At 64.3% G+C, this 336,013-nt stretch carries 315 protein-coding genes, 1 tRNA gene, 5 pseudogenes and 1 riboswitch; of the genes and pseudogenes, 138 read left to right on the forward strand and 183 right to left on the reverse strand.

The genetic code is table 11. The features are described 5' to 3' along the window. Positions 1–112: 112 nt before the first annotated feature. The 3 genes from ACFWO3_RS09880 to ACFWO3_RS09890 are packed head-to-tail and all read right to left on the reverse strand — an operon-like array spanning position 113 to position 5,871. On the reverse strand, positions 113–1,231 hold the full coding sequence (locus ACFWO3_RS09880) for a methyltransferase (protein ID WP_378576693.1): 1,119 nt from the start codon (positions 1,229–1,231) through the stop codon (positions 113–115). A 27-nt stretch (positions 1,232–1,258) separates the two neighbouring features. Further along, positions 1,259–2,359 (reverse strand): Glu/Leu/Phe/Val dehydrogenase, encoded by a 1,101-nt coding sequence (locus ACFWO3_RS09885; protein WP_378576695.1) that lies wholly within the window; start codon positions 2,357–2,359, stop codon positions 1,259–1,261. Between the two features lie 20 nt (positions 2,360–2,379). Then, the gene (locus ACFWO3_RS09890; protein ID WP_378576697.1) at positions 2,380–5,871 is read right to left on the reverse strand and encodes an indolepyruvate ferredoxin oxidoreductase family protein; all 3,492 of its coding nucleotides are present in this window, start codon (positions 5,869–5,871) and stop codon (positions 2,380–2,382) included. A gap of 138 nt (positions 5,872–6,009) precedes the next feature. On the opposite strand from ACFWO3_RS09890, the gene ACFWO3_RS09895 reads away from it, so the two are divergent. Together ACFWO3_RS09895 and ACFWO3_RS09900 are read left to right on the forward strand one after the other, a co-directional pair. Then, positions 6,010–6,522, forward strand: coding sequence for an Lrp/AsnC family transcriptional regulator (locus ACFWO3_RS09895; protein WP_378576699.1), 513 nt, complete (start codon positions 6,010–6,012; stop codon positions 6,520–6,522). Between the two features lie 23 nt (positions 6,523–6,545). After that, entirely contained in the window at positions 6,546–7,004 is a 459-nt protein-coding gene (locus ACFWO3_RS09900; protein ID WP_378576701.1) for a 6,7-dimethyl-8-ribityllumazine synthase, read from the forward strand. Position 7,005: 1 nt separating this feature from the next. Here ACFWO3_RS09900 and ACFWO3_RS09905 read toward each other — a convergent pair whose 3' ends face one another. From ACFWO3_RS09905 to ACFWO3_RS09915, 3 genes are all read right to left on the reverse strand, one after another. Next, the gene (locus ACFWO3_RS09905) at positions 7,006–7,641 is read right to left on the reverse strand and encodes a restriction endonuclease (protein WP_378576703.1); all 636 of its coding nucleotides are present in this window, start codon (positions 7,639–7,641) and stop codon (positions 7,006–7,008) included. 134 nt (positions 7,642–7,775) lie between these two features. Further along, positions 7,776–8,207 carry a pyridoxamine 5'-phosphate oxidase family protein gene (locus ACFWO3_RS09910; RefSeq protein WP_378576705.1) on the reverse strand — a complete coding sequence of 144 codons (432 nt, stop codon included), beginning with the start codon at positions 8,205–8,207 and terminating at the stop codon, positions 7,776–7,778. Positions 8,208–8,233: 26 nt separating this feature from the next. Then, a complete protein-coding gene (locus ACFWO3_RS09915) occupies positions 8,234–8,740 on the reverse strand; it encodes an SRPBCC family protein (RefSeq protein WP_378576708.1) in 507 nt (168 codons plus the stop codon). Between the two features lie 99 nt (positions 8,741–8,839). Here ACFWO3_RS09915 and ACFWO3_RS09920 point away from each other — a divergent pair, with 99 nt between their 5' ends. From ACFWO3_RS09920 to ACFWO3_RS09970, 11 genes are all read left to right on the forward strand, one after another. Next, on the forward strand, positions 8,840–9,190 hold the full coding sequence (locus ACFWO3_RS09920) for a hypothetical protein (protein WP_378576710.1): 351 nt from the start codon (positions 8,840–8,842) through the stop codon (positions 9,188–9,190). A gap of 38 nt (positions 9,191–9,228) precedes the next feature. Then, positions 9,229–10,218, forward strand: coding sequence for an isopenicillin N synthase family dioxygenase (locus ACFWO3_RS09925; RefSeq protein WP_378576712.1), 990 nt, complete (start codon positions 9,229–9,231; stop codon positions 10,216–10,218). Between the two features lie 123 nt (positions 10,219–10,341). Then, entirely contained in the window at positions 10,342–11,055 is a 714-nt protein-coding gene (locus tag ACFWO3_RS09930; protein ID WP_378577331.1) for a GTP pyrophosphokinase family protein, read from the forward strand. A 124-nt stretch (positions 11,056–11,179) separates the two neighbouring features. Beyond that, positions 11,180–11,560: an excalibur calcium-binding domain-containing protein gene (locus tag ACFWO3_RS09935; RefSeq protein ID WP_378576714.1), complete on the forward strand. Its 381-nt coding sequence runs from the start codon at positions 11,180–11,182 to the stop codon at positions 11,558–11,560. A 303-nt stretch (positions 11,561–11,863) separates the two neighbouring features. Further along, entirely contained in the window at positions 11,864–17,353 is a 5,490-nt protein-coding gene (locus tag ACFWO3_RS09940; RefSeq protein ID WP_378576716.1) for a glutamate synthase-related protein, read from the forward strand. Then, positions 17,350–19,128 (forward strand): sulfite reductase subunit alpha, encoded by a 1,779-nt coding sequence (locus tag ACFWO3_RS09945; RefSeq protein ID WP_378576719.1) that lies wholly within the window; start codon positions 17,350–17,352, stop codon positions 19,126–19,128. The genes ACFWO3_RS09940 and ACFWO3_RS09945 overlap by 4 nt, the downstream gene beginning before the upstream one ends. A 48-nt stretch (positions 19,129–19,176) precedes the next feature. Further along, the gene (locus ACFWO3_RS09950) at positions 19,177–19,626 is read left to right on the forward strand and encodes a flavodoxin domain-containing protein (protein WP_378576721.1); all 450 of its coding nucleotides are present in this window, start codon (positions 19,177–19,179) and stop codon (positions 19,624–19,626) included. A 181-nt stretch (positions 19,627–19,807) separates the two neighbouring features. Next, complete coding sequence (locus tag ACFWO3_RS09955) at positions 19,808–20,701, forward strand: ABC transporter permease (RefSeq protein ID WP_378576723.1); 894 nt, start codon at positions 19,808–19,810, stop codon at positions 20,699–20,701. Beyond that, the gene (locus ACFWO3_RS09960; protein ID WP_378576726.1) at positions 20,698–21,750 is read left to right on the forward strand and encodes an ABC transporter substrate-binding protein; all 1,053 of its coding nucleotides are present in this window, start codon (positions 20,698–20,700) and stop codon (positions 21,748–21,750) included. The genes ACFWO3_RS09955 and ACFWO3_RS09960 overlap by 4 nt, the downstream gene beginning before the upstream one ends. Next, positions 21,747–22,544 (forward strand): ABC transporter ATP-binding protein, encoded by a 798-nt coding sequence (locus tag ACFWO3_RS09965; protein ID WP_378576727.1) that lies wholly within the window; start codon positions 21,747–21,749, stop codon positions 22,542–22,544. Before ACFWO3_RS09960 ends, ACFWO3_RS09965 begins: the two co-directional genes overlap by 4 nt. Before the next feature lie 102 nt (positions 22,545–22,646). After that, the gene (locus ACFWO3_RS09970; protein ID WP_378576729.1) at positions 22,647–24,323 is read left to right on the forward strand and encodes an alkaline phosphatase D family protein; all 1,677 of its coding nucleotides are present in this window, start codon (positions 22,647–22,649) and stop codon (positions 24,321–24,323) included. Here the strand turns inward: ACFWO3_RS09970 and ACFWO3_RS09975 are convergent. Both ACFWO3_RS09975 and ACFWO3_RS09980 read right to left on the reverse strand, forming a co-directional pair. After that, complete coding sequence (locus ACFWO3_RS09975) at positions 24,298–25,110, reverse strand: family 1 encapsulin nanocompartment shell protein (protein ID WP_378576731.1); 813 nt, start codon at positions 25,108–25,110, stop codon at positions 24,298–24,300. The two genes, ACFWO3_RS09970 and ACFWO3_RS09975, sit on opposite strands and share 26 nt — an antisense overlap. Beyond that, a complete protein-coding gene (locus ACFWO3_RS09980) occupies positions 25,107–26,135 on the reverse strand; it encodes a Dyp-type peroxidase (RefSeq protein ID WP_378576733.1) in 1,029 nt (342 codons plus the stop codon). Before ACFWO3_RS09980 ends, ACFWO3_RS09975 begins: the two co-directional genes overlap by 4 nt. Positions 26,136–26,310: 175 nt before the next feature. On the opposite strand from ACFWO3_RS09980, the gene ACFWO3_RS09985 reads away from it, so the two are divergent. Both ACFWO3_RS09985 and ACFWO3_RS09990 read left to right on the forward strand, forming a co-directional pair. Beyond that, positions 26,311–27,153 (forward strand): siderophore-interacting protein, encoded by an 843-nt coding sequence (locus ACFWO3_RS09985; RefSeq protein WP_378576735.1) that lies wholly within the window; start codon positions 26,311–26,313, stop codon positions 27,151–27,153. A 245-nt stretch (positions 27,154–27,398) separates the two neighbouring features. Then, the gene (locus tag ACFWO3_RS09990) at positions 27,399–28,046 is read left to right on the forward strand and encodes a hypothetical protein (protein ID WP_378576737.1); all 648 of its coding nucleotides are present in this window, start codon (positions 27,399–27,401) and stop codon (positions 28,044–28,046) included. Positions 28,047–28,098: 52 nt separating this feature from the next. Here the strand turns inward: ACFWO3_RS09990 and ACFWO3_RS09995 are convergent, their stop codons facing one another. Further along, complete coding sequence (locus ACFWO3_RS09995) at positions 28,099–29,322, reverse strand: hypothetical protein (RefSeq protein WP_378576739.1); 1,224 nt, start codon at positions 29,320–29,322, stop codon at positions 28,099–28,101. Positions 29,323–29,334: 12 nt separating this feature from the next. After that, the gene (locus ACFWO3_RS10000) at positions 29,335–30,165 is read right to left on the reverse strand and encodes a hypothetical protein (RefSeq protein ID WP_378576741.1); all 831 of its coding nucleotides are present in this window, start codon (positions 30,163–30,165) and stop codon (positions 29,335–29,337) included. A gap of 1,283 nt (positions 30,166–31,448) precedes the next feature. On the opposite strand from ACFWO3_RS10000, the gene ACFWO3_RS10005 reads away from it, so the two are divergent. The 3 genes from ACFWO3_RS10005 (at position 31,449) to ACFWO3_RS10015 (ending at position 33,475) form a co-directional block, all read left to right on the forward strand. Then, complete coding sequence (locus ACFWO3_RS10005; protein ID WP_378577333.1) at positions 31,449–31,796, forward strand: helix-turn-helix domain-containing protein; 348 nt, start codon at positions 31,449–31,451, stop codon at positions 31,794–31,796. 144 nt (positions 31,797–31,940) lie between these two features. After that, a complete protein-coding gene (locus ACFWO3_RS10010; protein ID WP_378576743.1) occupies positions 31,941–32,693 on the forward strand; it encodes an Ltp family lipoprotein in 753 nt (250 codons plus the stop codon). Between the two features lie 107 nt (positions 32,694–32,800). After that, positions 32,801–33,475, forward strand: coding sequence for an SIMPL domain-containing protein (locus ACFWO3_RS10015; protein WP_378576745.1), 675 nt, complete (start codon positions 32,801–32,803; stop codon positions 33,473–33,475). A gap of 15 nt (positions 33,476–33,490) precedes the next feature. Here ACFWO3_RS10015 and ACFWO3_RS10020 read toward each other — a convergent pair. The 5 genes and pseudogenes from ACFWO3_RS10020 to ACFWO3_RS10040 all read right to left on the reverse strand — a co-directional run bounded on the left by ACFWO3_RS10020 (position 33,491) and on the right by ACFWO3_RS10040 (position 38,060). Then, positions 33,491–34,406, reverse strand: a pseudogene (locus tag ACFWO3_RS10020) (TauD/TfdA dioxygenase family protein). 30 nt (positions 34,407–34,436) lie between these two features. Continuing rightward, a complete protein-coding gene (locus tag ACFWO3_RS10025; protein WP_378576748.1) occupies positions 34,437–35,501 on the reverse strand; it encodes a PhnD/SsuA/transferrin family substrate-binding protein in 1,065 nt (354 codons plus the stop codon). Between the two features lie 25 nt (positions 35,502–35,526). After that, on the reverse strand, positions 35,527–36,270 hold the full coding sequence (locus ACFWO3_RS10030) for an ABC transporter ATP-binding protein (RefSeq protein WP_378576750.1): 744 nt from the start codon (positions 36,268–36,270) through the stop codon (positions 35,527–35,529). Continuing rightward, positions 36,260–37,120, reverse strand: coding sequence for an ABC transporter permease (locus tag ACFWO3_RS10035; protein WP_378576752.1), 861 nt, complete (start codon positions 37,118–37,120; stop codon positions 36,260–36,262). The genes ACFWO3_RS10030 and ACFWO3_RS10035 overlap by 11 nt, the downstream gene beginning before the upstream one ends. A gap of 1 nt (position 37,121) precedes the next feature. Further along, positions 37,122–38,060 (reverse strand): TauD/TfdA dioxygenase family protein, encoded by a 939-nt coding sequence (locus ACFWO3_RS10040; RefSeq protein ID WP_378576754.1) that lies wholly within the window; start codon positions 38,058–38,060, stop codon positions 37,122–37,124. Positions 38,061–38,411: 351 nt separating this feature from the next. On the opposite strand from ACFWO3_RS10040, the gene ACFWO3_RS10045 reads away from it, so the two are divergent. From ACFWO3_RS10045 to ACFWO3_RS10090, 10 genes and pseudogenes are all read left to right on the forward strand, one after another. Continuing rightward, entirely contained in the window at positions 38,412–38,942 is a 531-nt protein-coding gene (locus ACFWO3_RS10045; protein ID WP_378576756.1) for a hypothetical protein, read from the forward strand. 217 nt (positions 38,943–39,159) lie between these two features. Continuing rightward, positions 39,160–41,595: an N-6 DNA methylase gene (locus ACFWO3_RS10050; protein WP_378576758.1), complete on the forward strand. Its 2,436-nt coding sequence runs from the start codon at positions 39,160–39,162 to the stop codon at positions 41,593–41,595. After that, the gene (locus tag ACFWO3_RS10055) at positions 41,592–42,761 is read left to right on the forward strand and encodes a restriction endonuclease subunit S (RefSeq protein ID WP_378576760.1); all 1,170 of its coding nucleotides are present in this window, start codon (positions 41,592–41,594) and stop codon (positions 42,759–42,761) included. The genes ACFWO3_RS10050 and ACFWO3_RS10055 overlap by 4 nt, the downstream gene beginning before the upstream one ends. After that, positions 42,758–45,844, forward strand: coding sequence for a type I restriction endonuclease subunit R (locus tag ACFWO3_RS10060; protein WP_378576762.1), 3,087 nt, complete (start codon positions 42,758–42,760; stop codon positions 45,842–45,844). The genes ACFWO3_RS10055 and ACFWO3_RS10060 overlap by 4 nt, the downstream gene beginning before the upstream one ends. Further along, positions 45,831–46,559 (forward strand): M48 family metallopeptidase, encoded by a 729-nt coding sequence (locus tag ACFWO3_RS10065; RefSeq protein WP_378576764.1) that lies wholly within the window; start codon positions 45,831–45,833, stop codon positions 46,557–46,559. Before ACFWO3_RS10060 ends, ACFWO3_RS10065 begins: the two co-directional genes overlap by 14 nt. A gap of 3 nt (positions 46,560–46,562) precedes the next feature. Continuing rightward, on the forward strand, positions 46,563–48,344 hold the full coding sequence (locus ACFWO3_RS10070; RefSeq protein ID WP_378576766.1) for an ATP-dependent endonuclease: 1,782 nt from the start codon (positions 46,563–46,565) through the stop codon (positions 48,342–48,344). Then, entirely contained in the window at positions 48,341–49,783 is a 1,443-nt protein-coding gene (locus ACFWO3_RS10075) for a UvrD-helicase domain-containing protein (protein WP_378576768.1), read from the forward strand. The genes ACFWO3_RS10070 and ACFWO3_RS10075 overlap by 4 nt, the downstream gene beginning before the upstream one ends. A 162-nt stretch (positions 49,784–49,945) precedes the next feature. Beyond that, the gene (locus ACFWO3_RS10080; RefSeq protein WP_378576770.1) at positions 49,946–50,254 is read left to right on the forward strand and encodes a transposase; all 309 of its coding nucleotides are present in this window, start codon (positions 49,946–49,948) and stop codon (positions 50,252–50,254) included. Next, entirely contained in the window at positions 50,251–50,676 is a 426-nt protein-coding gene (locus ACFWO3_RS10085) for a hypothetical protein (RefSeq protein ID WP_378576772.1), read from the forward strand. The genes ACFWO3_RS10080 and ACFWO3_RS10085 overlap by 4 nt, the downstream gene beginning before the upstream one ends. Positions 50,677–50,694: 18 nt before the next feature. Further along, positions 50,695–52,018: pseudogene (locus ACFWO3_RS10090) on the forward strand (IS3 family transposase). Positions 52,019–52,161: 143 nt separating this feature from the next. Here the strand turns inward: ACFWO3_RS10090 and ACFWO3_RS10095 are convergent. The 6 genes from ACFWO3_RS10095 to ACFWO3_RS10120 all read right to left on the reverse strand — a co-directional run bounded on the left by ACFWO3_RS10095 (position 52,162) and on the right by ACFWO3_RS10120 (position 57,348). Next, positions 52,162–52,710, reverse strand: a complete 549-nt coding sequence (locus tag ACFWO3_RS10095; protein ID WP_378576775.1) for a hypothetical protein — start codon at positions 52,708–52,710, stop codon at positions 52,162–52,164. Next, the gene (locus ACFWO3_RS10100) at positions 52,710–54,035 is read right to left on the reverse strand and encodes a WXG100 family type VII secretion target (protein WP_378576777.1); all 1,326 of its coding nucleotides are present in this window, start codon (positions 54,033–54,035) and stop codon (positions 52,710–52,712) included. Before ACFWO3_RS10100 ends, ACFWO3_RS10095 begins: the two co-directional genes overlap by 1 nt. Further along, positions 54,035–54,334, reverse strand: coding sequence for a DUF6317 family protein (locus ACFWO3_RS10105; RefSeq protein ID WP_378576779.1), 300 nt, complete (start codon positions 54,332–54,334; stop codon positions 54,035–54,037). The genes ACFWO3_RS10100 and ACFWO3_RS10105 overlap by 1 nt, the downstream gene beginning before the upstream one ends. After that, complete coding sequence (locus ACFWO3_RS10110; RefSeq protein WP_378576781.1) at positions 54,327–54,749, reverse strand: SAV_915 family protein; 423 nt, start codon at positions 54,747–54,749, stop codon at positions 54,327–54,329. The genes ACFWO3_RS10105 and ACFWO3_RS10110 overlap by 8 nt, the downstream gene beginning before the upstream one ends. A 116-nt stretch (positions 54,750–54,865) precedes the next feature. Further along, positions 54,866–55,615 (reverse strand): DUF4352 domain-containing protein, encoded by a 750-nt coding sequence (locus tag ACFWO3_RS10115; protein WP_378577335.1) that lies wholly within the window; start codon positions 55,613–55,615, stop codon positions 54,866–54,868. 83 nt (positions 55,616–55,698) lie between these two features. Then, a complete protein-coding gene (locus ACFWO3_RS10120) occupies positions 55,699–57,348 on the reverse strand; it encodes an NERD domain-containing protein (protein WP_378576784.1) in 1,650 nt (549 codons plus the stop codon). 84 nt (positions 57,349–57,432) lie between these two features. Here ACFWO3_RS10120 and ACFWO3_RS10125 point away from each other — a divergent pair, with 84 nt between their 5' ends. Further along, the gene (locus ACFWO3_RS10125) at positions 57,433–57,783 is read left to right on the forward strand and encodes a TraR/DksA family transcriptional regulator (RefSeq protein WP_378576786.1); all 351 of its coding nucleotides are present in this window, start codon (positions 57,433–57,435) and stop codon (positions 57,781–57,783) included. A gap of 4 nt (positions 57,784–57,787) precedes the next feature. Here ACFWO3_RS10125 and ACFWO3_RS10130 read toward each other — a convergent pair whose 3' ends face one another. The 5 genes from ACFWO3_RS10130 to ACFWO3_RS10150 all read right to left on the reverse strand — a co-directional run bounded on the left by ACFWO3_RS10130 (position 57,788) and on the right by ACFWO3_RS10150 (position 61,288). Further along, entirely contained in the window at positions 57,788–58,576 is a 789-nt protein-coding gene (locus ACFWO3_RS10130) for a hypothetical protein (protein WP_378576788.1), read from the reverse strand. Between the two features lie 152 nt (positions 58,577–58,728). After that, complete coding sequence (locus tag ACFWO3_RS10135) at positions 58,729–59,610, reverse strand: hypothetical protein (protein WP_378576790.1); 882 nt, start codon at positions 59,608–59,610, stop codon at positions 58,729–58,731. Positions 59,611–59,652: 42 nt separating this feature from the next. Beyond that, entirely contained in the window at positions 59,653–60,495 is an 843-nt protein-coding gene (locus ACFWO3_RS10140) for a WXG100 family type VII secretion target (protein ID WP_378576792.1), read from the reverse strand. After that, complete coding sequence (locus ACFWO3_RS10145; protein ID WP_378576794.1) at positions 60,495–60,842, reverse strand: type VII secretion target; 348 nt, start codon at positions 60,840–60,842, stop codon at positions 60,495–60,497. The genes ACFWO3_RS10140 and ACFWO3_RS10145 overlap by 1 nt, the downstream gene beginning before the upstream one ends. After that, positions 60,839–61,288: a YbaB/EbfC family nucleoid-associated protein gene (locus ACFWO3_RS10150; protein WP_378576797.1), complete on the reverse strand. Its 450-nt coding sequence runs from the start codon at positions 61,286–61,288 to the stop codon at positions 60,839–60,841. Before ACFWO3_RS10150 ends, ACFWO3_RS10145 begins: the two co-directional genes overlap by 4 nt. Positions 61,289–61,453: 165 nt before the next feature. On the opposite strand from ACFWO3_RS10150, the gene ACFWO3_RS10155 reads away from it, so the two are divergent. The 5 genes from ACFWO3_RS10155 (at position 61,454) to ACFWO3_RS10175 (ending at position 70,094) form a co-directional block, all read left to right on the forward strand. Next, positions 61,454–63,076, forward strand: coding sequence for an alkaline phosphatase D family protein (locus ACFWO3_RS10155; RefSeq protein ID WP_378576799.1), 1,623 nt, complete (start codon positions 61,454–61,456; stop codon positions 63,074–63,076). 93 nt (positions 63,077–63,169) lie between these two features. Then, the gene (locus ACFWO3_RS10160) at positions 63,170–64,234 is read left to right on the forward strand and encodes a hypothetical protein (protein ID WP_378576801.1); all 1,065 of its coding nucleotides are present in this window, start codon (positions 63,170–63,172) and stop codon (positions 64,232–64,234) included. A 624-nt stretch (positions 64,235–64,858) separates the two neighbouring features. Continuing rightward, positions 64,859–67,018: a choline BCCT transporter BetT gene (gene betT, locus ACFWO3_RS10165; protein ID WP_378576804.1), complete on the forward strand. Its 2,160-nt coding sequence runs from the start codon at positions 64,859–64,861 to the stop codon at positions 67,016–67,018. Then, a complete protein-coding gene (locus ACFWO3_RS10170; RefSeq protein ID WP_378576806.1) occupies positions 67,015–68,523 on the forward strand; it encodes an aldehyde dehydrogenase family protein in 1,509 nt (502 codons plus the stop codon). Before betT ends, ACFWO3_RS10170 begins: the two co-directional genes overlap by 4 nt. After that, on the forward strand, positions 68,520–70,094 hold the full coding sequence (locus ACFWO3_RS10175; RefSeq protein ID WP_378576808.1) for a GMC family oxidoreductase: 1,575 nt from the start codon (positions 68,520–68,522) through the stop codon (positions 70,092–70,094). The genes ACFWO3_RS10170 and ACFWO3_RS10175 overlap by 4 nt, the downstream gene beginning before the upstream one ends. Before the next feature lie 38 nt (positions 70,095–70,132). On the opposite strand, the gene ACFWO3_RS10180 is transcribed toward ACFWO3_RS10175, so the two are convergent. The 4 genes from ACFWO3_RS10180 to ACFWO3_RS10195 form a co-directional block, all read right to left on the reverse strand. Further along, positions 70,133–71,041 (reverse strand): LLM class flavin-dependent oxidoreductase, encoded by a 909-nt coding sequence (locus ACFWO3_RS10180; RefSeq protein WP_378576810.1) that lies wholly within the window; start codon positions 71,039–71,041, stop codon positions 70,133–70,135. Beyond that, on the reverse strand, positions 71,041–71,796 hold the full coding sequence (locus tag ACFWO3_RS10185; RefSeq protein WP_378576812.1) for an ABC transporter ATP-binding protein: 756 nt from the start codon (positions 71,794–71,796) through the stop codon (positions 71,041–71,043). The genes ACFWO3_RS10180 and ACFWO3_RS10185 overlap by 1 nt, the downstream gene beginning before the upstream one ends. After that, complete coding sequence (locus ACFWO3_RS10190) at positions 71,797–72,804, reverse strand: FecCD family ABC transporter permease (protein ID WP_378576814.1); 1,008 nt, start codon at positions 72,802–72,804, stop codon at positions 71,797–71,799. A gap of 92 nt (positions 72,805–72,896) precedes the next feature. Then, complete coding sequence (locus ACFWO3_RS10195; protein WP_378576817.1) at positions 72,897–73,916, reverse strand: ABC transporter substrate-binding protein; 1,020 nt, start codon at positions 73,914–73,916, stop codon at positions 72,897–72,899. A gap of 60 nt (positions 73,917–73,976) precedes the next feature. Further along, positions 73,977–74,036, reverse strand: a riboswitch (cobalamin riboswitch). 214 nt (positions 74,037–74,250) lie between these two features. Between ACFWO3_RS10195 and ACFWO3_RS10200 the strand changes: the two genes are divergently transcribed. Further along, positions 74,251–74,466, forward strand: coding sequence for a hypothetical protein (locus ACFWO3_RS10200; RefSeq protein ID WP_378576820.1), 216 nt, complete (start codon positions 74,251–74,253; stop codon positions 74,464–74,466). Here the strand turns inward: ACFWO3_RS10200 and ACFWO3_RS10205 are convergent. Next, entirely contained in the window at positions 74,457–74,687 is a 231-nt protein-coding gene (locus tag ACFWO3_RS10205) for a helix-turn-helix domain-containing protein (RefSeq protein ID WP_378576822.1), read from the reverse strand. The two genes, ACFWO3_RS10200 and ACFWO3_RS10205, sit on opposite strands and share 10 nt — an antisense overlap. Continuing rightward, positions 74,687–75,343 carry a hypothetical protein gene (locus ACFWO3_RS10210; RefSeq protein ID WP_378576825.1) on the reverse strand — a complete coding sequence of 219 codons (657 nt, stop codon included), beginning with the start codon at positions 75,341–75,343 and terminating at the stop codon, positions 74,687–74,689. The genes ACFWO3_RS10205 and ACFWO3_RS10210 overlap by 1 nt, the downstream gene beginning before the upstream one ends. A gap of 445 nt (positions 75,344–75,788) precedes the next feature. Between ACFWO3_RS10210 and ACFWO3_RS10215 the strand changes: the two genes are divergently transcribed. The 3 genes from ACFWO3_RS10215 to ACFWO3_RS10225 all read left to right on the forward strand — a co-directional run bounded on the left by ACFWO3_RS10215 (position 75,789) and on the right by ACFWO3_RS10225 (position 77,958). Next, complete coding sequence (locus ACFWO3_RS10215) at positions 75,789–76,226, forward strand: CoA-binding protein (RefSeq protein WP_378576827.1); 438 nt, start codon at positions 75,789–75,791, stop codon at positions 76,224–76,226. A gap of 96 nt (positions 76,227–76,322) precedes the next feature. Then, positions 76,323–77,324, forward strand: coding sequence for an MBL fold metallo-hydrolase (locus ACFWO3_RS10220; RefSeq protein ID WP_378576829.1), 1,002 nt, complete (start codon positions 76,323–76,325; stop codon positions 77,322–77,324). Positions 77,325–77,436: 112 nt separating this feature from the next. Beyond that, a complete protein-coding gene (locus tag ACFWO3_RS10225) occupies positions 77,437–77,958 on the forward strand; it encodes a pentapeptide repeat-containing protein (protein WP_378576832.1) in 522 nt (173 codons plus the stop codon). Between the two features lie 370 nt (positions 77,959–78,328). On the opposite strand, the gene ACFWO3_RS10230 is transcribed toward ACFWO3_RS10225, so the two are convergent. The 5 genes and pseudogenes from ACFWO3_RS10230 to ACFWO3_RS10250 form a co-directional block, all read right to left on the reverse strand. Beyond that, complete coding sequence (locus tag ACFWO3_RS10230; RefSeq protein WP_378577337.1) at positions 78,329–78,865, reverse strand: DsbA family protein; 537 nt, start codon at positions 78,863–78,865, stop codon at positions 78,329–78,331. 105 nt (positions 78,866–78,970) lie between these two features. Continuing rightward, a pseudogene (nhaA, locus tag ACFWO3_RS10235) lies at positions 78,971–80,169 on the reverse strand (Na+/H+ antiporter NhaA); the annotation flags it as partial. Positions 80,170–80,177: 8 nt separating this feature from the next. Then, positions 80,178–80,876 (reverse strand): alpha/beta fold hydrolase, encoded by a 699-nt coding sequence (locus tag ACFWO3_RS10240; RefSeq protein WP_378576834.1) that lies wholly within the window; start codon positions 80,874–80,876, stop codon positions 80,178–80,180. A 48-nt stretch (positions 80,877–80,924) separates the two neighbouring features. Continuing rightward, complete coding sequence (locus ACFWO3_RS10245) at positions 80,925–81,431, reverse strand: O-acetyl-ADP-ribose deacetylase (RefSeq protein ID WP_378577339.1); 507 nt, start codon at positions 81,429–81,431, stop codon at positions 80,925–80,927. Between the two features lie 2 nt (positions 81,432–81,433). After that, positions 81,434–82,435, reverse strand: coding sequence for an ADP-ribosylglycohydrolase family protein (locus tag ACFWO3_RS10250; protein WP_378576836.1), 1,002 nt, complete (start codon positions 82,433–82,435; stop codon positions 81,434–81,436). 61 nt (positions 82,436–82,496) lie between these two features. Between ACFWO3_RS10250 and ACFWO3_RS10255 the strand changes: the two genes are divergently transcribed. From ACFWO3_RS10255 to ACFWO3_RS10265, 3 genes are all read left to right on the forward strand, one after another. Beyond that, positions 82,497–83,168, forward strand: coding sequence for an NUDIX domain-containing protein (locus tag ACFWO3_RS10255; protein WP_378576839.1), 672 nt, complete (start codon positions 82,497–82,499; stop codon positions 83,166–83,168). A 52-nt stretch (positions 83,169–83,220) separates the two neighbouring features. Continuing rightward, the gene (locus ACFWO3_RS10260) at positions 83,221–84,960 is read left to right on the forward strand and encodes a patatin-like phospholipase family protein (RefSeq protein ID WP_378576841.1); all 1,740 of its coding nucleotides are present in this window, start codon (positions 83,221–83,223) and stop codon (positions 84,958–84,960) included. A gap of 165 nt (positions 84,961–85,125) precedes the next feature. Continuing rightward, entirely contained in the window at positions 85,126–86,016 is an 891-nt protein-coding gene (locus tag ACFWO3_RS10265) for an esterase/lipase family protein (RefSeq protein ID WP_378576843.1), read from the forward strand. Positions 86,017–86,019: 3 nt separating this feature from the next. On the opposite strand, the gene ACFWO3_RS10270 is transcribed toward ACFWO3_RS10265, so the two are convergent. From ACFWO3_RS10270 to ACFWO3_RS10295, 6 genes are all read right to left on the reverse strand, one after another. Continuing rightward, entirely contained in the window at positions 86,020–86,379 is a 360-nt protein-coding gene (locus tag ACFWO3_RS10270; protein WP_378576846.1) for a hypothetical protein, read from the reverse strand. Between the two features lie 65 nt (positions 86,380–86,444). Next, positions 86,445–87,551, reverse strand: coding sequence for a GIY-YIG nuclease family protein (locus ACFWO3_RS10275; protein ID WP_378576848.1), 1,107 nt, complete (start codon positions 87,549–87,551; stop codon positions 86,445–86,447). Between the two features lie 35 nt (positions 87,552–87,586). Further along, entirely contained in the window at positions 87,587–89,314 is a 1,728-nt protein-coding gene (locus tag ACFWO3_RS10280; RefSeq protein ID WP_378576850.1) for a dihydroxyacetone kinase family protein, read from the reverse strand. A gap of 47 nt (positions 89,315–89,361) precedes the next feature. Further along, positions 89,362–90,627 (reverse strand): MFS transporter, encoded by a 1,266-nt coding sequence (locus ACFWO3_RS10285; protein WP_378576852.1) that lies wholly within the window; start codon positions 90,625–90,627, stop codon positions 89,362–89,364. Then, complete coding sequence (locus ACFWO3_RS10290; RefSeq protein ID WP_378576854.1) at positions 90,624–91,073, reverse strand: MarR family winged helix-turn-helix transcriptional regulator; 450 nt, start codon at positions 91,071–91,073, stop codon at positions 90,624–90,626. Before ACFWO3_RS10290 ends, ACFWO3_RS10285 begins: the two co-directional genes overlap by 4 nt. A gap of 186 nt (positions 91,074–91,259) precedes the next feature. Beyond that, positions 91,260–92,465, reverse strand: a complete 1,206-nt coding sequence (locus tag ACFWO3_RS10295) for a hypothetical protein (protein ID WP_378576856.1) — start codon at positions 92,463–92,465, stop codon at positions 91,260–91,262. Between the two features lie 129 nt (positions 92,466–92,594). Between ACFWO3_RS10295 and ACFWO3_RS10300 the strand changes: the two genes are divergently transcribed. Beyond that, positions 92,595–93,374 carry a deoxyribonuclease IV gene (locus ACFWO3_RS10300; RefSeq protein WP_378576858.1) on the forward strand — a complete coding sequence of 260 codons (780 nt, stop codon included), beginning with the start codon at positions 92,595–92,597 and terminating at the stop codon, positions 93,372–93,374. Here the strand turns inward: ACFWO3_RS10300 and ACFWO3_RS10305 are convergent. Both ACFWO3_RS10305 and ACFWO3_RS10310 read right to left on the reverse strand, forming a co-directional pair. Further along, positions 93,355–95,175: an AMP-dependent synthetase/ligase gene (locus ACFWO3_RS10305; protein ID WP_378577341.1), complete on the reverse strand. Its 1,821-nt coding sequence runs from the start codon at positions 95,173–95,175 to the stop codon at positions 93,355–93,357. The genes ACFWO3_RS10300 and ACFWO3_RS10305 overlap by 20 nt on opposite strands. Before the next feature lie 14 nt (positions 95,176–95,189). Continuing rightward, a complete protein-coding gene (locus ACFWO3_RS10310; protein WP_378576860.1) occupies positions 95,190–95,705 on the reverse strand; it encodes a MarR family winged helix-turn-helix transcriptional regulator in 516 nt (171 codons plus the stop codon). 534 nt (positions 95,706–96,239) lie between these two features. On the opposite strand from ACFWO3_RS10310, the gene ACFWO3_RS10315 reads away from it, so the two are divergent. Further along, entirely contained in the window at positions 96,240–96,743 is a 504-nt protein-coding gene (locus tag ACFWO3_RS10315) for a GNAT family N-acetyltransferase (protein WP_378576862.1), read from the forward strand. A 64-nt stretch (positions 96,744–96,807) separates the two neighbouring features. Beyond that, positions 96,808–98,139: a DUF5691 domain-containing protein gene (locus ACFWO3_RS10320; RefSeq protein WP_378576864.1), complete on the forward strand. Its 1,332-nt coding sequence runs from the start codon at positions 96,808–96,810 to the stop codon at positions 98,137–98,139. Here the strand turns inward: ACFWO3_RS10320 and ACFWO3_RS10325 are convergent, their stop codons facing one another. The 5 genes from ACFWO3_RS10325 to ACFWO3_RS10345 form a co-directional block, all read right to left on the reverse strand. Then, positions 98,140–98,367: a hypothetical protein gene (locus tag ACFWO3_RS10325; RefSeq protein WP_378576866.1), complete on the reverse strand. Its 228-nt coding sequence runs from the start codon at positions 98,365–98,367 to the stop codon at positions 98,140–98,142. 153 nt (positions 98,368–98,520) lie between these two features. Continuing rightward, positions 98,521–99,645 (reverse strand): acyl-CoA dehydrogenase family protein, encoded by a 1,125-nt coding sequence (locus ACFWO3_RS10330; RefSeq protein WP_378577343.1) that lies wholly within the window; start codon positions 99,643–99,645, stop codon positions 98,521–98,523. An 8-nt stretch (positions 99,646–99,653) separates the two neighbouring features. Next, a complete protein-coding gene (locus ACFWO3_RS10335; RefSeq protein WP_378576868.1) occupies positions 99,654–100,829 on the reverse strand; it encodes an acyl-CoA dehydrogenase family protein in 1,176 nt (391 codons plus the stop codon). Between the two features lie 93 nt (positions 100,830–100,922). Continuing rightward, the gene (locus ACFWO3_RS10340; protein WP_378577345.1) at positions 100,923–103,430 is read right to left on the reverse strand and encodes an ABC transporter permease; all 2,508 of its coding nucleotides are present in this window, start codon (positions 103,428–103,430) and stop codon (positions 100,923–100,925) included. Between the two features lie 29 nt (positions 103,431–103,459). Continuing rightward, positions 103,460–104,233: an ABC transporter ATP-binding protein gene (locus tag ACFWO3_RS10345; protein WP_378576870.1), complete on the reverse strand. Its 774-nt coding sequence runs from the start codon at positions 104,231–104,233 to the stop codon at positions 103,460–103,462. Positions 104,234–104,416: 183 nt separating this feature from the next. On the opposite strand from ACFWO3_RS10345, the gene ACFWO3_RS10350 reads away from it, so the two are divergent. Continuing rightward, complete coding sequence (locus ACFWO3_RS10350; RefSeq protein ID WP_378576872.1) at positions 104,417–105,220, forward strand: hypothetical protein; 804 nt, start codon at positions 104,417–104,419, stop codon at positions 105,218–105,220. After that, positions 105,217–105,606, forward strand: a complete 390-nt coding sequence (locus ACFWO3_RS10355; protein WP_378576874.1) for a YchJ family protein — start codon at positions 105,217–105,219, stop codon at positions 105,604–105,606. The genes ACFWO3_RS10350 and ACFWO3_RS10355 overlap by 4 nt, the downstream gene beginning before the upstream one ends. Positions 105,607–105,609: 3 nt before the next feature. Here ACFWO3_RS10355 and ACFWO3_RS10360 read toward each other — a convergent pair whose 3' ends face one another. Then, positions 105,610–106,044, reverse strand: coding sequence for a hypothetical protein (locus ACFWO3_RS10360; protein ID WP_378576876.1), 435 nt, complete (start codon positions 106,042–106,044; stop codon positions 105,610–105,612). Between the two features lie 94 nt (positions 106,045–106,138). Beyond that, positions 106,139–106,507, reverse strand: coding sequence for a hypothetical protein (locus ACFWO3_RS10365; protein WP_378576878.1), 369 nt, complete (start codon positions 106,505–106,507; stop codon positions 106,139–106,141). Between the two features lie 363 nt (positions 106,508–106,870). On the opposite strand from ACFWO3_RS10365, the gene ACFWO3_RS10370 reads away from it, so the two are divergent. From ACFWO3_RS10370 to ACFWO3_RS10385, 4 genes are all read left to right on the forward strand, one after another. Next, positions 106,871–107,347: an alpha/beta hydrolase gene (locus ACFWO3_RS10370; RefSeq protein ID WP_378577347.1), complete on the forward strand. Its 477-nt coding sequence runs from the start codon at positions 106,871–106,873 to the stop codon at positions 107,345–107,347. Positions 107,348–107,434: 87 nt separating this feature from the next. Beyond that, complete coding sequence (locus ACFWO3_RS10375; protein WP_378576880.1) at positions 107,435–108,724, forward strand: alpha/beta hydrolase; 1,290 nt, start codon at positions 107,435–107,437, stop codon at positions 108,722–108,724. 45 nt (positions 108,725–108,769) lie between these two features. Further along, positions 108,770–109,372 (forward strand): hypothetical protein, encoded by a 603-nt coding sequence (locus ACFWO3_RS10380; RefSeq protein WP_378576882.1) that lies wholly within the window; start codon positions 108,770–108,772, stop codon positions 109,370–109,372. An 84-nt stretch (positions 109,373–109,456) separates the two neighbouring features. Then, the gene (locus ACFWO3_RS10385) at positions 109,457–111,361 is read left to right on the forward strand and encodes an ABC transporter ATP-binding protein (RefSeq protein ID WP_378576884.1); all 1,905 of its coding nucleotides are present in this window, start codon (positions 109,457–109,459) and stop codon (positions 111,359–111,361) included. Here the strand turns inward: ACFWO3_RS10385 and ACFWO3_RS10390 are convergent. Beyond that, entirely contained in the window at positions 111,340–111,687 is a 348-nt protein-coding gene (locus ACFWO3_RS10390; protein ID WP_378576886.1) for a hypothetical protein, read from the reverse strand. The two genes, ACFWO3_RS10385 and ACFWO3_RS10390, sit on opposite strands and share 22 nt — an antisense overlap. A 289-nt stretch (positions 111,688–111,976) precedes the next feature. On the opposite strand from ACFWO3_RS10390, the gene ACFWO3_RS10395 reads away from it, so the two are divergent. Further along, positions 111,977–112,630 carry a hypothetical protein gene (locus tag ACFWO3_RS10395; RefSeq protein ID WP_378576888.1) on the forward strand — a complete coding sequence of 218 codons (654 nt, stop codon included), beginning with the start codon at positions 111,977–111,979 and terminating at the stop codon, positions 112,628–112,630. 30 nt (positions 112,631–112,660) lie between these two features. Here ACFWO3_RS10395 and ACFWO3_RS10400 read toward each other — a convergent pair whose 3' ends face one another. Further along, on the reverse strand, positions 112,661–114,424 hold the full coding sequence (locus ACFWO3_RS10400; RefSeq protein WP_378576890.1) for a DEAD/DEAH box helicase: 1,764 nt from the start codon (positions 114,422–114,424) through the stop codon (positions 112,661–112,663). Beyond that, positions 114,417–114,566 carry a hypothetical protein gene (locus tag ACFWO3_RS10405; RefSeq protein WP_378576892.1) on the reverse strand — a complete coding sequence of 50 codons (150 nt, stop codon included), beginning with the start codon at positions 114,564–114,566 and terminating at the stop codon, positions 114,417–114,419. Before ACFWO3_RS10405 ends, ACFWO3_RS10400 begins: the two co-directional genes overlap by 8 nt. Before the next feature lie 96 nt (positions 114,567–114,662). On the opposite strand from ACFWO3_RS10405, the gene ACFWO3_RS10410 reads away from it, so the two are divergent. Continuing rightward, positions 114,663–115,085, forward strand: coding sequence for a DUF4190 domain-containing protein (locus ACFWO3_RS10410; protein WP_378576894.1), 423 nt, complete (start codon positions 114,663–114,665; stop codon positions 115,083–115,085). Here ACFWO3_RS10410 and ACFWO3_RS10415 read toward each other — a convergent pair. After that, the gene (locus ACFWO3_RS10415) at positions 115,082–116,146 is read right to left on the reverse strand and encodes an IS630 family transposase (protein ID WP_378576896.1); all 1,065 of its coding nucleotides are present in this window, start codon (positions 116,144–116,146) and stop codon (positions 115,082–115,084) included. The genes ACFWO3_RS10410 and ACFWO3_RS10415 overlap by 4 nt on opposite strands. Positions 116,147–116,271: 125 nt before the next feature. Between ACFWO3_RS10415 and ACFWO3_RS10420 the strand changes: the two genes are divergently transcribed. The 5 genes from ACFWO3_RS10420 (at position 116,272) to ACFWO3_RS10440 (ending at position 123,782) form a co-directional block, all read left to right on the forward strand. Further along, positions 116,272–117,072, forward strand: coding sequence for a carbon-nitrogen hydrolase family protein (locus tag ACFWO3_RS10420; protein ID WP_378576898.1), 801 nt, complete (start codon positions 116,272–116,274; stop codon positions 117,070–117,072). Positions 117,073–117,113: 41 nt separating this feature from the next. After that, on the forward strand, positions 117,114–117,734 hold the full coding sequence (locus tag ACFWO3_RS10425) for a phosphoribosyltransferase (RefSeq protein WP_378576900.1): 621 nt from the start codon (positions 117,114–117,116) through the stop codon (positions 117,732–117,734). A 75-nt stretch (positions 117,735–117,809) separates the two neighbouring features. Continuing rightward, a complete protein-coding gene (locus tag ACFWO3_RS10430; protein WP_378576902.1) occupies positions 117,810–118,325 on the forward strand; it encodes a hypothetical protein in 516 nt (171 codons plus the stop codon). 162 nt (positions 118,326–118,487) lie between these two features. Then, positions 118,488–120,275 carry an AMP-dependent synthetase/ligase gene (locus tag ACFWO3_RS10435; RefSeq protein WP_378576904.1) on the forward strand — a complete coding sequence of 596 codons (1,788 nt, stop codon included), beginning with the start codon at positions 118,488–118,490 and terminating at the stop codon, positions 120,273–120,275. A gap of 57 nt (positions 120,276–120,332) precedes the next feature. After that, positions 120,333–123,782 (forward strand): TM0106 family RecB-like putative nuclease, encoded by a 3,450-nt coding sequence (locus tag ACFWO3_RS10440; RefSeq protein WP_378576906.1) that lies wholly within the window; start codon positions 120,333–120,335, stop codon positions 123,780–123,782. Here ACFWO3_RS10440 and ACFWO3_RS10445 read toward each other — a convergent pair. Together ACFWO3_RS10445 and ACFWO3_RS10450 are read right to left on the reverse strand one after the other, a co-directional pair. After that, a complete protein-coding gene (locus ACFWO3_RS10445; protein ID WP_378576908.1) occupies positions 123,769–124,941 on the reverse strand; it encodes an amino acid deaminase/aldolase in 1,173 nt (390 codons plus the stop codon). The genes ACFWO3_RS10440 and ACFWO3_RS10445 overlap by 14 nt on opposite strands. A gap of 76 nt (positions 124,942–125,017) precedes the next feature. Continuing rightward, the gene (locus ACFWO3_RS10450) at positions 125,018–125,659 is read right to left on the reverse strand and encodes a TetR/AcrR family transcriptional regulator (protein ID WP_378576910.1); all 642 of its coding nucleotides are present in this window, start codon (positions 125,657–125,659) and stop codon (positions 125,018–125,020) included. Between the two features lie 77 nt (positions 125,660–125,736). Here ACFWO3_RS10450 and ACFWO3_RS10455 point away from each other — a divergent pair, with 77 nt between their 5' ends. Further along, complete coding sequence (locus ACFWO3_RS10455) at positions 125,737–127,050, forward strand: D-arabinono-1,4-lactone oxidase (protein WP_378576912.1); 1,314 nt, start codon at positions 125,737–125,739, stop codon at positions 127,048–127,050. A gap of 42 nt (positions 127,051–127,092) precedes the next feature. Here the strand turns inward: ACFWO3_RS10455 and ACFWO3_RS10460 are convergent, their stop codons facing one another. The 3 genes from ACFWO3_RS10460 to ACFWO3_RS10470 form a co-directional block, all read right to left on the reverse strand. Beyond that, the gene (locus tag ACFWO3_RS10460; protein WP_378576914.1) at positions 127,093–128,061 is read right to left on the reverse strand and encodes an adenosine deaminase; all 969 of its coding nucleotides are present in this window, start codon (positions 128,059–128,061) and stop codon (positions 127,093–127,095) included. Then, positions 128,058–129,251, reverse strand: coding sequence for a class I adenylate-forming enzyme family protein (locus ACFWO3_RS10465; RefSeq protein WP_378576916.1), 1,194 nt, complete (start codon positions 129,249–129,251; stop codon positions 128,058–128,060). Before ACFWO3_RS10465 ends, ACFWO3_RS10460 begins: the two co-directional genes overlap by 4 nt. A gap of 80 nt (positions 129,252–129,331) precedes the next feature. Beyond that, positions 129,332–130,138: an enoyl-CoA hydratase/isomerase family protein gene (locus ACFWO3_RS10470; protein ID WP_378576918.1), complete on the reverse strand. Its 807-nt coding sequence runs from the start codon at positions 130,136–130,138 to the stop codon at positions 129,332–129,334. On the opposite strand from ACFWO3_RS10470, the gene ACFWO3_RS10475 reads away from it, so the two are divergent. Next, positions 130,137–131,576, forward strand: coding sequence for an FAD-binding oxidoreductase (locus ACFWO3_RS10475; RefSeq protein ID WP_378576920.1), 1,440 nt, complete (start codon positions 130,137–130,139; stop codon positions 131,574–131,576). The genes ACFWO3_RS10470 and ACFWO3_RS10475 overlap by 2 nt on opposite strands. Here ACFWO3_RS10475 and ACFWO3_RS10480 read toward each other — a convergent pair. Then, positions 131,515–133,023, reverse strand: a complete 1,509-nt coding sequence (locus ACFWO3_RS10480) for a DHA2 family efflux MFS transporter permease subunit (protein WP_378576922.1) — start codon at positions 133,021–133,023, stop codon at positions 131,515–131,517. The two genes, ACFWO3_RS10475 and ACFWO3_RS10480, sit on opposite strands and share 62 nt — an antisense overlap. Beyond that, positions 133,020–133,658, reverse strand: coding sequence for a PadR family transcriptional regulator (locus tag ACFWO3_RS10485; RefSeq protein ID WP_378576925.1), 639 nt, complete (start codon positions 133,656–133,658; stop codon positions 133,020–133,022). The genes ACFWO3_RS10480 and ACFWO3_RS10485 overlap by 4 nt, the downstream gene beginning before the upstream one ends. A gap of 118 nt (positions 133,659–133,776) precedes the next feature. Between ACFWO3_RS10485 and ACFWO3_RS10490 the strand changes: the two genes are divergently transcribed. Next, on the forward strand, positions 133,777–134,490 hold the full coding sequence (locus tag ACFWO3_RS10490) for a GNAT family N-acetyltransferase (protein ID WP_378576927.1): 714 nt from the start codon (positions 133,777–133,779) through the stop codon (positions 134,488–134,490). Positions 134,491–134,533: 43 nt separating this feature from the next. After that, a complete protein-coding gene (locus ACFWO3_RS10495; RefSeq protein WP_378576929.1) occupies positions 134,534–135,583 on the forward strand; it encodes a glutathione S-transferase family protein in 1,050 nt (349 codons plus the stop codon). A 4-nt stretch (positions 135,584–135,587) separates the two neighbouring features. On the opposite strand, the gene ACFWO3_RS10500 is transcribed toward ACFWO3_RS10495, so the two are convergent. From ACFWO3_RS10500 to ACFWO3_RS10510, 3 genes are read right to left on the reverse strand one after another with little or no spacing between them, the layout of a single operon-like run. Then, positions 135,588–135,980, reverse strand: coding sequence for a VOC family protein (locus ACFWO3_RS10500; RefSeq protein WP_378576931.1), 393 nt, complete (start codon positions 135,978–135,980; stop codon positions 135,588–135,590). 5 nt (positions 135,981–135,985) lie between these two features. Next, complete coding sequence (locus tag ACFWO3_RS10505) at positions 135,986–136,138, reverse strand: helix-turn-helix domain-containing protein (protein ID WP_378576933.1); 153 nt, start codon at positions 136,136–136,138, stop codon at positions 135,986–135,988. 8 nt (positions 136,139–136,146) lie between these two features. Beyond that, complete coding sequence (locus tag ACFWO3_RS10510; protein ID WP_378576935.1) at positions 136,147–136,806, reverse strand: AraC family transcriptional regulator; 660 nt, start codon at positions 136,804–136,806, stop codon at positions 136,147–136,149. Positions 136,807–136,920: 114 nt separating this feature from the next. Here ACFWO3_RS10510 and ACFWO3_RS10515 point away from each other — a divergent pair, with 114 nt between their 5' ends. After that, on the forward strand, positions 136,921–137,625 hold the full coding sequence (locus ACFWO3_RS10515; protein WP_378576937.1) for a hypothetical protein: 705 nt from the start codon (positions 136,921–136,923) through the stop codon (positions 137,623–137,625). 39 nt (positions 137,626–137,664) lie between these two features. On the opposite strand, the gene ACFWO3_RS10520 is transcribed toward ACFWO3_RS10515, so the two are convergent. Next, positions 137,665–137,952, reverse strand: coding sequence for a putative quinol monooxygenase (locus ACFWO3_RS10520; RefSeq protein ID WP_378576939.1), 288 nt, complete (start codon positions 137,950–137,952; stop codon positions 137,665–137,667). A gap of 16 nt (positions 137,953–137,968) precedes the next feature. Continuing rightward, positions 137,969–139,354, reverse strand: a complete 1,386-nt coding sequence (locus ACFWO3_RS10525) for a glutamate decarboxylase (RefSeq protein ID WP_378576940.1) — start codon at positions 139,352–139,354, stop codon at positions 137,969–137,971. A gap of 136 nt (positions 139,355–139,490) precedes the next feature. Here ACFWO3_RS10525 and ACFWO3_RS10530 point away from each other — a divergent pair, with 136 nt between their 5' ends. The 4 genes from ACFWO3_RS10530 to ACFWO3_RS10545 all read left to right on the forward strand — a co-directional run bounded on the left by ACFWO3_RS10530 (position 139,491) and on the right by ACFWO3_RS10545 (position 149,138). Beyond that, positions 139,491–140,549, forward strand: a complete 1,059-nt coding sequence (locus ACFWO3_RS10530; RefSeq protein WP_378576942.1) for an ABC transporter ATP-binding protein — start codon at positions 139,491–139,493, stop codon at positions 140,547–140,549. Continuing rightward, positions 140,546–141,316: a hypothetical protein gene (locus ACFWO3_RS10535; RefSeq protein ID WP_378576944.1), complete on the forward strand. Its 771-nt coding sequence runs from the start codon at positions 140,546–140,548 to the stop codon at positions 141,314–141,316. The genes ACFWO3_RS10530 and ACFWO3_RS10535 overlap by 4 nt, the downstream gene beginning before the upstream one ends. Before the next feature lie 55 nt (positions 141,317–141,371). Then, positions 141,372–145,232 carry an ABC transporter ATP-binding protein gene (locus ACFWO3_RS10540; protein ID WP_378576946.1) on the forward strand — a complete coding sequence of 1,287 codons (3,861 nt, stop codon included), beginning with the start codon at positions 141,372–141,374 and terminating at the stop codon, positions 145,230–145,232. A 108-nt stretch (positions 145,233–145,340) separates the two neighbouring features. Further along, positions 145,341–149,138 (forward strand): multifunctional oxoglutarate decarboxylase/oxoglutarate dehydrogenase thiamine pyrophosphate-binding subunit/dihydrolipoyllysine-residue succinyltransferase subunit, encoded by a 3,798-nt coding sequence (locus ACFWO3_RS10545; protein ID WP_378576949.1) that lies wholly within the window; start codon positions 145,341–145,343, stop codon positions 149,136–149,138. A 39-nt stretch (positions 149,139–149,177) separates the two neighbouring features. On the opposite strand, the gene ACFWO3_RS10550 is transcribed toward ACFWO3_RS10545, so the two are convergent. Together ACFWO3_RS10550 and ACFWO3_RS10555 are read right to left on the reverse strand one after the other, a co-directional pair. Beyond that, entirely contained in the window at positions 149,178–149,744 is a 567-nt protein-coding gene (locus ACFWO3_RS10550) for a hypothetical protein (RefSeq protein ID WP_378576951.1), read from the reverse strand. 80 nt (positions 149,745–149,824) lie between these two features. Continuing rightward, positions 149,825–150,469, reverse strand: coding sequence for a TetR/AcrR family transcriptional regulator (locus ACFWO3_RS10555; RefSeq protein WP_378576953.1), 645 nt, complete (start codon positions 150,467–150,469; stop codon positions 149,825–149,827). Between the two features lie 70 nt (positions 150,470–150,539). Between ACFWO3_RS10555 and ACFWO3_RS10560 the strand changes: the two genes are divergently transcribed. The 3 genes from ACFWO3_RS10560 to ACFWO3_RS10570 are packed head-to-tail and all read left to right on the forward strand — an operon-like array spanning position 150,540 to position 153,909. Further along, positions 150,540–152,132: a flavin-containing monooxygenase gene (locus ACFWO3_RS10560; RefSeq protein ID WP_378576956.1), complete on the forward strand. Its 1,593-nt coding sequence runs from the start codon at positions 150,540–150,542 to the stop codon at positions 152,130–152,132. Then, on the forward strand, positions 152,129–152,962 hold the full coding sequence (locus ACFWO3_RS10565) for an SDR family NAD(P)-dependent oxidoreductase (protein WP_378576958.1): 834 nt from the start codon (positions 152,129–152,131) through the stop codon (positions 152,960–152,962). The genes ACFWO3_RS10560 and ACFWO3_RS10565 overlap by 4 nt, the downstream gene beginning before the upstream one ends. Positions 152,963–152,970: 8 nt before the next feature. Further along, on the forward strand, positions 152,971–153,909 hold the full coding sequence (locus ACFWO3_RS10570; RefSeq protein ID WP_378576960.1) for an alpha/beta hydrolase: 939 nt from the start codon (positions 152,971–152,973) through the stop codon (positions 153,907–153,909). Here ACFWO3_RS10570 and ACFWO3_RS10575 read toward each other — a convergent pair. Further along, positions 153,868–154,740 carry a glycine betaine ABC transporter substrate-binding protein gene (locus ACFWO3_RS10575; RefSeq protein ID WP_378576962.1) on the reverse strand — a complete coding sequence of 291 codons (873 nt, stop codon included), beginning with the start codon at positions 154,738–154,740 and terminating at the stop codon, positions 153,868–153,870. The two genes, ACFWO3_RS10570 and ACFWO3_RS10575, sit on opposite strands and share 42 nt — an antisense overlap. Positions 154,741–154,957: 217 nt before the next feature. Between ACFWO3_RS10575 and ACFWO3_RS10580 the strand changes: the two genes are divergently transcribed. The 4 genes from ACFWO3_RS10580 to ACFWO3_RS10595 are packed head-to-tail and all read left to right on the forward strand — an operon-like array spanning position 154,958 to position 158,464. Next, a complete protein-coding gene (locus tag ACFWO3_RS10580; protein ID WP_378576964.1) occupies positions 154,958–155,899 on the forward strand; it encodes a glycine betaine ABC transporter substrate-binding protein in 942 nt (313 codons plus the stop codon). 9 nt (positions 155,900–155,908) lie between these two features. After that, positions 155,909–157,081, forward strand: a complete 1,173-nt coding sequence (locus ACFWO3_RS10585) for an ABC transporter ATP-binding protein (RefSeq protein ID WP_378576967.1) — start codon at positions 155,909–155,911, stop codon at positions 157,079–157,081. A 4-nt stretch (positions 157,082–157,085) separates the two neighbouring features. Continuing rightward, complete coding sequence (locus tag ACFWO3_RS10590; protein WP_378576969.1) at positions 157,086–157,754, forward strand: ABC transporter permease; 669 nt, start codon at positions 157,086–157,088, stop codon at positions 157,752–157,754. After that, on the forward strand, positions 157,751–158,464 hold the full coding sequence (locus ACFWO3_RS10595; RefSeq protein WP_378576972.1) for an ABC transporter permease: 714 nt from the start codon (positions 157,751–157,753) through the stop codon (positions 158,462–158,464). Before ACFWO3_RS10590 ends, ACFWO3_RS10595 begins: the two co-directional genes overlap by 4 nt. 70 nt (positions 158,465–158,534) lie before the next feature. Here ACFWO3_RS10595 and ACFWO3_RS10600 read toward each other — a convergent pair whose 3' ends face one another. The 4 genes from ACFWO3_RS10600 to ACFWO3_RS10615 all read right to left on the reverse strand — a co-directional run bounded on the left by ACFWO3_RS10600 (position 158,535) and on the right by ACFWO3_RS10615 (position 161,970). Then, positions 158,535–159,728: an NADP-dependent malic enzyme gene (locus ACFWO3_RS10600; RefSeq protein WP_378576974.1), complete on the reverse strand. Its 1,194-nt coding sequence runs from the start codon at positions 159,726–159,728 to the stop codon at positions 158,535–158,537. A gap of 378 nt (positions 159,729–160,106) precedes the next feature. Continuing rightward, a complete protein-coding gene (locus ACFWO3_RS10605) occupies positions 160,107–160,424 on the reverse strand; it encodes a hypothetical protein (RefSeq protein WP_378576978.1) in 318 nt (105 codons plus the stop codon). A gap of 66 nt (positions 160,425–160,490) precedes the next feature. After that, on the reverse strand, positions 160,491–161,105 hold the full coding sequence (locus ACFWO3_RS10610; protein WP_378576981.1) for a MarC family protein: 615 nt from the start codon (positions 161,103–161,105) through the stop codon (positions 160,491–160,493). A 10-nt stretch (positions 161,106–161,115) separates the two neighbouring features. Further along, positions 161,116–161,970 (reverse strand): PHP domain-containing protein, encoded by an 855-nt coding sequence (locus ACFWO3_RS10615; RefSeq protein ID WP_378576983.1) that lies wholly within the window; start codon positions 161,968–161,970, stop codon positions 161,116–161,118. 110 nt (positions 161,971–162,080) lie between these two features. Here ACFWO3_RS10615 and corA point away from each other — a divergent pair, with 110 nt between their 5' ends. Then, complete coding sequence (corA, locus tag ACFWO3_RS10620; protein ID WP_378576985.1) at positions 162,081–163,151, forward strand: magnesium/cobalt transporter CorA; 1,071 nt, start codon at positions 162,081–162,083, stop codon at positions 163,149–163,151. Positions 163,152–163,161: 10 nt separating this feature from the next. Here corA and ACFWO3_RS10625 read toward each other — a convergent pair whose 3' ends face one another. The 4 genes from ACFWO3_RS10625 to ACFWO3_RS10640 form a co-directional block, all read right to left on the reverse strand. Beyond that, positions 163,162–163,749: a suppressor of fused domain protein gene (locus ACFWO3_RS10625; protein ID WP_378576987.1), complete on the reverse strand. Its 588-nt coding sequence runs from the start codon at positions 163,747–163,749 to the stop codon at positions 163,162–163,164. 2 nt (positions 163,750–163,751) lie between these two features. Then, entirely contained in the window at positions 163,752–164,876 is a 1,125-nt protein-coding gene (locus ACFWO3_RS10630; protein ID WP_378576989.1) for a winged helix DNA-binding domain-containing protein, read from the reverse strand. A 10-nt stretch (positions 164,877–164,886) separates the two neighbouring features. Continuing rightward, a complete protein-coding gene (locus tag ACFWO3_RS10635) occupies positions 164,887–165,381 on the reverse strand; it encodes a general stress protein (RefSeq protein ID WP_378576992.1) in 495 nt (164 codons plus the stop codon). Between the two features lie 93 nt (positions 165,382–165,474). Next, positions 165,475–166,440, reverse strand: coding sequence for an HpcH/HpaI aldolase/citrate lyase family protein (locus tag ACFWO3_RS10640; protein WP_378576995.1), 966 nt, complete (start codon positions 166,438–166,440; stop codon positions 165,475–165,477). Positions 166,441–166,550: 110 nt separating this feature from the next. On the opposite strand from ACFWO3_RS10640, the gene ACFWO3_RS10645 reads away from it, so the two are divergent. The 5 genes from ACFWO3_RS10645 (at position 166,551) to ACFWO3_RS10665 (ending at position 171,792) form a co-directional block, all read left to right on the forward strand. Beyond that, positions 166,551–167,822 carry a magnesium transporter MgtE N-terminal domain-containing protein gene (locus ACFWO3_RS10645; protein WP_378576997.1) on the forward strand — a complete coding sequence of 424 codons (1,272 nt, stop codon included), beginning with the start codon at positions 166,551–166,553 and terminating at the stop codon, positions 167,820–167,822. Beyond that, a complete protein-coding gene (locus tag ACFWO3_RS10650) occupies positions 167,819–168,316 on the forward strand; it encodes a DUF1003 domain-containing protein (RefSeq protein WP_378577000.1) in 498 nt (165 codons plus the stop codon). The genes ACFWO3_RS10645 and ACFWO3_RS10650 overlap by 4 nt, the downstream gene beginning before the upstream one ends. 85 nt (positions 168,317–168,401) lie before the next feature. Then, positions 168,402–169,595 (forward strand): lytic murein transglycosylase, encoded by a 1,194-nt coding sequence (locus tag ACFWO3_RS10655; RefSeq protein ID WP_378577002.1) that lies wholly within the window; start codon positions 168,402–168,404, stop codon positions 169,593–169,595. Positions 169,596–169,753: 158 nt separating this feature from the next. Then, positions 169,754–170,632 (forward strand): lytic murein transglycosylase, encoded by an 879-nt coding sequence (locus tag ACFWO3_RS10660; RefSeq protein ID WP_378577005.1) that lies wholly within the window; start codon positions 169,754–169,756, stop codon positions 170,630–170,632. A gap of 23 nt (positions 170,633–170,655) precedes the next feature. Next, entirely contained in the window at positions 170,656–171,792 is a 1,137-nt protein-coding gene (locus ACFWO3_RS10665; RefSeq protein ID WP_378577007.1) for an Mrp/NBP35 family ATP-binding protein, read from the forward strand. A gap of 31 nt (positions 171,793–171,823) precedes the next feature. On the opposite strand, the gene tatB is transcribed toward ACFWO3_RS10665, so the two are convergent. The 4 genes from tatB to sigE form a co-directional block, all read right to left on the reverse strand. Further along, the gene (gene tatB, locus ACFWO3_RS10670) at positions 171,824–172,261 is read right to left on the reverse strand and encodes a Sec-independent protein translocase protein TatB (protein WP_378577010.1); all 438 of its coding nucleotides are present in this window, start codon (positions 172,259–172,261) and stop codon (positions 171,824–171,826) included. Positions 172,262–172,338: 77 nt separating this feature from the next. Beyond that, on the reverse strand, positions 172,339–173,871 hold the full coding sequence (locus tag ACFWO3_RS10675) for a trypsin-like peptidase domain-containing protein (protein WP_378577012.1): 1,533 nt from the start codon (positions 173,869–173,871) through the stop codon (positions 172,339–172,341). A 178-nt stretch (positions 173,872–174,049) separates the two neighbouring features. Then, entirely contained in the window at positions 174,050–174,418 is a 369-nt protein-coding gene (locus ACFWO3_RS10680) for a zf-HC2 domain-containing protein (protein WP_378577015.1), read from the reverse strand. Between the two features lie 16 nt (positions 174,419–174,434). After that, the gene (sigE, locus tag ACFWO3_RS10685) at positions 174,435–175,082 is read right to left on the reverse strand and encodes an RNA polymerase sigma factor SigE (RefSeq protein WP_378577017.1); all 648 of its coding nucleotides are present in this window, start codon (positions 175,080–175,082) and stop codon (positions 174,435–174,437) included. 263 nt (positions 175,083–175,345) lie between these two features. On the opposite strand from sigE, the gene ACFWO3_RS10690 reads away from it, so the two are divergent. Further along, a complete protein-coding gene (locus ACFWO3_RS10690) occupies positions 175,346–175,984 on the forward strand; it encodes an O-methyltransferase (protein WP_378577019.1) in 639 nt (212 codons plus the stop codon). 25 nt (positions 175,985–176,009) lie between these two features. Here ACFWO3_RS10690 and glgC read toward each other — a convergent pair whose 3' ends face one another. Then, positions 176,010–177,224, reverse strand: a complete 1,215-nt coding sequence (gene glgC, locus ACFWO3_RS10695) for a glucose-1-phosphate adenylyltransferase (RefSeq protein ID WP_378577022.1) — start codon at positions 177,222–177,224, stop codon at positions 176,010–176,012. Between the two features lie 100 nt (positions 177,225–177,324). On the opposite strand from glgC, the gene glgA reads away from it, so the two are divergent. After that, complete coding sequence (gene glgA, locus ACFWO3_RS10700) at positions 177,325–178,491, forward strand: glycogen synthase (protein WP_378577025.1); 1,167 nt, start codon at positions 177,325–177,327, stop codon at positions 178,489–178,491. Positions 178,492–178,501: 10 nt separating this feature from the next. Here glgA and ACFWO3_RS10705 read toward each other — a convergent pair whose 3' ends face one another. The 10 genes from ACFWO3_RS10705 to ACFWO3_RS10750 form a co-directional block, all read right to left on the reverse strand. After that, a complete protein-coding gene (locus ACFWO3_RS10705; RefSeq protein WP_378577028.1) occupies positions 178,502–179,356 on the reverse strand; it encodes a methyltransferase domain-containing protein in 855 nt (284 codons plus the stop codon). A gap of 92 nt (positions 179,357–179,448) precedes the next feature. Next, a complete protein-coding gene (locus ACFWO3_RS10710) occupies positions 179,449–179,616 on the reverse strand; it encodes a DUF3117 domain-containing protein (protein WP_003936084.1) in 168 nt (55 codons plus the stop codon). A 208-nt stretch (positions 179,617–179,824) separates the two neighbouring features. Beyond that, positions 179,825–180,139, reverse strand: a complete 315-nt coding sequence (locus tag ACFWO3_RS10715; protein ID WP_378577030.1) for a DivIVA domain-containing protein — start codon at positions 180,137–180,139, stop codon at positions 179,825–179,827. Positions 180,140–180,174: 35 nt separating this feature from the next. After that, a complete protein-coding gene (locus ACFWO3_RS10720) occupies positions 180,175–181,101 on the reverse strand; it encodes a glucosyl-3-phosphoglycerate synthase (RefSeq protein ID WP_378577032.1) in 927 nt (308 codons plus the stop codon). Continuing rightward, a complete protein-coding gene (gene folP / locus ACFWO3_RS10725) occupies positions 181,098–181,997 on the reverse strand; it encodes a dihydropteroate synthase (protein ID WP_378577035.1) in 900 nt (299 codons plus the stop codon). The genes ACFWO3_RS10720 and folP overlap by 4 nt, the downstream gene beginning before the upstream one ends. A 35-nt stretch (positions 181,998–182,032) precedes the next feature. Further along, entirely contained in the window at positions 182,033–183,805 is a 1,773-nt protein-coding gene (locus ACFWO3_RS10730) for a long-chain-acyl-CoA synthetase (protein WP_378577037.1), read from the reverse strand. Positions 183,806–183,889: 84 nt separating this feature from the next. Beyond that, the gene (locus ACFWO3_RS10735; RefSeq protein WP_378577040.1) at positions 183,890–184,432 is read right to left on the reverse strand and encodes a TIGR00730 family Rossman fold protein; all 543 of its coding nucleotides are present in this window, start codon (positions 184,430–184,432) and stop codon (positions 183,890–183,892) included. Beyond that, positions 184,429–185,238, reverse strand: a complete 810-nt coding sequence (locus ACFWO3_RS10740; protein ID WP_378577044.1) for a TIGR00730 family Rossman fold protein — start codon at positions 185,236–185,238, stop codon at positions 184,429–184,431. Before ACFWO3_RS10740 ends, ACFWO3_RS10735 begins: the two co-directional genes overlap by 4 nt. A 9-nt stretch (positions 185,239–185,247) precedes the next feature. Next, on the reverse strand, positions 185,248–186,318 hold the full coding sequence (gene dapE, locus ACFWO3_RS10745; RefSeq protein ID WP_378577047.1) for a succinyl-diaminopimelate desuccinylase: 1,071 nt from the start codon (positions 186,316–186,318) through the stop codon (positions 185,248–185,250). 311 nt (positions 186,319–186,629) lie between these two features. Then, positions 186,630–187,586, reverse strand: coding sequence for an SMP-30/gluconolactonase/LRE family protein (locus ACFWO3_RS10750; RefSeq protein ID WP_378577050.1), 957 nt, complete (start codon positions 187,584–187,586; stop codon positions 186,630–186,632). Positions 187,587–187,685: 99 nt separating this feature from the next. Here ACFWO3_RS10750 and dapD point away from each other — a divergent pair, with 99 nt between their 5' ends. The 3 genes from dapD (at position 187,686) to ACFWO3_RS10765 (ending at position 191,040) form a co-directional block, all read left to right on the forward strand. Further along, the gene (gene dapD / locus ACFWO3_RS10755) at positions 187,686–188,639 is read left to right on the forward strand and encodes a 2,3,4,5-tetrahydropyridine-2,6-dicarboxylate N-succinyltransferase (RefSeq protein WP_378577052.1); all 954 of its coding nucleotides are present in this window, start codon (positions 187,686–187,688) and stop codon (positions 188,637–188,639) included. 89 nt (positions 188,640–188,728) lie between these two features. After that, positions 188,729–190,045: an amino acid permease gene (locus tag ACFWO3_RS10760; RefSeq protein ID WP_378577349.1), complete on the forward strand. Its 1,317-nt coding sequence runs from the start codon at positions 188,729–188,731 to the stop codon at positions 190,043–190,045. A 143-nt stretch (positions 190,046–190,188) separates the two neighbouring features. Further along, positions 190,189–191,040, forward strand: coding sequence for an acyl-ACP desaturase (locus tag ACFWO3_RS10765; protein ID WP_378577055.1), 852 nt, complete (start codon positions 190,189–190,191; stop codon positions 191,038–191,040). 41 nt (positions 191,041–191,081) lie between these two features. On the opposite strand, the gene ACFWO3_RS10770 is transcribed toward ACFWO3_RS10765, so the two are convergent. The 5 genes and pseudogenes from ACFWO3_RS10770 to pruA form a co-directional block, all read right to left on the reverse strand. Further along, positions 191,082–192,761 (reverse strand): substrate-binding domain-containing protein, encoded by a 1,680-nt coding sequence (locus ACFWO3_RS10770; protein WP_378577057.1) that lies wholly within the window; start codon positions 192,759–192,761, stop codon positions 191,082–191,084. 151 nt (positions 192,762–192,912) lie between these two features. Further along, a complete protein-coding gene (locus tag ACFWO3_RS10775; RefSeq protein ID WP_378577060.1) occupies positions 192,913–194,313 on the reverse strand; it encodes an acyl-CoA synthetase in 1,401 nt (466 codons plus the stop codon). 12 nt (positions 194,314–194,325) lie between these two features. Next, positions 194,326–194,988 carry a rhomboid family intramembrane serine protease gene (locus ACFWO3_RS10780; protein ID WP_378577063.1) on the reverse strand — a complete coding sequence of 221 codons (663 nt, stop codon included), beginning with the start codon at positions 194,986–194,988 and terminating at the stop codon, positions 194,326–194,328. A 30-nt stretch (positions 194,989–195,018) separates the two neighbouring features. Continuing rightward, positions 195,019–195,963 carry a proline dehydrogenase family protein gene (locus ACFWO3_RS10785; protein ID WP_378577351.1) on the reverse strand — a complete coding sequence of 315 codons (945 nt, stop codon included), beginning with the start codon at positions 195,961–195,963 and terminating at the stop codon, positions 195,019–195,021. Between the two features lie 5 nt (positions 195,964–195,968). After that, a pseudogene (gene pruA, locus ACFWO3_RS10790) lies at positions 195,969–197,595 on the reverse strand (L-glutamate gamma-semialdehyde dehydrogenase). Positions 197,596–197,635: 40 nt separating this feature from the next. Here pruA and ACFWO3_RS10795 point away from each other — a divergent pair. Further along, positions 197,636–198,205, forward strand: a complete 570-nt coding sequence (locus tag ACFWO3_RS10795; protein ID WP_378577065.1) for a hypothetical protein — start codon at positions 197,636–197,638, stop codon at positions 198,203–198,205. Here ACFWO3_RS10795 and ACFWO3_RS10800 read toward each other — a convergent pair whose 3' ends face one another. Further along, positions 198,206–198,595 (reverse strand): PPOX class F420-dependent oxidoreductase, encoded by a 390-nt coding sequence (locus ACFWO3_RS10800; RefSeq protein ID WP_378577067.1) that lies wholly within the window; start codon positions 198,593–198,595, stop codon positions 198,206–198,208. A 105-nt stretch (positions 198,596–198,700) separates the two neighbouring features. Next, positions 198,701–200,020, reverse strand: a complete 1,320-nt coding sequence (locus ACFWO3_RS10805) for a DUF222 domain-containing protein (protein ID WP_378577070.1) — start codon at positions 200,018–200,020, stop codon at positions 198,701–198,703. A gap of 176 nt (positions 200,021–200,196) precedes the next feature. On the opposite strand from ACFWO3_RS10805, the gene ACFWO3_RS10810 reads away from it, so the two are divergent. Next, positions 200,197–200,589: a RidA family protein gene (locus tag ACFWO3_RS10810; RefSeq protein WP_378577073.1), complete on the forward strand. Its 393-nt coding sequence runs from the start codon at positions 200,197–200,199 to the stop codon at positions 200,587–200,589. A gap of 28 nt (positions 200,590–200,617) precedes the next feature. Further along, positions 200,618–201,340 carry a hypothetical protein gene (locus ACFWO3_RS10815; protein WP_378577075.1) on the forward strand — a complete coding sequence of 241 codons (723 nt, stop codon included), beginning with the start codon at positions 200,618–200,620 and terminating at the stop codon, positions 201,338–201,340. Here the strand turns inward: ACFWO3_RS10815 and ACFWO3_RS10820 are convergent. The 6 genes from ACFWO3_RS10820 to ACFWO3_RS10845 form a co-directional block, all read right to left on the reverse strand. Beyond that, positions 201,309–201,977: a DNA alkylation repair protein gene (locus ACFWO3_RS10820; protein WP_378577077.1), complete on the reverse strand. Its 669-nt coding sequence runs from the start codon at positions 201,975–201,977 to the stop codon at positions 201,309–201,311. The two genes, ACFWO3_RS10815 and ACFWO3_RS10820, sit on opposite strands and share 32 nt — an antisense overlap. A 3-nt stretch (positions 201,978–201,980) precedes the next feature. After that, entirely contained in the window at positions 201,981–203,084 is a 1,104-nt protein-coding gene (dapC, locus tag ACFWO3_RS10825; RefSeq protein ID WP_378577080.1) for a succinyldiaminopimelate transaminase, read from the reverse strand. A 5-nt stretch (positions 203,085–203,089) separates the two neighbouring features. Further along, positions 203,090–203,413 (reverse strand): ferredoxin, encoded by a 324-nt coding sequence (fdxA, locus tag ACFWO3_RS10830; RefSeq protein WP_378577083.1) that lies wholly within the window; start codon positions 203,411–203,413, stop codon positions 203,090–203,092. Between the two features lie 128 nt (positions 203,414–203,541). Further along, complete coding sequence (locus ACFWO3_RS10835; RefSeq protein ID WP_378577086.1) at positions 203,542–204,339, reverse strand: hypothetical protein; 798 nt, start codon at positions 204,337–204,339, stop codon at positions 203,542–203,544. Beyond that, positions 204,336–206,954 carry a bifunctional FO biosynthesis protein CofGH gene (locus ACFWO3_RS10840; RefSeq protein ID WP_378577088.1) on the reverse strand — a complete coding sequence of 873 codons (2,619 nt, stop codon included), beginning with the start codon at positions 206,952–206,954 and terminating at the stop codon, positions 204,336–204,338. Before ACFWO3_RS10840 ends, ACFWO3_RS10835 begins: the two co-directional genes overlap by 4 nt. Positions 206,955–207,020: 66 nt before the next feature. Next, entirely contained in the window at positions 207,021–207,206 is a 186-nt protein-coding gene (locus ACFWO3_RS10845; protein WP_378577090.1) for a hypothetical protein, read from the reverse strand. A gap of 83 nt (positions 207,207–207,289) precedes the next feature. On the opposite strand from ACFWO3_RS10845, the gene ACFWO3_RS10850 reads away from it, so the two are divergent. Genes ACFWO3_RS10850 through ACFWO3_RS10860 form a run of 3 tightly spaced genes read left to right on the forward strand, consistent with a single transcriptional unit; the run spans position 207,290 to position 210,017 of the window. Beyond that, entirely contained in the window at positions 207,290–207,790 is a 501-nt protein-coding gene (locus tag ACFWO3_RS10850; RefSeq protein ID WP_378577093.1) for a PH domain-containing protein, read from the forward strand. Continuing rightward, the gene (locus ACFWO3_RS10855) at positions 207,787–209,325 is read left to right on the forward strand and encodes a PH domain-containing protein (RefSeq protein WP_378577095.1); all 1,539 of its coding nucleotides are present in this window, start codon (positions 207,787–207,789) and stop codon (positions 209,323–209,325) included. Before ACFWO3_RS10850 ends, ACFWO3_RS10855 begins: the two co-directional genes overlap by 4 nt. An 11-nt stretch (positions 209,326–209,336) precedes the next feature. Then, entirely contained in the window at positions 209,337–210,017 is a 681-nt protein-coding gene (locus tag ACFWO3_RS10860; RefSeq protein ID WP_378577353.1) for a uracil-DNA glycosylase, read from the forward strand. Here ACFWO3_RS10860 and ACFWO3_RS10865 read toward each other — a convergent pair. From ACFWO3_RS10865 to typA, 7 genes are all read right to left on the reverse strand, one after another. Further along, positions 210,006–210,878 (reverse strand): uroporphyrinogen-III synthase, encoded by an 873-nt coding sequence (locus ACFWO3_RS10865; RefSeq protein WP_378577098.1) that lies wholly within the window; start codon positions 210,876–210,878, stop codon positions 210,006–210,008. The two genes, ACFWO3_RS10860 and ACFWO3_RS10865, sit on opposite strands and share 12 nt — an antisense overlap. 25 nt (positions 210,879–210,903) lie before the next feature. Then, positions 210,904–212,421: a catalase gene (locus ACFWO3_RS10870; protein WP_378577101.1), complete on the reverse strand. Its 1,518-nt coding sequence runs from the start codon at positions 212,419–212,421 to the stop codon at positions 210,904–210,906. A 100-nt stretch (positions 212,422–212,521) separates the two neighbouring features. Continuing rightward, complete coding sequence (locus ACFWO3_RS10875) at positions 212,522–212,950, reverse strand: hypothetical protein (protein WP_378577103.1); 429 nt, start codon at positions 212,948–212,950, stop codon at positions 212,522–212,524. 15 nt (positions 212,951–212,965) lie between these two features. Continuing rightward, positions 212,966–213,154, reverse strand: coding sequence for a hypothetical protein (locus ACFWO3_RS10880; RefSeq protein WP_378577369.1), 189 nt, complete (start codon positions 213,152–213,154; stop codon positions 212,966–212,968). A gap of 76 nt (positions 213,155–213,230) precedes the next feature. Then, on the reverse strand, positions 213,231–214,112 hold the full coding sequence (mshB, locus tag ACFWO3_RS10885) for an N-acetyl-1-D-myo-inositol-2-amino-2-deoxy-alpha-D-glucopyranoside deacetylase (protein WP_378577106.1): 882 nt from the start codon (positions 214,110–214,112) through the stop codon (positions 213,231–213,233). Beyond that, entirely contained in the window at positions 214,109–215,842 is a 1,734-nt protein-coding gene (locus tag ACFWO3_RS10890; protein WP_378577355.1) for an ABC transporter family substrate-binding protein, read from the reverse strand. Before ACFWO3_RS10890 ends, mshB begins: the two co-directional genes overlap by 4 nt. Before the next feature lie 128 nt (positions 215,843–215,970). Continuing rightward, positions 215,971–217,878, reverse strand: a complete 1,908-nt coding sequence (typA, locus tag ACFWO3_RS10895) for a translational GTPase TypA (RefSeq protein ID WP_378577109.1) — start codon at positions 217,876–217,878, stop codon at positions 215,971–215,973. A gap of 285 nt (positions 217,879–218,163) precedes the next feature. On the opposite strand from typA, the gene ACFWO3_RS10900 reads away from it, so the two are divergent. Beyond that, complete coding sequence (locus ACFWO3_RS10900) at positions 218,164–218,367, forward strand: hypothetical protein (protein ID WP_378577371.1); 204 nt, start codon at positions 218,164–218,166, stop codon at positions 218,365–218,367. Here ACFWO3_RS10900 and ACFWO3_RS10905 read toward each other — a convergent pair. After that, the gene (locus ACFWO3_RS10905; RefSeq protein WP_378577112.1) at positions 218,333–218,761 is read right to left on the reverse strand and encodes a (deoxy)nucleoside triphosphate pyrophosphohydrolase; all 429 of its coding nucleotides are present in this window, start codon (positions 218,759–218,761) and stop codon (positions 218,333–218,335) included. The genes ACFWO3_RS10900 and ACFWO3_RS10905 overlap by 35 nt on opposite strands. Before the next feature lie 16 nt (positions 218,762–218,777). Between ACFWO3_RS10905 and ACFWO3_RS10910 the strand changes: the two genes are divergently transcribed. Further along, positions 218,778–219,062: a 4a-hydroxytetrahydrobiopterin dehydratase gene (locus ACFWO3_RS10910; RefSeq protein ID WP_378577114.1), complete on the forward strand. Its 285-nt coding sequence runs from the start codon at positions 218,778–218,780 to the stop codon at positions 219,060–219,062. Here the strand turns inward: ACFWO3_RS10910 and ACFWO3_RS10915 are convergent. Continuing rightward, positions 219,010–220,308 (reverse strand): mannosyltransferase, encoded by a 1,299-nt coding sequence (locus tag ACFWO3_RS10915; RefSeq protein ID WP_378577116.1) that lies wholly within the window; start codon positions 220,306–220,308, stop codon positions 219,010–219,012. The two genes, ACFWO3_RS10910 and ACFWO3_RS10915, sit on opposite strands and share 53 nt — an antisense overlap. Positions 220,309–220,651: 343 nt before the next feature. On the opposite strand from ACFWO3_RS10915, the gene ACFWO3_RS10920 reads away from it, so the two are divergent. The 3 genes from ACFWO3_RS10920 to ACFWO3_RS10930 all read left to right on the forward strand — a co-directional run bounded on the left by ACFWO3_RS10920 (position 220,652) and on the right by ACFWO3_RS10930 (position 222,946). Beyond that, the gene (locus tag ACFWO3_RS10920) at positions 220,652–221,395 is read left to right on the forward strand and encodes a hypothetical protein (protein ID WP_378577357.1); all 744 of its coding nucleotides are present in this window, start codon (positions 220,652–220,654) and stop codon (positions 221,393–221,395) included. Positions 221,396–221,503: 108 nt separating this feature from the next. After that, positions 221,504–221,857: a hypothetical protein gene (locus ACFWO3_RS10925; protein ID WP_378577118.1), complete on the forward strand. Its 354-nt coding sequence runs from the start codon at positions 221,504–221,506 to the stop codon at positions 221,855–221,857. A 165-nt stretch (positions 221,858–222,022) separates the two neighbouring features. Further along, positions 222,023–222,946: a DUF2971 domain-containing protein gene (locus ACFWO3_RS10930; protein ID WP_378577120.1), complete on the forward strand. Its 924-nt coding sequence runs from the start codon at positions 222,023–222,025 to the stop codon at positions 222,944–222,946. Here the strand turns inward: ACFWO3_RS10930 and ACFWO3_RS10935 are convergent. The 10 genes from ACFWO3_RS10935 to ACFWO3_RS10980 form a co-directional block, all read right to left on the reverse strand. Continuing rightward, complete coding sequence (locus ACFWO3_RS10935) at positions 222,943–224,286, reverse strand: tyrosine-type recombinase/integrase (RefSeq protein WP_378577122.1); 1,344 nt, start codon at positions 224,284–224,286, stop codon at positions 222,943–222,945. The two genes, ACFWO3_RS10930 and ACFWO3_RS10935, sit on opposite strands and share 4 nt — an antisense overlap. Further along, on the reverse strand, positions 224,286–224,810 hold the full coding sequence (locus ACFWO3_RS10940; RefSeq protein WP_378577124.1) for a recombinase family protein: 525 nt from the start codon (positions 224,808–224,810) through the stop codon (positions 224,286–224,288). The genes ACFWO3_RS10935 and ACFWO3_RS10940 overlap by 1 nt, the downstream gene beginning before the upstream one ends. Then, positions 224,807–225,037 carry a recombinase family protein gene (locus ACFWO3_RS10945; RefSeq protein ID WP_378577126.1) on the reverse strand — a complete coding sequence of 77 codons (231 nt, stop codon included), beginning with the start codon at positions 225,035–225,037 and terminating at the stop codon, positions 224,807–224,809. Before ACFWO3_RS10945 ends, ACFWO3_RS10940 begins: the two co-directional genes overlap by 4 nt. A gap of 1 nt (position 225,038) precedes the next feature. Beyond that, complete coding sequence (locus tag ACFWO3_RS10950; RefSeq protein WP_378577128.1) at positions 225,039–225,740, reverse strand: recombinase family protein; 702 nt, start codon at positions 225,738–225,740, stop codon at positions 225,039–225,041. 268 nt (positions 225,741–226,008) lie between these two features. After that, on the reverse strand, positions 226,009–226,278 hold the full coding sequence (locus ACFWO3_RS10955; RefSeq protein ID WP_378577130.1) for a hypothetical protein: 270 nt from the start codon (positions 226,276–226,278) through the stop codon (positions 226,009–226,011). Between the two features lie 372 nt (positions 226,279–226,650). Next, on the reverse strand, positions 226,651–227,001 hold the full coding sequence (locus ACFWO3_RS10960; protein WP_378577132.1) for a hypothetical protein: 351 nt from the start codon (positions 226,999–227,001) through the stop codon (positions 226,651–226,653). Then, on the reverse strand, positions 226,955–228,061 hold the full coding sequence (locus ACFWO3_RS10965) for an AAA family ATPase (protein ID WP_378577134.1): 1,107 nt from the start codon (positions 228,059–228,061) through the stop codon (positions 226,955–226,957). The genes ACFWO3_RS10960 and ACFWO3_RS10965 overlap by 47 nt, the downstream gene beginning before the upstream one ends. Next, a complete protein-coding gene (locus ACFWO3_RS10970; RefSeq protein ID WP_378577136.1) occupies positions 228,058–229,377 on the reverse strand; it encodes a hypothetical protein in 1,320 nt (439 codons plus the stop codon). The genes ACFWO3_RS10965 and ACFWO3_RS10970 overlap by 4 nt, the downstream gene beginning before the upstream one ends. A gap of 674 nt (positions 229,378–230,051) precedes the next feature. Beyond that, positions 230,052–230,837 (reverse strand): hypothetical protein, encoded by a 786-nt coding sequence (locus ACFWO3_RS10975; RefSeq protein ID WP_378577138.1) that lies wholly within the window; start codon positions 230,835–230,837, stop codon positions 230,052–230,054. Continuing rightward, complete coding sequence (locus tag ACFWO3_RS10980; RefSeq protein WP_378577140.1) at positions 230,834–231,136, reverse strand: hypothetical protein; 303 nt, start codon at positions 231,134–231,136, stop codon at positions 230,834–230,836. The genes ACFWO3_RS10975 and ACFWO3_RS10980 overlap by 4 nt, the downstream gene beginning before the upstream one ends. Positions 231,137–231,698: 562 nt before the next feature. On the opposite strand from ACFWO3_RS10980, the gene ACFWO3_RS10985 reads away from it, so the two are divergent. The 3 genes from ACFWO3_RS10985 to ACFWO3_RS10995 all read left to right on the forward strand — a co-directional run bounded on the left by ACFWO3_RS10985 (position 231,699) and on the right by ACFWO3_RS10995 (position 234,389). Beyond that, on the forward strand, positions 231,699–232,826 hold the full coding sequence (locus ACFWO3_RS10985; protein ID WP_378577142.1) for a hypothetical protein: 1,128 nt from the start codon (positions 231,699–231,701) through the stop codon (positions 232,824–232,826). A 203-nt stretch (positions 232,827–233,029) separates the two neighbouring features. Further along, entirely contained in the window at positions 233,030–233,446 is a 417-nt protein-coding gene (locus ACFWO3_RS10990) for a hypothetical protein (RefSeq protein ID WP_378577144.1), read from the forward strand. A gap of 448 nt (positions 233,447–233,894) precedes the next feature. Beyond that, complete coding sequence (locus ACFWO3_RS10995) at positions 233,895–234,389, forward strand: nuclear transport factor 2 family protein (protein WP_378577146.1); 495 nt, start codon at positions 233,895–233,897, stop codon at positions 234,387–234,389. A gap of 7 nt (positions 234,390–234,396) precedes the next feature. Here ACFWO3_RS10995 and ACFWO3_RS11000 read toward each other — a convergent pair whose 3' ends face one another. The 4 genes and pseudogenes from ACFWO3_RS11000 to ACFWO3_RS11015 all read right to left on the reverse strand — a co-directional run. Then, positions 234,397–235,158 (reverse strand): DUF1906 domain-containing protein, encoded by a 762-nt coding sequence (locus ACFWO3_RS11000; protein WP_378577148.1) that lies wholly within the window; start codon positions 235,156–235,158, stop codon positions 234,397–234,399. A gap of 126 nt (positions 235,159–235,284) precedes the next feature. Next, positions 235,285–236,490, reverse strand: coding sequence for a serine hydrolase domain-containing protein (locus ACFWO3_RS11005; RefSeq protein WP_378577150.1), 1,206 nt, complete (start codon positions 236,488–236,490; stop codon positions 235,285–235,287). Positions 236,491–236,604: 114 nt separating this feature from the next. Continuing rightward, entirely contained in the window at positions 236,605–237,522 is a 918-nt protein-coding gene (locus tag ACFWO3_RS11010) for a restriction endonuclease (protein ID WP_378577359.1), read from the reverse strand. A gap of 287 nt (positions 237,523–237,809) precedes the next feature. After that, positions 237,810–239,186: pseudogene (locus ACFWO3_RS11015) on the reverse strand (chloride channel protein); the annotation flags it as partial. Between the two features lie 92 nt (positions 239,187–239,278). On the opposite strand from ACFWO3_RS11015, the gene ACFWO3_RS11020 reads away from it, so the two are divergent. Next, the gene (locus ACFWO3_RS11020; protein WP_378577152.1) at positions 239,279–240,430 is read left to right on the forward strand and encodes an NADH:flavin oxidoreductase; all 1,152 of its coding nucleotides are present in this window, start codon (positions 239,279–239,281) and stop codon (positions 240,428–240,430) included. Between the two features lie 70 nt (positions 240,431–240,500). Here ACFWO3_RS11020 and ACFWO3_RS11025 read toward each other — a convergent pair whose 3' ends face one another. Beyond that, positions 240,501–241,256, reverse strand: a complete 756-nt coding sequence (locus ACFWO3_RS11025; RefSeq protein WP_378577154.1) for a CPBP family intramembrane glutamic endopeptidase — start codon at positions 241,254–241,256, stop codon at positions 240,501–240,503. A 152-nt stretch (positions 241,257–241,408) separates the two neighbouring features. Between ACFWO3_RS11025 and ACFWO3_RS11030 the strand changes: the two genes are divergently transcribed. Beyond that, entirely contained in the window at positions 241,409–243,112 is a 1,704-nt protein-coding gene (locus ACFWO3_RS11030; protein ID WP_378577156.1) for a fumarate hydratase, read from the forward strand. A gap of 186 nt (positions 243,113–243,298) precedes the next feature. Here the strand turns inward: ACFWO3_RS11030 and ACFWO3_RS11035 are convergent, their stop codons facing one another. Continuing rightward, a complete protein-coding gene (locus ACFWO3_RS11035) occupies positions 243,299–243,601 on the reverse strand; it encodes a hypothetical protein (RefSeq protein ID WP_378577158.1) in 303 nt (100 codons plus the stop codon). A 214-nt stretch (positions 243,602–243,815) separates the two neighbouring features. Here ACFWO3_RS11035 and ACFWO3_RS11040 point away from each other — a divergent pair, with 214 nt between their 5' ends. Next, a complete protein-coding gene (locus ACFWO3_RS11040; protein ID WP_378577160.1) occupies positions 243,816–244,037 on the forward strand; it encodes a hypothetical protein in 222 nt (73 codons plus the stop codon). A 189-nt stretch (positions 244,038–244,226) separates the two neighbouring features. Here the strand turns inward: ACFWO3_RS11040 and ACFWO3_RS11045 are convergent, their stop codons facing one another. From ACFWO3_RS11045 to htpG, 9 genes are all read right to left on the reverse strand, one after another. After that, complete coding sequence (locus ACFWO3_RS11045) at positions 244,227–245,582, reverse strand: hypothetical protein (protein ID WP_378577162.1); 1,356 nt, start codon at positions 245,580–245,582, stop codon at positions 244,227–244,229. Positions 245,583–245,595: 13 nt separating this feature from the next. Then, complete coding sequence (locus ACFWO3_RS11050) at positions 245,596–246,525, reverse strand: hypothetical protein (RefSeq protein ID WP_378577164.1); 930 nt, start codon at positions 246,523–246,525, stop codon at positions 245,596–245,598. Then, entirely contained in the window at positions 246,522–248,657 is a 2,136-nt protein-coding gene (locus tag ACFWO3_RS11055; RefSeq protein ID WP_378577166.1) for a CapA family protein, read from the reverse strand. Before ACFWO3_RS11055 ends, ACFWO3_RS11050 begins: the two co-directional genes overlap by 4 nt. A 40-nt stretch (positions 248,658–248,697) precedes the next feature. Further along, complete coding sequence (locus ACFWO3_RS11060) at positions 248,698–249,711, reverse strand: poly-gamma-glutamate biosynthesis protein PgsC/CapC (protein ID WP_378577168.1); 1,014 nt, start codon at positions 249,709–249,711, stop codon at positions 248,698–248,700. Next, positions 249,704–251,071, reverse strand: a complete 1,368-nt coding sequence (gene pgsB / locus ACFWO3_RS11065) for a poly-gamma-glutamate synthase PgsB (RefSeq protein ID WP_378577170.1) — start codon at positions 251,069–251,071, stop codon at positions 249,704–249,706. The genes ACFWO3_RS11060 and pgsB overlap by 8 nt, the downstream gene beginning before the upstream one ends. Then, complete coding sequence (locus ACFWO3_RS11070) at positions 251,068–251,919, reverse strand: hypothetical protein (protein WP_378577172.1); 852 nt, start codon at positions 251,917–251,919, stop codon at positions 251,068–251,070. Before ACFWO3_RS11070 ends, pgsB begins: the two co-directional genes overlap by 4 nt. A gap of 101 nt (positions 251,920–252,020) precedes the next feature. Next, positions 252,021–253,049, reverse strand: coding sequence for a hypothetical protein (locus ACFWO3_RS11075; RefSeq protein ID WP_378577174.1), 1,029 nt, complete (start codon positions 253,047–253,049; stop codon positions 252,021–252,023). 332 nt (positions 253,050–253,381) lie between these two features. Further along, positions 253,382–253,966, reverse strand: a complete 585-nt coding sequence (locus tag ACFWO3_RS11080) for a mismatch-specific DNA-glycosylase (RefSeq protein ID WP_378577176.1) — start codon at positions 253,964–253,966, stop codon at positions 253,382–253,384. 10 nt (positions 253,967–253,976) lie between these two features. Beyond that, complete coding sequence (htpG, locus tag ACFWO3_RS11085; protein WP_378577178.1) at positions 253,977–255,929, reverse strand: molecular chaperone HtpG; 1,953 nt, start codon at positions 255,927–255,929, stop codon at positions 253,977–253,979. Between the two features lie 77 nt (positions 255,930–256,006). Here htpG and ACFWO3_RS11090 point away from each other — a divergent pair, with 77 nt between their 5' ends. From ACFWO3_RS11090 to ACFWO3_RS11100, 3 genes are read left to right on the forward strand one after another with little or no spacing between them, the layout of a single operon-like run. After that, positions 256,007–256,480 (forward strand): PPOX class F420-dependent oxidoreductase, encoded by a 474-nt coding sequence (locus ACFWO3_RS11090; RefSeq protein WP_378577180.1) that lies wholly within the window; start codon positions 256,007–256,009, stop codon positions 256,478–256,480. Between the two features lie 49 nt (positions 256,481–256,529). Next, complete coding sequence (locus tag ACFWO3_RS11095) at positions 256,530–257,390, forward strand: PE-PPE domain-containing protein (protein ID WP_378577182.1); 861 nt, start codon at positions 256,530–256,532, stop codon at positions 257,388–257,390. A gap of 30 nt (positions 257,391–257,420) precedes the next feature. After that, positions 257,421–258,014: a histone deacetylase gene (locus tag ACFWO3_RS11100; protein ID WP_378577184.1), complete on the forward strand. Its 594-nt coding sequence runs from the start codon at positions 257,421–257,423 to the stop codon at positions 258,012–258,014. Positions 258,015–258,020: 6 nt separating this feature from the next. Here the strand turns inward: ACFWO3_RS11100 and ACFWO3_RS11105 are convergent, their stop codons facing one another. Next, entirely contained in the window at positions 258,021–258,974 is a 954-nt protein-coding gene (locus tag ACFWO3_RS11105) for an alpha/beta hydrolase (RefSeq protein WP_378577186.1), read from the reverse strand. 296 nt (positions 258,975–259,270) lie between these two features. On the opposite strand from ACFWO3_RS11105, the gene ACFWO3_RS11110 reads away from it, so the two are divergent. Continuing rightward, positions 259,271–260,755: an MDR family MFS transporter gene (locus ACFWO3_RS11110; RefSeq protein ID WP_378577188.1), complete on the forward strand. Its 1,485-nt coding sequence runs from the start codon at positions 259,271–259,273 to the stop codon at positions 260,753–260,755. Here the strand turns inward: ACFWO3_RS11110 and ACFWO3_RS11115 are convergent. Together ACFWO3_RS11115 and ACFWO3_RS11120 are read right to left on the reverse strand one after the other, a co-directional pair. Next, a complete protein-coding gene (locus ACFWO3_RS11115; protein WP_378577190.1) occupies positions 260,749–261,021 on the reverse strand; it encodes a hypothetical protein in 273 nt (90 codons plus the stop codon). The two genes, ACFWO3_RS11110 and ACFWO3_RS11115, sit on opposite strands and share 7 nt — an antisense overlap. Further along, a complete protein-coding gene (locus tag ACFWO3_RS11120; RefSeq protein ID WP_378577192.1) occupies positions 261,022–261,204 on the reverse strand; it encodes a hypothetical protein in 183 nt (60 codons plus the stop codon). Between the two features lie 404 nt (positions 261,205–261,608). Between ACFWO3_RS11120 and ACFWO3_RS11125 the strand changes: the two genes are divergently transcribed. The 3 genes from ACFWO3_RS11125 (at position 261,609) to ACFWO3_RS11135 (ending at position 262,842) form a co-directional block, all read left to right on the forward strand. Continuing rightward, on the forward strand, positions 261,609–261,731 hold the full coding sequence (locus tag ACFWO3_RS11125; protein ID WP_378577194.1) for a hypothetical protein: 123 nt from the start codon (positions 261,609–261,611) through the stop codon (positions 261,729–261,731). A 259-nt stretch (positions 261,732–261,990) separates the two neighbouring features. After that, positions 261,991–262,416: a hypothetical protein gene (locus ACFWO3_RS11130; RefSeq protein WP_378577196.1), complete on the forward strand. Its 426-nt coding sequence runs from the start codon at positions 261,991–261,993 to the stop codon at positions 262,414–262,416. Between the two features lie 108 nt (positions 262,417–262,524). Continuing rightward, on the forward strand, positions 262,525–262,842 hold the full coding sequence (locus ACFWO3_RS11135) for a hypothetical protein (RefSeq protein WP_378577198.1): 318 nt from the start codon (positions 262,525–262,527) through the stop codon (positions 262,840–262,842). Positions 262,843–263,343: 501 nt separating this feature from the next. Here ACFWO3_RS11135 and ACFWO3_RS11140 read toward each other — a convergent pair. From ACFWO3_RS11140 to ACFWO3_RS11150, 3 genes are all read right to left on the reverse strand, one after another. Further along, a complete protein-coding gene (locus ACFWO3_RS11140; protein ID WP_378577200.1) occupies positions 263,344–264,021 on the reverse strand; it encodes a class I SAM-dependent methyltransferase in 678 nt (225 codons plus the stop codon). 142 nt (positions 264,022–264,163) lie between these two features. Next, positions 264,164–264,562 carry a type II toxin-antitoxin system VapC family toxin gene (locus ACFWO3_RS11145; protein ID WP_378577202.1) on the reverse strand — a complete coding sequence of 133 codons (399 nt, stop codon included), beginning with the start codon at positions 264,560–264,562 and terminating at the stop codon, positions 264,164–264,166. Next, on the reverse strand, positions 264,559–264,840 hold the full coding sequence (locus ACFWO3_RS11150; protein ID WP_378577205.1) for a type II toxin-antitoxin system Phd/YefM family antitoxin: 282 nt from the start codon (positions 264,838–264,840) through the stop codon (positions 264,559–264,561). Before ACFWO3_RS11150 ends, ACFWO3_RS11145 begins: the two co-directional genes overlap by 4 nt. A 173-nt stretch (positions 264,841–265,013) precedes the next feature. Between ACFWO3_RS11150 and ACFWO3_RS11155 the strand changes: the two genes are divergently transcribed. After that, the gene (locus ACFWO3_RS11155; RefSeq protein ID WP_378577207.1) at positions 265,014–265,394 is read left to right on the forward strand and encodes a hypothetical protein; all 381 of its coding nucleotides are present in this window, start codon (positions 265,014–265,016) and stop codon (positions 265,392–265,394) included. Positions 265,395–265,718: 324 nt separating this feature from the next. Next, a complete protein-coding gene (locus ACFWO3_RS11160; protein ID WP_378577209.1) occupies positions 265,719–265,940 on the forward strand; it encodes a hypothetical protein in 222 nt (73 codons plus the stop codon). A 331-nt stretch (positions 265,941–266,271) separates the two neighbouring features. On the opposite strand, the gene ACFWO3_RS11165 is transcribed toward ACFWO3_RS11160, so the two are convergent. The 4 genes from ACFWO3_RS11165 to ACFWO3_RS11180 form a co-directional block, all read right to left on the reverse strand. Continuing rightward, a complete protein-coding gene (locus ACFWO3_RS11165; protein WP_378577361.1) occupies positions 266,272–266,526 on the reverse strand; it encodes a HigA family addiction module antitoxin in 255 nt (84 codons plus the stop codon). A 34-nt stretch (positions 266,527–266,560) separates the two neighbouring features. Next, positions 266,561–266,842: a type II toxin-antitoxin system RelE/ParE family toxin gene (locus tag ACFWO3_RS11170; RefSeq protein ID WP_378577211.1), complete on the reverse strand. Its 282-nt coding sequence runs from the start codon at positions 266,840–266,842 to the stop codon at positions 266,561–266,563. A gap of 33 nt (positions 266,843–266,875) precedes the next feature. Next, positions 266,876–267,955 carry a redox-regulated ATPase YchF gene (gene ychF / locus ACFWO3_RS11175; protein WP_378577213.1) on the reverse strand — a complete coding sequence of 360 codons (1,080 nt, stop codon included), beginning with the start codon at positions 267,953–267,955 and terminating at the stop codon, positions 266,876–266,878. 63 nt (positions 267,956–268,018) lie between these two features. Then, entirely contained in the window at positions 268,019–268,402 is a 384-nt protein-coding gene (locus ACFWO3_RS11180) for a CD225/dispanin family protein (protein WP_378577215.1), read from the reverse strand. A 254-nt stretch (positions 268,403–268,656) separates the two neighbouring features. Here ACFWO3_RS11180 and ACFWO3_RS11185 point away from each other — a divergent pair, with 254 nt between their 5' ends. After that, a complete protein-coding gene (locus tag ACFWO3_RS11185) occupies positions 268,657–270,951 on the forward strand; it encodes a carbon starvation CstA family protein (protein WP_378577218.1) in 2,295 nt (764 codons plus the stop codon). After that, complete coding sequence (locus tag ACFWO3_RS11190; RefSeq protein WP_378577220.1) at positions 270,948–271,139, forward strand: YbdD/YjiX family protein; 192 nt, start codon at positions 270,948–270,950, stop codon at positions 271,137–271,139. The genes ACFWO3_RS11185 and ACFWO3_RS11190 overlap by 4 nt, the downstream gene beginning before the upstream one ends. Positions 271,140–271,163: 24 nt before the next feature. On the opposite strand, the gene ACFWO3_RS11195 is transcribed toward ACFWO3_RS11190, so the two are convergent. Beyond that, on the reverse strand, positions 271,164–271,529 hold the full coding sequence (locus ACFWO3_RS11195) for a hypothetical protein (protein ID WP_378577222.1): 366 nt from the start codon (positions 271,527–271,529) through the stop codon (positions 271,164–271,166). Between the two features lie 146 nt (positions 271,530–271,675). Here ACFWO3_RS11195 and ACFWO3_RS11200 point away from each other — a divergent pair, with 146 nt between their 5' ends. Then, a complete protein-coding gene (locus ACFWO3_RS11200; protein ID WP_378577224.1) occupies positions 271,676–272,920 on the forward strand; it encodes an AI-2E family transporter in 1,245 nt (414 codons plus the stop codon). On the opposite strand, the gene ACFWO3_RS11205 is transcribed toward ACFWO3_RS11200, so the two are convergent. Then, the gene (locus ACFWO3_RS11205) at positions 272,867–275,848 is read right to left on the reverse strand and encodes an AAA family ATPase (protein WP_378577226.1); all 2,982 of its coding nucleotides are present in this window, start codon (positions 275,846–275,848) and stop codon (positions 272,867–272,869) included. The genes ACFWO3_RS11200 and ACFWO3_RS11205 overlap by 54 nt on opposite strands. Further along, the gene (locus tag ACFWO3_RS11210) at positions 275,845–277,038 is read right to left on the reverse strand and encodes an exonuclease SbcCD subunit D (protein WP_378577228.1); all 1,194 of its coding nucleotides are present in this window, start codon (positions 277,036–277,038) and stop codon (positions 275,845–275,847) included. Before ACFWO3_RS11210 ends, ACFWO3_RS11205 begins: the two co-directional genes overlap by 4 nt. Positions 277,039–277,137: 99 nt before the next feature. Here ACFWO3_RS11210 and ACFWO3_RS11215 point away from each other — a divergent pair, with 99 nt between their 5' ends. After that, on the forward strand, positions 277,138–278,301 hold the full coding sequence (locus ACFWO3_RS11215) for a DNA recombination protein RmuC (protein ID WP_378577230.1): 1,164 nt from the start codon (positions 277,138–277,140) through the stop codon (positions 278,299–278,301). 23 nt (positions 278,302–278,324) lie between these two features. Further along, positions 278,325–279,197: a DUF6542 domain-containing protein gene (locus ACFWO3_RS11220; protein ID WP_378577233.1), complete on the forward strand. Its 873-nt coding sequence runs from the start codon at positions 278,325–278,327 to the stop codon at positions 279,195–279,197. Here ACFWO3_RS11220 and ACFWO3_RS11225 read toward each other — a convergent pair whose 3' ends face one another. After that, positions 279,198–280,211 (reverse strand): 4-hydroxy-3-methylbut-2-enyl diphosphate reductase, encoded by a 1,014-nt coding sequence (locus ACFWO3_RS11225; RefSeq protein ID WP_378577235.1) that lies wholly within the window; start codon positions 280,209–280,211, stop codon positions 279,198–279,200. Between the two features lie 119 nt (positions 280,212–280,330). Between ACFWO3_RS11225 and ACFWO3_RS11230 the strand changes: the two genes are divergently transcribed. The 3 genes from ACFWO3_RS11230 to ACFWO3_RS11240 are packed head-to-tail and all read left to right on the forward strand — an operon-like array spanning position 280,331 to position 282,409. After that, complete coding sequence (locus ACFWO3_RS11230) at positions 280,331–280,918, forward strand: lipid droplet-associated protein (RefSeq protein ID WP_378577237.1); 588 nt, start codon at positions 280,331–280,333, stop codon at positions 280,916–280,918. Beyond that, positions 280,915–282,171 (forward strand): exodeoxyribonuclease VII large subunit, encoded by a 1,257-nt coding sequence (gene xseA, locus ACFWO3_RS11235; protein ID WP_378577239.1) that lies wholly within the window; start codon positions 280,915–280,917, stop codon positions 282,169–282,171. Before ACFWO3_RS11230 ends, xseA begins: the two co-directional genes overlap by 4 nt. A 4-nt stretch (positions 282,172–282,175) precedes the next feature. Further along, the gene (locus tag ACFWO3_RS11240; RefSeq protein ID WP_378577241.1) at positions 282,176–282,409 is read left to right on the forward strand and encodes an exodeoxyribonuclease VII small subunit; all 234 of its coding nucleotides are present in this window, start codon (positions 282,176–282,178) and stop codon (positions 282,407–282,409) included. On the opposite strand, the gene ACFWO3_RS11245 is transcribed toward ACFWO3_RS11240, so the two are convergent. Continuing rightward, a complete protein-coding gene (locus ACFWO3_RS11245) occupies positions 282,406–282,966 on the reverse strand; it encodes a DUF4245 domain-containing protein (protein WP_378577243.1) in 561 nt (186 codons plus the stop codon). The genes ACFWO3_RS11240 and ACFWO3_RS11245 overlap by 4 nt on opposite strands. A 164-nt stretch (positions 282,967–283,130) precedes the next feature. On the opposite strand from ACFWO3_RS11245, the gene glpX reads away from it, so the two are divergent. Both glpX and ACFWO3_RS11255 read left to right on the forward strand, forming a co-directional pair. Further along, positions 283,131–284,168, forward strand: a complete 1,038-nt coding sequence (gene glpX, locus ACFWO3_RS11250; RefSeq protein WP_378577245.1) for a class II fructose-bisphosphatase — start codon at positions 283,131–283,133, stop codon at positions 284,166–284,168. A 97-nt stretch (positions 284,169–284,265) separates the two neighbouring features. Further along, positions 284,266–285,669 (forward strand): class II fumarate hydratase, encoded by a 1,404-nt coding sequence (locus ACFWO3_RS11255; protein ID WP_378577247.1) that lies wholly within the window; start codon positions 284,266–284,268, stop codon positions 285,667–285,669. Between the two features lie 53 nt (positions 285,670–285,722). Here the strand turns inward: ACFWO3_RS11255 and ACFWO3_RS11260 are convergent, their stop codons facing one another. Next, entirely contained in the window at positions 285,723–286,580 is an 858-nt protein-coding gene (locus ACFWO3_RS11260; RefSeq protein WP_378577249.1) for an acyl-ACP desaturase, read from the reverse strand. 144 nt (positions 286,581–286,724) lie between these two features. Here ACFWO3_RS11260 and ACFWO3_RS11265 point away from each other — a divergent pair, with 144 nt between their 5' ends. Both ACFWO3_RS11265 and ACFWO3_RS11270 read left to right on the forward strand, forming a co-directional pair. After that, positions 286,725–288,341 carry a serine hydrolase gene (locus ACFWO3_RS11265; protein WP_378577363.1) on the forward strand — a complete coding sequence of 539 codons (1,617 nt, stop codon included), beginning with the start codon at positions 286,725–286,727 and terminating at the stop codon, positions 288,339–288,341. Further along, positions 288,338–288,763 carry a limonene-1,2-epoxide hydrolase family protein gene (locus tag ACFWO3_RS11270; RefSeq protein ID WP_378577251.1) on the forward strand — a complete coding sequence of 142 codons (426 nt, stop codon included), beginning with the start codon at positions 288,338–288,340 and terminating at the stop codon, positions 288,761–288,763. Before ACFWO3_RS11265 ends, ACFWO3_RS11270 begins: the two co-directional genes overlap by 4 nt. A 57-nt stretch (positions 288,764–288,820) precedes the next feature. Here ACFWO3_RS11270 and ACFWO3_RS11275 read toward each other — a convergent pair whose 3' ends face one another. From ACFWO3_RS11275 to ACFWO3_RS11290, 4 genes are all read right to left on the reverse strand, one after another. Further along, the gene (locus ACFWO3_RS11275; protein WP_378577253.1) at positions 288,821–289,417 is read right to left on the reverse strand and encodes an esterase; all 597 of its coding nucleotides are present in this window, start codon (positions 289,415–289,417) and stop codon (positions 288,821–288,823) included. 255 nt (positions 289,418–289,672) lie between these two features. After that, positions 289,673–291,034: a PhoH family protein gene (locus tag ACFWO3_RS11280; protein ID WP_378577255.1), complete on the reverse strand. Its 1,362-nt coding sequence runs from the start codon at positions 291,032–291,034 to the stop codon at positions 289,673–289,675. A 295-nt stretch (positions 291,035–291,329) separates the two neighbouring features. Continuing rightward, entirely contained in the window at positions 291,330–292,625 is a 1,296-nt protein-coding gene (gene glyA, locus ACFWO3_RS11285) for a serine hydroxymethyltransferase (RefSeq protein ID WP_378577257.1), read from the reverse strand. A gap of 92 nt (positions 292,626–292,717) precedes the next feature. Continuing rightward, positions 292,718–293,917, reverse strand: a complete 1,200-nt coding sequence (locus ACFWO3_RS11290; RefSeq protein WP_378577259.1) for a DUF885 domain-containing protein — start codon at positions 293,915–293,917, stop codon at positions 292,718–292,720. A gap of 160 nt (positions 293,918–294,077) precedes the next feature. On the opposite strand from ACFWO3_RS11290, the gene coaA reads away from it, so the two are divergent. After that, positions 294,078–295,010, forward strand: coding sequence for a type I pantothenate kinase (coaA, locus tag ACFWO3_RS11295; RefSeq protein ID WP_378577261.1), 933 nt, complete (start codon positions 294,078–294,080; stop codon positions 295,008–295,010). Between the two features lie 110 nt (positions 295,011–295,120). On the opposite strand, the gene ACFWO3_RS11300 is transcribed toward coaA, so the two are convergent. Continuing rightward, the gene (locus tag ACFWO3_RS11300) at positions 295,121–295,888 is read right to left on the reverse strand and encodes an isoprenyl transferase (RefSeq protein ID WP_378577263.1); all 768 of its coding nucleotides are present in this window, start codon (positions 295,886–295,888) and stop codon (positions 295,121–295,123) included. A gap of 97 nt (positions 295,889–295,985) precedes the next feature. Between ACFWO3_RS11300 and ACFWO3_RS11305 the strand changes: the two genes are divergently transcribed. Continuing rightward, the gene (locus ACFWO3_RS11305) at positions 295,986–296,669 is read left to right on the forward strand and encodes a hemolysin III family protein (protein WP_378577265.1); all 684 of its coding nucleotides are present in this window, start codon (positions 295,986–295,988) and stop codon (positions 296,667–296,669) included. Between the two features lie 25 nt (positions 296,670–296,694). Here ACFWO3_RS11305 and ACFWO3_RS11310 read toward each other — a convergent pair whose 3' ends face one another. Then, positions 296,695–297,327 carry a TetR/AcrR family transcriptional regulator gene (locus tag ACFWO3_RS11310; RefSeq protein ID WP_378577268.1) on the reverse strand — a complete coding sequence of 211 codons (633 nt, stop codon included), beginning with the start codon at positions 297,325–297,327 and terminating at the stop codon, positions 296,695–296,697. A 123-nt stretch (positions 297,328–297,450) separates the two neighbouring features. Here ACFWO3_RS11310 and ACFWO3_RS11315 point away from each other — a divergent pair, with 123 nt between their 5' ends. Next, positions 297,451–298,374, forward strand: a complete 924-nt coding sequence (locus ACFWO3_RS11315) for an ABC transporter ATP-binding protein (RefSeq protein ID WP_378577270.1) — start codon at positions 297,451–297,453, stop codon at positions 298,372–298,374. After that, entirely contained in the window at positions 298,371–299,963 is a 1,593-nt protein-coding gene (locus tag ACFWO3_RS11320) for an ABC transporter permease (protein WP_378577272.1), read from the forward strand. The genes ACFWO3_RS11315 and ACFWO3_RS11320 overlap by 4 nt, the downstream gene beginning before the upstream one ends. A 6-nt stretch (positions 299,964–299,969) precedes the next feature. Here the strand turns inward: ACFWO3_RS11320 and ACFWO3_RS11325 are convergent, their stop codons facing one another. Further along, complete coding sequence (locus ACFWO3_RS11325) at positions 299,970–301,970, reverse strand: thioredoxin domain-containing protein (RefSeq protein ID WP_378577274.1); 2,001 nt, start codon at positions 301,968–301,970, stop codon at positions 299,970–299,972. Between the two features lie 58 nt (positions 301,971–302,028). Further along, positions 302,029–302,955 carry a LysR family transcriptional regulator gene (locus tag ACFWO3_RS11330; protein WP_378577276.1) on the reverse strand — a complete coding sequence of 309 codons (927 nt, stop codon included), beginning with the start codon at positions 302,953–302,955 and terminating at the stop codon, positions 302,029–302,031. Between the two features lie 227 nt (positions 302,956–303,182). On the opposite strand from ACFWO3_RS11330, the gene ACFWO3_RS11335 reads away from it, so the two are divergent. Continuing rightward, complete coding sequence (locus ACFWO3_RS11335) at positions 303,183–304,427, forward strand: Glu/Leu/Phe/Val dehydrogenase (protein WP_378577277.1); 1,245 nt, start codon at positions 303,183–303,185, stop codon at positions 304,425–304,427. A 64-nt stretch (positions 304,428–304,491) separates the two neighbouring features. Here the strand turns inward: ACFWO3_RS11335 and ACFWO3_RS11340 are convergent, their stop codons facing one another. Then, positions 304,492–304,755, reverse strand: coding sequence for a hypothetical protein (locus tag ACFWO3_RS11340; RefSeq protein WP_378577279.1), 264 nt, complete (start codon positions 304,753–304,755; stop codon positions 304,492–304,494). After that, complete coding sequence (mca, locus tag ACFWO3_RS11345; RefSeq protein WP_378577281.1) at positions 304,752–305,630, reverse strand: mycothiol conjugate amidase Mca; 879 nt, start codon at positions 305,628–305,630, stop codon at positions 304,752–304,754. Before mca ends, ACFWO3_RS11340 begins: the two co-directional genes overlap by 4 nt. A 141-nt stretch (positions 305,631–305,771) precedes the next feature. On the opposite strand from mca, the gene ACFWO3_RS11350 reads away from it, so the two are divergent. Both ACFWO3_RS11350 and greA read left to right on the forward strand, forming a co-directional pair. After that, a complete protein-coding gene (locus tag ACFWO3_RS11350) occupies positions 305,772–306,197 on the forward strand; it encodes a DUF4307 domain-containing protein (RefSeq protein ID WP_378577283.1) in 426 nt (141 codons plus the stop codon). Positions 306,198–306,424: 227 nt separating this feature from the next. Then, entirely contained in the window at positions 306,425–306,919 is a 495-nt protein-coding gene (greA, locus tag ACFWO3_RS11355) for a transcription elongation factor GreA (protein ID WP_378577285.1), read from the forward strand. Between the two features lie 75 nt (positions 306,920–306,994). Here greA and ACFWO3_RS11360 read toward each other — a convergent pair whose 3' ends face one another. Beyond that, positions 306,995–308,407 carry an NlpC/P60 family protein gene (locus ACFWO3_RS11360; RefSeq protein WP_378577287.1) on the reverse strand — a complete coding sequence of 471 codons (1,413 nt, stop codon included), beginning with the start codon at positions 308,405–308,407 and terminating at the stop codon, positions 306,995–306,997. A gap of 202 nt (positions 308,408–308,609) precedes the next feature. Here ACFWO3_RS11360 and ACFWO3_RS11365 point away from each other — a divergent pair, with 202 nt between their 5' ends. Continuing rightward, on the forward strand, positions 308,610–308,792 hold the full coding sequence (locus ACFWO3_RS11365; protein WP_378577289.1) for a hypothetical protein: 183 nt from the start codon (positions 308,610–308,612) through the stop codon (positions 308,790–308,792). Next, a complete protein-coding gene (locus ACFWO3_RS11370; protein ID WP_378577365.1) occupies positions 308,786–309,547 on the forward strand; it encodes an FAD:protein FMN transferase in 762 nt (253 codons plus the stop codon). The genes ACFWO3_RS11365 and ACFWO3_RS11370 overlap by 7 nt, the downstream gene beginning before the upstream one ends. Here ACFWO3_RS11370 and ilvA read toward each other — a convergent pair. The 5 genes from ilvA to ACFWO3_RS11395 form a co-directional block, all read right to left on the reverse strand. Beyond that, entirely contained in the window at positions 309,544–310,707 is a 1,164-nt protein-coding gene (gene ilvA, locus ACFWO3_RS11375) for a threonine ammonia-lyase (protein ID WP_378577367.1), read from the reverse strand. The genes ACFWO3_RS11370 and ilvA overlap by 4 nt on opposite strands. A 104-nt stretch (positions 310,708–310,811) precedes the next feature. Further along, positions 310,812–311,984: a cystathionine gamma-synthase gene (locus tag ACFWO3_RS11380; RefSeq protein WP_378577291.1), complete on the reverse strand. Its 1,173-nt coding sequence runs from the start codon at positions 311,982–311,984 to the stop codon at positions 310,812–310,814. A 21-nt stretch (positions 311,985–312,005) separates the two neighbouring features. After that, on the reverse strand, positions 312,006–312,566 hold the full coding sequence (locus tag ACFWO3_RS11385; RefSeq protein WP_378577293.1) for a hypothetical protein: 561 nt from the start codon (positions 312,564–312,566) through the stop codon (positions 312,006–312,008). Next, a complete protein-coding gene (locus ACFWO3_RS11390) occupies positions 312,563–313,261 on the reverse strand; it encodes an RDD family protein (protein WP_378577295.1) in 699 nt (232 codons plus the stop codon). Before ACFWO3_RS11390 ends, ACFWO3_RS11385 begins: the two co-directional genes overlap by 4 nt. Before the next feature lie 101 nt (positions 313,262–313,362). Next, entirely contained in the window at positions 313,363–314,748 is a 1,386-nt protein-coding gene (locus ACFWO3_RS11395) for a cystathionine beta-synthase (RefSeq protein ID WP_378577297.1), read from the reverse strand. Between the two features lie 134 nt (positions 314,749–314,882). Here ACFWO3_RS11395 and ACFWO3_RS11400 point away from each other — a divergent pair, with 134 nt between their 5' ends. Both ACFWO3_RS11400 and ACFWO3_RS11405 read left to right on the forward strand, forming a co-directional pair. Beyond that, a complete protein-coding gene (locus ACFWO3_RS11400; protein WP_378577299.1) occupies positions 314,883–315,881 on the forward strand; it encodes an SGNH/GDSL hydrolase family protein in 999 nt (332 codons plus the stop codon). A gap of 69 nt (positions 315,882–315,950) precedes the next feature. Continuing rightward, the gene (locus tag ACFWO3_RS11405; protein WP_378577301.1) at positions 315,951–317,168 is read left to right on the forward strand and encodes an acetyl-CoA C-acetyltransferase; all 1,218 of its coding nucleotides are present in this window, start codon (positions 315,951–315,953) and stop codon (positions 317,166–317,168) included. A gap of 112 nt (positions 317,169–317,280) precedes the next feature. On the opposite strand, the gene ACFWO3_RS11410 is transcribed toward ACFWO3_RS11405, so the two are convergent. Then, positions 317,281–318,132 (reverse strand): Bax inhibitor-1/YccA family protein, encoded by an 852-nt coding sequence (locus tag ACFWO3_RS11410; protein ID WP_378577303.1) that lies wholly within the window; start codon positions 318,130–318,132, stop codon positions 317,281–317,283. A 148-nt stretch (positions 318,133–318,280) separates the two neighbouring features. Beyond that, positions 318,281–319,417 carry a methyltransferase gene (locus tag ACFWO3_RS11415; protein ID WP_378577305.1) on the reverse strand — a complete coding sequence of 379 codons (1,137 nt, stop codon included), beginning with the start codon at positions 319,415–319,417 and terminating at the stop codon, positions 318,281–318,283. Between the two features lie 96 nt (positions 319,418–319,513). Between ACFWO3_RS11415 and ACFWO3_RS11420 the strand changes: the two genes are divergently transcribed. Genes ACFWO3_RS11420 through ACFWO3_RS11430 form a run of 3 tightly spaced genes read left to right on the forward strand, consistent with a single transcriptional unit; the run spans position 319,514 to position 324,916 of the window. Further along, the gene (locus ACFWO3_RS11420) at positions 319,514–322,957 is read left to right on the forward strand and encodes a protein kinase (RefSeq protein WP_378577307.1); all 3,444 of its coding nucleotides are present in this window, start codon (positions 319,514–319,516) and stop codon (positions 322,955–322,957) included. A 40-nt stretch (positions 322,958–322,997) separates the two neighbouring features. Further along, positions 322,998–323,444, forward strand: a complete 447-nt coding sequence (locus tag ACFWO3_RS11425; protein WP_378577309.1) for a Fur family transcriptional regulator — start codon at positions 322,998–323,000, stop codon at positions 323,442–323,444. A gap of 14 nt (positions 323,445–323,458) precedes the next feature. Continuing rightward, a complete protein-coding gene (locus tag ACFWO3_RS11430) occupies positions 323,459–324,916 on the forward strand; it encodes a catalase (protein WP_378577311.1) in 1,458 nt (485 codons plus the stop codon). A 50-nt stretch (positions 324,917–324,966) separates the two neighbouring features. On the opposite strand, the gene ACFWO3_RS11435 is transcribed toward ACFWO3_RS11430, so the two are convergent. From ACFWO3_RS11435 to ACFWO3_RS11455, 5 genes are all read right to left on the reverse strand, one after another. Continuing rightward, positions 324,967–325,599: a transglycosylase SLT domain-containing protein gene (locus tag ACFWO3_RS11435; RefSeq protein ID WP_378577313.1), complete on the reverse strand. Its 633-nt coding sequence runs from the start codon at positions 325,597–325,599 to the stop codon at positions 324,967–324,969. Positions 325,600–326,225: 626 nt separating this feature from the next. Next, positions 326,226–327,470: a Tat pathway signal protein gene (locus ACFWO3_RS11440; RefSeq protein WP_378577315.1), complete on the reverse strand. Its 1,245-nt coding sequence runs from the start codon at positions 327,468–327,470 to the stop codon at positions 326,226–326,228. Next, on the reverse strand, positions 327,467–328,783 hold the full coding sequence (locus tag ACFWO3_RS11445; RefSeq protein WP_378577317.1) for a lipase family protein: 1,317 nt from the start codon (positions 328,781–328,783) through the stop codon (positions 327,467–327,469). The genes ACFWO3_RS11440 and ACFWO3_RS11445 overlap by 4 nt, the downstream gene beginning before the upstream one ends. A 92-nt stretch (positions 328,784–328,875) precedes the next feature. After that, positions 328,876–329,796 (reverse strand): alpha/beta hydrolase, encoded by a 921-nt coding sequence (locus tag ACFWO3_RS11450; protein WP_378577319.1) that lies wholly within the window; start codon positions 329,794–329,796, stop codon positions 328,876–328,878. A gap of 13 nt (positions 329,797–329,809) precedes the next feature. Beyond that, positions 329,810–330,229, reverse strand: coding sequence for a hypothetical protein (locus ACFWO3_RS11455; RefSeq protein WP_378577321.1), 420 nt, complete (start codon positions 330,227–330,229; stop codon positions 329,810–329,812). An 84-nt stretch (positions 330,230–330,313) separates the two neighbouring features. Here ACFWO3_RS11455 and ACFWO3_RS11460 point away from each other — a divergent pair. Further along, positions 330,314–330,387: transfer RNA gene (locus ACFWO3_RS11460), tRNA-Leu, on the forward strand. Between the two features lie 52 nt (positions 330,388–330,439). Here the strand turns inward: ACFWO3_RS11460 and ACFWO3_RS11465 are convergent. Then, positions 330,440–331,882 (reverse strand): PLP-dependent aminotransferase family protein, encoded by a 1,443-nt coding sequence (locus ACFWO3_RS11465; protein WP_378577323.1) that lies wholly within the window; start codon positions 331,880–331,882, stop codon positions 330,440–330,442. Between the two features lie 104 nt (positions 331,883–331,986). Between ACFWO3_RS11465 and ACFWO3_RS11470 the strand changes: the two genes are divergently transcribed. Continuing rightward, positions 331,987–333,246 carry a pyridoxal phosphate-dependent aminotransferase gene (locus tag ACFWO3_RS11470; protein ID WP_378577325.1) on the forward strand — a complete coding sequence of 420 codons (1,260 nt, stop codon included), beginning with the start codon at positions 331,987–331,989 and terminating at the stop codon, positions 333,244–333,246. A 94-nt stretch (positions 333,247–333,340) separates the two neighbouring features. Here ACFWO3_RS11470 and ACFWO3_RS11475 read toward each other — a convergent pair whose 3' ends face one another. After that, entirely contained in the window at positions 333,341–334,852 is a 1,512-nt protein-coding gene (locus tag ACFWO3_RS11475; protein WP_378577327.1) for an FAD-dependent oxidoreductase, read from the reverse strand. 43 nt (positions 334,853–334,895) lie between these two features. Next, on the reverse strand, positions 334,896–335,798 hold the full coding sequence (locus tag ACFWO3_RS11480) for a diiron oxygenase (RefSeq protein WP_378577329.1): 903 nt from the start codon (positions 335,796–335,798) through the stop codon (positions 334,896–334,898). Between the last annotated feature and the right edge of the window lie 215 nt (positions 335,799–336,013).

Below are 336,013 nucleotides of genomic sequence, written 5' to 3' on the forward strand. Positions count from 1 at the left end.
CTACCAAGGACAACTCCGCCCCGCCGCCGCATAGAATCTGTCTCACATCTACGTAGACACCCGTGTCCCACGTCTACCTAGACAGCACAGAGTCCAGGGACTCGTCAACCACTCACAGGGGGCGGAGGCGCCACAGCGAGGTGACCTCACGGCTCCGGGCGGCATGAAGGACATCGGTGGAATCACGGGCCTTACCGTGCGTCGGCCGTACGTCCATCCGATCGACCACGGCGAGCCCTGCTTCCTCGATCCAGGTCAGCAGTTCCTGACGCGGGCGCAGTCCGAGAAGCTCCGCGAGATCGGACAGAATCAGCCACCCTTCCCCATCGGACTCGAGGTGCTCGGGCAGACCTGTCAGAAATCCGCGGAGCATCGAACTGCCCGGGTCGTAGACGGCGCGCTCGATCGGCGATGTCGGCTTGGCCGGCAGCCACGGTGGATTGCACACGGTGAGGGACACCAGCCCCGAGGGGAAGAGATCGGCTTCCTCCACTTCCACGACATCCGAGTACCCGAGACGTTCGATGTTCGACCGGGCGCATTCGAGAGCCTTCGGGTCGAGATCGGTCGCCACTACTCGCCGCATGCCACGCTTGGCGAGAACGGCAGCGAGAACACCGGTTCCGGTCCCGATGTCGAACGCCGTCGCGGTCGACGGCAGCGGTGCCTTCGCCACCAGCCCGACGTACTCGCCACGGATCGGCGAGTACACGCCGTATCCCGGGTGGATTCGCGCGTCCAACTCCGCGATCTCCACACCTTTCCGGCGCCATTCGTGCGCGCCGATCGCGCCGAGCAGGTCTCGTAGGGAGGACACACTGGCAACGTCGGTCGCCCCGTACGCGTCGAGCATTGCCTGTCGTGTGTCGGGAGCTCGGCGCAACGGGATCGACTGATCGGCGTCGAACGGAATCAGAAGCATCCCGAGGAGGCGTGCCCGTCGTGATTGGGTCTGCCGGTGCAGGTGGAATGCCGTGGCCGGGTCGTCCGAGCTTCTGCGTGGCTTTCGGTCGACTCTGGCCGCGATGGCCACCGACAGTTGTCGCGCGTTCTGAAAGTCTCCCCGCCACAGGAGAGCTGTGCCTTCGCACGCGAGCCGGTAGGCGTCGTCGGCTCGCATGGAATCGTCTGCCACACGCACAGACTTCGGGGCGGGCGCACCGCTCGTCGAGCGCCACATCGCGGATCGTTCGGAGCCGTCCTCACTCCATCGGACGAACTCTGTCTCCATTGCCCCACCCTATTCCCCTGTGAGCGGTCAACGAGTGCAGGGACTCGTCCGCCGCGCACGGGAGGAGGAGATGCGGGCCTCCGCCACGGTGTCGGCTGCCGCACCGGCGAGCATCCCTTCGCGCTTTGCGGTGTCCAGCACTTCGACGGTGGTATCGAAGATCTTCTCCACGCGGGCCCGGACCTGGTCCATCGCTGCCGACTCGCGCTCACCGGCGACCTGGATGATTCCGCCTCCGTTGGCGACGTAGTCGGGTACCCAGGTGATGCCGCGGTCGGCGAGTTGACGCTCGACCGCCGGGTGCGCGAGCTGGTTGTTGGCGGCGCCGCAGATCAGCTTCGCGCGGATGTCGACGACAGCGCCGCCGGTGAGAATCGCGCCCATCGCGCACGGCGCATAGATGTCGACGTCCAGGTCGATGATGCTGCCTGTCGTCCGCACCCCTCGAAAGTCGTGGACAACGCGCTCGAGTGCCGAACTGTTCACATCACCGGCGACGACGGAAGCACCGTCGGCGATCAGCAGGTCGATGAGCTGGTATCCAACCTTCCCGACCCCTTCGACACCCACGGTGCGCCCGGCGAGGCTCGGCACGCCCCACACCGCCCGGGCTCCGGCCCGCATGGCCTGGAACACGCCCAGCGCCGTCATCGGGGCACTGTCCCCCGAGCCGCCTGCTGCCACGTTGCGCCCCACGACGTGCTCGGTCACTCGCCCGATCACGTCGAGGTCGTCCGAGTTGGTCCCCACGTCACCCGCGGTGATGTATCGACCGCCGAGTGTCTGCACGAACCTGCCGTAGGCCTCGAGCAGGGCTTGCGTCTTCATCGTGGCCGGATCACCGAGGATGACGGCCTTACCGCCGCCGAGTGGTAATCCGGCAACGGCGGACTTGTAGGTCATTCCCTGCGAGAGGCGCAGCACGTCGGTGAGGGCGACGGACTCGTCTTCGTACGGGTAGAAGCGGGTCCCGCCGAGCGCCGGCCCGAGAGTGGTGTCGTGGATCGCGACGATGGCACGCAATCCTGTCTCCGGGTCCTGAAAATACGTGACCTGTTCGTGCGCCCAGTCGTCGGGCAGGTCCTTGCGTCCGAATACTCCGACGGGACGTTCGATGGCGAGAGTCATTGCAGGGGTGACCTTTCCGATCAGATATGCGAGTCGACGGTGGTGGTGTCGACGCCGAGTTCGTTGAGACGCTCCAAGTACAGACGGACGTTGCGCAGCTTGACGTCCTCGTATCCGCGTACGAGGTCCGGAGCCTCCGCGGTTCGGGTGGCAGGCTCATAGGAGTCGACGGTGAGGGTGTCGATCAGGCCCGTCAGCACGGTTCGGTAGTGGTCGAGCAACCGGCGCTCGAGCTTGCGCATCTTGGTGTGTCCGAACGGGTCGAGCGGAGTTCCGCGGAGGATCTTCGCTTTGGCGAGCGCTTTCATCGCCACGTGCGAGCGTGGCCGCAGGCTGATCTTCTTCGTGCGTCCCATCGCCTTGAGAATCGGTGGGTGCAATTTGTAGGTGAGGTTGCCGGCTCCGGGCACTTCCGCCTTCGTCGCCTCGAGGAAGGCGGGATCGACCAGCATCCGAGCAACTTCGTACTCGTCCTTGTACGCGGTGAGTGTGTGCAGTCCGGCGGCGACGGCCTCACTGAAGTCGGTGCGGTCGGTGACGGCTCGTTCGGCCGCGAACGCTCGCTCCAGGAGCGAGAGGTATTGCTCCGCGATGCGGTCGCCCTGGTATGCGACCAGGTTGGCGGCTCGGCGCTCGGCCAGCTCCCGGGTGACGCCGGTCAGGGCGCTCCCCGCGAACAGGTGTCCGGGCACCACGGTGTCGCTGCGCGACGCCACCGTCGTGGAGGTCGTGGCCTTCACGAATGCGTCCCGGTCCGCGACGGCGACCCTGCCCCAGTGGAACGCTGTCTTGTTGGATTCGACTGCGACACCGTTGATCTCGAGCGCTTCTTCGATGAACCGTGCCGGAACAGGCAGTCCACCTGCCTGATATGCCGCGCCGACGAGGAGGAAGTTGGCTGCTGCAGTGCTTCCGAAAAGCGCGTTCGCTGCCGCCAGGCCGTCGATCTCGGTCAGTTCACGTGCGGAGACGTCGAGTCGTTCGAGCAGGTCCTTCTCCTCCGGGTGACGCACCTGCGGGTCGTAGACCATGTCACCCGTGGGTGTGCGGCTGGTGGACGCGATCGTCACGGTGCGTTCGCGATTGCCGAAGCTGGCGTACTTCGCATCCGCTGCGGTCAGCAGGTCGAACGCGAGAATGCAGTCGGCGGTGGACGGGCTGATGCGGTTGGACAGCGCACTGCCGCCCACCTTCGAATCACTCAGGCGCAGGTGTGAGGTGACCGGGCCGGCCTTCTGGCTGAGTCCGGTCTGGTCGAGGCCCTCCACGTGCAGACCGGCGCGCAGAGCGGCCATACCCAGCACCTGGTTGACGGTGACGATGCCGGTACCGCCCACACCTGCCATGAAGACACTGTGCGAACCCGTCCAGACCCCGGTCGCGGGTTCGGGTACCTGCGGCGGCCTGGGGATCACGTGCTCGATCCTCGGTGCACCTTCCTCCGGTAGTTCGACCGTCACGAACGACGGGCAGTCGCCCTCGAGGCAGGAGTAGTCGGTATTGCAGCTGGTTTGGTCGATCTTCGTCTTCCTACCGAACTCGGTGTCGACAGGTTGCACCGAAAGACAGTTCGACTTCACTCCGCAGTCGCCGCAGCCTTCACAGACCGCCTCGTTGATGACGACCCGTGTGCGCCTCGCGGGCAGCTTGCCACGCTTGCGCTTGCGCCGGGCCTCCGCAGCGCACTGCTGGTCGAAGATGAGTACGGTCACGCCTTCGACGTCGCGGAGCATCCGCTGCGCTTCGTCGACGCGAGTGCGGTCCCACAGCAGGGTTCCGTCGGCGAAACGGGCTCCCTTGTGCCGCTTCGGTTCCTCGGCGCAGACGATGATCTTCTTCACGCCCTCGGCCGCGAGTTTGTGCGTCAGTTCCGGCACCGTGAGTGCCGCCTCGGCGTCCTGCGCTCCGGTCATCGCGACGGCAGCGTTGTAAAGGATCTTGTAGGTGATGTTGACGCCGGCCGCAACGCAGGCCTGGACCGCGAGCTGCCCGGAGTGGAAATACGTTCCGTCGCCGACATTCTGGAAGATGTGCTCGACATCCGTGAACGGAGCCTGCCCGATCCATTGGGTGCCTTCGCCGCCCATCTGGGTGAGCATCGTGACGGCACTGTCTTCGCGTCCCGACATCGTGACGAGAGTGTGGCAACCGATGCCGCCACCCGCGATCGACCCTTCGGGGACTGCCGTCGAGCGGTTGTGCGGACATCCGGAGCAGAAGTACGGGGTTCGCGAGGTCGGAAGCACCGTGAGCTCGAGACGCGGAGGAGGCGGCGGAGCCATCGCGACTCGGTCTTTCAGGACGCGGCGCAGTGGACCGACGAGACGGGAGGCGGTCAGTTCGCCGTCCCCCGGAACCAGTGGGCGGCCCTGCTGATTCTTCTTACCGAGCACCACGGGAGCGGCTTCGCAGCCGTAGAGAATGTCCTTGAGCTGTGATTCGACGAAGGGCATCTTCTCTTCGACGACGAGGACCTGCTCGACTCCGTTCGCCAGTTCACGCACCTTCGTAGCGCCCAGCGGGTAGGGCATCCCGACACGCAGGATGCGGATGCCGGCGTCTTCGAGATCCGTTTCCCCCAGGCCGAGGTCGAGCAGTGCTTGCCGAAGCGAGTCGTATGCGGTTCCCACCGCCACGATTCCGAGCCAAGCCGCGGACGGGTTCACCTCGATGCGGTCGATGCCGTTCGCGACGTTGAAGGCTTCGACCATCGCCCAGCGGGGGCCGTACAGGTCGGCCTCGGCGAGAACGCTGTCAGGCGGGGACGCCATGATTCGCTGGCGGTACGACCACGGCTTACCGTTCCACTCCAGAACCGGCTCCACGATGTCGAGGTCCGCGAAGTTTCGGTCCAGCGTCCACAGCCCGTCGGCGACGTCCGCGACGATCTTGATGCCGGACCAGCACCCGGACAGCCGCGACAATGCGACGCCGTAGAGACCGAAGGCAATCACTTCTTCTGCGTTGCGGGGAAAGAACACCGGCATGCCCATCGCAGCCATCGAACGTTCGCTGGCGCACGGAACGGTCGACGATTTGGCATTCGGGTCGTCGCCGACCCATGCGAGAACACCGCCGCGGGGGTTTACGCCGTACATGGTCGCGTGTCGAATTGCGTCCGACGCTCGGTCGATGCCCGGCCCCTTGCCGTACCAGTGCCCGGTGATGCCGTCGTGAGTGCGTTCGCCGGTCGGCAGGTCCACCTGGCTCCCCCACACGGACGTCGCCGCCAGTTCCTCGTTCATTCCCGGCACGAAGCGAACCTCGTGATCGTCCGAGAGCGTGGAGATCGAAGCGATGGTGCGGTCGAGACCGGCCAACGGGCTGCCCTGATAGCCGGAGACGAAGGCCGCGATGTTTCGTCCGGCGCGGCGGTCGCGTTCGTGTTGCTCGACCAGCTGCCGGGCAATGGCTTGCACACCGGTCAACAAGACCGGCCCGGAATCGGCCCGGTACCGATCTGCGAGATCGAAGGAAGCGGCCTCGGCTCGTACGTCGTCCAGCTGGGTCATGGCGAATCCCCGATCATTCAGGTTGAGCATTTCGTGAATCCAATGCTCGTGTTGGCATACGATCTGGTCAATGCGATTCACCTCAACTGATCGAATCGATCAGACCGTGACCTAGGTCACTAACGAAAGGTGCCCAAAGTGCTCAGCATCGACAAGCTCGACGTCCAACTCCTGGGGCTCCTGGGACGTGATTCGCGGATGAGCATCGCCGAGATCGCCAACTCACTCGGCATTGCCCGCAACACCGTGCAGTCGAGGTTGAAGCGCATGGAGACCAACGGACTGCTCACCGGATTCCGACCGAATCTCGATCTCCAGGCCGTGGGCATCCCGATCCAGGCGTTCGTCGGGCTCGAACTTCAGCAGGGAAAGATCTCGGCCGTGAGCACCAGTCTCGTCGGACTTCCCGAGGTGATCGAGATCCATGCAACGACCGGCCGCGAGGACCTACTGGTGCGGGTGGCAACATCCACTCACGCGAAACTGCAGGTTCTGCTCGAGCAGATCGCAAACCTGCCCGGCGTCACCCATTCGACGACCACGATCGCGCTGACCAGCCCACTTCAATACCGGATTCAACCGCTTCTCGAGGAGCTCACCGAGGCCGCCGGGTGGGGCCGTTCCACAGCCTTGCCTCGTTCGCAGCGATAGGCGCAGTGCGCTAGTTTCGTGTCATGAGTGAGAGTCAGGGACGGATCGCGTTCATCCAGGCCACGTGGCACCGCAACATCGTCGATCGCGCGCGCGAAGGATTCACGGACGAGGTCGTGAACCTTGGCTTCGCGAAGGACGACCTCGACTACTTCGAGGTTCCCGGTGCCTTCGAGATTCCGCTGCATGCGCGACGCCTGGCGCTCACCGGCCGATACGACGCCATCGTCGCGGCAGGTTTGGTCGTGGACGGTGGCATCTATCGACACGACTTCGTCGCCACGGCAGTCATCGACGGTCTGATGCGAGTGCAACTCGACACCGACGTGCCCGTGTTCTCGGTGGTCCTCACACCGCACCACTTCCACGAGCACGACGAGCACGTCGACTACTTCACCACGCACTTCGTGAAGAAGGGTGCGGAAGCGGCGCGAGCGGTCGACGCCACGCTGAAGTCGCTTCGCTCCCTGCCGACGGAGTAGATCAGCGCACCGAAACCTGACGATTGCGCAGGTAGATCACCCAGAACACCGGCGCGAGAGCCACACTGAGGACGGTCACGAGAACGCGCGCGGCAACGGGCCAAGCACTGAAGGGTGCGGCGAGCACCGATACCGTGAAGAACAGCGCACCTATCAGCGGCCAGTGCCGAAGCCAGAACTCTCGCGCAATGTTCCACGCGGACCGTGCGGCAGTCATGGCTGGGGACGGCGGACGCTCGGCGGCCGGAGACGTAGTAGGCAGCGGGGATTCGACACGCGAATTCATCAGTGCCCGAGCGCGATCGTCGACCGGATTCACTTCCCCGGTCTCGTCGAACGTGAAGAGCGCGATGCCGACGTCCTGGGCGTATCGGGTGGCGTCTTCCGTGTACTCCCCGCCGGAAAAATACAGGAGTGCGCGGTCGGGGTCGAGCCCCCTTGCCCCGTACAGGTTTTCGATGTCGGACTCGTCGGCTGCTCCCCCGCGCCACTTCACCTGCGCATAGGCGCGCCTGGAATAGACGTCGATTCCGCCGTCCGGGCCCCCGGGGAGCGCAGTGGCATCGACGAATCCGAAATCGCGCATCTTTGCGGCAGCATTGATTTCGGCCTCTGCGGCTGTCCGTACCCGAGTCACGTGGCCTCCCCCGATGTGAATATGTTTCCCACTCGAAGGTACATCGTGATTCGCACCGTCCCGGTTATCAGCCTGCGATCAAGGTCACACCACGTTCGTCGCGGTGGCCGAACAGATCACGCCGAGACTCGAGTTCAGAACCCGATCTTGCTGTAATCCACGGTCAGCCAATGCTCCGGGCGCATCCGGATGACGACGGCCTTGTCGTTGAACGACTGCTCGAGGAACTGTACGGCCTCGTCTTCGGGAAGGTAGCGCCGTACGAGCGGACGGACACGTTCGACAGTGGGACCCTCTTCGAACACTGCAGACCCCTCGACGCTCACGTATTTGTAAGGCGGGGCCTCGTTCTGGGTGACCAGGCTGTAGCGCCCGCTGGCACGTATCAGCTTCTCTTTGACGGTACCGATCTCGGTCCACACCCACACGTCGCCACCGGGCTCGTAGGAATACCAGATCGGAACCGCGAGAGGTGCGCGCCCGTCTCGATCCACGGCAATCACCCCCACGTGCACATCTGCGAGGAAGGCCTCGCGCTCGGAAGTGCTCATGCTGATGGCCGACATGACGAGCTCCGCTCTGTTGGGCACCTTCAGGCCGAAGGTTTTTCCATTTCTCTCTTCAGATTGCGCAACGTGATCTCGATGTTCTTCCGCTGAAAGTCGGCGAATACTTTTCCGCGCGTCACGATCTTGTCGAAGATGTTCGCGGCGAGGTCCGGCCAGGAACGACGGTCGTCGGTCCAGGTTTCCGTGACTTCGGTGCCTCCTTCGACCTGCTCGAATCGGTACTCCCACGTAGCGATGGGGGCCGTGAGACGCGGCTTCTTCACACCGATCGCGCGGACCTCGAACGCGAATCGTTCACCGGGATCGGCTGCGGTGACGACGCATCGGGTGGTCCACCCGAATCCACCGCGCTTGTTGTGTCCCTCGAACGTCATACCGACATGCGTATCACCCCCGCCGTCGAGCACGGTTGCTCCCGTGTTCTCCGGACTCCAGTTGCCCATTCGCGTCGGATCACTGATGTGGGCATACATCGTGGCGGGGTCCGTGTTCACGACGATGCTGTCCGACACGGTCAGGGTTCTCGGCATCTACGACCTCCTCGATCCTCACGAGCCTACTGGTCTCCCCCGCCTGGTTAGCATCACCTGCGTAAACGGTTCTCGAAGTGCTTGCCTACGGTGTGCGACATGGACACCGTCTACAACATCGTCGTAGCACTACACGTTCTCGGTATGGCAGCGATCGTCGGAGGGTGGCTGGCGGTCGTCAAGGCTCCGGTGATCACTCCGGTCATCCTGTGGGGCGCTCGCGCCCAGTTCGTCACCGGCCTGATCCTTGTCGGTATCGGCGAGGCGGTGGTCGACAAGGAGTACGACCACGCGAAGATCGCGGTGAAGCTGATCGTGTCGTTGGCGGTGGTCACCATCGCGGAGATCACCAACGGCAGGCAGAAGCGCAACGAAGGCAATCCGATGCTCGTACACGTCGTCGGCGGGCTCGCGGTCCTCAACACCTTGGTAGCCGTCCTCTGGACGTGAATCGGGCATTCCCGCGTTCGCGGGGATAACGTGGAGTCATGCTCCCGGTAGTGGACTTCGCCGAACTGGACTCGCCGCCAGGACGCGAACGGCTGCGCGAGATCACACACCATGTGGGCTTCTTCTACCTCGACGGACACGGCATCGATCCCGGTCTGCTGCAGCGCGTGTTCGAGGTGGCGCGGCAGTTCTTCGCTCTGCCCGACGAGTCGAAGCAAGCGTTGGCGATGATCAACAGTCCGCACTTTCGGGGGTACACGCGACTCGGTGCCGAACTCACGAACGACCGCACCGATTGGCGCGAACAGATCGACATCGGGCCCGAACGCGACCCCGTCCCGGGCGCCACCGGGTATCTGCACCTGCAGGGGCACAACGTGTGGCCGGCGGAGTTGCCGGAACTGCGAACCGTCATCGAGGAGTACGACGCCGCACTCGCCGACCTGGGACTGCGACTACTCCGCTACTGGGCGGAATCCCTGTATGCGGACCCGAAGCTGTTCGACGACGCCTTCGCGATGCTTCCGGCCACCCTGATCAAGGTGGTGCGTTATCCCGCCCGACCGACTGTCGACGTCGCCGGGAACCAGGGCGTGGGCGCCCACAAGGATGCCGGTGTGCTGACGATGCTGTTGCTCGAGCCCGGCTCCGCCGGCCTCCAGGTCGAAGCGGAGGACGGAACGTGGATCGACGCGCCACCCCGCGAGGGTGCATTCGTCGTCAACATCGGAGAACTGCTCGAAGTCGCGACGGGCGGTTACCTACGCGCGACGCGGCACCGCGTCCTCACCGCGCCCGGAACACCCGAGCGGTTGTCGATTCCCTACTTCCTCAACCCAGCGCTCGATGCCACGGTGCCGACGATCACACTCCCTCCGGAACTCGCTGCCCGCGCTCGCGGAATCGAGGAGGATCCGTCGAATCCTCTGTTCGGCACCTACGGCGAGAACGCCTGGAAGAGCCGCACCAGAGCACACCCCGACGTCTTCGCACGCTGGTATCCGCAGGAATCGGTGGCACACTCGTAATCGGACGTCCCGGACGGTGACAGTGCCCGTCCGGAGGAAGGCAGAAGAGACTTGAGCACCGACGACGAGGTCCGGAGCGATCTCGGGACCGAGATCGAACGCTGGGACATCGACAGCCCGGAAATGCGGATTCGGTTCGGCCGAGTCCGCAGCGATTTCACCCGCTTCATGATGTCGTACCAGTTCGGAATGGCCGAGTTGATGACGAAGATCAACATCCTCAAGGACGAGTTCACGCATATCCACAAGTACACGCCGATCGAACACGTCTCCTCGCGGCTGAAGTCGCCCGAAAGCATCATGCGCAAGGCGCTGCGCCGTGGCCTCGACTTCACTCTCGAGGACATTCGCGCCAACCTGACCGACATCGCTGGGGTGCGTATCACGTGCGGATTCATCCGCGACACATACAAGGTTGCCGAACTCTTGATCAGCCAATCGGACATCACGGTCCTCGAGGTCAAGGACTACATCGAGAACCCCAAACCGAACGGCTACAAGAGCCTGCATCTGATCGTCGAGGTGCCGGTGTTCATGAGTGACCGCAAGCAGTCCGTGTGTGTGGAAGTTCAGATTCGGACCATCGCAATGGACTTCTGGGCAACTCTCGAGCACAAGATCTACTACAAGTACGACCGTGCCATTCCGGCGCCGCTACTCGAAGAACTGACCGACGCCGCGGAGGCCGCCAACAAGCTCGACCTGAAAATGGAACGTTTGCACGACGAGGTTGCGAAGTTCAAGGCAGAGCCGGTATCGATCGACGAACAGGTGGCGCCTCCCCTGCCGTCGGAACTTCTCGAACTTCTGACCCACCAGCAACGAAATTCCGACTGACTACCACATCTGATCGGTTCTTCTCCGGTCGATCTTCAATCGCGGGCAATCATTGGGTAAATTCATGCTCCCTGCTCGGGCCCGCAACAGGTGCGGGCCCGATTTCACATCCAGCGAGGTAGTAGTGAGAACACGTCGGTACGTCTTCGGCATCATCGGATGCGCGGCTTTGACCGTTGGCGTTGCCCCCGCGGCACAGGCGTCCACCATCTTCGACTTCTTGCCACCCGAGATCGCATCGATGATCCCGAGCGGTTCGGCAGACGCCGTCAATCCACTGTTGCCACCGGCACCTGCGCCGCCGACACCCCCGGCTCCGGCACCTGCCCCGCCGCAGATCACTCCGGCACCACCACAGCAGTCGGCACCTCCGGCACCTCGCGGCGGTGCGATGTACAAGAACTGCACCGAGGCGCGCAATGCGGGCGTCACGCCCATATACCGCGGCGAAGAGGGTTACGCGTCGCACCTCGATCGCGACAACGACGGCATCGCCTGCGAGTGATCGTCTGAACCAACACGTCACAGCACCGATCCGGAGTAATGCGTTTCACTCTGGATCGGTGCTGGTCCGAGCAGTATCGTCTGTATATTCGTCAGGGAACACCGCCGATATCTGCGCCTATTGCAGAATTTACTTAGCTTAGGCTAAGCTCGGCGACCGCATGCCTTGCGTGCACACAGACAACGACGTCTGCCTCACCGGCCAATCGGTTCGAGGCGGTCGTCTATCGCGAACCTCCTTCGATCGGCCGCGCGTGCCTCGAGCACGGCAAACCGCCCGGCATCCAGTACGAGGAGACGTCGCTTGAAGACGAATGTCACGAAGTCCGGACTGTACGACCCCACCGTCGAAAAGAGCAGTTGCGGAGTAGGTTTCATCACCCGCAAGGACGGCATTCCGACCCACGACGTTCTTGTTCACGCCCACAGGGCACTGTGCGAGGTACCCCACCGAGGCGGCATGTCGGCCGAAGGCGTGGGCGACGGCGCCGGAGTCAGCATCGACCTGTCGGTGGACTACTTTCGCTCGCTCACCGGCGACTCGACACTGACTGCAGGCGGGTTCGGCGTCGGCAACTTCTTCCTTCCCGACGACGCGGCCTTCCATACCGAGGCACAGTCCGTCATCGAGAAGTCGTTCGCCGATCACGGTCTCCGGACTGTTCTCGTGCGGGACGTGCCGATCGACGACACGGTGCTGCGCCCAGCTGCCGTGCGGCATCAACTTCGGATTCGGCAGTGGGTGTTCACGGGCGGGGTGTCCACGGACACCGAGGCCTCAGAGTTCGATCGCCGTATCAACGATGCCTTGCTGGCCATCGAGGCGATCGCCTACTCGGAGCCCACCTTGGCCGGGCTGTACCCGCTGTCGCTCAGCGCACGCACGCAGGTACTCAAGGGGCGCCTCAATTCGAACGAGGTGGTGCCCTACTTCCGCGATCTCACCGAGCCCGGTCACCGCGTCCACACCCTTTACTTTCACACCCGCTTCTCCACCAACACGGATCCGCACCCGACGATGGCGCAGCCGTTCCGCCTGATGGCTCACAACGGGGAACTCAACACGGACAAGAAGAATCGCCTGTCCGAGGGAGCCCTCGCGCGCGCCCGCAACCGCGAGATCGTCCGCCCGCCCGGCCAATCGGACAGTTGCCGCCTCGACCAGACGTTGCAGAGTCGCATCGTCGACGACCGGCTCGATCTGGTCACCGCAGTCGTGTCGATGATGCCGCCGGCGTGGGAGAACGACACGTCCCTGCCCCCCGAGGTCCGGGCGATGCTCGAGTACTTCTCCCTGTACGAGGAGAAGAACGACGGCCCTGCGGCGCTCATCTTCGGTGACGGTACCGTCGTCGGAGCCCGCCTCGACCGGCTGGGCCTACGTCCGCTTCGCACGGTCGAGACCGACGAATACCTCTGCGTCACTTCGGAAGCCGGACAGTTCGAGTTCGATCCGGAATCCGTTATTCACCGCGGACGGATCGAAGCGGGAGGAATGCTCTACTTCGATCACCGTGCGGGCAGGTCGTTCACCACCGACGAAGCCCTCGAGATGCTTGCTGGAGAGAAGGACTATCCGGCGCTGCTCGAGAAGGCCCGCCTCACGGTCGACGAGCTTCCCGAGGTCCCGGCCGAGCCCGGTCCGCTGCGCTACAACGGCGACCTCGATCACCACCAGCGTTACGTGGCGTACTCGCACAACCAGGAAAGCTTCAAGTTCATGCTCGACCCGATGCTCGCATCGGGTCAGGAGAAGATCTCGGCGATGGGGTACGGCAACGCGATCAACGCGCTGTCCGACCAGGAAGGCGGTGTGGCCAAGTACTTCTCGCAGAGATTCGCTCAGGTCACCAACCCGTCGCTCGACAGCATCCGCGAGGCCGACGGCATGACGTTGCGGGTGGCTCTCGGTGCTCGTCCGAACAGCGGCGCGCAGGATGCGCCGCAGATCGTGGTGCCCTCGCCGATTCTGACGCATTCGGACATGTTGAAGATCCGTAAACAGGAATCGACACCGATACGTCGCTTCCCCATGCTCTACACGCCGGCAGATTCCCCCGAGGCCAATGCGGCTGCGCTGTCGTCGACTGTGGACTCGGTGTGCGACGAGGTCGAATCCTTCGCCCGTGAGAACGGCGGGATCGCGGTCCTCACCGACCGACACGTCGCCACGGACAAGGCGGCGCTCCCGATGATCGTCGTGGTCTCCGCGATCAACCAGCGACTCATCGAGGAGGGCCTGCGGCTACGGGTCTCGATCATCGTCGAGTCCGGTCAGATCTCGTCTTCGCACCACGTAGCCGCCACACTCGGCTTCGGTGCGGCGGCCGTCTATCCGTTGGCAGTGCGGTTGCGCGCAGAGGAGAAGTTCTCCGCAGACCCCGACGCCGCGTTCGGCAAGTTCGCCAAGGCCGCCGCGAAGTCGTTGATGAAGACGATGGGTCGCGTCGGCCTGTGCACCGCCGAGAGTTACATCGGCGGCGAGTTCTTCGAACCGAACTACCTCGACACCGACGACCCCACTTTGCGCCGCTACTTCGCGAACGTGCAGACCCCGGTGGGTGGCGTCGGGTTCGCCACCATCGCCCAGGCAGTCGCCGACTGGCACGCCCGTGCCCTGACCGTGCAGAGCGAGAAGGACATTCCGCTGCTCGGCCTGTTCAAGGAACGTGCAGAAGGTGCCGGTCACTCGTACGGCACGACGGCAGTGCGGGGATTCGTCGATCTCACCGAGGAACCGATCGCGTTCGACACCACGGGAACGCAGGATCACACGGATGCTCTGCGTCTGCTGCCTTTGCACCGCCTCGAGGACGCGTTCGGTATGGACGACGACGTTTACACCAACGCCGGTTTCCACCGGCTCACCCCGGAGGCGATCGCCGCCTTCCAGATCACGCCGGGCTACCGTGCGTTCGCGCGCACGATGGCGGAAGAACGACATCGGCGTCCCGCTGCTTTGCGCGACGTGCTCGAACTTCCTGCCGATGTCACCTATCTGCACTCCGCAGACGAGTTCCGTAGACAGATGGGGCGTTTCTCGCGCACAGGTAACAACAGCTTCGCGGTACGAGGCCTCGAGAGCGAACGCCTGTCCGGCAACGAGTTCCGGTTGACGCTCACCGGCCCGCACGCGGATTCCACCGGCCGGCTCGACGCTCTCGGGCAATCACTCGCCCTGCGTTTCGGCGGTGAGGTGACGTACCGGGTCGACGGAATGGCGCTCGTCGTGGAGGCGAGCGGTGAGGCAGCCGACTATTTGTCGATGCTCCGGACAGCGCCGCACAGTGTGCCGCTGGATCGGGTGCAGTCGGCACACGACATCACACCGTTCCTGACGTCGGGAGCCATGAGCCACGGCGCGCTCAACTCCAATGCGCACGAGGCGGTCGCGCACGGCACCAACATGGTCGGTGGAATGTCGAACTGTGGTGAGGGCGGTGAGCACATTTCTCGGTACGGCACCGTGCGCGGCTCACGCATCAAGCAGTTCGCGTCCGGCCGTTTCGGTGTGTGGGCGGGGTACCTCGCCGATCCGATGCTCGAAGAACTCGAGATCAAGATCGCGCAGGGCGCCAAACCCGGCGAGGGCGGTCAGCTTCCTGCGCCGAAGGTGACCGTGGAGATCGCGGCAGCTCGCGGCGGGACTCCCGGTGTCGAACTGGTTTCTCCCCCACCGCATCACGACACGTACTCGATCGAGGACCTCGCGCAGCTCATTCACGACTGCAAGGCAGCGCGAGTGCGTGTCATCGTGAAGCTCGTGTCGTCCGAGGGGATCGGCACCATCGCGGTCGGCGTCGCGAAGGCCGGCGCCGACGTCATCAACGTCGCAGGCAACACGGGAGGCACCGGTGCCGCCGCCGTCACCAGCCTCAAGTACGCGGGGCGGTCGGCCGAGATCGGTGTCGCCGAGGTGCACCAGGCGCTGTGCGCGAACGGTTTGCGGCAGAAGGTTCTGTTGCGCTGTTCGGGCGCACACCAGACGGCGAGCGACGTGCTCAAGTCTGCGTTGCTCGGTGCCGACAGCTTCGAATTCGGCACGACCGCACTGATGATGCTCAAGTGCGTGATGGCGAAGAACTGCAACGTCAAGTGCCCGGCCGGACTCACCACCAATCCGGAGATGTTCGACGGCGACCCGCGGGCGATGGCGCAGTACCTCCTCAACATCGCGCACGAGACGCGAGAGCTGCTGGCAGAGTTGGGGATGTCGTCTCTGCGCGAGGCACGTGGCCGCGCGGACCTGCTGCATCTGCTCGACCATCCCTCGAATGTCGGACGGCTCGATCTGCGCCACATGCTCGCCGTCGTCGACGAGGTGGCTGTCGAGAATCCGGTGTATCTGGAGAAGGACTACGAGCTGGACGAAGGCTGGTTGACGCAGCTGCGCGCAGCCCTTCTCGAGCAGGACGAGCCGAGTGTCGAGCTCGGCGACGACGTCGTGCTCGGCAACCGCAACAAGAGCGTGGGCGCCCAGCTCGCGGTCGACATCGAGCGCATCCTCAACTACGAGATCGCCCATTCCCGAACGGCGGTGCTCCGCGACGAGCGCGGACGCGGTTACCTGCGTGAGGGCAGCGTGCGAATCACGACTTCCGGCTCGGCCGGGCTCTCGTTCGGCGCGTTCTGCAACGACGGGATGACGCTCACCCACACCGGTACGTGCAACGACGGTGTCGGCAAAGGTGCGTGCGGTGGCTCGATCGTCGTGCTGTCCCCCGGAGGCGGCTCGGCTGCGCCGGGCGGGAACGTGCTGATCGGCAACTTCGCACTGTTCGGTGCAACGGGTGGCCGAACCTTCGTGGAGGGGCAGGCAGGCGACCGGTTCGCGGTGCGCAATTCCGGTGCGACTGCGGTCGTGGAGGGTGTCGGCGACTTCGCATGCGAGTACATGACCGGCGGCGCCGTGCTCAATCTGGGCGGATTCGGCAAGGGTGTCGGCAACGGTATGAGCGGCGGGTTCTTCTACCAGTACGACCCGGAAGGTCATCTGCCGGGCAAGGCCAGCGCGGATTCGATTCTTCTCGGCTCCGTCACCGGCGACGACGAACACGCACTCGTGCACCGCAACGCCGTTCGTCTGCTGCTCGAATGGCACGCCGAAGCCACCGGTTCGGCAAAGGCGGCCTGGCTGCTGGAGAACTGGGAGAGCGAGCAGGCCAATTTCGTCTACGGGATGCCCCGCGCGTTGCTGCAATACCAGGACAGTGACGAGATTCTTGCGGCCAAGCCGCGCAAGGAACTGGTCGACGAATTGTCCGCAGCCCTTGTCGCGCACCAGATCCACAAATTCAAGGTCGACTACCGCGACGGCAATTCGGTGTGCGGCGGCCGGGCACCTGGATACGGCGAGACCGACACCGAGGCGATGTTCGCACTTCTGAACAACTACACAGTTCTCAATGCCGCGCAGGAGATGGCGCTCGCCAAACTGCCCGACGCGGCGGAGGCGTCCGATCCCGCCGTGTCGAAGGCGGTTCGCAATCTGCTGCTGACGGAGGACTTCTTCCTGATGCAGAAGTTGCAGCGCTATGCACGAGGGGCACTCGCCGGCCATGCCGACGAGGATTTGGCCGTGATGGTCGCGGCGAAGCGTCTCGACGACTACAAGCAGGCGTTGAGCCGACGAAACGTCCGCTCGATGGATGCCCCGGGCACCTACGGGTGGATCATCCACCAGCACGCCAAGAACCTCGACAAGATCGGCCGTATGCCCGGTTACGAGGAGCTGTTCGCAAAGCACGCGCTCCCCGATCTCGTCCCCACCGACGTCGTCGGGAGTGCATCGTGAAACTTCCCTATTTTCCTCAGGACGCCCCGTTCAGCGATGATCAGCGGGCGTGGTTGTCCGGTTTCCTCGCAGCCATGGGCACACGGTTGGCCGCACCCTCGGGTGCCGGCGCGGCTGCCGCTGCTGCACCTGCGATGCAGATTCTGTACGGCAGCCAGACCGGAAATGCCGAGAGCGTCGCCGAGGACGCCGCTGCCGCTGCGAAGGCGCAGGGGTTCACGCCTGCAGTGTGCGCGTTGGACGACGTCGACATGGAGCGGCTTGCCGCGGCCCAGCGCGTACTGGTGGTCACCTCCACCTACGGAGAGGGTGAGATGCCCGACAACGCCGAGTTGTTCTGGCAGGCGTTGTCCGCCGATTCTGCGCGACGGATGGAGAGCCTCGATTTCGCCGTACTGGCGCTCGGTGACACCGGATACGACGGCTTCTGCCAGGCCGGAAAGATGGTCGACACACGCCTCGAGCAGCTCGGCGCCCACCGTGTGGCACCCCGCGTCGACTGCGATGTCGACTACGAGGATGCCGCTACCGGGTGGATTTCGGATATTCTTCCGCTGTTTGCCGCTGTGGAAGGAATCAGAAAGGAGCCCACGGTGCTCGAGCGCGATCAGCTGACCGAAACTGCAGAGCGTGGTGCCAAGACCGCACGCAAACGCTCACCGTGGAACCGGAAGAATCCTTACCGCTCCCAGGTAGCGCTGAATCGTCGACTGTCCGGCGACACCTCGTCGAAGGAGATCCGCCACTACGAGTTCGCGCTGGCGGACAGCGGCCTGGAGTACGAAGCCGGCGACGCCCTCGGTGTGATGCCGATCAACGACTCTGCCCTGGTGAACGCACTGATCGAACGTCTCGGGTTCGATCCGGACGCGGTGGTGACCGGCAAGGAACGGCCCCTCAGCGATCTTCTGACGCATTCCTACGAGATTTCCACCCCGTCCCACGAGCTGATCGACGAGATCGAGAAGCGTGCAGCACACGACGAGCTCAGCCACGTTCTGCACCGTGGTGAGAAGTCGGATCTGGACGCCTGGTTGTGGGGCAAGGACATCCTCGACCTGTTGGAGCTCGTTCCGTCACTGGCGTTCGAGGTGGACGAGTTCGTCGGTCTGCTGCGTCCTCTGCAGCACCGGGCGTACTCCATCTCGTCGAGTCCGCTCGCCAACCCGGGCCACGTGCATCTCACCGTTGCCAGCGTCCGGTACACCTCCACGGGCCGTGACCGCGGCGGTGTGTGTTCGACGTATCTGGCGGACCGGCTCGCCGCGGGCGATCACGGTGGCATCTTCGTCTCCAAGAACAAGTCTTTCCGGGTGCCGGCCAACGACGACGTTCCCATGATCATGGTCGGCCCGGGTACGGGTGTCGCGCCGTTCCGCGCATTCCTTCAGGAGCGCAAGGCGCGGGGCGCGACCGGACGCAACTGGCTGTTCTTCGGCGACCAGCACCGGTCCTCCGATTACATCTACGAGGAAGAACTCGAGGCACTGAGTTCCGACGGCATCCTCACCCGGCTCGATCTCGCATTCTCCCGAGACCAGGAGGAGAAGATCTACGTCCAGTCCCGGATGCTGGAGAACGGCAAGGAGCTGTTTTCCTGGCTCGAGGACGGCGGCCACTTCTACGTGTGCGGTGACGCCACCCGAATGGCCAAGGACGTCGACCGGGCACTGCACGAGGTGATCGAGACCCACGGCGGGATGTCCGTCGAAGATGCGGCAGAATACGTGACCGCTCTCAAGCGGGAAAAGCGCTACCTGCGCGACGTGTACTGATCACTTGCGTCACACAATTCGAAGTTCAGGGGAAGAAGGAGAAAGACGATGGGCGTGGTCGTCCTGTACGGCAGCGAGACCGGAACCTGTGAGATGGTCGCCGACCATGTCGTGGATGCACTGAGCAGCTACGGCGACACGTCCCTCTACGACATGTTGGAGTTCGACCCCGAAGACCTCGACGCCGAGGACTTCCTGGTGGTCGTCTGCTCCACATACGGCGACGGCGAACTGCCGACCGGCGCGGAACCGTTCTACGAGTCCCTCTGCGACGAGGAGCCCGACCTCTCGGGGCTGCGTTTCGCGATGTTCGGTCTCGGCGACAGCGTGTACGACGAGACGTTCAACCGTGGCGGCGAGATCATGGCCGAGAAGCTCACCGAACTCGGCGCCACCCAGGTCGGCGAGCACGCACGTCACGACGCCTCGAGCTCCGTGAAACCGAAGGACATGGCTCAGGAATGGGCGAAGAAGATCGCCGAGGAGTTCCTCACGTAAGGCGCTCCGCGCCCCGTGAGTGGTTGACGAGTCTCTGGACTCGCTAACCACTCACGGGGGTGGTTCGGATCAGACTGATCTCAACCGTGGTTCGACGCTCCGCGCGACAGCAGAATGAAGTGCTGTTGTTCGCATGAGAGTTGGGCCCGGTACCTCCGTGGCCAGGAGGTTTCGCGTCCCCATGGTCACTTCCCCTGCCGTACTGCCAGGGCCCACATCCGAGAAGTCCGGCGCGGCCCCGACCTCGAACGGCACCGAGAGTCGCAGCAACGCGGTAGTGCGCCGCATCGGCGGTCGTGTGCTCGCCCTTCTGGCATTCATTGCCGCCTGGTGGGCCGTCACCGCAACGGGCCTGATCGACGCCCTGTTCCTCCCCTCTCCTGGCGCAGTATGGGCTGCGTTCGTGCAGGCGAACAGCTGGCATCAGATTGCCACCGGAGTGGACCGCCTCGTTCAGGGCGAGCAGGGCTACTTCCTGTGGGAACACCTGGTGGCGAGCTGCCAGCGCATTCTGGCCGGCGTGGGCGCGGCGATCGTGTTCGGTCCGCTTCTCGGCTTCCTCATGGGTTCGTGGCGACCACTCAACACCCTGCTCGAGCCTTACCTGAACTTCCTCCGGGCGCTGCCCCCGCTCGGCTACATCGGTCTGCTGATCGTGTGGTTCGGCATCGGTGACACGTCCAAGATCTGGTTGTTGTTCCTCGCCGCGTTCCCGGCCATCACGATCGCCACCATCAACGGCGTGCAGGCCGTGCCCCGCGATCACATCAACGCCGTGCGCTCACTCGGGGCCAACCGGCGGCAGGTACTCACCGAGGTGGTGCTGCCGTCCACTGCTCCCGAGGTCATCACCGGCATCCGAATCGCCGTGGGTTTCGCCTGGACCACAGTGGTCGCCGCCGAACTCAACAACGGCATCCCCGGCATCGGCGGACTCGCCTACCTGTCCGGTACTCAGCTGAACACTCCCCTGACCATCGCCTGCATCATCGTCATCGGAATCACGGCGCTCGCGCTGGATGCGCTCATCAAATGGATCGGCGTCCTCGCGGTGCCGTGGAAGGGAAAGTCGTGAAACGTTCAGTCCTGCTGGTAACCACCATCGTCTCGGTGGGAACGCTCCTCACGGGATGCGTGGAATCCGGTCGCGAATCGGGCGCGGCAGCGTCCGGAGGGCAGCCTTGCCCGTTCGCGGTCGACGAGTCGGTGACGACCACCGCTCGAATTGCGTTCCAGGACATCCCGAACGGCGATCTGCTCGTCAAGGATTCCGGCATCCTCGAGTCCTGCCTCCCCAACGCGGACATCACGTGGAGCAAGTTCGCCTCGGGCGGAGACGTGGTGCAGGCCTTCGGATCCGGGTCGGCCGATCTGGGGCTGTTGGGGTCGAGTCCGGCGACGAAGGCCTTGTCGGCTCCACTGAACATCGACATGCAGGTGCTGTGGATCCACGATGTCATCGGCGCCGCGGAATCTCTCGTCGTTCGTGACCCTGCCGTCACCTCGGTGGAGCAACTGGCAGGCAAGACGATCGCCACGCCGTTCGCTTCCACCGCGCACTACAGCCTTCTCGCAGCCCTGGACAAGGCAGGTGTCGCGGGCAAGGTGACTCTGGTCAACCTGGCACCGGACGCCACGGCAGCGGCCTGGCAGAGCGGCGAGATCGACGGCGCCTGGATCTGGGAGCCCACCCTTTCGCAGCTCACCGACGGGCACGTGCTGACCACCAGCAGAGAGACGGCGGACGCCGGAGTCCCCACGTTCGATCTCGCCGGTGCCACAAGCTCGTTCATCGCGGAGAACCCGGAGTTCGTGAAGGTGTGGACGCGGGCACAGGACTGGGCCGTCGAGCAACTGCAGACAGATCCCGACGAGGCCGCGGTGGCACTGGCGGTACAGCTCGGCATCTCGCCCGACCAGGTGCGTCCACAACTGGACGGCCTCGAGTATCTGAGGGCCCAGCAGCAAGCGTCACCCGACTATCTCGGCGGCAAGCTCGCGAACAACCTGCAGTCCACTGCCCAATTCCTTCTCGGGCAGGGCGAGATCAAAGCCGTCAGCCCACCCGAGGCGTATCAGGCGGGCGTCTACGTAGACGCGGCGGCGGAAGCGGCCACGAAATGACCGCCACCGAAGTGGTCGCGGACCGCCTCGTCCTCGCCGGTGTCGCAAAGCGGTATGGATCGGGCGATTCTGCGGTCCAGGCACTGCGCGCCACGGACCTGCTCATCGAGCCGGGCGAGTTCGTGTGCCTCGTCGGGCCGTCCGGCTGCGGAAAGACCACGCTGCTGCAGATGCTGGCCGGCTTCGAATCACCCACCGACGGGACGATCAACATCGGTGGGACTCCTGTCACGGGTCCGGGCCCGGAACGCGGCGTGGTGTTCCAGAAGCCCAATCTGCTTCCGTGGAAGTCGTTGCGCGCCAACGTCGAGCTCGGCCCCAAGCTTCGGGGCGTCGGTAAGCGGGAGCGTCGCGAACAGGCCGACGCCATTCTCGACAAGGTGGGGTTGAAGGACTTCGGTGACCGCCACACGTACGAACTGTCGGGAGGCATGCAACAACGAGCCCAGATTGCGCGGGTGCTCGTCAACGAGCCGCGGATCATCCTGATGGACGAACCGTTCGGTGCCCTCGACGCACTCACCCGCGAGAAGCTTCAGGCCGAGCTCCTTGCCATTTGGCACGAGCACCATCGCACCGTCCTGTTCATCACGCACAGCGTCGACGAGGCCGTGTTCCTCGGATCGCGAGTCCTGGTGATGAGTGCACGCCCGGGTCGCGTGGTGAAGGACGTGAGCATCTCACTGCCCGGCGACGGCCGGCCTGGGCCGCGAACTGCGGACGCTCGGACGTCTCCCGAGTTCGCCGCGTACAAGGAACAGATCGCCGCCGAGATCTACCACGCCCACGACTGAGGTCGAGGAGCTGCGACCGAGCAACGCCTGCCACAGCCCGTCCACTGCCTGGTTCGGAGAACAGCACGTGCCGACTCGATGCATCTGCGGTAGACCTGATTCATGTCCTCGAGTTCTCTGATAATCGGACCGCTGCTCCGCTATACCGACGAGACCAGTGCGGTGATCTGGGTCGAGGTAGCAGCCCGTTCCACCGTTGCCGTCCACATCGGCGATCGCGCCTGGCACGCCGCCACCTTCTGTGCCCACGGACATCATTACGCATTGGTGGACGTGGACGGCCTGAAACCCGGTTCGTCGTACGAGTACACCCTGACAGTCGATGACCTAGAGGTGTGGCCGCCTGCCTCCGGTGATGGCGCGGACTACCCGCCGAGCGTCATCCGCACTCCCGACCCCTCGCGGGGGCTCCGGTTCGCGTTCGGTTCGTGCCGCACGAGCGTCTCGCACGACGAGGTGTCGAACAAGACTCACGGCGTCGATGTCCTGCGGGCGTTCGCCCTCCGCATGATGGACGGGGACGATCACCCCGACTTCGTCCTCTTCCTCGGTGACCAGGTCTACGCCGACGAAACTTCGGCGGCGATGCAAAGCTTCATCGCTTCGCGCCGGAACCTGGACGAACCGCCGGGCGTGGAGCTTCAGGGTTTCGAAGAGTACGCCCACCTGTACTCACTGTCGTGGAACGATCCCGCAAACCGTTGGCTTCTTGCGACGCTGCCGAGCGCCATGATCTTCGACGATCACGATGTGCGCGACGATTGGAACACCTCGCACACGTGGCGGCGGCAGATGGAAGCCACCGGTTGGTGGAAGGACCGCATCATCGGTGCGCTCGGGTCGTACTGGATTTATCAGCACCTCGGCAACCTGTCGCCTTCGGACCGTGCCGAGGACGAGATGTGGCAGTACGTGCTCGAGCTTCGCGCGCGCGGCAAGGACGACATCACGGACCGACTCGACGCATTCGCAGACCGAGCCGACGATCAACCGGACAGCTATCGGTGGAGCTTCGCGCGCGACCTCGGTGCTTCCCGGTTGATAGTGATCGATTCGCGGGCGGCCCGCGTACTCCGACCGGACGCTCGTAGGATGCTGGACCAGAACGAAACGGACTGGTTGGACGCCAGGATGCATGGCGACGTCGACCACCTGTTCGTCGGCACGTCCCTTCCCTATCTGTTACCGAACGGACTGCACGCATTCGAAGCGTGGAACGAGGCGGTTGCCGAAGGGGTCTGGGGCCGACGAGCCGGCCGGGTCGGTGAAAAGATTCGGCAGGGCTTCGATCTCGAGCACTGGGCCGCATTCCAGAACTCATTCCGTCTGCTCGCCGACGTGATCATGGAAGTGGCTGATGGAAAGCGCGGAAAGCCGCCGAGTTCGGTGACTTTCCTATCCGGCGATGTGCACCATTCGTACCTCGCGCAGGTCGACCGCGAGGAGGGCGGAAGCACGATTCTGCAAGCCGTGTGCTCGCCCATCCGCAACCCCCTTCCCCGCTGGATCCGGGCGGGGCAGTCGCTGACGTCGAAAAAGCCGGTGGTGGCTATCGGCCGCGCCCTGGCTCGGTCTGCGAAGGTTCCGAAGCCACCGTTCGAGTGGCGTCTCACCGCCGGCCCGTGGTTCGACAACATGCTCGGCATGGTCGAGGTGAACGGACCCCGGCTCGACATTTCGTGGTCGACCGCCCACCAGGACCACACCGGCACCACGGTGGGCGTCGAGCACGTCTCCACCCTCGCGGATCGAGCTACTTGCGCTTCTTCGGCCGAGTGAGCGCGACGGACGCCTCGCCGGTGTAGGCCAGGAACGTCAGCGACTCCTGCAGGTACAGCTCCACCGTGTCCGCGGTGTGCGAGGTGTATCCGATCGAGACATCCTGTCCTAGTTGCAGATCGAAGTCTCCGCCGCGGGTGGTGACGACGAAGGCACCCTCGATGGCAGGCGCCCAGATGATGTCGCCCTCGATGAGCCGCTTGAGGTGCTCCCGGATCGGGTAGCCGTGATCGGAGGTTTCGCTGACCTCCGTATAGGTTTCGGCGTCGAGCAACACCGAGTACGGGCCGTCCACACCGGCAAGGCGAAGCTCGGACAGCGCCTTGCTGATCGCGTTCGGGAGATCGCGCACGTCGGCAGGCAGTTCGATCGGGGCATTGCTGCTGTTGGCGCGGATGCCCTCGATCTGACCGGCCGCGTAGCCCTCGAAGATGGCGCGGTCCTCGACGAGCGCCAACTTGTTGGCAGCGTCCTTCACCGGATCCCAGTCGGAATCCTGCGATCCGCGCTCGACATCCTCGATGTCCTGGCGGTTGAGAGTGAACGGAACTCGCAACTCGACGAGCGGCTTGGTGAGCCGAATACGTGAGGACACACCATCACTGGGCGGATCGACCTTCTGAGTATGGCCGGTGCCGACGCAGGACTGACCGGGGCCGTGGGGCCCGTTCACGTCGACGATGCGTCGTCCGGCGATGTTCCGCTTGAACGTACGCGTGGCCTCCTCCTCGATCTCCGCCCACGCGGCGTCGGTGACGGGCGCGAGTTCGCGAAACAGGTTGTTCATCGGAGGACGCTCCTTTTCAGACTGCCGATTGCCAGGGAGCCGGCCTGGACCGGTGCTTGCGGTACCTCTTCGGGCTCCTCGGCCACCTCGGGCGGCGGAGGGAGTTCGTCGAGGAAGTCGATGGTGGGGGCGAAGAACAGGCCCCCGGTGAGTGCGGTGGAGAAGTCGAGAAGACGATCATGATTTCCCGGCGGGTCGCCGATGAACATGTTCGTCAGCATCTGCTCGGTTGTCGCCGGATCGGAGGCGTAACCGATGAAGTAGGTGCCCATGTCGCCGTCCTTGAAGGTGCCGAACGGCATGTTGGCGCGGACGATGTCCAATTCCTCCCCGTTCTCGTCCTCGATGACGTTGAGGGCGATGTGCGAGTTGGTGGGTTTGACGTCGTCGGACATCTCGATGTCGTCCATCTTGCTGCGCCCGATGACCCGTTCCTGCTCCTCGGTCGAGATACCCTCCCAGGCGTCCATGTCGAATCGGTACTTCTGCGCGATTACGTAACTGCCGCCGGTGAACTCGGGGTCGTCGTCACCCACCAGGGCTGCGTCGTCCCCTTCCTCCCCGGAGGGGCTCTCGGTTCCGTCCATGAAGCCCAACAGGTTTCGACGCCCGAACGAGAGAAAGCCATGAACCTCGTCGACAACCGTGGTGACGTCACGGAGCTGGTTCATGATCTGACGACCGACCTCGAAACACACACTCTGCTCGTCTCCGCGCACGTGGAAGAGCAGGTCGCCGGGCGTGGAGGGCATGTGGTGGGTGTCGCCGTGCAGTTCCTCGAGCGTGTGCAGGTGCGCGGGGCGCGCGCCGGAGAACAAGCGATCCCACGCCTGCGATCCGATCCCGGTGACCACCTGCAGGCGAACACCTGCCGAACGAAAGTCCACGGCCCGCGCGATCCCGGAGATGCTCTCCAGCAGACCGCGGGTTGCTTCCTCGCCACCTTCGTCGATGGTCAGCACCAGGAACAGCGCAGCCTGAGTCAGCTGACCAACCACAGGCTGCGGTTGCACGGGCTCGGGCATCCGGTCGACTCCGTTCCGATCGAACGATCAGTTCATGATTGGCCATCTGGTCGCAACAATCGTATCGGAACACGACGGCCGGGGAGGCCATGGTGCCTCACTTCACCACAGGTCAGAGGAGTTGTTTAGGCTATCCATAACGGATTTCGAGGCACAAGCAGAGGAGAACACCCAGATGTCGAGGGACCGACACATCGAACGTATCGGCGAGGTACTCGGCGGTCGATCGGGCGCCAAGGTGCCTTACCCGGTAGGGATGCGAAACCTCACGGTGCTGCGAAAGGAGATGGTCGGTTCGGCTCTGCTGCGGCTCACATTGGGCGGTTCCGAGCTGGAAGGTTTCGAGAGTCACACCGCAGACGAACATGTGCGCTTCGTCTTTCCGGACGACGACGGGACTCTTCGCCTGCCCGAGAAAGACGGACTTGTGCTGAAATGGCCACGTCCCATGCCGATTTCACGTGAGTACACCGTGCGTCGCTACGACGCAGAGTCCCTCGAACTCGACATCGATTTCGCCCTTCACAAGGGCGGCTTTGCGTCCGACTGGGCCGAGGCGGCCGAGCCCGGCAATCGCATCCACGTTGCCGGCCCTCCCGGCGGTCTCGTCGTTCCCGACGCTTACGACCGCTACCTCCTTGCCGGTGACATCACCGCCCTTCCGGCGATTGCGCGTTGGCTCGAGTGGTTGCCAGGCGAAGCCTCCGGGTGGGCGTTCATCGAGGTCACCGATTCCTCGGAAGAGATCGCCCTGCACCCACCGGCGAACGTCGAGGTGCAGTGGCTGCATCGGGGTGCTGCCGAGCCGGGTACGTCGGACCTCCTCGAGAAGGCCGTCTGCTCCGTCACCGTTCCCGAGGACGAGCGAACGTACGCATGGGTGGCCGGTGAAGCGACGAGCCTGAAGCCGATCCGCAAATGGATACGAAACGAACTCGGTCTCGCGAAGGACGACTGCGACATCGCCGGTTACTGGAAGAAGGGCGTCGCGGACTTCGACGAGGACCACGAGCACTGAGCGACCACAGCCGACGTCACCGTCATCGAGACGGATGACTACAGTCGACTGACGCTGTCGCACTGGGGAGGGTACGTGTGAGTGAGACCAATACCAATGTGGCCAGACCAGCGGGCTGGCCTACTGGAAACTGGCGATCACCCCAATACCGTGCGCGGATGTTCTGTTCGTACGTCTTCTTCGCGCTTGTCTGTGCAGTCTGCGTCATCGGCGTAACACTCTCCTTACGCGAAAACGACACGACCATGGCCAAATACTGTGCCGCCGTCATCGTCTTCGTCGCGCTGTTGATCGCGTTCAATCTCACGTACCGACCGAAATCGAACGGCCGCTTGACGGTCCGTGACCGGGTTGTCCGCGGCGAGACCGCTCCCACCATCTCGTACTCGCGACGGTCTCCGGCCATGCTGCGCGCCGTCACCGGCGTCTTCGGACTGATCTTCGCGACCGCCGCGTACGACAGTCGCCCACAACCGGACCCGGACGCCATCCTTCCGGTGCCGGAATCGGACGGTTACGGAACAACTGCGGTCTACGCGCTGGTGGCGCTCTACTTCTGGAGTTGCAACCTCGCCTTCGTCTTCGGCCGTCTCCAAGTCGGCTATGTCGCCTTCACATCGGAAGGCATCTACCAACGCGGGTGGTCCTTCGAATCGTTCTTACCGTGGCGCGCTGTCCTGGGCGTCCATTCGGCCTACCGGGAGTACCCGATGACGTTGATCATCGCGTACAACGATTCGTGGGAGCGTCGGTATACGGCGACGTGGCCATGGAGAATCGATCGTCTACCGACGGTTTCTCTGATCGAAATCGACCATCGCAAGATGGGCGACGATGCGGTGCGCATCCACGACTATGTCACTGCGAAAGTTGCGGAGCGATCAGGCCGCTGACCCTCCTCCAAGATCTCGGCGGCGGCGTTCGACTACCAGCCCGAATCTTCCACTAGCCGTCGGCCCACGGGTCTTTGCCGCTACCTACGTCGTACCCGTCCTTCGGACGGTCCAACGTGCTTCCGAAGTCACTGACGTTCTTGATATCCATCGCTACTGCCGCTCGTCGCGTTGCGTCGTCAATGCGACTCGTAATCGGAGAAAGCTTCTCATCAAGCTTTTCGTGTGCCTTGCCGACAGGGTCCGCGATGGTCGACAGAAACTCCTTGACGCTGTCCACCATCACCCGAATCTCGTCGACCAAGTCCAGGATCATGTCACCGACGTCCCAGATGATCTTCCCGAGCGTTGCCGCCTGGATGGCAGGAACCTTTCTTACGAGGAACTTGATTTTGCCTGCAATCCCATCGAGGCTCACTTGCGACTCGAGGAGTTCTTCCAGCTTTCGGATCACTGTCTTGATAGCTTCGCGGATCTCCTCGGCGACAACACCAAGACCCAACGCGATAGTGCGGCCGACTGGACCTTCCCATCGCATGGCTTCACTCTGTTTGCGCGCATGGTCCTCGAACGCCAAGGCCGCCTTGCCGTCCCAGTGTTGCCCCACTCGGTTGACACCGTCGTCCAGATTCTTGGCCGATGCTTCGAACGCATTTCCTGCGATCTTGTACGCCTCGCCGATCCGATTCAGTTCGGTCCAATTCCCGGTGATCGGCTTGAGGACGGTGCCGAGCGCATCCCATTCGACTCCAGCCATTCGGGTGGTGCTCTTGATTGCCTCGTTCACGTCACCCAGCCAGCCGGATGCCTCACTGATCAATGCAGCCAGGTCTTCCCTGTTCGCCGAGGGCTCGTCAAGATTTATCTGCTCGACCTTGGGGAATGCGGTCACAACGTCGTACGCGGCGGTGGTTCCCTCCACCTCGACATCGGAGTTGTACGTCGACGAGCGGCCACCGAGCTGTTTGGTGTGTTCGTTCAGCGCAGCGAAGTTCTTTGCCTCCTGGTCGTCATACATCCAGGCAGCTTTGTTCAGTTCCAACGACGTTTGGGTATTCACTCGCGCAATATCCGACATCCGCGCCTTGGTGCGCTCTGCGGCGGAGGTGAAGGGCTCCAGCAAGGTGCTGATGATGGGACCGGAGAAGAACTCACCGGGTGGTCCGTTCTTACCGACGAAATCGGCAATGCTTTGACTGTCTTTGCCGATTTCCGCGAACGCGACACCAAGCCCGGCCACGTACTCCGGCTCTGCCCTGAACTGTTCCCCGCTCATCAATCTCCCCCTCTATTCGGCCCGCTGAAGCGACCCGACAATATTGTTCACGTCGTCATCGGTCAGCGCTCCCGGCGCTCCGTCTCCATGCTTTACGAACAGTGTCGCAACTTCAGCGGTTGCGTATCCGCGTGTCGAAACGACGTCGAACCCGGCTTCGCGCACATCGCACGAAGTTTGCGGTTCGATTTCGGTGACTTTCGCTGTGTATCGGACAGCCGGACTACCGGAGACTTCCAGGTCGAACGGGCCGGAAATCTCCACAGACACTTTCCCGTTGGACTCTTCGGCGAAAATGTCCTCCGCCTTCTCGATCGCTTCTTTGGCTGCTGTGCCGATATCCGTGCCATTACGCCCCGTGATACCAACGTCAGCCAGCGTGGAACCATTGCGCTCGGGGCAGAAGTTGTACTTGTAATCGCTCACGGAGCCGTAAGTAGCGATGTCGTTGCCGTTGCCGTCCGTCCACCCCAGGACGCGGCTCGCGCTGGGACGCCAGTCGCCGCCGCCCGGCACGGTATACGTGAGACCGAACTTGGTGGGTACCGGCTGAGGCTGCCCCTCGGGTGATTCGACCATCGCGGGCGGACGTCTCAACGATGGAAACCCCTCCGGTAACGGGGCCGGCGTCGAGGTTTGCGGATTCAGAGTTGGCGCCGTCCAACCGGACGTGGTCGCTGCCGACTCTCCCTCCGCGCGCGCCTCTCCCCCTAGGCTGCTCCCCTTGTTCGTTACCCAAGTGATGCCGTAGAGAAGCACCACGATCGCGATCAGGCACAGGCCGATCGTCGCGAGTGGAGCGATGAGTCCGTGCTGTTTGAGCTTTCCGAAGATTCCCCTCACCGGCAAAGGGTACCTAGGACCTCGATGCAGTAGTCCTGCACCTGGGTGAGGGCCGAGCGCCGGTAGACCGTTACCATCTTGCTCGAATGCGACGGGCGTTTCAGCCCACGGGGGGACAGATGAGAGAGCCGGACTTGGATCCGACGGTCGACGCAGCGTTTCGGAAACTATCGAACGCAGCGGAGCGGCTCGCCACAGCGAGAATCCGAACCGATCGAATCGAAGTGAATGAACTCGTCAATGAGCCCATCGAGGTCGACGACCAGTTCATGTTCAATCTCGTCGGACTACCCGGCGCGTCGGCTGGGTTGAAGGCATTCGGCCTACGCGTACATGCTGGTGAATGCCGTTGGTGCGATATAGAACGACTCTCGGTTCCGGTTCCGCCCGAAGTCGCCGAGCTGAAAGCATCGCCCAATCTCGTCTGGAAGTGGGGCTCGCACTCGTCCCCGGCTCCGGCTCCGCTAGAGCACACTGCCCCAGGGAGTGTAGGTCCCTCGGACTGGCCGGAGGATCACGACGAATATCCCACACCAAAGTCCTGGCTTGTTTGACACCGCGCCGCCCGACTACGGTCCCGCGCCTGCAGTCGCTTTCCCGCTTCGCCACGTGAGCCATCCGAATCCGTCGGAGTGGCTACTCAAACACAGACGCGAACTTGAAACGGATCTGCCGTCCGTATGCGTGCTTCACGGGCAACGCGGGACGCGTACGGCGAAGTGGCACATTCCATCCCATCCGCACATCCCGTGGGACGACTACTCGTTGAGACGGAAGATACTTCACGAAATCGTTCACCACAGGTCCGAGACTGCACACGGCCAACGACGCGGCCGGAGGATCCGCGCCGAGTCCTGTTGGGCGTTGTGCCCGATCTGTCGGCGGTATCTCTTCCGGCGACGAATGGCGAGTGTCCTGCTTCTCGTGCTCGTGGCGATTGTGATCACGACACGAATATCGCCGCTGTCCGCGTGGGTACCGGAACCATTCCTCACGTTCACCTTGATCGGCGGTGTAGCCCTCTTCATACCGGCAATGAGGTGTTTGAACGCATCCCCCGAGATGACCCGCGCCCAAGTCTCCGAGGACGGCTCCGCCTTACAGGTCCACAACCCTCACCCCGAATATGCACGTGAAGCAATCGCGATGGGCGCCCAGTGGCTACCGGATCTTACCTTGCCGACCAATATGTATGGCCTGCGCCCGATCATGTAGAGGCAAGTAGCGAGGCCTGCAATGCGGGTCGGCGATAGCGGGCCGTGAAAGACTCGATCGGTATGAGCATCGATCACGTCGTTCCCGCACTGAGCGCCGATTCCGCGAACGCGCTGGCCACCGTCGCCGATTCCGCGAACGACGACACCCTGGTGAGCCTTGCGGTCGATGGTGTCGACGTTCCCCTCGACTCGGCGGTACGGGATGCGCTCGTACGATTGTTGAGCCTGCTCGGCGAGGGACAGAGCGTGACACTGGGAACGGTAAGCGAACTCCTGACCACGTCCCAGGCCGCGGAAATCCTCGGCGTCTCCGACACCTACGTCCGCCGTCTCGCCGACGCCGGGACACTCCCCACCGAAATGCGCGGCACCCACCGACGCTTCCGCCTCTCCGACGTCACGGCATATCGATGATCTCGATCTTCTGTCGGTTCAATGACCGATACCCGCAACGGCCCGTCGGTAATAGCTTGAGCTGATACCGGTCGGATGACCGACCGGGATGGTGTGGCAGTGGCCCACCTGGCAAGGATCGAACATTCCGAAGGCAGTTGAGCAATGACCACACCGGCCGGATGGCATCCGGACCCTCAGGGCTCTGGACAATTGCGTTGGTGGGACGGGGAACAATGGACGTCCGCGCTCCAGCCGAATGCTAGCGGGACGCAGGCGAACCCGAACACCGGAGGGCCCAAACGCAAGAAGTGGCCGTGGATCGCCGGCGCGGCAGTGGTCCTGTTCATCGTCATCGGTGCGGTCAATGCTCCCGACAAGAGCGAGGACGTGGAAGCCTCGAGCGACCCATCGACCGTTGCTGCTTCCAGCAGCCTGTCGAGTGCGGTTCCGAGCACGACCACGTCGAGCACGACGGAAAGCACCACCACAGAGCCCAGCGCTACCACCACGATCGAGGCCCTCCCGCCGGCACCGATACAGGTGACACCGGCCGAATCACCGGCTCCGGCTCCCCCGCCCACGGCCGAACGCGAAACCACCACGCAGGCACCGGCCAACTCCGGAATGACGAGTGGGCAGCGAAATGCCGCCCGAGCAGCTGAGAACTATCTCGACATCAGCGCGTTCTCACGGCAAGGACTGATCGAGCAGCTGGAGTACGAGCAGTACTCGACAGCAGATGCGACGTTCGCCGTGGACCACGTTGCGCCGAACTGGAACGAGCAAGCCGCCAAATCGGCTCAGCAATACCTCGAAATATCGGCCTTCTCACGACAGGGACTGATCGATCAGTTGATATACGAGGGCTACACCAACGAACAAGCTATTTACGGCGTCGACCAGGCTGGCATCTGAATCGAGAGCTTCGCCGAGAGGGTAGTCGTCGAACAATCCCCGCATCGGGATGTCGGCGAGCGACAATGGGTATCGCCCGAACTCTTCGACGAAGGAGAACGATGCCCATGGAGGACAACTCGCGCCCACTCGTGATCACCGTCAGTGGTGAGGGCGAGGAGACGTACCCACCGGAGCGCTGCACCATATCGATCACGGTGTCGGTCGAGTCGGAATCGGCGGAGGAGTCGGGCGACACCGCATCTGCGACCGTTCGCGAACTCACGCAACTGGTCACCGAACAGTTCGACAGCGAGAACGGACCGATCAACTGGTGGTCGCTCGACCAGGTCCGGCATTCGCGCCACCGGCCCTACAACCGCGACGGCATCCAACTCCCCTACGTTTATCGCGCAACTGCCGAGCTCGACGTGAAGTTCAATCTGTTCGACGCTATCGAGAAGTTCGTGAAGGACGCCTCGGTCCTCGAGGGTGTGCAGATCGGGCACTTCGACTGGGCGCTGACGAAGAAGAGCTACCGCGATCGGATCACGCATGTCCGCGAACTGGCCGTGCGAGATGCACAGTCGAAGGCGGAGACCTACGCCCGCACAGTTGGCCGCAATCGGATCGATCCGGTGGAGATCGCCGACCCTGGACTTCTTGGAACCCGCACCCGGTCAGAGCTGGCGCCGATGAGTGCACGAGGATTCGTCGGCAGCGCACCCGACGACGGAATAGAGCTCAAACCCGAACACATCACCCTGTCGGCCCAGGTGCACGCCAAGTTCGAGGCCAGGTAGGCGCAATCGCCGTCCTCAGATCGCCTCGAACGGTTCTCCTTCCAGGGCCACGGAGTCGCGTCCGTCCGGGCCCTTGGGCACGTCGCCGACGAGGGTGACCCGATAGAGGCGTCGATCGTGGTCTAGCGTGAGGTCCTGAGGGGCAAGGTGCACGGCGGCACGGTTGTCCCAGAAAGCGATGCTGTCCGGGCTCCCATTTGAAGCGCACCGTGTACTCGGGACGAGCGAGTTCGTCGTAGAAAAGTCCGAGCAGTCGTCGGCTTTCGTGCGGTGTCACGCCGACGAGATGCGTGGTGAAGCCCGGGTTGACGTACAGCGCCCGCTCCCCCGTCTCGGGATGCACGCGGACCACCGGGTGCTCGCTCACCAGTGGCCGCTTCTGCACACGACGCAGATAGTCTTCGCTGGCGTTCGCGCCGTCCGGCGGTGAGAAACGGTGCACGGCGCGCAGTTTGTCGGCGAAGGCTCGCAGCCGCTCGGACAGTCCTTCGTACGCTGCGACCGCGTTGGACCACTGGGTGTCGCCACCGTAAGGCGGGATGGTCTCGGCCCGAAGGATCGACGCGGCCGGCGGGTTCACCGCGGCCGTCACGTCGGAGTGCCAGCCCGGCTTGTCGTAGCCGCGAGTCTTGAACCGAGCTTTGAAGCGGTCCTTGAAGATCGGGTAGATCGTCGGGTAGTCCGGGTCCGGGATCGAGTCGAACAGCGGGTGCGCCGGGGTCACCGAACCGAAGTAGGACGCGAATCGCAGGTGTGCGTCGTGGTCGATGAATTGGTCGCGGAAGAACACCACCTTCCACTTCAGAAAGGCCTCATGGATGGTGGCCACCTCGTGGTCGGCCAGCGGTCTAGTCAGGTCGACGCCGTGGATTTCAGCTCCGGTCCAACCCGATTGGGGACGCACGTCGATGGCGGTGGTCGTCTGTGTCATTGTTCGATCCCTTCCGAGGATGCGCGAGTGTCAGCTGGGGATGGCTTTGGGGGTGACGCCGTCCGCCTTGTTCTGGTCTTCGACAATCTGGTTGTAGCGACCGTCGACGTACGGAGCGATGTCGACGTGAGACTTGATCGTTCCGGTGTCGAGCAGCCCGTCGGCGACCTTCTGGAACAGGCCCGTCGAGGCGTCGTCGATCGGATAGAAGGTGCTCGTTCCGATCGTGTCGAGGAGTTCTTTGCCCTCGTCGTAGGTGATGTCCTGGGTGTCTACGTAGTAACCGTTGATCCATTCCTCGGGGTGCGCATCGGACCAGTTGCTTGCTGCCACAGCACGTCCGATGTAGTCGCCGATGGCGGCGGCCTTCGCCGGGTCCTCGAGAGTGTCGCGGCGAACGATGAGGCTTTCGATGCCGGTGTTGATACCCGTGCCGTCACCGAGGAGCGGCGGCTTGCCCAGCTTGTAGTACTGATTGCCCAGCACGATTGCGGCATCCACGGCACCCGCCGCGAAGGTGGGCACCACCTCGGCGCCGGCGAGTTCCACGGGCTGCACGTCGGTCTGCAGGTCGAGACCGGCCTTCTTCAGCAGCGACGCCGTGATCATGTGGCGCCCGGATCCCGGCGGGTAGGCCACCCGCTTGCCGCGTAGGTCCTCGATGCTGTCGATATCGCTGTCCGGTTGCGCCACGAGGTAGTAACCGCCGCTGCTCCCCGGGTTGGCCTCGAGACCGACGGTGACGATGTCCGTGACGCCGCTGTTGACCGCGATCGGTACGGGCGCCTCACCGATCGACCCGATGTCCGCTGCACCCGATCGGAGCGCCTCGATCACCGCAGCGCCGCCGCTGAAATCGGCGAAGTCGACGCCGTACGGCACATCCTTGCCCGCCCCCGACAGGTTCCACGGCAAGGATTGATCGGCGTTCTGCTCGGCGACGACCAGCTTGGTTCCCTCCGGAACCTCCGTCTGGGCTGCGATGGTGACGTCGCCGACTGCTTCGTCGGATTCGCTGGCATCCGACAGTCCGCAGCTGGTTGCCACCACCGCGATGGTGAACAGCGACAGCACGCGAAGAGGTAATAGCTTCATCAGAGATCTTTCTCGAGGTGTGACGTCAGAGCGCCGCATCGGGTTCGTCGCTCACTCCGAGTTCGCGGAGCAGGCGTCGACGTAGGGTGCTGCACTCGTGGGAATCACGGGTTCGCGGTTGTGGAACATCGACAGGTGTGTCGAGCGAGATGGTGCCGTCGGTCAGGACGATCACCCTGTCTGCCAACAGAATTGCCTCGTCGACGTCGTGGGTCACGAGGAGGACGGCCGGCTGATGGCGTCGGTAGAGCTTCTGCAGCAGACCGTGCATCTTGATCCGGGTGAGTGCGTCGAGCGCTCCGAACGGTTCGTCGAGCAGGAGCAGTTCGGGTTCACGGACGAGCGCCCGCGCGAGAGCGACACGCTGCGCCTCGCCGCCGGAGAGGGTGCGTGGCCACACTTTCGCCTTGCTCTCGAGGTTCACCTCGCCGAGTGCGGCGATGCCCTGCGCCTTCGTCTGGGCTGTGGAAGGAAGCCCGACGGTGACGTTGGTCAACACCTTCTGCCAGGGCAGCAACCGTGGTTCTTGAAACACGATGGCCTGCTTGGCCGGAACACGAACGTAGCCGTCCACCTCCGAGTCCAGCGCACCGAGCGCTCGCAAGAACGTCGACTTTCCGGATCCACTGCGTCCCAACAGGGCAACGAATTCACCGGCGCCGATTTCGAGGTCGAGGCCGGAGAGAACCTGATGGTCTCCGAACGCCTTTCGCACGTCCCGGGCGATCACCACAGGCTTGGTGGCGGCCGGGGCCAGATCAGTTGCCATCGTAGGACCGCCTCCAGGTGAGCAGGCGCGCTTCGAGCCAGCGGACGATGAAGATCGACAGCAGGCCGAGTATGGCGTAGACGGCGATGAGCACGAACACCACGTCGATCTGGAAGTACTCACGGGCGTCGGTCATCATGCGGCCGAGGCCCTTCTTGGCGTTGATCGTCTCCGCGAAGATGAGCGACAACCACGATGCGGTGAGCGCCAGCCGAAGTCCGACAAGGAATCCGGGAAGCGAGCCCGGCAGGATCACCTTCCGAACGAGCTCACCGCGTGAGACGCCGAACGAGCGCGAGGCTTCCACCAGTCCGGCATCGACGCTGCGGATGGCACTGAACGTGTTGACGTAGATCGACACCGCCACCGCGAGAGTGATGAGCAGGACCTTCGGGACTTCGCTGATGCCGAACCACACGATCAGCAACGGCACCAACGCGAAGTTCGGTATCGCCCGCAGCACCTCCATGTTGGCGTCGACGAAGTTCTCCCCCACCCGCGACAGCCCGGACACGAGCGCCAGCACCAAGCCCAGAGCGATACCGAAGACCAAGCCATAGCCGACTCGCAACAGGCTGATGCTCAGGTGCTCCTGCAGGGAGCCGTCGGCGATCAACTCCCACGCCGTCGTCACCACCGACAGCGGCTTGGGAACCGTTCGTTCGTCGAACACCCCTGTGCTCGAGAGGATCTGCCACAGCACGACCAACAGGACGGGTCCGGTCAGTCGCTGCACCGAGCGCGGCACCCACGTCTTGCGGACGGAGGATCGGACGGCTGCCGTCGGGTCGATCAGCACGGTGTCGGGTGACGTCACCTCCTCGGCCGGCCGGGTGAGGGTGGTTGCCATGTCAGGCTGCCCCGAACCGCTCACCGGAGATGGACTCCGACTCGCGGCCGTCGACGCCCACCGGGACATCGCCCACGAGGGTGATGCGGTGCAGCACGCGGTCGTGTCCGAGGTGGTCGACGTCGCGAGGCGCCAGGTGCAGAACAGCACGGTTGTCCCAGAAAGCGAGACTGCCCGGCTCCCACTTGAAGCGCACCGTGTACTCGGGGCGGGCCAACTCCTCGAAGAGCAGGTCCAGGAGGTGCCGGCTCTCGCGCGGCGACAGGTCGACGATGTCCTTGGTGAACGACGGGTTCACATAGAGAACGCGCTCCCCGCTCTCGGGGTGGACGCGGACCACGGGGTGGATCGAGGCCAGCGGGTTGCTGCGAACGTGGTCGCCGATCTTCTCCGAGCTGCGCTCGGCGGAGAAGTTCGCGCCGAAGCGGTGCTCGGCGCGTAGGCCGTCGATCAGTTCACGGAGCGGTTCGGACAGGCCCTGGTAGGCGGCTGCGACGTTGGAGAACTGGGTGTCACCGCCGAACGGGGGAACCACCTCGGCGCGCAGGATCGAGTGTGACGGCGGGTTGATCAGCGGTGTCACGTCGGCGTGCCAGCCAGGGCCGTTGGCGCCCTGCTTCTTCCGATAGTTCACGCCGTAACGCTGGTCGTAGGCCTTCGGTGAGACGGTGTGAATCTCAGGGAATCCAGCCGGGGCGGCGTCGCCCTCGTAGGGGTGACCGGGCGTGACGTCGCCGAACTGCTTGCCGAATGCGATCTGCTGCGCGTGATCGAGCGTCTGGTCGCGGAAGAACACGGCCTTCCACTGGAGCAGCGCCTCGCGGATCTGCTGGACTTCGCTCTCACTGAGCGGATTCGACAGATCCACACCGGTGATGAGAGCGCCCGTCCAGCCGGACTGGGGCTCTACTTTCAATCGGGTGTCGGCGGCAGCAGTCATCGGAATCGGTTCTCCTCGTTTGCAAGTCGAACGACAACCGCGGGGCTGTGCGGCGTCGAAGTGATTGCACCGACCGTAAGCGGACCCGAGTCCGATTCCACGGGTTAGATTCAGCGTGATGAGATCGCGGTCGGGTCTGGTGGTTGCGCTTCCCGAACCTCTCGGCCGCGCCCGCTACCAGGGGTAACATGACACTCAGTCGGGTTCCGACTCGGCATGGGGAGGCACGATGAACAACTCAGCGTCGGGGAAATTCCGAGCTTTCCGGCTTGCGATCGGTGCTGCTGCGGCAGTGCTAGCTGTTGTGGTTCATGAGGTTGGTGGAGACGAGGTCCCATCCTCGGCGCGGTCTTGATCTTTGCGGTCGTCGCCATCGTGGTGGGTGTCGTCGTGGTTCTTGGGAGCGACCATCGATCCCAGTCGGACGCGGCCCGGCATGAACTGCAATACGACGGCAAAGACCCACGGGGGCTCGATGGCGCCGACAGTCGCTGCGCCGACCCGCCTCCCAGTCTCGAGGTCAAGGCGAGCCGCCCTCCGGTTCTCGGACCCGACGGCACGGTCGTCGGGGTGGTCGAGGTGCGGACGTCCGCAAGTTGCCCGGGCGTGGTCTGGGCTCGCGTGCCGTGGAACAACGACCGCGGCGAGGCGGACCCCAGTGCCGTCTACCAGATTCCCGCAGGCTGGGTCCTGCACGTCGTTACCCATCGGCCCGGCACTGCAACCAGCGTCGACACGCCTGAGCCGTCGGTCGCCGGACCGATTCCGTATGGACTGAGCACCATGCTGACGACGGCTCGGGGCTGCGTCTATGTCGAGGCCTACTTCTCGAATGGCGACGACAGGACGGTCTCGGCGCTCACTCCGTGTGTTACGCCCTGAGGTGCGCCGATTGTCGACGTGACTATTCGGCTCAGTACTCCAGGTATTCGGACTGAGGCGATGATCCCGAGCACGATGTCGCTACGGCAGATTGTCAGTGCCCTCTGGCATGCTGATTCACGACCAAACGAGCGATCCGAAAACCTTTCGCACATTTGTTCGAATAATGGTAAAATTGGCATCACAGATGCCTACAGACACAACAGGAAGACCAGCTGTGGCGCTTAAGAAGTCGGACCTCTACTCATCCCTGTGGGCAAGTTGCGATCAGCTTCGTGGCGGCATGGACGCCAGTCAGTACAAGGACTACATCCTGACGCTGCTGTTCGTGAAGTATGTCTCCGACAAAGCGAAGACTGACGCAAATAGCCTCATTGAGGTGCCCGCCGGTGGTTCGTTCGATGACATGCTCGCCGCCAAGGGTGACAAAGAGATCGGCGACCGCTTCAACAAGATCATCGCCAAGTTGGCCGAGGCGAACGACCTGCGCACCGTCATCGACCAGGCCGACTTCAATGACGAAGAGAAGCTCGGCAAGGGCAAGGAGATGCAGGACCGTCTCTCCAAGCTGGTCACCATCTTCAACGATCTCGACTTCCGCGGCTCGCGCGCCGAGGGCGACGACCTGCTTGGTGACGCCTACGAGTACCTGATGCGCCACTTCGCCACCGAGTCCGGCAAGAGCAAGGGTCAGTTCTACACGCCGGCCGAGGTCTCCCGCATCCTCGCCAAGGTGGTCGGCATCGGGCCGAACACCCGCCAGGACCAGACCGTCTACGACCCGGCGTGTGGCTCTGGTTCGCTGCTACTCAAGGCGGCCGCCGAGGCACCGCGCGGCATGACGATTTACGGCCAGGAGAAGGACAATGCCACCTGGGCGCTGTCCAAGATGAACATGATCCTGCACGGGCAGGCTGGATATACGGAGATCGAGAAGGGCGACACCATCACCAGCCCGCAGTTCACCAAGGGTGACCACTTGCGGACCTTCGACTACACCGTCATGAACCCACCGTTCTCGGTGAAGTCCTGGAACAACGGCCTGGAGAACGACTTCGGCCGCTTCGAGTACGGACGTCCGCCGGAGAAGAACGGCGACTACGCCTTCTTGCTGCATGCGCTCACCTCGCTCAAGAGCACCGGTAAGGCGGCGATCATCCTGCCGCACGGCGTGCTGTTCCGTGGCCACGCCGAGGGTTCCATCCGCACCCGCCTGCTCAAGCAGGGCTTCATCAAGGGGGTCATCGGCCTGCCGGCAAACCTGTTCTATGGCACCGGCATTCCGGCCTGTGTGGTCATCCTCGACAAGGAAAATGCCCAGGCGCGCACGGGCGTCTTCATGATCGACGCCTCGAAGGGTTTCATGAAGGATGGCAACAAGAACCGCCTGCGGAGCCAGGACCTGCACAAAGTGGTCGATACCTTCAACAAGCAGATCGAGATCGACCGCTACTCGCGTATGGTGCCCATGAGCGAGATCGCCGACGCCAAGAACGACTACAACCTCAATATCCCGCGCTACATCGACTCCTCCGAACCCGAGGACCTGCAAGACCTCAGTGCTCACTTGCACGGCGGCATCCCGGATCGTGACCTCGACGCGCTCCAGGGCTACTGGGACGCCTTCCCGCAGCTCCGCGCCCAGATCTTCGCGCCAAATCGTCCTGGCTACAGCGACCTGGCCATCGATGTCAGCGCCGTGCAGCAGGCCATCTTCGATTCTCCCGGCTTCCACAAGCTTCGCGACGATGCCACTAGCCTCGTCGAAGCCTGGTTCGCCGCACACCGCGAGGTGCTGGCCGGAATCACTCCCGACACTTTGCCGAATGAGCTCATCGCGAGTATGGGTGACGATTTGTTGGCGCGCTTCAAGCCGATGCCACTGCTCGACGAGTACGACGTCTACGAGCAACTCATGACCTACTGGCACGACACCATGCACGACGATGTCTACCTGATCATGACTGATGGCTGGCTCAACGCTGCCAAGCCGCGCAAAACCATTGAGGACAAGGAGCGCAAGCTCTCCGAGACCCCTGATCTCGTGGTCGGCTCCGGTCGCACCGCCACCAAGTACAAGATGGACCTCATTCCGCCGGCGCTGATCGTGGCGCGCTACTTCGCCGACGAACAGGCCACCATCGACGACCTCACGGCTGCTGCCGAGGAAGCCAGCCACGCCGTCGAGGAGTATGTAGAAGAACATGCTGTCGAGGATGGCCTGCTGGCTGATGCCATAGACGACGACAAGATCACCAAGGCACTCGTCGCCGCGCGACTGAAGGCGATCAAGGCCGGCGGCGATCCTGACGAGATCAAGGCACTCCAGCAAGCCGCCAAGCTGTACAACGCGGAAGCCGCTGCCAAGAAGGCCGTCAAGGACGCCCAGGCCGAACTCGCCCTCGCCACACTCAAGAAGTACGGCAACCTGACCGTCGATGACATCAAGGCTCTCGTGCTCGAGGACAAATGGCGCACCACCGTTACACGCCGTGTCACTAGTGAAGTCGAAGCACTCACGCTTGACCTTGTTGCGCGCATCCAGCAGCTCGGCGAGCGGTATGCGGCAACCGTGAGCAACCTCGACAGCGAGCTGGAAAGGCTTGAAGCAAAGGTCTCAGTCCACCTCACATCCATGGGGGTCGACCGATGAACGCTGCGGCGATGGTGCGAATTCGCGACGTCAGCGACTTGGTAACGAAGGGGACGACGCCGACGAGTCTCGGTCGAAGGTTCACCAGTAGCGGTGTGAAGTTCCTGAAAGTTGAAACATTTGCTGCTGACGGGAGCTTCATCGCTGGGCGTGAGGCGTTCATTGACGATTCGACACACCAACTGCTTCGAAGATCGCAACTCGTCCAAGGAGACATTCTATTCTCAATTGCTGGCGCACTGGGTCGCTCGACGGTGGTCGAACAAGCGTGGCTTCCAGCCAACACAAATCAAGCCTTCGCAATTATCCGCCCATCGATGAGGCGTCGGTCGATCCACCCGAGGTACCTGCTCTGGCAGCTTCGTAGTCCGGCGATCGCGCGGCGGATTGCTGAAATCAATGTGCAGGCAGCCCAGGCGAATCTCTCGTTGGAGCAGGTGCGTGACTTCGAGATACCGTTCGTTTCTAGTCCCGAGCAGGAGACTATTGCTGCTGCTCTCGACGACGTCGACGATCTGATCGTCACCCTCGAACGCCTCATCGCCAAGAAGCAGGCGATCAAGCAGGGCATGATGCAGCAGCTCCTGACCGGCCGCACCCGCCTGCCGGGGTTCACCTCGTCGTGGAGCGAGCTCTCTCTCGGCGACGTGACGCGAATCAAAACTGGCTCCAGAAACAACCAAGACAAGCAGGCTGGTGGGCGGTATCCATTCTTCGTCAGATCTGCAACCGTTGAGCGCATCAACTCGTACTCGTACGACTGCGAGGCAATTCTCGTGCCGGGCGAGGGCGGAATTGGCTCGATTTTCCATTACATCAATGGAAAATTTGAGGTGCATCAGCGGGTCTACAAAATCAGTAGTTTCGCGCCAAATGCGAGTGGTCGTTTCATCTACTACTTCATGCGCCAGTACTTCGGTGCGCACGCTATGGAGAATAGCGTCAAGGCGACCGTTGATTCCCTTCGGCTACCTACCTTTAAGAAGTTCCAGCTTCGGCTACCCGCGCGTGACGAGCAGGATGCCATTGTTTGCCTCCTAGACGATGCGGAGGCTGAGGTGGCTACGCTCGAAGCTCGACTCGCGAAGGCCCGTGCAGTCAAGGGCGGCATGATGCAGCAGCTCCTGACCGGCCGCACGCGGCTGCCTGTGGGGGCTACGGCATGAGCGATGTCGGACAGGTTGAACGCAAAGCCCAGAATCGCGTCGTCGCGCTGTTTCGCGACCAGCTCGACTACGAGTACCTCGGCAACTGGGAGGGTCGCGAGCACAACGCCAACGTCGAGACCGAGCTGCTGGTGCAGAACCTGCGCGCTCGCGGCTACGACGACAACCTCATCAACCGCGCCCTCGACCAGCTCGGCAAGGCTGCCTCGGTCGGCGCCGGCCACGACCTCTACGAGGCCAACCATGAGGTTTATGGACTGCTGCGCTACGGCGTGAAGGTCAAGCCTGGAGTCGGTGAGCAGACCGAGACCGTCTGGCTGATCGACTGGAAGAACCCTGACGCCAACCACTTCGTCGTTGTCGAGGAAGTCACTGTTGCGGGCCAGCACACCAAGCGCCCCGACGTGGTGCTCTATGTCAACGGCCTGGCCCTCGCCACGCTGGAACTCAAGCGATCCAAAGTCAGTGTCTCCGAAGGTATCCGGCAGACGATCGGCAACCAGAAACCGGAGTTCATTCGCTCGTTCTTCTCGACGGTGCAGTTCGTGTTCGCGGGCAACGATGTCGAGGGACTGCGCTACGACGTCATCGACACCCCAGAGAAGTACTGGCTGGAGTGGAAAGAACCGTCTGGCATCGCCGACCCGCTCGACCGGGCACTGCTGCAGATGTGCAGCAAGCCGCGCCTGCTGGAACTGATCCACAATTTCATCGTCTTCGACACGGGCGTCAAGAAGGGGCCACGCCACAACCAGTACTTCGGCGTCAAGGCCGCGCAGGACCGCATCGCCAAGCGTGAGGGCGGCATCATCTGGCACACCCAGGGCTCAGGCAAGTCCCTGACAATGGTGTGGCTCGCCAAGTGGATTCGCGAGAACCAGCCCGACGCCCGGGTGCTCCTGATCACCGACCGCACCGAGCTCGACGACCAGATCGAGAAGGTCTTCAACGGTGTCAACGAGCAGATCTATCGCACCAAGAGCGGTGCTGATCTCATCAGCACGCTCAACGCCAGCGAGCAGTGGCTGATCTGCTCGCTTGTGCATAAGTTCCGCGCCGCCAACAGCGACACCGACGATGACGAGGCGACCACCGAGTTCATCAAGGAACTGCACGCGACCATCCCGCAGGACTTCAAGGCCAAGGGCAACATCTTCGTCTTCGTCGACGAAGCCCATCGCACCCAGTCCGGCAAGATGCACACCGCCATGAAAGAGCTGCTGCCGGAGGCGATGTTCATCGGCTTCACCGGCACGCCCCTGCTGAAGGCCGACAAGGCCACCAGTATCGAGACCTTCGGCTCGTTCATCCACACCTACAAATTCGACGAAGCTGTGGCTGACGGCGTCGTGCTCGACCTGCAGTACGAGGCCCGCAACATTGACCAGGACCTGACCAGCCCGGCGCAGGTCGACAAGTGGTTCGAGGTCAAGACCAAGGGTATGACCGACCTCAGCAAGGCCGAGCTCAAGAAGCGCTGGGGCACCATGCAGAAGGTGGTGTCGAGCGAGCCGCGCGCCAAGCAGATCGTCAACGACATCCTGCTCGACATGGAGACCAAGCCCCGCCTGATGGACCAGCGCGGCAACGCCATGTTGGTCGGCTCATCCATCTACCAAGCCTGCAAGTTCTACGAGCTGTTCTGTAACGCCGGCTTCAAGGGCAAATGCGCCATCGTCACCAGCTACACCCCGAACGCCAGTGACATCGCCAAGGAAGACTCTGGCGCTGGCAAGACCGAGAAGATCCGCCAGTACGACATCTACCGCAAGATGCTGGCCGACTACTTTGACGAACCTGAAGACACCGCCGTGAACAAGGTCGAGGAGTTCGAGCAAGCCGTCAAACGCCAGTTCATCGAGAACCCGGGCCAGATGCGGCTGCTGATCGTGGTCGACAAGCTGCTGACCGGCTTCGACGCGCCTTCGGCCACGTACCTCTATATCGACAAGAAGATGCGCGACCACGGTCTGTTCCAGGCAATCTGCCGCGTCAACCGCCTCGATGGCGACGACAAGGACTACGGCTACATCGTCGACTACCAAGACCTGTTCAACTCCATCGAGAACGCCGTCGACGACTACACCTCCGGTGCGCTGGACGGCTACGAGAAGAAGGACATCGAGGGGCTGCTGTCCGATCGCATCGAAAAGGCCCGCGAGAATCTCGACGAAGCTTTAGAGCGCATCCGCGCCCTCGTCGAACCCGTTGTGCCACCGAAGAACACGCTGCAGTACCAGCAGTATTTCTGCGCGGTGGAGCAGGGCAACGCCGAGCAGCTCAAGGTCAACGAGCCCAAGCGCGTCGAGCTGTACAAGGCGGTTGCGGCTGCCACTCGTGCCTACGCCAATCTCGCCAACGACATGGCCGCCGCCGGCTACAGCCAAGCCGACGCCGAGGCGATCAAGAAGGAAATCGCGCACTACGTCGACGTGCGTGCCGAGGTGAAGCTCGGTGCTGGTGAGGACGTCGACTTCAAGCAGTACGAGGCCGGCATGCGGTTCCTGCTCGACACCTACATCCGGGCCGGCGCTTCCGAAGTCGTCTCCAACTTCGAAGACACGGGTCTGATCGACCTAATCGTCAAGCTCGGCGCTGGTGCGATCGACAAGCTGCCCGCCGGGATCAAGAAGGACCCCGAAGCGGTCGCCGAGACCATCACCAACAACATGCGCAAGGTGATCATCGACGAGCACGCGCTGAACCCGAAGTACTACGACAAGATGAGCGAACTGCTCGACGCCATCATCGAACAGCGCCGCCAGCAAGCCATCGACTACCAGGAGTACCTGGCGAAGCTGCTCGATGCGGCGAAGCAGCTCGGCGCCAAGGAGTCCGACACGAAGTATCCCGACTGGGCAGACAACGGCGCGCGGCGGGCGCTGATCGACTTCGGCTGGCCCGATCCGGCAACACCGATCCAGGTGGATACCGCGATCCTGACGAGCAAGCCGCACGACTGGGTCGGCAACACGATGAAGGAGAAGGTCGTCAGGCGGGCGATCAGCCGTACGCTGCCCGACGGCTTCGACCGACTCGACGAACTGCTTGATCTGGTGAAGGCACGTGATGAGTACCGCTAACGCCTACCTCAACATCCGCGGGATTGACATCGATGTTGTCTACAAGAACATCAAGAATCTGCACATCGGCGTCTACCCACCGATGGGCCGCGTTCGTGTAGCTGCTCCCAACCGACTCGACGACGACCAAGTGCGCCTCGCAATCATTCAACGCCTGCCGTGGATCAAGCGGCAGCGCGACAAGTTGCGTGCTGCGGAGCGACAGGCCGAGCGCGAGATGGTGACCGGTGAGTCGCACTATGTGTGGGGGGTTCGTCGCCGGCTCAAGGTCGTCGAGCGGCCTGGTCGGGCTCACTTCGAGATCGACGGCGAGCGACTGGTGCTCTACGTGCCTGCCGACAGCTCGGCGGAGAAGCGCCGCGACTATCTCGACAAGTGGTATCGCGACCAGCTTCGACAGGCGCTGCCCGAACTTATCGCTAAGTGGGAGAACGCATTCGACGTCGCGGTACCGAAGTGGACTATCCGCCGCATGAAGACCAAATGGGGCTCCTGTAATCGAGAGACCCGGCATATCTGGTTCAATGTCGAACTCGCCAAGAAGCACCCGGATTGTCTGGAGTACATCGTCGTTCACGAGATGGCGCACTACTTCGAGCGCAACCATGGAGAACGGTTTACCAAGCTGATGGACAAGCACCTGCCGGACTGGCGCAACCGACGCGATCGGCTCAACGATTCACCGCTTTCCGACGAACAGTGGAAGGGCAAGTAGTTAGTGGAGATCCGACGCATCGAAATTCAGAACTTCCGGGGGATCAAAGACCTCACGTGGAAAGTTCCCGCCGGTCGGCGGTTTCTGGCGCTCATCGGGCCGGGCGACAGTACCAAGTCGAGCATCCTGTCTGCTCTCGACATGGCACTTAGCGACAGGTGGAACTTGTCGTTCGCAGACACAGACTTCTACCAGGCTGACGTGACTCACCCGATCTCGATTCGAGTGACGCTCACAGGATTGCCTCCCAAGCTTCTCCAGCACGACGTGCTCGGACTGCATCTGAGTGGTCTCGACTCGGACGGTGAGCTTCACCAGGACCCTGAAGATGACCATGACGTCTGCGTCACGATTTGTCTGACCGTCGATGGTGAGCTGGAGCCCAAGTGGACCGTGTTCCGGCCGGGCAAGAGCACAGATGAGGCGACAATCAGCTCCGCCGCACGACGCCTGATTGGTACCTACAAGGTTGACGAGCGCATCGATGCGCACCTGCGCTGGACAAAGACATCTGCACTTGGCCGACTTACCGAGACCAAACACGGCGCCGCGAAGCTCCTGGTGGAGGCTAACCGCACCGCCCGCGCCGCCGTCGCAGACTCAATCCCAGACGAGCTTGGCCAACTTGCGAAGTCCATTCAGAGCAAAATGCACGACTTGGGAAGCGGCGAGTTCGGGTCTTTGCAGCCAGGTCTCGATCAGTCGCTTTCAAATTCATCGGGGAACCTTGCGCTATACGAAGGCGCGGTGCCGCTGACCAACTACGGACTCGGTAGCCGACGCCTCGCAGGCATCGCAGCGCAGCAACTTGCGCATGACGGCAAGGCGTTCCTCCTTGTTGACGAGATCGAGTACGGACTTGAGCCCCATCGATTAGTCAATCTGCTCGCACAACTGCGGCGCGCAGACTTTCCAGGCCAAGTTTTCGTGACTACTCACTCGCCAACCGTCCTGAGACACCTCAGCGCGGAGGATCTCGCTGTCGTTCGGTCGTTCGCTGACGGTCGAGTTGAGGTGAAGTGTCTCGCCGAGGGTGACAACGATATCCAGAAGCTGCTCCGAGCATCGCCGGAAGCATTCCTCGCGCGCCGGGTGGTGATCGGTGAGGGCAAGACCGAGTTCGGCTTACTGCTGGGTCTATTGGACCGATGGGACGCCGAAGCTGCCGTGAACGGAACCCCAGTCAGCGCTGCGCGCGGCGTGGTCGCTGTTGAGGGCAGTGGCTCGGACACAGTCACACGCGGTGAGATCTTGGATGACCTCGGCTATGAGGTCACCTTGCTGATGGACAGCGACGTCGACGCTGTCAATATCAAGGCTGATGCGTTCGCTGCCCGTCCCGGGGCTGCAGCAGTTCGCTGGCGCGACAACTTCAACGTTGAACGTGCCCTGTGTGAGGTGCTCGACGCCGACGGTCTAACCGCTCTCATCCAATTAGGAATCGAACTGTCTGAACATCCCGAGGACGGAGCGACCAACTTCCTAACCCACCTAAAGAACTCCGGGTTGCCGCGCGAACTGACCTCCCTGGAGGTGGGAGATTGGATCAGTTCGGGCTACGGACTCGGTGAAGCTCGCGAACTCATTGCAAGAGTCGCCAGCAAAAAGAGCTGGTTCAAGCAGGTGCATCGGGGACGCGCTCTCGCATCACGCCTTATGGACGCGCGACACCTGCAGGATTCGGATGAACTTACCAAGGTGAATGCGCTTCGGGCAGCGGTCTTCGATCCACGACCGACATTCGCCGAGGAGCTGAATGCCTCGAAGGATGCGGCTGTATCGTGAGCGCTCCGCGTCTTCTCGATCGTCTGCCAGCCTCAGTCGAGCTCGCGGCCGGGAGTGGCAAGACCTGGACGTTGGCCGACACCGTCCGCGCCATCGCTGGCGATGGCGGTCGAGCGCTCGTGCTTACCCACACTGTCGCAGGCGTTCACGCGATGAGCTCCAAACTCCGCGAGTTCGATATCGATCCCGATACTTACCACGTCGCAACACTGACGAGCCTTGCGATCGAACTTGTCGGCGCGTACTCATCCCATGCTGGATTCGATGTCCCCGAGGTGGTTGACCTTGGTCGCTCCGAGGAGTACATCAAAGGCGCTATCGCAGTGCTTCAGCGGCAGCACATTCGAGACGTCTTCGGTCTGAGCTACACCCACCTGCTAGTCGACGAGTATCAAGACTGCTCGACCGGTCAACATGCCCTTGTGTGCGCACTGAAGACTGCTATCCCACAGACCGTCATCTTCGGGGATCGTTTACAGGGCATTTTTGGCTTTGCCGACCCAATCGTCGATTGGGATGCTGATGTCCTGCCGAAATTCCCAGATTTCCCGATAAGCCATATCCCGCGGCGCTGGCAAGGCCACAACGAAGACCTTGGAGCTTGGCTCCTCTCCGTTCGGCCACAGCTGATCGCCGGCAATGTGCTCGATCTCAGGAGCGGCCTCCCTAGCGGCGTAACGTTCCTTTCCAAGACGGCTGCTGGATTTGAACTGGTTAATGCCGCCCGTCAACGTCGGGGAGATGGCGAGACTGTCGTCGTTATCACCGCACCGCATTTGCACGCCGCGCGAGCGGTCGCCTCACGGCTGGCGGGGTACGGATACGTCGCAATGGAAGAGATGGGCGGTAGCTTCATGACTAAGCTGCTCGGAGCTCTTTCGACCCTCGAACCAAGCGACTATGCGACATGGCTGGCATCTACAGCAAAGGCCTGTTTCACCGGCTACGGCAAGCTCGACAATGGTGTCATGGGTCGACTTGCCAAGGGCAAACCGGCGGCGACACTCAAGCGTCCGGGCCTTGAGCAGACGCTCGCAGCAATCGACGGCGTCCAGTTGTCGCCGGGGCTTGATGCGCTTGCTGCGTCTATGGATGCGATCCGTCGCGCAAGAGAAGCTCAGCTACACTCCCGCGAGGCATGGCGCGACATGACCAAGGTCATCGAGGCCTGTGCGATTGATCCCGAGCGCGACATGTCCGTCGAACTTGTGCGCGTCCGCGAGCGCGTGCGCCATGGCGGACGGCAAGACCAGTTGCGTGTGGTCTCTCGGACCGTGCTCATCAAGGGTCTTGAGTACGACCATGTCATCATCGCCAACACTGCAGACATCAGCGACGCATGCAATCTCTATGTTGCGCTCAGCCGCGCCCGAAAGAGCGTGACGATCATTGGCCCAAGCCCGCAGATAACCATTAAGGAGACGCCGAATGGTCGCTGAGACGCGATCTCTCGAACCTTCCTCAGAGGTCAGTTGTCACCTCCAGCGCGCGGGCGCCCCGCAATAATCAGACGCACATTCGCATGCCCCATCCGGGACTGCTGCATGAATAGGTGACATCTGATCTGGCTTACCCGAAGGGTGGCCTGGAAGGATGTTGCTGTGCCCAAGCCCTATCCCCAAGAGCTCCGCGACGACGTCGTGCGGGTGGCCCGCAACCGCGAGGACGGCGTGACACTTGCGCAGATCGCGGCAGATTTCGGCATTCACGAGATCACGCTGTCGAAATGGATGCGGCAAGCCGCGATCGAAGTCGGAGACAAACCTGGTCGCAGGCGCGAGGACTCCGAGGAGTTGCGTGAGCTGAGACGCCGAAATCGCTTACTGGAACAGGAAAACGAAGTTCTGCGCCGTGCTGCCGCGTACCTGTCGCAGGCGAATCTGCCGGGAAAAGGCTCTACCCGCTCGTGAGAGAGCTCGCTGCCGACGGGATCCCCGTCGCGGTGTCGTGCCGGGTACTCAAGCTCTCCCGCCAGCCCTACTACCGATGGCTCTCTGCCCCGGTGACCGTTGCCGAGGTGGCGCAGGCCCAGCGGGCCAACGCCTTGTTCGACGCCCACCGCGACGACCCGGAGTTCGGTTACCGATTCCTGGCCGGTGAAGCCGAAACATCCGGTCAGCGCATGTGTGAGCGGACCGCGTGGCGGATCTGGCGGGACAATTCCTGGTGGTCGGTGTTCGGGAAGAAGCGCGGCAAGAACGGCAAGAAGCCCGGACCACCGGTCCATGACGACCTCGCCAAACGGGAATTTCACGTCGGGTCACCGAATCATCTGTGGTTGACCGACATCACCGAACTGAATCACCCCAGGTTTGATGCCGCTTCCTTCTGAGTCAGGAAGGATGAGCACATGCCTAAGAAGATCGATCCGGAGGTCCGTGCGCGGGCTTTGCGGTTGCTCGAGACCCACGGCGGGGAGTATTCGTCGTTAACCGCGGCTGCGGAGGCGATCGCGAAGCAGGTCGGTGTCGGTCAGGAGGCGGTGCGACGTTGGGCGGTGCAGGCGCAGATCGATGCCGGCGACCGAACCGGAACCACGTCGGCCGAGGCCGCTGAGATCAAACGCCTGAAGGCCGAGAACAGGCAGCTCCGCGAGGATGTCGCGATCTTGAAAGCGGCGACGACTTTCTTCGCGGGGGAACTCGACCCCCGCAATCGATGATCATTGCGTTCATAGATTCGATGCGAGCTAATGGTTTTGCGGTCGAGTCGGTCTGCCGGACCCTGCGCGAGCAGGGGTGCACGATCGCCGTGAGAACCTACCGGGCGTGGCGGGTGCGCACGCCCGCTGCGCGCACTGTGACCGATGCGTACGTCGTCGACGCGGTGCGCGATGTCGCCTGGCGTACCGATGCCGAAGGTCGCCGCCGGATGAATCCGAAGGGTTTGTACGGGCGGGTGAAGATGCGCGCCCAGTTGGACCGAACAGTTGTCCCAGGTGTCTCGTACGGTGCGGTGGATCGTGCGATGAAATTGCTGTCCCTCAGTGGTGTCCGGCGAGCGAAGGGAATCAGAACCACCATTCGTTCCGCGGACGGAGTCCGGGCGGGAGATCTCCGGAACCGGCGGTTCAGCGCTGACGAACCCAACCGGATATGGGTTACCGACTTCACCTATATCCGAACGTGGGCCGGGTGGGTGTACGTGGTGTTCATCATCGATGTGTTCTCCCGCAAGATCGTGGCCTGGCATGCCTCGATGTCCAAGACCGTGGACTTGGTGACGATCCCGCTGCGGATGGCGCTGTGGCAGCGAAGCCGAGACGGGCGAGCGGTGAAAGCGGCAGAGTTGATACATCATTCGGATGCGGGCAGTCAGTACACGTCGGTGACGCTGACCGAGAAGCTGGCGCTCGAGGAGATCGCTGCCTCTATCGGGTCGGTCGGGGACGCTTACGACAACGCCCTCATCGAATCGGCGAACGGGCTGTACAAGACCGAGTGCATCCGCACCACGATCTTCCCCTCCGGTCCCTATCGGACGATCTCGGACGTCGAATTCGCGACCGCCGGTGGGTCGATTGTGGGGGCACCTCTCGCTTGCGGGGGAACAACGCCAGGCGGTTGCATTCAAGCGTCGGGCACATGCCCCCGATCGAGTACGAAACCCTCCATTACGCTGGCTTCGGAACCGAGACACAGCCCAAACTGGAAGCGGCACAGAACCTGGGGTGATTCACTCGTGCCTCGATCTACCCACGTTGTGCCAAGCAGAGACAATTCAGGGAATAGCCTACGTGCGTCCGGCGTCGTACCCACAGTCCCTCTCGTTCACACCGGCATCCGGGGCGTCGCTTCAACCTCCGATTGGCGCGCAATTAGGCATCAGACTGGTCTGCTCGCCATCGCTCCAGTTTCGTTTTCGCCGCGGCCTCTTCGAGATTGGCGTATCGGCCAAACGATCCGAGTGCCATCGCAAGAAACCAACCGACACCACACAACCCGCCGATCAACAAGAGACCGCCGGCCAACGCGGACCCTCCACCTGCCAAAGCACCCACTCCGAGTCCCGACACACTGGGCTTTCCAGTCCGACCGGCGGTCGTCGACAGCGCCTCGTTCCCAGCGACCACAGCACTGATATCAGCGTTCTTCTGGCGTAGAGACCGCAGACCGTAGAAGCAACTCGCAACTATTGCGATTCCAGCGACCGTCGACACCACCACCCGTGCGACGAGACCCACGGAGGACAGAATTCCCCCGAGAACGGCGATGATGAAGAAGACAACGAGCACGAGCATTCCCACGGTGAACAGCACCAATAGTGCCCTTCGCATCCAATACATGGTGCCGCGTTCGACCCACGTCGTACCCAGTCCAGGAACGTCCGTCACCAACTCACGAGGAATTACGTCATACTTGCTCATCAGAAGGCCTTATCCCACAACGATTTCGCAAGATTGACGCCACCAACACCCATGCCCCAGAGGTCGTCACCGGTGTTGCTTCCCACGTTGGCTATCCCATGTCCTATTCCGCTCACCACTCCACGATCGTGAATGTCCTCCGACCAATGCTCGTGGAAACCTTGGTAGGCGAAGTCGCCCACTCCCACTACCGCGAACCCAGCTCCAACAGTCGTCAACCACACCGGTGCCGTGGCGCCAGCCAGTGAGGCCGCAGCACCGGCCCCCGCTACAGTTCCCGCCCCAGCCGCCAAGCCGATCGCCGCAGCTCCGTAGTCCTTGGACCTCGCTTCGGTCGCGGACCACCCCTTCTCCATGTCGTCCTGGGCCTGCAGCTCAGCGACGATTCCCGACGCCGCGACGTCTACGACAGGAATATCCTTCAAGAAGTTCAGACCCTTCGGCGCGGTACCGGTGAGCCCTGGGACGAGTTTCTCCACGTCTCCTAGCTTGGTGTTCAGCGCTTCAGAAAGAGGCAAATGCCCCTTGCCTGCTTCTGCCGCGGTAAGAGTGTTCTGCAAGCCCTTGAGGTCGTCAATCGCTGCGAGCCTGTTGAGTCGTGCTGGGTTCTCCGACGGAAGGTTCAACCCCTTCTCCGCATACGCGGCCCGCTCGGCTTTGAAGTCCTTACGGGCATCACGGAGTTCGTCGCGTGCCGTCTCGATCTTGTCCGGCACCGTCTGTCCCAGCTGGATGTTCTTCTCGTTCGGTATCACGTAGAGACCGCGGAGGTAGTCCGCGATGGTGATCCGTTGGTCGAGCGGCATACTCTCGTCGCCGGGTTCGATCTCGCCCGCCAAACCGGACAGGGCTTCTGCTGCGCTGAGCCGAAACCCCGTGGCCAACTGCATGGCGTAGTCATATGCGGCTTTGTAGTCCGCTTGCGCTTCACTCGCAGCGACAGCTGCAGGGGCGGCAGGGTCTCCTGTGATCACCAGTGTGCCGGGCACGCCCTTCGGCCCGATCTGGGCGCCACGGCCAGCAGCCTCATGGGCTGCGTTGTACAGATCGGCCTCGATCTGTTGAAGCTGATCCCCGAGTCCGCCGATCGTCTCGCCCACCTGGTTCACAACCGATGCCAGTCCGCCCACCTGAATGGAGTTCTGAGTCCACACCTTGCGGAACGCGTCGGCCGCGCCGCCCGACCAGCCCGCATCCGACACAAGTGTGTCTACCCGAGAACTCAACGCACCGACGACGCCGTCGATTTCGTCGGGCGCAGGCTTCATGATGTTGCCCATGTTCTGCAAACCGGCGAGGTCTCCGCCGACCCACGACTCGCCCATCAGCTCTCGTCCTTCATCAGGTTGTCGTAAAGGAACCTGTTGTCAATGTCCTGCCGTTCGTATGCGTCGTGGGCCGTGTGAAGCTTCTCGGCGTGACCTTCGATAGCCGTTGCCATCTGTTCGTGGAGGATCGCGATCAAGTCCATGGCGCCCTTGATGATTCCATCCAAAGCACCGTCGCCTGACGCAGCGATGGGCGGCGTTACCCGAGGCGTTATGTCCCGATACGACTTCGCCTGCTCATCGAAGGTGCTTGCCATCGAACTCAAGTCACCGAGGACGACTTTCAAATCACCCACCGTTCGCCTCCTTCAACCGACGTAGCGACTGCTCAGTCCAGACAGGCCCGAGCACGTCAGGCGCCGGATCGACCACAACGGCATCGATGCCTTGCTTGCCGGCAAGCCCCAGGACCGTCGTCCCCGGAAGCATCATCCACGGTTGATGCGCACCCAGCCGCTCGACCAGTTTGGCCACGTTCGAAAACGCAACCAACGCGGCGCCCAGCTTCTCCGTGTCGAACAGCTCGAGCTGGACCGACGCTTCACGACCTCGATCCAGTATCGGATGTGCGGGTACAACCACAACCCCAGGTAGAGCACCACCGACCGTCGTCTCCTGGACCTCTTCGACCGGGACTTCCGTCGCCGCCGCGCGGTCAGGTACACCCATCGGATCTACCAGCCAGCTTTGCGGTGCACTGCCCCCAGACATGATTCCCCACCCTCAGTTGACGCATGTTCGGTCGATATTTTAGCTAAGCATCTTGATTCGACCGACGCGGCCTACCCCATTTGCGCTGATAGCGGGCATTTCGGACAACCAGTGTCCTAACCTAAACGAACTTCAACCCCTCCCGAGAAGATCGAGTCGTGCAGCTCGAGGTAGTCCGGGCTCGCGCCAGACAACGCGTAAACGAGCGCACCAGAAACTGATTGGCCGGGATTCAGATCAGCAAACGCAAGGTCCGATGACCAGTCGAATTCCGGCTCGAATTTGCGCCCCTGCTTGTCGAACAAGTATTGATTCGACATCGCCAACGATTTCGGTTCATCGCCGATGTTCTTAACTGAGACTTGAGCAGTCGAACCATCCCACGAATGCACCACAAACTCGAACTTCCCGTCACGCACGGGTTTGCCGATGTCGGTGACAGGAGGCGGGGGAGGTAATTCGGCTGGAGTAACAGTGATGCGAGCTGGTGGCTCGACAGGAGCAGGAGCAGGAGCAGGAGCGGGAACGGGAGTAGGCGCGGCAACGGGAGCTTGCTTCACCGTGGTTGTTCGGGTGGTTGTGATATGCGAAACACGTGCGCTCGTTGAATCCCTGCTCCCCGTATCAACGATCACCCACGCGAAGAAGCCAATGAGGGCCACTAGTGCCACTCCGAGCCCCGCCGCCGCAAACTTCCAGCCGTTGCCACTGCTACCACTGCTCGCGGGTGGCTTCTTTTCGGCAACAGCGGGTGCTGGAGCCGGACCGGGAACCGCCTTGGCATGGCTTGTCCACCGGAAACCATCCCAATAGCGGATCTTTCGACGGGACTTCGGATCCGGATACCACCCTGGTTGCGCGTTCATAGACACTGATATACCAGACAATTCAGACGCATTTCCGGTTACAGCAATTTTCCGGCACCTGTTGCTTCAGATCGATCCAGCCGTCACAACCCCAACCGCGTCACCAGCTCCGCTCCCCCAACGTGTCGGATGAACGCCGGGTCTCCGCACACGACGAGTTGGTCCCGCGCACGCGAGAGTCCCACGTACAGCCGTTCTCGCGAACGTTCCTGCGGCTCACGTTCGTTGACGGCCAACACCACAGCTCTACGTTCGAGGCCTTTGAACCCGAGGACGTGTCCGTAGAACACCTGCTCGCTGTCCCAGAAGCTGGCCCAATAGGCATCGTGGCCTTCGGCTTGCCGCTCGACCTGTTCAGGATGCCGGCTGCCTGTTGCCAACAACGCCAGGTCTTCGGGTCGCCAACCCGCGTCCATCAGCTCGTCCACCTGGTCGTCGGCAACCGACAACGCCTCTTCCGCGGGACAGGCGATGAATCGCACTTCTGGACCGTCCCCGCCAAGCAACCGCATCCGCTGCCCCACCAACGGCGTGAACGACTCCGCGATCTGCCGGGTATTGCGCAAGTTGTGGTCGAGAACCAGCGGCACCAACTGCACCGGCGGCACACCGTGCCGATCGAACACCCGCTGCCCCTCGTCACTGAACACGAAGACCCCGCCGTTCTCCTCGTCCCGCAACGACGCCAGCAGCGGCTCCCACCAGCCGTCCGCAAAGTCCTGGGCCTCGTCCACCACGACCGCATCGAATCGTTCCTTCATCGGCAGTTCGCATGCCAACTCCGCCATCCGATGCGGCAGTTCGTGCTCCCAGAAATGCACGGTCTCCGCTGTGCGCAGACTTTCGTCCGGCCCTTCCGGTGCACCCCACTTCTGGCCCAACGTGTGGAACTCCCCCACGTACGCCGGCCGGTCCTTGTAGTTCCACGCAGCTGTGAGTCGTTCCAAGTACGACGCCAATCCGTGCGAATAGCAAACAAGGGCAACACGCTGCCCCGACTTCGCCAGGCGCCGAGCCTGTTCCACGGCCAAGAACGTCTTGCCGCTGCCGGCACCACCGCGCACCTCGACCCGGTTCAACAAACGCACAGCGTTCAGAATCACCGCTTGTTCGGCGGTCAGCGCATCCGCCTCATCTTCGTGCACCAACGCCCTCGCGACCACGTCCTTCTGTGGCAAACCCCTGCCACTCAACGCCTCGATCAGCTGGTCGATCCCATCGAGACTCAGCGCAGGACGATCCAGCTCCTGCGCAGCGAGCACTTGTCTCAGTCGCGGCACCAGATCGTCGAGGTCGTCGCGATCCATCACCTTCCACCGCGGACAGTCCGGGATCGCGAACTCGTCGGAGATCTCCGAGTTCGGAAACACCACCACGTGATCCCAACGCAGGCGGGACTGAGTCCAGCGCGGATCGCCCTCGACGAACCTCCTGATCGAATAGCACGCGTCCCGCGCCTGCCGCACTGGCTCGATGACGTTGTCGCCCGTCCGCTGCGCCTGATACCAGCTGCCGTCCTGATACGAGATCACCCCGCCCTTCACCTCGACACACACGATGCCGTAGCCCTCGAGTGCCACGATGAAGTCGATCTCGTGGTCCTTCAGGTGATCGGTGACCCTCTGGTTGGCGACCACCAGATCGTTCTCACCGAGCTGCCGGATCAACGCGTCCCACACAACTCGCTCGCTGCCGTGCTTCAGCCGGGGGTTCTCGGGAATGCGGATCGCCATGCTCTCAGCATCGCTTCCAGTCACGCACCGGTTACACCGAATGAGGCATTCGATGTCGGTCCCCCGTGGCACGCTCGGATGATCATGACCGACAGCACCACCTCCGACGCCCATCGCCGCCGAATCGCAGAGGCCCGCGATCACACCGAGCGGCGTATCGCGGCGCTCACCGAGCGGTTCGACGCGATCGTCGCCGGCTCGGAATTCACCACGGACGACGACGAACACGACCCCGAAGGCTCCACCATCGCTTTCGAACGCTCCCAGGTTCAGGCATTGCTGACGGACGCACGCCGAGAACTCGAAGAACTGGACGACGCCGCAACCCGACTCGCGAACGGCAGCTATGGAGTTTGTTCGGAATGCGGCCGGGCCATCGCCGCCGAGCGACTCGACGCCCTGCCCACAGCAACCAAGTGCATCGACTGCGCGTGACCGGCTACAGCGTGTGTGCGATCGTCCCTCGCTGCGACGCGCGTCGCACCCGTCGTTGAATCAGCTCAGCCACAACGGTCGAATTGTCGATCGGGATGACGAACTCACCCCCCTGAGCCCTTATCCACACTGCCTCACCCGGTGACGCCCAGATCGGAGTACCGGATCGAAGAATCATCCACGGCGCCGAGAGCACCTCCCGGCCCACCGTGACCGGTCGAGTGTCCAGCACTTCCCCGAGCGGAATCCGCGTGTACGTCCCGGAATCTGGTAGCGCGACTGTGACGAGACCGGCCGTGCTTCCCACAGCAAGGGAGATGGACTCCGTCGAAATCGTCATCGAGAGAATCTGTTCCAGACTCTTGTGCTTCGAATTCGGGCGATGCCCAGCCGGATGACCCCGGTATCGAAGGTCGAAGACGGCATCGACATCGGTCTCGCCCCATTCTCCGGTGGTTGGCGGCTGCAGCATTCTCGAAGCGTTGTGCGCGACAATCATCGCCACCAGCGGCACAACCAACGCCGACATGAATGCGAACCCAATCATCCAGCTGGGCGCATCACGATCAACGCCCATCATCAGCGCCAGGGCACCGGCCGGACCCATGACAACTTCCAGAATTGCCGCGTAGAACGCAACTGTTCGCCACCAACGTGCGCTGTCCAGCCCACCCCGATCGACGACAACCGCAAATGTGATCGCGACGGCCGAAACCAACGCCAACGGGAGCCAGGACCACCTGGCGTACTCCCCGCCTACCTGGCTTGATACAGCCGCAACGACAGCTAGCACCCCGATGACAATCGGGCACCATACAAAGCTGATAAGTAGGCGGATCCGTATCGAACGCCACACGCGCGCGAGTTCCGGCACTGCCGTCGAATCGGTTACCCCCAGCCGTTGGAGAGAAAACAACGTCACTTCTCGATCCCCCCCAGATTCGTTCAGAGCGTGTGTTCGGGGGTCCCGCGATGCGAAGCCCTACGTATGCGCCGCTGTATGAGATCGGCAGCCAGTCCCGCGTTCACGACCGGAATGAGAATTTCCCCGGTCAGCGTCCGGAACCGAACCGCCTCGCCGGGCGCAGCCCAAATCGGGGTGCCCGAACGAAGGGCCAACCAGGGCTGCGCCAAAACGTCCTGTCCCAACATGACCGGGTGACATTCCTGCACGTCGCTGAGTTCCAGAGTCAGGTAGACGCCCTCGTCAGGAGCTGTCCGTGCACCGAGGTATCCGGGACTACCCACCCAGAGGCTCGCTGAAGTGGCCGACACCGACAGCCCCAGCGTCTGCACCTTCGGTCCCGAATTCGGACCGAATCCGTTGACGGCAGGTTTCCCCAGATAACGCACTTGGAAGCCGACAGCGAAATCTGTTTCGCCCCACAATGGGGTCTTCGGAGGGAGGATCGTACGAACGGCGGAGAATGCCGTCGCGCCGCCCACCACTATCGCAGGCCAAGGTGCGAAGAAGGCGGCCGACGCAACCCAGGCGGGCCCATCGAACGATGAGGACCCCACCACTGCCATACCACCCATGGCCGCAGCAGCACATTCGAGCATGAGTGCCAGCACCGCTCCGGAAACCCACCTACCAGGCGAGGAAATCTGGCTTGCCAGAAATCTCTGTGCAAGGACGGCGACCACTGTCGCAACGGCCGCGGGAACGACCGACCACCAGACGAAGTCACTTGGCCATGTGGGCGCAACCACCACCAGTGCCAACACGATCACCACGACAGGACACCACAGATAGGCGATGCCGAGCAGCCTGCGAACCCTCTTCCAGGCCCAATCCAGTTCCGGCAGAGACATAGTCGTGTTCATGCCGGGCGGTGTAACGGGGAAGAAGCTCATCTGTCGCAGGTCTCAGCCTTCTTGGAGGGCGTGCAGTGAATTGTGCAGGCCGTCGAACAGGTCACGAATGGACGCGAGATAGGTGGTCGCCTCGCCAAGAAGCTTCGCGAGCTTCGTGAGCAGTTTGCCGACCGTACGAACCACCTGGGCAATACGTGACGTTGCCTGCGCCACCACGACCGGTGTCGCGATACCTACGGTGCAGGTGATCTCGATCGTCCAGCTGATCAGTGCGCCTGCGATACCTGTCAGGAGGTCTCGAATGGCGGTACGCACACCCGCAACAACCTCTGACATGCTCTCGGTCAGGACGGATATCCCGTGGGCGGCGCCGGCGGCTCCACCGGAGAGGTCCGCGACCGCCTCGGCGTGGTTTCGATAGGCGTCGGACGCCGCCCCCGTCCAACCTGTGGTGCCCGACGTCGCAGCCGATTTCATGTCCTCGCGCACCGACATCAGTTCGGTCTCGACATTCCGCCACGACTGCGCGTAGGCCTTGACCATCGCTGGATTACCGGCAACACGGTCGAGCGCCGAGCGTGCAGGCTCGATATGATCGAGCATCCATGAAAGAGTCTGGGCAGCAACGTATCCGATCGGGTCACTAGCCGCAGCGTAGGCGTCCAACCCGACACCGATCGCACCCGAGGCAGCAGTAACCACGTCGCCGTTGTCGATTCCGTCAGCAAGCTGCCAGCCCGCCTCGAACGAGGTGATACCGGTCATGTATCCGGTGCCGTTCTCGCCGGGCAGACCCAGGTTGCTATGGGTGACGATGTCCTCTTGGTAGTAGTTGTTGCGGACGTCGGTCCCGCGTTCCACCAATGGGTTGGTCGTACTTGGGTCGAGTGACATCACCGACCACCCGCCTGAACGGAGATCACACCGATAGATTCCAAGATGTCCTGAAGCGCCTTACCGAGCTTCTCATCGATTTCCTGGTACGAGTCCGCACACTTCTGGAGACGATCGGACATGCCGGCCACTGCCGAACTGTTGGCGCGAATCAGGTTCGCACCGCGCTGTTGCGGCTCCTGCAGCATCATTCCGAACGGCTGGCAGAAGATTCCGTAGGCGTCGTCCAACGATGCGACGTGTGCAGCCGCGTCTGCGGCCTGCCCGACTCGGTCTCCGAATGTGCTGACGCACTGTGCATGTGACCGAATTTCGTCGATCTTTACTGTCAGTTCGCCGCCGCTCATCGCCGACCGTCCTCGTCCGAGAGGAAGGAGCGGTTCTCGAAGTACTCGTCGTCGCTCGGCCGTTCATCGGACTCGCCGTCCGCGTCCGGGAAGCGCCGTGCGTACTGCGCGGCGATGTTCTTGCCCGCTTCGTCGTCGCCGGCGGTGTCTTGAACGAGCGCGGACACCTTCTCCCGCAACGTCACCTGGGCCTCGCGCATGCACGTCATCACCTCGGTGGACAGTGTGCCGGGCTCCACGCCCCGTGAAGCTTCCTCGAGTCTGATGTCCGTCGGGACACCGTTGCCGTCGACGGTCACCGTCACTCTTCCCTCGCGGGACGTGTGCGTGACGCTCGTCGAGGCCATCTGGGTGTGCAGGTCCTGATACTTCTTTGCCTTCTCTTCGAGACCAGTTGCCCAGTCCTCGAGTTGCTGCGCTGCCTGCCCTGGATCCTGATCGAGCATGAATGTCCTCCCCCTGAACTTCGCGTCGCCCAAGCCCGCCCCGAACGATCGAGACACGATAGCACCGGACACAACGGACGGTCGTGACCTACTAAAACTAACGGTTCATTCCGATTCCATGTGCTTGTGGCTGGCATTTCAGGTACGCCCGTTCCACTGTCGGCCATGAAACGGCAGCCCATCACAGTCACCCCGGACATCACACTGCGCAGCGGCACCAGTCGCCGTCAGTTCCTCACGTGGACCGCCATGGTCGGCGCCATGGCCGCTACTCCAGCGGTCCTCGGAACACCTGCAATCGCCGCACCCGGCACCGGATCTGTTTCCGGAGAAACGGATTACCCGTTCACCCTCGGCATCGCCTCGGGCGATCCCCTCCCCGACTCGGTGATCCTGTGGACGCGCCTGGCTCCCGAGGTCTACGCGCCGGACGGCGGCATGCCCGCGACACCGGCAGAAGTGAAATGGGAAGTGGCGGAGGACGAGAAATTCACCAAGGTCGTCAAGAACGGCACCTTCACCGCCACAGCCGATTCCGCGCACTCGGTTCACGTCGATGTCAAAGGCCTCGAGCCCTGGCATCCCTACTTCTACCGTTTCCACGCGCTCGGTCACACCAGCGAGGTCGGCCGCACCAAGACCACGCCCGCATCCGGCATCGAGATTCCTTCGTTGTCCTTCGCATGGGCGTCGTGCCAGGCCTGGTGGGACGGTCATTACACCGCTTACGACGACCTCGCGACCAACGACCTCGACATCGTCTTCCATCTCGGCGACTACATCTACGAGGGCAAGATCGCCGACAACGGAATCCGCGACATGTCCCCTTTGCACGCGGACATGCTCGAGGAGATCGAAACCCTCCCCCAGTACCGAATGCGTTACGCGCTCTACAAATCCGACAAGTCGCTGCAGGGCGCGCACGCGGTTGCCCCGTGGGTCGTCACCATGGACGACCACGAGGTGGACAACAACTGGGCCGGTCAGATCTCCCAGGACGACGACGACCCGGTGAAGTTCCTGCAGCGCCGCGCCCAGGCCTTCCGCGCCTGGTGGGAGCACAACCCCACCCGCATCTCCGCACCCACCGGGTCCGACCTGACGCTGTACCGGCGCGTCGAGTACGGCAATCTCGCTACCTTCTCGGTCCTCGACACCCGTCAGTACCGCAGCGATCAACTGTACGGAGACAAGTCGCACGTGCAGGACGCACAGACGGCCGACCCCAAGCGCACCATCACCGGCGACGAGCAGGAGAAGTGGATTCTCGACGGCCTGGGGTCCTCGTCCACGACGTGGAACGTGCTGGCCCACCAGACCGTGATCACCGACCTCCCGGACGCGACCAGCGGCGAACGGCTTGTGGGCATGGACAGTTGGAGCGGTTACGAGGCTTCCCGGCACCGCATCCTCGGCGGCGCGAAAGAACGTGGAGTCGAGAACTTGGTCTCGATCGTCGGTGACATTCACCGCACCGTCGTCGCCGAGCTTCGCGAGGACTACCAGAAGCAGACCCCGGTGGTGGGCGTCGAGATTGCCGGCACATCCATCTCCTCCGCGAAGGACGGTGTCGATGTCGACGACTCGCAGCGGGCCTTCATGGAGGCGACCCCGAGCATCAAGTTCGGCAACAAGCAGCGCGGATACGTACGCAACGTCATCACGCCCGGCGAGTGGAAGTCGGAAATGCGCGTCACCGACAAGGTGAGCGTCCCCGGACGCCCGATGAGCACCCGAGCCACCATCACGGTTCCCGCGGGCAAGCCGGAGATCCACGTGGACAACTAGCCTCAAATCTGTCGGTACCGGCCGCTACATTCAAAACCACAACAGTAGCGGCCGGTTTCGGGGTTCCGGCGACCATCTCCATTGGGGGCACCTATGTCCGGCGTAGACACGTTCGAATACGACAACAGCGTCCAGCGATCCTGGAACGCGTTCACCTCGCGGCTGGCCGATGCCATCGCCGACCTGCAGCTGCATCAGGTCCTCACCATCGATTCGACGTTCGATGCAGCCGACACGAACATGCCGCAGTGCGTCCAGTTCTACGCCTGGAGCGAGGATCTCGTACGCTGCGAGGTGCCGTCCAACCACTACCTGCCCGACAACCTAGCGCTCACCGAACACGACGAGTCCCGCCTCGTCGAGCTCGGTTGGCACCGACCCTCGAGAACACCGAACGCAGACACCGAGCACGGTTCGCCCGCGTTCTGGGTGGATCTTCCCTACTCGTGGGCCGACAAGCTGGCCACCATGACAGTTGCCGCTTTCCGCGAGGTTTGGGACGTCCCGCACCCTTCGTTTCTCGACACCTCGGGATTCGAAGACCTCGTGCCGACACCGGCAGCCGAACCGGACGCATCCACCGAACTGAATCTGAAGACTCCGATCGAGCCTCGTGACGTCGAGCATCTGCGTGATGCGGTCGAGCAGACCATCACCGCCACCTTCGATGCACACTACGGCCGCGACGACGACAGCGACATGTGGATGACCGTGGACTTCACCACTGCATTCATCTGGTCGGGCGAGGAGCGACCCAACATCCATATCCACGTGCCGTTGGTACGGGACATCACCAACCGGACCCGAGCTGCCGAGGTCGCGGCCGACCTCAACGGGCGGTGGCCCTACTTCCGCGCCGTCGTGGTCGGTGATCGACTCAACGCCACCTGCGACCTGGCTGCAGACCCCTTCATCCCACAGCACCTTTACAACACCCTGGAGATACTTCTGCTCATCCTCCAAGGCGCCGACGACGCCTTTGCGAGCAGTCTCGGCGGCATACTTCAAGGCCCCAAAAACGTGATCGAAGAGGTAACCCCTACTGCGGCTGACGATTCGGACAAGCATTCTGACAACACGAGGCGCCCGCTGCAGTCGCCTCAGCTGGGTCTGTTCGACACCAACTCGGAGCCGACATTGTTCGACACCGATCAGTAGAACTCACCACGACAGACGTGTGGCCACGGATCGAAAGTCCGTGGCCACAACGTTATTCGCAGTTCAGCGAATGCGGATCAAGCTCCGATCGAGCCCGTGATGATTCCGGGCATCACCGCGATGATGAGCGTAACGAACTGCGAGATAGCTTCCAAGCCACCACTGAGACTTCCCATGATTCCTCCATGTCGAAACAAGCTCTGACGAGCTGGGGTGATTGAACCGAGTCAGGGGCTGCCGACCCGGGCAGAGACGTTGAGCCGAACGATCAGCTGAAGAAGGTTGCGGCCTGTCCGAGGATGTCGAAGAAGAACCCGATGATGTCCACGATGGTCGTGCTTCCCATGCCAAATCTCCTATGTGAGGTGGATAACAACATGACCCCCGATGTAACGTCGCTCACTGTAGCTTACGTTTGCTCACGAAGTCCGAAATCGATCAATTCACCCATATCGGCGTGTTGTGTTCACGACGTTCACCCTCTCGCACATCCAGAACCGAATGCCTCCCACCTGCAGTAACAAGGCTATTTCGACTGTTGACGCTTATCGGGAATCAGGGCAATTCCGGTGATACTGTCGATTTGCTCGACGATCGAAATCACCCGATCACCCGAGGATGCGAATGGAACCGAGCCCTGCCCGAGAACCCGATGCGACACCACCCCAGACATCCGACGCGATGGCCCCGCCTACGGTTTCCGTTAACTGGCCTGTCTTCATCGGTTCGAGTGTCGGCATCGTCGGCATCATCGTATGGGCGTTCCTGGATCAGGACGGCGCCGACAAAGTCATCGGGTCCGCCGTCACCTGGATCGCAAAGGACCTCGGCTGGTTCTACATCCTGCTCGTGACGGTAGTGCTCGGCTTCGTCATCTGGGCAGCAGTGTCCGGCGTAGGCAAAGTGAAGCTCGGCCCGGACCATTCGAAGCCTGTCTTCGGCCTGTTCTCCTGGACCGCAATGCTCTTCGCTGCCGGCATCGGTATCGACCTCATGTTCTTCTCCGTCGCCGAGCCGGTCACCCAGTTCTTGGAGCCGCCCACCGGAGGTGGCAGCAATACCGAGGCGGCACGACAAGCCGTGGTGTGGACCCTGTTCCACTACGGCATCATCGGCTGGGCGCTGTACGCCCTCATGGGCATGGCCCTCGGCTATTTCGCCTACCGGCACAACCTTCCGCTGAGCATCCGCTCTGCCCTCTACCCCATCTTCGGCAAGAAGATCGAGGGCCGACTGGGCGACGCCGTCGACATCGCCGCACTCCTCGGTGCGATCTTCGGCCTGGCGACGAGCCTCGGTATCGGCGTGGCCCAGCTCAACGTGGGGCTGAACGACCTGTTCGGGCTCTCGGAAGGTACCGCCGCGCAAGCCGGCCTCATCGCGGTCGCGGTCCTGATCGCGATGGCCTCTGCCGTGTCCGGAGTCGACAAGGGGGTCCGCCGGCTGTCCGAACTCAACGTCATACTGGCGATCGGTTTGATGGTCTTCATTCTGATCGCCGGATCCACGGCATTCCTCCTGGACGGAATGGTCCAGAACATGGGCGACTTCGCCAGCCGCTTCCCCGGGATGACCCTCAACACCTTCGCCTACGACCGCCCCGACGAATGGCTCTCCTCCTGGACTCTGTTCTTCTGGGCGTGGTGGATAGCGTGGGCACCCTTCGTCGGGCTGTTCCTCGCCCGCATTTCCCGGGGTCGCACCATCCGACAGTTCGTAGTCGGCACGCTGACCGTCCCGTTTCTGTTCATCCTGGTGTGGATCTCGATCTTCGGAAACAGCGCCATCGACATAGTCCGAGGCGGTAACAGCGAGTTCGGCGAGACCGCCGTGTCCTCCCCCGAACGCGCCTTCTATGCCCTGCTCGAGCAGTACCCCGGCGCTCCCGCACTGGCTGTCATCGCAACTTTCACCGGACTGCTCTTCTACGTCACCAGCGCAGACTCCGGCGCCCTTGTCATGTCGCACTTCAGTTCCTGCATGAGCGACAACGAATCCGACGGCGCCACCTGGGTCCGCATCTTCTGGGCGACCGCGACCGGCCTGCTGACGCTTGCGATGCTGATGATCGGCGGGATCACCACCCTGCAGAACGCCACCATCATCATGGGCTTGCCGTTCGCCGTCGTGATTGTGTTTCTCATGCTCGGGCTCTTCAAAGCCCTCCAGGTGGAGCGAAACTGGGCAGCCTCACTGCGCCACTCCATTCCGGCGGCGTTGTCCAACCGCGCTTCCGGTGGCACCAACCTGCACTGGCGTCAGCGCATCGAACGATCGGTGCGATTCCCCGGCGTCCACGCGATGGAGCGCTACGCCACCACCGTGGCAGGTCCGGCGCTCCGCGAGGTGGCCGCGGAGTTGAGCAGCGCCGGCCGCGAGGCCACCGTGGGTGAACATGTCGTCGCGGCGTACGGCATCCACAGCTACCACCTCGACGTTCCCTTCGACGACGAGCGGCCTTTTCACTACCAGGTTTATCCGACCGAACATCAGACGCCGAGCTACGGCCAAGGCGCACAACCGAGTGCGAAGTTCTTCCGTCTGGAAGTGTTCTCCGCCGACGGCAGCAGTGGGTTCGACGTCTTCGGATTCACCAAGGAACAGCTCATCAGCAACGTCCTCGATCATTACGAACGGCACCTCGTCTTCCTGCACAACAGCGAGGGCACCGACTCCACTGCGGTGAACGCCGAACCGGTCCTCGACTGGTCGCACGATTTCGAGACCATCGACGCCGACACCCCCAGCACTGACGGCAGCGAGACTCAGAAAGAGGAAGCATGACCGCACAGACCCTGTTCATCGACGGCACCTGGCAGGCCGCGGCGAACGGCGACACGCGTGACATCGAGTGCCCGGCCAACGGCGAGACGGTGGGCACCGTCAGCGAAGCCTCGCGCGTCGACACCGAACGTGCAATCGCGGCCGCCCGCACCGCATTCGACGACGGCCGATGGTCGTCGGTACCGGCGGCAGACCGCGGCGCGCTCCTGCTGAAGGTCGCCGACCGCCTGCGCGAACGCAAGGACGAATTCGCGCGCGCCGAATCCCTCGACACCGGCAAGCGTCTCGTCGAATCCGAGATCGACATGGACGACATCATCGCCTGCTTCGAATACTTCGGCAGGGCCGCGGCTCAGGAAGCAGGACGCCTGGTCGACGCCGGTATGGACACCGTAGTCAGCCGCATCCAGTACGAACCCGTGGGCGTCTGCGGCATGATCACGCCCTGGAACTACCCACTGTTGCAGGCGGCCTGGAAGATCGGCCCCGCCCTTGCAGCAGGGTGCACCTTCGTCCTCAAGCCTGCCGAACTCACCCCGCACACCGCGATCTTGATGATGCAGGTCCTCGACGAACTCGGCCTCCCCGAGGGCGTCGCCAACCTCGTCACCGGAGCCGGCCCCGACGCCGGTGCTCCTCTGTCCGAGCACCCCGACATCGACCTCGTCTCGTTCACCGGCGGCCTCGTCACCGGCAAGGTGGTGGCCGCGGCCGCCGCCGCGACCGTCAAGAAAGTCGCCCTCGAACTGGGCGGTAAGAACCCCAATGTGATTTTCGCAGACGCCGACTTCGACGCGGCCGTGGACAATGCCCTGAACGGTGCGTTCGTGCACTCGGGCCAGGTGTGCTCCGCCGGAGCGCGAATCGTTGTGCAGGACAGCATCGCCGAGAGGTTCACCGACGCACTGGTCGCCCGCGCCGAGAAGATCCGGATCGGCGGGCCGTTCGACGACAACGCCGAGACCGGGCCGCTGATCTCGGCCGCCCATCGCGACAAGGTCGACGCTTACGTCAAGGCCGGTGTCGCCGAGGGTGCGCGGCTACGCACTGGCGGCGAGTTCGCCACCGGAACACGAGGTTCCACCGATCTGGACCAGGGCTACTACTACAAGCCCACCATTCTCGACCAGGTGCGCCAAGGCATGTCCGTGGTAGTCGACGAGGCGTTCGGCCCCACCGTCACCATCGAAACCTTCACCGACGAGGACGACGCCGTCCGCATCGCCAACGACACCCACTACGGTCTGGCCGGCGCAGTGTGGACCCAGGACGCGGGCAAGGCGCAGCGCGTCGCCAACCGGCTGCGTCACGGAACCATCTGGATCAACGATTTCCACCCGTACCTTCCCCAGGCAGAATGGGGTGGTATGGGCCAGTCCGGCGTGGGTCGCGAGCTCGGACCGACGGGCCTGGACGAGTACCGCGAGTCCAAGCACATCTACCAGAACATCGCGCCCGCAGTCACCGGCTGGTTCAGCAACGACACGCAGGAGGACAACCGATGAGCACCGACGATCGCACCTTCGACTATGTGGTGATCGGCGGTGGATCCGCCGGTGCCGCCTGCGCTGCACGTCTCTCCGAGGACCCGTCGATCACCGTCGCACTGATCGAGGCCGGACCCGACGACCGCGGGATCCCCGAGGTTCTCGAACTCGAGCGCTGGATGGAGCTCCTCGAGTCCGGCTACGACTGGGATTACCCGGTCGAACCGCAGGAGAACGGCAACTCCTTCCTCCGTCATGCCCGAGCCAAGGTGATGGGCGGCTGCTCGTCCCACAACTCGTGTATTGCCTTCTGGCCCCCGGCCGAGGACATGAACGGGTGGGAATCCGAGCACGGCGCCGAAGGCTGGAACAAGGACACCGTGTGGCCGGTGGTCAAGCGCCTCGAGACCAACGAGGACGCCGGCCCGGACTCCCCGCACCACGGCGACAGCGGGCCGGTGCATCTGATGAACGTGCCGCCCGCCGACCAGTGCGGCGTGAAACTGCTCGAGGCCTGCGCCGAGGCCGGTCTTCCCACCACCAAGTTCAACAACGGTGAGACCGTCAAAAACGGTGCCAACTTCTTCCAGATCAACCGGCGCGCTGACGGCACCCGTTCGTCCTCGTCCGTGTCGTACATCCACCCGATCTCCGACCGCGAGAACTTCACCCTGCTGACCGGGCTGCGCGCAAAGAAACTCGTGTTCGAGGGCACCCGCTGCGTGGGTGTGGAAGTGGTCGACAACCAGTTCGGCCGGGTCCAGACCATCCGCGCGAACGGCGAGGTGGTGGTGTCCACCGGCGCCATCGACACCCCGAAACTACTGATGCTGTCGGGAATCGGACCGACAGTGCACCTGCGCGAACACGGCATCGGGGTGCTCGTCGACTCCCCCGGCGTCGGCGCCAATCTGCAGGATCATCCCGAGGGCGTGATTTCCTGGGTTGCGAAGAAGCCGATGGTCGAGACGTCCACCCAGTGGTGGGAGATCGGGATCTTCGACACCGTCGACGATGGTCTCGATCGGCCGGATCTGATGATGCACTACGGCTCCGTGCCGTTCGACATGAACACACTCCGGCACGGTTACCCCACCGAGGAGAACGTCTTCTGCCTCACACCCAACGTCACTCATGCCAAGTCGAGAGGCTCGGTCCTGTTGCGCTCGAGGGACTTCCGCGACAAACCGCGCGTCGATCCGCGGTATTTCACCGACCCTGACGGCTATGACATGCGCATCATGATCGCCGGTATCCGTCGTGCCCGCGACATCGTGTCGCAACCCGCGATGGCCGAGTGGGCCGGAGAAGAACTCTTCCCCGGCAAGGATGTTCAGACCGACGAAGACCTCGCCGACTACATCAGCCGCACCCACAACACCGTCTACCACCCCGTCGGAACCTGCCGCATGGGTGCGACAACGGACAACATGTCCCCACTCGACCCGCAACTGCGAGTGAAGGGTGTGGAAGGATTGCGCGTCGCCGACGCGTCGGTGTTCCCCGAGCACACCACGGTGAACCCCAACATCACCGTCATGGTGGTGGGCGAACGCTGCGCCGAGTTCATCAGAGCCGACCGCGCCTGACCCCTTCCCCCCCTTTGCCCGACGAATGTCACACCGGTTCAGTTCAACTGAACCGGTGTGACATTGGTCGGGGGTAGGTGGGGGCGAACCTTCTCCGCCAGGAGTCGGAGGCTCGCGATTTCGAGATCGACGGGCGCGTCGATCGGCCTGGTGTGCACGAGGAGCTCGTCAGCGAGAGGCAACCCGGGATCGTCGCGGAAACCGTCGACGACCTGCTCGGGTGAGCCTGCCAGCAATGTGGACGGAAGCGAATCGAGGTCCACCTTCGCATCCTGCGTCGCCAACACCGGACGCGAGAGCGCCACCCGAGGCACTTCCGCTTTGCGGCGATAGTCCCCCATCAGACGCGCGACACGAACGTCTTCGGCACGGGGGCCGTCTGCACCCACCCGGCGCCTCCCCACCACCAGTCCGAGCCCACGCTCAGCTGCCGCAAGTGCGCTCTCCGCGCTACCGCAGGTGGCCCAGATCCGCGACGCCAACCCGTCCGTCGCAGGCACAACCGGCAGGCGCTCCACACCGATTCCATGACGCACGACATCGAGCACCGCGTCCAATGCATTCCAATGCCGGTGATGTCGGTCTTCGTGATCGCTTCCCCACGCACGAGACGCATCGGCGGCAGACCCACTGCCCAGACCCAATTCCAGACGCCCACCGCTGAGCGCATCGAGCACTGCCGCGTCTTCCAGCAACCTGCGGGGGTCCTCGAACAGAGTGGCGATCGACGCCGTCCCCAATCGGATTCGATCGGTCTCCCGAGCGATCGCTGACAGCAGCATCAACGGGCTGGGCAACATCCCGCCCTGTGCACCGAATCTGTGCTGCGCCAACCAGAACGAGTCGAATCCCAGATCCTCCGCAGCGCGGGCCAGTCGAATCGCATCCTCGAACGCCTCACGGGGAGATTGCTGCGTCGCGACGTGGGTGAGCACGCCCCACCGCATCACAGCACCACGACCATCGGCGAATCGTCTCGAGGGTGGCGATGCACTTCGGCTTCCACCCCGTATACGTCGTCGAGAAGACGCGGTGTGACGACCTCGTCCGGAGTGCCCACACCCCAAAGCTTTCCGTGATCGAGAACCGCGATGCGATCGCAGTACCGTGCGGCGAGCCCGAGATCGTGCAACGCCACCACGGCGGCCCCGTCGTGCTCACGAACAACCCGCATCAGGCCGAGCTGATGACGCAAATCGAGGTGATTGGTGGGCTCGTCGAACAGCAGCACCCACGGCACACCTGCCAGCGCCTGCGCGACAAGCACCCGCTGACGCTCACCACCGGACAAGGTCGAGAAGTCGTCGTCCACACGGTCCGCCATGTCGACGGCATCGAGGCAGGACATGACCAAGGCGGCATCTGTGTCGTCGTCGGCGTCGAACATGCCCTTGTGTGCTGCCCGCCCGAGCAGCACCACGTCACCCGAGGTGAGTGGGAAGTCCGATGGCATCTGTTGTGTGACGACACCTGTGCGTTTGCCGATTGTCCGCACCGCTGTCGCCCACACATCGTGCCCATCGAGCGTGATCGTGCCCGCCGCCGGCTTCATTGCGCGATACGCAGTCCGCAGCAGAGTCGACTTGCCACTACCGTTAGGACCGACGAGACCCACGATCTCGCCGTCCCCGATGTCGAGGCTGACGTCGTCTACGAGTACCTTGTCTCCCGCAGTCACCGTCACACCGTCGAAGCGCAGCATCTACCGACCAACCTTCCCTGTGCGTCGTAGCAGCCAGACGAAGTACGGCCCACCCACCAGCGCCGTGATGATTCCGACCGGCAACTCCCGCGGAATCATGATCGTGCGCGCGACAAGATCGGTGCCTATCGCGAACGCTGCCCCGATCAACAGCGCGACAGGAATCACCCGTCGGTGATCGGACCCCACGAGAAGCCGCGCGATGTGCGGAATCATCAGGCCGATGAATCCGATCACCCCACTGACTGCCACCATCACGCCGGTGAGGACGGCGCACAGCACGATCAATACGAACCGGAAACGTCGTACGTCCAGGCCGAGTGCGGTGGCATTCTCGTCTCCGGCGAGGAGCAGATTCAGTCGACGCGCCAATGGCATGAGAACCGCGACTCCCACCGCCAGCGCCACGGCCGGCACCCACAACGCGCTCCACTTCGCGCCGCCGAATCCGCCGAGAGTCCACTGCAGAACCTGACCGGCCAGACCTTGGTCCGGCGAGGTGAGCACCATCAAGGACGTCACTGCGCTGAGCACCGCCGACACGGCCACACCGGCGAGTACGAGCCGGATCGGGTCGAGAGCACCCCGTCCCCGCACAATCCCCAAAACCACGAATATCGCGGCGAGCGCCCCCAGGAATGCGGCAATCGGAAGCAGAACAGCGCTCCCGCCGACCCCGAAACGGAGTACGGCCACCGCTCCCGCCGCAGCGCCCGCCGACACTCCCAGAATGCCCGGACCGGCAAGCGGGTTGCGGACGATCGCCTGAATGGTGGTGCCGACCAAGGCCAATCCCGCACCCACGACTCCAGCCAGCAGAACCCGCGGCAGCCGCGCGTCCGCGATGATCAGGTCTTGTGATCGCGTCCAGTCCGGCGCGACGATTCCGGATCCGAAGATCCTGTGCCCGATGATCTTCCACGCGGTTGCGGGATCGACACCGACCGAACCCACCATGATTCCGGCGGTGGCCAACACGAGCAGAACCACGAAGGCAACACCCGTCACCAGCCGAAAACGCCTCCGCGCACCGGTGCCGGGACGGGTGGTGGGCGCAACCCGAACGTCGCGAGGTCGGGTCTTCGTGTCGACGCGGCTACTCACTCGAATGCGGACGGATGGAACTGTCGTCCGAGATGCTCGATTCCGTCGATCGAATACGGACCCGGCTGCAACTGCGACAGGGTGATCGTCGGGAAGGCCTTGTTCTTCATGGCGGGCGTCTCGGCGATGACGGGCACACTCTCGAGATCCGCGATCTTCGCCGCCACCGAGGGCGATTGATACTCGGGGGTCGTCCCCTCCTCGCGAACCAGAATGACATCGGGCGCGCGCTCGGCTACCTGCTCCCACGACACGCTCATCCAGCGCTCGGGTACGTCGCCGAAGATGTTCTCGCCGCCGGCAGCCTCGATCAGCTGAGTCGCCATGCTGTTTCCGCCCGTCGTGGCGCCGCTGTCCGTCCCCGACGCATACAGGAACACCTTGACGGGCTCCTCGTCGCCCACACGCGATCGGACCTCGTCGAGCCTCTTGCGCAGTGCATCGACGGACGCCTCGGCCCGGTCGGGTACCCGGAAGATGTCACCGATCGTGGTGATCTCCGTGAAGATGTCCTCCACCTCGACCGGACCGGTGGCACATCCCTCGGGCGTCAGGTGGGTGTCGATGCCCGCGTCGCCGAGTTGCTCACGGGTGTGCCCGTTCTTCTCGCTGAAGCCGTCCGGGTACCCCGAGTAGACGAAGTCCGGATTCACATCGATGAGCTGCTCCATCGTCGGCTGCTCTGACGACAGGATCGGCACCTGCCCGTACGGTTCCGCATAGTCCGGAGCGATCTCGCGTCCGCGCATGTAAGCAGTACCCACGATGTGGTCTTCGAGTCCGAGCTCGAGCATCGTCTCGGTGGCGTTCGACGTCAGCGACACCGCACGGTCCGGCACCGACGTGTATTCGGTGGCGATCCCGCAGTTGTCGTCCGTGTACACCTCCCCAGCCACGGCCGTCGACGCTTCCTCGTCGGTGACCGCCTCACCGCAACCTGCCAGGGTAAACACCGCGCCCAGTGACAGCAACGGCGCCAAGGCACGCCGGGATCGACTACCCGCGACTGTATTCATGTGTACTACTACCTTCCTGGGATCACGCGTCCCAGAAGTGGAGCAGCGAACAGCAAGGCACCTGGCTCACGGTCGAGACGACCGTTCACAGTGGCGGGACCGCACCGGATTCTCACCGGACTTACGCCCTTCACGCTGTCCGCTGGTGGACGTCCGGATAGTAGCCGACGACCTGTTCGTCCTGTACTGCTCTGCCTTCCCGGCGGACTGCCGCCCGTCGCCCCCGACCAATGTCACACCGGCCCGCCGCAGCTGAACATGTGTGACATCGGTCGGGTGGGGATAGCGTGGGACGGACGAGTCCTAGCGGTCGAACGACGGACAGGAGCGCACCGTGAGCACACCCATCAAGGCAGTCACTGCAGGTCTTGACGGCATTCGGTCCTGGCAGGAAGAGTTCTACAAGGACCCACACGCCAACCCGGAACTCCCGCATCAAGAGCGTCGCACCGCCGGCAAGGTGGCGGAGAAGCTGCAGCCGACTCTCGCCATCGGAACCCGATCCTTGGTGGTCGCCTCGATGGCGTGGCTGGCCGGCGATCACGAGTAGTCGACGCTGAACAGATCTCCCACGTCACACTCGAGAATCCTGCACAGAGCAGTGAGCGTCGAGAAACGGACGGCCCGGGCGCGATCGTTCTTGAGCACCGACAGGTTCGCCACACTGACACCGACCAGTTCGGACAGTCGCGCGAGAGTCATTCCCCGCGACTCCAGAAGCTGATCGAGATGGCACCTGACACCGTGCTCGATGTCGGTTCCGGGTGGCATCAGACCAGTCCGGCCTGGTCACGTGCCATCCGTGAACCGATCTTCATGATCACGGCCATCGCCGAGAACGCCATGCAGAACACGTAGATCGGCCAGAAATCCGCATTCAGCACCTCGGTGTCGACGTGTGCGTCCGGGACGTCGGCACCGATCCACCCCAGGTCGTGAGCTGCGATGTTGCCGCCCAGCTGGCGAGGAATCACCGGCAAGAACACTGCCAGGATCGATGCGATCGCGACCGCGTTGACGAGTCTCGCCGACCACAGCTCGAAGATACCGCCGCGTATGAACCGGACCACCAAGACGGCCAGAAGCCCGAGCACCACAAGGTATCCCACGGATTCGAGCAGGTCCCCTGCACGCAAGAACCCGGTGGTGACGGGCGACAGCGATTCCGTGGGCATTTGCAACGGTATGCCCGGTCCGGCCTGCACGGATGCGCCATTGGGTGCGGTGATCCACTGCGCATCGTCGTCGTACATGCGGAGTCGGGTCGATACGGTGCCGTCCCCGAGTTGACCTGTCAGATTCATGACATACCTGACGATCACCGCCACCGCCAATGCAGCGAAAACAGCCAGGGATGCCGACAGGTCACGGCGATTCTTCTTCGTGAGCCCGATGATCTCTGCGGACTCTTCCTTCGATCGAAACATGTCGCACCCCTCCATCTGGTCCATATCGATTATCGATACGGTATCGATAATCGATATGTTCCGCAAGGGGAACACGAAACCCCGCGCACCTCGCCATGAGAAGGCATCGCAGATGTCTACCTCGCCACATGAACAAACGGGCCGCCCTCGGCCGAGTCGCCGTCGCCTACGTGGTCGCCATCGCTGCAGGACTCGCGTGGCTGTTATGGGGTCCCGACACCGGCCAACTGTGGCTGGACGGACTCATTGCCGATCCGATCGCCACCGTCGTCATTTTCGGGGCGAGCCGCATCCACCGAAACCGCGCGACCGCCTCGTCGTCTTCGCCCCGAATGGACGCGAGTTCCGCTTTCCGGCATACTCGCTCGACGTTCTGCAGCGCGTCGTCGTCCACAGGGCCATCTACCGCAGCGTGCGAAAGAACCGAACGGAGTAGTTTCGGGACATGGACACGCACGAGCGAAACGAGAACTGGCAGAACCCGGACGCAGTGTCACTCATGCTCGACGACTGCAAGACCTGGGCGGTGGTCGGCCTGTCGGGAAATCCGGAGCGAACGGCCTACGAGATCGCCGAAGTCCTGCAACGTCACGGCAAGCGCATAGTCCCGATCCATCCGAGCGCCCCCACCGTTCTCGGCGAGCAGGGCTACGCCTCCCTCTCGGAGGTTCCGTTCCCGATCGACGTGGTGGATGTGTTCAGGCAGTCCGACGCCGCCGGAGAGTTCGCGGACCAAGCGGCCGCCGTGGGCGCCAAGGGTGTGTGGTTCCAGTTGGGCGTGATCGACGAAGACGCGTTTCGGCGCACCACCGACGCCGGACTCGCCATGGTCATGGACACGTGCCCCGCGATCGAATGGCGGGCTCGCGGCGAAACCCTCTGACGCCTCGCCGTCCGCAAATTCGACATTTCGCCCCACCCCGAGTAACCATGAGATCAGTGGAACGTGTTCTAGAAATGAAGCGAACGGGGTAACCGAATGAACGGTGCGGCGCCTATAGGTGACGGAATCTTCCAGATTGCGGTCCCCATCACGAACAATCCACTCGGCCACACGCTCGTCTACGCCATGGAGTCCCCCAATGGCCTGATCCTCGTCGACGCAGGGTGGGACGACGACAACGGGTGGAACGGGCTCACCGCCGGCCTGGCGGAGATCGGACACTCGGTCAAGGACGTCGAGGGCGTGGTGCTCACGCATTTCCACCCGGACCACGTGGGACTGTGCGGCCGCGTCCGTGAGGCGTCGGGCGCCTGGATCGCAATGCACCGCTCCGATTTCGACGAGTTCGAACTGATGACGGCCGCACGAGACCAGGAGTTTCTGAACTTTCATCGTCAGAACCTGATCAATGCAGGTGCCGGACCGAGCGACGTCGCCGCATTCGAACTCGCGGACGCACCACAGGCCCCGACCACCTCGGCCTCGAAACCCGACAGAATCCTGAACGACGACGAGCGCATCCCGCTCGCCGGACGTGAACTGCGCGCCGTCCACACACCTGGCCATACACCCGGCCACGTGTGCTTCCACCTCGAGGACGCCGACGTGATGTTCACCGGCGACCACGTGCTTCAGAAAACCACTCCCCACGTGGGAGCTTTCCAATACCCGATGGAAGAGCGCGACGCCCTTGCCGAGTTCCTCGCATCGCTACGCAGGATGAAGTCGATGAACATCACGAGAGGGCTGGGCGCACACGGCATACCGATAGACGACGTCGCGGCGCGATCCGACGAACTCGTCGCCCACCACGAAGAACGACTCAGCCACCTGCACGAGGCTTTCGGCGACGACGAACTCACCGTATGGCAGGTCGCCGAACGCATGAAGTGGTACAAGCCGTGGGGCGACATCTCCCCCTTGGGTAAACACATGGCCCTTGCGGAAGCTGCGGCACATCTGAGGCACCTCGTCGCACGAAACCTGGCCGTGCAGGTACCCGATCGCGCCCCCGCCGTATTCGTCCGCGTCGAATAGTCGCCTCGCTCCGAACAACTATGTGGGAAAACGACTATGTGGGAAAACGGCTCCGACACTCCCACAATTCGGCCATGATGTGGGCATGAACAAGGGGCCGAGGGGTGTACTGATGGCAGCGTCCATTGCGGCGCTCGGCGTCACCGGTGCCGGCATCTCCACCGCCGAACCTGTCAGGATCAACGACTGCACGATCGTCGCCGACCCAACTCCTACCGAGCACACCACCTGCCCCGGCGCAGATCTGACACACCACGACCTACGCGGCATCAACCTCCGGCACGCGAATCTGGAAGGTGCCGACTTTCGGGGTACGAACGTTGCGGCAGCCGATTTCACCGGGGCGAACCTTCGCAGCTCCGACATGAGCGACACGATCGCCACGAACGCCAACTTCACCGACGCCGACGGGACCCTCGTCGTCCTGTACCGCGCAAGCTTCGACGTCGGCGGAGTGCTCGTCGGCGATTTCGACATCACCACGGGCGACCATCAGGAAATTGCTCCGGAACTGCTCGAACAGATGCAGGAGATGCAGACTCCGCCGCCGACAACACCACAACTCGCGACACCACAAACTGCGCCACCCCCACCCGTGGGAACGCCCGCACCGGCTCCCGTTTCTCGCCCGTAACCCTCCCCGCACCCGTACGAATGGGACGCCCGTTCGATCCAACGGAACGGGCGTCCCATTCGTACACGGTGGGGTGGGTCAGGACAGTCCGCCGAGGGAGCCCATGCCGCCTCCGCCTCCACCACCCATCAACGGTCCGAGCACTTCGAGCAGTGCGATTACGACTTCGAGTAGCGCTGTCAGATCCATGTCCGTACCTCCGGTTGCGATATCGATCGGCTGCAATCCGTCGGTCGGGCCGGGATAGCTGCCTGAACGTTCATCGACATGAACTACCCGCCAGTTACCGCTGGTAGTGGCGTCCGGACAAAATTGGCTCCGCTGGGACGAACTTCTCGGCAACCCTTCGATCCGGTAGTACGAACGCCTACTAGCGCGCTTCCTCGAGTCGGCGGATGAGGGTTGCCGCGTCGAACGGGCCGACGTGCCGAACGAGGTCCGACGAACTGGCGCCGAGGTAGAAGGTGGGTGTGCCGCGGAAGTCGCTCGAGACGGCGTCGAGTTCGTCGTCGTCGACCCGGTGGCGCGGGCTTCCCTTGCGCATCGCTTCCTCGAACGTCTCCATGTCGAGCCCCAAGCCCTCGGCGTGCTCGTAGATTTCGTCTTCCGACAGCGCGTCACTGTTCGCGAACAGGTGGTCGTGCATCTCCCAGAACCTGCCCTGTGCGCCTGCCGCTTCACTTGCTTCGGACGCGAAGCGGGCGTGTGGGTGAACGTCGTCGAGTGGCAGGTGCCTGAACACGTACCGGATGTCGTCCCCGAATCGATTTCGGACGTCCCGGATGCTTCCGGTCGCCTTGCTGCAGAACGGGCATTCGAAGTCGCCGTACTCGACGAGTGTCAACGGTGCGTCTTCACGTCCTCGAATGTGATCGCGCTGCGGATCAACCGGCCGGAGCAATCGCATGCCTGCCTGTTCGGTGGGTGGATGGATCCGGTCGGAGATGCGGAACAGTGCCCAACCAGCCACGGTTGCGATCACTGCGGCAACGAGAACACCCACGCGCGCTTCGTTGGCGAGTTCCGGTGATTCGACGGCGAGATCCACGATGAACAGCGAGATCGTGAATCCGATTCCGGCAAGCGCCCCACCGCCTGCGATCTGCGAGAGGCTGAGGCCAGGCGGCAGACTCCCCGGGCGCACCTTCGCGAACACCGCCGTCGCGCCCGTGATTCCGACGAGCTTGCCCACCACGAGACCGAGGACGATTCCCCACGCAAGCGTGGAGGTGGCGGCATCCGCCAGAGTGTCCGGGGTGATCACCACACCTGCGTTCGCGAGGGCGAAGATCGGCACGACCAGAAACGCGGTGTACGGCTGATACAGCCGCAACAGGCGTTCGTTCATCGACACGGCCCGCACGACGCTCAACTGTGCTGCCCGCGCGTAGTCGGAACTGGGTGATTGCCGAAATGCCCTGGTCAATTCACCAGCCCGTTCGACCTCACTCCGACGCGGCGGGTAGACGGGCAGAATGAGTGCGATCAGGACGCCGGCCAACGTCGGATGGACCCCGGATTCGTAGAAGGCCAGCCAGGTTCCAGCAGCCACGACGAAGTACGCGACGCCCCGCCACACTTCGAGCCGTCGAAGTTGCAGGATGACCAGCAGACCGAGCGCACCGAACAGCAGAGGCCCGATGCGCAGGTTGTCCGTGTAGAAGAACGCGATGATCGCGAGCGCGCCGATGTCGTCGGCAACGGCCAGAGTGAGGATGAAGACCCGCAACCGTGCCGAACACCGTGGCCCGACGAGCGCGAGCGCACCCAGGACGAACGCCGTGTCGGTGGAGACAACCACACCCCACGCACTCGCCTCTTCGTCACTCGGATTGAGCACCAGGAGATGAGCGCGGGCGCCGCCAGCCCAGCGACCGCCGCGACGAGCGGAACCGCAGCCCGAGTTCGATCGGTGAGTTCACCGATCGTGAGTTCACGTTTCACTTCGAGACCGACGACGAAGAAGAACAGCGTCATCAGCGCGTCGTTCACCCAGTGCTTCAGATCGAGCGCGATGGAGTGATCACCGAGCGTGACAGTGAGGGGCGTGTGCCAGAACGCCTCGTAGGACTCCCCCAGGTTCGCCCAGACCAACGCAACCAGCGTCGCGGCAAGCAGAAATCCTGCCGACAGCTTCGCATCGTCGGAGTCTTCTCGAAAATTTGCTGTTCGCAGACCAATTCGACTCAGCCGGCTGTCCGTGTTCGTCATCGGTTCGATCAACCCGGCAGATCCGTCACGTATTCCTCCAGCAGTGCGGCCAGCTGTTCGGGCCGCGACAACGCAATCAGGTGGCCCGCGTCGACGACGTCCACGTCGACTCCCACCCGATCCCGAGCGAGTTTCTCGAGGAAGTCGAGTGGAAACAGTCGGTCGTACCGTCCCGCGACGACCCGGATGGGCACTTCCGGCCACGACTGCGCATCCCACACCGTTTCGAACGGGGTGTCCGCCATCGTCACTTCGCCGCGACCGAGCACCTCGTCGGCCACCTCCGGTGGGACGTCGTGGAAGAACAACGGGATCGGATCCATCGGCGCATCGGGGTTGCGCCCCTCTTCGACGTCGGCCGCTCGTCGTGCCGCCTCCTGACCGGTGTTCTCCCACCACTGGCCGGGCGACTCACCCGGGGCAGGCAGCATGGGCGCCACCAGCACGAGAAGATCGACCTCGATCTTCTCGCACACGATCGCCGCCGTGAACGCGGACATCGACTGCGCCACCAGAATCAAAGGCTGCGCCGTGCAGGCCGCTCCCTCCGCGACGAGGTCGGCGAACTCGTACTGACCTGCCTCCGCATCTGCGTACGGCAGGTCGACCGTGATCACCGCATGCCCGTTGTTCGACAACATCGGCGACACCCGATGCCAGTAGAACGAGTCCGAGCCCGCGCCGGGAAGCAGAACGAAAGTAGCCATACTCGAGTCTCCTTCGATCGGAATTCACCGTAACGCGGGCCCGGCGTCCTAGCCGATGACTCGGCGCATCGATTCGGCGACGTGTCGGTCGAACGCGACCAGGGTCGCCACTTCCACGCTGGTTCGGGCACCGGTCAACGCGGTGACGGCCTCGCGTACCGCCTCGTCGACGGGCCACCCGAAGGCACCTCCCGATACGAGCGGAAATGCCACCGTCGTCGCCCCGAGGGAGTCCGCAACCCTCAGACTCGTGGTGTACGCGGAGCGCAGCACGGGCGAACGGTTCTCGCGCACCGAGTATCTCGGCCCAACGGTGTGAATGACCCACCGCGCCGGGAGGTGCCCTGCAGTCGTGGCGACTGCTGCACCCTCGGCCAGCCCGTTCGGCAGCGACGTGGCTCGCAGCATCTTGCATTGCGCCAGAATGTCCGGGCCACCGGCACGATGAATAGCTCCATCCACCCCGCCACCTCCGAGAAGACCGGAGTTGGCAGCATTCACGACGGCATCCACGCGCATACGCGTGATGTCCCCCTCTACGACGTCGATGATCATGTTCACGCCTCCTTGTCGTTCGACCTGATATCGGCCTCGCACAGTTCCAGATCGGGGTGATCGTCGCGGCCACCCCACGCCGCGCGAACCGCGAGGCGAACGAGGTCCGTCGCATCCAGTCCCGGCCATCCGTGCAGCTTCCTTCGCCACCGAGCAGGGACTGCCGACGCTCCCCAACGCGCGCCGAGCAGACCGCCCGCGATCGCGGCGGTCGTATCGGTGTCGTGTCCTGCGCGCACGGCTCTTTCGAGCGCGACCGGAAGGTGTTGCGGACCCGAGTCCTCGGCCCCGGCGATGGCCCACCACGCGGTCTGCAGGGCATGGACCACCCACCCGTTGTTCGCGAAGTCTGCCGGCGTCCCCGTCTCGGCCTCGTCCAGCAACGGCCCCCAGAACTCTGCCGAATCGTCCTGTGCGACGTCGAGATACCGTCGCACGCCATCGAAGTCGCCGTGTACGACGGCATGCCGAATGGCATAGGTCCACATCGCGCACGCCTGCCCGGCCCGGACGTCGTCGTGAGTGAGGGCGCCGACCCGCACGGCTGCGTCGATACATCCGAGTTCGTCCTCCAGGAACCCCAGCGCTACCGGGGCGGTCCGCATCAACGATCCGTTGCCGCCCTTACGCCCGGAGATACTGCGCGCCCGGTCCGTCATCTCGGAACCGGAGGTGCTGCGAGCCGACAACACCGCGTGCGTCTGATTTCCGATGTCCTTGGGACCCGAGTCGTACCACCGCACGAACTGGGCGGCGACCGCATCCATCCCCCGCTGCGACCGCAGGTCGACACCTTCGGCGGCCACCTCGGCGATGGCCAGTGCCATCGAGGTGTCGTCCGTCCACTCACCGGGCGCGAACCCGAACGGGCCTCCCCCGATCATGTCGACCACTGTCTCGGGCGTCGGGTGTGTGAACTCGTAACCCGCACCGAGCGCATCCCCCGCAGCAGTGCCGAGCAGAACCCCCGCCGCACGCGCCGTCTGCTGTTCCGTAAGCCCCATGAGATCTCCTTTGCTCAATTCTGAGCTAAATAATAGATCACATCTGCGCTAAGCTGCAAGCGTGGAATGGAAAGATGCGAACGGACGCGCGCTGACCGACTACCCACGCCCTTCCGTTGCGGTGGACGTCGCCGTACTCACCGTCCACAACGATGCCGTGCAGGCATTGACGGTCCGCCACGGTGACGGCATGGCCCTACCGGGAACGTTTCTCCACCCGGGCGAAACGCTGGCCGACGCCGCGCACCGCGCATTAGGCGACAAAGCTGGGATCGGCCGAGTCCGAATCCACCAGCTGCGCATGTTCGACGACCCCGACCGAGACGATCGCGGGTGGGTGGTGTCCATGGCGCACGGTGCGACGATTCCCGCCGCCGAACTGCCCCCGAACGCCACCGTGCTCCCCTGCGACGACCCCGTAGTCGCCGACCTCGCCTTCGACCACCGCCACATGGTGGGTCTGGCGCTCGCCGACCTGCGCGAACGCTACGCACGCAGGCCCGACCCCGACCACCTGCTGGGCGACTCGTTCACCATCCTCGAGCTTCGGCGCCTCTACGAAATCGTCTTCTCCCGCCCGTTACCGAAGGATTCGTTCCGGAGGCACGTGATCGAGGGACTCGTCAGCACGGGCGAGACGTCCAGCATCGGAGGCGGACGACCTGCGGAAACGTTCCGCAGGTGTGATCTGAACGAACTCCCACGAAGCGCCGCGGCACTGTTCACAGAGTGACAGGCGTCACGCGAACGGCAATCCGACCGATCCGTTGCGGCACACTGACAACGTGAAGGCACGCGCGTACGACGACACCCAGGACCCCCTCGAGGACGACCTCGACCTCGGGTCCACGGATCTCGATGCCGAACTCGCACACGAACTCGGCACCCCGGAACAGGCGGACGTCGAACTCCCCAACCAAGATGCGGTCCTTTCCCTGCAACGAATGGAAGCCGCACTCGTCAGAGCCGACCTCGAGCATCCCGACGTCCTGACCCGCGAGGAATACCGGCGACTGCGGTACATCATCGGATTCGCCCGTCTCACGGTGTTCGAGCCCGGCGCTGCCGGCCCCGACGGCAGTCGTGGTCGTCCGGATGTGGATGTCGGCCTGGAAATCGCCGCCTTCCGTCGTCGCGTGGTGGACGCCCTGCACGACCCGCTGCGCAACGAGCGGAAGCTGCAGAAACGCCTCGTTGCCGCCAAACGCATTCTCCCGAGCCTCGTCGAACCGCTCGAAGACGAACGACGCGCCGTCGCCGACCGCCACACATCCGACTTCTCCCTCGTCGAACTCGATTCCGAGGTGTGCTACAAGGCGTTGGTCTGCTCGCTCGGAGGTGGCGGCGGCGCCGGATACGTGTACCTGGGCGGCATGAAACGCATCATCGACCAGGGACTCACCCCGGCGTACATCCTCACGACATCGATCGGCGCGATCGTCGGAAGCGTCACCGCACGCACCCTCCCAATCCCCGTCGACGAATACATCGACTGGGCCAAAACCGTCAGTTACGGCGGCATCCTGGGCCCGGCCCGACTCGGCAACAGGCAGCACGGTCTCGGGGGCGTCTTCTCCCTGACCTTCGACGACTTCGCCGACGACCTCTTCCGCTGTGAAGACGGATCACCCATGACGTTGGCCGACCTGTCGATTCCCTTCGAGACGGTGGTTGCCGGGGTTCGGCGCCAGTCCTTCGATCGGCTACCGGCACGACTGCGCAGCCAGGAAAACGCGACCACGCGGATGCGGTCACTTCCCACGACCGGAGCAGGTCTGGGTCGCCAGGTGGGCCTCGGAATCTGGCAGGCGTCCGCTTTCATCGACCGCCAACTGGTCAAGCCGATAATCCTCGGCTCCGACGACCTGACCTCGAAACTCAACGTCGTCGATGCCGCGAGTTTCTCGGCATCGATCCCGGGCGTCCTGCACCACGAGACCCGCGACCCGAACATGACGCCGATCCTCGACGAACTGTTCGAGCAGAAGGACGTCGCCGCACTGTTCGACGGTTTCGCCGCAGGCAACGTGCCCGTCGAAATGGCTTGGCGCAGAGTCCAGGACGGACGTCTCGGTACTCGCAACGCGTGCTACTACGCCTGGGACTGCTTCCATCCTCAATGGGGCCCGAAGCACCTCTTTCTGCAACCCCTCACGCAGGCCGTGCGAATCCAGATGGTGCGCAACGCGCCGTTCGCCGACCAGATCGTCCGATTCCGGCCCACGTTGTCGGCGTTGAACATCGCGCCGTCGCCGCGAGCACTGGACCGGGCCGTGCACTGGGGCGGCAATTCCGTCGAGGAATCGCTGCCGATGATCGAGCACCTCGTCGAACCGTTCTGGTGGGAAGGGTCGGGTCCGCCGCGCGTGGAGAAGTTCGACATTCCTGTCGAGGAACGAGATCCCACTCCCCCGGCGCGTTCGATGCGTCTCGTGCTTCGGCGGGCTCGCGACCGGGTGCGCATCGCCACGATGCGCGGTCACCGGCGCAGGATCAGGGCACAGAAGGTGCGCCAGCGGGCGTAACACTTCTTCGTGACGACAACGTGATCACGTCGACACCCATTACTTCCCCGAAGTAAGTCCATCGGCTGTACCGTCGCGGTAAGTACATCATTTGCCGAAAGGTAGCCGATGAACTCCACCGCACTTCGCACTTGCAGTCTCCGAGCCGGAATCCTTGCTACCACCATGACAATTGCACTTGTCGGCGCACAGAATGCCAGTGCCGATGTGCCGTTGCCACCGGAGATCGTCACACTCGTCGGCACCCCGGACGGGCACGCCGAGGGTTCCAACGACTGGACCTGCACCCCCTCCCCCGAACACCCCGATCCAGTCGTGCTGGTCCACGGCACGTCACAGAACAGACAGAACGACTGGTCGACCCTCTCACCTGTCCTGAAAGCAGAGGGATACTGCATCTTCGCGCTCACCTACGGAAACTTTCCCGACCTGCCGTGGCCTCTGAACGCAGTCGGCGGGCTCGGATCGATGGAAGACAGTGCGAGACAACTCGCCTCGTTCGTCGACGACGTGCTGGCGTCCACCGGCGCAGACAAGGTCGACCTGGTGGGGCACTCGCAGGGAACCCTGATGCCCGCCAAGTACGTTCGCGAGCAAGGCGGAAACACGAAGGTGGACAAATACATCTCGATGGCGCCGATGTGGGCCGGAAGTCACCGTCCGCCGTACGAACAGATCATCCAGGTCGCCGATCGCACCGGCCAACGAGACATGTTCGAGCAGGTGGTCCGCACAGCTGGTTGCGGATCATGCCCCGAGCTGATCGCAGGTTCGTCGTGGTACGAGTCGTTCGGCGCAGACGGCCCCTACGCCGATGGCGTCGAGTACACCAATATCGTGACCGTCCACGACAACGTCGTGGTGCCGTACACCAGCGGAATCCGAGAGGCACCCAACGCCGAGAACATAGTTCTACAGGACCGATGCCCCCTCGACCTCGTCGAACACGAAGACATCGTCGACGACCCGATCGCCGGCGTTCACGTTCTCAATGCGCTCGACCCCAGCCATCCCCGACAGGTGCCGTGCTTCCCGGTACCTGCAGAACTCGACTGACCGTCAGGGCTCGTTGCCCGAATCGTCGCCGGAATCGGGGTTCGGTGAGTCCTCGCCGCCCTCGTCCCCGCTGTAGATCGCCGGCTGCGGGTAGCCGTCCTCCGGTCCGTCGCACCAGTTGTCGTACTGGTTGTACGGGTCCATGCCCCATTCCGGGATGTTGGGCTCGTACGGTTCCGCCCAGTCGTCACAACCCGACGGACCGTACGGGGCAAAGCCCGGTGGTAACGGTGCGACGTTGTCGGGCGCCCGAACCGAAACCGTCAAATCTTCTAGCGCGTCCGCCGAAGCGACGCCAGGTAGAACCATGCCGAACGCTGCCGCGACAACTCCAACGGCGGCCAATCGTGCGTTGACCTTCATCACTGCCTCGCCTTCGTGCGAATACTTTGCCGTTCGGCTGTACCCACACTGACAACGATGAAACGTCAGCGCCCGGGCCGCGCGTGCGTGAGGTGCGGCGCCCATCCGTGCGCCGGCCAGCGCTTCAACCCGACCCGGTCCGGGGTGACACGCTTGTTCACGAACTGCGCCTCGAGGTCGGCGTCCACGTCACCCGTGAATCGCCACAGCGGGGTATCGGCCGACCGGGAGGCGATGTCCCAGGACTTCGCCCGGTACACGGCACGAACAATGTTGTCCGCGAACACGATAACCGGGAGATCGGCTGTTCCGCGGACCGCCGTACCTGCGGGCCAATCTTCGCGCGCTGCAGCGTAGATGGACTCCGGCGAAGCTCGGCGTTCACCCGCATGCTTCACCTCGAGGAGCAGACACGGCGTCGGCAGGGTGGGGACCCGCTCGGCCGAGTACTGCAACGCGAGGTCCTCGATGCGCACCGCTTTCTCGTCCACCGTGCCCAGCAAGTTGGTCAGCGTGGGTCGGTCCCCGCTCTCGAGCAGACCGAACCCGGCGACGAGCACGTTCACCCGGTCGGCCGCCGATCCCGAGTCCTCGATGTCGTGTGCCACGACGTAGTGCTCCACTTCGTGGCCCGAGTCGTAGATGTCGCGGATGCGGGAGATCACCGTCTCGCGAACCTCGGCGGAGTCGGTTTCGGGGTCGGTGAGAACCTGGCGCTTCTCGTTCTCTTCCAGCGCCGCCCACACGTGCCCGAACACCCTGTTTCCCGTCCCGGAACCCACGTGGAAAACCCGGCGACTGCGCGGATCGAGCAGTGCGAACACGTACCGCCCCAACTCCGCCGTCACCGTGTCCGGCAACGGCTGCGGCGACGGCCGGGTCAGATGCACGGGAGTCACCACCAGACGCAGCGCCGCCAGTTTCAAGCCCACCGGCACGCCCAGCCCATCACCGATTCCATCGAACAACGCGGTCGACGCCGCCTGCACGGAGGTGTACGTCTCACCGACGTGTCGCTGCAGAGACTTGGTGACGTCCGCGAACTGCGCGAGTCGAATCTTCGGGTCGGCGGACGCATTCGGCTGGTCGTTGGATGAGAGAAACGCCTGAACCTCGGCGGAGTCGAGCCAACGCGGAAGAATGTCGAGGGGAACTGTCCAGACGGTAGCCATGAGCAAACTCTATGCGGTCGGACACCGAAGCCACGTCATTGCCGCCCTCCCGGCTGCAAGTACGCAGCGCGTGCCGCCTCGAAGAACCAGGACATGACGAGCGCGCCCGGGTCGACGACACCGCGTGAAGCGTCACCGACGTAACTGGCACGCCCGCGCCGGGCAACGATGTCACCCGTGCCTTGCGCTCCCGCAGCGCCCGCAACGGCAGCCTGCTCCAGCGCCTCCGCGAGTGAGGAATTCGCACTCTCCAATGCTTCGACTGCCGGGGCGATGGCATCGATCATCGTCTTGTCGCCAGGACGTGCCCCTCCGAGATCGGTGATGGCATCCATACCTGCGCGCGTCGCGGCCGACAAATTCGGCAGGTCGAGACCCTCCGGATTGTCAGCGGCCGCAACGAACAGCTGCCTGAACCAGATACCGAACAGGGCTCCCGAGGTACCACCGGCGTGGCCGAGATACGCATCGGACACCGTCTCGAAAACCGTGGGAAATGCATAACCCGCGCGGACCTTTCGGACGTCGACGTGTTCGAGGGCAGCAAGCATGTTGGTGCCGAAGTCGCCGTCACCGGCCCGCCGATCCAGGTCGGTGAGGTGTGGTTCTTCCGCCAACACCTTCTCCACCCAGTCACCGACCCAACGCCCCACCGCGGGGCGGCCCAGCACGCTGTCGGTATCGCATGCGGACTCGTCGCTCTCCTCGTCTGCCATCGGCGCGACGAACCCGACACTGTCCGGCACACCGTCGAAGTGTCGACCAGGCGAGTTCGGCCACCCGGGCACCGCCGTCGGCGCATCCCACAGTTCGAGCAACTCGGGGTCCGTCCGCACCAACGTGATCGAGGCACCGTCCATGTCGAGGGCAGTCACGAAACTGCCGACCAGCGAACGTTCGACTCCGATGCCTATTCCGGCCAAAGCGCTTGCGGCTTCGGCGAACAGCACGTTCAAGTACAGCGGGTGTGTGGCGCCCAGCCCATTGACGATCAGGATCACCCGCTCGCCGGAATCGAGCCCGAGCGCATCGACGATCGGGGCGAGCAACCGTTCCACCAATTCGGACGCGGGCATGTCCGGCACTCGTTCGGTGCCGCGTTCGCCGTGAATGCCGATCCCCAGTTCGATCTCCCCGGCCGGCAGGTCGAAGGAAGGCTCGTCCGCACCGGGTAGGGTGCAAGCCCGAAGAGCAACGGCCATGCTGCGCGCGTTGCGGGCAGTTCGCCATCCGAAATCGGCGACGGTAGCCAGATCGTCGCCCCTTTCCGCAGCGGCCCCACAGATCTTCTCGACGGCGATGGTCGCAGCGGTGCCACGTCGCCCGGGACCGTCCTCGCTATCCGATGCAACGTCGTCGTCGACGAGTACCTGTTCGACGTCGATGCCGTCCTCCGCCACCAACTTCTCGGCGATCGAGAAATTGAGGACGTCGCCGGTGTAGTTCTTCACGATGTGGACGACTCCGGCGCCTGCGTCCACCGCACGAGTTGCGGCACGAACCTGCAAGGCGTTGGGCGACGTGAACACCAGCCCCGGGCAGGCGCCCGTCAGCATTCCCTGTCCGATGAATCCCACGTGCAAGGGTTCGTGCCCGGATCCGCCGCCCGACAACAGGGCGACCTGACCGGGGGCAATCGGATCACGTCTCGTCAAGTAGCCGGGCTCCGAGTGCCACGCCAGATCGGCGGCGGCCGCCACGGCCCCACGGATCGCATCGACGACGAAGGTCTTCGGAGAATTCAAGAACTGTGGTTCGGCCATGAGCCCAGGCTATGGGAGGCGCAGGGATGCGTCAGCGGCATTCGGCGTCATCGGCATTCGGCGGGCTCGTCGACCTGCTCCGTCTGCCGGCGCACAGCGCGCCGATCACGTCCGAGGATGAAGAGTCCCATCACCGCGGCAACGAAGCACGCCGACGCACCGAGCGCGAGTCCCGCTCGGCCGCCCCACTCCTCACTGACCCATCCGGCGACCGGCCCGCCGATCGCGGTCGAGCCCATGAAGGCCACCGAGAACAGCGCCATCACCCGGCCGCGCATGTTGGGTGCCGCCTCGAGCTGCAGAGAACTGTTCGTAGTGGAGGTGAAGGCGGTGCTGAGTGCGCCGACGAACACCATGACGGCGATCAACACGCCCAAGGAGGGCGACACGGCGGCGGCCGCCATGAGAACACCGAACGCGAGAGCTGTGAAGACCATGGGGCGAACACCGGTCCTACCCCACGTTGCCACGGCCAAACCGCCGAGTACTGCTCCCACACCCATTGCGGCTGTGAGGAAACCGTAGGCATCCGCGCCGCCCTGGAACACCTTCTCGGCGACAACGGGTAGGACCACCTGGAACTCGAATGTCAAGCAGCCCACGAGTGCCATCATCATCAGCGGTACTGCCAGGCCGGGACTACGGCGAATGTATGCAAGTCCTTCGCGCAATTGTCCCCTCGCGCGCCCGGTGGACGGCGACGGCCGCAACTCGGAAACGTTCAGACGCATCAAAGAAGCGACGACGGCGACGAAGCTGGCGGCATTCAGCATGAAGCAGAAGCCCAGACCACCCGCGGCGATGACGATGCCGGCAACAGCTGGGCCGACCGTGCGCGCGGCACTGGCAAGCACCGACTGCAGACTCACGGCATTGCGCAGGTTCTCCGTCCCCACCATCTCGAGCAGAAACGACTGCCGAGCGGGCTGTTCGAAGCAGTTGTTGAGTCCCAGGAGCACCGCGAGTGTGTACACGTGCCAGAGCTCGACCGCGCCGGTGATGGTCAGCGTTCCGAGTACGAACGCGAGCACACCCATCATGGTCTGCAGGCCGATCATCAAGCGCCGCTTGTCCACTCGGTCGGCGATGACACCGCCGTACGGACCGAGGAGCAGAATCGGCACCGTCTGCAGCGCAACGACGGTTCCCACCGCCGTACCCGACCCCGTCAGCTGCAGTACGAGCCACGACTGCGCGATCGTCTGCATCCACGTGCCGATCAGGGAGACGGCCTGACCACCGATGTAGCGTCGAAAGTTGGGGACGGCGAGCGCCGCGAACGTGTGTTCACGGAGCGTTCCTGCCATCGTCATTGCCGATCACTGTCCGCGACGTCGCCGGAGATGCTCCGGGATGGATACTTCGCCAATTCCTCGGACAGCGCCTCGAGCGCACCGAGTGCCTCGAGCAAGGTGGCGGCCTGACCGTCCGGAAGCCGGTTCAGGCGGTCTTCGAGTAGCGCGGTGCGCTTGGCACGCAACCGCAGGAAGAGTTCGCCTCCCGAATCGGTCACCTGGACGTTCACGGCGCGCTTGTCGTAGGAGTCGGCGGTACGAACGATCAGATCCGCGGACTCGAGTTTGCCGAGCATTCGAGAAAGCATCGTCGGGTTGATGCCCTCGATCTCCGCCAGCTCCCGCACACCGAGCGGGCCTCGCCGAGCAGCAGTGGACAGAATCGAGAATTGGGTCCGGGTCAACCCCTCCTCTGCCGAGTGCCGATCGATGTGGCGGGCGATGCGACCGAGCGCGACTCTCATTCGGGCCACGTCGTCATCTGTGAAAAGGTGCTGCATTCGCCTCCTCAATTTATTTGCCTATCGGCAAGCATATACCCGCAGTCAACCTCTCTTCCCCCTGACGAATGTCACACCGGTTCGCCTGAGGCGAACCGGTGTGACATTCGTCGGGGGATGTTCGTCGGGGGAACGGGGCGATCTCGGCCCTCAGCCCTCTCGCTCACCTGAGTCGGACCATGCGGTCAGCGCAGCGATGTCCCCGTACAACGCATTCTGATAGGTGCCGAGCAGTTCGTCGACGCCGGTGAACTGATCGCCTACGAAGTGGGTGTTCTCCGCCGACAGCTCCCGATTGCCCGACCGTGCGATCAGGTCGTCGATACGGCTGTCCAGGCTCATCGTGCGGCGTACCGCGCTGACCGAACGCAGCTGCACTTCGGCCTGGCCGACCAGGTCACCGATCCGGGCCAATGCCGCCACCCGATCGACGAGTTGGTCCCACACGGGACGCAACGCGAGCTGCCGAGACCGGATCTGTTCGCGGGCGGCATCTCCGTGGGCACTCCGATCGGCGTCTGCCAATTCCGCAGTGATGGCCCGGAGCGCGATCGCATCCACCGCGATCTGAGTCAGTTCCTGGGCCAGATCCAGCTGATGACGTTGAATCGCGAAGTGCTCGGAGTGCCACGTCGCCGAACCGTCGACGCGGTCGTACAGCATTCCCGCGAGGAACAGCAACGTGTCGTACGGGTCGGCGAACTCGTCGTGTTCCGGATCGGTGCCGCGACCGATCACTCCGGCCACTCGGCGCCCCAGCCCCGCCACCGCACCGGTCCCCGAGAGATCGGCCAACCGATCCGCCGCGGTATTACGCACCAGATTTCCGGCTTCGGACAGCCAACGGCCACCACTGGGCGCAGGGGTGCGCTGCAAAGCCGCGAACAATGCATCCCGCTGCTGCGGATCGAGATGCACACCCTGGCGACGGTCTCGCCGGATCTGCCGCACGCCGGACGCATAGTGACTGTTCGAGTGGACCACGGCCGCCCGCATGGTTCGCAGCTTCTTCGCAAGCTCCGTGGCGCGATACTTGAACACCAACTGGGCGGGGCCTGGCTTCATCGCATCGACCTTGCGCGCAACCTCGCCGTACTCGTCCGAAATGCCACGAAGCACACCGAAACCCCCGATCGACGGAATCGTCTTGCCGGCCCGTCGGCGAGCGGCGAGAACCTCACGAGTCTGCTGATCGAGGTAGCCACTCGCCACCAGGACCGCAGCGTCATCCGACAACTGCTCGTGCCGGCCGTCGATACGAGAGTCCTCGCACCACGCCCGTACCTGCCCGGAAACGCGCGCACGACGTTCCTCGACCGTCTCGAAATCGGACGGTCGTCGCGGTGTGTCCGACATCGGGCCTCCTGAGAATCTTCGCACTCCACTGTTCCAGAAAATTCGGACATGCGCCGCTATCTGCATCTTCGATGTCCTCGAGGTGACGAAGTGCCACCCCATCCCACCTCGAGCCCTACCCTTGGACACATGCGCATAGGGGCACACGTACGCCAGGACGACAACCCGATCGGGCACGGCGAGGAACTCGGCGCGGACATCGTCCAGCTGTTCGTCACCGATCCGCAGAAATGGAACAAGCCAGATCCGCACCCGCGTGCCGAACAGATACTCGCCAGCCCGATCGACGTGGTGGTGCATTCGTCCTACGTGATCAACGTGGCGAGTCTGAACAACCGACTCCGCATGCCGTCGCGAAAGGCTGTGTCCGAGCAGGCGCAGGCCGCCGCGGACATCGGCGCGATCGGGCTCGTGGTGCACGGCGGGCACGTCCGACAGGGCGAAGACCCGGCAGAGGGAATCTCCAACTGGCGCAAGCTCTTCACACGCCAAGCCGACAAGGGCGGGTTCCCGGTACCGATCCTGATCGAAAACACCGCAGGCGGCGATGCCGCGATGGCCCGCTACTTCGATGACATCGGACGTCTGTGGGACGCCGTGGGCGACCTCGGTGCGGGCTTCTGCCTCGACACCTGCCATGCCTGGGCTGCCGGTGAGGACCTCGTCGGTGTCGTCGAGAGAATCAAGGCGATCACCGGCCGGATCGACCTCGTACACCTCAACAATTCGCGGGACGAGTTCGATTCTGCGCGGGACCGGCACGCGAACATCGCGGACGGCACCATCGACTCCGAACTCCTCGCCGAAGTGGTGCGCACCGCGCAGGCTCCCGTGATCCTCGAAACACCGGCCGGGGGCATGGCCGAGGACCTCGCCTACCTGCGCGAGGTCACCGCCGGTCAGCCGTAGATGCGGCCTCCGCGTACAAGCTCTCGATCTCGTCGGCGAAGTGCTCGGTGACCACGCCACGCTTCACCTTCAACGTAGCGGTGAGTTCGCCGTCCGCCTCGGTGAGATCACGTCCCAACAGAACGAACTTCTTGATCGACTCGGTGTGTGACACCTGAGAGTTCGCGTCGTCGACTGCCCGCTGCAACTCTGCCCGCAGTTCCTCGTCGTCCTGCAAATCTGCCGGGGTCGCGTCGGAACTCTTGCCGTGCGCCGACTTCCACTTGTCGAACTCGCCGTCGTCGAGAGTGAGCAGCACGCCGACGAACGGACGCCCGTCCCCCACCACGACCGCCTGCGACACGATCGAATGCGAACGAATGCGATCCTCGAGTGGCCCCGGAGATATGTTCTTGCCTCCGGCCGTCACGAGCAGGTCCTTCTTGCGACCGGTGATCGTGACGTATCCCTTGTCGTCGATGTCACCGAGATCGCCTGTGCGGAACCACCCCTCGTGAAGCGATTCCGCAGTGGCCTTCTCGTTTCGCCAGTAGCCGTCGAACACGACGGGACCACGCAGTTCGAGTTCGCCGTCCTCGGCCACTCGGACGCTGTTTCCACCGAGCGGCTTGCCGACGGTGCCGATCTTCTGCTCGCCGGGCACGTTGACGGTGTGTGCGGCGGTGGATTCGGTGAGTCCGTAACCCTCGTACACGGGAACGCCCATGCCGCGGAAGAAGTGCGCGAGGCTCGGAACGAGAGCACCACCGCCCGAGATCGCCCACCAGCAGTCGCCGCCGAGCGCAGCCCTGAGCTTCGAGTACACCAACTTGTCGGCGACCGCATGCTTCACCTTCAGGACCGCCGACGGCCCTCCGTGATCCTGCGCTTCGCTGTACGCGACGGCGGTGGATTCGGCGAACTCGAAAATCTTCTTCTTCAGCGCACCACCCTGAGCCGCCTGCTTGGCCGCACCGTCTCGGACCTTCTCGAACACACGGGGCACACCGAGGATGGTGTTGGGCGCGAATCGCTCGAACTGCCCGGTGACGGTACCGAAGTCGGACCAATGAGCCTGTGTGGCCCCGGCCTCGAACATGGCGAGCGACACGGCGCGCGCAAGAACGTGCGCGAGAGGAAGGAACGTGAGCGCCCGGCTACCCGGACGTGCGACGTCCCCGATCGGGGCGGCGAGCAGTGCGCGCACCTCCGACAGGAAGTTTCGATGGGTGAGAACGCAACCCTTGGGACGCCCGGTGGTCCCGGACGTGTACACCAGCGACGCGAGATCGGAGGCGGTGAGCGCAACGATGCGTTTGAAGACCTCGGAATCGTCAACGGCCAGGCCCTCCTTGATGAGGGTCCCCACTGCGTCCTCGTCGATCGTTAGGGTTCGCTTCAGGGTGTACGGCAGTCCGTCACCGTCGAAGTTCTTCGCGTTCTCGGGCGTTTCGACCACGGCGGCAACTGCGCCCGAATCTTCGATGATCCAACGAATCTGGTCCTTGGACGAGGAGTCGTAGATTGGAACCGACGCGGCTCCCGCCGCCCAGATGGCGTAGTCGAACAAAGACCATTCGAAGCGGGTTGCCGACAACAGTGCGATCCGATCGCCCGCTTCCACGCCGCTGGCGATGAAGCCCTTCGCCACGCCGATGACGAGTGCGGCGAAGTCCTTGGCATTCACGTCGACCCAGCCGTCCTCCTCCGGACGCGAATACAGGATCCGATCCGGGTGATCGTCGGCTTGGGAGAACACGGTGAGAACTGCGTTCTCGTGGTCTTCCACGGTAAATGTCTCCGGGCTCGTGTATTCGCGCACGACTGTCCTCTCCGTCACTGTCTGGTACCTACGGCGTGTGGCCGATCGGCGCTCCGACGAAATCGGCGCAACAGGTCTGCGAACGACTCGATCTCCATGTCGGACCATGCCCCGAGGCGGTCGGCAACCTGTTCCAGTCGCTCGGCGGTCGCCGCGTCGAGAACTCGGCCGCCGGTAGCCGTCAGCGTCAATGGATGCCCTGTGCGCAACGGGCCCGGCTCGGCGTGAACCCAGCCTTCGTCGATACACACGCGTAGCTGGCGCGACACCGTGGAGCGGTGGACGTGGAACGCGTCGGAGATGTCCGTGGCTCTGCAGCCGGGGTTGCGTGCCACGAAAGTCAGTAGCGAATGTTGTGCAAACGTCGGTGCGCCGTCCTCCGGCCGACCGTCCGCCACCAACTGGCGCAGCAACCGCACCAATTCGTCATGCACCGCGCCGACGCCGGAGTGGCGCGTCACATCGCTTTCGGTCAATACCTGTTGCACATCGCAACTGTAACCGGTCATTTGCTTCTCGACCACGAACACCAACTCCCGATCCGTATTTCGACAGCACTTCGCTCGAACAAGATCATCAATTCGGGCACAGCAGAACACCTGTGTGCAAACAGCCCGCCCGCGAAACAGCAGCTGCGCTCGAGAATCAGACCGCTTCCAGGTTCGGCGGCGTTCAACTGCCGGTTTCCCGAGATTTCAGGCGAAAGCGCCCGTCACACCCCCAGTTCACAGGTAAGGAATACCGCGAAACAACCGGTCGTCGACAATCAACCATCCGGTGACGCGCACAACATTCCGATCGAATGTGAGCAGTCCGTCTCTCGACCGAGAGAACCGGACATTTCGACGGTATTCGTAAAGTTTTAGCAACAAACTCGCTATGCAGACGGGCCCCGAATTTCTGGGGTGGTCGGCACCGGCGCTGTTTGCAACAGTCCTCGATGCACTTCCACCGCGCCCAATACGTTCCCGGCCTCGCCGGGCCGACACAGCTACCGCGCAGTTCCCCACCCGTCAGGTCGATAATCGATTGTGCGACGAACACCGATCGACGAAGCTGAGCGGATGATCGTTCGCAGAGAGGTCCCAGCCGACATTCCTGCCATCGCAGACGTCCACCGACAAGCCTTCGACGGCGAAGAACCCGCCGAAGTGGGCCTGGTCGTTACCCTCCGCGCAGATCCGGCATGGGTTCCGGAGCTCTCACTGGTCGCGGAAGTGCAGGGCGTCGTCGTCGGGCACGTGTGTCTGACAGCCGGGAAGGTCGAAGACACAGCTGCCCTGGCACTGGGTCCGATCGGTGTGTTGCCGTCCCATCAGAGCACAGGGGTGGGGTCGGCTCTCATGCATGCGGCACTGGGTGGAGCCGATGCGTTGGGCAGTCCGTTGGTCGCGCTCCTCGGACATCTCGACTACTACCCCCGGTTCGGTTTCGTACCAGCCGACACACTCGGCATCGCTCCGGAGGAACCGAGCTGGGTCTCACACTTTCAGGTACGAACACTCGGAACCTGGCGTTCCGCGATCACCGGCACCTTCCGTTACGCTCCCCCGTTTCTCGCGCTCTGATTGGTCCGCTCGACACGACCGAAGACGCCCCTGGGCGCCGTGTCGATGACATACGGTGATTCCCGTGAACTCGCCGCGAATCGTCACCCCGGGCAGTCACATCGAACTCAGTCGTTCCGACGCAGATCGCACGCTCTCGGACGCCGTGGTTCAGGACCTGCGAACGCTGATCGAGACCCGGTCGTGGGCCCTACCGGAATGGTTCGACGCCGCCGAGTCCGGCGGGTTCCGAGCCCCGGCACATGCGGTTGCAGGTCTTCTGGAACTCGCCGCCGAGACTCCGGCACACCGAGAGAACCTCATCCGGCTCACAGGCGAGTACGGACAGCAGCTCACCGCGTCCGAACCTGCGCTTTCCACCCTTCGGCGCCCCTCTCGGTTCGATCCACGTCCGTGGATTCACGGCTCGCAACTCGAGCGATTCCAGTGGCTCACGAATGCCCGCACCATGGATCCGGAATCGGCGGTGCGCGAGATCGAACGCACGTGGGCCCGAGAGTCGGGCGGAACTCGGGCGGCACTCCTGTCCGTTCTCGAAACGGCACCCGTACCGGCGGACGAAGACCTCCTCGAATGTGCACTGGACGACACCCGCAAAGACGTGCGCGAACGAGCAGTACAGATCCTGCGCCGGTTGCCGACCTCGGCATACGCGGAACGCATGGCACACCGGGCCCGGAGGTGGTTTCACGTCGAGGACAAGCCATTGCGGACCCGACTCGTGGTGCGGCTACCAGGTTCACTGGACCGGTCCGCACGCCGCGACGGGTTCGAGGACGTCCACTTCAAGAACAAGGCAATCCGCGGCTGGTGGCTCCGCACCGTGGTCACGGCAGCGCCGTTGTCGGTGTGGGAAGAGATGGTCGGCTCGGCCAGGGAAGCACTCGACATCCCGATCGAATCGCGGTGGCACGCCGCGATGTCGGAGTCCTGGCGTGCGGCCACCACCACTCAACAGAACGCCCGCTGGGCCGAGGCCTTCCTGAGCAGAGATGGGAGGCGAGTCGATCGACGGATCGCGGCCCTGGTTCCCGCGCCCACGTTGACGGACTACATCTGCTCCGGGAAGGCGGATTCGTACCTCCTCGGCGTCACCGGCAGTGCGCTGCTGGACGGGCTATCGCATCCGTGGCCCACGCCCGTCGCCCGTCGCGTCGTCGCCACACTCGAACACGTCGCTGCGAGACAAGCACGTTCGGGTACGGTGCTGGGCGCAGACTCACGTCAGAGCCACCACACCGTGATGCGTTCCGCTGCGACGCATGTGCCGCTCGAATCGTCACGCTTGTTCGAGGAAGCAGCAACACGTGCTGCGGACGCCGAATGGCGTGCTGCCTTCGTCGATGCTGCCGCTGTTGTCAACAGGCGGCGAAGAATGCTGGCCGAACTGAGGTGATCAGCCGGCGGTGGTGATGCGCCGACCGACTTGCTTCATTTCCACGTCCATGTGCATCTCCGGGTGCGCGTCGGCACGGATGCGAAGTAGGACGAGTCCCGAGACGGACGCGACGATCAGTGATGCGACGATCCATTCGACGTGCAGTTCGGCGATGCCGATACCAGCGCCGATCAATCCGATGGCAAACAGGCTCCACATGACGATCTTGAAAGCGGCGGACCCCATGGCGGTGCTCCTTCGTAACGGTGTGCGAACTTCTCCCCCACTCGTTCCGGGTTGCTGTTTCGGCAGAAACGTTAACCACGTCACACGCCAGTTCCACGGACGACACGACCGTATTGCCAGGTCCGATACCAATTCGAGACCTTCACCTGAAACTCAGAGCAGTTGTGCAGGCCCCGATGCCGAGGTCGCCAACACCCGCAGATGGTCGTCACCGCCACCGAGCGTGTGCTCGATCGCGGTGAGGCGACTGACGTAATGCCCCACCGGATACTCGGCCGTCATCCCGATGCCGCCGTGCATCTGGATGGATTCCTGTCCGATCTGCCGTGCAGAGCGGCTGATCTGCAATTTCGCACGTGACGCCACGAGGGGATCCTTCTTGCCCGCAGCCAACGACATCGTTGCGTACAGGCTCATGCTGTGAGCCAGCTCGAGGAGTACGTACAGATCCGATGCCCGGTGAGTGAGCGTCTGGAACTTGGCGATCGGCACACCGAACTGTTTGCGAGTCTTCAGATACTCGGTGGTCAGACGCAGGGCTTCCTCCATTGCACCCACGGCTTCGGCGCACAACGCAGCTTGGGTACGGACCTCGCAGTCCTCGATCAGATGCCGCGCATCGCCGCCGTCGCCCAGCGGCTCCGCCGCCGCACCGTCGAACGAAACCTGCGCACCACGCAACCCGTCGTGCGTCGCATATGGCGCGACCGTCACCCCGGAAGCATCCTTGTCCACCAGAAACAGCCCGACACCACCGTCAGGCAACGCCGCACTGACGACGAATCGCTGTGCGTCGCCCCCGTGCGGCACCGGGTTCTTCACCCCGGAAATCGTCCACTCCGAATCACCGCTGGAGGCAGTCACGGCGATCTTCGTGGACGGCCAACGCACCCCGGGCTCGTTGTGTGCGAACGCGAGCAGTAGTTCGCCGGACGACAACGCGGGGAGGATCTGCACACGCTGATCGGCACTTCCGCCGTCGGCAACGAGTCCGCCCGGTATCAGGACGGCGTCGAGAACCGGCTCGGGCGCCAACCTGCGACCGATCTCCGTCATGACTGCGCCGACCTCGACGGGCCCCGCACCCATTCCGCCGTCCGACTCCTCGAACGGCAGACCGAGGATGCCCAGTTCGGCAAGCTGCTTCCACACCTGCGGGCTCCAGCCTCGATCCGTGGCTGTGATCTCGTTGCGCTTCTCGGAGTCGTAATTGCGCGCCAACACGTCACGGGTGGTGTCACGCAGCAGCTTCTGTTCGTCGTCGAGTTCGAAGTCCACGGCTTGCCTCACAATCCGAGAATCGAGGAGGCGATGATGCTGCGCTGCACTTCACTCGATCCGCTGTAGATGGATACCTTGCGGTAATTCAGGTAGGTGGGTGCGGCGCGCTGCGCCCACACGGGCGAGGCAATGTCGGGGCCGGCATCGAAAGGTAGCGAGTCCTGGCCCGCAATATCGGTGAGGAGCTCGAGGGTCGCTTGCTGCAGTTCCGAACCTCGGAGCTTGAGCAGCGACGACGCCGGGTTGGGCTTGCCGTCCGCGGAACTCGCAACCACCCGCAGCTGCGTCAGCTCCAGAGCGAGGACCTCGTTCTCCAACTCCGCCAGCCTCGCCGCGAACAGCGGATCCTCGAGAAGAGTGCCCTCGCCGACCTCGATCTCGGCCGCCTTCTCGCGGGCTTGGGCGAGCCGCACCTTCGAGAAGCCGAGGCGGGTCACACCTGTCCGCTCGTTTCCGAGCAGGAACTTCGCGTAACTCCACCCCTGGTTCTCTTCACCCACGAGGTTTTCCGCCGGGATACGCACATCCTCGAAGAAGACCTCGTTGACCTCGTAGCCTCCGTCGATCAGCTTGATCGGCCGCACCGTGACACCGGGTGTCGACATGTCCACGAGTACGAAGGAGATTCCGGCCTGGCGCTTCGGCGCATCGGGATCGGTCCGGACGAGACAGAAGATCCAGTCCGCGTGCTGTCCCAATGTGGTCCAGGTCTTCTGGCCGTTGATCACGTAGTCATCACCGTCACGAACCGCGCGGGTCTTCAACGACGCCAGATCCGATCCGGCCTCTGGTTCGGAAAACCCTTGGCACCACCAGATGTCGAGGTTCGCAGTGGGAGGGAGAAACTTCTCCTTCTGTTCCTGCGATCCGAACGCGGCGATCACCGGGCCCACCATGTTCGCGTTGAACGCGAGCGGTTCCGGCACCGAGGCAAGCTGCATCTCGTCGAGCCAGATGTGCCGTTGAATGGGCGTCCAGTCCTTACCGCCCCATTCGACCGGCCAGTGCGGGACGGCGAGGCCGTGGGCGTTGAGAATCCGGTGCGACTCGACCATGGCGTCGCGGCCGAGTTCGTCACCGTTGGCGTACCGAGTCCGAATCTCCTCCGGGATCTGCGTGGTGAAGAACGTCCGCATCTCGTCCCGGAACGCCAGTTCCTCGTCCGTCAGATTCAGGTTCATCCTTTGCCCTCTCAGATCTCGCCGCAGCCGTCCACTCGCACGGTAACGCTCCGGGCGAGTGTGTGGGAGCAGACCGCGAAGAACGCTCCGCTCCTACAGATCCGAGATGGCTTCGAGTGGACGAGTGCGCGCTGCCCTCGCTGCCGGCCACAGCGCGGCGAGCACGCCCACCACACCGGACCCGATCAGCATCGCCACGATCTGGCCCCACGGAACCGTCACACGATCGATGCCTTGATCGGCGAGCGTGCTGACGAATCCCCAGCCGAACGCGACACCGAGAATCACGCCCACCACCGCGCCGAACACCGCGATGAGCATGGACTCCAGATAGATCGTTCGGCGCATCTGCACCCGCTGCATGCCCACTGCCCGAAGCATTCCGATCTCCCGACGCCGTTCCACCACCGACAGCGCGAGTGTGTTGACGATACCCAGCACGGCGATCACGACCGCCAACGCCAGGAGTCCGTACAGGATGGCGAGCAGCATGTCGATCTGTTGCGCCTGAACGCCTTTGAACTCGTCCGCATCCATGACCTGGACCACGACGAACCGTTCGGTCGCGGACTCGAGTTCGCTGCGCAAGTGCGCGACGTCTGCACCTTCCGCCGCATCGACGAACACCAGAATATCCGGCAACGAAGCCGCCGGCATGGTCTGCCGATACACCTCGTCCGACACCATCCACGGACCGAGAAGCTGGCTGTCCTCGTAGATTCCGGTGATCGTGGTGGTCACCGTGTTGTCGTCACCGTCAACCAGGCCGACCTCCGACCCGAGGTGCCAACCCTTCTTCTCGGCCTCGCTCTGCGAGACGATCATGTCCGTTCCGGTCACCTCGGACTCGCCTTCGACCATCGTGTAGTCGAGAACTCCGTCGACCGGCCCGTCGTAGGACACACCCCGCTCGTCCTCGTCGTCGATCTTCACCATCACTGCGTGCAGCGCCACCGCACTACGCACGTCGTCCAGCTTCTCGACTGCCGTCCCGGCACCGGACGGGACTCCGGACATGTCGGGTCCGGAGAGGATGTAGTCGGCAGTGACACCGACATCGACGAGTTCGTTCACGCTCGCTTTCGCGGAGGACCCGAACACGCCGATCACCGAGACCAGCATCAACCCCAGAGTCAGCGCGAACGCGGTGGCAGCGGTTCGCCGCGGATTACGCACCGCGTTCGTCCGCGCCAGTCGACCGATCGGACCGAACGGCCTCGCGAACACCGATCCCAGAGCGCCCACGACCGGGCGGGAGAGCGCCGGCGCACCCAACAGCACCGCAAGAATCAGTGCCAGCGCTGCCGCACCCACCAGGGCGGCGGCGCCGTTGCCGGTCCCCTGCGCGCCCACGATCAGGCCGACGACACCGAGAACGCCCAATCCGACGCCCAGAAACGTCCGGGTGCGAAGGGAATCGCCCGTGGAGGCGAACTCTTCGCGCATAGCCGCGACTGGAGGCACTTTGGACGCGCGCCGCGCGGGGGCGTAGGCGCTCACGGTGGTGACGAGAACACCCACCACCAGTGCGATCAGGATCGTCCGAACGCCGACCTGCAACGATCCCTCGGGAAGTCCCAGATCGAATGCGTTCAGAAGTCCGCGCAGACCGTAAGCGAGACCGATGCCCGCGACGATGCCGAGCGCACTGCCGATGATGCCCACGACGAGCGCCTCGAACACGACGGATCTGCCGATCTGTTGCCGACTCGCTCCGACCGCCCGCAACAAGGCAAGTTCCTTCAGCCGCTGCGCCACGATCATGGAGAAAGTGTTGTAGATGATGAACGTTCCGACCAGCAACGCGATGGCGCCGAATGCGAGCAGGAAGTAGTTGACGAAACTCAGTGCCGTGGAGATCTCGGACTTGGTCTCTTCACGTACCTCGTCGCCGGTCTGGACCTTGTAGTCAGGCATCGCGGCGGCTACGGCCCTCTGCAACTCGGTGGCAGGCATACCGTTTCCGGCGACGTCCACGTACTCCACGTGCCGACCGTCGGTGAACAGTTCGAGGGCTTGCGATTCGGCGAACTCCACGCCGATGAACCCGCCCGTCTCGTTGCCCGTGTCGTAGATGCCCGTCACGGTCACGTCCACCAAGCCACGGGAGGGAACGAGGATGCGGGTCTCGTCACCCACGCCCAGCCCCGACCTCTCGGCCGCGCTCGTGTTGATCGCGACCTGGCCCGGCTGTGCAGGCGGAGCCCCCGCGACAATCGGGTCCGGGTCGGACAACGCCTTCTCCGGCGGCAGATACGACACACCGATACTGGGTGCGCCACCTGTTTGGACCGCACTGCCCTCGGAGTTCAGCAAGACGACGGGTCCGCTCGCGAACGCCGCGACACGCTCGACTCCGTCGATGGCTGCGATCTTGCCGAACTCCTCGTTCGGTACGCCTCGCGAAGTCTCACCTTCCGTCGAGACCCGAACGTCCACGCCCTGAGCGGTGTCCGCGAAGATCGAGTCGAACGTGCGTTGGAGGGTGTCGGTGAAGACGAACGATCCGGCCACGAATGCGGTGCCGAGCACTACCGAGAGGACGGTCAGCGCCAGCCTCACCTTGTGGGCCGCCAGGTTGCGGAGCGCCACTCTGCGCATCGGTGAGCCGGGCGATCTCTGCGCCATGATCAGATCGCCGAGTCTGCGCCGACAGTGCCCTGCGCGGCGGGCTCGTCGAGGCGCTTCATCGTGTCGAGTACGGAATCGGCTGTGGGATCACGCAGTTCGTCGACGATCCGACCGTCCGCGAGAAACACCACACGATCGGCGTACGCGGCGGCCCTCGGGTCGTGCGTCACGATCACCACGGTCTGACCGAACTCGTCGACTGCGGCGCGAAGGATCGACAGCACCTCACCCGAGGACTTGGAGTCGAGATTTCCCGTCGGCTCGTCGCCGAAGACGATCTCCGGCTGCCCGGCCAGTGCCCGCGCGCACGCGACGCGCTGCTGCTGCCCACCGGACAGCTCCCCCGGACGGTGATCGAGCCGATCGTTCAGACCCAACCGGGTGAGCACGCTGTCGAGCCACTTCGCATCCGGGGTTCGGCCGGCGATGTCGAGGGGCAACGTGATGTTCTCCAGCGCCGTCAGGGTCGGGACCAGGTTGAACGCCTGGAACACGAATCCGATCCGATCCCGGCGCAGGGCAGTCATCTGCTTGTCCGTGAGGTTCGTCAGATCCGTGTCGCCGACCAGTACCGATCCCGACGTCGCGGCATCGAGCCCGGCCAGACAGTGCATCAGCGTCGACTTCCCGGACCCGGACGGGCCCATGATCGCCGTGAACTCGCCCCGAGCGAAGTCCGCGGACACCCCTGCCAGCGCGTGAACGGCCGTGTCCCCTTCCCCGTACGTCTTGGTCAGGTCGACTGCGCGGGCGGCTGTGGTGTGCGTGCTCATGGGCACCTCTCGTGGTCTTCGGATGCGAGCGACGAGGCTCTCGCACCATCCTGTCGAAAGGAACGTGCACCCGCCATCCGGATTCACCCTGAAGTTCCGTGGCACGTAGGTGCTATTTCTCGGACAACAGGTCCCCGGAACGCGGATAATTCGAAGGAGTCGAATGGGGAGCGAGGCGCGGCCATGATCGACAAGTTTCTTCAGTCACCGTTCGCCGGGCTGGCACCGTGGATCGTCATGGCCATGCTCGTGGGCCCCGACAGGTTCGAGGTGGCTGTATGTGCAGCTCTCGGCCTGTCGCTGCTGTTCACCTTCCTGGGTCACCGTCGTGGTACCTCGTTCAAGCTTCTCGAGTTGTTCGACATCGTCTACTTCGGCGCTCTGGCCGTCATCGGGCTGTTCGCATCCGACGCTCTGATCACCTGGCTCGAAAAGTGGTCCGGTGAGATGACGAGCATCGCGCTGGTCGTGTTCGCGTTCGGGTCGATCCTCATCCGAAACCCGTTCACCCTTCAATACGCACGCGAGCAAGCACCCGAGGAGTACTGGGACACACCGGTCTTCTACCGGATCAACCGGAACATCACCCTCGTCTGGGGGCTGGCGTTCGCAGTCAACGCCCTGGCCGGACTGTTCGCGGACGTGGTCCTGGACCAGCCGGACGAGTTCTGGACGGCATGGATCATCCCGATCGGCACCATCCTGTTCGCCGTCGCCTTCACCGAGTGGTATCCCGATGCCGCGTCGGCCCGGGCAGCGGCGGCCGCAGGAGACCCGTCCGAACCCGTCCCGTCCCGCTCGAAGCTGATCGAGTGGATTCCGCCGTACACCGTCGCCGTGGGGATCGCGATGCTCGTCACCGACAACGATCCGGATTGGGTGGCCATCGCATTGATCGTGCTCGGCGTCGTCGGCGGAATCGCCATGCGCAAGTACTCGGCTGCCAAGTACTCGGCTTCACGGGAACCCGCAATACTGGAGAAATGACGACGATCTGTCCGTGCCGTCTCGGCGAACCCTACGACGAGTGCTGCGGCCGTTTCCATCGCGGCGAGGCCGTGGCCCCCACCGCCGAGCGGCTCATGCGATCACGATTCAGCGCCTTCGCAGTCGGCGATGTCGAATACCTACTGAATTCCTGGCACCCACGTACGCGCCCGGCCGCACTCGAACTCGATCCCGAGCAACGCTGGATCCACCTCGAGATCCTGGGAACAGAACACGGTTCCCTCCTCGACGAGGAGGGAACCGTGGAGTTCCGCGCCCATTACCGGCAGGACGGCCGACGGGGCGCCCTCCACGAGAACAGCCGGTTCGCCAAGGAACGCGGCGAATGGTTCTACGTGGACGGCACTGTCTCGGAAGGCGATTGACGCCTACTCGCCGTCGCCGGCTGGATCTTCGCCACCACCGTGATTGGGATTGGTGCAGATCGTGCCCTCACACGGAACCTCCGAGCCGTCACCGTTCGGATTGGGCATCACAGCCCCACCGTTCTCCTCCGGATTCGGACCCGCACCATGATTCGGGTTCGTACAGATCGTGCCCTCACACGGAACCATCGAACCGTCACCGTTCGGATTGGGCATCATGCTCGCGCCGGGGGATGCAGGTGCTCCGGCCGGTGCCGACTCCGAACCTTCCGCCGGGGTCGTAGTAGCACTCGTCGTCGATGTCTCACTCGTCGTCGTAGCGCTCGTCGTCGTAGCGCTCGTCGTGGTCGTGGTGTCGTCGGTGTCCGAACCGTCGTCACCGCACGCAGGAAGAACCAGAATCGCTGCCGCGGCCAGAATCATCGCGTACTTCTTCATCGGATGCCCTTTCGCTCCGTCGACCGGGAGATCGCCGGACGTGCAGGCAAACCGGCCGTTCGGTTGTGACCTCTGGGACTCTAATACCTGTCGCTCACTCGGGGGGCGCGATTTCTCCGCCGGAGTCCGGACCGGGCGGCTCGTTGGTGGGGACGACATCGGTGGGAACGTCGCTCGCGGTGGGCGGTCTCGGCGGCAACGTCTTCGCCACGCTCTCCTGCTCCGGGCTGTACCCGGGGCATCCCTCGTACGGACTCGGAATGTCCGGGGATGCACCGAAACACAGACTGTTCGGGTCCTCGGTGTCGAACGAGTCCCCTCGCCCTGGAAAGGGTGAGTCCGTGCCCGCCACCGGGGCGGAGGTCGCACCGCCTGTCGAGGGAGCTCTTGTTCCCTCGTCGTTGCCACAAGCCGCGAGGAACACCAACGCGACCGCAGCCACGATCGTCGCCGAACGCCTCATACGGGACTCCAACCGGTCGTGTTTCGAGTTCTGGCCGACACCGAACCTAGTGCCGAACCCGACAAATTACTCCGAGATCGGCGAAGTGTGAACCGCCACGGTGAGGCCGCGACCTGAGTTGAACTGCGGACGTGTTCGGACTCGGAGACGCTCCCCTGCGCAATGCCCGAATCGTCATTCGCGCGGTGATCGCCATCGGGGTCTCGTCCGGCGCCGCTTGCGCTACGAGCAGGGGGAATCGGATCCCGCCGAGCCGATGCCGTCCGCCGGAACGACCACTCGCATCGAATACGGCGACACCCCGACAACTTCGGCGAACTGTATCTCCCCGAAGGGTCCGACGACGATCTTCCTGTCGTGGTGATGATCCACGGCGGTGGGTGGCTCGAAGACCATGACCTGTCCTATTTCCAGCCGCTGTCCGCTTCCCTCGCCGAGGAAGGCGTCGCGGTGTGGAACGTCGAGTACCGCCGCGTCGACGGGGCCGGCGGCTGGCCGGTCACGCTCGCCGACGTGGACGACGCGACCGAGACTCTCGCCACCGTCGTGCAGGAGAAGGCCGACAATCGCCTCGACCTCGACCGCGTGCACCTGGCCGGGCATTCGGCGGGCGGCCACCTCCCCATCGGCCTGCCCGTGACAGCGCTGCACGGGGACAACGACCAGACAGTGTCGATCGACCAGAGCCGCAATTACACGGCCGCAGCAGTAGCCGTCGGAGATCCCGCGCAACTGCAGGTCCTACCGGGGACCGGGCACGGCGATTTCGGCAATCCGGACAGCGCCGCGTGGGCCACGGCGCGCGAAGCAATTCTCGGACACGTCGGCACCGTGGATTGACGGGGTTGGGCGGCTGAACCTCCCGTATACCTGTACTGCGTAGGAACACCCGGCGGAGGCACCGGCAGGCACAGGAGCAGCACACACATGGTCGCACTCGAAGACACCTCGCTGATCACCGGGTGGCTGCCGGTCGCACTGACCGTGGCCGCCGCCCTGTCACTGATCTGGTTGGTCGTTCGCCGGGGGCGTTCGTGGTGGCGCGTATGGATTCCGACGTGCGTAGTTGCGACAGGACTCGTCACCGTCGCGGTGTACGTGTTCGTGGAAAATGTCTGGCACCCGTTCCCCGACCCGCTCGCCCCCAGCGTCTACGTCTGGATCGGCATCGGCGTGCTCGCCGTGATTCTCGGCGTTTGCCGCACGATCGTCGACAACGGGATTCTCCGACGGATCGCAACCGCCACGGCGACGCTTCTCGTGGTTGTCACCGCTGCCGCGCACGTGAACCTCGAGTTCGACGCGTACCCCACCGTTCGCAGTCTGTTCGGCCCTTCGGTCGACGCCGTCGCGTTCGACGAGGTTCCCCGTTCGACCGAACCACCGTCCGTCCCGGTGAGCGAATGGACACCGCCCACGGATCTGCCCACCGAGGGCAAAGTGGCGAGCACGCCGATTCCCGGCACCGTGTCAGGCTTCTCCGCCCGTGATGCCGAAATCTATTTCCCACCCGCCTACTTCGCGTCACCTCGGCCGCAGCTTCCCGTCCTCGTACTGCTTGCCGGACAGCCGGGCTCGCCTCAGGACTGGCTGGTCGGCGGCACCCTCACCGAAACCATGGACACGTTCGCTGCAGAGCACGATGGACTCGCGCCCGTCGTGATCGTCGCCGACGGCACCGGGTCCGAGATCGCAAACCCGCTGTGCGTGGACTCTCCTCTCGGCAACGTCGCAACGTATCTGTCCCAGGACGTTCCCGCCTGGATCGAGGCGAACCTCGACGTGAGCCGCGACCCGTCGACACTTGCGATCGGCGGGCTCTCCTACGGCGGGACTTGCGCCTTCCAGATGACGACCAATCACCCGGAGGTGTACCCGACCTTCATCGACCTGTCCGGACAGATCGAGCCAACTCTCGGGGACCGCCAGAAGACGATCGACACCGCATTCGGGGGCGACGTGCGGGCGTTCGAAGCGGTCAACCCGATGGACCTGTTGAAGACTCGGCGATATCCAGGTGTGGCGGGAGCCTTCGTCGTCGGCAGTTCGGACGACGAGTATCGGCCGGGCCTGCAAGCCGTGTACGAGGCAGCGAAAGCGGCAGGGATGGACGTCCACTATCTCGAGGTCGACGGTGGACACAGTTTCGCCGTGTGGTCGGCGGGACTGAAGAGCCAGCTCGACTGGTTGGCGCATCGAACTGGCCTGACTCGCTGAGTCGTGCACCACGATCCGTCGCCTCCGCGGGCTTACGATCGAACGATGACCCGGACGACCACGAAACGCCTCGCCCCGTTCGCCGCACTCGCCGCATGTGCGGTCACGATCGGCCTCGCCGGATGCGCAGAGAGCGAATCGGCCACCAACACGGCATCGAGCGTCGTGGCCGGCACGACGTCCGCTGCCGCCGAGGGCGAGGGCTCGATTCCCACCGATACTTCACCCAAGATCTCGCCTGCCTCGGAAGGGGCGGCACTGACCGTCACCGACATCCGCGTCGGCGAACACGACGGATTCGACAGGGTGGTCTACGAACTCGGCGGCGAAGGCACACCCGGGTGGCAGGTCGAGTACGTGGACTCGGCCGTTCAGGACGGCAGCGGACGGCCGATCGAGGTGGGCGGCCAGGCGATTCTGCAGGTCCGGATCGACGGGTCCGCATACCCGTTCGAGAGCAAGGTGGAGCCGTACTCGGGCCCCGACCCTGTTCCCGGGATTCCTGGCGGCGTGATCTCCGATGTCAACGGTTCCCTGGTGTTCGAGGGCGTCACCCAGTCGTACATCGGTGTCTCCGAGAAGGGTCGGCCGTTCTCGGCGAGTGCCCTTTCCGATCCGCCGCGCCTGGTCGTCGATGTCGCCAAGTGACTTGACCTCGAGTTAACTTCAGGTTCTACGGTCGGTGTCGTAGCCCTCCCCTAGCGTGGGAGGCAGGCGACGGGAGTGGACCGCATGAGCATGGAAGTGACCGCGTGGAACGCGATGTACAACGCGATGCACACACAGGAGGACAAGCGACCCTTCTCGAGGGCAACCCTCGGCAGGATCGGCCGATTCGCATTACCGCACCGCCGCCACCTCGGGTGGTTCCTGGTTGCCAGCGTGGCCACTGCTGCGCTTGCCGTCGCGACGCCGGTGCTGGCAGGCCAGGTGGTCGACGCCATCGTCGGGGGCGACGAGGTCGCAGTCGTGGTCCGGCTCGCCGTCCTCATCGCCGTCATCGCGCTGCTCGAAGCAGGGCTCGCCCTGGTGACCCGCTGGTTGTCGTCGACGATCGGGGAAGACCTCATCCTCGACCTGCGGACCGCCGTGTTCGACCACGTCCAGCGCATGCCCGTCGCATTCTTCACCCGAACCCGCACGGGTGCACTCGTGAGCCGACTCAACAACGACGTCATCGGCGCTCAACGCGCCTTCAGCGACACCCTGTCCGGGGTCGTCAGCAATGTCGTCACCCTGGTCATCACGCTCGTCGTGATGATCGGAATCTCATGGCAGATCACCTTACTCACCTTGCTCCTGCTCCCCATCTTCGTACTGCCGGCCCGGCACATGGGCGCACGGCTCGCACAGCTCAGTCGTGAAGCGGCCAATCACAATTCGGTCATGAGCACCCAGATGACCGAACGGTTCTCGGCACCCGGAGCCACACTGGTCAAGCTGTTCGGCCGGCCGTCCGAAGAATCGGCGGAGTTCGCCGTGCGAGCCCGGCGAGTCCGCAACATCGGCGTCCGCACCGCGATGCTGCAATCCGTCTTCGTCACCGCACTCACACTGGTGTCGGCGCTGGCCCTCGCGCTCGTCTACGGCCTCGGTGGTTTCTACGCGCTGCGCCAGCAACTGGCTGCCGGCGCCGTCGTGGCCATGGCCATGCTGCTCACGCGTCTGTACTCGCCACTCACCGCCCTCGCCAGCGCCCGCATGGACGTGATGAGCGCACTCGTCAGCTTCGAGCGGGTGTTCGAGGTTCTCGACCTCGAACCGCTGATCGCCGAGAAGCCGAATGCGATCGAGGCGCCGACCGGTCCTGCTTCCGTCGAATTCCGCAATGTGTCCTTCGCATACCCGTCCGCCGATCGGGTATCTCTCGCCTCGCTCGAGGAAGTCGCCACCCTGGATACGAGGGGCGGTGTCGAAGTCCTGCACGACATCTCGTTCCGTGCGGAACCAGGCCGGATGGTCGCGCTCGTCGGTTCCTCGGGTGCCGGGAAGTCGACCGTTGCAGGCCTTGTTCCGCGCCTCTACGACGTCGACCGGGGTTCGGTCGAGGTCGGCGGCGTCGATGTTCGCGATGTCACCAGTGATTCGCTACGCGCCGCCGTCGGGATGGTCACTCAGGACGGGCATCTGTTCCACGACACCGTGCGGGCGAACCTGCTTCTGGCCGCACCGGAGGCGACCACGGAAGAACTCGCGGACGTCCTCGAACGAGCGCGTCTGACCGAACTGATCGCTTCACTACCGGACGGACTCGACACCGTCGTGGGAGAACGCGGATATCGCCTGTCCGGCGGCGAGAGGCAGCGACTCACCATCGCACGTCTACTGCTTGCGCACCCCCGAGTCGTCATCCTCGACGAGGCCACCGCACACCTCGATTCGACGTCGGAAGCCGCTGTACAGGAGGCACTCGGCGAAGCACTCGTCGGCAGAACCTCGGTGGTCATCGCACACCGCTTGTCGACGGTGCGAGCCGCTGACCTCATTCTCGTCGTCGAGGACGGACGAATCGTCGAACGCGGAACGCACGATCAGCTCCTCGAGCGAAAAGGTCGCTACGAACAGCTGTACCGGACCCAGTTCGACACCGGACGTGGCCGCGATGCGAACCAGAGTTACGCACCGTCGCTCGGTTGAGAGGTGCCGGGGTGGCCGTTGGCCTCGCCTGTTCGTTTCCGGACGGCGACCAACGCGTCCTTCCGTTCGGCACGGAGAATGTGCACTATCCGTGACCCCACCGATTCGACGGTGAGCAGGACCGCGCACAGAATCGAGAGTGTTCCGGGTACGAAAACGAGCAGATCGTCGATCCGATCCCAGGCCGCCGGACTCCACAACGCCACCCACGTCAACATCAACGCGACCACGGTCGACAGTTCGCCGACGAACGTCAGGACGACGAACGAGATCGCTGCCATCCGGTGCCTGCGGACCGCTTTACGCGAGAAGTAGACCGAGGTCATCGGCCGTCAGTGTCCGCACGGCGCCATCCTAATCGCGTCGATACCCTTACCGGGTTCGTCCAGTTCGCCCAGTATGCCCTGGTAGGCGCTCGACGGCGGCGCTTCGCCCAGGTGCCTGCCGTGCTGACTCGGCAGGTGGCACAAGGTGAACATCGACACGCTCCCACAGTCCGGACGCCACCCCTCACTTTTCTGCTGACTCTGGGGTAAGTTCTCCGCGCGGGCGATCAATCGGGGATTCGCTCGCAGGTCGGACGTGCCCGTGACGGGGCAACGAGGAGTAACACAGGTGGACGTTCAGGGTTGGACTCGGCGCGCGCTCGCTGCCGCAACCGTCGGCATCGCAATGACTCTGGCCACCGCGGGTCCGGCAGCGGCCGGACCGGCCATCTCCGGACTGGACGACCTCGGCGAGAAAGCGGACAGTGCGCCCGCCCGCATTGCTATCGAGGCCCTGACCGCGTCGAGCGCCCTCTCCGACGTTGCCGACGAATACACGCCGTTCTTCTACACGGCTCCCACGATCGGCTGCGGCACCACGGCACCGGTCACCATGACGATGGCTTCGGCCACCACCGGGCCCTCCGCGGCAGTCTCGGCCAACGAGGTCAGCTTCCAGGCGCTGTCCGCGTACCCGGGTGTCGTGACCGCCTCCGGGCTGAGCGTCGTGTGGCTCAACACCACCACCGGAGCAAGTGGGATCAACGCCCTGGACGGAACGACCGAGGGCGGCTACCCGTCTTTGGCGAAAACCGTGCACACGGGCGCAGGAACAGTGGTGGCCGCACTCTTCGGCTCCGTCAACTATGCGACAGCCGTGTGCCACGTCCTGCCCACCGTGGGCTCGTTCTTCGTTCCGGAAGAAGGCCCGCTACCCGCCGAGGCTGCAGCAGAGCCGGTCCCCGCATCGAACGACCTCGACGCCGACACTCCCCCGGCCTGAGACAGACTGCTCAAACCGCGAAAGTCGAAACTATCTGCGCGGCTTGCGCTTTGCGTCCCGATCACGGTCGCGGTTGAAGCGACCACCGGCGCGGTCATCGCGACCGCCGCGTCCCGGCCTCCCGGCCGGCGGACCGGTATCGGGCTGCAACTGGATGAGCACGCCCGAGATTCGAGTACGGCGCAGCGCCTCGAGCGTTTCGCGCGACAGGTCGGCCGGCAGCTCGACGAGGCTGTGATCCGGGCGAATGCTGATGTGCCCGAAGTCGCTGCGCCGCAAGCCGCCTTCGTTCGCGATTGCTCCGACGATGGCGCCGGGCACAACGCGATGCCTTTTGCCGACCGCGATTCGATACGTAGCCAGCTCCTGGTCTCCCGGGCCGCGTGAACGCTTCGGGGGACCGTCGTCGAAACGCCGGGCAGGACGCTCGCGGGGCTCGCGGCGCGGCGGCGGTGGCGGCTCCGGGTCCATGAGAAATGCTTCGCCGTCGCGCGACTGCACGGCGAGTGCCGCTGCGATGTCGGCGAGGGGCACATCGTGCTCGCGTTCGTAGTCCTCGATCATCCTGCGGAACAACGCAAGATTGTCCGAAGCGAGACTCTCGGTGATCGAGTCACCGAACTTCGAGACCCGCTGTGCGTTCACGTCCTCGACGCTGGGCAGCTGCATCTCGGCCAAAGGCTGGCGGGTTGCCCGTTCGATCGCCTTGAGCAGGTGACGTTCCCGCGGTGCGACGAACAGCAGTGCTTCACCGGCGCGACCGGCGCGACCGGTTCGGCCGATGCGGTGAACGTACGACTCCGTGTCGTGCGGGATGTCGTAGTTGAGCACGTGCGAGATGCGGTCGACGTCGAGTCCACGAGCGGCAACGTCGGTTGCGACGAGAATGTCGAGTGCACCGCTCTTGAGTTGACCGATCGTGCGTTCACGCTGCGCCTGCACGATGTCGCCGTTGATGGCGGCTGCCGAGAAGCCGCGTGCACGCAATCGTTCCGCCAGATCTTCGGTCGCCTGCTTCGTACGGACGAAGATGATCATCGCCTCGAACGACTCGACCTCGAGAATGCGCGTGAGGGCATCCAACTTGCGCTGATGCGCCACTTGAACGTATCTCTGCGAAATGTTCGAGGCTGTCGAGGTCTTCGATTTGACGGTGATCTCGACAGGGTCGTGCAGGTATTGCTTCGAGATCTTCCGGATCGCGCCAGGCATCGTGGCGGAGAAGAGAGCAACCTGCTTGTACTCCGGGGTGTCGGACAGGATGCGTTCGACGTCTTCCTGGAAGCCCATCTTCAGCATCTCGTCTGCCTCGTCGAGGACGAGATACGCGAGCTGCGACAGATCGAGCGTGCCCTTCTCGAGATGGTCGATCACACGACCGGGAGTTCCGACCACGACATGAGCGCCGCGACGCAGACCGGAAAGCTGAACGCCGTAGCTCTGGCCGCCGTAGATGGGTAGCACGTGCAACCCCGGAATGTGCGCCGAGTACTTTCCGAATGCCTCGGACACCTGCAGAGCCAGTTCGCGGGTGGGAGCAAGCACCAACGCCTGCGGCGACTTCTGCGACAGGTCGATCCGCGAAAGGATCGGCACCGCGAAGGCAGCCGTCTTGCCGGTACCGGTCTGTGCGAGGCCCACCACGTCCTTGCCGGCGAGCAGCGGCGGGATGGTGGCCGCCTGGATCGGTGAGGGCGACTCGTACCCCACGTCGGACAGTGCCTTCAGAACCCGATCGTCGATGTCGAGGTCGGCAAAGGTGGGGTGCTCGGTGTCTTGCTCGTTCTCACTCATTGACCAGCAGTTTAGCTGACACTTTGCCGAACGGTGACACACCGGGGAACCAGCCCGCGTCGTCAAGGGCACACGACTCATCGGAAATGTCCTTCGAATAGTCGATATCGAACATCCGGCACCCGCCGATATCGTCATTCATCCGGGGAGATCACAGAAGTGGGGGACGTCGATTCATTTTCCGAACCCAGCCCGCACTCTCCGTATTTCCACTCACCTCACCAACGGAGATTCGGCCATGAGCACCAGCGATTTCGGTCAACCGCAATACAGTCAACCGCAATACATCTACACGCAGGCACCGCCCGAGCCCCGCAACGGGCTGGGAATTGCCTCCATCTCGCTCGGCATCGTCGGCCTGCTCTTCTGCCTCATGCCGATCACCGGGTTCATAGGTTTCGCCCTGGGCTCGATCGGTTCGATCCTCGGGCTTTCGGCCCTGGGACGGTTGAAGCGCGGAAAGGCGACGAACACGAAGACGACGTGGGCGGGAATCATCACTTCCCTTGCGGCGATCGTTTTCGGAATTATCGGTATCGTCATGTTCTTCACTGCAATCGACCAACTCGGTGACGATCTCGACGAGGTCGGAAACAATTGGAACGAATATTCCGACTGCGTCGGCAGCGCTTCCACACCGGAAGAAATGAACGCCTGCTAGTGCCCCGCGTTTGAAGTTTTTGGGCGGTTGGCTTTGTTGAGGATCTGATCGGCCGTCTTGGTCCACACGAACGGTTGTGCGCGTGGGTTCCAGCCGTTGATGAATGCGCGAATCTTGGTGGTGAGGTCGCGGACGTTGCGGAAGGTGCCCCGGTGGATGGCTTGGCGTTCGATAATACCGAACCACACTTCGACCAGATTCATCCACGACGCCGACGTGGGTGTGAAGTGGATGTGGATACGAGGGTTCGCGGCGAGCCAATCGCGGACCTCCTGCTTCTTGTGGGTGGCGTAGTTGTCCATCACCAGATGCAGTTCCCGGTCCGGGTAGGCGCGGGCAACATGTTTGAGGAACACCAGAAACTCCTGGTGCCGATGCCGGGGCCGACAGATCCCGGTCACCTTCCCGGTCGCGATGTCCAGGGCGACGAACAGTGTGGTGGTGCCGTTGCGGACGTAATCGTGCGTCTGACGCTCGGGAATTCCGATCTGCATCGGCAGCGTCGGTGCCGTGCGGTCGAGTGCCTGGATCTGCGACTTCTCGTCCACACACAACACGATCGCGTTCTCCGGCGGGTCCAGGTACAAACCGACGATGTCGGTGACCTTGCCGACCAATTCGGGATCGGTGGAGAACTTGAAGGTCTCGGCTCGCCAGGGCTGCACACCGTGCTCCCGCCATACCCTGGCCACCGTGCCGTACCCGATGCCCAAATGATTCGCCAACAGGCGTGAACTCCAATGTGTGACACCGTATTTCTTCGGTGGAGGCGCCAACGTCGTGGTGATCACCTTGTCCCGGTCCAACACCCGTGGGCGACCCGAGCGGTCCTCATCGTGCAAACCGTCCACACCACCGGACTCGTAACGCGATCGCCAGTTGATCACGGTCTGCCGCGAGATCGACAACCGCCGCGCTATCTCGGTGTGCGCCACACCATCGGCGACCAGCAACACGATCCGCGCGCGCTGCACCAGGCCCGCCTTCATCGTCGACGAACGAACCCATCGTTCCAACTCGGCACGGTCACTGTCGGGCATGATCAACGGCGCTGCTCGCATACACCATTCAACCAACCAATACCGTCCAAGCACTTCAGGCGCGCCGCACTAGCGGATGCGAATTCGAATGGGCCCTGTACCGGCCTCGGGTGCCGGCCCCCTTCGAGTCGCCTAGCGTAGGGGGCATGGTGGAGGTGGCGGTCGCTCAGTTCGGTCCGGGTCAGGACAAGCGCGTGAACCTACGCACGGTTCGTACGCTGGCACAACAGGCCGCCGGCCGAGGTGCTCGCGTCGTCGTCACGCCGGAATACTCGATGTTCACCGCGCCCGCTGTCGACGAGAGGATCGTCGCAGCTGCCGAGCCACTCGACGGCGAGTTCGTCACCGGCCTGGCCGAGATCGCCGCAGACCTGAACATTCACCTCGTCGCAGGTGTCGCGGAACGACTGTCGACGGACAATCGCATCTCCAACACTCTCGTCGCCCTCTCACCCAACGACGATCTGGTGGCGGTGTATCGCAAGCTGCACCTCTACGACGCGTTCGGCTTCCGCGAGTCCGACGTGATCCGGCCCGGGCCGATCGAGGCGCCCGAGACGTTCACCGTGGATGGCCTGACCTTCGGCATGCAGACCTGCTACGACGTCCGGTTCCCGGAAACCACCAGGCGGATCGTCGACGCCGGGGCGAACGTGGTGGCTCTCCCGGCACAGTGGATCCCCGGCCCGCTCAAAGAAGACCACTGGACCACGCTCGTACGCGCCCGCGCTATCGAGAACACCGTGTACGTGGCCGCAGCGGACCAGTGCGGGCGAGGCGGAGCGGGCAACAGCATGGTCGTCGATCCCATGGGTGTGGTGTGCGCTTCGCTCGGCGAATCGGTGGGCGTCGCGACCGCCGAACTGTCGCAGGAGCGGGTCCGTTCGGTGCGTGAGGTCAATCCCGCGCTCGAACTGAGAAGGTTCGGGATCACCGATCACGGGTAGCGTCGACATCGAGGACGTTTCGAAGTTTTCGGAGACCGTCGATGCCGTACGCCGACCGCACTGCGGCGGGTCGCGCACTGTGTGACTCGCTCGCCGGTCTGCGCAGCCCGACGACAGTGGTGCTGGGCCTTCCGAGAGGTGGCGTTCCGGTGGGCCACGCCGTCGCGGCCGAGCTCGGTGCGCCGCTCGACATCGTTCTGGTCCGCAAGCTCGGACTGCCATGGCAGCCCGAACTGGCGATGGGCGCGATCGGCGAAGGTGGCACCCGGGTCGTCAACGAGGACGTCGTGCGGGGTGCTCGCGTCTCTCCGCTGACGATGCGGGGTGTCGTCACTCGGGAGCGACGGGAACTCGAACGACGGGCCCGGGTCCTGCGCGGGGGCCGCGCACGTATCGATCTTCACCGACGAACAGCCCTGGTCGTCGACGACGGCATGGCTACGGGCGCGACGGTGGCGGTCGCCTGTCATTCGGTTCGCTCGATGGGCGCGTCCGAGGTCGTCGTGGCGGTACCCGTCGCGTGCCCTGAGGCGATACGACGAATCGAGGTCCTCGCGGACGAGGTGGTATGTCCCTGGGTAGCCGCAGATCTCGGCGGAGTGGGCGCCGCCTACGTCGACTTCCATCAACTGACCGACGACGAGGTCCGGAGTTTTCTGTAGCCGAATTGCAACGTTTCGCAGGGCGCGACCGATACATCCCCCAGAGCACGAAGTACTGCCCACTTGGAGGATCCCGTGACCACCTCACTGGAAAGACCGGAAGCACTCGACGGCGACTACCGGCGCAGTCTGGCACTGTGCATCATCGAATCGGTTCAGTCGCATCACGGTCGCGACGAGGTAAGTGTCGTGGACAGGTACCTCGCCTACCGGCGCGCACGTGAGTCGGACCTCGCCCCGTACGCGGAGCCGCTGACCGACGGCGCACGCGCCCTGCTCCGGACCTTCGAGGAGGCGGGCAGTTCCGACCAGTGGGCCGGCAAGGTCGCCAGCTACAAGAGACGCTATTCGGCTACCGGCGCACCCATCGAGGCCCGCCACATTCAGCAGGCCGCCGCTCTTCTCTACGACCGGCGCATCGACAGCATTTCGGACCTGTTCGATGCGGCCCGTGACCAGGCCGCCCTCGAGAACTTGCACGACGCCTGGGTGGAGGTCTGCGGCGCCGAGGAAGACGACACCTGGTCGCGCTTTCTGACCCTCGCCGGGATCGGCCTGCCGCGGCAGGCGGTGCAGACCCTCGCGAGCTGACACGGCGCCCTGCCGTCCGTGGTCGTGCCGCTTCACTGCCCTCGACACCATTTCCCCAGGTCGCCCCAGAAATCACCCAAATCGGACAGCGATGGTGATGCGGAAACGCTCCGGATGTGATCGAATGCACATCCGTCGACAGTTTCAGAGGATGGGGTTACAGTGCGTGAATTCTCGGTACCGCAGTCGTTCTCGATTCCGGAGGACGCCTCCATGGCGGACACCGTGTTTCGGCACGCGAGCGAAGACCCGAACTTCGTTCCGTTTCAGCGTTCACAGGGTTCGACATGGGTGAACGTCACCGCCAAGGAGTTCGCAGACCAGGTCGCCGCCGTCGCCAAGGGGCTCATCGCCTCCGGCGTCGAACTCGGTGACCGAGTCGCGATCCTCTCGGCCACCCGGTACGAATGGGTCGTCCTCGACTACGCGATCTGGACAGCAGGCGGCTGCACGGTCGCGATCTACGAGACGTCCTCCCCCGACCAGGCGCAGTGGATTCTCGAGGACTCGGCCACGTCGATTCTCGTCCTCGAGAAGCAGGCGCATGCCGACGCTCTGCAGACTGTCACCGACAACGCCGAGGCCCTCCGTGAAGTTCTGCAGATCGAGTCCGGCGCCATCGAGGAGCTCACCAGTCGCGGGGCCTCCGTCACGGACGAGCAGCTGCACGAACGACGTCACCAGGTCCGTGCGGCGTCGGCGGCAACACTCATCTACACATCCGGCACGACCGGACGCCCCAAGGGTGTGCAACTGACGCACTCGAACTTCTACGCCGAGTCGGCCGCGGTGAAACTGGCCATGAGCGACGCGATGTACGCGGGCCGACGAACCCTGATGTTCCTTCCGCTCGCGCACGTGTTCGCGCGGGCCATCTCCTTCGTTGCCTTCGATGCCAAGGTCACCGTCGCGCACACCTCGGACCTGACGACACTGCTCGACCAGTTCGCCGAGTTCAAGCCCAACTTCATCCTGTCCGTGCCGCGCGTGTTCGAGAAGGTGTACAACTCCGCGAAGCAGAAGGCGTACGACGGCGGCAAGGGCAACATCTTCGAGAAGGCCTCCGCCACCGCGATCGCGTGGAGCGAGGCCCAGGACGCGGGCGGCCCCGGGTTCGGACTCAAGCTCAAGCACGCGGTGTTCGACAAGCTGGTGTACTCGAAGCTCCGCGCCGCACTCGGCGGCGAATGCGACCGTGCCGTCTCCGGCGGCGCTGCACTCGGCAGCCGTCTCGGACACTTCTTCCGCGGCGTCGGGATCCCCGTCTACGAGGGCTACGGCCTCACCGAGACCAGCGCTGCGGTCTCCGTGAACACCACGACCCAGCAGAAGATCGGCACGGTGGGCAAACCCATCAACGGACACTCGGCGAAGATCGGCGAGGACGGTGAACTCCTCGTCAAGGGACCCGTGGTGTTCGGCGGCTACTGGCACAACGAGCAGGCCACCGCCGATTCGATCCGTGACGGCTGGTTCCACACCGGCGACCTCGGCGCCATCGACGAAGAGGGCTTCGTCTCCATCACCGGCCGCAAGAAGGAGATCATCGTGACGGCCGGCGGCAAGAACGTGGCGCCCGCCGTCATCGAAGACGCCATCCGCGCCCATCCCCTGGTCAGCCAGTGCCTTGTCGTCGGAGACGCGAAACCGTTCATCGGCGCACTCATCACCCTCGACGAGGAGACGTTGCCGGGCTGGAAGGAACGCAACAATGTTCCGGCCGACAGTCCGATCGCCGATCTCGTCAAGAACCCCGACCTCGTCGCGGAGATCGACGCTGCTGTCAGCGACGGAAACAAGAAGGTTTCCAGCGCGGAGCAGATCAAGAAGTATCGGATTCTCACCGTCGACTTCACCCAGGAGACAGGTGAACTGACACCGACGATGAAGCTCAAGCGAAATGTCATTCACAAGGAGCACGGCGCCGAGATCGAGGCGATCTACTCCTGACGACCTGCCACCGCCCACCGACGAAACATCGTCGGTGGGCGGTGGCAGAATCACCGCATGTTCCTACTCGACGACTCGATCGTCTACAGCGCCGCGGACCTCACTGCGGCCGCGGCATGCGAGTTCGGCCTGCTGCGTCGGCTGGATGCGGCACTCGGGCGGATCGAGGCTCCCCGGGTCGAGGACGATCCGATGCTCACCCGAACGTCCGGGTTGGGCAGTGCTCACGAGCGCAGGCATCTCGATTCACTGAAGGCGCGCTTCGGCGACGGTGTGGTCGAAATGGAACGGCCGAAGCACGATCGACAGGGACTGCTCGAGGCAGACGCCGCCACTGTGAACGCATTGCGTGGTGGCGCCGATGCGGTCTACCAGGGCACGTTCTTCGACGGCCGATTCCTCGGCTTCTGCGACTTCCTCGTCCGCGAGAAGGACTCCGTCGCGGTGTACGACACCAAGCTGTCGAGGCACGCCCGAGTGCCCGCACTCCTCCAGTTGGCCGCATACGCCACGGCTCTCGCCGCACACGGAGTTCCCACCTCACCCGAGGTTCATCTCCTGCTCGGCGACGGTACGGCCACCAGCCACTCCCTCGGCGACATCGCCCCCGTTCTCGCAGCGCGGCGAGCCGCACTCGAACACATACTGGACACCCACCAGAGCGAAGAAGGGTCCGCAGCGTGGGGTGATCCGCGGTACACGGCGTGCGGTCGTTGCGACACGTGCGCGCCCGAAGTGGAGGCCCACCGTGATCTCCTCCTGGTGGCCGGAATGCGGACGCTCCAACGGTCGCGCCTCGTCGCCGGCGGCATCACGACCATCGACCAGTTGGCCGCCCACACGGGCAAGATCGAGGGCGTTCACGACCGCACTCTCATCGGCCTCCGCGAGCAGGCAACGATCCAGCTGCAACAGGAACGATCAGGCAATCCCGAGTTCCAGGTCCAGAGTCCCGAGGCGCTGTCGGCGATTCCCGCGCCCGACCCGGGCGACATCTTCTTCGACTTCGAAGGCGACCCCCTGTGGACGGAGGACGGCGACGCCGACTGGGGTCTCGAGTACTTGTTCGGGGTGGTCGAAGGCACCGCAGACCGGTTCGTGTTCAAGCCGTTCTGGGCGCACGACCGCGATCAGGAGCGTACGGCACTCGTCGCCTTCCTCGATTACGTCACCGAACGCCGCCGCCGGTATCCGGACATGCACGTCTACCACTACGCGGCGTACGAGAAGTCCGCGCTCCTCCGCCTGGCCGGAAGGCACGGTGTCGGTGAAGACATCGTCGACAATCTGCTGCGCGACAACGTCCTCGTCGATCTCTACCCGGTGGTCCGAGGCGCCCTGCGCATCGGCGAACGGTCGTACAGCATCAAGAAACTCGAACCGCTCTACATGGGCGATCACCGGCGCGACGGCGACGTCACCAATGCTGCGGCCTCCGTCGTCGCGTACGCGGACTATTGCGAACTGCGTGACAGCGGCAGGTCGGAGGAAGCAGCAGCTTTGCTCCAAGGTATCGCCGACTACAACGAATACGACTGCGAATCGACTCTCCTGCTCCGTGACTGGCTACTCGCCCGTGCCGAGGAACACGCGGTGACACCGCGGTCGGCCGGTCAGGAATCACTCGCAGTTGTCGACCCACCGTCTTCGACCGAAGTAGCTCTTCGCGAGTTCGCCATGGAGAGCGGCAGATCCAGCGATGACGGGCGCGCTGCCGCTCTGGTGGCCGCTGCGGTCGGCTACCACAAGCGCGAGCGAAAGCCCTTCTGGTGGGCGCACTTCGACCGCTTGGACGCATCCGCGGACCTGTCCGACATTCGTGACGTTCTTCAGGTCGCCGCCGCGAGGGTCGACAAGGACTGGCACAAGAGCACATCGAGGCAGAAGAAGCAGCGTCGGCATTCGACCTTGGTCGGGCGTTTCGGAACCGGAAGCACGGTCGGCAAGGGCACCACGGTATTCAGCTTGTACGGCACACCAGCACCCGACGCGGTGTCGGGAGAACACTCTCATCTGCGAGGATGTTGCAGAGCCACCGTCATCGACGTCGGTAAGGACGAAATGCGCCGTGACGTCGTGCAGATCGAGGAACTGTTGGACGGCGACGAATACCTGGACTTCCCCATCGCTATCGCACCAGGTCCACCGATCACCACCGATCGAATCGAGTCCTCGATTCTCGAAGCTGCGAGGCAGGCTTCGGACGCACTACCCGCGCTCCCCCGCACCGCGGCCATCGACATCCTGCGCCGGATCGACCCGCGAACCACGAGCGGCGAGGCCCTGCCGCGTCCGGACGGGAACGACTATGCGTCGGCCATCACCGCGGCGCTCCTCGATCTCGACAACTCGTACGTGGCCGTCCAGGGCCCGCCCGGCACCGGCAAGACTTTCACCGGCGCGCGAGTGGTGAAGGCTCTCGTGGAGAACCACGGTTGGCGAATCGGTGTGGTCGCGCAGTCTCATTCGGTCATCGAGAACATGTTGGGAGCCGTCGTCAAGGCCGGAGTGTCCAAGGACCTGGTTGCGAAGAAGGACGGGCGCGGGCGGACCACTCCGTGGACCGAACTCGACGCCAAGGACTATCCCGGGTTCCTCGACCGGTCGGCCGGAACCGGTTGCGTCATCGGTGGCACCGCATGGGATTTCGCCAATACCGATCGGGTGCCCCCGGGCTGTCTCGATCTCCTCGTCATCGACGAGGCAGGCCAGTTCGCGTTGGCCAACACCGTTGCAGTGAGCGGATCCGCGCGCAATCTCCTTCTGCTCGGGGACCCGCAACAATTGCCACAGGTCAGCCAGGGCACACACCCCGAACCGGTCGACGAGTCCGCGCTCGGGTGGTTGGCAGCGGGGCACGGCGCATTGCCTCCCGAACGCGGATACTTTCTCGAACGCACCTGGCGGATGCATCCCGATCTGTGTGCACCCGTGTCCGCGCTGTCCTACGACGGCCGGCTGCATACGCAGGAATCGGTTTCCGGGGCACGGTCGCTCGCGGGTACGCCGCCCGGTGTCCACACGGTCTTCGTGGAACACCGGGGCAATTCGACCCAATCCCCCGAGGAGGCCGACGAGATCACGACAACGATCGCGAAGCTGCTCGGGCTGCGGTGGTCGGACCCTCATGAGAAGGTCGTCGATCACCCGATGGGCGTCGAGGACGTTCTCGTGGTCGCCCCGTACAACGCTCAGGTCGCCCTGATCGAGCGACGCCTGGCCGCTGCGGGCCTCGCCGGGGTGGAAGTGGGCACGGTCGACAAGTTCCAAGGACGAGAAGCACCCGTCGTCATCGTGTCCATGACCGCATCGGCCATCGAGGACGTCCCCCGGGGAATGTCGTTTTTGCTGTCGAGGAATCGACTCAACGTCGCGGTGTCCCGTGCGAAGTGGGCAGCGTTCGTGATCCGGTCGACGGCGCTGACCCAGTACGTACCGAGCACACCCGAGGGTTTGATGGAGCTCGGAGCCTTCATGCGACTGACATCGACGGTCAGCCGAAGTTGAGGCCTTCGCCGCGGTATGTAGGGACGGTCGAGTGCGTTCCGTCGGAGTCGACCAAGTGCACGATGTTGAAGCGTTCGCACAACTCTCCCGCTTTGGCGTGGCGGAACCACACACGGTCGCCTATCGCGAGGTCGACTGCGGGTCTTCCCGTTACCGGGGTCTGAACTTCTCCGGCGCCTTCGTTCCGGGTCACCTTCAGTCCGCGTGGCCACGTCGGCGAAGGAACCCGCGACTTCCCGACAGGACCGGAGGCGATGTAGCCGCCACCGAACAGGGTGGCGATCTCGGGTGTCGGTTTCCGAACCGCGGGCAGGGCGAAGAACAGCGCAGGACTCGGCGCAAACGAGCGGTAGCGGTCGAACAGCGTCGGCGTGTAGAGGCCCGATCCGGCAGTCACCTCGGTGACGGTGGGATCCGCGGAACTCACTTCGAGGGAGCCGGTCCCACCGCTGTTGACGATCTCCAGTTCACCGACGACCTCCTGCACTGCGTTCACGACAGTGCCACGGCGCGTGGATAATTCCTTCGCAGACGCGCGTTTCATCCATTCAACAGGACGGTGCGTGTCGGGAAGGCCGGCGATCTGCGCCTCGTAGAACATCACTCCGGCAACAACGAAGTTCTCCGCGGACGCCTTCTTTGCCAGCGCCGCGACCTCGGCGGGATCACGAAGAGGAGAGCGCCGCACTCCGATGTGGATCGGCCCCACCCGCAACGAAGAATCCACGTCGATACACACGCGCACACCCGGGGCGTCGGCGGCTGCGCGGATCACGTCGAGATGGGTGGGCGAGTCGATCATCAGCGTGATTCGGTCGCGCAGTGAGCGGTCGCCGGCCAATTCGGCCAGTGCCGCACGGTCCGTCGTGGGATAGCCCATCAGGACATCACGGGCACCCGATCGCACCAACCAGATCGCCTCGCGCAGCGAGTACGCCATGATCCCGTGGAACCCGTTCGCCTCGGTGAGACCTTCTCCGAGGGCGATCTCGAGTACCGCCCGGCAGCGCACGGACTTGCTCGCGATTCGCACAGGGGTTCCGTCGGCGCGCCGCACCAAGTCGGCAGCGTTGGCCCGCAGCGTGGTCAGATCCAGAGCCGCCAGAGGCGGATCGAACGTGTCGGTCGCGGCGGCCAGGCGGTCAAGTGTCGGGCTCACGTGATTCCAATCGTCGCTGATCCAGACCAGTCAATCACCCAACTGGACGAATGTCCAGATTCGAGCCGGAACAGCCTTACGCTTCAGTCGCCTTGTCCGCGACCACCCGCACCAGATCGTCCAGTGCGGCAATCATGGCCTCACCGTCCCGATCGACCAGCCACCGAAGCACGAGGCCGTCCAGTACGGCCAACGCAAACCGTGACACCGACTCGACCGGCTCCAACCACCGCACTTTCGCCATGCGTGCACATTCCTCGAAGAAGCCCGCCGCTTCGTCGTCCATGATTCGATACTGCTCGTTGGCGATCTCGCCCGCGTGCTGCGCTCCCCCTGCTCGGTGACGCAGCGACAACGCGGTGATCTCGTACGTCAACAACTGACGATCCGGCGTTTCCTCGAGAATGGGCCACATCGCACTGAGACCGATGTGCAGCAGTTCGCGGAGCCCAGTCACGCCCACGAGCTGCGGCGCATGACGCACCTGCCCGAACGCCACCCGCAAGGACTCGCTCAACTGCAGGACGAGCGCCTGCCCCATTGCGGCGAGCAGCGCCTCCTTGCTTTCGAAGCAATAGTGCACGACGCCGAGAGATACGCCCGCTTCCTCTGCGACCGCGCGCACCGTCACGGACGCAACGCCCCGTTGTTCTGCAATCGCGAGCGCGGACTCGATCAACTGAGCCCGACGTTCGTCTGCAGGAAGCCTGTTCAGCATGTGTCGATCGTAGATCGACGTCGGCGTCCCACCGGGGATATTTGCCTGGACGGTCGTCCAAGTTCATTATTGTTCGCATGGCACTGGACACGTGGCGCAACTGGGCAGGCACACAATCTGCCCATCCGCATCGATTCGAGACTCCGCAATCGGTGTCCGAACTTCGGAAGATCGTGCAGGATGCGGCGCGCCGCGGACTACACGTGAAGGCCGTGGGTGCAGGGCATTCGTTCACCGGCGTCGCAGTCACGGACGGTGTACTGATCAACCTCGACGCCCTGACCGGCATCGAAACCCTGAACTTGATCGCCGACGGCGCCCACGTCACCGTCCTGGCGGGCACTCGTCTCCACGACCTCAACGAGATGCTGTGGTACCGCGGTTTCGCGATGACCAATCTCGGCGACATCGACGCTCAGTCCATCGCGGGCGCAATCTCCACCGGAACGCACGGCACGGGTGCCGGGTTCGGTGGACTCGCAACGCAGGTCGTCGGTCTTCAGATCGTCCTTTCCGACGGTTCGGTTGCCGACTGCTCCCCCACGGAGAACGCCGAGCTGTTCGAGGCCGCCCGTCTGGGCCTGGGTGCCATCGGAATCCTCTCGAAGATCACCCTCCACTGCGTTCCGCTCTTCTCGCTGACCGCCGTCGAAGCACCGGAATCGCTCGACGACACCCTCGCGCAACTCCAACGCGACCGAGAACTCGTCGACCACTTCGAGTTCTACTGGTTTCCACACACCCGCCGGACTCAGACGAAACGCAACACGCGACGGCCGCGCAACACACCGAACACCCCCGTGCACCCCGTGCGTGCATACGTCGAGGACGAAATTCTGAGCAACGCCGTCTTCGAGGGCGTCAACCGAATCTCCACACTCGTGCCATCGGCGATTCCGCGGATCAACCGACTCACCTCTCGCGCGCTCGGTCGTCGCGAATTCACCGACCGCAGCTACCGCGTGTTCGCCTCCGCACGGCGTGTCCGATTCCGTGAGATGGAGTATGCGATACCCGCAGACGCGTTGGAAGCGACCCTCACCGAGATCGACAACTGGGTGAATCGCTCCGGATTCACGGTGGCGTTTCCCGTCGAGGTCCGCTTCGCCGCCGCCGACGACGTCTGGCTGTCCACCGCCCACGGCCGCGAAACCGCATACATCGCCGTGCACCAGTACCACCGACGTGAACACGAAACCTACTTCGATGCGGTCGAGCAGATTGCCCGTGCCGTCGACGGACGTCCGCACTGGGGCAAGATGCACAGCCGTACCGCCGACGATCTCCGTTCCACCTATCGCCATTTCGACGACTTCCTGGCCGTCCGCGACAAATACGACCCGGATCGGATGTTCGACAACCCATACCTGCAGCAGGTCCTGGGCCGGTAACTGACGCAACCGAGTTCGAGTCGGCAGGCCGTGGCGCCGGTATCAGAACTCGGCGAGCAGTTCCGCCTTCCGCGCATCGCTCGCGAAGGCAGCACGGATCGAGTTGCGGGCCAGCAGATCCCGCTCGTCGTCCGTCAGGTCGATGCCACCGCGAAGAGCCTCGAAGTTGTCGTCCACGTAGCCGCCGAAATAGGCAGGGTCGTCGGAGTTCACGGTGACGACGAGCCCCTCGTCCATCATGCGGCGCAGAGGATGGTCCTCGATGGAGTCGAACACCCGCAATCGGACGTTCGACAACGGGCACACCGTGAGCGGAATCTCCTCGTCCACGAGGCGCCGAACCAACTCCGGATCCTCGAGGGCGCGCACACCGTGGTCGATGCGCTCGGCCCCGAGCAGATCCAGTGCCTGCCAGACGTATTCGGGCGGCCCCTCCTCGCCCGCGTGGGCCACCACGTGCAGACCCTCGGCACGAGCACGCGCAAACACGTCCTCGAACAGCGACGGCGGATTGCCGACTTCCGCCGAGTCGAGTCCGATCCCGACGATCGGCGCCCGCATGGCGAGAAGGTCACCGAGCATGTCCGCGGCCTCGCCGACCGGCCTGTCCCGCAACACTGCGGCGATGACACTCGTACTGAGGCCGAAATCTCGTTCGCTGGACGCGACCGCATCCGCCATCCCGTCCACGACGGTTTCCAACGCAACACCCCGTGCCATGTGGGCCTGTGGGTTGCAGAAGACCTCCGCGTGCGCGACGCCGGCTCCGGCTGCCCGCTCGAAGTAGGCGCGGGTGAGATCGGCGAAGTCCTGCTCCGTGCGCAGCACCCGCATGTTGGTGAAGTACAGATCGAGGAACGACTGCAGGTCGGTGAACTCGTAGCGTGAGCGCAGGTCGTCCATGTCCTTGTACGGCAGATCGATTCGATTCCGATCGGCGAGCTCGAAGATCAGCTCCGGTTCGAGAGACCCTTCGATGTGCATGTGCAACTCGGCGACCGGACGACTCATGCAACTGCCTTTCGGGACGTGATCCGCACGAATCCTTCGTCGTCGACCGACGCGGAATCGCCCGTGTGAAACCAGCCACCGGTGAAGCTGTCCGCGGTCTCCTGCGGCCGGTTCCAATAGCCACGCGCCACACCCGGACCGCGGCAGAGAAGTTCGCCGAGACCACGCTCGGCGTCCGGTCCAAACAGTGCCACTTCCATTCCGCCGTATGCAATTCCTACGGTGCCGACGTCACCGACTCCGCACCCGTCCGGCAGCACGAAGCCCACCCCGCAAGTTTCGGTGAGTCCCCAACTCGCGAAGTGCTTTGCGCCGGGAAACGCTTCTCGGAGCGCGGCCGCATCCCGCATACCGAACCCGTCCCCGCTGTAATCGATCCACCGCACGGTGCGACGTCCGAAATCTGTGACGTCGTGTGTCTCGAGCGCGGCCAGCAACGTCGCCGGCGTCGCCGTGAGAACGTCGGCAGCGCTCGACCACCACGCCTCCACCTCGGTGCTCGTGGTGAGAACGACCGTGCCGCCGACCGCCAGCGTCGACAACACCTCCACTGCGGACGCCACGGTCTGCAGGTCCGGATCGACCACGAGGTTGCGAATCCCGGCATCACCGAAAGCCCTGAGGTGGACGATCGACTCGATGCTCGACAGAAGATTCTCGTTGCTGAGCTCGACGCCGGTGGCATGCCCACTGTCGAAGGTATAGGCGAGCAGCGCCATCTCCTCGAGAGCCGCGCCGTCGTCGATGAAAGCGATGCCCTCGGGCAGCTCCGACGCCAGTGTCATCATCGCGCCGCTGTCGTCCTCGACGAGGTGGACCCGGTCTGCTCCCCAGGCCGGATCGACCGTGACCGGCACGGCGCCCGCCAGAACTATCCCGAGGAAAGCCTCCACCCAGCGCGCACCCACCGGCTGACAGACCGCCACCCGGTCCCCGATCTCGACTCCGTGAGCCTTGAGGCCGCCCGCGACGTGTGCGGCGGACTGCCACAATTTGGCGTAGGTGAGCGACTCACCGCCCAATTCCTCCACAGCCGTCCGATCCGAGAATCGGTGAACGGCGATGTCCAGAAGCTCCGACAAGGACGGTTCGAGCCCGCCGTACCGCAGTAACCCGTCGCGCCCTCGCACCATCCTGTCGTCGCGGAGAAACCGCCGACTACTCGGATACTCCACAAACGATGACGACATCCGCACCTCCGCTCTCGCGATCAGTACAGACGACTATATGGCGTAGGTCACATTTCGTCTCGCAACGTGCGGCGTACGGCTCATCTACCCGAGTAGGTGGCCTTGCCCGGTCCCACGTCGAGGAAGCTCCGGACCGCGCCGATCAAGTCCTCCGTTTCGAACAGGTCACCCGAGACCGTCGGTGTCACGGAGTCGGCGTGCGCGATTCCGCCGGACCGCCAGGCCTCGACGATCTGCTTGGTGGCGGCGTGCGCTCGCGTCGGACCATCCGCCAAACGGGCAGCGAGGGCTCGGGCCGCCTCGTCGACGTCCTCGTGCACCGCATTGACGACGCCCCAGGCATGCATCGTTTCCACGTCGTACAGATCGCCGGTCATCACCAGTTCCCGTGCACGCCCCGAGCCGGCGCGCTCGGCGAGACGCTGCGGCCCACCCATCGACGGGGTCAGCCCGACGACCGTCTCGACGAGACCGAACTTGGCCCTGGGACCGGCGAGGATGATGTCGCAGGCGAGTGCGATCTCGAAGGCAGCCGTGAGTGTCAGTCCGTGCGCCGCGTACACGACGGGGCACGGCAACGCCTCGAGCGGATGACACACCGTCGCGAACAGTTCCTGCCACAGTTCGGCACCCTGCTCGGCGTCGAGACCCGAGAAGACCTTGACGTCGACGCCGCCCGAGACCACCTTGCCTTCTGATCGCAGCAGCACCGCGCGCGGTGGGTGGTCGGTCAGTTCCGCCACACGTGCCCGTACCGAATCGAACATGTCCTGGTCGAAAAGGTTGAGGGGTCCGTGCGCGAACGTCAGGATGGCAACTTCTGCGCCCCCATCGGTCGTCACTCGTTCCAGTCGCGTGGGCTGATCCGTCTTCGAAGACTCGGTCATGACGACAGAGTGCCACAGGTCCCGGGCCTACGATCATGGGGTGACCGAGGAGCACACGACGACTGTCCTGGAAGAGGCCCTCGCCGCGGTGGTGGGCGGCAGGTACGTCACCACCGATCAGGCGATAGTCGGCCCGCGCACCACCGATCACACCGGCCGCCACAGCGGCCGAGCCGTCGCTCTCGTTCGTCCCGCGAACACGGCTCAGGTTGCCGCGGTGCTCGCCGCCTGCCGAGAACACGGGGCAAAGGTCACCGTGCAGGGCGGTCGCACCGGCCTCGTCGCCGGCACGGTGCCCGAGAACGACGACGTTCTGCTGTCCACGGAAAGACTCGTCGACGTCGGCGCCGTGAACCACGACGAAATGCGCGTCACGGTGGGTGCGGGCGTCACCCTGGCTCGTCTGCACCAGACCGCAGCGGACGCGGGGCTGCTTTTCGGTGTCGACATCGCGTCGAGGGACTCGGCCACCGTGGGTGGGATGGTCGCAACCAATGCCGGCGGACTGCACACGGTCCGCTACGGCAACATGTCCGCCCAGGTGACCGGGCTGGAGGTGGTACTCCCCGACAGTTCCATCGTGCGGCGCACACCCCGAGTCCCCTCGGACAACACCGGCTACGACCTGCTGTCCCTGTGGGCAGGCAGCGAGGGAACCCTCGGGATCGTCACCGCCGTCGACGTTGCCCTGCGACCGGTTCCTTCTCGTCGAGTGTGTGCGCTGGCGGGTTTCGATCGACTCGAGGACGTGATCGACGCCGGCCGGATTCTGCGTCGGTACGGCGCCGTGGACGCCCTCGAACTGATCGACGGTCGTGGCCTGAGGCTCGCCGCCGAGTATCTCGGAGCATCGGTTCCGACGGGCCTGCCGTGGCACCTCCTCGTCGAGTTCTCAGGTAACGAGGATCGCACCGAAGAGTTGGCAACTGCGTTGTCGCGCTGCAATATCCGCGACGAACCGGCCGTGGGTACGGACGCGACAGGCCGTGAGCGGGTGTGGGCCGCTCGCGAGGTCTTCGCCGACCTGGTCGGGCTGTTCGGCCCGCCCGTGAAGTTCGACGCGGCCCTACCGCTCGACACGTTGGCCGATTTCGCAGCCGAGGCGGTGACGACCGTCGGCCGGCTCGCCCCCGACGCACTTCCGGTTCTGTTCGGTCACATCGCGGAAGGGAACATCCACTTCAACGTGTTGCGCTGCCCCGACGACGCGGAGATCTACCCCGCGATCCTCGAGGTGGTCCGCAGCCACCACGGAAACGTGAGTTCCGAACACGGGGTCGGCACGCTCAAGCGCAACTACCTGGACCTGACGTTGTCACCCGAGGACATCAGCACCATGTGGACGCTCAAGAAAGCCCTCGACCCGGACGACTACCTCAATCCTGCAGTGCTCTTTCCGGATTCGTTTCGGTACCAGCCGAGACGGCTTCGGCAGTAGCCTGCCCACCCGGACGTGCGAAGAACACCGCGGCGACGAAGCCCACGAGCAGCACGACAGCAGGTAGCCACATCGACTCGGACATCGCAGTACTGAACGGGTCACGAACGAACTCCGGCAGCTGCTGCGTGGCTGATTCCTCACTGCCGCCACTCAACCCGCCTGCCGAGAGGCGCGCGGTGATGAGGGCACCGATGGCCGCACTGCCGAGCACCGCACCCACCTGCCGCGTGGTGTTGTACACGCCCGCACCGGCACCGGCCTTCTGCGGTGGCAGGTTGTGGGTGGCTGTCGCCGCCAGCGGAGACCAGATGCACGCGTTGGCGAGACCGATCAGTCCGATCGGCAACAACAGGTGCCACACCTGTGCCTGCGGCGTCATCACGGAAGCCAACCAGCCCAGCGCCACCGCGAACATCAAGAACCCCGTGCCAGCGATGTATCGCGGGTGGGTGCGGTCGACCAACCGCCCGACGAAGGGCGCGAACACGCCAGTCAGAACTGCCATCGGAACCAACAATAGCGCCGACGTCGTCGGGGTCATGCCCCGAACGGCCTGTGTGTAGAACATCAGCGGCAAAACCATCGCGGTGATGGCGAACCCCATCGCGGTGATGGCCACGTTCGCGAGCGAGAAGTTGCGATCGGCGAAGAGCCCCAGAGGAACCAACGGTTCTCTTCTGCTCCACGACTGGTACCAGACGAACATGCCGAGAATGACCAGACCCGCACCGATGGAGAGCAATACGAGCCCCGACCAGTCGTAGGTACTCCCCTCCTGGATACCGAACACGAGGAAGAACATGCCCGCGGCACTCAGGAACACACCTGGGATGTCGAAGCTGTGGCTGTGAGTCGGCAGGGTCGGCACCAGTCGCCACGCCATCACGAACGCGATCACACCCACCGGGACGTTGACGATGAAGATCCATTCCCAGCCGAGGTTGTCCACCAGAACACCGCCGGCGAGCGGGCCCACCAACGTCGCCACACCGGCCACTGCGCCCCACAGGCCCATGGCGGTTCCACGGCGGTCCGGCGGGAACGTCCGGGTAATGACCGACATCGTCTGCGGGGTCATGAGCGCCGCGCCGAAGCCTTGGAACACGCGAGCGACGATCAGCATCGCGATGGACTCCGACAAACCGCACCACAGTGATGCGCCGGTGAACAGGACCAGTCCGATCAGGTAGACGTTCTTCGGGCCGAACCGGTCACCCAACCGGCCAGTGACCAGCAGCGGTACGGCGTAGGCCAGCAAGTAGGCACTGGTCACCCACACGACACTGTTGATGTCGCTCTGCAGGTCGTTCATGATCGCGGGATTCGCAACGGCGACGATCGTGCTGTCGACCAGAATCATGAAGAATCCGATGACCAGCGCCCACAACGCCGGCCATGGACTCCGCTCCGTGGTCGACTCCGGGCCGACGCTCTCGGTAGTCATTTGTTGTCCCCTGTCTGTTCCGCCGGCTGTCCGGTGAGTCGAATCGAGCGCTCGATGCTCTCGACGAGTTCTTGTGAGAGCCAGGGGATCTCCCCGGTCTCGAGTTGTTCGATCACGCCTGTCAGCCACTCACGTTCGGCACGCGCGACGACCTGTAGATATTCTTCGCCGAAGCGAAAGATGCGGGGTAGGTTCATTTCGTCCGCCATGACCCACTTTTCGGACACGGCATCGATCTCTTCGGACAGGGCCGCGATCCGCTTTCGGAGCAATCCGATGACGGTCTCGACGTCGAGATTGTGCGCTTCGGCCAGGGCAACAGGAAAGCGCGCGTACTCGTTGACCGGGACTTCCAGCATGCGGTGGAGAGTGCCTTCGATGGCCCCCCGCCCGGCATCGGTGATCTCGTACGTCGTGCGCTCCGGCCGCTTGCCGTCGCGGTCGGTGCCGACCGCGACCACCATTCCGTCCCGCTCGAGTCGATCGACCGTGTGATACAGCGACCCCGGTCGGATCTTGACCAGACGCTCACCGCGTCGAAAAGCCGCCAGCTGGTACATCTCGTACGGGTGCATGGCTCGCTCACCGAGTAGCCCGAGGACGGTCACAGCGAGCGGAGTCAGGTCCGAACTCACTTCGCTTGCCTCCATCCATCAGATACCCCACTCCAAATAGTCCACATGGAATATACGCTCGTATCCTCGCTCGAGCAACGGCGCCGAATACTCGGGCCCCGGTCGATACGGTGAACGGATGGACTCGCACCAACTCGCCATCGCACGCCTTGCGTGGGCCCGCACTCTGGGGCTTTCCGACGACGCCCTGTCCAACTCCGGCACCCACGAGGGCGGGTCCTCTACGACTGTCGAGTTCCTTCGACTCGGTGACGTCTGCGCCCTGGTGGGCCCCACGTACCTCACCGACCGGACCGCGGGCAGCGCTCTCGACGCGTTCGCCGACCCCGCCACACTCCTGTCGTTGACCGAAGACCGATCCGCTCGATGCATCGGACCGGAGATCCTGTACTTCGCCACGGACTACGCCGCCGTCGGTGCCGGGCCGGAGGACGGCGGACCGGACGACGATGGCCCGCTCGTGTCCCGCGAGCCACACCACGCCCACGCAGTCGCGCGCCTGTGTCCACCGGACGACATTGCGGACCTGCACCTCGACCAGCAGGACACGTCCTTCACGATCCTCACCGACGACGAGTACCCGACCTCGACGGCCGGCTACCTCGAGAAGGAAGGTCTCGTCGCCGATGTCGCGGTACTCACCGCACCCACGCACCGCCGGAACGGACTCGCCTCGGCCGTAGGACGATTCGCCACAGACGACGCGCTCGATTCCGGACTGATCCCCCAATTTCGGGTACACCGAGACAATTTCGCGGGACAAGCACTCGCACGAAGACTCGGTTACATCGAAGGCGGCCTGCGTTTGTCCCTGAACGTTCAACCAAAATAGGGGTAGGCTACCGACAACAGCCAGACGACAAGGGGGACGATGCGTGACGAAGAGTGATTCGGATTCCAACCAGACTGCACCAGAAGAGAATTCCTACGTGCAACCCGGCACGGAGTACACCCGGGACACCCGTTACATCGAAACCCGAATCACCGCAGACGGCCGGGACGGCTACCCCGTGGAGCCCGGCCGCTACCGATTGGTGGTCGCACGTGCCTGCCCGTGGGCGAATCGGGCCATCATCGTTCGACGCCTTCTGGGCCTCGAAGACGTCCTCTCCATGGGAGTGTGTGGCCCGACCCACGATCAGCGCAGCTGGACCTTCGATCTCGACCCCGGTGGCGTCGACCCTGTCCTGAAGATTCCCCGAATCCAGGACGCATACTTCGCTCGAGTTCCCGACTACCCGCGAGGTATCACCGTTCCGGCAATCGTGGACATTCCGTCCGGCCAGGTAGTGACCAACGACTTTCCCCAGATGACCCTCGATCTGTCGACCGAGTGGAAGCAATACCACAGGGAGGGCGCGCCGGATCTCTACCCGGAAGACCTTCGGACCGAGATCGACGAGGTGGCCGATCTGGTGTTCCGTGACGTCAACAACGGCGTGTATCGGTGTGGATTCGCGGGCTCACAGGATGCGTACGAAAGCGCATACGATCGCCTGTTCGACCGCCTCGACTGGCTCACCGAACGTCTCTCCGGGCAACGATTCCTCGTGGGAGACACCATCACCGAGGCCGACGTACGACTCTTCACCACCTTGGCCCGGTTCGACGCCGTCTATCACGGGCACTTCAAGTGCAACCGCAGCAAGCTCACGGAAATGCCCGTGTTGTGGGCCTACGCGCGCGACCTGTTCCAGACCCCCGGTTTCGGCGACACCATCGACTTCACCCATATCAAGGATCACTACTACGTCGTCCACACCGATGTGAACCCCACCGGGATCGTTCCCAAGGGGCCCGACCCGAAGAATTGGCTCGAACCGCACGGTCGCGAGAAGCTCGGCGGGCGCCCGTTCGGCGCGGGCACGCCGCCGAACCCTCCCAAACCCGAAGAGGTCGTCCCGGCGTCGCACCGGGTGGGATGACTACTCAGGCTCCGCCGTACGTTCCGAAGTTCCAGAAAACCCCTTCTGGATCGCGGCAGGTGAACCCACGGGAGCCGTAGTCCTCGTCGCGCAACTCGCGGGTGATGGTCGCATCCGCTTTCACGACCCGGTCGTACAGTTCGTCCGGGTTGTCTATCACCACGTAGATGGAGCCGACGCCCACTGGAAGCTGGCAATCCGATTCGGGCCTACTCGAGCCGAGCATGATGCCGCCGCCGCCCGGCCAGGCGAGTTCCGCGTGTTCGACGAGATCTCCTTCGCCGTACACCGCGGTTTCCACGAATCCGAGAACGTCGACGAGGAACCGGATCGCGCCGCGCGCGTCCGCGTACATGAGGGTGGGCCAGACGATCGTTTGTGTTTTCGTCGTATTCATGACGATCACTCTGCGCCGTCTTCGGCCTTCCAGTCTTGGACGAATGTGAAGTTCTCCGACCGCCGCCACTCCGACGGCGGCATTCCCGCCAATTCTCGCCAGTCTCTGGCCATGTGCGCCTGGTCGTAGTAACCGCACATCCCGGCAATCTCGGACAACGGCGGAATCAGGTCCCGGCGCAGGTGCTGGTGGGATCTGTGAAACGACCGAGCCGAACCGCGTCCTTGGGCGTTATCCCGAACTCGGTCCGAATCTTTGTCACCAGATGCCTTCTGCTCCAGCCGATCTCGTCGGCGACATCGGCGACCCGCGCCCCTCCGTCGCCGACCAGTCGACGCCAGCCGTGGTGAACGTCGGCGTTCGGGTTCGCGTCGGCGAGGCGCCGGGCGAACACCTCGTCGCACACCGCGAATCGCGCCGCCCAGGTGGACTCCGCGGCGATCCGCTCGCGCAGTTCGATGGCGTCACTGCCGATGACATCGCGTAACTCCACGACGAGATCGCCCAGTTCGGAGGTCGGCATCCCGAGAAGTGTTCGAGAACCCATCGGCGTCATCGAAATCTGGATGCCGTGCTGGTTGCCGTCGTGAGGAAGCGCCACCGGGGACATGGACAGGCCGCCCACGAGCGATTCGTAGCTGTCGTCGAAGCCGCAGGCCTGCACAGTCAACGGCCGATCGAGGGACAGCACGACCGTGAGATACGGCGAGGGCAGACCCGCATGCACTCCCGGGTCGAATCCACTCAACCGATAACCGTCGTATCCGTGAACGAACTGCCGTAGAGCAGGAGGCGGGACCCGGTGGACACCGACGAATACCTGCACGACCACCACCCTAATTCCCCCTGTGCGCGGTTGGCGAGCCTCTGCACTCGCTGACCACGCACAGGGGAGGATTGATTAGAGTCGACCCGAACGCACAACTCGATGGGAGCACCGATGGCCGTGAACGAGAATGCGCCCGACGGCCGAATCGAGAAGGTCCTCGTTTCGGTCCTGGACAACGGCAGCCGCCTCCAAGCCCCTGCCGTCGCAAAGTACGTCGACCGCGTCCGCCGAGCTCACCCGGACGAATCACCCGCTCAGATCATCGAACGCATGGAGAAGATGTTTCTTGCCGCGGTGACGGGCAGTGGCGGGGCCGTCGGTGCCACCGCCGCAGTCCCCGGTGTGGGCACCATCGCCTCACTCGCCGCGGTAGGCGCGGAATCGGCGTTCTTCCTCGAGGCGTCCGCACTCTTGACCCTCGCCATTGCCAGCGTCCACGGCATTTCCCCCGCGGACCACCAGCAGCGGCGTGCGCTCGTTCTCGCGGTCGCACTCGGCGAATCCGGGATGGAGATCGTTCAGAAGGCGACCGGGTTGACCGCGCAGAACTGGAGCAAGGCCATCACCTCGCGCCTTCCCGGAAGCACGATGCGCGGCATCAACAGTTCGCTCGTCCGAAAGTGGATCGCCAAGTACGCGGCGAAGCGCAGTGCACTGGTTCTCGGCAAGCTCGTGCCCGCCGGAATCGGTGCCGCCATCGGAGGCGCAGGCAACCGGGCGATCGGCAAGGGCGTCATGAAGAACGCACGACAGGCGTTCGGCGCCCCGCCGGTACGGTTTCCGGTGGTGATAGACGCGCCTGTGGTCCCGAACTGACCCACACACCCCGAACTGACCTGTGCGTCCCGAATCGACCTACGTCAGGGACCTGACGTCACCGACTTCGTACTCGGCCACAGACGCCGACAGCATTTCGGCGCCCTGCTCGTCACTCGGCCCGCTGCCTCGGAACTTCTCCACAGCATCCCGGCTTTCCCAGAGCTCGAACACGTTCACGCGCTCGGGGTCGATCAGGTCCGGAGTGATGGCGAAGTCCAGACACCCGTGGGTTCCGCGGGCCTGCTCGACGACGCTCACGCATCCCTCCAGGTAGGCCTCGCGCCGTTCGGATGCGACCCGGATGTGTCCTGCAACGACGAGCATCGATATTCCCCTGTTCCTAATGAGCGAAGTGCTCCGCTGTGGAGCCACTTCCACCTTTCGATTTCAGTTCCGCGCACACCGCCTCGAACGCCTCGCACAGCTCGCGTCCCAGATCCGCACTGAACCCCTCCCGCACGACGATACGCAGAACCGCCACGCTCTCGGCGTTCGCCGGCATCGTGTACGCGGGCACCTGCCAGCCGCGCGCACGCAACTCGTGCGACACGTCGAAGACGGTGAAACCAGGATCTCCGGCCAGCTCGAAAGTGACCACCGGAATCGCACTGCCGTCGGTGATCACGTGAACCGCATCGAGCTTCGACAACCGCTCACTCATCCGAACGGCGGTGTCGCGCAATGCTTCCATGATCGCCTGATAACCGGCCCGGCCGAGTCGAAGGAAGTTGTAGTACTGGCCCACGACCTGATTTCCCGGCCGCGAGAAGTTCAGGGTGAATGTGGGCATGTCTCCGCCGAGGTAGTTGACCCGAAACACCAAGTCCTCCGGCAGGTACTCCGAACTGCGCCACACCACGAATCCGATACCCGGATAGGTGAGTCCGTACTTGTGCCCACTGACGTTGATCGAAACCACGCGCGGCACCCGGAAATCCCACTTCAGGTCCGGGTGGAGGAAGGGCAGCACGAACCCTCCACTCGCCGCGTCCACGTGCATCGGTACGTCCGGGCCACCCGATTCGGACAGGCGATCCAGCGCCTCCGCTATCTCCTCGACCGCTTCGATCTCTCCCGTGTAGGTCGTTCCGGCGATCGCGACGACGCCGATCGTGTTCCCGTCCACCGCCTCCCGCACCTGATCGGCGGTGATCACATAGCGCCCGAGCTCCATCGGAAGATACTTCGCCTCGACGTCGAAGTAACGGCAGAACTTCTCCCACACCACCTGAACATTGCTGCCCAGCACGAGATTCGGGCGTCCGGTGTCCGCGCTTGCCGATTCCCGTGCGGCGCGCCAACGCCACTTCATCGCCAACCCCGCAAGCATCACCGCCTCGCTCGACCCGATGGTCGACACCCCTGTTGCACTCGCGGCATCGGTGTCCGACAGATTCTCGGCATGGAACAGATCGGCAACCATCGCCACACACCGAGCCTCGATCGCGGCGGTCGCCGGATACTCGTCCTTGTCGATCATGTTCTTGTCGAACGTCTCCGCCATCAACTTGTCGGCCTGCGGGTCCATCCACGTGGTCACGAACGTCGCAAGATTCAGGCGTGAACTGCCGTCCAGCATCAGCTCGTCGTGAATGAACCGATACGCCCCCTCGGGGTTGGTTTCTTTCTCCGGCAGCCGCAACGCCGGGAGCGGCTCCATGGACAAACGGCCCGTGTAGGCCGGCGTCAGATACGCCTTCGGATTCTTGTGATGCTTGCTGCTCACGAGTTGCCCCAATCGAGTACACCCAGCACGACGAGTACTCCCAGCATGCTCCGCCGTGCACCGCCGTGTCCTCGGGTCCGGTGAAGTAGTGTCGGCAGGGTTTCCAGTTCGACTTCGGCCAGGGAGGGCGCACGCATTGACTGCAGCGGGTCCCGGCATCCTCGCGCCACCCATCGCGGTGAACGACGTGTCGAAGAGCTTCAAGGACGTGCAGGCGGTCTCGGACCTCACGTTCACCGTTCGTCGCGGTTCCGTCACGGGTCTGCTGGGGCACCCTGGGTCAGGGAAGACGACGGTGCTTCGGATGATTCTCGGACTGGTCCGGCCCGCGGCCGGTGATGTCACCGTGGAGGGTCTGCCGTTCGCTCACCTCCGACGACCGGCGAGCATCGTCGGCGCGGACCTCGGTCCAGGAGGAGCGCATCCGCGCAGAACTCCACTCGGGCACCTTCTCGTGCACACGGCCGCCGCAGGGGTTCCGGATATCCGTGCCGACCACGCGTTGTCCACGGTGGGACTGTCCGACGTCGCTCATCGCCCCATCGGCGAACTGACGCCGGGAGCGCGGCGACGACTCTCCCTGGCGACCGCCCTGCTCGGCGATCCGCACATCCTGGTCCTCGACGAACCAGTCACCGATCTGAATCCGGAGGAAACGCACTGGATGCACGCGTTTCTGAAGGGGTTCGCCGCCACCGGCGCAGCGGTACTGCTCACCGCGACCAACCTGCGCGACGTGGAACAACTCGTCGATCATGTCGTCGTCCTCGGAGGCGGCCGACTCGCCTTTCAGGGCCATATCGACCACCTCCGGCGCGCTCGGCAGGACCGACTCCTTGTCGCCTGCTCCGATCCGGCCACACTCGCGACCGCTCTTGCCGCCGGCGGTGTCGTCGACACTCGCTCGCTCGTCGACGGCAGGCTCGCGGTCGTGGGCGCGCCTGCGGGCGCCGTGGAGCGTGTCGCCGCATCGACCGGCGTCGTCCTGTACGCAGTCTTCGAGGACCGAGTCGAACTCGAACAGCTGTATCGGCAGATCTCGTCGGGGCAGTTCGTTCCGGGAGCGAGCGCGGCGGCCCCGGCAGGCTTCGGGGTCCCGCCGGCGAGATGGCAGGGTCAGGCCCCCAACCCACAGATCCAGCCGCCGCCCGGACACCCGCCCCGGCAGTGGCACGGACCGGGAGGCGCCCGATGATCGATTCTCTGCGCTCGGAGTACCGCAAGGTGTTCGGCCTCCGTGAATGGTGGGCGGTCGCGCTGGTCCCCATCGTCGTCGGCATGTTCGCAGCGGCGATCGCCTTGCCCCTGATGCGTATGTTCCGGGCCGAAGACACCACCGAAAGCGACCCGTACGCCACCCTCACGGCACTCGCTGCACCGCTCGCACTGGCGGTGCTGTCCTCCGGCCTGTTCGGGGCCCTGAACTTCGGGTCCGACTTTCGCCACAACACCCTCGCGACCAGTTTCCTGACCACACAGCACCGAGATGTGGTGATCGGGTCGAAAGTCGCGGTCAATGCCGCATTCGGTACCGCCCTGTGTCTCCTCGTCGAAGTCGCAGCCCTACCGGTCCTGCTCGCATTCGGCGGAGACGACTTCCACGTGAACGCCGCACTGTTCGCCCAACTGGGTGCGGCTCTGATCGCAGCGTTCGCCTGGTCGCTCGTCGGGAGCGGGCTGGCGATGCTGACCAGATCGGTGACGATCGCCGCCGTCGGACTCCTCGCCTGGTACACGATCGTCGAGTTCCTGCTGCGCCTCGCCCTCGGTGCGATCGGCGCGGACGGTCTGGCACGCATCCTGCCCGTCTCCGCGACGACCGGCGCGATCGTGAACGCGGACAACCCCTCCCCTGTCGAATCCTTGCCCTCCTTCGCGACCGGCACCGCCGCGATGCTGGTGTGGGCTCTCGTCATCGGCGCGGCCGGGTGGGCTCTGACCAGGGTCCGCGACGTGTCCTGAGGGCCGGTTCGCACGAATAATCACATGTCGGGGCGCGGGTCTAACGTGGAACCCGATGACACAACAGACCTCGACTCCGGGAACCGAGACACCGGGAACCGGCGTCCCGGTCGTCGGCTCGGCGTCGAGGCCCGACCCGGGCTGGATTCGACGCCTCACCCGGGAGTGTTGGACCCACCGGGGGATCGTCGTCGGCGCCCTCGGCGTCACCGTCGTAGCCGCAGTCATCGACATCACCTTTCCCCTGTTGACCAAGGTGGCGGTGGACTCTGCCGCCGCCGGCGACCCCGGGCACACGGTTGCCGTCGTCGCGGGACTCATCGCTGCTCTCGCAGCGGTCAGGTTCGGGTGCCAGTACGGACGGCGCATGCTGTCCGGCCGCCTGTCCCTCGACGTCCAGCACGACCTCCGGCTGCGACTTCTCGGTTCCCTGCAACGACTCGACGGACGTAAACAGGACCGCATCCGCACCGGACAGGTGGTGTCCCGGTCGATCACCGACCTCCAATTGGTGCAGGGTCTCCTCGCGATGGTGCCGATGTCGATCGGATCACTGCTGCAGTTCGTCCTGGCACTCACGATCATGGTGTGGCTGTCTCCACTGCTCACCCTCGTCGCGCTCGTCGTGGCACCCGCCGTCGCCTATGTGGTGTCGACGATGCGACCCAAACTCTTCGCTGCCACGTGGGCCGCCCAACAGAGCGCAGCCGACCTCGCCCAGCACGTCGAGGAAACGGTTACCGGAGTCCGAGTCGTGAAGGGCTTCGGTCAGGAGCAGCACGCAGTCGACCAACTCGAAACGCACAGCCGAACTCTGTACGCGCACCGAATCCGCTCCGCCCACATCAATTCGCGCTTCGCCCCCACCATCGCGGCACTTCCCCAACTCGGCCTCGTCGGGATCATCGTGTTCGGTGGCCTCCTCACGATGCACGGGTCGATCACGGTCGGCACGTTCCTGGCCTTCGCCACCTACGTGACCGCAATGGCGGCCCTCACCCGCCAGTTGTCTTCAGTGGTCGTGCTCGCTCAGTTGTCGAGAGCCGCCGTCGAACGCGTCTACGACGTCATCGACACCGAAGCCGACGTGGGCGATCCCCAGCACCCCCTGCCCGTACCGGACGGCCCTCTCGGCGTGCAGCTGCGATCCGTCTCGTTCGGATTCGAGAGCGATCGCGGCATTCTCCGCGGTCTCGACCTGAAGTTGGCGCCCTGCGAGACGGTTGCCGTCGTCGGCACCTCCGGTGCGGGCAAGACCGCACTGTCGCTTCTGCTCCCCCGCTTCTACACACCCGACTCCGGCACCGTGTCGTTGGTCGGCGCCGACGACACGGTCGACCTCACCCACGTCCGAGCCGGCGAACTCCGCGGAGCGGTCTCGCTCGTGTTCGACGAACCGTTCCTGTTCTCGGACTCGGTAGCGGCCAACATAGCCCTCGGCCGACCCGACGCCACCGCCGAGGAAATCCAGGCAGCGGCACGGATGGCGCAGGCCGACGACTTCATCGCAGCCCTGGCCGACGGTTACGACACAGTGGTGGGCGAACGCGGCCTCACGCTGTCGGGAGGCCAGCGGCAACGCATCGCACTTGCCCGGGCCCTCCTCACCGACCCACGCGTGCTCGTGCTCGACGACGCCACGTCGGCGGTCGACGCAACCACGGAAGCAGCGGTCTTCGATGCGTTGCGGTCGGACCGACGGCGAACGACGCTGATACTCGCTCACCGGCGATCCACCCTGTCCTTGGCGGACCGCGTCGCGGTGTTGGACGAGGGACGAATAATCGATGTCGGCACCGTCGACGAACTGGACGAGCGCTGCCCGCTCTTTCGCGAACTGTTCGCCGCCGGCGACGAGACGACCCGACCCGGTCCTCCGGAACCCCACCCGGTGACGACGCCGACCCGAACGACCGAGGCGGTGCTCTGGCCCGAAACCGTGGACCCACCCGAGGAAGGGGGCAGCGCGACACCCGAACGCACCTCTCACGGGTCGGCTTCGGGGAAGGGGCCCATGGCGGGCGCACTCGGCGCCGTCGCCGCAACACCCGAACTCGAGGCCGCAGTGCGTGCGTTGCCCCCCGCGACGGAAACGCCGGGCGAAGACACTTCCGCCCTCCGCACACCCGAACCGAACTTCGGTCTCTCTCGCATCCTTCGGCCCGTCCGCCTGCTTCTCGCCGCAGTGATCGTGTGCCTCGCACTCGACGCCCTCGCCGGGATTGCATTCCCCTCGATCGTCCGGTACGCGGTCGACCACGGTGTGGTCCCCGAGCATTCTTCGACGCTGTGGGTGGCGGCGATCGGCGGCATCGCCCTCGTCGCCGTCGACTGGCTCGTCGTCGCGATCATGACGGTGCTCACCGCACGAACAGGTGAGCGAGTGCTGTTCGGCCTGCGGGTACGCAGCTACGCCCATCTGCAGCGACTCGGACTCGACTACTACGAACGTGAGCTGTCGGGCCGAATCATGACCCGCATGACGACCGACGTCGACGCGTTGTCGTCGTTCATCCAGACCGGTATGTCCACGGCTGTCGTCAGCGTCCTGACATTGGTGGGCATCTCGGTCGCGCTACTCGTCACCGATCCGACACTTGCGATGGTCGCGCTCGCGGTACTCCCACCGTTGATCGCCGCAACGCTCGTGTTCAGGAAGGTGTCGTCGGCCGCGTACACCGTTTCGCGCGAGCGAATCTCTCTCGTCAACGCCGACTTCCAGGAGAACATCGCGGGCCTGCGCGCCGCCCAGGCCTACCGGCGCGAGGAGTATGCGGCCAGGCGTTTCACCGAACGCGCGGAGAGCTACCTTCGAAGCCGGATGCGCTCACAGCGCGCGATCTCGCTCTACTTCCCTTTCATCGCCTTCCTCTCGGATGTGGCTCTGGCAGCGGTGGTGTTCGTCGGTGCGCGTCAAGTGGCCGACGGTCACACCACGGCGGGAGTTCTCGTCGCGTTCATTCTGTACCTGGGTCTTCTGTTCGGACCGATTCAGCAGTTGTCACAAGTCTTCGACGGGTACCAGCAGGCGTCCGTCGGTCTGCGCCGTATCGGCGACCTTTTGCGCACCCCCACCTCCATCGAGGCCGCGCGTACTGCGGACGAGGTGCCGATCGAGGGCAGACTGCACGGCGACGTCTGTTTCGAGGACGTCGGCTTCGGATACGCCGGGTCCGAGAACTTCGCGCTCGAAAACATCGATCTGCATATCCCGGCCGGTACCTCCATGGCACTGGTCGGCAGAACCGGGGCCGGCAAGTCCACCATCGTCAAGCTGCTGGCTCGCTTCTACGACCCCACCAGCGGCGCGGTACACGTGGACGGCGTCGATATTCGACGATTCGATCTGTCCCGGTATCGAAGCCGACTGGGCGTCGTCCCGCAGGAAGCCCACCTGTTCACCGGAACCGTCGCCGAGAACATCGCCTACGGCCGTCCCTCGGCCGAACGTGCGGACATCGAACGTGCGGCGAGCGCAGTCGGCGCACTCGACACGATCGCAGGTTTACGTGGTGGGATGCGTCACGCTGTCGGTGAACGTGGGCAGGGCCTGTCCGCCGGGCAGCGTCAGCTCATCGCACTCGCCCGCGCCGAACTCGTCGAGCCCGATCTGTTGCTTCTCGACGAAGCGACCGCGACGCTCGATCCCGCAACGGAGAGGGCGGTTCTCGACGCCGGCCGACTCGTCACCACGCGGCGCACTTCGGTCATCGTGGCGCACCGTCTGGCAACCGCCGCGCAGGCCGATCTCGTGGTCGTCGTCGACGGCGGACGCATCGTGGAATCGGGCACACACGCCGCACTCCGACACGCCGGTGGCCACTATTCGAGACTGTGGGATGCATCCCAGGCCGCGGCAGGGAATAATCCGGGGGCGAGAACCGTCATCGATGGTGACCCCATCGAATGGCCGTGAGGCGAATCACACCTGTGTGCCGAGCGTTGCTCGTCACACAGGGGACTGGTCTCATGTACATAGGCGCTCTGATCGGGTACCGAAATAGAAAAGAGGCGAATACCTGCCGTGAGCAGCAGCTCTACATCCCAGTTCGGACAGAATCAATGGTTGGTTGACGAGATGTACCAGCGCTTCCAGGACGACCCGTCGTCCGTGGACGCAAGTTGGCACGAATTCTTGACGGACTACACCCCTGATGCGGGAACGACCGACAACGCCGCCGCGGCGCCCAGCGTCGACAAGGGTGCGACCAACGGTCGAGGTTCTGTCTCCAGCCCCAGTTCCTCCAACGGGCACAACGCCCCGCCTGCCGCCTCCGCTGCTCCGGCACCGAAGACCGCCCCGCCCAAGGCCGCCACCTCCGCGCCCGACGGCAAAGCATCCGCGCCTGCCGCGCAATCGAAGTCCGCACCGGCGAAACCCGCCGCAAAGCCGGACAAGAAGGCAGACACCAAGAAGGCCGATGCCCCAAAGTCCGACGCACCGGCCGAGGACGAGACCAAGGTTCTGCGCGGGGCCGCTGCTGCCGTCGCGAAGAACATGAACGCCTCGCTGACGATCCCGACGGCCACCAGCGTTCGGGCGATCCCCGCAAAGCTGATGTTCGACAACCGCATCGTCATCAACAACCACCTCGCGCGTACGCGTGGCGGAAAGATTTCCTTCACCCATCTTCTCGGTTACGCGATTGTTCAGGCGGTCAAGGCCTACCCGAACATGAACAACCACTTCGAGGAGATCGACGGGAAGCCGAACGCGATCACGCCGGCCCACACCAACCTCGGTCTGGCGATCGACCTCGCCGGGAAGAACGGCCAGCGTTCCCTCGTCGTCGCCGCGATCAAGAACACCGAGACCCAGAACTTCACCCAGTTCTACTCCGCCTACGAGGACATCGTTCGGCGCGCGCGTGACGGCAAGCTGACGGGCGAGGACTTCTCGGGCGTCACCATCTCGCTCACCAACCCGGGCGGTATCGGCACGGTGCACTCCGTCCCGCGCCTGATGAAGGGGCAGGGCGCCATCATCGGCGCGGGCGCGATGGAGTACCCGGCCGAGTTCCAGGGTGCGAGCGACGAGCGGATCGCCGAGATGGGCGTCGGCAAACTCATGACCCTGACGTCCACGTACGACCACCGCATCATTCAGGGTGCGGAGTCGGGCGAGTTCCTGAAGACCATTCACAACCTGCTCATCAGCGACGAGTTCTACGACGAGATCTTCCACTCGCTGCACATCCCGTACGAGCCGGTCCGTTGGCGCAAGGACGTTCCCGAGGGCGCGGTCGACAAGAGCACGCGAGTGCTCGAGCTGATCGCCGCCTACCGGAACCGCGGCCACCTGATGGCCGACACGGATCCACTGCAGTTCGTGAAGGACAAATTCCGGTCGCACCCGGACCTCGACGTCACGACACACGATCTGACGCTGTGGGATCTCGACCGCGAGTTCAAGGTCGGCGGGTTCCACGGCCAGGAAAAGATGAAGCTGCGGGACGTGCTGAGCGTGCTGCGCGACGCGTACTGCCGCCACGTCGGTGTCGAGTACACGCACATCCTCGAGCCCGAGCAGCAGCAGTGGCTGCAGGATCGGGTGGAGGCGCACCACGTCAAGCCGACCGTCGCTCAGCAGAAGTACATCCTGAGCAAGCTCAACGCCGCCGAGGCCTTCGAGACCTTCCTGCAGACCAAGTACGTCGGCCAGAAGCGGTTCTCGCTCGAGGGTGCGGAATCTGTCATCCCGATGATGGACGCCGTGATCGACCAGTCCGCCGAGCATGCGCTCGACGAGGTCGTCATCGGTATGCCGCACCGCGGCCGTCTGAACGTCCTCGCGAACATCGTCGGCAAGCCGTACTCGAAGATCTTCACCGAGTTCGAGGGCAACATGAACCCGGCTGCCGCGCACGGTTCCGGTGACGTGAAGTACCACCTGGGCGCCGAAGGCACCTATATCCAGATGTTCGGTGACAACGACATCACCGTGTCGCTCACCGCGAACCCGTCGCACCTCGAGGCGGTCGACCCGGTTCTCGAGGGTCTCGTCCGCGCCAAGCAGGACATCCTCGACAAAGGTGAGGACGGCTTCACCGTCCTGCCGCTCATGCTGCACGGTGATGCCGCATTCGCAGGCCAGGGTGTCGTCGCCGAGACCCTGAACCTGGCGCTGCTGCGCGGTTACCGCACCGGCGGCACCGTCCACGTCGTGGTCAACAACCAGGTGGGATTCACCACGGCTCCCGAGCATTCGCGCTCGTCGGAGTACTGCACCGACGTGGCCAAGATGATCGGCGCACCGATCTTCCACGTCAACGGTGACGACCCCGAGGCATGCGTGTGGGTCGCCCAGCTCGCTGTCGACTTCCGGGAGAAGTTCCAGAAGGACGTCGTCATCGACATGATCTGCTACCGCCGTCGCGGTCACAACGAGGGCGACGACCCGTCGATGACCCAGCCGGCGATGTACGACGTGATCGACACCAAGCGCAGTGTCCGCAAAAGCTACACGGAATCCCTCATCGGTCGTGGCGACATCTCGCTCAAGGAAGCCGAAGATGCCCTCCGCGACTACCAGGGCCAGCTCGAGCGGGTGTTCAACGAGGTTCGCGAACTCGAGAAGTACACGCCGGAGCCGAGTGAGTCGGTCGAGTTGGACCAGCCGTTGCCCACCAAGCTCACGACCGCGGTCGACGAATCGGTACTGCATCGCATCGGCGACGCGTTCGCGAACGTGCCCGAGGGCTTCAGCATTCACCCACGTGTGAAGCCGGTCGTAGAGAAGCGTCGTGAGATGTCCCGTGCGGGCAAGGTCGACTGGGCTTTCGCCGAACTCCTCGCCTTCGGGTCCCTCGTCGAGGAGGGCACCATGGTGCGTCTCTCCGGCCAGGACTCCCGCCGCGGCACGTTCACGCAGCGCCACTCGGTCCTCATCGACCGCAAGACTGGTGCCGAGTACACGCCGCTGCAGAACCTGAGTTCGCAGAACGAGGACGGGAAGCCCGGCAAGTTCCTGGTGTACGACTCCGCTCTCAGCGAGTTCGCTGCAGTCGGTTTCGAGTACGGCTACTCGGTCGGAAACCCGGAGGCGCTCGTTCTGTGGGAAGCACAGTTCGGTGACTTCGTGAACGGTGCCCAGTCGATCATCGACGAGTTCATCTCGTCGGGTGAGGCGAAGTGGGGTCAGCTGTCCGACGTCGTGCTGCTTCTCCCCCACGGCCACGAGGGACAGGGCCCGGACCACACGTCGGGCCGTATCGAGCGATTCCTCCAGCTGTGTGCGGAAGGTTCGATGACCGTCGCCGTCCCGTCCACCCCGGCGAGCTATTTCCACCTGTTGCGCCGCCATTCGCGGGACGGCATCCGTCGTCCGCTCGTCGTCTTCACCCCGAAGTCGATGCTCCGCAACAAGGCCGCCGTCTCGGACATCACGGACTTCACCACCGGCAAGTTCCGTTCGGTGTTCGAGGAGCCGACCTACGAGGCGGGCGAGGCATCACGCGAGAAGGTGCAGCGCGTGCTTCTGGTGAGCGGCAAGCTCTACTGGGAACTGCTTGCGAAGAAGGAGAAGGACCAGCGCGAGGACATCGCGATCGTCCGTATCGAGCAGCTCTACCCGGTCCCGAGCCGGCGTCTGCGGGAAACTCTGGATCGCTACCCGAACGCCACCGAGTTCCGGTGGGTTCAGGAGGAGCCAGCGAATCAGGGGGCATGGCCGTTCTTCGGGCTCGCCCTGCCCGAGCTTCTCCCGGACAAGTTGGCCGGCATCAAGCGGGTTTCTCGCCGCTCGATGTCCGCCCCGTCCTCGGGTTCGAGCAAGGTTCACGCCGTGGAGCAGCAGGAGATCATCGACGAGGCCTTCGGCTGACCTGATCTCCGCCCACACCCCGACCGATGTCACACAGGTTCAGCTCACGCGAACCGGTGTGACATCGGTCGTTTCGTGGTGGTGTCGTGGGGCGTGGCGCGCGGCCAACACCTCGAGCACGAACACGACGAGCAGCATCGCCTGCATGCCGTGCAGACCGATGAAGTGCGGGATTCTCATGTCACCCCCGGTGCTACTCCAGTTCGTCAGCGGGAGCCCCGGATCTGCATCGCTCGCACCGACGGTGTGCCCCGAAATGAGCACTACGTCTCGACCCTCGGCATCCTGTTCGGTGCGTTCTCCGTGGTATCCCATCGTGTATCCGAGCATCATGCCGACGACGGCGAAGAAGAGTCCGACCCTGATCGCACGCGTCCACGAGGGTGTTCCCAATGCCTTGGAAGAGCAGTATCCCGGCCACCGCAACATCCACGCCAGCGTGGCCCCGAAGATCGCGAACGACACCGCGAACTTGAAGGGCTCGAGCCACACCGAAACACCGAGAAGGGTTCGGTCGTCCACGAACATGGCGCAGGCACAGAACAACGCGAGTGCTGCCATGACGGCGACCATTGCGGTCAGAGAACGTTGCTTGACGGAGGTCATACGCCGACGCTATGAACGCGGCGCACTCGCAGACATCACCCCACGGTTCCGTGGTGTCCTAGCCCTCCGGTATCAGTCGGTCAGTTGACGAGCCCCAGTAGGTTCGACGCCTGCTCGGGTGAAGACGCCAGCGCCAACGACGGCAGTGCACGGACGTTCATGTCGACGAGGTCCTCGCGCGATATCACCGGGTCCCGCAACCAGCTGATGGTGGCTTCCTCGACGAAGGCGATCCACCCGCGCACCGCGAGTTCCAGTTGCGGCGTGCGTTCGACTCCGATTCCCGGCAGATAGATCAGCACACGGTCGGCCATCACCGTGCGCGTCTCCTCGAACACCGCGCGCATGTCGGGGTCGCCACTGGCGGTACCTCGCAGAAGCGAGACGTAGGTGGATCGGTTCTGCGAGACGTAGTCGACGTAGGAAGCGATGACACCGCGTAGAACGTCGATCAGCGAGTCGGCGGACACGTCACCGTCGCGTAGTTCGCGGGGAGCTGTCTTCTTCAACATCTCGTGGCTGTTCTCGCGCACGATTTCCACGTGAAAGTCGTGCTTCGAGGCGAAGTAGTGAAACAGCAGGCCGCGAGATACGCCGGCCTGATCGGCGATCTCCTCGACCGAAATCTGCTCGAGTGGCCGATCTGCCAGCATTTTCACGCCGAGGGAGATCAGCTGGGCTCGTCGCATCGCCGGGTCCAACCTGACTCGTTTCACTTCCTCCATGCGTCATACTCTACTGAACAACGGTCAATAAGCTATTGACTGACCCTCAATAGGGGCTTACTCTAAGTTTATGAGTCTTCCAGTTACAGACACTTTTGCGTCCGGACAGACCGGCGCCGCGAAAGGCGAGGCCAGGCATATCGACACACTGATCATCGGCAGTGGGTTCGCCGGCCTCGGCGCCGCCATCCGACTGAGCCAGAAAGGAAGGAACGATTTCCTCGTGGTCGAGCGGGGCAACGACGTCGGCGGCACCTGGCGAGACAACACCTACCCCGGTGCGGCGTGCGACGTTCCTTCGCATCTGTACTCGTACTCGTACGCACTCAACCCGGAGTGGACCCGATCCTTCTCCACCCAGCCCGAGATCCAGAAGTACATCCAGTCGGTGTCGAAGAAGTACAACGTGCTCGACAAGCACATCTTCGGCTGCGAGGTCGAGAGCGTCCGCTGGGACAACGCCGGTTCACGCTGGCACGTCAACACGTCCAAGGGTGAGTTCGTCGCCCGGATCGTGGTGAGTGCGGTCGGCGCACTCTGCGAGCCCTCCCTACCCGACATCAAGGGCATCGAAGGATTCCAGGGCGAGATCTTCCACTCCGCCCGCTGGAACCACGACGCCGATCTCACCGGCAAGCGCGTCGCCGTCATCGGTACGGGTGCATCCGCAATACAGATCATCCCCGCCATCGGCAAGAAGGTCGACCACCTCGACGTGTACCAACGCACCGCCCCCTGGGTCCTCCCGCGCGCCGATCGCGAGTACACGAAGGCGGAGGGCCTGGCATTCAAGTACCTTCCCGGGTTCCAGCGGTTGTGCCGCGCCGGTATCTACTGGATGCGTGAGACCCAGGTGGTCGGCCTCGCGAAGGCACCCATTTTCATGAAGCCGCTGCAGTTCGCGGCCGAACGGCATCTGCGCCGGCAGATCAAGGACAAGGATCTACGCAAGAAGGTGCACCCGAACTTCCAGATCGGATGCAAGCGCATGCTGATCTCGAACAACTACTACCCCACCCTGGCCAAGGACCACGTCGATCTCGTCACTGACGGCATCGCCGAGGTGACCGCCGATTCCGTGATCTCGAAGGACGGCACGGAGCGTAAGGTCGACGCCATCGTGGTGGCAACCGGGTTCCACGTCACCGACTCCCCCACCTACGAAGGCATCTTCGGCAAGGACGGACGTTCGCTGGCCGAGGTCTTCGAGGACGGCGGACAGCAGGGCTACAAGGGCGCGACGATCGCCAACTTCCCCAACATGTTCTTCCTCGTCGGGCCCAACACGGGCCTCGGACACTCGTCCATGGTGTTCATGATCGAATCGCAGATCAACTACCTCGCATCGGCTCTCGACACCATCGACAAGCATGACCTCGGCACCGTCGAGGTCCGCGAGGACACCCAGAAGGCATACAACGCCGACCTTCAGGCGAAGCTGTCGAACAGCGTCTGGAACAACGGTGGCTGCGCGAGCTGGTACCTGGACAAGCATGGCAACAACACCACGCTGTGGCCGGGATTCACCTTCGACTTCCGCAGGCAAACCAAGAAATTCGACCTCGAGGCTTACGACAGCGTCCCCGCGAAGGACCTTTCGACATCCGCGCCCGCGCCCACCGCGAGCACCCTCGACGACAACGACAAGGTGAGTGCACAGTGAGTTCGTTCGCAGGCAAGGTAGTCGTCATCACGGGTGCGGGTTCGGGCATCGGACGTGCGCTCGCTCTCGACCTCGCATCCAGGGGTGCAAAACTCGCCCTCTCCGATATGGACAGCGTCGGCTTGGCAGAGACCGTGAGCCGCGTCGAAGCGCTTGGGGCACAGGTCAAGTCCGATCACCTCGACGTCACGCAGCGCGAAGCCGTTCTCGAGTACGCGGACGCCGTGGCCGCCCACTTCGGAAAGATCAACCAGATCTACAACAACGCCGGAATCGCTTACCACGGCGAGTTCGAGAAGTCCGAGTTCAAGGACATCGAGCGCGTCATGGACGTCGACTTCTGGGGAGTTGTCAACGGCACCAAGGCATTTCTTCCCCACCTGATCGCCTCGGGTGACGGCCACGTCGTCAACGTGTCGAGCTTGTTCGGGCTGCTCTCGACCCCCGGCCAGAGTGCCTACAACTCCGCCAAGTTCGCCGTACGCGGGTTCACCGAATCGCTGCGCCAGGAGATGCTCATCGCCAAGCATCCGGTCAAGGTCACGTGCATCCACCCCGGCGGCATCAAGACCGCCATCGCACGCAACGCCACCGCCGGCCCCGGCGAGGACCTGGCCGTGTCCGCCAAGTACTTCGACGACAAGTTGGCAAGGACCACACCCGAGACCGCAGCGAAGGTCATCCTGAACGGGGTTTCGAAGAGCAGGGCGCGGGTCCTGATCGGAGCCGATGCCAAGTTCCTCGACTTGCTGGTGCGGGTAACAGGTTCCGGCTACCAACGCCTGGTGGCCACGGTCGCCGGCAGGGCCCTGCCGAAGTCGGCCGAGTAGGCCCCGAGATGAGCGCCATTCAACTGCCCACGGGGTTCGCCGCAGCGGCACTGCGCCCGTTCTTCCGGCTCGCGTTCAACTCACACCTACCGATTTCGGTGCAACGCATACTGCTCGACCTCGGGGCACCGCTGCAGACGATGCCCGACGGTTCGGTGGTCCGCAAGACGACCCTGGCCGGACGGCCGGTCGAGAGAATCACCGTGGGCGCCACTCGGCGCAAGACGGCCGTGCTGTTCTTGCACGGCGGTGCGTACACGGTCGGCTCGTTGGCCTCACATCGGTCTCTCGCTGCTCACCTCTCTCGTGAGTCCGGGAGCGTCGTCTATCTCCTCGATTACCGCCTGGCACCGGAGAACCCGTTCCCAGCTGGGCTCGAGGACGCCGAGGCTGCGTACCTGGAACTGGTCACCGAACACGGTTACACGCCGGACCAGGTCGCCATCTCCGGCGATTCCGCGGGAGGCGGGCTGACTCTTGCGACGGCCGAACGGTTGGTGCACCGGCACGGAGTGACACCGGCCGCACTCGGGCTGATCGCACCGTGGGCGGACCCCACCGACCGCAGTTCGCTCCGAGATCGGGACGTGGTGATCAACACGGCGTGGGCGTACGACGCCGCGGCGAAGTATCTCGGCGGTGGTGATCCGTCCGCAACCGGTTACGCGCCACTGCACGACGATCTGTCGGGGTTGCCACCCACGATCATCCACATCGGTCTTCAGGAAGTTCTGTACCCGCAGGCAATCGCCCTGCGGGACAAGCTGAAGGTCTCCGGCGTGGACGTTCGTGTCACCGAGTTCGCCAGGCTCTGGCACGTGGCGCACGCACAGGCATCTCTCGTTCGTGAGGCCCGCGATGCCGTTGCCGATCTCGGCAAGTTCCTGGGCACTCACCTGAGCGGTTCAGGAGTGAGCGTCGAGCCAGGCGCGCGCAACGTCCTCTGATTCGGCTCCCTCGCGGACCTGGTCGACCATGTCGGCCAGGTCCGCACTCGTAAGCTCACCTGCCACCACGTTCAACGCCTTGATTTGCGCTTCGGCCAGCGTCCCCGAGCGATGAAGAGGCACCACGTTCTGTGCCCGAAACGCGCCCTCGTCGTCGCTCAGTGCCACGAGATTCCCGGAACCGAGCAGTCCTGACAGTGTCGTCAGGGCTCCGACGGATGCGCGGTCGGCGCCCAGTCGTTCCAGGACCTCGGGGTCGGCCGCGCCGTCGGCCACACCCGCGAACGTGCAATCAGGGACCGATCGCAAGGTGTCGCCCGCCAGAGCGGTACGGTCGAATTCGCCTCCGACCACCAGCGTCGACGTCGCGCAGCGCGACGCCAGGTCGTCGACGTCGTGCACGTCGCGTGCAACCACCTGGTCTACGACGAGTACCGAACGATTCTCGGCAGCAGCAAAGTCCGACACCGAAAAGCCCTGCGGCAAGGATGCACTCAGCTCACCGAAGACATCGGTCGGCGTAGTTGCCGTTGCCGCCGGCTCGAAGTACGTCAACAGTTCGCCCGTGAAGTCGGGCACCACCGTCACCTCACCCGAGTCGAGCACGTCCAGGTAGTCGGCACGATCACCGAGATTATCTCGGACCGATACCGACACTCCGGTGGTTCGGAGGATGCCCGCGTACAGCTGCGCCACCACGGCGCCCACCTCGGTGCTTCCGGCGCCCACGACGATCGGCGCGTCGCCGGCTGCGCCCGCCCCATCCAGGGTGGAGTTGTCGACGCTGCAACCCGCACCGAACACGAGCAGGGCACTCGATACTCCCGTCACGACCCGGCAAAGCGTGGTCCGCGGCGAACCCGCCCCGGTTCTCATAGCGATTGTCACCGCTGACTTCCTCTCGAGTGCGGCCGCACGCGCTCCGTCCGCACCAGAATCACCATGCACGTAAATCCATGTCCTGTCGGTCCCTATCGTTACACTGACCCCGGAAAGCGCAGCAACGGCTCCCCATGCTGCACCGGCTCCACTCCCCCGAGGATGCACAGTGCGCAAACCCGTTTTCACCGTCGCTCTGACTCTCACGGCCGTCGTTTCTCTCTCCGCGTGTGGGGGCGGATCGGACCCGCTCGCTGCCGAGGGTGGCGGCTCGGGAGACGACGCGAATGCGATCATCGTCGGCGGCGCGAACTTCCCGGAGTCGGAGACCGTGGCGAACATCTATGCCGAGGTCTTGCGTGCCAACGGGTTCGATGTGGACACCACTCTCGACATCGGCAGTCGTGAGGCGTACATCCCTGCGCTGCGCGATGGTTCCATCGACGTGATACCCGATTACACCGGCAACCTGCTGCAGTATCTCGTACCGGGCACCACTGCGGTCACGGCAGAAGATGTCGACGCCGCGCTCCCTGCCGCCCTTGCTCCCGACCTGGAAATCGCCACGCCTGCGCCGGCCGAGGACAAGGACGCCGTGGTCGTCACCGCCGAGACGGCGCAGAAGTGGAACCTGAAGACCATCGCCGACCTCGCCGCGCATTCCGAAGAGGTGGCCTTCGGTGCCCCCGCCGAGTTCCAGGAGCGTCCGGTCGGCCTACCCGGGCTGTCGGCCAAGTACGGTCTGAACATCTCGCCGGACCGGTTCGTGCCCATAGCGGACGGCGGCGGACCCGCCACCGTGGATGCCCTGGTCTCCGGTCAGATCACCGCTGCGAACATCTTCACCACATCTCCCGCGATCGTCGAGGAAGGTCTCGTGGTTCTGGGCGACCCTGACAACAACTTTCCGGCCCAGAACGTCGTACCGGTTCTGCGGGCGGACAAGAAGTCACCGAAGCTGATCGAGGTACTCGACACGGTGTCGGCGAAACTCACCACCGAAGAGCTGACGGATCTGAACGTCGAGGTGTCCGGTGATGCCAAGACCGAGCCCGACGAGGCGGCCCGGAGCTGGGTCGAGGCACAGGGTCTCGGCGAGCCGATCGGATAGCGGTCACACATGATCACGTTCACCGGTGTCACCAAGAGGTTCGCCGACGGCACAACCGCTGTCGACGATCTCGATCTGCATATCGAGCCGGAATCCTTCACCGTATTCGTCGGCCCGTCCGGCTGCGGGAAGACCACGTCGATGCGCATGATCAATCGAATGATCACCCCTACTTCGGGATCGGTCACCGTCGACGGTGAGAACATCGCGAACGTCGACGCCGTTCGGCTCCGGCTCGGCATCGGGTACGTCATCCAGAGCGGGGGCCTGCTCCCCCATCGCACCGTCGCAGACAATGTCGCCACCGTTCCGGTACTGCGTGGGCAGTCACGACGATCGGCACGCAAGTCCGCCGTTGCCCTGCTCGAGCGTGTCGGCCTGGATCCCGTACTCGGAAACCGATACCCGGCACAGCTGTCCGGTGGCCAGCAACAGCGCGTAGGTGTTGCCCGCGCCTTGGCCGCCGACCCTCCGATCCTGCTGATGGACGAACCGTTCAGTGCCGTCGACCCCGTGGTGCGCGAGGATCTGCAGAGCGAGATGCAACGGCTGCAGGCAGAACTCCGTAAGACCATCGTGTTCGTCACCCACGACATCGACGAAGCCGTCAAACTCGGCGACCGTGTTGCCGTATTCGGTCCGGGCGGGCGGCTGCAGCAATACGACGACCCGCGGACCGTCCTGGCGTCTCCTGCGAACGAGTTCGTCGCCGCGTTCGTCGGACGGGATCGCGGCTACCGCGGTCTCTCGTTTCGATCCGCAGACACGATTGCGCTCCACGACGTCACCACGGCCCGACGCGAAGACCTGGCCGACCTTCGTCTCGAACGCGACGAATGGGTGGTCGTGGTCGACGAGGCCGGAGCTCCGCAGGGCTGGATCGACGTGACCGGTGTGGATGGCTTGCGAGCGGGCCGATCGCCGTCGCAGTGCATCGCCGCCGGTGGTTCCCTGTTCAAGCCGGGCGCAGATTTGAGACTTGCCCTCGACGCAGCCATTTCCTCGCCCTCGGGAATCGGCGTCGCGGTGAACGACAACGGGACCGTCATCGGCGGCGTACCTGCGTCCGAAGTGTTGGACAAATTGGCCGAGCAACGCCGCGAAGAGGATCTCGAGCGCAACCAGCAGTTCTTCGCATCGGCTGGTCCCGGACCCGAGGCCACCGACACCACGGGGTCGTGAGCACGTGCGCTGGCTCGTCGACAACTTCTCGGTCGTACTCGACCTGACCAGGACGCACCTGTACCTGGCCTTGGTCCCGCTCCTCGTGGGGCTGATAATCGCGGTACCGGTGGGCACCCTGGTGCGGCGAGTGCCGTGGCTGCGGCGCATCACACTGCTCTTCGCCAGCATCGCCTTCACCGTCCCTTCGCTCGCCCTTTTCGTCACGGTGCCTTCGGTATTCGGCCTTCAGATTCTCGATCCACTCAATGTCGTGATCGCCCTGACCGTCTACTCGACGGCTCTCCTGATTCGTGCGGTCCCGGAAGCCCTCGATTCGGTTCCCGACGATGTGATCGATTCCGCTGCGGCCATGGGTTTCACGGCTGTGCGCCGTGCGTTGACCGTCGAGCTGCCACTTGCGATTCCGGTCCTGGCCGCGAACGTGCGCGTCGTGGCGGTCACCAACATCTCGCTCGTGTCGGTCGGCTCGCTCATCGGAATCGGCGGGCTGGGAACCCTTTTCACGAAGGGTTATCAGCGTGACTATCCCGATCAGATTCTTGCCGGGATCATCGCGATCGTGGTTCTCGCGTTGGCGTTCGACTTGCTGCTGTATCTGATCGCGCGCGCCGCAACCCCGTGGACAAGAGCATCCACGTCGGCTGCTCGATCCCAGCGAGGTGACACATGAACGTCTTCGGCGGCGCTTGGGACTTCATCACCGACCCGGCCCAGTGGGGCGGGTCGACAGGTATCGCGGCGCGCATCCTCGAACACCTCTGGTACAGCCTTCTCGCAGTGGTGGCCGCCGCGATCATCGCGGTTCCACTCGGTCTTTTGATCGGGCACCTGCGCAAGGGTGAAGTGGTGGTCGTCGGGATCGTCAACGCCCTTCGTTCACTACCCACGCTCGGTCTACTCACCTTCCTGGTGCTGCTCATGGGCCTCGGCCTCGTTCCGCCGATCATGGCCCTGGTGATACTCGGAATCCCCCCGATACTCGCCGGTGTCTATGCGGGCGTGGCGAATGTCGACGGCGACGTCGTCGACGCCGCACGGGCGATGGGCATGACCGAATCCCAGGTCCTGATGCGCGTGGAGATTCCCAACGCACTCCCCCTCGTACTCGGCGGCGTGCGAAACGCGACGTTGCAGGTGATCGCCACGGCAACCGTCGCCGCTTACGTCAATCTCGGCGGGCTGGGCCGCTACATCTTCGATGGCCTCGCCCTGCGCACCTACGACCGAGTGCTCGTCGGCGCAATTCTCGTTGCGGCCTTGGCTCTCGTCGTGGACGGTATGTTCGCACTGGCCGTCTGGGCGTCGGCACCCGGCACCGGACGGTTACGGCGTACCCCGAAGGACATCGTCCGGCCCGCGGAGCCCACTGAGCGGGCGTGACCCGGACAGCAAAACACCCCGGTAGGGAGCATCGGGTGCGGGCTCCCTACCGGGGTGTCTCACGAACTCGCTAGTCGGTCACGCCTTCTGCTTTCGCAGCAGCCGCGACGGCCTCCGCAACTGCGGGAGCCACGCGAGGATCGAGAGGGCTGGGAACGATCTTGTCCGCAGCCAACTCGTCACCGACCACCGAGAGGATTGCCTCGGCGGCGGCGAGCTTCATGCCCTCCGTGATGCGGCGGGCTCCGGCGTCGAGTGCACCACGGAACACGCCGGGGAAGGCGAGCACGTTGTTGATCTGGTTCGCGAAATCGCTGCGTCCGGTCGCGACGATCGCAGCGTGACGGTGTGCAACGTCCGGGTGGATCTCCGGGTCGGGGTTCGACAGCGCGAACACGATGGCGTCGCCTGCCATCGTGGCGATGATCTCTTCGGGGACGGTTCCGGCGGACACCCCCACGAACACGTCGGCGCCGTCGAGTGCTTCGACGATGCCGCCTTCCCGGCCGGCCGGGTTGGTGCGTGCGGCCAGGTCCGACTTGATCTCGTTGAGGCCTTCTCGACCTGTGGAGACGATGCCCTTCGAGTCGAGGACCGTCACGTCGGAGATGCCGGCGGCGAGCAGGATGTTCGCGCAGGCCACGCCGGCGGCGCCGGCACCCGAGATCACGACGCGCAGCGAGGTGATGTCGCGGCCCTGAACCTTGACGGCGCCCTTGAGCGCGGCGAGGACGACGATGGCGGTGCCGTGCTGGTCATCGTGCATGACCGGGCAGTCGAGTGCGTCCTTGACCCGCTGCTCGATCTCGAAGCAGCGGGGTGCCGAGATGTCCTCGAGGTTGACGGCGCCGAAGCTCGGGCGCAGTCGGACCAGGGTCTCGACGATCTCGTCGGGGTCCTTGGTGTCGAGAACGAGCGGGATCGAGTTCAGGCCGGCGAAGGTCTTGAACAGGGCCGACTTGCCCTCCATGACGGGGAGCGAGGCGCGGGGGCCGATATCGCCGAGACCGAGAACGGCCGAGCCATCACTCACCACGACCACCAGGCGGTTGGTCCAGGTGTATCGGTCGGCAAGCGTCTCGTCTGCTGCGATCGCGCGGCTGACCTGTGCCACACCCGGGGTGTATGCGATCGACAATGCGCGCTGCGAATCGAGCGGGGCCGTGGTCTCGACCGACAGCTTGCCGTCGGTGTGACCGGCGAAGATCTCGTCGTCGGTCAGGTCGATTTTCTGAGGTGTTGTGGCTTCGGACACGAGGGACACAATGACACTCCTGCTAGGTCCCGGCTCACTCGGGGCCGGGTTACTGAGAAGTAACCGCCTTGATCGACGCTGACCAGACGGGTACCTCACGTACGTCTACTGAGAAGCTTCCGGTGCGCGCGGATCACGATCGCCGCAGTACATCTATCGAAGCGTGATGGCGCTGGGCCGTGTGAGCCCTGGCAGTTCCTGCCATCGAACCCCCCGTCGAAGGGCGGTGGCGCCAACTTCGGAGTGAGTCAAGTGTGCCACTGTGACCGGTACACAATCAAATTGTGGGGAGGGCGAAATGTCTCACCCTTTGAGGCTTCTACCTGTGAGTATCCGGTTACCGGCCGGTAGCAATCGACGGCGGTGACCCGCACTACACGGCGACGGTCAGCCCCACCACTGAGTCCAGAAAAGTCCGGCCGCGATCGCGAAGACCACGAATGCCCCGAAGACGGACCCGGCACCGGATCTCCGGTCTGCCCATACCTGCACGATCAACGCGATCACCGAAGCGAAGACGTGCACGACGATCGATGTCTGGCCTGGCCCCGGGAATCCTTGTCCCTCACCGAGATACGCGGCTCCTGCGACGACGATGGTGAGAACGATCATCCCGGCCGCAACCGAACCGCTGAGCCCGAGCAACCAGCGCATCGGCGAGGAATGCCGTTCCTGGCGTGCGTCGTCGTAGTCACGGAGCGTCATCGATCCTCCTTCGTAGTACACGCGTCCATACTGCCGCACCCACCAACTGCAGTGGCCTCGGAGGTGTCAGCCTCCGGCCACGAATCCACGTACCGACTCCGCGATCAACTGAACCGCGATCGCGGCGAGAAGGAGACCTGCGATGCGCGCGAGCAGCGAGATCCCGCTCTCACCGAGCAGCCGGATCAGCAGAGTCGAGAACCGGAGCACGATGTAGAGCACGACGTGGATGGTGACGATCGCGAGTGCGATGGCGAGATAGGAACCGGTGTGGCCGTCCGCCTGCGCCACGAACACGATGACCGCCGCAATCGCACCCGGCCCCGCCATCATGGGCGTGCCGAGCGGGACGAGCGCCACGTTGACGTCCTCGGCGGCCTTCGACTGGTTGTTCTCGCGACCGGTGAGGAGTTCGAGCGCGATCAGAAGGAGAAGCAGTCCCCCTGCACCTTGCAGCGCCGGAATTCCGATATGGAGATAGTTCAGAATCGCCTGGCCACCGACGGCGAACACGGTGATGACGGCCAACGACACTGCCGGTGCCTGCCAGGCGGCCCGGTTCCGCGCTTCCTTCGGCTTTCGGCCGACGAGGCTGAGGAACACTGGAATCACTCCCGGCGGATCCATGATCACGAAGAGAGTGATGAAAACCGTCAGGTAGAGCGTGGTGTCGAACATCAACGCCGTCCACTCATCCGGTGATCACCTGTGCACCCGTGGCTTTCGACAGCAACTCGTCGAACTGATCCGGTGCCGTGGTGTGTGCGCCGAGGGGAATCGACTTGTTGATTCCGTGATAGTCCGACGATCCGGTCACCGGAAGCCGCAGCTCGTCCGCGAGCCGGCGCAGGACGGCGGCGTCCTCCGCACTGTGATCGGCGTGGTCGACCTCGAGTCCACCGATGCCCAGTGGTGCCAGCTCACGAACATGATCGAGGTCGAGCAGACGCCCGCGGGTGCGCGCCCGCGCATGAGCCACCACCGCGACACCGCCGGCCTCTGTCACCAGTCGAACCGCGTCCCCGAGGGGTGTGTCCCTCTTGTGGACGTAGTACGGACTCGCAGTCGCGAGAGGGCCCCGGAAGGCCTCGTCCACCGTTGCCACGACCCCGGCGTCGATCAAGGCTCGCGCAAGGTGGGGACGTCCGATGGAGGGTCCGGCTGCCGCCGACAACGCTTCCAGGTCGATCGGCAGGCCGTCCGCGGCCATCCGTTCCGCCATCGCTCGAATACGACCCTCACGCTCGGTGCGGAGCCGACGGCGCTCCTCTGCGAATCCGGGGTGCTCGGGATCGAACAGATACGCCAGCAGGTGAACGGGCACCGGGCGGCCGTCCTCACCACGCCCCTCGCACGACATCTCCATGCCGCGCACCAGAGTCAGACCTTCCGGTAGCGCCTGCGCTGCCGGCTCCCACCCTGCCGTGGTGTCGTGATCGGTGATCGCGACCACGTCGAGACCTGCTTCCTTCGCCGCCAGGACCAGCTCTCGGGGCGAGTCCGTACCGTCGGACACGGACGAATGGGTGTGAAGGTCGATGCGCACCGCCCAAGTGTGTCAGGTCCGCGCTCGCAGACCCGTAACTCACGTAGCATTGCGCTGCAGTGTCGCCGGATGAACCGTCGCCGGATCATCCGTCTCCGGAGGAGGGAGTCGTGCCGTCCATGCCTTCACTCCCCATGCGAACCGGCCAGAAAGCTCCTCGGCCGAAGCCGCCGATCCCCGCAGTACGCGCCATCGTCGACTGCGCGGTGTACGTCGACGGCCGACGTCTCCCGGGCAAGTACACCCACGAATCCGCACTGGCCGAAGTCCGCGAACGCGGCGAAGGTTTCGTGTGGCTGGGACTACTCGCACCGGACGAAGACCAGATGGCGCGTGTGGCTTCCACCTACGGGCTGCACGAGTTGATGGTCGAAGACGCCGTCCACGCGCACCAGCGCCCCAAACTCGAACGCTACGACGAAGTGGTGTTCCTGGTTCTCCGTACGGTCTGCTACGTGCCCCACGATTCCGTGGTCACCGCCAACGAGATCGTGGAAACCGGAGAAATCATGGTCCTGGCAGGCGACGATTTCGTGGTGACCGTGCGGCACGGCGACCACACCGGACTCGCCGCCGTACGGACCGCGCTCGAGGACAACCCGGAACGTCTCGCTCTGGGACCGACTTCCGTACTTCACGCCATCGCCGACCATGTCGTCGATTCGTACCTCGATGTCACCGAGTCGATCGAAGAAGACGTCGACAGCATGGAAGAAGCCGTGTTCAACCCCCAGTCGACGGTGGCGATCGAGAAGATCTATCTCCTGAAACGCGAGATCGTCGAGCTCCGCAAGTCGGTGATCCCGTTGTCGAATCCTCTTCTGCGACTCACCCGCGGGCCGGGAAACCCCATTCCCAAGGAAGTACGCCGATACTTCCGTGACGTCCAGGACCATCACACGATCGTCGCTGAACGAATCGCCGAGTTCGACGAAGTACTCAGTTCTCTCGTCGATGCCGCCCTCGCAAAGGTTGCCGTGCAGCAGAACACCGACATGCGAAAGATCTCCGCATGGGTTGCGATTGCCGCCGTACCCACGATGGTGGCCGGAATCTACGGCATGAACTTCGACCACATGCCTGAATTACATTGGGAATACGCCTATTACGTAGTTGTCGGCGTGATCGTCCTCGTGATCGTCGGGCTCTTCGTCACGTTCCGCCGCAACAACTGGCTCTGACGAGAGCGGGTCAGAGCGAGGCCGCCGCGCGCTGCGGGTCACGCACGTCGATGCCCGCTTCCTTCCACGCCTCACGCAGGGCCTCGGCACCGCGCAGGCGTACCCACGCAGCTTCCGTCGCGGTGAGCGGAACGACGGAGAGAAACTTCACCGGGTCGGCCGGTTCGGGTACCGCCAGTTCCGGTATCTCGCTCTCCCCGAGCAGAACCGCGGTGAACGGCACCCCTTTCCACAGCGGTTCGCCGAGATCGATCAGTGCGTCCGCCGCCAGCACGATCCCTTCGACGGACGGAGACGCCGCGAGCACGGCAAGCGTCCGCTGAATGCCCGATGCGACGCCGGCACCGCCGTGCAACGTGAGAATCAGCTCGGCACGCGGACCCCTCGTCGGGTCCGCTACCAGCTCCCCCGGATCGCCCATCGGATGACGCGAACACCCCAGCGAGGTGTAGTGCACGAAGCCTTCGTCGTCCGGAGGAAACAGCAGTACGTCCAACGGCTCGACGCCGAGGAATGTCACCGAAGCCGACGCCGGCTCGACCCCACCGAACCGAGAGACCAGGTGAGCACGGACTGCGTTGACAACACTTTCGGACACCCTCACATCAAACCATCGCGCCCGTTCACGAATCGAACTTCCCTCGTCTCGGCATCGGGATGCACGAATTTCAACAGCCTCCGGCCTTCGGCGACGACGGAGTCCCGATTGCGCGAGGCGATCTTCTTCAGAGGTTCCACGTTCAGTACGGCACACCCGTTTTTCCTGGTCGTGGAGGCGAACCCCACCACCCGGCCGTTCACGAGCACTGCGGGCTTCACGATTCCGTTCTGGGTGATGATCCGGGCCCGCACTTCCGGGTCGACGATTCGCGTGCGGTCGGCGTGCGACAGCAACACGTTGTCGAACGGCGCGAGGATGCGCACGGGTACGGCGGTGTCCGACTCCGGTCGCGGGAACTCCGGTAGGTCGAACAGTTCTGCTCCCGACTCCGCGAGGTAGACGCGCAGACGTGGACGCAGGCGGTCGAAGATCTCGCCCAGACCGGTCAGGCCCGACCATGCCTGGGCGTCCTTGACGCTAGCCGGTCCGAATGCGGCGAGGTAGCGCAACATCACGGCATCGACGTCCGGAGCTGCGTCCAATTTCGCATCCACCCAGGACTCGAGAGGCACCAGCGCGGGAGGGCCGGACTTTCCCCACACGCCCCGCGGTGGAACCTGGACCATCGGAACCACGCCCCGGATGCCGTGGGCCAGCGAGGCGCCGTCGCGTCCGGGAAACCGCGATTCGAGCAATGGCCGCATCTGAACAGCCGTAAGTGGTCCGTCCGCGGTCAGCTCACGTCCCGCCGCCGCAAGTGCGTGGACGTCGATCCCCCGCAGATTCTCTCGATGCTGCGTGTTGGTGTGCAGGTCCTGATCGAGGATTCGCTGGGTCAACGGGCGCAGGGTGAGTGCGTCACGCGCCGACAGCGCGAACACCGTTCCACGCATCGCCACAATCCGCACGACGTCACGATTCTCGACGAGACTCGCCAAATCTTCGGGGCGAAACCCCTGCAACCGGCACCACAAGGCAAAATAGGGCGGATCCGGCGCCTGTGCCTGTAGTCCGCACAGATGCTCGATCATCTCGAGGGCCGAGGCATCCGATCGGTTCAGCAGGAACTGCCTGGCAAGTGTCGCCCGGCCGAGCGCCCTGTCGGTCAATCGGTCGGCAGGCACCGTGGTCGGCTCAGATCGCCAGGCGGGCGAGCATGTCGCGCGCCTTCTCTGCTGTCTTCGGATCGCACAGCACGTCGTAGCGGCCGGCGACCAGTTGCATGGTCGACGCGAAGTCCCGGGTGCCGCGGGTGGCCGCGTACGGAATGGTCGTCGAGATCAGCCCGAAAACGATGCCGCCGACGATGCCGACGAGGAGCGGCGCCAGGAACCCACCCGTCACGATGCCCAGCAACAAGCCGAAGAACACGCCGAGCCACGCACCCGAAACGATGCCTCCACCAATCACTTTCGCCCAACTGAGACGACCGAGGACGCGCTCGACCTGCATGAGATTCACACCGACGATGGTGACGTCCTCCACCGAGAACTCCTGATCGGACAGGTAGTCCACGGCACGCTGAGCTTCGGCATACGTCGGGTAGGATCCGATCGGCCAACCGCTGGGCGGAGTCGGCAGTTCCCCACGGCGTGTTCCGGCAGCTCGCGGGGCGAGTGGATTCGTCATCGGTACCGATTCTCCTCGGGCGTTTCGGACATTCCAACCACCATTGTGCCTGTTACCACCCTGCTGCGCTGGCTCCCCGCCGCGGGAAGCCGATCACCGACCTGCGTCGGGTGGCGTGAAACTGCTCGTTCGAACCATCCCCGCGGCGCGGCCCTTGGCCGAGATCACCAGGGCCATCTTCCTACTGGCCTCGTCGATCATCTCGTCGCCGAGCATGACCGCGCCCCGCGCACCACCTTTCGTCGAGGTGTGGAACTCGTAGGCGTCCAGAACGAGTTCGGCATGATCGTAGTCACTCTGGCGTGGGCTGAACACGTCGTTCGCGGCTTCTATCTGGGACGGATGCAGCACCCATTTGCCGTCGAAACCCAGTGCGGCAGTGCGGTGCGCGGACCTCCGGAACGCATCGACGTCTCGGATCTGCAGGTACGGACCGTCGATGGCCTGCAGACCGTGGGCCCGGGCCGCGATCAGAATGGTCATGAGGATGTGGTGATAGGCATCACCACGGTCGTATCCGTCCGGCTGCTCCCCCACCACGAGAGTGCGCATGTTGATGCCCGCCATGAAGTCCGCCGGCCCGAACACGAGCGTCTCGACTCGTGGGCTTGCCGTCGCGATCGCATCGATGTTGGTGAGGCCGAGCGCATTCTCGATCTGCGGTTCGATTCCGATACACCCGACCTCTAGCCCGTTCGCCTTCTCGAGCTGAGTGAGCAGCAGATCCAGGGCCTGGACGTGACTCGGGTCCGAAACCTTCGGCAACAGGATCGCATCGAGGTGCACGCCTGCACGATCCACGACTTCGGTGACGTCGCGGTACGTCCATTCGGTGGTCCAGTCGTTGACGCGCACGACCTTGATCTGGTCGCCCCAGCCGTCCTCGGTGAGTGCCTCCGAAACGCGAATACGCGCTTCCTCCTTGGCAAGAGGGGCCGTCGCGTCCTCCAGATCCAGGAAGATCTCGTCCGCCGGCAGGCTTTTCGCCTTGTCGATCATCTTCCGGCTACTTCCCGGCACCGCGAGAACCGATCGCCGTGGCCTGTTCCGAGACACCATACCCGTGCCGTCCTCTCCGGCCCGAATCGGCCGACTCACGCCGTGTGTCGCCACGTCGACACGGCAATTCGATTCCACAGTTGACGATGCAAGGATCTAGCCTTGCAGTCATGGCAGCTGCAAGCAAAGTCTTTGCGGCCAGGCTTGCCGGCCTGGTGGTACTGGGACCGGACGGAGAATCGATCGGCCGTGTTCGCGACGTCGTGATCACGGTCCGGATCGGACGCCAGCAACCTCGTGTCCTCGGTCTCGTCATCGAAATGTTCAGTCGCAAACGGATCTTCGTCCCCATGCTGAGGGTCACGGCGATCGAGCCGGGGTCGGTGACCCTGACGACCGGAAACGTCAGTCTCCGACGCTTCAACCAACGACCGGGCGAAGTCCTCGCACTGGCACAGGTACTCGACTCCCGGGTTCGCATCGACGACCCCGAACTGGAGGACCTACGCGGGGTGGAATGCCTCGTCGTGGACCTCGGGATCGAACTGACACGTACGCGCGACTGGGTGGTGTCCCGGGTCGCGGTGCGTGGACACCGCGGACGCCTGGGCCGTCGCGCCGCGATCCATGTCGTCGAATGGCATCACGTTCAGGGCCTGACACACACGGATCTGTCACTACCCGGACAGGGCGTTTCCGCCCTCCTCATGCAGTACGAGGGAATGCGTGCGGCCGACGTGGCCAACGCGATGCGGGAACTGCCGGACAAACGCCGACACGAACTGGCCGTCGCACTCGACGACGAGCGCCTCGCCGACGTCGTCCAGGAGCTCCCCGCCGACGACCAGACCGACCTGCTGATGCACCTCGAGGTCGAACGCGCGGCCGACGTCCTCGAAGCGATGGACCCCGACGACGCAGCCGACCTGCTCGGTGAACTACCCGAGACCGAGGCGGAGTCACTGCTCCAGCTGATGGATCCGCAGGATTCCGAGCCCGTCCGTCGACTGCTCGAGCATTCCCCCGACACGGCAGGTGGTTTGATGACGCCGTCACCGGTGGTGCTCACCGCCTCGACCACCGTTGCCGAAGCGCTCGCCCGCGCTCGCGTGGCCGACGTGACGCCGGCACTGGCGAGCATGGCGTTCGTCGTGCGGCCGCCCACGGCCACCCCGACGGGTCGCTATCTCGGTTGTGTCCACCTGCAGAAACTCCTCCGGGAACCCCCGGCAAGCCTCCTCGGCGGAATGCTCGACGTAGACATGCCCCGACTGGCACCGGACGATTCCCTGACGACGGTGACCCGCTACTTCGCGACCTACAACCTCGTGTGCGGGCCCGTCGTCGACGACGAGAACCACCTTATGGGCGCCGTGACCGTCGACGACGTCCTCGACCATCTCCTCCCCGAGGACTGGCGCGAAGAGGAGAACGACGAATGAGCGAGCTGAACGCTCGGCAACGGCTCGACACCCCGCGTGAGGGACGCCGTTTCCGGCTTCTGACCTACGACGTCGAAGCGGTCGGCGCCGCGAGCGAGAACTTCGCACGATTCCTCGGTACCGGCCGATACTTGATGATCCAGACGGTCATCGTCGTCGCGTGGGTGATTCTCAACGTCTTCGCCGTCCGGCTGCAGTGGGATCCGTACCCGTTCATCCTGCTCAATCTTGCTTTCTCGACTCAGGCCGCGTACGCCGCCCCATTGATCCTGCTCGCGCAGAACCGGCAGGAGAACCGAGACCGCGTCTCCCTGGAGGAAGACCGCTCCCGAGCCGAACAGACCAAGGCCGATACCGAGTTCCTGGCACGCGAACTCGCCGCTCTGCGCATCGCGATCGGCGAGGTGGCCACCCGCGACTACCTCCGCCGCGAGCTGGACGAGATCAGAACGATGCTGGCCGCGCACGAAGACGACCAGGCGCGTCGCAAGTAACCGTTCGAGCGTTTACCGGGCATTGACTGACAGGCCGATCACGCCTATGTAACGTGTGTCACACAGTCCGGGATACATGCGGTGTGTGCAACCGAAAGACATCGCAGGGGGTGATCGAGTGCGGGTGCGTGGCCTGGTGACGACGGCAGCTCTCATCGTCGGCGGTGTCGCCACGGTGGGCTCGTCCACCGTCGCTGCAACGGCAGACGGAACTTCCGCCGCCATTCGTCCATCGGTCGTGAATGTCGCGGGGGAATCCGCACCGCAGTTCGGACACCTTCCGCCTGCCGGCTTCGTCGCCCCGGAGCCCCGCACTGCACGCTCTCAGCGCGCCGCTCCTGCAGGTCCGACGCCACATTCACGCGCGGGCGCCCCATTGGCGCCGCCCGGGTCCACAGCCCCGGTCGACATCTCGGGCCTCATCGCGGCCCCGGTCGTCCTCAGCTCCCTCGGCATCCCCGAGATCGTGCTCAACGCCTATCGCGGCGCCGAGCTCCAGATGATGGTGGAGCAGCCGCGGTGCGGCCTGCCCTGGCACCTCCTTGCCGGTATCGGTCGTATCGAATCCGGTCACGCCGGTGGTGGGAAGACGGACTCTCTCGGCACCACGGTCACACCCATCCTCGGCCCGGTTCTCGACGGTTCGCTCTCGGGTAACGAAGTCATAACGGACACGGACCGAGGCATAACGGACGGTGACCCGAAGCATGACCGTGCGGTCGGTCCGATGCAGTTCATTCCGGCCACTTGGGCCAATTACGCGTCGGACGGCAACGCAGACGGGGTCGCCGATCCCAACAATGTCTTCGATGCCGCGCTCGCTTCGGCCCGCTACCTGTGCGCCGGAGATCTCGACCTCCGTGAGCCCGCGCAGGAGATGCGCGCCGTGCTGCGCTACAACAACTCGGGCAAGTACGCCGCGGACGTGATCACGTGGTCGAACGCGTACAAGAACGGCGGCACCCCCACCCCGGACCAGACGCCGGGCGGCACGCCTGCTCCGCAGCTCGTCGACTCCGTGACCGGCGAAAGCACTCCCCCCGGAAGCCCGACGGCACCACCGCCCGTACCCCCAGGCGCACACATTCCGGACATGCCTATCCCCGGCGCGCCGGCACCGGAAGTCCCGCCTGTACCACCAGGCCAGCAGGCGCCTGTGGTTCCGGGTCTGCCTCAGCTGCCGCCGCTGCCCTGTGTCCTCTTCTGCGCGCCGCCACCTGTGAACGAGACGGCCGACACACCTCGAAGAGAAGGGAATCTGCCGACACCTGTAGCCTGATCCGAGCGCCCCGGCACGCGGCCTCGCGGCCCTGGACGCGAACTCCCCTCACGCGACACGGTTCGATCACGGTTGAATAACAAATCCGCATCGCATCGTGTAGCCTCGGTCACGTCATCGAACGGACCACCCCTTGCAGGGGCGCAGGAGGCAATCGAGTGGGTCGGCACAACAAGAAGGCGGAGTCGCATGTTCGCCGCAATTCGGTTCTCGCACTGAGCGGACTCGTACCGATCGGACTCATCACCGCAGCGAACACCGCGGGTGCCGCACCGAAGGTGCCGTTCCTCGTAGCCAGCGCACACGACGCGACCGCAACCGGCGCGGGCGATCGGGAGCCACAGGCCCAGAAATCCGCCGACACCGTTGCCGACCGGCAGCCCACACTGGCACTCGCCGACATCGCACCGCCACCTCCGCCGCCGGCACCCGAGCCGGCACCGGTCCAGGCGACACCCCCGCTGCCCACCAGCATTGCCGCCGGGGTTCTCGGAATCCCGGAGATCAACGTCGCCGCCTACCAGAACGCAGAGCGCATCCTCGCGGTCGAGCAGCCCGGCTGCGGCATGTACTGGACACTCATCGCCGGCATCGGGCGCGTCGAGTCCACTCACGCGAACGACGGCAAGGCCGACGCCCAAGGAAATGTGTTCGAACCCGTTCTCGGCCCCGTTCTGGACGGCACACTCGCCGGAAACGCCGTCATCCCCGACACCGACGGCGGCGCACTCGACGGTGACGCCAACTTCGATCGCGCGGTCGGCCCCACTCAGTTCCTGCCCGAAACCTGGAATCACTATGCGGGCGACGGCAACGGCGACGGCGTAGCCGACCCCCAGAACCTTTTCGACTCGGCTCTGACGACCGGCAAGTACCTGTGCGACGGTGGCCTCGACGTCCGCGACCCGATTCAGGCAGCGACGGCCGTCCACCGCTACAACAACTCCGCCGCATACGTGGCCAACGTCCTCGCCTGGTCCGCCGGCTACTCGAGTGGAATTGCCCCGGCATCGTCGGACCTGCCGAAGATCCACTGAACGTCGATCCCTACGATTGAGTCATGGCTGTTCTGACCGAGTCCGATGTTCGCAGCGCCCTGGCGCGCGTACAGGACCCCGAGATCCGCAAACCCATCACCGACCTGGGGATGGTCAAGAGCGTCGACATCTCGGACGACAACAGCGTCGACATCGGCATCTACCTGACCACTGCTGGTTGCCCGATGAAGACCGAGATCAGCGATCGGGTCACCAAGGCCGTCGCCGACGTTGCCGGCGTGGGCGCGATTCGGGTCGAACTCGACGTGATGAGCGACGAACAGCGCACCGAACTCCGCAAGTCGCTTCGCGGTGACTCCGCCGAACCGGTCATTCCGTTCGCGCAGCCCGGTTCACTCACTCGCGTGTATGCGGTCGCATCCGGCAAGGGCGGCGTCGGTAAATCCAGTGTCACCGTCAACCTGGCCGCAGCACTCGCGGCGCGGGGCCTCTCCGTCGGCGTCCTGGACGCCGACATCTACGGACATTCGGTTCCGCGCATGCTCGGTACCGACGCGAAGCCCACTCAGGTCGAGCGGATGATCATGCCGCCGGTAGCGCACGACGTGAAGATGATCTCGATCGCGCAGTTCACGCAAGGCAACACCCCTGTCGTGTGGCGTGGCCCGATGCTCCACCGCGCTCTGCAGCAGTTCCTCGCCGACGTGTTCTGGGGCGATCTGGACGTGCTGCTTCTCGACCTGCCACCCGGCACCGGTGACGTCGCCATCTCGGTCGCGCAACTGATCCCCGGCGCGGAGATTCTTGTCGTCACCACGCCGCAGCAAGCGGCTGCGGAGGTCGCCGAACGCGCCGGCGCGATTGCCCTGCAGACCCGCCAGCGCATTGTCGGCGTCGTCGAGAACATGTCCTGGATGGATCTTCCGGACGGCACCCGCATGGACGTCTTCGGCTCGGGCGGTGGCCAGGAGGTATCGGATCGCCTCACGAAGGCCGTTGGTGCGAAGGTTCCGCTGCTCGGCCAGATTCCGTTGGAGCAGGCAGTGCGCGAGGGTGGCGACGCCGGTAAGCCGATCGTCCTTTCGACCCCCGACTCCCCCGCCGCAACGGCGCTTCGCGGAGTAGCAGACAAGCTCGCGGTTCGTAAGCGCGGGCTGGCAGGCATGTCGCTCGGAATCGACACCACCCGCCACCTCTGATCGGTATCAGGTCGCGCTCGACGAAGTCGGATCAGGTCGCATCGACGTCGATCGGTGGCGACTCGCCCGCATCGAGAGGCTTGTTGTTTCCCTTCGAACCACCCTGTACCGCAACCGAAGACGGGGTGTCGACGGAAGAGACCGTGCCCGGCTTCCCCGGAGTGGACGGCTTGGTGTCGAAGTTCCCGGTGAAGATGGAATCGTCACCTTCGAGCAGATGCTTGGTGATGACGGCGCGCGGGGTCATGCCACGCAACTGATTCAAGTCCGCCAGAGGCTTGCGCAGGTCGTCGAACTCGGGACCCAGTTCATCCTTGAGCTGCTGGCTCGCGCCGCTCGCGTACTCCCGAACCTGACGGAGCGACTTGGTCACCCAACTGACGGCCCCAGGAAGCCGCTCCGGTCCCAGAATGACCAGAGCTGCGACGAGGAGGACCATGAACTCGCCCCAACCGATGTTGCCGAACACGTGGTCAGCCTACTGGGTGGTCCTCGAACGTGCCCACCGCGCGACCATGTTCACAGCAACCTCCCAGTCCCGACCGCTCAGTCCGAGATCGGAGTGACGGTCACGTCCACCAGCCGGCCTTCGCGGACCAGCTGAACGTCGACGGGTTCGTCGATCTTCTGTGCGTTGACGGCAACCACCAATTCGTCGGCGCCCGTCACCTCACGGTCGCCCACCTTGACGATCACGTCGCGTTCGACGATGCCCGCCTGCGCAGCGGGGCCGCCGTCCGTCAGGTTCGCGACCTCCGCCCCACTCGTGACGTCGTTGACGACCGTGCGGGCATTGACCCCGATATCGGGATGATGCATCTCGCCGTCTCGAATGAGGGTTTGCGCCACCGTCGTGACCTCGTCGATGGGAATCGCGAACCCGAGGCCCACCGAACCGCCGGACTCACTGAGCATCGCCGTGTTGATACCGATGACTCTGCCCTCGGCGTCGACCAGAGCGCCACCCGAGTTGCCGTGGTTGATCGCGGCATCCGTCTGGATGGCGTCGATGACCGCATTGGTGTCGCTGCCCTCGCCGGACAGCCGCATCGGCCGGTTCAGGGCACTGACGATCCCACGCGTGACGGTCTTACTCAGACCGAGTGGTGAGCCGACGGCGACGACGTCCTGTCCCACCTGAACGTCACCGGACGTGCCGAGCTCGGCAACCGTGAGGTTGTCGGCGGACACCTTCAGCACCGCGAGGTCGGTCTTGATGTCGCGGCCGACGATCTGCGCCTCCGTTTTGGTTCCGTCGGAGAACAGGACCTGGATCTTGCCACCGTCGGGGGCCGTGGCTGCAGCCGAGATCACGTGGTTGTTGGTGACGATGTAGCCGGCGCCGTCGAGGACGACCCCGGAACCTGTACTGCCCTGGTCACCCACCGCGACCTGAATCGAGACCACCGCCGGCAGAACCGAGTCCGCAACCTCCGCAACCGGCGACTCCGCCAGGTCGTCACCACCGCTGGTCTGTGCGAGCGTGACGCTCTGGCTGGTGAGCGAGCTGCGGTCTGTCGTCACGAACACGGCCAGCAAGCCGCCGACCAAACCTATTGCGAGTGCCACTCCGGCGAGTCCCAGCAGCGCCTTCGGCGCGACGTTGTCACCGAACAACACTTCCCGAGCAGTCAGTTTGGGTGCGGACGGCGGCGACGGCGCCGAGCCGCCGATTCCGGGACGTCCGAGCACCACGCCGGCCTCGGGATCACGCCACGGGTCGGCCGCGGTTTCGTCTTCCGGTTCGGGATCGGACGGGGCCTCGGGGTTTCGCTGAATCGTGTCGACGGCGCCGGGCGGTCGACCGAATGCCTCCGCCAAAACTGGGTCCGGTGCGCCCACCTTCACCTGCGGCGCATCTTTCCTGGTCTCTCCTGCCCGATAGAACGACCCTTCGACACCACCCGGACGACCGAATGCCTTCTGCGATGCCGCGTCGACCTCCGGGCGGTACACCGGACGAGGGTCGAGACGAGGCGCGTCGGGCGGCCGAAGCGACCCGTCGGCACTGCTGCTCGCAGGACTTCCGGACCCGTTCGCACCGTTCACCGGGTCACCGTTCTTCGAATCGGCGGTCACGGTCGTACGTCCCCCTCGTGCGCGCCGATGACGCGTCCAGTCGTTCGGTGTGAGTCGGTCGCTCGTTCTGACGGTGCCACGAAGTCTGTCGTCACGGTTGCCACGCGCCCAGTATCACTGATCGGTACGTGGCGCACGCCACCGCCCGTCGGTCGTCGGGCCGGAAATCGGGTGCGGGTCACCGACGCCAACGGCGAGACCAGCGGCGACCGGTGACATCGAGTTGCTCCGGAAGGGCAGAGCCCATCCCGGTGCCGCGCGCGGCTTCGGCGGCATGATCGAACGAGTCCGCAGGCTGGCAGGTGGGTATTCGACTCAGAACACCGAGCAATGACAACGGCATGGTCACTTCGCCACTGCCGCGTAGGGCTCGTCTCGCCTGCTGCTGCGATTCGACTTCGTGGGCACACTCGGGGCACATGGAAAGGTGATGGGCGGCCCGCAGGTAGGCCGACATTCGCAACTCACCGTCGACGTATGCGGCTATCGCCTCACTCGCCAGATGCTCCGTGGAGCCGAACTGACGATGCCCCGGCACCTGCGACATTCGTCCCTCCTGATAACTACCCGACACCGATCTGATCGGACTCGACCTTCCCGTTCGCGGCAAGGTGCTCGCGCAGCGCTTGCCGTCCGCGGTGGATACGACTTCGTACCGTCCCGAGCTTCACACCCAGTGTGGCACCGATTTCCTCGTATGACAGACCTTCGATGTCACAAAGGACGACCGCGGCGCGAAATTCGGGCGCGAGTGAGTCGAGAGCGGCCTGTAGATCCGCGTCGAGTCGGGCGTCATGGTAGATCTCTTCCGGGCCACGACCCTCGGCCGGAACTCGGTCGTAGTCGTCCGGCAGTGCTTCCATACGGATGCGATTGCGACGACGAACCATGTCGAGGAACAGGTTGGTCGTGATGCGGTGGAGCCACCCCTCGAACGTGCCCGGCTGGTAGTCCGACAGCGAGCGGAACACCCGCATGAACGTGTCCTGAGTGAGGTCTTCGGCATCCTGCGCGTCACCGGAGAGGCGGTACGCCAGCCGGTAGACGCGGTCGCCGTGCTCTCGCACCAGCTCTTCCCAGGACGGCATCGCGGACTTTTCGCCTGTGGCGTCGAACACAGCTGTGCCGGTCAGCTCCCCGTCGACTTCCGACCCGACGGCCTCGAGGGCGTCGGCGCCTGCTTTTCGGTTACTGCGTTCGGTGTCGGTCATGTGGATTGGTGGATCCTCCTGTTCAGGACCGCAGATCACGGATTACGTGTAGCTGGGACAACTCCCCGCTGCACCGATTTGTTCCCGGGTCTCGAAAACAGTCGGTCACGATGTGATCTCCCCGCCTTGTGCGGCCTCGGATCTGGCGATGTGCATTACTCTCGCGTACCGCGGTGTGTAGGTCGTATGAGCAACCTGAGGTGTTGCTGAGAATTTCGCGCGAGCGCGCCTTGCAGCGGCGATGCCGCTACGCAGATAGCCTCTTGGGCGTGCAGACTAACGCCGAACGGATACTCGCCCATACCGAAGGGGTCGTCCGCGAAGACGAGGCTCTCGAGATGGCCAGAGAAAAAGCCGACGACCTCGGCGCCACACCCGTCTCACCTGCCGTCGGCAGTGCACTGGCCATGTTCGCCCGAATGCTCGACGCCAAGACGGTGGTAGAGGTCGGTACCGGCGCCGGCGTCAGCAGTCTGTGGCTGCTCCGCGGTATGCGCGACGACGGTGTTCTCACCACCATCGATTACGAGCCCGAACACCAGCGGGTCGCGAAGCAGTCGTTTCGCGCGAGCCAGATCGCACCGGCGCGCACCCGACTCATCAACGGCAGTGCCCTCGACGTCCTGCCGAGGCTTGCCGACGAGGCTTACGACCTGGTGTTCGTGGACAGCGGTCCCGCCGACCACCCGCATTTCGTGCGGGAAGGCGTGCGATTGCTGCGGCCGGGCGGAACGATCGTGCTCCACAATGCGCTTGCGAACGGCCGGGTCGTCGACCATGCCCAGCGTGACCCCGACACGATCGCGGTTCGCGAGGCGGCGAAGGCCCTCGCCGAGAACGAGCAGTTGATTCGGGTGCTGTTTCCCCTGGGTGACGGACTCCTCTGCGCCTCGAAGCTCTGAGAGCGCTCACACACCCGACCGAGGGCTAGATCCACACGCCCTTGCCGATGGCGACCACTCCGCCGGTGCTGATCGCGAAGCGTTCCCGGTCGCGCTCGAGGTCGACTCCGATGATCTCGCCCTCGCCGACGACGACGTTCTTGTCGAGGATGGCGCGGCGCACCACGGCGCCCTTGCCGATCCGTACCCCGGGCATCAGCACGCTGCCTTCGACCGTGGCACCGTCGTCGATCATCACGTTGGAGCTGAGCACGGAGTTGCGGACCGTGGCCGCGGACAGGATGCTTCCCGCTCCCACGACCGATTCCTGCGCCAGCCCGCCTTTGACGAACTTGGCGGGTGCGAGGTTCTCGGCGGCACCGCGGATGGGCCATCGCCGGTTGTACAGATTGAAGATCGGGTGCACGGACACGAGATCCATGTGCGCGTCGTAGAAAGCGTCCAGGGTCCCGACATCGCGCCAGTAACCACGATCTCGGTCGGTGGCGCCCGGGACGACGTTGTCGTTGAAGTCGTAGACGGACGCGACACCTGCTTCGACCAGCGCGGGAATGATGTCACCGCCCATGTCGTGATCGGAGTCGGAATTCTCCGAGTCGGCTCGGATGGCGTCGACGAGAACCTTGGTCGTGAAGACGTAATTGCCCATCGACGCGAACGTCATGTTCGGGTCGTCGGGGGTGCCGGGTGGGTGCGCCGGCTTCTCGAGAAACTGGGTGATCCGGCCGCTCTCGTCGCTGTCGATGCACCCGAATGCGAAGGCTTCGCTGCGCGGGACCCTTATGCCCGCGACGGTGACACCTGCGCCGGACTCGATGTGATGCTGGACCATCTGTTCGGGGTCCATGCGGTACACGTGATCGGCACCGAACACGACGATGTACTCGGGGTCTTCGTCGTACACGAGGTTGAGCGACTGCAGGATCGCATCGGCACTGCCCGTGTACCACCGCGGGCCCAGTCGCTGCTGTGCGGGAACCGGGGTGATGTATTCACCGGTGAAGCCGGACAGACGCCAGGTCTGCGAGATGTGTCGATCGAGCGAGTGCGACTTGTACTGGGTGAGCACACACAGCCGCAGATACCCGGCGTTGACCAGGTTGCTCAATACGAAGTCGATCAGTCGGTACGCACCCCCGAATGGAACCGCTGGCTTCGCTCTGTCCGCCGTCAGCGGATAGAGACGTTTCCCCTCGCCCCCGGCGAGCACGATCCCAAGCACGTGCGGCTGGCTCCTCACACCTGTCAACCTATCCGCCGCCCCCACCACTTGCCAGCGGTGGCGCGCCGGAAGGGGTTTTCTGGTGGTCGCCCTCACTCCGGAGCGTTACGTTTAGCGCGTGCGCGTGGCGATGATGACCAAGGAGTACCCACCGGAGATCTACGGCGGGGCGGGAGTTCACGTCACCGAACTCGTCGGCAAGCTCCGCGACCTGTGTGACGTCGACGTGCACTGCATGGGCGCCCCCCGGGCGGGCGCGCACGTTCATCAGCCCGATCCTGCACTGGCAGACGCGAATGCGGTCTTCGCGACGCTGTCGGCCGAGCTTCGGATGGCACACGCGGCCGGCGCCGCCGACGTCGTTCACACCCACACCTGGTACACCGGACTGGCCGGTCACGTGGCCGCGGCGATGTACGACGTGCCGCACGTCCTCACCGCCCACTCTTTGGAGCCACGCCGACCCTGGAAGGCCGAACAGCTCGGTGGCGGCTACCGCGTGTCCTCGTGGTCCGAACGCAATGCGGCCGAGCACGCCGACGCGGTCATCGCGGTCAGTGCGGGTATGCGCGCCGACATTCTCGAAACTTATCCGAGCATCGACCCCGCACACGTCCACGTCGTGCGCAACGGCATCGACACCGATGTCTGGTATCCGGGCGCGGGGGTCGGAGAATCGGCACTGCCGGCAATCGGGATCGATCCGACGAAGCCGATCGTCTCGTTCGTCGGCCGCATCACCCGGCAGAAGGGTCTGGCCCACCTGGTCTCGGCGGCACATCATTTCGCTCCCGAGATCCAGTTGGTGCTGCTGGCGGGGGCACCGGACACGCCAGATCTCGCGGCGGAGACCGAACGCGCGGTCGCGGCTCTGGCCGAAGCCGGAGGCAACGTGTTCTGGGTACGCGAAATGCTTCCGACGGAACAGGTGCGAGAAATCCTGTCGGCATCCACGGTGTTCGTCTGTCCTTCGGTGTACGAGCCGCTGGGAATCGTGAATCTCGAAGCGATGGCCTGTGAAACGGCTGTCGTCGCCTCGGATGTGGGCGGAATCCCCGAGGTGGTGCACGACGGCGTCACCGGGCGTCTCGTGCACTACAACTCCTACGAGCCGGAGGTGTTCGAGCGAGGGCTCGCGGACGCGATCAACGCCGTTGCCTGCGACAGCGCGGTCGCGGACGCGATGGGTCGCGCGGGGCGTGTACGAGCTGTCACCGACTTCTCCTGGGCGACCGTCGCCGAGCAGACGTTGGCGGTGTACACGGACGTGCTGGCGCGTCGGTGACGAAGAGGCCTCAGTGCCTCTCGTAAGTCGAGACCGTTACCGAAGCGGTGACCGTGGCGGGTTGCGGCAACTCCGCGACCTTCGCCGAAAGAGCATCCGGACCGAGGTGCCGCGCGGTGGGTCCCATCCCGACGACCCGTACGACGTCCGCGTGGGTGAGAGTCATAGAGAACTCGACGTCCGTGCGCTGCGCCGGGGCGAAGTGTTCGGCTGTCGCGGCATCGAGTCGCTCGACTTTGCGTTCGTCCACGTTCACCATTCCGAAGGCGTCGATCAACTCGGACAGATGGCGGCCGGTGGGGGTGAGAACGGTGAGCCTGCCACCCGGCGCGAGCACTCGGTGGGACTCGCCGGCATTGCGCGGAGCGAACACGCAGAGGACGTCCGTCATCGCACGGTCACGAAGAGGGAGTCCGGCCCACGCGTCGGCGACCACCGCACCTACACGCGGGTGCGACTTCGCGATTCTTCTGGCCGCGTACTTGGAAACGTCCAGGCCCACTCCGCGCGAGCCCGCGCTCCGATCCAGTACGCCCGCAAGGTAGTGACCGGTTCCCGCACCCACTTCGAGCACTCGTGGCCCCTGCCCGGAGTGGTCGTCCCGGTCGACCACCGCCGCCACCGCACTCACCAGCGGGTCGTAATGCCCGGCGTCGAGGAACCGTGCACGCGCCTCGAGCATGTCGGAGGTGTCGCCTTCGAACTTGGACGGGGCACCCGACACGAGGCTCACGTAGCCCTGCCGAGCAACATCGAACCGGTGACCGAGAACGCACACGAGCACTTTCGCTCCACCGTCGGTCTCGAGTTCGACCGCGGACGCGCACTGCGGGCAGGCCAAGAGGTCGGTCACATCCGAGAGCATCTGCCTCGCCTCCCGCCCGCGTAGACATGTGGCAGGCCCCGCATCGACGCGCACGAGCGGGGCCTGTCATATGAGGTTGTGTGTCCCACCGACTAGCTGGTGACGCCCTTGAGCTCCTCGCCCAATGCGGCAGCTTCCTCCGGGGTCAGCTCGACGACCAAACGGCCACCGCCCTCCAGGGGAACCCGCATGACGATTCCTCGTCCCTCTTTGGTTGCTTCGAGGGGACCGTCCCCGGTCCGGGGCTTCATGGCCGCCATCCTCTGCTCCCTCCAGATCTGCGCTGCCTGCTTGCGCCTCGACTGACAATTCTCCCCGACCTAAACCGAGGCTTGTGCGCTCCATTCTTCCCTATCGACGTCCGGACCGGGAACCTGAGTCGGAATAACGTTGAACATTTGACTTGACGAGGGGTCATGTGAGCCGGTTTCGAGCCATGGCCTGCAACGATGCCTTTCGAGCGATCCGTCAGTCACCGGCTTTGCGACTCTGGGCCGCAACCTCCTCCAGGTACGCGACTTTCTCACGGAGAGAATCGATTTCACCGCCCAGTCGATCCAGAGCCCAATCCACCTCGCTGGCCTTGTATCCGCGCAGCGTCTGCTGGAACCGCAACTCGCGCACGTGGTTCCCGGTCACCCCGGCAACCGGAAGGGCCGTGAAGGTGGTGCCCGGCGGGATCGGCGACAGCTCCTCGGACCGACCGAAAACTGCACTTGCCACGAAGAACAGCATCGCACCGACGAACACCATGACGAGGAGATACAACAGAGCCGTCAACATGACTCGATCCTGTCACGCCGGACCGGGGAACCCGGCTACCGGGCGATGGTGTTCATCGGCGGACGGTCCGCCAGATCCACCTCGGTCGTCGACGGCACGAAGGAATCACCGTCGACGAGGAACTGGGTGAGCCCCTCTCCCGAATCGTCCACACCACAGCGGCGCATCATCGTCCCGATGATCTGCCTGCTCATCACCCCGAGCTCGGACAGCGGCCGATTCCGGTGCTTGCGCACCCCGAGGTTGACCTGGGCGATCGCACCGAGGCCCAGTCGGTCGTAGGTGTCGAGAAGCAGCCCGATCTCCACGCCGTATCCGGGCGCGAACGGCACAGCGGACAACAGCTCCCGTGTGCCCGCGTACTCGCCACCGAGCGGCTGCAGAATGCGGGTGAGTTCGGGGCGCAACGCAGCCAGCATCGGCCGTGCAACGAGTTCCGTGACCCGCCCTCCCCCGTTGGCGTCCTCGGTGCCACTGACACGCAGCGGCCTGCGGTAGTACCCCTTCACCAGATGAATGCCGTCGCCGGTGAGCAATGGCCCGAGAAGTTTCGGCACGAAGGCCGGATCGGGGTTCACCAGATCGGAATCGACGAACGCGACGAGATCGCCCGTGCTCGCGGCGATCGAACGCCACAGCACCTCACCCTTGCCCGACACGGGCGCCATGCTCGGCACGGCCTCCTCGCGACTGATCACGGTGGCACCCGCCGATCGCGCACGTTCTGCGGTGAGATCCCGCGAACCCGAGTCGAGCACGATCAGTTCGTCGACCAGCCCACCGAGCAATGGATGGATGGTATCGACCACCGCCCCGACCGTCCGTTCCTCGTTCAGAGCGGGAAGCACCACCGACACGGTCCGCCCGGCTTTCGCCCTTTCGAGCTCGGCGATGCTCCACGTCGGCTGATCCCAGGTGTTCGCATCTCCCCACACGCCGGAAGCCACCTGCGGGGCGCTCATGCCAGCCCCCGCACCGTGCGAGCCGGGGCCCGAAGCCCTCGAATCGCCGCCACCATGTCGACCACACGCCGTGTCGACGCCACCTCGTGGACACGGAACATCCGGGCGCCCTCTGCTGCGGCCATCGCTGTCGCTGCCAATGTTCCCTCCAACCGCTCGTCGAGTCCCACACCAAGAGTCTCCCCTATGAAATCCTTGTTGCTCAGCGCCATCAGCACTGGCCATCCCGTATCTACAAGATCGTCCACTCGACGCAACAACTCGAGCCCGTGGAATGTGTTCTTTCCGAAATCATGGGTGGGATCGATGAGAATCGAGTCCTTCGGCACCCCGATTCGCGCAGCATTCTCCGCAGCCGCAACCACATCACGACGCACGTCCTCCACGACGTCCGTGTAGCGAACACGGAACGGCCGCGTGCGTGGGACGGCGCCACCCGTGTGCGAGCAGACGATGCCGGCACCCAGTTCGGCAGCGACCTCGACAAGGCTCGGATCGGCTCCCGCCCACGTGTCGTTCACGAGATCGGCACCCTCTGAACAGGCGAGACGTGCCACCTCGCCGCGCCAGGTGTCGACACTGATCAGCAGCTCCGGGAATCGTCCCCGGATCGCCTCGACGAACGGCACGACCCTGCGGATCTCCTCGTCCTGATCGACGAGCTCGCCCGGCCCGGCCTTCACGCCGCCGATGTCGACGACGTCAGCGCCCTCGGCCACCACTCTTTCCACGGCAGCCATCGCCGAGTCGTCCGCGAACGTCGCACCTCGGTCGTAGAACGAGTCGGGTGTGCGGTTGACGATGGCCATGATCAGCGCCCGGTCCACGGCGACCGGGCGCCCACACAACGTCGGCGAGGGCGACGCCGGCAACGGAGAATCGGGGGACACACGCATGGGATCAATACTGGCACGCCGCCCGACAACGCCCCCTAGCCGCGCGGGAGGGACCCCGCAGCGACCTCGCCCACGTAGCCGTCGTATGCCTCGCGGAAGCCCGGCTCGCGTCCGGCGAGCACGTGCAACCGAGTCGAATCCTCGACGTCGTAGCCTTCCTTGCGCAGCTCGACCTTGCGGCTCTTGAAGGTAGAGGTCTGTTCCAACGAGTCGACGACCCGAACGAAGAGAGGCACCGCGTAATTGGGGAGCCTCGAGTACAGGAACTCGGCAACGTCCTTACCGTCGAACGACTGTCCCTCGTGCAACGTCACCGCAGCCATTCCGGCGCGGCCGTCCGTACCGGGAATCTCCACGCCGTAGACCACGGCCTGCTCGACCGCCGGGTGGGCGCCCAGTGCACCTTCGACCTCGGTCGTGGCGACGTTCTCGCCCTTCCACCGGAAGGTGTCGCCGAGGCGGTCGATGAACGCGACGTGGCCGAGGCCCTGACGACGCACGAGGTCGCCGGTGTCGAACCAGCAGTCACCGTCGTCGAAGCCGTCGCGAATGAGCTTCTTGTTGGTGGCCGACTCGTCGGTGTAGCCGTCGAACGGGGCGCGGTCGGTGACCTTGGACAGCAGCAGTCCGACCTCGCCGGTGGCGACCTTGCGGAGGCGTCCGTCGGCGGCGCTCTTGGCCTGACCTGTCTCCTCGTCGAATTCGACGACCGCGTGCGGAAGCGGGCAGATGCCGGCCGTCTTGTCGAAGTTCAACGCATTGATGAACGCGATGTTGCACTCGCTGGCACCGTAGAACTCCGCGACCCGGTCGATCCCGAATCGCTCCTTGAACTCGTTCCAGATCTCCGGGCGGAGCCCGTTACCGACCATCAAGCGCACCGAGTTGTTCTTGTCCGATGCGCTGGCAGGCTGATTGATGAGATACCGGCACAGCTCACCGATGTAGGTGAAGGCGGTCGCATCGTTGCGCTCGACATCCGACCAGAACTTCGACGCCGAGAACTGACGCCCGAGCGCGAGGGTGGCACCGGAGGACAGAACAGAGGACAGTGACACCGTCAGGGCGTTGTTGTGATAGAGCGGCAGGCAGCAGTACAGGGTGTCGTCCGAGTGCAGACGCACACCGAGACTTCCCAGCCCGGACATGCTTTTGAGCCACCGGAAGTGACTCATCAGGCTCGCCTTGGGGAGGCCGGTCGTGCCCGACGTGAAGATGTAGAACGCCTTTTCCTTGGCCTGAATCTGCGCGCAGACGGCCGGGTCCGACGAATCGGCCTTCTCGGCCGAACGCTCGAGGTCGGCAAGCGGTACGACCGTGGTGGCGGGCTTCTCGTCGAGCGAATCGAGCGCCTCTCCGCACGCCTCGGACACGACCAGCGCCCTGCCCTCGAGGAGCGAGATGCTGTGCGCGAGCACCTCGCCGCGCTGGTTGTAGTTGAGCATTCCCGCGGTGGCGCCCAACTTCACGGTGGCCAGAGCCAGCAGCAGGGTCTCCGGGGTGTTCTTCCCGAGAATTCCGACCACGTCACCCCGGACGACGCCCAGGTCCTCCAGCGCGTGCGCGTAACGGTTGACCCGTTCGTTCGCTTCCTCGTAGGTGATCGAGTCACCCTCGAAGCGGAGGAAGGGACGACGGGGGTTGGCCTTGGCTGCCTTCTGGAAGACGAGGCCGATCGACTCTCGCGCGTCCGGCTTCCGGATCAGACCTTTGACTCCGCGAGCCATGATCGGTAGGTCCGGAATCACGGTCGGAATCTGGCGGACGAAATCCACGATGCCGATCGTCGACGGTGCTTCAGAGCGCATAGTTTCCCCTAGAAAGGCGAGAATGAGTCACGCCACCCTACTGCAAAGTAACAACGAGCGTCACCGCGTGACCTGCAGTGCGAATCAGCGCACACAAGCGTCCAGCGCATCGGTGATATTTCGGGTGGCGACCAACCGCTCCAGGGCCCCACGACCGACGAACCCGTCCTCGAGTCCGGCGAGCCACCGCATCAATCCGTCGTAGTGCCCGAACGGGTCGAGAAGGACCACCGGCTTCTCGTGCATGCCCAGGTAACCCGCCGTCCACGTCTCGAAGAGTTCTTCGAGAGTTCCGATGCCGCCCGGCAAGGTCACGAACGCATCGGCGCGGTCCTCCATGATCTGCTTGCGCTGACGCATGGTGTCGGTGACGAAGAGTTCGTCCGCATCCACATCGGCCACCTCACGATGCACCAGAGCCTTGGGTATGACACCGACGGTGTTTCCGCCCGCTTCACGAGTGGCCTCGGCAACGGCACCCATCATCGACACGTTGCCGCCACCGGACACCAGTTGCCAGCCACGCTTGCCGATCTCGGTACCCAGCGCGCTGGCCAGCTCGAGGTATTCTTCGCCAACCGGCCCCGAAGCGCAGTAGACACACACGGAGAACTTCCCCGGCGTCACCACAGATCCTCGGTTCCGGTTAGTGCGGCCTCGTCGATGCCCGTCTGCGAATCGACGACGATTCCGACGGCCTCCTCGACACTGTCGGTGACGTACAGCAGATCGACATCGCCTTCCGAGATCTTCCCGCTGCGCTCGAGTGAATTCCGAATCCAATCGACCAGCCCGGACCAGTACTCGGTGCCCAACAGCACGATCGGAAAGCGCGTCACCTTCCTGGTCTGCACCAACGTCAACGCTTCGAACAGTTCGTCGAGCGTGCCGAACCCACCGGGCAGGCAGACGAACGCCTGCGAATACTTCACGAACATGGTCTTGCGGGCGAAGAAATACCGGAAGTTCATGCCGAGATCGACCCAGTCGTTGAGCCCCTGCTCGAACGGCAATTCGATACCTAGTCCGATCGAGAATCCACCTGCCTCGCAGGCGCCCCGATTGGCAGCCTCCATCACGCCCGGCCCACCACCGGTGATGACTGCGAATCCGGCGTCCGCGAGACCTGCACCGAGAGCGCGCCCGGCCTCGTACTCGGGATGGTCGACCGGAGTGCGCGCCGAACCGAACACCGTCACCGCCCTCGGCACCTCGGCCAGGGCCCCGAAGCCTTCGACGAACTCACTCTGGATGCGCAGTACCCGCCACGGGTCGGTGTGCACCCAATCGGTCGGCCCACGCTCGTCGAGCAGGCGTTCGTCGGTGGTGGTGCCGTCGTCCACCCGGTCACGACGAAGCTGAATCGGGCCACGGAACTTCACCGAGGACGAGCTACGACCCTGCGGTCCACCGCTGTTCTTCTGGGGTGCCATGCGCACAGGCTAGCGAGTCAGATAGCGACGGAGCACGTCAGACACCTCGGTGATCTGTTGCACGGGGACGTGCTCGTCACGCTTGTGCGCCAGGTTCGGATCTCCCGGCCCGTAATTCACGGCGGGAATACCCAGAGCGGAGAACCTCGAGACGTCGGTCCAGCCGTACTTCGCACGGAACTGCCCGCCCGCGGCCTCTATGAGCGCAGCGGCAGAGGGATCGGACAGCCCGGGCAGAGCCCCCGGCGAAGAGTCGGTGATCTCGAAGCCGAGATCTATTCCGTCGAACACCTCTCGCACGTGTGTGATCGCCTCGTCCACCCCGCGGTCGGGTGCGAATCGGAAGTTCACGTCCATCACGGCCTCGTCCGGAACGACGTTTCCGGCGACGCCGCCCTCGATCCGCACGGCCGAAAGACCCTCCCGGTACTCGCAACCATCGATGTCGACGGTCCGCGCACGATACGCGGCGAGGCGCTCGAGAACCGGCGCGAACCGGTGGATCGCATTGTCACCGAGCCACGAGCGCGCCGAGTGCGCACGAGTGCCGGCAGTCGTCAGGCGCGCTCTCAGCGTTCCCTGGCACCCAGCCTCGATGAGGCCACCGGTCGGCTCCCCCAGAATCGCGACGTCGGCCCGCAGCCATTCGGGAATCTCGCGTTCGATCCTGCCCAGCCCGTTGTGAACTGCAGCGATCTCCTCGCAGTCGTAGAACACCAGGGTCAGATCGTGAGCTGGGTCCTCGATGGTCGCGGCGAGGTGCAGGAACACCGCGTCTCCCGACTTCATGTCGACGGTCCCGCACCCGTGCAGGATGTCCCCTTCGCGCCGGGAGGGCACGTTGTCGGCGATCGGAACCGTGTCCAGGTGTCCAGCCAGCATCACCCGACTGGGCAGGCCCCTGTTCGTCCTCGCCAGCACCGCGTTGCCGTTCCGAATCACCTCGAAACCCGAAGTCTGCTCGCGGAGCGCGGTTTCCACTGCCGCAGCGATAACGGACTCGTCGTGCGACACGCTCGGGATGTCCACGAGGGCGGCGGTGAGGTCTATGGGGTCGGCATGAAGATCGAGAGCTCTCACCCCGACAACACTAAACCCCTCTCGACGAGCACCCGACGCACGCGTCTCACCCTCCCGGTGACGAACTGACGGTCAGAGCGGGTTCCACCATTGCGCGAAGGCGAACAACCACGACCCCGGCGGGAACGTGATGTCGCCGATTGTAGGAATGTCAGGTAGGTAGCCGATCATGATTGCCTCCTTGGAAGTGTCCGGAAAAATCCGGATTCCCCGACTGGCCCCGACTACCTACCGTATCGCCCGAACCACAATCCGCATTACCCCTTCGTGGCGAGGTGAGCGGCGACGACGCAAGTAGATCCAAGTAGATCTCAGCCGTCGAACCCGCCCGGTATTTCGTAGATCGCGCCGTCGAAGCCGACGCGGAAGAGCCGCCCCGCCGAAAAGCCGGAATCGCCTTTCCCGTAAGCAAGCGAACTCGAAAGCGGAAGCCCCGTTGCCAGGGCGCAATACTGGTTCGGGCCGTCCACACGCCAGATCTCACCGAGAGCATTTGCGGGGACCACTGGGCGGTCGTGGGAGTCGAGGACCAGTCCGTCGGGAGCGCCGATCACGTCAGTCCCGCCGAGGCTCACCCAATCTTCCGGGGCACCGGGATTCTCGATCGGAATTCGGGAGATGCCGGGGTTCGCGAACGTTCGCGCAACGAACAGATAGCGGTTGTCGGACGTCACCGCCGCACCGTTGGCACTCGGTACGACGGCCCAGTCTGGATCGACAGACCCATCAGGCGCGATTCTCCCGATTTGGGTGGCGAAATCGTTGGTCGCGTAGGCGACGCCGTCCGGCGCGACATCCAGTCCGTTTGCCGCGCTGAGACCCGACGCGAACGGCGTCACCGCGCCGGTGGCCACGTCCACCTTCGCCACCGCACCCGGCCTCGCCGAGTCGCCCACGACGACACGGGGGCCGCCGCCCCCGTACCCGACCAGCAGACTTCCGTCTTCCGCCCAGGCGAGACCTCCCGCGCCCGCGCCGCCCGGAACGGTCGCGACGGGTACAGCAGCTGCTCCCGGTGTGTCGAGACGGAAGATTCGACCACTGATCGCGTCGGTGGTGTAGAGCCTGCCGCCCCCGTCGACGATTGCACCTTCCAGCGCCGCACCCGGCACGGAGCCGACCAGCACCGGGGCTTGACCTGCGCCGGGACAGACCGGCGCGGCCGACGCCGCCGGAGCGCCCATCACGGTGACCATGGTTCCGAGCAGGAGTGACGACGCCAGGACCAGGGCACGCCCGGTTCTCCTGCGTGTCCGGTACGAATTCATCGGACCATCGTGACCCATCACGGCAGCGCACAGTTGGTTTTCCCGGAATCATCGACCGGTAGCGTCCGGCGGGGTAACGAGCAAGTAATCTCTACACCCGTGAGCACACAGGGAGCATCTGCAGTAGGAATCGCCAACGTGACCGCCGACGGAACCGTTCTCGACACCTGGTTCCCCGAGCCGGAACTGGGCACGTTCGACAAAGCGGGCACCGAGAACCTCGAGGGTGCGGACATCCCCTCCGAACTCGCGTTGCTCGCCGGCAACGACGAAGCCCGCGAGGTTTCGCAGGTCGTCGTTCGCACCACCATCGCGGATCTGTCGAAGCCGCCTGTCGACACCTACGACGCCTACCTGCGTCTGCACCTTCTCTCCCACCGTCTCGTCGCACCGCACGGACTGAGCCTCGACGGCCTGTTCGGCGTGCTGAGCAACGTGGTGTGGACCAACTTCGGCCCGTGCGCCGTCGACGGGTTCGAGAAGGTCCGCTCGCGACTGCGCATCCGCGGTCACGTCACCGTCTTCGGTATCGACAAGTTCCCGCGCATGGTCGACTACGTCGTGCCTTCGGGTGTCCGTATCGCCGACGCCGACCGTGTTCGCCTCGGAGCCCACCTCGCCAGCGGAACCACCGTGATGCACGAAGGCTTCGTCAACTTCAACGCGGGCACGCTCGGCAACTCCATGGTGGAAGGACGGATCTCCGCCGGAGTAGTCGTCGACGACGGCTCCGACGTCGGTGGCGGCGCCTCGATCATGGGCACCCTCTCCGGCGGCGGCAAGGAGACCATCAAGGTCGGCAAGCGCTGCCTGCTCGGCGCCAACGCCGGTGTCGGCATCTCGCTCGGCGACGACTGCGTCGTCGAGGCCGGGCTGTACGTGACCGCAGGAACCAAGGTCACCGGACCGGATGGAACCGTCGTCAAGGCCAAGGAACTCAGCGGTCGGTCGAACCTGCTGCTGCGCCGCAACTCGGTGTCCGGCGCCGTCGAGGTCGTACCCACCAAGGGCACCGGCGTCGAACTCAACGCTGCCCTCCACGCGAACGACTGACGACGGTGAGCGAAGTTCGGCAGGACAGCACTGCAACGTCCGATGATCGTGAGGTTCTCGGACACGGACTGAAGGTCCGCCATCTCACGATGATGGGCCTGGGCTCCGCCATCGGTGCGGGGCTCTTCCTCGGGACCGGTGTCGGTATCGCGAAAGCCGGTCCTGCCGTCCTCGTTTCCTACGTGATCGCCGGCGCGATCGTCGTGTGCGTCATGCGCATGCTCGGCGAGATGGGCGCCGCGATTCCCGCCAGTGGTTCGTTCTCGCACTACGCACGCCTCGGGATCGGCGAATGGGCCGGCTTCGTCATGGGGTGGCTCTACTGGTTCATGCTCATCATGGTGCTCGGAGCCGAGATCACCGGAGCGTCGCGGATCGTGACCGGATGGATTCCGTCGATACCGCAGTGGGTCGTGGCGCTCGTCTTCGTCGTTTTCTTCGCCGTGATCAACCTTGCCAAGGTGAAGAACTTCGGCGAGTTCGAATTCTGGTTCGCCGCTGTGAAAGTCACCGTCATCGTGGCGTTCCTGGCGATCGGGGTGCTGCTCGTGTTCGGGTTGCTACCGGACACCGAACCGGTCGGAACGGTGAACCTGTTCGGCCACGGCGGATTCATGCCCGAGGGCTTCGCCGGAGTGGCGGCGGGGCTCCTCGTGGTCGCGTTCGCTTTCGGCGGCATCGAGATCGTCACCATCGCGGCCGCGGAGTCAGAGGACCCGGAACACTCCATCGCCACGGCCGTCCGCAGTGTCGTCTGGCGTATCAGCCTCTTCTACATCGGCGCGATCGCCATAATGGTCCTGGTGGTTCCCTGGGACTCACCGGCACTCACCGGCCCCGAAGGCCCGTTCGTGGCCGTTCTCGACCAAGCGAACATCCCGTACGTATCGGGCTTCATGCAACTGGTCGTCGTGGTTGCACTGCTGTCGGCGTTCAACGCGAACATCTACGGCACCTCGCGTATGGCGTTCTCCCTGGCTCGGCGCGGCGACGGCCCGGCACTCATGTCGAAGCTCTCCAGCAGCAACGTTCCGATCAATGCCGTTCTGTTGTCGGTCTTCTTCGGATTCGTGAGCGTGCTCCTCAACTGGTGGCTACCGGACGACCTTCTCGGTATCCTGCTCAACGCGGTGGGTGCTGCGCTGCTCGTGATCTGGATCTTCATCGTCGTCGCACATCTGCGCCTTCGCCCACAGCTCGAACGCGAAGGCCGTCTGACCGTCCGGATGTGGCTGTTCCCCTACCTGAGCTACGCAACCCTCGCGATGCTCGGCGGATTCGTGGTGCTGATGTTGTTCGACGGCGATGCTCGGGCACAGCTGATTTCCACCACCATTCTGTTCGCGATCATCGCTGTGCTGTCCGTGGTGAACTCGCGGATTCGATCACGCAGGGCCGCGCCCTAGCCTCCTGCGCGGACTGTGAGTCCGAACAACCTCCCGCACAGCGACTTTGCGAGGTCACCAAAGAAGCCACCACCGCCTGTTTCGGCGCGGACGTTGAACTTACTATTGAGTAGGTTCATCTTTCACCGACCGATAGGAGCGCCGTGTCGAGACCTCTCAGCCAGGTACAGCTCCTACGCGAGCTACAGCCGGACATCGAGCGGAATCTGGCACGCCTCACGGCGGCGACCGACGATCTGCATCCCGGTGATCACCTGCCCGCGGTGGGCGCCACGCCTGTGCCCACCGCCGCCCGCTCCGCGATGATCACCTCGTTCCTCACGACGCCCGTAACACCCGCGTTCCTCGGTCGAACCGGACACCGAGTCCCCGAGAACCCGTGGTCGACCTGGCTCGACAGCTGGACTGCGGCGAAGAACGGACACATTGCATTCCTCCGCGAACACCTCGTGATAGGCGCCGGGGTCGATGCGACGGCCCTCGACCGCGCCCGCGCGAACACGATGCCGGTGGGCATCGACTCGTCACTCGAAGGTGCCAATCTCCTCCACTGGGTCGCGCACGTGACGCTGCAGGAGATGGCTGCCGCGGTGTTGCACCGCAACGCCGCACAGCTGTGCGGCCCCACTCCCACGGGCAAGGGGCTCGCTCGCATCGCCGAAGCGGACAACCTCCACATGCGCTTCTACCGCGACATGTGCGGAGCCGCCTTCGAACTGGCACCGGACCAGACGATCAAGTCGGTCGCAGACGTCGTCATGAACTTTCAGATGCCCGGCTCCACGATTCCTGGAATCCGGCACCACACGTCACTGGTCGTCGAACACCGAATCTACGACCGCCGTCATCACGCCGACGACGTCGTCGGGCCGGTCCTGCAACACTGGAACATCTTCGAACGCAACGATCTCACCGCCGCCGGAGAACGTGCGCGCGACCGGATCGCGACCTTCGTCGATGCCTCGAGATGCAGTCTGCCGGCGACAGTGGCGTGAACAGGACCAACAGCCCAGTTCTCGTCGATTGAGCCACCCTGCTATCTTGCTCGATCCGAAAGCGCGTTGACGAATACGTTCGCGATATCGACAGGATTCTTGGCGACGTAGCTCGATCCCCCGGTGGCAAGCGAGATTTCGGCCAGCGTCTTCGCGTCGGCGTCGTCGGTGATACCGATCGTGACGACTATGACCGGACGGGCGGGGTCCTGCTCGTCGACCAGGGTGTCCATCAATTGTTCTTTGGTGATCGAATCCGGATCCTCGTTCGAACCGTCGGTGAGGATGATGACACTGTTCACGGCGCGCGGATCGTAGCTTGCCTGCACGGTACGGAAGGCTGCCAGCGTGGTGTCGTACAAGCCGGTCCCGCCGCCTATCAGATGGGTGACTTCGTTCGCCTGGTCCGCCATGACCTGACGTTGCGGACGCCCGTCCACGTCGGTGTCGTACCGGCGGATCGGAACCATCTCGAGGTAGTCCCGTCCCTCTCCGCCAAGCCCTTGAGAGAAGGCCCACAGCCCGGCGGAAACGCTGTCGGGGAACATCGCGTTGCCGGCCAGGGCAGCCTGGACGGTGAGGTCCATGCGCGTCTCGTTTCCGGCTGGAGAGGCCATCGAACCCGACACGTCGATGGCGACGAGCGTTCGGATGGGCAGAGCCATCAGCGCCCAGGCTCCAAGCGCCTCGTCGCCGATGGACTCGTCTCGGAGTTCGAGCTTCGCGACATCACCGATATCGAGGTTCGAGTCGAGCGGTTCACCTCGAACATCACGGAAACCGTTGTCGGCGAATGTCTTGCGGGCCTCGTCCCCGTCCAGCAACGCTGCAAGTTCACGGGCCACAGCCGTCGCGATGTAGTGCCGTTTCGGCGACGGGGCCGTCACGACCAGCGGATAGTTCATGAACGTGGTTCCGGATTTCGGCACTGCGGCCTCGAGCGCGCCGGCCGTTTCGGGTGCGGCCTTCTCCAGACCGACCGTCTTCATCGCGGTGTCGTCACCGGCGAACTCGATCATCTCCTGCTCCGTCGCCACCGCAACGCCGCCGTTGGCCGATACCCGCTCTAGCATTTCGATGCCGACCGGCTCGTCCGCGAGGCGTTGGCTTTCTTCCTGCGCCAACGGAACGAGCGCGCTCCGCACCGTTTCCGCCACCACAGGATCGGACTGCCCCTCGGCGAGTGCGGAAAGGATGGGCCCACCCGCCACACCCGTGGTGAGCGGATTACCCAATTGAAGGTTCTCGATTCGCAATACATCGAGCCATGTGACGGGGGTCGGCGTCTCACCCTTTCGTCCCGCCACCACGATCGGGGTGGTAGCCACCGAACCGGTGACGACCTCGACCGGACCAGTCGCCGTGAGCCCTGCCCTCCTGACCCACGTCCCCGAATCCGGGATCCAGAGATCGGGAGCATCGTCGCCCTTACCGAGACGACCCGAAATCTCCCCTTCGGTGGCCGCACTGACCGCGAATGTCGCGCACCCTGCATCGTCCGGGTCGCCGTCGTCGAGAATCGAGTTCAACGCAGGCGCAATGGACGGCGAGGCAGCGAGCGTGAATTCCTCTGTGCCATCGCATTTCTGGGTCCACGACTGCACCGCCCTCACCACCACGACGGCCGACACAACGAGACCCACCACTACCACGGCGCACAGGGCGTAGAAACCCCAGTAGTGCCGAGGTTCCTCGACTCTGGAATGACGACCGACAGTCACCGCGCCCCCTAGGGTGTCGGGTCGCGAACGTCTGCGCCGAACTCCTACGGCGACCACGACCGCCGCATATCATATCGAGCCAGGTGCAGGCAGACAGACCTCTGCAGTTGTGAGAAACACCAAACTCGCTGGTAGCCGAGCTACCAATCGGTCACATGAGGTTTTTCTTCTGGAGCTTGCCCATTGCGTTCCGCGGGAGCGACTCGACCACCCGAATCTCCCGCGGCCGCTTGTGCACGGACAGTTCGGTGGCCACGTGCTCGGTCAACACCTGCTCGGAAACCTCTTCGCCGACAACGAATGCCACCACGCGCTGACCGAGGTCGGCATCCGGCAACCCGACCACCGCGGCCTCACGCACACTCGGGTGTCCCAGGAGCGCTTCTTCGACCTCGCCCGCACCGATCCTGAACCCTCCGGACTTGATCAGATCGGTGGAGGCTCGGCCCACGATGCGATGGAAACCCTCTTCGTCGACGACGGCGACATCACCCGTCACGAACCAGTCGTCGTCCGTCCACGAGTCCGCGGTGGCATCAGGGCGGTTCAGGTAACCGTCGAACAGAGTTGCGCCACGTACCTGAAGGTTTCCGATGCTCTCACCGTCGTGCGGTACGTCCGCGCCCGAATCGTCGCGAAGGCGCGTCTCGACACCGCGAACGGGAAGCCCGACCCAACCGGGCCGACGTTCACCGTCGAACCTGGTGCTGAGGGTCAGCATCGTTTCGCTCATGCCGTAACGCTCGATGGGCGCTTGGCCGGTCAGCTCACGAAGTCGTTCGAACACGGAGACGGGCAGCGGTGCACTACCCGAGACCAGCAGGCGTGCCCCGGACAGCGCCCGCGCCGAGTCCTCGTCCTGCACCACGCGCGACCAGACCGTCGGGACACCGAAGTACAGCGTTCCGCCGGCCGCCGCGTACGCCTCGGGCGTCGGTTTCCCGGTGTGTACCAACCGGCTGCCGGTCCTCAGTGGACCCAGCATCCCGAGGACGAGTCCGTGCACGTGGAACAGCGGAAGCCCGTGAACGACCGTGTCTCGGAACGTCCAGTTCCACGCCTCGGCGAGAGCATCGATCCCGGCAGCTACTGCCCCGCGACTGAGCAGCACTCCCTTCGGCGGCCCCGTCGTACCGGAGGTGTACAGGATGAAAGCAGTGGAATGGGACGGCGGCTCCGGATAGCTGTGCCAGGACCGAGCGTGCAATCGCACCGGGACGACAGGCAGGCCACCCGTGTCCTCGTCCGTGTCCCCCAGCCAGGCCTGGGCGCCCGAATCGCGCAGAATGTGCTCGCGCTCGGCGCGCCCCGAGTCGGGCGGAACCGGGACCACGACCACTCCCGCAATCAGGCAGCCGACGACGGCAAGAACCGTCTTGGCAGTCGGAGTCGCGAGAACTGCCACACGGTCGGCCCGCGACACCCGCTCCGCAACCGAGGTGGCAGCGCCCAGAATGTCACTGCGAGACAGTGTGGCTTCGCCGATTCGGATGGCTTCGGAATCGTCGTCACCACGCGCGACGGCAAGCGGATTCAGTGAGGTCAGCAACACACCGACAGCTTCTCACAACCCCGTTCCGACACGTTCGGAGAAAGCCCTCTGATCCACTGGTGGGGACACGGTCGCCAGTGCTGCGCCGAGCATCGCGCCCGTGAGAACTGCCAGTCCGTGCGCGTCACCCAAACCGATCAGGAACACGCCGCTCAGGATGACCCCCGCAGCAAGCCACAGCTCTCGACGGCTCGTGTGGGCGGTGACCACCATGCCGACCATCGAGGCCGCGAGAGCGAGGGTCGCAGCCGAGTTTCCCGCACCTGTCGAAGGGAAGACGAACGCCGTGAACAAGTCGAAGATGGCTTGCCCGAGTACGAACAGCGCCGCTGCCCGCCACGCACCCCAGAACCGCACCGCGACCGGAGCAACGATGGCAAGGGCGGCGAGGTTCACGGCGGTACCGACCAGACCACCGTCCTGCACGGCGACCGACGTGACGATCCGCCACCACTGTCCGTCACGGATCAGGGCGGGGTCACGTTCGAACGCATCGAGCAGCACGGGGACGGCGATCTGCAGCAGTGAAGGCACCGCAACCACCGCCCACATGCACACAGCGGCGCGAGGAATCGAGCCTGTTGTCGCTACTCGAGCGCGGCCGGCTCGTATTGCGAGCACCAGAACAACGGCGAGCAGAGCCCATCCCGCCGGTCCAGAACCCGAAGTAACCACGAGGCAACTGTACCGTCGGGCGAATCGGGTTCAGTCGTCCGTCACCACCGAACGGAGGAAGAACCGCAGGTTCGACGGCCGCTCCGCAAGCCGCCGCATGAAGTAGCCGTACCACTTGGTGCCGTACGGAACGTAGACGCGAACTCGGCGCCCGGCGTCCACGAGACGTCGCTGCTCTCCGCCACGGATGCCGTAGAGCATCTGATGCTCGTACTCGTCCAGGTGGCGTTCGCCCCGCAATGTGTCGACGGCGGCGATCATCGCCGGATCGTGTGAAGCGACCATCGGATAGCCGTGTCCTGCGAACAGAACCTCCAGGCAGTGCCGATACGAGGCATCCACCTCCTGTTTGTTTCGGAACGCCACCGATGTGGGCTCGTTGTATGCCCCCTTGCACAGGCGCACGCGCGAACCCGCATCGCGCAGTTCGAGGCAGTCCCGCGCTGTGCGTCTCAGATATGCCTGCAGGACCACTCCGAGCCACGGAAAGTCGAGCCGCAGTGCCCGCACGATCGCCAAGGTCGAATCCGTCGTCGTGTGATCTTCCGCGTCCACCGTCACCCAGATTCCGGCTGCTTCGGCGGCAGCACAGACGATGCGTGCGTTCGCCGCAGCGATCTCGTCACCACCGGGCCCGAGCCCACGCCCGAGCGCCGACAGTTTCACCGAGACTTCGACGTCGTGGTTGTCGTGCGGCAGCTCCGCGATCAGTTCGAGGTACTCCTGCACGGTCGCTCGTGCGGTGACCAGATCGGTCGTGTCCTCCCCCAGAAAGTCGATCGACACCGCCCGTCCCGATCCGAGCAGGCCGGTTGCGGCCGCGATGGCCTGCTCTCGTGTCTCGCCCGACACGAATCTGTCGACGATCCTCCGAGTTACCGGAGCATTGGTGATCGCCCGCTCGAGGCCCTGCGAACCGGCCGCCGCGAGGATCGCCGGACGAAGCGGATTCGAGAGGGATGCCGGCACCTTCATGGCGCTCACTCACCCATGTGCGGATAACGATGTTCGGTCGCGGGCACGAAGGTCTCTTTGATCGTGCGAGCCGATACCCACCGCATCAGGTTCAGAATCGAACCGGCCTTGTCGTTGGTTCCCGAAGCTCGCGCACCACCGAAGGGCTGTTGACCCACCACTGCGCCCGTAGGTTTGTCGTTGATGTAGAAATTGCCGGCGGTGTAGCGAAGAGCCTCCGTTGCCTGCGACACCGCCTGACGGTCGTTCGCCACCACCGCGCCCGTGAGCGCGTAAGGCGCAGCCGTGTCCACGGCGGTGAGAACGTCCTCGAAAGCGGACGGTACGGAGTCGTCGTAGACGTGCACGGTGAGGATCGGACCGAAGTATTCGGTGGTCATCGCCTCGTCCAGCGGGTCGTCCGCAAGCAGCACCGTCGGGCGGACGAAGTACCCGACGCCGTCGTCGTACTTCCCGCCAACCGCGATGTCGAGGTCGGCTTTCCCCCGTGCCCGCTCGATGGCCGCAACGTTCTTGTCGAAGGCGCGACGATCGATGAGCGCACCACCGAAATTGCCGAGATCGGTGACGTCGCCATAGGAAATGGCATCGACCTCGGCAAGGAATTCGTCACGCATCTTCTGCCACAACGAGCGCGGCACGTAGGCACGCGATGCGGCGGAGCATTTCTGCCCCTGGTATTCGTAGGCACCGCGAATCAGTGCGGTCCGCAGTACCGCCTCGTCCGCCGACGCGTGTGCGACGACGAAGTCCTTTCCGCCGGTCTCCCCCACGAGACGCGGATAACCGCGGTAGTCGGCGATGTGCTCGCCGACCTGTTTCCACAGATGCTGGAACGTCCGCGTCGAACCCGTGAAATGTATTCCTGCCAATCGTGGGTCGGAGAGCACCACATCGGACACCGGTTGACCATTACCGGTGACCAGGTTGATCACCCCCGGCCGCCTCGAGGAGTTGCAGTGTCCAGTAGGCTGCCACGGTCTGGGTCTGCGACGGCTTCCACACCACCGTGTTTCCCATCAACGCCGGCGCCGTCGGAAGGTTTCCGGCGATGGCACTGAAGTTGAACGGCGTGACGGCGTAGACGAACCCTTCCAACGGCCGGTATTCGAGCCGGTTCCATACTCCCGGAGACGAGATCGGCTGGCCTTCGAGAATCTGTCGCGCGAAATGGACATTGAACCGCCAAAAGTCGACCAACTCGCACGGCGCGTCGATCTCCGCTTGCTGAACCGACTTGGACTGCCCCAACATCGTTGCCGCCGCCAAAGTCTCACGCCACGGACCCGCCAGCAGGTCGGCCGCTCGCAGGATCACCGACGCACGATCGTCGAACGACAGGTCTCGCCATGCCGGGGCGGCGGCAATCGCTGCGTCGACGGCCGCCGACGCATCCTCGTGGCCGGCGTTACGCAGGGTGCCGAGTACCGCGGAATGGCGGTGTGGCTGAACTACGTCGACACTCTCGCCGGACCCGGAACCACGGACTCCTCCGACGACGTGGGGAATGTCCACCGGATCGGTGGCGATGTCGGCCAGCGCGGACCGCAGTCTGGCGCGTTCGGGACTGCCGGGTGCATAGGTGTGACCCGGCTCGTTGGTGGGCATCGGAACCTGAGTGATCGCGTCCATGGCGCCTACCTCCTGTTCCCAGGTTAGCTACGCTCGGCGCATGTCGGCACGGAACCGAGTGACCCCTTTCTCGGACATCGTCGCCATCGCACTGCGTGGGTTGTTCATGGGGAATCGTGGCTGCCTGCATCGCGACGGTGACCTGGTGCGACACCACTCCGGCAAACGGTGGATAACCTGCGATACCGACTTCCGCGACCGCAAAGTTGAGCAGTGGGCGCAGGGTCGGTACACGGTGCTCTTCTTCCACGACGAGGCGGTCGCCCTCGCGGCCGGGCACCGTCCATGTGCCGAGTGCCGTCGGCCGTGCTACAACGCGTTCCGGGAAGCGTGGGGCGGCCGCCCGAGCGCGGACGAGATGGATGCGCGGTTGCACCGTGAACGGCTCGGCGAGAGGCCGACGGCGGACTGGTCGACGCTGCCGCACGGGGCCTTCGTCTGCGTCGACGCCCTTCCGATGCTGGTAACTCAGGACAGCATCGTGCCTTGGTCCGTCGACGGGTACGGCGTTCCCACGCCGCGACCTCGTACCGGGCAGGTGACGGTACTGACACCGGCGTCGACAGTCGCGGTTCTGGGCGCCGGGTACGAACCGTTATTGGCTATCTGATCAGGTCACGTCACGTGCGTCGACCTTCATCGCGTGCACGTCGAGCTCCGTTCCTTCGAGTCCGAAACTGATGATGCGTTCGGGGTGGACACGAATGGTGGCGGTGGCGTCGATCGCTTCGGCTCGGCCGCGTATCTCGACGCACCGAACTCGCCACGGGTCGACGGAGGGCAGGTCGTCCACGACGAACGCCACCCCGCCGTTGTCTGCGACGTTCTTGAACTTGCGACTGGCGGTCATCTTGTATCCCTGGATGTCGATGGTGCCGCTGTCGCTGTCCACGGTGAATCCGACTGGACTGACTTGCAGGGTTCCGTTCGGCTGAACGGTCGCGAGACGGCCGAGGTGCTGCGTAGACAGGTAGTCGAGTTCCTGCTTCGAAAAGGTCATGTCTCGAACGTAGAACCCGAACTGCACTCGAGGTCAAGAGATAGTGGCATGCCGATTGGCGCCGCCTGGTGGTGGTTGGTGGGCGGCGCTGGTCGGTGGTGTGGGTCAGTCGGCGTCGGGTCCGGCCCTGGTGTGCTCGTGTCCGGTGCGGCGGTTCGACGGCAACACCGGTCGCTCACCCGGAAGTGGTGGGGGTAGGAACCACGGATACCGATCGCCGCCCATGATCACTTCCCACCGGGAGTGATGGATCAGTCGGTGATGAAACCCGCACAGCAACACCAGATTGTTCAGGTTCGTGGGTCCGTGATCGGCCCAGTGCACGATGTGATGACCTTCGCACCACGACACCGGTGCCCCACAGTTCGGGAACGCACACCCACCATCACGCACCGCGAGTGCGCGGCGTTGTTTCGCGGTCACCGTGCGGACCGTGGCCCCCACATCCAATGGGGCACCGTCCGGGTCGACGACCACCGCCGAGAGCAGACAATCACAGGCGAGCATGCGGGTGGTGGAGATCGTCAACGGACCCATCCACGACGCCCACCCCACATGATCATGTTCCGGATCGGACAGCAGATCCCGATGCGAGTCGGCGGCCGAGGAATCAGGAGCGGGTTTCGGATGCGAGGCAAGATCGGCCGCCTTCACCATCACCGACAGATGCGGCTTCACACCACCCTCGGACGGGCCGGCCCCGGCAGCCAAATAGCGGCGGAGCAGTTCGGTGAACCCATCCGCCCGCCGCTTGGCCGGAGAACGCGAATCCTTGGTGCCGTCGGTGGCGGGGCGCGGCGCGCAGAGCCCGGACAACGCGGACAGCAGCATTTCCCCGGACACCGCATCCAAATCGGCCTTCACCGCCACCCGACCGTTCAACGTCCGGCAGGCATGAAATTCGTTACGGTCGGTGTCCTCGGCCGGTGGTGGGGTGTCGGATTCGAAGATCCGTTCCAGTTTCGCGATCACCGCCCGCACCCCAGGTGCGGTCGCCAACGGTCCCCGCCCCGCCACCAACAGTGCGTCCACACACGCCGGTAAGGCATCGGCGGGCATTCCTGCCGGCGGGTTCTCGCAGAACCCGACGATCAGCCCCGCCACCGCGATCGACACCTCACCCGCATCCAACGCTGCACCCACCGACGGGTACTTCCCCAACACCGCACCCAACGAGATCAACCTGCCTGCGGCACCGACCTCGAGCAATGTGGTGTGCCCCAACCACATCTTCGTATTCCGATACCCCAGCACGTCCATCCGGCAGTGGGCATCGACCTCGGCCACCAACCGCACCCGCCGCGCCTCCAACACCGCGATCTGCGACGACACCTCGAGCACCGCATCACACAACACCCGATCCGCCAACCGCCACGCATCATCCGACGATGACTCCACCCCCGAGAAAACGTCCCCCGACCCCATGCACCCACTCTAGTTCGAACACCAGTTCGAGTCAATGGTTCGAGTCGTCCACACTCTCGAAGGGCGGCAAGGTGATTGGGCACGCCTGGTACGTGGCCCAGCGCAGACAGTTGGCGGCGGACCATGCGAGAGAATTCGATCGCAATCCGTCGGACCCTCATGATCTACTTCTGCCCATGCCGATCGACATCAGCAATCCCGCCGAACTCCACGACCCCACCAGCTTCGGGTACAGCCACGTCGCCAAGGTGACCGGTGAGCAGGTTTTCATCGCCGGACAGTACGATTCCGACGCACACGGGCACACCACAAGTTCCGACTTCGCCACCCAATTGGACAGAGCTTTCACCAACCTCGGAATCGCCTTGCGCTCGGCTGGATTGGACTACGCGGACGTCTTCGCGCTGCGCACCTTCGTCGTCGATCACGACATGGGGAAACTCGAGGTGCTGGGCAAGAAAATCGCGGAGATCTGGGGCGACCGCCCACCGGTTCAGACGCTGCTCGGAGTGGCGGCGCTCGCTTTGCCCGGCATGTTGTTCGAGGTCGACGCAATCGCGGCCCGCTGAGGATTCCCCCGAAAGGATCTCGTTACCAATGTCTTTCGTCGGCGACACCCTCGTCACCGCCCGATCCTTCGCCGAGTATCAGGCGATGTTCGCGCTGTCTCGCGAAGATCTGACCGGACGCATCCTGGACTGCCCCGCGGGCGCCGCCGACTTCGTGCGCGAAGTGAACACCCGCGGTGGTCGGGCCGTCGCGTGCGATGCCGTGTACGTCGGGCGAAGCACCGAGGAACTAGCCGCAATTGCACGCGCTGAAACCGATCGGGGCAACACCTACGTCCGAGACCACGCAGAAGACTATGTCTGGCGCTTCTTCTCGACTCCTGACGATCACCATGACTCCCGACGAGAGTCCGTGCGTGGCTTCGCTGCCGATGTGGCACGAAACCCCGGGCACTACGTCCCCGGCAAACTGCCGTCGCTTCCCTTCACCGACTCCGCCTTCGACCTCGTGGTGAGTTCGCACCTGCTGTTCAGCTACACGGACCGGCTCGATCACGAATTCCATGTCGACGCGATCACCGAAATGCTGCGAGTTGCAGTCAGAGAAGTTCGGATCTTTCCCCTCGTACCGATGGGCTCCACCGAGATCTACAAGGGGATGGACTCGCTACGCGACCACTTGAGCACCCTGGGAGTGGACACGAACATCTTCCCGGTCGACTACGAGTTCCAGCGCAACGCCGACCACATGCTCGTGTGCACGCACACGCCGCGTTCCGTCACGCCTTCTGGCGACGCACCATCTCGTTGATCCAAATCGGCGCGAACGGCGACGTGCAACCCGGAGACGTCGGGTAGTCGGCAAGCACCTGCAACGACTCTCCGATCGCGAGTGCCCGATCCCGAAGGTGTGGGTGGTGAATTCCGATTTGGGCGAGTGTCTCGTTCATCGACCATTGCAAGGAGGCCGGCGCCTCACGCATGTCGCGTTCGACGAGGTCGAGCAGTCCGTCGAGGTCGAGCCCTTCGGGCATCTTCACGACTCTTTCGCTGGTGAGTGCCCAACCGACCGAGGCGACAACCGGGCCCGCATCGGCAAACCAGGCCGAACGCAGTTCTTCGGCGTGCGGCGACTTCTTCACGACGTAGTTGACGAGCCAATCGTGGACCTTCGGTGCATGCTTCGACCGCACCATCGTGTCGAGGTCGGACGTGCTGTACAAGCGTGGTCGACAGATCAACAGGGCAAGCAGTTGGGCCGAGGTGCCCGTACTCCACAACTGCTGCGCCAGATCGTGGTCCGTCTTGACCTTCTTGGCCAGCGCACGAAGTTTGCCGAGATTGATTCCGTGATCGTCCCCGCGCTTCTCGTTCGCAGCCCGGACCTTCGGGTCCTCGAGCGCTTCCAGTTCGGCGAGAGCCTGATCGAGTGACAGTTTCTGGGACATACCCTAGGCCGAGAGGCGTTCCGCTGCGGCAGCGATGTCCCCGTCGCTCGCTGTCAATGCGATGCGAACGTGTGTGCCACCTCGGGGTCCGTAGAACTCACCGGGCGCGACGAGAATGCCACGTTCGGCAAACCATTCGACCGTGTCGCGGCACGCTTCGCCGCGGGTGGCCCAGAGATACAGGCCGGCCTCGGAGTCGTCGACCGTGAAGCCTGCCTCACGCACAGCCGCGAGCAGGGTGTCACGTCGTTTCCGGTACCGCTCACGCTGCTCGTTCTCGTGCGCGTCGTCGTTCAGCGCGGCAGTCATGGCCGCCTGAATCGGTAGCGGCACCATCATTCCCGCGTGCTTGCGCACTTCGAGGAGTTCTGCGACCAAGGCCGGATCGCCGGTGACGAAGCCGGCGCGATAGCTCGCAAGGTTGGAAGTCTTGGACAACGAGTGCACGGCGAGCAGGTTGTCGAGATTGCCATCGTTCACGCGCTCGTCCAGTATCGAGAATGCCTCGCCTTCCCAGGTCAGCCCGAGGTAGCACTCGTCGGAGACGATGATGGCACCGCGTTCGCGCGCCCAGCCGACCACCTTGCGCAGATGATCGAGCCCCAGCACCTTGCCGGTCGGGTTGGACGGCGAGTTGACGAAGATCAACGACGCCCGTTCGGGGCCGAGTCGGTTGAGCCCATCCGCACGCAGCGTGCGGGCACCGGCGAGAAGGGCACCCACCTCGTACGTCGGGTACGCCAGTTCCGGAATGACGACGAGGTCATCGGAGCTGAGGCCGAGCAACCGGGGCAACCAGGCGATCAGTTCCTTGGTCCCGATGGCCGGCAGGATGGCGTCGTTCTCGATGCCGGTGATGCCGTATCGCCGCTCCAGTGCACCGACAGTCGCTGCGCGCAGTTCTGCGGTCCCGTGCGTCGTCGGGTAGCCGGGCTTGTCCGCAACGGAATTCAGTGCGTCACGAATGACGGACGCGACCGGGTCGACGGGAGTCCCCACCGACAGGTTGACGATGCCGTCCCGGTACGCCGCCGCCTTGGCCTTGGCGCCCTCCAACGAGTCCCAGGGAAAGTCCGGCAAGGTCCTGGCGACGGGAATTCGAGACAACCTGGCTATTCCTCGCCCATCGGAGGGAGTGCCTTGATGAACGGCGGGTCGTAGTCGACCTTGCCGAGCTTTGCGGCGCCACCCGGCGAGCCGAGATCGTCGAAGAAGTCGACGTTCGCGCTGATGTACCCGTTCCACTGATCCGGGGTGTCGTCCTCGTAGAAGATCGCCTCGACGGGACAGACAGGTTCACAGGCGCCGCAGTCCACACACTCGTCGGGATGGATGTACAACATCCGTCCGCCCTCGTAGATGCAGTCGACAGGGCATTCTTCGATGCATGCCTTGTCCAACACATCCACGCACGGTTCCGCAATTATGTAGGTCACCGCTGCACTCCTACCTTTCTGGCTGACCGACTAGTCGATCCTGGGAGAATCGAGACAAACGCCAGGATTCCGCGAGAAACATTAGTATGCTCTGCTCCCCACGCCCGAATCTGCTAAGGGTTACCTGATCAGAGGCGAGGCGAGACCGATTCCGCGTGTCCCTGTGCACCGCGGCCCGACAAACCCCGAGCCTTGCGGGTGGCGATCCAGCCTTCGCCCTGCTCCGCCGCGCGCACCAATGCACCACGCTCGCCCAGGTAACCGGCAACCGCACCGACGACCGGCAGGTTGCCCAACATCGAGAAGACCTTGCCCGGTTGAGGGCGCTTCTCGAGTTCGCCGCTGATCGCCCGGAAGATGCGCGCCGTACCGATCAGGTTCCCGATGACGGCGAACGGCTGCCAGGAACGGGCTTCCGAATCCGACGTGTCCTGACCTTGGGGATTGGGCAGAACGTGGGCCTCGACCTCCCGGAGACACAGCACCGAGGCGAGGAGATCGACCTGCTCGGCTCGGTCGGTCACTCCGTGTTCGCGGGCCACCGCCACGAGGACGACGGCCTGGTTGGCGAATCCGAGCAGGTCCTGGATAGGGAGCCGGTTGAGCAGCACACCGAACATGCCGGGAAAGGCGACCGCGATCGTGTTGATCGCGCCCAGACGAGTGACCCACCACCTGGCCCTCTCCTCTTCGGTCGCCTTGCTCCAGGCGTCCGTGCCGGGAAAGCGAATCGCGTCGAGAACCCGAGCTGCGCCGTCGAGGAGCGCCTCGGCCGCGCTGCGCTGCGCGTCGTTCGGCACGAACGTGCGACCCTTCAACCCGAGTGGATCGGTGTACGCCAGGTCGAGCACGGGATTGATACCCCACACGGCCCTATCGAGAACGCCGACAACGCGCCGATCCCCGAGGACATCCTTCGAGCTCATGCCGCCGAATCCTTTCCTGTGCGCCTCGCGTGCGTGGTGGTGCGTTCGCGCGCCGGACGTCCGATGCCCTCCGCTATCGCGTGCAGTTCCTCGACGGTCTTCTCCGATCCGTGCTCGGAACCGGCCATTCTGGAGATGGTTTCTTCCATCAGTGTGCCCCCGAGGTCGTTCGCACCGCCCTGCAACATCACCTGCGTCCCGGTCGTTCCGAGCTTCACCCAGCTCGTCTGGATGTTGTCGATGCTGCCGTGCAGCATGATGCGTGCCAGCGCGTGGACGGCGCGGTTGTCTCGGTTGGTCGGGCCGGGGCGAGAGGCCCCAGCCAGGTACAGCGGCGCACTCTGGTGCACGAACGGCAGTGGCACGAACTCGGTGAACCCGCCCGTGCGATCCTGAATCCCGCGCAGCACCCGCAGGTGGCCGACCCAATGGCGTGGGCTGTCGACGTGGCCGTACATCATGGTCGAACTGGATCGCAGCCCCACTTCGTGTGCAGTGGTGACGACGTCGATCCAGGTCGCGGTGGGCAACTTGCCCTTGGTGAGCACCCACCGCACCTCGTCGTCCAGAATCTCGGCCGCGGTGCCCGGGATGGTGTCGAGGCCGGCCTCCCGCAGTTCGGTCAGCCAGTCCCGCACGCTCTGTCCGCCGCGAGAGGCGCCGTTGACGATCTCCATCGGACTGAACGCGTGCACGTGCATGGACGGAACCCGCTTCTTCACCGCCCGAACGAGGTCCGCGTAGCCCGTCACCGGTAGTTCCGGGTCGATGCCGCCCTGCATGCAGACCTCGGTCGCCCCGGCGACATGCGCTTCCCACGCCCGGTCGGCAACCTGATCAGTGGACAGCGTGAACGCGTCGGCGTCGCCTTTACGCTGCGCGAACGCACAGAATCGGCAACCGGTGTAGCAAATATTGGTGAAGTTGATGTTGCGGTTCACGACATAGGTGACCTCTTCGCCCACCGCATCCTTGCGCAGCGAATCGGCCAGCGCGACCACCGCTTCGAGCCCGGGGCCGTCGGCCGTGGCCAATGCGAGGTACTCGTCGTCCGTGAGGGCTGCGGGATCCCGCTCCGCAGCACGGAGGGCCGCGACGACGGTGGTGTCCACGCGGGACGGGGCACTGAGTTCGAGCACCTGTTCGCGAACGGTATCCCAGTCGCCGAACGCGCTACCGAGGTCGCTTCGGGTTTCGGTGTTGCGACCGTCCGTGTCTATCTCGGTGTTGAGGTCGACACGTCCCGTCGATTCCCACGACTCGTCCGGTTCCTGCCACGGCGAACCCACCGGTGTGGTGTCGGCTTTGGCGAGACCGGTGGCGGGGTCGGCCAGCGCTTGCACGTGGCCCGTGATGCGCGGGTCGATCCAAGGAGATCCGGCGAGCACGTACTGCGGTTGCGCTGCGGTCCGCTCGGTCAGTTCGAAACCGGCCTCCGCAGTGATCTCGGCAAGGGTGTCGAGATTGGGCCACGGCCGTTCGGGGTTGACGTGATCCGGGGTCAGCGGCGACACACCGCCCCAATCGTCCACGCCCGCAGCGAGAAGCGCACGGCATTCCTGTGCCGACACCAGGTTGGGCGGGGACTGAATGCGCATCCCCGGACCCAACAGCAGACGCGACACGGCGATTGCCGCGGTGAACTCCTCGAGGCTCGCATCGGGGATGTCCCGCATCGCCGTGTCCGGTTTGGCGAGGAAGTTCTGCACGATCACTTCCTGGATGTGCCCGAACGCCTTGTGGGATTTACGGATTGCCATGATCGACTCGGCACGCTCGGCGAACGTCTCGCCGATGCCGACGAGGATGCCCGTCGTGAACGGAACGCTGAGGCGGCCGGCGTCGGTCAGAGTCCGCAGCCGGACCGCCGGATCCTTGTCGGGGCTGCCGTAGTGGCACTCACCCTTGTCCGTGAACAAGCGGGTGGACGTGGTCTCGAGCATCATGCCCATCGACGGTGCCACCGGCTTGAGACGCGAAATCTCTTCCCAACCCATGACACCGGGATTGAGGTGGGGCAGCAGACCTGTCTCCTCGAGAACGCGAATCGACATCGCACGCAGGTAGTCGAGCGTCGAGTCGTACCCGCGCTCGTCGAGCCACTGCGCCGCCTCTGGCCACCGGTCCTCCGGCCGGTCCCCCAGCGTGAACAACGCCTCCTTGCAACCCAACTCGGCGCCCTGACGAGCGATGTCCAAAATCTCGTCCGGCTCCAGATACATACCGCGTCCTTCGGAACGCAGTTTGCCGGGCACCGTGACAAACGTGCAGTAGTGGCACTTGTCCCGGCACAGACGGGTCAGCGGAATGAACACCTTCCGCGAGTACGTGACGGCCTTGGGCCTGCCGGCGGCCAGCAGCCCGGCATCACGAACCTTGGCCGCAGACGAACAAAGGTCGACGAGATCGTCACCGCGGGCCTGCAGAAGCGTGGTCGCCTCCGCCACGTTCAGGGTTGCGCCGTCCCGCGCGCGTCGCAGCACCCTCCGCATGGCGGACGCGGTCGGTGCGGGCGCAGCGTCGTTCTTCGCCGACGCCGGAACGCCCGGCATGGGAAGCATCGTCGGGCTGCCGGAATCATCACCTGAATGGGTCACCAAGCGATCATGCGCCATGATCGCCGCCTCCGGCCACCCCGGGTGTGTCCGACAGCGCCACGATGCTGGTCATCCGGATACCGATCAACTACGTGGGTAGTCCTCGTCGTCCGGCACGGCGATGTTCTGCTCGGCGGCGTCCGCCTCGTTCGCCTCGAGCGGAGTGCTCACTTCCGGCTGTGCGGCAGCGGGATCACTGACGTCGAGACTCTGTTCCAGCCTGTCGGCCTCGGGTACCTCCGAAGAGTTCGCGGCATCGAATTCGGTCATGTAGGTCCTCCTCCTTTCGACTCGGCGCCTCCCACGATATGTGTCTTCTCGACAGAACGGCGACCCTGGACCAAAGTGAAGCCATGACGAGACCACCGACGGTGACCATGTCCGACCCGAAGTGGCGCCCCAGCCCCAAGGCCAAGCAATTGTGGGCGATTCAGGCGATCACGATCTGGGTTCCCGTTCTGGTGGTCGCACTCGTGCTGGCAGCAATCGGATTCTGGCCGACCTGGGTGCATGTGGTCATCGTGGCGGCGGCACTCGTCGCCGGGCTCGCTCACATCGCGGTCGTTCCAGCCTGGCGCTACCGGGTACACAGGTGGGAGATCAGCGACACGGCCGTGTACACCCGCACCGGCTGGTTCGATCAGGAACGTCGCATTGCCCCCATCACGCGCGTCCAGACGGTCGACACCGAACGCGGTCCACTCGAGCGAATGCTCGGCCTCGCAACCGTCACGGTCACCACGGCGTCCTCGGCTGGTGCTGTCGAGATCGTCGGCCTCGATCTCGAGGTCGCGGATCGAACGGTCGCTCAGCTGACCGAGATCGCACAGCAGAACGCGAGCGACGCAACATGACCGAATTTCCCGGTACGGCTCCGATCGAGGACGACACCGACGAGGCTCTGGCCCGCGAGGAGGATCAGTCGTGGCTGCGCCTGGATCGCCGGATGCTGCTGGTCCATCCGGTGGACGAGACGATCAAGTTCCTTCCCGTTCTGCTGGTGTCCTTTCTGGTGGGAAGTCGAAGCGGTAATCACGTATGGGGCTTGGCGGTCGTGGCACTTTCGGTGGTGTTGGGCCTCGTACGATGGTTCACGACCACATATCGAATCGGCCCCGTTCACGTGCAGCTTCGCCGCGGCATCTTCCAGAAGCGAGTGTTGTCGATTCCGCGTTCGCGGATACGCTCCGTCGACGTCGAAGCGCGCCCACTACACCGCATGCTCGGGCTCTCCGTGGTGCGTATCGGCACCGGTCAACGGGCAGCAGGCAAAACGGATTCCAACCGATTCGAACTGAACGCGCTGTCTGCGGAGCTCGTCCCGGACCTTCGCGAAACACTTCTCACACATGCCGTACATCCGGACCCGGAGCCCGCCACCGAGACGTCCGATCCCCTGTCGTCCGCCACCGAGATCGGCCACTGGCGTCCGTCCTGGGTTCGCTACGCACCGTTTTCGATAACGGGCATCGCGACGATCGCAGCGCTGGTCGGCATCGTATTCCAGTACGGTGCGGCGAGCACGATCGACACGAACCGAATCTCCGACGGCGTGGAGTCCCTCGAACACGTCGGAATCGCCCTCGTGATCCTCGGGGGCCTGGTCGTTCTGCTCGCGGCGGCGAGCGCACTCGCGTGTGTGCGCTACCTGATCACGTTCGGCGCGATGACGCTCACCGACGACGGCCGCATTCTGCACGTGAGCCACGGGCTGATCTCGACGCGCCAGACGACGCTCGACCGCGCACGACTACGCGGCACGACGGTCAAGGAGCCGTTGCTGTTGCGCGCGGCAGGAGGCGCGACACTCGAAGCGATCATGACCGGAGTCAGTGCCGACAAAGGCGAATCGTCGCTTCTTCTGCCCCAGGCGCCGCGCGGTGAGTGCGAGCGCGTGATGGGCACTGTCATCGGCGACGAGCGACAGGCCGCCGTACCACTCGACACGCACGGCCCGACAGCGCTGCGCCGAAGGTTCAACCGGGCCCTGGCGCTTCCCATCCTGCTGGCAGTGGTTCTTCTCGTTCTGTCGTCACTCGGTCGCACCGTCGACTGGACTGCCTGGGCGGCAACCGCTCTTCTGCTGGTCGGCGCCGTTGCGCTCGCTTGGGATCGCTATCGCGGTTTGGGCCACGCCGTTATTCCCGGCTGGCTCGTCACTCGCAGCGGCTCACTCGACAGGGCCCGCCACAGCCTCGAGGCCGACGGAATCATCGGATGGACGGTTCACCAGACGTTCTTCCAGCGTCGTTCCGGAGTGGCCACGGTGGTCGCCGCAACGCCCGCCGGCACCGGCCGATACCTGGTCACCGACATTCCTGTCGAGGACGCTTGGGCTCTCGTCGAGGCGGTCACCCCGGGCGGAGGTGACGTGTGGGCACACCGATAGATCTGGCGACCATGGATGCGGATCTCGTCGAATGCCGCGCGTGCCCTCGCCTCGTCGCGTGGCGGGAGAAGGTGGCCATCGAGAAGCGTGCGTCGTTCGCGAACGACAGGTATTGGGGCAGGCCCGTTCCAGGATTCGGGCCTGCAGACGCATCACTGTTGATCGTCGGGCTCGCACCGGCGGCACACGGCGCGAACCGAACGGGCCGAATGTTCACCGGTGATCGAAGCGGTGACTTCCTCTATGCCGCACTGCATGCCGTCGGCCTGGCGAACCAACCGACCGCAACGCGGATCGACGACGGTCTGGAACTTCGCGGCACCCGCATCACTTCCCCTGTCCACTGCGCACCGCCGGCAAACAAGCCAACGACCGAGGAACGGGACAACTGTCGACACTGGCTCGACACCGAACTGGAACTCCTGAAGCCGACCTTGCGGTCGGTGATCGTGCTCGGCGGGTTCGGTTGGCAGGCACTGCTACCCGTACTCGCCGGTGCCGGATGGATGATCCCCAGACCCCGACCGAAGTTCGGGCACGGTGCACACGTTCGGCTGACCGGGACCACCACCATCGATCTGTACGGGTGTTTTCACGTGAGCCAGCAGAACACGTTCACCGGCCGTCTGACGCCACTCATGCTCGAATCGGTCCTGGCGTCCGCGGGGCGTACCGCCGGACTACTCCCCTGATTGCGTCATGTCCGCTGACTCCGTGCAGGAGCCACGCTGCGGCAGTTCTTCGATGATGTGCTTGGCGAGACTCCCCAGGCGAGGCCGGGCGGGCTGCATCGTCGACACGCCGAGAGCCTCGAGCGGCGAAGCGGTCACCGAGCCGACACACACCGCGGCAACCTGCTCCTGGAACGCGGCGACGAGGGCATCCACCGCGTCCACGTCACGTGCCGTACTGAGCAGCGAGGACACAGCAGGCGCGCTGGTGAACGTGACCGCATCCACGCCACCACCGACGATCGCCTCTACGAGATCTCGCATCGGCTGCTGATCGCTCGGACGGTCCCAGCGATACACAGAAACAGGGCTGACGACTGCACCAAGCCCGGACAGCTCGTCGGCCAGATCGACGATGGGCTCCCACTCGGTGATGGTGCCGTGCCTCTGCACCAGAATCCGCCGGCCCGCAACGCCCTCTTCTCTCAGGCGGTCCAAGACCCCTTCCGAGGACTCGGTGTCCGGCGACCAATCCTCATGAAGGCCGGCGCCACGGACTGCTCCCTTCGCCTTCGGGCCGCGAGTGATGATCCGTCCGGTGTCGAGAGCCGCCAACAACGACTCCGCCTTCCCCCACTCCCTGGCCGCATCGAGCCAGCCACGAAACCCGAGCGCCGTGGACACGATCGTCGTTTCCGGAGGCTCGGTGAGGACTGCTTCGGTGGTGTCCCGAAGCAGTGAGTCGTCCGCAAGCGGCAGCACGTGGATCGCCGGGGTGTGAACCACGGTCGCGCCGTGCCGCTCGATAAGCGTGATGAACTCCTCGGCGCGGCGCTCCGCCGTCACCGCAATCCGATAACCGGCAAGCTCGTCGTTCGACATACCTCCAGTGTGCTGTATCGAACCCTCAAGCCTTGTCCTGAGCACTGCGTCGCGCCGGATTCGACTGGCTGTCGGTCTTCGGATCCTTCTCTTTCTGTTTCGCGCGGACACCGTCCTGCACCCGCTTACCGAGATCGGCATCGACGTTGTGCCAGTACTCGAACGCCCGGGCGAGGACCGGTTCGGTGACGCCGTTCAGCAGGTGTCCGACGATGTTGTCGACCAGGCGGGCACGCCCGTCGTCATCGAGAACCTCCCGCACAAGGGTTCCGGCCTGACCCCAGTCGTCGTCCTCGGCATGGAGGGTGTTGGCTGCGCGCACCATGTCGCCGTTCGGGTGCCACGTCGCGGTGGCGCCCACCTGGGACGGATCGGCGTGCGGACCGCCCTTGGAGTTCGGCACGTACACCGGATCGCCCGGATTCTTGTGACGCAGGTTCCCGTCCTTGGAATACGACTGGACCGGCACGTGCGGAGCGTTCACGGGCAGTTCCTTGTAGTTCGCCCCGATGCGGTAGCGATGCGCGTCGGGATAGGAGAACAAGCGCCCCACCAACATCTTGTCGGGGCTGGTACCGATCCCTGGAACGAGATTGCTCGGCTCGAACGCCGCCTGCTCGATCTCGCAGTGGTAGTCGGTGGGATTTCGGTCGAGAGTCATCCTGCCGACCTCGATCAAGGGATAGTCACGGTGCGGCCACACCTTCGTGAGATCGAAGGGATTGAAGCGATAGTCGTCGGCATCGGCGAACGGCATGATCTGCATCTTCAACGTCCAACTCGGATACTTCCCGGCCTCGATGTGTTCCCATAGGTCACGGGTGTGATAGTCGGTATCCATGGAGGCCATCTGGTCCGCCTCGTGCTGAGTGAAGAACTCGATTCCTTGGTCGGTGATGAAGTGGTACTTCACCCAGAACTTCTCACCGCCCGCGTTCACCCACATGTACGTGTGGCTCGAATACCCGTTCATGTGTCGCCAGGTCCGAGGAATACCTCGATCGCCCATCAGCCACGTCACCTGGTGCGCCGATTCCGGAGACAGCGTCCAGAAATCCCACTGCATGTCGTGGTCGCGAAGATTGTTGTCGGCGCGTCGCTTCTGTGAACGGATGAAATCCTGAAACTTCATCGGGTCTCGCATGAAGAAGACCGGCGTGTTGTTGCCGACCATGTCGTAATTTCCCTGGTCGGTATAGAACTTGATCGCGAACCCGCGCGGGTCACGCCAGGTGTCCGGGCTACCGCGCTCGCCCGCAACCGTGCTGAACCGAATCAACATCTCGGTCTTCTTTCCGGGCTGAAACAGGTCCGCTTTCGTGTACGCACTGACGTCGTTCGTCACTTCGAATCGCCCGAAAGCTCCGCCCCCTTTGGCGTGCGGCTGACGTTCGGCGACTCGTTCTCGGTTGAACTGGGCCATCTTCTCGATCAGATAATGGTCCTGCAGAAGAATCGGCCCGTCGGGCCCCACCGTCAGCGAATGTTCGTCGCTGACGACCGGAATACCCGCATCGTCCGTCGTGAAATTCTGCTCTGCCATGACAGCTCCTCGGTCGGATGCAGTTGCCTCCCCGCGTATCAGTAAGCCTCCTCGTACCCGAATTTCGGCGCAGCGAAACAGGACGATCGGATCGACGAAGCTACTGGCGCGCCGCACTCGAGTCGGCCGCGCTCGGCGCGAAGGCATTGGCCACGGTCACCTTCCACAAGAACACCGCAGAAGGCACCAAGGCACCGATCAGAAGCAGCAGGGTCCACGGTGACTGCATCAGCAACACGTCACCGCCCGGCCCACCGAACATGCACACCAGAAATCCGAACAACCAGGCCGCGAGCGGCAACATGCCGGTACCGGTCCGACCTGTCACCGATCGCGCGGTCCGGGCCAGCACGAGATTCCCCACGGCAGCGATGAGGATGGTGACCGGAAGCGCCGTACCACCGATGTACAGCGGGAGAAACAGAACCGACAGAACCGCGCACAGAAACCCGTCGAAGACCAGCACACCCAGGACGACACGGTCGAGTGTCGTCGGCTGGGTGTGCTGAGTGCCTGTCGTTGCGGTCATGCCCTCAATTCTGAATCAGGAGACCGGTGGGTATCCCATCAGGGTCAGGAGATGACTCTGCATATCCGCGAATCCGTAGAGAGCGTTGTAGTACAGCTCGTGCTGCTGAGGCCACGTCGGCCGAAACAAGTCGACGAACGCGACGATGGCGTTCTGAACGTCCCAGTTGTACATCTCGATCCCTTCGGAATATGTGATACACATCCCACCATAGTCATTGTGGTGATCCACAACACACACCGACCCGGGCGTATGTGCGCCGAAGCGAGAATTCGATCCTTCAGGAGAACGAAATGCCGGCGAAGAGGTCCTCTTCGCGGCCTGATGGACCGGGGCGTCCCGCTTCACCGCGCACCAGTACGAAGTGCTCGACGTCGAGCACAGGTTGGGCGATGTTGTTGGACAGCGCGTACTCCCGACCATCGGGACACACCGTCACCTGGGTGGCGTGGCAACGAAGAGCTGCCCGCTTGGCCTCGATCACATCGCCGACGTTCACTTGGGTCGTGACCACCGAATCCGGCATACTCGGCAACTCTCCGGGCTCCGGCATTCGCCAACCGTCTGGTATCGAGCCGATTCGTTGCACACCAGCTTCCAGCGACGAAGCCTCCGTAACCGTCCAGTACAGCTTCGGCACCTCCCAAACGGGACCTGCCTGCGGGTACGCACCGGTGCCGGCCGCCTCCACCGCCCCAGTCACCATCTCGTGCGCCTGAATATGGTCGGGGTGGCCGTAGCCACCAACTTCGTCGTACGTCACCACGACATGAGGACGCAATCGCCGTATCGCCTCGACGAACGCAGGGACGGTGGACTCTCGCTCCGCATTGACGAAGGCCCGAGGATTGCGCGCCGACGGCGTGCCCACCATGCCGGAGTCACGGAAATGCCCGGCCCCCAACAGGAATCGTGGCCGATCGACTCCGAGAGCATGCAATGCGGAAGTGAGTTCCAGGATCCGGTAGCCACCGAGCTGGTCGGCCTGATCGGAGACGAGGTGCGCCCACTCGTCGCCGATCACCTCGCCCTCCTCACCGAGTGTGCACGTCAATACCGTGACCGAATCACCTTGCGCCGCATAGTGCGCGATGGTTCCGCCGGTGGTGATCGTCTCGTCGTCGGGGTGCGCGTGGACGAGGAGTATCCGCCGTTCTGTCATCGCCCGAGCCGTGACCAGCCCGCGGCGTCGGCGAACACGCCGACCGGCAGCGGCCCACCCAGAGATACGCCCTCGACACCCGGGCCAGCCGCAATCATGGTGCGGTCCTGCATGATCGGGAGAACTGCGGCGAGATCCCACAGGCGACGATCGACGTCGACCAGAGTCTCGTCCACCTCTCCGGCCCCACGCAGGGCGGCGTCGATCTCCGGTTGCAGGGCAGGGTCACAGACACCCGAGTGGTTGGTCGGCGCCTCCGCACGCGCCTCGGCGTCGGGTGCTCCCGGAGGTAGTTCGACGCTCGGATCGGGCGGACAGCCGTACCGTGACACGACCGCAGTCGCGGGGTCGGAACCTGCGCGCGTCCAACCGACCACGGCGCCCACCTCACCGGAAATCAAGGCTTCGCCGTAGATTTCGTCCGCCGCCACTACCTCGACCGCCGCATCCACTCCAGCTCCCCGTAGTTGGTCGGCCGCCGTATTGGCAACGGCTGCCGCAGTGGGATCGTTCTCGGGAACGCCGATCGTCAGGGCCAGCACTTCCCCGTCTCGCGTCAGCAGTTCCTCGTTCTCGAGGTCCGGAACGAACCCGGCCCGCCCGAGACGGTCCAGCGCCAGATCACGAACCGGGCGAGCCGGAGCCGTGGCCACATACTGCGGATCGGACGGCGGCAGGACGAGCGAACCGGCAACTGCCACCGCAGAATCGTTTCCCGCCCCGACCGTTGCCAACAACACCGGGTCGAGCAGATCGAGGAGTCCCCGGCGTACTTCGACGTCCGCCAGTGCCGGCACACGTGAGTTCAAAGTCAGATCCAGCGAGCGCGGCTGGAAGATGCTGCCGGTCCGAAGGCCGGGAATGGCCTCCAGTTGAGCCATGGCCGCGGAACCACCGTGCATCTCGGCGATCTGGGTGTCGCCGGTCCGCATCGAGTCCGCGAGCTGCGACGAAGATCCACCGCGGCGCATCAGGATCTGATCCGGCGTGGCCGGGTTACCCCAGAATCGATCGTTGCGCTCGAGCAGAATCTCGTCCCGGCCACGATCGATCGACTTGATGTGGAACTGCCCACCGGAAACCGGCAGGTTCTCGGCGAGACCCGTGGTGAAACCACCCGGCGAGTCCTTGATCAGATGCGCGGGCAACAGGTCGGTGAACAGTTCACGCCAGGCCGGGTACTGGTCACGCAGCGTGACCGTCACGGTCTTTCCTCCGCCGGAAGACGTCACGTCCTCGATCAGCTGATAACCCGCCGGGTCGACCACTCCCGGTTCGGAGATCATCTGCTGCCACAGATACCGGAAGTCCTCGGCCGCAATCGGAGCCCCGTCCGACCATTGAGCCTCGTTCCGAAGCTGATAGGTGATGACAGGGGGATCCTGCGACGTCATGTCCGCCGAGACGATCAACGCCGGGTCCGGCACCCAATCGGTATGCCCCGGGCGATCCGCATTGGGAACGGGGCGAAACGGGCTCGGGAGCACGAGAGAACTCACCGCCGCGTTGGCCGGCGACTGATCGGTGCGCAGATGCGGATTGAAGCCGGCCCCGATCTCGTCGATCGCGACGACCACGGGCAGCTTCACTGCCGGTGAGACAGGCGTCGTGGAAGTGGTGGTCTCCGTGCTCTCCACCGGCGGTGGCGGGTCCGCCGTGCACGCTGCCAGCAGCACCGTGGCCGAGATCGCCGTCAGCGACATCGCGCTCGCGCGCGCTCTACGAAACATGCTCACCGTGACATCACAACCGACATCCCAACCACTGCACCGTCCTCACTTGCGAAAACGAATGTACCTTCCGGCCGATTGGATCGACCGGAAGGTACATCCGCTGGTGATACGTTCGCGCCGGGTTGCTAGAGCGCCGCCTTGTCACGCGCCTTGGAGCGCGAACGCTCGCGCGCGCGATCCGTTGCGGAGAGGTGCACCTTGCGCACGCGAACGGCCTCCGGTGTGACCTCGACACATTCGTCGGCCGCACAGAACTCCATCGCGCCTTCGAGATCGAGCTTCTTCGGCTTGGCGAGCGTCTCCATCACGTCGGCCGAGGACTGACGCATGTTGGTCAGCTTCTTCTCGCGAGTGACGTTGATGTCGAGATCCTCGGCGCGCGGGTTGATACCGACGACCATGCCCTCGTAGGTGTCGGCACCGGGCTCGACGAAGAAGATGCCGCGATCAGCGAGCTGAATCATGGCGAACGGCGTGACCGTTCCGGTGCGGTCCGACACGAGCGAACCGGTGTGACGCGCCCGGATCTCGCCCGCCCACGGGCCGTAACCGTCGAACACCGCATTGGCGATACCGGTGCCACGGGTCTCGGTGAGGAAGTCGGTCCGGAAACCGATGAGTCCACGCGAGGGAACGATGAATTCCATGCGAACCCAGCCGGCGCCGTGGTTCGCCATCTGGACCATCTTGCCCTTGCGGTTGGCGAGCAGTTGGGTGATGGCACCGAGGTACTCCTCGGGGCTGTCGATGGTGAGCTCCTCGAAGGGCTCGTGAATCTTGCCGTCGACCTGCTTGGTGACCACCTGAGGCTTACCGACGGTCAGCTCGAAACCTTCACGACGCATCTGCTCGACGAGGATTGCCAGAGCGAGCTCACCACGACCCTGAACCTCCCAGGCGTCGGGACGACCGATGTCCATGACCTTCAACGACACGTTGCCGATGAGCTCCGAGTCGAGGCGCGCCTTCACCATGCGGGCGGTGAGCTTGTGCCCCTGCACCCGGCCGACGAGCGGCGAGGTGTTGGTGCCGATCGTGACCGAGATGGCCGGCTGGTCGACGGTGATACGCGGGAGCGGAACGGGGTTCTCGAGGTCGGCGAGAGTGTCGCCGATCATGATGTCCGGGAATCCGGCGACGGCGACGATATCTCCCGCAACACCCTTCTCACCGGGCATGCGCTCGACTCCGACGGTGGTGAGGAGCTCGGTGATCTTGGCCTTCTGGACGACGGGTTCGCCGTCGACTTCGCGGCACCACGACACGGTCTGGCCCTTGTGCAGCTCGCCGTTGTGGATACGAACCAGGGCGAGACGTCCGAGGAAGGCCGAGGCGTCGAGGTTGGTGACGTGCGCCTGGAGCGGTGCGTCCGCGTTGCCCTTGGGCGCGGGGACGTGCTTCAGCAGAACGTCGAACAGCGCCTCGAGGTTCTCTGCGTCCGGAGCCTGACCGTTCTCGGGCTGCACCGTGGACGCCTTGCCCTCACGCCCGGAGGCGTACAGGACGGGGAGGTCGAGGGCGAGTTCGGCGGCCTCGGCAGCCTCGTCGGACAGGTCCGAAGCCAGGTCGAGCAACAGGTCCTGCGACTCGGTGACGACCTCTTCGATACGGGCGTCGGGACGGTCGGTCTTGTTCACGACCAGGATGACGGGCAGCGAGGCAGCGAGCGCCTTGCGCAGCACGAATCGCGTCTGCGGCAGCGGTCCCTCCGACGCGTCGACGAGCAGAACGACACCGTCGACCATGGACAGACCGCGCTCCACCTCACCACCGAAGTCGGCGTGACCCGGGGTGTCGATCACGTTGATGACGGTGACCGAGCCGTCCTCGTGGTGCTTGTGCACCGCGGTGTTCTTCGCGAGGATCGTGATGCCCTTCTCGCGCTCGAGGTCGCCCGAGTCCATGACGCGATCGACCAGCTCGGCGCGTTCCTCGAATGCCCCGGACTGGCGGAGCATTGCATCGACGAGGGTGGTCTTGCCATGGTCGACGTGTGCGACGATGGCCACGTTACGGAAGCTGGTGATGGTCACGCGATGGCTCTCCTGGCTGAATCGAATTTCGGCCACGCGAAAGGTCCATCGCACGGCTCCGGTCGGCCGCTATGTGGATTCTTATCCCGAAATACCCTCCGAAAGAGGTGCGGATCGCCCGTTACGGGCATCGCGGCCACGTAGATACTACCCGCTATGGACGTCATTCCGCGCATCGCGGACCATCACTCACCAGCGGCAAGTGACGTGAAACACCATCGCGCATGCAGGGTAGGCTGACCTGGGTGTCACCCCGGGATCATCCCGGACCGGTGCGAGAACAGTGTGGAACAGAAAGGCCGAGCCGAGGCGATGGGCAAGGTCAAAGCAAGCAAAGTGGCAGGTCTCAAGCCCAAGAAGAAGTGCTGCCGCAAGAAGACACGGTGCCTGAAGTGCCCGGTAGTCGTCATGCGGATGAAGAAGCTCGAAGCCCAGGGTGCGTCCAAGAAAGAACTCAAGCACGGCCTGAAGAAGGCTCGCGCAGCATAGCCACGAGATCCGGCAGCCAGGCCCTGTCGGCCTCGACCAGATCTGCCCTCGCCAGTTCGGGTGCGGTGACCCATCGCAATGCCGAGTGCTCGACCGGACTCGGAGTGCCGGCCACGACGTTCACCAGGTAGGCCCGAAGAACCAATCCGTTGGCAAGCGGGACTTCCGCCCCGATTCGCTTCGCGCCGGACACCTCGATGTCGAGTTCTTCGCGAACTTCCCGCGCCAGAGCCTGCGCGGGCGTCTCCCCCGGTTCGACCTTGCCACCAGGCAATTCCCACTGCCCGGCCAGCTCCGGCGGGTGGGCACGTTGCGCAAGCAGAATGCGACCGTCTGCGACGATTGCCGCAGCGACGACTTCGCGAGCATTCGGTCTTGCACGTTCGGTCCGCACTGACCCATCATGAGGTATGGCCGAGTTGTTGTCGGACGGACTCATCGATACCGCCCTCGCCGAACTGCCCGAGTGGCATCGTTCGGGCGATTCGATCGTCCGAACCGTCGAGTCATCGACCTTTCCGGACGCGATCTCTCTGGTCGTGAAGGTCGCGGAACTCGCCGAGGCAGCGGGTCACCATCCCGACATGGACATCCGCTGGCGCAAGGTCACCTACACGCTGAGTACCCACTCGTCGGGCGGGATCACGCAGCTGGATCTGGATCTTGCTGCTCGGATCGACGAGGCGATTCCGTAGGACTCCCAGCACTGACGCGCTCCGCCTGCGTGCCGCGCCCGCGGACGGCCACCCAGGCGAACACGGCGAAAGCGCCGATCACGTCGACTGTCCCCGCCCACGACAGAATTGCGGGGCGTGAGATCAGCCAGATCGAGTCCTGGAAGAAGCTGAGGACCCACGGCACACCGACGAGGGTCGTCACGATCCAATAGCCTGCGATCATCCGGGTACCACGAAGCTCCCGCAGCGGACCGTGCAGAAGCCAGATCAGCATCGGTACGACCCACACCCAGTGATGCGACCAGGAGATCGGAGACAACAGCAGGCCGAGCAATTGAACGAGGACCAAGGTGCCGAGGCGATCCCCGCGATTCAAGGTCCGCCACGCCAGCACCGCCAGAACGGTCGCGATCGCCACGCCGAGCAGCCAGATGACCCCGCTTCCGACGTCGTAGCCGACGATGCGGCTGAGGGCACCCCGCAACGACTGATTCCAGACCGATCCGACCGGGCCGATCCGGTCGGCATCGCCGAGGAGGGTTGTGAAGTACTCCTTCGCCTCCGAGCCGATGAGCAGGAAGCTCAGTCCCACGGTCCCGGCGAACGCAACGGCAGAGAAGGCCGCGGCCTTCCACCGCCGCTGCGCGAGAAAGTAGAGCCCGGTAATCGCGGGGGTCAGCTTGATGCCTGCCGCGAAACCCACGAGCCCGCCGGACAACCACCAGCGCGAACTGGTCACCGCAGCCATGGTCACGAGAGCGAGGAAGACATTGACCTGCCCGTAGTCCAGAGTTGTTCGGACGGGTTCCGACCACACGCCGACGGTGGTCCACAGCAGCGCGACCGGTCGCCAATCAGAACGGCGCGCCACATCGCCGAAGAGCAGGGTCAGGCTCATCCGCACCAGTGCGTACAACGCGAGGATCGTCAGGAGTTGCCAGGCCACGCCCATGATCGGAAACGGAATGTAGTGCAGCGGGAAGAAGACCAGTGCTGCGAACGGAGGGTAGGTGAACGGTAGTGGGAAATCCGGTGTCACCACGGAGTAGGTGAAGTCGTACAGGTCCCCGCCGAGCAGGGCTGCCGATCCGTCGACGTATACGTGCAGGTCCACGAAGTTCATGCCGTTGGGACTGAACAGCGTCCACGCGAGTCGCAGCGCAACAGAAACGGCGAGGAGGATCGCGGCGTGCCGTATCAGCCACCGAAGCAGCGACGAAGCGGGCGCCGGCGGCTGCACAGACGTTTCTGACAGGTCGGACACGTGCGACGTTCTCCCCTGGGGTGTGATGACGGTTTTTCGATCGGCCCCAGCGTATCCAGACCGTGACCGGACACTCTGACAGGTGCGGCGATGTCCGTAACAGTTACATCACCATTCACACTATTCACAACCGTCACAGGTTATCGTCACCGGAAGATCACGACCGGGGTCTGTATGCCATACACTCCCACCGGAAGTCGCAGCCGGACATTTCCGAACGAGTACGGCTGTACAACCCGGGGGCGCTGTACATAGAGTGACCCCCCGAACCGTCAGACGTGGATCAATCGTGTTTCCGCGCTGCTATGACAAGGATGGGGAGACCGTGCTTCGAACCCGAGGTATGCGTAGGGCATTCGGCGCCCTCGCAATCGCTTCTGCTGCCGCACTGGCCGTGCCCGCTCATGCCGTCGCGCAGCCGACGCCGCCGCCTGTTCCCGAGGGCGTCCCGGTCGACCTGTTGGCGTCGTTCGCTCCGGCGATCATCGGAGCCGCTGTCGGCCCCGCGGACATCGCGAGCGACCCGCAGGCAGACCTTCTCGCTCAGGCTCGAATCCTCCTCGAGTCCCCCGGCCTTCCGCCGGAACTCAAGTCCACCCTCGAGCGGGTAATCACCTTCCTCGACGGCAGCGGTGGCGGCGGTCCGGAGATCCCCAAGGACAACGCACCGGTCATCGCGCAGTTCCTGTACCCGACCATCGGTAAGAACTGCATCGGCGACGGCGCCGACTCGGTCGGCACCGCTCTGGCTGTTCCGGGCCCGTCCGAACTCCCCCCGCCCGGCCCCAAGCCCGGTGAGGCAGGGTTCGTGTTCACGGCTCTCGGCACCTCCCCGGTAGCGGCCGAGCAGCAGACCCCGATGACGGTCACCTGGCTCAACATCGACAACGGTCAGCGCGCGACCCAGGACCTCACGGGCGAGGCGAAGATCAACCCGGACGGTCCCGCGACACTGTCGACCATCGCCAAGACCGGCCCCGGCCGTGTCGTTGCGGTCGTGTCCGGCGGAATCACCACTCAGGCCGAAGGCTCTGCACCGATCAGCTGCGGATTCCTTCCGACCGTGGGAATGTTCCACGTCGCCTGACGACGTACGCACGAGTAGGGTCCACCGAACGTTCGGTGGGCCCTACTCGTGTTCCGGGCGTATTCAACGTTTGGGTTTGCGCGCCGGCCACGAGTGGTAGACCGAGGAATGCGCAGAAAGTCGAACTCGCTCCCCCGCCGCACAGACCGCAACCGACACTCGCACAGGTCGATTCTGTCGATCCGATCCGAGGGGTCGATTCTGTCGATCGGCTCCGCGTATTCGATTCTCTCGATCGGTAGCGTCGGCTCGATCTTGTCGGTCGGGTCGGTGGGTTCGACCGCTTCGGCTCTCAGTACCGCTTCGGTCGGAAGTCTCGGCTCGGCGTTGTCGGGCCTGTCGCGGTGGTCCCTACTGTCGTGGCGCGGCGTCCACCAGGGCCCCGACGAGGATCGCCCCAATCTCGTGGTGATAGCCGACGAGCACGACCTCCCGGACCTGACGTCGCACAGCCAGTCCTGAACTGGAGGTCGAGGTCTACGACCCGTTGACGATGAACTGTTGCACAGCACCCCATAACCCGATCTACCTGCGGATACACCTTGCGGTGAGGTAGCCATAGCCCCGCTGTAGCCCTGAAGGGCACACTCGCCGGGGCATGTCCGACCTGCGTGAGACGATGGGACCATGCGGAAGGCGTACATGGTCCCGGACGACGGCGAAGTCCACCACTACACAGACACGACTGGACTCATCGGCATCATTCAAGGGAGAAAACTATGGGCGACGAATATTCAATTTCTGAACGACTCTCTTGAGTACGATTACGGCCTTCAGCGGGTTACCGGCGCGCTCCGTAACTCCCTTGCCAGATTGAAGACTGTCGATTCGCTAGAAGAATCATCTGCCGCTGAGCTCGAAAAATCTCTGGAAATTGCAATCGATCTACTCGGAGGCAAGGGCAACCCCAAGGATAGCCAGTTCGTTTGTTGTCTATCCAACTATGGCGACGATCTCGGCCAATGGCGCGGCTATGCCCAAGAGGGGTACTGCATCACGTTCGACAGGGATGAACTAACGAAGAGTATCGCAGCATCTCAGGACGACGAGCGGTCCGTAAGGCATGGGAACGTCACCTATGGTCCCGGGTACGACTGGGGGATGGAGCAGGTCACAGACGCGGTGCTGTCCCGTATGTATGAGATCATTTCTGAATCTGACGTCGACCTAGAGAAATATGGGTTCTTCGAGAGTGACCCCATTTTCGGGGAAATAATTCGGGCGAGGAATCGACCGATACTTGCCTCAATCACATGCATGACTGCCGTTCAAAGTTCAATACCATTTCAAAAAGAAGAGGGATTCGCTGACGAGCAAGAGATGCGGTTGTGTGTGTCTCATCCAGACGAAGTCAAGTTCCGCCCATCAAATATTGGCCCAATCCCCTATGCCGAACTGGATTTCAATCCAGCATCCGTTAAGGCAATAACCATCGGCCCGGGTTTGAACATCGAGCTACGGCAATCCACGCTAAATTACTTACTGGCACACGAGTTCGGTAAGGATCACACGATTGAGGTCAAGAAGACTGCGCTGTCCTTCAGAGGCTAGCCCCTAAGGGCGCGCACGTTGCTCGGCGTGGGAGTGGCCGGGGCGCTGAAGGCCGCGCCCATCGCATCGGTGACGGCGTCGCTGGCGTCCTCGTAGAGATGTCCGTACGTGCTCATGGTGATGTTGAACGACGAATGACCCAGGTGCGCCTGAATTGCCTTGGCGGGCACGTTGGCGGCGATCAGCAACGCCGCGCACGTATGCCGCAAGTCGTGGAAGCGCAGTCCGCTGTTGAGGCCCGCCTCGGCTACGGCGGGCTTCCAGTACCTCAGGTAGAAGTCGGTGCCCCAACGCATCGGCTCGGTGCCGTACGGCTCCTCCGTGCTCGTCGGGCGGTACGCACGCGGCCACACGTACATCTCCGGGGCGAACGTTCCCCGCTCGGCGCGTTGTTCGGCAAGGTCGGCCAGGGCGTCGCGCATCGGCGGGGTAAGCGGCACCGTACGAGTCTTGCCGTTCTTCGGTGGGACCACCGTCCACTCGTTCATCCGCACGGCGGAGATGGACTCGGCAACGATGACCCGCCCACGCAGTAGGTCCACGTTCTCCCATCGCAGGCCGCAGATTTCACCCGCGCGCATCCCGGTCTGCGCGGCAAACCGCACCAACAGCCCCAGCGCCGCCGCGTGCTGCGCGTAGGTGGGCGTGTTTGGGTCGGGTGCCTTGCGTGGCTGACCGGCCTGCCCGCGCGGTTGACGTGTGTCGCCCTGTATGCGGGCGGCCACTACTTGCTCAACCGCTGCACTGAGTGCCGAAACCTCCGCCGCCGTGAGGAATTGGGCCTCCTTACGGTGATCCTTGGGCATGTCGTCGCGGGTGAGGCCGCGTGCCGGATTGCCCCTGATGTACCGGGCGCGCACCGCTGCGTCCAACACCTGTGTTGCTACCCGTACCGCGTTGCGGACCGTCCCCGGCGACAGCGGACGCACTGCGGGGGCGATATCGGTCGCGGGTTGCGTGGCAGCAGTGATCAGTCCGCCCGTGCGAGAGAGCGCAGTGATCCACGCGACCAGGTCCATCGTCGTAATCCCGCCGACCGGCCGATCCGCGAAGGTGGGATAGATCCGTAGCTCCAGCATCTCTCGGTAGTTGTTTTCGGTCTTCGGGCGGAGGTTGCGACTACTGAGCCACAGCTCAGCCACCGACCGGAACGTCCGCCGAGAATCGTTGGGGTCGATGTAGTCCCCGCGATCTCGGTCCGCCTTGATTCCGTCCAGAAACTTCTTGGCTTCGGTGCGCGTGCCGAACGTCTTGGACTTGCGGTCCCCGTTGTTGTCGTACCAACGGGCCTGGAATCGGCCGCTGGTCTGCTCGCGGATGCTGTAGCGGTTGGCTCCCATTAGCCTGCCTCTTCCTCGTCGTTGTATTCGTAGGGGTTGTTGGTGGCGTTCTCCCACGCCGCCCGGATTTCGCGCTCGGCGCGGGCGGCTTGCTGAGCGCGGGCCTCCGGCGACAACGAGCGGACGCGCTGTATGGACTGCGCCAGCCGCTCGGCGATTGCGGCTTCTTCCTCGGCTTCGCGTTGTTGGCGCTCGGCGGCTTTCGCCTTCCGCTGTGCGGCCTTGGCTGCTGCTCGCTCAGCTTGGCGTCGCTCGCGCTCGGCGGCTCTGAGCTGGCGTTCCTCTTCCGCCCGCGCTGCCTTGGTGTCGGTGTCGACTGTCCGCATGTAGCGATGAGGGGTGTACCCGCGAGACCGGAGAAGGTTCGCCACCGCTTGCCGACGCCACGCCGCGCGTCCATTGGGTGTTGTGACTCCTTCTACGCCAAGGATTTCCGCAATGTCAGATGGCGACAGACCCTCGTCGTGCAGCTCGGCAATCCGCGCAACCACTTCTGGTGCTGTCTTCCTTGTGGTTGTCGTCATCGGTACCGCTCCGCTTCCGCGAACCGCGCGAACAGCTCGTCGGCGGCTGCCTCCCGCCGCGCCTGTTGGGCGATGATCTGAGAGACGGTGGACTGGCTCCACGGACGCAGCCCGTGAGCTGTGGGGACTTGCTCGTTGGTGAGCTTGCGAGCAATCGCCGTGGGATTGAGACCTTCCGCGTGCAACGCGAGAATCTGCTGGATCGCCTGACGAGAAGTGAGGCGCATGTCAGACCCCTGCCTTGGCGATCGCGGTGGCCGCTGTATGTGCACCGCGTGCGAGCTTGCTCTCGGTGGTGTCGTAGATGCGCCGCACCGTGGACGACTGCCACTTCCGCAAGCCAGTAGGCGACAGCACTTCGTCGGCCATCAGGTCGTCGGCAATGGCTTGGTAGCTGCGTCCGCTCTGGCGTTCCGCGACGATGCGCTCAATCAGCCACGGCTCGGCGAGAGTCTTCCGGCCGATGGGTTCATTGCGGCGTCGCTTCGCTGCCAGGGCATCGCGGGTGCGCTCACCGATGAGCTCGCGCTCGAACTCAGCAATCGCCATCATCACGTTGGCGACCAGCCGCCCGCTGGCTGTGGTCATGTCCACCTGCGGATCAAGTATGACCAGGTCCCAGCCTTGCGAGAGACTGGTCTGAATGATCTCGCTCGCGTGGATCACACTGCGCACCAAGCGATCCAACTTGGCTACCACCAGGCCGTCCGCCTGCCCACTTGCCAAGTGCCCCAACGCATTACGTAGACCCTCGTTGACATACTTGCCACTCGCCCCCTCGTCGCGATAGATGCGCAGCTCCCAGCCGCGATGCTCCGCCTCCGCTCGCAGCTTGACTTCTTGCGCCTCCAGGCCATTGCGAGACTCGGCTTGCTCTGCTGTGGATACACGCACGTACCCGATCATCACCTTGCGTTGAATCTTGCTCATTGCTGCTGTCTCCCTTGCCTGTTGAGGCTCTACCGTCCGGTTTGGCCTTACGCCCTACGCGCCCCAAGGTAACCACCCCTGACCCGCTTCACAACTCAATACCGTTGCGAGACAGCGCGATTCAAAGACGCGCTGTACGTCCCCAGAATCGTTGACACGTTTTGTCCCACACCCATACGCCTATTGCCTGAGTTGACGCGCCCACGCGATGCTCAGGCACCAAAGATCACGCACCAGGGGCGCTAGCAACCACGCGCCAGGGCCGCCCCTACTTACTGCGGTTGCGCGTCCGGGGGTCGTGCTTACGTGCGGGGCGCAGTGCCCGCGCGCCAGCACCGCGCCGGAGCGACGCCAGGGCGTCTTCCATCGTCATGAGCCCGCCGTGGGGCAGAGACCGCCGAGGCGCGGGCGACGGGTCCGTCGAGGGGTCGGGAGGATCGGCCGGCTCTCCCGCGCCTGGAATCGGCCGCTCGCGTTCGTCGTGTCGTTCGATCCACTTCAGTTCGGCTCGAATGTGTTCCGGCGTGTTGTCGTTCATCGTGGTTCCTTTCACGTAGGGACGTGGCGCAGTGGGCGGGGAAGGCGGAAATTTCTCGGCCCAGTTCTCGGAAAAACCAGACGAAAAGCCAAAAAGCGTACGTTCGTACCGTTTCTCCATATTTGCTGACTGAGGGCTGCGAAACGGGGGCACCGACGGGCTACCGCGCTACGTATTGACCCGTCGCCACCCACCGACCCTGACCAGGCCAAAACTGCGTCACACCGCCCAACCCCGCCACTGCCCCGCCACCAGGCCGCAACGTCCAGGCCCGCCCCTACGGGGGCGGGGCCTTGGCCTGGTTGCGTGGCCTGGTCGCTGTCCACCGGGCCAGCCTGGTGGACGGCCCGGTGCTTGGCCTGGTCGGCCTGGTCAACTTTCCACACCCGTGACGTCCGAGTCTTCAGCCTCGACAGGTGACCCCTCGGCAATAATCTTGAGCTTTCCTACCTTGTCTGCCGTCGACGGAGCGTATTGGTCCCACGCGGGGTCGTCGCACTGGCGGTACGGCTTGACACTCGTGTGCTCGTGCGCGTTCCGTGCTCCCTCCACAAATGTGGCGAACCCCTCCGCGACAAGAAGCTCAACGGCCTTGCGCCAGATACTTCGCCTCTCCGGCTTCTCAGCTGCTTTGCGTTCCGCGCACATCGCGGCAACCGTTTTCGTGGTGGACCGTTCACTCACGTCGGCGGTCTCTTCCCAGTACCGGCTGACCTGCTCCATGAACCACGTCGGGCGGAACTCGGCCGTCGTTCGCTTCCCTGCTACTCGACCACCTGTCGAGGTATCCACCTGATGCGGATCGGCAATTCTCGGGGGCTTCCAGCCGCCATTCGGTGCGGTCGAGATTGGTGGAGTCGAGATGTAGGTGCGCCACCAACTGCGTACGGTCGGCGCGACGCCACGCACCACCCAAGTTACGCACGTGGCCGGGGCGGTCCTTTGCCACTCGAACACTGGCGACGCCCGCCATTCCCACTGCGAAAACCGTCTCAACATCAACAACGAACGCGGCCCCATCCAGTGCGGCCATTTTGTGCTGCCCGCCGATAGCGAATCGACCTCGGCTGTCTGCGTCCTTCGTTACGTGGTCCACACACACCACGGCTGCACCGGTACGACGAGCCACCGCACGCGGAACCTCCCGCTGGAAGGCCGCGATATCGTCGTTGTCTTTCACCGAGAATCCGAACAGGCCCATCGCATCCGTGACACCGTCGATAACCGCCAGCGTGAAGTCCCGTCCAATCAACTGGGCAAAGGCCGCTGCCTCCACTGGGATCTTGAGGGAGTTCTCCGGCCGCACGTAGACGAATCTCCCAGGATCGACAACCACATGCTTCGGCACACCGAGTAGCAGCAGCCGCCCTGCAACGCTGGCGGCGTCGTCTTCAAAGTCGGCGTAGAGCACCGACCCACCACGCTCGAGAGTCTGCGCTACGGCGCACTGAACCAGCCATGACTTCCCCGATTCGCTCTCACCGTGAACGGAATGCACCTTGCCTGCATAGAACAGGTGCGCGCCGTCTTCACGCGAGAACACCGTCGGCATAGGGGGACCGTCGCCATCCAACGCCGCGCTCACGTCCACAGCCGTCCACGACGGCGCGTCCACAGTGTCGGTTCCCGCCCGGTCAGCATCGGTCTTGACCCGGAGAAAGGCGAGCTCGTCGGCGGTCATCTCCTTGAACACCTGCCGATGACCGCCCTTGAAGGGTGTGGACTCCACCACGTAGGGAATCGGTTCGAGCACGGACGATTTGGCAGACGGGTTGACGCTCATTTGGTGGCCTTCTTCTGGGTGGAGTTGCGCAGCGAGCGAGCGGCGGTAATCGGAACCACGACGTTGCCGTGGCGGTCCCGTTGCGGTAGCGGGTCGTTGGCTCTCTCTCTTACCGACGCCACAGCACCGGTCAGGGCGCGGTCAAAGTCGCGGGTAGCAGCGTCCAGCGTCCGGCGTTCCCCGTCGAGGCGGCCCGCCCGACGCAGTTCCATCGTCGCCAGGTACGCCCGACGAACGAACTCCAGCGCCCAGTACACGCCGGAATGTCCTTCGGTCGACAACCGCACCGCCGACCACACCCGCCCGCGCATCAGGTTGTGCGCAGACGATTCGTTCTCGGTGCCATACGAGAACTCACGAATCAGCCCGTCATAGTCGAGGTGGCGGAACATTGCACGGCTCATCGTCGCGGCACCTTCGTTTGCGCCGGGCTGGTTCTCGACCCATTTCCACGCTTCGGTGCGAGACGTCGGTACGGGGGCGACCACCGTTTTCAGGTTCGGGGGCGTGTGCACCTTGCGGGCCTTGGCTACCCGCCGCACACACCCCCGGCTGAGTCCGAGCGCCTCGGACTGGATTGCGCCACGCGGACCACCGGCACCCTCCGAGCCTGTCAACGCCGTACGCACGCGCACAGGGCGCGCCGGTTCCTTGTGGTTGACCCCGCCCGGTGCCCGCATCTTGCGGTTCAAGTGGAACACCGAATCCGCTTTAGCACCGGGCCTCACCTCGTTCACGGCCAAGCGCACCAACCCACCCCACAAATGAAGATCCCGCGTCCACTCGGTGGCCTCGGCGGTATCGTCACGGCTCGCGGAACGGATTCGAGCCGAAGCGCTCTTCGTCGACTTCACCCTCCAGTACGGTTGCAGGCCGTGGCCGCTCTCCACCACGGCAGCGGGCGGTACGCCCAGCCACCCGGTGAGCACGCTGACCACCGCGTAGCACTCGTCCAACGAGGCCAGGCACCCGTCCTTCACGTCGAGGTCACACGTCCAGACGCGGACGCGGACCACGTCGGCGTCGCAACCGACACCACGGCGGACCGACGCGGACACCGGATTCACCCCGAACCACACGTTCACGTCGGGTGGAGGGGTCCAATCGTCGTCGCGGAAGTCTGCAACACGATGAATCGCCGTAATCGTCCGCCCGCGTTCGTCTTCGGGGCGGGTCCCCAGCAGCGGGACACGGTCGTTCGGACGGTATCCCAGCGCGCACAGAAACTCAGCGAACGTCGGATCGCGTTCGGGTGGAACGGATTCCACATCCAGTACGGACGTACGGTTTTCTGGTTTGCTGGTATGCTTGGTCATGCTGGGCTTACCTTTCGGGGTTTGTTCGACACGTTGAGCCTCTTCTTTCGGGTCGGGGTTTGGCACGTCAGGCCTCTTCCGGTGGAATCGGGGTTTGGCACCTGGAGCCCTTCTGTTCGGTTCGGGTTTCGCAATGTTGGGCCTTTCTTCTTCGGTGAGGTCCAGCGGCTCTCTCCTCTCTCCGTCTCTGGGTTTGCGTGGGTGCGTTGGTGGTAATGCTGTGGGTGGTGGTCCCGGGCTCAGGTTACTCTGAGTCTCGGGGCCGCTTTCCGTTGTGGCCCTTGTACTTTGGGACTCACCGCGACCGTGCGGCTTGACCCCGGCACAACACATCGGGCGGGTATTGCGTTAGGCTGAAGGCAGATTCAGGTTCCTTCATTTCCCTGGGTCTCCTTGCAGAAAAGCCCCGAGCCGAGCAATCGACTCGGGGCTTTTCTTATGTCTGCGAACGCATTACGGAGACAACCGCCCGCGTTGTGGCGCTGAGTGGTTGCTATGCTGCTTCATGGCGATTCCCTCTGGGATGAGCTGAGAGCGAGCACCGCCGCTCCGTCGAAGACCGACCGTTCGCCCGTCCTGGCACGGTCGGTCTTCTCATTGAGAAGCGGACCACCAGTTCGTGTCTCGCCAAGAGCGCAAGCGCCAAGGCGTAGAGCAGATTCGGGTCCATCACATCACCGCCACCTGTCGGCGGGATATCCGGTGGCTGCGTCCCAACCGTCGTTCGTGACGAACGTGAGCACCTTGTCGGGGTGCACTCCGGCCGCGTGGTCGAGATCGGCGCGGCAGCGCGGGCACGTCGGAAACACATGCGCAGTGGCTCCCGCGCCCACAATCAGCGCGAACGGGATTTGTTCGTGGTGACGCCAGTCGTCACACCAGTAGCACCACATAGCACCTTCAAGCGCAAGGCGCGCCACACGCGCTGTTGAGTACCCGTACGGCACCGGGTACGCCACCAACGCCGCCGCTCCGAAGGGCTCGGACTCAGGCAACCAAGCGTCGGGCTGTATGTCGGCGGCTGCATCGGTGGCGCGGGTGTCCGGTAGCGGGGCGCTATACAGCTGAGCGCCTTCGCCGTGGATGACCACAGTGCGCAGCCCCACTGGACCCGTCGTCGCAGCCTCCAGCATCCGCCGGAACGCGGCGCGCTCGCTCGTCGTCGCCGGCTCGACCACCGCACGCCCGTATTGCTGCGGTCTGCGATCCCCAATGTTGCTCCGCTCGACCGAGAGCCGACGCAACGCGGGTAAGTCCGGCAGAACCGTAGGCGTTGCCAGGGCGCGGTCCATCGCCGCACTCACACGCGGCACCATTCGCGCCCACGGCGAGAACTCGACCGCCGACCCATCCAGGCGATGCTCGTCAGCCCGAAGGCTCGCGTCTATCTGATCCCCAGCGGGTGAGGAATCCCGCCAACCGTTCTCGCGCAGGTCGCGGACTTGTTCGGGGGTGATCACTTCATCCGCACGTTCTCGTCGCGGTGGCTGTCGCTGCGCTGAAGCCACGCGATAACTTCCGCGCGGCTGAAGAACTTGCGACGGTTCTTCACGATGCAAGCCAATTCGCCTCGGGCGACGGACCTCTGCCACGAGTTCTCGCTGATGTACGGGTTGATTCCGTGCGCGAATTCGTAGGCATCGGCCTTGGTCAGCGTCGGCATTCCGAACGGGTCGAACCCCAACTGACGAATGGTGTCTTCACTGACGCGCTCGGCCTTCTCGGCGGCTACGGCGCGCTCGGTACTGATGCGGGACATGGGTTGTGCTCCTCGGTAATCGTCACGAGGTGCTGCACAAACGAAAAAAAATGAGCAGCCACCACGTGACAGAAATCTGTCATCGGATGCACTGCTCATTTGTTAGGAATGCCTAGCGCGGTCCCGGCTGCCTGCGCGTTGTATCGGCACTCCGAGGGGACGGAGCCTTGCGTCTTGCCCCTCAGTAGCGGGTCACAGCCCGTGGTGGCGCTGCGCCGTAAGTAAAGCACAGCAACCCAACAACGCGCAATCAATGCCCACTCAATACGGTGAGATCAACTGCCCCACATGCGTTTTCACGGGTGTATAGTGAGCTGACACGTAATTCCCTCACGTTAACCGAGCAGTCGCCCGGAACGTGAACCCGTTCGCCTCGAAGGCTTCCCGATTCGCACAGACGTTCGATTCGGTTGAAATCATTCCGCTCGACCCCGAATTGGAGCTTGCCATGCCTACTCGACTTTCGTTCACTCATCCCCCGTTCTCGCGTCCGATGTTCCAGAAGCCCGACGCACATTCCACCGGACCCGGTCGCTCGGTCACCGGTCGCTCGGCTGATCCGATGCTGCTCCCCATCTTCGGCGCGGACGGCGGATACAACACGGCTGGTGATGTGCTTGTAAACGAAACCGCCGACGGCGTGGACCTGAACAAGGTCTGGGAGGAGATCGCAGCCGTTACCGCGCTCTGGAACAACGAGCGCACCCGCGTTGCTTCGCTGCTGTCGTACAACACCACCGACATTGCCACGGCCATTCCGCAGTCGGTCGGCTCGGATAGCTTCGAGGAAGCGTCGGAGTTCGGTGAGCCCACGGGCGTCCGTGCAGCGGCCGATACCCTGCTGATGGGTTACGACTTCAAGGACTTCGACCTCGCCAGCCGATTCACGTGGAAAGCGCTGCGGGACATGACATCTGAGCAGATCACCTCGGTGGTCACTCGAATCCTCGAAGCCGACAACAAGAACATCAACACCACGGTTTTGGATCGGCTGTTCAACCCCGCCGAGCGGCTCTCCCCCGAGAACCATCGGGTGTTCGGCCTCTACACCGGAACCGACGGAATCGTTCCGCCGCCGTACCTGGGCAAGGAGTTCCCCGAGAGCACCAGTCACTACCTCGCCAGCGGCGCAGCAGTGATCGACAGCGCCGACATCGAGGACATGATCCGCCTCGTGACGAGTAAGGGCTACGGGCGTAGTGCCGGAAGTCAGTTGCTGATCCTCGCCAATCCGCAGGAGGGCGAGATCATACAGACGTGGAAGCGCGGCGAAGAGACCGCCACGGGAATCGTTGCAGCCCATGACTTTATCCTCTCGCAGACGGCTCCGGCCTACCTCACGCAAGAGAACATCATCGGCAAGATCGCCCCCGGCGAGTACGGCGAGCTGCCCGTTGCCGGAAGCTACGGACCTGCCTGGCTAATTTCCAGCGAGTACGTGCCAGCGGGTTACGTGGCCGTGGTTGCCAGCGGTGGCCCGAACAGCGACCTGAATCCGGTGGGCTTCCGCCAGCACAAGAATCCGGCTTACCAAGGGCTGCGGATCATTCCGGGCCGCGACCAGCGTTACCCACTGCAGGATTCGTTCTTCTCGCGTGGCTTCGGTACGGGCGTTCGTTACCGTGGCGCGGCGGCGGTGCTCCAGGTGACCCCCGAAGACACCTACACCGCGCCGACGCTGAAGTGGTGATCGATCATGCCGAACATCCACGTCCACGTCCATGGACGGACCCCCGGTCCCAGCGAATTTTCGTGGGGAGCGGGACTGGTGCCGCCCGGTAGAGAATCCGCCCCGCCGAGCGAAGGCGGAATGTACCGGGCGCTGTGCCCGCCCTCCGACGCCCCCGCCGAGGCCGTGCGCTCTGCCGCGCGGGTACTGAACGGGGGTGCGTGATGGCGCGCCGCATCTACAAGCGCGATGCTGCCGGTCGTTTCGCTAAGACCCACGGCCGTTCCATCGCGGGCGCTGCGATAGGTGGCGCGGTGGGTGGTGCGCTCGGCAGCAAGACCGCCCGCAAGCGATTGGTGGCAGGCAGTGTGCAGGCCGAAAGCCACATCGGCACCACCAAGAACGGCAAGTGGACCGGCGCGAAGATCGGCGCTCGGTACAAGGCCCCCGCTGGGCGCGAGGTAGTGGTCAAGGGGATCGTCGGCGTGTCCAAGCCGAAGCCCGCACCCAAGCCCAAGGCACCGACCGCACCGAAGGGTGCCACCCCGCCCGCTGCGAAGAAGAAGGCCTCGGCCGGTAGCAAGGCGTCCGCGACGAAGAAGCCGCGCGACGGTGCCAACGGTCGGAAGCTTCGGCGGTAGTCCTTTCCGCCGAGAGAGCCGCCGAGAGAGCCGCCGAGAGAGCCGCCGAGAGAGCCCCGTCTCAGATAGTTGAGGCGGGGCTCTTTTGGCCCTGAAATAGCCCCATACGATCCCGTTATGAACCCCATACGACCCTAGTACGAAGTGAGTACGAACCCCGTACGAAGTGCCCTCTAACCAGCATGTTTGACGAGCGCGCGAGGCGTTTTACTCGGAGTTTGAAGTACTACGACCCGTTGACGATGAAAGTCTCGTAGAAGAATCCGACGACGACATAGAGCACGTTGACGATGATGTCCATTCGATCCTCCTGATCCGATTTCCGACGAGATTACCTGTCGCGAACGAAATCCGTGGCTCACCCTTCCCGCATAAACTGAAACGTGTTCTCATTGTGGCCAAGGCGTCGACGCGACGCGACCGAAGGCCGCAACAGAGGGAGACCACCGTGCCGTGGAGCCGTAACGAACTCGAAGACGCATTCGCGAACTTCCAGAAGACCGTGTCCGAATGCGTTGCGACCGGAGACTGGTCGGGCTTCGCCGACATGTTCACGGAGGACGTTCACTACGTCGAGCATGCCTTCGGCACGCTACGCGGCCGCGAGGAGGTTCGACGGTGGGTCGTGCGCACCATGAGCAGCTTTCCCGGCAGCCACATGACGAAGTTTCCACCGACCTGGTACATGGTGGACGAGGAGCGCGGCTGGATCGTCTGCGAGATCAACAATCCGATGGACGATCCCGGAGACGGAAGCGTCCACGAGGCCGCGAACATCACGATTCTGCACTACGCGGGAGACAACCTCTGGAAGTACGAAGAGGACGCCTACAACCCCATGAACTTCTTCAAGACCGCCAAAAACTGGTGTCGCGCAGCTGAAGCCGCGGGGACGCTACCCGATGTGGCGCGCGAGTGGATGGCGAAGACGGGCTCGAAGTGAGCGTGGATCACCACTGCCCGTAGTCGGGCTTCAGGATGGCGTTGAGGTCGATACCCACACCGTCGAGGTTGCGTGCATCGATCTCGTACTGGTGCAGGTGTGCGGCAGGGTGCACGTACCCCTCGGGGGTGCCCCAGTCGTGCTGCCAGAACCAGGTTCCCAGTCCAGCAACCGATGCGAGTTCGATGGTCCCCGAGTTCGCGTACACGCCGAGGTTCTCGTTGCCGACCACCGACTGCCAACCCAGCAGATACGGAGCGATCATGGACGCGAACTCGACCGGTGACGGGTTGTCGTCGATGGACGCATAGATCGGCCGGTTCTCCGGCCCGCCGGCGGCGAGATGCAGTTCCAGACCGCGTTCGGCATGACGCTTTCCGGCTTCGAGACCGCCACGCCAGTCCGCGGTGTCGGCTTTGCCGTACTGGTAGCAGGAGACGACCGAAAGGCCCGCGGCAACGAGGGCGTCGGCTTCCGACGCCGCCATCGGCTTGCCCTTCATCCACTCGGCACCCGGACGACGATCGGACACGTACCGAATCGCTCCGGCGTACCCAGCGGACGCAATCGAGTCCGCCGAGGGGACACCGCCCGAGTAGTCGATGAGAACGCCCAGGTCGTCTGCTGCGGCGATCCGGGTGGTGGAAGCCAAGCCCGCCATACCGACGGCCGCGGTTCCTGCTGCCGCGAATTTGAACAGCTGTCGTCGATTCACCTGCACGGAAAGCCCCCATACCTCATTGGTCACGCTGCGGCGTGTCTGCAACATCGACGACAGCTACTTCGGTAAGTTTGGTCGTTTGTATTTCACCACAATCACACGAGTCACGCTAGCCACTCGACAAACATCGGTCACGTTCGACGACCAACGAGATGACCAACCGATCGCCGGACCTCACGCTCGTGCGAGAGTCTGGGCCGCGGCACCGAGGCGCGGCAGCCGCAGATCCGCAATGGGGTTGGCCCTGTTTCCCAGTCGATTCGACACGAATGCGACGGCAAGCTCCGACTCCGGATCGGCGAACGCGCCCGACCCGCCGAGGCCATAGTGCCCGAACGCCAGACGCGGCTGGTGGCGGGCCGAGATCATTCCCGCGTGGTATCCGAGCCGCCAATTCATCGGGATACCCAGAACGTAATCGCGAGCCGTGGTCTGGATCTCGGACAGTTGCCCCACCGTGTCTGCGTGGAGAAGCGTCCTGCCCTCGACGCTGCCCGATGCAGCCAGAGCTGCGTACATCTTCGCCAATGCACGCGAACCGAACACCCCGTTCCACCCGGGCATCGCGCTGTCGTGCAGTTCCGGATTGCGCACCAGCGCATCGAATCCGGCCGGCATTCCGGCATCCGCTATGTTCCGAACACCCGGGAGCCGCGACAGCGCCGAGGAAGTCGGCCCCCACGGCAACATCAGCGGAGTGATCCGGGGAAAGGTGCTGGCGATCCGGTATCGCTCTTCGCGGGGAACCTCGAACCACAACTCGTCCACACCCAACGGTTCCGCGACCTCGGTGCGCACCAGTTCGGTGAAACTGCACCCCGACGCGCGGGAAGTCAGCTCCGCCACCAGAGCTCCGTAGGTGATGGCGTGATAACCGGGCCCGAAGAATCGCTTCGGGGATGCGGGAGCGGCGGCCAACTTCGACGTGACGAGCGCATGGTCCATGAGCTGATCCCCTTCGGGAACAAGCCCGCGAATACGGTGCAGTCCAGCCCTGTGCGACAACAGTTCCCGCACGGTGATCGCCTCTTTGCCGGCCGCACCGAACTCCGGCCAGTAGTCCGCCACTCGCGCCTCGTAGTCGAGAACACCACGCTCGGCGAGCCGATGCACCACGGTGCTCGCGACACCCTTCCCGGTCGAGAAGGACAGCGCCACCGTGTCATGCTGCCAACGCTGATGACGGTTCTCCCAACCCGCCCACACGTCCACGACTTTCTTGCCCCGGTGGTAGACGGTGAGCGCACCGCCCCCGCTCGCGCGTGACCGGAACATCGAGAAGAACTGGTCGGCGAGTGGTGCGAAGTCCGAATCGACCGACATCTCGTCTGCCGGACCCTCGGGACCGACGGGAGGTGGCAACGGAGACGGGGTCGACATTCGAACACTCCTCTCACGCACGGCTACCTCCTCTTTACACACTTGGGAGGTTGGGCCGCGGGGTTTCGGTCCGTCCCGCTTCTTTCGTGGCCGATCCGCAACGTGAGCAAAGATCTACGCGGACTCCCGAGTCCGGACGGGCTCGAGCGACTGAAAGTAGTCCGGGCGAATCTCGACGTCCTCGACGACCCGAGTGGTGGTCTGCACGCCGAGTCCGTGTTCCTTGAGCAGTTCGCACAACCGGTCGCCGTCCACCAGATCGATGGGCGGTGCGCCGTCCCGCTTGGACTCGGCGCGGGCATCTCCGGTGAAGGTCCCCGTCGTGACGAGGAGGCCCTTCTCCCCGCGCCCGGACATCGCCCCGCGAAAGTCTCGAACAGCTCCGGCGCCGACGCTGCCGCTGTAGCGGGTGCACTGGAAGAACACGGGAAAGCTCAACAACGACAGTTGGTAGACACCGAGCCCCTCGATGTCTCCTCCCGAGGTTCGCCTGGTGATGGACGCGCTCGAGAAGCCCGCCTCACGTAGAAGTCGTTGGGTGAGCCGCTCGAAGGCGTCCGGCGAGATTGCCAGCAGGGTGTCGAGCAGGGCGTCCTTCCAGTCGGTTCGGTTCTCGTCTTCCGCGATGTTGGTATCGGGCTCGTCCGCACGGCGGGACGCGGCCTGCGCCGATTTGCGGGCCGCATTCTTCTTCCGGTTCTCGGCGGCGAACTCCGTGTGCAGGGGCCGGATGTCGTCTTCGGTCACCTCGCGTCCTTTGGCCGTGACGCTCCAGACTCCGCGACTGCTGTTGGTGAGCAGGCCCATCCCCTTGAGGTAGGTTCGCGCCCACGCGAGCCGGTATTCGATCTCGGTGCCGGGACCGTCACCGTGTAGCGCGCCCTGCACCTCTGCCGACAACCCTTCACGTTCGACGACGGCGCCGTCGAGTTCGTCGTTCGACGCCGATCCACCAAGAGCGATAGCCGCCTGAAGAGCGGGCCAGAGCAGGTCGATGTAGCGAGGAACCAGAGCAGTCATGCCGAACAGCATGCCGGAATGCGCCTCCCGCGCATTCACATGGTCCCGAGTACCCGCTCGAGGGTGTCGGTGGACGCCGATCCCACCACCCCCAGGCACCACTTCTCGACGCCCCTGCGAGTGACGATTCCGTGTGTGGCGCCGTCCTCGTCTACCACGATCACGTGCCCGCGGACCCGGTCCATCGCTGTCACTGCGTCCGCAACGGAAGCCGAGATCTCGATCCGTGGGCCCTCGAGCTCCGCGGGAACCGAAGTGCTCGACACCTCCGTCACTGCTGTCGTGGCCAGGAGGTGGCGCAGACGTCCCTCCTCCCGGTCTTTCAGCTGCGCACGGTAGATCGTCTCTCCGGTACTTCGTACCAGCAGGTAGGCGAGGCCCACGGACACCATCGCCGGCGCCAGAAGGGTGATGCTGCCTGTCATTTCGGCAACCATGATCATCACCGCGAGCGGTGCACGGGCGATGCTTCCGAAGCAGGCCATCATCCCGGCGATCACGAAGGGCGCCGGACTGTCGGGAACTGCCGGGGCGATCGGCTCGAGCAGGCGCCACACGGCGGCACCGGTGAACGCACCGATCACCATGCCCGGGCCGAATATCCCGCCAGAGCCACCCGATCCGATCGAGAGGGAGGTGGCGACGATCTTCGCCGCCGGCAGAACCAGCACGATCCAGAGTGGTAGAGCCGTCAGGGCGTCACGGTCGAGCGCCTCTTGAACCCAGCCGTATCCGCTGCCGAGAACCTGTGGAATTGCCAGTGCGATCAGCCCTACCGCCAACCCGCCGAGAGCGGGGCGCAGGACGCGTGAGATTCGAAGACGACCGAAAACGTCGACGGTCCGGTAAAAGCCTCGCGAATAGGCAAGTCCGATCACGCCCGCCAACAGTCCGACGAGCGCGAACCACACCAGCTGGATCGGGTCGTCGAAACGGTAATCGATTGCGGCATAACCGAACAGCGGTCCGAAACCCATAAATGATCCGAACACGCAATAGCTCACGATCGAGGTGATCAGACCGGGCACGAGCACGTCGAATTCGAAGTCGTCCCGAAAGACGATCGCGCCGCACAACAACGCGCCGCCGAGTGGCGCACCGAAGATCGCACCGATACCGGAGCCGATTCCGACGGCAACCGCGATACGTCCGTCGCGAGGCGACAAGTCGGCAACCCGCGCGAGCAACGAACCGAACCCCGCCGAAATCTGTGCAGTGGGCCCTTCGCGGCCACCGGAACCGCCGGAACCGATGGTGATCGCCGAGGCAACGATCTTCACGAGCACCGCGCGCATCCGAATCATCTTGGGATCCACGTGATAGGCCTCGATCGCGGCGTCGGTGCCGTGCCCTTCTGCCTCCGGGGCGAGCATGAACACGAGGATTCCGGAGACGATTCCACCGAGGCACACCACGAGGGGTATCGCCCAGGCTCTACTGAACGATCCGCTGCCGGCATGGCCGCCGTCACCGGCCGCGGACGGCGGCGTGTAGCCACCGATACTTCCCAGCAGAAGAGATGTGGCTTCCGTGAGCGCTGAGTAGAACACGACCGCACCGAGCCCCGCCACGATCCCGATGACAACCCCGAGCACGAGCCACTTGCGAACGTAACCGAGGTTGTGGATCCATCGCCCCGGCCCGTCCCCGACTCGACTATCACCGGTTCGGCTCATACGGGCACCTCCCGCGCTGTGTCTCAGATTACAGACCTCCCGAGAGCCGTATTCCGGAATACGCAGCACGGGCGGCGCGGTTGCACAACACCATGACCGAGATTTCCGAAGCCATCGAACAGACTCCCCTTCCCGTGGACGGACTGTTCGAGCCTTTCACCGTAAAGTCCCTCGAACTGAAGAACCGGTTCGCAATGGCTCCGATGACCCGCGCGTTCTCGCCCGACGGTGTCCCCGGACAGGACGTTGCCGACTACTACACCCGCCGGGTCACCGGCGGGACGGGCCTGATCATCACCGAGGGCACGTACATCCCCGATCCCTCGGCGGGCCCGTTCACCACGGTTCCGCGTTTATACGGTGACGAGAGCCTCGCGGGCTGGAAGCGCGTAGTCGATTCCGTGCATGCCGCCGGCGGTTCGATCATCCCCCAGCTGTGGCATCTCGGCGTCGAGCGTGGCGCGAAGCCGCGGCTCAATCCCGACGTCCAGACCACGAGCCCGTCCGGCCTCTCTCTCGACGGGGTGCCGCTCGGTCGCGAATTCAGCACCGCCGACCTCGACGACCTTCGTGACGCCTGGGTTTCCGCGGCGGTGAGCGCAAAGAAGACCGGGTTCGACGGCATCGAGTTGCACGGCGCCCACGGCTACCTTCTCGACCAGTTCCTTTGGGAGAAGACCAATCTCCGGACCGACGGTTACGGCGGTTCACTGCGGGCTCGCACTCGGTTCCCCGCAGAGATCGTCGCCGCAATCAGGGCGGCCGTCGGCGAGGACTTCGCGATCGTCTACCGATACTCGCAGTGGAAGTCGAACCACTACGACGCCCGTCTCGCCCAGTCCCCCACCGAGCTCGAGGAGATGCTGTCGCCGCTCGTCGATGCGGGCGTGGACGTCCTTCACGTGTCGACTCGTCGGCACTGGGACGCTGCGTTCCCGGAACTCGACGGAAACGACGGACAGCTCGGCCTGGCAGGCTGGACGAAGCGCCTCACCGGTGTCCCCACGATCACGGTGGGCTCCGTCGGATTGAACAAGGTATTCACCACGGCGTTCACCGCCGAAGGCGCCGCGGAGACAACGGGCGTCGATCGCCTGCTGCAGCAGTACGAGGACGGTGAGTTCGACATGGTCGCGATCGGCCGTGCCCTGCTTGCCGACCCGGAGTGGGTGAACAAGCTGCGCACAGGCGATACGGACAAGCAGATCGCGTATGCCAACGAGCACCGCGAAGTTCTGTACTGAGCTTTCGCGAACCTCTGTGCGACGCCCCCAGCGGATTCCGCTGGGGGCGTCGTCGGTTCGGACCCTCGGGTCAGGCGAGGGTCATGTGCCACACGAGTGCGGCGGCGAGAGCCCCCAGGCCGTTCAGCGACCAGTGCAACGCGATCGGAGCGAGAAGGCTGCCACTTCTACGGCGCAACCAAGTGAACACCACCCCGGCTGCTGCGGTGGCGGCCACGGCGCCGAGAATGCCGACGACCTTGCCTGCGGTACCGCCGCCGAGGAAGTCGGTAAGGCCGGCATTGCCGGTGGTGAGTCCGAGCGAGGACGCGATGTGCCACAGTCCGAACATCAGCGAGCCCGCCGCGAACACTCCGCGCGCGCCGTAGACACGTTCGAGTGTGCCGTGCAGGACTCCACGAAATGCCAGTTCCTCGGGGATCACCGTCTGCAGCGGGATCACGATCATGGATGCGACGAGCGCGCCGGACACGGTGGCGTAGCGGTCGGAGAGGAAGAACGGTCGCGTGAGCGGGAGGGCCGCGCCGATGGCCACGACGGCGAGGACGAGTCCCACGGCTCCGAGCGAATACAGCGCACCTTTGCGCCAGTTACGCGGAGACAGTCCGAGTTCGCCCCATGCGAGGCCACGACGGCGTGAGAGCACCAGCAGGATCACGGCTGCGATCGGCACGGTGGCGATGCTTGCCCAAGCGGTCGTGAAGTGGGCAATCAGGTTCGTTCCGACGAGCACGACGACCACGAGCGCGACGTCGAACCAGGCGTGGAACGCCGGTCTCACACCGGCGTCGGGTCGGGCAACGGCAGTCATGCTGTGCGAAGACATCCATACCAGTGTACGGATCGGGCCCTCGACCTCGGGAGGTTGTCGCGCACGTCACACGCTGCGTGTCTGCCTCGAACCCCACGTGAACCCCTGATCTTCACCCGGATAACCTGGAAAACGTAGCCCCCAATTCCTTCTGTTCAGGAGATACAATGGCCGACTTCCTCTACGAGGACCTGCTGCCGATCGGTGAGGATCCCACCCGGTATCGGCTGTTGACCACAGAAGGGGTTTCCACGGTCGAAGGCCCCGGCGGACGCACTTTCCTCCAGGTCGAACCGGAGGCGATGCGCCTCCTCACCGAGACGGCGCTACACGACATCTCGCACTACCTCCGCACCGAGCACCTCACCCAACTCGCGAGCATCCTGGACGACCCCGAAGCCTCGAACAACGACAAGTTCGTGGCTCTCGACCTGCTGAAGAACGCGAACATTGCGGCGGCCGGTGTGCTGCCGATGTGCCAGGACACGGGTACGGCGATCGTCATGGGCAAGCGCGGCCAGCAGGTCCTCACGCCCGGTGACGACGAGGAAGCCATCGCCCGGGGTGTGTACGACGCGTACACCCGGCTCAACCTGCGCTACTCGCAGAACGCACCCATCACGATGTGGGACGAGAAGAACACCGGCAGCAACCTGCCCGCGCAGATCGAGCTGTACGCCGACACCGCAGCCGGGCACGAGAACTCCTACAAGTTCCTGTTCATGGCCAAGGGCGGCGGCAGTGCGAACAAGTCGTACCTCTTCCAGGAGACGAAGGCGATCCTGAACCCGGACTCGATGATGCAGTTCCTCGAGGCCAAGATCCGTGGCATCGGTACCGCTGCGTGCCCTCCGTACCATCTGGCGATCGTCGTGGGCGGTACGTCCGCGGAGTTCGCGCTCAAGACGGCGAAGTACGCGTCGGCGCACTACCTGGACGAACTGCCCACCGAGGGTGCGATCACGGGCCGCGGATTCCGCGATCTGGACCTCGAACAGAAGGTCTTCGAGCTCACTCAGAAGATCGGTATCGGCGCCCAGTTCGGTGGCAAGTACTTCTGCCACGACGTTCGCGTGGTCCGCCTTCCCCGGCACGGTGCCTCACTACCGGTCGCCATCGCGGTGTCGTGCTCGGCAGACCGCCAGGCCAAGGCGAAGATCACGCCGGAGGGCGTTTTCCTCGAGCAGCTCGAGTTCGATCCGGGTCGTTTCCTGCCCGAGGTCACCGACAAGCAGCTCGACGCCGAGACGTCCGGCGTCTCGGGTACCGGCAAGGGCGCTGCGGTCAAGATCGACCTCACGAAGCCGATGCCGGAGATTCTCGCGGAACTTTCGAAGCACCCGGTCAAGACCCGCCTGTCGTTGACCGGCCCGCTCGTGGTGGCCCGCGACATCGCGCACTCCAAGATCAAGGAACGCCTCGACGCCGGCGAGGAGATGCCGCAGTACCTCAAGGACCACCCCGTCTACTACGCCGGACCTGCGAAGACCCCGGACGGAATGGCTTCGGGGTCGTTCGGACCCACCACGGCCGGCCGCATGGATTCGTACGTGGAGCAGTTCCAGGCCGCGGGCGGCTCGATGGTGATGCTCGCGAAGGGCAACCGCTCCAAGCAGGTCACCGATGCCTGCAACGCGCACGGGGGCTTCTACCTGGGCTCGATCGGTGGTCCGGCAGCCAGGCTCGCCCTCGACTGCATCAAGAACGTCGAGGTCGTCGAATACGAAGAACTCGGCATGGAAGCCGTGTGGAAGATCGATGTCGAGGATTTCCCCGCATTCATCGTGGTGGACGACAAGGGCAACGACTTCTTCGCACATACCGGTGAGGTGACGTTGACGATCGGAAAGCGTCCCGAGCCGGTTTCCTGATCACAGCTTTGTTCCACCAACCAACGACCAGCGGCGAACCGAAGTACGCGCACTCGCCCGCCTCGCTCTGGACGAAATCGGAAGCGCCGCCCGACGCACAGGCGGCATTCACCGCGCCGTCTGCGACCGGGTGTTCACCGGGCTCGGGTGGAGCCTCGGCTCCACTGTTCAACCGGTGAAGACCGTTCACGACACGATCACGGACATCGTGTATTCGGCGATCACCGGGGAGCGAGGGCCGGCGGATACGTCGCGGGCACCACACTCGACCTGCCGACGCACAACAACACTCCCCCGTCCGGGACCATGCGGGGCGCGGTGGTGATAGGGGTGCTTCAGGGCCTCATCGGCGACGTATTGGAGCAGGAGGCTTCCCCGCTGGCCGCGGACATATCGGTGCGCCGAGACGGAGTACCGATCACCGTCGATCCCGACACCCTCGCCGCCGAGTTCCCGCACGCATCCCCGCGGATCGTCGTCTTCCTCCACGGGCTCGTCGAGACCGAGAACGCTTTGGCGACTCGGCGGGCGGCCGACCTACGGCGAGACGCTCGAGGAAGATCTGGGTTGCACCGAGGTCCAGGTTCGGTTCAACACCGGCCGACACATCTGCGACAACGGGCGTTCGCTGCACGAATTACTGAGCGAATTGTGCTCTGCCTGGCCGGTTCCGGTGGAGTAGATCGCACTGGTCGGACATTCGATGGGCGGCATCGCCATTCGGAGCGCCTGCCACCTCGCGGCACTCGAGGAAGCCGACCGGATAGGTTCTGTTCGCCAGACCGTCTCGCTCGGGACACCGCACCTGGGTGCGCCGCTCGAACAGTTCGTGCATCGCGTGACTGCCGCACCGAGAGCCGCAGCTTACAGCGAAGTGCCGCTCCTTCCTGATGCTGCACACTATTTCGTGTCCGCAGGCGCATGATCGGCGACGGCCTGGTATTGCTTCCCAGTGCCACCGGCGTGAACCGCACCCGGCGAATTGGATTCCGTGAGGAAGACGGGCTGCACGTCTCGAACGCTCACCACTTCACCTTGCTCAATCACGAGGCCGTGTACGACAAGCTCCGCTCATGGCTGGCACGGACCCACGCGGGGACCGAGGCTAAACGAGTCAGCGCAGGACATCCCGCACCTCGCTCAGGGCACGACGAAGCATGTCTTCGTACACGTCCGCGTCGGGCATGACCGTGGGACCGAAATGAACACTCACCGTGACCGTCTCACCCAGCGAATACACCCCGTGAGTGACACCCATGGCAGGTGACAACGCGGGGAATCCCGCCGTGAACAGGGCGTCACCCGCACCGAAGCGCAAGTCTGCCGGACCCCTGTTCACACTCGTCAACACCGTGTTGCCGGACACCTTCTCGGGAACCACGTCCGAGGAGTAGCTGCGCACACCACTGCGAATCAGCGGTGCCGCCGTCACCGCCATCGGGTCGCCCTGAGCCAGCACCGTCGGGTGCGCAGCCCGGATTCTCCTCTCGTCCAGCGCTTCCGCGATCTTCCGCGCGCGCACCCGCAGGTCGCGTTCGGATGGAAAAAGATCAACGCTCACATTTCGAAAATTGTTGCGCGACGGTGAATCAACCGAATCGGCGACCGTTACTTCGGCACCGAGTCGAGCGGGTACGCCATGACCACCCCGCTCGAGATACGCGGGCAGAGCCACCGAGATGGCCGTCAGAGCCGCGATCGTCACGGTTTCGGATCCACCCCGAAGGTCGGACAACGGCAGCACTATCAGGCGAACACCATGACGACCCGCAGGATCCGAATTGAGCACCGTCAGGTCACGGCCGTCGAGCTTCGGCGGAATCTCCCCACGAGCCGTCAACGCTTCCGAATCCCGGTATGCACGGTACGCACGAACACCGGACACCACCATCCGACCGAACAGCACGGGCAGCCGCAGGATTCCGCGGACCACCAGAGCCTCCTTCGACTGCGCGATCGATTCGACACGAGACGCAGGGCGCGGGGATACCGCTGGAGGCTCCGGACCGAACAGCGACCGCGCTATCGCCGCCGCACGCTTCCCGTCCGCCAGAGCGTGCGAAACCTGGAGCACCGCAACAAGTGATGCATCTGCAGTACCCCCGGGCACCCGTGCGACTCCCGGAAAGAGGTGCAATCTCCACGGACTCTCGCGCACATCGACCGCCGCCCCCAGCAGGTCGGCAATCGCGTCGGTCCAGCCCTGCCAGGTGCGATCCGATATATCGTGCACCACGATCCGATCCTCGTCCGGTTCGCACGAAACCCACGCCGGGTAATCGATGTCCCAGGGCACGTCGCGCACCACCAACCGCAGGTCCCCGATCAGTTCGACCCGTTCCTGCACCCACCGACGCAATACGTTCGGATCGGTCTCGGCGGTGTCGAAGGCATACAACAAGAACTGATCGTTCGGAATCTTCTCCGAGATCCAGTACATGAGGGCGTCCCGCGCTGTCAGACGTTCCACGTCGCACCTTCCATCAGCCGATTCCCGAGGACCTCAGCGATTCGGTGATCACGCGCATCAACTCTCGCCTATCCGACTTGTCCTTGCGGATGTTCTGGTTCACCTCGATGTGAATGAAGTCCGCGCCGCGTTCACGGGCGGCAATGGCTTGGACGTTGGTGGTCGCCGCGAGCGCCTTGCACTTCTCGCCGTCGTAGGTGCACGTATCGAAACCGTTGTCCTCGAGGTCGTTCTCGAGCTGACGAACCGCAGGGCTGGGCTCGTCGACTGTACTCGAGAGCACAACGTCTCCGAACTCGTCATGGTTGTCGGAGGAGAATCCGTGGATCTGCACCACGGTCATCCCCTTCTGCACGACCGCGTCATTCACGGCCGCGAATGTGGTGTCGCTGCGGTGCGCGACGTCGGCGCTGTCGTCACCCGCTTTTCGGTGCGCACCGGCCATCATGAACAGCCGTGCGTTCGACTCCGAGAAAAGTTGGGTGCCCATACGTTCCGAATACTTGTCGGCCACGGGGTGCGGGATCTGGACGACGAGCGGTGAGGTTACATCGCGATTGTCGCGAACGACGTACAAGCCGTTCCCCGCAGTGGGGTTTCCGCGCTCGACAAGCGCGGAAATCGGAGGCTGCTCGGCACCGTCCTCACCGGACTGCTCGACCGCCACCGGTTCCAGGTCGTACGAATCGAGTTCGGTATTTCCGGTGCCGAGCAGCTCCGACACACTCGCCGCCACAGCCTGTGCGGTACCACGCGACGGGGTGGCGTATGTAGTCGATTCCCGATCCGGCGAAGCCTTCACCACGCGCGTGACCAGTGAGGAGACCTTCTCCGGAGGTTCCGGAGCCGGATCGTTCGAACACGCCGTTGCTGTCGACATCATCACCACTCCCGCCAGGACCGTCGCACCGCCGCACCGAACGATCCGGTCGACGCGTGTCATTCGGTACCGGCTCCGTTTCCGACGAGGGGACCGGAATCGTCCGCCCTGTCACTGCTCACGCGGACCGATCCCGGTTGGGTTGTCTCCACGGTATCGAACACACGGCCTGCTGTGCCGTCGGGCGCCCACGCCACGAGACGGACGTCGTCCACTGCCAGGCGCGGCCCACTGAGCGAATCGTCCGGTGGACTGAGTCGTACGAAAGGCTGGGCCGCGACGGCGCCGGGCGGCACGACCGCGTCCACTCGCACCTGTGTGCAATCGCTTCGGGACCGGTCGCCCTCCGGGACCACGATCTCGTCCGCACCGACACTCCTGCCACTGAAGCCGTTGTACCAACGAAGCTCCAGTTGGGAGCCCGGAGACGCGGAACGTACGTCGGCAACCAGCGATACCTGCTGCCCCTCCGTCACACCCACTCGTCGTCCGGGCGTGGCGTAGACGTCCTCGGTGCTCTTGGGGCTTCGGACCAGTTCGAGGCCCTTGCCGTTCGGGGTCCCGTCCTCCTCGGGATCGCGGTCCCTCGAGTCGGCACATGCCGCCGAAGTCGTAGTACGGGCGGCCTGTCCGAGATCCCACAGATTGACGCCCTTCGACGCCGGGTCGGTGTCCTGATCTTCGAATCTTCCCGAACCCCACAACAAGTCGCTTCCGAGCCGCACCCCGGGAACAGACCCGTCGACGAACCGGCCGGGAGCCAACCGACGCGGCACACCCGGCTGCAACGATACGTCGGTCGCTTCCGTTCGAGCAGACGGGCCGGCTGCGATCTCCGCGCCGGGTCCACTCAGGCGTGCCGCACCCGGCACCGATCCTGCGGCGATGCGCGACGCAGAGTCCGCCAGAGCGCCGACGACGGGAACGGGACGCGATTGCTCGATCATCAGCGGATCGGAACTCGTATGGACGGGTTTTCCGCCTCGCACGTCCACCCTCAGCAACTGTGACGGGGCCGAAGACCACAACGGCTGGTCGTACAGGAGGTTGCCGGTCGACTCGGCGATCACCGATTCTCCGACCGTACGTATGCCACCGGTGACCTGCGGGTGTCCGCCGACCACGATCGCAGCGCCCGCTCTCGCGGCCGCATCGGACATCCGCCGGACCGTCGGAGACTGCTGACGTTCGTGCTGATTACCACCGTGGATCATGAACACGACCGTGTCCGCCTTGCCTCGAGCGCTGCGAACGGCGCGCTCGATCTTCTTGGTCGAGCACTCCGCAGCACCGCCGCGATCGTCCTCCGCCACATACGGAATCGGATTCTTGTCGCCGTCCACTGTCGTGCATCCGACGAAGGCGACAGTGCCGTTCTCACGTGGCACGATTGCCGGGGCCCACGCTTCGTCCTCGTTCCTACCGGCGCCGAAGTGTGCGACGCCGGCCTTGTCCAGAGCGCCGACGGTACTGGCGACGCCCGCGTCCAAGGCGTCGAAGGCGTGATCGTTCGCAATCGACACCACATCCACCCCCGACATCCGAAGTGCCTCGGCCGATTCCGTCGCAGAGGCGAAGGCACTCTTCTTCGTGGGGTGGAACTCCGGTGGACGCGGCCCGTTTTCCGGGTAGTACGGATCGTCGATCAGTGGCGATTCCAGGTTCACCACGGAGAGATCCGAGTCCTGCAACAGCGGGGCGACACCGGACAGGAGATCGGCATGCTGTGCCGGATCCGCATTCTTACCGAGCAGAGGCGGACCTTCGTCCGTCTTCTCGTAGTAATGCCGGCCGAACATCACGTCGCCGCCGAACCGCAGCGCCATCGACGTGTCTGCACCCGAGGTCAACTCGATGCGAGCGTCTTCGCCGGGAGCGACCGCCTGGGTCCGCGGCAGATGCCCGCCCGACTCCGCCACGGCAAGAGCTGGCTTGTCGAGCGGCAACTCGAAAGTGCCGTCGTCTTCGCTGCGAACCAACTCGCCTGCGGCGTTCACCGATGCGTCCGAGACCGGCTTGCCCGTCTCGTCCACCACAGTCCCGCGCACCACGTTCGCGTTCCCCGCGTCGACCTCGTTCATGGTGTCCGGCATCTGAACGACAGCGGTCACCGCGATGCCCAACACGATTCCGGTTGCCACGGTCGGCAGCGCCCATCGTCGCCACCGAAACCGTGGGTGTTCATCAGTGTTCACAGAGAGCCTTCCCGAGTGTTCACAAGAGCCTTCCTGGCCGTCACAGCAGTCCGAGAGCGATGCCGGCTGCGGCAAGTAGATTCGTGCCGGCGTAGACGCCGACCGCTGTAAGGACGGATCCCCAGACCGTGCGTTCCCAGCCCTGCCGCTGCGCATCGTTCGCCACCAACGCCGGAACCATGAGGGTTGCGACCGTGAGCCCGCGCCACGGGATGTAGTCACCGCCCGTGAAGTAGGTGACCAGCAGTTCGGCACCCCAGCTGATGATCGCTCCCACCAGCACCATCGTGGACAGCTTGCGACGACCGAAGATCAACAACCTCGGCATCAGCAGCTTGACCACCACGAACCAGGTGATCAGCGCGACCACCACGGCGAACAGGATGTCCGCCCAACGCGGACTGACCAGCGCCAAGTACGCACCGGTGATGAACCCACCCGAACGCAATCCCAATTTCGCGAACACCAGCATGCCCACCGCGACACTGAGCGCCACGGCCAGCAGCAGCAATTCGCGCGGATAGCCGAGTACGGCGGCCAGTCGCACGGTGTCTTCGCTGCCGGTTCCCGGCGCGATCGACATCAACGACGAGAAGAGCACGAGGAAGACGATCAGGATCAGCGTCGTCGCCCCGATGGCCAGCACCGTTCGGAGCGGCTTCTGACGGGACATGTCGTGCGCGATGATTCCTGGCACCAGGAAGCCGATGCCGGCGAGGGCGAAGAACGTGGGATCGTAATGTCCCAGTGCGCCGGCGACGATGGTGCAGAGCAGGATCAGCGCGAGACCGACCAGCATCTCCCATTCGAACTTCCTGCGCCCGTACAGAATCAGCTTCTTCGCGAGGACGACACTCACCAGTACGTAGGTGAGGTAGCCGACACCGACGGTCACGGCAATCGCCAGAGGCTGCGTCACACTCAGTGCCAGGTAGGCCGGAACGATCGCCCCACCGGTCGTCAACTGCACCCTCTCGTAGAAGAGCATGCTCAGTACGACGCCCATGACGAGGGCAACACGAACGACCTCCGGTGCGAAGTCGTACTCAAACATTCGGACGACCCGCCTCAGCACCTTCGAGAGATCGTGCCTCGGCAGCCGTCGAGGTTCTCGGGTGATGGGCAGCGGCACGTCGCAAGCGCGACACCCCGATCGCAGCCCGCCTCGGGTCACGAGACTCGTCCATCTCGTTGCGATGATCCGCGCCCTGCAGTTCCTGGAAGTGGTCGATCAACAATTCTGCCTGATCGGTGTGAATGTTGATCATGCCGACCAGGACACCGGTCGGGCCGTCGATCAGATCGGCGACCTTGTCCAGAATCTGATCGAGTGTCGGTTGCACGGTCTCACCCATCTGGTGGATCCGCTCACGTCCGTAGCCGCGTTCGACCATCGTCTTGGTGACGGTGTCCTCGTACGCCCCGAACGTCATCACGTGGTCGAGGTATCCGGAAAGATCATCCGGAACCATGTGCGAGAACAACTCTGCGCGTCGACCGCGGTCACGGCGATTGTTCAGAATCCCGATCACCGTGGCATCTGGCGGGAACTGAGCCTGCAGAGTCGCGAATGTCAGCGCCACGCTCTCGCGGTCGTTGGCTGCGAACATCGGTACCCACAGCACGGACTTCCCGCGGATGTCGTACGACCGCAGACGCACCACACCGATGTCGGGAACCGACTTCCACATACCTTCGAGCGCAGCCTGCCTGCTCACGCCGGCCAATCGCGCGATCGCGAGGCCGATAGCGACGTTGGCCTTGAACTGCAGGTAGTCGAACCCTCGCATATCCTCGTCGTCGACGCTCTCCGGGTCTGCGTAGACGAGGGTGCTGCCGCGCTCGGCGGCGCGCATTTCGAGTCGTTCTCTCAGGTGCGGGCGGTCCTCTGCGGTGATCACCACACCACCGCGGGGAATGGTCACGGACATCGAGTCGGCGATCTCCTCCAGTGTCTCGCCCATCTCTTCCTGATGATCCTCACGAACGTTGGTGATCACAGTGATGTCGGACCGCACCATGTAATCCTGCGAATACTGTTGGTACAGAGGACGAACGGCCATGCACTCGATGATGAGTGCCTCCACGTCGTTCTTGATGTGCTCGGCGACGATGTCGATCTGCTCATTGATGTTGGCGGCGCCCCGACGAAAGATCGGTGTCTCCTCGCCGTGCGGGCCGATCACTCGGGCAGCACTGCCCGTCGTCTTCGCGACCGTGACGTAGCCGCCTTCGCGGAGCACTCCACCGACAAGTCGGGTGACTGTCGACTTTCCGCGAATGCCATTGACGTGGACACGAACATCCAACTGGCGCAGGCGTCGTTGATGACCTCGGATGGAGATACGCCAGTAGAACAGCAGTGCCGCTCCGACCACGAGCAGCACCGACAGTCCGACTACTGCGCGCGTCATGCCATCACCTCGGCCCCGCGTGAGGCTCGCGCCTGCACGATCAGTGCGTCCGCGTCGGTGGTGTCGGCTGTGAGGAACGACAGGCCGGCATGCACTTCGGCGCACTCCCCCACCGCCCGGCGCGTGCCGCCCTCGCGGTCCGTGAAGGTCGAACGACCGGCTGCCTCGACCAGTGGGCCCACAACTCGCCACGCCGCCACGGAATCGGTCTCCGGCAGGATTGCCCCGAACTCCTCGGGCGACAATGCGAACGGCACGTCGGTATCGCGCAACAGGCTCTCGACGAGCCGTGCGACGGCGCGGCGCAATCCCTGCCGCGCAGACTCGTCCAACTCCGGATCGGTGATTCGAATATGGAGGATCAACAGGCCCAGTTCACGCTTGTGTACGCGTGCACGGCCGATCTCGTCCTCGAGCCGGGGACGAGCCCGGTGTTCGGACAACAATCCCAGCGAGCCGTAGACGGGTCGCACCGTGGTATCCGACGGCGTCGCCCGACGCCCGATTTCGCGAATGTGAGTGCCGACCAGACCCGATGCCCAACCGAGCACCAGGAGGCACACCGCGATGGCAACGGCCAGCATGAACTGTTCACGATTCCACACGCCGAAGAAGCGTTTCGCCGCCACAGCTGCGGTGGCCGCGACGAGTCCCACCACGAGGCCGGTGATTCCGTCGAAGAACATTCCGACGATCACGCACACCACGGCCACTCCGAGGACCACGAGACGAATCGGCCCCGATTCCAGTCCACCGAGCAAGCCGGCCACAGCCGCCAGAACGAAACACAATGCGACGCCCGTATGAACGTCAGTCCAGCCCCGAGTCACCTGCTTGGCCTTGCTCACCACGATCACCTCGCTTCCAACGGAAGCGCGCCACTGCAAAGGCAACAGCGAAAACCACGCTCGCGACAACTCCTCGAACTGCGGGATCGACCCACGAAACCTCATCCACGTGCGAGCGACCACCTGACGACGAAGGTCGTACCGAATGGGCCGGAGGTTGCGTGGACACCGTCGCTCGACGCCACGACCTCGCCACCGATGAGTCGAATGCTCGACGCGCCGGCCGCTGCCGTGGTCTCTGCGAAGTTTGCAGCGATGCGGGCAACCTCGGCCGCCGAGAGTGCGCAGTCCTCTGCCGACACGGTGAGGAATGCGTTGTCCGGATCCGATTCGAGCGACACCCGAGTGTCTCCGTATCCGGTGTGATCGAGTACCGCGCACACCAGGTGATTCACAGCGCGCTCGACACCGAACTGACCGCCGTCCACCGAGAGAACATGGCCGCCCAGATCTGTGACCACCCGATCACGACCAGTGACGAATACCGATTCACGCAGCGCTCGGTTCACTGCATGACGGAGATCGAAGACCGACGGGTCGATCGAGCGGGTGTCGTTCGCGCTCTCGGCAGACTCCAGCACCGACGCGAGCCTGCGGCGCGACGTCGCGGCGTAACGCTGCAGCTTCGGGTCGTCGTGCTGCTCGGCCAAGTCGAACAGGGTCGACACCGAGTCGGCGAGGACGGCGAGGTCGGTCGAGAGCGACGATGCGGGCGCGGGGGTCGCCACACGCTGATCGAACTGCGGGACCAGAAGGTCGCCGAGTTCCGCCAGCTGCGCGAAATCCGCTTCCGCCCAATTACGCTCGCAACGGTCGGCAACGCACAAGGTTCCGACGAACACGCCGTCTTCGGTACGGATCTCTTGCTCGGCACGCGAGACCAGACCGGGAATCGTGGCGCTGGAGGTGGGACGAACGCCCTCACGGTCTACAGCGCCGACGAGGACCTCGTACCCGGAATCCACTATCGACACGTAGGCGACGGGTGCGCCCAGAGCGGAAGCTGCCACGCGCACAATCGATTCGCAGAACGAGTCTGCGGAGTCGTCGGGAATCGGTGCGCTGATGGCCGGGATGACATCGGTATCGAAGTTTCCGTCAGCGTCCAGCAGTTCGGTCGTTGCCGTCATTACTCCCTCTCTCGTGGTGCGCCGTGAATTGTGTCCCCGACGCGCTGCGAGCAAAGGTAAGCAATCCGAAGTTAACGGGGGAAGACTCGATTACGAATATTCAACATCTTCATACGGCAGAATGAGAACATGTTCACGCGGACCCCTACCTGCAGATTCGCTTCGTGATTCGTTGGCAGACACCAACTTCGATTACGAGTAGATTGCGATCGAGAAACGATCTCAAGGAGACAATTCGGGCGGTACACCATCGGCGAAATTGGTCTCCGTGACAATCACCACCGCACAATTCTCCGGTGACACCCGCCACCCGATCGGCCCTTGCGGTTGCTTCACGAACCGTGTTGCACCATTATGCCCGCCTCCTCGGCAGCGGCAGCGTAGGAAACGGCCAACGTCGACACGGTCTCGTGCGCATTCAGCCCGCTCGGGTTCGGAACCACCCACAGCCGCGCGCCCTCGAGTCCAGCGGGCTGCGGACCCTTCCTTGCCGCCCGAACACCGAATCCTGTCCGGTACGCAGTGATCCCAGCGATCGCGACGACCCGGGGAGAACACGACCGCACCGTCTCACGCAACCGGTCCGCACCGGCAACGAGTTCGTCGGTCGTCAGCTCGTCCGCTTTCGCCGTGGCGCGGGCGACAAGATTCGTGATCCCCACACCCCGTGCGATCAGGTGCTCACGGTCGGCGGACGACAGGCCGGACGTCGGATCGATCGGGCGCTCGATGATCCCTGCGGCCGCCAACGCCGGAAAGAAGCGATTTCCCGGGCGAGCGAAGTGTGCACCCGTCGCAGCCGTCCACAAACCGGGGTTGATGCCGACGAAGAGCAACCGAAGTCCCGGACCGATGAGGTCCGGGACTTCGGTGTCGCGATACGACTCCAACTCCGAGCGGTCGAAGCGCGTGCTCACGCTCCAACCCTCATACGGTGTCCGCGAGCCGATCTCCCAGCAGGTTCGCGAATCGTGCCGGGTCCTCGAGGTGTCCGCCCTCCGCGAGAAGCGCAATGTCGTAGAGGATCTCGGCGGTCTCGGCGAGCCGTGGATCGTCTGCTCGTTCCCCCTGAGCCGTCCGCAGCGCTGTCACCATCGGATGGTCGGGATTCAGTTCGAGAATCCGCTTCGTCTTGGGGACCGGCTGCCCGGAGGCGCGGTACATTCGCTCGAGTGTCGGCGACATGCTGAAGGCGTCACCGACGAGGCACGCGGCCGAAGTCGTCAATCGGCTCGACAACCGAACCTCCTTGACCTCCTCCTGCAACGACTCCGACATCCAGGTCAGAAGATCCGCGTATTCCTTCTCCTTTTCGCTGCGGTGCGCATCGGCGTCGGCCTTGTCTTCCTCCGAGTCCAGATCGACCTCGCCCTTGGAAATCGACTGGAAGGTCTTGCCCTCGAACTCGGGTACCGAACCGACCCACATCTCGTCGACCGGGTCCGTGAGGAGCAGAACCTCGAGGCCCTTCGCCTCGAACGCCTCCATGTGCGGGGAGCTCTCGACGAGTTGCCGGGATTCACCCGTCGCGTAGTAGATCTGCTCCTGGCCGTCCTTCATCCGCTCCACGTACTCGGCGAGACTCGTCTGCTCCTCGTCACTGTGGGTGGACGCGAACGAGGAGATCGCCAGAAGGGTGTCACGGTTGTCCGAGTCGGACAGCAGACCTTCCTTGACGGCCGTACCGAACTCGCCCCAGAAGGTGCGGTAGTCGTCGGGGCGCTGCGACTTCATGTCCTTGATGGTCGAGAGGACCTTCTTCGTCAACCGCTTCCGGATCGCCCGAATCTGCCGGTCCTGTTGCAGGATCTCGCGAGAGACGTTGAGCGAGAGGTCTTGTGCATCCACGACACCCTTGACGAACCGCAGGTATTCGGGCATCAACTGGTCGCAGTCGTCCATGATGAACACCCGCTTGACGTACAGGTGGACCCCCGACTGGCGCTCGCGCATGAACAGGTCGAACGGCGCGTGGCTCGGGATGAAGAGCAGAGCCTGATATTCGAACGTGCCCTCGGCCTTCATCGGAATGATCTCGAGCGGATCGTCCCAGGCGTGCGCGACGTGCTTGTAGAACTCCTTGTACTCGTCCTCGGACACCTCGTCCTTCGACTTGGCCCACAGCGCCTTCATCGAGTTGAGAGTCTCTGTCTCGACCGTGGTCTCGTCCTCACCGCCCTCTTCGGAGGCAGGCTTCGTCTTCTCCACGTCCATGCGGATCGGCCACGCGATGAAGTCCGAGTAGTGCTTCACGAGCTGACGGAGCTTCGATTCCGACGTGTAGTCGTGCAGGTGGTCGTCGGTGTCCGCCGGCTTGAGGTGGAGCTTCACCGAGGTCCCGGCGGGCGCATCCTCGAGCGTCTCGATCGTGTATGTACCTTCACCGGTCGACTCCCACCTGGTCGCAACATCCTCGCCTGCGCGGCGGGTCGTCAGCGTCACCTTGTCCGCGACCATGAACGTCGAGTAGAAGCCGATACCGAACTGGCCGATCAGCTCCTCCGAAGCTGCCGCGTCCTTCGCTTCCTTCAGCTTGCGACGTACTTCGGCCGTTCCGGACTTCGCCAGTGTCCCGATCAGTTCGACGACCTCGTCTCGCGTCATCCCGATTCCGTTGTCGCGGACGGTCAGCGTGCGGGCGGTCTTGTCGACCTCGAGTTCGATGTGGAGATCGGACGTGTCGACGTCCAGGTCTTTGTCGCGGTAGGACTCGAGACGCAGCTTGTCGAGCGCGTCGGACGCGTTCGAGACGAGCTCGCGCAGGAACGAGTCCTTGTTCGAATAGATGGAGTGGACCATCAGGTCGAGCAGTTGGCGAGTCTCCGCCTGGAACTCTCGATGTTCCGGGCCGGTGCCCTGCTCTCCTACGTGCGTGTTCAATTCGATTCCCTTCGGCAGCAGAACCTGCAAATTCGGTTCGGAAATAGTACCGAGCCTGCCCCGGGTAACTTCGAGGTATGCCTCGCACCATTGCCACGAACACGACGATCGGACGGGACGAGCTCCTGGAATTCGTCCGACCGCGGCACCACATGTTGCTGTCGACCACACGATCGAACGGCCGACCGCAGATGTCACCGGTGACCGGTGGCGTGGACCAGGATGACAGGATCGTCGTCGCGAGCTACCCCAGGCGGGCCAAGATCCGCAATGCCGAGCGGGACACGCGAGCATCCGTGCTCGTGTTGTCCGACGACTTCAACGGTGCCTGGGTGCAGATCGACGGCGACGCCGAAGTACTCCACATGCCGGAGGCAGAGGACGCGCTGGTCGACTACTTTCGCTGTATCTCCGGTGAGCACTCCGATTGGAACGCATATCGTGAGGCGATGCGCATTCAGGACAAATCCTTGATTCGCATCACCGTTACGCGCTGGGGACCCATCGCGACCGGCGGTTTTCCCGCCGATGTTGCGCAACGTCTCGCGTGAGCAGCTGATTCTCAGGTTCGTCTCATTCTCGACCGGCACTATCGAAGACATGCACTCCGTGACCGTGCTCGCCGTCGGCGGAACAGGTGAATCCCACCCCGACGATCACCGCACCCACGTCACCGGGCTCCTGCGCGGGGTCGCGGACGCCCTCGATGACCGATTCGTGTGCATTTGGGTCGGTTATCCCGCGTCGTACGGCCCCGTCGCCGCCGGCGGCCTCAGCTACCGGCACAGCACCGAGGTCGGGGTGCGGCGACTGATCACCGAGATCGAAGCCACCGAGGGGCCCCTGATGCTGATCGGCTATTCCCAGGGCTGCACCGTCATTCGCGAAGTACTCGGCCGCGTCGCCGAGTCCCGGATACTGATCCCCGATCTGATCGCCGTCGGCCTGATCTCGGACCCCGAGCAGCCGGAAGATGTGGTGCGCGGATGCCAGGGACGAGGCGTAGCCGGCGTCGGCCCTGCCGTGCCGTCCGCCCTTCCGATGCACTGGATCGCCGACCCGCGCGACATGATCTGCAACGCCAGCGACGACAGCTACGTTCGCGACATTGCCGACCTCACACGATGGATGTCGCTTCGCGCTCGACGGACCTGGTTTCGCGAGTTGTGGAAACTTCTCCGCAGCAACAGCTTCCAGAATTCCGCCAAGACTCGACTGAGCCCGAAACAGTGGCCCAAGGACGTCAGCCGACTCCGCACCGCACTCCACGAAATCCGCGGATACCTGCCTCCACACCTGACGTGGTGCGGTATCCGGGTGAGTAATTCACTGGGTGGCCGACATATCGCGTATGCCACCGAGCCACTCGATTCCGGTGGCCGGACCGGCTGCCAGGTTCTGGCCGAATGGATGCAGGTTCAGGCAACATACCGACAGCCCGCGGCACCACTCGCAGCCTGAGGCCGGTACCGCCTCGGCATAATGGATCGAATGATCGACACCGAAGTCTGGTACGTCAGCTACGGCTCGAACATGAGCAGAACGAGGCTCGCGTGCTACATCGACGGCGGACGTCCCCCGGGAGCAGCCGTCACCTACGTGGGAGCACGCGACTCGCGGATGCCACGGGACGACGCCCCGGTCCAGCTTCCCGGCCGGATCTACTTCGCCGGTGAATCGCCCATCTGGGGCGGTGGGGTGGCGTTCTACGACCACGAGGTTCCCGGGCCGACGCCCGCTCGCGCATACCGCATCACGGCGCAACAGTTCGTCGACATCGCAGCTCAAGAGATGCACCGCATCCCAGCAGAAGGCGATCCTCTGGAGAGAGTCGTCTTGGGTGGACTCGAGAACGGTCGCCACACCGCAGGCCCCGGGCACTACGAGACGCTGATCGAAGTGGGTCGGCGCGACGGACTACCGATGCTGACCTTCACCGCTCCCCACGGGTTCGATGCCGTGCCACACACCCGGCCCACAGCGGCATATCTGAACATGCTGACAAACGGACTGCGCGAGGCCCACGGATGGGACCTCGCGCAGATCGAGCGTCATTTCGAGACTGTCGTCCCGAGTGATCGTTAGTTCGCGTCAGACTCCGAGAGCCGGTGCGAACGTCGAGAACCAGGACTCGTGCAGGCGGTCCTGCCAGTAGTTCCACCAGTGCGTCCCCTGCGAGGTGATGTGCACCGTCGGGTTCACGCCGTTGGCCTGGAGAACACCGACGAACATGCGGCTCGCGATGCTGGCCGCGGTCTCGAGCGGAACCATCTGAGCGAACTTCACGGGGTCGAACTGTCCACTGACGGGGTTGACCGTCGGATCGCTGGACGGCGCACCACTACCGGAAGAGATGTACACGGCCTTACCCCGAAGCGCACCAGCGTTGAGGATCGGGTCGTTCGCTCCCCACTGTCCTGCGGGCCACGGACCCCACATGTTCGTCGCATTGCCGCCCATCTGAGCGACGGAAACCTGGATGCCCTGGGCGAAACCGGGAGCGCTGACGACGGGGTAACCACTGTAGGAGCCGACTGCCTTGTAGAAGTCGGGGTTGTGGATCGCCAGGTTGAGGGCGGAAGTTCCACTCATCGAGAGGCCGGCAACGGCATTGTTGACGCCGTCGCTGCCGAACTGCGCCATGGCCGGGGGCAGTTCCTTCGTCAAGAAAGTTTCCCAGCGCTGGTGGCCGAGGTTCGGGTCGTCGGCCTGCCAGTCGGAGTAGAACGATCCACCGCCGCCGAACGGAATGGCCACGTTGACGTGCTTGTCGGCGAAGAACTGCTCGACGTCGGTTTCGATGAGCCAACCGTTGTTGTCATCGGGGGCACGCAGGCCGTCGAGGAGGTACAAGGTCGGCGCCGGTCCACCGCCGGCAGCCGTGAGGACCTTGACCGGGATGTCCTTGTTCATCGAATCCGAATGAACATAGATCAGCGTCGAGTCGGCTTGCGCCACCCCGTTACCGACGAAGACCGCCGCGAAAGCGGCAGTCAGCATTGTCACGATTGCGAGAACCAAACTTCGCCCACGCCGCACTGCCATGTCATGTCCCCTCAGTGTTTTCAGGTACCTCGGTGTTCGGGCACCTCGTTCTCAGGTTCCTCTCAACCGATTTGCTTCATGGAGGGTAGCAGGGGTCGACTCACGCAACATCACGACCGTGATGTGGGAATTGCTCACAATTCGGTCTCAACCATAGGTTGAGGGTTGGCCGGGTGTGGCCGCCACGCAAAATTCGTTGGCCGATCTCCCGATCGGTCAGTAGATTCGAGATCTGCCCTGGTCCGACGCCGTTCGGCGGGGCGGTTTCCTTTTCTCTTCTATTCGAAAGGTCCATCGTGACCGAGTCCACCCAGCTCGACGAGGCCGAGGGCGCCACCGAGGGTCGCCTGGAACGCAGACACCTGCAGGTCATCGGCGTTCTTCTCGTCGCGACGTTCGTGGTGATCCTCAACGAAACCGTCATGAGCATCGCCATACCTGTCCTTCAGGTCGAGTTGGGTGTTGCCCCCAGTGTCGGCCAATGGTTGACCACGGCCTTCATGCTCACGATGGCCGTGATCATCCCGCTCACCGGATTCCTCATCCAGCGAATCCCCACCCGCACTCTGTTCATGCTCGCGATGTCGTTGTTCACCGCAGGAACCCTGCTCGCGTTCGTGGCGCCCGGGTTCGGCGTACTCCTGATCGCCCGCATAGTTCAGGCGTCGGGAACCGCGATCATGCTGCCGCTACTGATGACGACGATCATGACCCTCGTGCCGCCGGCTCGTCGCGGCGCGATGATGGGCAACATCTCCATCGTGATCGCGGTGGCGCCCGCACTCGGGCCCACTGTGTCCGGCTTCATCCTCGATCACTTCGGCTGGCGCTGGATATTCGGCTTCGTTGCCCCGATCGCGCTCGCGGCCCTGGTGATCGGGACGCGGTTCGTGGTTTCGGTATCCGAGACTTCCGAAGCGGACATCGACCTGCTGTCGATCCCGCTCGCCGTCCTCGGCTTCGGTGGCCTGGTGTACGGGCTCGTAGGCATCGGCGAATCGGCGCAGGAAGGCGCCGCCGTGCCGGTGTGGGTTCCGTTCCTCGTCGGAGGGGCCGCGATGATCGGCTTCATCGCCCGCCAGCTCCGGCTACAGAAGGACGACCGCGCGCTCCTGGATCTGCGCGTGTTCGGTTCGCGGCAGTTCAGCATCTCCGTCGTGGCGATGCTGCTCGGAATGGCGACCATGATGGGGACGTTCATCGTGGTCCCCTACTTCGCGCAGTCCGTGATTCTGCTCGATTCCTTCCAGACGGGCCTCATCACGCTGCCCGGCGGCCTCCTGATGGGACTGGCCGGACCGATCGTCGGCCGCATCTACGACAAGCGCGGACCCCTGGTGCTGTGTATTCCGGGATCCGTTCTGGTCAGCATCGGCGTGTGGATGTTGACCACGGTCAACACGTCGACCTCGATCTGGTGGCTGTTGCTGTCGAACATGGCACTGTGCCTCGGCCTCGCCGCGACCTTCACCCCGCTGATGACTTCAGGCCTTGGGTCCATCGACTCTCACCTGTATTCACACGGGTCCGCTGTGGTCGGAACCTTCCAGCAGGTCGCCGGCGCCGCGGGTACCGCACTGTTCATCACGGTGATGACCGTGGTGGCCTCGAAGTCCAGCAACCCGGCCGAATCGCCCGAAGCAATCGTCGATGGTGTGCGCATGGTGTTCCTGGTCGCAGGAGTGCTGTCGTTCGTACTGATCGCGGTGTGCTGCTTCGTGCGCAAGCCGGCGGATGCACTTGCCGCAGAGGGTGCATCCCCCGAGGCCGTGAATCAGTAGACGTCGAACGTAGCCGTACTCGCGATGTGAGGCAGGTCGGTTCCCAACCGGAACTCGACCTGCCCCGTACCGGTATCGAGGTAGTCACTCGGTGTCGTCCCCAAGAACGGTGCGATAGAACCCGACACCACCGCTGACCACGAGCCGAACCTGCCGGTCGTGTGGTTGTGCCAGTACAAGGTCGAGGTCACCGAACAGTGCACTCCCGGTTGCGGCGAGATACCGACGAACTGCCCCGACATGGATGCCAAGATCCGACCGGGCATCTATTCCGTGGTGGCGAACTGCGCCAGGACGTCACCACCGCACATCAATCCGTGCGCAACCGTAGGGGCGCGCGGAATGTCGTGGTACGCGTAGCGCGGTTCTTCCGCATTCACAGGCGAAGCGAGTCCGACCGCGGCGCCCAGCGCGAGGACAGCAAGTGCTGCCAGATGACTTCGTCGCATGTCGGTCTCCGTGGGTGGCAGGGGCATATACCCAGAACATCCCGCACGTGGCCGGCCTCGTTATCGATTCATCAGCAGCCGACGACGCGCCCGCAGGGTATGAAACATGTGCCGTTCGTCACACATATGTGAATCGTGCTCCAGCGGTGCCCGGCATACGCAGATCGTCCGCAATGCCACCCTGACCTCAGGAATACCCCTGGTCGATAGCAGATTCGACGAAAGCGCCTTCATTGTGATCAATACGTGATTGGAGTGGATTGAACGTAACCGTCACCACGGTTCACGCTCTGTTTACAAAAGATTCACCACGGAGAATTGCTATTGGGCATGGGGGCAGGTAGGAATGTACCGGCGCTCGCTCAGCGCCTAATTGCACCCAATCCGAGCAAGGAGTACAAACCATGGACCTCGCATTCTTCGCCGACTTCCTCTCCGCCGGTTCCGATCTCCTCGGAGCACTGGACTTCTTCTCCGGCTCGGCAGACGCCCTGTCCGAGGGCACGGACGCAGCTGCCAACCTCTGATAGGCAGCGACACCCAGGCCAGCGTGGCCTGACGAGAATGGTCTGTACGCATCGCGTACAGACCATTTTTGTGTCAATACATAATTACGTGGCAATACGCGTACGTAGTGCGAATAACAAGATCATCACGCCGACAAAAGACCATTCGGTCCGAAATGCTGTTTGCATTCGTGATTACGAAATCCGCAGTCTCCCTTCGACAGAGACCGACGAGGGATAGTCTCGACCCCGTCATCGACGAAGAAGCTGGAGGTCTCCCATGGGTACAGTCCGGAAGCTCGGAATCGTGGCTGCGGTCGCCGCGGCTTCGACCCTCTCGTTTGCGGGCGTCGCTTCCGCCGCACCCGTCACCGTTCCGTTTCAGATCGACCCCGCATCGTTCGGCAACCCCAATGGAAGTTTCGACGTCCCACCCATGCACTGTGCAGCAGTGGTGGGCGATCAGCCGGGCACCGCGCGAATCACCGGCGGCGACCCCGGAGGATGGGGTTGCCCGCTTTCGTCCGTGATCCAGTGGGTGAACCTGTCGACCGGCGCCATCGGGTCTGCCCAACTATCCGATGGCCTGCACGGACATCCACCAGAGACGACCGTGCAGACCGGTCCAGGACAGGTGGCGCTGATGCTCAACACTGTCGGCGGAGGCGTCGTGACGCCCGGCTTCGCAACCTTTTCGGTCCATTGAGTGTCGACAGAGTCCGGCGAACACGTTGACGAGATCGCCTGCCACAGCCCGCGTAACAAAGCTGACTCCTGTGCGATGTGATTTACAACATCAACCAGGAGGCACGACATGTTCAACGCAAAACGACTGGCCACCGGCGCAATCGTCGCCGCAGCAACGGCTGGCACTGTGCTCGCAGGCGGCGGCGTGGCACAGGCCGACGTTCCTGTCCCCCAGGCCAACTGCCACGTCTACAACGTCTTCAACACCGGCGGAATGGTCAACTGCGAGTTGCCGACCTGGCACCAGGCAAAGCTCACCTGTGTCGCCTGGCCCGTTCCATTCACCTACTGGAAGTACGGCCCCATCCAGTACGGACAGAACCAGTCCTGGGCCAGCTGCGATTCCTTGGGCGCAATGGTGAACATCGAGGTCATCCAGGCCTAGACCGGTCCCGGAGGACCGAGCCCTCACGGTAAGTAGGTGACAGGAAACAGTTCGGTCCTGCTCACAACTCGGTCACGTTCCGAAGTCAGGGCAAGTCGCCTCGGATCCGCTAGGTAGGAATCGAGCGACGCCTGCGAGGGGAAACGGTAGAACTGCACCTCGTCGGGCTGTCCGTCGCGGCCCTCGCTCCGAGCGCGCTGAACAACCTCTCCCCCGTGCTCCGGTATTAGTGCGAGCACTCGATCTTCATAGGCCGTGAGCCCGGTCTTTTCACCCTCGCGTGCCCAGAGCAGACAACACAGAGGCACTTCGTCATTGTCGGTCACCAGCCAACCGTAAATCAGCAAAGCCCCGCATCGCCGACATGTCGCAGTGGCCACGGGTAGGGGGGACCATTCCGTCGCGGAGGCGGTAGAGGCATGTGCAGGCGTCCGCTCGGTCGGCAGGCACCAGGCGGGAGCGTTTCCTCGACGGGAAAATCTTGCGCGGTTTCGCAACGTTCTACGTACCGCGACAGGAAGGATGCTCGCCAGAGATGTTGCATACAAGAACGTGGAAGGCGCCTGGGCCGTTTCCTATGCGTCGATCGTCGACCGAGGCGAAACCAGCCTCGCGCAACAACGCGATGATCTCCTCGATCGGCCTCAGTCGGAACCCATGCCGAGTGAAAGGCATTGTCGACATCTGGCCGGGGTCACCGACTCCCAACACCAGTCGGCCTGTCGGCCCCAACACTCTCACGACTTCGCGCAGAGCTGCGGCAAGGTACTCGACGAAGTAGATCGTGTTCGTCGAGACGATTGCGTCCAGCGACGCGTCCGCGAAGGGCAGACGCTCCATACGCGCTTCATGGAGGTACAACCGCCCAATGGAGATGTCATGGGCGAACCGATGGGCCGCCTCGGCGAGCATAGTGGCGGACATCTCGACGCCGTGCACAGAACCAGTGGGGCCGACGCTCCGCAAGAGGACCTCGAGGCCGACTCCACCGCCGAAGCCGATGTCGGCGACAATCGCATCACGGTCTGCGACGTCGGCTGATTCGACAGCTGCGATCACGGCCGACCGGTTGCCTCGATTGAGCAACCGCCCGACCACTCGACCAGCAAATCCGGTTGGCTGTCCGAGCTGGCAAGCGAGAGCGGCGAGTACGCGATCCGCAAGTAGCATGACGCCCATCCAATCATCGTCGATCGACGACCGCGGTCGTATTGTCCAGCTCCGTATGCGACGCTCGGCCATTTGCTCAGACATTGAACGGAACTCGATTGCGTATCCGCACGAAGACGCGTCTGACCGACCGACGCCAGCGTCGCCGAGGTCACCCCGATGGTGCGATCACGTCGAGCCCCGCGGACCGGGCCGCCTCACCAAGCCTGCGATCGTAGGTGAGGACTGCCGAGGCGTCGAGCCGCATCGCAGCCTCCAGATGGAGCGCGTCCAGAGTGCGCAGGTACGGCATCGGCAGGAAGCCCGCACTGCGGTAAACCGCACGGTCGAGGGCCGCGAGCGCGACTCCATCCAGGACGCTCGTCACATCGGACTGAGCGAGGCCCTCCCGGACTGCCACGCGCCGCAGTTCTGTCTCGAGCAGATCGCTGGAGACCAGCCTGGCCGGGGTGTTGTCGAGCCATTCAAGGAGAGCCGCACTCTCGGGCTGGTCGATCAGTAGTGCGCCAAGAGCAGAGGTGTCGACGTAGACGACCGGATGAAAGGTCACAGCCGGTCGCCGCGCAAGTCATCGAGGGTTGCGGAGAGACTCTGCTCCGCGGTCTTGCGCTCGATGGCCAACGTGGCCCAGCCACCCTCGCGTCGAGCGGGGCGGGCAATCTTCAATGCGGGGGCTGGCGCGTCCAACGGCACGATTCGACCCACGGGCACGCCGCTGTTTGTCAGAACGAAGGATTGCCCCTCGCTCACTGCGCGGAGCACGCGGCCGGACTCATTGCGCAACTCACGCTGCGACAGCCTCTCGACCTGGGGTTCGTTAACACTCACGGCTCAATCGTAGCGCATGTGCGACACATAGAACGAGATTCAACCGCGGTATGCATCGGAAGCCCCGCTCGCTAACGCAAGACGTGGACATCCGGCGTAATGCACGACACTGCCATGCTCGAGTTCGTGACGACACGAGGCGCGATGGCAATCATTCTGGCTACCATGGATGGATGAAGAGCCCCCGGGTGCTTCAGATCGGTATTGACCCAGCGGTTGTCGACTTCTCTCCTTGGCCAGGTCAAGACGCCGACGGTCTCCGCGCTCGCCTCGACGAGGCTGGCGCGGCGCTGCGAAATGCAGGATTCGACGTCACCGTGTGCCTGATGCCGAACGACGAAGCCATGGCCGAGTCGACGTTGAGACAGTTCCTCGCCGACGGCACCTTCGACGTGGTCGAGATTGGATCCGGGTTGAGGACCTCCCACGAGTACACGCTCGTCTTCGAACGGGTCGTCAACACCATTGCCGCCATCCATCCGGGAATCCCGTTCTGCTTCAACGATTCGCCGGAGACGACGCTAGATGCCGTACGCCGCGGCCTCGCACGGTGACGCGGAACTCCAGCCCGTCGGATTCCTCGACTCAGACGTTGATCGAGACTCAACTACACGTTGAATCGGAACTCGACCGAGTTCCGGCACAGACCAACCTCTGAGCACACCTGACGACTCGACGTGGCCGCAATGAGTGTCTGGGCCACCTGCGAGACTTCCCAAGAGGCCACCACGTCGACGTCGGAACGGAACCCCATCGCTTCCTCGAGCCCCCACGCACTCGTGCATGGACTCGGACAGACGTGGGCTTCACCGCGTCGGCGAGGTCGGCGGCAGCGGCGGTCTCAGGGCTCATCGCTTCCCGGTAACCGAGACTCGCAAGTGCGGCGCGCACTGCCCCGCGCCAAGGTGATCTTCGAGTGCGGGGCGCAGCGAGTCGTCGTCACGCCACCGCTCCCCGGCCGCGATGACTGCCACCGAGTCGCCAAGCCCCAGTCGCGCAGCGATCACATCCGCCACTGCGGCCGCGTTCCGGAGACAGCCGACGACGACCTGGGCACCCGCCTCGTCGAGGATCGTGGTGATCGTGGATCCGTTCGGTGAGAGCAGGACGAGTCTGGGAACGCGGGGTGCGGTGAGCAGGGCCGCGGGCGACAGCGAGAGGGGGTCGGCGAGTCCGGCAGAGTCGACTCGAGCTGACCGACTGCCAGGACAGCGTCATGGTCACGAGCGAAGGCTGCCGCGTCGGGGCCTTTCCACCGGTACGGGAAGACGTACATCCCGCGCTCGACCGCGACGCACACGGACGTCGAGAAACTCAGGACGTCGACGACTACCGCCAGATCCGCTTCCCCGCCTGGTGCGCCCACAGGGCCCCAGTCGAACCTCCCGGTATGGCGGTGCTGACCGAATACTGCCTGCCGATCGGGCGAGTTCACGCGACGCTCAGCGGCGTGATCGAAGCGATCTGCTCCCCTGCCAGGTCCTCCGCACGGTCGAGCTCGTAGTGGCTCTGCAGATTGATCCAGAACTCCGCCGACGTACCGAAGTACTTCGCGAGGCGCAGGGCGGTGTCCGCCGTGATCCCCCGCTTGCCATGCACGATCTCGTTGATCCGCCGCGGCGGTACGCCGATCGACACTGCCAACTTGTTCTGGGTGATTCCGAACCCCTCGATGAAATCCTCCATGAGGACCTCGCCCGGGTGGATCGGCGCGATCTTGTCAGTGGTAGTCAACGATCTCCACCTCCTCCGGTCCGGCGGCCGTCCATACGAAACAGATCCGCCACTGGTCGTTGATCCTGATGCTGTGCTGCCCGGCACGATCACCCTTGAGAGCTTCGAGCCGATTGCCAGGTGGGACGCGGAGATCCTCGATGGACTCCGCTGATCCCACCTGACGAAGCTTGCGCAGTGCGACCCGATGGATCCTCGAATCGATCGAGCGCACGCGCTCACGACGCCACAGCCGTTCAGTCGCCTTGTCGCCGAACGATCTGATCACACGACCAGCATATAACGGAGAACGTCAATAACGCTAGACGTTAAACCTGAACTCGACGACGTCGCCGTCGGACATGACGTAGTCTTTGCCTTCCATACGCACCTTGCCTGCAGCCTTGGCCGCAGACATCGAGCCGGTCTCGTCCAGGTCGGCGAAAGACACGATTTCGGCCTTGATGAAGCCGCGCTCGAAGTCGGTGTGAATGACACCGGCCGCCTGCGGTGCGGTGTCGCCCTTGTGGATGGTCCAGGCACGCGATTCCTTGGGGCCCGCGGTCAGATAGGTCTGCAAGCCCAAAGTGTGGAATCCGGTGCGGGCCAGTGCATGAAGTCCGGGCTCGGACTGGCCGATCGAGTCGAGCATCTCCTGACGGTCCTCTTCGTCGAGCTCGAGAAGCTCCTGCTCGACCTTGGCGTCGAGGAACACGGCGTCCGCCGGCTGAACCGAAGCGCGCAGTTCGGCAACCTTCGCCTCGTCGGTCAGGACCGCCTCGTCCGCGTTGAACACGTAGAGAAACGGTTTCGTGGTCAGCAGGCTCAGCTCACGCAGCAACGAGAAGTCCAGCTTGTCCTTGACGCTGAACAGGGTCTTGCCCTCGTCGAGGAACGCCTGGGCTTTCACGGCCTCCTCGTGCAGCGGCTTGAGTTCCTTGTTCTTCTTGGCTTCCTTCTCGAGACGCGGCAGCGCCTTCTCGAGGGTCTGCATGTCGGCGATGACCAACTCCGTCTCGATGACCTCGATGTCCGATGCGGGATTCACCTCACCGTCGACGTGAACCACGTCGTCGTCGGCGAACACGCGAACCACCTGACAGATTGCGTCGGCCTCACGAATGTTGGCGAGGAACTTGTTGCCCAGGCCCTGCCCCTCGGAGGCACCCTTCACGATGCCGGCGATGTCCACGAAAGACACCGTTGCCGGCAGGATCCGCTCGGACCCGAAGATCTCGGCAAGCCTGGTCAGACGCGGGTCCGGCAACTCCACCATGCCTACGTTGGGCTCGATCGTGGCGAACGGATAGTTCGCGGCGAGCACGTCGTTGTTGGTCAGGGCATTGAAGAGAGTCGACTTGCCGACGTTGGGCAGTCCGACGATTCCGAGGGTAAGGCTCACGGTCTGTGGATTCTACGGCCTCGCCTCTTCGGCGGCGCCACCAGTCGAGGGTGAAGGTCTCGTCTAACGCGCAGCGGCGTCGCCGATCGACGCGATCATGGCGACGATGAATATCACGTAGACGACCACGAACAAGATCATCAGTCCGACCCACACCCACAACGCGATCTTTCCGAGCTGCTTCGCACGGTCGGAGGCGTACTGGGCGCCCTGATAGTCGCCCATCGCCCACTTGGGATAGACGTCGTGGACGTGGTTGAACGCGCTGAAGGCGAGGGGCCAGAAGAACAGGACTGCCGCGACCGCCCATCCCGCATTGGAAGGCGGGAGCGGCGGTGCGCTCGGTGAACCGACCGGGGCCGGCGGGAATCCCTGCTGCGGATACCCCTCATGCGGGTATGCGGGCTGCGCATGGCTCTGCGGCTCGAACCCCTGATTTTCGGACATGATGTGCATCCCCCTCCATCGTGAGCCGACACTGCGTCGGCCGCGAACGTCCGAATCTAGTCGACCCGAGGCCGCAGTCGACAAGGGACCGCACATCGCAGATTTCGGCTCGCTCGGCGCAAACCTTCCTGAATCCGGACCGACACACCTAGGGTGACTGGGGCCACAAAGCGGTGGCCGTGTCGACGAGGGTCCGTGCCACACAATGGCGTCGAGCCTTTTCGGCACTCGGGAAGACTGCTGAGGAGTCGCGGATGGCCATACGAATGGCACGAAAAAGTTCACCCGAGCCCGAGGTGGAGTATCTGACGACAGATCCGGACATACCTCCCGTCGGGGTCGTCGAACAGGCCCGCATCTCCCCCACGGCACGCGTCGCCTTCCTGATCATCGGCCTCCTCGGTGGTGTCGCGTGGGCGATGATCGCTGTGGTCCGCGGCGAGCAGGTCAATTCGGTGTGGTTCGTCGTCGCCGCCATCTGCACCTACCTGATCGCATACCGCTTCTACGCCAGGCTGATCGAGAACAAGATCACCCGGCCTCGCGACGACGTGGCCACGCCTGCCGAAATCCTCGAGAACGGCAAGGATTACATGCCGACCGACCGGCGCGTGCTGTTCGGACACCACTTCGCAGCCATCGCCGGTGCAGGCCCGCTCGTCGGCCCCGTTCTGGCCGCACAGATGGGCTACCTGCCGGGCACGCTGTGGATCATCCTCGGCGTCGTGTTCGCAGGCGCGGTCCAGGACTTCCTCGTGCTGTGGATCTCCACGAAGCGACGCGGCCGAAGCCTCGGCCAGATGGCGCGCGAAGAACTCGGCGTCGTCGGTGGTGCCGCGGCCCTGATCGGCGTGTTCGTCATCATGATCATCCTCATAGCGGTGCTGGCACTGGTCGTGGTGAACGCCCTCGCCGAGAGCCCATGGGGCGTCTTCTCCATCGCCATGACCATCCCGATCGCACTGTTCATGGGTGTGTACCTGCGCTATCTGCGGCCGGGCCGCGTGTCCGAGGTGTCCCTCGTCGGTGTCGTACTGCTGCTCCTCGCCATCGTCGCGGGTGGTTGGGTCGCCGAAACATCCTGGGGCGCCGACTGGTTCACCCTCTCGAAGGCCACCATCGCGTGGCTGATGATCGCCTACGGTTTCGCAGCCTCGGTGCTGCCCGTCTGGCTTCTGCTTGCTCCGCGCGACTACCTGTCGACGTTCATGAAGGTCGGCACGATCGCACTCCTCGCCGTCGGCATCCTGGTCGCGCAACCCACCATCAAGATGCCCGACGTCAGCAGCTTCGCGATCGACGGCACCGGCCCCGCGTTCGCCGGTTCACTGTTTCCGTTCCTGTTCATCACCATCGCGTGCGGAGCCCTGTCCGGCTTCCACGCGTTGATCTCGTCCGGAACCACGCCGAAGCTGCTCGCAAAAGAGAAGCAGACCCGCATGATCGGGTACGGCGGCATGCTCACCGAATCGTTCGTCGCGATCATGGCCCTCGTCACGGCCTGCATTCTCGACCAGCATCTCTACTTCGCACTCAACGCGCCCGAAGCTCTGACCGGGGGCACGCCCGAGACTGCAGCGGACTACGTCAACGGCCTCGGACTGAACACTCCGGACATCTCACCGGAAGTACTGTCCGGTGCTGCCGCGGATGTGGGTGAAGAATCGATCATCTCCCGCACGGGCGGTGCTCCGACTCTCGCCTTCGGCATGTCGGAAGTGCTCAGCCAGTTCCTGGGTGGATCGGGACTGAAATCGTTCTGGTACCACTTCGCGATCATGTTCGAGGCGCTGTTCATCCTCACCACTATCGACGCCGGAACCCGAGTGGCGAGATTCATGCTCTCCGACTCGCTCGGCAACTTCGGCGGACCCGCCCGGAAGTTCAAGGATCCGTCGTGGCGCGTGGGTGCATGGTTCTGCTCACTGGTGGTCGTCGCGGCATGGGGCGCAATCCTGCTGATGGGCGTCACCGATCCGCTCGGTGGAATCAACACGCTGTTCCCCCTGTTCGGCATCGCCAACCAACTCTTGGCCGCGATCGCGCTGACGGTGGTCCTCGCCATCGTCATGAAGAAGGGCCTGTTCAAGTGGGCGTGGATTCCCGGAGTCCCGCTCGTATGGGACCTCGTGATCACCATGACAGCGTCGTGGCAGAAGGTGTTCTCCCCCGACACCAAGATCGGGTACTGGTCACAACACAACGCTTTCAAGGACGCGAAAGCCGCCGGTGAGACCAGCTTCGGATCCGCGAAGACCCCCGAAGCCATCGATGCCGTCATCCGCAACACGTTCATCCAGGGCACCCTGTCGATCGTGTTCGCAGTGTTGGTTCTGATCGTGGTCGTTGCCGGGGTCGTGGTGTGCGTCAAGGCATACCGCGCAGGCTCCCTACCGACAACCGAGGATCCCGAGCAGCCCTCACGGATCTTCGCTCCTTCCGGTTTCCACACCACGCAGGCCGAAAAAAAGCTGCAGAGGCAGTGGGACGAGTACGAGCAAAACGGCGACCTCGCGCCGCTGGATCCGGACGGGGCGCCGACCCGATGAAACATGTGGTGCACGTACTGCGAGGCATCTGGTGGTGGTTCGGCTCTGTGATGGGCGACCACGACTACGCACGATACGTGCACCACATGCAGCGCGTTCACCCCGGAGCTCCGATTCCCACCGAACGGGAATACTGGCGAACACGCCACGCCGAAGCCGAGGCCAACCCGGGCGCCCGCTGCTGCTGACCCGGAAGTCGGCGCTGCTGCCGGTCAGGGGCAGGCGACCTTGGCCATCTCGTAGATCTGCCGGGCCTGGTTGTCGGTCGGCTCGGCGCCGTTGTTCTCCGCGCGCTCCTTGATGTCCGCCTGTACCCCCTGCTCGTCGGAGGATTCGGCGAGGTCACCACAGGTGTCGTCGAGGATCGCCTTGATGTCCTCGTCGGATCGCCCCTCGGCCAGTGGAGAGAATGCCGCCTTGAACGACGCGACGAAGGCAGCCGATTTGGCGTCGTCCAAGGCCGTGTGCGCAGATGTCGCCGCACTCCCGGCGGTGTTGCCCGCCTCATCCCCCGAACCACATGCGGCCAGTCCGCACACCACGAATGCCGCTGTGCACAACGCTGCTGCGAGTTTCATAGTCCGGATCGTAGGCAACGCGGGTCGGCAACCGAACACGAACGCGCAACCCCGAGGGGCATCACCGCAGGATCTCGAGGATCACACCAGTAACATTGGGTTCGCCGTGCCCACGCCCGGCACTGCCCAGCCTGGAAGGACGATCTGTGAGCGACAGCGCAACGCCCGCCACCGAGCAACAATGGGGTAAACCCGATCGTGGGCACCTGATCGGGCGTGGGGGCCTGTGGCTCGCAAAATGGTCCCTCGTCCTCGTCGCCATCTCGCTCGCGGCGTTCATCCTCGGATGGGTCGTCGAGGAACTCTGGGTCATCATACTGCCGGTCCTGTTGGCAATCGTCGTGTCGACGGTTCTCTGGCCCCCGACCCGCGCAATGACGAAACGAGGCATTCCGCCCGCCGCGGCCGCCGGCCTCACCTTGATCCTCTTCATCTCGATTCTCGCCGGTGTCATCGCGGGCATCGTTCCATCGATCGTCTCCCAGGCACCCGAGCTCGGCAACAAGGCCACCCAAGGCATCAACCAGGTGCAGGACTGGTTGAAGGGCCCGCCGATCAACCTTCAGGACGAGCAGATCGACAACGCGGTCCAGACGATCGTCTCGAAGGTTCAGGAGAGCGCAAGCACGATCGCAACAGGAGTCTTCACCGGTGTGAGTACGGCAGGCTCCCTGCTGGTCACGATGGGTCTGGTGATGGTCCTCTGCTTCTTCTTCATCAAGGACGGCCCCCGGTTCATTCCCTGGCTGCACCAAGTGAGCGGGCGCCGCGCCGGAGTCCACATCGAAGCCGTGCTGGTCCGCATGTGGGACACCCTCGGTGGGTTCATCCGCACCCAGGCACTCGTGAGCCTCATCGACGCCGTGTTCATCGGCGCCGGGCTGCTCATCCTCGGTGTGCCATTGGCTCCGGTGCTGGCAATCCTGACCTTCATCGGTGGCTTCATCCCGATCGTCGGCGCCTTCGTGGCGGGTGCGCTCGCGGTGCTCGTCGCGCTCGTCGCCAACGGCTTGACCACTGCGTTGATCGTGCTGGGAATCATCATCGCCGTGCAGCAGATCGAAGGAAACGTGCTGCAGCCGATTCTGCAGAGCAAGAGCATGAAATTGCACGCCGTGGTCGTTCTTCTCGCGGTGACCGCGGGCGGGTCCGTCTTCGGAATCGTGGGCGCATTCCTGGCCGTGCCGGTAGCGGCCGTCGCCGCTGTCGTGGTCCGATACCTGGGCGAGCAGATCGATCACCGCGCCACGGAACCGGATGCCGTTCCCACCGAGGGCTCGCACAAGCTGTCCGATCGAACCGACAGCGAGGACCCCGGATCCGAAGACGACGAGAACTCAGCCGGCGACGACCTCGAGGGTCGATCCGAATCGTCCACGGATCACGTGTAACCGACTCGGGATGCGCTGCCGCATCTCGTCCACGTGACTGACGATTCCCACGACTCGGCCGCCGTCACGGAGTTCGTCCAGAACCGACATCACCGAATCGAGCGTGTCCGCGTCGAGGGTGCCGAACCCTTCGTCGATGAACATCGTGTCCAGAACGACGCCACCGGACTCCGCGGCCACCACGTCGGCGAGGCCGAGTGCGAGGGACAGCGAAGCGAGGAAGGACTCGCCACCCGACAGGGTCTTCGCGGAGCGCACGGTGCCGGTGTAGTCGTCGCGGATGTCGAGGCCGAGGCCGCCCCGTTTTCCGCGTGGACCGGCCTCGTCACTGTGAACGAACTCGTACCGTCCGCCGGACATGCGACGCAGACGCACCGACGCGGACAACGCGACCTCTTCGAGCCGGGCTGCCAGTACATACGACCGCAACGACATCTTGCGCGCATTCTGTCCGCGCCCGGCGATCAGCTCGGCCAGGGCGGCGAGTTCCTCGTGCGCCTCCCGTTGCGGCGTCACCTTGGCGGTGGCCTTCATCAGCTGTGCTGTGTGCCGCTCGACGTCCTGGAGGCGACGTTCTGCCTCCGAAGCAGCGGCGACAGCGGCATCGACGACATCGCTCTTCTCGGCATGCGCAGCTCGCACCGTATCCAGTGCAGGCGGTGCAGAATCGGAAATGGCTTCGACGTCCGGTTCGGCGAGCACAGCTCGGGCACCTGATTCGACGTCTCTGGCTTCGGCGAGCAGGGTGTCGAGTGCCGCTTGGCGATGGTCGTCGCGAACCGCAGCCAGGGCGTCGGCGATGCTGTCGAAACCCGCTTCGCGCGCGGTCGACTCGGTCTTGGCGAGTTGTTTCGCGGCCTCTGCGGTAGCTGCGACTGCTGCGTCCCGCGCGTCGGCGAGCTCGGAGGCCCGCTCCACCAGAGACTTCACGCGACGACTGCGTGTCAGCACATCGCCGTCGTCACCTGCCGCTGCCTCGATTCGCGTGCGCAACTTCTCGGCCTCGGTGATCGCAGACGCCAGCTTCTCGGTCAGGGTGGCAACTTCGGAGTTCAGTTCGCGACTGCGCGTGTGAAGCGCCGACTCGGATTCACGGATCGCACGGAGCGCATTCGCTCGCGTGTCGAGTTGCCCTGCGAGGTCGCTGGTGTGCGACAGCTCGGACTCCGCCGCAGCAGCGGCGCTCGACAGCTCGTCGACGTCTTCGTCTCCCCCACGCTGTTCGAGAAGAACGATCGCCCGCTCCACGGTCGCCACGGCGTCCTTGGCCTTCACCAGCGCGCCCGCGGCGGCCTGCTCGGCCTTCACAGCACGGTCCTCGTCCGCCTTCGTCACCGATCGATCGGTGGCTTCCGCAGGGCGAGGATGGTCCGTGGACCCGCATACCTGGCACTCTTCACCCTTCACGAGCCGCTGCGCCAGTTCGGCTGCCATGCCTGCGATCCGGCGCTCCCGCAAGTCGAGTAGGTGCTCGCGAGCGTCGAGGTGACCGGTCTCGGCCACGACTGCATCCTTCTTGGCCGCCGTGAGTTCTGCTCGGCGAGTGCGCAACTCGATCGCAGCATCCGCTGCATCCCTGGCACGTCGATGAGTGTCCTCGAGTGCAGCAAGCGAGTCCTGCGCCCGCCGGGCGGCGTCCAGATCCGCTTCTGCCGCCTGCAATGCGGCGGGAACATGCTCGAGCTCCGTGACGACGCGTTCGGCAGCAGATGCACTCGCGTCTCGGCGCACCCGGAAGGTTTCGATGCGCTCGTTCAGATCCTCGAGAGTCTTCACCTCGACGAGGGCTGCGTCGAGTCGTACGAGGTCGTCGCCCCACTCCCGGACCTGCGTCCGCAGCACCTCTCGCTCGTAATCTGCGGGCGGCCAACCGATCTCGGCGAGCAGCGCTTCACTTCCGACGACTGTGCGCAGGTCCGCTTCCGTCTGCCGGGCTTGTTGCAAGGCGCCCGCCTCGGATTCTCGTACCGAGACGAGCTCGTCGTTCAATGCCGCGACGGGCTTGGCTCGGCGGGCCGCGTCGAGTTCGGCCGAAGCCCCCTCGATGTCGGCCTTCCTCTCTTCGTTGCGCGCGAGGGCGGCAAGCGCGCGGTCGCGGCGGGCGTGCAGATCGACCAGGCGCCGCGCCTGCGTCAGCGCCTCGTGGGTGGCAGCCGCTTCCTCTTTCGCCCGGTACAACGAGTCCGCGAGGGTGTCGCGAGTCTCGGACAGCTGATCTCGAAGCTTCACCGCCCACGTGACCGGGTCCGCGTCCGCCCCGGCTTCGAGCCCCGACGCTGTTCCGATCCTCGCGACGAGAATGTCGACTTCGCGCTCGGCCTGGTCCAGGTCGTGTCGACTCTTCTTGCGCCGGGCTACGAACCAGTCCTCCACCGTTCCGAATTTCTCGGTGTCGAACAACCTCTCCAACAGTTGGCCGCGCTCCTCGTTGTCCGCGCGGAGGAACTTGGCGAACTCCCCTTGCGGTAGGAGCACGACCTGAAAGAACTGATCGGCGCTCATCCCCATCAAACGCCCGATCTCGTCGGCGATGTCGGGGATTCGTGACAGATTTTCGCCGTCGCGGTCGAGCCACGTCAGTGTCGCCTTCGCGTTCTCGACCAGCGACCCCGAACCGCGCTTCTTGGGACGTTCGTATTCGGGGCTTCGGGTCAGGCGCAGGCGGCGGCCACCGATGGTTGCCTCCAGTTCGACTCGTGGAACCGACCCGGCAGGGGCGTGATCGGACAGCAGGCGTTTGCCCTCACGCCGCGCTCCGGGCACGGTGCCGTACAGCGCGAACGCCACGGCGTCGAGAACTGTCGTCTTGCCGGCACCGGTCTGGCCGTGCAGGAGAAACAGCCCGTCCGCACCCAGTCGGTCGAAGTCGACGCTCACGGCGTCGGCGAACGGGCCGAACGAGCGCACTTCGAGGTGATGGAGCCTCATGCAGTCTCGTCCAGCACATCCGCGCCGACCGCCGATGCTGCCTCGACCTGTGTGTCGACTTCGTGATCGGCATGACGCAGGGCGGCCTCCATCAATCGGACCTCACCGTCGGAGGGCTCGCTCCGTACGTCCGCGACGAAGCTCCGCGCGATCTCGAGATCGCTGCGCCCGTGCACCTTCTCCCGGTACCGCAGATCCGCCAGTCCGTCCGGGCGCTGCCATTCCAGGTGCACCGCATGCGGGAAACGTGCCTGTAGGGATCGCATCGCGTCGATCGGACGAACGGGGTCGGTGAGTACGGCAGAGACGTAATGGTCCTCGGCATAAGCGAACTCGTCACCGTTCACCAGCTCGTCCAGAGTGCCCGACAGCTGTGTCAGGTCGCGCACCACCGGGAGATCGACTCTGCCGACCTCGGACACGCCGTCCGCGTCGAGGTCGATCAGGAAGACGGCCTTGCGATGGGAACGCTCCCCGAAGGAGTACGGCAACGGAGAACCGGAGTAGCGCACCGTGTCGGTCAGTGTCTGCGGTGAATGCAGGTGTCCGAGCGCGACGTAGTCGACCCCGTCGAACGCAGACGCCGACACCGTCTCGACGCCGCCGACGGAAATCGACCGCTCGGAGCCCGTTGCCTCGCCGCCCACCACGAACGCGTGCGCGAGAACCACCGAACGCCTGCCGTCCGCGTGCTCGGCGATATCGCCCCGCACCCGGTCCATGGCAACGTCGAGAATCTCCGCATGCGATCGAGCGGTGGGCACGTTCAATTGCGCGCGCGTGATCTCCGGCTCCAGGTAAGGAATCCCGTAGAACGCAACGGTTCCGTGCTCGTCCTCGAGTTCGACCGGGCTCGAAATCTGGTCGACTCGCGTGATGAGGTGCAGCCCACCGGCGCCCGAGAACGCGGCTCCGGCACCGAGCCTGGCAGCGGAATCGTGGTTACCGGAGGTCGCGACGATTACCGCGCCGGCGGCGCGAATCGCCTCGAAACCCTTGTTGCAGACCAGAACGGCGTCACCGCTGGGAATCGAGCGGTCGTACACGTCACCGGGAACCACCACCACGTCGACCGAGTGCTCCGCCACGACGGCTGCGATGGCCTCGAGCGCCTGCTCTTGGTCGGCGAGCAGGTCGACGCCGTGAAACGTGCGGCCGATGTGCCAGTCCGAAGTGTGCAGGATCCTCATGGCCAGAAACGCTAGAGGAACCGACCGACAACACCGGGGACCTCACCCCCGTGGTGCGTCCCACATCGACTGTCGGTGCCCTGTTGCATCATCCGTCTCATGAATGCACTCACGGCACTGGGAATGCTCGTCGCCCTCGTCTTGGGATCGGTGGTCGGCTGGCTGTTCCACGCCGCACGCGCGGGTGATCGAGCTGCCCGGGCAGAAGCTCAGCTCTCTGCGCTGAGGGACAACGAGCGGCTCCTGCGCCAATCGCTGAGCGCCGTCAACGAGGAATCCGCGCGCCGGCATTCGGGAGCCATCGGCGACCAGATCTCGCGGCTCGTCGGCCCGCTACACGAAGCTGTGGGGGCGCTCGCCCAACAGGTCGACCACGTCGAGCGTGATCGGGTATGTGCATACGCCGGTCTCAGCGAACAGGTGGCGGGGATGCACCGCACGTCTGCGACGCTCTCCTCCCAGACCGGTCAGCTCGTCACCGCCCTGCGTGCACCGCAAGTTCGCGGACGGTGGGGTGAGATCCAGCTCGAGCGCGTCGTCGAGCTCGCCGGCATGGTGCGGCACTGCGATTTCGACACTCAGGTTAGCAAGGACGGAACCCGACCCGACCTTTTGGTGTATCTGGCGGGCGGAAAGCAGATCGTGGTCGATGCCAAGGTGCCGTTCGCGGCTTACCTCGACGCCGCACAGGACGAGGATCCGGCAGCACGAGACCGCCATCTGGTCCGGCACGCCAGGCAACTACGCACGCACATCGATCAGCTGGCCGACAAGCGGTATTGGGAGTCCTTCGACCCCACCCCGGAGTTCGTCGTCCTGTTCGTACCGGGTGATCCGTTCCTCGATGCTGCCCTGTGCGCCGATTCGGACCTTCTCGAGCATGCGTTCTCACGAAACGTGATCATTGCCACCCCGACCACACTGATAGCCCTCCTACGCACCATTGCGCACACATGGCGCCAGGAGGCGCTCTCCGAAGATGCCGCGAAGATCCATCAACTCGGCCGCGAGCTGTACGGCAGGTTGGGCATCGTCGGTGGTCACCTGGACAAACTGGGCGGCCAACTCGGCAAGGCCGTCGACTCCTTCAACTCGACGGTGGCCTCGATGGAGTCGCGTGTCACCGTCACCGCGCGCAAATTGAACGACCTCGATCTCTTCGAGGGCGAGATCTCCGAGGTCAGCGCGGTGGATTCGTGGCCGCGGCGAACGAATCTCGCAGATCTTTCGGCCTCACACGGTCACGCCAACGAAGCTAGTTAGCCGGTAGCCGCTAGTGTCGTTGTGTGTCTGCAACCCAACGTGCTCGCTCCGGCGTGCCGCTCGACAAGCAGTCGATTGTCACGACGGTTCCCGGTTTTCCCTGGTGGGGCGTCGTATTGCTCGGCGCCGGTGTCACGGCCGTCGGTTTTCTGGTCGACGCCGCCCGAGGCTCCGAACTCACCGCCGCTTTCTCGACCTTCTATTTCCTCGGCTGTGTCGGCGCTGCAGTGGCCGCCAGCAACCGTGCGTTGTTCACGGCAATGGTGCAGCCGCCCCTGATTCTCTTCGTCGGCGTTCCCATCGCGCAGACGCTGATCGGCGACGGCATGGGGGCGGGCATCAGGGACATCGCCATCAACGTGGCATATCCACTGGTCAATCGTTTTCCGGTGATGTTGGCTGCCACGATCGTCGCGGTGGCGATCTGCGGTGCACGGATATTCTTGCTTCAGAAGCGCCGTAACGGACCCGCACGCCCCTCGACACGTCGTCGCACGCCCCGCTCCGAGCGAGACGGCGCCCCGAGCCGCCGCGGCACCACCCGGTCCGGCTCGGCACGGGAAGAAAAGTCGACACATCAGAACAGCACGCCCAGAAGCGCCGGACGCCCACCTCGCCGCGATTCGTCGAAGGACCCGGTCGGGCAGGGTCGCCGCGCCTCCGCCCCTGCGAACGATGGCCGTCCGACCCGGCCACGGCGCTCCGCCACCCCGCCGCCGCGCGGCCAGGCTACGTCGGGTCGTCCGTTCGCGGATCGCACGCACCGTGAGCCTCCGCCGCGGCGAGAGCCGAGTCCGCGCCCCAGAGCCTCCGCGGAAGTGCCGGCGCACCCGATACCGCAGGTGCGGTACCGGGATCGCTACGAGCCGCCGTTCGAGTCCGAGCGGCGCTACTGACTAGCTGGTCCGCGCCGCGCGCAGTTCGCGGGGCAGGGCGAACACCAGGGTCTCGTTTGCAGTGGTGACCGGTTGGACGTCGTGGAAACCGTGCTCCGCGAGCAGGTCGATGACGCCGGTCACCAGAATCTCCGGCACCGAGGCACCCGACGTTATGCCCACGGTCTGCACTCCTTCGAGCCAGGCCGGATCCACCTCGCGGGCGTAATCGACCAGGTGCGACGCACGGGCACCGGCCCCGAGCGCAACCTCCACCAGCCGCACGGAGTTGGACGAGTTGCGTGAGCCCACCACGATCACCAGATCACATTCGGGGGCCATGGCCTTCACGGCCACCTGGCGGTTCTGGGTGGCGTAGCAGATGTCGTCGCTGGGCGGATCCTGCAGAGCCGGGAAACGCTCCCGCAGTCGGGACACCGTCTGCATGGTCTCGTCGACGCTGAGCGTGGTCTGGGAAAGCCAGATCACCTTGGACTCGTCGCGAACCTCGACGGCGTCCACCGAGTCCGGGCCGTCGACAAGCTGTACGTGATCGGGAGCTTCTCCGGCGGTTCCTTCGACTTCCTCGTGTCCTTCATGGCCGATGAGGAGAATGTCGTAGTCGTCTCGCGCGAAACGCTTCGCTTCCTGGTGCACCTTGGTGACCAGGGGGCACGTTGCGTCGATGGTGCGGAGCTGACGCTGCGCGGCCGACTCGTGGACCATCGGGGAAACGCCGTGCGCGGAGAACACAAGCAGCGCACCCTCGGGCACCTCGTCCGTCTCGTCGACGAACACGACACCCCGGTCGCTCAGCGTCTCCACGACATGACGGTTGTGGACGATCTCCTTGCGGACGTAGATGGGCGCCCCGTGCTTTTCGAGCGCCTTCTCGACCGTCTCCACAGCCCGGTCGACCCCGGCACAGTAACCGCGTGGCTCGGCGAGCAGCACTCGCTTCGCCCCGCCCGCGCGCGAGCCGCCCGCGTCTGCCGAACGTGTGATCCCCACAGTGAGTGGAACAGCAGAAGACATGGCACCAGACTACGGGTAGCGCCGTACCGGGGACACTCACGGCGCTCGGATCACAGTAGTTGGCGACGCACTGGGCACGTCGGCTACCAAATTCGGAGTGATTCAGGCAGGCTGTGGGCATGATTCGTCCACCGTTTGCTGCACGTGTCGCCGCCGGAATCGCCGTCACGGCCGTCGAGGAAGCGCGTCGGCTTCCTACTACCGCGGTGACTCTGCCCATGACCGCGGTCAGCCAGTTCCTGCAGACCACCATGCGCGTACAACAGTCGATGACGACGCTGGCCATCAAGGGTGACCAGGCGTTTGCGCTCGTGCACTGGACGAACGAGGAAGAACAACCGGAGTGGGCGTCCTTCGACGAAGACGAACCCTCCCCCTCGCCGGCACCCGAGCCCGAGGACCGCAATGGGGCGCAAGGACGGTTCGCGCTCTATTCGCTGGGCCCCGACGACGCGCCCGCGTCCCCGACGTCCACCAACGGGGCGAAGACCCCCGCCGCCACACCGAAGCCTCGCAAGGTGCCCGAGCCGGAGATCGCGGTCTACCTCGACTACGGGACTCTGACGTTGGCTCAGCTGCGGGCTCGCCTCCGGAATCTTTCCGTCGAGGACCTGTCCACCCTGTTGGAGTACGAGAACGCCACGCAGGGCCGCGCCCCGTTCCAGACCATGCTCACCAACCGGATCACCAGCGCCAAGGCCAAGTGACCTCCGCTCAGTCTCGATCGGCAAGCTCCGCAGCAAGCTCCGCCGAACAGCCATGGCCCGTCCGCACGGTGTCGATGAAGGTCGCCCAGTGGATCGACCGCCTCGGCAGTGTGTGGGTCGAGGGCCAGTTGACGCAGGTCAATGCCCGCCCCGGCACCCGTACCGCTTTTCTGGTTCTGCGTGATCCGTCGGCGGACATGTCGCTCTCCGTGACGTGTTCGCCGCAGATGCTGCAGAACTCGCTCGTCCCGCTGACCGAGGGCAGTCGGGTCGTCGTCAACGGAAAGCTGTCCTTCTACACGGGGCGGGGTTCGATTTCGCTCCGTGCCACCGAGATCCGGGCGGTGGGCGTCGGCGAACTCCTGGCCAGGATCGAACGCTTGCGGGCCCTGCTCGCGGCAGAAGGATTGTTCGATCCGCGACTGAAGCGTCCGTTGCCGTTCCTGCCCGGCACCGTCGGCCTCGTCACAGGTCGAGCAAGTGCTGCCGAACGCGACGTGTTGAGTGTCGCGCAACGCCGCTGGCCTGCCGTCCGCTTCGAGATCCGCAACACACCGGTCCAGGGACCGACCGCGGTGCCGCAGATCCTCGAGGCATTGAAGGAACTCGATGCCGATCCGCACGTCGATGTCATTGTCCTCGCCCGCGGCGGCGGCAGCGTCGAAGACCTGCTCCCCTTCTCCGACGAGACACTGTGTCGGGCGATCGTCGCGTGCCGCACACCGGTCGTGAGCGCCATCGGCCACGAACCTGACAGTCCGCTGTCCGATCATGTCGCGGATCTGCGGGCGGCCACCCCGACGGACGCCGCGAAACACGTCGTACCGGACGCGGTGGCCGAACAGGCCCTCGTCTCGGAATTGCAGGCTCGCAGTGCTGCGGCGCTACGCAGCTGGGTACGACGAGAAACGCACCTCGTCGAGCAACTGCGGAGCCGGCCTGTCCTCGCCTCGCCGTGGCGGGCACTCGACGATCGGGCCGATCACATCGATCAACTCCGCAGCGCCGGAAGGCGGGACATATTGCGGGCGATCGCCGCGGAGAGCACCACCGTCGAACACCTACGCGCCCGCCTCACGACCCTCGGGCCTGCGGCGACCCTGGCGCGCGGCTACTCGGTCGTGCAACGCGTCGTGCTGGACGGAGAGCCAGAAGTGCTGCGGTCGGTGGACGACGCCCCGCCTGGAACTCAGATACGTGTGCGTGTTGCCGACGGCGCAGTTCGCGCCGCGGTGATGGGAAAGGACAAGTAGCCGGATGAGCGAAGAGAACGACACCCCCACACCCGTTGCCGAGCTCGGGTACGAGGCGGCCCGCGACGAATTGGTGGACGTCGTGAAGATCCTCGAACAGGGCGGCCTCGACCTCGATGCTTCACTGTCCCTGTGGGAGCGCGGTGAGGCCCTCGCCAAGCGTTGCGAAGAGCATCTCGAAGGCGCGCGGACCCGTGTGGAGAAGGCGATCGCGCATTCCGACGACGAAGAAGTCTAGGAGTCGAGGGGCTCCGCCGCCCCAACCGCGGCAGCCAACTCTCGGAACTCCTCGTCCGATCCACTGCCCGTCACCGCGATACGCGTCTGCGTGAAATCCGAGGTCCAGATCGGCTCGACACCCTCGCCACCGTAGAGAACCCAGGTCCTGCCACCGATGTCCTCGCTGCCCGTGGCCGTACGCGGCTCTCCTGCGATGAAGGTCACGAGCGGAGTTTCGTCGGCGTCACTCTGCGTCAGCTGCACGTACCGGCCGGGTGGCGTGATGAAACCGACCGTGCTCGAATCACCCCCGCCCACGAACGCGCGGCTACCGGAATTGGGGGTCCAGCCTTCCGGCACGTCCGGGTGCCGGATCGGGAAGCCGAGTTCCCGCGCGTCGTACGTCAGCGCCGCATCGACGTCGAAGCTCGGTATGGGTCCACTCGTCGGTCCCCCCGGGCTGAACGTGCACTGACTCGCGATTCCCGCGATGATCACACAGAACAGCACGAGCGGTACGAGTGACCACACCATGTCGCGGTTGTTCTGCAGAATGCGGGGTTTTTCAGATGCCACGCGTACCAGTATCCAGGGTGGGTGCGGGTTCGACGATTCTCGGTCCCGTGAAATGTGACCCAGCAGCGAGGTGCGCGTCCGTTTCTGGGACAATCTTCGAAGAATTCCATCCGAACCGGCCGATCACCTTCGGCCGACCGTGACTTCAGCAGGAGGCACCGCCCATGACGGCCAGCACGTCGAGTCGCCGCGAGATTCCCGACCGCAACCTCGCTCTCGAGCTGGTCCGGGTCACCGAGGCGGGCGCGATGGCCGCCGGTCGTTGGGTCGGCCGTGGAGACAAGGAAGGCGGCGACGGAGCCGCTGTCGACGCGATGCGCAAGCTCGTCCACAGTGTGTCGATGCGCGGCGTCGTCGTGATCGGTGAGGGCGAGAAGGACGAAGCGCCCATGCTGTTCAACGGCGAAGAGGTCGGCAACGGCGACGGGCCGGACTGCGACTTCGCGGTCGACCCTGTCGACGGCACCACCCTGATGTCCAAGGGCATGCCGAACGCCATCTCGGTGCTCGCGGTGTCAGAGCGCGGCGCCATGTTCGACCCATCGGCAGTCTTCTACATGGAGAAGATCGCCGTGGGCCCCGAGGCCGCCGATGTCGTCGACATCACGGCACCGGTGTCCGAGAACATCAAGCGGGTCGCCAAGGTCCGCAAGGCTTCGGTCTCCGACGTGACGGTGTGCATCCTGGACCGTCCGCGGCACGCAGAACTGATCCAGCAGGTTCGTGAGACCGGCGCCCGCATCCGCCTGATCTCCGACGGTGACGTCGCCGGCGCGATCGCCGCGGCACGTCCGGAGTCGGGCACCGACATGCTGATCGGTACCGGCGGCACCCCGGAAGGCATCATCGCCGCCGCTGCCATGCGCTGCATGGGCGGCTCGCTGCAGGGTCGTCTCGCACCGACCGACGACGCCGAGCGTCAGAAGGCGATCGACGCAGGCCACGATCTCGACCGTGTCCTGACCACGGAAGATCTCGTTTCCGGAGAGAACGTCTTCTTCTGCGCCACCGGTGTCACCGACGGCGACTTGCTGCGCGGCGTGCGGTACTACGGCGGCGGCGCCTCGACGCAGTCCATCGTGATGCGGTCGAAGTCCGGAACAGTGCGGATGATCGACGCATACCACCGGCTCGAGAAGCTCCGTGAATACTCGACCGTCGATTTCGACGGCGACGACAACGCGGTACCGCCGACCTTCTGACATATCACGAAAGCGACCGCCACCGATGATCGATCATCGGTGGCGGTCGCTTTCGGTAGGTCCCCACACAGCTGTCGCCCGTGGCATCCTCGATGCCATGGGCGACAACAACGAACAGCAGTACCGGATCGAACACGACACGATGGGCGAGGTTCGGGTGCCCGTCGATGCATTGTGGCGTGCGCAGACACAACGTGCCGTGGAGAACTTCCCCATCAGTGGACGGCCGTTGGAACGCACCCAGATTCGCGCTATGGGACTGCTCAAGGCTGCATGTGCCAAGGTCAACCGGGATCTCGGACTGCTCGACGCCGAGAAGGCCGACGCAATCATCGCCGCCGCGAACGAGATCGCCGAGGGCGGCCACGACGACCAGTTCCCCATCGACGTCTTTCAGACCGGCTCGGGCACCAGTTCCAACATGAACGCCAACGAGGTCATCGCGTCCATCGCGAAGAACAACGGCGTGGATGTGCATCCGAACGACGACGTCAACATGTCTCAGTCGTCGAACGACACCTTCCCCACCGCAACACACGTCGCGGCCACCGAAGCGGCCGTCACGACGTTGATCCCGGCGCTCGATCATCTGCGGCTCGCGCTCTTGGACAAGTCGCAGGAATGGCGCACGGTGGTCAAGTCGGGCCGCACGCACCTGATGGATGCCGTACCCGTCACCCTCGGTCAGGAGTTCGGTGGCTACGCACGCCAGATCGAGGCGGGGATCGAACGGGTGCAGGCGGTGCTGCCGCGCCTCGGTGAGCTGCCTATCGGCGGTACTGCAGTGGGAACGGGACTGAACGCACCGGACGGGTTCGGTCCGAAGGTTGTTGCCGCGCTTGTCGAGTCGACGGGTGTCGATGCACTTGTTCCCGCCACCGACAGTTTCGAGGCTCAGGCTGCGCGGGACGGTCTGGTCGAGGCTTCCGGCGCACTTCGCACTATTGCGATCTCGCTGACGAAGATCGCGAACGATGTCCGGTGGATGGGGTCGGGTCCCCTGACCGGCCTCGGTGAAATCCAGCTTCCCGATCTGCAGCCGGGCTCGTCGATCATGCCCGGCAAGGTGAATCCGGTACTACCGGAAGCGGTTACCCAGGTCGCGGCGCAGGTGGTGGGCAACGACGCCGCAGTGGCATGGGGTGGCGGCGGTGGGGCCTTCGAGCTCAACGTGTACATCCCGATGATGACGAGGAACGTCCTGGAGTCGTTTACGTTGCTGGCGAACGTGTCCCGCTTGTTCGCGGATCGCTGCATCACCGGACTGGTCGCCAACGAGGAACATCTGAAGACCCTCGCCGAGTCGTCCCCGTCCATCGTGACGCCGCTGAACTCGGCGATCGGCTACGAGGAGGCCGCGGCGGTGGCCAAGGAGGCCCTGAAGGAGAAGAAGACCATCCGCCAGACCGTTGTCGACCGCGGACTCGTGGGCGAGAAGCTCAGCGAAGAAGAGCTCGACAAGCGGCTCGACGTTCTCGAAATGGCGAAGGTTCGAAAGTAGCGGAATCGGTTTCGCTCGCAGGCCGGGGTCACCGGCCTGCGAGCGAAACTGAATCAGAGAAGGGCAGCGAGCTTCTGTCGCGCCTGTTCCGCGTCGTCGCTCAGTCCCGTGCGCTCGGCCACCGACCATTCCCGCAGCAGCGGTGCGAACACATCCTGGTTCTGCCTTGCCGGATCGTAGATTCCGGCCTCGGCCAGGCGAGCCGTGCTGTCCGAACCGTCGAGAAGGTCGACTCGTGGAACCTCGAACCGGTCGACCGCCGACGCCACGGCGATCATGGTCTGGTCGGGTGCGATGTCGAAGGCCGCCGCGACGAGGTTGCTGTAGAACGTGGCCTGAAGCTCGTCGTCCTTCGCGATGCGGTCTGTGATGGTGGCGACGAGCGGGTCCGAACCGAGCCGCGCAGTGTTGCGGTGACGCACCGCTGCTGCCGCCTCGTCGAACGCCGAGTGCGCGAGCATCTCTGCGAGGTGCATCGGGGGGAGATCGAATCCACGCACCATGTGCTTCATACGGTCGCGTTCGAGCGCCACCGGATCGACTGCACGGGTGAGCACGAGGTAGTCACGCAGCACGATCGACTGACGGTTCTCCTCGGCCGTCCAACGACCGACCCAGGTCCACCACGGGCCGACCAGGCCGAACGCGTGAGCGAGTTCGCGGTGGTGACTCGGCATGTTGTCGGCAATCAGGACGCTCACGGTGAGTGCGAGAGCTTCGACATCACTGAGCTTCGACTGCTCGGGTGCCCAGTCCTCGCCGCCCATGAAGGCGAAGTTCCTGCCGCTGTCCCACGGCACGAACTCGTGCGGCTGCCACCCATCTGCGGCAGCAATGTGCCGATCCAGGTTCTCCTGCACGACGGGTGCGAGTTCGCTGAGCAACTGTGAGTCGTTGATGTCGGTCGGCATCCGCACACCGTACTTGCCTCGAGTGTCCGGAACGAGACCCAGGTCGCAAAAAATCGGTACTACTCCGAAAACATCCAGGTCAATCGTGTCGGATCGATACTCTGAAGGAACCGGGGGACACTGAGCGCCGATCGAGGCCGAATGATGCGAACGAACCGCAGTTTCCCAGTCGTCTGTGCGCTGGCCCTCACAGGGGCTCTCGTGGCCGCCGGTTGCACTTCCGAGCAGTCCACGCCGGACAGCACCAGCCAAGCCCCGAACCAGACCGAAGATGCATCACCTCCCGACCCGGGCACGGTCGCCGGAGTGGAGATTCCGGCCGGGCAGATCGATGACGCAGTCTCGGAACTGGACGGGCTGGTCGACTCACTCATGTCCGATTCCGGCGTGCCGGGAATGTCCGTCGCCGTGGTCCACGACGGCCGGACCGTCTACGCGAAGGGCTTCGGCGTCCGGGAAGAGGGCGCTGACCGAACAGTGGACGCCGACACCGTTTTCCCTCTGGCATCGGTGTCCAAGTCGGTCGGAGCGACGGTGGTGGCGCACGAGGTCGGAACCGGGACCGTCGATTGGGACACACCGGTAACCGAACACCTGCCCTGGTTCGCATTGAACGACCCCTGGGTGACGGAGCACCTGACCATCGCCGACCTGTACGCGCACCGCTCGGGGCTGCCCGACCACGCCGGCGATCGCCTCGAGGACCTGGGGTACGACCGAAGGCAAGTCCTCGAACGCCTCCGGCTGCTGCCACTCACTCCCTTCCGAAGTACCTACGAGTACACGAACTTCGGTGTCACAGCCGCTGCCGAGTCGGTTGCAGCGGCCGCAGGAAAGGATTGGGCGACACTGTCGAACGACGCACTGTACGAGCCGCTCGGAATGACGTCCACGAGCTCCCGCTTCGTCGACTACGAGGCCCGGCCGAACCGCGCCGTCGGACACCAGTTGATCGACGGGGAGTACGTTCACGACACCGCCCGTCAGCCGGACGCGCAATCCCCCGCCGGTGGAGTCAGCTCGTCGGCGAACGACATGGCCGCGTGGCTGAAGATGTTGCTCGGCGACGGCACCGCGGACGATCGCCACATCGTCGACGCGGACGCGCTCCTCCCCGCCATCACGCCGCAGATCGTTTCGAGCCCGGCACAAAGTCCCGATTCGCGCGCCGGCGCATACGGCTACGGGTTCAACGTGTCGACAAGCGCTGCGGGACGCACGACGATCAGCCACTCCGGCGGCTTCCAACTCGGTGCGGCCACCAATTTCATGGCAATCCCGTCGGCTGACGTCGCGATCGTCGCCCTGACGAACGGATCGCCGATCGGTCTCCCCGAGACCCTCACGGCCGAGTTCGCGGACCTCGTCCAGTTCGGCGAGATCCGAGAGGACTGGCGAAGCATGTACGCGGGTGCCTTCGCACCGATGAACGAACCCGAGGGAGAACTGGTCGGCGCGGAAGCTCCGTCGTCACCTACCCCGCCTCGACCTCCCGACACCTATGCCGGAACGTACGAGAACCCCTACTGGGGTCCGGCACGGGTGGAGGTCGACGCTGGACAGCTCTACCTGGTGATCGGACCGGACGGCGAACGTCGGCCACTCGAACACTGGGACGGCGAGACCTTCACCTTTACGATCTCGAACGAGAATGCACCACCGGGGACCGTGTCGAAAGCGACTTTCGCGGGCAATGCCGTCACCCTCGAATACTTCGACGAAGGCGGACTGGGACGATTCGAACGAGGAGAACATCAGTGAACGGAACGCAGAATCGACCGGACGGACGAACACAGACTGTTGCTGTCGTTCGCGATTTCCTGTCGGCACTCGAAACGGGCGAGATAGACGCGGCCACAGCACACCTTCACCCCACAATCGTGTGGCACAACGTATCGCTGCCGAAAATTGTTGGCATACGGCGGGTTAATCGAATTTTGCATGGCATGGAGCGGTACTCCATCGGATTCGAGGCTCGACTACATCACATCGCCGGCACCGAATCCGCGGTACTCACCGAACGCACCGACGTTCTGCAGTGGCGCCGATTCCGGATGGAGTTCTGGGTGTGCGGCACGTTCGAGATCGAAGACGGGCGAATAGCGGTGTGGCGGGACTACTTCAGCGCAAAGAATTTCGCGTGGGCGATGCTGCTCGGACTTGTCCGAAGCGTGCGCTCCTGAAGCAGAAAGCCGGGTGCCCCGCGACTGTACGTCGCGGGGCACCCGGTCTTCGGAGAACTAGTTGTTCACGACCTCGGTCTGGTCGTCGATGAACGTGATCGAACCGTTCGCGAAGTCGCTGCCGAGGCCACCCTCGATCGGGTGCTCGTCGCTGGTCGGGTAGCCGAGCTCGCCGCCCGCGCCGCCGCCCTCGGTGTAGGTCTCGAGGATGCGCCCCTGAACGACATGCGCATCGGTGTCCGGGCTCCAGAAGATCGTGCCGCCGTCGAAGGCAATCGACTTGCCGCCGTTGGGACCTTCTTCTTCGCCGCCGGTCGGTGCGCCGAGGTAACCCGTGGGTCCACCCAGCTCGTTGTACTTGGCTGCGAGGTCACCGCTTACGGTCACTTCTTCGCCACCGGCAGTCGGGATCTTGGTTTCACCAGCTGCGCCGGCTTCACCTTCGGCACCGGCTTGACCTTCGGCACCGGCTTCACCGGAGGCGTCGGCCTCGCCCGACTCGCCTGCGCCGTTGGCTGCGCTCTCGGCCTGGCTGGTGATGCTGGAAGCTGCGTCACCAGCCGAGGAATCGTCATCGCCACAGCCCACGAGGACCAGTCCTCCGAGCGCAACTGCTGCGGCCAGACCGGTGGTTCGGCGTGTGATTCGGTTCATCGTAAAACCCCTACTCCTTCAGACAGACAGCTTCTGGCAATTGCGGTATGAGCCTAACCCCAAGATTGCGTCAATTGTCAAAGATGAGTGCAATTGGCCGCAACGGGTACTTCTCGAAACATATGTCCGAACTGGGTCTGTCACAGTTCAATATCAATCGCCGACACGCATTCTCTCCCAGCGCGAACGAATGTCACACCCGTTCAGACGAACCGAACGGGTGTGACATTGGTCAGGGATTGGGAGTGGAACGAATCACTCTGTCGGGCCGAACTCCTCCAACATTTCCGTCACCAGTGCAGCAATGGGAGAGCGTTCACTCCGTGTCAACGTAATGTGTGCGAAAAGTGGGTGCCCCTTCAACTTTTCGATAACGGCGGCCACTCCGTCGTGGCGTCCCACACGCAGATTGTCACGCTGAGCAACGTCGTGGGTGAGGACGACCCGGGACCCGGTTCCGAGTCGAGACAGGACCGTCAACAACACATTTCGTTCCAGCGACTGTGCCTCGTCGACGATGACGAAGGAGTCGTGGAGTGAGCGTCCGCGAATGTGCGTGAGGGGCAGCACCTCCAACATTCCGCGGCTGATGACCTCGTCCATCACCTCCGGGCTCGCCAACCCGTCGAGCGTGTCGAACACGGCCTGCGCCCACGGCCCCATCTTCTCGCTCTCGCTGCCCGGCAGATACCCGAGCTCCTGCCCGCCGACCGCATACAGCGGACGAAAGACGACGACCTTGCGCTGCGTTCTCCGCTCCAACACCGCCTCGAGCCCTGCCGTGAGCGCGAGCGCCGACTTGCCGGTTCCGGCCTTGCCGCCGAGCGACACGATTCCGACGCTGTCATCGAGTAGTAGATCGAGAGCGATTCGCTGCTCGGCGGAACGCCCGTGCAGCCCGAATGCCTCTCGTTCACCGCGTACGAGCTGCACCCGCTTGTCGGCGGTAACCCTGCCGAGCGCACTCGACGTTCCGCCGAGCAACCGAACGCCCGTGTTGCACGGCAGTTCTCGTGCGTCGTCGATGTCGACCGCGCCGTCACGGAACAGATCGTCGATGTCGTTCGGGGCAACGTCGAGTTCGGCCATTCCCGTCCACCCCGAGGAAACGACGTCGTGGGCGTGGTATTCGTCGGCGGGAAGACCGACCGCACCTGCTTTCACTCGCAGTGGAATGTCCTTGCTCACGAGGACGACGTCCGCACCTTCGGCAGCGAAGTTCAACGCACAGGCGAGAATTCGCGAATCGTTGCTGTCGGTGCGGAAGCCAACGGGCAGCACCGAAGGGTCGGTGTGATTCAGCTCGACCTGCAGGGTCCCGTCCTCGGTGCCGATGGGCACCGCCTGATCGAGGCGACCGTGCTCGAGTCGAAGGTCGTCGAGCATCCGAAGGGCTTCGCGGGCGAACCACCCGAGCTCGTGATGGTGCCGTTTGCCTTCGAGTTCGCTGATGACGATCAACGGCAACACCACGCGATGTTCGGCGAAGCGGGTGACCGCCCAAGGGTCGGACAGCAGCACGGACGTGTCGAGAACGTACGTCCGCACCGGGGCCGACTTCGATGAGGTGGATGTCGAGCGTCCGGTACGTGAAGGGACGGAGCGTGTAGCAGTCACGTGAGGCTCCTAGGGTCGCCGCGGCACCCGCGTCGACTCGGTTCGCTGGACCGGTCCGTCCCTGGTGTCAGATGACACGAGGGCCGGGTGCCGGCCCCCTCGCACTGAGTTCTTCAGTCACGATCAGGACCTCCCGTACAAGCAACTTCCCCGCTGCTCGTTACTGCCGACGGTACTGCGTTTCGCCCCTTCCGGCCGCCCCCGTGGTGGGCGTGTCGGTGAACATCGGGTAACACCCCTGTGAGCGGTCTGCGAGTCCAGGGACTCGCAGACCGCTCACAGGTGGCGGAGGCTTCTAGACGAGGCGCCAGTCCTCGAGCCCGTCGTACAGCGGGAAGTCGAGGGCGAGCTTGGAGACGCGGGCCCGCAGCGATTCGGCATCTGCGGTACCGGCAAGTGCCGCCGCAATGATGTCCGCGACCTCGGTGAACTGGGCATCGCCGAACCCACGCGATGCGAGGGCTGCGGTGCCGATGCGCAGGCCAGACGTGACCATCGGCGGGCGCGGGTCGAACGGAACCGCATTACGGTTGACGGTGATGCCGACCTCGTGCAGGAGGTCTTCACCTTGCTGGCCGTCCAGCTGCGAGTTACGCAGGTCGACCAGGACGAGGTGCACATCGGTGCCACCGGTGAGCACGCTGACGCCCTTGTCCGCCACGTCGGCGCCCGTCAGACGCTCAGCGAGGATCTTCGCGCCGGACAGGGTGCGTGCCTGACGGTCCTTGAATTCCTCGGTGCCGGCGATCTTCAGCGACACGGCCTTCGCCGCGATCGCGTGCATGAGGGGCCCGCCCTGCTGTCCGGGGAAAACCGCGGAGTTGATCTTCTTCGCCCATTCCTTCTTGGCGAGGATCAGGCCGGAGCGGGGGCCGCCGAGTGTCTTGTGGACGGTGGTGGACACGACGTCCGCGTACGGAACGGGCGAGGGGTGCAGGCCCGCTGCGACGAGCCCGGCGAAGTGCGCCATGTCGACCCACAGGTAGGCGCCAACCTCGTCGGCGATCTTGCGGAACTCGGCGAAGTCCTCCTGGCGCGGGTACGCGGACCAGCCGGCGACGATGACCTTTGGCTTCTCGGCCACCGCGATGCGGCGGACCTCGTCCATGTCGACGCGGTGGTCTTCCTTGCTGACCCCGTAGGACGCGACGTCGTAGAGCTTGCCGGAGAAGTTCAGCTTCATACCGTGGGTGAGGTGACCGCCGTGCGCGAGGTCGAGGCCGAGCAGCTTCTCCCCCGGGCTCATGAGCGCCATCAGCACTGCGGCGTTCGCCTGGGCACCCGAGTGCGGCTGAACGTTCGCGAACTCGGCACCGAACAGTTCCTTCGCACGCTCACGGGCGAGGTCCTCGATGACGTCGACGTGCTCGCAGCCACCGTAGTAGCGACGGCCGGGGTAGCCTTCCGCGTACTTGTTGGTGAGCACACTGCCCTGGGCCTGGAGAACTGCGCGAGGCACGAAGTTCTCGGAGGCAATCATCTCGAGCGTGTCGCGCTGACGGGCCAGTTCGCCTGCCATGGCCGCTGCAACCTCGGGATCGAGTTCGGCGAGCGGGGTGTTGTTGACATCGGAACCGGGCGCAGCTGTCATCGAGGCTTCTCCAAGCTGGGTGCGAAAATGGATGCCCCCAGTCTACGAAGCCGCGGTTGTCGGTGGGTAACCCACCCGTGCGGCAGCCGCCGTCAGGCCTCCCCACGCAGAGTGGTGGGCACCAGGGGTTCGTCGAGCAGGCGGCCGAAGCGCTCCGAGCGCGCGGGTCCGACGGGTACCTCCGCAAGCCAGTCTCCGAGCAACCGGTAACCCTCCACGTAGGTGCTTGTGTACGCCCGCCACAGTGACGATGACTGGAATCGCAGCATCTGCCGAGCGCGATCCGGTGTGGCAAGAGTCCACCGCTGTAGGAATTCGACGACGTCGTCGTGGCTGCGTCCCTGATCGTGCAGCATGAGCGCCGAGTCCTGCCGCACGCCGAGGAGCTGGCCCGATGCCGCCGACAGCTTTTCTGCCTGCTCGCCGTCGAACCGCAGGCCCAGGTCGGCGTAGATCTCCTGCGCCCACGATCCCCACCCGGGCCCGACGATCGACTCGAGGGCAAGGTCCGCCAGACCCTCCGCCATCAGGCACTGCGGGGTGTTGACCAGAAAGATCGTCTGCTCGAGCTGCCCTGCGCCGACGAGGCCCGCTTCCTTCCTGCAGTGCTCGGTGTGATGGCCCGGGTACGCCTCGTGGGCGATCAACCTTGGCAGATTCGCCATGTGCTGTTTCAGATCGGAATTGATGGCAACGGTCGAGCGGTAGTCGCCGAGGTAGTAGTTGAATCCAGACCACGGTTTGTCACCGACGATCTCGTACTCGACCACCTCCGACTCCGGAAGCGGATAATGGTCGCGCACTCGGTCGCGCAGCGCACTCGAGAACGCTTCGACGCACTCGTGCAGACGCTCGGACGGAATCTCGTCGGCGCTCCGATGAGCCCGGACCCGTTCGGCCAGCGAACCGGGGCCCGGCAGCACCTCTGACATCCGGCGATGCGCCTCGCGGTACTCGTTCTCGTCTCCGGGAGCGATCCGCACGTCGAAGTACGCCTCGACCTCGTCGACGAAACCGACGTCCTCGCCCGCGAACTTTCGACCCGAACATTCGAGTGCCCGCAGATGGACGTCGACGAATGCAGCTCGCTCGGCCGGAAGATCCGTCGCGGCCAATTCACGTCGCAACTCCGCGGCCCGCTTCGCCAGATCCCGAGGGTCCGGGCGCGGCGCGTTCTCCACCTGTCTGCGCAGCTCCGGGTCCCCGGTGTAGGCATCGACGAAACCTTCTTCGAATCGATCGAATGCCAAACCGAGCAGCAGATATTCACGCACGAGACGGTCCGGTTCCATGGGCTCCGACCCTAGCGCGGCAAACGCGCCCGACGCGCGGAGACCGCCCCGGCGACACGGCGGTGCACACGACAAAGCACAATCCGTCTATGCAACCGCAACTTGCGAGGACACGCATGGCACGCTCACTGACGTCTGCCGACGACTGTGAGCAGGGCTGATGGCACGTTCGAGTGAGTCCAGCCCCTACGTCGAATTCGACAGGAAGCAATGGCGGACACTTCGTAAATCGACTCCGCTGGTCCTGACCGAAGAAGAGCTGTACGGACTGCGCGGTCTCGGCGAGCAGATCGACCTCGAGGAAGTCGCCGAGGTCTACCTGCCGCTGTCACGTCTGATCCACCTGCAGGTCGCTGCGCGGCAACGCTTGTTCGCCGCAACGGCAACCTTCCTCGGTGACACCCACCCGGACCGTCAGGTCCCCTTCGTGATCGGCGTCGCCGGCAGTGTCGCGGTGGGCAAGTCGACCGCAGCTCGTGTGCTTCAGGCGCTCCTCGCCCGGTGGGAGCATCACCCCCGAGTGGACCTCGTCACGACGGACGGATTCCTGTACTCGAGCAAGGAACTCAATCGGCGGGGAATCATGCACCGCAAGGGCTTCCCCGAGAGCTACGACAGGCGCAAGCTCCTACGTTTCGTTACCGAAGTGAAGTCCGGTGCCGAAGAAGTGGCTGCACCCGTCTACTCGCACGTCTCCTACGACGTGGTTCCCGGGCAATACCACCTGGTGCGCCAGCCCGACATCCTGATCATCGAGGGCCTCAACGTCCTGCAGACCGGACCCCGTCTGATGGTCTCGGACCTGTTCGACTTCTCCATCTACGTCGACGCCCGCATCGAGGACATCGAGAATTGGTACGTCGAACGATTTCTCGCGCTACGCGCGACCTCGTTCTCCGATCCCGATGCGCACTTCCACCACTACGCGGACCTGTCCGACAAGGACGCGGCGATGGCGGCCAAGGACATCTGGAACACCATCAACCGTCCGAACCTGGTGGAGAACATTCTCCCGACCAGACCCCGTGCGACGCTCGTTCTGCGCAAGGATGCCGACCACTCGATCAACCGGCTGCGTTTGCGCAAACTTTGAGCGGAGCTCTATACACCGAACGGCGAGTTTCGAGCCGGAGCTCTATACACCGAACGGCGAGTTTCGAGCCGGAGCTCTATACACCGAACGGCGAGTTTCGAGCCGGAGCTCTATACACCGAAGCGGCGGTGCCGTGCGGCGTAGTCACGCAGGGCGCGAAGGAAGTCGACTCGTCTGAACTCGGGCCAGTACGCCTCGGTGAACCAGATCTCCGAGTAGGCGCTCTGCCACAGCAGGAAGCCCGACAGTCGCTGTTCCCCCGAAGTTCTGATCACCAGATCGGGGTCCGGCTGACCGGACGTGTAGAGATGTCCGCCTATCCCTTCCACCGTGATGGACCGAACCAGTTCGTCGCCGGACAGTCCGGCGAGCAGGTTCTCGCTGAGCAGCGACTGCACGGCGTCCGCGATCTCCTGGCGCCCGCCGTATCCGACCGCGACGTTGACGTGAGTTCCGGTACGCCCTTCGGTGCTCTGGGCAGCTTCGCGGAGTCTGCGCGCCTGCTCGGCGGGAAGGAGGTCGAGTGCGCCGACGATCTTGACGCTCCAGTTCTTGTCCGAGCCGGAGATCTCTTCGACGACATCGGTGATGATCTCGAGGAGTGTGTCGAGCTCTTCCGGATCGCGACGCAGGTTCTCGGTCGACAGTAGGTAGATGGTCGCCATCTCGATGCCGGCCGCATCGCACCACCCGAGCAGTTCGGCGATCTTCAACGCGCCCATGCGATGGCCGTGACTGACGTCGGTGAATCCGTTCTCGCGAGCCCACCTGCGATTTCCGTCACACATGACGGCGACGTGTCGAGGATGCTGCAGTCCGTCGAGTCGACGAAGGAGCCGTCTCTCGTAAACGCTGTACAGCAGACCCCGTGCACTCACCGCGACATCACCATGACACGAGAGACTACGCCGAGTGAGAACCGGCCCGGCGTCGGACGCTGCGCCACGCACCAAACCTACGCTACCGTAGGTTTCTATGACGACATCCACCACCGACAGCCCTCTCGCGGATGCGTTGATACCCCTCAAGCCACGCCTGCGCGGATGGATTCACCTGTGGGCGGTCGTCGTCGGGGTGCTTGCCGGCACCGTCCTCACCGTCACCGCCTCCCAGGTGTCGACGAAGGCGGCAATCGCCACGACCATCTACTGCGCCACGGTGTGCGCGATGTTCGGTATCAGCGCCACCTATCACCGGATCCATTGGCACTCCGCGACGAGCCGAACGCGCATGAAGCGCGCCGACCACTCGATGATCTTCCTGTTCATCGCCGGCAGCTACACCCCCTTCGGTCTACTCGCGCTTCCGGCCTCGACGGGGCGCCTACTTCTGACCGTCGTATGGGTGGGCGCTCTGTGCGGAGTTGCACTGAAGATGGCCTGGCCCATGGCGCCGCGATGGGCCGGCGTGCCCCTGTATCTGCTTCTCGGATGGGCGATCGTCCCCGTTGTCCCGGAACTCGTCCGCCAGGTGGGCATTGCTCCGATGCTTCTGCTTCTCGTGGGCGGCATCATGTACAGCATCGGTGGCGTGCTCTACGCGGCCCAGTGGCCCAATCCGTGGCCGCGCACTTTCGGCCACCACGAGTTCTTCCACGCCGCGACGGTGATTGCCGCACTGTGCCACTTCGTGGCGGTGTGCCTCGTCGTTTTCGGTTGACGGACGGTTGCGCGAGCCGGGGAGGTCAGGAGACGGGCCCCGCCAACACCACGTCGCCACCACGGGAAAGGATGTCCATCGTTCTGTCGATGAGACTCACCAAGGACTCGGCGAAATCGGACTCCACCCACAGATCGACGGCTCCGAGGAACCCCCAGAGTGCGGCCGCCACGACGACTCGAATTTCGAGCGATTCCGGCGAGGCGCCGGACCGCTGAGCGATCAGCTCACGTAGCTGAACGGCGATCCCCTCCGCGTCACGCGCCATCCGCGTACGTACGTCCGGTTCTGTCACGCTGTATCGCATTCGACGTTCGATTTTTCGGAGTTCTTCGCGATCGAGGTGATCGAGCACTCCCGCGACAATCGTGCGTATGCGTGACAACAGATCTCCGGCCGTCACGATCGGAGTGCTGTCCGTCGCCAGCAGCGTCAGGAGTTGTGGGTCGTATTCGTCGTGCAGAACGAGCCGTTCCTTGGTTCCGAAGTATCGATACACCGAACTCGGTGACACCTCGGCCTCGGCGGCAACCTGTTCGACGGTCACCTTCGCGTACCCGTGCTTGTCGAAGAGGTCGAGCGCAACGACCTGAATGGTGCGCATCGCCTGCAGCTTCTTGCGTTCCCGCAATCCTGGGCCGGTAGAGGTCTCGCTCACGAATCGAGGCTACCCACGGAACAAAAAATCTGAAAGTCACTTGCAGAATCACTCCACGAGAGCCTAGAGTCACTCTCATTAGAAAGTCACTGTCAGATCTGGATTCGTTCTAGCGAGGACGCCATGCCAACCACCGCAGAACCCGTCATCGACGTCCGTGAACTCGAGAAGAATTACGGACGTTTCCGCGCCCTGTCCGGCCTCGACCTGTCCGTCGGCCAGGGCGAGGTCCACGGCTTCCTCGGCCCGAACGGAGCAGGCAAGTCGACCACGATCCGGATCCTGCTCGGGCTCCTGCGGCGAGACGGCGGCACCGCCAGGGTGTTCGGCCTCGACCCCTGGCGCGATTCCCTCACCATCAACAAACGACTCGCGTACGTGCCGGGAGACGTCAATCTGTGGCCATCGCTCACGGGCGGCGAGGTCATCGACGTTCTGTGCCGACTGCGTGGAGGTGTCGATCGTCGACGGCGCGACGAACTGGTCGAACGATTCGAACTCGACCCCGGCAAGAAGGGTGCGACGTACTCGAAAGGCAACAGACAGAAGGTCGCGCTCGTGGCGGCTTTCGCGTCGGATCCGGACCTTCTGGTTCTCGACGAACCGACGTCCGGACTCGATCCATTGATGGAGAACGTATTCACCGAACTGGTTGCCGAATCGTCGATGCGCGGCAGCACCGTCCTGCTGTCCAGTCACATCCTGAGCGAAGTCGAGAAACTATGCAGCACGGTCAGCATCGTCCGAGACGGTCGCACCGTGCAGTCCGGAAGCCTCGATTCGCTGCGCGCCCTCGCGCGCACCGGAGTGGACGTGACCACGGCGCGCCCGATCACGGGCCTCGCCGCGCTCCCTGGGGTGCACGACGTCGTCACAGCGGACGGACCCCACAATCGGGTCACCTTCACTGTCGACACCGACAATCTCGACCTCGCGATGGAATCGGTCGCCGCACACGGAATCACCGCGCTGTCGAGTTCTCCACCGAGGCTCGAGGCCCTCTTCCTGGACCACTACACGCGCGATCTCGAAGCAGCAGTCCGATGAACACCGTCACCAACAGCCCCGTCACGTTCGCACTCGTCGCACGTGTGAACCGAACGATGCTCGCCACGTGGACGATCGCCATCGTGGGCCTCGTGGCAGGCGCCACCGCCGGAATCGCCGGCCTGTACCCGACCGCCCTCGACCGCGCGGCCTACGCTGCGGTCTCGAGCACGGTCACGGTCGGACACGCACTCAACGGTCCGCCCGTTGCTCTGACCACCCTCGGCGGAATCACCGTGTTCGAGGCCGGTTGGTACGTGGCACTCGCCGTCGCTGCGTTCGCCATCGTTCTGGTCGCACGCAATTCGCGAGGGGCGGAGGAATCGGGCCGACTCGAACTGCTGAGGTCGTGCGCACTCGGCACGCACTCCATGCTCGTCTCCGTGACCGGCCTGTCACTGTTGTCCAACCTCGTCATCGGTACGGGTGCCGCGGCGGCACTCGTCATTTTCGGCGCAGACCTGACCGGCGCCGTCGTCTACGGCGGCGCCCTTGCGGCCATCGGCATCTTCTTCACGGCAGTCACCGCATTGGCAGCGCAGATCACCGAGAGCACGCGCGGCACCTACGCGATCGCGGGCGGCGTTCTCGGGGCCTCGTTCGCGGTGCGAGCAGTCGGCGACGCGACCGGAAACTCGACGATCTCGTGGTTCTCACCGCTCGGTTGGGCGCAGGCGAGCCATCCCTTCGATTCGAATCGTTGGTGGCCACTTCTCGTCTGTGTCGGCGCTGCGGTCCTGCTGTTCGCCGCGGCGATGGCCGTCGAGGCGCGACGAGATCTCGGGGCGGGGCTCGTGCGACCTCGCCCCGGCAATCCGACGGGCGGCGCCTTCCTCGCCTCCCCCGTCGGCCTCGCGCTGCGGTTGCACCGCCCGGCCATCATCGGATGGGCGGCAACAGCTCTCGGACTCGGCGCAGCATTCGGCGCCGTCGGCGCCGACGCCGGCCGCCTCGGTGAGAGTTCGGAAGCAATGCTCGATCTGATCGGTGGTTTCGGTGGCGGGGACCTCGTCGATTCCTACTTCGCCATGACGGCAGTTCTCCTCGCAGTCGTGGCCGCAGGCGGCGCACTGGGCGGGGCCCTCCGCTCGCGCGCCGAGGAGCAGACCGGGCGGGCGGACATTCTCCTCGCCACTGCCCTTTCACGACCGCGTTGGCTGACGAGTCACCTCGCCGTTGCGGCGGCAACCTCGGTCACGGTTCTGGTCGCGGGCGGCCTCGGAATGGGCGTGGCGCACACCGTCCGAACCGGTGAGGGCTCCGCGATACCGCGGTTGGTATGGGCCGCTCTGGCACACGCCCCTGCCGTCGGACTCGTACTGGGGATCGGAGTAGTCCTCATCGGCGTGATTCCGCGGGCCGCGTCGGTGGTCTGGATCGTGTTCGCCGGATGCGCGGTGGCGACGATCCTCGGGCCGACGCTGCGACTCCCCGCAGCGGTCATGAACCTGTCGCCGTTCGAACACACGCCCCGACTGCCCGGGCCAGTGGAGGCCGGGACGGCGGGTGCACTCGCACTGATGACGGCGCTCGCCGTAGCCCTGATCGCCTGTGGGTTCGCCGGTTTCCGCCGACGCGACATCGGATGAGACCGACTACTCGGCCAGCAATCGGGTGAGTTCCGGCGTTGTCGTGACGGGACGGTCGCACACGAATCCGCGGCAAACGTACGCCGTCGCGCAACCATCCACGAGTGGCCGATCGGCGAGCAGGGGCGTCGAGCCCGGTTCGCCCACGACCACCACAGCGCCACCGGGCACCTCGCGGCGGGCCGCCCGAACCAGGTCGTCACCACCGGTGGTTGCGATCGCCACCTGCATAGGCCCGCGCACCGACGCCTCCGCAACTGCCAACCAGTGACCAGCGGCACGTGGCGCACGATCGAACAGAATCGAGATTCGCGCGAGCGCGTTATCGGCCGCTACGCCGAATCGTGCCGCTGTGTCCGGGTCCGCGAGGACACTCACGGTCAGGAGTGCCTCCGCGATGCTGGACGCGCCCGACGGGGTGGCACCGTCGACAGGGTCACGTGGCCTGGCGACGAGTGTCTCCGCATCGTCGGCGGTATCGAACCAGCTCCCCGCTTCGTTCGGATCCTCGAATCGGGCCAGAGCGTGGTCGAGGAGTTGCCGCGATTCCTGCAGCCAGAACTCGTCCCCGGTCGCCTGATGCAAGGCCGCGAGCCCGGTTGCCAGGCACGCGTAGTCCTCGAGGACGCCGACAGGTTCACCGACTTCGCCGCCGAGCGATGCGCGCCGCAAGCGCCCGTCAACTCGGTGCATGTCGAGAAGCGTCCGGGCACACTTCGCAGCCGCATCGACCCATTCCTGACGACCGATCCCCACCCCCGCTTCGGCGAGGGCCGTCACGGCCAAGCCGTTCCATGCCGTGACGACCTTGTCGTCGCGGCCCGGTTGCGCACGCGTACCTCGACTTTCGAAAAGGGCGGTGGACACCCTGCGCCATCTGTCCCGGTCGGAAGGATCGTCCGGGAGTTGGAGAACCGATGCGCCTTCTTCGAAAGTTCCCTCCGGTGTGACTCCGAATGTCCTTGCCGCCCATTCACCGTCGTCCGGGCCGAGCACCTCCACCAGCTGGGCCGGGGTCCACACGTATGTCGCGCCCTCCACCCCTTCGGTGTCGGCGTCCAATGCCGAAGCGAAGCACCCGCTCTCGGTGCGCAGGTCCCGCAGCAGGAATTCGGCCGTCATCTCGGTCACGCGCAATGCCAGGTCCGAGCCCGTGCGGCGAGCAAGATGGGCGTACGCGCGCAACAGCAGGGCGTTGTCGTACAGCATCTTCTCGAAGTGCGGAACGACCCACCCGGCATCGACGGAGTAGCGAGCGAATCCACCACCCAGCTGGTCGTGAATTCCACCCCGAGCCATTGCCGACGCGACGCGCTCCACGACGCCGAGAGACACCTCCGAACCGGTGCGCTCGTAGTTGCGAAGCAGTGCTTCCATCGCCGCGGCGGGAGGGAACTTCGGCGCGCCACCGAACCCGCCATGCACCCGGTCCTCGTCCGCCACCAATGCAGCGGCCGCCGCGTCGAGAAGTGCGGAATCGAGTTCCGGGCCGCCTCCTGGAACACCGTCCGCACTGCGCTCGAGTTCGGCGACGACCGAGGACGCGGCCTGCTGCACGTCGCCTCGACGATTCCGCCAGGTATCCGCCACCGCTTCGAGAAGCTGTGTGAACGAGGGCATTCCGCCGCGCGGCTCCTTCGGGAAATAGGTGCCGCAATAGAACGGAGCCCCATCGGGAGTGAGAAAGCACGTCATAGGCCAGCCGCCCTGACTCGTCATTGCAACGGTGGCATTCATGTACACCGCATCGATGTCCGGACGCTCTTCCCGATCGACCTTGACGCACACGAAGTGCTCGTTCATCAGCGCTGCCGTCGCCTCGTCTTCGAAGGATTCGTGCGCCATGACGTGGCACCAATGGCAGGCCGAATAGCCGACAGACAGCAGGATCGGCACATCACGATCACGTGCCTCCCGGGTCGCCTCGTCACCCCATTGCTGCCAATGCACGGGGTTGTCCGCGTGCTGACGTAGATACGGCGAAGTGCTGTCGAAGAGCTTGTTCACTGTGCCCCTTACGGAGTTGACACCACGGCTTTCCGACAAGTCTAGGCAGCAGGGCTCCTCACGCCGAGACGGCGGAACCGTCCTCCAACCCGAGTTCGCGGGCCGCCTCCGTCACGGCACCCACCACGAGCTGCAGAGACGCCCGCACCTCGCCTCTGGTCCGGTGGGCCACCGACACCGTCCTGAAGAACTGATCGTCGAGCGGCACGATGTCGATCCCGGCAGGCAGCATGTGCAGACCCAGGTCGGATACCAGGGTGACGCCGAGACCGGAGGCGACCATCGCCAATGCCGTCGCCTGCTCGCCGACCTCGTGGCGGATCTTGGGGTCGAAACCCGACGAACGACAGGCCATGCGCACTGCCCGACCGAAATGCGAACGGGGACCGGACAGTATCCAGCGGAAGTCCGCCAGGTCCGCAAGGGACACCGAACTACCGTCGTAGGAGTGCGGTGGCAGCGCGGCATGCATCTGCTCGACGGCGATGACCTGCCTCGTCAGCTGCGGATCCCACGGCATCGGGTAATTCGAGTAGTCGATCACGAACGAGAAGTCCAGATCACCGTCACGCACAGCACCCGCCGTGTCTTCCGGTGCGAGTTCCTTCGTCAGAACTTCGATGCCCGGCTGCTGCTCGGCCAGGATGTTCAGCGCCCGCGGCACCAGGCCTGCAGCCACGGATGCCCACACCCCCACGGTGAGCGTCGCAGCCATGCCTCCCCGCACCGCCTCGAGGGCAACACCGGCACGGTCGACGGCCCCGAGAATTTCCTCGGCGTGCTCGGCCAGCACCACGCCGGCCTCCGTCAACACCATCCTTCGCCCACGCTTCTCGAACAGCGTCGTACCCGCATCTCGTTCCAACAGCGCGAGCTGCTGCGACACAGCGGACACCGTGTAGTTCAGCGCTTGGGCAGCAGCGGTGACCGTGCCGCGACGTTCGAGCTCGCGCAGCAGCTTCAACCGGTGCAGCGACAAGTCCATATCTGCAGGATAAGCGCTGGTAGCGGTCCGTGTACGACAGTCCAGTGTTAGTGAACGAACACGTCCACTAAACGTAACTGGACGCCGCCGCTCACCCGCACGCATGCTGTGGTCAGCGGCCGCTTCCGAAATCGAGCGACCGGCCCCGAGTCAACACGCAGCCCTGACGCGACCACCGCCCAGGGCGTAGTGCCGCATACGCGAAAACAACCTCAGGAGGCGACGAAATGACCATTGCGGACCACCCCCTGGACAGGTTGAACACCGAAGCTCGCACGTCGGCTCCCGCCGCCCTGCAGCCCGCCGCGGAGCCTGCGGCACCTTCCCGTCACGAGCCCGTCATGCGCATCCAGTGGACGGACGAGGTGACAGGCGCTCTCGGGTACCTGGTCGTGGACACCCTCGTCGCCGGGCTGGCTACCGGCGGCACGCGCATGCGCAAGGGCTGCACGATGAGCGAAGTCGAGGACCTCGCATGTGGCATGTCCGCCAAGACGGCGACCTTCGACCTTCCCGTCGGCGGCGCCAAGGGCGGAATCGACTTCGACCCCAAGGATCCTCGCGCCGTCGAAGTGCTCACCCGATTCTTCGACGCGATGCGCCCCTTCCTCGATCGTCACTGGGTGACGGCGGAAGATCTGGGCGTCACCCAACAGCTCATCGACGACGTCTTCGGATACCTCGGTATGCGGCAGTCGTATCACGCCGCGATCGAGCGGTCCACGAACCCGAATGCCACCGCCGACCGAGTGATGGCCGGACTCAACGCGGAGGCTCGCAGCGGTCTGCTCGGAGACGTCATCGGTGGATACGGTGTCGCGCAGGCCTGCCTCGCCGCCGCATCGCAATGGGGCTGGGCGGTCGGAGAGACCACCGTCGCTGTGCAGGGCATCGGAACCATGGGCGGCGCTGCCGCCTGGTATCTGCACGATGCCGGCATGAAGATCGTCGCCGTCGCGGATGCCGCGGGTACCCTCTTCGACCCGGAGGGACTCGACATCCCCACCCTCATGGACACGCGTGACGAGTACGGCGAGATCGACCGCACCCGAGTTCCCGCTTCCGTCGAACAACTCCCTCGGGACGTCGTCCTGACGGTTGGCGTCGACATTCTCGTGCCGGCCGCCGTCTCCTACGCCATCACCGGCGAGAACTGCGCGGCCGTGGACGCGAAGGTAGTGGTCGAGGCAGCGAACGCCGCCACCACCGTGGATGCCGAACTCGATCTGACGGCCAGGGGAGTCGCCGTGATTCCGGACTTCGTCGCCAATGCCGGCGCAGTCGCGTGGGCCTGGTGGTTGCTGCTCGGATACGTCGGAGACCACCCGGACGATTCCTTCGATCGTCTCCGCAAGGAAATGACGGCAAAGGTCACCGGACTACTGGCCGGCTGGAATGCGAGTCGCGGCCCCATTCGCTGGCTCGCGCACACCTCGGGACCCCGTATCGCACGGGAGATCTACATCCCCTGACCCACCCCTGTGAGTGGTTGACGAGTCCAGCGACTCGTCAACCACTCACCGGCGCGGAGCGCCTCTAGTCGGTCTTGTCGGGCGGCGTCTGAGGAGTATGCGGAATCGCACCCCGATCGGTTCCCTCGTCGGCTTCCTGATCGGCCTCCGGATGTTCCGGTTCGAACTTGTCGGGCAACCTGCTCAACCGCTTGTTCATCGAACGCACGAGCAGGACCACGCCGACGAAGAGTGCCAGCAGCACGAGAAGCCCGAACGGCGACGCCTTGCCGAACTCGGGACCGGACGGATCGGCCTGAGCCAGGATCTGGATGGTCAACGCGTTCACTGCTGCTCGTCCTCCCCGATGCCGGCGAAGAGATCCGACTCCGGAATAGACGTGGTGACCCGGGTCTGTGCGAGCTCGAACTCCTCGGTGGGCCAGATCTTCTGCTGAATTTCCAGAGGCACGGCGAAGAACGAGCCGTTGGGGTCGATCTGCGTTGCGTGCGCGCGCAGGGCGTCGTCACGCTGGGGGAAGTAGTCGCCGCAGTTGATCTGCGTGGTCACCCGCGCCATCAGGTCACCCTGCTCGGTCTTCCACTTCTTGAGCCACTCGGCCATCGGGAACTCTTCCCCGCGGCGCTCGTACTCCTCCTGGAACAGCACGAGACGCTTGCGGATGAATCCGTGCGAGTAGTACACCTTCTGCACCTCCCACGGCTCCCCCGCATCCGGGAAACGCTCGGGATCGGCAGCGGCCTCGTACGCGGCCATCGACACCTCGTGGCACCGAATGTGATCCGGGTGCGGGTATCCGCCGTTCTCGTCGTACGTGGTGATCACGTGCGGGCGAAACTCCCGGATCGCGCGCACGAGGACCTCGGTGGATTCCTCGAGCGGAACCAGCGCGAAGCAGCCTTCCGGCAGCGGCGGCTTGGGGTCACCTTCCGGCAGGCCCGAATCGACGAATCCCAGCCAACGATGCCGGACGCCGAGGATGCGGGCGGCCTCCGCCATCTCCTCTTCGCGGACCTCGTGGATGCGGTCGCGAACCCCCGGAATGTCCATCGCCGGATTGAGGATGTCGCCGCGCTCACCGCCGGTGAGCGTCACGACCATCACGTCGTGCCCTTCAGCGGCGTAACGGGCCGTCGTCGCGGCACCCTTGCTCGACTCGTCGTCGGGATGGGCATGGACGGCCATGAGCCTGAATCCGCTCACGTGTTCGTTCACCTCGTCTTCGCCTGTCGCCGTCTCGGCCGTGTGCCGCGTCGGCTGCGCACCAATGCACTCCTCTATAGTTCCACCCGATACTTCCCGTTGCAGCCGTGGCCCCGTTCCGGTGGCCTGAGAGCAGACAAGATGAGCAGCACGCTTCCACCCGGCCGGTACTCCTCCACCACCAAACCTGCACGATCTCGCAGGTCAATGGCCTGGGTGGCGGGTGCGGTGGTCGTACTCGTGGGTGTGATCGTTGCCGTTGTCGCCTACCAGAAGTTCGCGAAGAGCGAGATCGATGCGGAAATCACGTCGTTCGAGATCGTCGACGACTCGACGCTCGACCTCACGCTCAAGGTCACTCGCGAGGACCCGTCCCGGGAGGCGGTGTGCATCGTCCGAGCCCGTTCCAAGGACGGGTCCGAGACCGGTCGACGTGAGGTGGTGGTCCCCAGCGGCGACGACCAGACCGTCCTGATCACGACCCCCGTTCCCACCTCACGTCCGCCCGGTATGGGCGACCTCTACGGTTGCAGCTTCGACGTTCCGGAGTATCTCACCACTCACTGACACACGTTCACCTCTCAGCGAACGAACAGCGATCTCCGGTTCGGCAGGTCTGTTCGTGCTAGAATCGTCTGATACACGGTTCCGGGCGGGACCGTGTATTGCTGCATTGACGGCCAGGATGGGCCCGGCGCGACGCGACTCGTGCCTTCCGTCATGCCGTTGGTCATTGCTCTTGCAATGACCTGTCGAGGGAGCCCGGAGGCTCCAACTACGAGGGAGTGATCGAGATGACCGAGACCCAGGTGACCTGGCTGACCCAGGAGTCACACGACAGGCTCAAGAGCGAACTCGACCAACTCATCGCCAACCGCCCTGTGATCGCGGCCGAGATCAACGAACGGCGCGAAGAGGGCGACCTGAAGGAGAACGGTGGCTACCACGCCGCCCGCGAGGAGCAGGGTCAGCAGGAAGCCCGTATCCGCCAGCTTCAGGAGCTGCTTAACAGCGCCAAGGTGGGCGAAGCGCCTACCCAGTCGGGTGTTGCCCTGCCCGGTTCCGTCGTGAAGGTCTACTACGACGGTGACGAGAAGGACACCGAGACGTTCCTCATCGCCACCCGTGAGGAAGGCTCGAACGACGCCGAGCTCGAGGTGTACTCGCCCAACTCACCGCTCGGTAGCGCCCTGCTCGAATCCAAAGTTGGCGAGACCCGCGAGTACACGCTGCCCAACGGCAACAGCATGAAGGTCACGCTGGTCAGCGCCGAGCCGTACCGAGGCTGATACGCCTACGTCTCGTCGAAGCGCCGGCCCGGATCGAATCCGGGCCGGCGCTTCGTCGTCTGGACGGCTTCGAGGTCACACGATCCGGCGCGCCTTCATTCCGTCGAAGACTGCGCCCACACGTACGACATCGCCCGTGGTGGGTGCGTGGAGCATTTGCCCGTTGCCGAGATAGATGGCTACGTGCCCCGGTCCGCCGGGCCCCCAGTTACCGAACAGCAGATCGCCCGGACGGGCCTGGTCGAGCGGAACCTCGACACCGACACGCCACTGGGTTTCCGAGGTGCGCGGAAGCTTGATTCCGGTGGCTGCGTACACGGCGAACGAGGTCAGACCCGAGCAGTCGAACCCGCCCATGGACGGGCCGTTGATACTGCCACCGCCCCATACGTACGGAAGTCCGATGTATTTCATGGCTGCATCGATCACGCCACTGACGCCGTCGACGACTGCACCGCCGTAGAAGAAGGGCGCCAACATACGGTCGAAGGATTCTTCCAGTGACCGGACCCGGGCAACGAACGGCTGGGGTTCGCGCCCCGGCGCCGCTGCTGGTACTCCCCCGGCCTGGCGAACCGCGTCCATCCCGACGTCGTAGGCGGCGAGAGTCAGATCCAGAGAATCACCCTTCAGCGCGCCATCGGCCTTGAGTGCCTCGACCTGCCCGAACACGTCGCACAGCATGTTTCCGCTGGCCATCACCGGGTCAGCGACACCGAGGATGTCGACTTTGCCGTCGCCGTCGGCGTCCTTTCCGTACTTGGTCCAGGCCTCAGGGGTGAACTGGCCGGGCCCGCGCGCACCTGCCGGACTCGTCGGTGCGGCCGCACCGTAGCGGAATCCGCTGCCGACCGAGTAGAGCGCGGCCAGGGTTGCCGGTTTGACGCCCTCGCACACCGAACCGGCCTTGCGAATCCACGGCGCGAACACCGCGATGGCACCGACCGGGGCAAGGGACACTCCGGGAAAGCCTGCGGGCACTGCCGGAACCAGGGACCCGAGCGCGCCGAGGAATGGCAACCCTGGGATGTCGGCGAAAGCCGACCCGGCTACTCCCGTCGCACCCACGGCGGAAGGAGCCGACGGCATCAGAGACTGAAATCCGCCGGTCGCCGCGCCTCCACCGCCGGACGACGACGGGGGCGCGGCCTGATAGCCGGGTGCGGCGCGCGGTGCCGGGGGAGGCAACGCGGGCGCGGGCGCTCCGGGCGCCGGTGCCTTTTCCTGTTCCGGAATGTACGGATCGGTCGCATCCTCAACCGCCCCACCGAAGTCGCCCACCATCTGTTCCGCTTGCTGACGCGCGCCATCCGGTAGTGCTGCGATGGCATCCTCGACCTGCTTCTGCGCGTCGGGCGAAGCCTGCTCCGCGTTCTGAACTGCTTCGACCGCTTGATCTTTGACGGGTTGCGGAATGTCCGCTCCCTGCACAATGGCCCCCGCTGCCGTAGTGATCGCCACGATGATCGCTGCTGCATCCACTGACATCCGTAACTCCTTCTCCTCGGTGCAACGGACCGAGTGCCTTCACGTTACGGTGCGACACAGGAGGCGGGAGGAGAATGACGAACTTCGAATCGGTCGAAATCGGAGATTTTCCGGAGCCTGTACCAGCAAGGGTGCACATCCCGACACAGATCCCCAGACGCCTCCCAGGCTCCTCACAGGTTCGACGGGGATGCTGGTCGACATGAGCGATGAACGACGTCCCGCACGCTTCCTTCCCGTGCGTCTTGCCCTCGCCTCGGCCGGAATCGTCGGACTGCTCGCCGGCGGCAGCGTCGTAACGGACGCACCCACTTCGGACTCGACAGCCGCTCCCCTCGTCGCGGCGGGCGATGGGCCTGCCGATGCCGTTTCCAGCGGATCGTGACGCCGAAACACGCCACCGAGTGGTCTGCGTGGGGCCTGCACGCACGGGTGGTGGTCACCGATCCGGACGCCCTCGACTCGGCGACGAACCTGGTGCGCGGATACCTTTCGGCCGCCGACGTCGCCACGAACCGAGATCGCGCCGACTCGGAGATTCGCAATCTACGCCCCGGCCACAACACGGTCACGCCGATGTTCGCTCGTTTCGTCGCGGATGCTCTGGCCGTCGCCGACTCCACGGAAGGGGCTCCGGGACCGACCGCGAGCGGAACCGGTTGGCATGCGATCTCGGTCGACGGAACGTCACTGCACCTGCCCGAAGACGTGGAACTCGATCTCACGACGACCTCGAGAGCCAGCACGGCCGACCACTGCGCGACCTCGACGGCCGAACTGCTCGGCTGTGGCGTACTCGTTGCACTCGGCGGCGACATCGCTGCTGCCGGAACCACCCCCGACGATCGCTGGCAGGTTCAGGTGCAGGACCTTCCCGGCGACCCGACGTGCCAGGTGTCCATTCCCTCAGGTGCGGGGGTGGCGACGGCGAGCACCGTCAAACCTCTTCACCCCGAGTCGCTTCCGCAGTGGCGCACGGTGTCGGTGGTCGCCGAAACGTGCACCAGGGCGCACAGCGTCAGCGCCACCGCCGTCCGTATGGCGGGTGGAGCGATCGATTTCCTCACTCGTCTCGAGCTGCCGGCCCGGCTGGTGGACCAGGAGTTTCGGGTGGTCACCTTGGGTGGGTGGCCGAGCTAGTCCTGTAGCCGAGCCGCGTATCCGGCTTCGCCGAGCGCGTCGAGAAGGCTCTGCCGATGCCCCGGACCTTTGGTTTCGACGGTGAGGAACACCTCCACCTCGTCGAGCGCGAGTGCGCCGCGGGTCCGGGAATGAACGACGTCGACCACGCTCGCACCGTTGTCGCTGACCACACCGAGAAGGTCGACGAGGCCACCGGGACGATCCCGGATCGTGACATGGACGCCCAGATACCGTCCCGCAGCTCGAAGACCGTGAGTGACGGTGTGCGTGAGCAGCAGCGGATCGACGTTGCCGCCGGAGAGAACCGCACACACCGGGCCGGTGAGACCGAGCTCGTCCGCCGGAATGCTCATCAGTGCGGCGACTGCGGCAGCCCCTGCAGGCTCGACGATGAGCTTTGCTCGCTCGAGGCACAACAACAGGGCGCGCGACAGCGCGTCCTCCGGCACGGTGACGATCTCGTCCACCTGTTTGGATACGTGCACGAACGGAACGTCTCCCGGGCGTCCGACCGCAATCCCGTCCGCCATGGTCGACATGGTCTCGAGTGGCACGGGACGACCCGCTTCGAGCGACCCCGGCCACGCTGCCGCGCCCGCCGCCTGGACTCCGACGATCCGAACCCCAGGTGCCGATTCGGAGATCACGGCGGCAATGCCTGCCAACAACCCGCCACCACCGGCGGGAACCAATACCGTTCCCACGCCCGGTAGTTGCTCGAGGATCTCCAGACCAACCGTTCCTTGACCTGCGACTATATCCGGGTGATCGAAGGGGTGAATCAGGACCGCGCCGTTCGACTCCGCGAATTCCTGTGCTGCGACCAGAGCATCGTCGACGGACTCGCCCACGAGGTGCACGGTGGCGCCGTAGGCACGAGTCGCCACCAGCTTCGGCAACGGGGCGCCGACCGGCATGAACACCGTCGACTCGATGCCGAGTTCGGTGGCCGCCCAGGCCACACCTTGCGCATGGTTGCCGGCACTGGCCGCAACCACACCGTTCGCACGCTCGACCTGTGACAGGTTGGCGATCCGGTTGTAAGCACCACGCGGTTTGAAAGAACCCGTACGCTGCAGGTTTTCGCACTTGAGCAGCACCTGATGACCGCACCGGTCCGACAACGCACGCGATGCGATGGTCGGTGTCCGCCTCATGACGGGCTCCAGCAGCTCACGCGCTGCCCTGACTTGTTCGAGCGTGACGGCTTCCACGCGGGCCAGAGTAACCCGCGTGGAAGCGCGGAATCAGCGAAGGACAATCAGCGGAGTGCGTTCTCGATGTCGGCGACCAGATCTGCGCTGTCTTCGATGCCCACCGACAGGCGCACCAGATCGTCGGGAACCTCGAGAACCGAACCGGCGGTCGACGCATGAGTCATTGCTCCGGGATGCTCGATGAGCGACTCCACACCACCGAGCGATTCGGCGAGCGTGAAGATCTCGGTCCGCGCGCAGAAATCGAGGGCAGCCTGACGTCCGCCTGCGAGTCGCACCGAGATCATGCCGCCGAATCGGCGCATCTGCTTTGCCGCGACACCGTGACCGGGATGGCTGTCGAGTCCGGGGTAGATCACGTGCGATACCGCGGAGTGCCCGGCCAGCAGATCGACGAGCTTCTCGGCGTTGTCACTGTGGCGCTCCATGCGCAATGCCAGCGTCTTGATACCGCGCAGCGTGAGGAACGCATCGAACGGGCCCGGGACCGCGCCCGCACCGTTCTGCAGGAAAGCGAACGCGGTATCCAGTTCTTCGTCGTCGGTCACGAGCGCACCACCGACGACATCCGAGTGTCCACCGATGTACTTGGTGGTCGAGTGCAGCGCGATGTCCGCACCGAGTTGCAGCGGCTGCTGCAGGTACGGGGACGCGAAGGTGTTGTCCACCACCAGCTTTGCGTTGCCCTCGTGCGCGACGTCGGCCAGCTTCTCGATGTCGCCGATGTTGAGCAGAGGGTTGGTGGGCGTCTCCACCCACACCAGCTTGGTCTCGGGCCGGATCGCCGCGCGGACCGCGTCGACGTCGGTGACGGGAACGGGGGTGTACTCGATTCCCCACTGGGTGAAGACCTTGTCGATGAGCCGGAAGGTTCCACCGTAAGCGTCGTTTGGGATGATCAGGTGGTCGCCGGGGCGAAGGGTGGCGCGCAGCGCGCAGTCCGTCGCAGCCATGCCCGATCCGAACGCCCGACCGTATGTTCCCGACTCCAGAGCGGCCAGATTGGCCTCGAGCGGCCGCCTGGTCGGGTTGCCGGTCCGCGCGTATTCGAAGCCGTCGCGCATACCGCCGACACCGTCCTGCGCGAACGTCGAACTCGCGTAGATCGGAACGTTGACCGCGCCCGTCTGCGGATCCGGATCGAATCCCGCATGAACGGCCTTGGTGGAGAAACCCTGCCAGCTGATGTTGTCCGCCTTGCTGCGCTGCTCACTCATGTCGACCAGACTAATGGAGGACTATTTCTCCAGGTACTCGGCGACCGCGAACAGCAGGTCCAGCTTCTTCGCGTCGTCGACAGCGGTGTCCATGCTGTTGGTGATGATGTTGTGCGTCGGTGTGAGCAGGGCCAGCCCGACGACGTCCAGCACCACGCCGCCCAGTGCATCGGCGCGCGGGTCGGGCACCGTGGTTCCCACCGTGTGCATCTGTGCGATCACCGCCGGATCGTGTGCCTCTTCCCGAACGATCACGGTGACGGCATCCGCGATGTTCGATGGGCCCTTCGTCCACATACACATCGGATCGTTCATCCCGGGCAACTTCTGCTCCGACACTTCCGGCCGATCCGAGACGAGTGGGCCCAATGCCTTCGTCAACGCGTCGCAATCGACCGCCTTGCCCGAGGCCGGAGCCGGAGCCGAACCCGGACTCGGGGCTGTCGACTTCGTGACTCCCTGTTGCGCGACCGGAGTTCCGGCGACGCTGGCTGCGCAACCGGCCACGGCGAGCACACTTGCCGCGAGTGGAACGATCATGGCTCTACGCATCGCGCGTCCTGTCCGGTCGGTGGTGCTCATGTCAGTAGTAGGCGGGTGGAGCCGAATTGTGCGGCATCCCGAACTGTTGGGGGGTACCTCGGATTCATGCCGTCAGGCCCACCGGCGGGCGCGTTCTTGTCGAACGGAATCACCACCGAACCGACGATCTTGTCCGCGAACGTCTGACGCTTGCCATCCCACAGCGGCCACAGGTAGCCGAGTCCACACGCGAACGAGTCGGCGATGTGCGCGAAGCCTCGGACGACCGACATACCGACACCCAACGGTTGCCCGGTCGTTTCGGAGATCACCTTGATTCCGACGATCTTCTTCCCGACCGTCGACCCCGTGCGCCCCTGCTTGAACGCGATGTTCCAGAAAGAGAAACCGGCCATCGCAATGAGGATGACGACCACAAGAACCACGGCTGTCACCCGTTTCGTGTCCGTCCACGGTCCCGTCATGGTGAACACGGCACCGAGCATCCGGAGCAGCATGTAGAGGCCGAATACCGGCAGCCCGTCCATCACGTACGCGAGAACCCGCTGACCCCAGTTGGCGTACGGATTCGGCGGCACGGCGCCGTAGTGCGGCTGGTAGCCGAACTGCTGCGGCGGATGACCGAACTGCGGTGAATGACCGAACTGCGGTGGCGGCGCGAATTGTGGCTGGTAACCGAACTGCTGTTGGGGCGGCGGCCCGAACTGCTGCGGCTGCTGATACGGATCGTTCATCGTGTCCCCCCCTGGAACGAAAGTGTCGCGCACGTAGACCGTCGTGCGCGTGGAACGGGCCACTCCCCCAGTGCGAGGAGTGGCCCGTCGGCGTCGGAAGTCTATGCCCCGGCGCTGAGGAAGCCCAAAAGGTCGTGACGGGTGATGACACCCACAGGCTTGCCGTCGTCCACGACCATCAGCGCGTCCGAATCGCCGAGTGCCTTCGTTGCCGCCGACACCGGCTCCCCCGAACCGATCAGCGGGAACGGCTCGCTCATGTGCTTCTCGACCGAGTCCGCGAGGTGCGCCCGGCCCTCGAAGACGGCACTGAGCAGTTCGCGCTCGGTGACGCTGCCTGCGACCTCACCGGCCATGATGGGCGGCTCGGCGCCGACGACCGGCATCTGTGAAACGCCGTACTCACGCAGAATTTCGATGGCGTCGCGAAGCGTTTCCGACGGGTGCGTGTGCACGAGGTCGGGGAGTTCGCCGGACTTGCCGCGCAGCACGTCTCCGACCGTCTTCTCGTCCGGCTTACCGTCGAGTGGGGTGCGAAGGAACCCGTAGGACGACATCCACCTGTCGTTGAAGATCTTGGACAGGTAGCCGCGGCCGCCGTCGGGGAGCAGCACGACGACGAGCGCGTCGGGACCTTCACGCTTGGCGACCTCGAGTGCCGCGACGACGGCCATCCCGCAGGAACCGCCCACGAGAAGGCCTTCCTCGCGGGCGAGGCGGCGCGTCATCTCGAAGGAATCGGCGTCCGACACGGCGATGATCTCGTCCGGGATGGAGGGGTCGTAAGCAGAAGGCCAGAAGTCCTCGCCCACACCTTCCACCAGGTACGGGCGGCCGCTGCCACCCGAGTACACCGAACCCTCGGGGTCAGCGCCGACGACCTTGACCTTGCCGCCGGACACCTCCTTGAGGTACTTGCCGGTGCCGCTGATCGTTCCGCCGGTGCCGACACCCGCCACGAAGTGGGTGATCTTGCCGTCGGTGTCGGCCCAGATCTCGGGGCCGGTGGTTTCGTAATGACTCTGCGGACCGCCCGGGTTGGAGTATTGGTTGGGCTTCCAACCACCGGGCAGTTCACGCGCAAGCCGATCGGAGACGCTGTAGTAGCTGTCGGGGTGTTCCGGCGCCACCGCGGTCGGGCACACCACGACCTCCGCGCCGTAGGCCTTGAGAACGTTGCGCTTGTCCTCACTCACCTTGTCGGGGCACACGAACACGCACTTGTAGCCGCGCTTCTGTGCGACGAGCGCAAGCCCGATTCCGGTGTTGCCCGACGTGGGCTCGACGATGGTTCCGCCCGGCTTCAGTTCACCGGAAGCCTCCGCAGCGTCGACCATCTTCACTGCGATGCGGTCCTTCGAGCTACCACCCGGGTTCAGATATTCGATCTTGGCTGCAACGGTCCCGGCGTTCTCACCGATAACAGAAGTGAGCTTGACGAGAGGAGTGTTGCCGATGAGGTCAACGACATGTTCCGCGATGCGCATGGCTCCATGTTCCCAGATGCCGACCAGGACTGCTCACAGACACCCGGCAGGCGGTGCCCGGTCCGACTGGATTGGGGCTCACGCACACCGTGAAGAGACCGTGAAGAAGATCCGGTAGCGGAAAGGTGAGACCCGTGCCCAAGAGCACATGGCAACTCGGAGTGAAGGCGGGAACGGCGGCTGTGGTCGCCGGTTCGGGCGCCGGAACATTGTCCTGGGCTGCCTACAACTATCTTATGTCACAGGCGTCGGCCGCGCGTGTCGTCATCGGACGCAACATCGCGAAACCGCCCGAGGCCGACGGCGTGTACGCACCGGGCGGTGCACCACTCGAGCGCTGGTGGCGGAATGTGCCGTACGACCTTCACCTGATGATCTTCGGTGACTCCACAGCAGCGGGCGTCGGTTGTCTGTCTCCGGAGGAAGTACCCGGAGTGCAGATCGCCCGTCGCCTCGCAGACGAGACCGGTAGACGAATCCGCCTCAGCACCAAGGCAATCGGCGGAGCAACATCCCGCGGACTGCGTGGCCAGGTGGATGCGATGTTCATCGCGGGACCGCCACCGGATGCCGCGGTCGTTCTCGTGGGAGCCAACGACGTGACCGCCAAGAACTCGATTCGTGCGTCGGCGCACCGGTTGGGCGAGGCCGTCGAACGGTTACGACAGCACGACTGTGTCGTCGTGGTGGGCACCTGCCCGGATCTGGGTGTCGTGACGGCAATTCCTCAACCACTGCGCACGGTGGTGCGGACGTGGGGTCTGCGTCTGGCGCGGGCGCAGAAGTCGGCCGTGCTCGCAGCAGGTGGGCACCCGGTTGCTCTCGCCGACCTCCTCGCTCCCGAGTTCCTCGCCGCCCCGGACACAATGTTCTCGTCCGATAATTTCCACCCGTCCGCCGCCGGATACGAGCTGGCCGCCATCCAGATCGTGCCCGTGCTCGCCACGGCCCTCGGCATGTGGCACGGCGGTCCCCTGCCGGAACTGCCCGAGGTGTCGGAGGCGGCCGAGGCGAAGACCATGGGTTCGCGGGTGACCGCAGTGGTCGACCGACTGGTCCGACACCGAGAGGTTCACCCCGGCGACACCGCTCTGGAAGCAGTGGGGGTTCGCGTCGAATCTCCGGCAACGTAAGTTGTCGAGTGGAGACCACGCACCGGTGGTCTGCACAGCACAGACCAGCCGTAGAACTAAGGAGTATCCATGCCCGAGGCAGTAATCGTCTCAGCAGTGCGCTCGCCGATCGGCCGCGCCATGAAGGGGTCGCTCAAGGACATCCGTCCCGACGACCTGACCGCCCAGATGGTCGCTGCAGCTCTGGCCAAGGTTCCCGAGCTCGACCCCAAGGACATCGACGACCTGCTCCTCGGATGTGGCCAGCCTGCCGGCCAGTCCGGCTTCAACATCGCGCGCGTCGTCGCAGTCGAGCTCGGATACGACTTCCTGCCCGGCGTGACCGTGAACCGCTACTGTTCGTCGTCCCTCCAGACGACGCGTATGGCCATGCACGCCATCAGGGCCGGCGAAGGTGACGTGTTCATCTCGGCCGGTGTCGAATCCGTGTCCAGCTTCATCACCGGCAACGCCGACGGCCTGCCCAACACGAAGAACGCCAAGTTCGCCGACGCCGAGGCTCGCACCGCGAAGCTCGCCGAGGGCGGCGTCGCGTGGAACGACCCGCGTGAGGACGGCCTGCTCCCCGACGCGTACATCGCGATGGGGCAGACCGCGGAGAACGTCGCGTCGTTCACCGGCATCAGCCGTGAGGACCAGGACCACTGGGGCGTTCGCTCGCAGAACCGCGCCGAAGAGGCCATTGCTCGCGGCTTCTTCGAGAAGGAGATCACTCCGGTCACGTTGGCCGACGGCACCGTGGTCTCCACCGACGACGGCCCGCGTCCCGGCACCACCTACGAGAAGATCTCACAGCTCAACCCGGTCTTCCGTCCCGACGGAACCGTGACCGCCGGTAACGCCTGCCCGCTCAACGACGGTGCCGCCGCACTCGTCATCATGTCGGACACCAAGGCGAAGGAGCTGGGCCTGACCCCGCTCGCCCGCATCGTGTCGACCGGCGTTTCCGGCCTGTCCCCCGAGATCATGGGCCTCGGACCGATCCAGGCCGTCAAGAACGCCCTGAAGTTCGCCGGCAAGTCGATCTCGGACATCGACCTGTTCGAGATCAACGAGGCCTTCGCAGTGCAGGTACTCGGCTCGGCTCGCGAACTCGGCATCGAAGAGGACAAGCTCAACGTTTCCGGCGGCGCGATCGCCCTCGGCCACCCGTTCGGCATGACCGGTGCGCGCATCACCAACACCCTGCTGAACAACCTGCAGGAGCAGGACAAGACGTTCGGTGTGGAGACCATGTGCGTCGGCGGCGGCCAGGGCATGGCGATGGTGCTCGAGCGCCTCAGCTGATCCCTCCGTGAGGGGTTGACGAGTCCCTGGACTCATCAGCCACTCACTGGTGGCGGAGCCACGAGAAGGGCCCCGGGAGAGATTCTCCCGGGGCCCTTCTCATTCGGTACTACTAGTCGCTGTTGAAGTAGCTCAGCAGACGCAGGATCTCGATGTACAGCCACACCAGGGTGACCGTGAGTCCGAACGCGACGCCCCAGGCTGCCTTCTCCGGCGCCTGTGCGCGGATCAGCTTGTCGGCTGCGTCGAAGTCCAGCAGGAAGCTGAACGCGGCGATACCGATGCAGACGAGGCTGAAGATGATGGCGATCGGGCCACCGTCACGGAGACCGAATCCGCCGTCCATGAAGAAGCTGGCAACCAAGTTGCCGAGTGCGAGGACGACGACGCCGATGAGGGCGCCGATGATCATGCGCGTCAGACGCGGAGTGACTCGAATGGCACCGGTCTTGTAGACGACCAACATGCCGAAGAAGACGCCGAACGTGCCGAGCACGGCCTGACCGATCAGGGCGCTGCCACCCGCACCACCGAACTCGATGTTGGTGAACATGAACGACAGCGCACCGAGGAAGACACCCTCTGCCGCGGCGTACGCGAGAACGATCGCCGGGTTGTCCATCTTGCGGCCGAAAGTCGCGACGAGGACGAGAACCAGACCGATCAGACCGCCGCCGATGACGAACGGCGCCGCGAGAGCATTGTTGTTGGAGACGAAGAAGTAGGAGATCAGCGCCCCGACAGTGAGCACACCGAGAGTGACGCCGGTCTTGGTGACCACGTCGTCGATCGTCATGGGCCGTGAGTCCGGACCGGTCCGGTACGGTTCGGCCTGGGTGTACTGCGGTTGACCGAATTGCTGAGTGACCTGCGCGGCGCCCGCCGTCGCAGATCCGAACGAGGCGTATCCGCTGCCCTCTTGCTTGGGCAGGTTGCGGAACACCGGGTTACTGGTGGTGCGCACCGTGCACATCCCTTCTCATGGCTCGCCGGGGCGATCCGGGCGGTTGCTGATGTTCGTTCAACGTGTCGGACCGCCTCGGGAGTTCCCGACACGTCCGGACAATTCGGACTCTACCGGTGCGGCGGCCCTCGTTCCATACGAAGGCCGGTTACCGGCTCGGTGTTCGCGACACGGTGACGGTGAACTTCGCGTTCCGACCCACCGTCTCGGTGGGACCGATGAGTTCCTTCAGGAGACCCCGATATCCGAGGTGTGTGTTGTACACCGTCAGCATCTGTCCACCGGGTTTCAGCACCCTGCCCGCGGCCTCGAACATCTTGCGTGCAGCCCCCGTGTGCACGGCTGCCCCGAGGTGGAACGGTGGGTTGCAGACGACGACGTCCTGCGAGGAATCCGCCAGAGTCGACATGGCGTCGTCACGGAGGGTTCGCACTCGGTCGTCCACCCCGTTGGCGGCAGCGGTTGCCGCGGCCGACGCGACTGCGGCCGCCGACCGGTCCGTGGCGATCACCTGCAGATCAGGATTCGACCGAGCGAGTCGGACCGCCAGAATTCCGGTCCCGCAGCCCAGGTCGACCGCCGATCTGGCACCGCGATCGACCTTCCCGAGGTGTTCCAGCAGAAAACGGGTGCCGATGTCCAGCTTCGTTCCACCGAACACAGCCCCGTGAGCCACGACGTCCATCGGCGGGTGCTCGAGGGTCGCACGCAGTGGAAACGTGGGGACGACGTCGCGGTCCGGCCCGCGCACGGTCAGAACCCTGGACTTCTGTCGACCCCGTCCGGCCTGCACGCCCTCGAACGCCCTTCCGAGCACGTCGTTCATCGCGATGGTCATGTGTTTGCTGCGCCCGCCCGCGAAGACGACGACGTCGGGGGCAGCATCGCGGGCGATGGTCTCGGCGTACTCGGTCAACTCACCGAGGCTGCGCGGCAACTGCATCAGCACGACGCGTGCACCTTCGACCAACTCGGCACCGAGCGGCATGGACGTGAAACGGTCCGTGAGTCCGACCCGAGCAGCGTTGGCGGTCAATGCGTGCTCGCCGGTGATCGCGTCCTGGTGCACCCTGATCCCGGCAGTGCCGTGCGCGGTCGCAGCACCGAGCGTCAACGCGCCGTAATGGTCACCGATCACGACGACCGAATCCCGCGGCGCAACTGACAATGCCTCGTCGGCCTCGTCGAGAATCAGCCGGTCTGCCGCGTCCACCGCAAACAGGTTGGGTGCCTCGACGTCGGGATGACGACGAAGGGTCGCGAACAGGTCTTCGAGGCCGCACATGACGACAAGTGTCGCAGGCTGCGGTCCGTGCCGATGCGTCGGCGGCCGAAGCGGCGATATGCTGGTGGTTGGAGTTCTTCCAGAAGGTGATCGCCCATGTCCGATCCACTCGCGACCAGTCACAACCCCGTTGCCGATACGGCAGCCGATCTCGCGGCAGAGGGATTCGACGATGCCCACGAGGTGGGGCGCGGCGGTTTCGGTGTCGTCTACCGGTGCACTCAGACTGCGCTCGACCGCACTGTCGCCATCAAGATTCTGACTTCCGATCCGGGCGAAGAGAATCGGGAACGTTTCCTGCGCGAGCAGCGAGCGATGGGCAGGCTGTCCGGCCATCCGAACATCGTCGAAATCCTGCAGACCGGCGTGACGCGTTCGGGTCTGCCGTACATCGTGATGCCGTATCACTCGCATCAGTCTCTCGACCGCCGTGTGCGTTCACACGGACCGGTGCCGTGGCAGGAAACCCTGCGCATCGGTATCCGAATGGCAGGCGCACTCGAAACCGCGCACCACCTCGGCATGCTGCACCGCGACGTGAAACCCGCGAACATCTTGTTCACCGATTACGGCGAACCGCAATTGTGCGACTTCGGCATTGCCCGCGTTCAGGGCGGCTTCGAAACGCAGGTCGGCAATGTGGCGGGCTCGCCCGCTTTCACAGCACCGGAAGTGTTGCGAGGTCGGACTCCGACACGTGCGTCGGACGTGTACGGCCTCGGTGCCACACTGTTCGCAATCCTCACCGGTCATGCGGCTTTCGAGCGGCGCACCGGCGAAAGATTGGTCTCGCAGTTCCTGCGCATCACCACCGAGCCGATACCGGACCTTCGCGAGGACGGCGTCCCGGATTCTCTGTCGGCAGCGATCGAGAGGGCGATGGCCGAGAATCCATCGGATCGGTTTCCGACGGCAGCAGCCTTCGGTGAAGCACTCCGCGCAATACAACGGGACAGCGGACTGGAGATCGACTCGATTCCGATACCGCAGGACGGACCGCCGGAAGTCGCAGGCTCACAATCGTTCACGGTCACGGAATCCCCACACAGCAACAGACGGCCCGTCACCGGGACCACGACGCCACCGACCGCCGCAACGAAGTACCGCCCGCCCACACCCACTCATGCGCTCGTCCGGCGTTCACGCGCACTCGCCTTCCTTCGCGACGGTGGACGTCGACGTCTGGCGCTGATCCATGCACCTCCCGGGTTCGGCAAAACCACTCTCGCCGCGCAGTGGCGGGGTGAACTGATCGCAGAAGACGTACCCGTTGCCTGGCTCAACATCGACGCGGACGACGACAACGTCGTCTGGTTTCTCGCTCATCTCGTCGAGGCAATCCGCTTCGCAGCGCCAACCCTCGCCCACGAGCTCGGACAGATCCTCCAGGATCGCGGTGACGAAGCGCAGCGGTACGTTCTGACCTCCTTGATCGACGAAATCCACAGCAAACGAATACATCTCGTCGTGATGATCGACGACTGGCACAACGTTCGAGATCAGGCGACCATCGACGCAATGGGCTTCCTCCTGGAAAACAGCTGCCATCACCTTCAGATCCTGGTCACCAGTCGAACCAAGTCGGGTCTCCCTCTGTCGACCCTCTTGGTCCGCGACGAACTGGTGGAGATCGATTCCACCGCACTGCGTTTCGACTACGAGGAAGCGCGGACCTTCCTTCACGATTCGGCCGGCACCGAGTTGTCCGAGCAGGACCTGACCCTTCTCGAGAAGACCACCGACGGGTGGGTTGCCGCATTGCAATTGGCGAGTGTGTCGCTCCGCGGGGCGGAGGACCCTTCCTCGGTGATCGGCGGAATGACCGGACGCCATCACGCGATAGGTCAATACCTGGCGGAGAACGTCTTCGCCGGACTCGACGACGACCTTCTGGACTTCATGCTGTCACTCTCGGTTCCCGATCGAGTGTGCGCGAGTTTGGCATCCGCGCTCACCGGTGTCGAGCACCCACAAGCACTGCTGGAAGAACTCGAAGAACACGACCTGTTCTTGCACGCGGACGACGCGAGTCGCGAGTGGTTTCGCTTCGACACCGTGTTCGCCGAGTTTCTGCGCCGTCGCCTCGCACGTGATCGACCCGGCCGCATCGAAGAACTCCACCGCGCCGCCGCCCGATGGTTCGCGAAGCACCGGCTACACGGCGAGGCGATCGACAACGCGGTCGCAGCTCACGACGACGAGTTCGCTGCGAACCTCGTCGAAGCGCAGGGCACCTATCTACTCGAGCACTCTCGGATGACGACCCTGCTGGGCTTGGTGGCGAAACTCTCCCCCGCTGTCGTGGCGACTCGGCCACGCCTGCAGATGGCCCTCACCTGGGCGAACATCCTGTTGCAACATACGACTCCAGCGCGGGCGGCACTCAACACACTCGAAGGGGTCGTACGCCGAACACCCGAAGCCGACCTCGACGAACTGCGCGCCGAGGCCGACGTCGCGCGTGCCGTGATGGAAGTTGCCGCCGACCGTGTTTCGGGAGTGGACCTTCTGATCTTCGACGTTCTCGAGAACCCCGAGTCGGTCCGCCCCTGGGTGGTCTCTGCAGCGGCGAACGTCTCGAGCTTCGCGTCGGTCTATCGATTCGAATTCGCGCGAGCGCGTCGAATGCAGGACTGGGCGGTACCTTTCCACCAGCAGGCGCACGGATCGTTCGGGCTGGTCTACGGCCATTGCTTCGCGGGCATCGCCGCGACGGAACAACTCGATATCGCCGCTGCGGAAGATCATTTCCGCATCGCGCTGCAGGCTGCCGAGGACACGGCCGGGCCCAACTCTCATTCGGCCCGTCTCGCCGGCGCGATGCTGGGCGGCCTTCTGTACGAGCTGGGTGACATCGAGACGGCGGAAAAACTCCTCGACGCCGGATACGAACTGGGTCCCGAGGGTGGCGTGGTCGACTTCATGATCGCCCGCTTCGTAACGGCAGCGCGCGTGAAAGCGACGCGCGGTGACGTGGACGGAGCAGTATGCCGTCTCGACGCCGGACTCGCGGCGGCGGATGCCCTGGGATTGCCTCGACTGCGGGCGCGCATCGAGAACGAACGTGTGCGTTTCGATCTGCCGTACACACCCGAGCGCCGTCCTCGTCGCGGCGCCGACCACGCCGAAGCACGCGCAGATCCCGGAATCGTCGACGTCATCGAGCAGCTCGAGGAAGCCACAGAACTGCGCCGCCTGCTCCGCACGGACCCGACGGCCGCATCACGTCGAGCCGCCGAACGGGTCGGAGAGATCGACGAACATCGACGTCCCCTCGCTCACCTGCAGGCCAAGCGGCTCCTCGCCGCGTGCCAGGTGGCCGATCATCATGTCGACGACGCCAAGACGACGGTGGCCGAGGTCGCGGCCGTGTGCTCGCAGATCGGATTCACCCGCTATCTGATCGACGGTGGACCCGCGATCATGGAAGTTCTGGCGCTGTTGCACGCCGACGGATTGCGACACGAATGGTCACCCGAATGGCCTCACGTCCCCCTGTCCTACCTGGCAGAGACTCTGCAACTCGTCGAGCGAAGTTAGCCGACACTTCCTTGACCAATTCCAGAAAGCGTGGTGCAGTGTGACCGTGGACACACCACCGCAGATTGCCGCACTCCTCCGGGGCGCATCTCTGCGGGTCACAGGACCCCGCGTAGCTGTTCTGACCGAGGTGCAGAGCAGTCCACACGCCGACGCGGACACCATCGCCTCCGGCGTCCGAGATCGGATCGGTTCCGTTTCCACCCAGGCCGTCTACGACGTGCTCCGGGCACTCACCGCCGCGCGCCTCCTTCGTCGCATCGAACCCGCCGGCTCGCCGGCCAGGTACGAGGCGCGAGTGGGCGACAACCACCACCACCTCGTATGCCGAAGTTGCGGAGCAATTCGCGACGTCGACTGCGCGGTCGGCGAGGCCCCCTGCCTCGCGCCGAGTTCCACCCACGGCTTCGACATCGACGAGGCCGAGGTCGTCTTCTGGGGCCTCTGCCCCAATTGCCGCAACGAGACCCCCATCAACAGCCAGTAACGAAGGGACACACAGTGAGCGAGCAGAACCGCACGTCCACCGACAAACTCACCACGGCGGTAGGTGCGCCCGTACCCGACAACCAGAACGTGGTGACGGCCGGGCCGCGTGGGCCCCAACTTCTCCAGGACGTCTGGTTCCTCGAGAAGTTGGCCCACTTCGACCGCGAGGTCATTCCCGAGCGCCGCATGCACGCCAAGGGCTCCGGCGCATACGGCACCTTCACCGTCACCAACGACATCACCGAGTACACGAACGCCAAGATCTTCTCCGAGGTGGGCAAGAAGACCGAGCTATTTGCCCGGTTCTCGACTGTCGCAGGCGAACGCGGAGCGGCCGACGCGGAGCGCGACATTCGCGGCTTCGCCGTGAAGTTCTATACGGAGGAAGGCAACTGGGACCTCGTCGGAAACAACACCCCGGTGTTCTTCTTCCGCGACCCGCTCAAGTTCCCCGATCTCAACCACGCGGTCAAGCGCGATCCGCGCACCAACATGCGCAGTCCCAACAACAATTGGGACTTCTGGAGCTCGCTGCCCGAGTCTCTGCATCAGGTCACCATCGTCATGAGTGACCGCGGCATTCCCGCGTCCTACCGCCACATGCACGGATTCGGTTCGCACACCTTCAGTTTCATCAACGCGAAGGGTGAACGCTTTTGGGTGAAGTTCCATCACCGCGTCCAGCAGGGCATCAAGAACCTCACGGATGCGGAGGCCGAGACCGTTGTCGGCAAGGACCGCGAAAGCCATCAGGCCGACCTCTTCGACGCGATCGAGAAGGGCGACATCCCCAAGTGGAAGCTCTGCGTGCAGATCATGCCGGAGGCGGATGCCGAGAAGGTTCCGTACCACCCGTTCGACCTGACGAAGGTGTGGCCGAAGGGCGACTACCCGCTCATCGAGGTCGGCGAATGGGAACTGAACCGCAACCCCGACAACTACTTCGCCGAGGTCGAGCAGGCGGCGTTCAACCCCGCACACGTGGTGCCGGGCATCAGCTTCTCACCGGACAAGATGCTGCAAGGCCGACTCTTCTCGTACGGCGACGCGCAGCGGTACCGTTTGGGCGTCAACAACTTCCAGATTCCGGTCAACGCACCTCGCAGTTCGTCGAGCAACTTCCACCGCGATGGCGCGATGCGCGTGGACGGCAATCACGGCGGCACCCTGCACTACGAGCCCAACAGCTACGGAAAGTGGCAGGAGCAGCCGCAGTACCGCGATCCGACGCAAGCAGTCGGCAACTCGGCCGACCGTTTCAACTACCGCGAGGACGACGACTACTTCTCGCAGCCACGAGTGTTGTTCAACAACATGAGTGACGAACAGAAGCAGGCACTCTTCGACAACACGGCGCGCGCGATCAACGGCGCGTCCGAGGAAGTGGTGCAGCGGCACATCAAGAACTGCACCGATTGCGATCCTGCGTACGGCGACGGTGTCGCGAAAGCGATCGCTGCTCTCGGCTGACCCCTGTGCGCGGTTGACGAGTCTCTGGACTCGTCAACCGCGCACAGGAATCAGTAGGCGGAGCTGACGTTGTCCATCGAGCCGTAGCGGTGGGCCGCGTAGTTGCAGGCAGCGACGATGTTCGCGACCGGATCGTAGACGTCATCGGAGGTACCGGGCAGTTTGTATGCCTGGAAAGTCGGATCGATCACCTGAAGCAGGCCCTTGGACGGGATGCCGGCGGCGGCATTCGAGTCGTACAGGTTGATCGCCTGAGGGTTACCCGTCGACTCACGCATGATGTTGCGAAAAATACCGTCGTAGCTGGCGGGAACGCCGTGACCGCTGAGGATGTCCATCGCCTCGCGAATCCATCCGTCGAGGTTGTCCGCGTACACGGGCGCGGCCGGCGCCGGGGCAGGCTCGGGGGCCACCGGGACCTCGGGCTGCGGGAGCGGGGCGGGCGCAGCTTCGGGTGCCGGCGCCTGCTCGACGGCCTGCGCGACGGCGTCGCGAACGGACTGCTGATCGACGACGGCTGCCGCCTCTACGGCGGGGGGCGCTTCCTCGCTGTGGGCCATTCCTGCAGAAGTGACGGTGGCGACGGCAGCGATGGCCAGGCCGACGGCGCTGACGGCGAGACCGGCGGGACGTGCCGCACCGGAGCGACGGTTGGCGGTTCGGGGCAGGTTGAAGACTGGCATGTCGAGATGAATTCCTAAGCAGTGGGGGCCGAGACGGCCGGACAACAGGCAGCGTTGGTCCACGGCTGCGCCACAGGCGCGCACCGCTGTGCTGCTGGTGTTCGTTTGATTGTGAGAGAAGGGGACTTTCTCCCCTGTCGCCGTGATGCGACCCGGGCGACTGCTCGTTCGGCAACCGCGCTGTCAATTCCGCGTTGGCAATCGCATGGGTACCGGCGCTACCATCCACCGAGGGACACGCCTACCGGCACTACGCTCCTGTGGGACGCGTGCGAACCGACGCTAAGACACTGACCTCCACTGCTCCGCAGTGGTCCGGGGCGCTGCACATGCGGGACTGATCCGCATGGAGCAACAACTCCTCGTTCTCGTCAGACGTTCTGTCTGTGTGCGTTGACAGATAACAGAATCATCGCGAAAGGTTAACGGCAGGTTAACGACAGGCGTGCGATTCGGCTTTCGTAGCGTCGACAACACCCGTAGAGATCGCCGGAATAGCATCGCTAACTGCGGAAATGCCCACTCACCTCTCGCGTGATGGTCCTCACAGAATTTTTGTCAAGATACCGAGCGGTTTCGTGACCATTCCGCAATCCAAGGACATTTTCTGGCCCGGAGAGCGGCCCTCAGTAGTACTGGATCTGGGTCGTGGCGGCCATCGATCGGAGCATCTGAGGAAGGCGGACGAACGCTCGCTGCTCGAAGATCTGTTCATTCATCGGTGTGTTCAAGGCCGCCATCCACACGTCCGGCTGGTGGTCCTTCAGATGGCGGTACTTCGGAAGCATCTGCTCCGTGATGTAGGCCCATCGCGCGTCCCGCACCGACCAGTTGAAATCCGGCAGCGGCGTCTGGAAGTGCCATTGAGGGTCGGCCGTGGCCTCCCCCGTCACGCTGCCGGCCGTGAGGGTGAGCGGACTTGCCTCTCGCGGCGGGATCACTCCTGGAATGGCCGGATCAGCCGCGACCGTACTCAGATAGGTCAGTGCCCGCCCCACCGGATGGTTGTACCCACGCGCCGAGTCCCACTGAGCGCCGATCGCCTGATACTGCTCGCGGTACAGGAGGTCCTTGTTGCCCTCGAAGACCTTGTCCGGCTCACCGGTCGCGAGATCCGTCCACGCTCTATACGCGCGCGCGTCGAGCAGCCCTGCGGCGTTGTACTCGTCGATCGCCTCCATGCCGCCACCGAGGAACGCCTCGTGCTGCGGAATAAGGTCCATGTAGATATGCTTGCTCATCCCGATCACTCGCACCTGGAAATTCGCGATGTCCTGCTCGGTGATCACGGAGCCGACGTCCAGTACTGCCTTCACGTCCTCGGGCAGATGAGCGGTGGCGGGGGCGGCGGCCTCGTTGAGACGGCCGACGATCTCGACGATCACGTCGCGCATCTCTCGCACCCCCAACACGGCCCGGCCCAGGTCGACATCCATGATTCCGGCCGCAAAGGAGGGGCCAGCCATGCCACCCTGTCCGGTCCAGAGGAAGTCCGGGTGTTCGCGCTGCAGGGTTTGGTAATACGCGAACGTCTTCGCAAGGTTCTGCTCGTTGGCTGCAAGGCCCCTGCCCGGATCCCAGTTGTCGAGATCGAGTCCCGCTTTCGCCGAGGCGACCGCAAGCCAGTACTGCTGCAGCAGAGCCTTGTACCTCATCGGCGTAACACCTTGGGCGCGAGCTTGATTCAACAGATCATTCAGAAAGGCGGGGTCGGTGGAGAAGCCGGGATTCACTCCCCCATTGCCTTCTGCCATCACGTTCGACAGCGGCGCGTCCAGGTAGTCGTCCAAGAGCGTGTCGGACCGCGCCACCGCGGTCGGCACGAGGAACAACGATACGGCGGCGATGGCGGTAATCAGCTTGCGCATCATCGCGATGCCGCCTCGAACCGCTGCTCGAGCCACGGAATGTTCTGCATTCCGAGTAGCTCGGTGCCCATCCGGTATGGATCGGCGAGATCGGTTATGCCACAGGACTTGGCCGGCTCCACCGTCACCTCGGTGCCACCCGCCCGATAGGCCGCGATGAGCTTCTCGACGTCCGAGTACGGCACCAGGAAATCGTCCCGGCACGAGGCCATCAGAACCGGCGCATTCGGGGCGGACTGCCCCATGGTGTTCTCCTCGTATGCCCGTGCGAACGCCGGATTGTCGGACGGCCGACCGTTGACGAACAGGGCCGACAGCGGCACGAACGGGGTGAACAGGTAGTTGAGCTGGCACGTCTGGTTGTAGATGTCTGCCATGGTTCTACCCAACGGGGTGAGCTCACGATCGAGGTCGATCTCCGGGTATTTGGCCGCGAATCCGAGAGCGTTTGCGAACACGAAGCCGGCGCCGATTCCGCCGTCCGCCTTCTCCTCGAACGTCCTCGAATCGATGACCATCGATTCGAGGACCGTGCCGACGATGTTCAACTCCGGCGCGTAATCGGCAGCCTTCTCAGCTGCGAAACCCGCGGCCACACCGCCACCGGCGATTCCGAACAGTCCGATCGGGATCTCTGGTGCGAATTGCGCATCCGGAATTGCGATGGCCGCGCGCAGGCCGTCGAGCGTGGCCGCCCCGGAGAAACGGCCGATGGAGAAGCCGTTCGGTGCCGGATCGCCGTCGTTCGCGGTGTCGCTCATCATGACGGCCCAGCCCTTACCGAACATCTGCGCCACCGGCCCGAGTGCCGAGGTCAGGGACGGATCCGTCTGATTTCCGCCGGTCCACTGGTAGCTGGGCATGCAGTTGGGTCCGAGACTGTCGTTGGCCTCGGAGTAGCCGACCAGTTTGCGATCCTGTGGCGCTGTACCGTCCTCGGGGATCATCAACAGCCCGGTACTCACCGTCCGAGAACCGTCGAAATCAGTTGTCACATACATCATCTGATAACCGCGAACATTTCCCGGCTGCACACCCCACACCTGAATGGTCGCGGGACGGAACTTCAAAAGAGTCCCTGCGGGTGCATCGGTTGCGCCCGGCGGAACCTGATAGAAAGGATCGTCGGTCGGCAACATGGGAAGAAGATGCGACGGATCTGCCAGACGGCCATCCTCGAAGGTGCTGATGACGAACGGATTGAACACATCTCCCGGATGTACGGGCGCGGCACTCGCCGAACCCGCCATGGCGCCGACGGCCAATGCCGCTGCCGCGACAACCGCCCCCACTCGTAGTCTGAAATTCGACTTCACTGTTCGGCGTACTTTCGTCATGGCGCCGGTGACCCCGACAGGCGCTGAACTGTCCGAACACTGTCATTCCCATTTCGGATGAAAAGTACACCTCAGTCTTCGAGACGGACGACTGCCTGCTGATCCCACAGCTGGTCGTCGAGCAATTCCGGCGACCCGCCCACGAACGCGGCCGCGGCTTCGGGGTTTGCTCGCAGCGTGTGCTCGAACCAGGCGGTGATGTACCCACGGAACCCCTCACCGTCCGGCGCCCAATTGTGGCCAACGCCCACCAGTTGCCCCTTGGCCGAGGGGACCCGCAATGCGTCGAAGTAGGACGATTGCTCCGCTCCCGTCGAGACCGGATCGTCCGACCCGGTAGTCATGAAGGTCCGACTTTCCAGACGTGAGATGTCGAAATCGTGGCCAGGCCCGTTCACCCACCGTGGGTCGGGAAGGTTCATCAAAGCGGTCGAAGTGATACGTCCCGCCGAATGCAGAGTCGCGTTCACCGCACCTCCCGCACCTTGCGAATGCCCGAGAACACCGATGTGTTCGGTGTCGATGCGGTTGTGAAAAGGACTGGCGGGGTTGCTGTTCTGTTCGATCACCCAGTCCATCGCCTTCGACATTTCGACCCCGTCGCCGGTGCCGTCACTGTTGGCAACCGTCACCACGTACCCCCATGAAGCGAGGTGACGGAGGAACGGCTCGTATTTCTTCGAAGTCGCGCAACTGCCATTGCCGAAGGTGATCACCGGGTGCGCCGCGGCACTGTCGCCCAATTCTGCCGGAGAGAACACTTCCATCGCCACGTCGGGGTCGGGCTTGTCCGCCTCCTCCGAAATGCCTCCGAATTGGCACGACGACGGCGGAGGAGTGCCGGGAACGACTGTCTTCTCCACTTCGGCAGTACCGGGAGCAGCGAAGCGGTCCGACACGGAAGCCGGCTGCGCGTGAGAAATGCCCGATGGCACGAGCAGGGACGCGAGAGCGCACACGGTCACGGCGAGGAGTCTGGACGAACTCGGCATGCCGGTCACGATGTCACGTCCCCGACCCTGCCGCGAGCCGATTCACTCGACGCAGAAGAAGGAGACCGACGCCGACGAAGCTCTGCCCGACGAGGAGCACGAAAGGAAGCGTGATCAATTCCCATCCCGTGGATGCGAAGCCGAACGCCCACACGAAGACGGCCACGATCCCCGCCCACGTGACGATCTGTCCGAACACCGCGCACAGAAGCGGTGCGCTCCGACGACGTTCCGGCGCCCGCAATCCGAACACACCTATCACCGCGGCAACCAGACTCACCGGAATCGCGACGAGGGTGGGCATCACGACGAACATCTCGAAGCCGCTGGCCACGTCGACATGCCCCTGAACCACGATGGGCGGCACGATGTACACACAGATCACCAGGGTGCAGAGCACCGAGATCGCCGAGCACACCTTGAATGCGTTCATCCCACCCCTCCTGTTGTCACACGTGTGGACTGTAGCCGGGCGGCGGCTCTACCCGACCCGGGACATCGCTAAAGTGTGGGCGCAGCCCCTATAGCCCAATTGGCAGAGGCAGCGGACTTAAAATCCGCACAGTGTCGGTTCGAGTCCGACTGGGGGCACCCATTTAGCGCAGATAGATCGCTCACAGTGTTGTCGAAGCTGCTCGCACCGCTACCCCGGCATCTCTCCTCGTCGGAAGTCTGCGCTCGCCAGCACCTCACGTAGCGATGTGGCGAACTCCCCAGCGTTACGTGTATCGAGTCGCGAATAGTTCAGCACCAGACCCGACACGGTATGGACGGTGGACTGACTGCTCAGTGACCGAGTGCGCCAACCTGCCTTGCCGAGAGCACGAACGACTGCCTCGTCCTCGTATCCGGGCAGTAGCACGCACAGGTGCAACCCTGCCTCCACCCCTGTGACGGCGAGGCCGAGGCACTCTCGATTCAGTGCAGAGACCAACCGCTCCCGGCGATCGCTGTACACGCGGGCAGCGCGTGCCAGGTGGCGGTCCATCGCCCCCGAGCGTATGTACTCGCCCAACGCGTCGGCGGGTAGCGACGACGGGCCTCGTCGATGCACGGCAAGCCACTGCTCGACAGGTCGGCGCAATGCGACAGGAGGCACGCACCATGCAACGCGCAGGTCCGGGGACAGCGACTTGGACGATGTTCCGATGTACGCCACGTGCTCGGCGGCACCAGGCAGGGTCACGAGCGCGGGCAGCGGAGCCACGCCGTAACGGAACTCGCCGTCGTAATCGTCCTCGATCACCAAAGACCCCGTCTGTCGGGCCCATTCGACCAGTGCCACTCGACGGTCGACACTCACTCGGTAGCCGAGCGGGTACTGGTGCGCAGGCGTGGTGAACACGACACCGGGTTCGTCCCCGAGGTTCGCGGTGTCGAGTCCGTCGGGGTCGACGGGATGGAATCGAACATCGAGTCCCTGCTCGCGTGCCATGAGCAGCGCTCCACGGTAGCCCGGATCCTCCATGTGGAACGCGATTGGCCGCCCGACCTGCTGTGCGGCGGCAAACGCGGCACACAACGCTGCGATGGCCGAACGAGAGCTGTCGAAGAGTACGGGACCCCCGTCGGCGATTCCCCGGTGCCGCCGAAGGTGCCCCGACAGCTCCGACCGCAACCGTGGGCTCGGCTCCTCCCAGGGGTTCAACCCGGCCATGCCTTCCCCTGCCGCCGTTCGGACCGCCCTGCGCCACGCACGTCCGTCCACCAGCGTTGCGTCCGGGATTCCGGGACGAAGGTCGCGCAGTGATCGCCCCTGGCGCCTTTCGAAGTTGGCTGCGGGCGCCGTGCCGTCGCGTCCACGGGTCCGCGCTCCCGCCCGCGCCGCCAGCGCCGCACCCTCGCTCACTCGCGTACCCGAACCGTGTTCGGAGACCACGAAGCCGGCGGCGGCGAGTTCGTCGAACGCGCGAACCACCGTGCCCCGCGAGACCCCGGTCTGCTGGGCGAGTGCACGACTCGACGGAAGCCGGTCGCCATCGAAGAGGACACCATCGGCGATTCGGTCGACTATCGAACCCACCAGGTCCGCGGCTCCTGATACCTCGGCGAGAACCAGTGATCCTGGACGAGCTGTGCGGGCCATGGCGCAAGCGTAGGCGTTGCACGCACACGCACCGCATAAGTGGTCCCACGCAATTGACGAAAGTGGGCCTTCCAACCCCTCCACTTCGACGCTGGAATGGCAACATGAAGATGTTCCGACAGTCCGACCGTCTCCGAAACGTGCGTTACGACGTCCGCGGCCCCATACTCACCGAGGCCATGCGCCTCGAGCGCGAAGGTCACGACGTGCTCCGCCTCAACCTGGGAAACATGCGCCCGTTCGGGCTCGAGGCGCGGCCCGAGATCGTAGACGCCGTCGCTGCCAATCTCGGCTCCGCCCAGGCGTACTCCGATTCGCGCGGGGTCCACCTCGCCAGAGAGGCTGTGGCCGACCACTACCGGCGGTGCGACATTGGCCAAGTGTCCGCTGACGACATATTCCTGGGCAACGGGGTCAGCGAGCTCATCACCCTCACTCTCCAGGCACTTGTCAACCCCGGCGACGAGATCTTGGTGCCCGCGCCCGACTACCCCACGTGGACCGGCGCAGTGAATCTCACCGGCGGCGTGCCGGTGCACTACCTGGCCGACGAATCGCACGGTTGGAACCCGTCGGTGGCAGACATCGAATCCAAGGTGACTCCGAGGACCACCGCGCTCGTGATGATCAACCCGAACAACCCCACCGGCGCTGTCTACAGCGAGGAGACAGTCCGCGGTATCGCCGACATCGCACGCCGTCACGGACTGATCCTGCTCAGCGATGAGATCTATGAAGAGCTGGTGTTCGGTGATGCCCGACACCACCACGCCGCTAGAGCTGCCGGTGACGACGTCCTGTGCCTGACCTTCGGCGGCCTCTCGAAGGCCTACCGCGTGTGCGGCTACCGTGCCGGCTGGGTTGTCGCCACAGGGCCTTTACATCGTGCGAGCGATCTCCTCGAAGGACTCACCCTGCTGTCCAACATGCGCGTATGCCCCAACGTCGCCGGTCAACACGCGATACCTCTCGCCCTTTACGCGGGCACACCCGGCTCTCCCCTGCCTGCCGACATCGTGGATCCCGGCGGACTGCTGGAGAAGCAACTCGCACTGACATCGGATGCACTCAACGCCATACCCGGCGTGAGCTGTGTGCCGCCCCGCGGTGCGCTCTATTGCTTTCCCCGGATCGACAGGGAGATCTTCGGCATCGACAACGACGAAGAGTTCGTCCTCGACCTCTTGCGCTCCGAGCACATCTTGGTCACCCACGGCACCGGCTTCAACTGGCCCGAGCCGGACCACTTCCGCATCGTGTGTCTGCCCGAAACCACGGTGCTCGAACGGGCAGTAGCGTCGATCGGCGGCTATCTCGAGCGTCGACGGAGCCTGAACGGTCGAGAGTTGCTCGGCCGAGTTTAATCTTCGCTCAGATTGTTTCGGTCCGCACAATACGACCGGAACGTGCCAGGCACCCGGCGGACGGGACCAATAGTGCGCCGCACACGCCTTAGAACTACGAGAGCCCCCGGGACGGCGCCTGAAGCGGCAGCCATGCCCCGACACGATTGAAGGGGGTGCGTCGCCGAGTGGCAGGTTGGCGTGTTCGTCCGGCCATGTCCTGGATCAAAGCATCCACGGTTTCTTCGGCGTCCATCTTGTTGTGCCCGATTCCACCGGTGGCCCCACGCTTGGCCCACCCCACGACGTAGGCGCCCTCGAGCGGTATGCCTTCGGTGTCTGTGACCCTGCCCGCTGCATTGCGGATCGAAGAGGTCGCCTGATCGAACGGCAGACCGAGCGTCGGAGACCCCTGGTAGCCGATTGCGAGCAGGACGAGTTCTGTTCGAATCCTCCGCTTTTCGTCTCCGGAGCCGATGTCGATGGACTCGACACGGTCGACCCCTCCGACAGCTGCCGGCGCCCGCCCGAAGCTGAACACGATGCGGCGGCCGGATGGGAGGTCGCCGACCTCGACGGCGTCCAATCCGCTCAACGCCGACGCGGCCGACGAATCCGGCAGGTCCGCAATCCGCGCCGACACGTCGACTGGACCGGACACCACCACAGGGATGTTCGTTCGATCGACGAGTGCCTGACACTCCGACCGTGTGAATGCTGCGTGCGCGGGGCCTCGCCGGGCCACGAGGACGACCTCCTTGACGGAGCTTCGACGCAAAACCGCGAGCGCATGTGGCGCAATATCGGTGCCCTCGAGGTCCGCAGGGTCGGCGGTGAGAATCCGGGCAGCATCCAGAGCGACGTTGCCATTTCCCACGAGAACGACGCGCTCGACGCCTTCGAAGTCGAATGCATCGGCAGGAACGTCCGGGTGACCCGTGTACCAGCCCACGAGCTTGCGCGCGCTCGTGGATCCGGGTAGGTCGATGCCAGGAATGTCCAGGCGGCGATCTCGCTCGGCACCCACCGCGTACACCACGGCGTCGAAGCGCTCGGAGAGTTCACGGTGCTCGACGTCCGATCCGACCTCGACTCCCAACTTCATCGTGACGCGCGGATTGGTGAACACGGTGCGAAAGTGCTCGCCGATGCGGCGCGTACCCATGTGGTCCGGTGCGACGCCGAATCTGGCCAGGCCGCCGGCAGTCGGCAAACGGTCGTAGAACGTGATGCGGGCGCGCGGGAATCGCAGTAGCGCCTGCGCCGCGTAACACGCGGCAGGACCGGTTCCGACGATCGCGACCTCGACCTCCGACAGCTCGTTGATCGTGGGGAGTGGGAATCGCGGTACGTCCCACTCGGACTCGACCGGCTTGTCGGCGAAGTAGTCGGCATTGATGTCGGCGAAAACCGCTTGATCGGGTCCCAAACGGGACACCCGGGTGATCGCGTCCACGGGGCACGCGTCCGCGCACGCTCCACAGTCGATGCAGTTTCGCGGGTCGATGTACAACGATTCCGTCTTACCGAAATCCGGTTCGTCCGGCGTCGGGTGAATGCAGTTGACCGGGCACACCGACAGACACGAGGCGTCGTTGCAACAGTTCTGTGTGATCGCGAAGGCCACTTCGGGTCTCCCTTTACTTGTGATGTCGTGGGGTGGGCCCGCGTCAAAGCATGTGCAGTCTGCGGTAGATGACGGCCGCAGGCTTGGTGATCATGCCGACGTCCTGCAGGAACGCCATCAGGTGTTCACTGCTGGTCCGCATCATCGTGTGGTGGTGGGCGTTGTTCTTCGCTTCCCGAACCGCGCGCTCGGTGTCGAGACCCGCTGCCGCATACACCTTCTTGTTGACCATGTTAGACACGATGAGGCGCGCCGCGATGGCAACGACCAGCGCGCTCGCCTTGCGCCGGGCCACGCTCTTGCCGGCAATACGTTCCCGCATCTGCTGACGTGCGAACGTCATGTGGCGGGACTCCTCGACCACGTGAATCTTGCTGGTGGTGCGCACTAGCGGGAGCACGTTCTCACCGCGCATCCAATCGCGCTGCATCACATCGAGAACCTCTTCGGCGACCAGAATGCCGCCGTATGCGGTCTCGGCACCGGCGATGGCCTTGAACGCCCGGCCGAGTTCGATGCTCGTACGCCGGGGAAGGTAGGACTCGATGCCCATCGTGTCGCAGGCTCGCGCGAACATGATCGAGTGTCGGCACTCGTCGGCGATCTCCGTGAGGGCGAACCTGAAATCGGAAGACGAGACGTCCGTGCAGTACTGATCACGCAGCACCATCTGTTGCAGGATCATCTCGAACCAGATGCCGGTGCTCATGATCGAGGCAACCTCGTGGCGGGTGAGCGTAACCCGCTGCTCCGAGGTCATCTCGTCCCACAGCTTGGTTCCGTAGAGCGTGCTCCACTCCGGATTGAGACCGAAGTGCTCGGGATCGAGTTTCGCCTCCCAATCCACCTCGTCGGATGGGTCGTACGACAACTGCTCTGCGGAATCGAGCAATCGGGCAGATACGTCCTCAGCCTCGGTAACGCTCGAAGCAAATGTGCTGGTCATGAGCCGCACTCCCCTTCAGGGACGACAAGGTGAACCTCTTACTGTGATTCACAGTATCAGACACCGGTGTACACAGGTAGGGGATTTGTCCAACCAGATCTCGACCCTCCCCCGACCAATGTCACTGTGAGTCTGGGGTGGTCCGGTTGATACTGGATAGGTTCGGTGCGGTGGGGTCTGACTCTCAATGTCACTGACGTCGTGAGACTGTCCTG

This window comes from Rhodococcus sp. NPDC058521, from assembly GCF_042719695.1.
Taxonomy (GTDB): Bacteria; Actinomycetota; Actinomycetes; order Mycobacteriales; family Mycobacteriaceae; genus Rhodococcus_F.

Coding starts and splice junctions, on each gene's coding strand:
- ACFWO3_RS09880 (WP_378576693.1), bottom strand. CDS start 1,231: ATGGAGACAGAGTTCGTCCGATGGAGTGAGGACGGCTCCGAACGATCC.
- ACFWO3_RS09885 (WP_378576695.1), bottom strand. CDS start 2,359: ATGACTCTCGCCATCGAACGTCCCGTCGGAGTATTCGGACGCAAGGAC.
- ACFWO3_RS09890 (WP_378576697.1), bottom strand. CDS start 5,871: ATGACCCAGCTGGACGACGTACGAGCCGAGGCCGCTTCCTTCGATCTC.
- ACFWO3_RS09900 (WP_378576701.1), top strand. CDS start 6,546: ATGAGTGAGAGTCAGGGACGGATCGCGTTCATCCAGGCCACGTGGCAC.
- ACFWO3_RS09910 (WP_378576705.1), bottom strand. CDS start 8,207: ATGTCGGCCATCAGCATGAGCACTTCCGAGCGCGAGGCCTTCCTCGCA.
- ACFWO3_RS09915 (WP_378576708.1), bottom strand. CDS start 8,740: ATGCCGAGAACCCTGACCGTGTCGGACAGCATCGTCGTGAACACGGAC.
- ACFWO3_RS09920 (WP_378576710.1), top strand. CDS start 8,840: ATGGACACCGTCTACAACATCGTCGTAGCACTACACGTTCTCGGTATG.
- ACFWO3_RS09925 (WP_378576712.1), top strand. CDS start 9,229: ATGCTCCCGGTAGTGGACTTCGCCGAACTGGACTCGCCGCCAGGACGC.
- ACFWO3_RS09930 (WP_378577331.1), top strand. CDS start 10,342: ATGCGGATTCGGTTCGGCCGAGTCCGCAGCGATTTCACCCGCTTCATG.
- ACFWO3_RS09950 (WP_378576721.1), top strand. CDS start 19,177: ATGGGCGTGGTCGTCCTGTACGGCAGCGAGACCGGAACCTGTGAGATG.
- ACFWO3_RS09955 (WP_378576723.1), top strand. CDS start 19,808: ATGGTCACTTCCCCTGCCGTACTGCCAGGGCCCACATCCGAGAAGTCC.
- ACFWO3_RS09965 (WP_378576727.1), top strand. CDS start 21,747: ATGACCGCCACCGAAGTGGTCGCGGACCGCCTCGTCCTCGCCGGTGTC.
- ACFWO3_RS09970 (WP_378576729.1), top strand. CDS start 22,647: ATGTCCTCGAGTTCTCTGATAATCGGACCGCTGCTCCGCTATACCGAC.
- ACFWO3_RS09975 (WP_378576731.1), bottom strand. CDS start 25,110: ATGAACAACCTGTTTCGCGAACTCGCGCCCGTCACCGACGCCGCGTGG.
- ACFWO3_RS09980 (WP_378576733.1), bottom strand. CDS start 26,135: ATGCCCGAGCCCGTGCAACCGCAGCCTGTGGTTGGTCAGCTGACTCAG.
- ACFWO3_RS09985 (WP_378576735.1), top strand. CDS start 26,311: ATGTCGAGGGACCGACACATCGAACGTATCGGCGAGGTACTCGGCGGT.
- ACFWO3_RS09990 (WP_378576737.1), top strand. CDS start 27,399: ATGGCCAAATACTGTGCCGCCGTCATCGTCTTCGTCGCGCTGTTGATC.
- ACFWO3_RS09995 (WP_378576739.1), bottom strand. CDS start 29,322: ATGAGCGGGGAACAGTTCAGGGCAGAGCCGGAGTACGTGGCCGGGCTT.
- ACFWO3_RS10010 (WP_378576743.1), top strand. CDS start 31,941: ATGACCACACCGGCCGGATGGCATCCGGACCCTCAGGGCTCTGGACAA.
- ACFWO3_RS10015 (WP_378576745.1), top strand. CDS start 32,801: ATGGAGGACAACTCGCGCCCACTCGTGATCACCGTCAGTGGTGAGGGC.
- ACFWO3_RS10025 (WP_378576748.1), bottom strand. CDS start 35,501: ATGAAGCTATTACCTCTTCGCGTGCTGTCGCTGTTCACCATCGCGGTG.
- ACFWO3_RS10030 (WP_378576750.1), bottom strand. CDS start 36,270: ATGGCAACTGATCTGGCCCCGGCCGCCACCAAGCCTGTGGTGATCGCC.
- ACFWO3_RS10035 (WP_378576752.1), bottom strand. CDS start 37,120: ATGGCAACCACCCTCACCCGGCCGGCCGAGGAGGTGACGTCACCCGAC.
- ACFWO3_RS10040 (WP_378576754.1), bottom strand. CDS start 38,060: ATGACTGCTGCCGCCGACACCCGATTGAAAGTAGAGCCCCAGTCCGGC.
- ACFWO3_RS10055 (WP_378576760.1), top strand. CDS start 41,592: ATGAACGCTGCGGCGATGGTGCGAATTCGCGACGTCAGCGACTTGGTA.
- ACFWO3_RS10060 (WP_378576762.1), top strand. CDS start 42,758: ATGAGCGATGTCGGACAGGTTGAACGCAAAGCCCAGAATCGCGTCGTC.
- ACFWO3_RS10065 (WP_378576764.1), top strand. CDS start 45,831: ATGAGTACCGCTAACGCCTACCTCAACATCCGCGGGATTGACATCGAT.
- ACFWO3_RS10095 (WP_378576775.1), bottom strand. CDS start 52,710: ATGAGCAAGTATGACGTAATTCCTCGTGAGTTGGTGACGGACGTTCCT.
- ACFWO3_RS10100 (WP_378576777.1), bottom strand. CDS start 54,035: ATGGGCGAGTCGTGGGTCGGCGGAGACCTCGCCGGTTTGCAGAACATG.
- ACFWO3_RS10110 (WP_378576781.1), bottom strand. CDS start 54,749: ATGTCTGGGGGCAGTGCACCGCAAAGCTGGCTGGTAGATCCGATGGGT.
- ACFWO3_RS10115 (WP_378577335.1), bottom strand. CDS start 55,615: ATGAACGCGCAACCAGGGTGGTATCCGGATCCGAAGTCCCGTCGAAAG.
- ACFWO3_RS10120 (WP_378576784.1), bottom strand. CDS start 57,348: ATGGCGATCCGCATTCCCGAGAACCCCCGGCTGAAGCACGGCAGCGAG.
- ACFWO3_RS10125 (WP_378576786.1), top strand. CDS start 57,433: ATGACCGACAGCACCACCTCCGACGCCCATCGCCGCCGAATCGCAGAG.
- ACFWO3_RS10135 (WP_378576790.1), bottom strand. CDS start 59,610: ATGAACACGACTATGTCTCTGCCGGAACTGGATTGGGCCTGGAAGAGG.
- ACFWO3_RS10140 (WP_378576792.1), bottom strand. CDS start 60,495: ATGTCACTCGACCCAAGTACGACCAACCCATTGGTGGAACGCGGGACC.
- ACFWO3_RS10145 (WP_378576794.1), bottom strand. CDS start 60,842: ATGAGCGGCGGCGAACTGACAGTAAAGATCGACGAAATTCGGTCACAT.
- ACFWO3_RS10150 (WP_378576797.1), bottom strand. CDS start 61,288: ATGCTCGATCAGGATCCAGGGCAGGCAGCGCAGCAACTCGAGGACTGG.
- ACFWO3_RS10155 (WP_378576799.1), top strand. CDS start 61,454: ATGAAACGGCAGCCCATCACAGTCACCCCGGACATCACACTGCGCAGC.
- ACFWO3_RS10160 (WP_378576801.1), top strand. CDS start 63,170: ATGTCCGGCGTAGACACGTTCGAATACGACAACAGCGTCCAGCGATCC.
- betT (WP_378576804.1), top strand. CDS start 64,859: ATGGAACCGAGCCCTGCCCGAGAACCCGATGCGACACCACCCCAGACA.
- ACFWO3_RS10170 (WP_378576806.1), top strand. CDS start 67,015: ATGACCGCACAGACCCTGTTCATCGACGGCACCTGGCAGGCCGCGGCG.
- ACFWO3_RS10175 (WP_378576808.1), top strand. CDS start 68,520: ATGAGCACCGACGATCGCACCTTCGACTATGTGGTGATCGGCGGTGGA.
- ACFWO3_RS10180 (WP_378576810.1), bottom strand. CDS start 71,041: ATGCGGTGGGGCGTGCTCACCCACGTCGCGACGCAGCAATCTCCCCGT.
- ACFWO3_RS10185 (WP_378576812.1), bottom strand. CDS start 71,796: ATGCTGCGCTTCGACGGTGTGACGGTGACTGCGGGAGACAAGGTACTC.
- ACFWO3_RS10195 (WP_378576817.1), bottom strand. CDS start 73,916: ATGAATACAGTCGCGGGTAGTCGATCCCGGCGTGCCTTGGCGCCGTTG.
- ACFWO3_RS10205 (WP_378576822.1), bottom strand. CDS start 74,687: ATGCCACCCGGAACCGACATCGAGCACGGTGTCAGGTGCCATCTCGAT.
- ACFWO3_RS10210 (WP_378576825.1), bottom strand. CDS start 75,343: ATGTTTCGATCGAAGGAAGAGTCCGCAGAGATCATCGGGCTCACGAAG.
- ACFWO3_RS10215 (WP_378576827.1), top strand. CDS start 75,789: ATGGACACGCACGAGCGAAACGAGAACTGGCAGAACCCGGACGCAGTG.
- ACFWO3_RS10220 (WP_378576829.1), top strand. CDS start 76,323: ATGAACGGTGCGGCGCCTATAGGTGACGGAATCTTCCAGATTGCGGTC.
- ACFWO3_RS10225 (WP_378576832.1), top strand. CDS start 77,437: ATGGCAGCGTCCATTGCGGCGCTCGGCGTCACCGGTGCCGGCATCTCC.
- ACFWO3_RS10230 (WP_378577337.1), bottom strand. CDS start 78,865: ATGCGATTGCTCCGGCCGGTTGATCCGCAGCGCGATCACATTCGAGGA.
- ACFWO3_RS10240 (WP_378576834.1), bottom strand. CDS start 80,876: ATGGCTACTTTCGTTCTGCTTCCCGGCGCGGGCTCGGACTCGTTCTAC.
- ACFWO3_RS10245 (WP_378577339.1), bottom strand. CDS start 81,431: ATGATCATCGACGTCGTAGAGGGGGACATCACGCGTATGCGCGTGGAT.
- ACFWO3_RS10250 (WP_378576836.1), bottom strand. CDS start 82,435: ATGGGGCTTACGGAACAGCAGACGGCGCGTGCGGCGGGGGTTCTGCTC.
- ACFWO3_RS10265 (WP_378576843.1), top strand. CDS start 85,126: ATGACAATTGCACTTGTCGGCGCACAGAATGCCAGTGCCGATGTGCCG.
- ACFWO3_RS10270 (WP_378576846.1), bottom strand. CDS start 86,379: ATGAAGGTCAACGCACGATTGGCCGCCGTTGGAGTTGTCGCGGCAGCG.
- ACFWO3_RS10275 (WP_378576848.1), bottom strand. CDS start 87,551: ATGGCTACCGTCTGGACAGTTCCCCTCGACATTCTTCCGCGTTGGCTC.
- ACFWO3_RS10280 (WP_378576850.1), bottom strand. CDS start 89,314: ATGGCCGAACCACAGTTCTTGAATTCTCCGAAGACCTTCGTCGTCGAT.
- ACFWO3_RS10285 (WP_378576852.1), bottom strand. CDS start 90,627: ATGACGATGGCAGGAACGCTCCGTGAACACACGTTCGCGGCGCTCGCC.
- ACFWO3_RS10290 (WP_378576854.1), bottom strand. CDS start 91,073: ATGAGAGTCGCGCTCGGTCGCATCGCCCGCCACATCGATCGGCACTCG.
- ACFWO3_RS10295 (WP_378576856.1), bottom strand. CDS start 92,465: ATGTCGGACACACCGCGACGACCGTCCGATTTCGAGACGGTCGAGGAA.
- ACFWO3_RS10300 (WP_378576858.1), top strand. CDS start 92,595: ATGCGCATAGGGGCACACGTACGCCAGGACGACAACCCGATCGGGCAC.
- ACFWO3_RS10315 (WP_378576862.1), top strand. CDS start 96,240: ATGATCGTTCGCAGAGAGGTCCCAGCCGACATTCCTGCCATCGCAGAC.
- ACFWO3_RS10325 (WP_378576866.1), bottom strand. CDS start 98,367: ATGGGGTCCGCCGCTTTCAAGATCGTCATGTGGAGCCTGTTTGCCATC.
- ACFWO3_RS10335 (WP_378576868.1), bottom strand. CDS start 100,829: ATGAACCTGAATCTGACGGACGAGGAACTGGCGTTCCGGGACGAGATG.
- ACFWO3_RS10340 (WP_378577345.1), bottom strand. CDS start 103,430: ATGCGCAGAGTGGCGCTCCGCAACCTGGCGGCCCACAAGGTGAGGCTG.
- ACFWO3_RS10345 (WP_378576870.1), bottom strand. CDS start 104,233: ATGAGCACGCACACCACAGCCGCCCGCGCAGTCGACCTGACCAAGACG.
- ACFWO3_RS10350 (WP_378576872.1), top strand. CDS start 104,417: ATGATCGACAAGTTTCTTCAGTCACCGTTCGCCGGGCTGGCACCGTGG.
- ACFWO3_RS10355 (WP_378576874.1), top strand. CDS start 105,217: ATGACGACGATCTGTCCGTGCCGTCTCGGCGAACCCTACGACGAGTGC.
- ACFWO3_RS10360 (WP_378576876.1), bottom strand. CDS start 106,044: ATGAAGAAGTACGCGATGATTCTGGCCGCGGCAGCGATTCTGGTTCTT.
- ACFWO3_RS10365 (WP_378576878.1), bottom strand. CDS start 106,507: ATGAGGCGTTCGGCGACGATCGTGGCTGCGGTCGCGTTGGTGTTCCTC.
- ACFWO3_RS10370 (WP_378577347.1), top strand. CDS start 106,871: ATGATCCACGGCGGTGGGTGGCTCGAAGACCATGACCTGTCCTATTTC.
- ACFWO3_RS10375 (WP_378576880.1), top strand. CDS start 107,435: ATGGTCGCACTCGAAGACACCTCGCTGATCACCGGGTGGCTGCCGGTC.
- ACFWO3_RS10380 (WP_378576882.1), top strand. CDS start 108,770: ATGACCCGGACGACCACGAAACGCCTCGCCCCGTTCGCCGCACTCGCC.
- ACFWO3_RS10385 (WP_378576884.1), top strand. CDS start 109,457: ATGAGCATGGAAGTGACCGCGTGGAACGCGATGTACAACGCGATGCAC.
- ACFWO3_RS10390 (WP_378576886.1), bottom strand. CDS start 111,687: ATGACCTCGGTCTACTTCTCGCGTAAAGCGGTCCGCAGGCACCGGATG.
- ACFWO3_RS10400 (WP_378576890.1), bottom strand. CDS start 114,424: ATGAGTGAGAACGAGCAAGACACCGAGCACCCCACCTTTGCCGACCTC.
- ACFWO3_RS10405 (WP_378576892.1), bottom strand. CDS start 114,566: ATGAATGACGATATCGGCGGGTGCCGGATGTTCGATATCGACTATTCG.
- ACFWO3_RS10410 (WP_378576894.1), top strand. CDS start 114,663: ATGAGCACCAGCGATTTCGGTCAACCGCAATACAGTCAACCGCAATAC.
- ACFWO3_RS10415 (WP_378576896.1), bottom strand. CDS start 116,146: ATGCGAGCAGCGCCGTTGATCATGCCCGACAGTGACCGTGCCGAGTTG.
- ACFWO3_RS10420 (WP_378576898.1), top strand. CDS start 116,272: ATGGTGGAGGTGGCGGTCGCTCAGTTCGGTCCGGGTCAGGACAAGCGC.
- ACFWO3_RS10425 (WP_378576900.1), top strand. CDS start 117,114: ATGCCGTACGCCGACCGCACTGCGGCGGGTCGCGCACTGTGTGACTCG.
- ACFWO3_RS10440 (WP_378576906.1), top strand. CDS start 120,333: ATGTTCCTACTCGACGACTCGATCGTCTACAGCGCCGCGGACCTCACT.
- ACFWO3_RS10450 (WP_378576910.1), bottom strand. CDS start 125,659: ATGCTGAACAGGCTTCCTGCAGACGAACGTCGGGCTCAGTTGATCGAG.
- ACFWO3_RS10455 (WP_378576912.1), top strand. CDS start 125,737: ATGGCACTGGACACGTGGCGCAACTGGGCAGGCACACAATCTGCCCAT.
- ACFWO3_RS10460 (WP_378576914.1), bottom strand. CDS start 128,061: ATGAGTCGTCCGGTCGCCGAGTTGCACATGCACATCGAAGGGTCTCTC.
- ACFWO3_RS10465 (WP_378576916.1), bottom strand. CDS start 129,251: ATGTCGTCATCGTTTGTGGAGTATCCGAGTAGTCGGCGGTTTCTCCGC.
- ACFWO3_RS10475 (WP_378576920.1), top strand. CDS start 130,137: ATGACGACAGAGTGCCACAGGTCCCGGGCCTACGATCATGGGGTGACC.
- ACFWO3_RS10470 (WP_378576918.1), bottom strand. CDS start 130,138: ATGACCGAGTCTTCGAAGACGGATCAGCCCACGCGACTGGAACGAGTG.
- ACFWO3_RS10480 (WP_378576922.1), bottom strand. CDS start 133,023: ATGACTACCGAGAGCGTCGGCCCGGAGTCGACCACGGAGCGGAGTCCA.
- ACFWO3_RS10490 (WP_378576927.1), top strand. CDS start 133,777: ATGGACTCGCACCAACTCGCCATCGCACGCCTTGCGTGGGCCCGCACT.
- ACFWO3_RS10500 (WP_378576931.1), bottom strand. CDS start 135,980: ATGAATACGACGAAAACACAAACGATCGTCTGGCCCACCCTCATGTAC.
- ACFWO3_RS10515 (WP_378576937.1), top strand. CDS start 136,921: ATGGCCGTGAACGAGAATGCGCCCGACGGCCGAATCGAGAAGGTCCTC.
- ACFWO3_RS10520 (WP_378576939.1), bottom strand. CDS start 137,952: ATGCTCGTCGTTGCAGGACACATCCGGGTCGCATCCGAACGGCGCGAG.
- ACFWO3_RS10535 (WP_378576944.1), top strand. CDS start 140,546: ATGATCGATTCTCTGCGCTCGGAGTACCGCAAGGTGTTCGGCCTCCGT.
- ACFWO3_RS10540 (WP_378576946.1), top strand. CDS start 141,372: ATGACACAACAGACCTCGACTCCGGGAACCGAGACACCGGGAACCGGC.
- ACFWO3_RS10550 (WP_378576951.1), bottom strand. CDS start 149,744: ATGACCTCCGTCAAGCAACGTTCTCTGACCGCAATGGTCGCCGTCATG.
- ACFWO3_RS10555 (WP_378576953.1), bottom strand. CDS start 150,469: ATGGAGGAAGTGAAACGAGTCAGGTTGGACCCGGCGATGCGACGAGCC.
- ACFWO3_RS10560 (WP_378576956.1), top strand. CDS start 150,540: ATGAGTCTTCCAGTTACAGACACTTTTGCGTCCGGACAGACCGGCGCC.
- ACFWO3_RS10570 (WP_378576960.1), top strand. CDS start 152,971: ATGAGCGCCATTCAACTGCCCACGGGGTTCGCCGCAGCGGCACTGCGC.
- ACFWO3_RS10585 (WP_378576967.1), top strand. CDS start 155,909: ATGATCACGTTCACCGGTGTCACCAAGAGGTTCGCCGACGGCACAACC.
- ACFWO3_RS10595 (WP_378576972.1), top strand. CDS start 157,751: ATGAACGTCTTCGGCGGCGCTTGGGACTTCATCACCGACCCGGCCCAG.
- ACFWO3_RS10605 (WP_378576978.1), bottom strand. CDS start 160,424: ATGACGCTCCGTGACTACGACGACGCACGCCAGGAACGGCATTCCTCG.
- ACFWO3_RS10635 (WP_378576992.1), bottom strand. CDS start 165,381: ATGACGAATCCACTCGCCCCGCGAGCTGCCGGAACACGCCGTGGGGAA.
- ACFWO3_RS10640 (WP_378576995.1), bottom strand. CDS start 166,440: ATGGTGTCTCGGAACAGGCCACGGCGATCGGTTCTCGCGGTGCCGGGA.
- ACFWO3_RS10645 (WP_378576997.1), top strand. CDS start 166,551: ATGGCAGCTGCAAGCAAAGTCTTTGCGGCCAGGCTTGCCGGCCTGGTG.
- ACFWO3_RS10650 (WP_378577000.1), top strand. CDS start 167,819: ATGAGCGAGCTGAACGCTCGGCAACGGCTCGACACCCCGCGTGAGGGA.
- ACFWO3_RS10665 (WP_378577007.1), top strand. CDS start 170,656: ATGGCTGTTCTGACCGAGTCCGATGTTCGCAGCGCCCTGGCGCGCGTA.
- ACFWO3_RS10680 (WP_378577015.1), bottom strand. CDS start 174,418: ATGTCGCAGGTGCCGGGGCATCGTCAGTTCGGCTCCACGGAGCATCTG.
- sigE (WP_378577017.1), bottom strand. CDS start 175,082: ATGACCGACACCGAACGCAGTAACCGAAAAGCAGGCGCCGACGCCCTC.
- ACFWO3_RS10705 (WP_378577028.1), bottom strand. CDS start 179,356: ATGCTCTCGGATGTGACCGACCTCTTGGCCTGCCCGCAGTGCGCGTCC.
- ACFWO3_RS10710 (WP_003936084.1), bottom strand. CDS start 179,616: ATGGCGGCCATGAAGCCCCGGACCGGGGACGGTCCCCTCGAAGCAACC.
- ACFWO3_RS10715 (WP_378577030.1), bottom strand. CDS start 180,139: ATGTTGACGGCTCTGTTGTATCTCCTCGTCATGGTGTTCGTCGGTGCG.
- ACFWO3_RS10720 (WP_378577032.1), bottom strand. CDS start 181,101: ATGAGCGCCCCGCAGGTGGCTTCCGGCGTGTGGGGAGATGCGAACACC.
- folP (WP_378577035.1), bottom strand. CDS start 181,997: ATGCGTGTGTCCCCCGATTCTCCGTTGCCGGCGTCGCCCTCGCCGACG.
- ACFWO3_RS10730 (WP_378577037.1), bottom strand. CDS start 183,805: ATGCGCTCTGAAGCACCGTCGACGATCGGCATCGTGGATTTCGTCCGC.
- ACFWO3_RS10740 (WP_378577044.1), bottom strand. CDS start 185,238: ATGGCACCCCAGAAGAACAGCGGTGGACCGCAGGGTCGTAGCTCGTCC.
- ACFWO3_RS10750 (WP_378577050.1), bottom strand. CDS start 187,586: ATGAATTCGTACCGGACACGCAGGAGAACCGGGCGTGCCCTGGTCCTG.
- ACFWO3_RS10760 (WP_378577349.1), top strand. CDS start 188,729: ATGATGGGCCTGGGCTCCGCCATCGGTGCGGGGCTCTTCCTCGGGACC.
- ACFWO3_RS10785 (WP_378577351.1), bottom strand. CDS start 195,963: ATGAAGGTGCCGGCATCCCTCTCGAATCCGCTTCGTCCGGCGATCCTC.
- ACFWO3_RS10795 (WP_378577065.1), top strand. CDS start 197,636: ATGTCGGCACGGAACCGAGTGACCCCTTTCTCGGACATCGTCGCCATC.
- ACFWO3_RS10800 (WP_378577067.1), bottom strand. CDS start 198,595: ATGACCTTTTCGAAGCAGGAACTCGACTACCTGTCTACGCAGCACCTC.
- ACFWO3_RS10805 (WP_378577070.1), bottom strand. CDS start 200,020: ATGGGGTCGGGGGACGTTTTCTCGGGGGTGGAGTCATCGTCGGATGAT.
- ACFWO3_RS10810 (WP_378577073.1), top strand. CDS start 200,197: ATGCCGATCGACATCAGCAATCCCGCCGAACTCCACGACCCCACCAGC.
- ACFWO3_RS10815 (WP_378577075.1), top strand. CDS start 200,618: ATGTCTTTCGTCGGCGACACCCTCGTCACCGCCCGATCCTTCGCCGAG.
- ACFWO3_RS10820 (WP_378577077.1), bottom strand. CDS start 201,977: ATGTCCCAGAAACTGTCACTCGATCAGGCTCTCGCCGAACTGGAAGCG.
- ACFWO3_RS10835 (WP_378577086.1), bottom strand. CDS start 204,339: ATGAGCTCGAAGGATGTCCTCGGGGATCGGCGCGTTGTCGGCGTTCTC.
- ACFWO3_RS10840 (WP_378577088.1), bottom strand. CDS start 206,954: ATGGCGCATGATCGCTTGGTGACCCATTCAGGTGATGATTCCGGCAGC.
- ACFWO3_RS10845 (WP_378577090.1), bottom strand. CDS start 207,206: ATGACCGAATTCGATGCCGCGAACTCTTCGGAGGTACCCGAGGCCGAC.
- ACFWO3_RS10850 (WP_378577093.1), top strand. CDS start 207,290: ATGACGAGACCACCGACGGTGACCATGTCCGACCCGAAGTGGCGCCCC.
- ACFWO3_RS10855 (WP_378577095.1), top strand. CDS start 207,787: ATGACCGAATTTCCCGGTACGGCTCCGATCGAGGACGACACCGACGAG.
- ACFWO3_RS10860 (WP_378577353.1), top strand. CDS start 209,337: ATGGATGCGGATCTCGTCGAATGCCGCGCGTGCCCTCGCCTCGTCGCG.
- ACFWO3_RS10865 (WP_378577098.1), bottom strand. CDS start 210,878: ATGTCGAACGACGAGCTTGCCGGTTATCGGATTGCGGTGACGGCGGAG.
- ACFWO3_RS10870 (WP_378577101.1), bottom strand. CDS start 212,421: ATGGCAGAGCAGAATTTCACGACGGACGATGCGGGTATTCCGGTCGTC.
- ACFWO3_RS10875 (WP_378577103.1), bottom strand. CDS start 212,950: ATGACCGCAACGACAGGCACTCAGCACACCCAGCCGACGACACTCGAC.
- ACFWO3_RS10880 (WP_378577369.1), bottom strand. CDS start 213,154: ATGTGTATCACATATTCCGAAGGGATCGAGATGTACAACTGGGACGTT.
- mshB (WP_378577106.1), bottom strand. CDS start 214,112: ATGACAGAACGGCGGATACTCCTCGTCCACGCGCACCCCGACGACGAG.
- ACFWO3_RS10890 (WP_378577355.1), bottom strand. CDS start 215,842: ATGTTTCGTAGAGCGCGCGCGAGCGCGATGTCGCTGACGGCGATCTCG.
- ACFWO3_RS10910 (WP_378577114.1), top strand. CDS start 218,778: ATGGCCGAGTTGTTGTCGGACGGACTCATCGATACCGCCCTCGCCGAA.
- ACFWO3_RS10920 (WP_378577357.1), top strand. CDS start 220,652: ATGCGTAGGGCATTCGGCGCCCTCGCAATCGCTTCTGCTGCCGCACTG.
- ACFWO3_RS10925 (WP_378577118.1), top strand. CDS start 221,504: ATGCGCAGAAAGTCGAACTCGCTCCCCCGCCGCACAGACCGCAACCGA.
- ACFWO3_RS10930 (WP_378577120.1), top strand. CDS start 222,023: ATGCGGAAGGCGTACATGGTCCCGGACGACGGCGAAGTCCACCACTAC.
- ACFWO3_RS10935 (WP_378577122.1), bottom strand. CDS start 224,286: ATGGGAGCCAACCGCTACAGCATCCGCGAGCAGACCAGCGGCCGATTC.
- ACFWO3_RS10940 (WP_378577124.1), bottom strand. CDS start 224,810: ATGACGACAACCACAAGGAAGACAGCACCAGAAGTGGTTGCGCGGATT.
- ACFWO3_RS10945 (WP_378577126.1), bottom strand. CDS start 225,037: ATGCGCCTCACTTCTCGTCAGGCGATCCAGCAGATTCTCGCGTTGCAC.
- ACFWO3_RS10950 (WP_378577128.1), bottom strand. CDS start 225,740: ATGAGCAAGATTCAACGCAAGGTGATGATCGGGTACGTGCGTGTATCC.
- ACFWO3_RS10955 (WP_378577130.1), bottom strand. CDS start 226,278: ATGAACGACAACACGCCGGAACACATTCGAGCCGAACTGAAGTGGATC.
- ACFWO3_RS10960 (WP_378577132.1), bottom strand. CDS start 227,001: ATGGAGCAGGTCAGCCGGTACTGGGAAGAGACCGCCGACGTGAGTGAA.
- ACFWO3_RS10965 (WP_378577134.1), bottom strand. CDS start 228,061: ATGAGCGTCAACCCGTCTGCCAAATCGTCCGTGCTCGAACCGATTCCC.
- ACFWO3_RS10970 (WP_378577136.1), bottom strand. CDS start 229,377: ATGACCAAGCATACCAGCAAACCAGAAAACCGTACGTCCGTACTGGAT.
- ACFWO3_RS10980 (WP_378577140.1), bottom strand. CDS start 231,136: ATGTCCCGCATCAGTACCGAGCGCGCCGTAGCCGCCGAGAAGGCCGAG.
- ACFWO3_RS10985 (WP_378577142.1), top strand. CDS start 231,699: ATGCTGCTCCCCATCTTCGGCGCGGACGGCGGATACAACACGGCTGGT.
- ACFWO3_RS10990 (WP_378577144.1), top strand. CDS start 233,030: ATGGCGCGCCGCATCTACAAGCGCGATGCTGCCGGTCGTTTCGCTAAG.
- ACFWO3_RS11000 (WP_378577148.1), bottom strand. CDS start 235,158: ATGTTGCAGACACGCCGCAGCGTGACCAATGAGGTATGGGGGCTTTCC.
- ACFWO3_RS11005 (WP_378577150.1), bottom strand. CDS start 236,490: ATGTCGACCCCGTCTCCGTTGCCACCTCCCGTCGGTCCCGAGGGTCCG.
- ACFWO3_RS11010 (WP_378577359.1), bottom strand. CDS start 237,522: ATGCTGTTCGGCATGACTGCTCTGGTTCCTCGCTACATCGACCTGCTC.
- ACFWO3_RS11020 (WP_378577152.1), top strand. CDS start 239,279: ATGACCGAGATTTCCGAAGCCATCGAACAGACTCCCCTTCCCGTGGAC.
- ACFWO3_RS11025 (WP_378577154.1), bottom strand. CDS start 241,256: ATGTCTTCGCACAGCATGACTGCCGTTGCCCGACCCGACGCCGGTGTG.
- ACFWO3_RS11030 (WP_378577156.1), top strand. CDS start 241,409: ATGGCCGACTTCCTCTACGAGGACCTGCTGCCGATCGGTGAGGATCCC.
- ACFWO3_RS11040 (WP_378577160.1), top strand. CDS start 243,816: ATGGGCGGCATCGCCATTCGGAGCGCCTGCCACCTCGCGGCACTCGAG.
- ACFWO3_RS11050 (WP_378577164.1), bottom strand. CDS start 246,525: ATGACACGCGTCGACCGGATCGTTCGGTGCGGCGGTGCGACGGTCCTG.
- ACFWO3_RS11060 (WP_378577168.1), bottom strand. CDS start 249,711: ATGTTTGAGTACGACTTCGCACCGGAGGTCGTTCGTGTTGCCCTCGTC.
- pgsB (WP_378577170.1), bottom strand. CDS start 251,071: ATGACGCGCGCAGTAGTCGGACTGTCGGTGCTGCTCGTGGTCGGAGCG.
- ACFWO3_RS11075 (WP_378577174.1), bottom strand. CDS start 253,049: ATGACGGCAACGACCGAACTGCTGGACGCTGACGGAAACTTCGATACC.
- ACFWO3_RS11090 (WP_378577180.1), top strand. CDS start 256,007: ATGCCTCGCACCATTGCCACGAACACGACGATCGGACGGGACGAGCTC.
- ACFWO3_RS11095 (WP_378577182.1), top strand. CDS start 256,530: ATGCACTCCGTGACCGTGCTCGCCGTCGGCGGAACAGGTGAATCCCAC.
- ACFWO3_RS11100 (WP_378577184.1), top strand. CDS start 257,421: ATGATCGACACCGAAGTCTGGTACGTCAGCTACGGCTCGAACATGAGC.
- ACFWO3_RS11105 (WP_378577186.1), bottom strand. CDS start 258,974: ATGGCAGTGCGGCGTGGGCGAAGTTTGGTTCTCGCAATCGTGACAATG.
- ACFWO3_RS11115 (WP_378577190.1), bottom strand. CDS start 261,021: ATGCCCGGTCGGATCTTGGCATCCATGTCGGGGCAGTTCGTCGGTATC.
- ACFWO3_RS11120 (WP_378577192.1), bottom strand. CDS start 261,204: ATGCGACGAAGTCATCTGGCAGCACTTGCTGTCCTCGCGCTGGGCGCC.
- ACFWO3_RS11125 (WP_378577194.1), top strand. CDS start 261,609: ATGGACCTCGCATTCTTCGCCGACTTCCTCTCCGCCGGTTCCGATCTC.
- ACFWO3_RS11130 (WP_378577196.1), top strand. CDS start 261,991: ATGGGTACAGTCCGGAAGCTCGGAATCGTGGCTGCGGTCGCCGCGGCT.
- ACFWO3_RS11135 (WP_378577198.1), top strand. CDS start 262,525: ATGTTCAACGCAAAACGACTGGCCACCGGCGCAATCGTCGCCGCAGCA.
- ACFWO3_RS11140 (WP_378577200.1), bottom strand. CDS start 264,021: ATGGGCGTCATGCTACTTGCGGATCGCGTACTCGCCGCTCTCGCTTGC.
- ACFWO3_RS11155 (WP_378577207.1), top strand. CDS start 265,014: ATGAAGAGCCCCCGGGTGCTTCAGATCGGTATTGACCCAGCGGTTGTC.
- ACFWO3_RS11165 (WP_378577361.1), bottom strand. CDS start 266,526: ATGGAGGATTTCATCGAGGGGTTCGGAATCACCCAGAACAAGTTGGCA.
- ACFWO3_RS11180 (WP_378577215.1), bottom strand. CDS start 268,402: ATGTCCGAAAATCAGGGGTTCGAGCCGCAGAGCCATGCGCAGCCCGCA.
- ACFWO3_RS11185 (WP_378577218.1), top strand. CDS start 268,657: ATGGCCATACGAATGGCACGAAAAAGTTCACCCGAGCCCGAGGTGGAG.
- ACFWO3_RS11190 (WP_378577220.1), top strand. CDS start 270,948: ATGAAACATGTGGTGCACGTACTGCGAGGCATCTGGTGGTGGTTCGGC.
- ACFWO3_RS11195 (WP_378577222.1), bottom strand. CDS start 271,529: ATGAAACTCGCAGCAGCGTTGTGCACAGCGGCATTCGTGGTGTGCGGA.
- ACFWO3_RS11205 (WP_378577226.1), bottom strand. CDS start 275,848: ATGAGGCTCCATCACCTCGAAGTGCGCTCGTTCGGCCCGTTCGCCGAC.
- ACFWO3_RS11210 (WP_378577228.1), bottom strand. CDS start 277,038: ATGAGGATCCTGCACACTTCGGACTGGCACATCGGCCGCACGTTTCAC.
- ACFWO3_RS11215 (WP_378577230.1), top strand. CDS start 277,138: ATGAATGCACTCACGGCACTGGGAATGCTCGTCGCCCTCGTCTTGGGA.
- ACFWO3_RS11225 (WP_378577235.1), bottom strand. CDS start 280,211: ATGTCTTCTGCTGTTCCACTCACTGTGGGGATCACACGTTCGGCAGAC.
- ACFWO3_RS11230 (WP_378577237.1), top strand. CDS start 280,331: ATGATTCGTCCACCGTTTGCTGCACGTGTCGCCGCCGGAATCGCCGTC.
- ACFWO3_RS11240 (WP_378577241.1), top strand. CDS start 282,176: ATGAGCGAAGAGAACGACACCCCCACACCCGTTGCCGAGCTCGGGTAC.
- glpX (WP_378577245.1), top strand. CDS start 283,131: ATGACGGCCAGCACGTCGAGTCGCCGCGAGATTCCCGACCGCAACCTC.
- ACFWO3_RS11255 (WP_378577247.1), top strand. CDS start 284,266: ATGGGCGACAACAACGAACAGCAGTACCGGATCGAACACGACACGATG.
- ACFWO3_RS11260 (WP_378577249.1), bottom strand. CDS start 286,580: ATGCCGACCGACATCAACGACTCACAGTTGCTCAGCGAACTCGCACCC.
- ACFWO3_RS11265 (WP_378577363.1), top strand. CDS start 286,725: ATGCGAACGAACCGCAGTTTCCCAGTCGTCTGTGCGCTGGCCCTCACA.
- ACFWO3_RS11275 (WP_378577253.1), bottom strand. CDS start 289,417: ATGAACCGAATCACACGCCGAACCACCGGTCTGGCCGCAGCAGTTGCG.
- glyA (WP_378577257.1), bottom strand. CDS start 292,625: ATGACAGCTGCGCCCGGTTCCGATGTCAACAACACCCCGCTCGCCGAA.
- ACFWO3_RS11290 (WP_378577259.1), bottom strand. CDS start 293,917: ATGGAACCGGACCGTCTCGTGCGTGAATATCTGCTGCTCGGTTTGGCA.
- coaA (WP_378577261.1), top strand. CDS start 294,078: ATGGCACGTTCGAGTGAGTCCAGCCCCTACGTCGAATTCGACAGGAAG.
- ACFWO3_RS11305 (WP_378577265.1), top strand. CDS start 295,986: ATGACGACATCCACCACCGACAGCCCTCTCGCGGATGCGTTGATACCC.
- ACFWO3_RS11315 (WP_378577270.1), top strand. CDS start 297,451: ATGCCAACCACCGCAGAACCCGTCATCGACGTCCGTGAACTCGAGAAG.
- ACFWO3_RS11320 (WP_378577272.1), top strand. CDS start 298,371: ATGAACACCGTCACCAACAGCCCCGTCACGTTCGCACTCGTCGCACGT.
- ACFWO3_RS11330 (WP_378577276.1), bottom strand. CDS start 302,955: ATGGACTTGTCGCTGCACCGGTTGAAGCTGCTGCGCGAGCTCGAACGT.
- ACFWO3_RS11335 (WP_378577277.1), top strand. CDS start 303,183: ATGACCATTGCGGACCACCCCCTGGACAGGTTGAACACCGAAGCTCGC.
- ACFWO3_RS11350 (WP_378577283.1), top strand. CDS start 305,772: ATGAGCAGCACGCTTCCACCCGGCCGGTACTCCTCCACCACCAAACCT.
- greA (WP_378577285.1), top strand. CDS start 306,425: ATGACCGAGACCCAGGTGACCTGGCTGACCCAGGAGTCACACGACAGG.
- ACFWO3_RS11360 (WP_378577287.1), bottom strand. CDS start 308,407: ATGTCAGTGGATGCAGCAGCGATCATCGTGGCGATCACTACGGCAGCG.
- ACFWO3_RS11365 (WP_378577289.1), top strand. CDS start 308,610: ATGAGCGATGAACGACGTCCCGCACGCTTCCTTCCCGTGCGTCTTGCC.
- ilvA (WP_378577367.1), bottom strand. CDS start 310,707: ATGAGGCGGACACCGACCATCGCATCGCGTGCGTTGTCGGACCGGTGC.
- ACFWO3_RS11380 (WP_378577291.1), bottom strand. CDS start 311,984: ATGAGTGAGCAGCGCAGCAAGGCGGACAACATCAGCTGGCAGGGTTTC.
- ACFWO3_RS11385 (WP_378577293.1), bottom strand. CDS start 312,566: ATGAGCACCACCGACCGGACAGGACGCGCGATGCGTAGAGCCATGATC.
- ACFWO3_RS11390 (WP_378577295.1), bottom strand. CDS start 313,261: ATGAACGATCCGTATCAGCAGCCGCAGCAGTTCGGGCCGCCGCCCCAA.
- ACFWO3_RS11395 (WP_378577297.1), bottom strand. CDS start 314,748: ATGCGCATCGCGGAACATGTCGTTGACCTCATCGGCAACACTCCTCTC.
- ACFWO3_RS11405 (WP_378577301.1), top strand. CDS start 315,951: ATGCCCGAGGCAGTAATCGTCTCAGCAGTGCGCTCGCCGATCGGCCGC.
- ACFWO3_RS11415 (WP_378577305.1), bottom strand. CDS start 319,417: ATGTGCGGCCTCGAAGACCTGTTCGCGACCCTTCGTCGTCATCCCGAC.
- ACFWO3_RS11420 (WP_378577307.1), top strand. CDS start 319,514: ATGTCCGATCCACTCGCGACCAGTCACAACCCCGTTGCCGATACGGCA.
- ACFWO3_RS11435 (WP_378577313.1), bottom strand. CDS start 325,599: ATGCCAGTCTTCAACCTGCCCCGAACCGCCAACCGTCGCTCCGGTGCG.
- ACFWO3_RS11440 (WP_378577315.1), bottom strand. CDS start 327,470: ATGATGCGCAAGCTGATTACCGCCATCGCCGCCGTATCGTTGTTCCTC.
- ACFWO3_RS11450 (WP_378577319.1), bottom strand. CDS start 329,796: ATGCCGAGTTCGTCCAGACTCCTCGCCGTGACCGTGTGCGCTCTCGCG.
- ACFWO3_RS11455 (WP_378577321.1), bottom strand. CDS start 330,229: ATGAACGCATTCAAGGTGTGCTCGGCGATCTCGGTGCTCTGCACCCTG.
- ACFWO3_RS11465 (WP_378577323.1), bottom strand. CDS start 331,882: ATGGCCCGCACAGCTCGTCCAGGATCACTGGTTCTCGCCGAGGTATCA.
- ACFWO3_RS11470 (WP_378577325.1), top strand. CDS start 331,987: ATGAAGATGTTCCGACAGTCCGACCGTCTCCGAAACGTGCGTTACGAC.
- ACFWO3_RS11480 (WP_378577329.1), bottom strand. CDS start 335,798: ATGACCAGCACATTTGCTTCGAGCGTTACCGAGGCTGAGGACGTATCT.